411 protein-coding genes, 8 tRNA genes, 6 pseudogenes and 1 riboswitch (2 of these 426 only partly in view) are annotated in these 447,326 nt (G+C 71.1%); of the genes and pseudogenes, 252 read left to right on the top strand and 173 right to left on the bottom strand.

Features of this window, described 5'->3' with window-relative positions; genetic code table 11:
- The 3 genes from ACIGO6_RS15285 to ACIGO6_RS15275 all read left to right on the top strand — a co-directional run.
- Positions 1 to 101: the 3' end of a MarR family winged helix-turn-helix transcriptional regulator gene (locus tag ACIGO6_RS15285; protein WP_399875703.1), read on the top strand. The gene continues 409 nt to the left of window position 1, outside the view; the window shows 101 of its 510 coding nt (coding positions 410-510); its start codon lies off the left edge, out of view; the stop codon is at positions 99 to 101.
- Positions 102 to 125: 24 nt separating this feature from the next.
- Positions 126 to 2,669, top strand: a complete 2,544-nt coding sequence (locus ACIGO6_RS15280) for an MFS transporter (protein WP_399875702.1) — start codon at positions 126 to 128, stop codon at positions 2,667 to 2,669.
- Between the two features lie 108 nt (positions 2,670 to 2,777).
- On the top strand, positions 2,778 to 3,599 hold the full coding sequence (locus tag ACIGO6_RS15275) for a YceI family protein (protein WP_399875701.1): 822 nt from the start codon (positions 2,778 to 2,780) through the stop codon (positions 3,597 to 3,599).
- Here the strand turns inward: ACIGO6_RS15275 and ACIGO6_RS15270 are convergent.
- Both ACIGO6_RS15270 and ACIGO6_RS15265 read right to left on the bottom strand, forming a co-directional pair.
- Complete coding sequence (locus ACIGO6_RS15270; RefSeq protein WP_399875699.1) at positions 3,582 to 4,283, bottom strand: GAF and ANTAR domain-containing protein; 702 nt, start codon at positions 4,281 to 4,283, stop codon at positions 3,582 to 3,584. The two genes, ACIGO6_RS15275 and ACIGO6_RS15270, sit on opposite strands and share 18 nt — an antisense overlap.
- Positions 4,284 to 4,301: 18 nt before the next feature.
- Complete coding sequence (locus ACIGO6_RS15265) at positions 4,302 to 5,054, bottom strand: ANTAR domain-containing protein (protein WP_399875697.1); 753 nt, start codon at positions 5,052 to 5,054, stop codon at positions 4,302 to 4,304.
- A gap of 216 nt (positions 5,055 to 5,270) precedes the next feature.
- On the opposite strand from ACIGO6_RS15265, the gene ACIGO6_RS15260 reads away from it, so the two are divergent.
- Complete coding sequence (locus tag ACIGO6_RS15260; protein WP_399875696.1) at positions 5,271 to 5,633, top strand: STAS domain-containing protein; 363 nt, start codon at positions 5,271 to 5,273, stop codon at positions 5,631 to 5,633.
- 56 nt (positions 5,634 to 5,689) lie between these two features.
- Here the strand turns inward: ACIGO6_RS15260 and ACIGO6_RS15255 are convergent, their stop codons facing one another.
- The 8 genes from ACIGO6_RS15255 to ACIGO6_RS15220 all read right to left on the bottom strand — a co-directional run bounded on the left by ACIGO6_RS15255 (position 5,690) and on the right by ACIGO6_RS15220 (position 15,997).
- The gene (locus tag ACIGO6_RS15255; protein WP_399875695.1) at positions 5,690 to 6,451 is read right to left on the bottom strand and encodes a TetR/AcrR family transcriptional regulator; all 762 of its coding nucleotides are present in this window, start codon (positions 6,449 to 6,451) and stop codon (positions 5,690 to 5,692) included.
- 146 nt (positions 6,452 to 6,597) lie between these two features.
- Positions 6,598 to 8,088 (bottom strand): MFS transporter, encoded by a 1,491-nt coding sequence (locus tag ACIGO6_RS15250; RefSeq protein WP_399875693.1) that lies wholly within the window; start codon positions 8,086 to 8,088, stop codon positions 6,598 to 6,600.
- 64 nt (positions 8,089 to 8,152) lie between these two features.
- Complete coding sequence (locus ACIGO6_RS15245) at positions 8,153 to 10,390, bottom strand: ArnT family glycosyltransferase (RefSeq protein WP_399875691.1); 2,238 nt, start codon at positions 10,388 to 10,390, stop codon at positions 8,153 to 8,155.
- Entirely contained in the window at positions 10,387 to 11,781 is a 1,395-nt protein-coding gene (locus tag ACIGO6_RS15240) for a glycosyltransferase (protein ID WP_399875690.1), read from the bottom strand. Before ACIGO6_RS15240 ends, ACIGO6_RS15245 begins: the two co-directional genes overlap by 4 nt.
- Positions 11,782 to 11,795: 14 nt before the next feature.
- Complete coding sequence (locus ACIGO6_RS15235) at positions 11,796 to 13,343, bottom strand: ATP-binding protein (protein WP_399875688.1); 1,548 nt, start codon at positions 13,341 to 13,343, stop codon at positions 11,796 to 11,798.
- Positions 13,340 to 14,080 (bottom strand): response regulator transcription factor, encoded by a 741-nt coding sequence (locus tag ACIGO6_RS15230; protein ID WP_399875687.1) that lies wholly within the window; start codon positions 14,078 to 14,080, stop codon positions 13,340 to 13,342. The genes ACIGO6_RS15235 and ACIGO6_RS15230 overlap by 4 nt, the downstream gene beginning before the upstream one ends.
- A 92-nt stretch (positions 14,081 to 14,172) precedes the next feature.
- Positions 14,173 to 15,063 (bottom strand): amidohydrolase family protein, encoded by an 891-nt coding sequence (locus ACIGO6_RS15225; RefSeq protein WP_399875685.1) that lies wholly within the window; start codon positions 15,061 to 15,063, stop codon positions 14,173 to 14,175.
- A gap of 49 nt (positions 15,064 to 15,112) precedes the next feature.
- The gene (locus tag ACIGO6_RS15220; protein WP_399875683.1) at positions 15,113 to 15,997 is read right to left on the bottom strand and encodes a DUF2797 domain-containing protein; all 885 of its coding nucleotides are present in this window, start codon (positions 15,995 to 15,997) and stop codon (positions 15,113 to 15,115) included.
- Positions 15,998 to 16,127: 130 nt separating this feature from the next.
- Here ACIGO6_RS15220 and ACIGO6_RS15215 point away from each other — a divergent pair, with 130 nt between their 5' ends.
- Entirely contained in the window at positions 16,128 to 16,481 is a 354-nt protein-coding gene (locus ACIGO6_RS15215) for a winged helix-turn-helix transcriptional regulator (protein ID WP_399875681.1), read from the top strand.
- Between the two features lie 36 nt (positions 16,482 to 16,517).
- On the opposite strand, the gene ACIGO6_RS15210 is transcribed toward ACIGO6_RS15215, so the two are convergent.
- From ACIGO6_RS15210 to ACIGO6_RS15200, 3 genes are all read right to left on the bottom strand, one after another.
- Entirely contained in the window at positions 16,518 to 18,005 is a 1,488-nt protein-coding gene (locus ACIGO6_RS15210) for a peptidoglycan D,D-transpeptidase FtsI family protein (protein ID WP_399875679.1), read from the bottom strand.
- A 150-nt stretch (positions 18,006 to 18,155) separates the two neighbouring features.
- Positions 18,156 to 18,228, bottom strand: a tRNA-Arg gene (locus tag ACIGO6_RS15205).
- A 204-nt stretch (positions 18,229 to 18,432) separates the two neighbouring features.
- Positions 18,433 to 18,523, bottom strand: a tRNA-Ser gene (locus ACIGO6_RS15200).
- 196 nt (positions 18,524 to 18,719) lie between these two features.
- On the opposite strand from ACIGO6_RS15200, the gene ACIGO6_RS15195 reads away from it, so the two are divergent.
- Both ACIGO6_RS15195 and ACIGO6_RS15190 read left to right on the top strand, forming a co-directional pair.
- Positions 18,720 to 19,184: an SSI family serine proteinase inhibitor gene (locus ACIGO6_RS15195; protein WP_399875677.1), complete on the top strand. Its 465-nt coding sequence runs from the start codon at positions 18,720 to 18,722 to the stop codon at positions 19,182 to 19,184.
- Between the two features lie 238 nt (positions 19,185 to 19,422).
- Positions 19,423 to 24,174 carry a PAS domain-containing protein gene (locus ACIGO6_RS15190; protein ID WP_399875676.1) on the top strand — a complete coding sequence of 1,584 codons (4,752 nt, stop codon included), beginning with the start codon at positions 19,423 to 19,425 and terminating at the stop codon, positions 24,172 to 24,174.
- 16 nt (positions 24,175 to 24,190) lie between these two features.
- On the opposite strand, the gene ACIGO6_RS15185 is transcribed toward ACIGO6_RS15190, so the two are convergent.
- Positions 24,191 to 24,772 carry a TetR family transcriptional regulator gene (locus tag ACIGO6_RS15185; protein ID WP_399875675.1) on the bottom strand — a complete coding sequence of 194 codons (582 nt, stop codon included), beginning with the start codon at positions 24,770 to 24,772 and terminating at the stop codon, positions 24,191 to 24,193.
- A 135-nt stretch (positions 24,773 to 24,907) separates the two neighbouring features.
- On the opposite strand from ACIGO6_RS15185, the gene ACIGO6_RS15180 reads away from it, so the two are divergent.
- Positions 24,908 to 26,167, top strand: a complete 1,260-nt coding sequence (locus ACIGO6_RS15180; protein WP_399875674.1) for an MFS transporter — start codon at positions 24,908 to 24,910, stop codon at positions 26,165 to 26,167.
- 61 nt (positions 26,168 to 26,228) lie between these two features.
- On the opposite strand, the gene ACIGO6_RS15175 is transcribed toward ACIGO6_RS15180, so the two are convergent.
- From ACIGO6_RS15175 to ACIGO6_RS15165, 3 genes are all read right to left on the bottom strand, one after another.
- Positions 26,229 to 27,905, bottom strand: coding sequence for a long-chain fatty acid--CoA ligase (locus ACIGO6_RS15175; RefSeq protein WP_399875672.1), 1,677 nt, complete (start codon positions 27,903 to 27,905; stop codon positions 26,229 to 26,231).
- Positions 27,906 to 28,033: 128 nt separating this feature from the next.
- A complete protein-coding gene (locus tag ACIGO6_RS15170) occupies positions 28,034 to 28,639 on the bottom strand; it encodes a SigE family RNA polymerase sigma factor (protein WP_399875670.1) in 606 nt (201 codons plus the stop codon).
- A 349-nt stretch (positions 28,640 to 28,988) separates the two neighbouring features.
- Positions 28,989 to 29,315 carry a hypothetical protein gene (locus tag ACIGO6_RS15165; RefSeq protein WP_399875668.1) on the bottom strand — a complete coding sequence of 109 codons (327 nt, stop codon included), beginning with the start codon at positions 29,313 to 29,315 and terminating at the stop codon, positions 28,989 to 28,991.
- 355 nt (positions 29,316 to 29,670) lie between these two features.
- On the opposite strand from ACIGO6_RS15165, the gene ACIGO6_RS15160 reads away from it, so the two are divergent.
- The gene (locus ACIGO6_RS15160) at positions 29,671 to 30,534 is read left to right on the top strand and encodes a bifunctional DNA primase/polymerase (RefSeq protein WP_399875666.1); all 864 of its coding nucleotides are present in this window, start codon (positions 29,671 to 29,673) and stop codon (positions 30,532 to 30,534) included.
- A 52-nt stretch (positions 30,535 to 30,586) separates the two neighbouring features.
- Here ACIGO6_RS15160 and ACIGO6_RS15155 read toward each other — a convergent pair whose 3' ends face one another.
- From ACIGO6_RS15155 to ACIGO6_RS15145, 3 genes are all read right to left on the bottom strand, one after another.
- Entirely contained in the window at positions 30,587 to 30,994 is a 408-nt protein-coding gene (locus ACIGO6_RS15155) for a hypothetical protein (RefSeq protein WP_399875664.1), read from the bottom strand.
- Between the two features lie 142 nt (positions 30,995 to 31,136).
- Positions 31,137 to 31,221, bottom strand: a tRNA-Ser gene (locus tag ACIGO6_RS15150).
- A gap of 63 nt (positions 31,222 to 31,284) precedes the next feature.
- The gene (locus ACIGO6_RS15145; RefSeq protein WP_399875662.1) at positions 31,285 to 32,769 is read right to left on the bottom strand and encodes a S1C family serine protease; all 1,485 of its coding nucleotides are present in this window, start codon (positions 32,767 to 32,769) and stop codon (positions 31,285 to 31,287) included.
- Between the two features lie 318 nt (positions 32,770 to 33,087).
- Here ACIGO6_RS15145 and ACIGO6_RS15140 point away from each other — a divergent pair, with 318 nt between their 5' ends.
- The 3 genes from ACIGO6_RS15140 to ACIGO6_RS15130 all read left to right on the top strand — a co-directional run bounded on the left by ACIGO6_RS15140 (position 33,088) and on the right by ACIGO6_RS15130 (position 35,999).
- Complete coding sequence (locus ACIGO6_RS15140; RefSeq protein ID WP_399875660.1) at positions 33,088 to 33,915, top strand: glycerophosphodiester phosphodiesterase; 828 nt, start codon at positions 33,088 to 33,090, stop codon at positions 33,913 to 33,915.
- Positions 33,916 to 34,144: 229 nt separating this feature from the next.
- On the top strand, positions 34,145 to 34,696 hold the full coding sequence (locus ACIGO6_RS15135) for an ATP-binding protein (RefSeq protein WP_399875658.1): 552 nt from the start codon (positions 34,145 to 34,147) through the stop codon (positions 34,694 to 34,696).
- A 319-nt stretch (positions 34,697 to 35,015) separates the two neighbouring features.
- Positions 35,016 to 35,999, top strand: a complete 984-nt coding sequence (locus ACIGO6_RS15130) for a DUF5926 family protein (RefSeq protein WP_399875868.1) — start codon at positions 35,016 to 35,018, stop codon at positions 35,997 to 35,999.
- A 244-nt stretch (positions 36,000 to 36,243) separates the two neighbouring features.
- Here ACIGO6_RS15130 and ACIGO6_RS15125 read toward each other — a convergent pair whose 3' ends face one another.
- Both ACIGO6_RS15125 and ACIGO6_RS15120 read right to left on the bottom strand, forming a co-directional pair.
- Entirely contained in the window at positions 36,244 to 36,972 is a 729-nt protein-coding gene (locus ACIGO6_RS15125; RefSeq protein ID WP_399875657.1) for a hypothetical protein, read from the bottom strand.
- Between the two features lie 56 nt (positions 36,973 to 37,028).
- Positions 37,029 to 37,694 carry a bifunctional DNA primase/polymerase gene (locus ACIGO6_RS15120; RefSeq protein ID WP_399875655.1) on the bottom strand — a complete coding sequence of 222 codons (666 nt, stop codon included), beginning with the start codon at positions 37,692 to 37,694 and terminating at the stop codon, positions 37,029 to 37,031.
- A 665-nt stretch (positions 37,695 to 38,359) separates the two neighbouring features.
- Here ACIGO6_RS15120 and ACIGO6_RS15115 point away from each other — a divergent pair.
- The gene (locus tag ACIGO6_RS15115) at positions 38,360 to 39,775 is read left to right on the top strand and encodes a PP2C family protein-serine/threonine phosphatase (RefSeq protein WP_399875654.1); all 1,416 of its coding nucleotides are present in this window, start codon (positions 38,360 to 38,362) and stop codon (positions 39,773 to 39,775) included.
- A 133-nt stretch (positions 39,776 to 39,908) separates the two neighbouring features.
- The gene (locus tag ACIGO6_RS15110; protein WP_399875652.1) at positions 39,909 to 41,402 is read left to right on the top strand and encodes an aminopeptidase P family protein; all 1,494 of its coding nucleotides are present in this window, start codon (positions 39,909 to 39,911) and stop codon (positions 41,400 to 41,402) included.
- Between the two features lie 120 nt (positions 41,403 to 41,522).
- On the opposite strand, the gene ACIGO6_RS15105 is transcribed toward ACIGO6_RS15110, so the two are convergent.
- Positions 41,523 to 41,999: an ATP-binding protein gene (locus tag ACIGO6_RS15105; protein ID WP_399875650.1), complete on the bottom strand. Its 477-nt coding sequence runs from the start codon at positions 41,997 to 41,999 to the stop codon at positions 41,523 to 41,525.
- A 233-nt stretch (positions 42,000 to 42,232) separates the two neighbouring features.
- Between ACIGO6_RS15105 and ACIGO6_RS15100 the strand changes: the two genes are divergently transcribed.
- The 9 genes from ACIGO6_RS15100 (at position 42,233) to ACIGO6_RS15060 (ending at position 52,385) form a co-directional block, all read left to right on the top strand.
- Positions 42,233 to 43,084, top strand: coding sequence for a hypothetical protein (locus tag ACIGO6_RS15100; protein ID WP_399875649.1), 852 nt, complete (start codon positions 42,233 to 42,235; stop codon positions 43,082 to 43,084).
- A gap of 209 nt (positions 43,085 to 43,293) precedes the next feature.
- Positions 43,294 to 44,046, top strand: coding sequence for a YcnI family protein (locus ACIGO6_RS15095; protein ID WP_399875648.1), 753 nt, complete (start codon positions 43,294 to 43,296; stop codon positions 44,044 to 44,046).
- Between the two features lie 128 nt (positions 44,047 to 44,174).
- Positions 44,175 to 44,825 (top strand): SCO family protein, encoded by a 651-nt coding sequence (locus ACIGO6_RS15090; RefSeq protein WP_399875646.1) that lies wholly within the window; start codon positions 44,175 to 44,177, stop codon positions 44,823 to 44,825.
- Positions 44,822 to 45,289 carry a copper chaperone PCu(A)C gene (locus ACIGO6_RS15085; RefSeq protein WP_399875645.1) on the top strand — a complete coding sequence of 156 codons (468 nt, stop codon included), beginning with the start codon at positions 44,822 to 44,824 and terminating at the stop codon, positions 45,287 to 45,289. The genes ACIGO6_RS15090 and ACIGO6_RS15085 overlap by 4 nt, the downstream gene beginning before the upstream one ends.
- Positions 45,290 to 45,302: 13 nt before the next feature.
- Positions 45,303 to 47,354, top strand: coding sequence for a copper resistance CopC/CopD family protein (locus tag ACIGO6_RS15080; RefSeq protein WP_399875644.1), 2,052 nt, complete (start codon positions 45,303 to 45,305; stop codon positions 47,352 to 47,354).
- Between the two features lie 8 nt (positions 47,355 to 47,362).
- Positions 47,363 to 48,682 carry an iron uptake transporter deferrochelatase/peroxidase subunit gene (gene efeB, locus ACIGO6_RS15075; RefSeq protein WP_399875642.1) on the top strand — a complete coding sequence of 440 codons (1,320 nt, stop codon included), beginning with the start codon at positions 47,363 to 47,365 and terminating at the stop codon, positions 48,680 to 48,682.
- Between the two features lie 81 nt (positions 48,683 to 48,763).
- The gene (pheA, locus tag ACIGO6_RS15070) at positions 48,764 to 49,696 is read left to right on the top strand and encodes a prephenate dehydratase (RefSeq protein WP_399875641.1); all 933 of its coding nucleotides are present in this window, start codon (positions 48,764 to 48,766) and stop codon (positions 49,694 to 49,696) included.
- A 548-nt stretch (positions 49,697 to 50,244) separates the two neighbouring features.
- Positions 50,245 to 51,522 carry a serine--tRNA ligase gene (gene serS / locus ACIGO6_RS15065; RefSeq protein WP_399875640.1) on the top strand — a complete coding sequence of 426 codons (1,278 nt, stop codon included), beginning with the start codon at positions 50,245 to 50,247 and terminating at the stop codon, positions 51,520 to 51,522.
- An 83-nt stretch (positions 51,523 to 51,605) separates the two neighbouring features.
- A complete protein-coding gene (locus tag ACIGO6_RS15060; RefSeq protein WP_399875866.1) occupies positions 51,606 to 52,385 on the top strand; it encodes an HAD family hydrolase in 780 nt (259 codons plus the stop codon).
- A 168-nt stretch (positions 52,386 to 52,553) separates the two neighbouring features.
- Here ACIGO6_RS15060 and ACIGO6_RS15055 read toward each other — a convergent pair whose 3' ends face one another.
- From ACIGO6_RS15055 to ACIGO6_RS15035, 5 genes are all read right to left on the bottom strand, one after another.
- A complete protein-coding gene (locus tag ACIGO6_RS15055; protein ID WP_399875638.1) occupies positions 52,554 to 52,853 on the bottom strand; it encodes a hypothetical protein in 300 nt (99 codons plus the stop codon).
- 121 nt (positions 52,854 to 52,974) lie between these two features.
- Entirely contained in the window at positions 52,975 to 53,694 is a 720-nt protein-coding gene (locus ACIGO6_RS15050) for an ABC transporter permease subunit (protein WP_399875636.1), read from the bottom strand.
- 11 nt (positions 53,695 to 53,705) lie between these two features.
- Positions 53,706 to 54,617, bottom strand: coding sequence for an ABC transporter ATP-binding protein (locus tag ACIGO6_RS15045; protein ID WP_311571309.1), 912 nt, complete (start codon positions 54,615 to 54,617; stop codon positions 53,706 to 53,708).
- The gene (locus ACIGO6_RS15040) at positions 54,614 to 55,522 is read right to left on the bottom strand and encodes an ABC transporter permease (RefSeq protein ID WP_399875634.1); all 909 of its coding nucleotides are present in this window, start codon (positions 55,520 to 55,522) and stop codon (positions 54,614 to 54,616) included. The genes ACIGO6_RS15045 and ACIGO6_RS15040 overlap by 4 nt, the downstream gene beginning before the upstream one ends.
- Positions 55,512 to 56,474 (bottom strand): ABC transporter ATP-binding protein, encoded by a 963-nt coding sequence (locus ACIGO6_RS15035; protein WP_399875632.1) that lies wholly within the window; start codon positions 56,472 to 56,474, stop codon positions 55,512 to 55,514. Before ACIGO6_RS15035 ends, ACIGO6_RS15040 begins: the two co-directional genes overlap by 11 nt.
- A gap of 251 nt (positions 56,475 to 56,725) precedes the next feature.
- Between ACIGO6_RS15035 and ACIGO6_RS15030 the strand changes: the two genes are divergently transcribed.
- The 4 genes from ACIGO6_RS15030 to ACIGO6_RS15015 all read left to right on the top strand — a co-directional run bounded on the left by ACIGO6_RS15030 (position 56,726) and on the right by ACIGO6_RS15015 (position 61,216).
- A complete protein-coding gene (locus tag ACIGO6_RS15030; protein WP_399875630.1) occupies positions 56,726 to 58,483 on the top strand; it encodes an SDR family oxidoreductase in 1,758 nt (585 codons plus the stop codon).
- A gap of 155 nt (positions 58,484 to 58,638) precedes the next feature.
- The gene (locus tag ACIGO6_RS15025) at positions 58,639 to 59,187 is read left to right on the top strand and encodes an RNA 2'-phosphotransferase (RefSeq protein WP_399875628.1); all 549 of its coding nucleotides are present in this window, start codon (positions 58,639 to 58,641) and stop codon (positions 59,185 to 59,187) included.
- A gap of 77 nt (positions 59,188 to 59,264) precedes the next feature.
- Positions 59,265 to 60,167 carry an LLM class flavin-dependent oxidoreductase gene (locus ACIGO6_RS15020; protein WP_399875626.1) on the top strand — a complete coding sequence of 301 codons (903 nt, stop codon included), beginning with the start codon at positions 59,265 to 59,267 and terminating at the stop codon, positions 60,165 to 60,167.
- Between the two features lie 161 nt (positions 60,168 to 60,328).
- Positions 60,329 to 61,216 carry a Cof-type HAD-IIB family hydrolase gene (locus ACIGO6_RS15015; protein ID WP_399875624.1) on the top strand — a complete coding sequence of 296 codons (888 nt, stop codon included), beginning with the start codon at positions 60,329 to 60,331 and terminating at the stop codon, positions 61,214 to 61,216.
- 30 nt (positions 61,217 to 61,246) lie between these two features.
- On the opposite strand, the gene ACIGO6_RS15010 is transcribed toward ACIGO6_RS15015, so the two are convergent.
- From ACIGO6_RS15010 to hisC, 5 genes are all read right to left on the bottom strand, one after another.
- Positions 61,247 to 62,290: a M23 family metallopeptidase gene (locus tag ACIGO6_RS15010; RefSeq protein ID WP_399875622.1), complete on the bottom strand. Its 1,044-nt coding sequence runs from the start codon at positions 62,288 to 62,290 to the stop codon at positions 61,247 to 61,249.
- Positions 62,291 to 62,444: 154 nt separating this feature from the next.
- A complete protein-coding gene (cydD, locus tag ACIGO6_RS15005; RefSeq protein WP_399875620.1) occupies positions 62,445 to 65,945 on the bottom strand; it encodes a thiol reductant ABC exporter subunit CydD in 3,501 nt (1,166 codons plus the stop codon).
- A 22-nt stretch (positions 65,946 to 65,967) separates the two neighbouring features.
- Positions 65,968 to 66,972 carry a cytochrome d ubiquinol oxidase subunit II gene (cydB, locus tag ACIGO6_RS15000; RefSeq protein ID WP_399875618.1) on the bottom strand — a complete coding sequence of 335 codons (1,005 nt, stop codon included), beginning with the start codon at positions 66,970 to 66,972 and terminating at the stop codon, positions 65,968 to 65,970.
- Positions 66,973 to 66,992: 20 nt separating this feature from the next.
- A complete protein-coding gene (locus ACIGO6_RS14995; RefSeq protein ID WP_399875617.1) occupies positions 66,993 to 68,498 on the bottom strand; it encodes a cytochrome ubiquinol oxidase subunit I in 1,506 nt (501 codons plus the stop codon).
- Between the two features lie 288 nt (positions 68,499 to 68,786).
- On the bottom strand, positions 68,787 to 69,866 hold the full coding sequence (gene hisC, locus ACIGO6_RS14990; protein WP_399875616.1) for a histidinol-phosphate transaminase: 1,080 nt from the start codon (positions 69,864 to 69,866) through the stop codon (positions 68,787 to 68,789).
- 425 nt (positions 69,867 to 70,291) lie between these two features.
- Here hisC and ACIGO6_RS14985 point away from each other — a divergent pair, with 425 nt between their 5' ends.
- The 3 genes from ACIGO6_RS14985 (at position 70,292) to ACIGO6_RS14975 (ending at position 73,820) form a co-directional block, all read left to right on the top strand.
- Positions 70,292 to 71,404 carry a LacI family DNA-binding transcriptional regulator gene (locus ACIGO6_RS14985; RefSeq protein WP_399875614.1) on the top strand — a complete coding sequence of 371 codons (1,113 nt, stop codon included), beginning with the start codon at positions 70,292 to 70,294 and terminating at the stop codon, positions 71,402 to 71,404.
- Positions 71,405 to 71,670: 266 nt separating this feature from the next.
- Positions 71,671 to 72,765, top strand: coding sequence for a metallophosphoesterase (locus ACIGO6_RS14980; protein ID WP_399875612.1), 1,095 nt, complete (start codon positions 71,671 to 71,673; stop codon positions 72,763 to 72,765).
- 182 nt (positions 72,766 to 72,947) lie between these two features.
- Positions 72,948 to 73,820, top strand: coding sequence for a hypothetical protein (locus ACIGO6_RS14975; RefSeq protein ID WP_399875610.1), 873 nt, complete (start codon positions 72,948 to 72,950; stop codon positions 73,818 to 73,820).
- A 24-nt stretch (positions 73,821 to 73,844) separates the two neighbouring features.
- On the opposite strand, the gene ACIGO6_RS14970 is transcribed toward ACIGO6_RS14975, so the two are convergent.
- A complete protein-coding gene (locus ACIGO6_RS14970; protein ID WP_399875608.1) occupies positions 73,845 to 75,230 on the bottom strand; it encodes a VWA domain-containing protein in 1,386 nt (461 codons plus the stop codon).
- Positions 75,231 to 75,428: 198 nt separating this feature from the next.
- Positions 75,429 to 77,225: a phosphomethylpyrimidine synthase ThiC gene (thiC, locus tag ACIGO6_RS14965; RefSeq protein WP_399875606.1), complete on the bottom strand. Its 1,797-nt coding sequence runs from the start codon at positions 77,223 to 77,225 to the stop codon at positions 75,429 to 75,431.
- Positions 77,218 to 77,407: riboswitch (TPP riboswitch) on the bottom strand. It overlaps the preceding gene by 8 nt.
- Positions 77,408 to 77,478: 71 nt before the next feature.
- Here thiC and ACIGO6_RS14960 point away from each other — a divergent pair.
- Complete coding sequence (locus ACIGO6_RS14960; protein WP_399875604.1) at positions 77,479 to 79,050, top strand: YibE/F family protein; 1,572 nt, start codon at positions 77,479 to 77,481, stop codon at positions 79,048 to 79,050.
- A gap of 68 nt (positions 79,051 to 79,118) precedes the next feature.
- Here the strand turns inward: ACIGO6_RS14960 and ACIGO6_RS14955 are convergent, their stop codons facing one another.
- The 4 genes from ACIGO6_RS14955 to ACIGO6_RS14940 form a co-directional block, all read right to left on the bottom strand.
- The gene (locus tag ACIGO6_RS14955) at positions 79,119 to 79,556 is read right to left on the bottom strand and encodes an SsgA family sporulation/cell division regulator (protein ID WP_055422101.1); all 438 of its coding nucleotides are present in this window, start codon (positions 79,554 to 79,556) and stop codon (positions 79,119 to 79,121) included.
- A 99-nt stretch (positions 79,557 to 79,655) separates the two neighbouring features.
- On the bottom strand, positions 79,656 to 80,381 hold the full coding sequence (locus tag ACIGO6_RS14950; protein ID WP_399875602.1) for an IclR family transcriptional regulator: 726 nt from the start codon (positions 80,379 to 80,381) through the stop codon (positions 79,656 to 79,658).
- Positions 80,382 to 80,698: 317 nt separating this feature from the next.
- A complete protein-coding gene (locus ACIGO6_RS14945) occupies positions 80,699 to 80,911 on the bottom strand; it encodes a DUF5326 family protein (RefSeq protein ID WP_399875601.1) in 213 nt (70 codons plus the stop codon).
- A 174-nt stretch (positions 80,912 to 81,085) separates the two neighbouring features.
- Positions 81,086 to 81,403: a cupin domain-containing protein gene (locus ACIGO6_RS14940; RefSeq protein ID WP_399875599.1), complete on the bottom strand. Its 318-nt coding sequence runs from the start codon at positions 81,401 to 81,403 to the stop codon at positions 81,086 to 81,088.
- A gap of 59 nt (positions 81,404 to 81,462) precedes the next feature.
- On the opposite strand from ACIGO6_RS14940, the gene ACIGO6_RS14935 reads away from it, so the two are divergent.
- The 6 genes from ACIGO6_RS14935 (at position 81,463) to ACIGO6_RS14910 (ending at position 86,213) form a co-directional block, all read left to right on the top strand.
- Positions 81,463 to 81,840 carry a phage holin family protein gene (locus tag ACIGO6_RS14935; protein WP_399875597.1) on the top strand — a complete coding sequence of 126 codons (378 nt, stop codon included), beginning with the start codon at positions 81,463 to 81,465 and terminating at the stop codon, positions 81,838 to 81,840.
- A 5-nt stretch (positions 81,841 to 81,845) separates the two neighbouring features.
- Complete coding sequence (locus ACIGO6_RS14930; protein WP_399875595.1) at positions 81,846 to 82,340, top strand: low molecular weight protein-tyrosine-phosphatase; 495 nt, start codon at positions 81,846 to 81,848, stop codon at positions 82,338 to 82,340.
- Complete coding sequence (locus ACIGO6_RS14925) at positions 82,337 to 83,515, top strand: cystathionine gamma-lyase (protein ID WP_399875593.1); 1,179 nt, start codon at positions 82,337 to 82,339, stop codon at positions 83,513 to 83,515. Before ACIGO6_RS14930 ends, ACIGO6_RS14925 begins: the two co-directional genes overlap by 4 nt.
- A gap of 230 nt (positions 83,516 to 83,745) precedes the next feature.
- A complete protein-coding gene (locus ACIGO6_RS14920) occupies positions 83,746 to 84,651 on the top strand; it encodes a LysR family transcriptional regulator (protein WP_399875591.1) in 906 nt (301 codons plus the stop codon).
- A gap of 68 nt (positions 84,652 to 84,719) precedes the next feature.
- Positions 84,720 to 85,202 carry an NUDIX domain-containing protein gene (locus ACIGO6_RS14915; protein ID WP_399875589.1) on the top strand — a complete coding sequence of 161 codons (483 nt, stop codon included), beginning with the start codon at positions 84,720 to 84,722 and terminating at the stop codon, positions 85,200 to 85,202.
- Between the two features lie 144 nt (positions 85,203 to 85,346).
- Entirely contained in the window at positions 85,347 to 86,213 is an 867-nt protein-coding gene (locus ACIGO6_RS14910; RefSeq protein ID WP_399875587.1) for a GNAT family N-acetyltransferase, read from the top strand.
- A 15-nt stretch (positions 86,214 to 86,228) separates the two neighbouring features.
- On the opposite strand, the gene ACIGO6_RS14905 is transcribed toward ACIGO6_RS14910, so the two are convergent.
- Positions 86,229 to 86,657: a heme-binding protein gene (locus ACIGO6_RS14905; RefSeq protein ID WP_399875585.1), complete on the bottom strand. Its 429-nt coding sequence runs from the start codon at positions 86,655 to 86,657 to the stop codon at positions 86,229 to 86,231.
- 114 nt (positions 86,658 to 86,771) lie between these two features.
- On the bottom strand, positions 86,772 to 87,980 hold the full coding sequence (locus ACIGO6_RS14900; RefSeq protein WP_399875584.1) for an MFS transporter: 1,209 nt from the start codon (positions 87,978 to 87,980) through the stop codon (positions 86,772 to 86,774).
- 139 nt (positions 87,981 to 88,119) lie between these two features.
- On the opposite strand from ACIGO6_RS14900, the gene ACIGO6_RS14895 reads away from it, so the two are divergent.
- Together ACIGO6_RS14895 and ACIGO6_RS14890 are read left to right on the top strand one after the other, a co-directional pair.
- Positions 88,120 to 88,584: a MarR family winged helix-turn-helix transcriptional regulator gene (locus tag ACIGO6_RS14895; RefSeq protein WP_399875582.1), complete on the top strand. Its 465-nt coding sequence runs from the start codon at positions 88,120 to 88,122 to the stop codon at positions 88,582 to 88,584.
- Between the two features lie 23 nt (positions 88,585 to 88,607).
- On the top strand, positions 88,608 to 89,060 hold the full coding sequence (locus ACIGO6_RS14890) for a GNAT family N-acetyltransferase (RefSeq protein WP_399875579.1): 453 nt from the start codon (positions 88,608 to 88,610) through the stop codon (positions 89,058 to 89,060).
- Positions 89,061 to 89,168: 108 nt separating this feature from the next.
- Here the strand turns inward: ACIGO6_RS14890 and ACIGO6_RS14885 are convergent, their stop codons facing one another.
- The gene (locus tag ACIGO6_RS14885) at positions 89,169 to 90,554 is read right to left on the bottom strand and encodes a serine hydrolase domain-containing protein (RefSeq protein ID WP_399875577.1); all 1,386 of its coding nucleotides are present in this window, start codon (positions 90,552 to 90,554) and stop codon (positions 89,169 to 89,171) included.
- Positions 90,551 to 91,041: pseudogene (locus tag ACIGO6_RS14880) on the bottom strand (helix-turn-helix domain-containing protein). The gene ACIGO6_RS14885 and the pseudogene ACIGO6_RS14880 overlap by 4 nt, the downstream one beginning before the upstream one ends.
- A 168-nt stretch (positions 91,042 to 91,209) precedes the next feature.
- Between ACIGO6_RS14880 and ACIGO6_RS14875 the strand changes: the two are divergent.
- Positions 91,210 to 92,085, top strand: a complete 876-nt coding sequence (locus tag ACIGO6_RS14875) for an alpha/beta fold hydrolase (RefSeq protein ID WP_399875576.1) — start codon at positions 91,210 to 91,212, stop codon at positions 92,083 to 92,085.
- Here ACIGO6_RS14875 and dnaB read toward each other — a convergent pair.
- Positions 92,052 to 93,530 (bottom strand): replicative DNA helicase, encoded by a 1,479-nt coding sequence (gene dnaB / locus ACIGO6_RS14870; protein WP_399875575.1) that lies wholly within the window; start codon positions 93,528 to 93,530, stop codon positions 92,052 to 92,054. The genes ACIGO6_RS14875 and dnaB overlap by 34 nt on opposite strands.
- A 459-nt stretch (positions 93,531 to 93,989) precedes the next feature.
- Between dnaB and ACIGO6_RS14865 the strand changes: the two genes are divergently transcribed.
- Positions 93,990 to 95,327: an MATE family efflux transporter gene (locus ACIGO6_RS14865; RefSeq protein WP_399875574.1), complete on the top strand. Its 1,338-nt coding sequence runs from the start codon at positions 93,990 to 93,992 to the stop codon at positions 95,325 to 95,327.
- A 129-nt stretch (positions 95,328 to 95,456) separates the two neighbouring features.
- Here ACIGO6_RS14865 and rplI read toward each other — a convergent pair whose 3' ends face one another.
- The 4 genes from rplI to rpsF form a co-directional block, all read right to left on the bottom strand.
- A complete protein-coding gene (gene rplI / locus ACIGO6_RS14860) occupies positions 95,457 to 95,903 on the bottom strand; it encodes a 50S ribosomal protein L9 (RefSeq protein ID WP_003975023.1) in 447 nt (148 codons plus the stop codon).
- Between the two features lie 18 nt (positions 95,904 to 95,921).
- Positions 95,922 to 96,158 (bottom strand): 30S ribosomal protein S18, encoded by a 237-nt coding sequence (gene rpsR, locus ACIGO6_RS14855; RefSeq protein ID WP_003949403.1) that lies wholly within the window; start codon positions 96,156 to 96,158, stop codon positions 95,922 to 95,924.
- Between the two features lie 42 nt (positions 96,159 to 96,200).
- Positions 96,201 to 96,791 carry a single-stranded DNA-binding protein gene (locus ACIGO6_RS14850; RefSeq protein ID WP_399875572.1) on the bottom strand — a complete coding sequence of 197 codons (591 nt, stop codon included), beginning with the start codon at positions 96,789 to 96,791 and terminating at the stop codon, positions 96,201 to 96,203.
- A 76-nt stretch (positions 96,792 to 96,867) separates the two neighbouring features.
- Positions 96,868 to 97,158 (bottom strand): 30S ribosomal protein S6, encoded by a 291-nt coding sequence (gene rpsF, locus ACIGO6_RS14845; RefSeq protein WP_004985983.1) that lies wholly within the window; start codon positions 97,156 to 97,158, stop codon positions 96,868 to 96,870.
- 273 nt (positions 97,159 to 97,431) lie between these two features.
- Here rpsF and ACIGO6_RS14840 point away from each other — a divergent pair, with 273 nt between their 5' ends.
- From ACIGO6_RS14840 to ACIGO6_RS14830, 3 genes are all read left to right on the top strand, one after another.
- Positions 97,432 to 97,737, top strand: coding sequence for a hypothetical protein (locus ACIGO6_RS14840; RefSeq protein WP_399875570.1), 306 nt, complete (start codon positions 97,432 to 97,434; stop codon positions 97,735 to 97,737).
- 138 nt (positions 97,738 to 97,875) lie between these two features.
- Positions 97,876 to 98,997: a peptidoglycan bridge formation glycyltransferase FemX gene (gene femX, locus ACIGO6_RS14835; RefSeq protein WP_399875568.1), complete on the top strand. Its 1,122-nt coding sequence runs from the start codon at positions 97,876 to 97,878 to the stop codon at positions 98,995 to 98,997.
- A 59-nt stretch (positions 98,998 to 99,056) separates the two neighbouring features.
- Positions 99,057 to 100,088, top strand: coding sequence for an alanine racemase (locus ACIGO6_RS14830; protein WP_399875567.1), 1,032 nt, complete (start codon positions 99,057 to 99,059; stop codon positions 100,086 to 100,088).
- Positions 100,089 to 100,149: 61 nt separating this feature from the next.
- On the opposite strand, the gene ACIGO6_RS14825 is transcribed toward ACIGO6_RS14830, so the two are convergent.
- Both ACIGO6_RS14825 and ACIGO6_RS14820 read right to left on the bottom strand, forming a co-directional pair.
- A complete protein-coding gene (locus ACIGO6_RS14825; protein WP_399875565.1) occupies positions 100,150 to 101,655 on the bottom strand; it encodes a glycosyltransferase family 87 protein in 1,506 nt (501 codons plus the stop codon).
- 122 nt (positions 101,656 to 101,777) lie between these two features.
- Entirely contained in the window at positions 101,778 to 104,165 is a 2,388-nt protein-coding gene (locus tag ACIGO6_RS14820; RefSeq protein WP_399875564.1) for a transglycosylase domain-containing protein, read from the bottom strand.
- 664 nt (positions 104,166 to 104,829) lie between these two features.
- Between ACIGO6_RS14820 and ACIGO6_RS14815 the strand changes: the two genes are divergently transcribed.
- The 4 genes from ACIGO6_RS14815 to ACIGO6_RS14800 all read left to right on the top strand — a co-directional run bounded on the left by ACIGO6_RS14815 (position 104,830) and on the right by ACIGO6_RS14800 (position 108,591).
- Positions 104,830 to 105,507, top strand: a complete 678-nt coding sequence (locus ACIGO6_RS14815) for a PadR family transcriptional regulator (protein ID WP_399875562.1) — start codon at positions 104,830 to 104,832, stop codon at positions 105,505 to 105,507.
- A gap of 44 nt (positions 105,508 to 105,551) precedes the next feature.
- The gene (locus ACIGO6_RS14810; protein ID WP_399875561.1) at positions 105,552 to 106,634 is read left to right on the top strand and encodes an inositol-3-phosphate synthase; all 1,083 of its coding nucleotides are present in this window, start codon (positions 105,552 to 105,554) and stop codon (positions 106,632 to 106,634) included.
- 78 nt (positions 106,635 to 106,712) lie between these two features.
- Complete coding sequence (locus ACIGO6_RS14805; protein WP_399875559.1) at positions 106,713 to 107,975, top strand: MFS transporter; 1,263 nt, start codon at positions 106,713 to 106,715, stop codon at positions 107,973 to 107,975.
- Between the two features lie 46 nt (positions 107,976 to 108,021).
- Positions 108,022 to 108,591 (top strand): hypothetical protein, encoded by a 570-nt coding sequence (locus tag ACIGO6_RS14800; protein WP_399875557.1) that lies wholly within the window; start codon positions 108,022 to 108,024, stop codon positions 108,589 to 108,591.
- 112 nt (positions 108,592 to 108,703) lie between these two features.
- Here ACIGO6_RS14800 and ACIGO6_RS14795 read toward each other — a convergent pair whose 3' ends face one another.
- Positions 108,704 to 110,155 (bottom strand): CCA tRNA nucleotidyltransferase, encoded by a 1,452-nt coding sequence (locus ACIGO6_RS14795; protein ID WP_399875555.1) that lies wholly within the window; start codon positions 110,153 to 110,155, stop codon positions 108,704 to 108,706.
- 256 nt (positions 110,156 to 110,411) lie between these two features.
- Between ACIGO6_RS14795 and ACIGO6_RS14790 the strand changes: the two genes are divergently transcribed.
- The 7 genes from ACIGO6_RS14790 to trxA all read left to right on the top strand — a co-directional run bounded on the left by ACIGO6_RS14790 (position 110,412) and on the right by trxA (position 120,269).
- Complete coding sequence (locus tag ACIGO6_RS14790; RefSeq protein WP_399875554.1) at positions 110,412 to 112,817, top strand: DUF6049 family protein; 2,406 nt, start codon at positions 110,412 to 110,414, stop codon at positions 112,815 to 112,817.
- Positions 112,818 to 112,861: 44 nt separating this feature from the next.
- The gene (gene murJ / locus ACIGO6_RS14785) at positions 112,862 to 115,279 is read left to right on the top strand and encodes a murein biosynthesis integral membrane protein MurJ (RefSeq protein ID WP_399875553.1); all 2,418 of its coding nucleotides are present in this window, start codon (positions 112,862 to 112,864) and stop codon (positions 115,277 to 115,279) included.
- Positions 115,280 to 115,418: 139 nt separating this feature from the next.
- Positions 115,419 to 117,131 carry a protein kinase family protein gene (locus tag ACIGO6_RS14780; protein WP_399875551.1) on the top strand — a complete coding sequence of 571 codons (1,713 nt, stop codon included), beginning with the start codon at positions 115,419 to 115,421 and terminating at the stop codon, positions 117,129 to 117,131.
- 25 nt (positions 117,132 to 117,156) lie between these two features.
- The gene (gene sigM / locus ACIGO6_RS14775; RefSeq protein WP_399875550.1) at positions 117,157 to 117,870 is read left to right on the top strand and encodes an RNA polymerase sigma factor SigM; all 714 of its coding nucleotides are present in this window, start codon (positions 117,157 to 117,159) and stop codon (positions 117,868 to 117,870) included.
- 17 nt (positions 117,871 to 117,887) lie between these two features.
- Positions 117,888 to 118,766 (top strand): anti-sigma factor family protein, encoded by an 879-nt coding sequence (locus tag ACIGO6_RS14770; RefSeq protein WP_399875864.1) that lies wholly within the window; start codon positions 117,888 to 117,890, stop codon positions 118,764 to 118,766.
- A gap of 160 nt (positions 118,767 to 118,926) precedes the next feature.
- Complete coding sequence (gene trxB, locus ACIGO6_RS14765; protein WP_399875548.1) at positions 118,927 to 119,895, top strand: thioredoxin-disulfide reductase; 969 nt, start codon at positions 118,927 to 118,929, stop codon at positions 119,893 to 119,895.
- 41 nt (positions 119,896 to 119,936) lie between these two features.
- Positions 119,937 to 120,269 (top strand): thioredoxin, encoded by a 333-nt coding sequence (gene trxA, locus ACIGO6_RS14760; protein ID WP_399875546.1) that lies wholly within the window; start codon positions 119,937 to 119,939, stop codon positions 120,267 to 120,269.
- Between the two features lie 91 nt (positions 120,270 to 120,360).
- Here trxA and ACIGO6_RS14755 read toward each other — a convergent pair whose 3' ends face one another.
- From ACIGO6_RS14755 to rpmH, 9 genes are all read right to left on the bottom strand, one after another.
- Positions 120,361 to 120,978: a GNAT family N-acetyltransferase gene (locus ACIGO6_RS14755; RefSeq protein ID WP_399875545.1), complete on the bottom strand. Its 618-nt coding sequence runs from the start codon at positions 120,976 to 120,978 to the stop codon at positions 120,361 to 120,363.
- Between the two features lie 328 nt (positions 120,979 to 121,306).
- Positions 121,307 to 122,407 carry a ParB/RepB/Spo0J family partition protein gene (locus ACIGO6_RS14750; protein WP_399875543.1) on the bottom strand — a complete coding sequence of 367 codons (1,101 nt, stop codon included), beginning with the start codon at positions 122,405 to 122,407 and terminating at the stop codon, positions 121,307 to 121,309.
- Positions 122,404 to 123,477 (bottom strand): ParA family protein, encoded by a 1,074-nt coding sequence (locus ACIGO6_RS14745; RefSeq protein WP_399875862.1) that lies wholly within the window; start codon positions 123,475 to 123,477, stop codon positions 122,404 to 122,406. Before ACIGO6_RS14745 ends, ACIGO6_RS14750 begins: the two co-directional genes overlap by 4 nt.
- A 269-nt stretch (positions 123,478 to 123,746) precedes the next feature.
- Positions 123,747 to 124,466, bottom strand: a complete 720-nt coding sequence (gene rsmG, locus ACIGO6_RS14740; protein WP_399875542.1) for a 16S rRNA (guanine(527)-N(7))-methyltransferase RsmG — start codon at positions 124,464 to 124,466, stop codon at positions 123,747 to 123,749.
- Positions 124,467 to 124,590: 124 nt separating this feature from the next.
- A complete protein-coding gene (locus ACIGO6_RS14735; protein WP_399875540.1) occupies positions 124,591 to 125,103 on the bottom strand; it encodes a protein jag in 513 nt (170 codons plus the stop codon).
- A gap of 15 nt (positions 125,104 to 125,118) precedes the next feature.
- The gene (gene yidC, locus ACIGO6_RS14730; RefSeq protein ID WP_399875538.1) at positions 125,119 to 126,390 is read right to left on the bottom strand and encodes a membrane protein insertase YidC; all 1,272 of its coding nucleotides are present in this window, start codon (positions 126,388 to 126,390) and stop codon (positions 125,119 to 125,121) included.
- A gap of 3 nt (positions 126,391 to 126,393) precedes the next feature.
- Positions 126,394 to 126,768: a membrane protein insertion efficiency factor YidD gene (gene yidD, locus ACIGO6_RS14725; RefSeq protein WP_399875536.1), complete on the bottom strand. Its 375-nt coding sequence runs from the start codon at positions 126,766 to 126,768 to the stop codon at positions 126,394 to 126,396.
- Entirely contained in the window at positions 126,765 to 127,136 is a 372-nt protein-coding gene (gene rnpA / locus ACIGO6_RS14720) for a ribonuclease P protein component (RefSeq protein ID WP_399875534.1), read from the bottom strand. The genes yidD and rnpA overlap by 4 nt, the downstream gene beginning before the upstream one ends.
- A gap of 21 nt (positions 127,137 to 127,157) precedes the next feature.
- Entirely contained in the window at positions 127,158 to 127,295 is a 138-nt protein-coding gene (gene rpmH / locus ACIGO6_RS14715) for a 50S ribosomal protein L34 (RefSeq protein WP_003975051.1), read from the bottom strand.
- A 377-nt stretch (positions 127,296 to 127,672) separates the two neighbouring features.
- Here rpmH and dnaA point away from each other — a divergent pair, with 377 nt between their 5' ends.
- From dnaA to ACIGO6_RS14670, 9 genes are all read left to right on the top strand, one after another.
- Positions 127,673 to 129,577: a chromosomal replication initiator protein DnaA gene (dnaA, locus tag ACIGO6_RS14710; RefSeq protein ID WP_399875531.1), complete on the top strand. Its 1,905-nt coding sequence runs from the start codon at positions 127,673 to 127,675 to the stop codon at positions 129,575 to 129,577.
- 871 nt (positions 129,578 to 130,448) lie between these two features.
- A complete protein-coding gene (gene dnaN / locus ACIGO6_RS14705) occupies positions 130,449 to 131,579 on the top strand; it encodes a DNA polymerase III subunit beta (protein WP_399875529.1) in 1,131 nt (376 codons plus the stop codon).
- Positions 131,580 to 131,798: 219 nt separating this feature from the next.
- Positions 131,799 to 132,674 carry a phosphogluconate dehydrogenase (NAD(+)-dependent, decarboxylating) gene (gnd, locus tag ACIGO6_RS14700; protein ID WP_311571252.1) on the top strand — a complete coding sequence of 292 codons (876 nt, stop codon included), beginning with the start codon at positions 131,799 to 131,801 and terminating at the stop codon, positions 132,672 to 132,674.
- A 36-nt stretch (positions 132,675 to 132,710) separates the two neighbouring features.
- Positions 132,711 to 133,832 carry a DNA replication/repair protein RecF gene (recF, locus tag ACIGO6_RS14695; RefSeq protein ID WP_399875527.1) on the top strand — a complete coding sequence of 374 codons (1,122 nt, stop codon included), beginning with the start codon at positions 132,711 to 132,713 and terminating at the stop codon, positions 133,830 to 133,832.
- Positions 133,829 to 134,413, top strand: coding sequence for a DUF721 domain-containing protein (locus tag ACIGO6_RS14690; RefSeq protein WP_399875525.1), 585 nt, complete (start codon positions 133,829 to 133,831; stop codon positions 134,411 to 134,413). The genes recF and ACIGO6_RS14690 overlap by 4 nt, the downstream gene beginning before the upstream one ends.
- A 424-nt stretch (positions 134,414 to 134,837) precedes the next feature.
- Positions 134,838 to 136,898 carry a DNA topoisomerase (ATP-hydrolyzing) subunit B gene (gene gyrB / locus ACIGO6_RS14685; RefSeq protein WP_399875523.1) on the top strand — a complete coding sequence of 687 codons (2,061 nt, stop codon included), beginning with the start codon at positions 134,838 to 134,840 and terminating at the stop codon, positions 136,896 to 136,898.
- A 42-nt stretch (positions 136,899 to 136,940) separates the two neighbouring features.
- Positions 136,941 to 139,535, top strand: a complete 2,595-nt coding sequence (gyrA, locus tag ACIGO6_RS14680; RefSeq protein ID WP_399875522.1) for a DNA gyrase subunit A — start codon at positions 136,941 to 136,943, stop codon at positions 139,533 to 139,535.
- 18 nt (positions 139,536 to 139,553) lie between these two features.
- The gene (locus ACIGO6_RS14675; RefSeq protein ID WP_399875520.1) at positions 139,554 to 140,282 is read left to right on the top strand and encodes a DUF3566 domain-containing protein; all 729 of its coding nucleotides are present in this window, start codon (positions 139,554 to 139,556) and stop codon (positions 140,280 to 140,282) included.
- A gap of 83 nt (positions 140,283 to 140,365) precedes the next feature.
- Positions 140,366 to 140,442 (top strand) — tRNA-Ile (locus tag ACIGO6_RS14670).
- 282 nt (positions 140,443 to 140,724) lie between these two features.
- Here ACIGO6_RS14670 and ACIGO6_RS14665 read toward each other — a convergent pair.
- Positions 140,725 to 141,066, bottom strand: coding sequence for a tyrosine-type recombinase/integrase (locus ACIGO6_RS14665; protein WP_399875860.1), 342 nt, complete (start codon positions 141,064 to 141,066; stop codon positions 140,725 to 140,727).
- A 26-nt stretch (positions 141,067 to 141,092) separates the two neighbouring features.
- On the opposite strand from ACIGO6_RS14665, the pseudogene ACIGO6_RS14660 reads away from it, so the two are divergent.
- A pseudogene (locus ACIGO6_RS14660) lies at positions 141,093 to 141,422 on the top strand (UTRA domain-containing protein); the annotation flags it as partial.
- Positions 141,419 to 142,084, top strand: a complete 666-nt coding sequence (locus ACIGO6_RS14655; RefSeq protein ID WP_399875518.1) for a YdcF family protein — start codon at positions 141,419 to 141,421, stop codon at positions 142,082 to 142,084. The pseudogene ACIGO6_RS14660 and the gene ACIGO6_RS14655, both read left to right, overlap by 4 nt.
- Positions 142,085 to 142,559: 475 nt before the next feature.
- Here the strand turns inward: ACIGO6_RS14655 and ACIGO6_RS14650 are convergent, their stop codons facing one another.
- Positions 142,560 to 142,970 (bottom strand): VOC family protein, encoded by a 411-nt coding sequence (locus ACIGO6_RS14650; RefSeq protein WP_399875516.1) that lies wholly within the window; start codon positions 142,968 to 142,970, stop codon positions 142,560 to 142,562.
- Between the two features lie 495 nt (positions 142,971 to 143,465).
- Positions 143,466 to 147,482, bottom strand: coding sequence for an AAA family ATPase (locus tag ACIGO6_RS14645; RefSeq protein WP_399875515.1), 4,017 nt, complete (start codon positions 147,480 to 147,482; stop codon positions 143,466 to 143,468).
- A 522-nt stretch (positions 147,483 to 148,004) separates the two neighbouring features.
- Between ACIGO6_RS14645 and ACIGO6_RS14640 the strand changes: the two genes are divergently transcribed.
- Entirely contained in the window at positions 148,005 to 148,199 is a 195-nt protein-coding gene (locus ACIGO6_RS14640; protein ID WP_399875513.1) for a ferredoxin, read from the top strand.
- 9 nt (positions 148,200 to 148,208) lie between these two features.
- On the top strand, positions 148,209 to 149,132 hold the full coding sequence (locus ACIGO6_RS14635) for an FkbM family methyltransferase (protein ID WP_399875512.1): 924 nt from the start codon (positions 148,209 to 148,211) through the stop codon (positions 149,130 to 149,132).
- A 31-nt stretch (positions 149,133 to 149,163) separates the two neighbouring features.
- On the opposite strand, the gene ACIGO6_RS14630 is transcribed toward ACIGO6_RS14635, so the two are convergent.
- The 3 genes and pseudogenes from ACIGO6_RS14630 to ACIGO6_RS14620 all read right to left on the bottom strand — a co-directional run bounded on the left by ACIGO6_RS14630 (position 149,164) and on the right by ACIGO6_RS14620 (position 151,120).
- Positions 149,164 to 149,940: a glycosyltransferase family 2 protein gene (locus tag ACIGO6_RS14630; RefSeq protein WP_399875510.1), complete on the bottom strand. Its 777-nt coding sequence runs from the start codon at positions 149,938 to 149,940 to the stop codon at positions 149,164 to 149,166.
- Between the two features lie 9 nt (positions 149,941 to 149,949).
- A pseudogene (locus ACIGO6_RS14625) lies at positions 149,950 to 150,543 on the bottom strand (UTRA domain-containing protein); the annotation flags it as partial.
- 199 nt (positions 150,544 to 150,742) lie between these two features.
- Positions 150,743 to 151,120 carry a DUF6344 domain-containing protein gene (locus ACIGO6_RS14620; RefSeq protein WP_399875508.1) on the bottom strand — a complete coding sequence of 126 codons (378 nt, stop codon included), beginning with the start codon at positions 151,118 to 151,120 and terminating at the stop codon, positions 150,743 to 150,745.
- Positions 151,121 to 151,457: 337 nt separating this feature from the next.
- Here ACIGO6_RS14620 and ACIGO6_RS14615 point away from each other — a divergent pair, with 337 nt between their 5' ends.
- Both ACIGO6_RS14615 and ACIGO6_RS14610 read left to right on the top strand, forming a co-directional pair.
- Positions 151,458 to 151,586, top strand: coding sequence for a DLW-39 family protein (locus ACIGO6_RS14615; protein WP_003999697.1), 129 nt, complete (start codon positions 151,458 to 151,460; stop codon positions 151,584 to 151,586).
- A gap of 159 nt (positions 151,587 to 151,745) precedes the next feature.
- A complete protein-coding gene (locus ACIGO6_RS14610; protein WP_399875858.1) occupies positions 151,746 to 153,125 on the top strand; it encodes a hypothetical protein in 1,380 nt (459 codons plus the stop codon).
- Positions 153,126 to 153,142: 17 nt separating this feature from the next.
- Here the strand turns inward: ACIGO6_RS14610 and ACIGO6_RS14605 are convergent, their stop codons facing one another.
- Together ACIGO6_RS14605 and ACIGO6_RS14600 are read right to left on the bottom strand one after the other, a co-directional pair.
- Positions 153,143 to 154,678, bottom strand: coding sequence for a serine/threonine-protein kinase (locus ACIGO6_RS14605; RefSeq protein WP_399875506.1), 1,536 nt, complete (start codon positions 154,676 to 154,678; stop codon positions 153,143 to 153,145).
- 78 nt (positions 154,679 to 154,756) lie between these two features.
- On the bottom strand, positions 154,757 to 155,305 hold the full coding sequence (locus ACIGO6_RS14600) for a helix-turn-helix domain-containing protein (RefSeq protein ID WP_399875505.1): 549 nt from the start codon (positions 155,303 to 155,305) through the stop codon (positions 154,757 to 154,759).
- A 181-nt stretch (positions 155,306 to 155,486) separates the two neighbouring features.
- Between ACIGO6_RS14600 and ACIGO6_RS14595 the strand changes: the two genes are divergently transcribed.
- The 3 genes from ACIGO6_RS14595 (at position 155,487) to ACIGO6_RS14585 (ending at position 157,984) form a co-directional block, all read left to right on the top strand.
- Positions 155,487 to 155,559, top strand: a tRNA-Ala gene (locus ACIGO6_RS14595).
- 188 nt (positions 155,560 to 155,747) lie between these two features.
- Positions 155,748 to 156,701, top strand: coding sequence for an aldo/keto reductase (locus tag ACIGO6_RS14590; RefSeq protein WP_399875504.1), 954 nt, complete (start codon positions 155,748 to 155,750; stop codon positions 156,699 to 156,701).
- Positions 156,702 to 156,757: 56 nt separating this feature from the next.
- Entirely contained in the window at positions 156,758 to 157,984 is a 1,227-nt protein-coding gene (locus ACIGO6_RS14585; protein ID WP_399875502.1) for a serine hydrolase domain-containing protein, read from the top strand.
- A 39-nt stretch (positions 157,985 to 158,023) separates the two neighbouring features.
- Here the strand turns inward: ACIGO6_RS14585 and ACIGO6_RS14580 are convergent, their stop codons facing one another.
- Positions 158,024 to 158,674, bottom strand: coding sequence for a TetR family transcriptional regulator (locus ACIGO6_RS14580; protein ID WP_399875500.1), 651 nt, complete (start codon positions 158,672 to 158,674; stop codon positions 158,024 to 158,026).
- A 121-nt stretch (positions 158,675 to 158,795) separates the two neighbouring features.
- Between ACIGO6_RS14580 and ACIGO6_RS14575 the strand changes: the two genes are divergently transcribed.
- The 10 genes from ACIGO6_RS14575 to ACIGO6_RS14530 all read left to right on the top strand — a co-directional run bounded on the left by ACIGO6_RS14575 (position 158,796) and on the right by ACIGO6_RS14530 (position 166,806).
- Positions 158,796 to 159,905 (top strand): IS701 family transposase, encoded by a 1,110-nt coding sequence (locus tag ACIGO6_RS14575; protein ID WP_399875856.1) that lies wholly within the window; start codon positions 158,796 to 158,798, stop codon positions 159,903 to 159,905.
- 123 nt (positions 159,906 to 160,028) lie between these two features.
- Positions 160,029 to 160,469, top strand: a complete 441-nt coding sequence (locus tag ACIGO6_RS14570) for a MarR family winged helix-turn-helix transcriptional regulator (protein ID WP_399875498.1) — start codon at positions 160,029 to 160,031, stop codon at positions 160,467 to 160,469.
- A 198-nt stretch (positions 160,470 to 160,667) separates the two neighbouring features.
- On the top strand, positions 160,668 to 162,155 hold the full coding sequence (locus tag ACIGO6_RS14565; protein WP_399875496.1) for an AMP-binding protein: 1,488 nt from the start codon (positions 160,668 to 160,670) through the stop codon (positions 162,153 to 162,155).
- On the top strand, positions 162,152 to 162,412 hold the full coding sequence (locus tag ACIGO6_RS14560; protein ID WP_399875494.1) for an acyl carrier protein: 261 nt from the start codon (positions 162,152 to 162,154) through the stop codon (positions 162,410 to 162,412). The genes ACIGO6_RS14565 and ACIGO6_RS14560 overlap by 4 nt, the downstream gene beginning before the upstream one ends.
- A 67-nt stretch (positions 162,413 to 162,479) precedes the next feature.
- Complete coding sequence (locus ACIGO6_RS14555) at positions 162,480 to 162,854, top strand: ectoine synthase (RefSeq protein WP_399875492.1); 375 nt, start codon at positions 162,480 to 162,482, stop codon at positions 162,852 to 162,854.
- A 113-nt stretch (positions 162,855 to 162,967) separates the two neighbouring features.
- On the top strand, positions 162,968 to 164,098 hold the full coding sequence (locus ACIGO6_RS14550; RefSeq protein ID WP_399875491.1) for an acyl-CoA dehydrogenase family protein: 1,131 nt from the start codon (positions 162,968 to 162,970) through the stop codon (positions 164,096 to 164,098).
- 14 nt (positions 164,099 to 164,112) lie between these two features.
- A complete protein-coding gene (locus tag ACIGO6_RS14545; RefSeq protein WP_399875489.1) occupies positions 164,113 to 164,844 on the top strand; it encodes a transglutaminase family protein in 732 nt (243 codons plus the stop codon).
- 81 nt (positions 164,845 to 164,925) lie between these two features.
- The gene (locus ACIGO6_RS14540) at positions 164,926 to 165,765 is read left to right on the top strand and encodes a maleate cis-trans isomerase (RefSeq protein ID WP_399875487.1); all 840 of its coding nucleotides are present in this window, start codon (positions 164,926 to 164,928) and stop codon (positions 165,763 to 165,765) included.
- The gene (locus ACIGO6_RS14535) at positions 165,762 to 166,004 is read left to right on the top strand and encodes a DUF6253 family protein (protein WP_399875485.1); all 243 of its coding nucleotides are present in this window, start codon (positions 165,762 to 165,764) and stop codon (positions 166,002 to 166,004) included. The genes ACIGO6_RS14540 and ACIGO6_RS14535 overlap by 4 nt, the downstream gene beginning before the upstream one ends.
- A gap of 55 nt (positions 166,005 to 166,059) precedes the next feature.
- Positions 166,060 to 166,806: a 4'-phosphopantetheinyl transferase family protein gene (locus ACIGO6_RS14530; protein ID WP_399875484.1), complete on the top strand. Its 747-nt coding sequence runs from the start codon at positions 166,060 to 166,062 to the stop codon at positions 166,804 to 166,806.
- 81 nt (positions 166,807 to 166,887) lie between these two features.
- Here ACIGO6_RS14530 and ACIGO6_RS14525 read toward each other — a convergent pair whose 3' ends face one another.
- Positions 166,888 to 167,814, bottom strand: a complete 927-nt coding sequence (locus ACIGO6_RS14525) for a ScbA/BarX family gamma-butyrolactone biosynthesis protein (RefSeq protein WP_399875482.1) — start codon at positions 167,812 to 167,814, stop codon at positions 166,888 to 166,890.
- Positions 167,815 to 168,054: 240 nt separating this feature from the next.
- On the opposite strand from ACIGO6_RS14525, the gene ACIGO6_RS14520 reads away from it, so the two are divergent.
- The 3 genes from ACIGO6_RS14520 (at position 168,055) to ACIGO6_RS14510 (ending at position 170,239) form a co-directional block, all read left to right on the top strand.
- Complete coding sequence (locus tag ACIGO6_RS14520; RefSeq protein ID WP_399875480.1) at positions 168,055 to 168,687, top strand: ScbR family autoregulator-binding transcription factor; 633 nt, start codon at positions 168,055 to 168,057, stop codon at positions 168,685 to 168,687.
- Positions 168,688 to 168,752: 65 nt separating this feature from the next.
- Complete coding sequence (locus tag ACIGO6_RS14515; protein ID WP_399875478.1) at positions 168,753 to 169,472, top strand: HAD family phosphatase; 720 nt, start codon at positions 168,753 to 168,755, stop codon at positions 169,470 to 169,472.
- Positions 169,472 to 170,239, top strand: a complete 768-nt coding sequence (locus tag ACIGO6_RS14510) for an SDR family NAD(P)-dependent oxidoreductase (RefSeq protein WP_399875476.1) — start codon at positions 169,472 to 169,474, stop codon at positions 170,237 to 170,239. The genes ACIGO6_RS14515 and ACIGO6_RS14510 overlap by 1 nt, the downstream gene beginning before the upstream one ends.
- A 74-nt stretch (positions 170,240 to 170,313) precedes the next feature.
- On the opposite strand, the gene ACIGO6_RS14505 is transcribed toward ACIGO6_RS14510, so the two are convergent.
- The 5 genes from ACIGO6_RS14505 to ACIGO6_RS14485 all read right to left on the bottom strand — a co-directional run bounded on the left by ACIGO6_RS14505 (position 170,314) and on the right by ACIGO6_RS14485 (position 173,640).
- Complete coding sequence (locus ACIGO6_RS14505) at positions 170,314 to 170,736, bottom strand: DMT family transporter (protein ID WP_399875474.1); 423 nt, start codon at positions 170,734 to 170,736, stop codon at positions 170,314 to 170,316.
- 102 nt (positions 170,737 to 170,838) lie between these two features.
- Positions 170,839 to 171,159: a DMT family transporter gene (locus ACIGO6_RS14500; protein ID WP_399875473.1), complete on the bottom strand. Its 321-nt coding sequence runs from the start codon at positions 171,157 to 171,159 to the stop codon at positions 170,839 to 170,841.
- 117 nt (positions 171,160 to 171,276) lie between these two features.
- Complete coding sequence (locus ACIGO6_RS14495) at positions 171,277 to 171,759, bottom strand: nucleoside deaminase (protein ID WP_399875471.1); 483 nt, start codon at positions 171,757 to 171,759, stop codon at positions 171,277 to 171,279.
- 128 nt (positions 171,760 to 171,887) lie between these two features.
- On the bottom strand, positions 171,888 to 172,982 hold the full coding sequence (locus ACIGO6_RS14490) for a tRNA-dihydrouridine synthase (RefSeq protein ID WP_399875470.1): 1,095 nt from the start codon (positions 172,980 to 172,982) through the stop codon (positions 171,888 to 171,890).
- A 1-nt stretch (position 172,983) separates the two neighbouring features.
- Positions 172,984 to 173,640, bottom strand: coding sequence for a DsbA family protein (locus ACIGO6_RS14485; RefSeq protein ID WP_399875468.1), 657 nt, complete (start codon positions 173,638 to 173,640; stop codon positions 172,984 to 172,986).
- 787 nt (positions 173,641 to 174,427) lie between these two features.
- Between ACIGO6_RS14485 and ACIGO6_RS14480 the strand changes: the two genes are divergently transcribed.
- Together ACIGO6_RS14480 and ACIGO6_RS14475 are read left to right on the top strand one after the other, a co-directional pair.
- Entirely contained in the window at positions 174,428 to 174,865 is a 438-nt protein-coding gene (locus ACIGO6_RS14480; protein ID WP_399875466.1) for a hypothetical protein, read from the top strand.
- A gap of 2 nt (positions 174,866 to 174,867) precedes the next feature.
- Positions 174,868 to 175,644, top strand: a complete 777-nt coding sequence (locus ACIGO6_RS14475; protein WP_373904747.1) for an isoprenyl transferase — start codon at positions 174,868 to 174,870, stop codon at positions 175,642 to 175,644.
- 111 nt (positions 175,645 to 175,755) lie between these two features.
- On the opposite strand, the gene ACIGO6_RS14470 is transcribed toward ACIGO6_RS14475, so the two are convergent.
- Positions 175,756 to 176,454, bottom strand: coding sequence for a DUF5324 family protein (locus ACIGO6_RS14470; RefSeq protein WP_399875464.1), 699 nt, complete (start codon positions 176,452 to 176,454; stop codon positions 175,756 to 175,758).
- Between the two features lie 373 nt (positions 176,455 to 176,827).
- Between ACIGO6_RS14470 and ACIGO6_RS14465 the strand changes: the two genes are divergently transcribed.
- Together ACIGO6_RS14465 and ACIGO6_RS14460 are read left to right on the top strand one after the other, a co-directional pair.
- Positions 176,828 to 177,361 (top strand): peptidylprolyl isomerase, encoded by a 534-nt coding sequence (locus ACIGO6_RS14465; RefSeq protein WP_399875463.1) that lies wholly within the window; start codon positions 176,828 to 176,830, stop codon positions 177,359 to 177,361.
- 116 nt (positions 177,362 to 177,477) lie between these two features.
- Positions 177,478 to 178,365, top strand: a complete 888-nt coding sequence (locus tag ACIGO6_RS14460; protein ID WP_399875461.1) for a rhomboid family intramembrane serine protease — start codon at positions 177,478 to 177,480, stop codon at positions 178,363 to 178,365.
- 253 nt (positions 178,366 to 178,618) lie between these two features.
- Here ACIGO6_RS14460 and crgA read toward each other — a convergent pair whose 3' ends face one another.
- Positions 178,619 to 178,873 carry a cell division protein CrgA gene (gene crgA / locus ACIGO6_RS14455; RefSeq protein WP_399875459.1) on the bottom strand — a complete coding sequence of 85 codons (255 nt, stop codon included), beginning with the start codon at positions 178,871 to 178,873 and terminating at the stop codon, positions 178,619 to 178,621.
- A gap of 121 nt (positions 178,874 to 178,994) precedes the next feature.
- Between crgA and ACIGO6_RS14450 the strand changes: the two genes are divergently transcribed.
- From ACIGO6_RS14450 to ACIGO6_RS14430, 5 genes are all read left to right on the top strand, one after another.
- A complete protein-coding gene (locus ACIGO6_RS14450; protein ID WP_399875457.1) occupies positions 178,995 to 179,774 on the top strand; it encodes a DUF881 domain-containing protein in 780 nt (259 codons plus the stop codon).
- An 81-nt stretch (positions 179,775 to 179,855) separates the two neighbouring features.
- Positions 179,856 to 180,017 (top strand): hypothetical protein, encoded by a 162-nt coding sequence (locus ACIGO6_RS14445; RefSeq protein ID WP_043382636.1) that lies wholly within the window; start codon positions 179,856 to 179,858, stop codon positions 180,015 to 180,017.
- On the top strand, positions 180,014 to 180,652 hold the full coding sequence (locus tag ACIGO6_RS14440; RefSeq protein WP_399875455.1) for an aminodeoxychorismate/anthranilate synthase component II: 639 nt from the start codon (positions 180,014 to 180,016) through the stop codon (positions 180,650 to 180,652). Before ACIGO6_RS14445 ends, ACIGO6_RS14440 begins: the two co-directional genes overlap by 4 nt.
- Positions 180,649 to 181,692: a class E sortase gene (locus ACIGO6_RS14435; RefSeq protein ID WP_399875453.1), complete on the top strand. Its 1,044-nt coding sequence runs from the start codon at positions 180,649 to 180,651 to the stop codon at positions 181,690 to 181,692. Before ACIGO6_RS14440 ends, ACIGO6_RS14435 begins: the two co-directional genes overlap by 4 nt.
- Before the next feature lie 13 nt (positions 181,693 to 181,705).
- Complete coding sequence (locus ACIGO6_RS14430) at positions 181,706 to 182,479, top strand: class E sortase (protein WP_399875451.1); 774 nt, start codon at positions 181,706 to 181,708, stop codon at positions 182,477 to 182,479.
- Positions 182,480 to 182,500: 21 nt separating this feature from the next.
- Here ACIGO6_RS14430 and ACIGO6_RS14425 read toward each other — a convergent pair whose 3' ends face one another.
- Positions 182,501 to 183,547 carry a restriction endonuclease gene (locus ACIGO6_RS14425; RefSeq protein WP_399875449.1) on the bottom strand — a complete coding sequence of 349 codons (1,047 nt, stop codon included), beginning with the start codon at positions 183,545 to 183,547 and terminating at the stop codon, positions 182,501 to 182,503.
- A gap of 54 nt (positions 183,548 to 183,601) precedes the next feature.
- Here ACIGO6_RS14425 and ACIGO6_RS14420 point away from each other — a divergent pair, with 54 nt between their 5' ends.
- The gene (locus tag ACIGO6_RS14420; protein ID WP_399875447.1) at positions 183,602 to 184,141 is read left to right on the top strand and encodes a hypothetical protein; all 540 of its coding nucleotides are present in this window, start codon (positions 183,602 to 183,604) and stop codon (positions 184,139 to 184,141) included.
- 66 nt (positions 184,142 to 184,207) lie between these two features.
- Here ACIGO6_RS14420 and pknB read toward each other — a convergent pair whose 3' ends face one another.
- The 6 genes from pknB to fhaA form a co-directional block, all read right to left on the bottom strand.
- Positions 184,208 to 186,232, bottom strand: a complete 2,025-nt coding sequence (pknB, locus tag ACIGO6_RS14415; protein ID WP_399875445.1) for a Stk1 family PASTA domain-containing Ser/Thr kinase — start codon at positions 186,230 to 186,232, stop codon at positions 184,208 to 184,210.
- 190 nt (positions 186,233 to 186,422) lie between these two features.
- On the bottom strand, positions 186,423 to 187,895 hold the full coding sequence (locus ACIGO6_RS14410; protein ID WP_399875443.1) for a peptidoglycan D,D-transpeptidase FtsI family protein: 1,473 nt from the start codon (positions 187,893 to 187,895) through the stop codon (positions 186,423 to 186,425).
- Entirely contained in the window at positions 187,892 to 189,328 is a 1,437-nt protein-coding gene (locus ACIGO6_RS14405; protein WP_399875441.1) for an FtsW/RodA/SpoVE family cell cycle protein, read from the bottom strand. The genes ACIGO6_RS14410 and ACIGO6_RS14405 overlap by 4 nt, the downstream gene beginning before the upstream one ends.
- A gap of 27 nt (positions 189,329 to 189,355) precedes the next feature.
- Complete coding sequence (locus ACIGO6_RS14400) at positions 189,356 to 190,915, bottom strand: Stp1/IreP family PP2C-type Ser/Thr phosphatase (protein WP_399875854.1); 1,560 nt, start codon at positions 190,913 to 190,915, stop codon at positions 189,356 to 189,358.
- 144 nt (positions 190,916 to 191,059) lie between these two features.
- On the bottom strand, positions 191,060 to 191,575 hold the full coding sequence (gene fhaB / locus ACIGO6_RS14395) for an antibiotic biosynthesis regulator FhaB (protein WP_399875440.1): 516 nt from the start codon (positions 191,573 to 191,575) through the stop codon (positions 191,060 to 191,062).
- Between the two features lie 10 nt (positions 191,576 to 191,585).
- Complete coding sequence (fhaA, locus tag ACIGO6_RS14390; RefSeq protein ID WP_399875437.1) at positions 191,586 to 192,467, bottom strand: antibiotic biosynthesis regulator FhaA; 882 nt, start codon at positions 192,465 to 192,467, stop codon at positions 191,586 to 191,588.
- Between the two features lie 467 nt (positions 192,468 to 192,934).
- Here fhaA and ACIGO6_RS14385 point away from each other — a divergent pair.
- Positions 192,935 to 193,021, top strand: a tRNA-Leu gene (locus ACIGO6_RS14385).
- A gap of 108 nt (positions 193,022 to 193,129) precedes the next feature.
- On the opposite strand, the gene ACIGO6_RS14380 is transcribed toward ACIGO6_RS14385, so the two are convergent.
- Positions 193,130 to 194,002 carry a carbohydrate-binding protein gene (locus ACIGO6_RS14380; RefSeq protein WP_399875436.1) on the bottom strand — a complete coding sequence of 291 codons (873 nt, stop codon included), beginning with the start codon at positions 194,000 to 194,002 and terminating at the stop codon, positions 193,130 to 193,132.
- Between the two features lie 370 nt (positions 194,003 to 194,372).
- Here ACIGO6_RS14380 and ACIGO6_RS14375 point away from each other — a divergent pair, with 370 nt between their 5' ends.
- From ACIGO6_RS14375 to ACIGO6_RS14350, 6 genes are all read left to right on the top strand, one after another.
- Positions 194,373 to 195,839, top strand: a complete 1,467-nt coding sequence (locus tag ACIGO6_RS14375; protein ID WP_399875435.1) for a DUF2252 domain-containing protein — start codon at positions 194,373 to 194,375, stop codon at positions 195,837 to 195,839.
- 58 nt (positions 195,840 to 195,897) lie between these two features.
- Complete coding sequence (locus tag ACIGO6_RS14370) at positions 195,898 to 196,710, top strand: hypothetical protein (protein ID WP_399875433.1); 813 nt, start codon at positions 195,898 to 195,900, stop codon at positions 196,708 to 196,710.
- Positions 196,711 to 196,759: 49 nt separating this feature from the next.
- Positions 196,760 to 197,089: a rhodanese-like domain-containing protein gene (locus tag ACIGO6_RS14365; protein WP_399875852.1), complete on the top strand. Its 330-nt coding sequence runs from the start codon at positions 196,760 to 196,762 to the stop codon at positions 197,087 to 197,089.
- Between the two features lie 245 nt (positions 197,090 to 197,334).
- Entirely contained in the window at positions 197,335 to 198,117 is a 783-nt protein-coding gene (locus ACIGO6_RS14360) for a DUF5819 family protein (protein WP_399875431.1), read from the top strand.
- Positions 198,114 to 199,448: an HTTM domain-containing protein gene (locus ACIGO6_RS14355; protein ID WP_399875429.1), complete on the top strand. Its 1,335-nt coding sequence runs from the start codon at positions 198,114 to 198,116 to the stop codon at positions 199,446 to 199,448. Before ACIGO6_RS14360 ends, ACIGO6_RS14355 begins: the two co-directional genes overlap by 4 nt.
- A complete protein-coding gene (locus ACIGO6_RS14350; RefSeq protein WP_399875427.1) occupies positions 199,445 to 200,206 on the top strand; it encodes a TrmH family RNA methyltransferase in 762 nt (253 codons plus the stop codon). Before ACIGO6_RS14355 ends, ACIGO6_RS14350 begins: the two co-directional genes overlap by 4 nt.
- Here ACIGO6_RS14350 and paaN read toward each other — a convergent pair.
- Positions 200,203 to 201,894: a phenylacetic acid degradation protein PaaN gene (gene paaN, locus ACIGO6_RS14345; protein WP_399875425.1), complete on the bottom strand. Its 1,692-nt coding sequence runs from the start codon at positions 201,892 to 201,894 to the stop codon at positions 200,203 to 200,205. The genes ACIGO6_RS14350 and paaN overlap by 4 nt on opposite strands.
- 172 nt (positions 201,895 to 202,066) lie before the next feature.
- On the opposite strand from paaN, the gene ACIGO6_RS14340 reads away from it, so the two are divergent.
- On the top strand, positions 202,067 to 203,581 hold the full coding sequence (locus ACIGO6_RS14340; RefSeq protein WP_399875424.1) for a 3-hydroxyacyl-CoA dehydrogenase: 1,515 nt from the start codon (positions 202,067 to 202,069) through the stop codon (positions 203,579 to 203,581).
- Positions 203,578 to 204,189 carry a TetR/AcrR family transcriptional regulator gene (locus tag ACIGO6_RS14335; RefSeq protein ID WP_399875422.1) on the top strand — a complete coding sequence of 204 codons (612 nt, stop codon included), beginning with the start codon at positions 203,578 to 203,580 and terminating at the stop codon, positions 204,187 to 204,189. The genes ACIGO6_RS14340 and ACIGO6_RS14335 overlap by 4 nt, the downstream gene beginning before the upstream one ends.
- A gap of 32 nt (positions 204,190 to 204,221) precedes the next feature.
- Here the strand turns inward: ACIGO6_RS14335 and ACIGO6_RS14330 are convergent, their stop codons facing one another.
- The gene (locus ACIGO6_RS14330; protein ID WP_399875420.1) at positions 204,222 to 204,737 is read right to left on the bottom strand and encodes an Lrp/AsnC family transcriptional regulator; all 516 of its coding nucleotides are present in this window, start codon (positions 204,735 to 204,737) and stop codon (positions 204,222 to 204,224) included.
- A 174-nt stretch (positions 204,738 to 204,911) separates the two neighbouring features.
- Here ACIGO6_RS14330 and pdhA (ACIGO6_RS14325) point away from each other — a divergent pair, with 174 nt between their 5' ends.
- The 6 genes from pdhA (ACIGO6_RS14325) (at position 204,912) to ACIGO6_RS14300 (ending at position 212,093) form a co-directional block, all read left to right on the top strand.
- Complete coding sequence (gene pdhA / locus ACIGO6_RS14325; RefSeq protein ID WP_399875418.1) at positions 204,912 to 206,102, top strand: pyruvate dehydrogenase (acetyl-transferring) E1 component subunit alpha; 1,191 nt, start codon at positions 204,912 to 204,914, stop codon at positions 206,100 to 206,102.
- Positions 206,099 to 207,103: an alpha-ketoacid dehydrogenase subunit beta gene (locus tag ACIGO6_RS14320; RefSeq protein ID WP_399875416.1), complete on the top strand. Its 1,005-nt coding sequence runs from the start codon at positions 206,099 to 206,101 to the stop codon at positions 207,101 to 207,103. The genes pdhA (ACIGO6_RS14325) and ACIGO6_RS14320 overlap by 4 nt, the downstream gene beginning before the upstream one ends.
- On the top strand, positions 207,103 to 208,563 hold the full coding sequence (locus tag ACIGO6_RS14315; protein ID WP_399875414.1) for a dihydrolipoamide acetyltransferase family protein: 1,461 nt from the start codon (positions 207,103 to 207,105) through the stop codon (positions 208,561 to 208,563). The genes ACIGO6_RS14320 and ACIGO6_RS14315 overlap by 1 nt, the downstream gene beginning before the upstream one ends.
- Before the next feature lie 91 nt (positions 208,564 to 208,654).
- The gene (locus tag ACIGO6_RS14310; RefSeq protein ID WP_399875412.1) at positions 208,655 to 209,599 is read left to right on the top strand and encodes an NTP transferase domain-containing protein; all 945 of its coding nucleotides are present in this window, start codon (positions 208,655 to 208,657) and stop codon (positions 209,597 to 209,599) included.
- On the top strand, positions 209,599 to 210,999 hold the full coding sequence (locus ACIGO6_RS14305; protein ID WP_399875410.1) for a molybdopterin molybdotransferase MoeA: 1,401 nt from the start codon (positions 209,599 to 209,601) through the stop codon (positions 210,997 to 210,999). The genes ACIGO6_RS14310 and ACIGO6_RS14305 overlap by 1 nt, the downstream gene beginning before the upstream one ends.
- The gene (locus ACIGO6_RS14300) at positions 210,996 to 212,093 is read left to right on the top strand and encodes a potassium channel family protein (RefSeq protein ID WP_399875408.1); all 1,098 of its coding nucleotides are present in this window, start codon (positions 210,996 to 210,998) and stop codon (positions 212,091 to 212,093) included. The genes ACIGO6_RS14305 and ACIGO6_RS14300 overlap by 4 nt, the downstream gene beginning before the upstream one ends.
- Before the next feature lie 46 nt (positions 212,094 to 212,139).
- On the opposite strand, the gene ACIGO6_RS14295 is transcribed toward ACIGO6_RS14300, so the two are convergent.
- Both ACIGO6_RS14295 and ACIGO6_RS14290 read right to left on the bottom strand, forming a co-directional pair.
- The gene (locus tag ACIGO6_RS14295) at positions 212,140 to 212,988 is read right to left on the bottom strand and encodes an ABC transporter permease (protein ID WP_399875406.1); all 849 of its coding nucleotides are present in this window, start codon (positions 212,986 to 212,988) and stop codon (positions 212,140 to 212,142) included.
- On the bottom strand, positions 212,985 to 214,013 hold the full coding sequence (locus ACIGO6_RS14290; RefSeq protein ID WP_399875405.1) for an ATP-binding cassette domain-containing protein: 1,029 nt from the start codon (positions 214,011 to 214,013) through the stop codon (positions 212,985 to 212,987). The genes ACIGO6_RS14295 and ACIGO6_RS14290 overlap by 4 nt, the downstream gene beginning before the upstream one ends.
- 189 nt (positions 214,014 to 214,202) lie before the next feature.
- Between ACIGO6_RS14290 and ACIGO6_RS14285 the strand changes: the two genes are divergently transcribed.
- Entirely contained in the window at positions 214,203 to 215,186 is a 984-nt protein-coding gene (locus ACIGO6_RS14285) for an NAD(P)H-quinone oxidoreductase (RefSeq protein WP_399875403.1), read from the top strand.
- A gap of 25 nt (positions 215,187 to 215,211) precedes the next feature.
- Here the strand turns inward: ACIGO6_RS14285 and ACIGO6_RS14280 are convergent, their stop codons facing one another.
- On the bottom strand, positions 215,212 to 216,012 hold the full coding sequence (locus ACIGO6_RS14280) for a hypothetical protein (RefSeq protein WP_399875402.1): 801 nt from the start codon (positions 216,010 to 216,012) through the stop codon (positions 215,212 to 215,214).
- Between the two features lie 161 nt (positions 216,013 to 216,173).
- On the opposite strand from ACIGO6_RS14280, the gene ACIGO6_RS14275 reads away from it, so the two are divergent.
- Positions 216,174 to 216,713, top strand: coding sequence for a bacterial proteasome activator family protein (locus ACIGO6_RS14275; RefSeq protein ID WP_399875400.1), 540 nt, complete (start codon positions 216,174 to 216,176; stop codon positions 216,711 to 216,713).
- Between the two features lie 80 nt (positions 216,714 to 216,793).
- On the opposite strand, the gene ACIGO6_RS14270 is transcribed toward ACIGO6_RS14275, so the two are convergent.
- The gene (locus ACIGO6_RS14270; protein WP_399875398.1) at positions 216,794 to 218,434 is read right to left on the bottom strand and encodes a protein kinase; all 1,641 of its coding nucleotides are present in this window, start codon (positions 218,432 to 218,434) and stop codon (positions 216,794 to 216,796) included.
- Positions 218,435 to 218,792: 358 nt separating this feature from the next.
- Here ACIGO6_RS14270 and ACIGO6_RS14265 point away from each other — a divergent pair, with 358 nt between their 5' ends.
- The 4 genes from ACIGO6_RS14265 (at position 218,793) to ACIGO6_RS14250 (ending at position 224,507) form a co-directional block, all read left to right on the top strand.
- Complete coding sequence (locus ACIGO6_RS14265; protein ID WP_399875397.1) at positions 218,793 to 220,415, top strand: protein kinase; 1,623 nt, start codon at positions 218,793 to 218,795, stop codon at positions 220,413 to 220,415.
- A 478-nt stretch (positions 220,416 to 220,893) separates the two neighbouring features.
- Entirely contained in the window at positions 220,894 to 222,090 is a 1,197-nt protein-coding gene (gene pdhA, locus ACIGO6_RS14260) for a pyruvate dehydrogenase (acetyl-transferring) E1 component subunit alpha (RefSeq protein WP_399875395.1), read from the top strand.
- Between the two features lie 16 nt (positions 222,091 to 222,106).
- A complete protein-coding gene (locus ACIGO6_RS14255; protein WP_399875850.1) occupies positions 222,107 to 223,072 on the top strand; it encodes an alpha-ketoacid dehydrogenase subunit beta in 966 nt (321 codons plus the stop codon).
- 19 nt (positions 223,073 to 223,091) lie between these two features.
- Positions 223,092 to 224,507, top strand: a complete 1,416-nt coding sequence (locus tag ACIGO6_RS14250; RefSeq protein WP_399875848.1) for a dihydrolipoamide acetyltransferase family protein — start codon at positions 223,092 to 223,094, stop codon at positions 224,505 to 224,507.
- A gap of 83 nt (positions 224,508 to 224,590) precedes the next feature.
- On the opposite strand, the gene ACIGO6_RS14245 is transcribed toward ACIGO6_RS14250, so the two are convergent.
- Both ACIGO6_RS14245 and ACIGO6_RS14240 read right to left on the bottom strand, forming a co-directional pair.
- Positions 224,591 to 225,568 (bottom strand): Bro-N domain-containing protein, encoded by a 978-nt coding sequence (locus ACIGO6_RS14245; protein WP_399875393.1) that lies wholly within the window; start codon positions 225,566 to 225,568, stop codon positions 224,591 to 224,593.
- Positions 225,569 to 225,738: 170 nt separating this feature from the next.
- Positions 225,739 to 226,656 carry a D-alanyl-D-alanine carboxypeptidase family protein gene (locus tag ACIGO6_RS14240; RefSeq protein ID WP_399875391.1) on the bottom strand — a complete coding sequence of 306 codons (918 nt, stop codon included), beginning with the start codon at positions 226,654 to 226,656 and terminating at the stop codon, positions 225,739 to 225,741.
- Between the two features lie 206 nt (positions 226,657 to 226,862).
- Between ACIGO6_RS14240 and ACIGO6_RS14235 the strand changes: the two genes are divergently transcribed.
- On the top strand, positions 226,863 to 227,513 hold the full coding sequence (locus ACIGO6_RS14235) for a GntR family transcriptional regulator (RefSeq protein ID WP_399875389.1): 651 nt from the start codon (positions 226,863 to 226,865) through the stop codon (positions 227,511 to 227,513).
- Positions 227,510 to 228,820 carry a nitrate/nitrite transporter gene (locus ACIGO6_RS14230; protein ID WP_399875387.1) on the top strand — a complete coding sequence of 437 codons (1,311 nt, stop codon included), beginning with the start codon at positions 227,510 to 227,512 and terminating at the stop codon, positions 228,818 to 228,820. Before ACIGO6_RS14235 ends, ACIGO6_RS14230 begins: the two co-directional genes overlap by 4 nt.
- 111 nt (positions 228,821 to 228,931) lie before the next feature.
- Here ACIGO6_RS14230 and ACIGO6_RS14225 read toward each other — a convergent pair whose 3' ends face one another.
- Positions 228,932 to 229,756: a maleylpyruvate isomerase family mycothiol-dependent enzyme gene (locus tag ACIGO6_RS14225; protein WP_399875386.1), complete on the bottom strand. Its 825-nt coding sequence runs from the start codon at positions 229,754 to 229,756 to the stop codon at positions 228,932 to 228,934.
- 182 nt (positions 229,757 to 229,938) lie between these two features.
- Here ACIGO6_RS14225 and ACIGO6_RS14220 point away from each other — a divergent pair, with 182 nt between their 5' ends.
- On the top strand, positions 229,939 to 230,733 hold the full coding sequence (locus ACIGO6_RS14220) for a carbon-nitrogen family hydrolase (protein ID WP_399875384.1): 795 nt from the start codon (positions 229,939 to 229,941) through the stop codon (positions 230,731 to 230,733).
- 29 nt (positions 230,734 to 230,762) lie between these two features.
- Here the strand turns inward: ACIGO6_RS14220 and ACIGO6_RS14215 are convergent, their stop codons facing one another.
- Complete coding sequence (locus ACIGO6_RS14215) at positions 230,763 to 231,269, bottom strand: LURP-one-related/scramblase family protein (RefSeq protein WP_399875382.1); 507 nt, start codon at positions 231,267 to 231,269, stop codon at positions 230,763 to 230,765.
- Positions 231,266 to 232,270 (bottom strand): helix-turn-helix domain-containing protein, encoded by a 1,005-nt coding sequence (locus ACIGO6_RS14210; RefSeq protein WP_399875381.1) that lies wholly within the window; start codon positions 232,268 to 232,270, stop codon positions 231,266 to 231,268. Before ACIGO6_RS14210 ends, ACIGO6_RS14215 begins: the two co-directional genes overlap by 4 nt.
- 52 nt (positions 232,271 to 232,322) lie before the next feature.
- Between ACIGO6_RS14210 and ACIGO6_RS14205 the strand changes: the two genes are divergently transcribed.
- From ACIGO6_RS14205 to ACIGO6_RS14190, 4 genes are all read left to right on the top strand, one after another.
- Positions 232,323 to 232,727: a cupin domain-containing protein gene (locus ACIGO6_RS14205; RefSeq protein ID WP_399875379.1), complete on the top strand. Its 405-nt coding sequence runs from the start codon at positions 232,323 to 232,325 to the stop codon at positions 232,725 to 232,727.
- Positions 232,728 to 232,818: 91 nt separating this feature from the next.
- Positions 232,819 to 234,288, top strand: coding sequence for an aldehyde dehydrogenase family protein (locus ACIGO6_RS14200; protein WP_399875378.1), 1,470 nt, complete (start codon positions 232,819 to 232,821; stop codon positions 234,286 to 234,288).
- Positions 234,285 to 235,820: an APC family permease gene (locus ACIGO6_RS14195; protein ID WP_399875376.1), complete on the top strand. Its 1,536-nt coding sequence runs from the start codon at positions 234,285 to 234,287 to the stop codon at positions 235,818 to 235,820. The genes ACIGO6_RS14200 and ACIGO6_RS14195 overlap by 4 nt, the downstream gene beginning before the upstream one ends.
- Before the next feature lie 36 nt (positions 235,821 to 235,856).
- Entirely contained in the window at positions 235,857 to 237,428 is a 1,572-nt protein-coding gene (locus ACIGO6_RS14190) for a GMC family oxidoreductase (protein ID WP_399875375.1), read from the top strand.
- A 14-nt stretch (positions 237,429 to 237,442) separates the two neighbouring features.
- On the opposite strand, the gene ACIGO6_RS14185 is transcribed toward ACIGO6_RS14190, so the two are convergent.
- From ACIGO6_RS14185 to ACIGO6_RS14175, 3 genes are all read right to left on the bottom strand, one after another.
- Positions 237,443 to 237,694: a DUF6458 family protein gene (locus ACIGO6_RS14185; protein ID WP_399875374.1), complete on the bottom strand. Its 252-nt coding sequence runs from the start codon at positions 237,692 to 237,694 to the stop codon at positions 237,443 to 237,445.
- A 113-nt stretch (positions 237,695 to 237,807) separates the two neighbouring features.
- Positions 237,808 to 239,130 (bottom strand): M18 family aminopeptidase, encoded by a 1,323-nt coding sequence (locus ACIGO6_RS14180; protein WP_399875373.1) that lies wholly within the window; start codon positions 239,128 to 239,130, stop codon positions 237,808 to 237,810.
- A gap of 107 nt (positions 239,131 to 239,237) precedes the next feature.
- Complete coding sequence (locus ACIGO6_RS14175) at positions 239,238 to 241,064, bottom strand: acyl-CoA dehydrogenase (RefSeq protein WP_399875371.1); 1,827 nt, start codon at positions 241,062 to 241,064, stop codon at positions 239,238 to 239,240.
- A 161-nt stretch (positions 241,065 to 241,225) separates the two neighbouring features.
- On the opposite strand from ACIGO6_RS14175, the gene ACIGO6_RS14170 reads away from it, so the two are divergent.
- The 3 genes from ACIGO6_RS14170 (at position 241,226) to ACIGO6_RS14160 (ending at position 244,016) form a co-directional block, all read left to right on the top strand.
- Entirely contained in the window at positions 241,226 to 241,693 is a 468-nt protein-coding gene (locus tag ACIGO6_RS14170) for an SseB family protein (RefSeq protein ID WP_399875370.1), read from the top strand.
- Positions 241,694 to 241,838: 145 nt separating this feature from the next.
- Positions 241,839 to 242,816, top strand: coding sequence for a pirin family protein (locus ACIGO6_RS14165; protein WP_399875369.1), 978 nt, complete (start codon positions 241,839 to 241,841; stop codon positions 242,814 to 242,816).
- Positions 242,817 to 242,921: 105 nt separating this feature from the next.
- Positions 242,922 to 244,016: an AI-2E family transporter gene (locus ACIGO6_RS14160; protein ID WP_399875367.1), complete on the top strand. Its 1,095-nt coding sequence runs from the start codon at positions 242,922 to 242,924 to the stop codon at positions 244,014 to 244,016.
- Here the strand turns inward: ACIGO6_RS14160 and ACIGO6_RS14155 are convergent.
- On the bottom strand, positions 243,938 to 246,112 hold the full coding sequence (locus ACIGO6_RS14155; protein WP_399875365.1) for a SpoIIE family protein phosphatase: 2,175 nt from the start codon (positions 246,110 to 246,112) through the stop codon (positions 243,938 to 243,940). The genes ACIGO6_RS14160 and ACIGO6_RS14155 overlap by 79 nt on opposite strands.
- A 141-nt stretch (positions 246,113 to 246,253) precedes the next feature.
- Between ACIGO6_RS14155 and aspS the strand changes: the two genes are divergently transcribed.
- On the top strand, positions 246,254 to 248,017 hold the full coding sequence (gene aspS, locus ACIGO6_RS14150; protein ID WP_399875363.1) for an aspartate--tRNA ligase: 1,764 nt from the start codon (positions 246,254 to 246,256) through the stop codon (positions 248,015 to 248,017).
- 73 nt (positions 248,018 to 248,090) lie between these two features.
- Here aspS and ACIGO6_RS14145 read toward each other — a convergent pair whose 3' ends face one another.
- The 4 genes from ACIGO6_RS14145 to ACIGO6_RS14130 form a co-directional block, all read right to left on the bottom strand.
- Positions 248,091 to 248,987, bottom strand: a complete 897-nt coding sequence (locus tag ACIGO6_RS14145) for a hypothetical protein (RefSeq protein WP_399875361.1) — start codon at positions 248,985 to 248,987, stop codon at positions 248,091 to 248,093.
- Positions 248,988 to 249,094: 107 nt separating this feature from the next.
- Entirely contained in the window at positions 249,095 to 249,460 is a 366-nt protein-coding gene (locus tag ACIGO6_RS14140) for a PH domain-containing protein (protein ID WP_073726254.1), read from the bottom strand.
- A 102-nt stretch (positions 249,461 to 249,562) separates the two neighbouring features.
- Entirely contained in the window at positions 249,563 to 251,179 is a 1,617-nt protein-coding gene (metG, locus tag ACIGO6_RS14135; RefSeq protein WP_399875359.1) for a methionine--tRNA ligase, read from the bottom strand.
- Between the two features lie 120 nt (positions 251,180 to 251,299).
- Complete coding sequence (locus tag ACIGO6_RS14130) at positions 251,300 to 252,781, bottom strand: VWA domain-containing protein (RefSeq protein WP_399875357.1); 1,482 nt, start codon at positions 252,779 to 252,781, stop codon at positions 251,300 to 251,302.
- 275 nt (positions 252,782 to 253,056) lie between these two features.
- On the opposite strand from ACIGO6_RS14130, the gene ACIGO6_RS14125 reads away from it, so the two are divergent.
- Complete coding sequence (locus ACIGO6_RS14125; protein WP_399875355.1) at positions 253,057 to 255,141, top strand: PhoX family protein; 2,085 nt, start codon at positions 253,057 to 253,059, stop codon at positions 255,139 to 255,141.
- Positions 255,142 to 255,167: 26 nt separating this feature from the next.
- On the opposite strand, the gene ACIGO6_RS14120 is transcribed toward ACIGO6_RS14125, so the two are convergent.
- The 3 genes from ACIGO6_RS14120 to ACIGO6_RS14110 all read right to left on the bottom strand — a co-directional run bounded on the left by ACIGO6_RS14120 (position 255,168) and on the right by ACIGO6_RS14110 (position 257,792).
- On the bottom strand, positions 255,168 to 256,175 hold the full coding sequence (locus ACIGO6_RS14120) for an endonuclease/exonuclease/phosphatase family protein (RefSeq protein WP_399875353.1): 1,008 nt from the start codon (positions 256,173 to 256,175) through the stop codon (positions 255,168 to 255,170).
- Between the two features lie 107 nt (positions 256,176 to 256,282).
- The gene (locus ACIGO6_RS14115) at positions 256,283 to 257,182 is read right to left on the bottom strand and encodes a hypothetical protein (protein WP_399875352.1); all 900 of its coding nucleotides are present in this window, start codon (positions 257,180 to 257,182) and stop codon (positions 256,283 to 256,285) included.
- A gap of 130 nt (positions 257,183 to 257,312) precedes the next feature.
- On the bottom strand, positions 257,313 to 257,792 hold the full coding sequence (locus ACIGO6_RS14110) for a hypothetical protein (RefSeq protein WP_399875350.1): 480 nt from the start codon (positions 257,790 to 257,792) through the stop codon (positions 257,313 to 257,315).
- A gap of 127 nt (positions 257,793 to 257,919) precedes the next feature.
- Here ACIGO6_RS14110 and ACIGO6_RS14105 point away from each other — a divergent pair, with 127 nt between their 5' ends.
- On the top strand, positions 257,920 to 259,098 hold the full coding sequence (locus tag ACIGO6_RS14105; protein WP_399875846.1) for a PP2C family protein-serine/threonine phosphatase: 1,179 nt from the start codon (positions 257,920 to 257,922) through the stop codon (positions 259,096 to 259,098).
- Between the two features lie 70 nt (positions 259,099 to 259,168).
- Positions 259,169 to 260,248, top strand: a complete 1,080-nt coding sequence (locus ACIGO6_RS14100) for a hypothetical protein (RefSeq protein WP_399875348.1) — start codon at positions 259,169 to 259,171, stop codon at positions 260,246 to 260,248.
- Here the strand turns inward: ACIGO6_RS14100 and ACIGO6_RS14095 are convergent.
- Positions 260,245 to 260,535 carry a hypothetical protein gene (locus ACIGO6_RS14095; RefSeq protein ID WP_399875346.1) on the bottom strand — a complete coding sequence of 97 codons (291 nt, stop codon included), beginning with the start codon at positions 260,533 to 260,535 and terminating at the stop codon, positions 260,245 to 260,247. The genes ACIGO6_RS14100 and ACIGO6_RS14095 overlap by 4 nt on opposite strands.
- 93 nt (positions 260,536 to 260,628) lie before the next feature.
- On the opposite strand from ACIGO6_RS14095, the gene ACIGO6_RS14090 reads away from it, so the two are divergent.
- Positions 260,629 to 261,978, top strand: a complete 1,350-nt coding sequence (locus ACIGO6_RS14090; protein ID WP_399875344.1) for a helix-turn-helix domain-containing protein — start codon at positions 260,629 to 260,631, stop codon at positions 261,976 to 261,978.
- Between the two features lie 140 nt (positions 261,979 to 262,118).
- Entirely contained in the window at positions 262,119 to 262,838 is a 720-nt protein-coding gene (locus ACIGO6_RS14085) for a GAF and ANTAR domain-containing protein (RefSeq protein WP_399875343.1), read from the top strand.
- Between the two features lie 394 nt (positions 262,839 to 263,232).
- On the opposite strand, the gene ACIGO6_RS14080 is transcribed toward ACIGO6_RS14085, so the two are convergent.
- The gene (locus ACIGO6_RS14080; protein WP_399875341.1) at positions 263,233 to 264,033 is read right to left on the bottom strand and encodes a hypothetical protein; all 801 of its coding nucleotides are present in this window, start codon (positions 264,031 to 264,033) and stop codon (positions 263,233 to 263,235) included.
- Positions 264,034 to 264,264: 231 nt separating this feature from the next.
- Here ACIGO6_RS14080 and ACIGO6_RS14075 point away from each other — a divergent pair, with 231 nt between their 5' ends.
- Positions 264,265 to 265,245, top strand: coding sequence for a nucleoside hydrolase (locus ACIGO6_RS14075; RefSeq protein WP_399875339.1), 981 nt, complete (start codon positions 264,265 to 264,267; stop codon positions 265,243 to 265,245).
- A gap of 104 nt (positions 265,246 to 265,349) precedes the next feature.
- Positions 265,350 to 267,020 (top strand): alpha-amylase family glycosyl hydrolase, encoded by a 1,671-nt coding sequence (locus ACIGO6_RS14070; RefSeq protein ID WP_399875338.1) that lies wholly within the window; start codon positions 265,350 to 265,352, stop codon positions 267,018 to 267,020.
- A gap of 34 nt (positions 267,021 to 267,054) precedes the next feature.
- Here ACIGO6_RS14070 and ACIGO6_RS14065 read toward each other — a convergent pair whose 3' ends face one another.
- Positions 267,055 to 267,552: an FxLYD domain-containing protein gene (locus tag ACIGO6_RS14065; RefSeq protein ID WP_399875336.1), complete on the bottom strand. Its 498-nt coding sequence runs from the start codon at positions 267,550 to 267,552 to the stop codon at positions 267,055 to 267,057.
- Positions 267,553 to 267,699: 147 nt separating this feature from the next.
- The gene (locus ACIGO6_RS14060) at positions 267,700 to 269,328 is read right to left on the bottom strand and encodes a right-handed parallel beta-helix repeat-containing protein (RefSeq protein WP_399875335.1); all 1,629 of its coding nucleotides are present in this window, start codon (positions 269,326 to 269,328) and stop codon (positions 267,700 to 267,702) included.
- Positions 269,329 to 269,484: 156 nt separating this feature from the next.
- Between ACIGO6_RS14060 and ACIGO6_RS14055 the strand changes: the two genes are divergently transcribed.
- Positions 269,485 to 269,856: a DUF6479 family protein gene (locus tag ACIGO6_RS14055; RefSeq protein ID WP_399875333.1), complete on the top strand. Its 372-nt coding sequence runs from the start codon at positions 269,485 to 269,487 to the stop codon at positions 269,854 to 269,856.
- Between the two features lie 35 nt (positions 269,857 to 269,891).
- Here ACIGO6_RS14055 and ACIGO6_RS14050 read toward each other — a convergent pair whose 3' ends face one another.
- Positions 269,892 to 271,112 carry an RNA-guided endonuclease InsQ/TnpB family protein gene (locus ACIGO6_RS14050; RefSeq protein WP_399875331.1) on the bottom strand — a complete coding sequence of 407 codons (1,221 nt, stop codon included), beginning with the start codon at positions 271,110 to 271,112 and terminating at the stop codon, positions 269,892 to 269,894.
- A gap of 309 nt (positions 271,113 to 271,421) precedes the next feature.
- Here ACIGO6_RS14050 and ACIGO6_RS14045 point away from each other — a divergent pair, with 309 nt between their 5' ends.
- The gene (locus ACIGO6_RS14045) at positions 271,422 to 272,405 is read left to right on the top strand and encodes an alpha/beta hydrolase family esterase (protein ID WP_399875329.1); all 984 of its coding nucleotides are present in this window, start codon (positions 271,422 to 271,424) and stop codon (positions 272,403 to 272,405) included.
- A 28-nt stretch (positions 272,406 to 272,433) separates the two neighbouring features.
- Here ACIGO6_RS14045 and ACIGO6_RS14040 read toward each other — a convergent pair whose 3' ends face one another.
- Positions 272,434 to 273,573, bottom strand: a complete 1,140-nt coding sequence (locus tag ACIGO6_RS14040; protein ID WP_399875327.1) for a cytochrome P450 — start codon at positions 273,571 to 273,573, stop codon at positions 272,434 to 272,436.
- 119 nt (positions 273,574 to 273,692) lie between these two features.
- Here ACIGO6_RS14040 and ACIGO6_RS14035 point away from each other — a divergent pair, with 119 nt between their 5' ends.
- A complete protein-coding gene (locus ACIGO6_RS14035; RefSeq protein ID WP_399875325.1) occupies positions 273,693 to 274,397 on the top strand; it encodes a TetR/AcrR family transcriptional regulator in 705 nt (234 codons plus the stop codon).
- 12 nt (positions 274,398 to 274,409) lie between these two features.
- Here the strand turns inward: ACIGO6_RS14035 and ACIGO6_RS14030 are convergent, their stop codons facing one another.
- Positions 274,410 to 274,634: a twin-arginine translocase TatA/TatE family subunit gene (locus ACIGO6_RS14030; protein WP_399875323.1), complete on the bottom strand. Its 225-nt coding sequence runs from the start codon at positions 274,632 to 274,634 to the stop codon at positions 274,410 to 274,412.
- A 76-nt stretch (positions 274,635 to 274,710) separates the two neighbouring features.
- Positions 274,711 to 275,166: a tellurite resistance TerB family protein gene (locus ACIGO6_RS14025; protein WP_399875321.1), complete on the bottom strand. Its 456-nt coding sequence runs from the start codon at positions 275,164 to 275,166 to the stop codon at positions 274,711 to 274,713.
- 330 nt (positions 275,167 to 275,496) lie between these two features.
- Here ACIGO6_RS14025 and ACIGO6_RS14020 point away from each other — a divergent pair, with 330 nt between their 5' ends.
- The 9 genes from ACIGO6_RS14020 to ACIGO6_RS13980 all read left to right on the top strand — a co-directional run bounded on the left by ACIGO6_RS14020 (position 275,497) and on the right by ACIGO6_RS13980 (position 281,595).
- Complete coding sequence (locus ACIGO6_RS14020) at positions 275,497 to 276,843, top strand: hemolysin family protein (protein WP_399875319.1); 1,347 nt, start codon at positions 275,497 to 275,499, stop codon at positions 276,841 to 276,843.
- Positions 276,840 to 277,859 carry a hemolysin family protein gene (locus ACIGO6_RS14015; protein ID WP_399875317.1) on the top strand — a complete coding sequence of 340 codons (1,020 nt, stop codon included), beginning with the start codon at positions 276,840 to 276,842 and terminating at the stop codon, positions 277,857 to 277,859. The genes ACIGO6_RS14020 and ACIGO6_RS14015 overlap by 4 nt, the downstream gene beginning before the upstream one ends.
- A gap of 88 nt (positions 277,860 to 277,947) precedes the next feature.
- The gene (locus ACIGO6_RS14010) at positions 277,948 to 278,460 is read left to right on the top strand and encodes a hypothetical protein (RefSeq protein WP_399875316.1); all 513 of its coding nucleotides are present in this window, start codon (positions 277,948 to 277,950) and stop codon (positions 278,458 to 278,460) included.
- Between the two features lie 123 nt (positions 278,461 to 278,583).
- Positions 278,584 to 279,003, top strand: coding sequence for a MerR family transcriptional regulator (locus tag ACIGO6_RS14005; RefSeq protein ID WP_399875314.1), 420 nt, complete (start codon positions 278,584 to 278,586; stop codon positions 279,001 to 279,003).
- A 209-nt stretch (positions 279,004 to 279,212) separates the two neighbouring features.
- Entirely contained in the window at positions 279,213 to 279,416 is a 204-nt protein-coding gene (locus tag ACIGO6_RS14000; protein ID WP_311575348.1) for a cold-shock protein, read from the top strand.
- A gap of 170 nt (positions 279,417 to 279,586) precedes the next feature.
- Entirely contained in the window at positions 279,587 to 279,973 is a 387-nt protein-coding gene (locus tag ACIGO6_RS13995) for a sortase-dependent protein (protein WP_399875311.1), read from the top strand.
- Positions 279,970 to 280,617 carry a class F sortase gene (locus tag ACIGO6_RS13990; protein WP_399875310.1) on the top strand — a complete coding sequence of 216 codons (648 nt, stop codon included), beginning with the start codon at positions 279,970 to 279,972 and terminating at the stop codon, positions 280,615 to 280,617. Before ACIGO6_RS13995 ends, ACIGO6_RS13990 begins: the two co-directional genes overlap by 4 nt.
- Entirely contained in the window at positions 280,614 to 281,105 is a 492-nt protein-coding gene (locus ACIGO6_RS13985) for an RNA polymerase sigma factor (RefSeq protein WP_399875308.1), read from the top strand. The genes ACIGO6_RS13990 and ACIGO6_RS13985 overlap by 4 nt, the downstream gene beginning before the upstream one ends.
- Positions 281,089 to 281,595 carry a hypothetical protein gene (locus tag ACIGO6_RS13980; protein ID WP_399875306.1) on the top strand — a complete coding sequence of 169 codons (507 nt, stop codon included), beginning with the start codon at positions 281,089 to 281,091 and terminating at the stop codon, positions 281,593 to 281,595. Before ACIGO6_RS13985 ends, ACIGO6_RS13980 begins: the two co-directional genes overlap by 17 nt.
- A 51-nt stretch (positions 281,596 to 281,646) precedes the next feature.
- On the opposite strand, the gene ACIGO6_RS13975 is transcribed toward ACIGO6_RS13980, so the two are convergent.
- The 3 genes from ACIGO6_RS13975 to ACIGO6_RS13965 all read right to left on the bottom strand — a co-directional run bounded on the left by ACIGO6_RS13975 (position 281,647) and on the right by ACIGO6_RS13965 (position 284,291).
- On the bottom strand, positions 281,647 to 281,967 hold the full coding sequence (locus ACIGO6_RS13975) for an SCO5918 family protein (protein WP_399875304.1): 321 nt from the start codon (positions 281,965 to 281,967) through the stop codon (positions 281,647 to 281,649).
- A 307-nt stretch (positions 281,968 to 282,274) separates the two neighbouring features.
- The gene (locus tag ACIGO6_RS13970) at positions 282,275 to 283,867 is read right to left on the bottom strand and encodes a DEAD/DEAH box helicase (protein ID WP_399875302.1); all 1,593 of its coding nucleotides are present in this window, start codon (positions 283,865 to 283,867) and stop codon (positions 282,275 to 282,277) included.
- 220 nt (positions 283,868 to 284,087) lie between these two features.
- Entirely contained in the window at positions 284,088 to 284,291 is a 204-nt protein-coding gene (locus ACIGO6_RS13965) for a cold-shock protein (RefSeq protein ID WP_003975209.1), read from the bottom strand.
- A gap of 275 nt (positions 284,292 to 284,566) precedes the next feature.
- Here ACIGO6_RS13965 and ACIGO6_RS13960 point away from each other — a divergent pair, with 275 nt between their 5' ends.
- From ACIGO6_RS13960 to ACIGO6_RS13950, 3 genes are all read left to right on the top strand, one after another.
- The gene (locus ACIGO6_RS13960) at positions 284,567 to 285,511 is read left to right on the top strand and encodes an RNA polymerase sigma-70 factor (protein ID WP_399875300.1); all 945 of its coding nucleotides are present in this window, start codon (positions 284,567 to 284,569) and stop codon (positions 285,509 to 285,511) included.
- 99 nt (positions 285,512 to 285,610) lie between these two features.
- Entirely contained in the window at positions 285,611 to 286,786 is a 1,176-nt protein-coding gene (locus ACIGO6_RS13955; RefSeq protein ID WP_399875298.1) for an NAD(P)/FAD-dependent oxidoreductase, read from the top strand.
- 110 nt (positions 286,787 to 286,896) lie between these two features.
- The gene (locus tag ACIGO6_RS13950) at positions 286,897 to 287,529 is read left to right on the top strand and encodes a glyoxalase (RefSeq protein ID WP_399875296.1); all 633 of its coding nucleotides are present in this window, start codon (positions 286,897 to 286,899) and stop codon (positions 287,527 to 287,529) included.
- 14 nt (positions 287,530 to 287,543) lie between these two features.
- On the opposite strand, the gene ACIGO6_RS13945 is transcribed toward ACIGO6_RS13950, so the two are convergent.
- Positions 287,544 to 288,317: a polysaccharide deacetylase family protein gene (locus tag ACIGO6_RS13945; protein ID WP_399875294.1), complete on the bottom strand. Its 774-nt coding sequence runs from the start codon at positions 288,315 to 288,317 to the stop codon at positions 287,544 to 287,546.
- 330 nt (positions 288,318 to 288,647) lie between these two features.
- Here ACIGO6_RS13945 and ACIGO6_RS13940 point away from each other — a divergent pair, with 330 nt between their 5' ends.
- A complete protein-coding gene (locus tag ACIGO6_RS13940; protein WP_399875292.1) occupies positions 288,648 to 289,292 on the top strand; it encodes a DUF4232 domain-containing protein in 645 nt (214 codons plus the stop codon).
- A 155-nt stretch (positions 289,293 to 289,447) separates the two neighbouring features.
- On the top strand, positions 289,448 to 290,362 hold the full coding sequence (locus tag ACIGO6_RS13935; protein WP_399875290.1) for a LysR family transcriptional regulator: 915 nt from the start codon (positions 289,448 to 289,450) through the stop codon (positions 290,360 to 290,362).
- Here the strand turns inward: ACIGO6_RS13935 and ACIGO6_RS13930 are convergent.
- Positions 290,331 to 291,098 carry an oxidoreductase gene (locus ACIGO6_RS13930; RefSeq protein ID WP_399875288.1) on the bottom strand — a complete coding sequence of 256 codons (768 nt, stop codon included), beginning with the start codon at positions 291,096 to 291,098 and terminating at the stop codon, positions 290,331 to 290,333. The genes ACIGO6_RS13935 and ACIGO6_RS13930 overlap by 32 nt on opposite strands.
- 236 nt (positions 291,099 to 291,334) lie before the next feature.
- On the opposite strand from ACIGO6_RS13930, the gene ACIGO6_RS13925 reads away from it, so the two are divergent.
- The gene (locus ACIGO6_RS13925; protein ID WP_399875286.1) at positions 291,335 to 293,398 is read left to right on the top strand and encodes a flavin monoamine oxidase family protein; all 2,064 of its coding nucleotides are present in this window, start codon (positions 291,335 to 291,337) and stop codon (positions 293,396 to 293,398) included.
- A gap of 162 nt (positions 293,399 to 293,560) precedes the next feature.
- On the opposite strand, the gene ACIGO6_RS13920 is transcribed toward ACIGO6_RS13925, so the two are convergent.
- Complete coding sequence (locus ACIGO6_RS13920) at positions 293,561 to 294,448, bottom strand: septum formation family protein (protein WP_399875284.1); 888 nt, start codon at positions 294,446 to 294,448, stop codon at positions 293,561 to 293,563.
- 254 nt (positions 294,449 to 294,702) lie between these two features.
- On the opposite strand from ACIGO6_RS13920, the gene ACIGO6_RS13915 reads away from it, so the two are divergent.
- Positions 294,703 to 296,205, top strand: a complete 1,503-nt coding sequence (locus tag ACIGO6_RS13915; protein ID WP_399875282.1) for a multicopper oxidase family protein — start codon at positions 294,703 to 294,705, stop codon at positions 296,203 to 296,205.
- Between the two features lie 51 nt (positions 296,206 to 296,256).
- On the opposite strand, the pseudogene ACIGO6_RS13910 reads toward ACIGO6_RS13915, so the two are convergent.
- A pseudogene (locus ACIGO6_RS13910) lies at positions 296,257 to 296,456 on the bottom strand (VapC toxin family PIN domain ribonuclease); the annotation flags it as partial.
- A gap of 10 nt (positions 296,457 to 296,466) precedes the next feature.
- The gene (locus tag ACIGO6_RS13905; protein ID WP_399875280.1) at positions 296,467 to 297,480 is read right to left on the bottom strand and encodes a sporulation protein; all 1,014 of its coding nucleotides are present in this window, start codon (positions 297,478 to 297,480) and stop codon (positions 296,467 to 296,469) included.
- A 433-nt stretch (positions 297,481 to 297,913) separates the two neighbouring features.
- Here ACIGO6_RS13905 and ACIGO6_RS13900 point away from each other — a divergent pair, with 433 nt between their 5' ends.
- From ACIGO6_RS13900 to ACIGO6_RS13880, 5 genes are all read left to right on the top strand, one after another.
- On the top strand, positions 297,914 to 299,281 hold the full coding sequence (locus tag ACIGO6_RS13900) for a hemolysin family protein (RefSeq protein ID WP_399875279.1): 1,368 nt from the start codon (positions 297,914 to 297,916) through the stop codon (positions 299,279 to 299,281).
- Complete coding sequence (locus tag ACIGO6_RS13895) at positions 299,278 to 300,297, top strand: hemolysin family protein (protein WP_399875277.1); 1,020 nt, start codon at positions 299,278 to 299,280, stop codon at positions 300,295 to 300,297. The genes ACIGO6_RS13900 and ACIGO6_RS13895 overlap by 4 nt, the downstream gene beginning before the upstream one ends.
- Positions 300,298 to 300,458: 161 nt before the next feature.
- Positions 300,459 to 301,103: a hypothetical protein gene (locus ACIGO6_RS13890; protein ID WP_399875275.1), complete on the top strand. Its 645-nt coding sequence runs from the start codon at positions 300,459 to 300,461 to the stop codon at positions 301,101 to 301,103.
- Positions 301,100 to 301,381 carry a hypothetical protein gene (locus tag ACIGO6_RS13885; protein WP_318213685.1) on the top strand — a complete coding sequence of 94 codons (282 nt, stop codon included), beginning with the start codon at positions 301,100 to 301,102 and terminating at the stop codon, positions 301,379 to 301,381. Before ACIGO6_RS13890 ends, ACIGO6_RS13885 begins: the two co-directional genes overlap by 4 nt.
- Entirely contained in the window at positions 301,378 to 301,776 is a 399-nt protein-coding gene (locus tag ACIGO6_RS13880; protein ID WP_399875273.1) for a PIN domain-containing protein, read from the top strand. Before ACIGO6_RS13885 ends, ACIGO6_RS13880 begins: the two co-directional genes overlap by 4 nt.
- A 152-nt stretch (positions 301,777 to 301,928) precedes the next feature.
- Here the strand turns inward: ACIGO6_RS13880 and ACIGO6_RS13875 are convergent, their stop codons facing one another.
- The 3 genes from ACIGO6_RS13875 to ACIGO6_RS13865 all read right to left on the bottom strand — a co-directional run bounded on the left by ACIGO6_RS13875 (position 301,929) and on the right by ACIGO6_RS13865 (position 304,053).
- A complete protein-coding gene (locus tag ACIGO6_RS13875; protein ID WP_399875271.1) occupies positions 301,929 to 302,591 on the bottom strand; it encodes a hypothetical protein in 663 nt (220 codons plus the stop codon).
- Between the two features lie 33 nt (positions 302,592 to 302,624).
- Positions 302,625 to 303,509: a DUF4365 domain-containing protein gene (locus tag ACIGO6_RS13870; protein WP_399875270.1), complete on the bottom strand. Its 885-nt coding sequence runs from the start codon at positions 303,507 to 303,509 to the stop codon at positions 302,625 to 302,627.
- A gap of 79 nt (positions 303,510 to 303,588) precedes the next feature.
- Complete coding sequence (locus ACIGO6_RS13865) at positions 303,589 to 304,053, bottom strand: hypothetical protein (protein WP_225808527.1); 465 nt, start codon at positions 304,051 to 304,053, stop codon at positions 303,589 to 303,591.
- Between the two features lie 312 nt (positions 304,054 to 304,365).
- On the opposite strand from ACIGO6_RS13865, the gene ACIGO6_RS13860 reads away from it, so the two are divergent.
- From ACIGO6_RS13860 to ACIGO6_RS13850, 3 genes are read left to right on the top strand one after another with little or no spacing between them, the layout of a single operon-like run.
- The gene (locus tag ACIGO6_RS13860) at positions 304,366 to 305,280 is read left to right on the top strand and encodes an ABC-three component system protein (RefSeq protein WP_168101178.1); all 915 of its coding nucleotides are present in this window, start codon (positions 304,366 to 304,368) and stop codon (positions 305,278 to 305,280) included.
- The gene (locus ACIGO6_RS13855) at positions 305,277 to 305,522 is read left to right on the top strand and encodes an ABC-three component system middle component 6 (RefSeq protein ID WP_078915164.1); all 246 of its coding nucleotides are present in this window, start codon (positions 305,277 to 305,279) and stop codon (positions 305,520 to 305,522) included. The genes ACIGO6_RS13860 and ACIGO6_RS13855 overlap by 4 nt, the downstream gene beginning before the upstream one ends.
- Positions 305,519 to 307,267, top strand: coding sequence for an ABC-three component system protein (locus tag ACIGO6_RS13850; protein ID WP_399875267.1), 1,749 nt, complete (start codon positions 305,519 to 305,521; stop codon positions 307,265 to 307,267). The genes ACIGO6_RS13855 and ACIGO6_RS13850 overlap by 4 nt, the downstream gene beginning before the upstream one ends.
- A gap of 353 nt (positions 307,268 to 307,620) precedes the next feature.
- Here the strand turns inward: ACIGO6_RS13850 and ACIGO6_RS13845 are convergent, their stop codons facing one another.
- On the bottom strand, positions 307,621 to 308,715 hold the full coding sequence (locus ACIGO6_RS13845) for a DUF1152 domain-containing protein (RefSeq protein WP_399875265.1): 1,095 nt from the start codon (positions 308,713 to 308,715) through the stop codon (positions 307,621 to 307,623).
- Positions 308,716 to 308,795: 80 nt separating this feature from the next.
- Between ACIGO6_RS13845 and ACIGO6_RS13840 the strand changes: the two genes are divergently transcribed.
- The 14 genes from ACIGO6_RS13840 to ACIGO6_RS13775 all read left to right on the top strand — a co-directional run bounded on the left by ACIGO6_RS13840 (position 308,796) and on the right by ACIGO6_RS13775 (position 317,779).
- Positions 308,796 to 309,536, top strand: a complete 741-nt coding sequence (locus ACIGO6_RS13840; RefSeq protein WP_164274369.1) for a GntR family transcriptional regulator — start codon at positions 308,796 to 308,798, stop codon at positions 309,534 to 309,536.
- A 278-nt stretch (positions 309,537 to 309,814) separates the two neighbouring features.
- Complete coding sequence (locus tag ACIGO6_RS13835) at positions 309,815 to 310,252, top strand: ATP-binding protein (RefSeq protein ID WP_399875262.1); 438 nt, start codon at positions 309,815 to 309,817, stop codon at positions 310,250 to 310,252.
- Between the two features lie 89 nt (positions 310,253 to 310,341).
- On the top strand, positions 310,342 to 311,070 hold the full coding sequence (locus ACIGO6_RS13830; RefSeq protein WP_399875261.1) for a GntR family transcriptional regulator: 729 nt from the start codon (positions 310,342 to 310,344) through the stop codon (positions 311,068 to 311,070).
- Between the two features lie 87 nt (positions 311,071 to 311,157).
- Entirely contained in the window at positions 311,158 to 311,406 is a 249-nt protein-coding gene (locus tag ACIGO6_RS13825; RefSeq protein WP_399875259.1) for a hypothetical protein, read from the top strand.
- A 231-nt stretch (positions 311,407 to 311,637) separates the two neighbouring features.
- Positions 311,638 to 311,988, top strand: a complete 351-nt coding sequence (locus ACIGO6_RS13820; RefSeq protein WP_399875257.1) for a hypothetical protein — start codon at positions 311,638 to 311,640, stop codon at positions 311,986 to 311,988.
- Between the two features lie 5 nt (positions 311,989 to 311,993).
- Positions 311,994 to 313,376, top strand: coding sequence for an FtsK/SpoIIIE domain-containing protein (locus ACIGO6_RS13815; RefSeq protein WP_399875255.1), 1,383 nt, complete (start codon positions 311,994 to 311,996; stop codon positions 313,374 to 313,376).
- Positions 313,377 to 313,457: 81 nt separating this feature from the next.
- Positions 313,458 to 314,087, top strand: a complete 630-nt coding sequence (locus tag ACIGO6_RS13810) for a DUF2637 domain-containing protein (RefSeq protein WP_399875253.1) — start codon at positions 313,458 to 313,460, stop codon at positions 314,085 to 314,087.
- Between the two features lie 18 nt (positions 314,088 to 314,105).
- The gene (locus tag ACIGO6_RS13805; RefSeq protein ID WP_164383904.1) at positions 314,106 to 314,297 is read left to right on the top strand and encodes a hypothetical protein; all 192 of its coding nucleotides are present in this window, start codon (positions 314,106 to 314,108) and stop codon (positions 314,295 to 314,297) included.
- Positions 314,297 to 314,488: a mobile element transfer protein gene (locus ACIGO6_RS13800; RefSeq protein WP_399875252.1), complete on the top strand. Its 192-nt coding sequence runs from the start codon at positions 314,297 to 314,299 to the stop codon at positions 314,486 to 314,488. The genes ACIGO6_RS13805 and ACIGO6_RS13800 overlap by 1 nt, the downstream gene beginning before the upstream one ends.
- A 10-nt stretch (positions 314,489 to 314,498) precedes the next feature.
- A complete protein-coding gene (locus ACIGO6_RS13795) occupies positions 314,499 to 314,693 on the top strand; it encodes a hypothetical protein (protein WP_114528487.1) in 195 nt (64 codons plus the stop codon).
- 14 nt (positions 314,694 to 314,707) lie between these two features.
- Positions 314,708 to 314,971, top strand: coding sequence for a SpdD protein (locus ACIGO6_RS13790; RefSeq protein ID WP_399875251.1), 264 nt, complete (start codon positions 314,708 to 314,710; stop codon positions 314,969 to 314,971).
- Between the two features lie 131 nt (positions 314,972 to 315,102).
- On the top strand, positions 315,103 to 316,404 hold the full coding sequence (locus ACIGO6_RS13785) for a replication initiator (RefSeq protein WP_399875249.1): 1,302 nt from the start codon (positions 315,103 to 315,105) through the stop codon (positions 316,402 to 316,404).
- Positions 316,401 to 316,613 carry an excisionase family DNA-binding protein gene (locus ACIGO6_RS13780; RefSeq protein ID WP_114528489.1) on the top strand — a complete coding sequence of 71 codons (213 nt, stop codon included), beginning with the start codon at positions 316,401 to 316,403 and terminating at the stop codon, positions 316,611 to 316,613. The genes ACIGO6_RS13785 and ACIGO6_RS13780 overlap by 4 nt, the downstream gene beginning before the upstream one ends.
- Entirely contained in the window at positions 316,613 to 317,779 is a 1,167-nt protein-coding gene (locus ACIGO6_RS13775) for a site-specific integrase (RefSeq protein ID WP_164383900.1), read from the top strand. Before ACIGO6_RS13780 ends, ACIGO6_RS13775 begins: the two co-directional genes overlap by 1 nt.
- 79 nt (positions 317,780 to 317,858) lie before the next feature.
- Here ACIGO6_RS13775 and ACIGO6_RS13770 read toward each other — a convergent pair.
- Positions 317,859 to 317,932, bottom strand: a tRNA-Gly gene (locus ACIGO6_RS13770).
- A 553-nt stretch (positions 317,933 to 318,485) separates the two neighbouring features.
- Between ACIGO6_RS13770 and dcd the strand changes: the two genes are divergently transcribed.
- Together dcd and ACIGO6_RS13760 are read left to right on the top strand one after the other, a co-directional pair.
- Positions 318,486 to 319,061, top strand: coding sequence for a dCTP deaminase (gene dcd, locus ACIGO6_RS13765; protein WP_399875247.1), 576 nt, complete (start codon positions 318,486 to 318,488; stop codon positions 319,059 to 319,061).
- 13 nt (positions 319,062 to 319,074) lie between these two features.
- Positions 319,075 to 319,572: a phosphoribosyltransferase gene (locus tag ACIGO6_RS13760; protein WP_399875245.1), complete on the top strand. Its 498-nt coding sequence runs from the start codon at positions 319,075 to 319,077 to the stop codon at positions 319,570 to 319,572.
- A gap of 82 nt (positions 319,573 to 319,654) precedes the next feature.
- Here ACIGO6_RS13760 and ACIGO6_RS13755 read toward each other — a convergent pair whose 3' ends face one another.
- From ACIGO6_RS13755 to ACIGO6_RS13745, 3 genes are all read right to left on the bottom strand, one after another.
- The gene (locus ACIGO6_RS13755) at positions 319,655 to 320,683 is read right to left on the bottom strand and encodes a Yip1 family protein (RefSeq protein ID WP_399875243.1); all 1,029 of its coding nucleotides are present in this window, start codon (positions 320,681 to 320,683) and stop codon (positions 319,655 to 319,657) included.
- A gap of 73 nt (positions 320,684 to 320,756) precedes the next feature.
- Complete coding sequence (locus ACIGO6_RS13750; RefSeq protein WP_399875242.1) at positions 320,757 to 321,986, bottom strand: FG-GAP-like repeat-containing protein; 1,230 nt, start codon at positions 321,984 to 321,986, stop codon at positions 320,757 to 320,759.
- 145 nt (positions 321,987 to 322,131) lie between these two features.
- Positions 322,132 to 324,414, bottom strand: coding sequence for a heterodisulfide reductase-related iron-sulfur binding cluster (locus ACIGO6_RS13745; protein WP_399875240.1), 2,283 nt, complete (start codon positions 324,412 to 324,414; stop codon positions 322,132 to 322,134).
- A gap of 229 nt (positions 324,415 to 324,643) precedes the next feature.
- On the opposite strand from ACIGO6_RS13745, the gene ACIGO6_RS13740 reads away from it, so the two are divergent.
- From ACIGO6_RS13740 to ACIGO6_RS13710, 7 genes are all read left to right on the top strand, one after another.
- Positions 324,644 to 325,888, top strand: a complete 1,245-nt coding sequence (locus ACIGO6_RS13740) for an MraY family glycosyltransferase (protein WP_399875239.1) — start codon at positions 324,644 to 324,646, stop codon at positions 325,886 to 325,888.
- Between the two features lie 95 nt (positions 325,889 to 325,983).
- Positions 325,984 to 327,834: a molecular chaperone DnaK gene (dnaK, locus tag ACIGO6_RS13735; protein ID WP_399875237.1), complete on the top strand. Its 1,851-nt coding sequence runs from the start codon at positions 325,984 to 325,986 to the stop codon at positions 327,832 to 327,834.
- Positions 327,831 to 328,478, top strand: a complete 648-nt coding sequence (gene grpE, locus ACIGO6_RS13730; RefSeq protein ID WP_399875235.1) for a nucleotide exchange factor GrpE — start codon at positions 327,831 to 327,833, stop codon at positions 328,476 to 328,478. Before dnaK ends, grpE begins: the two co-directional genes overlap by 4 nt.
- 36 nt (positions 328,479 to 328,514) lie before the next feature.
- Complete coding sequence (gene dnaJ / locus ACIGO6_RS13725) at positions 328,515 to 329,705, top strand: molecular chaperone DnaJ (protein ID WP_399875234.1); 1,191 nt, start codon at positions 328,515 to 328,517, stop codon at positions 329,703 to 329,705.
- A gap of 4 nt (positions 329,706 to 329,709) precedes the next feature.
- On the top strand, positions 329,710 to 330,165 hold the full coding sequence (locus tag ACIGO6_RS13720; protein ID WP_399875232.1) for a heat shock protein transcriptional repressor HspR: 456 nt from the start codon (positions 329,710 to 329,712) through the stop codon (positions 330,163 to 330,165).
- 156 nt (positions 330,166 to 330,321) lie between these two features.
- Positions 330,322 to 331,440: a sugar ABC transporter substrate-binding protein gene (locus ACIGO6_RS13715; protein ID WP_399875230.1), complete on the top strand. Its 1,119-nt coding sequence runs from the start codon at positions 330,322 to 330,324 to the stop codon at positions 331,438 to 331,440.
- 148 nt (positions 331,441 to 331,588) lie between these two features.
- A complete protein-coding gene (locus ACIGO6_RS13710; RefSeq protein WP_399875228.1) occupies positions 331,589 to 332,632 on the top strand; it encodes a LuxR C-terminal-related transcriptional regulator in 1,044 nt (347 codons plus the stop codon).
- On the opposite strand, the gene ACIGO6_RS13705 is transcribed toward ACIGO6_RS13710, so the two are convergent.
- Positions 332,595 to 333,575, bottom strand: coding sequence for a LuxR C-terminal-related transcriptional regulator (locus ACIGO6_RS13705; RefSeq protein ID WP_399875226.1), 981 nt, complete (start codon positions 333,573 to 333,575; stop codon positions 332,595 to 332,597). The genes ACIGO6_RS13710 and ACIGO6_RS13705 overlap by 38 nt on opposite strands.
- Positions 333,572 to 334,543: a helix-turn-helix transcriptional regulator gene (locus ACIGO6_RS13700; RefSeq protein ID WP_399875225.1), complete on the bottom strand. Its 972-nt coding sequence runs from the start codon at positions 334,541 to 334,543 to the stop codon at positions 333,572 to 333,574. The genes ACIGO6_RS13705 and ACIGO6_RS13700 overlap by 4 nt, the downstream gene beginning before the upstream one ends.
- A 374-nt stretch (positions 334,544 to 334,917) precedes the next feature.
- Between ACIGO6_RS13700 and ACIGO6_RS13695 the strand changes: the two genes are divergently transcribed.
- The 3 genes from ACIGO6_RS13695 to ACIGO6_RS13685 all read left to right on the top strand — a co-directional run bounded on the left by ACIGO6_RS13695 (position 334,918) and on the right by ACIGO6_RS13685 (position 338,959).
- On the top strand, positions 334,918 to 335,253 hold the full coding sequence (locus ACIGO6_RS13695; RefSeq protein WP_399875223.1) for a hypothetical protein: 336 nt from the start codon (positions 334,918 to 334,920) through the stop codon (positions 335,251 to 335,253).
- 321 nt (positions 335,254 to 335,574) lie between these two features.
- Positions 335,575 to 338,172, top strand: a complete 2,598-nt coding sequence (clpB, locus tag ACIGO6_RS13690) for an ATP-dependent chaperone ClpB (RefSeq protein ID WP_399875221.1) — start codon at positions 335,575 to 335,577, stop codon at positions 338,170 to 338,172.
- A gap of 253 nt (positions 338,173 to 338,425) precedes the next feature.
- Positions 338,426 to 338,959, top strand: a complete 534-nt coding sequence (locus ACIGO6_RS13685) for a YbjN domain-containing protein (protein ID WP_399875220.1) — start codon at positions 338,426 to 338,428, stop codon at positions 338,957 to 338,959.
- A gap of 69 nt (positions 338,960 to 339,028) precedes the next feature.
- Here ACIGO6_RS13685 and ACIGO6_RS13680 read toward each other — a convergent pair whose 3' ends face one another.
- Complete coding sequence (locus ACIGO6_RS13680) at positions 339,029 to 340,219, bottom strand: pyridoxal phosphate-dependent aminotransferase (RefSeq protein WP_399875218.1); 1,191 nt, start codon at positions 340,217 to 340,219, stop codon at positions 339,029 to 339,031.
- A gap of 161 nt (positions 340,220 to 340,380) precedes the next feature.
- On the opposite strand from ACIGO6_RS13680, the gene ACIGO6_RS13675 reads away from it, so the two are divergent.
- The 3 genes from ACIGO6_RS13675 (at position 340,381) to ACIGO6_RS13665 (ending at position 343,411) form a co-directional block, all read left to right on the top strand.
- Positions 340,381 to 340,662, top strand: coding sequence for a hypothetical protein (locus ACIGO6_RS13675; protein ID WP_399875217.1), 282 nt, complete (start codon positions 340,381 to 340,383; stop codon positions 340,660 to 340,662).
- A 400-nt stretch (positions 340,663 to 341,062) separates the two neighbouring features.
- Positions 341,063 to 341,599: a DUF2617 family protein gene (locus ACIGO6_RS13670; protein ID WP_399875215.1), complete on the top strand. Its 537-nt coding sequence runs from the start codon at positions 341,063 to 341,065 to the stop codon at positions 341,597 to 341,599.
- A gap of 123 nt (positions 341,600 to 341,722) precedes the next feature.
- A complete protein-coding gene (locus tag ACIGO6_RS13665; RefSeq protein WP_399875213.1) occupies positions 341,723 to 343,411 on the top strand; it encodes a polyamine aminopropyltransferase in 1,689 nt (562 codons plus the stop codon).
- 6 nt (positions 343,412 to 343,417) lie between these two features.
- On the opposite strand, the gene ACIGO6_RS13660 is transcribed toward ACIGO6_RS13665, so the two are convergent.
- Together ACIGO6_RS13660 and ACIGO6_RS13655 are read right to left on the bottom strand one after the other, a co-directional pair.
- Positions 343,418 to 345,046, bottom strand: a complete 1,629-nt coding sequence (locus ACIGO6_RS13660; RefSeq protein ID WP_399875211.1) for an IS200/IS605 family accessory protein TnpB-related protein — start codon at positions 345,044 to 345,046, stop codon at positions 343,418 to 343,420.
- The gene (locus ACIGO6_RS13655; RefSeq protein WP_399875209.1) at positions 345,039 to 345,614 is read right to left on the bottom strand and encodes an IS607 family transposase; all 576 of its coding nucleotides are present in this window, start codon (positions 345,612 to 345,614) and stop codon (positions 345,039 to 345,041) included. Before ACIGO6_RS13655 ends, ACIGO6_RS13660 begins: the two co-directional genes overlap by 8 nt.
- A 330-nt stretch (positions 345,615 to 345,944) precedes the next feature.
- On the opposite strand from ACIGO6_RS13655, the gene ACIGO6_RS13650 reads away from it, so the two are divergent.
- The 6 genes from ACIGO6_RS13650 (at position 345,945) to fbaA (ending at position 351,318) form a co-directional block, all read left to right on the top strand.
- Positions 345,945 to 347,129 carry a sensor histidine kinase gene (locus ACIGO6_RS13650; RefSeq protein ID WP_399875207.1) on the top strand — a complete coding sequence of 395 codons (1,185 nt, stop codon included), beginning with the start codon at positions 345,945 to 345,947 and terminating at the stop codon, positions 347,127 to 347,129.
- Positions 347,126 to 347,863 (top strand): response regulator, encoded by a 738-nt coding sequence (locus ACIGO6_RS13645; RefSeq protein WP_399875205.1) that lies wholly within the window; start codon positions 347,126 to 347,128, stop codon positions 347,861 to 347,863. Before ACIGO6_RS13650 ends, ACIGO6_RS13645 begins: the two co-directional genes overlap by 4 nt.
- Before the next feature lie 52 nt (positions 347,864 to 347,915).
- On the top strand, positions 347,916 to 348,713 hold the full coding sequence (locus ACIGO6_RS13640; protein WP_399875203.1) for an SRPBCC domain-containing protein: 798 nt from the start codon (positions 347,916 to 347,918) through the stop codon (positions 348,711 to 348,713).
- A gap of 57 nt (positions 348,714 to 348,770) precedes the next feature.
- The gene (locus tag ACIGO6_RS13635) at positions 348,771 to 349,559 is read left to right on the top strand and encodes an aldose 1-epimerase (protein WP_399875201.1); all 789 of its coding nucleotides are present in this window, start codon (positions 348,771 to 348,773) and stop codon (positions 349,557 to 349,559) included.
- A 10-nt stretch (positions 349,560 to 349,569) separates the two neighbouring features.
- Entirely contained in the window at positions 349,570 to 350,118 is a 549-nt protein-coding gene (gene pyrE / locus ACIGO6_RS13630) for an orotate phosphoribosyltransferase (protein ID WP_399875199.1), read from the top strand.
- Positions 350,119 to 350,286: 168 nt separating this feature from the next.
- Entirely contained in the window at positions 350,287 to 351,318 is a 1,032-nt protein-coding gene (gene fbaA, locus ACIGO6_RS13625) for a class II fructose-bisphosphate aldolase (protein WP_399875197.1), read from the top strand.
- A gap of 70 nt (positions 351,319 to 351,388) precedes the next feature.
- Here fbaA and ACIGO6_RS13620 read toward each other — a convergent pair whose 3' ends face one another.
- The 3 genes from ACIGO6_RS13620 to ACIGO6_RS13610 form a co-directional block, all read right to left on the bottom strand.
- Entirely contained in the window at positions 351,389 to 351,802 is a 414-nt protein-coding gene (locus tag ACIGO6_RS13620; protein ID WP_399875195.1) for a DUF3151 domain-containing protein, read from the bottom strand.
- 84 nt (positions 351,803 to 351,886) lie between these two features.
- Positions 351,887 to 352,969, bottom strand: coding sequence for a hypothetical protein (locus ACIGO6_RS13615; protein ID WP_399875193.1), 1,083 nt, complete (start codon positions 352,967 to 352,969; stop codon positions 351,887 to 351,889).
- Positions 352,970 to 352,982: 13 nt separating this feature from the next.
- Entirely contained in the window at positions 352,983 to 354,002 is a 1,020-nt protein-coding gene (locus tag ACIGO6_RS13610) for a hypothetical protein (RefSeq protein ID WP_399875191.1), read from the bottom strand.
- A 241-nt stretch (positions 354,003 to 354,243) separates the two neighbouring features.
- Between ACIGO6_RS13610 and ACIGO6_RS13605 the strand changes: the two genes are divergently transcribed.
- From ACIGO6_RS13605 to ACIGO6_RS13555, 11 genes are all read left to right on the top strand, one after another.
- Positions 354,244 to 355,101 carry a tryptophan 2,3-dioxygenase gene (locus ACIGO6_RS13605; RefSeq protein WP_399875189.1) on the top strand — a complete coding sequence of 286 codons (858 nt, stop codon included), beginning with the start codon at positions 354,244 to 354,246 and terminating at the stop codon, positions 355,099 to 355,101.
- Positions 355,094 to 356,293 carry a kynureninase gene (kynU, locus tag ACIGO6_RS13600; protein WP_399875187.1) on the top strand — a complete coding sequence of 400 codons (1,200 nt, stop codon included), beginning with the start codon at positions 355,094 to 355,096 and terminating at the stop codon, positions 356,291 to 356,293. The genes ACIGO6_RS13605 and kynU overlap by 8 nt, the downstream gene beginning before the upstream one ends.
- 54 nt (positions 356,294 to 356,347) lie before the next feature.
- Positions 356,348 to 356,674 carry a hypothetical protein gene (locus ACIGO6_RS13595; RefSeq protein WP_399875185.1) on the top strand — a complete coding sequence of 109 codons (327 nt, stop codon included), beginning with the start codon at positions 356,348 to 356,350 and terminating at the stop codon, positions 356,672 to 356,674.
- A 161-nt stretch (positions 356,675 to 356,835) separates the two neighbouring features.
- A complete protein-coding gene (locus tag ACIGO6_RS13590; RefSeq protein ID WP_399875184.1) occupies positions 356,836 to 357,738 on the top strand; it encodes an alpha/beta hydrolase in 903 nt (300 codons plus the stop codon).
- Positions 357,739 to 357,916: 178 nt separating this feature from the next.
- A complete protein-coding gene (locus ACIGO6_RS13585) occupies positions 357,917 to 358,918 on the top strand; it encodes an alpha/beta hydrolase (RefSeq protein ID WP_399875182.1) in 1,002 nt (333 codons plus the stop codon).
- Positions 358,911 to 360,233 carry an acyltransferase gene (locus ACIGO6_RS13580; RefSeq protein ID WP_399875181.1) on the top strand — a complete coding sequence of 441 codons (1,323 nt, stop codon included), beginning with the start codon at positions 358,911 to 358,913 and terminating at the stop codon, positions 360,231 to 360,233. Before ACIGO6_RS13585 ends, ACIGO6_RS13580 begins: the two co-directional genes overlap by 8 nt.
- Positions 360,234 to 360,267: 34 nt before the next feature.
- The gene (locus ACIGO6_RS13575; RefSeq protein ID WP_399875179.1) at positions 360,268 to 361,677 is read left to right on the top strand and encodes a sensor histidine kinase; all 1,410 of its coding nucleotides are present in this window, start codon (positions 360,268 to 360,270) and stop codon (positions 361,675 to 361,677) included.
- Positions 361,674 to 362,360, top strand: a complete 687-nt coding sequence (locus ACIGO6_RS13570; protein WP_399875177.1) for a response regulator — start codon at positions 361,674 to 361,676, stop codon at positions 362,358 to 362,360. Before ACIGO6_RS13575 ends, ACIGO6_RS13570 begins: the two co-directional genes overlap by 4 nt.
- Positions 362,361 to 362,485: 125 nt before the next feature.
- Entirely contained in the window at positions 362,486 to 363,835 is a 1,350-nt protein-coding gene (locus ACIGO6_RS13565) for a sensor histidine kinase (RefSeq protein WP_399875175.1), read from the top strand.
- Entirely contained in the window at positions 363,832 to 364,506 is a 675-nt protein-coding gene (locus ACIGO6_RS13560) for a response regulator (protein WP_399875173.1), read from the top strand. The genes ACIGO6_RS13565 and ACIGO6_RS13560 overlap by 4 nt, the downstream gene beginning before the upstream one ends.
- Positions 364,507 to 364,562: 56 nt before the next feature.
- Positions 364,563 to 365,786, top strand: coding sequence for a cytochrome P450 (locus ACIGO6_RS13555; protein ID WP_399875171.1), 1,224 nt, complete (start codon positions 364,563 to 364,565; stop codon positions 365,784 to 365,786).
- A gap of 27 nt (positions 365,787 to 365,813) precedes the next feature.
- On the opposite strand, the gene ACIGO6_RS13550 is transcribed toward ACIGO6_RS13555, so the two are convergent.
- Together ACIGO6_RS13550 and ACIGO6_RS13545 are read right to left on the bottom strand one after the other, a co-directional pair.
- Positions 365,814 to 367,439 carry an ABC transporter permease gene (locus ACIGO6_RS13550; protein ID WP_399875170.1) on the bottom strand — a complete coding sequence of 542 codons (1,626 nt, stop codon included), beginning with the start codon at positions 367,437 to 367,439 and terminating at the stop codon, positions 365,814 to 365,816.
- The gene (locus ACIGO6_RS13545) at positions 367,436 to 368,347 is read right to left on the bottom strand and encodes an ATP-binding cassette domain-containing protein (RefSeq protein ID WP_399875169.1); all 912 of its coding nucleotides are present in this window, start codon (positions 368,345 to 368,347) and stop codon (positions 367,436 to 367,438) included. Before ACIGO6_RS13545 ends, ACIGO6_RS13550 begins: the two co-directional genes overlap by 4 nt.
- 74 nt (positions 368,348 to 368,421) lie before the next feature.
- Here ACIGO6_RS13545 and ACIGO6_RS13540 point away from each other — a divergent pair, with 74 nt between their 5' ends.
- Positions 368,422 to 368,931, top strand: a complete 510-nt coding sequence (locus ACIGO6_RS13540) for a GbsR/MarR family transcriptional regulator (RefSeq protein WP_399875167.1) — start codon at positions 368,422 to 368,424, stop codon at positions 368,929 to 368,931.
- A 24-nt stretch (positions 368,932 to 368,955) separates the two neighbouring features.
- Here ACIGO6_RS13540 and ACIGO6_RS13535 read toward each other — a convergent pair whose 3' ends face one another.
- Positions 368,956 to 369,852 carry a diacylglycerol kinase family protein gene (locus ACIGO6_RS13535; protein ID WP_399875165.1) on the bottom strand — a complete coding sequence of 299 codons (897 nt, stop codon included), beginning with the start codon at positions 369,850 to 369,852 and terminating at the stop codon, positions 368,956 to 368,958.
- Between the two features lie 185 nt (positions 369,853 to 370,037).
- Here ACIGO6_RS13535 and ACIGO6_RS13530 point away from each other — a divergent pair, with 185 nt between their 5' ends.
- From ACIGO6_RS13530 to ACIGO6_RS13515, 4 genes are all read left to right on the top strand, one after another.
- Complete coding sequence (locus ACIGO6_RS13530; RefSeq protein WP_399875164.1) at positions 370,038 to 371,321, top strand: adenylosuccinate synthase; 1,284 nt, start codon at positions 370,038 to 370,040, stop codon at positions 371,319 to 371,321.
- A 174-nt stretch (positions 371,322 to 371,495) separates the two neighbouring features.
- Entirely contained in the window at positions 371,496 to 371,981 is a 486-nt protein-coding gene (locus ACIGO6_RS13525; protein ID WP_399875162.1) for a DUF3515 family protein, read from the top strand.
- A gap of 67 nt (positions 371,982 to 372,048) precedes the next feature.
- Entirely contained in the window at positions 372,049 to 372,249 is a 201-nt protein-coding gene (locus ACIGO6_RS13520; RefSeq protein WP_399875161.1) for a hypothetical protein, read from the top strand.
- Positions 372,250 to 372,434: 185 nt separating this feature from the next.
- The gene (locus ACIGO6_RS13515) at positions 372,435 to 373,259 is read left to right on the top strand and encodes a sigma factor-like helix-turn-helix DNA-binding protein (RefSeq protein ID WP_399875844.1); all 825 of its coding nucleotides are present in this window, start codon (positions 372,435 to 372,437) and stop codon (positions 373,257 to 373,259) included.
- 116 nt (positions 373,260 to 373,375) lie between these two features.
- Here the strand turns inward: ACIGO6_RS13515 and ACIGO6_RS13510 are convergent, their stop codons facing one another.
- The 3 genes from ACIGO6_RS13510 to ACIGO6_RS13500 all read right to left on the bottom strand — a co-directional run bounded on the left by ACIGO6_RS13510 (position 373,376) and on the right by ACIGO6_RS13500 (position 376,375).
- Positions 373,376 to 374,026, bottom strand: a complete 651-nt coding sequence (locus ACIGO6_RS13510; RefSeq protein ID WP_399875160.1) for a hypothetical protein — start codon at positions 374,024 to 374,026, stop codon at positions 373,376 to 373,378.
- Positions 374,027 to 374,205: 179 nt separating this feature from the next.
- Positions 374,206 to 374,904, bottom strand: a complete 699-nt coding sequence (locus ACIGO6_RS13505) for a GntR family transcriptional regulator (protein ID WP_399875159.1) — start codon at positions 374,902 to 374,904, stop codon at positions 374,206 to 374,208.
- A gap of 115 nt (positions 374,905 to 375,019) precedes the next feature.
- Complete coding sequence (locus ACIGO6_RS13500) at positions 375,020 to 376,375, bottom strand: aspartate aminotransferase family protein (RefSeq protein ID WP_399875157.1); 1,356 nt, start codon at positions 376,373 to 376,375, stop codon at positions 375,020 to 375,022.
- A gap of 167 nt (positions 376,376 to 376,542) precedes the next feature.
- Between ACIGO6_RS13500 and ACIGO6_RS13495 the strand changes: the two genes are divergently transcribed.
- The 3 genes from ACIGO6_RS13495 (at position 376,543) to ACIGO6_RS13485 (ending at position 379,544) form a co-directional block, all read left to right on the top strand.
- On the top strand, positions 376,543 to 377,166 hold the full coding sequence (locus ACIGO6_RS13495) for a type 1 glutamine amidotransferase family protein (protein WP_399875155.1): 624 nt from the start codon (positions 376,543 to 376,545) through the stop codon (positions 377,164 to 377,166).
- Positions 377,163 to 377,630 (top strand): MarR family winged helix-turn-helix transcriptional regulator, encoded by a 468-nt coding sequence (locus ACIGO6_RS13490; RefSeq protein ID WP_399875154.1) that lies wholly within the window; start codon positions 377,163 to 377,165, stop codon positions 377,628 to 377,630. The genes ACIGO6_RS13495 and ACIGO6_RS13490 overlap by 4 nt, the downstream gene beginning before the upstream one ends.
- 87 nt (positions 377,631 to 377,717) lie before the next feature.
- On the top strand, positions 377,718 to 379,544 hold the full coding sequence (locus ACIGO6_RS13485) for a protein kinase (RefSeq protein ID WP_399875152.1): 1,827 nt from the start codon (positions 377,718 to 377,720) through the stop codon (positions 379,542 to 379,544).
- 254 nt (positions 379,545 to 379,798) lie between these two features.
- Here the strand turns inward: ACIGO6_RS13485 and ACIGO6_RS13480 are convergent, their stop codons facing one another.
- Entirely contained in the window at positions 379,799 to 380,551 is a 753-nt protein-coding gene (locus ACIGO6_RS13480) for an SLATT domain-containing protein (protein WP_399875150.1), read from the bottom strand.
- A 278-nt stretch (positions 380,552 to 380,829) separates the two neighbouring features.
- Between ACIGO6_RS13480 and ACIGO6_RS13475 the strand changes: the two genes are divergently transcribed.
- The 3 genes from ACIGO6_RS13475 (at position 380,830) to ACIGO6_RS13465 (ending at position 382,505) form a co-directional block, all read left to right on the top strand.
- Positions 380,830 to 381,180 (top strand): YbaB/EbfC family nucleoid-associated protein, encoded by a 351-nt coding sequence (locus ACIGO6_RS13475; RefSeq protein ID WP_399875149.1) that lies wholly within the window; start codon positions 380,830 to 380,832, stop codon positions 381,178 to 381,180.
- A gap of 73 nt (positions 381,181 to 381,253) precedes the next feature.
- Positions 381,254 to 381,853 carry a recombination mediator RecR gene (gene recR / locus ACIGO6_RS13470; RefSeq protein WP_087808111.1) on the top strand — a complete coding sequence of 200 codons (600 nt, stop codon included), beginning with the start codon at positions 381,254 to 381,256 and terminating at the stop codon, positions 381,851 to 381,853.
- Positions 381,846 to 382,505 (top strand): DUF5063 domain-containing protein, encoded by a 660-nt coding sequence (locus ACIGO6_RS13465; RefSeq protein ID WP_399875147.1) that lies wholly within the window; start codon positions 381,846 to 381,848, stop codon positions 382,503 to 382,505. The genes recR and ACIGO6_RS13465 overlap by 8 nt, the downstream gene beginning before the upstream one ends.
- A gap of 134 nt (positions 382,506 to 382,639) precedes the next feature.
- Here ACIGO6_RS13465 and ACIGO6_RS13460 read toward each other — a convergent pair whose 3' ends face one another.
- On the bottom strand, positions 382,640 to 384,835 hold the full coding sequence (locus tag ACIGO6_RS13460) for an FG-GAP repeat domain-containing protein (protein WP_399875145.1): 2,196 nt from the start codon (positions 384,833 to 384,835) through the stop codon (positions 382,640 to 382,642).
- A gap of 306 nt (positions 384,836 to 385,141) precedes the next feature.
- Between ACIGO6_RS13460 and ACIGO6_RS13455 the strand changes: the two genes are divergently transcribed.
- From ACIGO6_RS13455 to ACIGO6_RS13440, 4 genes are all read left to right on the top strand, one after another.
- On the top strand, positions 385,142 to 386,419 hold the full coding sequence (locus ACIGO6_RS13455; RefSeq protein WP_399875143.1) for an aspartate kinase: 1,278 nt from the start codon (positions 385,142 to 385,144) through the stop codon (positions 386,417 to 386,419).
- Entirely contained in the window at positions 386,419 to 387,495 is a 1,077-nt protein-coding gene (locus ACIGO6_RS13450; protein ID WP_399875142.1) for an aspartate-semialdehyde dehydrogenase, read from the top strand. The genes ACIGO6_RS13455 and ACIGO6_RS13450 overlap by 1 nt, the downstream gene beginning before the upstream one ends.
- Positions 387,496 to 387,984: 489 nt before the next feature.
- Positions 387,985 to 388,560, top strand: coding sequence for a SigE family RNA polymerase sigma factor (locus ACIGO6_RS13445; RefSeq protein WP_399875843.1), 576 nt, complete (start codon positions 387,985 to 387,987; stop codon positions 388,558 to 388,560).
- A gap of 350 nt (positions 388,561 to 388,910) precedes the next feature.
- A complete protein-coding gene (locus ACIGO6_RS13440; RefSeq protein WP_399875141.1) occupies positions 388,911 to 389,897 on the top strand; it encodes a hypothetical protein in 987 nt (328 codons plus the stop codon).
- Between the two features lie 73 nt (positions 389,898 to 389,970).
- Here ACIGO6_RS13440 and ACIGO6_RS13435 read toward each other — a convergent pair whose 3' ends face one another.
- A complete protein-coding gene (locus ACIGO6_RS13435) occupies positions 389,971 to 390,801 on the bottom strand; it encodes an SURF1 family protein (RefSeq protein WP_399875139.1) in 831 nt (276 codons plus the stop codon).
- A gap of 130 nt (positions 390,802 to 390,931) precedes the next feature.
- On the opposite strand from ACIGO6_RS13435, the gene ACIGO6_RS13430 reads away from it, so the two are divergent.
- Complete coding sequence (locus ACIGO6_RS13430) at positions 390,932 to 392,821, top strand: S9 family peptidase (protein WP_399875137.1); 1,890 nt, start codon at positions 390,932 to 390,934, stop codon at positions 392,819 to 392,821.
- 129 nt (positions 392,822 to 392,950) lie between these two features.
- On the opposite strand, the gene ACIGO6_RS13425 is transcribed toward ACIGO6_RS13430, so the two are convergent.
- The gene (locus ACIGO6_RS13425; protein WP_399875841.1) at positions 392,951 to 394,846 is read right to left on the bottom strand and encodes an NAD-binding protein; all 1,896 of its coding nucleotides are present in this window, start codon (positions 394,844 to 394,846) and stop codon (positions 392,951 to 392,953) included.
- 221 nt (positions 394,847 to 395,067) lie between these two features.
- Between ACIGO6_RS13425 and ACIGO6_RS13420 the strand changes: the two genes are divergently transcribed.
- Positions 395,068 to 395,577 carry an NfeD family protein gene (locus ACIGO6_RS13420; RefSeq protein ID WP_399875135.1) on the top strand — a complete coding sequence of 170 codons (510 nt, stop codon included), beginning with the start codon at positions 395,068 to 395,070 and terminating at the stop codon, positions 395,575 to 395,577.
- Positions 395,578 to 395,658: 81 nt separating this feature from the next.
- Positions 395,659 to 397,221 (top strand): flotillin family protein, encoded by a 1,563-nt coding sequence (locus tag ACIGO6_RS13415; protein ID WP_399875133.1) that lies wholly within the window; start codon positions 395,659 to 395,661, stop codon positions 397,219 to 397,221.
- A gap of 25 nt (positions 397,222 to 397,246) precedes the next feature.
- Here the strand turns inward: ACIGO6_RS13415 and ACIGO6_RS13410 are convergent, their stop codons facing one another.
- The 4 genes from ACIGO6_RS13410 to ACIGO6_RS13395 all read right to left on the bottom strand — a co-directional run bounded on the left by ACIGO6_RS13410 (position 397,247) and on the right by ACIGO6_RS13395 (position 399,505).
- Positions 397,247 to 398,344, bottom strand: a complete 1,098-nt coding sequence (locus ACIGO6_RS13410; RefSeq protein ID WP_399875131.1) for a PucR family transcriptional regulator — start codon at positions 398,342 to 398,344, stop codon at positions 397,247 to 397,249.
- A gap of 19 nt (positions 398,345 to 398,363) precedes the next feature.
- Entirely contained in the window at positions 398,364 to 398,657 is a 294-nt protein-coding gene (locus ACIGO6_RS13405) for a zinc-ribbon domain-containing protein (RefSeq protein ID WP_399875129.1), read from the bottom strand.
- A 126-nt stretch (positions 398,658 to 398,783) separates the two neighbouring features.
- On the bottom strand, positions 398,784 to 399,008 hold the full coding sequence (locus ACIGO6_RS13400; RefSeq protein ID WP_399875127.1) for a helix-turn-helix domain-containing protein: 225 nt from the start codon (positions 399,006 to 399,008) through the stop codon (positions 398,784 to 398,786).
- Entirely contained in the window at positions 399,008 to 399,505 is a 498-nt protein-coding gene (locus ACIGO6_RS13395; protein WP_399875125.1) for a DUF2975 domain-containing protein, read from the bottom strand. The genes ACIGO6_RS13400 and ACIGO6_RS13395 overlap by 1 nt, the downstream gene beginning before the upstream one ends.
- Positions 399,506 to 399,733: 228 nt before the next feature.
- Between ACIGO6_RS13395 and ACIGO6_RS13390 the strand changes: the two genes are divergently transcribed.
- From ACIGO6_RS13390 to ACIGO6_RS13380, 3 genes are all read left to right on the top strand, one after another.
- Positions 399,734 to 400,018, top strand: a complete 285-nt coding sequence (locus ACIGO6_RS13390) for a DUF3040 domain-containing protein (RefSeq protein WP_399875124.1) — start codon at positions 399,734 to 399,736, stop codon at positions 400,016 to 400,018.
- 157 nt (positions 400,019 to 400,175) lie between these two features.
- On the top strand, positions 400,176 to 400,307 hold the full coding sequence (locus ACIGO6_RS13385) for a hypothetical protein (RefSeq protein WP_399875122.1): 132 nt from the start codon (positions 400,176 to 400,178) through the stop codon (positions 400,305 to 400,307).
- Between the two features lie 284 nt (positions 400,308 to 400,591).
- Positions 400,592 to 401,827 (top strand): cation:proton antiporter, encoded by a 1,236-nt coding sequence (locus tag ACIGO6_RS13380; protein ID WP_399875121.1) that lies wholly within the window; start codon positions 400,592 to 400,594, stop codon positions 401,825 to 401,827.
- Between the two features lie 93 nt (positions 401,828 to 401,920).
- Here the strand turns inward: ACIGO6_RS13380 and ACIGO6_RS13375 are convergent, their stop codons facing one another.
- The 7 genes and pseudogenes from ACIGO6_RS13375 to ACIGO6_RS13345 all read right to left on the bottom strand — a co-directional run bounded on the left by ACIGO6_RS13375 (position 401,921) and on the right by ACIGO6_RS13345 (position 406,405).
- Entirely contained in the window at positions 401,921 to 402,406 is a 486-nt protein-coding gene (locus tag ACIGO6_RS13375; protein ID WP_399875119.1) for a cation:proton antiporter regulatory subunit, read from the bottom strand.
- A 96-nt stretch (positions 402,407 to 402,502) separates the two neighbouring features.
- A complete protein-coding gene (locus ACIGO6_RS13370) occupies positions 402,503 to 403,090 on the bottom strand; it encodes a hypothetical protein (RefSeq protein WP_399875118.1) in 588 nt (195 codons plus the stop codon).
- A 187-nt stretch (positions 403,091 to 403,277) separates the two neighbouring features.
- Positions 403,278 to 403,715 (bottom strand): annotated as a pseudogene (locus ACIGO6_RS13365) (RNHCP domain-containing protein); the annotation flags it as partial.
- Positions 403,716 to 403,717: 2 nt separating this feature from the next.
- Complete coding sequence (locus ACIGO6_RS13360) at positions 403,718 to 404,083, bottom strand: RNHCP domain-containing protein (protein ID WP_399875116.1); 366 nt, start codon at positions 404,081 to 404,083, stop codon at positions 403,718 to 403,720.
- A gap of 403 nt (positions 404,084 to 404,486) precedes the next feature.
- Positions 404,487 to 404,560: transfer RNA gene (locus ACIGO6_RS13355), tRNA-Pro, on the bottom strand.
- A gap of 67 nt (positions 404,561 to 404,627) precedes the next feature.
- Entirely contained in the window at positions 404,628 to 405,380 is a 753-nt protein-coding gene (locus ACIGO6_RS13350; RefSeq protein WP_399875114.1) for a Pr6Pr family membrane protein, read from the bottom strand.
- 95 nt (positions 405,381 to 405,475) lie between these two features.
- Complete coding sequence (locus ACIGO6_RS13345; protein WP_399875112.1) at positions 405,476 to 406,405, bottom strand: metallophosphoesterase; 930 nt, start codon at positions 406,403 to 406,405, stop codon at positions 405,476 to 405,478.
- Between the two features lie 160 nt (positions 406,406 to 406,565).
- On the opposite strand from ACIGO6_RS13345, the gene ACIGO6_RS13340 reads away from it, so the two are divergent.
- On the top strand, positions 406,566 to 407,030 hold the full coding sequence (locus ACIGO6_RS13340; protein WP_399875110.1) for a GatB/YqeY domain-containing protein: 465 nt from the start codon (positions 406,566 to 406,568) through the stop codon (positions 407,028 to 407,030).
- A gap of 137 nt (positions 407,031 to 407,167) precedes the next feature.
- On the opposite strand, the gene ACIGO6_RS13335 is transcribed toward ACIGO6_RS13340, so the two are convergent.
- The gene (locus ACIGO6_RS13335) at positions 407,168 to 409,450 is read right to left on the bottom strand and encodes a transglycosylase domain-containing protein (protein ID WP_399875109.1); all 2,283 of its coding nucleotides are present in this window, start codon (positions 409,448 to 409,450) and stop codon (positions 407,168 to 407,170) included.
- Positions 409,451 to 409,920: 470 nt separating this feature from the next.
- Here ACIGO6_RS13335 and wblA point away from each other — a divergent pair, with 470 nt between their 5' ends.
- Positions 409,921 to 410,259, top strand: coding sequence for a transcriptional regulator WblA (gene wblA / locus ACIGO6_RS13330; protein ID WP_189421905.1), 339 nt, complete (start codon positions 409,921 to 409,923; stop codon positions 410,257 to 410,259).
- Positions 410,260 to 410,311: 52 nt separating this feature from the next.
- On the opposite strand, the gene ACIGO6_RS13325 is transcribed toward wblA, so the two are convergent.
- Both ACIGO6_RS13325 and ACIGO6_RS13320 read right to left on the bottom strand, forming a co-directional pair.
- On the bottom strand, positions 410,312 to 411,661 hold the full coding sequence (locus ACIGO6_RS13325; protein ID WP_399875107.1) for an ArsA family ATPase: 1,350 nt from the start codon (positions 411,659 to 411,661) through the stop codon (positions 410,312 to 410,314).
- The gene (locus ACIGO6_RS13320) at positions 411,658 to 412,635 is read right to left on the bottom strand and encodes an ArsA-related P-loop ATPase (RefSeq protein WP_399875105.1); all 978 of its coding nucleotides are present in this window, start codon (positions 412,633 to 412,635) and stop codon (positions 411,658 to 411,660) included. Before ACIGO6_RS13320 ends, ACIGO6_RS13325 begins: the two co-directional genes overlap by 4 nt.
- 119 nt (positions 412,636 to 412,754) lie before the next feature.
- Between ACIGO6_RS13320 and ACIGO6_RS13315 the strand changes: the two genes are divergently transcribed.
- The 4 genes from ACIGO6_RS13315 (at position 412,755) to ACIGO6_RS13300 (ending at position 415,316) form a co-directional block, all read left to right on the top strand.
- Positions 412,755 to 412,916 (top strand): DUF4177 domain-containing protein, encoded by a 162-nt coding sequence (locus ACIGO6_RS13315; RefSeq protein WP_003975360.1) that lies wholly within the window; start codon positions 412,755 to 412,757, stop codon positions 412,914 to 412,916.
- Positions 412,913 to 413,380 (top strand): RidA family protein, encoded by a 468-nt coding sequence (locus tag ACIGO6_RS13310; protein ID WP_399875104.1) that lies wholly within the window; start codon positions 412,913 to 412,915, stop codon positions 413,378 to 413,380. The genes ACIGO6_RS13315 and ACIGO6_RS13310 overlap by 4 nt, the downstream gene beginning before the upstream one ends.
- A gap of 176 nt (positions 413,381 to 413,556) precedes the next feature.
- Entirely contained in the window at positions 413,557 to 414,477 is a 921-nt protein-coding gene (locus tag ACIGO6_RS13305) for an NUDIX hydrolase (RefSeq protein ID WP_399875103.1), read from the top strand.
- Complete coding sequence (locus ACIGO6_RS13300) at positions 414,474 to 415,316, top strand: MBL fold metallo-hydrolase (protein ID WP_399875102.1); 843 nt, start codon at positions 414,474 to 414,476, stop codon at positions 415,314 to 415,316. The genes ACIGO6_RS13305 and ACIGO6_RS13300 overlap by 4 nt, the downstream gene beginning before the upstream one ends.
- A 94-nt stretch (positions 415,317 to 415,410) precedes the next feature.
- On the opposite strand, the gene ACIGO6_RS13295 is transcribed toward ACIGO6_RS13300, so the two are convergent.
- Entirely contained in the window at positions 415,411 to 416,085 is a 675-nt protein-coding gene (locus tag ACIGO6_RS13295; RefSeq protein ID WP_019329813.1) for a Crp/Fnr family transcriptional regulator, read from the bottom strand.
- A gap of 381 nt (positions 416,086 to 416,466) precedes the next feature.
- Between ACIGO6_RS13295 and nth the strand changes: the two genes are divergently transcribed.
- From nth to ACIGO6_RS13280, 3 genes are read left to right on the top strand one after another with little or no spacing between them, the layout of a single operon-like run.
- On the top strand, positions 416,467 to 417,492 hold the full coding sequence (nth, locus tag ACIGO6_RS13290) for an endonuclease III (protein WP_399875100.1): 1,026 nt from the start codon (positions 416,467 to 416,469) through the stop codon (positions 417,490 to 417,492).
- A 52-nt stretch (positions 417,493 to 417,544) separates the two neighbouring features.
- Positions 417,545 to 418,288 carry an NUDIX hydrolase gene (locus ACIGO6_RS13285; RefSeq protein ID WP_399875098.1) on the top strand — a complete coding sequence of 248 codons (744 nt, stop codon included), beginning with the start codon at positions 417,545 to 417,547 and terminating at the stop codon, positions 418,286 to 418,288.
- Positions 418,289 to 418,336: 48 nt separating this feature from the next.
- The gene (locus tag ACIGO6_RS13280) at positions 418,337 to 419,536 is read left to right on the top strand and encodes a MarP family serine protease (RefSeq protein ID WP_399875097.1); all 1,200 of its coding nucleotides are present in this window, start codon (positions 418,337 to 418,339) and stop codon (positions 419,534 to 419,536) included.
- 32 nt (positions 419,537 to 419,568) lie between these two features.
- On the opposite strand, the gene ACIGO6_RS13275 is transcribed toward ACIGO6_RS13280, so the two are convergent.
- The 6 genes from ACIGO6_RS13275 to ACIGO6_RS13250 all read right to left on the bottom strand — a co-directional run bounded on the left by ACIGO6_RS13275 (position 419,569) and on the right by ACIGO6_RS13250 (position 427,726).
- Positions 419,569 to 419,751 (bottom strand): hypothetical protein, encoded by a 183-nt coding sequence (locus ACIGO6_RS13275; protein WP_399875095.1) that lies wholly within the window; start codon positions 419,749 to 419,751, stop codon positions 419,569 to 419,571.
- Positions 419,752 to 419,878: 127 nt separating this feature from the next.
- A complete protein-coding gene (locus ACIGO6_RS13270) occupies positions 419,879 to 420,829 on the bottom strand; it encodes an alpha/beta fold hydrolase (RefSeq protein ID WP_399875093.1) in 951 nt (316 codons plus the stop codon).
- The gene (locus tag ACIGO6_RS13265) at positions 420,826 to 421,314 is read right to left on the bottom strand and encodes a phage holin family protein (RefSeq protein ID WP_399875091.1); all 489 of its coding nucleotides are present in this window, start codon (positions 421,312 to 421,314) and stop codon (positions 420,826 to 420,828) included. Before ACIGO6_RS13265 ends, ACIGO6_RS13270 begins: the two co-directional genes overlap by 4 nt.
- Positions 421,315 to 421,415: 101 nt before the next feature.
- On the bottom strand, positions 421,416 to 422,840 hold the full coding sequence (nhaA, locus tag ACIGO6_RS13260) for a Na+/H+ antiporter NhaA (protein ID WP_399875089.1): 1,425 nt from the start codon (positions 422,838 to 422,840) through the stop codon (positions 421,416 to 421,418).
- 188 nt (positions 422,841 to 423,028) lie between these two features.
- Positions 423,029 to 424,984, bottom strand: a complete 1,956-nt coding sequence (gene acs / locus ACIGO6_RS13255) for an acetate--CoA ligase (RefSeq protein WP_399875088.1) — start codon at positions 424,982 to 424,984, stop codon at positions 423,029 to 423,031.
- Between the two features lie 228 nt (positions 424,985 to 425,212).
- Complete coding sequence (locus ACIGO6_RS13250; protein ID WP_399875087.1) at positions 425,213 to 427,726, bottom strand: SulP family inorganic anion transporter; 2,514 nt, start codon at positions 427,724 to 427,726, stop codon at positions 425,213 to 425,215.
- Between the two features lie 343 nt (positions 427,727 to 428,069).
- On the opposite strand from ACIGO6_RS13250, the gene ACIGO6_RS13245 reads away from it, so the two are divergent.
- Positions 428,070 to 429,350 (top strand): hypothetical protein, encoded by a 1,281-nt coding sequence (locus ACIGO6_RS13245; RefSeq protein ID WP_399875085.1) that lies wholly within the window; start codon positions 428,070 to 428,072, stop codon positions 429,348 to 429,350.
- A gap of 28 nt (positions 429,351 to 429,378) precedes the next feature.
- Here ACIGO6_RS13245 and ACIGO6_RS13240 read toward each other — a convergent pair whose 3' ends face one another.
- Positions 429,379 to 430,359 carry an ATP-binding protein gene (locus ACIGO6_RS13240; RefSeq protein WP_399875083.1) on the bottom strand — a complete coding sequence of 327 codons (981 nt, stop codon included), beginning with the start codon at positions 430,357 to 430,359 and terminating at the stop codon, positions 429,379 to 429,381.
- Between the two features lie 111 nt (positions 430,360 to 430,470).
- Between ACIGO6_RS13240 and ACIGO6_RS13235 the strand changes: the two genes are divergently transcribed.
- The gene (locus ACIGO6_RS13235; RefSeq protein ID WP_399875082.1) at positions 430,471 to 431,295 is read left to right on the top strand and encodes an oxidoreductase; all 825 of its coding nucleotides are present in this window, start codon (positions 430,471 to 430,473) and stop codon (positions 431,293 to 431,295) included.
- A gap of 345 nt (positions 431,296 to 431,640) precedes the next feature.
- Here ACIGO6_RS13235 and ACIGO6_RS13230 read toward each other — a convergent pair whose 3' ends face one another.
- The gene (locus ACIGO6_RS13230) at positions 431,641 to 432,486 is read right to left on the bottom strand and encodes an HAD family hydrolase (protein ID WP_399875080.1); all 846 of its coding nucleotides are present in this window, start codon (positions 432,484 to 432,486) and stop codon (positions 431,641 to 431,643) included.
- Between the two features lie 565 nt (positions 432,487 to 433,051).
- On the opposite strand from ACIGO6_RS13230, the gene ssd reads away from it, so the two are divergent.
- From ssd to ACIGO6_RS13195, 7 genes and pseudogenes are all read left to right on the top strand, one after another.
- Complete coding sequence (gene ssd / locus ACIGO6_RS13225) at positions 433,052 to 434,176, top strand: septum site-determining protein Ssd (protein ID WP_399875078.1); 1,125 nt, start codon at positions 433,052 to 433,054, stop codon at positions 434,174 to 434,176.
- Positions 434,177 to 434,895: 719 nt separating this feature from the next.
- Positions 434,896 to 436,068 (top strand): TadA family conjugal transfer-associated ATPase, encoded by a 1,173-nt coding sequence (locus ACIGO6_RS13220; RefSeq protein ID WP_399875839.1) that lies wholly within the window; start codon positions 434,896 to 434,898, stop codon positions 436,066 to 436,068.
- A complete protein-coding gene (locus ACIGO6_RS13215; RefSeq protein WP_399875076.1) occupies positions 436,065 to 436,940 on the top strand; it encodes a type II secretion system F family protein in 876 nt (291 codons plus the stop codon). The genes ACIGO6_RS13220 and ACIGO6_RS13215 overlap by 4 nt, the downstream gene beginning before the upstream one ends.
- A complete protein-coding gene (locus tag ACIGO6_RS13210) occupies positions 436,937 to 437,734 on the top strand; it encodes a type II secretion system F family protein (protein WP_399875074.1) in 798 nt (265 codons plus the stop codon). The genes ACIGO6_RS13215 and ACIGO6_RS13210 overlap by 4 nt, the downstream gene beginning before the upstream one ends.
- A gap of 116 nt (positions 437,735 to 437,850) precedes the next feature.
- Positions 437,851 to 438,078, top strand: a complete 228-nt coding sequence (locus tag ACIGO6_RS13205; RefSeq protein ID WP_399875073.1) for a DUF4244 domain-containing protein — start codon at positions 437,851 to 437,853, stop codon at positions 438,076 to 438,078.
- A 70-nt stretch (positions 438,079 to 438,148) separates the two neighbouring features.
- On the top strand, positions 438,149 to 438,484 hold the full coding sequence (locus ACIGO6_RS13200) for a TadE family type IV pilus minor pilin (protein WP_399875071.1): 336 nt from the start codon (positions 438,149 to 438,151) through the stop codon (positions 438,482 to 438,484).
- A 509-nt stretch (positions 438,485 to 438,993) separates the two neighbouring features.
- Positions 438,994 to 439,326 (top strand): annotated as a pseudogene (locus tag ACIGO6_RS13195) (Rv3654c family TadE-like protein); the annotation flags it as partial.
- A 25-nt stretch (positions 439,327 to 439,351) separates the two neighbouring features.
- Here the strand turns inward: ACIGO6_RS13195 and ACIGO6_RS13190 are convergent.
- The gene (locus ACIGO6_RS13190) at positions 439,352 to 441,970 is read right to left on the bottom strand and encodes a DEAD/DEAH box helicase (RefSeq protein ID WP_399875069.1); all 2,619 of its coding nucleotides are present in this window, start codon (positions 441,968 to 441,970) and stop codon (positions 439,352 to 439,354) included.
- A gap of 82 nt (positions 441,971 to 442,052) precedes the next feature.
- Between ACIGO6_RS13190 and bldG the strand changes: the two genes are divergently transcribed.
- The 5 genes from bldG to ACIGO6_RS13165 form a co-directional block, all read left to right on the top strand.
- On the top strand, positions 442,053 to 442,394 hold the full coding sequence (bldG, locus tag ACIGO6_RS13185; RefSeq protein ID WP_003975386.1) for an anti-sigma factor antagonist BldG: 342 nt from the start codon (positions 442,053 to 442,055) through the stop codon (positions 442,392 to 442,394).
- A gap of 115 nt (positions 442,395 to 442,509) precedes the next feature.
- Positions 442,510 to 442,941 carry an ATP-binding protein gene (locus ACIGO6_RS13180; RefSeq protein WP_399875067.1) on the top strand — a complete coding sequence of 144 codons (432 nt, stop codon included), beginning with the start codon at positions 442,510 to 442,512 and terminating at the stop codon, positions 442,939 to 442,941.
- A 293-nt stretch (positions 442,942 to 443,234) separates the two neighbouring features.
- On the top strand, positions 443,235 to 445,640 hold the full coding sequence (locus ACIGO6_RS13175) for a sodium-translocating pyrophosphatase (RefSeq protein WP_399875066.1): 2,406 nt from the start codon (positions 443,235 to 443,237) through the stop codon (positions 445,638 to 445,640).
- 207 nt (positions 445,641 to 445,847) lie between these two features.
- Complete coding sequence (locus tag ACIGO6_RS13170; protein WP_399875064.1) at positions 445,848 to 446,438, top strand: small secreted protein; 591 nt, start codon at positions 445,848 to 445,850, stop codon at positions 446,436 to 446,438.
- A 51-nt stretch (positions 446,439 to 446,489) separates the two neighbouring features.
- On the top strand, positions 446,490 to 447,326 hold the 5' portion of the coding sequence (locus tag ACIGO6_RS13165; RefSeq protein WP_399875062.1) for a methyltransferase. Its footprint extends 681 nt past the window's final position; only the first 837 of its 1,518 coding nucleotides appear in the window; the start codon lies at positions 446,490 to 446,492; the stop codon falls past the right edge of the window.

The following is a 447,326-nucleotide window of genomic DNA, read 5'->3' as shown; positions in this document are numbered from 1 at the left end:
CCAGCTTCGACGACTGCCGGAGCCCCGCGGCCCGGCCCCCCGCACCGACCGGGGACGAACAGTCCCCTCGTGAACCACTCGTACACCCCGTACACCCGTGATCACCACGTAAGCAAAGGAAGTCCATGGCAACGACCACACCAGCCGGTGTGCGGGCTCATGCCAAGCACGGGGGAGGCTCCTCGGGAGACGCTCCGATGACGCACCGGCAGATCATGGAGGCGCTGTCCGGGCTGCTGCTCGGCATGTTCGCCGCCATCCTGTCCTCGACCATCGTCACCAACGCCCTGCCCGAGATCATCGCCGACCTCGGCGGCGGCCAGAGCGCCTACACCTGGGTCGTCACCGCCTCGCTGCTGGCGATGACCGCCTCCACCCCCCTGTGGGGCAAGCTCGCCGACCTGGTCAGCAAGAAGGCCCTGGTCCAGATAGCCCTCTGCGTCTACGTCCTCGGCTCCGTCGTGGCCGGCCTGGCGCAGAACCCGGCGATGCTGATCAGCGCGCGTGTCATCCAGGGTCTGGGCGCCGGCGGTCTGTCCGCCCTGGCCCAGATCATCATGGCCGCGATGATCTCCCCGCGTGAGCGCGGGCGCTACTCCGGCTACCTCGGCGCGACCTTCGCGGTCGCCACCGTCGGCGGTCCGCTGCTCGGCGGCGTCATCACCGACACCAGCTGGCTCGGCTGGCGCTGGTGCCTCTACGTCGGTGTGCCCTTCGCGATCATCGCGCTGGTCGTGCTCCAGAAGACGCTGCACCTGCCGGTGGTCAAGCGCAAGGTCAAGGTCGACTGGGCCGGTGCCTTCTTCGTCACCGCGGCCGTCTGCCTGCTGCTGGTCTGGGTCACCTTCGCCGACGACAAGTACGCCTGGATGTCCTGGCAGACCGGTGTCATGGTCGGCGGCGCGATCCTCCTGACCCTGATCTTCTGCTTCGTCGAGACCAAGGCCAGCGAGCCGATCATCCCGCTGCGCCTGTTCCGGAACCGCACCATCACCCTGGCCTCGCTGGCCTCGCTGTTCGTCGGTATCGCGATGTTCGCGGGCACCGTCTACTTCAGCCAGTACTTCCAGCTGGCCCGGGACAAGTCCCCGACCATGTCGGGCGTCATGACCATCCCGATGATCGGCGGCCTGTTCGTCTCGTCCACGGTCTCCGGCATGATCATCACCAAGACCGGCAAGTGGAAGGGCTGGCTGCTGGCCGGCGGCGTGCTGCTGACGGCGGGCCTGGGCCTGCTCGGCACCATGCGCTACGACACCCCCTACTGGCACATCGCGATCTTCATGGCGCTGATGGGTCTCGGCGTCGGCATGATGATGCAGAACCTGGTGCTCTGCACGCAGAACCAGGTGGCCCCGAGCGACCTGGGTGCCGCGTCCTCCGTGGTCACCTTCTTCCGGTCCCTCGGCGGTGCGGTGGGCGTCTCGGTGCTCGGCTCCGTGATGTCCTCCCGGATCAGCCACTACGCCTCGGACACCATCGGCTCGCTCAGCCCGCAGGAGCAGGCCGCGGCCGCCAAGGCCTCCGGCAGCGGCTCGATCCCCGACATGGATCTGCTGCCCCCGGGCATCCGCGAGTGGCTGGAGAGCGCCTACGGGCACGGCATCGCCGACATCTTCCTGTACGTCGCGCCGATCGCCCTGATCGCCTTCCTGGTCACCCTGTTCATCAAGGAGGTCCCGCTGCGTACCACCGGCGCCCTCGCCCAGGCCGCGGAGGCCACCGCCGAGGCCGCCTCCCCGGTCGCCCCGGCCCCGGCCGAGGCCGTCCGGACCGCCCCCGAGCCGGTCCCGGCCGGTGCGCTCGCGGCCCCGTCCGTCGCCGACTCCGGCGCACGGACCGCCCCGCAGCCGCTCGCCGCGGTCGCGTCGGCGGCCGGCTCCGGTGAGCCGGTGGCACCGGTCTCCGGCGGCATCCCGGTCCGCGGCTTCGTCCGCGGCGCCGAGTCCGCGCCGGTCCCGCAGGCCGCGGTCACGCTGATCTCGCTGGCGGGCCGGCAGCTGGGCCGCTCGGTCGCCCAGGCCGACGGCTCCTACGCCCTCGACGCGCCGAGCGCGGGGTCGTACGTCCTGATCGCCTCCGCCGACGGCTTCCAGCCGCAGGCCTCGACGATCGTGGTGAACGACGAGCCGGTCGCCTACGACGTGCTGCTCAGCGGCACCAGCGGGCTGACCGGTCTGGTCCGGGCCGTGGAGAACGGGCTGCCGGTCAAGGACGCGATGGTGATCGTGACCGATGTGCGCGGGGACCTGCTGGCCACCGCAGCCACCGGTGACCAGGGCGAGTTCTCCTTCGCCGAACTGGTGCCGGGCACGGTGACCGTCGCCGTCAACGCCGTCGGGTACCGGCCGCGCGCCCTGCCCGTCGAGGTGGGCGGCACCGGCATCACCCGCGTCGAGGTCGACCTCCAGGCCGGCGCCGAGGTCCAGGGCGTCGTGCGGGCGCCGCACGGTCCGCTGGCCGACGCCCGCGTCACGCTGGTCGACGCGGCCGGCAACGTGATCGGCACCGCCACCACCGGTGCGGACGGCGCGTACGCCTTCACCGACCTGGACGCCGGTGAGTACACGGTCATCGCGACCGGTTACCCGCCGGTGGCGACCGCCCTGACGGTCACCGGCCAGGGTGCCGACGGCCACGACATCGAGCTCGCCCACCCCGGCGAGTAGCGAAACCCCGGCCCGTGGTGGCGTGCGCGCTCTGAGCGGAGGTGCGCCCGCCCCCACGGGCCGGCTGTTTTACGACCACTTTCTGAGCCTTTGCAGGGAGAAAACGGGATGGGACTGACCGCGAGGATTCGCACGCGGGACGGATGGGCCGTGTCGCACGCGGTCGTCACGGTGACCGACATGACCGGCACGCAGGTGCTGCGCGCCGAGGCGGACACCGAGGGCACCGTGCGGGACGCGACCCCGCTGGCGCCCGGGCCGTACACCGTCATCGTCACCGCCGTCGGCTACGCGCCCGCCGCCTCCAGCGCGATCGTCACCGCGAGCGGACGCGCCGAGGTCGGCACCGTGACGCTGGCCCGCCAGGGCGGCACCGAGCTGCCGCCGCCCGGGCCGTGGACCGTCGACCCGGCGCACTCCAGCGTCGCCGCGGTCGCCCAGCACCTGGGCATCTCCAGCGTGCACGGCCGGTTCACGGAGTTCGCCGGCACCGTGGAGATCGCGCCGGACGACGTCACCAAGTCCCGGGTGGAGGCGGTGATCAAGGCAGCCTCCATCGACACGGGCAACGGCATGCGCGACACCCACCTGCGCTCCGCGGACTTCCTGGACGTCGAGCGGTACCCGGAGATCACCTACCGGTCCACCGGAGTGAGCCAGGCCGGACCGGACCGCTGGACCGTCCACGGCGAGCTGGGCCTGCACGGCGTCGTCCGCCCGGTCGACCTGGACCTGTCCTACCTCGGCACCGGCGCCGACCCGTGGGGCGGCACCCGGGCCGCGTTCCGCGCGACCACCGAACTGCGGCGCGAGGACTTCGCGATGAACTACAACCAGGTCCTCCAGGCCGGCATCGCCGCCATCGGCACGACCCTCAGGGTCGAGCTGGACGTCCAGGCGGTCCAGGGGGAGTCACTGCCGGCCGCGTGAGGCGCCGCCGGACGCCCGGGCCACCAGCTCGTCGCACAGGTCCCGGAGCTTGACGTTCGTGTGCTGCGAGGCCCGCCGCAGCCGCTCCAGCGCGCGGTGGGCGTCGATCCGCTCCCGGGCCATGAGGATGCCGACCGCCTGGTCGATGACGCTCCGGGAGAGCAGGGCGGTGCGCACGTCGGCCGCCGAGGCCTGCTGCCGCTCCACCCGCAGGGCCTCGTTCACGGCGTCCGCGGCCCGCTCCGCGAAGGTGCGGGCCGCGTCGTGCGACGCGGCCAGGGAGCCGGGCTCGGGGCCGTAGAGATTGAGCGCGGCGCCCGTCTCGCCCTCGACGGACAGCGGCAGCGCCAGCACACAGCGCACGCCGGTGCCCAGCGCGTACCGCGTGTACGCGGCCCAGCGGGTCTCCGCGGCGAGGTCGGCGGCGTACTGCGTGCGCCCCGTCTCCGCGGCGTCCACGCAGGGACCCGAGCCGTTCTCGTACTGGCGCAGGTCCAGGCCGCTGGGCAGGCCCTCGCTGCCCGCCAGGGTCATCAGCCGGTCGGCACGACGCACCGTGACCGAGCAGGCGGCGGCCCCGGGCACCTGCACGACCGCGCGGTCGGTCAGGTCGCGCAGCAGGGTGTCGAGGCCCTGACTGCGCGCCATGGCTCCCTCGAGCGTGTCTTCGGTCTGCGAGGTCATGCCCCTACGGATGTCCCGTCAGCGCTCGCCCACGCCTCGCCCTCCGGCGCCGGTGTTGGCGTCGACGATGCGGCGGGCGAGGTCGCGCAGCTTCACGTTCTCCCGCTGCGAGGCCTTCACCAGGGATTCGAAGGCACCGGCCGCGTCGATGTCCAGGCGCTCCATGAGGATGCCGGTGGCCTGGCCGATCAGGTCCCGGGTGCGCATGGCCTCGGTGAGCTGCTCGCGCACGGTCGCCGAGTCCAGGGCCAGGCTGACGTGCGCGGTGAACAGGCGGCCGATGCGGGTGGCGTCCTCGTCGAAGACGCGGGGTCCCCGGGCGTACGCCGTCAGCACGGTCAGGCGGCGCCGGTCGGCGCGCAGCCGCAGCGACAGGGCCGAGCGGAGGCCGAGGCCGGCCAGGGCGTTGCCGCCGCCGTCGGCCTCGCTGTCGGCTATGCGCACCACGGGGGTGGTCCACAGGTTGTCCCAGTCCGGGTGCGGCGCGCGGGGGCCGCCGTGCCGGGGGTCGGCCGCGAACCGTACGACCTCGTCCGTCCAGGCGAGGGTGCGCAGCCGGCTGCCCCGCTCGAACTCCAGGATGCCCGCGTGCTCCGCACCGGGCAGCAGCCGCACCGCCAGCTCGACGGCCGTGCTCATGGTGCTGTCGGGGCTCTCCGTCCCGTGCAGGTGACGGGCCGCCGCCGTCAGAGCCTCGGCCAGCTCGAAACCCGCCGGAAAACGCGGCAAATCAGTAAATTCGGACGCAGCCACCACGAACCTCTTCGGCATGCGCGGCCACACGGCCGTGCGCAGGAGAGCTCCGCAGCACATTCCTGACTGCGAGCACAGGACGAACAGCACTTTAGCTGCTTGGTTGCCCGCCGGTGACGCCCGGCCGACGGAGCGGTGGGCACCTTCCGTCCCTGTCGGCCCCCGTGGTGGAATGGGGCCGGGTCAGGAAGTGGCCTTGCCGGAAGCCGGACGGACGACTGTCAGGTGAGTGCCGTGACCTTCCTCCCCCCACCCAGCGAGACGTGCGAGCCGTGTGATCCACCGGGCTGCGTCGTGCTCGCCCTGCCCCGCGAGATCGACTTCTGCAACGGAACGGGGCTGCTGCCCCTGATCATGACCGCGGTGGACCAGCGGTCCGACGGGCTGCGCCTGGTCGTCGTGGACCTGACCGCGACCCGCTTCATGGACTCCCAGGGCGTCCGCCTCCTCGACGAGGTCCGCCGCCGACTGCCCGGCGGCGCCCGGCTGCGGGTGGTGGCCGCGCCGGGCGGCGTGCCGAGCCGCGTCCTGGAACTGTCCGGCCTGCGCCGGGACGTGCCGGTGCACGACAGCGTCAAGGAGGCGCTGCGGTCGTAGAGCGGGACTTCGGACCAGTGGGGGCCTTGGTCCAGGGCCGGACAGGCCCTGGACCGTCATCCGCGTTCGACCATCGCCTCGATACCCGCCACCAGCAGGTCCAGCGCGAACTCGAAGTCCCGGTCCAGCATCTCGGCCACCGTGTCACCGCCACGCGCCGACATGATGGCCCGGGACTCCGCGATGACGTCGGGGGCGGTGTCCGGCGACTCGGCCACCGCGCTCATGGAGTCCTGGAAGTACTCGTCCGGGCTCAGGCCGGTGTCCGCCGCCCGCGCGAGGAAGTGGCCCTCGATGGTGCCGTAGCCGTAGACGAACTGGAAGACGGCGGCGATGGCACTGGCCAAGCGGTGCGCGGGCAGACCGCTGCGGCGCATGACGCCCTGCACCGCCCGGGAGAAGGCCAGCGAGTGGGGGCCGATGTTGAGGTAGGTGCCGACCAGCTGGGACAGCCAGGGGTGGCGCACCAGCAGCCTGCGGTTCTCCCGGGCCAGCGTGCGCAACTGCACGCGCCAGTCCTCGGCGGCCTCCGGGTCGGGGCGGCGCAGCTCGCCGAAGACGGCGTCCAGGGCGAGTTCGAGCAGCTCGTCCTTGGTGTCGACGTACCAGTAGACGGACATCGCGGTGACGTTCAGCTCGGCGGCCAGGCGGCGCATGGAGAACTTGGCCAGGCCCTCGGCGTCCAGCAGCCGGACGGTGACCTCGGTGATCCGCTCCCGGTCCAGCCCGGACGGCTGCCCCCCACGCCGCCCACCCGGCCGGCCTCCTCCCTCCAGCCACACACTGGCCCGCACCCCCTGCCGCCCCGCCTTCGCCATGCGCACCGTCCCTCGACTTCTCGAATGCCGGTCATGCTAAGCGCCCCGCCAGGGGCGCGGGACCGCATCGATGTGCGACTCCGCCGCGTGGGCGCGACCAGCCACAACGAGCCCGCAGCCGCACGACTACCCCACCACCCGAACTCTTAGGCGACCACCTTCTCCGCCCTCCGCAACAACACCGCCGCCACCACCCCACCCAGCAACACGGCCACCGCCCCCACCAACTGACTGCTCTCCACTCCGGAGGAGAACGCATCGATCACCCGCCCCCGCTCCTCCTCCCCCTCCGCCGCGGCCAACGCCGCCGGCAACGACGCCCCCGCGACCGGCACCAGCGCCGCGAACCGCGCGTTCAGCACCGCGCCCAGCACGGCCACCCCCAGCCCGTTGCCGAACTCCGCCAACGTGCCGTTGACGCCCGCACCGACCCCCGCCTTGGCCGGCGGTATCGAGCTCATGAGCGCGTGTGCCATGGCCGGGTTGCCGAGCGCACACCCCACGCCGATCAGCAGCAGGCCCAGCAGCGTGCCCGCGTATCCCTGGCCGGTCAGCGTGGCGATGGCCACCAGGCCCGCCGACATCAGCACCATGCTCAGCAGCACCGCCACCGGCGCGCCCAGCCTGGCCAGCCACTTCGCGGCCACCCCGGAGAAGTTCAGCAGCACCACCGTCAGGGCCAGCGGCGCGGTCCGCAGCCCGGCCTCCAGCGGGCCGTAGCCGAGGACGAACTGCAGGTGCTGGGTGAGCAGGAACAGCGCGCCGCCCATGCCGAAGGTGATCAGCACCAGGCCGGCCACCGCGCCGGTGAACCGCTGGTCGCGGAAGAACTGCAGGTCGAGCATGGGGTACGAAATACGGCTCTCCCAGTACGCGAAGAGCGCGAGCACCCCCACCGCGACGCCGGCCGTGGCCAGTACCCGGCCCGACGTCCAGCCGTGTTCGGGGCCGGAGATGATCGCGTAGACCAGCGCGGCCATGCCGAGCGTGGAGAGCACGGCGCCGAGCAGGTCCGGGCGGTCGCCCTGGCGGTTCCTCGACTCGGGGACCAGGGTCACGACGGCGACCAGGCCCAGCGCCACGACCGGCAGGTTGATCAGGAAGATCGCGCCCCACCAGAAGTGGTCCAGTACGAGCCCGCCGATCAGCGGCCCGCACGCGAAGCCGAGCGCGCTGACCGCGCTCCAGATGCCGATCGCCTTCGCGTGCTCCGCGGGCGCGAAGATCTGCATGACCACGGCGAGCGTGGTGGTCAGCAGCACGGCACCGCCGACACCCATGCCGGCCCGTGCCGCGATCAGCTGGCCGGTGGTGTCCGCGAGGCCGGCCGCCAGCGAGCCCAGGCCGAACAGGGCGAGGCCCGTGGCCAGCATCTTCTTGCGGCCGTAGCGGTCGGCGGCGCTGCCCGCGCTGAGCAGCAGGCCGGACTGGACCAACGAGTAGGCGTTGATCATCCACTGGATGTCCGAGGTGGTCGCGCCCAGTTCGCTGGTGAGCGAGGGGATGGCCACGTTCAGCACCGTGTTGTCCAGCACCACGGTCAGCTGGGCGAGGCTGATGACGCCGAGGATCAGCCAGCGCTGCGGGTGGCCCTGGACCGGGGGCGCGGTTTCCTGAGCTCGGGAGGACGTCGTCATGCTGTACAGCGTATGGGAGTTCTTATACGCTGTACAGCACACGATGTCCGGCCTGGCCGGCGCGTCAGCCCGTCGGCTGGGTGAGGTCGTAGAAGGTGGTCGAACCGGCCGTGACCTCCTTGAAGTTGGCCTCGACCCACGAGGTGATCTGCGACGAGGTGCCGGAGTCGCCGCCCATGCCACCCATGCCGCCGCCTCCGACGAAGTAGTGGATCCTTCCGTCCGCCACGTACTTCTTGAACTGGGCCAACGTCGGCGACGGGTCCGTGCCGTTGAAGCCGCCGATTGCCATCACCGGGTCGCCGGTGCTGAGCTGGTAGCTCGCGGCGTTCTGAGCGCCGACCGCCGCGGCGACCCAGGTGTAGTCGTCGGCGTCCGCCTCCAGCAGCTTCTTGGCCTCGGAGTCGACCTGGGCGCCGTTGAGCAGACCACCCATGCCGCCGCCTCCGCCACCGCCCATCGGGCCGCCCTCGCCGGTACGGCCGTTCGGAGCCGTCTGACCGTTCTGGCCGGTGCCAGGAGCGCCGTTGCCCTGCTGGTTCCCGCCGGGCACGCCTCCCGGGAAGCCTCCGCCCCCGGGACCACCCTGGCCCTGGCCTTGTCCCTGCTGCCCCTGGCCTTGTCCCTGCTGCCCCTGACCCTGCCCCTGCCCGGGTGCGGTGCCGCCGCCCGGGAAGCCGCCGCCCCCGAAGCCACCGCCCCGGCCACCGCCGCCCCCGCCCGGACCGCCGCCCCTCATGCTCGCGCCGGACGGACCGGCCGTCACGATGGAGCCGCTGTGCCCTTCCTGCACGGTGCTCAGCGTGTACGCGGTCGGCGCGGCCAGCGCCGCCACCAGGCCGAGGCCCGCCACCCCGAGCGCGATCCGCCGCCCCAGCCGCCCGACGAAGACGAGCCCGAGCGCGGCGACCAGGCCGCCGACGAGCACCAGCCACCTCAGCCAGGGCAGGTAGTCGGGCGTGCGGTTGAGGAGTACGTACCCCCAGGCCGCGGTCGCCGTGACGGCGGCGGCGAGGGCGAGCGACGCCCGGATCCGCTCGCGCCGCTCCCACAGCGCCGCCGCCCCCATGCCGGTCACGGCCGCGAGGTAGGGCGCGAGGGCCACCGTGTAGTACTGGTGGAAGATGCCCGCCATGTAGCTGAAGACCGCCGTGGTCATCAGCAGCGAGCCGCCCCAGACCAGGAGGGACGCGCGGGCGGCGTCGGTGCGGCCGGCCCGGCGCGTGGCGATCAGGCCCGCCACGAGCAGGATCAGCGCGGCCGGGAGCAGCCAGGAGATCTGGCCGCCGATCTCGGAGTTGAACATCCGGTCCCAGCCGGTCTCGCCCCACTGACCGCCGCCCCCGCCGCCCGTGCCGCCGCCACCGCCGCCGACGCTGCCGGTCTCCTCGCCGTTGAGCCGACCCAGGCCGTTGTAGCCGAAGGTCAGCTCCAGGAAGCTGTTGTTCTGCGATCCGCCGATGTACGGGCGGGACGACTCCGGCCACAGGTCCACGATCGCGACCCACCAGCCGCCGGAGACGACGAGCGCCACGGTCGCCAGCGCGAGCTGCCCCAGCCGCTTCTTCAGCCGCACCGGCGCGCAGACGCCGTAGACGAGGGCCAGGGTCGGCAGGATCAGGAAGGCCTGGAGGGTCTTGGCCAGGAAGGCGAAGCCGATCGCGACGCCGGCCCACACCAGCCACTTGGTCCGGCCGTCCTCCAGCGCCCGCACGACGAGGTAGCAGGCGACGGACATCAGCAGCGCCAGCATGGCGTCCGGGTTGTTGAACCGGAACATCAGCGCCGCGACGGGCGTGAGCGCCAGCACGACCCCGGCGATCAGTCCGGCCGCCGGGCTGAACCGGCGGCGCACGGCCGCGTACACGACGGCGACCGTCCCGACGCCCATCAGCACCTCGGGGACCAGGATCGACCACGAGTTCAGCCCGAAGATCCGGACCGCCAGCGCCATCGGCCACAGGGCGGCCGGGGGCTTGTCCACGGTGATGGCGTTGCCCGCGTCGAGCGAGCCGAAGAAGAACGCCTTCCAGGACTCGCTGCCCGCCTGCACGGCCGCCGAGTAGAAGGAGTTCGCGTAGCCGGAGGCGCTCAGGTTGTAGAGGTAGAGCAGGGCGGTGGCCAGCAGCAGGCCGAGGAAGGCCGGGCGCACCCAGCGGGGGTCCTCGGGGCGGCCCCGCCAGAGCCTGCCCAGCCGGGGCTGCCCGGACGCGGGCGGCGCCGCCGACGGCGGTCCCCACTCCTGGCCGTCCGGCGGGCGTGTGTCCCCCGCGTGCGCCGTCCGGTCGTAGTCCGTCGTCATCGTCCGTCCCTCGGGTCGGTGTCGGCGGGGGGCACCGGCTGCAGCCGCACGGTCTCGTCCCCCCAGGCGCGGTACGGGTCCGCAGGCCGGTGTCCCGGCATGCTCGCGCCCGACGAGGTGTCCGGGACGTGCGGCGCCGCCGTCACGGCGGGCGGCGTGTCCGGGAACACCCAGGCGCGGAAGAGCAGGAAGCGCAGCACGGTGGCCGCGAGGTTGGCGGCGATCAGCACCGCCAGCTCGGTGGAGTGGGCCGGGTCGGTCGTCGCCGCGTTCAGGGCGGCCAGCGAGCCGCTGGTCAGGACGAGACCGATGCCGAAGACGACCAGCCCCTGTGCCTGGTGTCGCACGGCGCCGCCCCGGCCCCGCACGCCGAAGGTCAGCCTCCGGTTGGCGGCCGTGTTGGCGACCGCCGAGACCAGCAGGGCCAGCGCGTTGGCGAGCTGGGAGCCGGCGAAGGGGCGGAAGCCGCTGTAGAGCAACAGGTAGAAGAGGGTGGACAGGACGCCCACGGCGCAGAACCCGACGAGCTGCCGGGCCAGCCCCTGCGGTACGTCCTTCAGGTCCCGGTCCCGCGGATCGTCACCGAAGGGCCGGGCCAGCCGGTCCAGCGGCAGCGAACCGGTGGCCAGCGCCTTGCCGACCCGCCACACGCCCTTGAGGTCGTCGGTCGCGGTCTTCACGATGTGCACGGTGGAGTCCGGGTCGTCGACCCAGTCGACCGGCACCTCGTGGATGCGCAGCCCCGCGCGCTCGGCGAGCACCAGCATCTCCGTGTCGAAGAACCAGCCGGTGTCCTCCACCAGCGGCAGCAGCACCTGCGCCACGTCCCGGCGGATCGCCTTGAAGCCGCACTGGGCGTCGGAGAAGCGGGCCTGGAGGGAGCCGCGCAGGATGAGGTTGTAGGAACGCGAGATGAACTCCCGCTTGGCGCCGCGCACCACCCGCGAGCTGCGGGCGAGCCGGGAGCCGATCGCCAGGTCCGAGTGACCGGATATCAGCGGGGCCACCAGCGGCAGCAGCGCGTTCAGGTCGGTGGACAGGTCTACGTCCATGTAGGCGAGGACCGGGGCGTCGGAGGCCGACCAGACGGTCCTCAGGGCCCGGCCCCGGCCCTTCTGCTCCAGCCGGGAGGACCTGACCTCCGGGAGTTCCGCCGCCAGCCGCGCCGCCACGTGCGGGGTGGCGTCCGTGGACGCGTTGTCGGCGACCGTGATGCGGAACCCGTACGGGAACGTCCGGGTGAGGTGCTCGTGCAGTCTCAGGACGCACGGCCTCAGGTCCTTCTCCTCGTTGTAGACGGGGATCACTACGTCCAGGACAGGCGTACCGGCTCCTGCGGCCGGGAGGTGCTCCCGCGCCGGCAGGGAGCCGGGAGAAGAGTCGGTTCGCATGGGACCGACTCTTCTCAAGTCCCCTGTCGCACCTGTGTGGTGACGCTGTGCTGTACCTGTGAGTGCGGGCGTGCGTACCCCTGGGCCGGCAGCGGGGGCAGGTACACGGTGAAGACCGTCCGCCCCGGCACGCTGTCGACCGTCACGCCGCCGCCGTGCGCGGTCGTCACGGCCTGCACGATGGCGAGCCCGAGGCCGGTCGAGCCGGTCGCCCGCGAGCGTGCGGAGTCGCCGCGCGCGAACCGCTCGAAGACGTGCGGCAGCAACTCGGCCGGAATGCCCGGCCCGTTGTCCTCGACGTCCACGCACAGCCAGGCACCGCTCGGCCGCACCCGCGCGGTGACGGTCGTCCCGGGCGGGGTGTGGTTGCGGGCGTTCCCCAGCAGGTTGACCAGCACCTGCTGGAGCCGGGCGGCGTCCGCGGACACCAGCGCCGGTTCGTCGGGCAGGTCGAGCCGCCAGGTGTGGTCGAGTCCGGCCGCGCGGGCGTCGCTGACGGTGTCCACGACGAGCGGTACGAGGTCGGTCTGCTCGAACTGCAACGGCCGCCCGGCGTCCAGGCGGGCGAGCAGCAGCAGGTCCTCGACCAGCAGGGTCATCCGCCCTGCCTCGGACTCGATGCGGCCCAGCGCGTGCCGGGTGTCGGGGCCGACCTGTTCCCTGCCCCTGCGGGTGAGTTCGGCGTACCCGCGGATGGAGGCGAGCGGCGTACGCAGCTCATGGCTGGCGTCCGCGACGAACTGCCGGACCCGCGTCTCGCTCTCCTGCCGTGCGTGCAGCGCCCCGTGCACGTGGTTCAGCATCCGGTTGAGCGCGGCACCGACCCGGCCGACCTCGGTGTGCGGGTCGCACTCGGACTCCGGGACGCGTTCGTTGAGGTTCACCTCGCCGGCGTGCAGGGGGAGTTCGGAGACGCGGGTGGCGGTGGCGGCGACCTTGCGCAGGGGGCGGGTGGCGACCCCGACGATGACGGTCCCGGCGAGGGAGGCGGCGATCAGACCGGCGGCGGTGACGCTGGCCTCGACGAGGATCAGGGTGTTGATGGTGCCGGTGACGTCGGAGGTCGGGAGGGCGGCGTAATAGCCCTTGTGGTACTTCACGCGGTAGTCGCCGAGGCCGGGGATCTCGACGGTGTGCGCCTTGTCGTCCTGGGGGACGGAGGCCAGCGCGGCGCGTCCCGCCTCGCTGAGAGAGACCGCGGTCGTCCTGCTGACGTCGGTGCTGTCGTCGTCCTTCTTGCCGTACTTGGCGTCGACGACCACGCCGTCCTGCACCTCGGCGACGATCGTGCCGCGCGGCTGGGGACCGTGGGTGACGAACTCGTCGAGGTCCACCCGCTGCGGGGCCCCGATGCCGACCTTGGGGTCGCCGGGCGGCCCGAAGCCGGACACCCGCGCCGCGACCTCGTGCACCTGCCCGTCCAGCTGCTCGTACAGATGCGACCGCAACGCCACCGTCGTCACCGTCCCGATCACCGCGCACACCACCGCGATCAGCGCGACCGACGCGACGACGAGCCGCGTCCGCAGCGTCCGTGGCCGCGGTCGTCGCCGCCCGCTCACGACGTCGCGGGCTTGATCAGGTAACCGGCGCCGCGCCGGGTGTGGATCATCGGCTCGCGCCCGGCATCGATCTTCCGGCGCAGGTAGGAGATGTACAGCTCGACGACGTTGGCCTGGCCGCCGAAGTCGTAGGACCACACGCGGTCCAGGATCTGCGCCTTGCTCAGGACGCGCCGCGGGTTGCGCATGAGGAAGCGCAGCAGCTCGAACTCGGTGGCGGTGAGGTGGATGCCGTCGCCGCCCCGGGTGACCTCGTGGCTGTCCTCGTCGAGGGTGAGGTCGCCGACGACCAGGAGGGAGTCGGAGCGCCGGTCGGCGGCGCCCGAGCGCCGGATCAGTCCGCGCAGCCGGGCGACGACCTCCTCCAGGCTGAAGGGCTTGGTGACGTAGTCGTCCCCGCCGGCGGTCAGCCCGGCGATCCGGTCCTCGACCGCGTCCTTGGCGGTCAGGAACAGCACCGGCACGTCGGGCAGGTCGCGGCGCAGCCGCCCGAGCACGCTCAGCCCGTCCATGTCGGGCAGCATCATGTCCAGCACGACGGCGTCGGGCCGGAACTCGCGCGCGGCCTGGACGGCGCCGTGTCCGTCGCCCGCGCTGCGGATCTGCCAGCCCTCGTAGCGCAGGGCCATGGACAGCAGTTCGGTGATGGACAGCTCGTCGTCCACTACAAGCACCCGGACGGGGCTCCCGTCCGGCCTCAGCAGTTCGGTGCGCCCCTGGGGCGAGGTCGTGGTCATACCGGACACGATGTCGGGGCGCTCTGAGAACACCCTTTCCCCAAGCTGTGATTTCTCTGAGAAACCCACAGGGGCTTCTCAGGGACAGCCGGTCAGCGCACCGACAGCCCGAACAGCCGGGCCGCGTTGTCGTGGCAGACGCCCCGCAGCCAGGCGTCGCCCAGCTCCAGGCGCTCCAGCGCGTGCAGCTGATGCAGGTAGGGGTACGGGATGTTGGGGAAGTCCGAGCCGAGCAGGACCCGGTCACCGAGGTCGGCCAACCGGGGCAGCGCCCGCCGCGGGAACGGGGCGAGCCGCTCGCTGAAGTCGGTGAACGCCATGGTCGTGTCCAGCCGCACCTCGCCGTACCGCTCGGCGAGGTCCAGGAAGTCCTCGTACTCCGGCATCCCGAGGTGCGCGACGACCAGCCGCAGCCGGGGGTGCCGCGCCAGGACCCGCGCGATCGGCTCGGGCCCGGTGTGCTTGCCGGGCGCCGGCCCGGAACCGCAGTGGACGACGACCGGGACCCCCGCCTCGGCGAGCACCCCCCAGGCCGCGTCGAGCAGCTCGTCGGCCGGGTCGTACGCCCCCACCTGCACATGCGCCTTGAAGACCCGCGCGCCCTCCTCGACGGCCCGGCGGACGTACGTCTCGACGCCCGGCTCCGGGAAGAGGGTGGAGGTGTGCAGGCAGTCGGGCGTGCGGCGGGCGAAGTCGACCGCCCAGTCGTTCAGCCACGGAGCCATGCCGGGCTTGTGCGGATACAGCATGGCCGTGAAGGCCCGCACCCCGAAGTCGCGCAGCAGTGCCGCGCGTTCGTCCTCCTCCTTCCGGTAGGTGATCGGCCACTCGACCCCGCCGGTCAGCGGACCGAGGGCGTCGAAGTAGCCCCAGACCTTGCGCAGCACGCGCTCGGGCATGAAGTGCGTGTGCACGTCGACCAGTCCGGGGAGCCCGAGCCCCTCCCAGAACCGGCGGACCTGCCCGGCCTCGTGATCACTCATGCGGCCACGATCGCGCCCGGCCCGCCGCCCCGGCAAGGGGGCGAGGCCGTCAGAACAGCCCGTCCTGGACCCCGGCCGCCGCCCCGGTGAACTCCCGCACGGGCACGGCACACGCCTCACCACTGACGGCCACCAGCTCCCACCCCGTCATCAGCCGCGTATCGAGCACGACGACCCCGCGCTCCGTCGCCAGATGCAGATCCGGCCCGGCGACGGCCACCAGCTCACCACCGATCGCGCCTCCCGCCACCAGCCGGACCACCTCGCCCACGGCGGCCGGCCCCCGCCCCGACGGCTCGATCCCGAAGAGGCCCACGTGATCCACGGCCCGGAACGCCTCCGGCGTCAACGACTCCGGCCAGCCGCCCAGCCCCACCGCCCGCGCATGCAGCTCCGCGATCTCGGCCGCCCGCTCCTCCTCGGACCCGGGCAACCCCGCCCGCACCGCGCGCTTGTGGGCGTACGGAATCCGGTCGGGCACCCGCAGCGCGGCCCGCAGCAGCTCCTCCGTGCGCCGCGCGGCCATCAGCGGCCCGTGGCCCAGCCAGCTGAAGCAGACGGCACCCTGCTCCAGCAGCCGGGCGGCCCCCCGTTCGTATGCGGTGATCCCCACCTTGACGAGCCCCGGCCCGAACCACGCCAGGTACACGCGGTACGGCCGCGGATCGTCCGCGATCGTGTCCGCGGCCACGGAGTGCGCCCGGTCCAGCCGCGCACACTCCTCGCACCGCGCCCCCGTACTCCGCCCCGACACGGCCACCCCGGCCGGACACGCGTGCCCCCGCGCTCCCACACACGTCCGCTCACCCCCCTCGGCGACCCCGAAGGCCACCCGCTTCCCCCGGACCAGCGCGCTGCGCCGCCCCCCGATCCACGCCAGCACGGGACCGTCCGCCGCCCACCGCAGCCCCGCGCACTTCCATGCCTGTGCCATCGCTGTCGAGAGTAGAAGCACCCACTGACAATGCCGACAACACCAGGGGCGGGCACTAACTCGCAGTTAGTACCCGCCCGGAAGTACGGCATGGAGCGGTAGGGGGAAGCGGAGAAGTACGGTGTTCGGCATGAAGGCAAGCGAGACGATGTGCCCCGAGCGCCTGGTCATGGAGCACGTCACCAGCCGCTGGGGCACCCTGGCCCTGATCTCCCTGCTGGACCGCTCGTACCGCTTCAGCGAACTGCGCCGGGAGATCGGCGGGGTCAGCGAGAAGATGCTGGCCCAGACCCTGCAGACCCTGGAGCGCGACGGCCTGGTCCACCGGGACGCCAAGCCCGTGATCCCGCCCCGCGTGGACTACTCCCTCACGGACCTCGGCCGCGAGGCCGCGGAACAGGTCCGCGGCCTCGCGCAGTGGACGGAGCGGCGGATGGCGGCGGTCGTCAGAGCACGCGAGGCGTACGACGCCGCGAAGGCGTGATCCACCGCCACCCGCCCGCCCGGCGGCATCACCGCCTCACTGCTTGAGGACCGCCTCCATGACCTTGCGGGCGATGGGCGCGCCGAGACGGCCACCGGAGATGTCCGCACGGGAGATGTCCATGTCGGTCGGGTCGATGAAGACCGCCACGGCGACGGAGGACCCGTCGTCCTTCTTGCCGTAGGAGACGAACCAGCCGTACGGCACCTCGTCGTTCACGTCGACACCGCGCTGCGCGGTACCGGTCTTGCCGCCGACCGTGATGCCCTCGATCTGGGCGCGCTGGGCGCTGCCCTCCTTGGCGGTGAACTCCATCATCTGCTGGACCTTCTGCGCGGTCTCGGCGGACACCGCCTCGCTCATCACCGCGGGCTCGGTCTTCTCCAGCGTGCTGAGGTCCGGGCCCTTGACCTCGTCGACGATGTAGGGCTGCATCAGCTTGCCGTCGTTGGCCAGCGCGGCGGTGACCATGGCCATCTGCATCGGCGTGCTGGTGAGGCTGCCCTGGCCCATGCCGGTGAGCGCGGTGCCCGGCTTGTCGAGGTCCTCGGGGTAGAGGCTCTTGGTGGCGAGCAGGTCGCCGAAGTCCTCGGAGTAGACGTCCTCGTTGAAGCCGAACTTCTCCGCCGTCTCCCGCATCTTGTCCTGCCCGACCTTGGATGCGGCGTCGAGGAAGACGTTGTTGCACGAGTACTGCATCGCGACCTTCATCGAGGCCTTGTTGCAGACCCCGTCGCCGGCCTCGCTGCCGATCTTGTTGCTGGACTGCGGCAGCTTGTACGGCGATTCCGCGTCCGTGCGCGCGTCGATGTCAGTGACGACCTCGTGCTCCAGCGCGGCGGCCGCGGTGAGGATCTTGAAGGTGGAGCCCGGCGGGTAGGTCTCGCGCAGCGCGCGGTTGGCCAGCGGCTTGTTCTTCTGCTTGTCGAGCGCGACGAAGCGGTCGGACTCCTTGAAGGTGCTGCCCGCGAACTGCGCCGGGTCGTAGGACGGCGCCGACACCAGGGCCAGCACCTTCCCCGTCGCCGGGTCCAGGGCGACCACGGCGCCCCGCGCGCCCTTCAGGTCGGTCAGCCCGTCCCAGGCGGCCTTCTGCGCCTTCGGGTCGATGGTGGTGACCACCGAGCCGGCGCGCCGGCCCTCACCGCTGACGACGTCGGCGAACCGCTGGAAGGCCAGCCGGTCGTCCTTCCCGGTCAGGATGCCGTCGTACGTCTTCTCCAGCAGCGTCATGCCCTGCGCCTGCGACGCGTACCCGGTCACCGGCGCGTACATCGGTCCGTTGACGTAGGTGCGCTTGTACTTGAGGTCGGTGCCGTCCACCTCGGTGGAGCCGGTGATGGCCCGGCCACCGACGACGATGTCTCCGCGCGGGGTGGCGAACTGCTCGATCTGCACGCGCCGGTTGTTCGTGTCGGAGGCCAGTTCCGGGGCCCGGACGTACTGGAGCCAGTTCGCGCGGATCAGCAGGCCGAGCACCAGCAGCCCGCAGAAGATCGCCACGGCCCTCAGAGGCTTGTTCACCGGATGCCTCCGTCGAGCCTCGGCCGGTCGGATATGAAGACGGGTCCTCGCAACATGCGCTCACCCTAGACACAGTTGCGAATCGCGATCACCCCGACGGGGAAAAGCCAGAGGCCCCGCCGATCTCTCGGCGGGGCCTCTGGTGCGATGTGCACTCGGCAGGATTCGAACCTGCAACCTTCTGATCCGTAGTCAGATGCTCTATCCGTTAAGCTACGAGTGCTTGTCTCTTCAGTTTTCCCGCCGCTCCCGGCCCTTCCGGCCCGCTCGCGGCGACAGGAAGAACATTACATGACTGCCGCCGCCATGTGAAATCCATTGGCCACACCCCTTGTGACCTGCGCAAATGCCGTCCAGGGTCACTCTGGGGTCTCCCCGGACAACACCGAAGCCCCGGCCGTGAGGGCCGGGGCTTCGGTGATCGGTGCGGAGGCGGAGGGATTTGAACCCTCGATGGGCTTTAAGACCCAAACCGCATTAGCAGTGCGGCGCCATAGACCGGACTAGGCGACGCCTCCAGACAACATCACCCCTCGCGTGCGAGCGCGAGTGGCGCGTGCCGATGATGACACAGTCGAGCGCGCTGTCACCAATCGACCCCTACGGTACTAGGCGGGCGGGCCACAGGGCAAAGACCTTCCGGCGCGGTCGGTCGCGCAACGTCCGGCGCGGCCGGTCGCGCAACGTCCGGCGGGCCGGCGCGTTAAGCAGGGCATGTCAAAAGTCATGTCCAAGGTCACCCGCTTCCCCGCCGCCCGCCTCCTGGGCGCCGCAGCCCTGTCCGTCGCCACCCTCGCCGCCCTCCCCGCCGCGCACCCCGCGGCGGCCGCCGCGGAGGGTGACCACCTGACGGTCACCGTCCGGGACGCCGGCCCGGAGGCGGACGGGACGTACGAGCTGTACTGCAACCCCGACAGCGGCAGCCACCCCGACCCGGCCGGTGCCTGCGCCGCAGTCGGACGCGGCACGCAAGGGGGGCAGGACCCCTTCGCACCGGCCCCGGCGAGCACCGTCTGCACCATGCAGTACGGCGGACCGGCCACCGCGCAGGTCACCGGCACCTGGGCCGGACGCCCCGTCGACATGACGTACGACCGCCGCGACGGCTGCGCGATCTCCCGCTGGGACGGCATGGTGCCGCTGCTGCCGAAGGCGGGGGCGGCGCCCGGGTGGTCCTGACCGCGGGGCCGCTGTGCCCACCCGTGTGCGTGCCCGACTGCCTGCCCCCGCGCCTTCCGGCGGCGGTGCGCGGGCACCCGGTCACACGTTCTACGTCACTTCACCGGACGACCTCCGTCCCATCCCCCACCGTCCGCCGGGCCCCAGCCCTTAGACTCCCTCGCGTGACACTGCTGCGGGCCGATTGGCAAGATGGCCCAGGCGGTCGGCAAGTGCGGTAACAGGAGGGAAGCGTCTCGTGAGCAGCAGGCCATCCCGAGGCGCTGCTCGCCTCGCAGCCATACTGGACGCGCTGCCCGACGCGTTGGTCCTGGTCAACGCGAACGGCACCGTGGTCAACGCGAACACCATCGCGCTGGAGGCCTTCGAGGCCCCGGGCACCGCGCTGGTCGGACGCGGGCTGCTGGATCTGCTGCCGCAGTTCGACTCGCGGCTCATCCCCGGGTCCATGCGGCGGCCGGACCACATCGACCCGCGGGCGCGCACCAAGCCGACCCGGATGGTCGCCCGGCGCACCGACGGGACCGAGTTCCCCGTCGAGGTCACCAGCGCCAACCTGGAGACCGGCCAGCAGGCCTACGACACCTACGGCTACACCGGCGACGAGCTGCTGATGCTCGTCGTCCGCGACCTCTCCGGCACCGTCGACACCGAGGCCGAACTGGCCCGTTCGCAGCGGCAGACCGAGATGATCCTGCGGGCCGCGTCCGAGGGCGTCGTCGGCACCGACACCGACGGGCGGATCGTCCTCGTCAACCCGGCCGCCGCCCAGATCCTCGGCTACCGCGCCAGTGATCTCGGCGGCCGTGAGCTGCACACCCTCGTCCTGCACTCGCGGGCCGACGGCTCGCCGTTCCCGTACGACGAGTCCCCGCTCGCCGACACCCTGCGCTCGGGCCGCAAGCACCGGGTGCGGGGGCAGGTGGTGTTCTCCAAGAACGGCGACCAGCTGCCGGTCGACCTGACGACCGCTCCCGTGCGCGACGGCGACCAGCTCGTCGGCGCGGTGATGACCTTCACCGACCGGCGTCCGCACGACGCGCTCGTCAAGGAGCGGGAGGACGCCGAACAGCGGCACGCCGAGGAGCTGGAGCGACTCGCCGAGGAGCACGCCTCCGAGCTCACCGCGCTGCGCCAGCAGCACGTGACCGAGCTGGAGGAGCTGCGGGAGAAGCACGCGGAGGAGGTCGCCGCGGACGCGGACCGCTACGCCGCGCTCGGCGAGCGGGAAAAGGACCGCTACGAGGCGCTCGCCGCCCGGCACGAGCAGTTGCTCACCCTCCTCGGCGACTCTCTGCGCGGCCCTCTGGAGGAGCTGCGCCACGAGCTGGCCGCGCTGGCCGCGGACGACGCCGGGCAGCTGTGGCCCGAGGCCAACCAGGTGCTGCACCACCTGTCGGCCGGTTACTCGCGCATCACCACGCTCATCGACAACGTGCTCGGCTACCAGCGCCTCGACACCGGCAGCGAGAACGTCGCCCGGACGAAGGTGATGCTCGACGCCGTCGTCACCGCGGGTGTCGACGGGGCCGTGGAACTGATCGGGCCGGGGCGGGTCCAGTTCGCCGTGCACGCGCCGCCCATCGAGGCCGAGGTCGACCCGCGGCTGCTGGCCACCGCGCTCGCGCATCTCGTCGCGGACGTGGCGGGCGTCGACGCCACCGGCAACTCGCCCGTGTCGGCGACGGGCGGCTACCTGGACAACACCGTCGTGGTGGCGGCGGCGCAGCGCGGCGAGGTCGTCCGCATCGAGGTGCGCGGGCCGTACGCCGGGGGAGACCCGGTGCACGAGCCGATCGTGCGCGGGATCGTGCGGGCGCACGGGGGCGTGCTGCAGACGCACGAGGTACCGGGCATGAGCGGCAGCGCGTACGTGCTGGAGGTGCCGATCGGTGGCGGGGCGGGGGCCGTCGCGACCCAGGCTCCGGTCCCGGACACGGCTGCCGGCGCCGAAGGTGACCCGGGTGCGGGCAGCGCGCTCGCCGTTCAGGAGGCGGCTCCCGGCGGCGGGCGGCGGCGCGCCCGGCGGTCGTCCGTCGACGCGTTCCTGGAGAGCGAGGTCGGCGGCGCGGCGGGTACGGGTGCCGACGGGGCGTCCGGCCCCGAGGCCGAGGGTGCCGCACCGACCGGGCGACGCCGGCGGCGTGCGGCCCAGGCTCAGGACGTCCCGGAAGCAACGCAGGGGGCGGCGGCCCCGCTGCCGGTGCCCGCACAGGCGGCGCCGGGCGAGGGGTCCGGCGGCACCGGACGCCGACGCGGGCGGCCCGCGGGGGACGCCGTCGAGGCGGTGCCGCAGGTGGCTGCCGGGGTTTCCGAGGGCGCCGTCGTCATGGCCGGCGAGAACGCCGGTGGGGCCGCGGCCTCCAACACCGGTCTGGGCGGGACCGTGCCGCCGCAGGGCGTACCCGCACCCACGGGGCGGCGCGGCCGGCGGGACGGTGGCGAGCAGCACGCGCTGCCTGCGGCGCTGCCCGCGCAGGCCGGCGAGGCGGACCCGGCCGACGCGTCCCGGCCCACCGGGCGCCGTCGGCGCGCCCTGGCCTCCGCGAACGAGCGTGCCGCCGCGCAGGAGGCGGCGCCGCGTCAGGTGTTCGCGCTGCCGCCCGCCGACGCTGACCGGCCCTCCGACGACGGGGCGGCCGTGGCCCCTGCGGAGCAGGCCCAGGTGCCCGGCCCCGCCGTCTCCGGTGACGCCCTGCTCGACGACGGCCGGCACGACGCCGTACCGCACGACCAGGCCGACGACCACACCCCGCCGCAGCCGCACCCGACGGAGGCCCCCACGGGACGCCGCCGCCGATCCGCCACGCCCCACCCCACCGAGCCGTCACCCACGCCGGTCACGGTCCCGGGTCGGGGAGTCCCGGCCCAGGGCGGGCCGGTGCCGGGTGCTGCGGCGCAGGGCGCTCCCACGCAGGACGGCACGATCCCGGGCGCCCCGACGCCCGGTGACCCGACGCCGGGGGCTCCCACGCCGGACGGCACGACCCCGAGCGCCCCGACGCAGGACGGCACGATGCCGGGGGCTCCGACGCAGGGCGCACCCACGCAGAGCGGCGCGATCCCGGGCGCCCCGGCACAGGGCGGGCCGACGCCGGGCGGCACGATGCCAGGGACCCCCATGCCGGGGGTTCCGATGCAGGGCGCACCCGCGCCGGACGCCGCAGTCCCGGGCGCCCCGACGCCGGGCGGCACGATGCCAGGGACCCCCATGCCAGGGGCCCCGGCGCACGGCGCACCCACGCCGGACGCCGCAGTCCCGGGCGCCCCGACGCCGGGCGGCGCCGTCCCGGGAACCTCGGCGCACGGTGGCCCGACGCCGGGTGGCGCGGTGCCAGGGGCTCCCGTGCCGGGCGCTCCCACGCAGGGTGCCGCGGCGCCGAGTACGCCGGCACAGAGCACCGTCGGCCAGGGCGTACCCGTGCCGCCGCAGGCCACCGGCGGTCAAGGCGCACCCGCTCCCGGGGCCGCGTCCGCGCAGCACGCCGCTCACCCCGAGGTGCCCCGGCCCGCCGACACCGACGCCGTTCAGCCCGCGACCGCGGGTCGGGCCGGCCCCGCTCCCGCCCCGCAGCCGTGGCCCGCCACCGCGGACACCCCGGCCGCCGGTACGTCCGTACCGCCCGACCCCGGCGCCCCCGTCCCGCCGGCCGGTGTCGCAGGCGACGGGCAGGCCGTGCCCCCCGCCTCGGCGCCCCCGCAGGGCGGGCCCGCGACCACGCCGAGCCGGGGCACCCCGTTGCCGCCGGAGAACGCTCCCGCCCCGCGCATGGCGCAGCCCCTGCCGGCGGAGGCCTCCGCACCGCTCGACCCGAACTCGACGCAGGGCAGGGCGTTCAGTGTGCGGACGCTGGGCCAGGGGGTGCCGTTCAACCGGCAGGCCCTCCAGGTGCAGCAACCGTCGGCCACCCCCGCCCCGCAGCAGCCGGGCGGTTCCGGCCGGCGCCGCAAGCTGGGTACGCCGCCCGACCCGGCCACGGCACGCCCGGAGCAGACGGCCCGTCCGCACCCTTCGACCGAGCAGCCGACCCCCGCCGCGCCCCCGAAGGCGCAGCCGCAACCGCAGGGCCAGGAACAGGAACAGCCGTCCCTGACCGGCGGTCAGGGACTGCGCGCGGCGACGACCGAGGGCACCGGACGGTCGTACGCGATAGGGGCACCGGACAAGAACGCCGCCGAGGGCCCCGAGCCGCTGGACGGACCCGGCGGGGCCGTGGAGGTGGCGGACCCGCCGCGTCCGCAGCCGATGGACGACGAGCTGCCGCCCGAGCCGCTGGACAACCCGCGCCGGCTGCTGGTGTGGCCCGCGCCGGACGTCTCCACCCAGCAGGCGCTCAGCGACCGCGGCTACCGGCCGGTGATCGTGAACTCGCGCGAGGAGGTCGACGCGCAGATCGCGGCGTTCCCCGCCGCGCTGTTCGTGGACCCGCTGACCGGGCCGATCACGCGCACGGCACTCCAGTCGCTGCGGCAGGCTGCGGTGGCGGCCGAGGTGCCGGTGCTGGTCACGGCCGGGCTCGGACAGGCCTCGCGCGACGCGGCCTACGGCGCCGATCCCGCCGTACTGCTGAAGGCGCTCGCGCCGCGCGACAGCGAGCAGCACCCGCCGCGCGTACTGCTGATCGAGGAGCACGCGGAGATCGCGCTGGCGCTGACCGCGACGCTGGAGCGGCGCGGCATGCAGGTGGCGCGGGCGGCCGGCGACGCCGACGCGGTGACACTGGCGGGGCAGTTCCGGCCGAACCTGGTCGTGATGGACCTGATGCAGGTCCACCGGCGCCAGGAGGGCTCCGCCGGGATCGTCGACTGGCTGCGCGCGAACGGCCGGCTCAACCGCACCCCGCTCGTCGTCTACACCGCCGCCGTCGACCAGGCCGACCTGCCGCGGCTGGCCTCGGGCGAGACCGTGCTGTTCCTGGCGGAGCGTTCCACCAGCGGCGAGGTGCAGTCCCGGATCGTGGAGTTGCTCTCACGGATCGGCACCAACTGACGCTGCCCGCTCCCCGCTAGGGCCTGTCGACGATCCTGCGCGCCGCCTTCTTGATCGAGGCGCGCAGGCGGTCCGCGTCCGTGTCCCCGGGGCCGACCAGGATGCGTTTCATCTGGGGCACGACGACCGCCCAGTTGGCCATGGCGACCAGCAGGAAGAGGAGGTCGGGCGCCGGGACGGCGTCGGTGATCACACCGCGCGCCTGGCCGTCCCGGACGGCGGCGACCTTGCGGGCGTAGTGCTCCTGCCGTTCGGCCTCGTGCGGCAGCTCGTCGGTGCCGTACTCCATGCCCTCCCAGAAGAGGAGGCGCAGCAGCTCGGGGTGGGCGGCGTGGTAGTCCAGCAGGCGGTCGATCCAGCCCTCGATGTCGTCCGGGTCGACGGGGACGGAGATCGCGAGGTCGAGCATCTTCTTCTCGAGGACGTTGGCGAAGAGCTCGCCCTTGTTGCCGTAGTAGGCGTAGATCAACTGCTTGTTGGCCTTGGCCTCGGCCGCGATGCGGTCGATGCGGGCACCGGCGATGCCGTACCGGGAGAACTCGGCGACCGCCGCCTCGAAGATGCGGGCCTTGGTGGCCTCGGGGTCCCTTGCTGCCATGCGGACAGGGTAGCGGGGCGGGCGAAGTAACCAACTATTTGGTTGACAGGACTCGGGAATGCGGACGACACTCCGGGAGTTGCTTCCAACCAACCAGTTAGTTGTTAGTGTGCGCTCGAAGGAGTCGCTCCCCTCATGTCGTCATCACCGTCCACAGCCGCTCAGGCCCGGACCGAGACCGACCCCGCTCGACCCGACCCCGCACGACCTGGCCACCCCGCACGGCCCTCCCACAAGCCGCCCGCGGCCTCGTCCCGGCTCTTCCTCCCCCTGATCGCCCTCTGCACCGCCGTGACGGCCGCCAACATCTACCTCGCGGCGCCCCTGCTCCCCCTCATCGCCCACGACATGGGCTCCACCCCCTCGGCGGTGGCCTGGCTCGCCTCGGTCGCGCAGTTCGGGTACGCGGCCGGCCTGCTCTTCTTCGCCCCGCTCGGGGACAGCGTGAACCGGCGCCGCCTGGTCGCCGTCCTGGCGCTGGTCGCCGCCGCGGCCCTGGTCGCCGGTGCCGCGTCGGCCGGGACCGGTGCGCTCGCCGGGGCCGTCCTGGTCGCCTCGGCCGCGACCGTCGTACCGCAGCTGCTCGTCCCGCTCGTCGCCGAGCGCGCCCCCGCCGAACGCCGGGCCCGGCACGTCGCGGCCGTCATCGCGGGTCTGTTCACCGGTGTCGTGGCGGCCCGGGTGCTCGGCGGGCTGGTCGGGCAGGCCTTCGGCTGGCGCGTGGTGTTCGTGGGCGCGGCCGTATTGACCGCCGCGCTCGGTCTGGCCACCGCGTACATCCTGCCCGTGGAACGGCGACAGCGGCAGGGACCGCTGTTCGCGGGGCTCGCCGCGCTGCCCGGTGTGGTGCGCCGCTCGCCGGACCTGTGGCGCGCGTGCGTGCGACAGGCGGGGATGTACGGCGCCTGGAGCGCCCTGTGGACCTCGCTGGCGCTGCTCCTGGCGGGGGACGACGGGTACGGCATGACCACCGCCGCGGCCGGGCTGTTCGGCCTGTTCGGGCTCGCGGCGAGTGTCGTCGCGCCGCTCGCGGGCGGCCTGGTCGACCGGTTCGGCGCCGCCAAGGTCGTACGGTCCGCGTATCTGCTCGCCGCGGTGTCCGTGCCGCTGTTCTGGCTGGGCGGGCAGGTGATGGCGGCCCTGTGCGCGGCGGCGGTCCTGGTGCACGCGGCCCTGGTCGCCTCCCACGTCGCCAACCAGACCCTCGCCCTGACCACCACCTCCGCCCCGGCCACCGCCAACACGGCGTACGTGGTGTCCGGCTTCGCGGGCGGCGCGCTCGCCTCGGCCGTCGCGGGGCCCGCGTACGGCCACTGGGGCTGGGGCGGGGTGTGCGCGGTGGCAGGGGCGTGGCTCGTACTGGGGTGGTCGGCGACGGCCGTTCGGAAGTGGTGAACGCACGGACGCCGGGCGGGAGGCCACGGGCACTCCCCGCCCGGCGTGAGCGCGTCGGCGGTCAGAGCCGGGTGACGTCCAGCCCGCCGTCGGCGTACTGCCTGCGCAGCACCTTCTTGTCGAACTTGCCGACGCTCGTCTTCGGCACGGCCTCGATGATCGTCCACCGCTCCGGGAGCTGCCACTTGGCGATCTTGCCGTCCTCGGCGAGGAAGGTGCGCAGCGCGGTGAAGTCGACGCTCGCGCCCTCCTTGAGCACGACCGTGGCCAGCGGACGCTCGCCCCACTTGTCGTCGGGGACGGCGACGACGGCGGCCTCGGCGACGTCCGGGTGGGACATGAGCGCGTTCTCCAGATCGACGGAGGAGATCCACTCGCCGCCGGACTTGATGACGTCCTTGGCCCGGTCGGTGAGCGTGAGGAAGCCGTCGGGGGAGATCGTGCCGACGTCGCCCGTCTTCAGCCAGCCGTCCTCGCTGAACTTGTCGTCGGGACGCAGCGGCTCGGTGCCGGGGCCGTTGTAGTAGGCGCCGGCGATCCAGTTGCCGCGGACCTCCAGCTCGCCGGCGGACTCACCGTCCCAGGGCAGGCGCTCGCCACCGGGACCGGTGAGGCGGGCCTCGACGCCGGCCGGGAAACGGCCCTGGGTGAGGCGGTACGCGAACTCCTCGTCGGTGCCGACCGCGTGGGCCGGCGGCCGGGCGACCGTGCCGAGCGGCGAGGTCTCCGTCATGCCCCAGGCGTGGCAGACCCGCATGCCGAGCTTGTCGAAGGCCTCCATCAGGGAGGGCGGACACGCGGAGCCGCCGATGGTGACCTGGGTGAGGGACGCGACGTTCCGGGGCCTGGCGGTCAGCTCCGCGAGCAGGCCCTGCCAGATGGTGGGGACGGCGGCGGCGTGCGTCGGCCGTTCGCCCTCGATCATCGCGGCGAGCGGGGCCGGCTGCAGGAAGCGGTCCGGCATCAGCATGTTGACGCCGGTCATGAAGGTGGCGTGCGGCAGCCCCCAGGCGTTGACGTGGAACTGCGGGACCACGACCAGCGAGGTGTCCTGGTCGGTCAGGCCCATCGACTGCGCCATGTTGACCTGCATGGAGTGCAGGTAGATGGAACGGTGGCTGTAGACCACGCCCTTGGGGTCGCCGGTGGTGCCGGACGTGTAGCACATGGCGGCGGCGGCACGCTCGTCCAGCTCGGGCCACTCGTACGTGGCCGGCTTCCCGGCGATCAGGTCCTCGTACTCGTGCACCTGGACGGCCGCCCCGTCCAGCAGCGAGCGGTCGCCCGGGCCGCTGACGACGACGTGCTCGACCGTCTTCAGGTGCGGCAGCAGCGGGGCCAGCAGCGGCAGCAGTGAACCGTTGGCGATCACGACCCGGTCGGCCGCGTGGTTCACGATCCAGGCCAGCTGCTCGGGCGGAAGGCGAAGATTGAGGGTGTGGAGGATCGCGCCCATGGAGGGAATCGCGAAGTAGGCCTCGACGTGCTCGGCGTTGTTCCACATGAGGGTCGCCACGCGTTCGTCGTCGGCGACGGCGAGGTCCTCGCGCAGGGCGTGCGCCAGCTGGGCGGCGCGGGCGCCGATCTCGGCGAAGGAGCGGCGGTGCGGCTCGTCCTCACCGGTCCAGGTGGTCACCTGCGAGCTGCCGTGGATCGTCGACCCGTGGGTGAGGATCCTCGATATCAGCAGCGGTACGTCCTGCATCGTGCTCAGCACGGTGTCCTCCCGGGGCGACATTGCCTACGCGGCGGTAAGGGTTGCGCTGATTCTGCGCACATACCACGCGGTATGTCACTACTCCCGGGTGATCGATCAGCGTGCGGCACCCTGTGGGTTCGCTCACCGATGGCACCCAAAGGGCACTATTACCGGACAATCCCCAGCTCAGGGTCTTCGCGCAGCTTGCCGAGCGCCCGGGACACCGCCGACTTCACCGTGCCCACGGAAACTCCGAGCACTTCCGCCGTCTGGGCCTCGCTGAGGTCCTCGTAGTACCTGAGGACGACCATCGCCCGCTGCCGGGCGGGCAGCTTCATGATCGCCCGCCACATCGCGTCGTGCAGGGCCTGCCGCTCCGCCGGGTCGTCCCCGCCGCCCACGGGCTCCGGCTCGGGCAGCTCGTCGCAGGCGAACTCGTCGACCTTGCGCTTGCGCCACTGCGAGGTCCGGGTGTTCAGCAGCGCCCGGCGCACATAGCCGTCCAGGGCACGGTGGTCCTCGATGCGCTCCCAGGCCACGTACGTCTTGGTGAGCGCGGTCTGCAGCAGGTCCTCCGCGTCGCTCGGGTTCGCGGTCAGCGACCGGGCGGCACGCAGCAGCACCGGCTGACGGGCCTTCACGTACGACGAGAACGACGGGTACGGGAAGGTCTGCGTCCTTGCTGTGGCCAGGGCGGTGACCATGGCCGGGGTCTTGCCCGGGGCGTTGGCCGTGGCGGCGTTCGACGCGCTGGTGCAGACGGGTGTGGTCATGGCTCAACGCTATGAGCGAGGGGGTGCCCGGCGGATCGGCCGCAGGTCCCGAAGCAGAGTCCGCCTCAGGTTGTAGGGAGGGTGCCTGCCCCACCTCCTGTGGGTGGACGAGGGGAGGAGAGGCACTGCGGGTCCCCTGCGGGTTCCCCCTGAGGACTCCCCCCGAGGGCTTCCCCTCGGGTACGGCCCTCTCGGGACGCGAGTACAGCCCTCTCGGGACGCGCGGGCACGAAAACGCCTGGGCGGCGGTACCGAAGCACCGCCGCCCAGACGCCTTGCGACCCCATGAAGCACACCCGCCGAAGAGTGAGGGACCGGTGCCGGAGCGCACCCGCACCGGCCCCTCAGCTCACCACCACAGCGGGGAGAAGCTGACGGCCACGTTGTCGTTGCCCTGGTTGACGGCCGTGAACGGGGAACCGTCGACCTGCGCGGTGTTGTTCTGGTTCGAGGCGCCGGCGCCGATCGCCTGCTGCTGCGTGGTGGACGAGTTGCCGTTGTTGTCGTCGCCGACGCCGCTGCCGAGGCTGCCCTGGGAGGCCTCGGCGGCCGTCGCGCTCGATCCGTCGTCCGCGAAGGCGCCGTTGTCCGCCGCCGCGACGCCGCCGAAGAGTGCGGCGGCGAGCGGAAGGGCGGCGACGGCGGCGATGACACGGGCGGTACGGATGCTTGCCATGTGTTCCTCCAGAACATGTGAAGCTGCGTGAGCTGCGTGAAGCTGTGTGAACCAGGGTGTGCGCCAAGGCAGTTGGCCCGCCGCCTCGACGCTGTGGACGACGTCGCGTGATCAGAGTTGCCCACCGAATCCCCGGCGAACCACCCCGGAAGCCCCGATTCGCCCTCAAGCGTGAGGACAAGTCGATAAACCCCTTTGCTTCACTTCCGACCCACCTCAGGGCAGTAGGGGCACTCACACCTCAAGCGCCACAAGAGGTGAAGCGTTCCGCCACTTTCCCGGCCCCACTCACCACCCCGGCGCGTCGCGCACCCCCACCCTTCCTTTTCTCGAACGTACGTACGAAAATAAAGTCATGGCCACCACCGACCGGCAGGCCACGACGCTGGCCCTCGCCCACGCCCTGTCCGCCGCCGAACGCGGACTGGCCGTCCTCCCTCTGACCCGGACGAAGCTCCCGGCCCTGCGCTCCCCCCACCGCGACGACCCGTCACCGGCCCCCTGCCACGGCGAGTGCGGCCGCTTCGGCCACGGGGTCCACGACGCCTCCACCGACCCGGCCCGCATCCGCGCCCTCTTCGCCGCCGCCCCCTGGGCCACGGGCTACGGCATCGCCTGCGGCCTGCCCCCGCACCACCTCATCGGCGTGGACCTGGACACCAAGTCGGCGACGGACTCCTCGGCCGCCCTGCGCGAACTGGCCCTGCGCCATCTGTTCACGATCCCGCCCACGGTCGTCGTCCTGACCCCCAGCGGAGGCCGCCACCTCTGGCTCAGCGGCCCACCCGACGCGGTCGTCCCCAACTCGGCCGGCCGCCTCGCCCCCGGCATCGACATCCGCGGCGCCGGCGGCTACCTGGTCGGCCCCGGCTCCCGCACCCGCCACGGCACCTACACCACCGCCCCCGGCACCTCCCACCTGGCACCCGCGCCCTGCCCTCCCGCACTCCTGCGCCTCCTGCTCCCACCGCCCCGCGCCCACCCGACCGCCACCACCGCCGACCCCCACGGCCGGGCCCTCGTCCAGTTCGTCCTCGCCGCCCACGAGGGCCAGCGCAACACCCGCCTCTTCTGGGCGGCCTGCCGCGCCTACGAGAACGGCATCGGCACGGCCCTCACGGACGCCCTGATGGACGCGGCCCGCCACACGGGCCTCACCGAACGCGAGGCCCGCGCAACGATCGCGTCCGCGGCTCGCATGACAGGCCACCGCCCGTGACCGGGCCGCCGGGCCCGCATGTCCCCGCCCGCTCACGCGAGCCACACCCCGGTCACCGCCCTGCCGCGGCCCCACCTCGGCGTCTCACGGACTCGATCACGGCGGCAAGCACGGCGGTCGCCACGAAGCTCCCGACCATCACCATCCCGACACCGATCACGAACAGACCGCTGGCGTCGTCCGACCAGTCGTAGAAGGCGGCGCCTGTCAGCCCGACCGTGACACCGAGCACAGGGCCCACGGCATGGCGCCGGACCACCGCCCAGCACACCGGCACCAGCAGAGTCAGCACGAGCCCCACCACCTGCCACGCCTCGTACGGCCCGGTCGTCGAGCCGTCCGGCCGCACGTCCCGCCGCTGGTCCCACCCCAGCCACGCGGCCCACAGCGCCGACGCCAGTCCGGCCGCCACGAGGGCCGACACCAACTGATGGGACACCTTCGCCTGTCGTTGTTCCATGCCCCAACCGTTCCGTCCCCCCGACCGGCCGACCAGAGCACCCGTACTCATCCCCACCCGAGTACCTTGTCCGCGCCCCTCCACCACGGCACAACGCAACGGCCCCCGACCGGATACTCCGGTCAGGGGCCGTCAATCTCTGCGGTGGGTGTGGGATTTGAACCCACGGTGACTTGCGCCACGACGGTTTTCAAGACCGTTCCCTTAGGCCGCTCGGGCAACCCACCCCGCGCCGCACGTGATCGGCGGCGCGATGACCAGGGTAGCGGGTCCCGGCGGGGGTGCGCCGGTCAGTCGTCGCCGGTCTTGGAGCCCAGGGTGAGCTCGGTCGTCCCGGTCTTGCCGCCGCGCTCGTAGGTGACCGTGACCTTGTCACCGGGCTTGTGGGTCCAGATCTCGCCGATCAGGGTGGGGCCGCTGTCGATCACGCGGTCGTCGAGCTTGGTGATGACATCGCCGGCCTTGAGCCCCGCATCGGCCGCGGGGCCGCCCGCCTCGACGGGCTCGGAGCCGCCGACGCCCTGCTCGGTGATCTTGGCGCCGTTCGTGGTCTCCTCCAGGGAGACGGAGGCGCCGATCTTCGCGTACACCGGCTTGCCGGTCCTGATCAGCTCCTGGGCGACGAACTTGGCCTGGTTGATCGGGATGGCGAAGCCCAGGCCGATCGAGCCCGCCTGGCCGGCGCCGCCGCCGAAGCCGCCGTTGCTCGTGGACTGGATCGCGGAGTTGATCCCGATGACGTTGCCCTGGGCGTCCAGCAGCGGGCCGCCGGAGTTGCCCGGGTTGATCGAGGCGTCGGTCTGCAGCGCGCTCATGTAGGACGCCTTGCTGCTCGCGCTGCCGTCGCTCGAGGCCACGGGGCGGTTCTTGGCGCTGATGATGCCCGTGGTGACCGTGTTGGACAGGCCGAAGGGGGCGCCGATGGCGATCGTGGAATCGCCGACCGCCACCTTGTCGGAGTCGCCGAGGGGCAGCGGGTTCAGGTCCGAGGGGGCGTTCTCGAGTTTGATGACCGCGACGTCGTAGCCCTGGGCGTGGCCCACCACCTCCGCGTCGTACTTCTTGCCGTCGGGGAAGGTCGCGCTGAGCTTGCCGCCGTCGACCGCCTCCGCCACCACGTGGTTGTTGGTGACGATGTGGCCTTCCTTGTCGAAGACGAAGCCGGTGCCGGTGCCGCCCTCGCCGTTGCTGCCCTCGGCCTGGATGGTGACCGTGCTGGGCAGCGCCTTGGCGGAGACGCCGGCGACCGTGCCCACGTCGCGCTTGACGGAGCCGCCGGTGTCCGAGGCGGAGACCGTCGTGGAGCCGGTCTCGTCGTTGTTCTTGGCCAAGGTGTAGCCGAGGCCGCCGCCCAGTCCGCCGGCGACCAGCGCGGCGATCAGCAGCGCGGCGACCAGGCCGCCGCGGCCGCGGCCCGCCTTCGGCGCGGGCGGCTGGTACGAGGAGCCCCAGCCGCCGCCGGAACCGTCCCCGCCTCCGCCGTACGCGCCGGTGGCCGGCGGCGGGGGCGGCGGCCAGGAGGCGTCGGGGGCGGACCCTCCGTACGGGGTGTGGGGGGTCGGCTGGGGCGTGTGGGCAGGTGGCCGGAAACCGTCGTGCGCCTCCGGACCCGTGGGCGCTGCGGACGGCGACGGGGCGGCGGGTGCGGGGGACGGCGGCTGGTCCGGGTGCGGGTGCGGAGTGGCCGATTCGGCGGAGGGTGCGGGAGATTCCACCGGCACGGGAGGTGCGGACGGGGCCGGGGGTACCGCGGTGCCCTCGTTCTCGGTGCTCACGTCTTCTCTCCTCGTTCCACGGCGGGGTCTCGTCGTTCCACGGCTGCTTCTCGTCGTTCCACGGCTGGTGCTCGGTCACTCTGGTCGCGCTCAGCCACGCTCACGCGCGCGCTGCTCCACGGTCCGGCGCGAGGCAGTTGTGCAGGGTTTTCGTATGCCATCAGCTTTTCCCACGGGCCGTCAGAGCACCATAAGCGGTTGCTGTGGGTCCACGACCAGCCTTTACATGGGTCATCCAAGACTAAACGGGCGTGCCTGCCGACGGCTTCCGCCGACTCCGGTGGCACGTCTACCCGCACGCGGTGGCACCATGACGCGGTGACCCACGCACGACAGCACCGGATCCAGGTCGTCGCCCACCGCGGAGCCTCCGAAGAGGCCCCCGAGCACACCCTGGCCGCATACCGGAAGGCGATCGAGGACGGGGCGGACGCCCTGGAGTGCGATGTGCGCCTGACCGCCGACGGCCACCTGGTCTGCGTGCACGACTGGCGCGTCAACCGTACGTCGAACGGTCGCGGCGCGGTCTCGGCGCTGGAGCTCGCCGATCTGGCCGCGCTGGACTTCGGCGCCCGCCGGACCCGGGAGTTCTGGCGGACACGCGACGAGCAGCCCGACTGGGAGCACCGGCCGGAGGACCGGGAGGAGACCTCCGTCCTGACCCTGGAGCGACTGCTCCAGCTGGTGTCCGACGCGGGGCGGCGGGTGGAGCTGGCCATCGAGACCAAGCACCCCACGCGCTGGGCGGGGCAGGTGGAGGAGCGGCTGCTGCTGCTCCTGAAGCGGTTCGGACTCGACGCCCCGGCCTCGGCCGCCGAGTCCCCGGTGCGGGTGATGAGTTTCTCGGCCCGCTCGCTGCACCGGGTGCGGGCCGCCTCGCCGACCCTTCCGACGGTCTATCTGATGCAGTTCGTCTCGCCCCGGCTGCGGGACGGGCGGCTGCCCGCGGGTGTCCGGATCGCGGGCCCCTCGATCCGGATCGTGCGCAACCACCCCGCCTACATCGAGCGCCTGAAGCGGGCCGGTCACCAGGTGCACGTGTGGACGGTGAACGAGATGAACGACGTGGATCTCTGTGTCGACCTCGGTGTCGACGCCGTCATCACCAACCGGCCGCGCGCGGTGCTGGCCCACCTCGGCCGCTGATTCGTCCGCACACCTTGACCCCACGCCCCCTCTGCCTCATATTCCGGTCCGGGCCACATCGGTATCGGCCACACCGGCGAAATCCAGCCACATGGTTACGGGGAGTGCTCCGGCGCGTTCGGTGCGTGTTCGACCGTGTCGAATGCGTCACTGGACGGGGACCGGCCGGTTTCCGGTTCAGGCCAGGAGGGCATCCACACCGTGGCGTGGGGCGAAGGAGGTCTCGGGGGTGGCGTTGGTGGTGGCACAGGAGGTGCCCACGTCGTCGAGCATGGCCGTTCCCCATGGCCCTGCGGGCGTGGGGAAAGCAAGGCACCGGATGCGGGAGCAGTTGCGCAGAGGCGGTGTGGCGGAATCGGTCATCGACGACGCCGTACTGGTCCTTTCCGAACTCCTGAGCAACGCGTGCAAGCACGGCCGTCCGCTGGGCGACGCCCTGGCCGGTGACGGCGATGTCCGCGCCGCGTGGGAGGTGGACGCGGGCGGCCGGCTGGTCGTGGAGGTCACGGACGGTGGCGGCCCGACCCGCCCGGCCCCGGCGACCCCCTCGGTCACCGCGCACGGCGGCCGCGGGCTGAACATCATCACCGCGCTCGCCGACGACTGGGGCGTACGGGACGACGCGTGCGGAGAGGTCACGGTCTGGGTCGTCGTCCACGACGACGTGCACGACCCGGACGCGGGGCACCGTCGCGACGACTTCGCCACCCGGATCGCCGCACCGGCGGTCTCGGAGATCCCGGGCCTGGACTTCGCGGACGCGCTCGACGACGTCGGCTGAGAGCGGCGCTCCTCGCACGGGGAAGCGGAGAGAGGAAGCCGGAAGAGTTGTCCGCGGACGGCCCGTACGGGCTGTCGGCCGACGGCCCGTACGAGCAAGCTGCGCGGGCAGCCCGCACGAGTCGCCGACTGACGGCCCGTACGAGGTGTCCGCGAACGGGCCCGTACAAGTTGTCCCCCGGCAGCCCGTACGAATTGTCCGCCGGCGGCCCGTACGAGTTGCCCACCGGCGGCCCGCCGTCCACAGAGTCCCGTCGGCAGACGTGTGAACGGCTAGGCTCGCGCCGTACGAAATGAGCCGCAACCGGGAGACACCCACGATGGCCAAGAAGCGACCTCAGACGAAGGCCAAGCGGCCGCAGCTCACCGACGGGGCCCGCGCCGCAGGCGCTGACGTTCCGGTCGTCGGCGCCCGCGAGCCCTGCCCCTGCGGCAGCGGTCGCCGGTACAAGGCCTGCCACGGCAGGGCCGCCGCGCAGGCCACCACCGCGCTGGTGCAGCGTCCGTTCGAGGGGCTGCCCGGCGAGTGCGACTGGGTGGCGCTGCGCGAGCTGGTTCCGGCGGCCACGGTGGAGCTGACGCTGAAGGACGGCCTGCCCGAGGGGGTCCCCTCGGTCACGCTGGCCACGGTGCTGCCGATGGCCTGGCCCGCCCTGCGCCGCGACGACGGCTCGGTCCTCCTCGGCCTGCAGAACGACACGGCGTCGGGCGACATCAGCCGCGACCTCGCCGACACGCTCCAGCGGGCCCTCACCGCCGATCCGGGCACCCCGGTGCAGGGGCGTCGCGCGCCGGCCGGCGGGCCGCGGCTGCAGGACCTGCTCGACCCCGAGGGGGCGTTCGAGCCGGAGGTCCACGCAGGCTTCGAGTTCTGGGTCCCGGACCCGGAGAACGCCACGCCGGAGGTGACCGCCTCCCTGGAACGGGCCAACGCCGCGGCCATCCCGACCGTCCGGCTCCAGGGCGTGGACTCCGCCTACTGGTGCGAGACGCCGGACAAGAACCACCTGCGCTGGGTCATGCCGCACGAGGAGGAGCGTCTTCTGGACGCTCTCGCCCGGCTGCACGCGGCCGGCCGGTCGAGCCTCGGCGAGGGAACCCGCCTCGTCGGCTCCTTCCGCGCCCACGGACTCACCGTCCCGGTGTGGGACCTGCCGAGCGAGGTCACCGCTCAGGACGTCGAGAAGCCGGCGGCCGAGTTCGCGGAGCGCCTCGCCGAGGCCCTGGCCTCGGACGCTCCGCTCACCCCGGACGAGCGCCGGGCGCGCGGCGGCCTGACCAACCGACAGGTCACGCTCAGCTGACGCACAGCTCCGGTGTCCGGCCCGGCTGACCGACCGGTCAGCCGGAGCTCCGGTCGAGAAGCGGGTGACTCCGATCACAACTCCCCTTGGGAACGGGTCAGTCGATGACCGGAAAACAGGAGATCGAATTTGCTAACCGCCGATCTCTTGTTACCGTTCGAGTAGCCCGGTTGCTGGTGCATCCCCCGTCGCCAGCAACCGGGTCTTTCCGTGCGCCCGGCCGCACACGTACCGCAGCCGCCCGTCAACTCCTTGTTTCCACAGTCGAGTTGCTCTCGGTGCCGCCACGGTTTCGGCCCCTGAGCCCGCCACTCCCGTCACCCTCGGCGCTCCCGTAGCCGCCGTCGCTCCGGCCGGCTCTCCCGCTCCCGGTTCGCAGCAGCAGCGGCCCGCTCCCGGCCTGTCCCGCGAACTCCGCGACCGCGGTGTACGCCAGCGGTTCGCCCCGGGTCCGCTCCCGGGGTGTCTCGCAGGTGTCCGGTGCGTCCTCGGCACTCACCGCGCAGCGCATCCGCACGCTGCGCCCGTCGGGCCCCGTAAGGCTCAGCACGGCTTCCAGGGGGTGGCCGGTCGCGTTGCGGTAGGAGGTCCGCGCCCAGCTCTCCGTGCCCTGGGTCAGGACGCAGGTCTGCGCCTCGATGCCCTGGGGCGAGCTGAGTTCGGGACCGCAGCGCACGGCGGTGGCCGGGCCGACGGGCAGCGGGGAACGGACGGGCGTGACTGCGGCCGGGGCGCGGCGGGCACCCTCGGGCACCTTGGCGTCACCGTCCCCGGGGAGGAGGTGCACCGCCTCGGGGCCCCGCCCCCCGGCTCCCGGGAGCCCGGCGGACGCCACGGCGAACGGCAGCGCGACCGCGCACACCACGATGCCGGCGAGCCCGTACGGACGGGCCCGTCGGCGAGCCGGCGTGCCGCGGCGCGGCTCCGCGCGGCGCGGCCTCGTGGCAGGGCGCTTTCCAGCGTGAAGCGGCATGGGGCGGACGATAACGATCCCGGGCGCCCTCGCCCTTTCGCGTGCGCCGGACACTCCTACAACTCGGGCGCGCTCACACCCGTACGAGTGAGGGCGTCGACCACCGCGTCCACCACGGCCTCCACGTCGGGCACCCAGGGCGCGGCCGAGCCGGGCAGTGGGGCCCGCTCCCAGCGGACGGCACCCCGGCCGGTCTCGGACGGGGGCAGCGCGAGGTAGCCGCCCTCGCCGTGGAAGCGCAGGGAGCCGGGGACGAAGTCCTTGGCGTAGAGCAGCTCCCCCAGCTGCTCCATGGAGTACGGCTTGACCAGCAGCGACCAGCGGGTGGGCGAGGCGACGACGGGGCCGAGCCGCAGACCGGCGCGGTCGAGCGCGGTCAGGGCGCGGGCGGCCGGCAGGGCGGGCAGGGAGACGGCGCACGGGGCGCCGCCCCCGGTGGCGAGGACGATCGGCGCGGTGGGCCGGTTGGTCCACCACCAGCGCACCATGCGCGCGTCGGTGGTGGCCGCGAGGAGGCCGGGGTCGAAGGGATGCGCGCCGGGCACCGTGCACTCCGGATCGGGGCAGCCGCAGCGCGACCGCGCCTGCGGATCCGCCGCCACGCCCGGGAGTACGGGCCACTGCCATCGCGTCGCGTAGGTCAGGGCCGCGCCGATCAGCTCAGGCCGCCCGTCGTCGTGCTGGGACAAGAGCCTGCGTCGCCTTCCGAGGATCTCGCGCATGAGCGCTCGTTCCTTTCCGTTGCACGCCTGGCAACACCGGGGTCACATCACACCATGTGTCGATCTCTTCGCTGCGCGTAGCTGGTGGCGCATCACATCCCTGCCGAGGGACGTCCCTGCCGTGGGACACCCTTCAAGGGCAAGGAAACCCCTGCGGGTCGAGCACTGACTGCGTCCGCGGCGGTTCCGTCCACACTGCGTCTGTCAAACACACTGCGTCTGTCACAGCATGGGCGTGGCGCGGGGGTGGCGAAGTCTGGCGTTTGCCGTCGCGCGTATTTCTCTCCGCCTCCGCCACGGGAGGATGGGGCACGGTCGTCGGTGGATAGGACGCCCGGGTCCGTCGCCAGGTTCCGAGCGGCCCCCAACCGCCCCTGGCCTTCACCGAGTACGTACCCATCACGACCGCTGTGACGCTCCGTAAAGCACCCCCAGTCGACCGCAACAAGGCGTCCTGTGGGGCAGTTTCAAGCCAACTTCGCTTTTTCGCAAGAGGTCGGGAAGGAGGGCACTCAGACCTCACGGACACCAGGAATCCCAGCAGGACAATGCTGGACATCCCCTTACGAGTGCGTGTACATGTGGAGACACTGCCGGCGGTGCAGAATGACATGGGGGTTTGCGATGCTTTTGAGCAGTAAGCACCGGTCGGAAAGCCGGACGCCATGAATGCCCCGCACCCTGCGAAAGTGGCCGGAATCGATTCAACGGTTCCGTCCCCCGCACACACTGTCGCGTCCGCGCCCCCGGGCGCCTCCCCGGCCACACCACCGAACGCCACGGACGCCCCTCCCGCACCCGACGCCCCCGGTGTCCTGCTCCAGGACCGGCTCGCCGGCTGGGTCTCGGACCTCACGACCCTGCACGAACTGACCGAGCGCCTGGTTCGTACGGACTCCCTGTCCGAAGGACTCCAGGAACTCCTGCGCGCCGGAGCCGCCCTGGTGGGCGCCCGGCGCGGTCTCGTCGTACTGGAACCGGCCGACGGACTCGGCCCGGAGTCCACCGTCGGCCTCGGGCTGGCCCGCGCCGACCTCGGCCACATGGAGACCGTCCCCCGCAGCTCCCTGTCGTACGGGCGCATTCTGGACGGGCTGCCGGTCGGCGACGGCGGGATCGCCGAACCCGACCTGCTCGCCGAGAAGGGTCTCGACCCCCGCCACCGCGAGGTCGCCGCCCGCCTCGGCTACGCCGCCAGTTACACGCTGCCACTGTCCGCCGAGGGCACCGACCGTCTGGGAGCCGCCGTATGGCTCTACGACGAGCCCGCCGAACCGGGTGAACGCCAGCGCCACCTCGCCGGTCTGTACCTGCGGTACGCCGCCGCGCACCTGGCCCGGCTCGTGGAATTCGAGCGCACGCGCGCGTGCATGGCGACGATGGTCGAGGAACTACTGCCCTCCCGCCTGCCGCGGGTGCCCGGCGTTCAGCTCGCGGCCCGGCACCGGACCGGTCCGCGCGGCGGCGGCGACTGGTACGACGCGCTGCCGCTGCCGGACGCCGCACTCGGTCTCGCCGTCGGCTCCGTCACCGGGTCCGGGCCCAGCGCGGTCGCCGCGATGGGACGACTGCGCGCGTCCCTGCGGGCGTACGCCGTGATGGAGGGCGAGGACCCGGTCGCCGTCCTGTCCGACCTGGAGCTGCTGCTGCGGCTCACCGAGCCCGCCCGCTCGGCCACCGCCCTGTTCGGCTACTGCGAGCCCGCGCTGCGCCGGATCACACTGGCCGGTGCCGGGCACAGCCCACCGCTGCTGATCGGGGAGCGCCGCACGGAGTTCGTCGAGACCTCCGTCTCCGCACCGCTCGGGATGCTCGCCTGCTGGGAGGCACCGAGCGTGGAACTCCAGGCCGAGCCCGGAGAGACGGTTCTGCTGTACACCGACGGGCTGCTGCAGCGCACCGGCGACCCGGCCGACCGTGCGTTCGCCCGCCTGCACGCGGCGGCAGCCGGAGTGCCCCGGGCGCTGCGCCACGACCCGGGGGCCGTCGCGGAGCACGTCCTGCGCACGGTGCTGCCGGACGGAAAGGCGGAGGAGGACTCCGAGGACGACGTGGTGCTGCTGGCCGTCCGGTTCGAATAACGGACAGTGACACGCAGGGATTTCCGCATAACGGACGGTAGCGCCTGCGTGTAAGAGGTCCTACGCCCCAGTGCCCCCTTCCGTACGCCCGTACGATGGGGGATGGTCCAGTGCCGTATCTAGGAGGATGACCGTGGCGGAGGAGCTCAACCCGGAGAACCCGGCCGTGTCCGACCCTGCTGTTGACGCAGCGGGCCCGGAGGAGACCGAAGAGCCGGTCGAGCAGCGCAAGAACGGCCTGTACCCGGGCGTGTCCGACGAGCTGGCCGCGAACATGAAGTCGGGCTGGGCCGACACGGAGCTGCGCGACCTGGAGCCGATCGCCCAGGCCGCCGAGACCGCCGCCCGCCGCGCCGCACTCTCCGCCCGCTTCCCCGGCGAGCGCCTGGTGGTCCCCGCGGGCAACCTGAAGACCCGCTCCAACGACACGGAGTACGCCTTCCGCGCGTCGGTCGAGTACGCGTACCTCACCGGCAACCAGACCGAGGACGGCGTCCTGGTCCTTGAGCCCAAGGGCGACGGTCACGAGGCCACCATCTACCTCCTGCCCCGTTCCGACCGCGAGAACGGCGAGTTCTGGCTCGACGGCCAGGGCGAGCTGTGGGTCGGCCGCCGCCACTCCCTCACCGAGGCCGAGAAGCGGTACGGCATCCCCGCCTCCGACGTGCGCAAGCTGCCCGACGCGCTGCGTGAGGCCACCGGCCCGGTGCGCGTCGTGCGCGGGCACGACGCCGGCATCGAGGCGGCCCTGACCGACAAGGTCACCGCCGAGCGCGACGAGGAGCTGCGCGTCTTCCTGTCCGAGGCCCGCCTGGTCAAGGACGACTTCGAGATCGGCGAGCTGCAGAAGGCCGTCGACTCCACCGTGCGCGGCTTCGAGGACGTCGTGAAGGTCCTGGACAAGGCCGAGGCGACCAGCGAGCGCTACATCGAGGGCACGTTCTTCCTCCGCGCCCGCGTGGAGGGCAACGACGTCGGCTACGGCTCCATCTGCGCCGCCGGCCCGCACGCCTGCACCCTGCACTGGGTGCGCAACGACGGCCCGGTCCGCTCCGGCGACCTGCTGCTGCTCGACGCGGGCGTGGAGACGCACACGTACTACACGGCGGACGTCACGCGCACGCTGCCGATCAACGGCACGTACACCGAGCTGCAGAAGAAGATCTACGACGCCGTGTACGACGCCCAGGAGGCCGGCATCGCGGCCGTGAAGCCGGGCGCCAAGTACCGCGGCTTCCACGACGCGGCGCAGCGCGTGCTGGCCGAGCGGCTCGTCGAGTGGGGTCTGGTCGAGGGCCCGGTCGAGCGCGTGCTGGAGCTGGGGCTGCAGCGCCGCTGGACGCTGCACGGCACCGGGCACATGCTCGGCATGGACGTCCACGACTGCGCCGCCGCGCGCGTGGAGACGTACGTGGACGGCACGCTGGAGCCCGGCATGGTGCTCACCGTCGAGCCGGGCCTGTACTTCCAGGCCGACGACCTGACCGTGCCCGAGGAGTACCGGGGCATCGGCGTCCGCATCGAGGACGACATCCTGGTCACCGAGGACGGGAACCGGAACCTGTCGGCCGGGCTGCCGCGCCGCTCGGACGAGGTCGAGGAGTGGATGGCCGCGCTGAGGGGCTGACCTCCCGGCGGAGGGACGACCTTCGCACGACGGCCGGGTACCCGAGCGGGTGCCCGGCCGTCGGCGTGTCCTGCCGTGGTGCGCCGAGTTCTGCGTGTCCTGGTTGCGCGTGTCCTGCCGTCAGACCGCCACCAGCGGTGCGTCCTCACGCCATTTGAGGATCTTGTCGAAGCTCACCACCGACCCGGCACGGCCCGGCGTACTGCCGATGTGGACGTGGTCGGCGAGCTCCCGGATGAGCCACAGACCGCGGCCGTGCTCGGCGTCCGCGGACACCGGCCCCGCCACTCCTCCCGGCCTGCCGGGAGCGGCCGCCGGGAAACCGGGCCCCATGTCGGCGACCTCGATACGGCAGCGCTCACCGTCGAGGTAGGCCGTGACGCGGTACGCCTCCGAAGGGCTGCCGGGCGGGCTGCCGGGGGCGACGTCCCCGCCGTGTTCGACGGCGTTGGCACACGCCTCGCTCAGCGCGACGGAGAGGTCGAAGGAGATCTCCGGGTCGACGCCCGCCGTCTCCATGGTGCCGATCAGCAGGCGTCGGGCCAGGGGCACGCTCGCAGCCTCGCGCCGCAAATGGAGTGACCACCAGATGCTCATGCTCCAGCCTCCCGGCCGCGGCTCGACATACCGTTACGTATTGCCCCCCGTGCCCGTCCGTAAGCACTCTGTTCGCGTGAGAACGCCCATATGGCGGATGCGCCCCTCCCGCCGAACGGTGTATGTGGGGCGCCTCGCACCAGAGGGTGACCTTCCGACCCTCTTCCGGTCGTACGGCATCTTGTGGACCTGCCGCACGGAGCGGGGGACGCCAGTGCGATGATGACCCCGCCATGACTGCCCCCCACCCGCCTACGGCGCGCTCCGGGAACGATCTCCGGATCCTGCGGGCCGCGGTGTTCGCCGCGGTCTGCGTCGTGCTGGCCGCGGCAGGGCACACGCTCGCCTCCTACGCCACCGTTCCGCTGTGGTCACTGGGCGCGGGATTCCTCGGGGCGGTCCTGGTCGCCATGCCGCTGGCCGGACGCCGGCGTTCGCTGCCGGGCATCGCGGTACTGCTCACCGTCGGCCAGACCGCGCTCCACACGCTCTTCGGGCTCGGGCAGCACGGTGCCGCGACGGTCACGGCGTCCGGTGCGTCCGCCGGCTCCGGCGGACCGGGGCCCCTCTCCGACGCCTCACTGATCCAGCAGGCCGCACGGCTGGTGTGCGGGACCACCGCGGCGGCGATCAGCCCGGCCCAGGCGCAGCGCATCCTCACCGACGCACGGATCGCCCCGGTCGGCGGCGCCCACACCGGTGCGACGCACCACCCCGCCGACGCCCTCTCCACCACCACCGGACCGGCCTCGCTGCTGCCGTCCCTGCCGATGCTGCTCTGCCACGTCCTCGCGGCCCTCGCCGCCGGCTGGCTGCTGCGGTGCGGGGACCTGGCCCTGGCCCGGCTCGTCGAACTGTCGGCGCACTCCGCCCAGTCGGTGGCCGAAGGAGCGTTCGTCCGCGCCCTGCGCGCCGCGCTCTCGCTGGTCCGCGCCCTGCACGCGGGCCTCGCCGGCGCGCCCGGAACGGGCCCGCGGCTGCCCAGCGCCGCTCTTCCGGTGCCCTCGCGGCCCCGCACCACCGCACTGCAGCACACGGTGATCCGGCGCGGCCCGCCGAGCGACGCGTTCGCCCTCGCCGCCTGACACGACGCGACCACCACCCCGCTTCCGCCCATCGGCCGGAGTCCGGAGTCCGAGGGGCCGCCGTCGTGCGGCACGCGTGCGTGCGCTTCCCCTCCGGATCAGCGATCACTGATCACCGGATCCCCCTGATCACCGGATCCCCCTGATCACCGACTCTCACTCGTCACCGGCTCGGGCCGGTGACCCACTCGAAGCGGAGTGCTCTGTCCATGAAGGCTTCTCGTATCGCCGCCGCCGGCGCCGTCTCCGGCATCGCCGTCCTCGCCCTGTCCGCCCCCGCCTTCGCGCACGTCAGCGTGCAGCCGGAGGGCACGGCCGCCAAGGGCGGCTACGCGACCGTCGGCTTCAAGGTCCCCAACGAACGCGACAACGCCTCCACCACCAAGCTGGAGGTCAACTTCCCCACCGACCACCCGCTGGCGTCCGTGATGCCGCAGCCGGTCCCCGGCTGGAAGGCCGAGGTCACCAAGGCCAAGCCGGCCAAGCCACTGGAGTCCCACGGCAAGCAGATCACCGAGGTCGTCACCAAGGTGACCTGGACCGCCGACGGCAAGGGCATCGAGCCCGGCTACTTCCAGAAGTTCCCGGTCTCCCTCGGCGCGCTGCCCGAGGACGCCGACGAGCTGGTGTTCAAGGCGATCCAGACGTACTCCAACAAGGAGGTCGTGCGCTGGATCGAGGTGCCGCAGGAGGGCCAGGAGGAGCCCGACAACCCGGCGCCCGTGCTGGAGCTGGCCGCCGCCGAGGGCGACGCCCACGGATCGTCGGGCGCGAAGGCCGAGGGCGACACCGCGACGGCCGCCCAGAACACCGCAGCCGACACCTCCTCCGACTCCGGCTCCGGTGACGGCAGCGACACCACCGCCCGCGTCCTCGGCATCATCGGCATCGTCGTCGGCGCCGCGGGCGTCGCGTACGGCGTACTGGCCGGCCGCCGCCGCGACTCCGGGGCGTCGGCGTAACCACACCCGCCCGGGTGCGTCGCCGGCAGCGACGGCGACGCACCCGCTCAGTCGGTGCGCACCGGGCGTCCCGTCGTCCGACGGACCCCGGCGCGCACCGCAGCACCTCACATCTGGGACATTTTTCTATGCGCAAGAAGACGTTCGCCGCGGCCGCACTGCTCGCCGCCGCCTCCCTGACCCTGTCCGCCTGCGGCAGCGGCGCCGACAGCGACAAGCCCGTCGCCGTGGTCTCCGAGGACACCAGCCAGCAGGCCGCCACGGTCCTCGACAAGCCCTTCGAGAAGCCGGACCTGGTCCTCACCGACACCCAGGGCAAGCAGTACGACTTCCGCAAGCAGACCGACGGCAAGCCCACCCTGATCTACTTCGGTTACACCCACTGCCCCGACGTCTGCCCGCTGACCATGAACAACATCGCCGTGGCCAAGAAGCAGCTGTCCCAGGCCGAACAGGACAAGCTGCGCGTCGTGTTCGTCACCACCGACCCGGAACGGGACACCCCCGCCGCGCTCGGCAAGTGGCTCCAGGGCATCGACCCGCAGATCGTCGGCCTGACCGGCGACTTCGCCACCGTCCAGGCCGGCGCCCGCACCCTCGGCATCTCCATCGACCCGCCGACCAAGGACAAGGACGGCAAGATCGTCTCCATGCACGGCACCCAGGTCGTCGCCTTCTCCCCGAAGTCCGACGCGGGCTACGTGCTCTACGGCGAGGACGCCACCGTCGAGGACTACACCAAGGACCTCCCCAAGCTCATCAAGGGAGAGAACCCGTGAGAGGCCGCCCCGCTCTCGCCGCCGCAACGGTGATCGGCGCCCTGGTCCTCACGGGCTGCGGGGACTCCGGCTCCGATTCCTCGGCCGCCGAACTCTCCGTCGGCGCCGCCTACATACCGCAGCCGGTCTCCGACTCGATGGCGGCCGGATTCCTCACCATCACCAACGAGGGCGACACCAAGGACGAACTGACCTCCGTCACGAGCGACGCCGGTGACGTCACCGTGCACGAGACCGCCGACGGGACGATGAAGGAGGTCGACCGCCTCCCCGTGCCCGCCCACGGCCAACTCGTCCTGAAGAGCGGGGGCAACCACCTGATGTTCGAGAAGCTGAAGCAGCGGCTCGAGCAGGGACAGACGGTCTCCGTCGAACTGCACTTCGCACACTCCGACCCCGTCACCGTCGACATGCCGGTGAAGGCGGCCACCTACCGGCCCACCACCGAACACTCCGGACACTGAGGGAGGGACCACCTTGACGCAGACCATCGCCCCACGCGTCCGGACCCTGGTGCTGCTGCTCCTGGCCGCGGCCTGCGCGCTGCTCGCCGGCGCCGGGCCGGCCTCCGCGCACGCCGCGCTGACCGGCAGCGACCCCCAGCAGGGGGCGGTGGTCGACAAGGCCCCGGCCCAGGTGGCGCTCACCTTCTCCGAGTCGGTCTCCCTGGACGACGACTCCCTGCGCGTCCTCGACCCCAAGGGCAAGCGCGTCGACGACGGCAAGCCGTCCGGCACCGGTGGCACCACGTACGCCGTGAAACTGCACGCGGGGCTGCCCGACGGCACGTACACGGTGGCCTACCAGGTCGTGTCCGCCGACAGCCACCCCGTCGCCGGTGCCTACACCTTCTCCATCGGCGCCCCGTCCGACACCTCCGTCGCCCTCTCCGGCCAGGAGGCGGGCGGCGGGGTCGTCGGCTGGCTGTACGGCGCCGGCCGGTACGTCTCGTACGCCGGGTTCATCGTGCTGGTGGGCGGCGCCGCCTTCGTCCTCGCCTGCTGGCCGCGCGGCTCCGGGATTCGGCCGCTGCAACGGCTCGTCGTCTCCGGATGGCTCGCGCTGACCGCCTCCACCCTCCTGCTGCTCCTGCTGCGCGGCTCCTACACCGGCTCCGGGAAGGTCGGCGACGTATTCGACCTGAGTCTGCTCGGTGACGTACTGCAGACCAAGCCCGGCGCCTCGCTGGTCTCCCGGCTGCTGCTGCTCGCCGCGGCCGCGCTGTTCATCGCCGTGCTCTTCGGCGCCTACGACAAACGGGAGGACGAGGAGAAGCGGGACCTCACCTTCGGCCTCGCGGTCGGCGGGACCGTCGTGGCGGCGGGCCTCGCCGCGACCTGGGCGATGTCCGAGCACGCCTCCGTCGGCCTCCAGGCCGGCCTCGCCATGCCGGTCGACGTCGTCCACATGCTCGCCGTCGCGTCCTGGCTCGGCGGACTCGGCGCCCTGCTCGTCGCCCTGTACCGGGCGCCCGCGGACACACCGGTCCCCGCCACCGCCGTACGCCGGTTCTCCCGCGTCGCCTTCGGCAGCGTGGTCGCGCTCGTCGTGACCGGCGTCTACCAGTCCTGGCGCCAGCTCGGCTCCTGGACGGCGTTCACCGACACCCGGTACGGGCAACTGCTGCTCGCCAAGATCGGGCTCGTGGCGGTCCTGGTCGGCATCGCCTACCTCTCGCGACGCTGGACGGCACAGCTGGCGGACGCGGTGCCCGCCTTGACACGTCAGCGCGAGAAGGAGCGGGGCGCCACCAACACGGCAGCGACCGCGGGGGCGGCGAAGGCGGCAGGAGCGAAGAAGACCTCGGGTACGGCGGAGGCAGCGGGTACGGCGACGGCTTCCGGGTCGGCGAGGGCTTCCGGATCGGCGACGGCTTCCGGATCGGCGACGGCGGCGTCCGCCGGGACGTCCGGGACCTCCGCAGCGGCGAAGGGCGGCTCCGGGGACTCCCGGCGTGCCGCCCAGCTCGCCCGGCAGCGCGCGGCCGTGGACGCCGCCCGGCAAAAGCGGCAGCGGGACGCCGACCCCCACCGCTCCGGCCTGCGCCGCTCCGTGCTCACGGAGGCCGGCGTCGCCGTCGTCCTCCTCGCCGTCACCACCGTCCTCACCCAGACCGAGCCGGGCCGGACCGAGGAGGAGGCCAAGGCCACCACCCCGTCCTCCGCCGCCTCGGCCGCCCCCTCCTCCGGCACGGTGACCCTGGACATCCCGTTCGACACCGGCAGCCAGAACGGCAAGGGCCTCGTACGGGTCGAGCTCGACCCCGCGCGGGTCGGCGCCAACGACATGCACCTCTACGTCGAGCGCCCCGACGGGACCGCCGTCGACATTCCCGAAGTGAAGGTCGCCTTCACCCTCGAGGCCAAGGACATCGGGCCGCTGCCCGTCGTCCCCGACCACATCACCACCGGACACTGGTCCGCGAGCGGAGTGCAGATCCCGATGGCCGGCGACTGGGAGGTCGCCGTCACGGTACGGACCTCCGACATCGACCAGGTGACCGTCTCCAAGAACGCGCAGATCGGCTGAACCGCACCATGCCTGAACAGTCCACCCCGGAGGCCGGCACCTCCGAGGCACCCCACGGGACGTACGACGGGCCCGGACCGCTCGACGCGGAGAGCACCACCGCGCGCGACGGCATCTCGCGGCGGCGGCTGCTCGGCACCGCCGGTGCCACGGGGCTCGTACTCGGTGCGACCGGCGCCGCCGCGGGCTACGCCGCAGCCCCCTCCGCCACGGTCACGCCCCTCACCTCGCTGGGCAGCGGGCAGGCGATGTTTCACGGGAAACATCAGCCCGGCATCACCACACCCATGCAGGCCCGCGGCCACCTCGTCGCCTTCGACCTCACGGCGGGCGCCGGCCGCAAGGAGGCCGCCGCACTGCTGCGCCGCTGGTCCGACACCGCCCGGCGGCTGATGGCGGGCGAGCCGGCCGGGTCCCGTGACACGGACGTGGCCCGGGACGCCGGACCGTCGTCCCTGACCATCACCTTCGGCTTCGGTCACAGCTTCTTCGGCCGGACCGGCCTGGACAAGCAGCGCCCGGAGGCACTGGACCCGCTGCCCGACTTCTCGTCCGACCACCTCGACAAGAACCGCAGCAACGGCGACCTGTGGGTGCAGATCGGCGCCGACGACGCCCTGGTGGCCTTCCACGCCCTGCGCGCCATCCAGCAGGACGCCGGGTCCGCCGCCCGCATCCGCTGGCAGATGAACGGCTTCAACCGCTCACCGGGCGCCACCGCCCACCCCATGACGGCCCGCAACCTCATGGGCCAGGTCGACGGCACCCGCAACCCCAAGCCCGCCGACGCCGACTTCGACCAGCGGATCTTCGTACCCGCGTCGGTGACGAAGGACCCGGCATGGATGGCGAACGGCTCCTACGTCGTCGTACGCCGCATCCGCATGCTCCTCGACGACTGGGAGCAGCTCTCGGTCAAGGCCCAGGAGGACGTCATCGGGCGCCGCAAGTCCGACGGGGCCCCGCTGTCCGGCGGCACCGAGACGACCGAGATGGACCTCGAGAAGACGGACGCGGCCGGGAACCTCGTCGTCCCGATCAATGCCCACGCCCGCATCACCCGACCCGACCAGAACGGCGGCGCGGCCATGGTCCGCCGGCCCTTCTCGTACCACGACGGCTTCGACGCGAACGGCGTCCCGGACGCCGGCCTGCTCTTCATCTGCTGGCAGGCCGACCCGCTGCGCGGCTTCGTGCCGGTACAGCGCAAGCTGGACCGCGGCGACGCGCTGTCACAGTTCATCCGGCACGAGGCGAGCGGACTGTTCGCGGTACCGGGCGGGGCGGCGGAAGGGGAGTACGTGGGGCAGCGGCTGCTGGAGGCGTGAATCCGGCGGGACGTCACCCCGGCGAGGGGCCAGGCGCGAGAGGCACGAGCCGGGTCGCGCCGTGCCCATTAGGGTGAGCTCATGCCAGCCAGTTACGCGTATCTCGGCCCTGAAGGCACCTTCACCGAAGTCGCCCTGCGCACACTTCCGGAGACGGCGACCCGGGAACTCGTCCCCTACGTCTCTGTCCAGTCCGCGCTCGACGCCGTGCGCACCGGCGAGGCCGAGGCCGCGTTCGTGCCGATCGAGAACTCGGTCGAGGGCGGCATCACCACCACCCTCGACGAGCTGGTCGCCGGCCAGCCGCTGATGATCTACCGCGAGGTGCTGCTCTCCATCACCTTCGCGCTGCTGGTCCGCCCCGGCACCAAGCTGTCGGACATCAAGACGGTCACCGCCCACCCGGCAGCCCAGCCCCAGGTGCGCAACTGGCTCAAGGCCCACCTGCCGGACGTCGCCTGGGAGTCGGCCGCCTCCAACGCCGACGGCGCCCGCCTGGTGCAGGAGGGCCGGTACGACGCGGCCTTCGCCGGCGAGTTCGCGGCGGCGAAGTACGGACTGGAGGTCCTGGAGGCCGACATCCACGACGCGGAGAACGCCCAGACGCGCTTCGTGCTGGTGGGCCGTCCCGCCCGGCCCGCGGCACCGACCGGCGCCGACAAGACGTCCGTCGTGCTCTGGCAGCGCGACGACCATCCCGGCGCCCTGCGCGACCTGCTGGGCGAGTTCGCCACCCGGGGCGTCAACCTGATGCTGCTGCAGTCCCGGCCCACCGGTGCCGGCATCGGCAACTACTGCTTCTGCATCGACGCCGAGGGGCACATCTCCGACCGCAGGGTGGCCGATGCCCTGATGGGTCTGAAGCGGTCGTGCCTCCAGGTGCGGTACCTCGGTTCGTACCCGCGCGCGGAGGTCGAGGTCGCGGACGTGGACGCGCTGCGGCCTGGCACCTCGGACGCGGATTTCGTGGCGGCGGCGGACTGGGTGGCGCGCTGCCAGGACGGCCGGTTCTGAGGGACGGTTCTGAGGGACGGTTCTGAGGGACGGTTCTGCCGTGAAGCTACTGGTCGGTCATATTTACGGATCTTCGTTGTCCACAGAAGTTATCCACAGGTCCGCTTCTCGACCTGGGGACAAGTCGACAACGAAGCACCATTCAGTCGACAAATCCGCCTACAGCACCCTTCTTCGTCCACAGGCCCACAGGTCACCCTTCGTCCACCCGTCTCTCGTCCGCCATTCCCCAGAGTGACCCGAGTGGCACGTTTCCACTCGAAAGTGCGGTCCTGAAGGGTTTGGGCCCCGAATTCGCAAGAACCACCCCTGGGGCCCAGCCGGATTCCACAGATCTTTCGCACAGCCTGTGGATAACTTTTCCGGGCTGTGGATCGCGGTGGTCGGCAACACCCCAAGTCCCGTTCTCCACAAGGGAATCCGGTCAACCCGCCACACGGCCACTGCCCTGTTCCAGGGACCGCAGCGGACCTGGTTGACGAATACGCGGCCCGCGACGGGCAATAGCGGGTCGAGACCCGAGACCGCGCACCGGTAGCCTTGACCGCGTGATTGACCTTCGCCTGCTCCGTGAGGACCCCGACCGTGTGCGCGCGTCGCAGCGCGCCCGTGGAGAGGACGTCGCCCTCGTCGACTCCCTCCTGTCTGCCGACGAGCGGCGCAGGTCGTCCGGCGTCCGCTTCGACGAGTTGCGCGCCGAGCAGAAGGGCCTCGGCAAGCTCATCGGCAAGGCCTCCGGAGACGAGAAGGCCGAGCTGCTCAAGCGCGCCGAGCAGCTGAAGACCGACGTCAAGGCGGCCGACGCCGAACGCGACGCGGCCGACACCGAGACCCAGGAGCTGCTCCAGCGGCTCGGCAACCTCGTCCACCCCGACGTGCCCGTCGGCGGCGAGGAGGACTTCGTCACGCTGGAGACGCACGGCACGCACCGCGACTTCGCGGCCGAGGGCTTCGAGCCCCGGGACCACCTGGAGCTGGGCCAGCTGCTCGGCGCCATCGACGTCGAGCGCGGTGCCAAGGTCTCCGGTTCGCGCTTCTACTTCCTGACCGGTGTCGGCGCGCTCCTGGAGCTGGCCCTGGTCAACGCGGCGATCGCCCAGGCCACGGCGGCCGGCTTCACCCCGATGCTGACTCCGGCGCTGGTCCGTCCGCAGTCGATGGCCGGCACCGGCTTCCTCGGTCAGGCGGCCCAGGACGTCTACCACCTCGACAAGGACGACCTGTACCTGGTCGGCACGTCCGAGGTGCCGCTGGCGGCGTACCACATGGACGAGATCATCGACGCCGACCGCCTGCCGCTGCGCTACGCCGGCTTCTCGCCCTGCTTCCGCCGCGAGGCGGGCTCGCACGGCAAGGACACCCGCGGCATCTTCCGCGTACACCAGTTCGACAAGGTCGAGATGTTCTCCTACGTCCTCCCCGAGGACTCGCAGGCCGAGCACCAGCGCCTGCTGGAGTGGGAGAAGCAGTGGCTGACGTCGCTGGAGCTGCCGTTCCGGGTCATCGACGTCGCCTCGGCCGACCTGGGCTCCTCGGCCTCGCGCAAGTACGACTGCGAGGCGTGGATCCCGACCCAGGGCAAGTACCGCGAGCTGACCTCGACCTCGGACTGCACCGAGTTCCAGTCGCGTCGGCTGTCCATCCGCGTCCGCGAGGACAAGAAGGTGCGCCCGCTGGCCACGCTCAACGGCACACTGTGCGCGGTGCCGCGCACCATCGTGGCGATCCTGGAGAACCACCAGCAGGCCGACGGCTCGGTGCGCGTCCCCGAGGTGCTGCGCCCGTACCTGGGCGGCCGGGAGGTCCTGGAGCCGGTGGCCAAGTGAGCGACACCAGTTCCGCCACGGGGGCCGACACCGGTTCCGCCGCGGGGTCCGAGCCCGGCCGGTCGGGGAGCTTCCCGTACCGCCTGGTCGCGACCGATCTCGACGGCACGCTGCTGCGCGGCGACGACACGATCTCGCCGCGCACCCGTGAGGCGCTCGCCGCGGCCACCGCGGCGGGCGCGGCCCACATCGTGGTCACCGGCCGCGCGGTCCCGTGGACCCGGCACATCCTCGACGACCTGGGCTACGAAGGGCTGGCGGTCTGCGGTCAGGGCGCGCAGGTCTACCACGCCGGGGAGCACCGGCTGCTGACCTCGGTCACGCTCGACCGTCAGCTGGCCGGGGTGGCGCTGGCCAAGATCGAGGCGGAGACCGGTCCGCTGTACCTGGCGGCGAGCCGCGACGGTCTCGACGGCGACGTGCTGGTCGGCCCGGGCTACGAGGTCGGGGGCCACCTTCCGGCGGTGCCCTTCACCGACGCGTCGGACCTGTGGTCGGCGCCGCTGAACAAGATCTACATCCAGCATCCGACCCTGTCGGACGACGAGCTGGCCGAGGCCGCCCGGCGCACCGCCGGCGGCTTCGTCACGGTCACCATGGCCGGTGCCGGCATAGTCGAGCTGCTTCCCCTCGGCCTGTCCAAGGCCACCGGCCTGTCGCTGGCGGCGCGCCGGCTCGGTCTGAAGGCCTCCGACACGATCGCCTTCGGCGACATGCCCAACGACATCCCGATGTTCGGCTGGGCCGCCCGGGGCGTGGCGATGGCCAATGCCCACCAGGCGCTGAAGGCGGTGGCCGACGAGGTGACGTCCTCGAACGACGAGGACGGCATCGCGGTGGTGCTGGAGCGTTTGTCGGCCTGACCGCACGGTCCGGACGGCGCCGGCGTCCCCGTCGGTCGGCCCACGCGAGGCGTCTCGCGTGCTCGAAGCGGCCGACCGATCTCGCCGGCGCCGTCCGGCCTCGTGCAGGCACCACAGTGCCGGTACGGAAAGCCGGGCGCCACCGATTAAAAGCGGACGTACGCCGCCTTACCGTCGGCGCCATCTCCGGCGTCGGCCCTTGCTGAAGAACCATCCGGCGGGCGGCTCGTCGGAGCGCCAGGGCTGCGGCTCGGGTTTCTCGCGGCGCCAGCGGGCGGTCAGCATCCGAGCGCGTGCCGACGGCTCGGAAGTATCGGCGGCGCGCACGAAATCCTCGTCGAGGACGAGGCGGTCCCAGGTGTCGTCACCGGCCGCGTCCTCGGGGCCACCACCCCTGCCGTTCCCGCCGTTTCCGCCGTCGTCCTCCGGCTGCTCGTGGGCGTTCTGCTGAGGTGTCTGGCCCGCCATCCGGTTCCTCCCGGTTCTGTGCGCCTTGAGTCCGTCGTGTCCCCTCGTACGTCCGTCCCCCGTGGGTTCCGGCCCAGTGTGCCCGGGCCGGGGTGAAGGCCCCGTCAGGGCCGGGGGCCGGTCACTCCTCTCCGGCGAGCGTCAGCGACCGCAGCTTCTGGCCGGCGTACCAGGTCGCGAGCACGGTGACCGCGACCAGCAGTACCGTCGCGGTCGGCAGGCCGACGTCGGAGGTCACCAGGTTCCCGTCGGCGACCTTCTGGGCCACCGCCAGGGACCACTGCTGGACGCTCAGCGTGCGGGCGCCGGGCACCAGGGAGCCGAACAGGGCCTCCCAGACCAGGGCGTAGACGAGTCCGAAGACCACTGCGTGCCTGGACACGGTGCCCAGCAGAAGGAACAGTGCGGCGTAGGCGATGGAGGCGACCAGCGCGGCGATCGTGTAGGCGACGGCGACCTGCTGGCCGTTGCCGTTGAGGATCAGGCCGGCGAGCAGGGTGGGCACGGCGGAGAAGACCATCGTGACGGCTATGGCGACGATCAGCTTGGTGAAGATGATCGTGGGTCGCTTGATCGGCTTGGACAGCAGGTACACCACCGAGCCGTCGTCGATCTCGGGGCCGATGGCGCCGGTGCCGGCGATGACACCGATGATCGGGACCATGGTGGCCAGCGCGAACCCGCCCAGCACGTCCGCCGCCGTCTGGTCGTCGGCTCCGGAGAGCGCGCGCACCGCCACGGCGATCACGAGCAGCAGCAGCGGCAGCGCGCCCAGGATGAGGGCCCGGCGGCGGCCGAGCAGGGCTCGGTAGGTGAGCCTGGCGACTGTGGGGTCGTACATTCTTCGGCCTCCTACGCCGCGACGAGATACGAGAAGACGGACTCGAGGGACTCGTCGGACGGCGAGACCGTGAGCAGCCGGATGCCGTGGTCGCGGGCGACCTTCGGCAGCAGGGCCGTGAACCGGCCGAAGTCGACGGCCTGGATACGCAGGGCGCCTTCGGCGAGGTCGACCTCGATGCCGGACGTCGACGGGTCGGCGATCAGCGCCGCCGCGAGAGCCCGGTCGTCGCTGGAGCGCACCAGGTAGCGGTGCGGTCGGTCGGTCATCAGGCGGCGGATCTTGCGGAAGTCGCCACTGGCGGCGTGCCGTCCGGCGACGATGACCTCGATGTGCCAGGCGAGCTGTTCGACCTCTTCGAGGATGTGCGAGGAGAACAGCACCGTGCGGCCCTCGTCGCCCATGCGGCGCAGCAGGTCCATCAGCTGCATGCGCTGGCGCGGGTCCATCCCGTTGAACGGCTCGTCGAGCAGGAGCAGCGAGGGCTGGTGGACGAGGGCGCTCGCCATCTTCACGCGCTGCCGCATGCCCTTGGAGTAGGTGGCGATCTTCCGGTCCTGGGCGTATTCCATCTCCACGGTGGCGAGGGCCTCGTGGGCCGCCTTGGCGCCGAGGCCGTGCAGTTCGGCGTTGGCGAGGACGAATTCGCGGCCGGTGAGGAAGTCGTACATCGCCTCGCGTTCGGGGACGATGCCGATGTGCTTGTAGATGGCTTCGTTGCGCCAGACCGGCTGGCCGTCGAGGGTGACCGATCCGGTCGAGGGGGCGAGGAAGCCGCCCATCATGTTGATGAGGGTGGACTTGCCGGCGCCGTTGGGTCCGAGGAGGCCGGTGACGCCGGGGCCGATCGTCATGGTGATGTCGTTGACGGCGACCACGTTGCCGAACCAGCGGGAGACGTGGTCGATGTTCAGCGTGGTCACAGTCCCACCTTCGTGTAGCGGCGCACCAGCAGGCCGTAGGCGCCGGCGATCAGGCCCAGGGTGACGAGGACGTAGACCGCGCCCTCCGCGTTGCTCGGGCCGATTCCGCCGGGGAAGGCCGAGGTGGCGCCCAGGAAGGCGGCCTGCACACCGTCGATGAGGGTGATCGGCGAGAACAGGCCGATCCAGGCGACGGCTCCGGAGCTGCCCTGGACGTCCGCGATGGCCTGGAGGGTGGAGACCGCGCCGTAGGTGATGGTCAGTACGGCGATGACGGCCGCGATGCCGAAGCCGCGGCGCGGGGTGACCGAGGCGACGACGAGGCCGAGGCCGGCGAAGAGCAGCGAGAGCAGTGCCACGGAGACGAGTCCCTGTGCGAACCCCTTGGTCTGGTCCGCGAAGTCGAGTTTGGCGAGCAGCGCGCCCACGTACAGCACCAGCAGGGGAGCCGCGGTGAGGATGAACAGGGCCGAGGCCAGCGCCGCGTACTTGGCGCGGACGTAGTCGGAGGTCTCGATCGGCCGGGAGAAGTAGAGCGGCACGGTCTTGAAGCGCAGGTCGCGCGAGACGGACTGGGGGGCCTGTGAGGCGACGTAGAGGCTGATGACGGCCTGCATGACGATGGCGTAGCGCGTGTAGTCCAGGGGCAGGTCGTTGGCCTTGGTGGCGACGGCGACGGCGACCATGATGGCCGCGGGCAGGCACATCACCACGAAGAGCAGCATCGGCAGGACCTTGGACTTGACCGAGCGGCCGAGGCCGTAGGCGCCGCGCAGGGACTGCGAGTACAGCGAGCGGCGGGCGTAGGCGCGGCCGAGGCGGGGGCCGTCATAGCTGCGGTAGCCGATGTTGTGGATGCGGGTCTGGTCACCCGACGCGCCGATGACGGGCTGTTCAGTTGCCATGGCCGACCGCCTCCTTCCGTTCTGCGTCGCTGTCCTTGAAGACCTCCGAGATGTGGTGCCGACGCTGTTCCATGCGCACCAGGCCGAGGCCGAGGCCGGCGATGACGTCCCTGATCAGGTCGTAGGTCTCCTCGCCCGCCGCGGTGAGCAGCAGGACGTGGCCTGCGCCGGGCAGGCCGCTGCCGTCCTGGACGGTCACTCCGCGCGCGTGGAGCGCGTCGCGCACCGCGCGGGTGCCATCGGGGTGCTCGTCGGTGTCGGTGACCTCGATCGCGAGGGTCGTGGTGGTCTGGGTGAAGTCGGTGGTGGAGCTGGCACGCAGCAGTTTGCCGCCGTCGACGACGACGACGTGGTCGCAGGTGCGTTCCAGTTCGCCCAGCAGGTGCGAGGTGACCAGGACGGAGATCCCGAAGTCGGTGTGGATGCGGCGGATGAGGCCGAGCATCTCGTCGCGACCGACCGGGTCGAGGCCGTTGGTCGGCTCGTCGAGGAAGACCAGCTGGGGGTCGTGGACGAGGGCCTGCGCGAGCTTGACGCGTTGCTTCATGCCCGTCGAGTAGCCGCCTATGGGCCGGTAGCGCTCCTCGTACAGGCCGACGTGGCGCAGGGTGTCGGCCGTGCGTTCGCGGGCGGCGGTGGGCGGCAGGCCGGACATGCGTGCCATGTGGACGACGAACTCGGTGGCCGAGACGTCGGGCGGCAGGCAGTCGTGTTCCGGCATGTAGCCGACCCGCTCGCGGATGTCGGCGCCCTTGGTGGCGACATCCAGTCCGAGCACTTCGGCCCGGCCCTCGGTGGCGGGGGACAGACCCAGCAGGATCTTGATCAGGGTGGACTTGCCGGCGCCGTTGGCACCGACGAGTCCGGTCACACCGGGTCCGATGTCCACGGAGAGCCGGTCGAGCGCGGTCACCCGGGGGAACCGCTTGCTCAGGCTTTCGGTCGCGATCACAGTCACATCCACGACAGTAGTGACCGGCGCCACTGCGGTCGTCAGACCGGAGAGCCGTCTTCGCGTCAGACTCGAGTAGTACGGGCCCGTAAGGGATGCAGTGCCTGAGAGCTACGGAGCGGAGTTCCGGCCTCGCGACCGCCCTATTGACGTCGGGTCTAACAACTGGGAGATTCGGCGGCACGATCCTCGTCGTCACCGATCACGGGGCCCGGGGAGAGCGTGGGGACTGCGGCGCGGGCGGAGGACGGATGACGGTGCTGGACGGTGCGCGGGAGCGCTGGGTGCGCACGGGCGGGGTCGAACTGTGCGTGGCCGAACTGGGCGACCCGGGGCGTCCCACGGTCGTCCTGGTGCACGGCTACCCGGACAGCAAGGAGGTCTGGTCCGAGGTCGCCGTCCGCCTCGCCGACCGCTTCCACGTGGTCCTCTACGACGTCCGGGGCCACGGCCGTTCCACGGCGCCGAGCCCGCTGCGCGGCGGGTTCACGCTGGAGAAACTGACGGACGACTTCCTGGCCGTGGTGGACGCGGTCAGCCCCGGCCGGCCCGTGCACCTGGTGGGCCACGACTGGGGCTCGGTGCAGTCCTGGGAGTTCGTCACGGTCAAGCGCACCGAGGGCCGCATCGCCTCCTTCACCTCGATGTCCGGGCCGTCCCTCGACCACTTCGGACACTGGATCAACAGGCGCCTCAAGCGCCCCACCCCGCGCCGGGTCGGCCAGCTCCTCGGCCAGGGCGCCAAGTCCTGGTACGTGTACCTGCTGCACACGCCCGTCCTGCCCGAGCTGGCCTGGCGCGGCCCCCTCGGCAAGCGCTGGCCGGGCATCCTCCGGCGCGTGGAGAAGGTGCCCGGCGGCGACTACCCGACCCCGTCCCTGCCGTCGGACGCGGCACACGGGGCGTGGCTGTACCGGGACAACGTCCGGCCCCGGCTGCGCAGCCCGCGCGACGACGCCTACGCACACGCGCCCGTGCAGCTCATCACGCCTCTCGGCGACGCGTTCCTGTCGGAGCGGCTCTACGACGAACTGGAGCTGTGGGCACCGCGGCTGATCCGTCGCACGCTGCCCGCCAAGCACTGGGTGCCGCGCACCCGGCCGGACCGGCTGGCGGACTGGATCACCGAGTTCGTCACCGCCGTCGACGGCGGGCGGTCCGCGGAGACGGCGAGCGGCAGGCACGCCGACCGTTTCAGCGGGCAGTTGGTGCTGGTCACCGGGGCGGGCAGTGGCATCGGGCGGGCGACGGCGCTCGCGTTCGCCGAGGCCGGCGCCCGCGTGGTGGCCGTCGACCGCGACGCCGAGTCCGCCGCGCGCACCGCGGAGCTGTCCCGGTCGACCGGTGCGACGCAGGCATGGGCGGAGACCGTCGACGTCTCCGCCGAGCAGGCCATGGAGAATCTGGCGGCCAGGGTCGCCGCCGAGTACGGCGTGGTGGACGTTCTCGTGAACAACGCCGGGATCGGCCTGTCGGGCTCCTTCTTCGACACCACGCCGGAGGACTGGAAGAAGGTCCTCGACGTCAATCTGTGGGGCGTGATCCACGGATGCCGCCTGTTCGGCCGGCAGATGACCGATCGCGGACAGGGCGGCCACATCGTCAACATCGCGTCGGCGGCGGCCTTCCAGCCCTCTCGGGCGCTGCCCGCCTACAGCACCTCCAAGGCGGCCGTGCTGATGCTGAGCGAGTGCCTGCGCGCCGAGTTGGCCGGGCAGGGGATCGGGGTCACGGCGATCTGCCCCGGCCTCGTCAACACCAACATCACCTCGACGGCGCACTTCGCCGGGGTCGACGCCGCGGAGGAGAAGCGGCGGCAGCAGCGTTCCGCCCGACTGTACGGGTGGCGCAACTATCCACCGGAGAAGGTCGCCGACGCGGTCCTGGAGGCGGTCGTGCACGACCGGGCCGTGGTGCCGGTGACCCCGGAGGCACGCGGTGCGCATCTCCTGTCGCGCTTCATGCCCCGGGCGTGGAGGCGGCTGGCCCGGGTGACCCCACCGCTGTAGTTTCCACAGGATCGGCCAATCTGCCTGTGGATAACCAGGCTTGACTGTGGATCAAACATCGTCGGCAAAATCGATCGCGTGATGCAGGTCTCTCTCGGCACGCTGGTGTCATGCATCAGGAACACCGGCGAGAACACGCGCAAGCGCGAGGAGACATGGACGACAGACGCACTGTGAAGATCTCCAAGTACCTGTCGAAGCACCTGCGCCACCAGCCGGAGCGCATCGGACTCACGCTCGACGAGGCCGGCTGGGTCGAGATCGACGCCCTGATCGCCGCGGCGGCCGCGCACGGCTTCCGTTTCACCCGGGAAGAGCTCGACCATGTGGTCGCCACCAACGACAAGCGGCGCTTCGCGATCGAGGGCACCCGTATCCGTGCCAGCCAGGGCCACAGCATCGACGTGGACCTGGGGCTGCCCGCGGCGACCCCGCCACCGCACCTCTACCACGGCACCGTGGCCCGGAACCTGGACGCGATCCGCGCGGAAGGGCTGAGGCCGATGAGCCGGCACGACGTGCACCTCTCACCGGACCGCGAGACGGCGACCCGGGTCGGTGCCCGCCGCGGCCGTCCGGTCGTGCTGTCGGTGGACGCCGCCGCGATGCACCGAGACGGTCATGTCTTCCGCGTCAGCGCGAACGGGGTCTGGCTGACGGAGACCGTCCCTGCGCAGTACCTGCGTTTTCCCACTCAACACTGACCCCCCGAGCAGCGACGTACGGTTCCAGTCGGCAGACGTTTCACGTGAAACAGGAACGACCGCATAGGCTCGGCGGCATGAGTCTGCGCCTGAGCACCGTGATCCTCCCGTACCGCCGCTGGCACGAAGGTGGGCGCTCGACCTGGACGCGCGCCGAGCAACTGGGACTCCACACCGCGTACACCTACGACCACCTGTCCTGGCGGAGCTTCCGGGACGGACCGTGGTTCGGTGCCGTGCCGACACTGACCGCTGCCGCGGCCGTCACGGAGCGGCTGCGCCTCGGCACGCTGGTGACGTCGCCCAACTTCCGGCACCCGGTGACGCTCGCCAAGGAGCTGATCTCCCTCGACGACATCTCCGGCGGCCGGTTCACGCTCGGCATAGGAGCAGGCGGTACCGGATTCGACGCCACAGCGCTCGGACAGGAGCCGTGGACGCCGCGTGAGCGGGCCGACCGTTTCGCCGAGTTCCTCCCGCTGCTCGACCGGCTGCTCACCGAGGATGCCGTGTCCTACGAGGGCGACTTCTACTCGGCGCACGAGGCGCGCAACATTCCGGGCTGTGCGCAGCGGCCGCGACTGCCGTTCGCGGTGGCCGCCACCGGCCCCCGCGGTCTGCGGCTCGCCGCGCAGTACGGGCAGGCATGGGTGACCACCGGCGACCCGAAGCTGTACGAGAGCGGCACCCCCGAGCAGTCGGACCGGGCACTGCGGGGGCAGGCCGACAAGCTGGCCGACGCCTGCGCCGCCCTCGGCCGCGACGTGAGCGAGCTCGACAAGGTTCTGCTCACCGGCTTCACACCCGACCGCAGTCGGCCCCTGGAGTCCGTGGACGCGTTCGTGGACTTCGCGGGCCGGCACCGCGACCTGGGCTTCACCGAGCTCGTCGTCCACTGGCCGATCCCCGACTCGGACTTCACGGCGGACGAGAAGATCTTCGAGCGGATCGCCACGGAGGCGTTGTCGCAGCTGAAGTAAAGCGCGGGCTGACGTGAAATGCGACTGATGTGCACCATGGGCTGAAGTGAACGACGGCTGAGGTGGCCGCAGGTCCGCTGACGCCCACGACAGGAACGGGACGGCGCCGATGAGAGCCGTAGCTCACAGATGTGCGGAGTCTCGCACGGGCGTGCGGGCATATGCGTGACAATGACCGGGTGACCTCAGCGACCCGACAGCCCGAGACCCCGGCCGCCGCCACTCGCCCGCGGCTCATTGCCACCGACCTCGACGGCACACTGCTGCGCGACGACAAATCGGTCTCCCCGCGCACGGTCGCCGCCCTGGCCGCCGCCGAGAAGGAAGGCATCGAGGTCTTCTTCGTCACCGGCCGTCCCGCCCGCTGGATGGACGTCGTCAGTGCCCACGTCCACGGTCACGGCCTCGCCATCTGCGGCAACGGTGCAGCGGTGGTCGACCTGCACGGCGGCCCCGGCGCCCACCGGTTCGTGAAGGTCCGCGAACTTCCCCGGGACAACGCGCTGGACGCCGTACGACTGCTGCGCGAGGCCGCGCCCGGCACGGTGTACGCGGTCGAGCAGACGTACGGCTTCCACCAGGAGCCGGCGTACCCGAAGCTGCACATGGAGGTCCCCGACGACCTCGCGCCCGCGGAGGAGATCCTCGCGCCCGACGGTCGCACTGCCGCCGAGCCGGTCCTCAAGATCCTTGCCTTCCATCCCGAGATGGACCCCGACGGGTTCCTCGCGCTGGCCCGTCTCGCCATCGGGGACCGCGCCAACGTCACCCGGTCCAGTCCCAGCGCCCTGCTGGAGATCAGCGGGCCGGAGGTCTCCAAGGCCAGCACGCTCGCCCTGTGCTGCGCCGAGCGCGGCATCTCGCACGAGGAGGTCGTCGCCTTCGGTGACATGCCGAACGACGTCGAGATGCTCACCTGGGCGGGGCAGTCGTACGCGATGGGCAACGCGCATCCGGACGTGGTCGCCGCGGCATCGGGGCGGACGGTCGCCAACAACGACGACGGGGTGGCGGTCGTGATCGAGCGGATGCTGGCGGACCTGCCGTAGCGGGCGGCCTCGCGGCACCAGCCCGCCCGGTCACAGCGGCACCCCGCGCTGCGACAGCCACGGCGCCGGGTCCAGCGCCGAGCCCGTCTCCGGTGTGACCCGTACCTCGAAGTGCAGGTGCGGGCCGCTGGAGTTGCCGGTGCTGCCCGACTGTCCGATCCACTGCCCAGGGCCGACCCGGTCCCCCTGGTCGACGGAGACGGCGGCGAGATGGGCGTACTGCGTGTAGTAGCCGCCCGCGTGCCGCACCACGACCTGGATGCCGAAGGCGCCGCCGCACGACACCTTCACCACCCGGCCTTCGCCGACCGAGCGCACGGGTGTCCCGACCGGCACCGCGAAGTCCTGCCCGGTGTGCCGGCTCGACCAGCGCGCCCCGGCACTGCCGAAGGACGCCGACAGCTCGTACGACTTCACCGGTGCTACCCAGGACTGGTCGAAGCGCACGTCCGGCTGGTCGAGGCGGACCGCGCCCGGACACGAACCGGCTGCCACCGACGCGTCCGCCTGTCCTTCCAGCCGCAACCGCGCGGCGCGCAGCCGGCCCTCGATCCGCTCCTTCAGCTCCGCCAGACCGGCGTTGCGTTCTTCCAGCGCGTGCCAGGCCGCTTGCGCCTTGGCCTCGTCGGCGGCGAGCCGTGCCTCGGCCCGCCGGCTCTTGGCGATGGCCTTGTTGACGGCCAGTTCCGCGCGTTCCACGGCGCGCTGACCGCGCAGCATCTCGTCGGGGTCGTCCGCGAGGTACATCCGCACCGTGAACGGGAGCGCGCCGCCACTGCGGTACTGAGCACGGGCGATGCGCCCCAGGTCCTCGTGCATGGCGTCGATCTTCTGCCGCTGCCGGTCGAGCAGTTTCTCGTACTCCAGGGCCTTCGACCGTTGCGCCGCGGCCTCGCGCCGCCCGTCCTCGTACCGCTGGGTGGCCCTGGCCGCATCCTCGTACAGCCGGGCCACCTCCGCGCCGAGACCCGAGCCTCCCTCGTCCGGGTCGGCGTCGGTGGGGCGGGCCGCGAGCACGGCCAGTGCGCACAGCAGCACCGGAACGAGCAGCGGGTGTCGGCGATGTGAGCGCATGTCAGGGATCGTGGCGCGAACACGGGCGCACGGTCTTGTCCGGGTCGTACGAGTGGGGGACCCGTTGATGCGCACGGCCCAGTACGGCTACTGCACATGGGCCAACGTCCGGCGCACCGCCCACAGCACCGTCGTGCCGCCGTCGGCCCCCCGGTCATCGCGCCCCCACCAGCAGCTCCGATGCCGCCTCCCGCTCGGCCATCGCCCGCAGTGGCCCCGGCACGCCGGCCAGTTCCGCATACGTTCCTCGCTGCACGACGCGGCCCTCGTCCAGCACGATCACCTCGTCCACGGCGTCCAGGCCCGCCAGACGGTGCGTGATCAGCAGGGTCGTACGGCCCTCGGTGGCAGCGAGCAGGTCGGCGGTGAGCGCGTCGGCGGTCGGCAGGTCGAGGTGCTCGGCGGGCTCGTCGAGCACGAGGACCGGAAATTCGGCCAGCAGCGCCCGGGCGAGGGCCAGCCGCTGCCGCTGGCCACCGGACAGCCGGGCTCCGTGCTCCCCGACCAAGGTGTCCAGGCCGTCCGGCAGACCATCGGCCCACTCCAGCAGCCGGGCCCGCGCCAGCGCGTCGCGCAGCTCGGCCTCGGTGGCGTCCTTCCTGGCCAGGAGCAGGTTCTCGCGCACCGAGCTGTCGAAGAGGTGCGCGTCCTGGGCGCACAGCCCGACGAGCCGTCGGACGTCGTCGCCGGCCAGGGCGTAGGCGTCCACGCTGGCCAGGGTGTAGGAGCCCGCGTCCGCGTCGAGGAACCGCAGCAGGACCTGGGCCAGCGTCGACTTGCCCGCCCCGGACGGTCCGACCACGGCGATGCGGCGCCCCTCCGCCAGCGTCAGGTCCAGCCCCGCCAGGGCATTCCTGCCCTGACCGGGGTGGTGCGCGGCCAGTCCCGTGAGGACGACCGGGAACGGCGACGCGGGCGCCTTCCGGTGCGTCTCCGGCTCCCGTACGGCCTCGGGAGCGTCGAGCACCTCGTACACGCGCTCGGCGCTCCTGCGCACGCGTTGCCGGTACTGCACGGCAAGGGGCAGCCCGAGTACGGCCTCGAAAGCGGCCAGCGGGGTGAGTACGACGACGGCCATGGCCACGCCGGCGAGCCGGCCGTCGGCGACCGCCTGGATTCCGGCGAGGGCGGCGCCCGCGACGGTCAGCCCCGAGATCAGGGCGGTGAGCCCGTCGCCCAGCGCGGTGGCGGTTGCGGCACGCGAGGCGATCCGGGTGAGTGTGCCGTCGGCCCGGCGTGCCTCGGCGGCGCGCGCGGGCAGGGCACCGGCGACGGTCAGCTCGGCGGTGCCGGTGAGCAGGTCGGTCACCCGGGTGGCGAGCACACCGCGGGCGGGGGCCAGCCTGCGCTCCGCCCGTCGTGCCACGGCACCGGTGACCAGCGGGACCCCGGCTCCGGCCGCGAGCAGACCGACCGCGAGCACGGCACCGGCCTCGGGCAGCAGCCAGGCCGTGAAGCCGACCGACGCGGCCGAGACGACGACCGCCGACGCGGCGGGCAGCAGCCAGCGGAGCCAGTAGTCCTGCAGGGCGTCGACATCGGCGACGAGCCGGGAGAGCAGGTCGCCCCGGCGGCTGCGGCGCAGGCCGGCGGGGGCCAGCCGCTCCAGTCGCCGGTACACGGCGACCCGGGTGTCGGCGAGCATCCGCAGCACGGCGTCGTGCGACACCAGCCGCTCGGCGTAGCGGAACACGGCCCGCCCGATACCGAAGGCGCGCGTCGCCGTCACGGCCACCATCAGGTACAGCACCGGCGGCTGCTCGGAGGCCCGCGAGATCAGGTACCCGGAGGTGGCCATCAGGCCGACGGCACTGCCGAGCGCCAGGCTGCTGAGCACCAGGGCGAGTCCGAGTCGCCCGCGCCGGGTGGCGGCCATCGCGCGCACCCTGGAGAGGACGCCGCCCCGGGGCTCCGCCGAGGTGTCCAGGTGGTCGGGGGAGACCGGAGCGTGCGTTCCAGGTGCCTCCTCGATGGCGCGATCAGTCGGCGCCCTGTGACTGCCGTCCGTTGCGGCGGCGACCACCGGCTCATCGAGCCGCACCACCCGGTCGGCCACCTCCAGCAGTGCCGGCCGGTGCACCACCAGCAGCACCGTCCGTCCCTCCGCCAGCCTGCGCACCGCGGCCACGACCTCACCTTCGGTGGCACCGTCGAGTGCCGCCGTCGGCTCGTCCAGCAACAGCACCGGCCGGTCGGCGAGGAACGCCCGGGCCAGTGCGAGCCGCTGCCGCTGCCCGGCGGACAGCCCGGCCCCGTACTCCCCCAGCACGGTCCCCGCGCCCTCCGGCAGGGCATCGACGAAGGCCAGCGCACCCGCGTCCCGCAGCGCCCTCCGTACGGCGGCGTCGTCGGCGTCGGGCCGGGCCAGCCGTACGTTCTCGGCGATGGTGCCGGCGTACAGATGCGGGTGCTGCGGAACCCAGGCGACGTGGGCGTACCACTGCGCCGGGTCGAGGGTCGTGAGGTCGGCTCCCCCGATGCGGACGCGTCCTCCGGCCGGGCGTACGAAGCCGAGGAGGGCGTGGAGGAGCGTCGACTTGCCCGCCCCGCTCGGGCCGACCAGCGCGACCGTCTCCCCGGGCTCGACGGTGAAACTCACGTCCGTCACGGCGTCCGCGGCGCGTCCGGGATAGCGGACCGTCACGTCCTCGAAGGACAGGGCACCATGTGCCGGTACGGGGCCGGTTCCCGCCGCCGGGGTGGGCCGCTCCAGCACCGAGAAGATCTCCTCGGCGGCGGCCAGCCCCTCGGCCGCCGCGTGGTACTGGGCGCCGACCTGTCGCAGCGGCAGATAGGCCTCGGGTGCGAGTACGAGTACGACCAGGCCGTCGTACAGGGCCATGTCACCGTGGACGAGCCGCATACCGATGGTGACGGCGACGAGCGCCACCGACAGGGTGGCGAGCAGTTCCAGCGCGAAGGACGACAGGAAGGCGATCCGCAGCGTCCGCAGGGTGGCCTGCCGGTACTCGCCGGTGATGCGCCTGATCGACTCGGCCTGTGCCTTCGCCCGCCCGAAGACCTTCAGCGTCGGCAGGCCCGCGACCACGTCCAGGAAGTGACCGGACAGCCGGGACAGCAGCCGCCACTGTCGGTCCATCCGGGACTGCGTGGCCCAGCCGATCAGCATCATGAAGATCGGGATGAGCGGCAGGGTGCCGACGATGATGGCCGCCGAGACCCAGTCCTCGGTGACGATGCGCGCCAGCACCGCCACGGGCACGACCACCGCGAGCCCCAGCTGGGGCAGGTAGCGCGAGAAGTAGTCGTCGAGGGCGTCGACTCCGCGGGTGGCCAGGGCGACCAGCGACCCGGTCCGCTGTCCGCTCAGCCAGCCAGGACCGAGCGCGGTGGCCCGCTCCAGCAGCCGGCCTCGCAGCTCCGACTTCACCGCCGCGCTCGCACGGTGGGCGGCCAGCTCGGTGAGCCAGCCGACCAGCGCGCGACCGCAGGCAACGGCCACCAACAGCAGCAGCGCGGTGCTGAGTTCGCTGACCGGCCGGCCCCGCTGGAAGGCTCCGACGACCACCTCGGCGATGAGCATCGCCTGCGCGACGAGCAGCCCCGCCCCGACGGCGCCGAGGACGACGACCGCTGCCAGGAAGAACCGGGTGGCGCGGGCGTACTGCAGAAGACGTGGATCGATGGGTTTCACGTGAAACACACCCCGGTCGGAGTCAGTGCGCGGCTTCGGCGATGTGCTGGGTGCCGATCCGCTTGCGGAACACCCAGTAGGTCCACCCCTGGTAGAGCAGGACGACCGGTGTGGCGACCACCGCCAGCCAGGTCATGATCTTCAGGGTGTAGGGGCTGGACGAGGCGTTGGTGACGGTGAGGCTCCAGTCCGCGTCGAGCGTGGACGGCATGACGTTCGGGAACAGCGTCAGGAAGAGCATCGCCACGGCGGCCACGATGGTGACACCCGACAAGGCGAACGACCAGCCCTCACGCCCGGCCTGGTTGGCCATCAGGGCGACGACCAGTGCTGCGACGGCCACCACGAGCGCGACCAGGCTCTTGCCGTCGCCCCGGTCCAGCTGCGTCCAGAGCAGGAAGGCCAGGGACAGCACGGCGGTGACAAGACCGACGCGCAGGGCGAGGGTCCGGGCCCGCTCGCGGATCTCACCGACGGTCTTGAGTGCCGTGAACACCGTCCCGTGGAAGGTGAACAGCGTCAGCGTGACCAGGCCGCCGAGCAGGGCGTACGGGTTGAGCAGGTCCCAGACGGAGCCGACGTACTCCATGTCCCGGTCGATCTTCACGCCGTGGACGATGTTGCCGAACGCCACACCCCACAGGAAGGCCGGGATCAGCGAGGTCCAGAAGATCGCGGTCTCCCAGTTGCGCTGCCAGCGTTCCTCGGGCCGCTTCACCCGGTACTCGAAGGCGACGCCCCGGACGATCAGGCAGACCAGGATGACGAGCAGGGGCAGATAGAAGCCGGAGAAGAGCGTGGCGTACCACTCGGGGAAGGCGGCGAAGGTCGCACCACCGGCCGTGAGCAACCACACCTCGTTGCCGTCCCACACGGGGCCGATGGTGTTGATCAGCACCCGCTTCTCGGCCCGGTTGCGGGCGAGCAGCTTGGTGAGCACGCCGACCCCGAAGTCGAAGCCCTCCAGGAAGAAGTAGCCGGTCCACAGGACGGCGATCAGAACGAACCAGACGTCGTGCAGTTCCATGACTGTGCAGCTCCCTCGGCCTAGTACGAGAAGGCCATCGGCTTGTCGGCGTCACGGAGGTCGCCGCCGATCTTCGTGGGCGGGTTGAGGTCGGCCTCGGTGAGCTCGGGCGGGCCCGCCTTGACGTACTTGGCGAGCAGCTTGACCTCGATGACGGCCAGGACGGCGTAGAGCAGGGTGAAGACGGACATCGAGGTGATGACCTCGGCCGTGGACACGCCGGGGGAGACGGCGTCCCGGGTCTGCATCACGCCGTAGACGACCCAGGGCTGCCGGCCCATCTCGGTGAAGATCCAGCCCCAGGAGTTGGCGATCAGCGGGAAGGCCATCGTCCACAGCGCCAGGAGCCAGTACAGCCGGGAGAGCCGTGTCCCCAACGGCTTGCGCAGCAGCACCAGGTGCGGCACCTCGTCCTCGCCGGTGCGCAGGGCGGGCGGCAGCAGGAACTTCTTCCTGGTCAGCCAGAGGCCCAGCAGCCCGAGGGAGAAGGACGCCATGCCGAAGCCGATCATCCAGCGGAATCCCCAGTAGGCGACGGGGACGATGGGCTTGTAGTCGCCGGGGCCGAACTCCTCCTGCAGGGCCTTGTTGGTGTCGTTGATGCCGGGCACGTACGAGTCGAAGTCGCTGTGGGCGAGGAAGGACAGGAGCCCGGGTATCTCCAGGGCGACCTTGTTGTGTCCCTTGTCGACGTCTCCGTAGGCGAACACGGAGAAGGGTGCCGGTTCCTCGCCGTCCCAGAGTGCCTCGGCGGCGGCCATCTTCATCGGCTGCTGCTCGTACATGACCTTGCCGAGGGTGTCGCCGCTGACCGCGGTGAGCACGCCGCCGACGGCCAGGGTGACCAGGCCGAGCCGGAGCGACGTCCGCATCACCGGGATGTGCTTCTTGCGCATCAGGTGGAAGGCGGCGATGCCGACCATGAAGGCGCCGCCCGTCAGGAAGGCCGCCGAGAAGCTGTGGAAGACCTGGTTGAGCGTGGTGTTCTGGGTCAGTACCTGCCAGAAGTCGGTGAGTTCGGCGCGGCCCTTCTCCTCGTTGATCCGGTAGCCGACGGGGTGCTGCATCCAGGAGTTGGCCGCGAGGATGAAGTACGCCGACAGCAGGGTGCCGATCGAGACCATCCATATGCAGGCCAGGTGGATCTTCTTGGGCAGCTTGTCCCAGCCGAAGATCCACAGGCCGATGAAGGTCGACTCGAAGAAGAAGGCGATCAGCGCCTCGAAGGCGAGCGGCGCACCGAAGACGTCACCGACGAAGCGGGAGTAGTCGGACCAGTTCATGCCGAACTGGAACTCCTGCACGATGCCGGTGACGACACCCATGGCGATGTTGATCAGGAAGAGCTTGCCCCAGAACTTGGTCGCTCTGAGGTACTTCTCCTTCTCGGTGCGGACCCACGCGGTCTGCAGCCCCGCCGTGAGGGCGGCCAGCGAAATCGTCAGGGGGACGAACAGGAAGTGGTAGACGGTCGTGATGCCGAACTGCCATCGCGCCAGCGTCTCCGGCGCCAGAGCCATGTCCACGTCGTCAGTCTCCTTACATCGCCACATCGCCGCCGTCAGCGGCAGTTTGTGCGTGTATGTCACACCCAACGCGGGCGCAACCGGGACACGCTTGTGAACGCGTTCACATTCACAAGCAATTATGACGTACAGCTTTTCGACGCCGGAAGGGGGGTCCCCTGTGACGTCAACCCCTGGGCAAGAAATCCAACAAACTGTTGAACGACAGCGGAAAAGAAGGGCCCGCCCGACCGACCGGACAGCGCCGCACTGGCGCTGCCGGCCGGCCCTCGGCGAGCCCTTCGGTTCCTACAGCTCCTCGCGGAACTCTCCCGACACCTTCAGGAAGATGTCGTTCGCCTCGCTCTCCCCGATCGTCACCCGCACCCCCTCACCGGGGAACGGCCGAATGACCACCCCGGCCCGCTCGCACCGCTCCGCGAAGGCGACCGTACGCTCCCCCAGCCGCAGCCACACGAAGTTGGCCTGGGTCTCCGGCACCGTCCAGCCCTGCGCGCGCAGCGCGTCGACCACGCGCGTGCGCTCGCACACCAGCGACCCGACCCGACCGATCAGCTCGTCCTCGGCCCGCAGTGAGGCGATCGCCGCCTCCTGCGCGATCTGGCTCACGCCGAAGGGCACCGCCGTCTTGCGCAGCGCCGCCGCCACGGGGTCGTGGGCGATCGCGAAGCCGACCCGCAGGCCGGCGAGGCCGTACGCCTTGGAGAAGGTCCGCAGGACGCAGACGTTGGGCCGCTTCCGGTAGAGCTCCACGCCGTCCGGGACCTCGGGGTCGCGGATGAACTCGCGGTAGGCCTCGTCGAGGACCACGAGGACGTCGCTCGGCACCCGGTCGAGGAACCGTTCCAGCTCGGCCCGCCGCACGACCGTGCCCGTCGGGTTGTTGGGGTTGCAGACGAAGATGAGCCGCGTCCGGTCGGTGATCGCGGCCGCCATCGCGTCCAGGTCGTGCACATCGCCCGGCGTCAGTGGCACCTTCACGGACGTCGCACCGCTGATCTGCGTGATGATCGGGTACGCCTCGAAGGAGCGCCAGGCGTAGATCACCTCGTCGCCCGGGCCCGAGGTCGCCTGGATCAGCTGCTGGGCCACTCCGACCGATCCGGTACCCGTGGCCAGGTGGGAGAGGGGCACCCCGAACCGGTCCGACAGCTCGCCCATCAGGGACGTACAGGCCATGTCCGGGTACCGGTTGAACGACGAGGCAGCGGCCGTCACCGTCTCCATCACGCCCGGCAGGGGCGGATAGGGGTTCTCGTTGGAGGACAGCTTGTAGGCCACCGGACCGTCGGCCGCCGCGGGCTTGCCCGGCTTGTAGGTGGGAATCCCCTCCAGCTCGGCGCGCAGCTTGGGGCTCGTCTCGCTCACCGCAGTCCTCCTCGTGACCACCACCGGCATCGAATACTTCTCACCTTATGAGGATTCGGCGCCGCTGCGTATAGGCGAGAGCGGACCGAGAGCGGACCTCGTCCGTCAGCCTCATCCGTCACCTTCGCATCAGGTGCATCAGTGCACGAAGGCGCACGATTCGGGGGGCGCGCCGCACATATATCTATGCGCCGGTGGCTTGCGCCGTGGCGCGCATCCCTCGTGCAGGTGAGTTGAGACCTCTTCGCAACATCGACCACTTGGCAGGCCCTCACTGGTCGACACGCCAGGTACTGGGATGCCTGCGGCCAACTTCCTCACTTTCCAAGGGCCTTACCGGTTAATGACCATGCAGAAACGTGACTGTCAACGCGTGCATATGCGTCCGCACTACCCCACCTCATGAGCCCTACTATCGGCTCGCCATGACAGCAGCAGGGAAGCACCAGGTGAGCCGCGCGGAAACCTCACGTCGAGGCAGCCGGCCGGGCCGGGCGGGTATCAGGGACGTGGCCGCCGCCGCCGGAGTATCCATCACGACCGTCTCCGATGCCCTCAACGGCAAAGGCCGACTCCCGGATGCCACCCGGCGCCATGTGCGCGAGGTCGCCGACCGACTGGGCTACCGGCCCTCGGCCGCCGCCCGCACGCTTCGCACGGGCAAGTCGGGACTCATCGGCCTGACCGTGACGACGTACGGGGATGAACCTTTCACCTTCACCGAGTTCGCGTACTTCGCCGAGATGGCGCGCGCCGCCACCTCCGCCGCGCTCGCCCGCGGCTACGCCCTCGTCATCCTCCCGGCGACCTCCCGGCACGACGTGTGGTCCAACGTCGCGCTCGACGGCACGGTCGTCATCGACCCCTCCGACCAGGACCCTGTCGTCAGCGAGCTGGTCCGCCAGGGATTACCGGTCGTCTCGGACGGCCGCCCGGCCGGCTCGCTGCCCGTCACCGCCTGGGTCGACAACGACCACGAGGCGGCCGTACTCGGCATCCTCGACCACCTGGCCGCCGCCGGTGCCCGCCGGATCGGCCTGCTCACCGGCACCACGACCGACACGTACACCCACCTGTCGACCACCGCGTACCTGCGCTGGTGCGAGCGCGTCGGCCAGGACCCGGTCTACGAGGCCTACCCGGCGCACGATCCCTGCGCCGGCGCGGTCGCCGCCGACCGGCTGCTCGCCCGCCCCGACCGGCCCGACGCCGTCTACGGGCTGTTCGATCCGAACGGCACCGACCTGCTCGCCGCCGCCCGCCGCTACGGGCTGCGCGTCCCGGAGGACCTGCTGCTGGTCTGCTGCAGCGAATCCACCGTGTACGCCAGTACCGAGCCGCCCATCACAACGTTGTCGCTGAAGCCCCGCCGCATCGGCACGGCGGTGATCCAGGTCCTCATCGACGCCATCGAAGGGCTCGATGGCGACCGGCCGGTCGAACAGGTGATACCGACAGAACTGATCGTGCGCACCTCGTCCCAGCGCCGCCCGCCCCGCACGACGGTCAGCCCGCCGCGGTCACCCGAGGGCGCGTAGGGCGCCCCGGACGCGCGCGGGGCGAGACCCGGCAGGCAGGCGGCAGGGGCGGTGGAGGCGGTACCGACGCGCCCGGAGCGTGCTCGCGTCACCGCATCGGACGGACGAAGACCGGCCCAATCGGGGCGAAAGCCGCGGTGAACCGGAGCCATGTTCTGATTCACCACCCCTGGGTCATCACACAGCGCGATCCGCATTCCTATGATGGGCCCACACACCGCGGGCCGCTGCGACCAGGCAGTCCGAAGCGGTGCAGATGCGGCGCGATGGTGGAGGGGTCAATGACTCAGGGGGCCGGTCAGGGACCCGAGGTGGAGCGGACGGCGACGGTGCGCGACTTCCGGGTGCCCGCGTATGTCCACGAGACCGCTCCGTACGCCGCCGCCGGCACGCACCCGGGCGACGCCGTGCCCCCCTCCGAGGAGGCCTTTCCGGAGGGGTACACACCCACGCAGCGCGACCTTCCGGTCATCCGTCGGGGTGACACCGTCCAGGTGACCGTCGACCCCGATCCGGTTCCGGTGCCGCAGACCGCCACCGGGCAGGGCCCCCTGTTCGTCGTCGGCGACGTGCACGGCTACCTCGACCAGCTGGTGGCCGCCCTGCAGGAGAAGGGCCTCGTCGACGAAGCGGGCCGGTGGTGCGCGGGCACCTCCCGCCTGTGGTTCCTCGGCGACTTCACGGACCGCGGCCCGGACGGCATCGGCGTCATCGACCTGGTGATGCGGCTGTCCGCCGAGGCCGCCGCGGCAGGCGGCTACTGCAAGGCGCTGATGGGCAACCACGAGCTGCTGCTGCTCGGCGCCAAGCGGTTCGGCGACACGCCGATCAACTCCGGCGCGGGCACCGCCACCTTCCAGGCGGCCTGGCTGCTGAACGGCGGCCAGAAGACCGACATGGACCGCCTCCAGGACCACCACCTGCAGTGGATGGCCCGCCTCGACGCCATGGAAGAGGTCGACGACCACCTCCTGGTCCACTCGGACGCCACCACCTACCTCGACTACGGCCGCTCCATCGAGGAGGTCAACGACACCGTCCGCGAGACGCTCACGCGCAACGACGCGGAAGAGGTGTGGGACCTGTTCCGCAAGCTCACCAAGCGCTTCTCCTTCCGCGACGAGGGCGGCGCCGACGCCGTGCGCTCGCTGCTGGACACGTACGGCGGCACCCGGATCGTCCACGGCCACAGCCCCATCCCGTATCTGCTGGGCGAGGTCGGCTCCGAGGACGGCGAGGACGACACCCGTACCGCGGTCGAGGGACCCCACGTGTATGCGGACGGACTGGCCATCGCGATGGACGGCGGCGTGACCATGGCCGGAAAACTGCTGGTCCAGCAACTTCCGCTCGACGCCTGACCGTTCACCGAACGGTCTGTTCCCGGGCGCCGTCCGTACAGGTCGGCACCCAATTTCTGGAAACCCCCTGTCACCGCGCACCGTCACCGCTCTACCATCGGCTTATCCGTAGCAGGCTCCCCTCCGTTTCTGCCCGACGGCTCGTTGGCATGCGAGCCCCAAGCCCTACGGAGCATCGGGGGATGCACATGAACAGCGTTCCGCAGTACCTGTCGAACGAGGACCGCCAAGAGTACGAGCGGCTCCTCGACGAGGCGCTGCGCTCCGCACCACACCGCCCGGAACTGGCCGCTGTCGGACAGCGGCTGAACGCCGAACAACTGCGCACCATGGCACTCAACGCCACCGCACTCATCTCGGCGGCGGCCACGACCGAGTACCAGCACTACGTGAAGGTCCGCGAGGAACTGCGCCACCCGGCGTCGTCCACCCCGTCGTCGTCCGCGCACGAGACCGACTCCGAGCAGCCGGGCACGGGCGCGGTGCGGCTCGCCGCCACGATGGGCGAGGTCGCCGAGACGACCGGCGCGGGTGCCGTCGCCGTCGTCGCCGTCCTGGCACCCGTCCTGGCCGGCACCGCGGCGGCGATCTTCCTGCTCGTCGGCTACATCCTGAAAATGCTCGACCCGGGACAGACGTTCGCCCAGACCATGCTCACCACCGGCTGGGTGTTCGGCGCCGTGACCGCGGTGGCGATCCTCGTCGCCGGCGTGGGACTGCTGCTCACCGCACTGCGCAACCACCCCTCCGCCGAGTCCGGCCACTACGGCGCACTCGACGAGGAGGTGACCCGGGCCCGGGACGCCTGGCACGAGGCCCTGCTGGAACGCGGCATCCTGCCCTTCCTGCGGGAGGCCCTCGCGGACCCCGGCGCGGCGGCCGCCCTGCATCCGTCGGGACCGGCGACGCCGACCAGCCGGATGCCCCACCTCGGCTACGCCCGCCCCGGATTCACCAGCCCGGGCGAGGGCCCGAACGCGGGGTCACGCCCGAGCTACTCGAGCCCGGACTACAGCAGCCCGGACTTCGGCGGTCCGGAACACCGTCCGGAGTAGTCACCGGCCGGGGCGGGCAGCGGATCACAGGATGCCCGCCCGGCCGGCGGCAGTGATCCAGGACGGGAACTCCGACAGCAGACGGTCGTACAACTCGGCGTCCGGGACGGTGCTGATGTCGTCCACGGCGAAGAAGCCGACGTTGTCGACGCGGCGGCCCGGAAGGGTGTCGAAACGCTCCAGCACCCCGTAGTCGGACCGTCCGAGCCCCACGAACTGCCAGAAGACCGGTTCCTCCACCGCCTCCCGCAGTTCCCGCTCGATCTCGGCGTTGCGGTAGACACCGCCGTCGGAGAAGAACAGCACCAGGGTCGGAGCCGACGCCGGGTTGTCCCGGACGAAGGCGCGGACTTCGGCGATCACCTTCTGTTCCTCGTTCTGGATTCCGACCGCACGCATGTCGACCTGGTCGGGGTGCAGTCCCTTCTTCCTGCCACGGCGGAAGAGGCTGATCTCCCCCACACGTACGTGCAGCCGCAGCCATTCGGGAAGGTCGCCCAGGCGGAGGTCGGGCAGCCGCGCGGGGTTCGACGCGAAGGTCCATGCCTGCATCTCACCGTCGTCGTCCAGCTGCGCGGCCACGGCGGCCATCCGCTCCACGACGTCGGTCACCACGCCTTTGGAGTAGAGGAAGGACATGGACCCGGACGCGTCGAGGACCAGGACGACGCGCGCGGTGACATCGGCAGCACCGTGCTTGCGCAGACTGACCGCGACCTGCTCCTTGCGCAGGGACAGGCGCTTGCGCATGTCCACGGGGAGGCGTTCCTCACCCTTGGTGAGGCGCGGGCCGGCAGGCCCCGGCGGCGCGGACGAGGGAGGTGGGGCTGTCGGCGCCGTGGGCGACAGGGGTGCCGGCGACGCCGGAGGAGCGTCGTCCACCGTGATGCCGAAGTCGGTGGCCAGCCCAGCGAGCCCGGAGGCGTAGCCCTGCCCGACCGCGCGGAACTTCCACTGTCCCTGACGCCGGTACAGCTCGCCGCCGACCAGTGCGGTCTCCGTCCCGGCCGCCATGTCGAACCGGGCCAGCTCGGTCCGGGATCCGGCGTCCAGCAGGCGCAGGGACAGCCCCGACACCTGGCCGAACGTCCCGCCGTCCGCCGAGGCGCACAGGACGATGCGGTCGACGGCTGGTTCCACCGAGCGGAGGTCCACCTCGACGGCGTCGGTCGTGACGCCCGCGCCCGAGCCGCCCTGCTTGCCGGTGTGCCTCACCGCGCCGGACGCGTGGCGGGGCTGGTTGTAGAAGACGAAGTCGGCGTCGTCCCGTACCCGTCCGGCCGGGGTGAGCAGCAGCGCGGAGGCGTCGACCTCGGGCACACCCGGACCGGTGGACCAGACGAGTTCGACGCGCACCGTGGGGGAGTCGACGGCGAGATTGGCACCCTTGGTCAGGGAGGTGGCTGTCATGCGCCCAGTGTGCCGAGACGGGCCCCTCAGTGGGAGGGGGCGGACCCGGGCGGGCTGTCCCCTCCGTGCCACCGTCCCGACCGTCGGCTCAGTCTGGTGACGGCCGCCGAGCAGGAATGCGTCAGCCTCGGCCAACTCATAGAGATGCGGGGGCTGGGTAGCGCCGTTCAGGACGGGAGCCACCCAGCCCACCATCACTCAGTCCGCGATCGGCAGATACACCCGGTTGCCCGCGGCGGCGAACTCCTTCGACTTCTGGGCCATGCCCTCCTCGATCTCCGCCCTGCTGCCGCCGTGCTCACGACGGATGTCCTGCGAGATCTTCATCGAGCAGAACTTCGGCCCGCACATCGAGCAGAAGTGCGCCGTCTTGGCGGGCTCGGCCGGCAGCGTCTCGTCGTGGAACTCCCGTGCGGTGTCCGGATCGAGAGCCAGGTTGAACTGGTCCTCCCACCGGAACTCGAAGCGGGCGTCCGACAGCGCGTCGTCCCACTCCTGGGCGCCTGGATGCCCCTTGGCAAGGTCGGCGGCATGGGCGGCGATCTTGTAGGTGATGACGCCGGTCTTGACGTCGTCGCGGTTGGGCAGACCCAGATGCTCCTTGGGCGTGACGTAGCACAGCATGGCCGTGCCCCACCAGGCGATCATCGCGGCACCGATGCCGGAGGTGATGTGGTCGTACGCGGGCGCGACGTCCGTCGTCAGCGGTCCGAGCGTGTAGAACGGAGCTTCATCGCAGATCTCCTGCTGAAGGTCGATGTTCTCCTTGATCTTGTGCATCGGAACGTGTCCCGGGCCCTCGATCATGGTCTGTACGTGGTGACGCTTGGCGATCGTGTTGAGTTCCCCGAGCGTGCGCAACTCCGCGAACTGGGCCTCGTCGTTGGCGTCCGCGATCGATCCCGGCCGCAGACCGTCGCCGAGCGAGTAGGTGACGTCATAGGCGGCGAGGATCTCGCAGAGCTCCTCGAAGTTCTCGTACAGGAACGACTCCCTGTGGTGCGCCAGGCACCACGCCGCCATGATCGAGCCGCCGCGCGAGACGATGCCGGTCTTGCGGTTCGCGGTAAGAGGCACGTACGCCAGGCGCACACCGGCGTGGACCGTCATGTAGTCCACGCCCTGCTCGGCCTGTTCGATGACCGTGTCCTTGTAGATCTCCCAGGTCAGCTCCTCGGCCCGGCCGTCGACCTTTTCCAGGGCCTGGTAGAGCGGCACCGTCCCGATGGGGACGGGGGAGTTGCGCAGCACCCATTCGCGGGTGGTGTGGATGTTGCGGCCGGTGGACAGGTCCATGACCGTGTCGGCGCCCCAGCGGGTCGCCCAGGTCATCTTCTCGACCTCCTCCTCGATGGAGGACGTCACCGCCGAGTTGCCGATGTTGGCGTTGACCTTCACCAGGAAGCGCTTGCCGATGATCATCGGCTCGATCTCCGGGTGGTTGACGTTGGCGGGCAGTACGGCACGGCCCGCCGCGATCTCCTCGCGGACCACTTCCGGCGAGACGTTCTCCCGGACGGCCACGTACTCCATCTCCGGAGTGATCTCACCTCGTCGCGCATACGCGAGCTGAGTCACCGCCGAGCCGTCCCGGCCCCGGCGCGGCTGGCGCGGTCGCCCGGGGAAGACCGCGTCGAGATTGCGCAGGCCACCGCGGGGGGAGGTGTGCTTGATCCCGTCGTCCTCCGGGCGAACGGGACGGCCCGCGTACTCCTCGGTGTCGCCGCGAGCGATGATCCAGTTCTCCCGCAGCGGCGGCAGCCCCCGGCGGACGTCGGTGTCGACGAGTGAATCGGTGTACGGGCCCGAGGTGTCGTAAAGCGTGACCGACTGCCCGTTGGTGAGGTGCACCTGACGGACCGGCACCCGCAGATCGGGGCGCGAGCCCTCGATGTACGCCTTGTGCCAGCCGATGGACTTCCCGGCCGCCACGGAGGTCTCCTCGTCGGCGGAGTTCTGCGTGACGGCAGGCGTGCGTGCGTCCTTGATGGTCATGAGACCTACTCCCTACGCCGGCATTACCCGGTAACAGGTTCGGCGGTCGACGCAGCGGTTTCCGTCTGCCGACGCTTCGTGGGCAACATCACTCGGCTTCGGTGACGTTTCCCGTGAAACATCGCTGGGACGGAGGTCAGCGCCCTCTCAGCCCGGTGCTCCGAGCTCCCGCGTGTACAAAGGTGCCCCCACGCTAGCGTCAATTCGGGCGCGGTGAACAGAGGGCCCCCCTTGTTCTTGCGATGATCGGTCGGTGACCACACCGCAGCATCCCCCCTTCCCGCCGCACAACTCCCGCCCCGGACCGGGCGCCGAAGACGGCAACGGCCACGGAGACGGGCAACACGGCACCGGCGGTCCTGGGAGCTCCGCCGGCTCGGGCGGCCACGGCGGTGGCCACGGCGGCCCGGGCGGACACGGAGGCGGTCTCGGTGGCCCGGGCGGACACGGAGGCGGTCTCGGTGGCCCGGGCGGACACGGAGGCGGTCTCGGTGGCCCGGGCGGACACGACGGCGGCCACGGGCACTCGCACGCCCATGCTCACGGGCCGGCTGCGCCCGTCTCCCGGCATCTGCGGAAGGTCATCGCCGCGGTCCTCATCCCCTTCGCCGCGGCGGTACTGGTCGGACTCGCGGTGCTGTGGCCGGGCGGAGCCCCGCCGCACGAACGCACCGGAGTCGGTTTCGACCGGCAGACGCAGCAGGCCACCGTCACCAAGGTGGTCGGGCTGAGCTGCCAGTCCGTCAACGCCTCGGGGGGCACCCCGACCGGCGACACCTCCACTGCCCAGGGTTCCTCCGCGGTGCAGCAGGCGGAGGGCGACTGCAAGCGGGCGACGATCCGCGTCGACACCGGACAGGACAAGGGCCGTACGTTCTCCGAGATCGTGCAGCCGGATCAGTCACGGCAGTTGCACGAGGGCCAGAAGGTCGTGGTCGCCTACGAGCCCTCCGCTCCCGAGGACCTGCAGTACTCGGTGACCGACATCAACCGCCGGCTGCCCTTGGCGCTGCTCGCCGGCATCTTCGCGCTCGCCGTGGTGGTGGTCGGCCGGCTGCGTGGCCTCATGGCACTGGTCTCGCTGGCCATCAGCTTCCTGGTGCTGAACTTCTTCATCCTGCCCGCGATCCTGCAGGGCTCGAACCCCCTGGTCGTCGCGGTGATCGGGTCCAGCGCAATCATGCTGATCGCGCTGTATCTGTGCCACGGTCTGTCGGCCCGTACCTCCGTGGCGGTGCTCGGCACCCTGATCTCTTTGGTACTGATCGGTGTGCTCGGTTCGCTGTTCATCGGCTGGGCCGCGCTCACCGGCAACACGGACGACAACACCGGCCTGATCCACGGCCTGTATCCGACGATCGACATGAGCGGTCTGCTGCTCGCCGGCGTCATCATCGGTTCGCTCGGTGTCCTCGACGACGTGACGGTCACCCAGACGTCCGCGGTCTGGGAACTGCACGAGGCCAATCCCTCGATGGGCTGGCGCGGGCTGTACCGCGCGGGCATCCGTATCGGCCGCGATCACATCGCCTCGGTCGTCAACACGCTCGTCCTCGCCTACGCGGGCGCCGCGCTGCCGCTGCTGCTGCTGTTCTCGATCGCTCAGAGCGGTGTGGGGACGGTCGCCAACAGCGAGCTGGTCGCTCAGGAGATCGTGCGCACGCTGGTCGGCTCGATCGGCCTGGTGGCGTCGGTGCCGGTCACCACGGCCCTCGCAGCCCTCGTCGTGTCGGCCGACCGACCGGCGACACAGGCCGCCGGAACGACGCCGGGCGCCGGTGCGGCCCCGGTCCGCAGCGGGCGGGGCCGCCGACGCAAGCGCTGACGGAGCGTTTCGCCCGGCTCGGCAGCCACGGCGAAGCGTTACACCACCGCCGTGGCTGCCGTAACGGTTCAGCCCGCGCTCTGTTCCTCTGCCAGGATGCGGTCCAGGGCCTCGTCGAGGTGGGCGTCGAAGTCGGCGAGCGCACCTTCCTGTCCCAGCGGCACCAGCTTGTCGGTCCGGTCGAGAAAGGCCACGAGGGGCGCTGCGGACGAACGGAACAGCGCCTGGTCACTGCCGACCTGAAGGCGGATCAGCACCTCGGCCAGCGGCTCCGGGTCGACGGGTGCGATGCGCACGTCACCGTCACCGCACGGCCGGCCCACTCCGTCGACCAGCAACTCCCGGCCGAACGCCCAGGTCACCGGGGCGTCTCCGGGCAGATGAAACGTCAGTCGCACGGCATAGGGATCACAGGTTTCGTACCGCAGCTCCACCGGGATACGGAAAGAGAGCTCCTCGGACACGAGAAAGCTCATCATGACCTCTGCCTGCACGGACTCGCCCATCGCCTACCCCGTCATTCGCCGTCGACTGGCCGGGAATCAAACCTCTAACACTGGTGGCATCTTGCTCAACGTACACACCAGATCACAAGGAGTGAGTTTTCAGATACTGATAGAGATCGCGAGGGACCCCAGGAGCCGTCCCACCTCGTCCTGCAGCCGCTGGGCCGCGGGCACCAACCGGTCGGCCTGGTGGGAGGGCAGGGAGATGGCCATCGTCACGGCCGTGGTGCCGACCGTGATCGGGATCGCCGCGCAGACCGTTCCCAGGGCGTACTCCTGGCGCTCGGTCACCGGCGTCATCCGACGCATGCGCTCCAATCGTTTCAGCAGACTGCTGTCGTCACGCACCGTGTACGGGGTGACGGGCTGCACCGGGTAGCGGTCCAGGTGGTCGCGGCGGGCCTCCTCGTCCAGCTGCGACAACAGGCACTGCCCAATGGCGTGCGCATGCCCGGTCTCACGGAAGTCCGCCCACTCCTCGACCGCCGGAGTGCCCGGAGTGTCGGAAACGCACATGATCTCGATCTCGCCGTCGCGATACCTGGCGTAGTACACGGGTACGCCGATCGCGTCGCGACAGCTTGCGAGCGCGTCGACCACCGTGCTGCGACGTTTCTGCTCGGCCCCGCTGCTGCTCAGCCGCTCGGCGGCCTCGCCGAGGAAGAACAGACCCTTCTCGCGGCGCAGATAGCCCTCGTGCACGAGGGTGCGCAGCAGGTGGTAGGCCGTGGGCAGCGCCAGCCGCGTCTCACGAGCCAGTTGCTTGGCGGGGGCGCCGTACTCGTGCTCGGCGACGCACTCCAGGAGGCGCATCGCCCGCTGCACGGAGCCGATGAGTGTCGCGCCGGACGGCTCCGGGGAGGGAGCCGTGGGGGATGTCCGAGGCGTCGAGTGGGGCTGCACGGGCAGTGCGTGCAAGGCTGCGAATGCGGTGTCAGCCGTGGCCAAGGGTCACTTCCGTAACGCGAGGAGGCAGTCCGTGCGGGGAGCACGGGTGGGGGTACGCCGCTCGCGGGGTCGCCCCCGCGTGGAGTTTCCGGACTCTAACCGTCGGTCACCGCTCGCCGACGGTCTGTCCGGGAAACTTCCCCCGCGCGAGGGAACCGGTGATTCCTGTTACCGTCACCGGTTTCCCACGCACCTCACCAGTCGCTGCGCGACGACGAACTCGACATGAACTTGCGTACGACGTAGATCAGTCCACCGACGAGCGCGACGAAGACCAGCAGCTTGAACAGCAGTCCGATCACGAATCCGACCACGCTGGCGATCATCCCGCCGAACACGACGAGGGCGATGACCGGCACCGCGACCCACTTCACCCACCACGGCAGTCCCGTGAAGATCTCTCGCATCGCCCTCGTCCTTACCTTCCGCCCGTCGGATGCCAGGTCCTGCGGGGGCCCGGCATCCCGCTGGGCATCTCGTGATGTCCTGCACTCGATGCTAGGGCCGTCAGGCCCCCGGCAGAGCCCTGAGCATCCCTTGTCTGCCCCTGACCGGTCCCCTAGGGAACCCGCACGCCCCGGTCAGCTCTCGGGCGGAGAGAACACCACGAGGACCCGGAGATCCTCGCTGATGTGATGGAACTTGTGGGCGACCCCGGCCGGCACGTAGACCACGCTGCCGCGGGCGACCTGGGTGGTCTCCATGCCCACGGTGATCGCGGCCCGCCCGCTCACCACGAAGTACACCTCGTCCTGCTCGTGCGGCTTCTGCGGGTCGGCCGTGCCCGCGTCGAGGGCGTACAGACCGACCGACATGTTCCGCTCACGCAGGAACTGCAGGTAGGCACCGTCGTTGGCGGCGCGCTCCGCCTCCAGTTCGTCCAGCCGGAATGCCTTCATCGCCTTGTCCGCCCCTGCCTCACCGTTCGATTCCGGTCGTGTCTGTCACGATCAGACACATGAAGAATTTCCTAGTCAAGACGATCGCCAACGCGGGTGCCCTGGCGGTCGCCGTGTGGCTGCTCGACAAGATCACTCTGACCGGGGGCAGCACCGGCGAGAAGGCCGGCACGCTGATCGTCGTCGCCCTGGTGTTCGGCCTGGTGAATCTGCTGGTGAAGCCGATCGTGCAGGTGCTGACGTTTCCGTTGTTCATTCTGACCCTCGGCCTGTTCACGCTGGTGGTCAACGCGCTCATGCTGTTGCTCACGTCGTGGCTGGCCGACAAGCTCGACCTGAGCTTCCACGTCGACGGGTTCTGGACCGCCGTCCTGGGCGGCCTGATCATCTCGATCGTTTCCTGGGCCCTCAACGCGTTTCTGCCCGACAAGGACTGAACTCGATGACCTACCGCGTCTGCTTCGTGTGCACGGGCAACATCTGCCGCTCCCCCATGGCCGAGGCCGTCTTCCACGCGCGCGTGGCCGACGCCGGACTGGACGGCCTGGTCGAGACCGACAGCGCCGGCACGGGCGGCTGGCACGAGGGCGAGGGCGCCGACCCGCGCACCCTGGCCGTGCTGGAGGAGAACGGCTACGGCCTCGATCACACGGCCCGCCGGTTCCAGCCGTCCTGGTTCTCCCAGCTCGACCTCGTCATCGCCCTCGACGTCGGCCACCTCCGTGCGCTGCGGCGTCTCGCTCCGACCGAGCAGGACGCGGCCAAGGTGCGGCTGCTGCGCTCGTACGATCCCGCCGCCGACGGCGGCGACCTCGACGTGCCGGACCCCTACTACGGGGGAGTGGACGGCTTCGAGGAATGCCTTGAGATGGTGGAGGCGGCGAGCGACGGACTGCTCGCCGCGGTACGCGAGCAAGTGGAAGGACGGGCGGCATGAACGATTCCGCTACGAACAACGGGGACGGTACGGGCACGGAGGGGCCGCCCGCCGGCCCCGGTGACGGCACGCGCGCGGTGCGGGCCGGGCTGCCCGAGCCCGTCAAGCACGAGCCGACCCTGCCCGGCCCCGTGTTCGCCGCCCACTTCCATCTGCCGGGCGAGCCCACCGGGCCGTACACCTACGGACGCGACGAGAACCCGACCTGGACCCATCTCGAGCGCGCCATCGGCGAGCTGGAGGCCCCCGGGCAGGACGACGTCGAGACGCTCGTGTTCGCGTCGGGCATGGCCGCGATCTCCTCGGTGCTCTTCTCGCAGCTGCGCGCCGGTGACGTGGCCGTCCTGCCCGACGACGGCTATCAGGCACTGCCTCTGGTCCGCGCCCAGCTGGAGGCGTACGGCATCGAGGTGCGCACCGCCCCGACCGGCGGGGACGCCCAACTCGACGCCCTGGACGGGGCGAAGCTGCTGTGGATCGAGACGCCGTCCAACCCCGGGCTGGACGTGTGCGACGTACGGCGGCTCGTCGAGGCGGCACACGCGCGTGGCGCCCTGGTCGCCGTCGACAACACGCTCGCCACGCCGCTCGGGCAGCGCCCGCTGGAGCTCGGCGCCGACTTCTCGGTGGCCAGCGGCACCAAGCAGCTCACCGGTCACGGTGACGTCCTCCTGGGGTACGTGGCCGGCCGCGATGCCGGTGCGATGACCGCCGTACGACGCTGGCGCAAGATCGTCGGCGCGATCCCCGGCCCCATGGAGGCCTGGCTCGCGCACCGCTCGATCGCCACCCTCCAGCTCCGCGTGGACCGGCAGGACACCACCGCGCTCAAGGTGGCGGAAGCGCTCCGGACGCGGCCCGAGGTCACCGGGCTGCGATACCCGGGGCTGCCCGACGACCCGTCGCACAAGATCGCCTCGCAGCAGATGCGGCGCTACGGGTGCGTCGTCTCCTTCACGCTGCCCACGCGCGCGCGTGCCGATCGTTTTCTCGAGACGCTTCGGCTCGTGGAGGGAGCCACGAGCTTCGGTGGGGTGCGGTCCACGGCGGAGCGGCGCGGACGCTGGGGCGGCGACGCGGTGCCGGAGGGCTTCATCCGGCTCTCGGTGGGCGCGGAGGACCCGGACGACCTGGTGGCGGATCTGCTGCGCGCGCTGGACGAATCGGCGGGCTGATCACTGCCTCAATGATCCGGCCCGCATCCGGCCGGGTACGACGGACGGTCCGAGCCTCCCCCCTCGTGGCTCGGACCGTCCTTCGGTTCTGCGCGCGAAGAACCGCGCGATTAAGGCTAGTTGACTCTGCGTCAGTGTCCAATCACAGTAGCGACAGCGACCTATCGACATATTTATAGTTGGGCGCGGCCGGAGGGCTGGAGAAGAACAGAAGAGGGGGAGGGGTTCCCGTGGATCTGGCCTTGCTGCGCACCTTCGTGACCGTGCACCGGGCCGGTTCCTTCACGCGCGCGGCAGCCCTGCTCGGCCTCTCCCAGCCCGCGGTCACCTCCCAGATCCGCACCCTGGAGCGACAGCTGGGCCGACCCCTGTTCCTGCGGCAGGCTCGCGGCGTGACCCCTACGACCATCGGTGACGAACTCGCCCACAAGGCCGCACCGCACCTCGACGCTTTGGTGGAGATCACCGAGGCCGGGCTGGACGACGGCTCCTCCCTGCGGACGCTCCATCTCGCCGGACCGCCGGAGTTCACCGCCCAGCGGGCGCTGCCCGCGCTCACGGAGCTCACCGGCGAGGACGGACAGGGCTTCGCACTGCGCGCCTCGTTCGGGAACGCCGAGGAAACCCTGGAGGGACTGGCCGCCGGACATCACGATCTGGCCATCGGCACGGCCCGCCCGCGCGGCGCGCTGCTCACGGCGACTGCGCTCTGCGACGAGGAGCACGTCCTGGTCGCCGCGCCTCGCTGGGCGGCGAGTACGAGCACCGGCACGCGCCGCCGTACTGCGAAACCCGCCCTGGAGCACGTCCCCGTGGTCGAGGTGCACGAGTCGCTGCCCTTCGTCGCCCGCTACTGGGCATCCGTATTCGACACCCGCCCGGCGGCTCCGGCCACGCTCGTCGCTCCCGACCTGCGTGCGGTGCTCGCCTGCACGATCTCGGGCGCCGGGCTCGCCGTGCTGCCCCGCTATCTGTGCGTGGAGGCACTGGAACGCGGTGACGTCGTCGCCCTGCATGATCCGGCGGTGCCGCCGCTGCGGACGTACTTCCTGGTGGTGCGTACCGGCACGTTGGCGATGCCGCACATCGCCCGGGCCCATGATTGGCTGCTGCGGGCGGCAGCCGACTGGAACTGAACCGGCGGACTCGTGCGCGGGGCGCGCCGCGATGTTTCACGTGGAACCAGCCGGGCCACATTTCTCCCATGACCGTCCGACCCGTGGTCAAGCGCACCGCCCGCGCCGTCCTCCTGGACGGCGACCACCTGATCCTGATCAAGCGCACCAAGCCCGGTGTCGATCCCTACTGGGTCACTCCCGGTGGCGGGGTCGAGCCGAGCGACGCCACCGTCGTGGACGCCCTGCACCGCGAGGTGCACGAGGAACTCGGCGCCAAGATCACCGACGTGGTCCCGTGCTTCGTGGACACCGTCGAGCACATCGGCGACGACGGGGGCGCCACCGGCGTGAAGGTGCAGCACTTCTTCGTCTGCCGCCTGGAATCCATGGACCCGGCCCAGCGCCACGGCCCGGAGGTCGAGGAGCCCGCCGGCGAGTACGAGATCGTCCGGGTGCCGTTCACCCGTGTCGGGATCGCCTCCGTCCACCTCGTACCGCTGTCGCTGCGGCACTATCTGGACGGCAACATCGAGGGTGTGCGGGCCATGCACGCCCCCGACCTCGGCTGACACCGGCGGCACGCCCCGGCCGGTGGGCGTGGCGGCCGGCAGATGTCCGCCCGCTGTGCACTCGGACACGACATGGCCAAAAGCTCGCGTGTTCCACCGGAAAGAGGTGGACGCGGACGGCTGCTGTCGGACAGCCTGACCTGCGTGCCGACACCTTCCCTCGCCTCCCTGCCGATCCGCCGTCTGACGCTCCGCGATCTCAACGCCTGCGCCGACCTGTCCGAGGACCGGGGGTGGCCGCGCGAGGAGCACAAGTGGGGGTTCCTCCTCACCGCCGGGAAGGGCTATGGCATCGACGACCCCGGCGGGGGCCTCGTCAGTGCCTGCACCGTCACCGAGTACGGGCCGCACGATCGTCCCTCTCTCGCTGCCATCGGCATGGTGCTGGTCGCCGAGCGGTATGCGCGCCAGGGCGTCGGGCGCCGTCTGATGCGGCACATCGTCTCCGCGCTGGGACCCACCCCCCTGACGCTGCACGCCACCCCGTACGGCCGGCCGCTCTACGAGGAGCTGGGGTTCAAGGCAACCGGCCGGGCGGAGATGGTGCGCGGGCGCTTCACCCCAGGCGGGCCCGAGTCCCGGATCGCCACTCGCGCGGCCACGGCCGAGGACCTCGCCGCGATCCTCCGGCTCGACGAGGAGGTGTTCGGCGCCGACCGCACCCACGTCATCACGCGGCTGCCCGCCTTCACCGACCAGTTGCGCGTCGCCGAGGAGGGCGGCCGGCTCATCGGGTACACGGCGGCCTGGCCCAACATGGACACCCATGTCGTGGGTCCGGTGATCGCCCGCGACACCGAGACGGCCAAGGCGCTGATCGCCTCCCTGGCCGCCCGCACCGACCGTCCGCTGCGCACCGATATCGACGTCCGGCACGAAGAGCTGCTGACCTGGGTGAAGGAGCACGGTCTCGCGTCCATCGCCCACAACACGGTCATGACGTGCGGGATCACGGAGCTGCCCGGGGACTGGAACCGGCGTTTCGCCCCGCTGACGGTGGCGGCGGGCTGACCCTCGCGTTCACGGCTACTGCCGTCGGGCGAGGTTCTCCACCGCGGCCGTGGCGAAGGCGTGGTCCTGCTCCGGAGCTCCGCCGCCGACCCCGACCGCACCGATCAGCCGGCCGTCACGGTGCACGGGCACTCCGCCGGCGATGAACAGCAGCGGCCGGTCGAGCGCGGTGGGCAGGGTGTGAAAGAGGCCTCCGGGCTGCACGGCGTCGACGAGGTCTGCGGTGGGGGCGTCCAGCTGGAGTGCCGTGTAGGCCTTGCGCGTACTGGTCTCTCCGGAGATCAGCACGGCCCGGTCGTCGCGCCGAAAGGCCAGCAGGTGGCCACCCGCGTCGAGAACCGTGACGCTGACGGTGATGTCGGCCGCCTCGGCGGCCCGGCGGGCCGCGGTGACGAGGGTTTCGGCGTCCTGGATGGTCAGCGGGGCGACAGCGGTGGTGCTCATGGGGAGTTCTCCTTGGGTTGGTGCCGAGTGGCACGGTGCCTCGATGGTCACGAGGCGGGATGTGCCGCGGGGCGCGGGGACGGCCCTGGCCCCGCACCCCCGCGGCCGGGTCGTTCAGTGGTGGACGGCGGCACGCTGCGCGGCAGGCGCGGCGCCCGCCACGACCGCGCTGGGAACCGAGTCGCGCCGCTCGAGGACGGCCGAGAGGAACGCGAGAACCAGAGCGGCGGCGGCCAGCACGGCACCGACCCAGTTCGGTGCGGTGTAGCCGAAGCCGGCCGCGATGACGACGCCGCCGAGCCAGGCGGAGAGCGCGTTGCCGAGGTTGAAGGCGCCGATGTTCACGGCCGAGGCCAGCGTCGGGGCGCCGTGCGCGTGGTCCAGGACGCGCTTCTGCAGCGGTGGGACGGTGGCGAAGCCAAGAGCGCCGATCAGGACGACGGTCACGGCCGACGCGATCTTGTTGTGTGCGGTGAGTGTGAAGAGGGCGAGCACGACGGCCAGGGCGCCCAGGGAGACGTACAGCATGGGCATCAGGGCACGGTCGGCGAACCTGCCGCCGACAAGGTTGCCGCCGACCATGCCGAGGCCGAACAGAACCAGCAGCCAGGTGACCGAGCCGTCGGCGAAGCCCGCGACATGGGTCATCATCGGCGCGATGTAGGTGATGGCCGCGAAAACGCCGCCGAAGCCCAGGACGGTCATGGCCATCGCGAGCAGGACCTGGACGTTCTTGAACGCGGCCAGTTCGTGGCGCAGTCGCACGCCCTCGGCCTGGGGCACGTCGGGGACCAGCCTGGCGACACCGGCCAGGCCGAGGACACCAAGTACGGCGACGGCGGCGAAGGTCACGCGCCAGCCCGCGGACTGCCCGATGAGCGTTCCGAGCGGGACACCGACGACGTTGGCGACGGTCAGCCCGGTGAACATCATCGCGATGGCGCCGGCCTTCTTGTCCGGTGCCACCAGATCGGCGGCGACGACCGATCCGATGCCGAAGAACGCGCCGTGGGCGAGGGAGGCGACCACACGGCCGACCAGCATGACGGAGAAGCTGGGAGCGAGAGCGGAGATCAGGTTGCCCGCGATGAACAGGCCCATCAGCAGCATCAGCATCCGCTTGCGTGGGATCTTGGTGCCGAGCACGGTCATCAGCGGAGCGCCGAACATCACGCCGAGCGCGTATCCGGTCACCAGCAGGCCGGCGGTGGGAATGGAGACTCCGTAGTCGCTCGCGACCTCGGGCAGCAGGCCCATGATCACGAACTCGGTCGTCCCGATTCCGAAGGCCCCGATCGCGAGGGCCAAAAGCGCGAGAGGCATGGGGGGTACACCTTCCCAAACGATTGCAGGAGCGCTTTGCGTGCGTTCACAATAGTTGCATACGCGGGCTAAAAGCAACCGCTGGCAATCGCGGTAGTGGTCTACTCTGGTCTCAGCCGCTCCGGGACGGAGGAAAGACATGACAGCGACGGACCCCGCGCTCACCGCCCTCTCCCAGGGCTGGTGCGCCCTCTCCCTGCTCCACGGGAGGATCGAGGCCCACATCGAGCGCGCCCTTCAGGCCGGGCACGACCTCAGCGTGCGCGAGTACTCGCTGCTGGACGTGCTCAGCCGGCAGCACGACGGCGACGGGGGGCATCTGCAGATGAAGCAGGTCGCCGACGCTGTCGTCCTCAGCCAGAGCGCCACCACGCGCCTGGTCACCCGGCTCGAGGACCGAGGACTACTCGAGCGCTATCTGTGCCCCACGGACCGTCGCGGCATCTACACCAACGTCACCGCGGCCGGCCTGAAGCTGCTGGACGAGGCGAGGCCCACCAACGACGCCGCACTGCGGGAAGCCCTCGACGCGGCGGCCAGGAACCCCGACCTGGCACCGCTGGTCCGAGTCGTCGAGACGCTCAAAACACCCGTGCCCGCGTGATCCGCCCTGCGTAGGGTGCGGCCATGACAGATCTCGAGATACGGCCCCTCACCGAGGACGACCTCCCAGCAGTCGTCACGATGCTCGCCGACGATCCCCTGGGCGCCCCACGCGAGTCGCCCGGCGACCTTCGTCCTTACCTGACCGCGTTCGAGCGGCTCAGCGCCGATCCGAACCAGCACCTGGTCGTCGCTGCCCGTGACGGCCGTGTGGTCGGCACGCTCCAGCTGACAATCGTGCCCGGCCTGTCCCGGCGCGGCGCCACCCGGTCGATCATCGAAGGCGTACGCATCCACGCCGAGGAACGCGGCAGCGGCCTGGGCACCCAGCTGATCGAGTGGGCCGTTGACGAGTCCCGCCGACAGGGGTGCCGGCTGGTGCAGCTCACATCCGACAAGACCCGTACCGATGCACACCGCTTCTACGAGCGACTTGGCTTCTCGGCCTCGCACACGGGCTTCAAGCTCCAGCTCTGAAAGGCCCCTTCGGGCCCGCTGGCCGTGCACACACCCTTCGGCTGACACCCGGTCACGCCTGTGGCCCTGTTTCACGTGAAACAGGGCCACACGGTCTGCGTAAGGCGTCTAGCCGATCCCGCGCCACCCCTGCGGGTCCACCCCTCCCGGCACAGGCGCACCCTCGTCGTACGGCTGTCGCGTGAACACGAACGACCCGAGATCCAGGTGACTCACGGTCCCGTCCGGGCGTCGCTCGGCTCGCAGCAGCTCCCCTGCGTAGTAGCCCTCCAGCCCGGTCCACGTGCCGTCGCCGTTCGCCCGGAAGCGCGAGCGGCGGCCGGTGCCCGACAACGGCTCCAGCGAGACCCCCTCGTCGGACGTCAACCGCAGGGCGAAGGCGTGCGTGCCCCAGTACCACTGACCGGACAACTCCAGGACGGACGCGTCCACGTCGGGCAGTGGGCGCCACGGTTCGGGGATCCTGGGCTCCGCCTCGGCGACGATGCGAACAAGATCGGCGCCGACTCCGGCCAGCAACGGGCCGGACGTGCAGTTGGCCAGCACCACCGCCGCCACGTCGTCCTCCACGCTGATCGTGAGATTGGCCAGGAAGCCGGGCAGCGACCCGGAGTGCCCCACGAGCAGCCGCCCGTCCCGGTGCTGGATCTGCAGCCCCAGCCCGTACGCAGAACCGTCCGCGACGTCCACCGCCTCCATCGACGCCGCCGGTACCCGCATCTCCTGCACGGACTCGGCGCACAGCACCCTGTCGTCCCCCTTCTCCAGGAAGACGGCGAACCGAGCCAAGTCCCCCGTGGTGGACCAGAGCTGACCGGCCGGGGCCATCCGCCCCAGATCCTCGGCGGGCTCGGCCAGCATCACATCGGCCCAGGGATGCACCGCCCAGCCACCGGCGTGCGGCGCCCGCGGCTGCCCGGACGTGCGGTCCAGGCCCAGCGGCTCCAGCACCTCCTGCCGCAGCACCTCCTCCCACGACGCACCACGCACCTTCTCGACCAGTGCGCCGAGCAGGGTGTAGCCGGGGTTCGAGTAGTGGTGGCGGCGACCCACCGGATGGAGGAGCGGCTGCTTGCCCAGTACATCGGCGAGCTCGGGCCGCAGCGAACCCGGCGTCCGCTCCCACCACGGCGCGGGCGACTCGGCGGCCAGGCCGCCGGAGTGCGCCAACAGCTCGGCGATCGTGGCCTCACCCACCCCCGTACCCGGCAGATGCTTCTCCAGCGGGTCACTGAGGTCGAGCGCGCCCTCGTCGCGCAGTCGGAGAACAAGCACGGCAGTGAACGTCTTGGTGATCGAGCCGATCCGGTACTGCACGTTCTCGTCCGGTCCGTGCCCGTCCACCGAAGTCCGCGCGCCGTGCCAGAGAACGCGACCGTCCCGGACGACCGCCGCGACGAGCGACGGTGCACGCCCCTCCGACTGGGCCACGGCGATCCGGTGCAGCAGCGCCCGGCGGGTGGCGGGGAGCAACTCTTCCTGGGGTGTCGTCATGCCCCCAGTCCACCGGCCCGGGCCCTGCACGTCGAGCCGATTTCCCCGCTGTACGGCTCAGCGCGTCTGCCGGATGCCGCCCCGGTGACCTGGTCGGCATGGATCTGCGGCGGCTGCCCCCGGGGGCATGCCCGGTCGTCCACGGTCAGAAACGGCTACCCCGACACAGCCGCCGGTGTCGTACCGGTGAACGCCAAGACGTCCCGATGCAGAGGGGACTGGTCGCAGTAGCCGCCGTCCGCCGCGACCCGTGCGGCGTTCTCACCCGTCACCAGGCGGTGCACGGCGTGGTCGAAGCGGACCAGCTTCGCGGCGCTCTTCGGTGGATTGCCGATGTCCGAGTGGAACTGTTCCACAGGGCGTCGAGCGACACCAGGGACCCGGCCAGATCGGCCGGACCGGTGCCCAGAACCATTCCGGCGAGCACCTGGGACAGGCACACCTGCACGCACTCGACAGACAGACCAGGGACCCGGAACCCGGTCATGTCGACACCCGCCGCCCCGCTGGGACGCTGCGGACGTGTGACGTCCCAAGCAGCGGGATCAGGATCCTCACGTGCACTCGTGGTGGACACCATCGCCCCGTGCCAGGCGGGCCAAGAGCGGAACATTTGTCCAAGCCGTCCGTGCGCAACCGCGGCGACAGTGGGCTCATGACTCCTGCACACAGGCACCCCGATGAGAACGGGGACGTCAGCACCACCGGCGACTGCGTCCTCTCCCTGGACCACGGCAACCTCTACGTGCGCCAGGACGGCCCTCCCGACGCCCCCGTGCTTCTGCTCATCCATGGCTCCGCCACATCGAGCCGCTCGTGGGACGCACTGGTTCCCCTGCTGACCCCGCGTCATCGCGTCATCCGGATCGACCTGCCGGGGCACGGCCGCTCAGCCGAACCGGTCGACGGTGATTACGCGATCCCCGAGCAGGGACGCCGGATCGGCACGGCGCTGGGCCGACTCGGCATCGAGCGCGCCGTGGCCGTCGGCCACTCCAGCGGTGGCTATGCCGCCACCGCCCTCGCAGAGCAACGCCCCGACCTGGTGACCGCGCTCGCACTCATCAACACCGGCCCCGGCATGGACGCCTTCATCGCACCGGGGCCCACCGCGATCAACCCCGCGCAGTGGCCACCGACCGACGAGCAGATCCGCCAGTTCGCGAGCACCGGCTTCCGCGCGGGCTACCAGGTTCCGCAGGAACTCGTCGACGAACTGCGGGGCATGACCTTCCGCGCGCTCACCGCAGCAATGCAGGCGTCCACCGCCTACCTGACCCAGCAGACGCTCCCGGATCGCCTGACAACCCTCGGCAAGCCACTACAGGTGATCTTCGGTGACCAGGACCGCAGATGGCGCCCCTCGTCTGCGGCCGACTACCGCGTCGTTCGAGGCGCACAGGTCGAGTGGCTCACCGGTGCCGGACACACACCCATCCTGGAAGAGCCTTCGCGGACGGCTGCGCTTCTCCTGCCCTTCCTTCAGCGCCGTGCGGATCAGGTCTGCGCCATGTCCACGAATCGTGAGTAGTGCCCCTGGAAGGCGACAGTGATCGTGGCCGTCGGACCGTTACGGTGCTTGGCCACGATCAGGTCGGCCTCGCCCGCACGCGGCGACTCCTTCTCGTAGGCGTCCTCACGGTGCAGCAGGATGACCATGTCGGCGTCCTGCTCGATGGATCCGGACTCACGCAGGTCGGACACCATCGGCTTCTTATCGGTGCGCTGCTCGGGACCGCGGTTCAGCTGGGAGAGTGCGATGACCGGGATCTCCAGCTCCTTCGCCAGGAGCTTGAGGTTACGGGACATGTCCGACACCTCCTGCTGACGGCTCTCGGCCCGCTTGGAGCCGCCGGACTGCATCAGCTGGAGGTAGTCGATGACGACCAGCTTGAGATCATTGCGCTGCTTGAGCCGACGGCACTTGGCGCGGATCTCCATCATGGACAGGTTCGGGGAGTCGTCGATGTAGAGGGGGGCGGCCGAGACGTCCGGCATCCGGCGGGCCAGACGGGTCCAGTCGTCGTCCGTCATCGTGCCCGACCGCATGTGGTGCAGCGCGACGCGGGCCTCGGCGGACAGCAGACGCATCGCGATTTCGTTGCGCCCCATTTCGAGCGAGAAGATGACGCTCGGCAGGTTGTTCTTGATCGAGGCGGCCCGCGCGAAGTCCAGCGCGAGCGTCGACTTACCCATGGCGGGACGCGCGGCGATGACGATCATCTGACCGGGGTGCAGACCATTGGTCAGCGAGTCGAAGTCCGTGAAGCCGGTGGGAACACCGGTCATCTCGCCGCTGCGCGACCCGATCGCCTCGATCTCGTCGAGCGCGCCCTCCATGATGTCGCCGAGCGGCAGGTAGTCCTCACTGGTGCGCTGCTCGGTGACGGCATAGATCTCCGCCTGGGCACGGTTGACGATCTCGTCGACGTCGTCGTCGGCCGCGTATCCCATCTGCGTGATCCGCGTGCCGGCCTCCACCAGGCGGCGCAGGACGGCACGCTCGTGCACGATCTCCGCGTAGTAGGCCGCGTTCGCGGCCGTCGGCACGGTCTGGACGAGGGTGTGCAGATACGAGGCCCCGCCGACCTTGTTGATCTCGCCGCGCTTGGTGAGCTCGGCGGCGATCGTGATCGGGTCGGCCGGCTCGCCCTTTGCGTAGACGTCGAGGATCGCCTGGTAGACCGTCTCGTGGGCGGGCTTGTAGAAGTCGTGGCCCTTGAGGATCTCGACGACGTCGGCGATGGCGTCCTTGGACAGCAGCATGCCGCCGAGCACGGACTGCTCGGCATCCAGGTCCTGCGGCGGTACCCGTTCGAACGACGGCCCGCCGCCGTCCCACCCACTGTTGTCCGGGCCACGCTCGTGCTGTTCGTCCCGGCCACGACCCACGTCGCCGCGGCGGCGGGAAGCGGGCAGACGATCACTGGGACCGCTGTCGGCCCACGGGTCGTCCAAGGGCTCGGAAATGCTCACCGAGCCACCTCCTCCCGTCCGCCGAGCGGACCTCGCCATGCTGCTCATTTCTACGGCACGGCACTGACAAATAGGACGCCCAACTCCGGTTCTGACGCGTCGTTTTTGTGAGGGTTCACAAGGCGACGGGCGGAGCAGGCGCCGGACTACCGTAGGCCTGCGGGCACCGTCAGCCAATCTGGTTATCCACAGGCCATGTGGACGACGGGCCAGATGCTGTGGAGAACTCCGCAAAACCTGTGCACGACCCGGTGGACAGCCCTGTGAACAAGGCCTCGCCATCCCCAGAGCGACCGCCCTGAGCTGCACCTTTACCATCCACCGGCTGTGCAGAAGAAAAACTTGGCCCGACGGATCAAGATCCGGTCGAGCCAGGCCCGGGCGGGCACACACCGAGATGGTTCGTAAGGGGCACCAAGGCTTTGCATCTCTTACCTGTGGACGATTAGATTGGTGCTCATGACACAGGCCCCCGCGCGCTCCCGGACCGTCCGGCGCCAGCACGACCGAGAGATCATCGCGCTGGCCGTCCCGGCCTTCGGCGCGCTCGTCGCCGAGCCCCTCTTCGTCATGGCCGACAGTGCGATCGTCGGCCATCTCGGCACCGCCCAACTCGCCGGGCTCGGCATCGCCTCGGCCCTGCTCACCACGGCCGTCAGCATCTTCGTCTTCCTCGCCTACGCCACCACTGCAGCCGTGTCGCGGCGCGTCGGCGCGGGCGACCTGCAATCCGCGATTCGTCAGGGCATGGACGGCATATGGCTGGCCCTGCTGCTCGGCGCCGCCGTCATAGCCGTCGTCCTCCCCACCGCACCGTCCCTCGTGGAGCTCTTCGGCGCCTCCGACACCGCGGCCCCGTACGCCATCACGTATCTGCGGATATCCGCGCTCGGCATCCCGGCCATGCTCGTCGTGCTGGCCTCGACCGGTGTCCTGCGGGGACTGCAGAACACCCGGACCCCGCTCTACGTGGCCATCGCCGGCTTCGTCGCCAACGCTCTCCTCAATCTCGGACTCGTCTACGGCGCCGATCTCGGCATCGCCGGCTCGGCCTGGGGCACCGTCATCGCCCAGTGCGGCATGGCCGCGGTGTACCTCTGGGTGGTCGTCCGCGGAGCGCGACGACACGGCGCATCCCTGCGCCCCGACGTCGCCGGGATCAGGGCTTCCGCTCAGGCCGGCGTACCGCTGCTCGTGCGCACCCTGTCACTCAGGGCGATTCTCATGATCGCCACAGCCGTGGCTGCCCGCCTCGGCGATGCAGACATCGCGGCCCACCAGATCATTCTGTCGCTGTGGAGTCTGCTTGCCTTCGCCCTAGACGCCATCGCCATCGCCGGGCAAGCCATCATCGGGCGCTACCTGGGAGCCGGTGACGCCCAGGGTGCCCGCGCCGCATGCCGCAGGATGGTGGAGTGGGGCATCGCGGTCGGGGTCGTACTCGGTGTGCTGGTGGTGCTGTCCCGCCCGGCGTTTCTGCCCCTGTTCACCAGCGACTCCACGGTCAAGGACGCCGCTCTGCCCGCCTTGGTGATCGTGGCTGTGTCGCAGCCGATCTGCGGCGTGGTCTTCGTCCTGGACGGCGTTCTCATGGGCGCGGGCGACGGCCCCTACCTCGCCTGGGCCATGCTGCTCACCCTGGCGGTCTTCACTCCTGCGGCCCTCCTCGTCCCCACACTCGGTGGTGGGCTGACCGCCCTGTGGGCAGCCATGACGCTGATGATGGCGATGCGCATGGTGACGCTGTGGGTGCGTACGCGATCGGGCCGCTGGGTCGTCACGGGCGCGACGCGCTGACCGTTTCACGTGAAACAGACGGTTCCACGTGAAACACGTTGAAACACGTCGGGCCAGGCCATGGGAAAGGGGCCGCATCTCCGGGCGGGAGGTGCGGCCCCTTTCTCAGCGCTTCAGCGAGAGCAGAGCTCAGGCCGCAACGACCTCGATGCTGACCTTGGCGTCAACCTCGGGGTGCAGACGCACGGACGTCTCGTGGGCGCCCAGGGTCTTGATCGGCGAGCCCAGCTCGATACGGCGCTTGTCGACCTCGGGGCCACCGGCAGCCTTGATCGCCGAAGCGACGTCGGCCGGGGTGACGGAGCCGAAGAGACGACCGGCGTCGCCGGAGCGAACGGCCAGGCGGACCTTCACACCCTCGAGCTGGGCCTTCACCTGGTTGGCCTGCTCGATGGTCTGGATCTCGTGGATCTTGCGAGCACGACGGATCTGCTCGACGTCCTTCTCGCCGCCCTTGGTCCAGCGGATAGCGAACTTCCGCGGGATCAGGTAGTTGCGAGCGTAGCCGTCCTTGACGTCCACGACGTCGCCCGCGGCACCGAGGCCGGAGACCTCGTGGGTGAGGATGATCTTCATGAGTCGGTCACCCTTCCCTTATCGCGCGGTGGAGGTGTAGGGCAGCAGCGCCATCTCACGGCTGTTCTTCACGGCCGTGGCGACGTCACGCTGGTGCTGCGTGCAGTTGCCGGTCACGCGGCGGGCACGGATCTTGCCACGGTCGGAAATGAACTTCCGCAGCATGTTCGTGTCCTTGTAGTCCACGTACGTGACCTTGTCCTTGCAGAATGCGCAGACCTTCTTCTTCGGCTTGCGCACAGGCGGCTTCGCCATGATGTTTCTCCTGTGTGATCAAGAAGTGTGGGTACGGCCCGCCTAGAAGGGGGGCTCGTCCGAGTAGCCGCCACCGCCGCCGGAGCCACCGCCCCAGCCGCCGCCCTGGCCGCCACCGCCCTGCTGGCCACCGGCAGGAGCGCCGGTCGCCCAGGGGTCGTCGGCCGGAGCGCCGCCGCCCTGCTGGCCACCGCCGGGGCCGCCGCCCCAGCCGCCGCCACCCTGGCCGCCACCGCCGCCGTAACCGCCCTGGCCGCCGCGGCCCTGGCCCGAGGTCTTGGTGACCTTGGCCGTGGCGCTGCGCAGGCTGGCGCCGACCTCGTCGACGTCCAGCTCGTAGACCGTGCGCTTGACGCCCTCACGGTCCTCGTAGGACCGCTGCTTCAGCCGGCCCTGCACGATGACGCGCATGCCTCGCTGGAGCGACTCGGCGACGTTCTCCGCCGCCTGACGCCAGACCGAGCAGGTCAGGAAGAGGCTTTCGCCGTCCTTCCACTCGTTCGTCTGGCGGTCGAAGGTGCGGGGGGTGGACGCGACACGGAACTTCGCGACGGCCGCACCGGACGGGGTGAAGCGCAGCTCGGGGTCGTCGACAAGATTGCCGATGACCGTGATGACGGTCTCGCCTGCCATGGGGGAACCTCTCGGCGGGTTTGCTGCTGGCTGCTTGTGCTGCTACTCGAATCCCGGGATCAGCTGAGCGGAGGGCTCAGTGGGTCTCGGGACGGAGGACCTTGGTCCGGAGGACCGACTCGTTCAGGTTCATCTGGCGGTCGAGCTCCTTGACGACCGCAGGCTCGGCCTGCAGGTCGATGACCGAGTAGATGCCCTCGGGCTTCTTCTTGATCTCGTACGAGAGACGACGACGGCCCCAGGTGTCGACCTTCTCGACCTTTCCGCCGCCGTCACGGACGACAGAGAGGAAGTTCTCGATCAGCGGGGAGACAGCGCGCTCCTCGAGATCGGGGTCGAGGATGACCATCACCTCGTAGTGACGCATGTGGAACCCACCTCCTTTGGACTCAGCGGCCACGGTCGTTCCGTGGCAGGAGGGTTGCGATGCGTTGGCACCGACATCTGCGAGTAAAACAGGCCCCACTGACAATCGGGCCTCCGAGGAGGTGGCCCGGCCGTGGAGGCAGCAGACACCAGTGCAGAAGGTACAGAGTACCCGGCCGTCCCCTTGCGGTTGAAATCCGCCGGTGAGGGGACACAATTTGTACTCAGCGGATGTGAAGGGCCACTACGCACTGCCTTCGGCAGGAGGTTCCCCATGGCACAGATCATGCGACCCGCCAAGCCCAGGACCGGCTTGCTGGCCACCGACGGCAAACCGCATCCCCTCCAGGACACGCTGCTCGCGGCGTCCCTGGCGCTCGGGGTGCTCGCCCTCGCCACCGCGAGCTTCGGAGGGCTCCACATCCTGACCTCGTGGGCCGGGCTGCTGGGAGTCCTGACCGGCGGATACGGCCAGCTCATCTCCGAGACGACGCGTCAGCGCTTCGGCCTGGTGCTGGGTCTCGGGGCCTCCGCACTCGGTCTGTTCTTCGGCATCTACCACGGCGGGCTGTTCGGCTGAGTCCCGGCCGCCGTCCTCCCCCGGACACGACCCTTCCACCCGTACGCCGAACGGGGCGCTCACAGGGCGCAGTAGGCTTCGCGCGAGAGCCGGAGCCCCTGTACCCATGGGGACACACCAGCCCGAGGAGCGCCCCGAATGAGCCTGACCCTGAGGACCATCAGTCGCGAGCAGCATCTGGCCTACATCCAGAGCCTGCCGGCGGCGAGTCACATGCAGGTCCCGGCCTGGGCGGACGTAAAGGCGGAATGGCGCTCGGAGAACCTCGGCTGGTTCGACGACCGGACCGGTGAGCTGGTCGGCGTGGGTCTCGTGCTCTACCGGCAGCTGCCCAAGATCAAGCGTTACCTCGCCTACCTCCCCGAGGGCCCGGTCATCAACTGGTTCGCGCCGAATCTCCAGGACTGGATGGAGCCGATGCTGGCGCACCTCAAGCAGCAGGGCGCCTTCTCGGTGAAGATGGGCCCGCCGGTGATCATCCGGCGCTGGGACGCCGCGTCCATCAAGAAGGGCATCCAGGACCCCGACGTCAAGCGCCTGCGGGACATAGAGGCCGACCACATCGAGCCGCGTGCCTTCGAGGTGGCCGACAAGCTGCGTCGCATGGGCTGGCAGCAGGGCGAGGACGGCGGCGCCGGCTTCGGTGACGTACAGCCCCGCTACGTCTTCCAGGTGCCGCTGGCCAACCGCTCCCTGGAAGAGGTGCACAAGAACTTCAACCAGCTGTGGCGGCGCAATATCAAGAAGGCAGAGAAGGCCGGCGTCGAGGTCGTCCAGGGTGGCTACCACGATCTCGAGGAGTGGCAGCGCCTGTACGAGATCACGGCGGTGCGCGATCACTTCCGGCCGCGTCCGCTGTCCTACTTCCAGCGCATGTGGGCCGCTCTCAACAATGAGGACCCCAACCGCATGCGGCTGTACTTCGCCCGGCACAACGGGGTGAACCTTTCGGCGGCGACCATGCTGGTCGTCGGCGGTCACGTCTGGTACTCCTACGGCGCCTCCGACAACATCGGCCGCGAGGTCCGGCCCTCGAACGCCATGCAGTGGGCCATGCTGCGCGACGCCTACGCCCTGGGCGCCACCGTCTACGACCTGCGCGGCATCTCCGACTCCCTGGACGAGAGCGACCACCTCTTCGGCCTGATCCAGTTCAAGGTCGGCACCGGCGGCCAGGCGGCCGAGTACCTCGGCGAGTGGGACTTCCCACTGAACAAGCTGCTCCACAAGGCGCTCGACATCTACATGTCGCGCCGCTGATCCACCGCACATCCCCACCCGCACCTCTGACAGCCACGAGAAAGGTTCCAGGTCCGGCCATGGCGCTCACCCTCTACGTCGACACCGCGCGCTGGCGGGCGCACCACAAGCACGTGCAGGAGCAGTTCCCCGGGCTGGTTCCGGTCTGCAAGGGCAACGGTTACGGCTTCGGGCACGAGCGGCTGGCGGACGAGGCCACGCGGTTGGGCTCGGACGTGCTGGCCGTCGGCACGACGTACGAGGCCGCCCGGATCAAGGACTTCTTCGGCGGCGATCTGCTGGTGCTGACGCCGTACCGGCGCGGTGAGGAGCCCGTGCCGCTGCCCGACCGGGTCGTGCGCTCGGTGTCGTCGGTCGACGGCGTGTACGGCCTGGTGGGCGCGCGGGTGGTCATCGAGGTGATGTCCTCGATGAAGCGGCACGGCATCAGCGAGCAGGACCTGCCGCAGTTGCACGCCGCCATAGAGAACATCCGGCTGGAGGGCTTCGCGATCCACCTGCCGCTGGACCGTACCGACGGCTCGGACGCCGTCGAGGAGGTCATCGGCTGGATGGACCGTCTGCGCGCGGCCCGGCTGCCGCTGCACACGATGTTCGTCAGTCACCTCAAGTCCGATGAACTGGCCCGGCTCCAGCAGCAGTTCCCGCAGACCCGGTTCCGCGCCCGGATCGGCACCCGCCTGTGGCTGGGAGACCACGACGCGACGGAGTACCGCGGCGCGGTTCTGGACGTCACGCGCGTGACCAAGGGCGAGCGCTTCGGTTACCGGCAGCAGAAGGCGGCCTCCGACGGCTTCCTGGTGGTCGTGGCGGGCGGCACGTCGCACGGCGTGGGCCTGGAGGCGCCGAAGGCGCTGCACGGCGTCATGCCCCGCGCCAAGGGCGTCGCCCGGGCCGGTCTTGCCACGGTCAACCGCAACCTCTCCCCGTTCGTCTGGGGTGGCAAGCAGCGCTGGTTCGCGGAGCCGCCGCACATGCAGGTGTCCATTCTGTTCGTGCCCTCGGACGCGCCGGAGCCCAAGGTGGGTGACGAGCTGGTGGCCCATCTGCGGCACACCACCACGCAGTTCGACCGCATCCTCGACCGCTAGCGAAAAGGCCGTACACGATGTCTCCGTGTACGGCCTTCCCCGCGTTCTTCCACGTGTTCGCTCAGAGCGAACCGCTTGTCTGCTGTCTGCCCCACTTGACCTGTGGCCCTTCGAAGTGGGCCGCGGGCTGCTCGGTATGGGCGGCGGGCCCGAGGACGAAGACGTCCGCCGCGCCGTCGAGCACGCCACCGGACGGATCGTCGTCACCCGTCCGCCGGACCGGATCCCGGTCCGGCATCAGGATGTCGCGCACGACCATGACGCACAGGAACAGCGTTCCCAGCAGATGCACGCCGATGGCCCAGTGGTAGCCGTCCGTCGGCAGACCCTTGTGGGCGTCGCCGCTGGTCGTGTACGCGAGATACATCCAGATGCCCAGGAAGTAGACCACCTCGCACGCCTGCCAGATCAAAAAGTCCCGCCACTTCGGCCGGGCCAGTGCGGCCAGCGGGACCAGCCACAGCACGTACTGCGGTGAGTAGACCTTGTTGGTGAGGATGAACGCCGCGACGATCAGGAAGGCGAGCTGGGCGAACCGCGGACGCCGGGGGGCGGTCAGCGTGAGCGCCGCGATGGCGCCGCAGCACAGCAGCATCAGGAGCGTGGCGAGGGTGTTGACGGTCTCGGTGGTGGGCGGGTTGTCGGAGTTGTGGACCAGGATCAGCCAGAAGGATCCGAAGTCGACGCCCCGTTCCTGGCTGAACGTGTAGAACTTCGACCAGCCGTCGAAGGCGAAGAGCATGACCGGCAGGTTCACCACGAGCCAGGCGCCCGCCGCGCCCCCCAGAGCCTTCCCGAACTCCCGCCATGTGCCCGCACGCCAGCACAGCACGAGCAGTGGGCCGAGGATGAGGAAGGGGTAGAGCTTGGCGGCCGTGGCCAGGCCCAGCAGAACCCCGAACGCCAGCGCACGCCCCCTCGACCACATCAGGATCGCGGCGGACGTCAGGGCTACCGCCAGCAGGTCCCAGTTGACGGTCGCGGTCAGTGCGAACGCGGGCGCGAGTGCCACCAGCAGGCCGTCCCAGGGACGCCGGGTGTGCGTCCGGGTCACACAGACGGCGATGACGGCCGCGCACACCATGAGCATCCCGGCGTTGACCATCCAGTACCACTGCTCCTGGTACTGAATGCTGCCGCTGCCCGGGGTGAGCCAGGACGCGACCTCCATGAACACGCCGGTCAGCACCGGGTACTCGAGGTACTCCATGTCACCGGGAAGCTTGTCGAAGTACGGCACGAGCCCGTCGACGAATCCGCGCCCCTGGTAGAGGTGCGGGATGTCCGAGTAGCAGGCATGCGTGTACTGGGAGCTGGCACCGAAGAACCAGGCACCGTTGTAGCAGGGCGCCTTCTGGACCAGCCCGAGGGCGAACATACCGATCGCCACAAGCGCGATCACCCGCACGGGGGTCCACCAGGATGTTCCGAACAGGGCACGCCGGCCGACAGGGCCACCGATCAGCTCGCTGCCGGCCGCAGCGACCGGGTCCTCCCTGGTCGGCTGCACCGGGTCCGGCTCGTGCACGCTCGCTGGCGTCGATTCTGCACTGGGCATGGGGCACATCCTGCCGTACAAGCCTGGGGATACGCCGGGGCCGCCGCACCCTCGCGGGATGCGGCGGCCCCTGTTTCACGTGAAACTTGCGGGCGTTTCACGTGAAACACCCATGCCGGATATTCCGGCGGCTAGCCGTTCTGGCCGGCGATGAAGCCACCGCCTCCGTTCTGGTTGCCTCTGCTGTCGTCCTCTTCCCCTGTCCCACTGGGCGACGTCGAAGGTGACGGACTGGTCTCCGAGCCACCGGAGTCGTTGCCGGAGGTGTCGTTGCCGCCGTTGTCCCCGTTGTCGCAGTTCAAGTCCCAGACGCCGCAGGTGTCGCTCGGCGACGGCGGGGGGGCGGTGGTCTCACTCTGACTGGGCGACGGCGAGGGCGACGGGGAAGTGGTCTCTTTCTCCGTCTCGGACGGAGAGGGAGAAGGACTCGGCGGCGGGGTGTCGTTGATGACCTCGCCGATGGGCTCGGGCTTCGGGAACTTCTCCGGCTTCGTGTCCTTCAGCGCGTCCTCCATGTAGTCCTTCCAGATGTGGGACGGGAAGGACGCACCATGGATCTCCTCCTCGCCGCCCGTTCCGTACATCTCCAGGAACGTGCGGTTTTTGATGGTTTCGTCGTCCGGGTAGCGGAACATGCTGATCGCGGTCGACAGCTGCGGGGTGTAGCCGACGAACCAGGCGGACTTGTTGCCGTCCGTGGTACCGGTCTTACCCGCCACCTCGCGACCGGGCAGCCGGGCGTTCTTACCCGTTCCCTCCTCCACGACGGTCTTCAGTACGTCTGTGACGTTGTCCGCGACCTTGGCGGTGAACGCCTGCTTGGTCTTCACCGTGTGCGTGTAGACCGTGCCGTCCTTGTTCGTCACCTTGGTGACGGAGTACGGCTCACGCTGCTTGCCGCTCTCCGCGAAGGTGGCGTACGTGCCCGCCATGCGGATGGCACTCGGGTCCGAGACACCGATGGAGAACGACGGGTAGCCGGATCCCGCCAGACTGCCCTCCAGGAGCCCCGCGTCGACGGCGGCCTCCTTCACCTTGTCCAGGCCGACGTCCATGCCTAGCTGCACGAAGGCAGAGTTCACCGACTTCTGCATGGCCATACGAAGGTCGATCTTGTAGTCCGGCGGGGTACCGACCGACTCCTTGCCGTCATTCTCCTGACGCCACTGCTCGCCCTTCTCGTTCTCCCAGACCGTGCCGTCGTAATTATTGATCTTGAGGTTGTTCTGGCCGCTGTAGAGGCTCTTCGGGGAGACGAGGGTGCGCTCGTCCTGGGCCTGGACCTCGTCGCCCTCGGGATCGCGCACACCCCATTTCATCGCCGCCGCGAGCACGAACGGCTTGAACGTCGAACCGACCTGGGCACCAGTGACGTCGGCGTTGTTGGTGAAGTGCTTGGTCGCGTCCTGTCCGCCGTAGATGGCCTTGATGGCACCCGTCTCGGGGTCCACTGACGCCCCGCCGAACTGCACGTGGGTGTCCTTGTCGGGACGCTTCTCGGGGTCGATCTTCTCCTTGTAGACCTTGTTGACCGCGGCTTCGAGCTCATCGACCTTCTTCTTCTCGAAGGTCGTGTGGATCGAGTAACCGCCCTGCTCCAGCTGCTTCTGCGTGACCTTGCCGGTCTTGATCACGGAAGCCTTGGCAAGGTCGACGAGGTAGCCGATCTGTCCGCCCAGCTGGGAGTTCGACCGCGGATTCTCCACCTTGGGAAGGTCCGTGTACTTGGCCCGCTCCTGCTGGCTCAGGTGCCCGTACTCCACCATCTTGTTGAGCGTGTCCTGCATCTGCCTCTGGGCACGCTCGGCATTGGCCTTCGGAGTCGCGGCCGTGTCGATCGAGGTCGCGCCCGCCGGGTCGTAGTACGTGGCGCCCTTGAGTACCGCCGACAGGAAGGCGCACTGGCCGGCGTTGAGGTCGACGGCGTCCACGTTGAAGTACGCCCGCGCGGCGGCCTGGATCCCGTAGGCACCTCGCCCGTAGTACGCGGAGTTCAGGTACCCCTCGAGGATGTCGTCCTTCTTCACTTCGGCACCGACCTTGATCGAGACGAAGATCTCCTGGACCTTGCGGGAGATCGTCTGCGACTGGTCGTTCAGCATCGCGTTCTTCACGTACTGCTGGGTGATGGTGGAGCCACCCTGCGTCTCGCCGCCCTTGGCCATGTTGAACACGGCGCGTGCGATGCCCTTGGGGTCGATGCCGCTGTCGGAGTAGAACGTCTTGTTCTCCTGGGAGATGACGGCATAGCGCATCTCCTTGGGGATCTGCGCGAGATCGACGTTCTGCCGGTTGCGCTCACCGCCCGTGGCGACCATCTGGCTGCCGTCGGCCCAGTAGTAGACGTTGTTCTGCGCCGTGGCGGTCTTGTCGAGGACGGGCACGTCCACCATGGAGTAGGCGAGGCCCGCGGCGGCCACCATGGTGCCGAAGAACGCGATGCACAGCCCCGAGACGAGCTTCCACGAGGGCACCCAGCGCTGCCACCCGTCCTTGTCGCGGCGCGGGTAGTCGATCATCCGCTTCTTACCGGGCGGTGCCGCACGGCCCCGCCCGGCTCCCGGCGCACCGCCGGGAGCGGCCCGGCGGCCTCCGCGGCCCGGCTCGGCAGCTCTGCGGCGACCGCCTCCGCTCCGCTGTCCCGCGCGCCGCGCTTCGGCACGGCTCCCGTACGAACGCTCCTCGTTCTCCGGACCGTAAGAGCCGGACGGAGACCCTGTGGCGCCTCGCGGTGCCGCACGGCGGCCGGAGGACGAGCCGGACTGGCCGCGTCGGGCCGCGGCACGTCCGCCTCCCTGCGGCGGCGGCGGTTTGCGACGGTGCTCGCTCATCGAACGACTACTCCTCGGGCAGGCGCACCTTTGCGCGCCTGGTAAAGGCGGCTGGTTTCCGGTCCCCCCGAAGTACGGATGCGGTCCCTTCCGCATTCACCCGTACTGCACCAGGGACAGGGACGCCCCCAGGCGTCACTCGGTTCCCGGTGGTCTGCATGGCGCACAGACTACGCACCGTCAAAACCCCCGAGCTCCGAAGTTCACCTCAAATCAGGCAACTTGCTCTCAATGAATCCCTGATGTGATCCCGTTCACTCACACCCCCCTTGTCGCACGCGGAAGGTCGTTCTATCGTCGTGATGTATCGAGTCGATACATCAGCGCGGCATAAGGACGAGAGGAGGCGACGATGAGCCGGCGATCCGGCATCCTCGAGTTCGCCGTACTCGGCCTGCTCCGCGAATCCCCGATGCACGGCTATGAGCTGCGCAAACGACTCAACACGTCACTGGGTGTGTTCCGGGCGTTCAGCTACGGGACGCTCTACCCCTGCCTCAAGACGCTGGTCGCCAACGGCTGGTTGATCGAGGAACCGGGGAACGTCGGCGAGGCCGCCGCATCCCTCACGGGACGCCGCGCCAAGATCGTCTACCGGTTGACGGCCGACGGTAAGGAACACTTCGAGCAGCTCCTCTCCCAGACGGGCCCGGACGCGTACGAGGACGAGACCTTCGCCGCTCGCTTCGCGTTCTTCGGGCAGACGTCCCGTGACGTACGCATGCGCGTACTCGAGGGCCGGCGCAGCCGGCTGGAGGAGCGCCTGGAGAAGATGAGCGCCTCCCTGGCCCGCACCCGGGAGCGGCTCGACGACTACACGCTTGAGCTCCAGCGCCACGGAATGGAGTCCGTGGAGCGCGAAGTGCGCTGGCTGAACGAGCTCATCGAGAGCGAGCGGGCGGGGCGGGACCTTCGGGGTTCCGCTTCGGAGGGGTCCGCTCAACAGGACACGACATCTGGAGCGACGGGCGGCCTGCCCCGGACCGGGGACGACCCCCGGCCGGATACGCCCGGCGACACCGCCACGTGAGCGCCCAGTCAGGGCCTCACTCGTACACACAGGGAGCAACCGGAATGGGTTCGGTTCGCGTAGCCATCGTCGGCGTGGGCAACTGCGCCGCATCGCTGGTGCAGGGCGTCGAGTACTACAAGGACGCCGACCCGGCGTCCAAGGTCCCGGGCCTGATGCACGTCCAGTTCGGCGACTACCACGTCCGTGACATCGAGTTCGTCGCCGCCTTCGACGTGGACGCCAAGAAGGTCGGTCTGGACCTCGCGGACGCCATCGGCGCATCCGAGAACAACACCATCAAGATCTGCGACGTGCCGAACAGCGGCGTCCAGGTCCAGCGCGGCCACACCCTCGACGGTCTCGGCAAGTACTACCGCGAGACCATCGAGGAGTCCGCCGAGGCGCCGGTCGACGTCGTCCAGGTCCTCAAGGACAAGCAGGTCGACGTCCTCGTCTGCTACCTGCCCGTCGGCTCCGAGGACGCGGCGAAGTACTACGCCCAGTGCGCCATCGACGCCAAGGTCGCCTTCGTCAACGCCCTCCCGGTCTTCATCGCCGGCACCAAGGAGTGGGCGGACAAGTTCACCGAGGCGGGCGTCCCGATCGTCGGCGACGACATCAAGTCGCAGGTCGGCGCCACCATCACGCACCGTGTCATGGCGAAGCTGTTCGAGGACCGGGGCGTCGTCCTGGACCGCACGATGCAGCTGAACGTCGGCGGCAACATGGACTTCAAGAACATGCTCGAGCGCGACCGCCTCGAGTCGAAGAAGATCTCCAAGACGCAGGCCGTCACCTCGCAGATCCCCGACCGTGATCTCGGCGAGAAGAACGTTCACATCGGCCCGTCCGACTACGTAGCCTGGCTGGACGACCGCAAGTGGGCCTACGTCCGCCTCGAGGGCCGCGCGTTCGGTGACGTCCCGCTGAACCTGGAGTACAAGCTCGAGGTCTGGGACTCCCCGAACTCCGCGGGTGTCATCATCGACGCCCTGCGCGCCGCGAAGATCGCCAAGGACCGCGGCATCGGCGGCCCGATCCTGTCGGCGTCGAGCTACTTCATGAAGTCCCCGCCGGTCCAGTACTTCGACGACGAGGCCCGCGCCAACGTCGAGAAGTTCATCGCCGGCGAGGTCGAGCGCTGACAAGCGCCGGCTCCGGCACGTCGGAGGTCCCCGGGTCGCATGCCCCGGGGACCTTTCCCGTATGTGAGGCTGTGCCCCATGGCCGTCGTCCGTGACCTGCGCGTCCTGCTGCGCCTGAAGGGATTTCGGCGCCTGCTCGCCGTGCGTCTGCTTTCCCAGGGCGCCGACGGCGTCTACCAGGTCGCGCTCGCCACCTACGTCGTCTTCTCCCCGGAGAAGCAGACCTCGCCCGCCGCGATCGCCTCCGCGATGGCGGTCCTGCTGCTTCCCTACTCGCTGGTGGGCCCCTTCGCCGGCGTCCTGCTCGACCGCTGGCGCCGCCGCCAGGTCTTTCTCTACGGCAACCTGCTCCGCGCCGTGCTGGCCTCGGTGACGGCCGTGCTGATGATCGCTTCCGTCCCGGACTGGCTGTTCTACGTCTCCGCTCTCTGCGTCACCGCCGTCAACCGCTTCGTGCTCGCGGGGCTCTCCGCCGCCCTGCCGCGTGTCGTCGACGCCGAGCGTCTGGTGATCGCCAACTCACTCTCCCCGACCGCGGGCACCCTGGCCGCGACGGCGGGCGGCGGCCTCGCCTTCGTCGTACGCCTCGTGATCGCGGACTCCGACGCCGCCGTGGTGCTGCTCGGGGCCGCCCTGTACCTGTGCGGCGCGCTGGCGTCGCTGCGTATCGCCGTGGAACTGCTGGGACCCGACCGCTCGCTCGTGCCGCCGCGGCTGGCCTCGGCACTCGTGGGTACCGCCCGCGACCTGATGGCGGGCGTACGTCATCTGGCCGCACCGGCTCGCCGGGAAGCGGCGTGGGCGCTCGCCGGTATGACGCTGATGCGGTTCTGCTACGGCGCTCTGCTGGTCATGCTGCTGATGCTGTGCCGGTACGCCCTGACCTCGGACACGGAGGAGGGGCTCGCCCTGCTGGGGCTGGCGCTGGGTGTCTCCGGGGCCGGTTTCTTCGCGGCGGCGGTGATCACTCCCTGGGCGGCGGGACTGCTCGGTCCCGGCCGGTGGATGGCCGTGTGTGCGGGGGCCGCCGCGGTGCTGGTGCCGGCGCTCGGTCTGTCGTTCGCCACCGGGCCGCTGCTCGTCGCGGCGTTCGTCCTGGGTCTGACGACGCAGGGCGCGAAGATCGCGACCGACACGGTCGTGCAGTCCTCGGTCGACGACGTCTTCCGTGGCCGGATCTTTTCCGTCTACGACGTGCTGTTCAACGTCGCCTTCGTCGGCGCCGCCGGGGTGGCCGCGCTGATGCTGCCGCCGGACGGCCGGTCGGTGCCGCTGGTGGTGACACTGGCCGTGATCTACGGAGCGGTTGGGGTGGCTCTGACCCGGTTTGAGCGGCAGTAAGTGTCACATCAGTGCCACAGAGCCCCACTGGACTACAGAGTTGTCAGTGGAACCCGATAGCTTACGTGCGTCTTATCGCGCCATGTACGCGACACGCACCTATGTTTCAGGGGGACCCCCAGTGACCACTCCGCCGCCCCAGGGCAACCCGTTCGCGCAGGGCCAGCCGCAGCCGCAGGGGCAGAACCCCTTCGCGCAGGGCCAGCCGGGCATCCCGCAGCAGCCCGGCCAGCCCGGTTTTCCCCAGCAGGGTGCGCCGTACGCGCCGGTGCCGCCGCAGCCGGCCCGCCGCAAGCCGAGCTTCAAGACGATCAAGAACATCGTCATCGCCGTGGTCGTCGTCGGTGTGGCCGTCGGCGGATACGTCGCCAGCCGGGACGACGCGGACCAGGCCGGCGTGGGCGACTGCCTGAAGGCTGCGTCCTCGTCTTCGGACCGCATGGAGGTCGTCGACTGCTCGTCCTCGGAGGCCGAGGGCAAGGTCCTCAAGAAGGTGAAGGGCCACTTCACGTCCCTCACCGCGGAGACCGAGTGCCGCAAGGTCGAAGGAGCCACTGGGTTCTACGCCGAAACCGGTGACGGCGAAGAGTTCCTGCTCTGCTTCGGCGACGTCTGAGCCGATCGGGCCCTCCCGGCCCACAACGCCACAGAGGGGCGTCATGTTTCACGTGAAACATGACGCCCCTCTGTGGGAACGCCCTACCGCGGAAGCACGTACCGCACGTCACTCACACGGTTTCCGTGCGCTGCCCCCACCATTCCTTGAGGGCCGCCACTGCCGCCTCGTGCTCCATCGGCCCGTCTTCGAGGCGGAGTTCCAGCATGTGCTTGTAGGCCTGGCCGACGGCCGGCCCGGGGCCGATCCCGAGGATCTCCATGATCTGGTTACCGTCCAGGTCCGGGCGGATCGCATCCAGCTCCTCCTGCTGCTGAAGCTGCGCGATCCGCTCCTCCAAACCGTCGTAGGCCCGCGAGAGCGCCGAGGCCTTGCGCTTGTTGCGGGTCGTGCAGTCCGAGCGGGTCAGCTTGTGAAGCCGGTCGAGCTGAGGACCGGCATCCCGGACGTAGCGGCGGACCGCGGAGTCCGTCCACTCGCCCGTCCCGTAACCGTGGAAGCGCAGGTGCAGTTCGACCAGGCGTGAGACGTCCTTCACCAGGTCGTTGGAGTACTTCAGCGCGGTCATGCGCTTCTTCGTCATCTTCGCGCCGACCACTTCGTGGTGGTGGAACGAGACGCGTCCGTCACTCTCGAAGCGGCGGGTGCGCGGCTTGCCGATGTCGTGCAGCAGCGCGGCCAGGCGGAGAGTCAGGTCGGGACCCTCGCTCTCCAGGGCCATCGCCTGCTCCAGGACGATGAGCGTGTGGTCGTAGACGTCCTTGTGCCGGTGGTGCTCGTCCCGCTCCAGCCGCAGGGCCGGCAGCTCGGGCAGGACCCGCTCGGCGAGACCGGTGTCCACCAGGAGGGTCAGCCCCTTGCGCGGGTGTGCGGAGAGGATGAGCTTGTTCAGCTCGTCCCGGACCCGCTCGGCCGAGACGATGTCGATGCGCGCGGCCATGTCCTTCATCGCGGCGACGACCTCGGGAGCCACCTCGAAGTCGAGCTGCGCGGCGAACCGTGCGGCCCGCATCATCCGCAGCGGATCGTCCGAGAAGGACTCCTCAGGAGTCCCCGGAGTACGCAGCAACCGGGCCGCGAGGTCGTCGAGGCCTCCGTGCGGATCGATGAACTCCTTCTCCGGCAGCGCGACGGCCATGGCGTTCACGGTGAAGTCCCGCCGGACGAGGTCCTCCTCGATGGAGTCGCCGTAGGACACCTCCGGCTTGCGCGAGGTGCGGTCGTAGGCCTCCGACCGGTAGGTGGTCACCTCGATCTGGTAACCGTCCTTCTGGGCCCCGACCGTGCCGAAGGCGATCCCGACCTCCCAGACGGCGTCCGCCCACGGTCGCACGATCTTCAGGACGTCCTGCGGGCGGGCGTCGGTCGTGAAATCCAGGTCGTTGCCGAGCCGGCCGAGCAACGCGTCCCGGACCGAACCGCCGACCAGGGCGAGAGAGAAACCGGCCTCCTGGAAGCGGCGGGCGAGGTCGTCGGCGACAGGGGCCACCCGCAGCGGTTCGCTCACCGCGCGGCGCTGCGCCTGACTCAGGGCACTGGGGTTGACTTCGTTGGCGTTCGGCACAACAGAAAAGGGTACGTGCCCCGCGCGGACACCGGCGCCTCCATTGATCGCACAGCGGATCTCCCCCTTCTCTCCCCCTTCTCTCACCTTCTCTCACCCCTTGCCGACGCCCGGTTATAGGGGCACATACGGGACAGCCGCCTTCACCGCCGGATCTTGTGGTGTACGTCGCGGCACTTCCCCTCGACGCGCATCGTTACCATGCGTGGACGCACATTCCGACGACCACTGACGACGACGAGGGACGGGCGAGCGCGTGGCCGAGGCGGCAGACTTCCAGGGGACCAGTCCCTCACCTGCCCGCCGGTGGCTACGGCGCACCACGGCACTGATCGCCGGGGCGCCCCTGCTGGCCGGCCTGGTCCAGCTGCCGACCGCGGGCACGGCACAAGCCGACGGGCAGTCCTCCGCCAAGGCCGACTCGGACTCGGGCTCGGTGGCCGTCGCCGTCGACTCGCTCACTCCGTCCGCCCCCACGGAGGGGGACACGGTGACCGTGTCCGGCACCGTGACCAACAACGGCAAGCGCACGGTCACCGACGCCCACGTGGGCCTGCGTCTGGGCGCCGAGGTCAACACCCGCTCGGCCGTCGACAGGATCGCCAAGAACAGCGACGATCTCAACGACGCCATCGCTCCGGAGATCGACGACAAGTACACCGAGAAGTTCTCGAAGCTCACCCCCGGCGTCGCCGAGCACTTCAACATCTCCGTCCCCGTCGACGACCTGGACCTCGGTGACGACGGCGTCTATGAATTCGCCGTCTCGCTCTCCGGGGAGACCTCCGCTCAGCCGTGGGAGCGGATCCTCGGCATCCAGCGGACCTTCCTGCCCTGGCAGCCCGAGGCGGCCGCCCCCAGAACGAAGACGACGGCTCTGTGGCCCCTCGTATCGACCACGCACATGGCCGCCGAGACGGGACCGAACGAGGAGCAGACCCCGGTCTTCCTCAACGAGGACCTGGCCAAGGAGATCTCTCCCGGTGGCCGGCTGGACCAGATGGTGACGCTGGGCAAGGACCTGGACGTCACCTGGGTGGTCGACCCGGACCTGCTGGCCTCCGTCGACGCCATGACGGGCAGCTACCGCGTGCGGGACGGGGACACGACCACCGCAGGCACCCACCAGGCGGTCGCCAAGCAGTGGCTCGCCGAGCTGCAGGACGCGGTGGCCGACAAGGAGGTCGTCGCCCTTCCCTTCGCCGACCCGGACCTCGCGTCCCTCGCCCACAACGGCACCGACGTCACCGGCTCGCTGAGCCAGCTCAAGGACGCCACGGACGTCATCACCAACACCGTCGAGCCGATCCTCCACGTGAAACCGAGCACCGACTTCGCGTGGCCCGTGAACGGCGCCGTCGACCGGTCGATCGTCAAGGTCGCCACCTCCGCGGGCGCGGACAAGGTGATCGCCCGCAGCGACAGCCTCCAGGAGACCGACGACCTGCAGTACACGCCCTCCGCGGCCCGTCCCATCGGAGGCGGTACGACGGCCGTGGTCGCCGACGCCCGGCTGTCCACGGCATTCGAGGGCGACCTGACCAGGGCCTCCGCCTCCACGCTCGCGGTGCAGCGGTTCCTCGCCCAGAGCCTGGCCCTCGGCCAGCAGACCGGCACGCAGCGCAGCATCGTCATCGCCCCGCAGCGCACGCCCTCCGGCAGTCAGGCGCGGGCCATGGCCGAGGCGCTGAGGGCGCTCCAGGGCGGCACGTGGTCCGAGTCCCAGAAGCTGGCGGCCGCCGCCGCGGCCAAGCCGGACCCCGACGCCACCACCAAGGTGCCGAGCACCTCCTCCTACCCCGCGTCACTGCGCAAGAAGGAGCTGCCCCGGTCGGCGTTCGTACAGATCGCACAGACACAGGACAAGCTCGCCAAGTTCCAGGTCGTCCTGTCGAACCCGTCCCGGGTGGTGACCCCGTTCGGTCGCGCCCTGAACCGGGAGATGTCCGTGTCGTGGCGGGGCCGGACCGCCGAGGCGGAGTCGTTCCGCGCCGGCGTGCAGTCCTACCTCGACGGGCTGACCGGCCGGGTCGGACTGATCGACAAGTCGGAGACGAAGCTCTCCGGCCGCAGCGCCACGATCCCCGTGACGGTGCAGAACAACCTGGTGCAGGACGTCGGCCCCCTGGTCCTGCGGCTCACCTCGACCAATCCGACACGTCTCGAGATCGACGGCGCCGCCTACCAGGAACAGCCGGTCTCCGTCTCCGGTGGCCACAGCCAGTCGGTGAAGTTCACCACGTCGGCCAACGCCAACGGCCGGGCGACGGTGATCGCCCAGCTGTACACGATGGACGGGCGGAAGTACGGCGACGCGGTCACCTTCGACGTGAAGGTCACCGAGATCACGGCCACCGTGATGCTCGTCATCGGCGGCGGCGTCCTCCTGCTCGTCCTCGCCGGCTTCCGGATGTACACCCAGCGCAAGCGGGCCGCCGCCCGCGAGGCCGACGGGGCATCCGGCGAGGCGCAGGAGGACGAGAACTCCGACGCAATCTCCGGCGACGGACCGGAGAACCCGAAGGACCCCGAGGGACGTCTCAAGAAGGAGTCCGAGGCACCGCATCGGGCAGGCGGCCCGGAGCAGCCGAGTGACCCGGCAGCGGACACCGCAGCGGAAAACGGCGACCCGTCCGGCACGGGTGAGAGAGTGGACCGTTGAAGATGTCGTGGCCGGTGGGCCGGGGACGATGAGGTGGGGTAACCATGAACGCGCCGTACGACGGTGACCGCGGTCAGGCCGTGGACGGCTCGGGCCACCCCGAGGGTCCACCGCCCGGCACCGACCGGACGCCGCCGGAGCCGCCCGCGGACATGTACCTCCAGGACGCCTACGACCAGGATCCCTACCGGGCACAGGATCTCTCCGCCCAGGACCCGGTCTCCGAGGCGCTCTACGACCGCGCCGCGCACCCCCCGCCACCGCCGGGCACGTACCCGCAGCAGCCCCTGTACTCCCAGCCGTCCCAGTCGCCCTACGCCCCCGACCCGCGCGTCTGGGCGCAGCCCCCGGCGCCCGAACCGGAGGGGCCGACCCAGTACCTGCCGTACGGCGACGACCCGCGGACGACCCAGTTCGTCGGCGTGGACGACCTGGTCACCCAGGCCGGCGAGCAGCGCCATGAGCCCGATGCCTTCGCCCACCTGTTCCGGGACCAGCAGCAGGGCGGCGGCCATCCGTCGTACAACGACCCCGCTTCCGTACCCGGCCCCGCCCCCGCCCCCGGGCCGTACGGCGGGACACCGGGGCCGGGGCAGTACGGCGAGGCGCCGGGGCCCGGCCAGTACGGCGGCGCGCAGGGACCCGCCGCTCCGTACGGAAACGCTCCGGCACCCGGGCAGTACAGCGGCGGCCCCGCTCCGGCACCGGGGCAGTACGCAGCGCCCGCACCCGGGCAGTACGCGGTGGCCCCCACCCCGGAAGCGGCCGAGGCCCCTCTCCAGGAGCCCGAGCCCACCCCCGCAGCCGCACCGGCCGCCGCGCCCAAGAAGGGCGGGCGGGCGGGAGGCCTGCTGAAGTCGAGCGCCGTGATGGCGGCGGGCACGATGGTGTCCCGGCTGACCGGGTTCATCCGGTCGGCGCTGATCGTCTCGGCGCTGGGTGTCGGACTGCTCGGTGACACCTTCCAGGTCGCCTACCAGCTGCCGACGATGATCTACATCCTGACCGTCGGTGGCGGCCTCAACTCGGTCTTCGTACCGCAGCTCGTGCGGGCCATGAAAGAGGACGACGACGGCGGCGAGGCCTACGCCAACCGCCTGCTGACCCTTGTCATGGTGGCGCTCGGCGTGCTCACCGTGATCACGGTCTTCGCCGCCCCCCTGCTGATCCGACTCCTGTCCAACCCCGTCGCCAGTGACCCTGCCGCGAACGAGGTCGGCATCACCTTCGTCCGCTACTTCCTGCCCTCGATCTTCTTCATGGGCCTCCATGTGGTGATGGGGCAGATCCTCAATGCCCGCGGCAGGTTCGGGGCGATGATGTGGACCCCGGTCCTGAACAACATCGTCATCATCGTCACCCTGGGAATGTTCATCTGGGTGTACGGCACCGCGGAGAGCTCGGGGATGAAGGTCACCAGCATCCCTCCGGAGGGCGAGCGCCTGCTCGGTATCGGGGTGCTGTTGGGCCTCATCGTGCAGGCCCTGGCCATGATCCCGTATCTGCGTGAGACCGGCTTCCGGCTGCGACTGCGTTTCGACTGGAAGGGCCACGGTCTCGGCAAGGCCATCACCCTCGCCAAGTGGACGGTCCTGTTCGTCCTCGCCAACCAGGCGGGCGCCATGATCGTCATCCAGCTGTCCACCGCCGCGGGCAAGACGTCGCCCGTCGACGGCACCGGCTTCGCCGCCTACGCCAACGCGCAACTCATCTGGGGCCTGCCACAGGCCATCATCACCGTCTCGCTGATGGCCGCCCTGCTGCCCCGCATCTCCCGCTCGGCATCCGAGGACGACGGCGGCGCCGTCCGGGACGACATCTCCCAGGGCCTGCGCACGACGGCCGTCGCGATCGTGCCGGTCTCCTTCGGCTTCGTCTCCCTCGGCATTCCGATGTGCACGCTCATGTTCGGCTCCTCGGGCACCAGCGAAGCAACCAACATGGGCTACATGCTGATGGCCTTCGGCCTCGGCCTCATCCCCTACTCCGTGCAGTACGTCGTCCTGCGCGCCTTCTACGCCTACGAGGACACCCGGACGCCCTTCTACAACACCGTCATCGTGGCCGTGGTCAACGCCGCTGCCTCGGGACTCTGTTACTTCCTGCTTCCGGCACGCTGGGCCGTCGTCGGCATGGCCGCCTCCTACGGTCTGGCCTACGTGATCGGCGTGGGTGTCGCCTGGCGCAGGCTGCGCAAACGGCTCGGCGGTGACCTGGACGGTGCCCGGGTGCTGCGGACGTACGCCCGCCTGTGCATCGCGTCCGTCCCTGCCGCTCTGCTCAGCGGCGCGGCCTGCTACGCGGTCAGCCGCGCGCTCGGCCAGGGCGTCGTGGGGTCGTTGGCCGCGCTGCTGGCCGGCGGGGCACTGCTGCTCGGTGTCTTCTTCGTCGCCGCCCGGCGGATGCGCATCGAGGAAGTCAACTCACTGGTCGGCATGGTGCGCGGACGCCTGGGACGCTGAGACCCGGGGTAGGCGCACAACCATCGTCCGCCGCTGTGTGTCGTGCATAGCGCCGGACTGTGGGCACAATTGGGTTCGGCGTCGGACTGCGCGCATCGGAAGTCGGTCGGCGTGCATCGAAGGGGAGGCAGGAACGACGGTGGCGGAACGGAGCACAGCTGCCGTCGACGTGGCAGACAACAGCGGCGACGAGCCGCTGACCGCACAGGCGGACCAGTCCACGGCCGACGGGGTGGCCAACAACCGGGAGCGGGACACGGACAGCGACGAGGCACAGGGGAGCCCCACGAGCGAGGAGTCCGGCAAGGCCTCGCCTCCCGAACTGCACAGCGGGCACAAGCTCGCCAGACGCTACCGCCTCGAGGAGTGCGTCACCCGTCTGGACGGTTTCAGCAGTTGGCGGGCCGTCGACGAGAAGCTGCGCCGCGCCGTCGGGGTCCACATCCTTCCGGCGGACCACGCGCGGGCCCGTTCCGTACTGGCCGCGGCTCGTTCCTCCGCCCTTCTCGGCGACCCCCGCTTCGTCCAGGTCCTGGACGCCGTCGAGGACAACGACCTCGTCTACGTCGTGCACGAGTGGCTTCCCGACGCCACCGAACTGACCGCGCTCCTCGCCTCGGGCCCGCTGGAGGCGTACGACGCCTACCAGATGGTCAGTCAGGTCGCCTCCGCGATGGCCGCCGCCCACCGCGAGGGGCTCTCGCACCTGCGTTTGAATCCCAACGCGGTGCTGCGGACGTCGACAGGCCAGTGGCGGATCCGCGGGCTCGCCGTCAACGCCGCGCTGCGCGGCATCAGTTCCGACACCCCGCAGCGCACCGACACCGAGGCCATCGGCGCCCTGCTGTACGCCACGCTCACCCAGCGCTGGCCGTACGAGAGCGACGCCCATGGTCTGGCCGGTCTGCCGAAGGACCTCGGCCTGATCCCGCCGGACCAGGTGCGCGCGGGCGTCCACCGCGGACTGTCCGAGCTCGCCATGCGGGCTCTCGCCAACGACGGCGCCACCGCCTCCCGCCACGAGTCCCCGTGCACCACGCCGGAGGAACTGGTGAAGGCGATCGGCGAAATGCCCCGTATCCGCCCACCGGAGCCCGCGTACACCGCACCGCCGTATCAGCGCACGACCTACCAGCAGGGTGCCTACGGCCGCCCGACACCGCACCCCGGTGCCACCCAGCCGGTGCCGACGCCGCCGCCTCCGCTGCAGAGCCGTACCGGCAAGGCGCTGAAGTGGGGCGTCTCCGCCCTGCTGATCGCCGCGCTCGGCCTGGGCAGCTGGCAGCTGGCCGATGCGATCATGGAGCGGGGCGGCAAGGCCGACGACCAGAACCAGACGCAGACGACGGACGGCGACGACAAGAACGGCGTCGCGCCGAAGCCCGCCAAGCCGATAGCAGTGCAGGACGCCAAGGAGTTCGTCACCAAGGGCTCCGCACAGCACCCCGCAGACGTCGGAAAGACGTACGACGGTGATGGGAGCACGCTCTGGCGGACGTCCAGCTTCTACGACGGCCCGGTCATCGGGCCGTACAAGCCGGGTGTCGGCATCGTCTACGACCTCGGTTCCGCCCAGGAGGTCTCGACCGCGGACGTGGGCCTGCTCTACGGCGGCGACCACACGACGGCAGAGCTGTACGCCGCAGACTCCCTGCAGCCGTCGTCACTCGACGCGATGCAGAAGATCGGCACGGTCACCACGACCGGAACCACCGCGACGATCAAGGCCACCAAGCCGGTCAAGACGCGGTACGTACTCGTGTGGCTCACCGCGCTGCCCTACGCCTCCGGTGACGAGTACAGCGATGCCGGTTACAAGCAGGCCATCACCGACGTGACGTTCAAGGGCTGAGCCCACCGACCGGGGAAGGGGTCCGATGGCAGATGGCACCGCCTACGGCGGCATCGGTGATCAGGACCTCCTCGCCCGCCACGTCGAAGGTGATCCCGACGCCTTCGGTGAGCTCGTGCGGCGTCATCGTGACCGCCTCTGGGCCGTTGCCCTGCGGACGCTGGGGGACCGGGAGGAGGCCGCTGACGCCGTCCAGGACGCCCTCGTCTCCGCCTACCGGGCCGCCCACACCTTCCGCGGTCAGGCAGCCGTCACGACGTGGCTGCACCGGATCACGGTGAACGCCTGCCTGGACCGCGCCCGCAAGGCCGCCTCCCGCAAGACCGCGCCCGTCGACGACACCGAGCGTCTGGAGCAACTGCTGGAGCCGCACGAGTCGGCTTCCGCCCCCGCCGAGCGCAACGATCTCCACCGCCAGCTGCTGGAAGCCCTGGGCACCCTGCCTGCCGACCAGCGGGCAGCCCTCGTCCTGGTGGACATGCAGGGTTACCCCGTCGCGGAGGCTGCCCGGATCCTCGAGGTACCGACCGGCACGATCAAGAGCCGCTGTGCCCGTGGCAGAGCCAGACTCCTGCCGCTGCTCACCCACCTGCGTCCGGACGGCGGCAGTGAGGACGAAAAGCGGAACCGGACGCAGGGGACGTCCGTCCCACCCGCAGCGGGCCCGCACCGGGCGGGTCCGGCAGAGGCAGGCCAGAGCGATTCAGCCGCAGTGAAGGGCGGAGGTGGACGAGCGTGACGTCGTCGACGACAGACATGACCGGGCACCCGGACGTCGTGGAGATCTCCGACCTCGCCGAAGGCCTGCTCCCGCCCGCACGGACCACGGATGTACAGCGACACCTGGAGACCTGCGAGCTCTGCGCGGGCGTCTACGCGTCTCTGGAGGAGATCCAGGGACTGCTCGGCACGGTGCCGGCACCGGCGCGGATGCCGGATGACGTGGCCGACCGTATCGACGCCGCCCTGGCGGCCGAGGCGCGGCCGGGCGCGGCGGTCCCGGACACGCGGGACAGCAACGACAGCCCGCGCGTTTCACGTGAAACATCGGTGTCGGCCGACCGGCCTTCCGGGCGCGCCCGCACCTCCTCCACCGGCCCGGGCCGCAAGGATCGCCGGCGAAGCGGGCGTCGCAGGATCGCCGTTCTCGGCGCGGTGGCCGCCGCTGCCGCTCTGGGTCTCGGTTCCGTGCTGGTCTCCTCTCTCACCGGCGGCAGCTCGTCCGAGGACACGGCCCAGGGGCAACAGACCGCGCTCGCAGACACCTTCTCCGAGGCAGAGCTGAAGGAGCAGGTCGCCGAACTCGTCTCCGACGAACAGGCCGCCGGGAACGGTCCGCGTACGCCCCGCAGCTTCGGCACGCAATCCGAGAACAGCGCCGATACCGGTGCCGAGAACCATGTCTTCAAGCAGCCGACGGTCCCCCAGTGCATCCAGAAGGGCATCGGCCGCGACGACGCAGCGCTCGCCACGGAGGAAGGCGTCTACAAGGGCAGGGAAGCACTGCTCGTGGTGCTGCCCGACGCCTCCAACAACAGTCGGGTCACCGCCTACATCGTCGCGTCGGCCTGTGTGGACCAGCCTGCCGTCAGCAAGGCTGAGATCCTCCTGAAGCGCTCCTATGCGCGTTCGTAGCGAACAGGTCTGATCCTCGCGTCCTGCGTCCCGTGCATGTCTCCGTGTGCCCGGACACAGCGGGAATGCGCGCACCGTAGGATCCGTTGGGTGGGGTGAGAGCTCCGTGAAAAGCTCCGCCCGGCCCTGAAGACGCAGTCCAGAGACGAGGAATGAAGCCGTGAGCGACGTCCGAAACGTGATCATCATCGGCTCCGGGCCCGCCGGCTACACGGCGGCGCTCTACACCGCGCGCGCGTCGCTGAAGCCGCTGGTGTTCGAGGGCGCCGTCACCGCCGGCGGTGCTCTGATGAACACCACCGAGGTGGAGAACTTCCCTGGCTTCCAGGACGGCATCATGGGCCCCGAGCTCATGGACAACATGCGCGCCCAGGCCGAGCGGTTCGGCGCCGAGCTGATCCCGGACGATGTCGTCGCCGTCGACCTGACCGGTGAGATCAAGACCGTCACCGACACCGCGGGCACCGTCCACCGGGCCAAGGCCGTCATCGTCACCACCGGCTCGCAGCACCGCAAGCTCGGCCTGCCGAACGAGGACGCTCTCTCCGGCCGCGGCGTCTCCTGGTGCGCGACCTGTGACGGCTTCTTCTTCAAGGACCAGGACATCGCTGTGATCGGCGGCGGTGACACGGCGATGGAGGAGGCTACGTTCCTCTCCCGCTTCGCCAAGTCCGTGACGATCGTCCACCGCCGTGACACGCTGCGCGCCTCCAAGGCGATGCAGGAGCGCGCCTTCGCCGACCCCAAGATCTCGTTCGTCTGGGACAGCGAGGTCGCCGAGGTCCAGGGCGACCAGAAGCTGTCGGGCCTGAAGCTGCGCAACGTCAAGACCGGCGAGCTCTCGGATCTGGCGGTGACCGGCCTGTTCATCGCCATCGGCCACGACCCGCGCACCGAGCTCTTCAAGGGCCAGCTCGACCTGGACGCCGACGGCTACCTGAAGGTGGACGCTCCGTCGACCCGTACCAACCTCACCGGTGTCTTCGGCGCCGGTGACGTGGTCGACCACACCTACCGCCAGGCGATCACCGCCGCCGGCACGGGTTGCTCCGCCGCCCTCGACGCCGAGCGCTTCCTCGCCGCGCTCACGGACGAGGACAAGGCCGAGCCCGAGAAGACCACTGTCTGACCTCCACCCACCCCACGCACCAACCAGTTAAGGAGCCCGCCGTGGCCGGCACCCTGAAGCACGTGACCGACGACTCGTTCGAGCAGGACGTCCTCAAGAGCGACAAGCCCGTCCTGGTGGACTTCTGGGCCGCCTGGTGCGGTCCGTGCCGCCAGATCGCTCCGTCCCTCGAGGCGATTGCCGCCGAGTACGGCGACAAGATCGAGATCGTCAAGCTGAACATCGACGAGAACCCGAGCACGGCCGCCAAGTACGGCGTCATGTCCATCCCGACCCTGAACGTCTACCAGGGTGGCGAGGTCGCCAAGACCATCGTCGGCGCCAAGCCCAAGGCCGCGATCGTCCGCGACCTCGAGGACTTCATCGCCGACTGACGCCGGCTGACGTTTCACGTGAAACACGAATGGGCCGACCCGAACGGGTCGGCCCATTCGCATGACAGCGGTCTTCGCCACGACACCTCCGCTACAGCGGCCGCAGCGCAGGCTCCTTCTGGACCGCCCCCAACAGGCGGTCCAGCGCCATCTCCACGTCTTCCTTCCAGGACAGCGTGGATCGCAGATCCAGCCTCAGCCTCGGATGACTGGGGTGAGGCCTGACCGTCTTGAAGCCCACAGCGAGCAGATGGTCCGCCGGCAGAACGCAGGCGGGCTCCTTCCAGCGGGCATCCCCGAACGCCTCGATGGCCTTGAAGCCCCGGCGCAAAAGATCCTTGGCGACCGTCTGGACCATCACCCGGCCCAGCCCCTGCCCCTGATAGCCCGGGACCACGAACGCGGTCATCAACTGCACCGCATCGGGCGAGACGGGACTGGTGGGAAAGGCCGACGAACGCGGGACATAAGCGGGAGGGGCGTACAGCACGAAGCCCACCGGCACGTCGTCGACGTAGACCACGCGGCCGCATGACCCCCAGTCCAGCAGGACGGCGGAAATCCAGGACTCCTTCTCCAGGGCCGACGTGCCCGCCTTTACCGCGGCTTCGCCGCTGACGGGGTCCAGTTCCCAGAAGACACACGAGCGACAGCGCTGGGGAAGGTCCTGAAGGTTGTCCAGCGTGAGCGGTACGAGCCGGCGCCCCATGAAGGCTGTTCCTCGCTTCCTTCGCCCGCCGCGTCGCGGGCGGCTGTCAGAGCGCTCCGTTCCCTGAGCAGGCTGCCCATGAACCCACCGACCGCGCCCAGCCCCAAGCCCGCGCTCACCAGTCCGGTACGGCTCATCATTCGCATGGCCCCTGCCTTCCTCTCAGAGGTGCTGCCAGGTGACTGCGCCATCCCGATCGCATCGTATCCACGAAGCGGTGGCCCCGACACCGACGGAAAGCAAAGGGCGGGCCGTGTTCCGGTACGCACCGGACACGACCCGCCCCGTCGGCCGGTGGAGCACTGAGCAGTGCCCACCGGCCCGAGTTTCAGGAGTCGAGCTCTTCTGCTTCGCCGTCCAGCAGGCCCTTCTGCAGCACGGGCCCCTCACCGGGAGCGAGGCTCCCGAGGATGCGCTCCAGGTCCTCCATGGAGGCGAACTCGACGGTGATCTTGCCCTTCTTCTGTCCCAGGTCGACCTTCACCCGCGTCTCGAAGCGGTCCGAGAGGCGCGTCGCCAGGTCCGAAAGCGCCGGTGAGACCAGCGACCCGGCCCGCGGTCCCTTGGCCCGCTGCGGCTTCTGGGGCCGGGAACCCATCAGGGTCACGATCTCCTCCACCGCCCGCACCGAGAGCCCCTCGGCGACGATCCGGTGAGCCAGCCGCTCCTGCTCCTCCGAGTCCTCGACGGAGAGCAGCGCCCGCGCATGCCCGGCGGAGAGCACGCCGGCGGCCACGCGGTTCTGCACCTTCGGGGAAAGCTTCAGCAGACGCAGCGTGTTGGAGACCTGAGGGCGAGAGCGACCGATGCGGTCGGCCAGCTGGTCATGGGTGCAGTTGAAGTCCTTGAGCAGCTGGTCGTAGGCGGCGGCCTCTTCCAGTGGGTTCAGCTGGGCCCGGTGCAGGTTCTCCAGCAGCGCGTCCAGAAGGAGCTTCTCGTCATCCGTGGCGCGCACGATCGCCGGGATGGCCTCCAGCCCGGCCTCGCGACAGGCCCGCCAGCGGCGCTCACCCATGATGAGCTCATAGCGCGCCGGCCCCACCTGTCGCACGACGACCGGCTGAAGGAGACCGACCTCCTTGATGGAGGTGACCAGCTCGGCCAGAGCATCGCTGTCGAAGACCACACGCGGCTGTTGCGGGTTCGGCGTGATGGCATCGAGCGGGATCTCAGCGAAGTGGGCTCCCGCAGGAGTCGCAGGGGTGTCCGCACCACCCCACACCGAAGACTCATCCGTTTCACGTGAAACCTGCGGCAGGGTGGCCACCTTCGCCGCAGCCACCCCGCGGTCGTTCGGCAGCAGCGGCATCGCCGCAGGGGACGCGGGAGCCGCATTCCCCAGAGCTGCCGAGGCCACCGACTTCTCCGTCGGGGCATTGGGGATCAGCGCGCCCAGACCACGGCCCAGCCCCCTCCGTCGCTCACTCACTGGATCCCCTCCACCATGTTTGGGTCATTCTGTGCGCCGATGTGGGCGTGGGTCGCGTCATAACTGACCCCCACACCCTTCAGCGCGATTTCGCGTGCCGCCTCCAGGTAGGAGAGGGCTCCACTCGATCCTGGATCGTAGGTCAGTACCGTCTGCCCATAGCTCGGGGCCTCGGAGATCCGGACCGAGCGGGGAATGCTCGTCCGCAGCACCTCGTCACCGAAGTGGCTGCGCACCTCGTCCGCGACCTGGGACGCGAGCCGCGTCCGGCCGTCGTACATGGTGAGCAGGATCGTCGACACGTGCAGGGTGGGGTTGAGATGTCCCCGGACCAGGTCGACATTGCGCAGCAGCTGCCCCAGCCCCTCCAGCGCGTAGTACTCGCACTGGATCGGGATCAGCACCTCCTGGCCCGCGACGAGCGCGTTGACCGTCAGCAGACCGAGGGAGGGCGGGCAGTCGATGAGGATGTAGTCCAGCGGCTGCTCGTACGCCTGGATCGCCCGCTGGAGCCGACTCTCCCGTGCCACCAGAGAGACCAGTTCGATCTCCGCACCGGCGAGATCGATGGTGGCCGGCGCACAGAAGAGGCCCTCGACATCGGGGACCGGCTGCACGACCTCCGAGAGCGGCCTGCTCTCGACCAGAACGTCATAGATGGAGGGGACCTCGGCGTGATGGTCGATACCCAGTGCAGTGGACGCATTGCCCTGCGGGTCGAGGTCGATGACCAGGACACGAGCACCGTGCAGGGCAAGCGACGCGGCGAGGTTGACGGTCGTCGTCGTCTTGCCCACACCGCCCTTCTGGTTGGCGACCACCATGAGCCGGGTCTGCTCGGGCCGCGGCAGGCCCTCGCCGGCACGGCCCAGAGCCTCCACCGCCAGTTGGGCCGCACGACCGATCGGAGTGTCGTCCATCGGAGGCGGTGTTTCACGTGAAACATCCGCCCCCATCGACTCGGTTCGGGGACCGGGGACCGGATCGGTCATCGGCCCCGCGATGTTGGCGTCGGACCGCAAGGATTCACTCTCCTCGACTTCAGGCTCGCAATGAACAGAGCCTCCCATGCCTTCGGGGTCATGAACCAGTGAGGCCTGGTCTTCTGTGGAGAAATCCACCTCTGTGGACAACTCCGCGCCCTCTCCGAGCGACCCGAGAGGCTTCCGGTCGCGGGGTTCGGCCGCGGCGCGGCCCCGACTGATGATGCCCTGCAGCAGTGAGCGACGTTTCACGTGAAACACGATGCACAGCAGCCGATGCCGAAATGCCGCGACACTCCGGCATGCGCAAGTTGGGCACCTTGTGTGGAGTACGCCCCACCATCAGCATCCAGCCGCTATCCGCGACGTCGACGCGCCCGCCCCGTCCGGGCGGCCTTGGCCCGCTTGGCAGCGAAACGCACGCCGCCCGGGCTCTCCCCGACCTCGACCCGCACCACGGTGGACATGGGATCCACGACCCCCTCACCGACATGCAGGATGGACGTCTCCACCGCACCCAGCTTGCTCAGCGCCGTGGCCGCGGCCTTCAGCTCCTCCTCGGCGGTGTCGCCCTTGAGAGCAAGCATCTCGCCATAAGGGCGCAGCAGCGGGATCCCCCACGTGGCCAACCGGTCGAGCGGGGCAACGGCACGGGCCGTCACCACATGCACCGGCGGCACCTTGCCCATGACCTCCTCGGCCCGGCCACGCACCACGGTCACATGGTCCAGCCCCAGCAGCTCCACGACCTCGGTGAGGAAGTTGGTGCGCCGCAACAGCGGCTCAAGGAGCGTGATCTTCAGGTCGTCCCGGACCAGGGCCAACGGGATCCCGGGCAGGCCGGCGCCCGAACCGACATCGCACACCGTCACGCCCTCGGGGACGACCTCCGAGAGCACCGCGCAATTCAGCAGATGCCGCTCCCACAGGCGGGGAACTTCACGCGGACCGATCAGACCGCGCTTCACCCCCGCCTCGGCGAGCAGCTCCGCGTAGCGGACCGCGTCCGCGTACCGATCGCCGAACACCTCGCGTGCCTGCTCGGGCACAGGGGGAAGCTCCGCTGCCTCCGTCACGGGGACCGTCCTTCCGTACCGCACCGACGCACCAGTCGCCGACGCCAGAACCACCAGAACTATCAGGCTGACAAAATTCGGCCCCGTCTGCGCAACAGACGGGGCCGGAAAACGTAAGGGCCGATCAGGCGGGCAGGACGACGACGAAGCGCTCCGGCTCCTCGCCCTCGGACTCGCTGCGCAGCCCCGCGGCCTTGACCGCGTCGTGCACGACCTTGCGCTCGAACGGTGTCATCGGCTTCAGCCGCACGGACTCGCCGCTGCTCCTGACCTCGGCCGCGGCCTTGGCACCCAGCTCGGAGAGCTCGGCACGCTTCTTGGCCCGGTACCCCGCGATGTCGAGCATCAGCCGACTGCGATCGCCGGTCTCCCGGTGCACGGCCAGGCGCGTGAGCTCCTGCAGGGCCTCGAGCACCTCGCCGTCCCGGCCGACCAGCTTCTGCAGATCACGGCTGTTCGTGTCGCTGATGATCGAGACAGAGGCACGGTCGGCCTCGACATCCATGTCGATGTCGCCGTCGAGGTCGGCGATGTCGAGCAGACCCTCCAGGTAGTCCGCGGCGATCTCGCCCTCCTGCTCGAGGCGAGTCAGGGTGTCTGCGCCCTCGGCAGCGGCGGAGGTGGTGCCTTCCGTCACGGGATGGACTCCTTCTTACTTCTTCGACGGGGACTTGGGCCGCTGCGGGCCCTTGCGCTGTCCGGACTGCGCCTTGCTACGGCCGCCGGACTTCTGAGCGGGCTTCTTGGCGGCAGCAGGCTTCGCGTCCTGCCTGCTGTCCTGCGGCTCGTCCGACTTGGACAGCGAAGTCTTCGGCTCGGACTCACCGGCCACCTTGGTGGCCTGGCGCTGAGACTTGCTCTGCCGCTTGGGCTGCTGGCGCTTGGGCGTGGTGGTCACGACCGCGCCGTCCTCGGCCTGGGCGGCGACCTCGGCGTCGCTCTTCGTCACATTGCCGTCGGCCTGAGCCGCCAGGCCGGCCTTGTTCAGACCGTTGATGAACTTCCGCTCGAACTCGTTGCGGTCCCGGCCCTTGGCGACGATGGCCTTGACGATGGCCCGCTCACCACGACCACGGGTCTTGCCGTGCTGGGTGACGCTCTTGTGCAGCCGCTCCAGGTAGGCGGCCTGCGCCTTGGAACCCGGCGTCGGATTGTTGCGGATGACGTACATCTGCTGGCCCATGGTCCACACGTTGGTGGTCAGCCAGTAGACGAGGACACCGACGGGGAAGTTGATACCGAAGACGGCGAACATGACCGGGAAGACGTACATCAGCATCTTCTGCTGCTGCATGAACGGCGTCTTCACCGTGGTGTCGACGTTCTTGGTCATCAGCTGGCGCTGCGTGAAGAACTGCGACGCCGACATCAGCACGATCATGATCGCGGTGACGACGCGGACGTCCGTCAGCGAGGAGCCGAGCGCCTCCACCTCGGCCGCGCCGTCGGTGAACTTCGAAGCCAGCGGGGCACCGAAGATGTGGGCCTTCTGCGCGCTCGCCAGCAGTCGGTCGTTGATCACCCCGATGGTGTCGTTCGACGCGATGGAGTTGAGCACGTGGTACAGGGCGAAGAAGAACGGGGACTGCGCCAGGATGGGAAGGCACGAGGAGAGTGGGTTGGTACCCGTCTCCTTGTACAGCTTCATCATCTCTTCGGACTGACGCTGCTTGTCGTTCTTGTAGCGCTCCTGGATCTTCTTCATCTCCGGCTGGAGCGTCTGCATCCCACGCGTCGCCTTGATCTGCTTCACGAAGAGCGGGATCAGGCAGATACGGATCAGAATCACCAGGGACACGATGGACAGGCCCCAGGCCCATCCGGTGTCCGGCCCGAAGATCGCCCCGTACACCGTGTGGAACTGGACGATGACCCAGGAGACGGGCCAGGTGATGAAGCTGAAGAGGCTGGCAATCGTGTCCACTAATCATGCTCCTTGGGCATGGGGCGGGGTCTCTGCGGCCGGGCTCGAAGGACCGGACGGACTCGTGGGAGCAGTCTGTCCTTCGGTGGCCGGTTCGGCGGCGGAGGGCCCGCCCTTGCGTGCACGCCAGGCGTCACGCAGCATTTCGTGCCACCGCGGACGCTTGCGCGGCGGAACATGGTCCACACCGCCCAGCGACCACGGATTGCACCGCAGGATGCGCCAGGCGGTGAGCGCCGTGCCCTTGAGGGCACCGTGCCGGTCGATGGCCGTGTACCCGTAGTGGGAACACGATGGGTAGTACTTGCACACCGGCCCCAGCAGCGGACTGATCGTCCACTGGTACAGCTTGATCAGAGCCAGCAGCGGGTACTTCATCGCGCGCCCCCTCCCAGCAGCCGCTCCAGAGCGGCGTCCAGGTCTCGGGCCAGCTGTGCATGGTCGGCGTCACCCGCACCGGGCAGCGCTCGTACGACTACCAGGCTACCGGGGGGCAACAGTTCGATCCGGTCGCGCATCAGATGGCGAAGCCTGCGCTTCACCTGGGTGCGCACCACCGCACCACCCACAGCTTTGCTCACGACGAAACCCGCACGTGTCGGGGGAGCGCTCTCCCCAGGCGCGTGCGGGTCCGTGGCACCGCTTCGAAGGTGAACGACGAGGGCCGGGCGGCCGGCCCGGCGGCCCCGTCGTACCGCGGTCGCGAAGTCCTCGCGCCGCCTCAGCCGGTTCTCGGTGGGCAGCACGACGTCATGACCTGATCGGAATCAGGCGGACAGACGGGCGCGACCCTTGCTGCGGCGGGTCGCGAGAATCGCGCGGCCGGCACGGGTGCGCATACGCAGCCGGAAGCCGTGGGTCTTGGCGCGACGACGGTTGTTCGGCTGGAAGGTGCGCTTGCTCACTCGGGGGCTCCAGAAAGAATCGGGGTTGGCGGGGTGCCGTCTTGGCTGTCACCGTGCGCCCACGAGTAGCTCGCGTTACGCCCGAGTGCACCGCTTTTCGATCACCTTGGACGTGACCTGTGCCCATCGGAGGCAGGCGGCAGCAGCCATCGACAACTCGACCTGGTTACGGTACGTGGGACTGCGCCATTCGGTCAAACCAGCGGCGCCCGGAAGTCGCTTGTCCACAGGCTGGGGACAACAACTTGAACCCTACCGGTCGCGCTGACTACCGTGGATGGACTCCGATTCGTTCCCTTATCCCCTGCCCCACCCGAGTTTCATCCCGACCCGTCCCCGAATCACACCTTCGAGGGACTCGTGAGAGAGCGTGCCCTGTGGCTGACGTACCTGCCGATCTTGCCGCAGTGTGGCCACGCGTACTGGAGAAACTCCTCGGCGACAGCCGCGGCCAGGGCGTCGAGTCGAAGGACGAGCACTGGATCCGGCGCTGCCAGCCCCTTGCTCTGGTCGCCGACACCGCCCTGCTCGCCGTACCGAACGAATTTGCGAAGGGCGTACTGGAGGGCCGTCTCGCCCCGGTCGTCAGCGAGACGCTGAGCCGCGAGTGCGGCCGCCCGATCCGCATCGCGATCACCGTCGACGACACCGCCGGCGAGCCCCCCGCCCCCACACCGCAGGCCGCCCCCACCCGCCCCCAGCCCCGCTACGAGGAGCCCGAGCTCCCCGCCCCGGGCCCCGGCCAGGGAAACCGCGACGACTACGAGGGATACGGCCGCCACCGCGCCGACCAGCTCCCCACCGCCCGCCCCGCCTACCCCCAGGAGTACCAGCGCCCCGAGCCCGGCTCCTGGCCCCGCCCGGCACAGCAGGACGACTACGGCTGGCAGCAGCAGCGCCTCGGCTTCCCGGAACGTGACCCCTACGCGTCCCCCACGCAGGACTCGTACGGCCCGCCCTCCCAGGACAGCTACCCGCAGGACTACCGCCCCCAGTCACCGGAACGCCCGCCGTACGACGCCCAGCGCGCGGACTACGACCCACCGCGCGGCGACTACGACCAGCCCCGCAACGACTACGACCAGCAACGCGGCGACTACGACCAGCGCGCCCCCCGCCGCGACCTGCCCGAGCCGCCCTCCGGCTCCGGACACGTCCACCGCGGCGGCCCCGTCGGCCCCGGCCCCGCCACCGGCGCACCCGGCCCCCTGGCCGCACAGCCCGCGCCGGCCCCCGGACCGGGCGAGCCGACCGCACGCCTGAACCCGAAGTACCTCTTCGACACCTTCGTCATCGGCGCCTCCAACCGCTTCGCCCACGCAGCCGCCGTCGCCGTCGCCGAAGCGCCCGCCAAGGCCTACAACCCCCTTTTCATCTACGGGGAGTCGGGGCTCGGAAAGACCCACCTCCTGCACGCCATCGGGCACTACGCCCGCAGCCTCTACCCCGGCACGCGCGTGCGGTACGTGAGCTCCGAGGAGTTCACCAACGAGTTCATCAACTCCATCCGCGACGGCAAGGGCGACAGCTTCCGCAAGCGCTACCGCGAGATGGACATCCTGCTCGTCGACGACATCCAGTTCCTGGCGGACAAGGAGTCGACGCAGGAGGAGTTCTTCCACACCTTCAACACGCTCCACAACGCCAACAAGCAGATCGTCCTCTCCTCCGACCGGCCGCCCAAGCAGCTGGTCACGCTGGAGGACCGGCTGCGGAACCGTTTCGAGTGGGGCCTGATCACCGACGTCCAGCCGCCCGAGCTGGAGACCCGGATCGCCATCCTGCGCAAGAAGGCGGTACAGGAGCAGCTCAACGCCCCGCCGGAGGTACTGGAGTTCATCGCCTCCCGCATCTCGCGCAACATCCGCGAGCTGGAGGGCGCCCTGATCCGCGTGACGGCGTTCGCGTCGCTCAACCGGCAGCCGGTCGACCTGGGCCTCACCGAGATCGTCCTGAAGGACCTGATCCCCGGCGGGGAGGACTCGACGCCGGAGATCACCTCGACGGCCATCATGGGAGCGACAGCCGACTACTTCGGCCTCACGGTCGAGGACCTGTGCGGCAGCTCCCGCGGCCGACAGCTCGTGACGGCCCGCCAGATCGCCATGTACCTGTGCCGCGAGCTGACGGACCTCTCCCTGCCGAAGATCGGTGCGCTGTTCGGCGGCCGGGACCACACCACGGTGATGCACGCCGACCGCAAGATCCGCAATCTGATGGCCGAGCGACGCTCCATCTACAACCAGGTGACCGAGCTGACCAACCGCATCAAGAACGGCTGACGGCGGCCGGCGAGGGCCGGCTGCCACCGCACGAGGCGCCCCCGGAGAGACCTGGGGCGCCTTTTCCGTGCCACGGCCCGGCCACCGGCTGTTCGAATACCTGCCGGGTTACGGCCACTCTCCACAGATTCGGTGACTTTTTTCCTTCCACACCTTGGGGACTGGGAAGTTGTCCCGATCCTGTCCACAGGCCAGGGTGTTGAGGCACCATCAGGGCAGGTCAGGCCCTTGTGGATTCGTGGACGAACGATCTCCACAGCCTGTGGACAACGAAGCGGTCCACAGGCTGTGCATCGGGTTGTCCACGGGCTGCCCACAGGCTGGGCCCGGTTGTCCCCAGCGATCCCCAGCTTCTCCACAAGGCTGTCCACTGTTCGGCAACGCGATGCGACCTCTCACCGCGTCGAGTGAAAGGCGTCACATCGAGGTGCATGGTTGGGCTGTGGGAAACGTGGGTAAACCTGGGGACGGCTCTGGGGAGAAGTCGCCTCTCCCTGTGCACGGAGTGTGCAGAACTTTCTGTTCTCCACAGACGGGCAGAGTTGTCCACGGGCTCCGCCCACAGGCCCCGTGGACAAAATTCCTGCGCTGACCTGCGCAAACGAGGTTATCCACGGTATCCACAGGCCCTACTACTACTCCCGGCTAGAGAGAGTGCGGAATTCGTTTCGAAGCGGGACCTGTGCACAACTCGTCCCATCGAGCCCGACCGCCCCTCGTCGCGACTTGACCCCGAACGGCACCTACTGTCAGTGGGGTGCGTCAGACTGGTCCCCGGTGTCCTGGCCCTCACAGCGGCCGACGACACCGGGTCAGACGACGAAGGCGAAGCAGGGCGAGAAGCGCCGGCAACAGCAGGAGGCGGCTTACGGTGAAGATCCGGGTGGAACGCGACGTACTCGCGGAGGCAGTGGCCTGGGCGGCGCGCAGCCTCCCGGCCCGTCCGCCGGCGCCGGTCCTCGCGGGCCTGCTGCTGAAGGCCGAGGAGGGGCAGCTGAGCCTGTCCAGCTTCGACTACGAGGTCTCCGCGCGGGTGTCGGTGGAGGCGGAGGTCGAGGAGGAGGGCACGGTCCTCGTCTCCGGCCGTCTGCTCGCCGACATCTCCCGGGCCCTCCCCAACCGGCCGGTGGAGATTTCCACAGACGGTGTACGGGCGACGGTGGTCTGCGGCTCCTCGCGGTTCACCCTCCACACCCTTCCGGTGGAGGAGTACCCGGCGCTGCCGCAGATGCCGGAGGCGACGGGCACGGTCCCCGGCGAGGTCTTCGCCGCGGCCGTGCAGCAGGTCGCGATCGCCGCCGGCCGTGACGACACGCTGCCCGTCCTCACCGGCGTGCGCATCGAGATCGAGGGCGACTCGGTGACGCTGGCCTCCACCGACCGCTACCGCTTCGCGGTCCGCGAGTTCCTGTGGAAGCCGGAGAACCCTGAGGTCTCCGCGGTCGCCCTGGTGCCCGCCAAGACGCTCCAGGACACCGCCAAGGCGCTGACCAGCGGTGATCAGGTGATTCTGGCGCTGTCCGGCTCCGGTGCGGGAGAGGGCCTGATCGGTTTCGAGGGGGCGGGCCGCCGGACGACGACGCGTCTGCTGGAGGGCGACCTCCCGAAGTACAAGACGCTCTTCCCGACGGAGTTCAACAGCGTCGCCGTGATCGAGACCGCCCCGTTCGTGGAGGCCGTCAAGCGCGTGGCGCTGGTCGCCGAGCGCAACACTCCGGTGCGGCTCAGCTTCGAGCAGGGCGTGCTGATCCTGGAGGCGGGTTCCAGCGACGACGCACAGGCTGTGGAGAGGGTCGACGCGCAGCTGGAGGGCGACGACATCTCGATCGCCTTCAACCCGACGTTCCTGCTGGACGGGCTGAGCGCGATCGACTCGCCGGTGGCCCAGCTGTCCTTCACGACGTCCACGAAGCCGGCGCTGCTCAGCGGCAAGCCGGCGCTGGACGCGGAGGCCGACGATGCCTACAAGTACCTGATCATGCCGGTGCGGCTGAGCGGCTGAGCGGCTGAGTCGGCCGGGCGCAGCCTCGGTGGCCGTCCAGGTTGTCCACAGGGTGAGGGCAAAGCCGCAGGTGGGGGCGTACGTCTGAGCGCGTATGCCCACAGCTGTGCACGGGCGTCCGGGTTTAGGCTCGGACGTGGGTACGAAAGTGCCGCGGCACGCATCCGGTGGGTTCGGAGGTGCCGTCCCGCCCCCTCGCACACCTAAGGAACGCAACTGATGGAGCTCGGTCTCGTCGGCCTCGGCAAGATGGGCGGCAACATGCGCGAGCGGATCCGCCGCGCGGGCCACACCGTCGTCGGATACGACCGCAATCCGGACCTCGCCGATGTCCACAGCCTGGAAGAGCTTGTGGGCAAGCTCAGTGCCCCGCGCGTGGTCTGGGTCATGGTCCCGGCCGGTGAGGCCACGCAGGCCACCGTCGACCGGCTCGGCGAGCTGCTGGAGCCCGGTGACGTCGTCGTGGACGGCGGGAACTCCCGCTGGACGGACGACGAGAAGCACGCGGAGGAGCTGGCGGCCAAGGGCATCGGCTTCGTCGACTGCGGCGTCTCGGGCGGCGTGTGGGGCCTGGAGAACGGCTATGCGCTGATGTACGGCGGGGACGCCGAGAACGTCGCCAAGGTGCAGCCGGTCTTCGACGCCCTGAAGCCGGAGGGCGACTTCGGTGCCGTGCACGCCGGCAAGGTGGGTGCGGGCCACTTCGCGAAGATGGTCCACAACGGCATCGAGTACGCGATGATGCAGGCCTACGCCGAGGGCTGGGAGCTGCTGGAGAAGGTCGACTCGGTGGAGAACGTCCGCGAGGTCTTCCGCTCCTGGCAGGAGGGCACGGTGATCCGTTCCTGGCTGCTGGACCTGGCGGTCAACGCGCTCGACGAGGACGAGCACCTGGACGAGCTGCGGGGTTATGCACAGGACTCCGGTGAGGGACGCTGGACGGTGGAGGCCGCGATCGACAACGCGGTGCCGCTGCCGGCGATCACGGCGTCGCTGTTCGCGCGGTTCGCGTCCCGGCAGGACGACTCGCCGCAGATGAAGATGATCGCCGCGCTGCGCAATCAGTTCGGCGGCCACGCGGTCGAGAAGAAGTAAGCAACACCCGAAGGTTGGGGAGGTCGGCGAACGACCATGCACGTCACGCATCTGTCGCTGGCCGACTTCCGCTCGTACGCCCGGGTCGAGGTTCCGCTGGACCCGGGCGTCACCGCGTTCGTGGGTCCGAACGGGCAGGGGAAGACGAATCTCGTCGAGGCGGTCGGTTACCTCGCGTCCCTCGGCAGTCACCGGGTCTCCTCCGATGCGCCCCTGGTCCGCATGGGTGCCGAGCGTGCGGTGATTCGCGCGCAGGTCCGGCAGGGCGAGCGGCAGCAGCTGATCGAGCTGGAGCTGAACCCGGGGAAGGCCAACCGTGCCCGGGTCAACAGGTCCTCGCAGGTCAGGCCGCGTGATGTGCTCGGTATCGTGCGTACCGTCCTGTTCGCGCCCGAGGATCTCGCGCTGGTGAAGGGTGATCCCGGTGAGCGGCGTCGTTTCCTGGACGAGTTGATCACCGCGCGTTCGCCGCGCATGGCCGGGGTGCGGTCCGACTACGACCGGGTGCTGCGGCAGCGGAACACGTTGCTGAAGTCGGCGGCGCTCGCCCGTCGGCACGGTGGTCGCACGATGGACCTGTCGACGCTGGACGTCTGGGATCAGCATCTGGCGCGTGCGGGTGCAGAGCTGCTTGCGCAGCGGTTGGATCTGATCGCGGCGGTTCAGCCGCTGGCGGACAAGGCGTACGAGCAGCTGGCGCCGGGTGGTGGTCCGGTCGCGCTGGAGTACAAGCCGTCGGCGCCGGGTGAGGCGCACACGCGTGAGGATCTCTACGAGCAGCTGATGGGCGCGCTCACCGGGGCGCGCAAGCAGGAGATCGAGCGGGGCGTCACTCTGGTGGGGCCGCATCGGGACGATCTGCTGCTCAAACTCGGTCAGCTGCCGGCGAAGGGGTACGCCTCGCACGGTGAGTCGTGGTCCTACGCGCTGGCGTTGCGGCTGGCGTCGTTCGATCTTCTCCGGGCGGAGGGGAACGAGCCCGTGCTCGTTCTCGACGACGTCTTCGCGGAGCTGGACGCGCGGCGGCGGGAGCGGCTGGCCGAGCTGGTGGCTCCCGGTGAGCAGGTGCTGGTGACGGCCGCGGTCGACGACGACGTGCCGCACGTGCTGGCGGGGGCGCGGTTCGCGGTGGCCGAGGGGTCGGTGGAGCGGGTATGAGCGCGGACGGGCCCGTTCCCGGGAGGTCTTCGGGAGAGCAGGGGCAGAAGGGTCGAGAGGGCGGGGCCGCCGCGGAGCCGTCCGGTGTGGATCTCGCGCGGGTGGCGCTGAGGGCGGCGCGGGAGGCGGCACGCGCGCGTGGGGACGCGGTGCAGCAGAAGAAGCAGGCGCGTCGTGGTGGTCTGCGTTCGGGTGCGCGTGCCGACGGGCGTGATCCGATGGCGCTCGGTTCGGCGATCAACCGGTTGATCACGGAGCGGGGCTGGGAGACGCCGGCGGCGGTGGGCGGTGTGATGGGCCGTTGGCCGCAGATCGTCGGTGAGGACGTGGCCAAGCACTGTGTGCCGGAGCGCTATGACGAGGACGAGCGGGTGCTGGTGGTGCGCTGCGACTCGACGGCCTGGGCGACGAATCTGCGGTTGCTGGCGCCGACGCTGGTGGCGCGGCTCAATGAGGATCTCGGGCATGGTTCCGTGCGGATGATCAAGGTGCAGGGGCCGGGTGGTCCGGGTGGTCCCGGTCGTCGGTACGGGCCGTTGCGGGCTCCTGGGAGCCGGGGGCCGGGGGACACGTACGGGTGATCTGCCGCCCCGTCAGGGGTGGGTGATGTACCTCACATGTAGAGGCGTCAACGGCCGGTGTGAGTCGTTGGCGCCTGGTTTGTCGTATCACCGCACACGGTTGCGAATCGCGATCTGACTCCCAAGTAGCCAAGGGTTGACGCCCCGAAGCGCTGAGTGCCGTCGTGAGCCTCTTGAGGCCCCCTTCCGCATATCGGGAGTCGGACGAGCCTCGTTCAGGGCGGCACATGCGGACTCAGGTACCGGCAAACCCCCATCAGTGTCAGTGGTACCGGTAGAATGGAAGACAATCCCGCCCCAGAATGTGGGGACCGTCCGGGACTAGCTGAGCAACGCTGATCAAGGCTTACCAACGCAACATGCCGCAGCCGCTCCGGCAACCCGCCGACGAGCCCGGCTCGTGCTGTGCCAGAAAGGGCGCTTCGTGGCCGATTCCGGCAACCCCAACGAGAACAACCCGTCCACCGACACCGGCGTGAACGACGCGGTGAGCACCTCGCACGGCGAGGCTTCCGCCTCGTACGACGCCAGTGCCATCACCGTCCTCGAGGGTCTGGACGCGGTCCGCAAGCGACCCGGTATGTACATCGGCTCGACCGGTGAGCGCGGCCTGCACCACCTGGTGCAGGAGGTCGTGGACAACTCCGTCGACGAGGCGCTGGCCGGCCACGCGGACACCATCGACGTCACGATCCTCGCCGACGGCGGTGTCCGGGTCGTGGACAACGGCCGTGGCATCCCGGTGGGCATCGTCCCCTCCGAGGGCAAGCCCGCCGTCGAGGTCGTGCTGACCGTGCTGCACGCGGGCGGCAAGTTCGGCGGCGGCGGTTACGCGGTCTCCGGCGGTCTGCACGGCGTGGGTGTCTCCGTCGTCAACGCCCTCTCCTCGAAGGTCGCCGTGGAGGTCCGGACCGACGGCTACCGCTGGACGCAGGACTACAAGGTGGGTGTCCCCACGGCACCGCTGGCTCGGCACGAGGCCACCGAGGAGACCGGCACGTCGGTCACCTTCTGGGCCGACGGCGACATCTTCGAGACCACCGACTACTCCTTCGAGACGCTCTCCCGGCGCTTTCAGGAGATGGCCTTCCTCAACAAGGGCCTGAGGATCAACCTCACCGACGAGCGCGAGTCGGCGAAGGCCACCGCGGGCGCGGACGAGGCGGGCGAGGACGAGAAGCACGAGGTCAAGAGCGTCTCGTACCACTACGAGGGCGGCATCGTCGACTTCGTGAAGTACCTCAACTCCCGCAAGGGAGAGCTGGTGCACCCCACCGTGATCGACCTCGAGGCGGAGGACAAGGACAAGAACCTGTCCCTCGAGGTCGCGATGCAGTGGAACGGCGGCTACACCGAGGGTGTGTACTCCTTCGCCAACATCATCCACACGCACGAGGGCGGTACGCACGAGGAGGGCTTCCGGGCGGCGCTCACCTCGCTGATCAACAAGTACGCGCGGGACAAGAAGCTGCTGCGCGAGAAGGACGACAACCTCACGGGTGACGACATCCGCGAGGGTCTGACCGCGATCATCTCGGTGAAGCTGAGCGAGCCGCAGTTCGAGGGGCAGACCAAGACGAAGCTGGGCAACACCGAGGTGAAGACCTTCGTCCAGAAGGTCGTCTACGAGCACCTGACCGACTGGCTCGACCGCAATCCGAACGAGGCGGCGGACATCATCCGCAAGGGCATCCAGGCGGCCACCGCGCGCGTGGCGGCCCGCAAGGCCCGTGACCTGACCCGTCGTAAGGGTCTGCTGGAGTCGGCGTCGCTGCCGGGCAAGCTGTCCGACTGCCAGTCGAACGACCCGACCAAGTGCGAGATCTTCATCGTCGAGGGCGACTCCGCCGGCGGTTCGGCCAAGTCCGGCCGGAACCCCCAGTACCAGGCGATCCTCCCGATCCGCGGCAAGATCCTCAACGTCGAGAAGGCGCGCATCGACCGGATCCTGCAGAACCAGGAGATCCAGGCGATGATCTCCGCGTTCGGCACGGGTGTGCACGAGGACTTCGACATCGAGAAGCTTCGCTATCACAAGATCATCCTGATGGCGGACGCCGACGTCGACGGCCAGCACATCAACACCCTGCTGCTGACCTTCCTGTTCCGCTTCATGCGGCCGCTGGTCGAGGCCGGGCACGTGTACCTGTCCCGTCCGCCGCTGTACAAGATCAAGTGGGGTCGGGACGACTTCGAGTACGCGTACTCGGACCGTGAGCGCGACGCGCTGATCGAGATGGGCCGCAACGCCGGCAAGCGCATCCGCGAGGACTCCGTGCAGCGCTTCAAGGGTCTCGGCGAGATGAACGCCGAGGAGCTGCGCATCACGACCATGGACCAGGAGCACCGCGTGCTCGGCCAGGTCACGCTCGACGACGCCGCGCAGGCCGACGACCTGTTCTCGGTGCTGATGGGCGAGGACGTCGAGGCCCGCCGCGCGTTCATCCAGCGCAACGCCAAGGACGTCCGCTTCCTCGACATCTGAGTCGGTCTCAGCTGACCGCACCAGGAAGGATCTTCACCAGCAATGACCGACGAGAACACTCCTGTGACGACGCCCGAGGGCGACGCCCTGGCGATGCGTGTCGAGCCCGTCGGGCTCGAGACGGAGATGCAGCGCTCGTACCTCGACTACGCGATGTCCGTCATCGTCTCGCGTGCGCTGCCCGACGTCCGTGACGGCCTCAAGCCCGTCCACCGCCGGGTGCTGTACGCGATGTACGACGGCGGCTACCGGCCCGAGCGCGGCTTCTACAAGTGCGCCCGCGTCGTCGGCGACGTCATGGGCAACTACCACCCGCACGGCGACAGCTCCATCTACGACGCCCTGGTCCGCCTCGCCCAGCCGTGGTCGATGCGCATGCCGCTCGTCGACTCCAACGGCAACTTCGGCTCGCCGGGCAACGACCCGGCGGCGGCCATGCGGTACACCGAGTGCAAGATGGCGCCGCTGTCGATGGAGATGGTCCGCGACATCGACGAGGAGACCGTCGACTTCACGGACAACTACGACGGCCGCTCCCAGGAGCCGACCGTCCTGCCCGCCCGCTTCCCGAACCTGCTGATCAACGGCTCGGCCGGTATCGCGGTCGGCATGGCGACCAACATCCCGCCGCACAACCTGCGCGAGGTCGCGGCCGGCGCCCAGTGGTACCTGGAGAACCCGGAGGCGTCCCACGAGGACCTCCTGGACGCGCTGATCGAGCGCATCAAGGGCCCCGACTTCCCGACCGGCGCCCTGGTGGTGGGCCGCAAGGGCATCGAGGAGGCCTACCGCACCGGGCGCGGCTCGATCACCATGCGCGCGGTCGTCGAGGTCGAGGAGATCCAGAACCGCCAGTGCCTGGTGGTCACGGAGCTCCCGTACCAGACCAACCCGGACAACCTGGCGCAGAAGATCGCCGACCTGGTGAAGGACGGCAAGATCGGCGGCATCGCGGACGTCCGTGACGAGACGTCGTCGCGCACCGGCCAGCGCCTGGTCATCGTCCTCAAGCGGGACGCGGTCGCCAAGGTCGTGCTGAACAACCTCTACAAGCACACCGACCTGCAGACCAACTTCGGCGCCAACATGCTGGCCCTGGTCGACGGCGTGCCGCGCACCCTCTCCCTGGACGCGTTCATCCGCCACTGGGTGAACCACCAGATCGAGGTCATCGTCCGCCGTACGCGCTTCAGGCTGCGCAAGGCCGAGGAGCGGGCGCACATCCTGCGCGGCCTGCTCAAGGCCCTGGACGCCATCGACGACGTCATCGCGCTGATCCGGCGCAGCGACACCGTCGAGATCGCGCGCGGGGGCCTGATGGACCTCCTGGAGATCGACGAGATCCAGGCCAACGCGATCCTGGAGATGCAGCTGCGGCGCCTGGCGGCACTGGAGCGGCAGAAGATCGTCCAGGAGCACGACGAACTCCAGGCGAAGATCAACGAGTACAACGAGATCCTCGCCTCGCCGGTCCGCCAGCGCGGGATCGTCAGCGCGGAACTGACGGCGCTCGTCGAGAAGTTCGGCGACGACCGCAAGACCAAGCTGATCCCGTACGAGGGCGACATGTCCATCGAGGACCTGATCGCCGAGGAGGACATCGTCGTCACGGTCACCCGGGGCGGCTACATCAAGCGCACCAAGACCGACGACTACCGCGCCCAGAAGCGCGGCGGCAAGGGCGTGCGCGGCACGAAGCTCAAGGAAGACGACATCGTCAACCACTTCTTCGTGTCCACCACGCACCACTGGCTGCTGTTCTTCACCAACAAGGGCCGGGTCTACCGGGTGAAGGCGTACGAGCTGCCCGACGCCGGCCGGGACGCGCGCGGTCAGCACGTGGCGAACCTGCTGGCCTTCCAGCCGGACGAGACGATCGCCCAGATCCGCGCGATCCGCGACTACGAGGCGGTGCCCTACCTGGTCCTGGCCACCAAGGCCGGTCTGGTGAAGAAGACGTCACTGAAGGACTACGACTCGCCGCGATCCGGTGGCGTGATCGCCATCAACCTGCGGGAGCAGGAGGACGGCAGCGACGACGAGCTGATCGGAGCCGAACTCGTCTCGGCCGAGGACGATCTGCTGCTGATCAGCAAGAAGGCGCAGTCGATCAGGTTCACCGCCTCGGACGACACGCTGCGTCCGATGGGCCGTGCCACCTCGGGCGTCAAGGGCATGAGTTTCCGCGAAGGGGACGAGCTGCTCTCGATGAATGTTGTTCGAGCCGGTACGTTCGTGTTCACTGCCACTGACGGCGGTTACGCGAAGCGGACCTCTGTCGACGAGTACCGCGTCCAGGGCCGCGGCGGCCTCGGCATCAAGGCTGCCAAGATTGTCGAGGACCGCGGATCGCTCGTGGGCGCGCTGGTGGTCGAGGAGCACGACGAGATCCTCGCCATCACACTCTCGGGCGGTGTGATTCGCACGCGAGTCAGCGGGGTCAGGGAGACGGGCCGTGACACCATGGGCGTCCAACTGATCAATCTGGGCAAGCGCGATGCCGTGGTCGGCATCGCACGCAACGCCGAGGCGGGACGCGAGGCGGAGGAGGTCGACGGCGATGTGGTCGTCGACGAGACCGCCGAGGATGCCGCGACCACCGGCACGGACGAGGGCGAGGCGCCCTCGGCCGAGTAGCACGAGGAGAGAGTCATCGTGAGCGGAGCCACGGGCGCCGGATCGGCCGGTACCTCCACGGGTACGGAAACGGGCGGCGGCGGCCGTGGCTCCGCCGCGCGTGCCAAGGACCCGCACACGACTCGGCTCCGCAAGATCGACGACGGCGCGGCCGATTCGCACTCGGCGAGCTCCAAGACGCATGGATCCCAGGGGGGAACTGTGACGGACACCCGAGGCCAGCAGACTCAGCAGTCGGCCTCGCCGCTGCCGGGCGAACGGCAGCCCCAGCAACCTGGCGGGCCGTACCACCCGCCGCAGGCGTACCAGACGCAGGGCGGCGACCCGTCCTCCGGCGCGGTACGCCGCCCGCGCACCGGCGCGCGCACCACGCCCCGCGTCCGCAAGGCACGCCTGCGCGTGGCGAAGGCCGACCCGTGGTCGGTGATGAAGGTCAGCTTCCTGCTCTCCATCGCGCTCGGCATCTGCACGATCGTCGCGTCCGCGGTGCTGTGGATGGTCATGGACGCCATGGGCGTCTTCTCGACGGTCGGCGGCACCATCTCCGAGGCGACCGGCTCGAACGAGTCCAACGGCTTCGACCTGCAGTCGTTCCTGTCGCTGCCCAACGTGCTGCTGTTCACGACGGTCATCGCGGTCATCGACGTCGTCCTCGCGACGGCGCTGGCCACGCTCGGTGCGTTCATCTACAACCTCTCCGCCGGCTTCGTCGGCGGTGTCGAGCTGACGCTCGCCGAGGACGAGTGAGCGCACCGGATTTTGGGACTGCCCCTGTCGTGCGCTAATCTTCAGGAGTCAGCGCGCGGGACACACACCCCGCAAAGCGCGGCGGGGCTATAGCTCAGTTGGTTAGAGCGCATCCCTGATAAGGATGAGGCCACAGGTTCAAATCCTGTTAGCCCCACCAGCGAAAAGACCCCCAGTCGGTATCGGCTGGGGGTCTTTGACATCCACGGCTGACATCAGCGGCGGTCACGGAACCGGCCTCAGCTTCCCAGCGTCGTGCTCGGTACGGATGCTGCGCTGAGGAGGACTGTGGAAGGCGATCCGCCATGGTGGGGGATCTTCGTGATCTCGGCCGGAGTGACAGTGGTCCTTGGGGCAGTCTTCCTGTCCGTGATCGGGGTAGTGGCGCTCAGTGTGACGTGGGTACGCAGCAGGTTCCGCCGCGGGCCATCCAGTGGACGCGTCAGCCGATGAGCGGATCTTCCAGAAGCTCGGCGAGCATGCCCACCGCTTCGCGCTCACTGTCGCCGACGACGTGCGTGTAGACGTCCATGGTCATGCTGATCTGGCTGTGACGGAGGATCGCCTGAGCGACCTTGGGATGCAGCTTCAGGAAGGCCAGCAGGGTCCCGCAGGTGTGTCGAGCAAGGCGGACCGTGATCCGGCGGACGCCGGCGCGCTTGACGAGCCGATCGAAGGTGCGGGAGAAGCCCACCGGATCGATCATGCCGCCGTGCTCCGAGGAGAAGATCAGGTCATGGTCTGGCTCCTGAGACCAGTGCTCACCGGCGATCTTCCGCTCCAGCTCTTGCAGCTCCCGGCGCTCATGACTACCGGCCTGAGCATGTTGAAGGCACTCGGCTGGTCGACCCTACGCCGGGGCCCGCCGGCCGAGGCGGTGGATTTCGCGTGCTGTACGACGCGGGTTACGAGATCGATCACATGAAGGAGCGACTGTTCGCCCGTGCCGCTACACCGGAAGAGGCGAAGCAGCTCCAGCTACCGCCGGGCGAACCGGTCGTCGAGCTGCATCGGACGACCTATACGGCCGCGGGCACCGTCGTGGAGTACGCCATCGGGGTACACGCGGCATCGCGCTTTGCTTGGGAGTACGACTTCAAGGTGCCCGACTCGGCGAAGGACAGGGAAGGCCAGCAGTGATCTCAGCACAGGACTGGGCGGACGCCCGGCGCGTATGGGACTACCACCAGATGGGCCAGACGCCCCGGCCGTGCTCGGTTGCCATCGGGCTCGGTAGCCACGACCTGGGCGTGGCCGACACGGCGGTGAACCTGTACAAGCGCGGCATGGCCCCCCTGCTCCTGTTCACCGGTGCCACCAGCCCCACGACGCGGGAGCGTATGCCCCGCGGCGAAGCAGTCCACTACCAGGAACGGGCAGTGGAACTCGGTGTCCCCAGCACGGCCATCCTCGTAGAGCTGCGCGCCCGCAACACGGGGGAGAACATCCGCTTCTCGCGAGAGCTGTTGGAGCAGGAGGGGATCGAGGTTTCTTCGGTGCTCCTCATCAGCAAGCCCTACGAGGAGCGACGAGCGTACGCCACCGCACGCAAGCTTTGGCCCGCAGTCGAGATCGTCAGTGCTTCCGCTCCCATGACGCTCGACGAGTACGTCGACTCCATCGGTGACGCCCGGTTGGTGATCGACATGCTGGTTGGTGCGCTGCAGCGACTGATGATCTATCCGGAGCAGGGATTCATGATCAGCCAATCAGTGCCCGCCGACGTGCTGGAGGCGTACGAGCGCCTGTGCGAAGCCGGCTTCACGAGCCGACTCCTGGCCACTGACGTGCCTTCGTCTTGACCCGAACCAAGCGAGAGCTGTTACAGGTTTCTCTACCTCATCAGGCCCCGGCTGCGCTCCGCTCCGCCGGGCGCGCTTCCCGGCTCCGCCGCCCTCCGCGCTCATGCCTCCGGCCCGCGCTGCGGGCGCTGCGCCGACGCGCGCCCACGTGTGGGTAGGGCCAAGGGCCATGAGTCGAGCACCGCATAGCGAGGCCGCGGTCAAAGCATGCCTCCGGCGGGGGCGCTCAGGCTCCAGGATGGCGGGGGCGCCGTTCGCGAGTGCCGGCGGAGTAGTGGCGTGCACGGGGAGCTCACATCCCGTCTGCCATCGACCCAGGCAGAGCCGAGCAGACGCGGCCCCTGGCGTCCAGGTCGTTCGTACAGTGGCGCGCTCCACCTGGACGCCAGGGACCACGCCCGCTCCACGGTGTGTGGGTCGACGGCAGACGGGATGGGAGCTGGGGTGAGTGGTGGGTGAGGAAGTGGGCGGCTAATTAGTCGCGCTTGGGCCAGATCGGGCCCTGGTCGGTCCAGATGACGCCCTTGTTGCGGCACAGGCAGAAGGGGTGGCCGATCGGGTCGGTATAGACCTGCCAGCCGTAGCCGTTGGGGCCGATGAAGTCCTGTTTCAGCGTCGCGCCGAGGTCGAGGACGCGGCGCTGCTCGGACTCGATCTCGTCCACTTCGAAGTCGAGGTGGAACTGCTTGGGGTGCTCGGTGTCGGGCCACTGCGGAGCTCGGTAGTCGTCCACCCGGATGAATGCCAGCTCGATCTCGCCGAACTGGATGCCAGCCCAGTCCTCGGAGCTGCCTTCTTTGATCGGACGGCCCGTCACCTCGGAGTAGAAAGCCGCCAGCTTCATCGTGTCCGGGCAGTCGATAATGAAATCGGTGAGTCGCAGCATCCCGCGATCTTGTCACAAGCTCACCCGCAGGCCCCGTTCACCAGGGGCGGCCAGGTTTGTACCGCAGGTGCGGATCAGCAGCGGACTTCGGCGGAGCCGCTTAGTAGGCTGTGTGAGGTTTGTCAAGAGCGCCCCTCATCGCTGACACCAGTACCTGACACCGACAAGGCCGGACAGCGGCGTACACCGCCGTACCTCGACGGACAGCCAGTCGAGGCGGGAGACGAGTTGGCCGATGTTCCAAGGGTCCCATGATCGACCTGATAAGGATGAGGCCACAGGTTCAAATCCTGTTAGCCCCACCAGCGAAGAGAACCCCCAGTCGGTAGCGGCTGGGGGTCTTTTGCATCTAGGGCATCTACAGCATCTGCTGCATTCAAGGCACCATCCACCCGCTCGTGGCGTGCGAAAAGACCCGACCGCTGGCGACGGGGGATGCGCCAGCGGTCGGGCTGTGGCCAAGGCTAACAAGGACGGATGCCTTGCGGGAGGCATTCACTGGTCGCAGGGCGGCTCGTAGGAGAGGCGGGGCAGGTACTCGTGCCACTTGTCCTTGGTCAGCACGCCGCGGGTGGTCGAGCAGATGCGGTCGATGGCGTCGTCCACGTCCAGGTTCCACAGCCGGACGGTGTCCGTGCCGCTCGAGACTCCGAGCATGTGGCTCATGGGGCTGAAGGACAGGAAGTTGCCGGTTTTGGCGTTGGGGCTCATGGCCTGGCCGATGGGGGAGGCTTCCGCGGGTGTGGTGACGTCCCAGAGCCGGACCGCGTTGTCGTTGCCGCCGCTCGCCAGGGTGGCGCCGTCGTGGCTGAAGGTCAGGGACACCACCGAGTCGGTGTGTCCGGTGAGCGTGGCGTCCGGCCGGGTCGGTCCGGCCGGGTCGGTGAGGTTCCACAGCCGTACCGTGCCGTCGTCGCTGCCGCTGGCCAGCGTGCGGCCGTCCGGGCTGTAGGCCAGCGCGTTGACGGGCCCCAGGTGACCCTCGAGGGGCCCGCCGAGGCGGGTGGCGTGCCGGGGGTCGGTGACGTCCCAGAGCCGTACGGTGTCGTCCGCGCTGCCGCTGGCGAGCGTGCGGCCGTCCGGGCTGAAGGCGAGGGTGTTGACGTAGCCCTTGTGGCCGGTGAGCGGCGTGCCGAGCGGGCGGAGGTCGGACGGGTCGTCGGTGTTCCACAGCTGGACGGTGCGGTCGTCGAGGGCCGTGGCGAGGGTGTGTCCGTCCGGGCTGTAGGCCAGCGCGTCGGGGCCCGCGTAGCGCGTCCGCAGGGCCACGGGCGGGCCGTGGGCGGTGGCCCGGGCCGGGTCGGTGACGTCCCACAGCTGTACCGCGCGGCTTCCCGTCAGCACCGCGAGCGTGGCGCCGTCCGGGGAGAACACCAGCGACCGCACGTCGCCCTCCCCCGGCCGGAACGGCGGGCCCAGGGACACGGGCCGGGCGGGGTTCGTCACGTTCCACAGCCGGACCCTGCCGTCGCGGGCCGCCGTGGCCAGCACGCGCCCGTCCGGGCCGAGCACCCCGATGCGGCCGATCATGTCCGAGGTGGGGATCGACCACAGGCGGACCTTGCTGTCGCCGCTGCCGGTGGCGAGGGTGCGGCCGTCCGGACTGAAGCCGAGGGCGTACATCTCCCCGCTGCTCCCGGCGAGGGGCATGCCGACCTGGGAGGGGTAGGCCGGGTCGCTGACGTTCCACAGGCTCGCGGTGCTGTCCGCGCTGCTCGCGGCGAGCATGTCGCCGTCGGGGCTGAAGGCCACGGACCAGACGGGGCCGGTGTGACCGGTGAGCGGTGAGCCGATCCGGGTGGCGTGGCGCGGGTCGCTCACGTCCCAGAGCCGTACGGTGTCGTCCGCGCCGCCGCTGGCGAGGGTGCGGCCGTCGGGGCTGAAGGCCACGGAGTGCACCAGGTCGGAGTGGCCGGTCAGCGGCGTGCCGAGGGGCTCGGGACGGCGCGGGTCGGTCACGTTCCACAGGTGGATCGTGTCGTCGTCGCCGCCGGCCGCTAGGGTCCGCCCGTCGGGGGCGAACGCCACCGAGCGCATCGCGGCGGTGGAGCCCGTCAGCGTGCCGAGCGCCTTCGGACGGCGCCGGTCGGCCACGTTCCACAGGCGCACGGCGTGGTCGTCGTGGGCGGAGGCCAGGGTGCGGCCGTCCGGGGCGAAGGCGAGCAGGTAGACGGTGCCGCCGTGGCCGGCCAGGGGAGCGCCGAGCGGGCGCGGGCGGCCGGGATCGCTCACGTCCCACAGCCGGATCGTGCCGTCGTCCGAGGCACTGGCCAGGGTGCGGCCGTCCGGGCTGAACACCGCGGCGCTCACCCAGCTCGTGTGGCCGGTGAGGGGCTTGCCGAGCGGTTCGGGGCGGGCCGGGTCCGTCATGTCCCACAGCCGGACGGTGCGGTCGTAGCTGGCCGTCGCCAGGGTCTGTCCGTCCGGGCTGAAGGAGGTGAGGTAGACGGCGCCCGTGTGTCCGAGGAGCGGGGTGGCCAGCGGTGCGTTCACGATCGAGATCAGCCGGTTCCGTACGTCCTCGTCGTCCGGCCGCAGGCGGTGGGCCACCAGGTCCAGCTGGGCCGACAGCGACGGGTCCGTGTCCTGGACGCGGTCCGCCTCGGCGACCACCTGCTCGAACACCGCGTCGTTGCGTTCCTGCCACGCGAGCACCGCCGAACCGACGGCCACGAGCGCCAGGACGAGCAGCGCCGACACCGCGCCGCGACGGAGCAGGACGGTGCGCCTGCGCAGCCTGACCGCGGCGGCCAGGAAGTCCACCGCGCTCCGCGTCAGATACGTGCCGTCGGCCGACTTCGCCCAGTTGTGGGCCTGTTCCAGCCGGGAGCCCCGGTAGAGCAGCGAGGTGTCGCGGTCCGACTCCTCCCAGGCGCTGCCGTCCTCCTCCAGCCGCTGGCGCAGCAGGTTGCCGCCCCGGTCCTCGTCGATCCAGTCGCGCAGGCGCGGCCAGGCGTGCAGCAGCGCTTCGTGGGTGATCTCCACGGTGTCCGCGTCGAGGGTCACCAGCCGGGCGCGGACCAGCGCCTCGAGCGACTCCTCCGTCTTGCCGGGGTCCCTGGACTCCTCGGCCAGCCGGCGCCGCGTGCCCCGCCTGCGGGTGGCCCGGGTGTCCTCGCTCAGCCGGACCAGTCGGAGCAGGAGCACCCGCGCGGCCGTGCGGGCCGCCGGGTCGAGGTCGGACCAGGCGCGTTCGGCGGTCGCCGCGACCGCTCCCTGGATGCCGCCGGCCGCGCGGTAGCCGGCCAGCGTCAGCCGGCCGGCCTTGCGGCGCTGCCAGGTGGCGAGCAGGGCGTGGGAGAGGAGCGGCAGCACACCCGCGTCGTGGGCGCCGCGCGGTCCGTCGGAGCTCACCTCGCGGACGATCAGCTCCGCCAGGCCCGGTTCGAGTTCCATGCCCACGGCCTTGGCCGGGCCGGTCACCGCCTCGCGCAGCTCCGCGGTGGTCAGCGGCCCGAGCACCATGTGCCGGTGCTGCAACGCGTCGGCCAGTTCGGGGTGGCGCAGGCACTGCTCGTAGAAGTCGGCGCGTACCCCGAGGGCCACCAGTACGGGGGCGGGCTCCCCCGGGCCGCCGGGCGTGCAGGCCGCCTGGAGGAGCCGGACGAACGCGTGCCGGTCCGCCTCGTCGGCGCAGAGGGTGAAGATCTCCTCGAACTGGTCCACGATGACGACCGGGCGGGCGGGCGACGACGTGGCGCGGGCCCACTGCGCGACGGCCTCCCTGGCCGCGCGGGTGACGTCCGGGGCGCCGGCCGCCTCCTGCCCCGCCGGATCCCGCGCGGCGGAGACGACGGGGGCGAGCCCCGGTATCCGGCGGGTCAGCTCCGCGAGCGGATCGTTTCCGGGGACGAGCTGGAGCACTTCCCTCGCCGGGCCGGCTCCGCCGGCGGGCGCGCCGTCGCGCAGGGCGGGCACCAGACCCGCGTTCAGCAGGGACGACTTCCCCGCCCCCGAGGCGCCCACGAGCATGACCAGGCCGCCGGTGTCCTCCGCCGCGCGGAGCTGGGCGACGAGGGCGTCGGTGCTGCGTTCCCGTCCGAAGAACCAGTCGGTGTCCTCGGGGCGGTAGGCGGCCAGCCCGCGGTAGGGGCAGACGCCGCCGGTGGCGGCCGGGGCCTCGGCCGGGGGGGCATGGTCGTCCGCGGCGGGTGGCGCGGGGCGTTCGCCGGTCGGGTCGGCGACCGCCCGCTCCCACAGGCGCTGCCACTGCGCGATGTCGTACAGGCCCGGGGAGACGGGGACCGGTCGTGTGCGCCGGGCCGGGGGGATCAGGACGTGCAGCACCGCCGCGAGGGCGGGGAACTGGGCGGGTACGTTCCTGGCCCGCCGCCAGTCGCTGATCCGCTGGGCGGAAACCCGTACGGGCCGGCCCCGTTCGTCGACCCGCTGCAGCCGGACGACCGCCTCGGACACCCGTTTCAGGGGAGGGTTGCCTGCCTCTTTGTACAGCAGTGCGAGACGTTCGGCGAAGGCCGTGCGTGCCCCTGAGTCGGAACTCAAGGCCTCCACTCCTTTGCTCCCCCGCACCTGGACGTCCGGACCGGAAAACTCACTCTATACGCCTGACCTGCGGTTACATCGTTGTTCTGAGTCCGGAACCTCCTCGGTGGGGGCCTGGGCTGGCAGGATCACGTCACAGGCGCGGGTCGGCCGTCCGGTGGCCGGACAGGTCAGCGGCTCGGCGCTCGGCCGGTCGTCCGATGCGGCCGAACGTTCTCGGTCGGCTTTCGACGGCGGCGCCGTGCGCGGTGGCAGCGGTTGCGTCATGCCCGCCACCTACCCCGTATCCCGTCTCCCGTCCCCTGTCCTCCGTCCCTCCTCGACCCGGCCCGGCACCGCGGACCAACGCCGCCGGAATGGTGTGGTACCGGTCCCCACGAGGGGAGGGACCGGTGCCAGACCATGCCGGCGGGCGCGCGGGGCGGTGATGGCCGGGAGCAACGGGCGAGCGGGCAGGGCGGATTCACCGTGCCGGTCCGTGGGCAGGCACGTCGTGATGGTTCCCGCTTCGCCCGCCGCAGGAGTGCGCACATGAGGATCTCCGTCGACCCCGAGCAGTGTTACGGCTCCGGCGACTGCGTCCACCGGGCCCCGTCCGTCTTCACCGTGGTGAACGGGTTCGGTGCCGTGATCCCCGGACGGGAGAACGACGTCGACGCCCCCCGGGTGCGCGAGGCGGCCGAGGGGTGCCCGTCCGCCGCGATCACCCTCCGGGACGAGGAGTGAGGCGACCGGATGGGCGTCGAGGTACGGGAAACGCTGGTCACGCTCGGCAGCCGTTACGTGCGCAGGGGCCCCGGCACCTTCGGGAAGGCGGCGCTCGCCGCACGCTGGCTCGATCCCCATCTGCGTGAGCATCCGCGCCGCAGGGTCGTCCGGGCCCGTTTCGGCGGCCTGGTCGCCGTGGACACGCAGGACCTCATCCAGCGGTACCTGTACCTGTTCGGGGTGTGGGAACCGCACCTGACCGGCTGGCTGCGGCGCAGGCTGCGTCCGGGGGACGGCTTCGTCGACGTCGGGGCCAACATCGGCGTCTTCAGCGTCCTCGCGGCGCAGCTCGTCGGTGACGCGGGCCGGGTCGTGGCGATCGAGGCCTCCCCCGACGTCCATCGCCGCCTGGTCGGGCACGGGCGGCTCAACGCCCACGGCAACATCCGCGCGCTCAACGCCGCCGTCTCCGACGGCCACAGGACCCTGACCTTCGTGCTCGCCAGCTCACGCAACCTGGGCGCGAACAGCATCGTCCCGTACGAGGGTCCGGCGGAGTCCACCTTCGAGATCGAGGCACGGCCGCTGCCGGAGCTGCTCGAACCGGCGGAGATCGCGACCGCCCGGGTCATCAAGATCGACGTCGAGGGCGCGGAGGGGAGCGTCGTCCGGGGGATGGCGCCGATGCTGGCCGGTCTGCGGCCGGACGCGGAGATCAGCGTCGAGGTGGCCCCCGAGCGCATGGCGCGGCTCGGGGACCGCGTCGACGACCTGCTGTCGGTGATGCGCGAGGCCGGGTTCCACGTCTACCGGCTCGCCAACGACTACGCGCCCGGGAGCTACCCGCGGGCGCTGCGCGGTGAGCCCGGCGTGCCGGTCCGGTGGCGGGGGCCCGTGGTCGAGGAGTGCGACCTGATCTTCTCCCGGGTGGATGCGGAGACGCTGCCCTGACGGGGGCGGGCGTTCCGTGGCTGCTTCCGGCTCACGGACGCCGTCGCGAGCTCGGCCACTGCCACCCGGAGGAGGCCAGCGCCCGTGCCCTGGCCTCCACCACCGCCATGCGGGCATGGCGCTCTTCGGGGTCCACATGCGCCGCCTGGCCGGTCACCTGGCCCTCCCACTTGCGGTAGAGGAGGCCCACCTCCGCGGAGAACCACCCGCGGCTCACGGCGTTGAGGGCCAGCAGCAGGCCGGTGTCCTCGGAGGCCGGAAGGGCCATCCAGCCGCCCAGGGCGAGCAGCAGCTCGCGTCGCACCAGGAGCGTCGCCGGGTGGACCTGGGCACGGAAGTCGTTCGCCTTCCAGAAGGCGAGCACCTCCCCGCGCTCGATCGGTCCGTGGTCCGGGTCGCCCGGGAAGCCCGCCGTCGAGCCGTCGGGCAGGAGGTCCAGGACCCGTGACGTCGCCCAGCCGATCGCCGGGTCGGCCTCGAGGGCGGCCAGGTCGCGGGCCAGGGTGCCCGGCGGGAGCTGGTCGTCGGCGTCCAGGACCTTCACGTACGGTCCGTCCGCGGCGGCCAGCGCCAGGGTGCGGGCCACGCCGGGGCCGCCCTGGCGTCCGTGCCGTCCCTGCCGGAAGACGATGCGCGGGTCGTCGGGCACGTGCGGCCGGACGTCGTCGGTCCGCCCGTCCTCCTGGACCACCCAGCGCCAATCCCAGCCGTCGGGCAGCTTCTGCTCGCACAAGGACGCGTGTGCCTCCGGCAACAGAGGGGCCGAGGGGCCGTGGACGGCCGTGACGATGACGATGTGCCGGCTCACGGCGGGCACTCACCACCTTTCCAGTCGCGTCGTGAAGCGCAGCTCCGTGCGGTCACCGGGAAGCGTGACGTCGGAGACGTCCACCACGCGGTCGTCGATGTCGTACGAGATCTTGCGCAGCATGATCACAGACGTACCCGGCGGCAGGTCCAGCGCCGCGGCCTCCTGAGGGGTCGGCGGGCGGGCGGTGAACCGCTCCTCCACGCGGTCCAGCTCGATGCCCACGGTGTACAGCTGGTTCTGCGTGCCGCCCGGCCAGGGTTCCCTGGTCTCGTCGAGGAGATCGGGGTTCCCCGCGATCCTGTCGCGGACGAGGTGGGAGATCACGAGGCTGAAGGGGGCGGTTTCGGCCGAGCACCGCGTCCGGTACTCGCGTCGCAGCAGCACGGTCCCCTCGGGGACGCCGAGGAGCTGCGCCAGCTCGCGGTCGGCCCCGACCTCGCGGTACGTGGCGTGGAAGACGAGGTCCTCGGTGTGAAGGCCGGTTTCGTGCTCCGTGGCGCCGGTCTCGGCCCGGGTGCCGTGGGGGCGGCGGGCCCGGTCCTTCTCCCACTGGTGCCGGCGGTTGTCCCGGACCGCCGTGGTGCGGGGCCGCCGTTCGTATGCCTGTGGCACGGGTGTTCACCGGTTTCCGGTCCGTCGTGGGGTGGTGGGGGTCCTGTGCTCGCGCACGGCGGCGGCCCGGCTGCTCGGTGGAGCGGCCGGGCCGTTTCTCGCGTGCGGTGCGTACGCAGATCGCCGTGACGTCGGTGTCGGGTCGGGCGGCGGGCGCGGCGCGGCGGGTGCCGGGGCGCCGGTCCGCTCAGCGCTGGAGAGGGGCGCTGTGCTGGGTCGAGGGCTGGGCGGTGCCGTCGGACGCGGGGTCGGCTGCGGCGGTCTCGGCCGTGGCGGCGGTGGTGGTCGGGCGGTGACGGCAACTGGGGGCGGCGTTGTGGGCCTCGGCGTGGATGCGCTGTTTCATCGTGGGGGGCAGTGCGCCGGAACGTGCCGAGGACCACCCGAGGATCGGCAGGGGAGCCGTCTCGTCGGGGGTGGTGCACTCGGCGTCGGTGTTGCTGTGCGTCCGCGTCTGCGGTACGGCCGCGGCGGCGGTCGTCGAGACGAGTCCGAGCGCCGTGAACAGCGCCAGGAAGGCGGTGACGATGGTGGTCCACAGGCTGAGGACCTTGTTCCGGGCCATGGCCCCTCACTTTCGGGTTGGGCGATTTGCGTACTTTCCTCATGATGTGTATGAGGGCCGCGAAGTGGTGGACCGACGCCCGTGGCGCGGCGTTGTTCAGATGAACACCACCCGGATGGCCGCAAGGGGGAGGAAAAGGTGCGCAGACGGGAGGGACACGGGCAAAGTCACCGTCCGTGGAGAGGTGATCACCCTCTGATCGGAACGGGCCGATCCGCTGCTAATGGGCTCCGGCGGCCGGTAGTTGGCCCCCGGCGCAGGTCACCGATCGGTATCGGCCGGTGTGTATAGTCGGGCGCCAGAGGTCCCCTACGTCAAGGAAAGACGAGGTCGCGCGGTGAAGAAGCTTCTCCTGGTCGCACTGGCCGCCATCGGCGGGCTCCTCGTGTACCGCCAGATCCAGGCGGATCGCGCCGAGCAGGATCTGTGGACGGAGGCGACTGACTCCGTGCCCACGGGTTCGTGAGTACGACCGACAACCGGTCCTGAGCAGACCCCGGCCGTCCTACGGTCGGGGTTTTGTGTTGCCCGGATCCGCCCGCGGGGGCGCGGGAGCGCTCGGGCGCGCGGCAGGATGGGCCGGCACGGGCAGGAGTACGAGCGCGAGCGCGAGGGGTGGCGGGTGATGGGGCGGTGGTGTACGGCTCGGGGGCGTGCCGGACGGCGTGCCGGATCGGGGCGTGAGCGTCGTCCGCCCGCACCGTTGCCGGCGCTCGTGCGGCCGGCCGTGGTGACCGTCGTACTGGCCACGGCCGCTGCTCTGCCGGGCGGCGCTGCTGTGGCGGCCGGTACGGCCGGTACCGCTGGTACGCCCCGTGGATACGCGTTCGCGGAGGACGCCCGGCGGATCGAGGGGGCGAGCGGCACCGCGGGCGCCGTGTCGCTGGATCCCGGCACCACCTACCGCAGCTCCCTGCCGCGCAGCGGCACCGTCCACTACCGCCTGGAACTCGACGGCGCCTCCCACACCTACGTCTCGGTCACCGCCGTACCCGGCACCGACGCCGAGGTCACCGCCGCCGACGGCATACGGGTGGCCGTCGAGGACGCCGACGGCGGCTCCTGTTCCCTGGACGGCGCGACCTTCGGCGCCGCCCACAGCCCCCGCCCGGTCACCGCCCTGGTGGCCCGCGAGATCGTCCCCGGCAGGACACGCTGCCAGGACCCCGGCACCTACTACGTCACGGTCGAGCGGTCCCGCCCGCAGGACTCCCCGCCACAGCCCTGGGACCTGGAACTCACCGCCGTCACCGAGCCGCACACGCGGGGCGACGGCGTCACCACCGCCCCCGAGTCGTGGGACTCCGCCTCGCCCGCGCCTCTCACCGGCGAGCCGGAACGCCGCGCCGGTGGCAGCGGCTTCGCCGACGCCGCCCCCGTCGGACAGGGCGCCTGGCGCGACGACATCCGGCCCGGACAGTCCCTCTTCTACAAGGTCCCCGTCGACTGGGGCCGCCGCCTGCACGCGAGCGCCGAACTCGGTGGCTCCGGCAGCGGCTCCGGCTACGCCACCAGCGCGCTGCGCCTGGCGCTCCACAACCCCGTGCGCGGCGAGGTCGACGACGCGGCCAAGGGCTACACCGGCCGCCCGGCCACGGTCGCCCTCGCTGCCCTGCCTCCGGTGGACCACGCCAACCGGAACTCGCCCGACGGGCAGGTCAGTGCGGTGCGGTTCGCCGGCGCGTACTACCTCGTCGTGCATCTGGCTGCCCAGGTGGCCGACGACTTCGGCGAGGGTCCCTTCGGAATGACGCTGCGCGTGCGGCTCACCGGCGCGGCGGAGGCGGGGCCGGAGTACGCGGGGGAGCCGGTGCCGAAGGGCGCCTTCGAGGTCTCGGCACAGGAGCGGGCGACTGCGCCGGGGGTCGGGGGCCAGGACGAGGGCGAGGGCGACGACCTCGCCATGAAGGCGGTCGCCGCGGGCGGGATCGGCACCGGCAGCCTGCTGCTCGTGGGCCTGGGCGTGTGGACGGCCACGGCCCGGCGCCGGGCCGGCGGGACGTAGCCGGCGGGCAGCCGGCCTCAGATCCGGGTCAGGGCCCAGAAGCCCACGGCGTAGCAGGCCAGCGCGAGGAGCAGGACCGGTACCGCCACCCGCGCCGGAGGACCCGGGCGACGCCGCCGCCGTGCCCTGCGGCGCTGCGGACGCGGCTGGGCCGACGGCGGGCCCTGCGGGGTCCGTGCGGTGTACGACGCGGTGGGGACGTCGTCGCGCTGCCGATCCGCCAACGGCGGTGCGTACGGGGGCTGGTACGGCGTACTGCTGCCCGGATCGGCCAGGTGCCGGGCGCGCGGCTGCGGAACGGGCACGGCGGCCGGAGGCGTGCCGGTCACCGGCGGGGGCGGCAGACGGAAACTGCCGGTCTCCGACATGACAGACGCATGCCCCACCTCGGACGACGCCGTGGCCGACGCCCCCGGCGCGGTGGGGAACGGGTCCGTGGGCGGAGGGGGTGGTGTGCCGTCGGGGGCGGGTGGCGCCGGGGCAGGAAGGGGCGGTGTGCCGTCTGCGGTGGGCGGGGGCTGCGGCGGGGTGCCGGTCGCAGTGGACGGGGACGACGGGGATGGGGACGGAGTGGGGCTGTCGGTCGGGGGAGGTGGTGGCGGGGCGGGCGGTGCTTCCCCGTTGGCCGGGTGGCGGGGGTCCGGTGGTGGGGCGTCCAGTCCGGCTGCCCGCTTGTGGGGTCCGTCGGGGCCGAAGCCCGGGGGCAGTGGGCCGACTTGGTCGAAGATCTCGATCAGCTCGTCGTCGGGTCCCGGCTCCGGCAGGAGCTCCGCGGCCGCGGCCAGCGCCTTGCGCGCCCCCGTGGCGGTACGGAACCGCGCCGAAGGGTCCGGCTGCACCAGCGTGGCGACGATCTGCCACAACGGCTCGGGAATCCCCTGCGGGGCGGGCGGCGTCCCGTGGTCGGCGAAGTACTGCACCAGCGCCTTGGCGTCCGGCTTGGCGCCCTCCAGCAGGTACAGGGCGACCAGGCCCACGGCGAACAGGTCCGCCGGGAAGTCCGGGTCCGAGCCCATCATCTGCTCCGGCGCGAGGTAACCCGGCGTCCCGACCACGAGGTTGGTCTCGGTCAGCCGGGGCTCGCCCAGCCGCATCGCGATGCCGAAGTCGGACAGCCGCAGCCGGGGCCGGCCCGTCCCGGTCGCCTCGAGCAGCAGGTTGGCGGGCTTGATGTCGCGGTGGACCACGTCCTCCCCGTGCACGGCGGCCAGCCCGGCCAGCAGCTGGTCGAGGAGCGTGCACACGAACGCGGGCGGCAGGGGACCGTAGTCCCCCACCAGGTGGACGAGCGAGCCGCCCGTGACCAGGTCCATGGTGAACAGGACCTGGTCGTCGTCGGCGGCCCAGCTGGCGGGCGCGAGGACGTGCGGATGGTCGATCCGCAGCGCCTGCTCACGGACGAAGCGCAGCAGCGCGTGCGCGTCCCTCTGCTGCAGCACCTTGGCGGCCACGTACCGTCGCCGGCGGTGGTCCCAGGCCCGCCACACGGCACCGGCCCCTCCGCGGCCGATCGGATCGACCAGCTCGTACCGGCCGGCGAAGACCTCACCCATGGCTGTGTGCCGCTCCTCCCCCTCGCGCCACTGCCCGGGGTCCGGCCGCCGAGCCGTTCGGCGGCCGGACCCCGGGGATCAGTTCTGGTGGGACTGGTAGTGCGCGACCGCGTCCGACGTACGGCCCGCGCCGTACACCCGGAGGAACTCGGACAGCTCCGGGTGGGTCGAGGAGAGGGCGTCCGCCGCGTCGATGATGTCCCCGGCCGCCGCCACCGAACGCAGCAGTGACTGGATCTCACGGACCACCCGCTTGACCGTGGGCGCTCCCGAACTGTTCGTCGTGTGCGTGGTGTTGCTGAGCACCGAGCCCCCCTGCGACTTCTTGATCTCGTCCATGCGCTCGGTCGCCTCGGCCGCGCTCACGCTGCCGTCCGCGACCTGCCCCGCCAGGTCCTGCAGCAGCTGCACCCGCTGGACCACCGCGGGATTGCCGATCTTCGCCCGCTGGCCGCTCATCAGCTGCGACAGCATCGGCGCGGACAGCCCCAGGACCCCCGCGAGACGAGCCTGGTTGAGACCGAGATCGTCGATAAGCCTACGGAAGAGCGCCCCCAACGGCTCCCCGTACCAGTTCCGCTGCAGTTCCCGCGCTCTTGCGGTGGCTTCCTGCTGTGCGGCGTCCATTGCGTCTCCCCATCGCTTCCCCAAAAACCGCAGTTCGCTCCAGCGAACCACGCCGAGCATCTTACGGAGCGTGGTTGTTCCCGGGGAGCCCCAATCATTTGTGAGATACCGGGGGCGACCCGGTACTCTTGTCTGCGGCGCCCGTCGGCACGCGGTATCCCGGCCGGACGTCTTCTTCTTCGGGGCCTTAGCTCAGTTGGTAGAGCGCTGTCTTTGCATGGCAGATGTCAGGGGTTCGACTCCCCTAGGCTCCACTCTGCTCCACACCTTGCACCCCCTGATCTGCGGAAACGCAGTCAGGGGGTTCTTTTGTGCCGCGGGCGTGGTGAACATGCCGAAGTCGCCCGAGATCGGCAAGTAGGAGCGGGAAGCTGTGCGTCGGCGTCCTGGGCTGTTGCCATGAGGTGGTCGCTTTCCTCCGTGGAGAAGGGGGTCTCACAGGATGCGGACCACAACACTGGGCAGGGACGGGCCGGTCGTCGGCCGGCTCGGGCTGGGCGGGATGGGCCTTTCGTACCGGTACGCCCCGGCCCTGCGGGACAAGGGCAAGGCCGTGTCGCTGGTCCAGCAGGCGGTGGACCTCGGGGTCAACCTCGTCGAGACGGCCGGCGCCTACGCGGCCGGGGACAACGAGCGGCTGATCGGCGAGGCGATCCGCGGGCGCCGGGACGAGGTGGTGCTGTGCACCGGCGGCGGTCTGCTCGGTGACCCGGACGGCGTGCTGCGGCCCGCGGGAGGTCCGCGGGCGCTGAGGGCCGCGGTCGACGAGAGCCTGCGCCGGCTGCACGTGGACCACATCGACCTCTACCTGCTGCGCCGCGTCGATCCCGGCGTACCGCTGGAGGAGAGCTGGGGTGCGCTGGCCGAGCAGGTCTGGGCGGGAAAGATCCGCATGCTGGGGCTGCCCGTCGTCACCGTGCAGGAGGCCCGCGCCGCCGAAGCCGTGCACGAGGCGGCGGCGATGGCCGCCGAGGTGTCGCTGTTCACGCGCTGCGGTCTCGACGACGTCGTGCCGTACGCGGTGGAGCGCCGGATCGCGCTGCTGGCCGGTGCCCCGCTCGGCCGCGGCCTGCTGGCCGGTGCGCTGTCCCGGTCCGACGATCTGCCGGTGGACGACTGGCGGCGCACCCAGCCCCGCTTCGCGCCGCGCGCCATCCGCCACAACTTCGCGCTCACGCAGGCCGTCGCCCACGTGGCCGCCCGCCACGGGGTCACCCCCGCGCAGGTCGCCCTGGCGTGGCTGCTCCGGCTCGGCGAGCACGTGGTGCCGCTGCCCGGCACGAGGGCGCCGGACCACCTCGCGGAGAACCTCGGCGGCGACCGGGTTCGCCTGACCGAGCAGGACCTGACCGACCTGGAGTTCCTCCCCTACCCGGCGGGGGCTCCCGAGGTATGAGCGGAACCGATCTCACGCCACTGCCCCTGACGGCCCCCTCTTCTGGAGCTCTTCACATGACGGCCTCTCTGGTACGGCAGGTCGTCCCGCGGCCGCGGGCGACGACGACCCGCGTTCACGGGACCACAGCACCCGGCTTCGCCTCCGTGCGCCATGTCTTCGAACGGGCCTGCCGGGCCGCGGGTCCGCCCGGTGCCCAGGGAGCCGCGCTGGCGGTCGTACGGGACGGTGAACCCGTCGTCGACCTGTGGCACGGCACCGCCGACCCGGCCGCCCGGACGCCGTGGACCGGCGACACCCTCCAGCCGGTGTTGACGGGATCCCACCAGATCCTGGCCACGGCGGTCCTGCTGCTCGCCGACATGGGCGCGCTCGAGCTGGACCGGCCCGTCGCCGAGTACTGGCCGGAGTTCGCGGCGCGCGGCAAGGGCGCGGTGACGCTGCGGGACGTGCTGACGTTCACCGCCCGCCTGCCGGGCATGGCGGCGGACCTCGACCAGCGGGACATCGAGGACCCGCGCATGATGGCCGCGCTGCTCGAACTGCACAGTCCGGAGGACGATCCCCGGGCCGGCGGCGTGCTGCACGGGCCGTGGACCGCCGGGTGGATCGTCGCCGAGGTGGTGCGCCGGGTCGACGGCCGCGATCTCGACCTGTTCTTCCTGGAGGAGATCGCGGGCCCGCTGGGCCTCGACATCCACTTCGGCCTCGTCCCCGACCAACTGCCGCAGGCCGCGCGGATCTCGTACGACGAGGGCTTCCGCGCCCGTTTCCCGGCGCCGGGCAGTGGGGTGGGCGTCGACGAGGCGGAGCTCGTCGGGCGGGTGTGGAACAACCCGTCGCCGTTCCCCGCGGACGCCGGGGTGTGGAGCGAGAGCCGACGGCGCCACGCGGTCGTCCCCTCGCTGGGGGCGTACGCGTCGGCCCGTGGTCTCGCCGGGCTCCAGGGTGTGCTGGCCGCGGACGCCGTGCGGGCGCCGGGCGAGGAGCCGCTGCTGTTGTCGCGCCGCACGCTCGACCAGGCGCGGAGCTTCTGGGTCGAGGGCCTGGACCCGCTGCTCGGCGGGATCAGCGCGTACGGCGAGGGCGGCCTCCAGCTCCTCGACGAGGGCCTCCACCCCGCCGTCTGCTCCGGTGCCTTCGGTCACCAGGGTCCGGGCTCGGTCGCCTACCAGGCCTGGCCCGCGGCCGGGGCCGGGGTCGCCTGGGTCTGCAGCCGGCTGACGGCGGGCCCCGGGGCGGGGGTCCTGGACGAGGTGGCGAGGGCGCTGCGGGCCGCCTGAGTCACGGCCTGTACGCACGGCGCGGGTCGGAATCCGCCCTCAGGTGGGTTCCGACCCGCACCACATCGAGACCGTCCTGCCCGTCCTGCCCGCCCCGCCCGTCCTGCCCGCCCCGCCCGTCCTGCCCGCACGGCCCGTCCGGCCCGGCCGCTCGGCGGCGAGGCCGTGGAGGACGATCTCCCAGACCGCGTCCGGGGTCGCGTCGTGGGAGGCCATGGCGCCCTCCGCGAGATGCGCCAGCAGGGCCACGGCGTCCTCGGTGGACACCCCGGGACGGAGCCGGTGCGCGCCATCGGCCCGGTCGAGCAGGCCCCGGAGCACGGGAAGCCAGGCCTCGGCCAATGGCGGCGCGCCCTCGGGACGGTCGGCCTCCAGGCGGCGCGCGGCGCGTACGAAGGGGTCCTCGTGGACCAGCCGGGCCAGCGAGCCGATCAGGGTGCGCAGTCCCCGCAACGGGTCGGTGGCGGCCGCGAGGCCTTCCAGGCGGCGCACGAAGCGGGCGCGCCCGGCCAGGCGCACCTCCTCGGCCAGGGCGGTCTTGCTCCCGAAGTGGAAGGTCAGCGAGCCCATCGAGGTCGTGGCCCGCCAGACCACCCTCTGGAGGGAGGCGCCGTCGTAGCCGCGCTCGGCGAACTCGTCGGCGGCCGCCTCCAACAGGGCCTGACGCGTTCTGGCGGCCCGTTCCTGCATGCGCCTTCTCCTTAGACCTCGGCAAGTAGTCGTACTCTCGAAGAAAAATATAACGAACGTTCTCTATGTTTGTTAGTCTGAACGGAGACGGCTCACCTGGGAGGGACCTGCAGTGACGACGATGCATGAGACGCCCGGCATGGCGGCGAGCCGACCGCCGGCCGACCTGTCCCGGCGTTTGTTCGGCCATCTGCACCGCTCTGACCAGCAGCGTTGGGGGCATGTGTATCTGCAGGGGCTGATGCGGACGCAGGGGAAGAAGACCGTGCGCCGCATGGCGGCCGTCGTGACCGGCTCGGAGGCGGCGTCGGCGTCGCTCCATCAGTTCGTCAACGCCAGCCCGTGGGAGTGGGCCCCGGCGCGCGGCGAGCTGGCCCGCTGGGCCGTTCAGTCACTGCCGGTACGGGCCTGGACGCTGGCGCCGGCGGTGCTGCCCAAGCGCGGCAGCCACTCGGTCGGGGTGCACCAGCGCTTCCTGCCGGAGTCCGGGCGCACCGTCAACTGCCAGCTGGGGCTCGGCCTGTTCCTGGACGCCGGGCGGGCACACGTACCGGTCGACTGGCGGCTCTTCCTGCCTCCCCGGTTCACCCGCGACGAGGCGGTGCGCGACCGGGTGAAGGTGCCCGCGACGGCGGAGGCCGAGCCGCTGTGGGCCCACGCCCTGCGCCTGGTCGAGGAGATGACGTCCTGGTCGAACGGGGGGACGGCGCCGGTGGTGGCCGACCTGACGGCCCTGTGCGACGTCGTGCCGCTGGCGCAGCGGCTGCACGGCAGCGGGCACTCCTTCGTCCTCGCCCTTCCGGGCCAGACCACCCTCGCCGATCCGGAACTGCCGCCCGGTGAACGGGAGTCGGTGCGCGGGCTGCTGCTGCGCCGGGGAGTACGGCACCCGGTGGGGGCGGGCCGGCAGGTCGTCTCCTACGACACGCCGGTGCGCGGGCTGCGCCCGGACGGTGAGCCCGGTCGCGGGGCGGGCAGGCTGCTGGCCGAGTGGGACGCGAGCGGCGGGCGCCCGGACCGGATCTGGCTGACGAACATCACCGACCGCCACCCGGCCGAACTGCTGGAGCTGGCCCGTTCGCCCCACCGGGCGCAGGGCGCGATCCGCCGCATGGGCGAGGACTTCGGCCTCCTCGACTTCGAGGGCCGGTCCTTCCCCGGCTGGCACCGGCACATGACCCTCGTCTCGGCCGCCTACGCGTGCAGCACCCTGGAGGGCGTTGGCCGCTGAATCATGCTTGCATCTACAAGTGCATAGCGACCGGAGCCCATCTTTGTGGGTCCCGATACTCCCCAGATGGTTGCATGGGCATGTATCTTGTTGTCAAGTGCAGTCCAGAAGGGGAGTCGTTCCATGACGAGCCACCAGCAGCCACGCGCCGCTTCCGATCAGGCCATGTGGGAGGCCGTCCTAGGCCTGCACGCCTTCGTGGAGCGTCAGCTCGCGCACACCCTGCAGCGCCGCCACGGCGTCGGTCTGTCCGAGTACCGGGCCCTGGAGGTCCTCACCGGGGCCGAGGCGGGCGAGTGCCGCATGCAGGAGCTCGCGGACCAGATCGGTCTGGGGCAGAGCTCGGTGACCCGCCTGGTGGGGCGGCTGGACAGCGCCGGCTACGCCTACAAGGACAACTGCGCCGACGACAAGCGCGGTGTCTTCGCCGTCATCACGGACGAAGGGCGCAAGCGCTACCAGGAGGCCCGTGCCACGTACGCCGACGTGCTCAGTTCGGCCCTCAACACCGCGAGCGGCGACGACCGGTTCGCCCGCGCGGTGCAGGCGCTGCGCAGCGCCTGACGCGAACGCGGCAGACGGCGGGAGGTGTCCGGGGTGACCCGGCCTCCCGCCGTCTTTTGCATGTGCGGGCTTCTTTTCCGGGAGGCCGGTCAGTGACCCGGATCACGTCTTCCCGCTATCTATATGCTTGACCATGCAAATACAAACCCGTAGGTTCTCTCTCGAAGCCAAGAACGCCAATCCACTGAGGGGGGACCGTTGCCTTCGCCTCGCCTGTTGCACGCGATCGGCCGGCACGTGCAGGAACAGCCCGACAGCGCCGCGCTCGTCAGCGCCGGCCAACCGGTCACCTACGCAGACCTGGAGCGGCTGACCCGCCGCGCCGCCGCGGACCTCGCCGGCGCCGACTTCGGCCCCGTACGCGCCCTGTGCGTCCCGGCCCACAAGTCGCCGGAGACCATCGCGCTGCTGCTGGCGGCCTGGCGGCAGGGGATCAACACCCTGGTCCCGTCGCCCGGTCTGGGCACCGCCGCCCTGTCCACGCTCGTCGCCCAGGCCCACGGCCCGCTCTCGGCGGCCGCGGTTCCCGGTGGCGGCGCGACCCTGTCACGGGAGGAGACCGACCCCACGCTGTCGGACGGCTTCAGCGCCCCCGACCCCGAGGAGTCGCTGCTGACCCTCACCACCTCCGGGTCCACCGGCGTGCCCAAGCTCGTCCCGGTCCGCATCGAGGCCTTCGACCGCTTCGGCGCCTGGGCCACGGCGAAGTTCGGGCTCGACGGCGGCACGAGGTCGCTGAGCTTCTCGCCGCTCAACTTCGACCTGGCGCTCCTCGACGTCTGGACGGTGCTGCAGGCCGGCGGCACCGTCGTCCTGGCCGACGCCGGAGCCAGCGGGAACGCCGGCTATCTGCGTGAGCTCGCGCAGAGCAACGAGGTGACGCTGGTCCAGGGAGTGCCGCTGCTGCACCGGCTCCTGGCGGCGGACGGCGCCCGCTACCCGTCGGTCCGTACGGCGGTGTTCACCGGGGAGGCCGTCTCCGAGCAGGGGCTGCAGGACGCCTTCGCCGCCTGTCCGGCCGCCCGCTTCCACAACGTCTTCGGCTGTACGGAGACCAACGACAGCTTCGTCCACGACATCGACCCGGGCGCGTACGTGCACCCGCTGCCCATCGGCACCCCGATCGACGGCACCGACGCCGTGCTGCTGATCGAGGGGGCCGACGGCACCGAGGTCCTCCAGGGGCCCGGCACCGGGGAACTGCTGGTGCACACCCCGTTCCAGACCTGCGGCTATCTGGAGCAGGCCCGCAACGCGCACGCCTTCATGCCGGACCCGCGGGGCGGCGGCGCCATGTTCTACCGCACCGGCGACCTCGTCCACCGCGACGCCGACGGCCGCTACTTCCTCCAGGGGCGCACCGACTTCCAGGTCAAGGTGCGCGGCGTGCGCACCAACACCCTGGAGGTCGAGACCGTCATCGAGGCCCACCCGGACGTCGTCGAGGCCGCCGTCGTCGCACTGCCCTGCCCCGAGGCCGGCACCCGGCTGCACGCCGAAGTGGTGCGCCGGGACGGCACCTCCCTGAGCTCGCTGGGCCTGCGGGCGTACGCGGCGAAGCACCTGCCGCGGCACGCCGTGCCCAGCTCGGTGGGGCTGGGCGGCACTCCGCTGCCGAAGACCCCGACCGGCAAACCGGACCGCAATTCGATCAAGAACACCCAACTGAACGGAGCCTCTTCATGAGCACCGGCACCCACGACCCGATCCGCGACTACATCGTCCAGGACTTCCTGGCCGGTGAGGACACCGAGGACCTGACCGACGACTTCGACCTCATCGAGAGCACCGTGGTGAACAGCCTCGGCCTGGTCCGCCTCATCTCCTGGATATCCGAGACGTACCGCATCCCCGTCGACGACATCCCGCTGGAGCCGGCCGCCTACCGCACCCTCGCGGACATCCGGAACTTCGTCGGCCAGGCCGCTCCGGCCGCGGTCTGACGCGCCGCTTCCTCCCTGCGCACCACCCGCATCCGCCCAGAGCACAGTGATGACAGGAGTACACGCCATGATCGTCCGTTCTCTTTCCGACGTCCCCGCGGTCGAGTGGGGCAACGGCACCAGCCACCGCCTGCTCACCGAGGCCGACGGCATGGGCTTCACCGTCTGCGAGACGCTGGTCCGCCAGGGCACCTCCAGCTCGCTGCAGTACCTCGGCCACCTGGAGGCCTGCTACTGCATCGGCGGCTCGGGCGAGGTCGTCACCAAGGACGGCGTCCGTCACAAGATCATGACCGGGACCATCTACGCCCTGGACAAGAACGACGCCCACCACCTGATCGCCTCCGACGACGAGGACCTCCTCCTCGTCTCCGTCTTCAGCCCGGCGCTGCGTGGCGACGAGAAGCACTCGCTCTCCGAGGACGGGTTCTCCCGCTACTGATCCGCGATGCCGGGTGCGGGGCCGCGCCACCGCCCCACCGCGGCCCCGCACCCGGTGCCCACTCCCCCCCGCCCGATCGCCCGGCGCTCAGCGAAAGGCAAGGCAGAACACGCATGGCAGCAGACAAGGCCGCAGACACCTACGGCGTCACAGCCCCGTACGGCGACGAGCTGAACGACGACGTCGCCCGCTGGGACCGCGCCGCCGAGTTCCCGCACGAGAAGTGGAAGCCGCTGCAGCGGTCCGGGCTCTTCACCCTCCCCTTCGCGCCGGAGTACGGCGGCGCCGGCCGGACGCTCACCGAGACCATGGCGGCGCTGGAGGGTCTCGGCCACACCAGCCGGGACGCCGGCCTGAACTTCTCGGCGTCCACGCAGATCGTCAGCGTCGGCATCCCGCTGCAGGCGTTCGGCTCCGACGACCTGCGCGAACGCTACCTGCCGCAGGTCACCTCCGGGCAGGCCATCACCGCGCACGCGATCACCGAGCCGGACCACGGCTCGGACGTGATGAACATCCGGACCACAGCCGTCCGCGAGGGCGACGAGTACGTGCTCAACGGCGGCAAGCTGTTCATCACCAACGCCCCGGTCGCCGACCTCTTCCTGCTCTACGTCCGCACCGGCAAACCGGGCGCCTTCGGGCTGAGCACCTTCCTCGCCGAGCGCGGCACGCCGGGCCTGACGGTCGGCGAGCCCCTGGAGACGATGGGGCTGCGCACCTCCCCGATCAGCGAGGTCACGCTGAAGGACGTCCGGCTGCCCGTCGGCAACCGGCTGGGCAGCGAGGGCGCCGGCTTCCTGATCATGGATTACGTGATGAAGCGGGAGGTCCTCTTCTCCTTCGCCGTCAACCTCGGGGAGATGACCCACCGACTGAAGCGGGTGGTCGAGCACGCCACCACCCGGCAGCAGTTCGGCAGCGCCATCGGCAAGAACCAGGCGGTCGCCCACAAGATCGCGGACATGAGGATCGCCGTCGAGACGGCCCGGAAATGGCTGTACGACACCGGCCGCAAGGTCGAGCAGGGCACGGACGCCTCGCTGGACGTGGCCGCCACCAAGATCGTGGTCAGCGAGGCCAACCAGCGCACCGCCCAGGACGCGATCCAGATCTTCGGCGCCCGCGGCTACCTGACCGGCACCGGCATCGAGCGCGAGCTGCGCAACGCCGCCGCCGGCTCCATCTACTCCGGCACCAACGAGATCCAGCGCAACTGCATCGCCGCCCTGATGGGCCTGTGACGAGAGGCACCCGCATGACCGACACCCTGGCCACCCACCCGGCCGACGCCACGTCCGAGCAGCTGACCGCCGACGACCGCGCCCGGCTCACGGCGGCCACCGACTTCCTCGATCACGAGCACGAGACCGTCAGGGCCTTCGTCGACAAGGCCCTGGGCGACATCGACCGCGATGCCGCCGACCCGGTCGACCTCGCCGTCGCCCTCTACTACGCGGTGCGCGACGGCATCCACTACGAGGTCTACGGCGCCGACCTGTCGCCGCAGGGCCTCAAGGCGTCCAGCGTCATCGCCGGCGGCAAGGGCTTCTGCCTGCACAAGTCCGTGCTCTACGCCGCCTGCTGCCGCGCCGTCGGCATCCCCGCCCGGCTGCACTACAGCGACGTCCGCAACCACCTGGCCTCCGACCGGCTGCGCTCGTACATCGGCGGCGACGTCTTCTTCCACGGCCTGGCCACCGTGTACCTCGACGGCCGCTGGCTGAAGGTGACCCCGGTCTTCAACAAGCTCCTGTGCCGGCTGTACGGCATGACCCCGCTGGAGTTCGACGGCCGCTCCGACAGCCTCTACCACCCCTTCGACGCGCAGGGGCGGCAGAGCATGGAGTTCCTCACCGACCACGGCGACTTCGACGACGTCCCGTACGCGTTCGTGATGGCCACCATGCGCCGCAAGCACCCGAAGTTCCTGGACGACGACGGCACCGGCACCGTCAGCGGCGGCTCACTCGCCGACGAGGCGGCCTGAGGCCGCGGCGCCGTACGCCGCATCCGTGCACGAGGACAGCAGAAGACCGGCAGAAAAGCAGCAGACGAGGAGAGGCACCCCATGACGCAGTTCCAGGCCCGCGAGGACGGCTGGGCCGCGGTCGCCCGCGTCGGCGTCGTCGTTCCGCACGCGGACGTCGGGCCCGAGTCCGAGCTCCAGGCGATGGCGCCGCGCGACGTCTACGTCCACGGCTCACGCGTCCACTTCGGGGCGATGCGCCCCGGCGGGGAGATGGACCCCAAGATCCCGCACGACCCGGTGCGCGCCTTCATCGACCCGCCCTTCATCGACGACGCCGTCGAGCTGCTCGCCGCCTCCCCGCTGGACTCCATCGCCCTGGGGTTCACCAGCTCCGCGTACGTCCTGGGCGCGGACGGCGAGCAGAAGCTGTTCGAGCGGCTCGCCGAGCGGACCCGCGGCATCCCGCTCACCGGCACGACCCACGCGGCCGCGGCCGGTTTCACCGCCCTGGGCGCCGAGCGGATCGCGCTCGTCAACCCGCCGTGGTTCGACGACGAGCTGTCCGCCCTGGGCGCCTCGTACTTCGGCGAGCGGGGCTTCGACGTCGTCCACCACGGGCCCTGTGGCCTGCCCAGCAACCAGAAGCTGATCACGCCGGAGGCGCTGGTGCAGTGGATCGAGTCCGCCGTCGCCCCGCAGCGGCCGCAGGCGGTGCTGGTCGCCGGCAACGGCATTCGCGCCGTGGGCACCATCGCGGGCCTGGAGGAGCGGCTCGGGTTCCCCGTGCTCACCGCGAACCAGGTGCTCTTCTGGCACGCGCTGCACCTCGCCGGCGGGGTGGAGGCCGCCGCGCGGATCACCGACTACGGCGCCCTGTTCGGCGTCCGCCCCGAGGCGCGGGGAGCGGCCACGGGCGCGCTCGCGGGGGCGGCCCGATGAGCCTGCTGCCCGCGTACGGCTACGAAGCCGCCGTGCAGGAGACCTGGGACACGCCGGAGTACCGGATCCCGCTCGTGTGCTGGCACGACGACGGGACGGGCGTGCGCGGCCTGGTGCTGTACCGCGGAGCGCTGCGCCCGGCGGAGCAGGTGCCGGGATTCAGGCGCTATCTCGCTCCCGAGGACCTCGAGCAGCAGGCCCCGACCGGCCCGTGGCCGCTGCTCGCAGCCACCGCCTGATCCGACCCGTGGCGGGGACCGGCCGGGTCCTCGCCACATCAGGAGCCGTATCGACATGACACACGACCTCACGTGGTCCGACGCACCCCCGGGGGAGGTCCTCGATCCGGTCGGCATCTGGATCGTCCGAGCCCCGGCCGGGCCGCGCCCCGCCGCCGACGAGGCCCCGCCCGACTGGCTCGACGAGGCGGAACGGCGTCGGCTGGCCGGGATACCGCAGGTGGCCGGCCGGGAGTCCTACGTGTTCGCCCACTGGGCGCTGCGGAGCGTTCTCGGTTCCGCGCTCGACTGCCCGCCCCGGAGCGTCGGCTTCCTGCGGCAGCCGTGTCCCGGTTGCGGCGGGGCGCACGGAAGGCCGGCCGTCCGCGATCCGGAGCCGGGCCGGGAAGCGGTGGAGTTCTCGATGTCGCACAGCGGCGATCACGTGGCCATCGCGGTCGCCGAGGCCACCATCGGCATCGACATCGAGTCCTGGCCGACGCCGGAATCCGTCGCCGACTACCTGCCGTTCCTCCACCCCAGGGAGCAGCAGTGGCTGGGCGGCCGCGCGGACGACGAACTCGTCCGGGACTTCGCCCGCCTGTGGACCCGCAAGGAGGCCATGGCGAAGGCGACGGGGCAGGGCATGGCCGCCGTCATGAACCGGCTGGACCTCACCGGCCAGCCGCTCGGCTGGCGGGTGCGGCAGCTGCTCGCACCACCCGGGTACGAGGCCAGCTTCGCGGTCCCGGCCTCGGTGCACGTCGCGGTCACCGTGCACGAGGAGCTTCCGGAGCCGATGCCGGAGCCGGTGCGGGCCTGAAACCGCCGACGGGCGGCCCGTGTCTCCCTCGGAGGGGATACGGGCCGCCCGCCGCGCTGTGTGTGGCGGCCGCGCGTCGGCCTACAGGCCGATCGCCGGCTCGACCGTCACCTCGCAGGTGAAGACCCGGACGCCGTGCTGCTCGATCGACACGTCCACGCGGCGCCGGCCCGTGCCGTCGCCGACCGGCTCGCCGGCCAGGACGACGGCGGGGGCGTCGAGCTCGACGTACCGGGCGAAGTTCGTCCGCATCCCGGTGACGACCGTGGCGCCGTCGCCGACGGCGTGCGCGGCCTGCCGGGCGGCCTCGAGCAGGAGCATCCCGGGTACGTGGTCGACGGCGTGGTCGAACAGCACCGGGTGCGCGGGGTCCACCCGGAGCATCCACTGCCCGGGTCCGCCGGCCCGAGTCGGTGACAGCACCACGTCGTCGGGGGAGCACCGGTCCACCCGGTGCGGCTCCACGGGCGGGCCCGCCGGAAGGCAGCGCGCGAGCGCGGCGCCGGTGTCCGCGTAACTCCCGCGCAGCCGCCGGTATATGGCCGCGGGCTGGTTGTTGAAGCGGGTGAGCGCGGTGCCCATCAGCCGGTCCCCCAGGTGGACTTCTATGTCCATCGTCAGGCCGGCGAACCTGGCGCCGCGGCGGACCACGTCCGAGCAGGACACCACGAGGCGCACCTCCTCCTCGGCGGTGGTCACCAGCGACGCCAGCGGCTCGACCGTGAAACGGAAGTCCTCCCAGGCCTGCTTGTACTCCCGCGGGACGCCGTACACGGCATGGGAGAGCAGCGGCACCGTCTGGCGCACACTCTCGGCGAGCAGCATCGGGTCGTACGCGCCGTGCGAGGGCCGGTAGAAGTCGTGGCCCTGCGGCCAGCGTGCCGTGAGGACATAGCGCCCCGGCGACGGCTCGGCCCACTCCTTGAGCAGGACTTCCTCACCCCGAAGCTTGTGCACCTGCCACTGGTGGACCGGCTGCGCATCGAGGCCCAGTACCGAAACAGACAACTCCGCCCCCAAGATCGATAGTTGTTGCGTACGACTACACAGAGGCAGCTGAGGCCACTCCGTGTGTCCGGCTCAAACATAGTGATCTTTTTGTTTTGGTAAGTCAAGGGTCGACAATCTCTTGATTTTCGGTGGAGTAATTCGGTGGTGTATGCACCTGAAATCACGCAAAACGGACTTGCTGAAGCGGGGGTCGGCTCGGATAACATAAGGAGCGTTCTTTTTTGGAAGGTGAGAGACATGGCGCAACTGAAACAGGAGCGGGCCGAACAGACCCGCCGCGCGCTGCTGCTCGCAGCCGCAGAGGTCTTCGACGAGTTCGGCTATGCGGGGGCCGGCATCACCCGCATCCTCAAGCGCGCCGGCGTGACGGCAGGGGCGCTCTACTTCCACTTCGGTTCGAAGGAGGGCCTGGCCAAGGCGGTGATGAACAGCCAGCCGGAGACGATCGTCCCGCTGCTGGCCGCCGGCGGGCTGCAGCGGCTCATCGACCTCACCCTCGTGTGGTCGTGGCAGCTGCAGCGCGACCCGCTGCTCCGGGCCGGCGTACGGCTGACGAACGAACAGGCCGCCGTGAACAGTTCGTTGGACGCCGACCCGTACGAGAACTTCCGTGGGATCATGACGAAGTGTCTGCGGGAGGCGCGGGACGAGGGGGAGTTGCAGCCGGGCATCGAGCCGGTCGTGGTCGCGGAGTTCGTGATCGCCGCCTGCACCGGGATGCAGATGTACTCCAACGTCGTCAGCGGCCGCAAGGACCTTCCCGAGCGCACCCAGCAGATGTGGAACCTGCTCCTCCCGGGCATCGCGGTGCCGTCCGTGATCGCCCGCGCCGAGACGACCCCCGCCCGCGGCGCCTCGATGATGCCCTGAGCGCGCTGCCCGCCCCGGTCGCCCCGCCCCCTTCGTCCGTTCCGACCGATCCCTTAGGGAGCCGCATGCTCACCCTGCGCCTGGCCGCCCTGAACATCGACGGTGTCCTGCTCAACGACACCTTCAGCCCGGTGATCCACCACTTCGTCGTCAGCAGAGGCGGTACGTACACCGCCGAGCTGGAACGGTCCATCTTCTCCCAGCCGCAGCACATCGCCGGCCGGCTGCTCGCGGCCGCCGTGGGCGGCGGCATGACCGGCGAGGAGGCGCTCGCCGCCTACTTCGAGGAGCGCGCCGCTCACGTCGACCGCCACCCGGTCACGATCACGCCGGGCACGCCCGAGCTGCTCCACCGGCTGCGGGACGCGGGCCTGCGCACGGTCTGCTACGGCGGCCTGGGCAAGGACCACTTCGACCGTCATCTGGGCCGCTGTGCCGACCTGTTCGATGGGCCCGGCTACGTCTGCACCAACGACATCCGCCCCGGCTTCAAGGAGATCACCGAGGACGTCTTCGGGCTCCGCCCCGACCAGGTCCTCTTCGTCGACGACGTCGCCCGGACCGCCGACGCGGCCCGGGCGCTCGGCACCGGCTTCGTCGGCCACCCCTCCGACTTCGTCCACAGCCACCAGCGAACGCTCATGCGAGAGGCGGGCGTGCGCCACGTGATCAGCAGCCTCGACGCGCTCGACGACGACCTGCTGCACCGCGTGGACGGGGAGTTGAGCGCCGGTACGTTCTGGAGCCCCTCCCTGTCCGCGGCCGGCCAGGGGAGCCACGCGTGATGCCGGCCGGATCGACGCTGTCGGGCAAGGTCGCGCTGATAACCGGCGCTTCCAGCGGCATCGGCGCCGCGGCGGCCCAGCACTTCGCCGCCGAGGGAGCCGCCGTCGTCCTCGTGGCCCGCAGGGCCGACCGGGTCGAGCAGGGCGCCGCGCGCATCAGGAAGGACGGCGGCCGGGCGGTTGCCGTACCGGGCGACGTCACCCGCCCCGAGGACATGGAACGCGCCGTCGCCACGGCGGTCGACGAGTTCGGCCGGCTCGACTGCGCGTTCAACAACGCCGGTTACGCCAGCGCCGGGACCTTGCTGCACGAGCTCCCCGACGACGTCTTCGAGCACACCATGGACGTCAATCTGCGCGGCGTGTGGAACTGTCTGCGCGCTCAGATCCCCGCCATGCTGCCGGCCGGCGCCGGATCGATCGTCAACACCTCGAGCGTCGCGGGCGTACGCGCCACCGCCGCCTCGGCACCCTACGTGGCCGCCAAGCACGCGGTCCTCGGCCTGACCAGGGCGGCGGCCGCCGAGTACGGCGAGCACGGCATCCGCGTCAACGCCCTCGTGGTGGGCAGCACCGACACGGAGATGATGGACGGCGCCCTCACGGCCGGCCCCGCCGTGCGCTCCCGCTTCGGCGGCAAGGCGATCCAGCAGCGCCTCGCCGATCCGACCGAGATCGCCCGCGCCGCCGCCTGGCTCTGCTCGGACGCCTCGTCGTTCACCACCGGCGCCGCCCTCGCGGTGGACGGCGGCCGGACCGCGAAGTGACGGGGTACGCCACAGGCGCCTGCCGCCCTTGTCGGGAAGGGCGGCAGGCGCCTGTGGCGTACGGGCGACCGGCATCAGACCTGCAGTGCTTCGGGCCGGTCCGTGCGGCGCTCGGACTCCACGGTCCCGGCGGTCGCCTCGGGGGACTTCGTGCGGTCGGCGAGCTTGAGCCAGACGACGCCGGCGATGATGACCGCCAGCCAGACGCCCTTGGCCACGGTGAGGGTCTCGTCGAAGAAGAGCGGGCCGAAGACCGCGGCGCCGACCGCGCCGATACCCGCCCAGACGGCGTAGCCGATGCCCACGTCGATCGAGCGCAGGGCGAGGCTCAGGGCGTAGAGCGTCAGCAGGAAGAACACCACGGCGACCAGGGACCAGGTCAGGCGGGTGAAGCCCTCGCTGCCGCCGACGGCGAGCGCGTACCCGATCTCGAATACTCCGGCCAGGAGAAGCATGAGCCAGGCGTTGGCGGAGCTCCGGGCGGCTGCGTTGGACATGGGAGTGAGTCCTCTCGTGGGGGTGTCGTCAGGGGGTTGCGGGGTGCACGGATGCGGGGCGGAGGGCCGGGAGGGGCGGGAGGGCCGGGGACTGCGCCGGGCTCAGGCGGAACCGCTCAGCTGCAGGCCGACGACGCCGCCGATGACGAGGATGATGCCGATCGCCTTGTTCCAGTTCAGCCGCTGGCCGAAGAACAGTGCGCCGAGGACGGTGATGCCGACGCCGGCGACGGACGTCCACAGGGCGTAGCCCACGCCGACGTCGAACTTCAGCAGCGCCCGGCTGAGGAAGAAGGTCGCGGCGGCCCCGCTGAGCAGGGTGATGGCGGTCCACTTGCGGTTCTTGAAGCCCTCGGCCTTGCCGGCGGCGATGGCGACCGTGGTCTCGAAGGCGACGGCGATCGCGAGGTAGAGCCAGTGCATGGGTGGTCCTTCCGTGCGGTGAGTGGTGGTGGGTGGGAGTGGAGGGGGTGGAGCGGGTGGAGGGGGTGGAGCGGGTGGAGGGGGGCGTACGTCGGTGCCGCGGGGCGGGAGCCCGGGTCAGCGACGAGCCCGGCTCAGGGTGAGGAAGTCCTGGAAGGGCTGCTCCGCTTCGGGGAGTTGGAGCGCCGTGACCTCGAGGGGCCAGTTCGCCGGGTCCTCGGCGAAGAGGGCGTACGAGCTCGTGTAGTCGAAGCCGTAGCGGGCCGCGGTCCGGCGGTCGGCGGCGTGCACGACCCGGCCGATGCCGGCGTACAGCGCCGCCATGTAGCACAGCGCGCAGGGTTCACCGGAGGCGATCAGGGTTGCCCCCGCCACGGCGCGGACCCCGTGCTTGGTGGTGGCCTCCCGGAGGGCGACCACCTCGGCGTGGGCGGTCGGGTCGTTGTCCTCGCGGACCCGGTTGAAGCCGGTTCCCAGGATCCGGCCGCTGCCGCCCACGATCACGCCGGAGAAGGGGATGCCACCCTGCGCGACGTGCTCGCGGCTGAGCCGGATGGCTTCGTGGACGTGGTCCAGCAGTCCGCTTTCCTGTGTACGCATCAGCAGTCCGTCTCCCGGGTCAACCCTGAGCCTGTCGATTGTCTGCACATGCAAGCATCTGCTCGCAGGGAGCCGCCTTCGAACACCTCGGCTCTGGTGACTAATCTTGTATGTGCAAGTAAAGACTGTCAAGCGTTCGCGTGGGAACGGGCGTTGTCCAGGGTCGCCAGCGGCTCGAGCAGCCGGGGATCGAAGGACGCCCGGACCGCACCCGTGACCACTCTGCGGGGCAGGTCGGGATTGGCCAGCGCGCCCGTCCCGATCGCCAGCACGTCGGCGTGACGCTCGTCCAGGACGCGCCGTGCCACCGCGTCCTCGTGCAGCCCGCCATTGGCGATCACGGGGAGGCCGGTGACCGCCCGGGCGAGCCCGGGAAGCGTCGGTCCGTGCGGGCTCCAGTCCCGCCCGCTTCCCGCGATATGCAGATAGTCGGCGCCGGCCGCCGCGGCCGCCGTGAAGACGGCACGCGCCTCGTCGTCGCCTCCCGGCCATCGCCACGAGGGGTCGTTGATCTTCCCCTGGGAGAGGCGGACACCGACCGGGAATCCGGGCCCGGTCGCGCCTTTGACCTCGGCCGTCACTTCCCGTACGAGCCGGGTGCGCTCCTCGACGCCCCCTCCGTACGCGTCGGTGCGCAGATTCGTGTAGGGGGTGAGGAACTGGTCGAGCAGATAGCCGTTGGCCGCGTGGATCTCCACGCCGTCGAAGCCGGCGTCGCGGGCGCGGGCCGCGGCGGCGGCGAAGCCGTGGACGGCCTCGGCGATCTGGCGGCGGGTCATCTCCAGCGGTACGGGCCAGCGGCCGCCGCCGCGGTACTTGGTCAGCTGCTCGCCCAGCGGCCGTACCGCCGAGGGGCCCACGGCCCGGTCGCGGAACCGGTTGCCCTGCGCGACGGCCCCGGCGTGCATCAGCTGCAGGACGACGCGGGCCCCGGCGGCATGGGCCCGGTCGACGACGGGCCGCCAGGCGGCGGCCTGCGCCTCGTCGGTGATGCCGGGCTGGTGCAGGTATCCCTGGCTGAAGGCGGTGTCGGTGTAGGTCCCCTCGGTGATGAGGAGTCCGAAACCGCCCTCGGCGAAGGTCTCGTAGTACGCGGCCATCTCCCGAGTGGCCCTGCCGTCCTCGGTCGCGGAGACCCGGGTCATGGGAGCGAGGGCGAATCTGTTGCGCAGCTCGATCCCGGCGAACCGGCAGGCGCTGAGGGCGGGATGGGAGCCGTGCACCTCAGCAGCTCCCGTCGATGCCGCAGGCGGCACCGTAGGCGGCGTCCTCGGCCTGTTGCGCCTGGGCGTCGAGGATCGCCTTGCGCAACTGGGCGGCACGCGGGACGCCTTCGATCCGGGTGTCACCGATGAGGATGGTGGGGACCACTTGCACCTGGTGGGCCGCCGCCTCGCGCAGGGCGTCCTGGTGCTTGGCGCGGTGGCTTCCCTGCGCGAGCGCCGTCCGGAATCCGGCTTCGTCCAGGCCGATCTCGCCGGCCAGGGTGGTGAGGACGTCGAGCTGTCCCAGGTCCTGGTTCTCCTGGAAGAAGGCGCGGAACATCCGCCGGGTGTAGGCGGTCCCCAGGCCGTGCTCGGCCGCGTACTGGTAGCCCTCGAAGGCGAGGGCGGTGTGGGGCTGGGGGGACACGTCGGGGAGCCTGATCTCGACGCCCAGGCGGCGGGCCATGGGGTAGACGGCGGTCTTCCAGATGTGGGGGAGGTAGTCGTCCTCCGGCCGCAGGGTGGGCTGAGGGTGGGGCCGCAGCTCGAACGGCATCCACTCGACCTCGACGTCGGCGCCGACGTCGTCGATCGCCTCTTCGAGGGGGCCTTCGGCCAGCATGCAGAAGGGGCAGACGTAGTCGGACCAGATCTTGATCTTCACGGGCTCGGCCATGCACGGACCTCCAGTTGATTGATCGCGCAACCATCCACCTCACCTGACGGGATGACAGGAGTGGCGCGGGCGATCAGAAGGTTGCACGCTCATGCACTTTAGTGTCAAGTGACAGCCGCCCGACAGCCCCCGATGATCGGCCGATGGCCGACCGGGCCGAGCCCGATAGCCGGCTGGTTGCAGCGGACCGTCGACAGACAGCCGCACGGCGCTCCCCTCACGGTCGCGATCGACGGCATGGGCGGCATCGGCAGGACGGCCCTCGCCATCCACTTCGCCCACCCCCGCACCGCCGACCACCCGGACGGCCAGTACTACATCGACCTGCACGGCTTCAGCCCGGACCACGCACCGCTCACCCCCGAAGAGGCACGGGGCGCCCTGCTGGGCGCCGACGGCACCGCACCCGACGCCCTCCCCACCGGCCCGGCCGCACGCAGCACCCACTGGCGCTCCCGCCTCGCAGGCCGCCGCGCCCTGCTGCTACCTCGACAACGCGGCCGACGCCGCCCAGGTCGCCCAGGTCGCCCCCCTCCTGCCCGGCACGGGCGACACCCTCACCCTGAACACCACCCGCCGCAAACCGACCGCACCGGACGGCGCCCGCTCACTGCCCCTGGGCGCGCTGACACCCGCAGACGCGGAGACCCTGTTCCACCGCGTCGCGGGCGACGCCTCCACCGGCGCGTCCCTGACCCGGACGATCGCCCTGTGCGACCACCACCCGCTCGCCGTACGCATCGACGCGACCCGCCTGCGCGACCGCCCCTCATGGGCCGTGCCGGACGTGACAGCGCGCCTGCGCACGACCGTGGACCGCACCGCGTTCCTGCGCACGGCCGACCGCGACCCGACCTCCGTCCTGGCCCTCTCCTGCACCCGCCTGCCCGCCGGCACCCGGGAAGCCACCCGCGCCCTCGCCCTCCACCCGGCGGCCACCACGACATCCCCCAGGGCCTGCGCCACCACCGGCCTGACCCCCGCGGCCGTGGAACACCTCTTCGACACCCTCCCACCCTCCCCCCACCGGCCCACGACACCACCCGCCGACTCACCGTGGTGGCCTGAGCCGTCGCACAGGCCCCCGCCGAGCACCCCGGCGGCGCTGTCTGCTCTTGATATCGTCACCCCACAGGGCACCAGCGCCACACCCCTGCGGGGCGGTGCCACGTGGCTCATCGCCGTCGGAGCCCTCCGGACGCTGCCGACGAGGTGGAAGGGGTAACCATGCGGGCGAAGGTACGGGCCGCTCTCGACGCGCTCTATATGAAGCGCCTGGTCAGGGAGTTGGAGGGACGCCCACGCCCCCAGCACATCGGCATCATGCTGGACGGCAACCGCCGCTGGGCCAAGATGTCCGGCATCGACGACCCCCGAGAGGGCTACCGAGCCGGCGGCGCCAAGGTCCTGGACTTCCTGCGCTGGTGCGACTCCGCGCAGATCGAGCACGTCACCCTGTTCATGCTCTCCGACGACAACCTCCACCGCCCCGAAGAGCAGTTGAACCCCCTCATCGACATCATCGCCGAGGTCGTGGAACAGCTCGCCGCCCCGGGCAACCCCTGGCCCGTCGAAGCCGTCGGCGCCCTGGACCTGCTGCCCGCCGAATCCGCGAGCCGCCTCAAGACCGCCACCGCCGCCACCCAGGACCGCAAGGGCGGAACCAAGGTCGACGTCGCCGTCGGCTACGGCGGCCGAAGGGAAATCGTCGACGCCGTACGGTCGGCCCTGACCGAGCACAGCTCCCAGGGCGGAGACATCGACGAGTTCATCGAAACCTTCACCATGGAGCACATCTCCAAGCACCTCTACTCCAAGACGCGCTCCGAGTCCGACCTCATCATCCGCACCTCCGGCGAACAGCGACTCTCCGGATTCCTCCTCTGGCAGTCCGCCTACGCCGAGGTCCACTTCTGCGAGACCTACTGGCCGGACTTCCGCGAGATCGACTTCCTGCGCGCCCTGCGCTCCTACTCCCTGCGCGAACGCCGCTACGGACGCTGAACAACAACCACCGTTTCACGTGAAACATCACCTTCACGGGAAACACCGCCGCGGGACGGGAGACCCTGAAGCCTCCCGCCCCGCGACGACACGAAGCCCACCCGGCGAAGATCAGCGGGGCTCGTCGCCCTCCGCCTCGTCCCGCGCCTGCTTCGCCTGCACCTCCGGATCCAGCAACGCCTCACCGGTGCCGTCCACCGACGTCAGCCGCCCCGACTCGGAAACCTCCGTCGCCTCGGGCGGCTCCACCAGCCAGTCCGGGTTGGCCTGCTTGTCCCACCACTTCCAAGCGGCGAAAGCCCCACCGGCCACCACACCCGCCACCGCCAGAGCCTTGGCGATACGCCCGGCCCTGGCCCGGCGCCGATGCCGACGCGTCAGCTTCTGAATCTCCTTGGCCGTGACCTGACCCCGCAACGCGGCCAACGCGGCGGCACCCCGCGCGGCAGCCTCGTCCCTGACGGGTCCAGCCGCAGCCACCGCCTGCTCGATCCTCGGCCGGGAGTACTCCGCCGCCTGCCGGGCGGCCAGACGCGTACGAACGGCAGCCTCGTGAGCGGCCGCGTCCATCCTCGGCGGCACATGCGTCCGGGCCTGCTCCAGCCGCGGCGCGACATGCGCGCCGTACTGGTGACGAGCCTGGCACGCGGCCTGCGACACCCTCGGCGCCAGCCGCACGCGCGCCTCCTGTGCGTAGTGAGCGGCCCTGTCCTTGGCCGAGTCGGCGTAGGGCGCCACCACTTCCGCGGCGTGCAGCACGCTGTCCTTCGCCGAACCGGTCGCGGCGCGCACGCTGTCGATGCGGGTCACGGGTTCCTCCTCCTCGGTGGCGTACGGTAATTCGACTTTCCACCCTTTTACGGATCATGCCTGCGGACGCCCCGCCGGGCATGTGAGGGCGGGCATCCGGGTCACAGACGATGCCGCCGGGCCCTCTGGGACAAGTGGTGACGAAGTTGCGAACAACAGTCGATCAACCTCAATAACGGATGAATACCGGGCAACGGGAGCCTGTCGACGACAATGCCACGGATCGGCGCGCCGCGCGCGCGACCCGGGAGTACTCGGCCGGAAATCCGCAAGCGACTCAACCGCATCGGAGCACGAACGAGCCGGTGAACAACGCCCCCAACCCCGCCCGTGCGAGGATCGAAACGCACCACAGGACGACGGAAGGCGCACCGTGGCCGAGCAGCTCTACGCCACCCTGAAGACCAGCCAAGGCGACATCGAGATCCGACTCCTGCCGAACCACGCCCCCAAGACGGTCAAGAACTTCGTCGAGCTCGCCCAGGGCCGACGCGAGTGGACCGACCCCGCCACCGGCGAGAAGTCCACGAGCAGGCTCTACGACGGCACGGTCTTCCACCGGGTGATCAGCGGCTTCATGATCCAGGGCGGCGACCCCCTGGGCAACGGCACCGGCGGCCCCGGCTACCAGTTCGAGGACGAGTTCCACCCCGACCTCGCCTTCGACAAGCCCTACCTGCTGGCCATGGCCAACGCCGGCCCCGACACCAACGGCTCCCAGTTCTTCATCACCGTCTCCCCGACGACCTGGCTGAACAACAAACGCACCATCTTCGGCGAGATCACCGACCCGGCCGCCCAGAAGGTCGTCGACACCATCGCCGCCACACAGACCAACCCCCGCACCGACCGCCCGGTCAACGACGTCGTCATCGAGTCCGTCGTCGTCGAAACCCGCCAGGGCTGAACCCCCCGCGCCCCGGGCAGGAACCAAACGCCCCGCTCATCCGTAAAGATGGGCGGGGCGGCGCATGGGCCCACACCGCCCACCCGCACCGCCCACAGGACGACCGAGGGGAAGCCATGGACCATGCGGCAGGCAGCTCGCAGGACGCCCAGAGCCTGCCCGGCTGCTATCGGCACCCGGACCGCGAGACCGGCATCCGCTGCACCCGCTGCGAACGCCCCATCTGCACCGACTGCATGGTCAACGCATCCGTCGGCTTCCACTGCCCCGACTGCGCCGGCGGCCGCACCGGCGGCGGACCGGCGCCGGCCGCCTCCCGCCCCCGCACCCTCGCCGGCGGCACCATCGCCGCCGACCCCCACCTCCTCACCAAGATCCTCATCGGAATCAACGCGGCGGTGTTCATCGCCGTCCACACCCTGTCGGCATCCTTCCTCGGCGACATGGTGCTGATCGGGCGCTGGCCCCCCGCCCCCTTCGTCCCGACCGAAGGCGTCGCGGAGGGCGAGTGGTACCGCCTGGTCACCACGATGTTCACCCACGAGGAAATCTGGCACATCGGCTTCAACATGCTCAGCCTCTGGTTCCTCGGCGGCCCCCTGGAAGCAGCCCTCGGCCGAGCCCGCTACCTCACGCTCTACCTCGTCTCCGGCCTGGCCGGCAGCGCCCTCACCTACCTGCTCGCCTCACCCACCACGGCCACCCTCGGCGCCTCCGGCGCCGTCTTCGGCCTCTTCGGCGCGACCGCAGCCCTCGTCCGCCGCCTCAACGCCGACATGCGACCGGTCATCGTCCTGCTGGCGATCAACCTGGTCTTCACCTTCACCTGGGCCAACATCGCCTGGCAGGCCCACATCGGCGGCCTCGTCGCCGGCGCCGCGATCGGCTACGCCATGCTCCACGCCCCGCGCGAGCGGCGGGCGCTCGTGCAGTACGGCACCTGTGCGCTGGTCCTCGTGGCCGTCGTCGGACTGACCCTGCTGAGGACCGCACAGCTCACCTGAGCGCGCGTTGTCCACAGCCAGTGGTGGATCTTGTGCACAGTGTGCGGGAACAGGTGTGCCCCCTGTCACTGACCTGTGTTTCCGCAGGTCAGGCAGAGGGCGAACCTGTTTTCGGTTGCCGGTACTTCCGTCGCACCGGCGTCAATGCCCAGCGGGTTATCCACAGATCGTCTTTCTTTTCCCCATGTGGACAACGCCTGTGGATAACTCCGTGGATACCCCTGGGCAGAGGTACTGAAGAGCTACTGCCGGGCTACTTCCACTGCGTGGAGACACCGAATCCGGCGGCGATGAAACCGAAGCCCACCACGATGTTCCAGTTGCCCAGCGAGTCGACGGGAAGTGAACCGTCGGTGACGTAGAAGACGACGATCCAGGCGAGGCCGATGACGAACATGGCCAGCATCACCGGCGCCACCCAGCTGCGGCTGGTCAGCTTGATGCTGGTCGCCTGCTTCGAGGGCGGCGGCGTGTAATCGGCCTTCTTGCGGATACGTGACTTCGGCACGAGGGTCTCTCCTGTCGATGCGCTGCGTGGCCGCGCAGGGAACGGGGTCGGGGACTCTGAGCGCTCCCCCGGGCGTCCGTTAGCGTAGTGCTTCCGTGGCGCCGAAGGAGATAAGGGTACGTTGAGCAATTCTGCCGACTCCCCCGGGACGGGATCCAGCCCTGTCCGCAGGAGCCGTTTCCGGCCCGTGCGGGTGCTCACGGCGGCCGTCTTCGCTCTCGCGGGGCTCATTTTCTTCACGAGCTTCAATACCGCCAAGGGCACCAATATCCGCACGGACACCTCTTTGCTCAAGTTGTCCGATCTCATCCATGAGCGCAGCCGGGAAAACGGTGCGCTCGAGGAGTCCAACGCGGCGCTGCGGGAGGACGTCGAATCGTTCGCCGAGGGGGACGGCGGGAGTACGAAGGCGGAGGAGGAGAAGCTCGCCGCCCTGGAGGAGAAGGCGGGCACGCAGGAGCTGAAGGGCGAGGCGATATCGGTCACGCTCGACGACGCCCCGCCGGACGCCACCGCCAAGCTTCCCGGATATCCGGAGCCGCAGCCCGACTACCTGGTGATCCACCAGCAGGATCTGCAGGCGGTGGTGAACGCGCTGTGGCAGGGCGGTGCCGAGGGCATCAAGGTCATGGACCAGCGGTTGATCTCGACGAGTGCGGTGCGCTGTGTGGGCAACACGCTGATCCTTCAGGGCCGCGTCTACTCACCGCCGTACAAGATCCAGGCGGTCGGTGATCCGGAGCGGCTGAAGAAGGCGCTGGCCGAGGCGCCGGCGATCCAGAACTACATGGTGTACGTCAACGTGTACGGGCTGGGCTGGAAGGTCGAGGACGAGGGGACCGTGACGCTGCCGGGCTACGCGGGCACCGCGGACCTGCACTATGCCCGGCCTGTGGAGTGAGGCCGTTCCGGAGTGCAGTGCGCCGCTAGTCTGGTGCGGTACGGCGTGTGTCTGGTGCCGTGGTGCGACGGAAGGGACGGCATGTACGGCTGGATCTGGCGGCATCTGCCGGGGAACGCGTGGGTGAAGGCACTGCTCTCGCTCGTGCTGGCGGTGGCCGTGGTCTACGTCCTCTTCCAGTACGTCTTCCCGTGGGCCGAACCGCTGCTTCCCTTCAACGATGTGACGGTGGACAACCAGTGAGTGCGCGCATCCTCGTCGTCGACAACTACGACAGCTTCGTCTTCAACCTGGTCCAGTACCTGTACCAGCTGGGTGCCGAGTGCGAGGTGCTGCGCAACGACGAGGTGTCGACGGCGCACGCCCAGGACGGTTTCGACGGCGTGCTGCTCTCGCCGGGTCCGGGTACGCCGGAGCAGGCCGGGGTCTGCGTCGACATGGTCCGGCACTGCGCGGCGACCGGGGTGCCGGTCTTCGGTGTCTGTCTCGGCATGCAGTCGATGCAGGTGGCGTACGGCGGTGTGGTGGACCGGGCGCCGGAGTTGCTGCACGGCAAGACCTCGCCGGTCGAGCACGGGGGCAAGGGTGTTTTCGCGGGCCTGCCGTCCCCGTTCACGGCGACGCGGTACCACTCGCTGGCGGCGGAGCCGGCGACGGTTCCGGCGGAGCTGGAGGTGACGGCGCGTACGCAGGACGGGATCGTGATGGGCCTGCGCCACCGTGAGCTTCCCGTCGAGGGCGTGCAGTTCCATCCGGAGTCGGTGCTGACCGAGCACGGGCACCGGATGCTGGCCAACTGGCTGGTGGAGTGCGGCGACCAGGGCGCGGTGGCGAGGTCGGCGGGGCTCGCCCCGGTGGTGGGCAGGGCCACGGCGTGACCGCGCTGCGCCCCGAGCGCGAATCCGGCGCGGCCGGTGACCAGGGGGCCTCGTACGGGGATCCCGGTGCGTTCGGGGACGGCTGGTACGAAGGCTACGCGGCCGAGGGCTATGCGGCCGAGGACTACTCCGTCGTGCCCGTGGTGGACGACGAGACGGTGGCGCTGCGGGTCCCGGAGCCGTCGCCGGAGCGAACGGCGGCTGCTCCTCCCGTGGGTGGCGGCCGCGCGGCACGCAGGAAGGCCGCGAAACGGCGTCACGGGCGCCGTGGGGCCTCGCGGGGGCCGTCGGCGGTGTCCGAGTCGGCGGACGCGCCGCAAGCGCCTCTGTCGCGCGTGGAGGCGCGTCGGCAGGCCCGTGCGCGCAAGCCGGGTGCGGCCGTGATCGCGAGCCGGGTGATCGGTGAGCTCTTCATCACGACCGGTGTGCTGATGCTGCTGTTCGTCACGTACCAGTTGTGGTGGACGAACGTGCGGGCGCAGGCGCAGGCGGACAAGGCGGCGAGCAGTCTCCAGGACGACTGGGCGAGCGGCAAGCGCAATCCGGGGAGCTTCGAGCCGGGGCAGGGCTTCGCGCTGCTGCACATTCCCAAGCTGGACGTCGTGGTGCCGATCGCCGAGGGCATCGACAGCAAGAGGGTGCTGGACCGGGGCATGGTCGGGCACTATGCGGAGGGCGCGCTGAAGACGGCGATGCCGGACGCGAAGACGGGCAACTTCGGGCTGGCGGGGCACCGCAACACGCACGGCGAGCCGTTCCGGTACATCAACAAGCTGTCGCCGGGCGATCCGATCGTCGTGGAGACGCAGGACAAGTACTTCGTGTACAAGATGGCTTCGATTCTGCCGGTGACGTCGCCGAGCAACGTCAGTGTCCTGGACCCGGTGCCGAAGCAGTCCGGTTTCAAGGAACCCGGCCGTTACATCACCCTCACCACGTGCACGCCGGAGTTCACGAGCAAGTACCGGATGATCGTCTGGGGCAAGATGGTCGAGGAACGGCCGCGCAGCAAGGGCAAGCCGGATGCGCTCGTCAGTTAAGGGCGGAAGACCAGTGGCAGCGACCACCGACACGGAGTACGAGGAGCATGCCGGCGAGGACGGCCCATCGGGGCCCGCGCCACGCCGGCGTGGGCGGGGCGCCGGGCGCATCGTCGCGCTGACCGTCAGCGTCTTCGGTGAGCTCCTCATCACCGCGGGCCTGGTGCTGGGCCTTTTCGTCGTCTACTCCCTGTGGTGGACGAACGTGATCGCCGACCGGGCGGCGGACAAGCAGGCCGACAAGGTCCGTGACAACTGGGCCCAGGACCGGGTCGGTCCGGAGGGGCCGGGGGCGCTGGACACCAAGGCGGGCATCGGGTTCCTGCACGTACCGGCGATGGGCGACGGCGACATCCTGGTGGAGAAGGGCACGTCGATGAAGGTCCTCAACGACGGCGTGGCCGGCTACTACACGGACCCGGTCGAGTCGGCGCTGCCGACCTCCGGCAAGGAGGGCAACTTCTCCCTGGCGGCGCACCGGGACGGCCACGGCGCCAAGTTCCACAACATTCACAAGATCGAGAAGGGTGACTCGATCGTCTTCGAGACGAAGGACACCTGGTACGTCTACAAGACCTACGCCGTCCTCCCCGAGACCTCGAAGTACAACGTCAAGGTCCTCGACCCGGTCCCCAAGGAGTCCGGCAAGAAGAAGCCCGGCCACTACATCACCCTGACCACGTGCACGCCGGTGTACACGAGCCGGTACCGGTACGTGGTGTGGGGCGAGCTGGTCCGCACGGAGAAGGTGAACGGCGACCGGACACCACCGGCGGAGTTGCGCTGAGAAGCCTGTTCGTTCAGGTCGCTACAAGACGTTCAGTGGTGCACCGGCGCTCCATTCCTCCAGAAGCCCACGGTGTACGGCGGTGATGCCACTCTCCGCGGCGATGTTCTGGGCGTCGCGTGTGAAGGGGCAGGTCGCCACGAACAGGGCGACCTCGGAGCTGTGCAGGACTCTGGCCGCCCCGATGAACTTCTGGACGTCGGGGCTGGTGATGTGGAGGTGAGGCGCGAACCTCTTGCACTGGACGACGAGCGTTCGCCCGTCGGGGGTGAGCGCGGTGATGTCGATGCCTCGGTCCCTGCTGCCACCGCGCACGAGGACGTTGGTGCAACCGTCGCGACGGAGCAGGGCGGCCACGTGCTCCTCGAACTCGCGGCCGTTCATGGCGTCCATGGAGGCCATGACGCCGGCGAGAGGACGGTCCTCTCGCGGGCTTTCCAGCCGTTGCAGCCGGGCGTGATGCTGCCGGAGCCGCTTTTCGATGCGCTGGACGCCTGTGCGGAGGGCGATGAGCTCTCGTTGATGGTCGCTCGACGTTTCGATCAGGGCGTTGAACATCGGTACGACGGTCCTGCCGAGGATGTGGGTGATCCGCTGGTCGATGCGGGCGTCGAGGGCGGAGGTGGCTGTCGGCACCGGGTTTTCCACAGGCTGTGTGCGTGCCAGGTACTCCATGTCCAGGAGGTAGACACGCACCTGGCGTGCGACTTCGCTGTCACGGAGCAGCATGGCGACGTTGAGGACGGAGCGACGCGAATAGAGAGTGAGGCTTGACCGGGGCTGTGGATAACCTCCCGGATAGCGTGACAAGATGTCACGCTTGAATTGTGCCAGCTCAGGGCCTTGGAGTGTCAGCATTCCATTGCTCGACAGCTCCTCACGGTGCCTTGCCTTGAGCTGACGGATGGCTTCAGTGGTGACGCCGAAGTACGTCGCCACCATCGCGGTCGTCACGTGCATGCCGTCCGGCAGCAGGGACAGGGCCTTCACGCGGTCGAGTACGTCGGTGCGTTCGAGAACGCTGCTGCGTAGGGTCGGTGATTCCAGCAGTGCCGTCTCGTTGATCATTGTCATTCCTCCCCTGGGGTGTTGTGGTCAACCAGAGTTAACGAGTCATGACATATGAAGACACGTTCGACGGGGCGGCTCTTCCGGCCCGAGCGGCTCGCCCACCTGGGCGGACTGGCCGTGATGGGCCTCGCCCTGACGCTCCTTCTCGGCCCCGTCGGCGTCATCGTGGCCGCCGTGGTCGGGGCCCTGTGCCTCGGCATGGTCGTCGGAGGCCTGAGCGGCTTCCGGGCCGTCCGTGAGCGCAGGTGGGCAAAGGCCCGTACCTGGCTGTCGCTGGGCGTGGCCTGCGTGTCGACCGGTGTCGGCGGATTCGCGTTCGCCTACCTGACCGGGATCTTCTCCGGTGGCCTGGACGTCGAGGAGGCCTGTGTCCACGGCCACGGGGTCCGTTACGACGACGTCTATCGGGCAGCGCACTGGGAAGAGTTCAGCCGTTGGTTCCCGCTGCACAGCAAGTGCAACGAGGACTTCGACCTTGTTCCCGCCTGGGTCAACCCGGCCATTGTGTTCTTCGCCCTGCTGGCGGCGGTCGGCGTGCTGTGCCTCGCTGCCGCGGTGGTGACTGCTGTGAGAACGAGGCGAGACAGATGAAAAGGGGAGAGCCCCGGTCCCTCCGTTGAGGGGCCGGGGCTCTCGTCCTGCTGGGGTGCGGCGGGGTCAGTCGTTGTCGCGGCCGTTCAGGCCGCCGATGATGCCGCCGCCGTTACCGCCGTTGCCGCCGTTGCCGCCGCCGCCACCCACGACGGTGAGGGTGATTTCCGTGGCGGCCGGGTCGTCGACCTCGGTGCCGGCCGGCGGGTTCTGCGACACCACCACGGCGTTGCCGCTCCCGTCACCGGAGACCTTGATGTTGGTGAATCCGGCCTGCTGCAGGGTCTGCTGGGCCTGCGCCAGCGGGGTGCCGATCGCAATCCCCGGCACCGCGGTCTTCTGGACGGCCTTGCCGATGACGATCGTCACCTTCGAGCCCTTGTCGACCTGCTGGCCCGACTGCGGTGTGGTGGAGATGACCTTGTCGACCTGGTTCGGGTCGTTCGTGGGCTGCTCCGTGCAGACGGCCACGAGGTCGCCGCCGCTCTCCACCTGGGCCTTGGCCTCGTCGCAGGTGCGGCCGACGACATCGGGCACCGTGGCCTTCTCCTCGGCCTTGGCGACCTCCAGGGTCACCGTCGAGCCCTTCTCCAGCTCCTTGCCCGGGTCGGGGTTCTGGCTGAGGACCGTCCCCTCGTCCTGGGACGACTCGGTCTGCTTGGTCTCTACGTCGAAGCCCTTGTCCTCGAGCTGCTTGGTGGCCTCGTCGATGTTCTTGTCGATGACGTTCGGCACGGCGACCTTGGGCGCGCCGGTGGAGACGACGAGGTTGACGGTGGAGTTCTTGTCGACCTCGGTGCCCTGCTTGGGGTCCTGGTCGCAGATGGTGCCCTTCTTCTGGTCCTCGCAGGGCTTTTGCTGGACCGTTCCCAGTTCCAGGTCGGAATTGGTGAGCAGTTTCTCGGCGTCGTCCTGCGTCTGGCCGACCAGGTTGGGTACCGCGACCGTGTCGTTGCCCGGTCCCCCGTCGCCGCTGAACGCGTACTTGCCGATGAGGATCGCGCCGACGAGGACGAGGATGCCCGCGAGGACCAGGAAGATCGTGGAGGTGTTCGACTTGCGGGGCTGCTGGCGGCGGCGGTCGGCGCGGTTGTCGTAGCCGTAGCCGCCGTCGTCCGGGTTCATGGGCGGCAGCATGGTCGTGGCGCCCGCGCCCGCGTCGGAGCGCAGGGCGGTGGTCGGCTGGTCGTCGGGGTAGGCGCCGTAGCCGCCGGCGGCCATGGCGCCCATCGCGGCGGTGGCGGCGACGGGCTGGCCGTCGAGGCAGGCCTCGATGTCGGCCCGCATCTCGTCGGCCGACTGGTAGCGGTAGTCGGGGTCCTTGACCAGCGCCTTCAGCACGATCGCGTCCATCTCGGGCGTGATCTCGGGGTCGAAGACGCTCGGCGCCTGCGGTTCCTCGCGTACGTGCTGGTAGGCGACCGCGACCGGGGAGTCGCCGACGAAGGGCGGGCGCACGGTCAGGAGCTCGTAGAGCAGGCAGCCGGTGGAGTACAGGTCGGAGCGGGCGTCGACCTGCTCGCCCTTGGCCTGCTCCGGGGAGAGGTACTGGGCAGTGCCGATGACGGCGGCGGTCTGCGTCATCGTCATGCCGGAGTCGCCCATGGCGCGGGCGATGCCGAAGTCCATGACCTTGACCTGGCCGTTGCGCGTGAGCATCACGTTGGCCGGCTTGATGTCGCGGTGGACGATGCCGGCCCGGTGGGAGTACTCCAGCGCCTGGAGGATGCCGATGGTCATCTCCAGCGTCCGCTCCGGCAGCAGCTTGCGGCCGGAGTGGAGCAGCTCACGGAGTGTGGAGCCGTCGACGTACTCCATGACGATGTACGGGATCGACACGTTGTCGATGTAGTCCTCGCCCGTGTCGTAGACCGCCACGATCGCGGGATGGTTGAGCGAGGCGGCCGACTGGGCCTCCCGGCGGAACCGGGCCTGGAAGGAAGGGTCGCGCGCGAGGTCTGCGCGCAGTGTCTTCACTGCCACGGTGCGGCCGAGCCGGGTGTCGTGCGCGAGGTAGACCTCCGCCATGCCACCACGGCCGAGCACCTGGCCCAGCTCGTACCGGCCGCCGAGGCGACGCGGCTCTTCCATGGTTACCTACCAGCCCTCTCCGTCGGTCCCGACCGGCATGCTTGTACGGTCGGAGGCTGCCGTCCGGCCTACCGTACCCGGCTCACTCCGGGTGACCTGGCCAAGCCCGATACCCGATACAGGACCGGTATCGCAACGTGCGCCTATGTGAAGGGGACGTGACCGGAGTCACGTCCTGTTCAAGCCTTGGTCACTTCTTGCTCTCCAGAACGGCCTCCATCACGTTCTTCGCGATCGGCGCCGCGAGGCCGCCGCCGGAGATGTCGTCACGGACGGCGTTCTCGTCCTCGATCACCACGGCCACGGCGACGGGCGAGCTGCCGTCCTCGCCCTTGGCGTAGGAGATGAACCAGGCGTAGGGGTTCTCCTTGTTGTCCACGCCGTGCTGTGCGGTGCCGGTCTTGCCGCCTACGGTGACGCCGTCGATCTGTGCGTTGGTTCCGGTGCCGTCCTCGACGACGGTCTCCATCATGTCCTGGAGGATCTGGGCGTTGTCCGCGGAGAGCGGCTTGCTCATCTCCTCGGGGTCTGTCTTCTCGATGGTGTCGAGGTTGGGGGCCTGGAGTTCGTCGACCATGTACGGCTTCATCAGGGTGCCGTTGTTGGCGATGGCCGAGGTGACCATGGCCATCTGGAGCGGGGTCGCGGCGGTGTTGAACTGGCCGATGGAGGAGAGTGCGACCTCGGAGGGCGCCATGTCGTCGGAGAAGACGGAGGCGCTGGAGCGGACGGGGACGAACTGCTCCTCGGTGAAGCCGAACTTCTTGGCCTGCTCCAGCATCTTCTCGTTGCCGAGGTCGGAGCCGATCTTGCCGAAGACGGTGTTGCAGGAGACGCGCAGTGCCTCGCGGAGGGTGGCGTTCTCGCAGGGGAGGTCGCCCTCGTTGTTCAGCGGGGTCGTGGTGCCCGGCATGGTCCAGGGCAGCGGGGAGTCGGTCTCCTCGTCGGCCGAGGTGTACTTGCCGTTCTCCAGGGCCGCCGCCGCGGTGAGCACCTTGAAGGTGGAGCCGGGCGGGTAGACCTCGCGCAGGGCGCGGTTGAGCATCGGATCGTCGGGGTTGTTCTTCTTCTGGAGCTTGTTCCAGGCCTCGCCGGCCGCGTCGTTGCTCCCGGCGATCGTCGTGGGGTCGTACGAGGGGTACGAGGCCATCGAGAGGATCTTGCCGGTGGAGGGTTCGAGCGCGACGACGGCGCCCTTGGCGCCCTGCTTCTTCAGGCCGTCGTAGGCGGCCTTCTGGGCGGCGCTGTTGAGGGTGGTGACGACGTTGCCGCCCTCGCGCTTCCTGCCGGTGATCATGTCGAGGGTGTTGCGGAAGAAGAGCCGGTCGTCGTTGCCGGTGAGGATGCCGTCGTCGATGGCCTCGAGCTGGGTGGCGCCGTAGGCCTGGGAGACGTAGCCGGTGACGGGCGCCCACATGGCGCCGTCCCTGTAGGTGCGCTTGTACTTGAAGTCGCCCTCGGTGGTGGCGTGGCCGGTGATGGCCTTGCCGTCGACGATGATGTCGCCGCGGGGGCTGGCGTACCGCTCGATGGCGACGCGGCGGTTGTGCTCGTCCTCCTTGAGCTCGTCGGCCTGGACGTACTGGAGCCAGTTGTCGCGGATGAGCAGGGTGAGGACGAGGAGGCCGCAGAAGATCGCGATGCGGCGCAGCGGCTTGTTCACGTGCGGACCACCTGGGTCATCTCGGCGTCGGGGTTGGCGGGCGCCGCGGGTGCGGGCCTGCGTGCCGTGTCGCTGATGCGCAGCAGGATGCCGATCAGTGCCCAGTTGGCGATGACGGAGGAGCCTCCGTAGGCCAGGAAGGGCATCGTCATGCCGGTGAGCGGGATGAGGCCCATGACACCGCCGGCGACGACGAAGACCTGGAGGGCGAAGGCGCCGGAGAGGCCGATGGCGAGGAGCTTGCCGAAGGGGTCGCGGGCGGCGAGGGCGGTGCGCACGCCGCGCTCGACGATCAGGGCGTAGAGCAGGAGCAGTGCCATGAGGCCGGCGAGGCCGAGTTCCTCGCCGAAGGTGGCGAGGATGAAGTCGGAGTTGGCGGCGAAGCGGATCAGTTCGGAGTGGCCCTGGCCCCAGCCGGTGCCGAGGGTGCCGCCGGAGCCGAAGGCCCACAGGGCCTGCATGGCCTGCTCGGAGTGGCCGACCTGGTTGGCCCGGGAGAGCGTGAACTCCTTCATCGGGTCGAGCCAGGCGTCGACGCGCTGCTGGATGTGGGGTTCGAAGCTGGCCACGCCGACGGCGCCGACGGCGGACATCAGCAGACCGAAGACGATCCAGCTGGTCCGCTCGGTGGCGACGTACAGCATGATCACGAACATGCCGAAGAAGAGCAGTGAGGTGCCGAGGTCGGTCTCGAAGACGAGGATGAGGATCGAGACCATCCAGACGACCAGGATGGGGCCGAGGTCGCGGCCGCGGGGCAGGTAGAGGCCCATGAAGCGGCGGCTGGCGAGGGCGAGCGCGTCGCGTTTCACCATGAGGTAGCCGGCGAAGAAGATCGCCAGGACGATCTTGGCGAATTCACCGGGCTGGATGGAGAAGGAGCCGACCTGGATCCAGATCTTGGCGCCGTAGATGTTCTTGCCGAGGCCCGGCACCAGGGGGAGCAGCAGCAGGAACAGCGCGCCGACCATGGAGATGTAGGTGTAGCGCTGCAGGACGCGGTGGTCCTTGAGGAAGATCATCACGGCGACGAACAGCGCGATGCCCATCGCGGTGTACATCAGCTGGCGGGGTGCGGCGGTGCCGGCCTGCTTGATGCTCTGGAGGAGTTCGGACTGGTCGAGGCGCCAGATGGCGACGAGTCCGAGTCCGTTGAGCAGGGTGGCCAGGGGCAGCAGCAGCGGGTCGGCGTACGGGGCGAACTTGCGCACGACGAGGTGGCCGACGCCGGCCAGGAGGCCGAGGCCGAGGCCGTAGCTCAGCAGGCCGGCGGGCACCTCGTCGTTGATGGCCAGGCCCACGTTGGCGTAGGCGAAGACCGGGATGAGGACGGCGAACACGAGCAGAGCCAGCTCGGTGTTGCGCCGGCTCGGGGCGCCGATGGCGCCGATCGTGGACGTGTGGTGCGTCGGCGAGTTGGTAGAACTGCTCATCGTGTGACAGGGCCTCTCACGGCTTGCCTACTGCTTACCGCACAGCGAGACGACCTTCTGCTCTTCCTCCGAGAGGGTCGGGCCGGAGCCGGGGGCGGGTGCGGTCGTGGACGGGGACTCGGACGATTCGGATGCCTGCGGCGGTCCCGACTCGCTCGGTGACGCGTTCGGTGTCGGTGAGGCCTTGGACGTGAAGGAGGCGGGAGTGGTTCCGGTGGTGCCTCCGGCCTCGCCCTCGCCCGTCTTCGCGTTCTTCTCGCTCTCGGCGGTGCGTCGTTCGGCCTGCTTCTGGCAGGCGGAGGCCTGGATCGCGAGTTCCTCGATCTTCGCGCGGGCGTCGTTGAGGTCGCTCTCGGGGATGGTGGCCTCGACCAGTTTCTGCTGGTAGGGCGGCAGGTACTTGAGTTCGATCTCGGGGTGGTCCTTCTGGACCTTCGAGAGGGAGACCCAGGCGAGGTCCTGGCTGATGCCCCGGTAGAGCGCGAGGTGGTCGTCCTTGGTGCCGACGTAGTACTGGGTCTGGGTCCAGCGCCAGCCGCCGTACATGCCGCCGCCGACGACGGCGAGGGCGAGCACGGTGTAGAAGGATCTCTTCAGCCACTTGCGGTTCTTGCGGGGTTTGACGAAGTCGTCGTCGCCGTAGGCGTCGAAGCCGTCGGCCGGGATGTAGCCGGTGGTGTCGCCGCTGCCGGGAGGGCCGAACTCGCCGCCTCCGCCACGCTGACCGCCCTGGCGGCCGAGGCCGGCGGCGCGGCCGGCCGGGGTCTGCATGATGCCGTTGTCGCCGAACTGGGCCTGGTTCTCGGCGACGGCGCCGACCACGACCGGGGTGTCGGACAGCTGGGCGGCGAGGGTGTCGCCGGTGTCGAGGTCGAGGACGTCGGCGACGATGACGGTGATGTTGTCGGGGCCGCCGCCGCGCAGGGCGAGCTGGATCAGCTCCTGCACGGTCTCCTGGGGGCCCTGGTAGCTGGCGAGGGTGTCCTCCATCGTCTGGTGGGAGACGACGCCGGACAGTCCGTCGGAGCAGATCAGGTAGCGGTCGCCGGCCCGGACCTCGCGGATGGACAGGTCGGGTTCGACGTGGTCGCCGCTGCCGAGGGCGCGCATCAGCAGGGAGCGCTGCGGGTGGGTGCCCGCCTCCTCCTCGGTGATGCGTCCCTCGTCGACGAGGCGCTGCACCCAGGTGTGGTCCTGCGTGATCTGGGTCAGCACGCCGTCGCGCAGGAGGTAGGCGCGGGAGTCGCCGACGTGGACCAGGCCGAGGCGCTGGCCGGTCCAGAGCAGGGCGGTGAGGGTGGTGCCCATGCCTTCGAGGGCGGGGTCCTCCTCGACCATCTGCCGCAGCTGGTCGTTGGCGCGCTGCACGGCGGTGCCGAGGGAGGTGAGGATGTCGGAGCCGGGCACGTCGTCGTCGAGGGCGACGATGGTGGAGATCACCTCGGAGGAGGCGACCTCACCGGCGGCCTGGCCGCCCATGCCGTCGGCGATGGCGAGCAGCCGGGGGCCGGCGTAACCGGAGTCCTCGTTGCCCTCCCGGATCATGCCCTTGTGGGATCCGGCGGCGAAGCGCAGTGACAGACTCATGCCCACCTCGCCCGTCGGCTGCTCCGGGTACAGCCGGTCGTGTCGAGCCACACTGCCCACCCTCCGGTCGGGAGCGCGCCGGGGCCCGGGGTGCCGGCTGCCGCTGCGTGCTCGCTCCGCTCGCGCTCATTCATTGGTGTAGCACTACTTCCGCAGCTCGATGACGGTCTTGCCGATGCGGATCGGCGCACCCGGGCCAATCGGTGTGGGGGTCGTCAGCCGGGACCGGTCCAGGTAGGTGCCGTTGGTGGAGCCCAGGTCCTCGACGATCCACTGGCCGTTCTGGTCCGGGTAGATCCTGGCATGGCGGCTGGAGGCGTAGTCGTCGTCCAGCACGATGGTGCTGTCGTGTGCCCGGCCGAGCGTGATGGTCTGGCCCTGGAGGGCAACGGTGGTGCCGGCGAGGGTGCCCTCCGTGACGACCAGTTTGGTGGGGGCGCCGCGACGGCCCCGGCCGCCGCTCGCCTGCTGGCGCTGCGGTGGCGGCGCCTGGCCCTGGCGGGCGGCCTGCTGCGGTCGGGCGGCGTCGCGCCGCGCGCCGCGCTGGGTGACCCGTGTGCCGAACAGGTCACTGCGGATGACCTGCACGGCCACGATCACGAACAGCCACAGAACGGCTAGGAAACCCAGCCGCATGACCGTGAGGGTCAGCTCTGACATTGCCCCCGGATCACCCTTCGGCTTGCCTGTAGATAACGGTGGTGCTGCCCACGACGATCCGCGAGCCGTCGCGGAGCGTAGCGCGGGTGGTGTGCTGCCCGTCCACCACGATGCCGTTGGTGGAGCCGAGATCCTGGATCGTCGAGGGCGTTCCGGTCCGGATCTCGCAGTGCCGGCGGGAGACGCCGGGGTCGTCGATCCGCACGTCGGCCTCGGTGCTGCGTCCGAGGACGAGGGTCGCGCGGGAGATCTGGTGGCGGGTGCCGTTGATCTCGATCCAGTGGCGGGTGCGTCCGCCGGCCGCCGGTGCGGCGGGGGGCTGCTGGCCGCCCGCGGGCTGCGGGTAGCCGTAACCGCCGGGGCGGCCGCCTGGCGGCGGCGCGGCCGGCATGGGCGGGGCGCCCGCAGGGCCGCCGGCCGGCGGATAGCCGTAGCCGCCGCCCGGGCCGCCGGGTCCGCCCGGCCGCCCGGTGGGGGCGGGGGGTGCGGCGGGGCCCGCTCCGGCCTGGTGGCTGCTGGAGGAGGCGAGCGTACGGCTGCGCACGCGGTACAGGCCGGTGTCGAGGTCGTCCGCCTTCTCCAGGTGGACCTTGATCGGTCCCATGAAGGTGTAGCGCTGCTGCTTGGCGTAGTCGCGGACCATGCCGGCGAGCTCGTCGCCGAGCTGGCCGGAGTAGGGGCTGAGACGCTCGAAGTCGGGCGTGCTCAGCTCCACGATGAAGTCATTGGGTACGACGGTGCGGTCGCGGTTCCAGATGGTCGCGTTGTTGTCGCATTCGCGCTGGAGCGCTCCCGCGATCTCCACGGGCTGCACCTCGGACTTGAACACCTTCGCGAAGGTGCCGTTGACCAGACCTTCGAGACGCTGCTCGAACTTCTTCAGGACTCCCATGGGGCACCTCCTCCGTCGCTGCCGTCCTGTCCACTGCCTTGCGTACTGATCACCCGCGCACTGCCTACTTGGTACTGCTTACTGATCGTATCCACGCGCCGGTCGATCGGCTGGTTCCCCCTGTCGGCCCGGTCGACAGGTGTCGACGCCTCTCGGAGTTCCCGCTGGAGCTCCGCTTCGAACTCTTCGGGCTCTTCTTGCCCAGGATCGTAGAGCCGGCCGCAGACCAGTGTCCCGCACCGGGCTGTGGACCCGTACCGGCTCCTGGGCGGACGGGCGGGACCGGTACGAGGTTGATACGTGAACGGGTGGGTGCCGGCAGGAGTGCCCGTGGGCGGGCGGGGCGGCCCGTTCCCCCGCCCTGCCCCGCCTGGAAAGGGATGTGAACCCACCGGTTCCACCGTGCTAATGTTCTCGTGTCGGAAGGCGCCGGGCCGCAAGGAACGGGGCCGGAGGACACACCCAATGCGCGGGTGGCGGAATAGGCAGACGCGCTGGATTCAGGTTCCAGTGCCCGCAAGGGCGTGGGGGTTCAACTCCCCCCTCGCGCACCAGCCGAAAGCCCCCCAGGTCTCCGGACCTGGGGGGCTTTCGCATGCTCGGGTACGGGGGGATGGGGGACGGGGCGCTGTGAGGAAGATCTCAGGGCGCGGCGCGGGATGTCACTCCCGGTGCCACAGGGCGGGGACGTGGGGCGGCTCCCAGCCCGTCATCGAGGTGTGCGCCTGGAGGCAGCGGTAGGTGCCGCCGCCGTACGTCACCCGGTCGCCGGCGGTGTAGGCGCGGCCGGTCGCCCAGGTGCCGCCCGGCGGGTCGGTGGGCGGGTCGGTCGGGTCCGGGCCCGGGCCGCCGTCCACGTCCAGGACGAAGTCGAAGGTGGCCTCCTTGCGGCCGCCGGCGTCGCGGACGTTCATCAGCAGCGCCGGGTCGAAGAGCGCGTCCGTGCTGTTGCGGGGCTCGCCGGGGAAGTACAGCTGGGTGGTCAGCACGGGTTCGCCGGGCGCCTGCGCCTTGACGTGGATGTGCCGGGTACGGCCCGGGTAGAGGCCGGGCACGATCGTCTGCAGGGTGAACGCGCCGGTGGCGTCGGTGAACTGGTGGCCGCGGAAGGTGTAGCCGGCCATGTCGTAGGCGCCGGCGTTGTCGGCCTGCCAGAAGTCGAGGAGCACGCCGGACAGCGGGACGCAGTCGCGGCCGAAGACGTAGCCGCCGACGGTCAGCCGGGTACCGGCGGTGCCGGGTGTCACCAGGTTGGTGCGCAGTGGGGAGTTCGGCTTGAAGTAGGGGCCCTCCATCTGGTCCGGCGTCGGGTCGTCGCCGTCGTCGCAGAAGGGGGTCGGCGTCAGGGCCTGGCCGGAGGAGGAGCGGGCGGCGTCCCGGGCGAGCGCGATGGAGCCGGTGGCGAGCAGCGGGACGGCGGCGCCGGCGGCGACGGCGGCCCTGAGCAGCGTCTTGCGGCTGATGCCGCGGTCGCCGGCGGCGCCGGGGCCGGGTTCGTCGGGGGTGGCGGGGGTGGTGGGGGCGTCGGAGGTCATGGCGGTTCCTCGGTCTCCTCGGTGGGGGTGGTCCCTGGGGAAGAAGGACGGGACGTACGGCATCCGGGACGTCGGGGACAAGGGGCGCGCCCGCCGGCGCGGGGCAGGCTGTTGTCTTTGCTCCGGCGGGCGCGCTCCGTGGTGATCGCTGGAAACCGTAGGTGCGGCGGTGGGGGCGCGGGCACCTCCTGTTTCGCCCTCTGCCCGGTGTTATGCGCGTCGCAGGGCGGGGTCGTGCAGGGGCGTTCGTGTACGGGCGCATCCCCGGGGGTACGGTCGTGGCGCGCCGGCACCGGTGCCGGTGCCGACGGACGGGTGCGCTGCGGCTACGGGGCACGGTTCCGGGACGAGTACGGGGAGGGCGGTCGGTATGGCCGAGGCGACGACGGGGACGGATGCGGGCACGGACGTGAGGACGCGTACGGCGGCCGACGCGGCGGGTACGGCGGGGGGTGCGCGGGTGCCGGTCGTGCCGGGGTTCGCGCGGTGGCCCGTGGGTGGCTCGCCCAAGGCGGACGGCAAGGCGCTGCGCACGCGGGTTCCGCGCTCCGCGCACGCCGCCCTCGACCTGGACGCGGCCCGGCCGGACGCGGTGAGCGCGGTCGAGGAGTCCAACCGGGGCCGGATACCCGGGCTCGCCCCGATCCGGGCCGGCCGGATGGCGGCCACGCCGTTCGCGTTCCTGCGCGGGTCGGCGGGCCTGATGGCGTACGACCTGGCGCGCACACCGATGACGGGGATCACCGCCCAGATCTGCGGCGACGCGCACGCCGCCAACTTCGGGCTCTACGGGGACGCCCGCGGCGGTCTGGTCATCGACCTCAACGACTTCGACGAGACCGTCCACGGCCCCTGGGAGTGGGACCTCAAGCGGCTCGCCGCCTCGATCGTCCTCGCGGGCCGGGAGGCCGGCGCCGACGAGGACACCTGCCGCGAGGCCGCCCACGACGCGGCGGGCGCCTACCGGCGCACCATGCGGCTGCTGTCCCGGCTCCCCGCGCTGGACGCCTGGAACGCCATCGCGGACGAGGAGCTCGTCTCCCACACCGACGCCCACGACCTGCTCGGCACGCTGGAGCGGGTGGGGGAGAAGGCACGGGCCAACACCAGTGGGCGCTTCGCGGCCAAGTCGACCGAGGTCACCGGGGACGGCGGGCGGCGCTTCGTCGACGCCCCGCCGGTGCTGCGGCGCGTCCCGGCCGAGGAGGCGGCGGCGGTCGCGGCCTCCCTCGAGCAGTATCTGGCCACGCTCTCCGAGGACCGGCTGCCGCTGCTGGCCCGGTACGCGGTGCACGACGTCGCCTTCCGGGTCGTCGGCACCGGCAGCGTGGGCACGCGGTCGTACGTCGTGCTGCTCCTGGACCACCGCGGTGAACCGCTCGTGCTCCAGGTGAAGGAGGCCCGGCCCTCCGCGCTGGTGCCGCATCTGACGACCGCCGGCTTCGACGTCCCCGAGGCCGGGCACGAGGGGCACCGGGTGGTCATGGGGCAGAAGCGGATGCAGGTGGTCAGCGACATCCTGCTGGGCTGGACCTCGGTCGACGGGCGGCCGTTCCAGGTGCGGCAGTTCCGCAACCGCAAGGGCAGCGTCGATCCCGCCGCCCTGGCCGCCGACCAGATGGACGACTACGGCCGGATGACCGGTGCCCTGCTGGCCCGCGCCCACGCGCACAGCGCCGACCCGAGGCTGATCGCCGGTTACTGCGGCAAGAACGACGAGCTGGACGAGGCGGTGGCCGCCTTCGCCGTCGCCTACGCCGACCGCACGGAGGCCGACCACGCCGAGCTGGTCGCCGCGGTGCGGGCGGGGCGGGTCGCGGCGGAGCTGGGGGTGTGAGGACGGGCCGGAAACGGAGGGGGCGGTCCCGCCCGCCCGCAGGGCCTAGGCTGGTCGGGTGACGACGCCGGAAGCTGAGCCCGAGCAGGGGGGTGCGCCGCGTCCCGAGGAACGGCTGGAACAGGCCGTACGGGCCGCCGAGCAGGCACTCATCGAGTACGAGATCGCGCTGGAGACCTTCCGTGTGGAGGTCGAGAACTTCTCCCGGCTGCACGAACAGCGGCTCGGCCCGGTGTACGCGCGGCTCGAGGAGCTGGAGGCGCAGATCCTGGAGGCCAGGGCGGCCCGCACCGGTGACGCCGAGGACCGGCGCCGGGCCGACGAGGCGCGGGCCCGGCTGATGCCGATCCCCGGCGTCGAGGAGCTGCTGAACGGCTGGATGGACGGCGACGGGCTGTTCCCCGAGGCCACGGCGATGCTCACGGACCAGGCGGTGCGGCCCCCGCAGCGGGTGCGGCCCGGCGAGGAGGCCCGGCGGCTCTACCGCGAGCTGGCCCGCAAGGCCCACCCCGACCTGGCGCAGGAGGAGGCCGAGCGGGTCCGGCGCGAGGAGTTCATCACCCGCGTCAACGCCGCCTACGCCCGTGGTGACGAGGCCCAGCTGCGGGAGCTGGCCGAGGAGTGGGCCGCGGGTCCGGTGCCCGAGCGGCGCCCGAGCCGCGGTGAGGAGCTGTACGCCCGACTCGAATGGCTCGACCGGCGCAAGGAGATGCTCACGCTGCTCGCCAAGGAGCTGGAGGACAGCGCGATCGGTGCCATGCTGCGGCTGGCCCCGGACGATCCCGACCGTCTCCTGGAGGAGATCGCCGAGCAGCTGGCGACCCAGGTGCGGGAGCGGGAGGCGGAGCTGGCCGCGCTCGGGGAGAGCTGAGCGGGCCGGTGGCTCGGGTAGCGTCTGGGGCATGAGTTTTGGAGCTGGTGTGCCCACGGTCGGGATCACGGATCTCAAGGACGGCGACTTCCTGCTGGACGTCCGTGAGGACGACGAGTGGCAGGCGGGCCATGCCGCCGGGGCGCTGCACATTCCCATCAGCGAGTTCGTGGCCCGGTACGGTGAGCTGACCGAGGCCGCGCCGCAGGACGGCCGGGTCCACGTGATCTGCCGCTCCGGCGGGCGCTCGGCCCAGGTCACCATGTACCTGGTCCAGCAGGGCGTGGACGCCGTGAACGTCGACGGCGGCATGCAGGTGTGGGCCGCGGCCGGCCGTCCCGTGGTGGACGCCAAGGGTGAGCCGGGACACGTTCTGTAGGCCGTTGCCGGGGCGTCGCCGGGTCGTCGCCGGGCCGTCGCCGGGCCGGTCACCGCGGGTACCTGGCGGCGCGGGGCGGCGGATGTGGTGACGGCCACGTTGCGGTCGGTCCGTCGGGGCTGTGCGGGCGGGCGGTCCTGAGTACCGTTCGCGTTCGAGCGCTGCCGAGCAGCCGCACGGGGCCGCGCAGGCGTCCCGGGGGGCGGGGCGGACGGAACGACGGATCGGGACCGGAACGGGGCGGGATGGACGCGTACGACACAGGCTCGGACGCCCGGCAGGGGCGGGACGAGCGGGAGGGCCCGGCCGGGGCGGCGGGGCCAAGGAGCCCGGAGAGCCCGGAGAAGGCTGCCGAAGAGGCGGGGGCGGCCCCCGAGCCCCGTACCGGCGTCGCCGCGCTCTCGACGCGTTACCAGGTCGGCGCCGTGGCCGCGCTCGCGGCCGTCGCGGTCGCCGTCTGCGCCCACATAGGCCTGGTGTTCCTGCACGTGGCCCCGTCGAACACCCTCACCAAGCAGCACGGTGACGCGGTGGGCGAGTGGGTCTACCCCGAGTTCGAACAGAACTGGAAGCTCTTCGCGCCCAACCCGCTCCAGCAGAACATCTCCGTACAGGTCCGCGCCGAGGTGAGCACGGCGGACGGGGCGATACGGACGACCGGCTGGTACGACCTGTCCGCCGAGGACGGCCGGGCCATCGACGGCAACCCGCTGCCGAGCCACACCCAGCAGAACGAACTCCGCCGGGCCTGGGACTTCTTCCTCGCCACCCACGACTCCGAAGACCGCCCGGTGGGCCTGCGGGGCACGCTCTCCGAGACCTATCTGCGGCGCATAGCCGTCCTGCGCCTGGACCGCAACGATGCCGCCGGACCGGACGGCGTCGTCGAGCGCGTCCAGTACCGGTCCCGTACCACCAACGTGAAGCCACCCTCCTGGAGCGGCGAGAAGGTCTCCGACCGGGCGACCTACCGCGAGCTGCCCTGGTGGTCGGTGTCCGCCCGCCCGTCGGAAGGGGACGCCGCGTGAACGGCATCGCCCGCTCGGTCTCCCGCGGCCTCGCCCGCGTCACCGGCGCCGCGCTCGGCCCGTACCAGACCGCCGTGATCCGCATCGGGTTCAGCGCCACCTGGCTGCTCTTCCTGCTGCGCGAGCTGCCCCACCGCCACGAGCTGTACGGCCCGGACAGCCCCTGGAGCCACGACCTCGCCGAGCAGCTGATCGCCGACAACGGCGCCTTCACGGCGCTGATGTGGTCGGACGGGCGGGCCTGGTTCGAGATCGTCTACGCGCTGGCCGTCCTGAGCAGCGTGCTGCTCCTGCTCGGCTGGCGCACCCGCACCATGTCCGTGCTCTTCATGGTCGGCGTGCTCTCGCTGCAGAACCGCAGCATCTTCATGGGGGACGGCGGCGACAACGTCCTGCACATCATGAGCATCTACCTGGTCCTCACCCGCTGCGGCCAGGTCTGGTCCCTGGACGCGCGCCGGGCGCGGCGTACGGGGGAGGCACGCGCGCGCGGGGAGCGTGTCGTGGACCGGGCCGGGCCGGTGCTGTGGTGCGTGCTCGGCTTCGGGCTGCTCACGGTGACACTGGCGGGCGGGATGGACGGCGCCTGGTTCATTCCGGCGCTGCTGTGGGCCGTGTGGGTCGCGCAGGGTCTGTGGTGGGCCGTGGGGCGCAGCACGAAGAGTGCCGAGCCGCGGATCCTGCTCGACGTGGTCACCAACATCGTGCACAACGGCGCCCTGGTCGTGATCATGGCCGAGGCATGCCTGATCTACGCGACCGCCGGCTGGTACAAGATCCAGGGCTCGCGCTGGCAGGACGGCACCGCGGTCTACTACCCGCTGCACCTGGACTACTTCTCGCCCTGGCCCGCCCTCTCCGACGCGCTGGCCGCCAACGGCACGATGGTCATGCTCATCACGTACGGCACGGTCGCCGTGCAGGTCGCGTTCCCGTTCACGCTGTTCAACCGGCGGGTGAAGAACGTGCTGCTGGCCGCCATGATCACCGAGCACGCGGTGATCGCCCTGGTGCTCGGGCTGCCGTTCTTCTCCCTGGCGATGATCGCCGCCGACGCGGTCTTCCTGCCGACCTCGTTCCTGCGTCGCCTGGGGAACGGGGCGGCACGCGCGCGGGGGCGCCTGCTGAGCCGACTGCCGGGCCGGCTGTCGGGCCGACTGTCGGCCGGGCGCGGAGACGGTCGTGCGGCGTCGCTGCCCGGGCCCCGTGCTCCGGAGGACACAGCAGAGGACACAGAGGACACAGAGGGCACAGAAGCCTCGTCAGGGGACACAAGGGTCACAGGGGACACAGGGGCCATCAAGGGTACGCACGTAGGCTTCCGGGCATGACCGACCCCGACCCGTTGGCCGCCTGGCGCCGGCACGCCGGACCGTGCGTGCTCCTCGACGGCTTCCACGCCCTGAAGCACGCGCTGCGTTTCGGCGCCGAGGTCCCGGTGGCCGTCACCGCCGACCGCGCGGGCGCCCTGGCCCTCGCCGACGATTTGGCGCCGGACGTACGGGACGCCCTGGACGGTCTGCTGGCCGAGGTGCCGCACGAGGCGTACGCGTCCCTCGTCGCCCGGCCGCATCCCACCGCGGTGGCCGCCCTGGCCGTACGGCCCTCACGCGCCGCCAACCTGCGGGCGCTGGCGCGCACACCCCGGCGTACGCCCGTCGTGGTCCTCGACCAGCCGCGCAACCTCGGCAACGCGGGGGCGGTGATCCGGCTGGCCGCCGGCTTCGGGGCGACCGGCGTGGTCACCACGGGCACGCTCGACCCGTGGCACCCCACGGTGGTGCGCGGCGGGGCGGGGCTGCACTTCGCGACCGCCGTGGAGCGGCTGGAGGTGGCGGAGCTGCCGCCGGGGCCGGTGTTCGCGCTGGACCCGGAGGGCGAGGACATCCGCGGGCTGAAGCTGCCGGACGACGCGCTGCTCGCGTTCGGTTCCGAGCGCAGCGGGCTGTCGCCGGAGCTGCGCGCGCGTGCCGACCATCTGGTGGCGCTGCCGATGCGCCCCCAGGTCTCCAGCTACAACCTCGCGACCAGTGTGGCCATGACGCTGTACCACTGGAGCGCCGGCGGGGGCGCACCACACGCCTCCTAGGCCTGCCGGCGGACCTCCACCACCCGGAAGCGGTTGGCGACGAACGCGCCGTCGCACAGGGCCGCGTTGGCCGCCGGGTTGCCGCCGGAGCCGTGGAAGTCGGAGAAGGCGGCCGTCTGGTTGACGTACACCCCGCCGGTGAGGTTGAGGGAGAGCTGGGCCGCCTCGTCCAGGCAGACCTCCTGCACGGCCTGCTCGACCTCCGGGTCGGTCGTGTACGCGCCGACGGTCATCGCGCCCTTCTCCCGGATGCTGCGGCGCAGCAGCTCCGCGGCGTGGGTGGCGGAGTCGACGGCGACGGCGAAGGAGACGGGGCCGAAGCACTCGCTGGTGTAGGCGGCCTCGTCGTCCGGCTTGGCGCCGTCCAGCTTGACGATCACCGGGGTGCGCACCACCGCGTCCGGGAAGTCCGGGTTGGTCACCTCGCGGGAGGCCAGGGCGACCTCGCCGAGGCCCGCGGCGGCCTCCAGGCGGGCCTTGACGTCGGGGTTGACGATGGCGCCGAGCAGGGCGTTCGCGCGCGCGTCGTCTCCGAGGAGGCCGTCGACCGCCCGCGCCAGGTCGGCCGTCACCTCGTCGTAGGACTTGGCGCCCTGGTCGGTGCGGATGCCGTCGCGGGAGATCAGCAGGTTCTGCGGGGTGGTGCACATCTGGCCGCTGTAGAGGGAGAGGGAGAAGGCCAGGTTGGCGAGCATGCCCCGGTAGTCGTCGGTGGAGTCGATGATCACCGTGTTGACGCCGGCCTTCTCGGTGAAGACCTGTGCCTGGCGGGCGTTGGCCTCCAGCCAGTCGCCGAAGGAGGTCGAGCCGGTGTAGTCGATGATCCGGATCTCGGGGCGGGTCGCCAGGGTCTTGGCGATGCCCTCGCCGGGGCGCTCGGCGGCCAGCGCGACCAGGTTCGGGTCGAAGCCCGCCTCCGTGAGGACGTCGCGGGCGACCTGCACGGTGAGGGCGAGCGGCAGCACCGCACGCGGGTGGGGCTTGACCAGGACCGCGTTGCCGGTGGCGAGGGAGGCGAACAGGCCCGGGTAGCCGTTCCACGTCGGGAAGGTGTTGCAGCCGATGACGAGGCCGATGCCGCGCGGGACCGGCGTGAACTGCTTGGTCAGGGCGAGCGGATCGCGCTTGCCCTGCGGCTTGGTCCACTCCGCCGTGTCGGGGGTGCGGGACTGTTCCACGTACGCGTAGGCCACCGCCTCCAGGCCGCGGTCCTGCGCGTGCGGGCCACCCGCCTGGAAGGCCATCATGAAGGCCTGTCCGGAGGTGTGCATGACCGCCTGGGCGAACTCCATCGTGCGGTCGGCGATCCGCCGGAGGATCTCCAGGCAGACCATCGCGCGCAGCTCCGCGCCCGCGTCCCGCCACGCCTTCTGGCCGGCCTTCATGGCGGGCAGCAGCACGTCGAGGTCCGCGTGCGGGTACTCCACGCCCAGCTCGACGCCGTACGGGGAGATCTCGCCGCCGACCCAGTCGTCGGTGCCGGGCTGGCCGAGGTCGAGGCGGGTGCCGAGCAGGGCGTCGAAGGCGGCCTTGCCCGACGCCGTGTCCAGACTGCCGTTCTCGCCGTAGGCCTTGGGGTGCTCGGGGTGGGGGGACCAGTACGCGCGCGTACGGATCGTTTCCAGCGCCAGGTCCAGGGTCGGCCGGTGCTGGGCGATCAGCTGGTGTGCGGTGAGTTCGGCGGCCATGCGGACCAACTCCTCGTCTCTCCCGAACTCGCCGTCGACTCTCCGTCGAGTTCGTGGACCTGGGGGAAGCCTGGGCAGGAACAGGCGGACACGGCTAGAGTAACCGAACGATCGGTCGGGACAAGGGGGACCGCCGCATCTGTGGAAAACCCCGTGCGGGAGGATCGCGCACATGACAGCACTCGACCTCAGCAGCCCCGTGGCCGTCGTCGGCACCGGCACCATGGGCCAGGGCATCGCCCAGGTGGCGCTGGTCGCGGGCCATCCCGTACGGCTGTACGACGCCGTCCCCGGGCGGGCCCGGGACGCGGCCGACGCGATCGGCGAACGCCTCGACCGGCTCGTGGAGAAGGAACGGCTCACCGGCGCCGAGCGGGACGCGGCCCGTGCCCGGCTGAAGCCCGCCGAGGCCCTCACCGGGCTCGCCGACTGCGCGCTGGTCGTCGAGGCCGTCCTGGAGCGGCTGGACGTCAAGCAGGAGCTGTTCCGCGCGCTGGAGGACGTCGTCGGCGACGACTGCCTGCTCGCCACCAACACCTCCTCCCTGTCCGTCACGGCCATCGGCGGCGCGCTCCGCGTCCCCGGCCGCTTCGTCGGCCTGCACTTCTTCAACCCGGCGCCGCTGCTGCCGCTGGTGGAGGTGGTCTCCGGGTTCGCCACCGACGCCGCGTCTGCCACGCGCGCGTACGAGACGGCCCGCGCCTGGGGCAAGACCCCGGTCGCCTGCGCCGACACCCCCGGCTTCGTCGTCAACCGCGTCGCCCGGCCCTTCTACGCCGAGGCGTTCGCGGTGTACGAGGCGCAGGCCGCCGACCCCGCGACCGTCGACGCCGTGCTGCGCGAGTCGGGCGGCTTCCGGATGGGCGCCTTCGAGCTGACCGACCTCATCGGGCAGGACGTCAACGAGTCCGTCACGCACTCCGTGTGGCAGTCCTTCTTCCAGGACGTGCGCTTCACGCCGTCGCTCGCCCAGCGCCGCCTGGTCGAGTCCGGCCGGCTCGGGCGCAAGAACGGGCAGGGCTGGTACGACCACCGGGAGGGCGCCGAACGCCCCGCGCCGCACACCGCCGAACCGGCCGACCGGCCCCCGTACGTGGTCGTCGAGGGCGACCTGGGACCGGCCGAGGAGCTGGTCGCGCTGATCCGCGAGGCGGGCATCGAGGTCCGCGAGGAGGACGGCGGCAACGGGTCGCTCGTCCTGCCCGGCGGCGGCCGGCTCCTGCTCACCGAGGGGCAGACCTCGACCGAGCTCGGCGACGTTGTCCAGTTCGACCTCGCCCTCGACTACCGGCGGGCCACCCGCATCGCCCTCGCCCCCTCCGGGACCGCCGCGCCCCGCACCCTCGCCGAGGCCACCGGCCTCTTCCAGGCGCTCGGCAAGAAGGTCAGCGTCGTCGGCGACGTGCCCGGCATGATCGTGGCGCGGACGGTCGCGCGGATCGTCGACCTGGCGTACGACGCGGCGGCCAGGGGCGTGGCCTCCGAGGCCGACATCGACACCGCGATGCGCCTCGGCGTGAACTACCCGCTCGGCCCCTTCGAGTGGGGCCGCGCCCTGGGGCTCGACCGGGTGTACGACCTGCTGGGCGAGCTGCATCTGCGCGAACCCACGGGCCGTTACGCCCCGTCCCTCGCGCTCCACCACCACGTGCACACCGCCGACGCAGGGGAGGGCACCCCCTCATGACCACCGCCAAGCGGGACACGTACACCCCGGAGACCCTGCTCTCCGTCGCCGTGCAGGTCTTCATCGAGCGCGGCTACGACGGCACCTCCATGGAGCACCTCTCCAAGGCGGCCGGGATCTCCAAGTCGTCCATATACCACCACGTCACGGGCAAGGAGGAGCTGCTGCGCCGGGCCGTGAGCCGGGCCCTGGACGAGCTCTTCGGGATCCTCGACGAGGAGCACGCGCGCGTGGGGACCGCCGCCGAGCGGCTGGAGTACGTCGTGCGGCGGATGGTCGAGGTGCTCATGGCCGAGCTGCCCTACGTGACGCTGCTGCTGCGGGTGCGCGGCAACACCGACACCGAGCGGTGGGCGCTGGAACGGCGGCGCGAGTTCGACCACCGGGTCGCCGACCTGCTGAGGGCCGCGGCGGCCGAGGGTGACGTGCGCGCGGACGTGGAGGTGCGGCTCGCGACCCGGCTGGTCTTCGGCATGATCAACTCGATCGTCGAGTGGTACCGGCCGGAGGGGCCCGACGGCGCCGCCGGCCGGGGCGGTGCGGGTGAGCGCGAGGTGGTCGACGCGGTGGCGCGGCTGGTGTTCGGAGGGCTGCGCAAGGCCTCCTGAGCGCTTGGTGAGCCGCGGGGCGGCCGAGCCGGTCAGCTCTGCGGTTCGAGGTCCTCGGTCTCGAACACCAGCAGGGTGCGTGTGCTGAGCACCTCCGGGATGGCCTGGAGGCGGGTGAGCACCAGCTCGCGCAGGGCCCGGTTGTCGGGGGTGTGCACCAGGAGCAGAACGTCGAAGTCGCCGCCCACCAGGGCGATGTGCGAGGCGCCGGGCAGCTGCCTGAGCTGGGCGCGGACGGTGCGCCAGGAGTTCTGGACGATCTTCAGGGTGATGTACGCCGAGGTGCCGTGCCCGGCGCGTTCGTGGTCGACGCGGGCGCCGAAGCCCCGGATGACGCCGTCCTCGACGAGCCGGTTGATGCGGGCGTAGGCGTTCGCGCGCGAGACGTGCACCCGTTCGGCGACCGAGCGTATGGAGGCGCGGCCGTCGGCCTGGAGCATGCGCAGGATGTCCTGGTCTATGGCATCCAGCGGGCGCGGCGGCGGGGTGCCGGTGTCCTCGGGACCGTCGGCGTCGTCCGGGCGCTCGGCCATTTGTTCAGATGCCATGTCCCCCCGCCTCCCTGCCATGGACGTACTGCGTCCATCTCAGGCTGTGGAGAACCGTTTGTCCACAGCCCGGGGCCGCCTGTAGCCAAAATGTGCCGACGACCGAACAATCGGTAGGTGAGGCCCGTCACACCCGTGGCGAGCCCGAAGCCGCTCCCACGAGGAGGTGCCGTCATGACGGTCATGGAGCAGCGGGGCGCGTACCGGCCCACACCGCCGCCCGCCTGGCAGCCCCGTACCGACCCCGCGCCGCTGCTGCCCGACGCGGAGCCGTACCGCGTCCTCGGCACGAAGGCGGCCGATCAGGCCGACCCCGCGTTGCTGCGCACGCTGTACACCCGCCTGGTGCACGGCCGGCGCTACAACGCGCAGGCCACGGCGTTGACCAAGCAGGGCCGGCTGGCCGTCTACCCCTCCAGCACCGGGCAGGAGGCCTGCGAGGTCGCCGCGGCCCTGGCGCTCCAGGGGCGGGACTGGCTCTTCCCCAGCTACCGCGACACGCTCGCCGTCGTCACCCGCGGCGTCGACCCGGTCCAGGCCCTCACCCTGCTGCGCGGCGACTGGCACACCGGGTACGACCCCTACGAGCACCGGGTCGCGCCCCTGTCCACGCCGCTGGCCACCCAGTTGCCGCACGCCGTTGGTCTCGCGCACGCCGCCCGTCTCAAGGGCGACGACGTGGTCGCGCTGGCCATGGTCGGCGACGGCGGCACCAGCGAGGGCGACTTCCACGAGGCGCTGAACTTCGCCGCCGTCTGGCAGGCCCCGGTCGTCTTCCTGGTGCAGAACAACGGCTTCGCGATCTCCGTCCCGCTCGCCAAGCAGACCGCCGCCCCGTCGCTGGCCCACAAGGCCGTCGGCTACGGGATGCCGGGCCGCCTGGTCGACGGCAACGACGCCGCCGCGGTGCACGAGGTCCTGTCCGACGCCGTACGGCACGCGCGCGCGGGCGGCGGTCCCACGCTGGTGGAGGCGGTGACGTACCGCGTCGAGGCGCACACCAACGCCGACGACGCGACCCGCTACCGGGGCGACGCCGAGGTCGAGGCCTGGCGCCGGCACGACCCGATCGAGCTGCTGGAACGGGAACTGACCGAGCGCGGCCTGCTCGACGAGGACGGCGTACGGGCCGCCCGCGAGGGCGCCGAGACCATGGCCGCCGACCTGCGCGCCCGCATGAACCAGGACCCGCAGCTCGACCCGATGGACCTGTTCGACCACGTCTACGCGGAGCCCACGCCGCAGCTCCGCGAGCAGCGGGACCGGCTGCGCGCGGAGCTGGCGGCCGAGGCCGAGGCAGAGCCGGCGGCAGAGTCAGAGGCGGGCGCCGGGGTCGGGGCCGCGCCGGAAGGGACGCACCGATGACCACCGTCGCCGCCAAGCCGGCCACCATGGCGCAGGCCCTCACGCGCGCGCTGCGCGACGCCATGGCCGACGACCCGAGCGTGCACGTCCTGGGCGAGGACGTGGGCACCCTCGGCGGCGTCTTCCGGGTCACCGACGGGCTCGCCGCGGAGTTCGGCGACCACCGCTGCACGGACACCCCGCTCGCCGAGGCCGGCATCCTCGGCACGGCCGTCGGCATGGCGATGTACGGGCTGCGCCCGGTCGTGGAGATGCAGTTCGACGCCTTCGCCTACCCGGCGTTCGAGCAGGTCGTCAGCCATGTCGCCAGGATGCGCAACCGCACGCGCGGGAAGATGCCCCTGCCGCTGACGATCCGCGTTCCCTACGGCGGCGGCATCGGCGGCGTCGAGCACCACAGCGACTCGTCCGAGGCGTACTACATGGCGACTCCGGGGCTCCATGTCGTCACGCCCGCGACCGTCGCCGACGCCTACGGGCTGCTGCGCGAGGCCATCGCCTCCGACGACCCGGTGGTCTTCCTCGAACCCAAGCGGCTGTACTGGTCGAAGGACGCCTGGAACCCCGAGGAGCCGGCGCCCGTTGAACCGACAGGCCGCGCGGTGGTGCGGCGCTCGGGCCGGAGCGCCACGCTCATCACGTACGGGCCGTCGCTGGTCGCCTGCATGGAGGCGGCGGAGGCGGCCCGGGCCGAGGGCTGGGACCTCGAAGTCGTCGATCTGCGCTCCCTGGTGCCGTTCGACGACGAGACGGTGTGCGCCTCGGTGCGGCGGACGGGACGCGCGGTCGTCGTCCACGAGTCGGGTTCCTTCGGGGGCCCGGGCGGGGAGATCGCGGCCCGGGTCACGGAGCGCTGCTTCCACCACCTGGAGGCGCCGGTGCTCAGGGTGGCCGGATTCGACGTCCCGTATCCTCCGCCCATGCTGGAGCGTCACCACCTGCCTGGTGTGGACCGGATCCTGGACGCCGTGGGGCGCCTGCAGTGGGAGGCCGAAAGCTGATGGCACACGCTTCTGATGGGCGCAGCCTGGAGTTCAAGCTCCCCGACCTCGGTGAGGGGCTCACCGAGGCGGAGATCGTGCGCTGGATGGTCGAGGTCGGTGACGTCGTCGCCGTCGACCAGCCGGTCGTCGAGGTCGAGACGGCCAAGGCGATGGTCGAGGTGCCCTGCCCCTACGGCGGTGTGGTCACCGCCCGCTTCGGCGAGGAGGGCACGGAGCTGCCCGTCGGGGCGCCGCTGCTGAGGGTGGCGGTCGACGAGAGCGTCGCCGGCGGGCGCCCGGCGCGGGATGCGGACACCGACGGCGAGGCGGCCGGGACGACGGCGGCCGGGGCGGCACAGGCCGGGACGAGCCGGGCCGCGGGGGCGAAGGCGATGGCCGCGGAGACCAGGGCCGGGGGTTCGGGCAACGTCCTGGTCGGTTACGGCACCTCCGAGGCGCCCGCGCGACGGCGCAGGGTGCGGCCGGCACCGTCGGCGTCTGCCGCCACGCCGCCCGCCACCGCCACGCCGCCCGTCGGCACCGCGGCGTCCGGGCGGACGAACGGCCGGGTGCGCACCGCCGATCCGGTGGACGGGCCCGTCCCCGTCATCTCCCCGCTGGTGCGCAGGCTGGCCCGGCAGCACGACCTGGATCTGCGCGAGCTGACCGGCTCTGGCCCGGACGGGCTGATCCTGCGGGCGGACGTGGAGTACGCGCTGCGCGCCACGGCCGCGCAGGGCGGCCGCACGGCGGCCCAGGAGACCCCCGCGCCCTCCGCGGCACGGTCCGGCGGCATCCGCACCCCCCTCAAGGGCGTCCGCGGAGCCGTCGCCGACAAGCTCTCCCGCAGTCGGCGCGAGATCCCGGACGCCACCTGCTGGGTGGACGCCGACGCGACCGAGCTGATGCGGGCGCGCACCGCGATGAACGCGGCCGGAGAACCGAAGATTTCGCTGGTCGCCCTGCTGGCCCGGATCTGCACCGCCGCACTGGCCCGTTTCCCCGACCTGAACTCCACGGTCGACACGCAGGCCCGGGAGGTCGTCCAACTCGACCAGGTCCACCTCGGTTTCGCCGCCCAGACCGACCGGGGACTGGTCGTGCCGGTCGTCCGCGACGCGCACGCACGGGACGCCGAGGGGCTCACCGCGGAGTTCGCCCGGCTGACCGAGGCGGCCCGTGCGGGGAGGCTCACCCCCGGCGAACTGACGGGTGGCACCTTCACGTTGAACAACTACGGCGTGTTCGGCGTCGACGGCTCCACGCCGATCATCAACCACCCCGAGGCGGCCATGCTCGGCGTCGGCCGTATCGTCCCCAAGCCCTGGGTGCACGAGGGCGAGTTGGCGGTGCGGCAGGTCGTCCAGCTGTCGCTCACCTTCGACCACCGGGTGTGCGACGGAGGCACCGCGGGCGGTTTCCTGCGGTACGTGGCGGACTGTGTGGAACAGCCGGCGGTGCTGCTGCGCACCCTGTGACGGCGCGGTGACGAGAGTGCCTTCGCGCACACTCTGATTGCGAGGGCTCCCCCGCGTTCCCTGTGATCGCGAGGGGACGCATACTCAGGGGGTGACCGCGTACGAGCCCCTCGGTGGCCCCGGCGCCGGCACCGGCCCCGCGCCGGGCCCGGGCCCCGCCCGGTACGACGCCGTCGTGCTCGCCGGCGGGGCAGCCCGGCGGCTCGGCGGCGCGGACAAGCCCGGTGTGCGCGTGGGCGGGCGCGCGCTGCTGGACCGGGTGCTCGCCGCCTGCGCCGGAGCGCGGACCACCGTCGTCGTCGCCGATCACCGGCCCACCGCGCGCCCGGTGACCTGGGCGCGGGAGGACCCGCCCGGCGGCGGGCCGCTCGCCGCCCTCGCCGCCGGACTGCGGCACACCACGGCCGAGTACGTGGTCGTGCTCTCGGCCGATCTGCCGTTCCTCGCCGGGCGGACCGTCGGTGCCCTGCTGTCGGCCCTCGCCGCGAGCGACGCCGAGGGCGTGCTGCTCACCGATGCCGACGGCCGCGACCAGCCCCTCGTCGCCGCCTACCGCGCCTCTGCGGTCCGCCGCGAACTGGCCGCACTCACCCGGGACCGGGCCGACCTCACCGGGTTGCCCCTGCGCCGCCTGACCGGCGCGCTCCGCCTCGCTCGGGTCCCCGACGCCGTCGCGTCCTTCGACTGCGACACCTGGGACGACATCGCCACCGCAAGGGCACGCATCAGGGAGCATGGTCACGTGTTGGATGAATGGATTTCCGCAGCCAAGGACGAGCTGGGCATCGACCTGGACGTCGACAGGGTTCTCCTGCTCGACCTCGCGCGTGACGCCGCCCACGGAGTGGCGCGGCCCGCGGCCCCGCTGACCACCTTCCTCGTCGGCTACGCCGCCGGGCGGGCCGGGGGAGGCCCCGAGGCGGTCGCCGAGGCCGCCCGCAAGGCCGCGGCCCTCGCCCGGCGCTGGGCGGAGGAGGCCGCCCAGGCAGCGGACGGCAAGCCCGACGCCGCCCCCGACACCCACCCGGGCGCCTGATGGCCTCCCCCGGCACCCGGGCCGACGAGGAAGCGGAAGACCTCGACGTCGAGGAGGCGCTCGCCCTCGTGAAGGAGCACCCCGGACTTCCCCACGATCACGGCGGCCACGTCGGCCACGCGACGACACCGGCGCACGGAACGCACTCCGGCCACCACGGCGCCTCCCGCGGCCAGGCCGACTCCCACCACCGCGCGACGCCCTGGCCCGAGGCACGGTCGACCGCCGAGCGCGCTGCCCGGGCCGCCGCCCGTGGCGCCCGCCGCGCCCCGCTCTCCGTGCCCCTCGAAGCGTCCCTGGGCCTCACCCTGGCCGCGCCCCTGCCCGCCCTCACCGATCTCCCCTCCTTCGACTCCTCCGCGATGGACGGCTGGGCCGTCGCCGGACCGGGCCCCTGGACCGTGCGCGACGAGGGTGTCCTGGCCGGCCACGCGGAGCCCGCGCCCCTCACCGACGGCGAGGCCGCCCGTATCGCCACCGGCGCCCGCGTCCCCCTGGACACCACTGCCGTCCTGCGCACCGAGCACGGCCGCACCGACGCCAAGGGCCGCCTGCACCCCACCCGCGAGGTGGTCCACGGCCAGGACATCCGCCCGCGCGGCCAGGAATGCCGCAGCGGCGACCAGCTGCTGCCCGTCGGCACCCTCGTCACCCCGGCCGTTCTGGGCCTCGCGGCAGCCGCCGGGTACGACACGCTCACCGCGATCCCCCGCCCCCGCGTCGACGTCCTCGTCCTCGGTGACGAGCTGCTGACCGAGGGCCTCCCGCACGACGGCCTCATCCGGGACGCACTGGGCCCGATGCTGCCGCCCTGGCTGCGAGCCATGGGCGCCGAGGTCCGCACGGTCCGCCGGATCGGTGACGACGCAGACGCCCTGCACCGGGCCGTCACCACCTCCGACGCCGACCTGATCGTGACGACCGGCGGCACCGCCGCGGGCCCCGTCGACCACGTTCACCCGACCCTGCGCCGCATCGGCGCCGACCTCCTCGTGGACGGCGTCAAGGTGCGCCCCGGCCACCCCATGCTGCTGGCCCGCCTCAGGGACGGCCAGCACCTCGTGGGCCTGCCCGGCAACCCCCTCGCCGCCGTCTCCGGCCTGCTCACGCTCGCCGAGCCGCTGCTGCGCACCCTCGCCGCCCGCCCGGCGCCGGAGCCGTACACGCTGCCCCTGCGGGACGCGGTGCACGGGCACCCGTACGACACCCGGCTCGTCCCCGTGGTCCTGCGCGGCGACAGTGCCGTACCTCTGCACTACAACGGTCCGGCCATGCTGCGCGGCGTCGCGGCGGCCGATGCCCTGGCCGTCGTCCCACCGGGCGGCGCGCGACCGGGGCAGGAGACCGAGCTGCTCGACCTGCCCTGGGCCACCGGCGGAATCGGAGTGTGTTTCACGTGAAACTTCCGGGCCAGGACGCGATCGCCCGCCAGGCGGACGAACACCTCGTGACCCACCGGGTGAAACTCCCGAGGAAGCTGGTGGAGCACCCGATCCGCCAGGTCGGCAAACGGCTGTCCCTCGCCCTGGTGGTCCTCGTGGCGACCGCTTTCATCGTCTATGCCGATCACGATGGCTACAACGACAACTCCGACGGCTCCCTCGACCTCCTCGACGCCTTCTACTACGCCACCGTCACCCTCTCCACCACCGGGTACGGCGACATCACACCCGTCAGCGACGCCGCCAGGCTGACCAACATCTTCGTCATCACGCCGCTGCGCGTGATGTTCCTGATCATCCTGGTCGGCACCACGCTGGAAGCCCTCACCGAGCGCACTCGGGAGGAGTGGCGCCTGAACCGCTGGAGGTCCACCTTGCGCGATCACACCGTCGTCGTCGGCTTCGGTACGAAGGGGCGCTCGGCGATCCAGACCGTCTGCGCGACCGGGCTGCGGAAGGAACAGGTCGTCGTGGTCGATCCCAGTGGGAAGGCCATCGAGGCCGCGACAGCCCACGGTTACGCGGGCGTGGTGGGTGACGCGACGCGCAGTGACGTGCTGAACCGGGCCGAGGTGTTCCGGGCGAAGCAGATCATCATCGCCACCCAGCGCGACGACACGGCCGTACTGGTCACCCTGACGGCCCGGCAGCTCAACCGCGGCGCGAAGATCGTGGTCGCGGTCCGCGAGGAGGAGAACGCGCCGCTGCTGAAGCAGTCCGGCGCCGACGCCGTGATCACCAGCGCCAGCGCCGCCGGCCGACTGCTCGGCCTCTCCGTGCTCAGCCCGGCGGCCGGCATGGTCATGGAGGACCTCATCAGCCAGGGCAGCGGCCTCGACCTCGTCGAACGACCGGTCATAAAGGCCGAGGTGGGCAGGAGCCCGCGCGAGGTGGACGACCTGGTGGTGAGCGTGCTGCGCGGACACCGGGTGCTCGGCTACGACGATCCGGTCGTCGGAGGGCTGGAGCTGACGGACCGCCTGATCACGATCGTGCGGGCGACGACGGTCACCCACGTGACCCCCGACGCCCGCCAGCTGCCCCGCGACTGACGGCGCCGCACGGTCCGCGGCGCCGCCGGTCGCGTGTCGCGAAGGGCTACTTGCGGTTGTAGAGCCGCATCGTGACCGGGCCGAAGACCAGCAGGAGCAGGCCCGCCCAGCCCAGCGTCCAGCCGATCTCGGCGCCGGGCCAGTCGCCCGCCATCAGACCCCGCACCGCGGACGCCAGGTGTGTGATCGGGCTGTTGTTGACGAAGGCCTGCAGCCAGCCGGGCATGGTCTTCGGGTCGACGAAGACGTTGGACAGGAAGGTGAGCGGGAAGATCACCATCATGCTGACGCTCATCACCGACTTCTCGGTGCGCAGCATCAGCCCGAACATCGTCCAGATCCACGAGAAGGCGAACGAGAACACCAGCAGCAGCGCGATGCCGGCGACCACGCCGACGAACCCGCCGTCGGGCCGGTAGCCCAGCAGCAGACCCACGGCGAGCATCACGACGGACGCGATCGTGTAGCGCAGCGCGTCGCCGAGCAGATAGCCGACCATCGCCGACGGCCGCCAGATCGGCAGCGAGCGGAACCGGTCGAAGACGCCCTTCTCGATGTCGATGTTCACCGACACCCCGGTGTACATCGTGATCATCACGACCGACATCACGAGGATGCCCGGCAGTACGAACTGGATGTAGTCACTGGGCGAACCCGCCAGCGCACCGCCGAAGAGGTACGTGAACATCAACAGGTTCATGATCGGGAAGGCGGTGACGTCGAAGAGCTGCTCCGGCACGTGCTTGATCTTGAGGATCGCGCGCCATCCGAACGTCACCGACGTGGACAGGGAGCTGGGCCTCGGCGGGCGCTCCTTGGTGACCAGCAGGGCCGCCAGCGACTCGGTGCTGACTGCGGAGAGTTCCGTGTTCTCGGTGTTCGTGGCCGTGCTCATGCCGCCACCTCGCCCTTCGCGTCCGTGCCGTCGCCGTTGCCGTTGCCGGCGCTCTGGCCGGTGTCGTGGCCGGTCAGCGCCAGGAAGACCTCGTCGAGGCTGGGCTGTCCGAGGGAGAAGTTGTCGACCGTGATGCCGGCCCGGGCCAGCTCGCCGAGCGCCTTGGCGGCCTGGTCGGCCGCGGTGTCGCTCGCCGCCACGCCCAGGCGGGCGGTCAGCGCCACCGGGTCGGGCTCCCGCTGCACCTCGGCGACCAGCAGGTCTCGCAGCAGCCGCTCGGCCTCGGGCCGCTGGTCGGCGTCCCGCAGCCGCAGATGGACGGAACCGGCGCCGACGGACGCCTTGAGCTCGCCCTTGGTGCCCTCGGCGATCACCCGGCCCTTGTCGATGACGGCGATCCGGGAGGCCAGCTGGTCGGCCTCGTCCAGGTACTGCGTGGTCAGCAGCACGGTCGTGCCCTGGGCGACGACCGCGCGCACGATGTCCCACACCTGGTTGCGGCTGCGCGGGTCGAGGCCGGTGGTCGGCTCGTCGAGGAAGAGCAGGTCGGGGGTGTTGAGGATGGACGCGGCGATGTCGATGCGCCGCCGCATGCCGCCGGAGTAGTGCTTGACCTGCTTCGCCGCCGCGTCCGTCAGCCCGAAGGCCTCCAGCAGCTGGGCGCCCCGCTCCCGCGCGGTCTTCTTGCCGTGCCCGAGGAGACGGCCCAGCAGGACCAGGTTCTCCGTGCCGGTGAGGTCCTCGTCCACGGAGGCGTACTGCCCGGTGAGGCTCACCCGGCCGCGCACCTCGTCCGCCTCGCGCACGACGTCGTGGCCGAAGACGTGTGCCTGCCCGCCGTCCGGCCGCAGCAGGGTGGCGAGCATCTTCACCGTGGTGGTCTTGCCGGCGCCGTTCGGGCCGAGGACGCCGTAGACCGTGCCGGCGGGCACCGCGAGGTCCACGCCGTCCACGGCGCGAGTCTCGCCGAACGTCTTCACCAGGCCCGCGGTCTCGATCGCGAGCCCGGACGTGTGCGTGCTCATGCTTGGTGGTCCTTCCGCGTTCTGCGACTGCGCGTTCTTGGGCTACACATGGGAAGACCTTTACCGTCGCGCAAACTCATCGGTCGCGCACAGGGATTTCCCGGCAGACGGTCCCAAAGTCGTACTCCCCTCCGACCGGGGACCCAGGTGGACGGGCCCGCCCAGGGGGCGAGGAGTAGCGTCGGCCCCATGCATGCGATCACGATTCCCGAACCCGGAGGCCCCGAGGCGCTGGTGCGGGCCGAGGTCCCCGACCCGGTGCCCGGCGAGGGCGAGGTCCTGGTCGAGGTGGCGGCCAGCGCCGTCAACCGCGCCGACATCATGCAGCGCCAGGGCTTCTACGACCCCCCGCCCGGCGCCTCGCCCTACCCCGGCCTGGAGTGCTCCGGGCGCATCACCGCGCTCGGCGCGGGCGTGTCCGGATGGTCCGTCGGCGACGAGGTGTGCGCGCTGCTCGCGGGCGGCGGTTACGCCGACCAGGTCGCGGTGCCGGCCGGTCAGCTGCTGCCGGTGCCCGAGGGCATCGGCCTGCGGCAGGCGGCGGCGCTGCCCGAGGTGGTCTGCACCGTCTGGTCGAACGTCTTCATGGTCGCCCACCTGCGCCCCGGCGAGACCCTGCTCGTCCACGGCGGTTCCAGCGGCATCGGCACCATGGCGATCCAGCTCGCCAAGGCCGTCGGCGCCAAGGTCGCCGTGACGGCGGGCAGCAAGGAGAAGCTGGAGCGCTGCGCCGAGCTGGGCGCCGACATCCTGATCAACTACCGGGAGCAGGACTTCGTCGCCGAGGTGAAGGAGGCGACGGACGGCGCGGGCGCCGACGTCATCCTCGACAACATGGGCGCCAAGTACCTGGACCGCAACGTCCAGGCCCTCGCCGTCAACGGCCGGCTCGCGATCATCGGTATGCAGGGCGGCCGCAAGGGCGAGCTGAACATCGGCATGCTCCTGGCCAAGCGCGCCGCGGTCAGCGCGACCTCGCTGCGCGCCCGCCCGCCGGCGGAGAAGGCGGCGATCGTGGCGGCCGTACGCGAACACGTCTGGCCGCTGCTCGCCGGAGGGCACGTCCGTCCGATCGTCGACCGCGAACTGCCGATGAGCGAGGCGTCCGCCGCGCACCGGATCGTGGAGGAGAGCGGCCACATCGGGAAGGTGCTGCTGATCGCCTCGTCGTAGCCGGTCGCCCCCGCCCCGGGAGGTGTCAGCCCCGCCGCAGCCGGAGGCCGACGAAGGCCAGGGCCAGGCCGAGACCGATGAGGACGAGTCCGCTGCCGAGCGGCAGGACGCGCAGGACGGGCCCGGCGGAGCCCTCGGCCCGGGTGCCGGCCTGCGCCGGTGCCCGGGACGCGGACGGGGACGGGGTCGCCGAGGGCACCGGGGCGGCCTTCCCGGGCGGTACGACGACCTCCGTACCGTCCCAGAGGCGCGCGGCGCCGTCCCCGCCGGGCGCCTCACCGGCCTTCTCCGCCGGGCCGTGCTGGTCCCGGCCCTGCTTGTCCCGTTCTTCCTTGCCCCGTTCCCGCGTGTCCGGTTCCTGCGCCGGGGGCCGTCCGGGCCGCTGTCGTCCCTCGCTCGGCCTGCTCCCCGCCTGGGAGGGCTCCGGCTCCGCCGTGGCGGCGCCGGGCGCTGAGGGGGCGGGCCGGGCGGGCTTCGCGGAGCCGTGTGCCGTGCTGCCCGCCGGTCCCGACGTCGGCCGCCCGGCCGGGCGGGTCCTGGTCGCGGACGGGGCGGCGGGGCCGGCACCGGGGCCGTCCTGAGCCGGGTGCCCGCCGTGGCCGTGCGGGCGCTCGCGACCGCTGTGCCCGGTGTGGCCGTCCGGGCCGGCGCCCCTTCCCGTACCTGAGGAGCCGGCCGATCCCGCGGGAGAAGGGGCGAGCCTGGCCTCGGCCGTCGCGAACCCGGCGCCGTGCGCCGCCCCCGCCGCGTACGGCGTCGCCAGCGCGCCCAACCCCAGGGCCCCCACCAGTCCCGTCGCTCGCAGTGTGCGCAGCCATGGAGACACGCCCGCGGCCTCCTCCCGGTATCGTCCCGCCGCCGAAATCGACGGATCAAGCCTCACACCTACCCGTGATCCCGGCATTTCGGACTCCGCCGTACGCGGGAGCCCGGCCTTTCTCGGGGGCGCCACCCCGACGGGGCATACGGGTGCGCGAGAATGGCGGCATGGAGATGCCGAGGAACGACAGGTCGCCGGAGAACCCCCAGATCCTGGTCGTCGGCCAGGACGGAATGGCGCTCAGCGGCGGCGGAGGAGACGACGACTCCCGCGAAACCCCGGTGACCGAGCAGGTGGAGCAGCCTGCCAAGGTCATGCGGATCGGCAGCATGATCAAGCAGCTGCTGGAGGAGGTGCGCGTCGCACCCCTGGACGAGGCGAGCCGCGCCCGGCTCAAGGAGATCCACGCCAGCTCGGTGAAGGAGCTGGAGGACGGGCTGGCCCCGGAGCTGGTCGAGGAGCTGGAGCGGCTCTCCCTGCCCTTCACCGACGACGTGACGCCGACGGACGCCGAACTGCGGATCGCCCAGGCCCAGCTGGTCGGCTGGCTGGAGGGCCTGTTCCACGGCATCCAGACCACGCTGTTCGCCCAGCAGATGGCCGCGCGGGCCCAGCTGGAGCAGATGCGCCGCGCCCTGCCGCCGGGCGTCGGCCAGGACGGCGAGGAGCCGCACCCGGGCCCCCGCACGGGCGGCCCCTACCTGTAGATGCCGTAGGAGCGGTCACGACGACGCGCAGGGCCCGGCAGCCGGTGCTGCCGGGCCCTGCGCGTGGTGCCGTGCGCGGATCAGGACGAGGGGGGATTGCCCGTCGAGACCTTGAGCTGGATCTGCGGCATGTTCTTCGGGTCGACGTCCGTGCCGGGCGCGGGGAACTGGTCCCGGACCGAGCCCTCGCCGTACGTGTTCTCGTCGACCGGGACGACCTTCATGGTCCAGCCGGCGGCCTGGAAGCACTCCTTGACCGAGCCGATGTACTTGAACGTGAAGTCCGGGACCTTGATCTTGTCAGGGTCGTTGTAGGACTCGTCCGGCTCGGTGCACTCGTCCTTCTCGATCGTCTTCGTCGTGTCCGGCCCGCGGTAGCCCGCCGCCTTCGTCGCCGACGGGGACGAGGAGCCGTCCCCGCCCTTGGCCTCGTCGTCGCCGCCGTTGTTCATCAGCAGCGCGCCGATCAGACCGCCGACCACCAGGACGGCGACCACGATCGATCCGATGACCACCGTCTTGTTGGACTTGCCGCCGCCCGAGGACCCGGACGCCGGGGGCGTCGGCGTGATGTTGTACGGCGGCGGGGTCGACGCGTTCTGCGGGGCGTAGGCGGCCGGCGTCTGGTAGCCGCCCTGCTGCGGATAGCCGTACGCGGGGGAGGGCGCGGCCGGCGCCGGGGTGCCGTACGGGTTCGGGGCCGGCGTCGGCTGGTACGGCGTCTGGACCGGACCCGTGGGCGCCGGGGTGGCCTGGTCGACCGGCGGGAACACCGCGGAGCCGACGCCCGCGCCGCTCGGCGTGTTCGCGCCGGGCACGATGCTCGGCGGGGCGGCGTGGAAGGACGACGCCACGCGCAGGCACTCGTCCCGCATCGCCTCGGCGCTCGGGAAGCGTTCGTTCGGGTTCTTCTTCAGCGCGCGGGCCACCAGGGCGTCCACGGCCGGCGGCAGGGAGCGGTTGACGGACGACGGGGCGACCGGCTCCTCCTGCACGTGCGCGTACGCGATGGCCAGCGGCGAGTCCGCGTCGAACGGCAGGCGCCCGGTGACCAGCTGGAAGAGCATGATGCCGACCGAGTACAGGTCGGAGCGGGCGTCCACGCCGCGCCCCAGGGCCTGTTCCGGCGAGAGGTACTGGGGGGTGCCGACGACCATGCCGGTCTGCGTCATCGACGTCACGCCGGACTGCATGGCGCGGGCGATGCCGAAGTCCATCACCTTGACCACGCCGCGCTTGGTCATCATCACGTTGCCCGGCTTGATGTCGCGGTGGACCAGGCCCATCTCGTGGCTGATCTCCAGCGCCGCCAGCACATCGGCGGTGATCTTCAGCGCCTTGTCGGCGGGCATCGCGCCCTGCTGCCGGACGTCCTCGTCGAGCACCGAGCCGAGCGGCCGGCCCTCGACGTACTCCATGACGATGTAGGGGGTCGGCATGCCGTCCCCGAGCGTGTCCTCGCCGGTGTCGAAGACCGAGACGATGTTGGTGTGCGTGAGCTTGGCCACCGCCTGGGCCTCGCGGCGGAAGCGCTCGCGGAAGGCCTGCTCCCGGCCCAGCTCGGTGTGGAGTGTCTTGATCGCGACCTGTCGGTCCAGCACCGAGTCGTACGCCAGGTGCACGGAGGCCATGCCGCCCTCGCCGAGCAAGTCGCGCAGCTGGTAGCGGCCGCCGGCGAGCGCCCGCCCCGCGTACCGGCCCTGTCCGGCGTCCTGGCTCATGTCTCTGCGTCCCCCATAGGCGCCGCGGCGCCGGTGGCAGCGGCACGCGCGCTCGCGTTTGTGATCGTGATCGAAAGTGCTATTCCCGGCCAAGTCTGCCCCAGGCCACTGACACGTCAAGCGCGGTGCCCGTTCCGTGACCGTACGCGAAGGAAGCGTCGCGGAAGCGTTACAGGGGTCGTACGGCCGGCACACAGAATTTGCACGACAGTACGGAACCAGGGTTTCATGACCGGTCCGTCTGTTGCCGGTCCCCGCGCCCATCTCGGACCGGAGGCGCCCGCGAAGGCTGTAGCGTGGCCGACGGAGACCGTAACAACACCGCGCGCACCGCGGGCAGAAACGACGGCGAGGACTGATGGCACAGCAGCAGCGCGCCCAGGGCCCGTCCGAACCCGAGGCGACTGGCGGCGGTATGTCTGACGCGCCGGAGATCTGGGGCAACGGCGGCCTGGTCGGCGACGGCCGGTACCGGCTGACCCGCAGGCTCGGGCGGGGCGGCATGGCCGAGGTGTTCGCCGCCGAGGACGTCCGTCTCGGGCGCACCGTGGCGGTCAAGCTGCTGCGCGCCGACCTCGCGGAGGACCCGGTCTCCAAGGCCCGCTTCACGCGCGAGGCGCAGTCGGTGGCCGGCCTCAACCACCACGCCATCGTGGCCGTGTACGACTCCGGCGAGGACGTCGTCGGCGGCCAGTCCGTGCCGTACATCGTGATGGAGATCGTCGAGGGCCGCACCATTCGCGACCTCCTCCTCAACGCCGAGGCGCCCGGCCCCGAGCAGGCCCTGATCATCGTCTCCGGGGTCCTGGAGGCGCTCGCCTACTCGCACCAGCACGGCATCGTGCACCGCGACATCAAGCCGGCGAACGTCATCATCACGCACAACGGCGCGGTGAAGGTGATGGACTTCGGCATCGCCCGCGCCCTGCACGGCGCCCAGTCGACGATGACGCAGACCGGCATGGTGATGGGCACCCCGCAGTACCTCTCCCCGGAGCAGGCCCTCGGCAAGGCCGTCGACCACCGCTCCGACCTGTACGCGACGGGCTGCCTGCTCTACGAACTGCTCGCGCTGCGCCCGCCCTTCACCGGGGAGACCCCGCTGTCGGTGGTCTACCAGCACGTCCAGGACATCCCGACGCCGCCCTCCGAGGCCTCCGACGCCGCGCCGCCGGAGCTCGACGGCCTGGTGATGCGCTCGCTGGCCAAGGAGCCCGACGACCGCTTCCAGACCGCGGAGGAGATGCGCGGCCTGGTCCAGTACGCGCTGCAGATGCTCTACGAGCAGGGCGGCCACACCGGCACCTGGAACACCGGCCCGGTCGCCATGCACGACGGCCGGCACACCCCGGCGGCCGGGATGGCGGGCACCACGGTGCTGCCGCACCCCGACCACGGCGTCTCGGGCACCCAGCAGATCCCCCAGCCGATCCTGCCGAACGGCTACGGCGGGGGCGACGACGGCGGCTTCGAGGGCAACGGCAACAAGGGCAGCGGCCGGGGCAAGCTGTGGGTCCTGGCCGTCCTCGCGGTCATCGCCATCGCCGCGGGCGTCGCGCTGGCCCTGAACAACGGCGGGGGCGGCGAGGGCGGAGGCGGCAAGGGCACCACCCAGTCGCCCACCACCACGCCGAGCACCGACGACGCGTCGCCCAGCGAGTCGCCCAGCGACGAGGCGACCCAGGAGACCACCGACCCGGGCACGGACGAGGACAACGGCGGCTCGGGCTCGGGCGGCGACGACTACACGCCGTCGTACACGCCCTCCTACACGCCGTCGCAGACCGCGACGGAGGAGCCGACCGGTGAGCCGACCGACGGCCAGACGGATCCGTCCACGCCGACGGACGGTGGTGAGCCGACGGACGGTGGTGAGCCGACCGACGGTGGTGAGCCGACGGACGGTGGTGAGCCGACCGGCGGTGGTGAGCCGACCGGCGGCGTGACCGGCGTCCCCGGTGGCTCCGAGGGCGACGGCTGACCCGAAGCACCCCACCACGCGCGCGTGCGCCCCGGAAACGGGCCACGCGCGCGTCGTGTTTTCCGGACCTCGCAGCGACCTCGCAGCGACCTCGCAGCGGAATACCCGGTTTTCTCCGTCCTCTTCTCCGTGTCCTCTTTCTCCGTCTTCGGGCACCCGCTCGGAGTCACACACCGACTCTTCCCGTGCCCGGGGTGGCCGGGATAACGTGCCGTTGTTCCGGCCCCCTGCGAGGCTGTGACCAGTAGAAGTTCCCGACTTTGCCGATTTACTTGGAAATCCGAGTAAACACGCAGGTCAGGAGGGGTTTCACAGAAATGTGGAGCACTGGGTAACGTGCTGTTCGCAGGGCGCTCGCCGGGGCACCTGTCACGCCTGTTCCCGATCGCGGCGCACCCACCCTGTGCGTCCTTCGGGCCGCAGGTGAGCCGCACTGGCTTCCGGCGAACCCGGGGGCCGGACCGACGGAGGAGCACACGTGACCGAGAGCACTGCCGCGCGCAAGCCGCGACGCAGCGCCGGAAGCAAGGCGGCCGGCACCACCGGCGCCAAGCGCACCACCCGTACCGCTGCCAAGAAGGGCTCCGAGACGGAGCTCGTGCAGCTGCTGACGCCAGAGGGCGAGCGCGTCGACAACGCCGCGTACGCCGAGTACGCGGAGTTCGTCGCCGGCATCACCCCGGACGAGCTGCGCGGCCTGTACCGAGACATGGTGCTCACGCGGCGCTTCGACGCCGAGGCCACGGCCCTGCAGCGCCAGGGCGAGCTGGGCCTGTGGGCCTCCCTGCTGGGCCAGGAGGCCGCCCAGATCGGCTCCGGCCGGGCCACCCGCGAGGACGACTACGTCTTCCCGACCTACCGCGAGCACGGCGTCGCCTGGTGCCGCGGGGTCGACCCGACCAACCTGCTCGGCATGTTCCGCGGCGTGAACAACGGCGGCTGGGACCCCAACAGCAACAACTTCCACCTGTACACCATCGTCATCGGCTCCCAGGCGCTGCACGCCACGGGCTACGCGATGGGCGTCGCCAAGGACGGCGCGGACTCCGCCGTGATCGCCTACTTCGGCGACGGCGCCTCCAGCCAGGGCGACGTCAGCGAGGCGTTCAACTTCGCCGCCGTCTACAACGCCCCGGTGGTGTTCTTCTGCCAGAACAACCAGTGGGCGATCTCCGAGTCCAACGAGAAGCAGACCCGCGTTCCCCTCTACCAGCGCGCCCAGGGCTTCGGCTTCCCCGGCGTCCGAGTCGACGGCAACGACGCGCTGGCCTGCCTCGCGGTCACCCGGTGGGCCCTGGAGCGGGCGCGCCGTGGAGAGGGCCCGGCGCTGATCGAGGCGTACACGTACCGCATGGGCGCCCACACCACCTCCGACGACCCCTCCCGCTACCGGCACGACGACGAGCGCGCCGCCTGGGAGGCGAAGGACCCGATCCTGCGCCTTCGCCGCTACCTGGAGTCCGCAAACCACGCGGACGAGGGATTCTTCGAGGAACTGGAGACGGAGAGCGAGGCGTTGGGCAAACGAGTGCGCGAGGTGGTCCGTGCCATGCCGGACCCGGACCGGTTCGCCATCTTCGAGAACGCGTACGCGGACGGGCACGCGCTCGTCGACGAGGAGCGAGCCCAGTTCGCCGCCTACCAGGCGTCGTTCGCAGAGGCTGAGGGGGTCTGACATGGCTACGGAAAAGATGGCGCTGGCCAAGGCGATCAACGAGTCGCTGCGCCGCGCGCTGGACTCGGACCCCAAGGTCCTGATCATGGGCGAGGACGTCGGCAAGCTCGGCGGCGTCTTCCGGGTCACCGACGGACTGCAGAAGGACTTCGGCGAGGACCGGGTCATCGACACCCCGCTGGCCGAGTCCGGCATCGTCGGCACCGCCATCGGCCTGGCCCTGCGCGGCTACCGCCCGGTGGTGGAGATCCAGTTCGACGGCTTCGTCTTCCCGGCCTACGACCAGATCGTCACCCAGCTGGCGAAGATGCACGCCCGTTCGCTGGGCAAGGTCAAGCTGCCGGTCGTCGTCCGCATCCCCTACGGCGGCGGCATCGGCGCGGTCGAGCACCACTCCGAGTCCCCCGAGGCGTTGTTCGCCCACGTGGCGGGCCTGAAGGTGGTCTCGCCGTCGAATTCGGCGGACGCGTACTGGATGATGCAGCAGGCCATCCAGAGCGACGACCCGGTGATCTACTTCGAGCCCAAGCGGCGGTACTGGGACAAGGCCGAGGTCAACACGGAGGCCATCCCCGGCCCGCTGCACACCGCGCGCGTGGTGCGCGAGGGCACCGACCTCACGCTGGCCGCGTACGGCCCGATGGTGAAGCTCTGCCAGGAGGTCGCCGACGCGGCGGCCGAGGAGGGCCGCTCCCTGGAGGTCGTCGACCTGCGGTCCCTCTCCCCGATCGACTTCGACACGATCCAGGCCTCGGTGGAGAAGACCCGCCGCCTGGTCGTGGTCCACGAGGCGCCGGTGTTCCTGGGCTCGGGCGCGGAGATCGCCGCCCGGATCACGGAGCGCTGCTTCTACCACCTGGAGGCCCCGGTCCTGAGGGTCGGCGGCTACCACGCGCCGTACCCGCCGGCGCGGCTGGAGGAGGAGTACCTGCCCGACCTGGACCGGGTGCTGGATGCCGTCGACCGCTCGCTGGCGTACTGAGGAGGGGAGCGTGACGACGATGACGGACAGCTCCGTGCGTGAGTTCAAGATGCCCGACGTGGGCGAGGGACTCACCGAGGCCGAGATCCTCAAGTGGTACGTCCAGCCCGGTGACACGGTCACCGACGGCCAGGTGGTGTGCGAGGTCGAGACGGCGAAGGCCGCCGTCGAACTGCCCATCCCCTACGACGGCGTGGTCCGCGCGCTGCACTTCCCCGAGGGCACCACGGTCGACGTGGGCACGTCGATCATCGCGGTGACCGTGGGCGGCGCGGCGGCCGGCGAGCCGGAGCCGGAGCCGGTCGAGGAAGCGCCCGCCGCGGCGGAGGAGCCGAAGCCGGAGGGCCGCCAGCCGGTCCTGGTCGGCTATGGCGTCGCCACCTCCTCGACCCGCCGCCGCCCCCGCAAGAGCGCCCAGGGACCGGCCCAGGAGGCCCCGCCGGCCGCCGCCGCGATCCAGGCCGAGATGAACGGCCACGGACCGGCCGCACCGGTCACCCGCGAGCGTCCGCTCGCCAAGCCCCCGGTGCGCAAGCTGGCCAAGGACCTCGGCGTCGACCTCGCCGTGATCACCCCGACCGGCCCGGACGGCATCATCACGCGCGAGGACGTGCACGCGGCGGCGGCGCCCGCGCAGGCCCCGGAGCCGCAGGCGACACCGGCCGCCCCCGTCGCCCCGGCCGCCCCCGCGGTGCCGACGGCTTCGGTACCGGCTTCGGCGTCGTACGACACGGCACGCGAGACCCGCATCCCCGTCAAGGGCGTCCGCAAGGCGACCGCGGCGGCGATGGTCGGCTCGGCGTTCACGGCGCCTCACGTCACCGAGTTCGTGACGGTCGACGTGACGCGCACCATGAAGCTGGTCGAGGAGCTCAAGCAGGACAAGGAGTTCACGGGCCTGCGCGTGAACCCGCTCCTGCTGATCGCCAAGGCCCTCCTGGTTGCGATCAGGCGCAACCCGGACATCAACGCGTCCTGGGACGAGGCGGCACAGGAGATCGTGGTCAAGCACTACGTCAACCTGGGCATCGCCGCCGCGACCCCGCGCGGCCTGATCGTGCCGAACATCAAGGACGCCCACGCCAAGACGCTGCCGCAGCTGGCGGAATCACTCGGCGAGCTGGTGTCCACGGCCCGGGAGGGCAAGACGTCCCCCGGCGCCATGCAAGGCGGCACGGTGACCATCACCAACGTCGGCGTCTTCGGTGTCGACACCGGCACGCCGATCCTCAACCCGGGCGAGTCCGCGATCCTCGCGGTCGGTGCGATCAAGCTCCAGCCGTGGGTGCACAAGGGCAAGGTGAAGCCGCGTCAGGTGACCACCCTGGCCCTGAGCTTCGACCACCGCCTGGTCGACGGCGAGCTGGGCTCCAAGGTCCTCGCCGACGTGGCGGCGATCCTGGAACAGCCGAAGCGGCTGATCAGCTGGGCGTGAGGCCCGCGAACCGACTAGGTTCATGAGACGGGAGGGGCGCCGCAAGTACCGATTGCGACGCCCCTCCTGCTGTGCCGGTCGGCTCAGACCTGGTGCAGCACGTACACCGGCGCCCCGTCCTCGGCCCCGCCCCGCGAGTGAATGCAGGCGTGCTTGCGCAGCAGCCGGAGGCAGTCGTTGACCCGGCGCACGGAGAGCCCCGTACGGGCGGCGATCGACTCCAGCGGCTCGCGCAGCTCACCCTGTTCGACGAGCACCGGGGCGATGACCACGGCCACCGCCCACACGTCCTCGGTCACGGACAGCCGTTGCCGCCAGTCGGCCAGTACCGACTCGGTGGTGGGCCGCGCGGCGAGGGGGGCCCTGGGCGTCCGACGTTCGAGGACGAGGGTGTCGAACCGGTCCGCGATGCGTTCCATCGCCCGGACCATGGCCTGTTGCACGGCGAGGGTGGCCTGCTGGGTGACCAGCAGTTCCCTCTGCAGGGCCACCATCTCCTTCTGCAAAGAAATCGATTCGCGCTGCCCGTCGGCCAGCTTCTCGTCCAGGTGAAGGTTGTGCGCCTCCAGCCGCACGATGGCCTCGGCAACCTGCTCCGGCATGGCGTAGGCGATGGGCGCACCCGGTCCGGCGGGCTGTACCTCGGCCTCGTCCAGAGAGTACGAACCTTCGCGCTGCACGGTCTCGATGACTTCGGCGACCCACTGCTTGAAGGGGGCACAGGCCGGTTTGGTGCAGGCGTTGACGAGGAGGATGAGACCTTGGAGAGAGATGACATTCAAGTCTCGACGCCACTCTCTACCTGCGGGAATGCTGAGACCGTAAGCTCCACTTACGGTCTCGAGAGACTCTCGGTGCTCGGCGGGAAGATGATCTGAGAGAGCCTGCCGGGAGTTGCTGTGTCCGAGTTCCTTGCAGACGTCCACCGCCGGAAACCAGTGGCTTCCGTCCGGCATCGTCAGCCTCCGTACCCGGGCGCCGGTCGCCGCGTAGACGAAGTCACTGACGTCGATCGCGTCGTTCTGCTCGGCAGAGTTCTGCCGTTTGTTGGGTTCGTTCATGTGAACCACCTCCGCCGCGGAACGTAGGACGGAGCCGAGGGCATATGCCAGCCAGGCCAGGGAAGTTCACGACTGCGAGCGAAGATGATCGAAAAACCGCTGCACCGGCCGATGGTGTGTGCAAGGGGCCCACCGGCACCGGTGAGCCCCTTCGCACGTGGCGGTGAGGTTCAGGTTCTGTCGAAGCCGAAGTTCATGAGCTTCGTCGCGTCCTTGGCGCGCTGGGTGGACGACGAGGAGGCCAGGACCGTGCCGATGACGGTCCTGCCCTCGCGGGTCGCGGCGAAGACCAGGCAGTACTTGGCCTCCGGGCCCGATCCGGTCTTCACGCCGATCGCGCCGCGGTAACTGCCCAGCAGGGTGTTGGTGTTGGTCCAGGGCGCCATCGTGCGGGTGCCGCCCTTCTTGGTCGTCGTTCTCGCCGTGTACTTCTTGGTCTTGACGATCGTGCGGAAGGTGGAGCTCTTCATCGCACTGCTCGCGAGTTTCGTCAGGTCGCGCGGCGTCGAGTAGTTCTTGCCGTTGCCGATGCCGTCGAACGAGTCGAAGTGGGTGTTCTTCAGGCCGAGGCTCCTGGCGGTGGCGTTCATCTTGCCGATGAACGACTTCACCCGGGCCGCCCGTGTGGTGCCCGAACCGAACTTGTCGGCCAGCGCGTACGCGGCGTCGCAGCCGGAGGGCAGCATCAGCCCGTACAGCAGCTGGCGGACCGTCACCTTGTCGCCGACGATCAGGCGTGCGGAGGAGGCGTTCTTCGACACGATGTAGTCGCTGTAGGCCATCTGGATCGTGACCTTGGCGTCCAGGTTCAGCTTCGGCTGGGAGAGGACGACCTTGGCGGTCATGATTTTGGTTGTGGAGCCGGTGGAGCGTTTGGTGTCCGCGGCCTTGGTGTAGAGCGATCTGCCGTTCGCGTCGTTCATCACGAAGCCGCCCTTGGCGACGATCGAGGGCGCGGCGGCGGCCCGCGCGGGCGCGGCGGCCTGTGCGGGCGCGGTGGAGAGGGATCCGGTCGTGAGGACGGCGCCGCCGGCCAGGGCGACGGCGACGGCTCGGCGGAGGCGGATGCCCGGAATGCTGTTTATCACGTCAGATACCCCGATGATGGTGAATTCCCCTGAGATGCGGCCGCCTTGTGGTCCGTGCAGCTCTGGCCGCATTCGTGCGAGATGTGCATAGCACGGTCCGCCGCGCGGCGTTCGCGGCAGGCCGCCGGGTCCCCCTGACGAGTGGCCGCGTGTCCGCATGATGGACCGGGCCCTTCTTGCGTACCTGTTGTATCTATCCTGTCGGCATGACCACGGCAGTGAAGCAACCCCCCGCGGCGGACCGCGTCTACACCCACGTCAAACAGGGCGTCCTGGAGCGCCGTTACGAGGGCGGGACCCTGCTCACCGAGGGCGAGCTCGCCGAGGCCGTGGGCGTGTCGCGCACGCCGGTGCGCGAGGCGCTGCTCCGGCTGGAGGTCGAGGGCCTGATCCGGCTCTACCCGAAGAAGGGCGCCCTGGTCCTGCCCGTCTCCGCGCAGGAGATCGCGGACGTGGTGGAGACCCGGCTGCTGGTCGAGGAGCACGCGGCCAGGAAGGCCGTACCCGCACCGCACGGCCTCGTCGAGCGCCTGGAGGAACTGCTCGCCCGGCAGAAGGAGCAGGCCGCCGCGGGCGACCTCGCCGCCGCCTCCGTCACCGACCGCTGCTTCCACGCCGAGATCGTCCGCAGCGGCGGCAACGAGATCCTCTCCCGCCTCTACGACCAGCTCCGCGACCGCCAGCTGCGCATGGGCGTCGCCATCATGCACTCCCACCCCGACCGGATCGCCAAGACCCTCGCCGAGCACGAGGAGATCCTCGAGGCGCTGCGCTCCGGGGACGCCGAGGCCGCCGTCGGCGTGGTCCACCGGCACGTGGGCTGGTTCTCGCACCTGGCCCGGGGGGAGGTCCGATGAGCTCGGTCACGTCGGCCGGGAGGACCCTGCCCGGTGATCCGCCGGGCGGCCGGCGCGCGATCGCGGTCTGGAGCGTCGGCGTCGCCGTCTACTTCGTCGCCGTCATCTTCCGTACGTCCCTGGGGGTGGCCGGCCTCGACGCCGCCGACCGCTTCCACGTCAACGCCTCCGCGCTGTCCACCTTCTCCATCCTCCAGCTGCTGGTGTACGCCGGCATGCAGATACCCGTCGGGCTGCTGGTCGACCGGCTCGGCACGAAGAAGGTGCTGGGCATCGGCGTCGTCCTGTTCACGGTGGGGCAACTGGGCTTCGCCTTCTCCCCGTCGTACGGCATGGCGCTCGCCTCGCGGGCGCTGCTCGGCTGCGGTGACGCGATGACGTTCATCAGCGTGCTGCGGCTGGGCACCCGTTGGTTCCCGGCCCGGCGCGGGCCGATGGTCGCCCAGCTCGCCGGACTGGCCGGCATGGCGGGCAACCTGGTCTCCACGCTGGTCCTGGCCCGGCTGCTGCACGGCATCGGGTGGACGGCGGCGTTCGCGGGGAGCGCGCTGGCGGGGGTGGTCGTCTTCGTCCTGCTGGTGCTCTTCCTCAAGGACCACCCCGAGGGGCACGAGCCGGAGCCGCTGCCACACCAGGGGGCCGCGTACGTACGGCGGCAGATCGCGATGTCCTGGCGGGAGCCGGGGACGCGGCTCGGGCTGTGGGTGCACTTCACCACCCAGTTCCCGGCGATGGTCTTCCTGCTGCTGTGGGGGATGCCGTTCCTGGTCGAGGCGCAGGGGCTGTCCCGGGCCACGGCCGGCACGCTGCTCACTCTTGTCGTGCTGTCCAACATGACGGTCGGCCTCGTCTACGGCCAGGTCATTGCCCGGCACCACGGGGCGCGGCTGCCGCTGGCGCTCGGCACGGTGGGGGCGACGGCGCTGCTCTGGGCGGCGACGCTCGCCTATCCGGCCGACCATGCGCCGATGTGGCTGCTGGTCGTGCTGTGCGCGGTGCTGGGTGCGTGCGGGCCGGCGTCGATGATCGGCTTCGACTTCGCGCGGCCGGCGAATCCGCCGGAGCGGCAGGGGACGGCGTCCGGGATCACGAACATGGGTGGGTTCGTGGCGTCGATGACGACGTTGTTCGCGGTGGGCGTGCTGTTGGACGCGACGGGGGACGACTACGGGATCGCGTTCTCGTCCGTGTTTGTGCTGCAGGCGCTTGGGGTCACGCAGATCCTGCGGTTGCGGAAGCGGGCGGCTCGGCGGGAGCGGGAGCGGTTGGTCGCGAGTCGGGTGGAGACGGTGCACGTTCCTGTGTAGGTACCCGGCGTAGGTGCGGGACTGGCTGGGGGCTGCCGCCCCCAGACCCCCGCTTTCGGCCTGAACGGCCTCGTCCTCAATCGCCGGACGGGCTGATTTCGCTCCCCTGCGTCACTGGGTGACCACGAAGTTCCGCAGGATCGCCGCCGACAGGTCCGGGTCGCCCTCTGTTTTGATGCGGTCCGCTGCCGCGTCCGGGGTCACGCGGCCGCAGGCCAGGCGGACGTACGTCTCCCAGTCGAGGGTGAGGGTGGCGGCGGGGCCGAGGGCCGGGGACGATTCGAGGGTGCCGCGGCCCTGGATGTCGACGCGGATGGTGCGCAGGAACTCGACCGGGCCGTGGACGTCGAAGACGACGGCCGAGCTGCGCGGTGCGTCCGCGCGTTCGGCGACGACGGCGGGCAGCTCGCCGAGCAGCACGTCACGGGCGATGTGGGCGCCGGGGGAGTCGAGGTTGCCGGGGTGGCCGAGGGCCGTGCGCAGGTCCTGCTCGTGTGCCCACACGTCGAAGGCGTGCCGGCGCATCGCCTCCTCGAGGGTCAGCTCGGTGCCCAGCGGGCCGCGCACCTTCGTGCCGGGGTCCCGGGACTCGTTCCGCAGCTGGCGGTTGCGCCGGATGATCATGTACTCCAGCTCGGAGGTCATCTCCGGCGCCGTGTGGTGACGGCGGACGTCGACCTGCATCTCCATGTAGCGCTGGTGGTCGGTGGTGACGTGGAAGAGGTCGCGCGGGAGGGTGTGGATGGGGCGCGGGTCGCCCAGCATCTCGGAGTCCAGGCCCATCACATGGGAGACGACATCGCGCACCGACCAGGCCGGGCAGGGGGTGCGGCGGTTCCACTCTGCCTCCACAAGCGGCTGGACCAGCTCGGATATCGCCTCGATGGAGTGAGTCCAGGCGTCGGCGTAGGGCTGGAGGGTGGGATGCAGACTCACGGAACGGGACCCCTCGGCGGTCGGTACTCGGGCGGGTTGTGGCGGCGGGTGCCAGTGGGAGGTGGCGGCGGTCGGTGGGCGTCTTGAGACGCTAAGTTACGCTGCTGTGCGGCACCCCGGCAGTGCTTTCGTGTGACGATCGTAGGCCGTGCGGACGGCTTGAACGCCAGGACGGTGGTAGTGTGCGCGCCTCTTTGATCCAAATCGCCGTGAATGAGGGTGAAACGCCTGAAGCGCGTCGCCTGCGTGCCGCGGCGCTGGTACGGGACCGGGCGGGCGCCGATCTCGTCGTGCTGCCGGAGCTGTGGACCACGGGCGCGTTCGCCTTCGACGAGTTCGACGGGGCGGCCGAGCCGCTGGAAGGCCCGACGTACGAGGCGATGGCGAAGGCGGCGAGCGACGCGGGCGTGTGGCTGCACGCGGGGTCCGTCCCCGAGCGCGCCCCCGACGGAACGCTCTACAACACCTCCCTCGTCTTCTCCCCCGCCGGTGACCTGGCCGCCGCCTACCGCAAGATCCACCGCTTCGGCTTCGACAAGGGCGAGGCCGTGCTGATGGGCGCGGGGCGCGAGCCGGTGACGGTGCGTCTGCCCGGGACGACCCTGGGTGTGGCGACCTGTTACGACCTCCGCTTCCCCGAACTCTTCCGCTCGCTCGTCGACGCCGGTGCCGAGACCCTCGTCGTCCCGGCTGGCTGGCCGGAGCGCCGCCGGTCCCACTGGACGCTCCTGGCCCAGGCACGGGCGGTGGAGAACCAGGCGTTCGTCCTCGCGTGTGGAACGGCCGGGACGCACGCCGGAGTTCCGCAGGCCGGTCACTCGATCGTGGTCGATCCCTGGGGCGAGGTCCTGGCGGAGGCCGGCCCGGACGAGGAGGTCCTCACGGTGGAGTTCGACCCGGCGAAGGTGACGCAGACCCGCGAGCAGTTCCCGGCGCTGAAGGACCGGGTGCTGGGACTGGAGCCGCCGCGGCGGTAGGCCGACCGGACCCGGGGAACAGCGGGCGGTCAGTCGTCGCTCCCGCCCTTCTCCCGCTCCTTCTCGGAGAGGTGGATCACGCACACCGTCAGGGCGATCAGCAGCGCCGGGTCCGCGTCGTCGCGGACGACGTCCACGCCGTAGGTGTCCCGGAGGGTCAGCCACCGCCGTGACACGACGGCCAGCAGCTCACCGTCGTACTCGATGGCGAACTCCCGGTCGAGGATCCTGCCGCTGACGTCCAGTTCGTTCCCGTCGGCCAGGGACACCCGGTAGTGGTTGCGCAGCAGGGAGAGCCGCTTGCGGCGGATCGTGGCCAGCGGTTCGTCGCCCCGCTCGATCACCATGGTGTCCCGCAGGGTGAGCATCTTCTGGTGGATGTCGATGAGCACCCGCCCCTGGGCGTCCTTCAGCTCCCAGGTGTCCCGCAGCCGCATCGCCTTGCCGTCGACGAGGAAGACCTTGTTGCCGGTGTCGTCCTCGATCCAGTAGTCGTCGCCGAAGCCGAGGAGCCGGTCGTGCACGAGGAATCTCATGACGTGATCGCTTCCCGCGCGCCCGTCCCGAAACGCCGCCGGTAGGCCGACGGGCTGAGGCCCGTCTCGCGCCGCAGCCGCGCCCGCAGGTTGGCGGCGGTGCCCAGCCCGCTGCGGGCCGCCACCACGTCCAGCCGTTCCTCGCCGCGCTCGATCAGCCGACGCGCGAGGGTCACGCGCTCGGCGGTCAGCCAGGCGAGGGGCGTCGTCCCCAGCTGGGCCCGGAAGCGCCGGTGCAGCGTGGCCGGGGACACCGCCGCGCGCGCCGCAAGGTCCGCCACCGTCAGCGGTTCGCCCAGCCGCTCCTGCGCCCACGCCAGCAGGGGCGCGAGCGACTCGTCCGGCACGTGCGGCACCGGCCGCTCCACGAACTGGCGTTGGCCGCCGTCCCGGTGCGCGGCGAACACCAGCCGCCGGGAGACGGCGTTCGCGATCTCGGCGCCGTGGTCCCGGCGCCAGATGTGCAGCCCGAGGTCCAGGGCCGCCGCGCTGCCCGCGGCGGTGAGGACGTCGCCCTCGTCCACGAACAGCACGTCCGGTTCGAGCAGCACGCGCGGGTGCAGCCGGCGGAAGGAGTCCGCCCACAGCCAGTGCGTCGCGGCCCGCCGCCCGTTCAGGAGCCCGGCCTCGGCGAGCGCGAAGCTGCCGGTGCACAGGCTCATCACGCGGGCGCCCCGCGCGTGCGCGCGCCGGATGGCGTCCAGTACGGCGGGCCCGCGCGGCACCACGTTGTCCGGCCGGCCGGGCACGACGAGCGTGTCCGCGTCGTCCGCGGCGTCCAGTCCCGGCACGTCGGCGAGCGTGAAGAACCCGTGGTTCATGCGGATCCCGGGCGTCGGACCGCACAGCGTCACCTCGTACAACGGGCCCGGCAGCCCCAGCTCGGGGCGCGGCAGCCCGAACAGCTCGGTGGCGCAGCCGACCTCGAACGGGTTGGTGCCCTCGTCGACGAGCACGGCGACGCGGTGGGGGCGCGGCGGGTGAGAGGATCCTTGCGGCATGTGCGATTCCTAGCACTTATGCGGCGGCCCGGTCACCCCCGACGATGACGCCATGACCCAGGAACCGATCTCCCTCTCCACCGCCCTCGCCTCCTTCGCCGAGCAGTGGAGCCCCCGTATCGTCACCGCCGTCAACGACTACGACGTCCGCGTCGCCAAGATCGAGGGCGACCACGTCTGGCACGTGCACGACCACACCGACGAGTTCTTCCTCGTCCTCGACGGCGAGCTCCACATCGCCCTGCGCGAGGCGGCCGGGGAGCGCACGGTCGTCCTGCCGAAGGGCTCCGTCTTCACGGTCCCGCGCGGCACGGAACACAAGCCGTACGCGCCCGTCCCCACGGCCATCCTGCTCTTCGAACCGACCGGCACCCTCACCGTCGGCGACCGGCACGACGAGGTGCCGGACCACGTGGACGCGACCACCGGGCACGCGCTGACCCCGGGCGTCTCCTGAGGCGACCGCTCTCCGCGCTGCGGCATCGTGCCGCTCCCGCTACCGTCGGTGAGGGGCATGTCGGACGCGCGTCCGGCCCTTGGAGGTCGTCATGCCGGAGCTCTTCATCGGTGGTGTCTGGTGCTCGGCGGCCGACGGCGGCACGCGGGAGATCCGCTGCCCGGCCGACGGTTCGCTCGTCGCGACGGTCGACGAGGCCGGGCCGAAGGACGCCGCCGCGGCGGTCGCCGCGGCGCGCGAGGCCTTCGACCACGGCCCCTGGCCCCGCACCCCGGCCGCCGAGCGCGGCGCCCTGCTGCTGCGCACGGCCGCACTGCTGGAGCGCGACAAGGACGCCTTCGCCCGGGCCGAGTCCCTCGACACGGGCAAGCGGCTCGTCGAGAGCGCCTACGACATGGACGACATCGCGGGCTGCTTCCGCTACTTCGGCAACCTGGTCGCGGCCGGCGGCGGCGACCGGGTCGTCGACACGGGTGACCCGGGCGTCGACAGCAGGGTCGTCCACGAGCCGGTGGGCGTGTGCGCGCTGATCACGCCGTGGAACTACCCGTTGTTGCAGACCGCCTGGAAGGTGGCGCCCGCGCTGGGCGCCGGGAACACCTTCGTGCTCAAGCCCAGCGAACTGACCCCGCACACCGCCGTCCTGCTGATGCGGCTGCTCACCGAGGCCGGACTGCCCGGGGGGACGGCCAACCTGGTGCTCGGCGCGGGCCCGGCCGCGGGGGCTCCGCTGACCGAGGACCCGCGGGTCGACCTCGTCTCGTTCACGGGTGGCCTGGTCACCGGCCGGGCGATCATGGCGGCCGCCGCCCCGACCGTGAAGAAGGTGGCGCTGGAGCTCGGCGGCAAGAACCCCAACATCGTCTTCGCCGACGCGGACTTCGAGACCGCCGTCGACCACGCCCTGATGGCCGTCTTCCTGCACTCCGGGCAGGTCTGCTCGGCCGGCGCCCGGCTGCTGGTCCAGGACGAGCTGCACGACGCGTTCGTCGACGCGGTCGTCGAACAGGCGCAGCGCATCCCGCTCGGCGGCCCCTTCGACGAGGACGCCCGGACCGGACCGCTGATCTCCGCCGCCCACCGCGCCAAGGTCGAGGCGTACGTGGCCGCGGGGCTGGCCGAGGGAGCCGTGCTGCGCTGCGGCGGCCGGCGTCCGGACCAGGCCGGGTTGCAGGACGGCTTCTACTACCTGCCGACCGTCCTGGACGAGTGCGACGCCGGGATGTCCGTGATCCGCGACGAGTCCTTCGGCCCGGTACTGACCGTGGAGCGGTTCCGCGACGAGGACGAGGCCGTGGCGCTGGCCAACAGCACCGTCTACGGGCTGGCCGGCGCGGTGTGGACCGAGGACACCGACCGCGGCCACCGGGTCGCCTCGCGCGTCCGGGCCGGCACCCTGTGGATCAACGACTTCCACCCCTACGTCCCGCAGGCCGAGTGGGGCGGCATGAAGCAGTCCGGCTTCGGCCGCGAACTGGGGCCCGCCGGGCTCGCGGAGTACCAGGAGGCCAAACACGTCTGGCGCAGGCTCGCGCCCGCCCCGCAGCGATGGTTCTCATGACCGCCGCCCCTCAGGGCGCCGGCCCACCCGAGAAGGTGCACGGGGACGACTCGCTCGCCGAACTGGGCTACAAGCCCGAACTGAAACGCACGCTCGGCAACTTCCACACCTTCGCCGCCGGCATCAGCTACATCTCCATCCTCACCGGCACCTTCCAGCTGTTCTACTTCGGCGTCACCTTCGGCGGACCGGCCTACTGGTGGTCCTGGCCCATGGTGTTCGCCGGCCAGCTCATGGTGGCGCTCTGCTTCTGCGAGCTGGCGGCCCGCTACCCGGTCGCCGGCTCGGTCTACAACTGGGCCAAGAAGATGGGCGGCCCCCACGTGGGCTGGCTCGGCGGCTGGATGATGACGACGGCCACCATGGTCACCCTGTCGGCCGTCGCGCTCGCCTACCAGATCACGCTGCCGCAGATCGACGACTGGTTCCAGTTCGTCGGCGACGGCAGCGAGCCGGGCGACGCCGCCGCCAACGCCGTCCTGCTGGGCACCGTGCTGATCCTGTTCTCCACGCTGGTCAACGCCTTCGGCGTACAGCTGATGGCCCGGATCAACTCGGCCGGTGTGTTCATCGAGCTCATCGCGGCGCTCGCCCTGATCGTCTTCCTCGCCGCCCACATCACCCGCGGACCGGGCAGCGTCCTCACCGAGACGTACGGGCTGGGCACCGGTCAGAACCTCGGCTACCTCGGCGCGTTCCTCACCGCGTCCCTCGCCTCCGCCTACGTCATGTACGGCTTCGACACCGCCTCCTCGCTCGGCGAGGAGTCCCACGACCCCGGGCGCAACGCCCCCCGGGCCATCCTGCGGGCCCTGATCGCCTCCTTCCTGATCGGCGGCTTCATCCTGCTGTTCGCCCTGATGGCCGTGCCCGACCTGCACGCCGAGAAGCTGTCCACGGGCGGACTGCAGTACGTGGTCCTGGAGACGCTCGGTCCGGTGATCGGCGAGATCTTCCTGTGGTGCGTCGTCGTCGCCATCACGGTGTGCGTGCTGGCGGTGCACGCCGCCGGCATCCGTCTGATGTTCGCGATGGCCCGGGACAACAACCTCCCGGCCGGCTCGGTGCTGGCGAAGGTGAGTCCCCGGTTCCGGACGCCGGTGATCCCCGCGGTGCTCATCGGCACCGTCGGCGTGATCATCCTGGTCATCAACGTCAACCAGCCGCAGATCTTCTCGGTGATCACCAGCATCGCGATCATCATGATCTACGTGGCGTACCTGATGGTGACGGTGCCGATGCTCGTGCAGCGGCTGCGCGGCACGTGGCGGCCGCGGGAGGGCGCTTTCTCGCTCGGCCGCCTCGGCCTGCCCGTCAACATCCTGGCCGTGCTGTGGGGGACGGCGATGTCGCTGAACCTGGCCTGGCCGCGGCCCGAGGTCTACAACGCGACGGGACCGCAGCACTGGTACCTGCGCTGGGGGGCGTTCCTGTTCATCGGCATCGTGGCCGTCGGCGGCTTCGCCTACTACTGGTTCGTCCAGCGGCATCGCACGGGCGTACTGGCGGAGCACCGCGCCGAGGCCCCCTGACCCGGCCCCCGGCGGCCCCGCACCCACGGAGAGACCATGCCCGCACAGACCTCCCCGCCCGAGTTCGACTACGTCGTCGTCGGCGGCGGGACCGCCGGGGCCGTCGTCGCGGCGCGGCTGTCCGAGGACCCCGGCGTCACCGTCTGCGTCGTCGAGGCGGGGCCCTCGGACGTCGGCGACGACAGCATCCTCCGGCTCGAGGGCTGGATGGCGCTGCTGGAGTCCGGCTACGACTGGGACTACCTGGTCGAGCCCCAGGAGAACGGCAACAGCTTCCTGCGCCACGCCCGCGCGAAAGTGCTGGGCGGCTGCTCGTCCCACAACTCCTGCATCGCCTTCTGGGCACCGGCGGAGGACCTCGACGAGTGGGCCGCGCAGGGCTGCACCGGGTGGAGTGCGGCCGACTGCTTCCCCCTCTACAAGCGGCTGGAGACCAACGACGAACCGGGCGACCACCACGGCCGCTCCGGGCCGGTCCGGCTGCGTACCGTGCCCGCCGACGACCCCTGCGGCAGGGCCCTGCTCCAGGCGTGCGCGAAGGTCGGCATCCCGACCAGACCGTTCAACACGGGCACCACCGTCGTGCGGGGCGCGCATTGGTTCCAGATCAACGCCCATGAGGACGGCACCCGCGCCTCGGCCTCCGTGTCGTACCTCCACCCGGTCATGGGCAGGCGGCCGAACCTGGAGGTGAGGACCGGGCTGCAGGCCAGGCGCCTGCTGTTCGCCGAGGACGGGCGCTGCTCCGGCGTGGAGTTCCTGCTGCCCGACACGGTGCACACCGGCGCGGTCGCCGCCCGGCGCGAGGTGATCGTCTGCTGCGGGGCCGTCGACTCGCCCAAGCTGCTGATGCTGTCGGGGATCGGTCCCGCCGCGCACCTGCGCGAGGTGGGCGTCGACGTACGGGTCGACGCGCCCGGGGTCGGGTCCCGGCTGCAGGACCACCCGGAGGGCGTGATCATGTGGGAGGCCCGGCAGCCCATGGTCACCACCTCCACCCAGTGGTGGGAGATCGGCATCTTCACCGACACCGAACCCGGCCTGGACCGGCCCGACCTGATGTTCCACTACGGCTCGGTGCCCTTCGACCTGAACACCTACCGGCGCGGCTACCCCACGTCCGACAACGCGTTCTGCCTCACCCCGAACGTCACCCGGGCCCGCTCCCTGGGCACGGTGCGGCTGCGCACCCGCGACTTCCGGGACAAGCCGAAGGTCGACCCGCGCTACTTCACGCACGAGCACGACATCCGGGTGATGATCCACGGGCTGCGGCTGGCCCGCGAGATCGTCGCACAGGACCCCATGGCCGCATGGGCCGGAACGGAACTCGCCCCCGGCCCCGGCACCGTCAGCGACGAGGAACTCTTCGCCTACATCCGCGAGACGCACAACACCGTCTACCACCCGGCGGGAACGGTGCGGATGGGCGCCGACGACGACCCGGACTCCCCGCTCGACGCCCGGCTACGGGTCAAGGGCGTCCGCGGCCTACGCGTGGCCGACGCGTCGGTGATGCCCTTCCTGCCGGCCGTCAATCCCTGCATCACCACGATGATGATCGGCGAGAAGTGCGCCGACATGATCAAGGATGGCCAGGGGGCCTGACACCCGCGGTGGGGTCAGGCACCGTAGCCGTTGTGGTAGCCGTCCCGGGTGTGGTGGTGGGGCTGTTCCTCGACGACCGGGGTCGTCGGCGGCATCACGACGCGGCGGCGCCGGGCGATGCTGCTGAACGTCGCGACACCGATCAGGCCGACGATCATGAAGATGACACCGACCAGGTCGAGATTGACGCCCTGCATGTCCCAGTCGGTCGCGAACGTGAGGATGGCTCCCACGGCGATGAGGATGATGCACCCGCCGAGGCCCATGAGTGTCGCCTCCCTGTCAGATCCGGTCGGCTCCGGGTTTCCGGTCGATCCGGTTCCGTTCGGGTACCCCGGGTGTCAACCCCCATGCCGTGGTGGCCCGTTCCGCGGTGGAACTACGGCTGGAGGAACGCCACCAGGGAGTTGGCCAGCAGGTACGGGTCGTCGGCGCCGCACAACTCCCGCGCGCTGTGCATCGAGAGGATGGCCGCGCCGATGTCGACGGTGCTGATGCCGTGCCGCGCCGCGGTGATGGGGCCGATCGTCGTGCCGCAGGGCATGGCGTTGTTGGAGACGAAGGTCTGGAAGGGGACGTTCGCCTTCTCGCAGGCGGCGGCGAAGACCGCGCGGCCCGAACCGTCCGTGGCATAGCGGTTGTTGACGTTGACCTTGAGGATGGGGCCGCCGTTGACGCGCGGGTGGTGCGTCGGGTCGTGCCGCTCCACGTAGTTGGGGTGGACGGCGTGGCCGGTGTCGGAGGACAGACAGACCGTGCCGGCGAAGGCGCGCGCCCGGTCCTCGTACGAGCCCCCGCGCGCGAACACCGAGCGCTCCAGCACGCTGCCGAGGAGCGGGCCGTCCGCGCCGGTGTCCGACTGGGAACCGGTCTCCTCGTGGTCGAAGGCGGCGAGGACGGGGATGTACGACAGGCCCGCGTCGGACGTCGCGACCGCGGCCAGCGCGGCCACCCCGGCGTGCACGGACAGGAGGTTGTCCATGCGCGGACCGGCCACGAGCTCCTTGTCGCGGCCCAGGTACGCCGGGGGCTCCACGGAGTGGGTCATCAGGTCCCAGCCGGTGACCTCGCCGCGGGCCAGCCCCGCCTCCTCCTCCAGGAAGGCGATCAGGTCGCCGTCGCGCACGGTGTCGCCCACACCCCAGACGGGCTGGAGGTGGCGCTGCTTGTCGAGCTTGAGGCCCTCCGCGGACACGTTGCGGTCCATGTGGATGGCGAGCTGCGGGACGCGGAGCAGCGGGCGGTCGACGTTCACCAGGCGGGTCGAGCCGTCGCGCAGGGTGAGGCGGCCCGCCAGGCCCAGGTCGCGGTCGAGCCAGGAGTTCATCAGCGGGCCGCCGTAGATCTCCACGGCGACCTGGCGCCAGCCGTGCGTCCCGGTGTCGGGGCGCGGCTTCACGCGCAGGTTGGGGGAGTCGGTGTGGGCGCCGACGATACGGAACGGGGTGTGCGGCTCGGCGCCCTCGGGGACGTACCAGGCCACGATCGCGCCGCCGCGCAGCACGTACTTGCCGCCCGTGCCCGCGGCGGGAGCCGCTGATGTCACCGTCTCCCAGGCGTCCGTCTCCGTGACCTGCCGGAAGCCGGCCTTCTCCAGCCGCTCGGCGGCGTTCGCCACGGCGTGGTACGGCGTGGGGCTCGCCGCCAGGAAGGACATCAGGTCGTCGGTGTGGCCGCGGTCGAAGCGGGCTGGTGCGCTCATGGGTTCACCTTAACGACGTGCGAGGGCCCGCTTCCCGTGGAGCGGGAGCGGGCCCTCGTCAGGGTGTGTGGAATTGATGGAGGAGCCCGGACGGGACCGGACCGGTCCTAGAAGGCCGCCTCGTCCAGCTCCATCAGGTCCAGCTCGACGCCCTGGGCGACCTTGCGGGCCAGGGTGAGGCCGGGCAGGACGTTGGCCGCGAAGAACTTCGCCGCGGCGATCTTGCCGGTGTAGAACGCCTTGTCCTTCGCGGACGCGGTCGGCAGCTTCTCGGCGGCGATGGCGGCGCCCTTGAGGAGCAGGTAGCCGACGATCACGTCACCGGAGGCCAGCAGCAGGCGGGTGGTGTTGAGCCCCACCTTGTAGATGTTCTTGACGTCCTGCTCGGTGGCCGCGAGGTCGGTGAGCATCAGGCCGACGATGGCCTCCAGCTCGACGGCGGCCTTGGCCAGGTGCTCACGGGCGCCGGACAGCTCCTCGCCGCCGGTGCCGAGGGCGAGGAACTTCTTGATGTCCTCGGCGAGCGAGTTCAGCGCGGCGCCCTGGTTGCGGACGATCTTCCGGAAGAAGTAGTCCTGGCCCTGGATCGCCGTGGTGCCCTCGTACAGGGTGTCGATCTTGGCGTCGCGGATGTACTGCTCGATCGGGTACTCCTGGAGGAACCCGGAGCCACCGAAGGTCTGCAGGGACTGGGCGAGCTGCTCGTACGCCTTCTCCGAGCCGTAGCCCTTGACGATCGGCAGGAGCAGGTCGTTGAGGGCGTGCTCGGCGGCGGCGTCCTCGCCGTTCGCCTCCTTGACCTGGATCTCGTCCTGGACGGAGGCGGTGTACATGACGAGGGCGCGCATGCCCTCGGCGTACGCCTTCTGCGTCATCAGCGAGCGGCGCACGTCCGGGTGGTGCGTGATGGTGACCTTGGGGGCCGACTTGTCCATGAAGTTGGCCAGGTCGGGGCCCTGCACGCGCTCCTTGGCGTACTCCAGGGCGTTGAGGTAGCCCGTGGAGAGGGTGGAGATCGCCTTCGTGCCGACCATCATGCGGGCGAACTCGATGATGCGGAACATCTGGCGGATGCCGTCGTGCTTGTCGCCGATCAGCCAGCCCTTGGCGGGGTGGCGGTCGCCGAAGGTCATCTCGCAGGTGTTGGAGGCCTTCAGGCCCATCTTGTGCTCGACGTTGGTGGCGTAGACGCCGTTGCGCTCGCCCAGCTCGCCGGTCTCGAAGTCGAACTCGTACTTCGGGACCAGGAAGAGGGACAGGCCCTTGGTGCCGGGTCCGGCGCCCTCGGGGCGGGCGAGGACGTAGTGGAGGATGTTCTCCGACATGTCGTGCTCGCCGGACGTGATGAAGCGCTTCACGCCCTCGATGTGCCAGGAGCCGTCCTCCTGCTCGACGGCCTTGGTGCGGCCGGCGCCCACGTCCGAACCGGCGTCCGGCTCGGTGAGCACCATGGTGGAGCCCCACTGCTTCTCGACGGCGATCGAGGCGATGTGCTTCTGGACCTCGTTGCCCTCCTCGAAGAGGATGCCGGCGAACGCCGGGCCGGAGGAGTACATCCACACGGCCGGGTTGGCGCCGAGGATCAGCTCCGCGTACGCCCAGATGAGCGAGCGGGGCGAGGTGGTGCCGCCGATCTCCTCGGGCAGCCCGAGCCGCCAGTACTCGGAGTCCATGAAGGCCTGGTAGCTCTTCTTGAAGGACGCCGGGACCGGCGCGGTGTTGGTCTCCGGGTCGAAGACCGGCGGGTTGCGGTCGGCGTCGGCGAAGGACTCGGCCAGCTCGTTCTCCGAGAGGCGGCACAGCTCCTCGAGGACGCTCTTGGCGGTGTCGGTGTCCATCTCCGCGAACGGGCCGCTGCCGTAGACCTTGTCGCGGCCGAGCACCTCGAAGAGGTTGAACTCGATGTCCCGGAGATTCGGCTTGTAGTGCCCCATGGCGACGGCTCCGTAGAGAGAGATCGGCGAGGCACTGACTCCTCGCGCTAGTTCACGTACCAACAAGTAGCTACGATGATGCTACCCGTCGGTAATAAGAAGCAACCCCGATCGGGACATCTGTGACTCACCCCTCGTGGGGGATCAGTAGTCTGTGCGGCATGTACGGCTACGACCAGAACGTAGGGGCACAGCAGGGCTACGTCCCGCCGCAGCAGCAGATGCCGGGCGGCTACGGGCAGCAGCAGCCGCCGCTGTACCCCGAGCCGTCCCCGCCGTCGCTCGCGGACGCGGTGCGCGCCTTCACCTCCGGGCAGATGTCCGCCGAGGACTTCCAGCAGGTCTTCGCGACCTCGAAGGTCTACTGCCCCCGCGGTGACAACCCCGGCTTCCTCGCCCTGCACAACACCCAGCAGCCGGTGATCCCGATGTTCACCTCCCTCAAGGAGCTGCGCCGGTACGCGGGCAAGGAGTCCAAGTACTTCGTGATCACCGGCGCGGAGGTGATCGACCTCCTGCCGACCGGCTACGGCTTCGTGCTGGACATGGAGGGCGAGCACCGAATGGTGTTCGACGCCAAGGCGGTCGAACAGATGGTCGATTTTGCGATGCGCCGGATGTATGGCTAGACGCCATTGCTGCGCAGACGGCTGACCGTTGGCCGCCGTTGATGCGTGAGCCCGGAGGGAATGTCCTCCGGGCTTTCTTCGTTCCAGGTGGCAAGAAGTTCAACGCTCAACTAAAGTGGGGCGCACGCCGCCCGAGGAGGTCGACATGCCTGCCGTGACCGTCGAGAACCCGTTGACGCTGCCCCGCGTTTCCGCACCCGCCGACGCCGTCGCGCGTCCCGTGCTCACCGTCACGACCGCGCCCAGCGGTTTCGAGGGGGAGGGCTTCCCGGTGCGCCGCGCGTTCGCGGGGATCAACTACCGGCACCTGGACCCGTTCATCATGATGGACCAGATGGGTGAGGTGGAGTACGCGCCCGGAGAGCCCAAGGGCACGCCCTGGCACCCCCACCGCGGCTTCGAGACCGTCACCTACATCATCGACGGGATCTTCGACCACCAGGACTCCAACGGCGGTGGCGGCACCATCACCAACGGCGACACCCAGTGGATGACGGCGGGCTCCGGCCTGCTGCACATCGAGGCGCCGCCGGAGCAGCTGGTCATGTCGGGCGGTCTCTTCCACGGCCTCCAGCTGTGGGTGAACCTGCCGGCCAAGGACAAGATGATGGCCCCCCGGTACCAGGACATCCGCAGCGGCTCCGTCCAGCTGCTCACCTCCCCCGACGGCGGTGCGCTGCTGCGGGTCATCGCCGGTGAGCTGGACGGTCACGAGGGCCCCGGAATCACGCACACGCCGATCACGATGGTCCACGCGACCCTCGCGCCGGGCGCGGAGGTCACCCTGCCCTGGCGGGAGGACTTCAACGGCCTGGCGTACGTGCTGGCCGGGCGCGGTTCCGTGGGCGCCGAGCGGCGGCCGATTCACCTGGGGCAGACGGCGGTCTTCGGGGCCGGGGGCTCGCTGACCGTCCGCGCGGACGAGAAGCAGGACTCGAACACCCCCGACCTGGAGGTCGTGCTGCTCGGTGGCCGGCCGATCCGCGAGCCGATGGCGCACTACGGGCCGTTCGTGATGAACACCCGCGACGAGCTCCAGCAGGCCTTCGAGGACTTCCAGAAGGGGCGGCTCGGCACCGTTCCGGCGGTCCACGGCATGTCGGCGGCGGGGCCGGACGCCTGACGCGGGCCGGGGCTGCCCGGGTGACGCGGCATCAGCCTGACGTCGCGTCACCCGGGTGGGCCGTCCGCGCAGGACAGCCCGCCCGGTGCGTGATCGGCTGGGTCCGTGCAGCTGCTTCCCGGACCGGTCCGCCGTTTCGCCGCCTGGTGTGCCGTCATCCTGCTCGCCAGCGGTGTCGTCTACGTCGCGATCCGGCTCTGCGTCGAGTTCCGGACCGCGGTGACGCCGGCGCTGCTCGCGCTGCTGGGCACCGCCCTGCTCAGGCCGCTGTACCGGCGGATGGTGAAGGCCCACGTGCAGCGGTCGCTGGCCGCCGGGCTCACCTGTGTCGCGGTCGTCGCCGTGGTGGGCGGGGCCGTGTACATCGTGGTCGCCGCGCTCATCGACTCCGGTGACCAGATCGTTTCCTCGCTCCGGCGGGCGGCGCGGGATCTCGCCGACCACTTCGGGGCGGCCGGCACCTCGCTGGACGACGTCGCGTCCAACGCGCGCGAGCTGCTGGGCAGGTTCGGCGGTACGGCCGCCTCCGGGGTGATCACGGGGGTGAGTGTGGTCGGGGAGATGCTGGCCATGGCCGTGCTCGCCCTGCTCCTCGTCTTCTTCTTCCTGCGCGACTCCGACCGAGCCGTCGGCACGGTGCGCGCGATCGTCCCGCCCGGCGCCGCCGACACGGTCGAGGCGATGGCCCGGCGGGCCTTCGGGGCCGTCGAGGGGTTCATGCGGGGCACCACCCTCATCGCGCTCATCGACGCCACCTGCATCACCGTCGGGCTGCTCGTCCTGCGCGTCCCCGGCGCGGTCGGGCTCGGCGCGCTGGTCTTCGTCGGCGCGTACATCCCCTACCTCGGCGCCTTCCTCTCCGGGGCCGTCGCCGTGCTGGTCGCGCTCGCCGACCGCGGGTTCGTCATCGCGCTGTGGGCCCTCGGAGTGGTCCTGGCCGTGCAGGTGCTGGAGGGGCACGTGCTCCAGCCGATGATCCAGAGCCGGACCGTACAGATGCATCCGGCGATCGTGCTGCTGGCGCTCACCGCGGGGGCGTCGGTCGCGGGCATCCTGGGGATGCTGCTCGCCGTCCCGCTCACCGCTGCCGCGTTCGGGATCGTGCACGAGCTCCAGGGGCGCTACACGACCGCGGAGGCGTCCACCGGCCCGCCACGGCCGCCGTCCTCGGGGCCGTCCTCCGGAGCCGAGGCCTCGTAGACCTCGTACCAGATGCTCTTGCCCTCGCCGCGCGGGGCGACGCCCCACGCGTCCGCCAGCAGCTCGATCAGCATCAGGCCCCGCCCCGAGGACGCCATCTCCCCCGGCCGGCGCCGGTGCGGCAGGTCGTCGCCGTTGTCGGTGACCTCCACCCGGATCCGCCGTTCGCCCGGTTCCCCGGCGACCTCGGCGACCAGCAGGGCGTCGGTGTCGGTGTGGACCAGGACGTTCGTCAGCATCTCGGAGAGCAGGAGCACCGCCGCGTCCTGCTGCTCCTCGCTGGGCCAGTCGTGGAGCAGGCCGCGCAGGTGCTGCCGGGCGGTGGCGATCCGGGCGGGCTCGGCCTGGGCGATCGTCAGCATCGTGCGGCGCACCGGGGCGGGGGGCGCGGTGCTCTCGCCGCAGCCGCAGCCCTCGCCCTGCCGGCACAGCAGCAACAGGGCGATGTCGTCCTCCCGCCGGTCGGCCAGCGGGCCGGTGGTGTGGTGCGAGGAGGGCCCGTGCACGGCCTGGACCAGTGCGTCGGCGAGCTCTTCCAGGCCGCCGGTGTGCTCCTCGAGGATCACGCGAAGGCGGTGCCAGCCGGTCTGCAGGTCGTGCCCGCCGGTCTCGACGAGGCCGTCCGTGCACATCATCAGGGTGTCCCCGGGCTCCAGGGCGAGCCGGGTGGTCGGGTAGTCGGAGTCCGGGTCGATGCCGAGGGGCAGCCCGCCCGCGGTGGCGAGGATCAGCGCCGTCCCGTCCGCCATGCGTACGACCGGGTCCAGATGCCCGGCGCGGGCGCTCTCCACGGTGCCGGTCGCGGGATCGACCTCGGCGTAGTAGCAGGTGGCGAAGCGCATGTCCCCGGGGTCCTCCTCGGACTGGCTGAGGCCGTGGAAGAAGTGGGAGGCGCGGGCGAGCACCGCGTCGGGGCGGTGGCCCTCCGAGGCGTACGCGCGCAGGGCGATGCGCAGCTGGCCCATCAGCCCGGCGGCCCGTACGTCGTGTCCCTGGACGTCGCCGATGACCAGGGCGAAGCGGCCCCCGGGCAGCGGGATCATGTCGTACCAGTCGCCGCCCACCTGGAGGCCGCCGCCGGTGGGCACGTAGCGGGCGGCGATGCCCATGCCCGGGATCTCCGGGCCGAGGACGGGCATCATGGAGCGCTGGAGCCCGTCGGTCAGCTCCCGCTGGGTCTCGGCGGCGCCCGCCCGGGACAGGGCCTGGGCCAGCATCCGCGCCACGGTGGTCAGCACGGACCGCTCGTCCGGTGTGAACGCGACCGGGTAGGCGAAGGCCGCCATCCAGGCGCCCATGGGGCGGCCCGCCACGGTCAGCGGAAGAAAGGCCCAGGAACGGCGGCCGAAGCGCTCGGCGAGCGGCCAGGTCATGGGATAGCGGGCCCGGTACTGCTCGGGGGAGGAGAGATAGACGGCCTGGCCGGTGCGGACCACCTCGGCGGCCGGGTAGTCGGTGTCCAGCGACATGTCCACGAACGGGTTCTCCTCGCCCTGCGGCTGCCCGTGGTGGCCGATGACCGTCAGGCGGTCGCCCGAGACCCCGAACACGCCGAGCCCGTCCGGGGAGAATCCCGGCATCGACAGGCCCGCCGCGACCCGCAGCACCTCCGCGGTGGACCGCGCCTCGGCCAGGGCCCGGCCCGCGTCCAGCAGGAACGCCTCGCGCGAGCGGCGCCAGTCACCGGTGACCGCGCTGCGCCCGGCCGGGGTGCCCGGCGCCGGGTCGGTGACCTCCTGGAGGGTGCCGGTCACCTCGTACGCCTTGCGCACGGTGTCGAAGGCCGGCCGGGAGCGGCTGCGCACGATCCGGACGATGTGGCCCCGTTCGTCCATGACCCGGACCCGCACCTCGGCGAGCGTGCCCTCGGCGGCGGCGAGCCGGACCACCCCGGTGATCTCGTTCCAGTCCACCGGATGGAGCCGCGCGCGTACCTGCGCCTCGGTGAGAAGCGCCCGTTCCGCGGGCAGCCCGAGCAGGCGGGCGGTCTCCGCGTCGACCGTGACCTCTCCCGCGGCGGTGTCCCAGTGCCACAGGCCCGTCGCCAGAGTGGCAAGGACGTCCCCGACCTCCGGCAGGGGCTCATCAGTGCGCATTTCCCCACTGTAAGAAGAGGCGATCGAACGCTGCCACCGGTCAATGCAGAGGAGCACGGGGGTGGGCGCCCGGTACGCTGGGGTTGTTTCACGTGAAACGCGAAACGCCATCCCCGATCCGCGAAGGCTGGATGAACGACGATGCATCGGTACAGGTCCCACACCTGCGGCGAGCTCCGCTCCTCTGACGTCGGCACCGACGTCCGACTGAGTGGCTGGCTGCACAATCGGCGCGACCTGGGCGGCATCCTCTTCATCGATCTGCGTGATCACTACGGCATCACGCAGCTCGTCGCCCGCCCCGGCACCGAGGCGTACGAGGCGCTGGACAAGCTCACCAAGGAATCGACCGTCCGTGTCGACGGCAAGGTCGTCTCCCGGGGCGCCGACAACATCAACCCCGACCTGCCCACTGGTGAGGTCGAGGTCGAGGTGGGCGAGGTCGAGCTGCTCGGCGCCGCCCAGCCGCTGCCCTTCACCATCAACACCGAGGACGGGGTCAACGAGGAGCGGCGTCTGGAGTACCGCTTCCTGGACCTGCGCCGCGAGCGCATGCACCGCAACATCATGCTGCGCACGGCGGTGATCTCCGCCATCCGGCACAAGATGACCGCGCTCGGCTTCAACGAGATGGCGACGCCGATCCTGTCCGCCACCTCGCCCGAGGGCGCCCGCGACTTCGTGGTCCCCTCCCGGCTGCACGCGGGCCGGTTCTACGCGCTCCCGCAGGCCCCGCAGCAGTTCAAGCAGCTGCTGATGATCTCCGGCTTCGACCGCTACTTCCAGATCGCGCCCTGCTTCCGTGACGAGGACGCGCGCGCGGACCGCTCGCCGGGCGAGTTCTACCAGCTCGACGTCGAGATGAGCTTCGTCGAGCAGGAGGACGTCTTCCAGCCGATCGAGCAGCTGATGACCGAGCTGTTCGAGGAGTTCGGCAACGGCCGCCACGTGACCTCTCCGTTCCCGCGGATCCCGTTCCGCGAGGCGATGCTGAAGTACGGCTCCGACAAGCCGGACCTGCGCGCCCAGCTGGAGCTCGTCGACATCACCGACGTCTTCGAGGGCTCGGAGTTCAAGGCCTTCGCCGGCAAGCACGTGCGCGCGCTGCCGGTCCCGGCGGTCCAGGACCAGCCCCGCAAGTTCTTCGACCAGCTCGGTGACTTCGCGGTCTCGCTCGGTGCGAAGGGCCTGGCGTGGGTCCGGGTGGCCGAGGACGGCTCGCTGACCGGCCCGATCGCGAAGTTCCTCACCGAGGGGAACGTCGCGGAGCTGACCAAGCGGCTCTCGCTGGCCCCCGGGCACGCGGTGTTCTTCGGCGCGGGCGAGTTCGACGAGGTCTCGAAGATCATGGGCGCCGTGCGCGTCGAGGCCGCCCGCCGCGCCGGCCACTTCGAGGAGAACGTCTTCCGCTTCTGCTGGATCGTCGACTTCCCGATGTACGAGAAGGACGAGGAGACCGGCGCGATCGACTTCTCGCACAACCCCTTCTCGATGCCGCAGGGCGGTCTGGAGGCCCTGCAGACCCAGGACCCGCTGGACATCCTGGGCTGGCAGTACGACATCGTCTGCAACGGCGTCGAGCTGTCCTCCGGCGCGATCCGGAACCACGAGCCGGAGATCATGCTCAAGGCCTTCGAGATCGCGGGCTACGACCGCGAGACCGTCGAGGACAAGTTCGCCGGCATGCTGCGCGCCTTCCGCTTCGGCGCCCCGCCGCACGGTGGCATCGCCCCCGGCGTCGACCGCATCGTCATGCTGCTGGCCGACGAGCCCAACATCCGCGAGACGATCGCCTTCCCGCTCAACGGCAACGCCCAGGACCTGATGATGGGCGCGCCGACCGAGCTGGACGAGGCCCGGCTGCGGGAACTCCACCTGACGGTGCGCAAGCCGCAGCCGAAGTAGTCCAAGCAGGTCACGAGGGGCCCGGAACCGACACCATCGGTTCCGGGCCCCTCGTTAGGTGTGGCGGTCCGGTTCAGGCGAACAGGTCTTCCGCGCGCTCCACTGTGCCGGCGCGGTCGAGCCAGTCGTTGAGGAGGGTGAGGTCGGAGCACGTGGCGATGCGCTCGCGGACGGCGTCGGTGATCGCGAGACCGCGAACCTCAAGCACGCGCAGAACGCCCTTCGCCTCACCGCGGGCCTCGCCTTCGGCCTCGCCTTCGGCCTTGCCTTCCAGGTACTTCTCCTCGAAGAGCGTCCCGTGCCCCGGGAAGTGGGTGATGACGTCCTGCATCAGCTTCCTCCAATTGTCCCTGGTCGGAGTAGATTCCAGACCGACTTCCACCACCTCGAACCAGTACTTCGTGATGTCCGGCTCGAATGACAGCAGCCCACGGGCCACGGTTTCCAGTATGGCGGGCGCCCGTCGGCTCTCGCTGTGAACGATGGCCGAGAGCGCTGCCAGGGCGGGTCGCCGGACCACCGTCGCCTCGTCGGTGACCTCGGGAACGGTCTGCGGTCCCAGGACGAACGGGCAGGTGGTCTGGGTGGTCCAGGGACCCACGGCACAGTCGAACGGCCCCATGGCCCAGGCCGCCGTGGCACGGTCGCGGCAAACCGCCACCAGCAGGACCGGCATGTCGTACTTCGCGGACAAGTACGCGACGTAGTACGACCAGCTCCTCGCCTTGTCGGGGTCCTTCTTGGTCTGGGACTCCACGGCAATCAGGAAGCTCTCCCCCATGTCGGGTTCGAACTTGAGCACCGTGTCCGCGCGGCGTTCCATCGGTCGGATCTCGGTGACGTCGGGGGAGAGCTCGTGGAAGTCCGCCGGCGAGGGTGGCGGCAGCCCCAGTGCCTCGAAGACGGGGGCGAGGGCTTCCGGGTGCTCCTGGAAGAGCCGATGGGAGGCCTCGTGTGTCGATGTGACCATGTGCGCAAGCTAGCTACGCGCAAGGTCCGGGCACTTGGCATATGCGGGAGCGTTCACCCGTTCGGGGAGGGAAGGAACGTTCAGTCACCCGCCCCGGGGTGTTCGGGTCAGCGGGCCACGAATTGCGTCAGGATCGCCTGGACCTCGTAGATGTCGACGCCCTTGGTGAAGGTCTTCTCGATCGGGGCCGGGGTGCCGGAGAGCCAGATCTTCAGCTCGGCGTCGAGGTCGAAGTGGCCGGCCGTCTCGACCGAGAAGTGCGTGATGCTGCGGTACGGGATCGAGTGGTACTCGGTCTTCTTGCCGGTGATGCCCTGCTTGTCGACCAGGATCAGGCGCCGGTCGGTGAACAGGATGGTGTCGCGGATCAGCAGGTAGGCGGCGTGGATCTGCTCGCCGTGGCCCAGGAGCCGGGCGTAGTCCTGCTGGGCCTTTGCCGGGTTGACGGTGTGCGCGTTGCCGAAGAGTGCCATGGATGTCCCCCCACGTGAGCTGGTTCTTCGTTCGAGCTTCGCAAACGTGGAGGGCCCGGGAGAAGCTTCCGCCTCTCCCGGGCCCCTGCTGTAGCGAGCGTGTTACGCGGTCGGCTTCTCCTCGAGACGCGGGAACAGCACCGCGCCCTTGGTGACCGTCGCACCGGCCGGCAGCCGGCCCCAGTCCGCCGCGTCCTGGACCTTCTGGTCCGCGAGGGCACCCAGGGGGGCCTCCGCACCGAGGGAGTCCCAGAGCTTCTGGGAGGTGTCCGGCATGATCGGGTTGAGCAGGACGGCCACGGCGCGGAGGGCTTCCGCGGCCGTGTAGAGGATCGTCGCCAGGCGGGCCTTGCCCTCCGGGGAGTCGTCCTTCGCGACCTTCCAGGGCTCCTGCTCTGTGATGTAGCCGTTGACCTGCTTGACGAAGTCGAAGACCGCCAGGATGCCGCCCTGGAAGTCGAGCTCCTCGCCGATCTTCCGGTCGGCCTCCGTGACGGCCCTGGTCAGGCCGTCGTGGATCGCCTTCTCCGCGTCCCCGTCAGCCGTCGCGGCCGGCAGCTCGCCGCCGAAGTACTTGTTGACCATGGCCGCCACGCGGGAGGCGAGGTTGCCGTAGTCGTTGGCCAGCTCGCTGGTGTAGCGGGCGGAGAAGTCCTCCCAGGAGAAGCTGCCGTCCTGGCCGAAGGCGATCGCGCGCAGGAAGTACCAGCGGTACGCGTCCACGCCGAAGTGCGAGGTCAGGTCCTGCGGCTTGATGCCGGTCAGGTTGGACTTCGACATCTTCTCGCCGCCCACCATCAGCCAGCCGTTGGCGGCGATCCTGCCGGGCAGGGGCAGGCCCTGCGCCATCAGCATCGCCGGCCAGATGATCGCGTGGAAGCGGAGGATGTCCTTGCCGACCAGGTGCACGTCGGCCGGGAAGGTGTCCTCGAACTTCTCCGGGTTCTCGTTGTAGCCGACCGCCGTGGCGTAGTTCAGCAGGGCGTCGACCCACACGTAGATCACGTGCTTGTCGTCCCAGGGGACCGGCACGCCCCAGTCGAACGTCGAGCGGGAGATGGAGAGGTCCTGGAGGCCCTGGCGGACGAAATTCACGACCTCGTTGCGCGCGGACTCGGGCTGGATGAAGCCCGGGTTGGCCTCGTAGTGGGCGAGCAGCTTCTCGCTGTACTCGCTCAGCTTGAAGAAGTAGTTCTCCTCGCTGAGGACCTCCACCGGCTTCTTGTGGATCGGGCACAGCTTCTGGCCCGCGTACTCGCCTTCGCCGTCGAGCAGCTCGCCGGGGAGTTTGTACTCCTCACAGCCCACGCAGTACGGGCCCTCGTAGCCGCCCTTGTAGATCTCGCCCTTGTCGTACAGGTCCTGCACGAACTCCTGGACGCGGTCGGTGTGCCGCTTCTGCGTGGTGCGGATGAAATCGTCGTTCGCGATGTCGAGGTGCTCCCACAGGGGCTTCCACGACTCCGTGACGAGCTTGTCGGCCCAGGCCTGCGGGGTGACCCCGTTCGCCTCGGCCGTGCGCATGATCTTCTGACCGTGCTCGTCCGTGCCGGTGAGGTACCACACCTTCTCGCCGCGCTGGCGGTGCCAGCGGGTGAGCACGTCGCCTGCGACGGTCGTATAGGCGTGGCCCAGGTGAGGAGCGTCGTTGACGTAGTAGATGGGGGTGCTGACGTAGAACGCCTTGCCACCCTGCTTCTCGGTTCCAGTGGCCGCCATGGGCGAAATCCTACTGGCCCGACGGAGATCGGCTCACACGCGTTTCGGGGGGCGGACAGGGGTGCGCTTCCCTGTCCGCCCCCCCCGGCGGGTGCGTCCGGTGTGCCCCGTGCCTTCGCGCTACGGGCGCCAGGTGGCCAGGACGCCCTCGTAGAGCTCCTTGTCGGTGAGCTCCTTCGGGGTCTCGCCGGCCAGGAAGTGGGAGGCGTTGCCCGTCTTGAGCTTGCGGAGGTAGTCGAAGGCCTTGTTCTCCGGGTCGCCGAACGCGACGAAGGAGAAGTGGACGTTCGGGTGGTCCGCCGCCGCGGTGGTGAGGGCCTGGGTGGCGGGGGTCTTGGCGTCGGGGGCGCCGTCGGTCTGGAAGACCACCAGGGCGGGGGTGTCGGGGCCCGCTTCCTTGGCGTGGTGGGCGAGGACGGCTTCGACGGCGGCGTGGTAGCTGGTGCGGCCCATGCGGCCGAGCGCTGCGTGCAGCTCGTCGATCTTGTTCTCGTGGTCGGTGAGGGTGATCTCTCCGGTGCCGTCCACTTCCGTGGAGAAGAACGTGACGTGGACCGTGGCCTCGGGGTCCAGGTGCGCGGCGAGGGCGAGGGTCTGCTCGGCGAGGGCCTGGGCGGAGCCGTCCTTGTAGTACGGGCGCATGGAGGCGGAGCGGTCGAGGACGAGGTGGACCTTGGCGCGGGTGCCGGTGAGGTGGTGCTTCTTGAGGGTGGCGGCGGCGGCCTTGTAGGCGGTGGTGAGGGTGGGGGCGTGGGTTCGGATGCGGGTGGGCGGGGTTGCGGGTTTGGGGGTGGGGGCGGTGGCCTCCGGCTGGGGGGTGGGGGGCGCCTCGGCTTCGCCTTCGGCGTCCCGGTTCCCACCCGCACCACCCGTGCTGCTTTCGTCGTCGAGTGCGGGTGGTCCCTGTGGGGCTTGGGCGCCGTCGGCGGCTGCGGGTTCGGTCTGCGGGGTGGGGGCCGGCTCCGGGGCGGCATCCGGCTGGGGGGTCGGCTGCTCGTCGGGGGCGGGCTCGGCCTGTGCGGCCGGCTTCGTCTCCACCTCCGACTCCGTCTTCGCCTCGGGCTCCGTCTTTGCCTCGGGCTTGGGCTCCAGCTCGGGCTCGGACTTGGGCTCCGCCTTTGTCTCGGGCTCCGGCTCGGGCTTGGGCTCCGCCTTTGCCTTGGGCTCCGGCTCGGGCTCCGTCTTCGCCTCGGGCTCCGGCTCGGGCTTGGTCTCTGCCTCTGCCTCTGCCTCCGGCTCCGTCTCCGGCTCGGGCTCTGCCTTTGCTTCGGGCTTTGCCTCTGCCTTCGGTTCCGTTGCCGTGGGGCGGTCCGGGGACTCCGTGGGCTTGGGGACCGTGATGTTGGCGAACGCGGCCTTGACGAGTTCGTGTTCGTCGGGGGTGGGCTCCGTGCGGGGCTCGGGGAGCTGGGCCGTCTTGGGAGCCTCCGGCTGGTCCGGGGCCTCGGTGGGCTCCGGGGACGCGGTGGGCTGGGACGGGAGCTGCGGCTCCGGCGCGGCGGCGGCCGGCGGTGCCGTCTCCTGCGTCGCACCCTCCGCCTGGGCGGTCCGTTCTTTGCGTGACCGGCCGAACACGTTCCGCAGAGAGGTGAGAATGCCCATGTGCGCAACCCTTCGCGTGAGTTGATGCCCGTCAATCCCTGGCCAGGACGGACACGTAAGGTTAGCGGCCCCGGCATGTGATCTTGTGCAGGGTCTGGCATGAAAGTCCGGACGCGTCAAGGCCGGATCGAGCCGCCGCAGTTCCTCCGCCGCTCTCCCTTTTCGGCTGCCGCGGGTTCACCCGCAGTTCATCGCCCCGCCCGGCTCCCGCACGTATGTGCGCCTACGGTCGCGCTGACACCAAGGGCACCCAAGGGCATTTCAGGGAGAACAGAGTGCGCAAGCTGCTGCCGTTGATCGGAACGCCGTCCGGTTCGCACCCCGGCGGCCGGTCCGCCATGACCTGCCGTTTCCGGTGTGGTGACGCCTGCTTCCACGAGGTGCCCAACACCAGCTCCAACGAGTACGTCGGCGACGTCATCGCCGGTGCGCTCAGCCGCCGTTCGATGATGCGTGCCGCGGCCGTCGTCACCGTGGCCGCGGCGGGCGCCGGGGCCGTGGGCGTGGCCGGGGCGCCCTCCGCGCAGGCCGCGCCGATGGCCGGGAAGGGGCACGGGCACGGGAAACCGTCCACACCGCAGGGTGCGCGGGGCCTGCGGTTCACGCCCGTCGCGCCCAACACCGACGACGCCGTCACCGTCCCGGAGGGGTACCGGCAGGACGTCGTGATCCGCTGGGGCGAGCCCATTCTGCGCGGGGCGCCCGCCTTCGACCCGGAGAAGCAGACCGCCGAGGCCCAGGCCGGTCAGTTCGGGTACAACAACGACTTCCTCGCGCTGCTGCCGCTGCGGGGCGAGCGCGACCGCCAGGTCCTCGTCGCCAACCACGAGTACACCGACGAGGTGCTCATGTTCCGCGGCTACGACCCCGAGAACCCGACGCGCGAGCAGGTCGAGATCGCCTGGGCCGCGCACGGGCTGTCCGTCGTCACCGTGGAGGAGGAGCGGAGGAGCGGGAGGCTGACGCCCGTCTCCCGGCACCGCCTCAACCGGCGCGTCACCGCGACCACCGAGTTCCGGCTGACCGGCCCGGCCGCCGGATCCGCCCTGGTGAAGACCTCCGCCGACCGGAGCGGCCGCAAGGTCCTCGGCACCCTCAACAACTGCTCCGGCGGCACCACCCCCTGGGGCACGACGCTGCACGGCGAGGAGAACTTCAACCAGTACTTCGCCAACAGCAGCCGGGACACCGACAAGCGCTACGGCATCGGCACCGGCGCCACCGAGCGCAAGTGGGAGCGGTTCGACAAGCGGTTCGACGTCGCCCAGGAGCCCAACGAGGTGCACCGCTTCGGGTACGTCGTCGAACTGGACCCGTACGACCCGGACTCCACGCCCCGCAAGCACACCCTGCTCGGCCGCTTCAAGCACGAGGCCGCGACCGTGCGGCTGACCGGCGACGGGCGTCCGGTCGTCTACACCGGCGACGACGAGCGGTTCGACTACTTCTACAAGTTCGTCGGCAGCAAGCGGATGCGGCCCGGGAACTCCCGCTGGGCGCGCGAGCACAATCTGTCGCTGCTCGACGAGGGCACGCTGTACGTCGCCAGGCTCTCCGGCGACTCCCCCAAGACGGAGATCGACGGCACGGGCACGCTGCCGAGCGACGGCGAGTTCGACGGCAGCGGCTCCTGGATCCCGCTGGTCACCGCCACCGAGGACGGCGCCGTCTCGCACGTCGAGGGGATGACCGCCGAGGAGGTCTGCGTCTTCACGCGGCTCGCCGGTGACAAGGTCGGGGCCACGAAGATGGACCGGCCCGAGGACATCGAGCCGTCGCCGACGACCGGCAAGGTGTACGTCGCCCTCACCAACAACTCCAACCGCGGCAAGGCCGGTTACGCCGGTCCCGACGAGGCCAACCCGCGAGGCGGCAACAAGCACGGTCACGTGCTGGAGCTGACCGAGCGCTGGAACCGGGCCGACGCCACCTCCTTCGCCTGGTCGCTGTTCCTCGTCGCCGGCGATCCGGAGGACCCGGCGACCTACTTCGCGGGCTTCCCCAAGGACCGGGTCAGCCCGATCTCCTGCCCCGACAACGTCGCCTTCGACGACCACGGCAACCTGTGGCTGTCCACCGACGGCAACGCGCTGGGCACCCACGACGGCCTCTTCGGCGTCGCGACCAAGGGTGACCGGCGCGGTGAGCTGAAGCAGTTCCTGACCGTGCCGACCGGCGCGGAGACCTGCGGTCCGCTCATCCAGGACCGGCGGGTGCTGGTCGCCGTGCAGCACCCGGGCGAGGTCGACGGTGCCTCCGTGGAGCAGCCGGCCAGCACCTGGCCCGACGGGCCCGGCACGTACGTGCGCCCGGCGGTCGTGGCGGTGTGGCGCGAGGACGGCCGAGACATCGGCGTCTGAGCCCGACGGAACGTACGGGGCCGGTGTCAGCCGGCCCCGTGCAGCGTGAGGTCGACGACCAGCGCCCGGTGATCGGTGTCGGCCAGGTCCAGGAACCGGGCGTCGTGCGCGGCGAACTCCTCCGACACCAGGACGTGGTCGATCTGCACGCCGAACGCCGGGGCGGTCCGGGCCGGCCAGGTGGCCGTCCGGTCGTCCCCGGCCAGCCGGGCCGCGTCGCGCAGCCCCGTGTCGAGGATGCGGCGGAAGGCGGCGTGGTCCTGGGAGGCGTTGAAGTCGCCGGCGAGGACGACCGGGGTGCCGTCGGCCCCGGCGGCGGCGTCGCGCAGCACGCCCAGCTCCTCGCGCCACAGGCCGACCTGGTCCGGCAGCGGCGGCATCGGGTGGGCGAGCTGGAGCCGTACGGCGTGGCCGCGCACGTCGGCGACGGCGCCGGGCATGCCCATGGTGCCGGGGACGCCGGGGGCGGGCTCCAGCGGGAAGGCGCTGAGGATGACGGACCCCTCGGACCCGCCGCCCTCGACGGCCTCCCGGTGGGGGTAGTGGGCGGCGAGGGCGCGACGCAGCGCGGCGTCGCAGCTGTACTCGCACTCCTGGACGAAGACGAGGTCCGGCTTCTCGCGGCGTACGGCCGCGATCAGCGCGTCGGTGCCCCGTCCGAACTCGACGTTCGAGGTCAGCACGCGCACCTCGGCGACGGGCGGCCCGGTGGGCTCGCCGGTCGTGCCGTACGGCTCGATGAACCACGCCAGCAGTCCGAGCAGCGCGACGCCCCAGACCGCCCCGGTCCACCACCGGGCGAGCAGCGTCAGCAGCAGCCCGGCGCCGGTCGGCACGAGCAGCCACGGCAGGAAGGCGAGCAGCTGCGGCACCGGCGTGATGCCGTCGCTGTCGGCGACCCGGCAGCCGACGACCACGCTCACCCCGGCGAAGAGCAGCCCCGCGCACCAGGCCCCGAACCGTCGCCCGGCGCCGCGGGCACCCGGCCGGCCGCGGGTGTCCGTCCACTCGACGGTCGCCGTGTCGGTGTCCACGTCCCGGCCCTCCGCTCACGGGTGCGCGCTGCGCGCTGCCTGCCTCTGCGATGCCCGAATCCTCCCTCAAGGACGGGATCCACGGGCGGAAAGTTGCGAGGGCCCCCTCAGAACCGGGTGCGTGTCCGCCGGGGCGGTCCCGGGTCGGCGGCGGGCCGCGCGGGTGTGCGGCGGTGGCGCGGCGGGCCGTACCGGCCGGTGAGCCAGGAGGCCAGGGCGACCGTGAGGCCGAGGCCGACCAGCAGCCAGGAGGCCGTGCGCAGGGTGCCGGTCAGGGCGTCGTAGACGGCGCCCGCGGCCGGGCCGTCCACCGCGCCGGGCAGTTCGGCGAGGGTGAGCCGGCGGCCGGCCACGACGGCGAGGGCGAGCAGCGCACCGCCGAGCGCCGTGCCGATCCCGGTGGCCGTGACCGCGCGCCGGCGGCACGCGGCGACGGCGATGCCGGTGACCGCGAAGACGACGGCCGCCAGCGGCAGCCAGACGGCGGCCACGTCGAGCACGTGGTAGCCCTTCCTGAGCCGGTCCACCTCGCGGGCCGGGAGCACGGTGACCGCGGTGTGCGGGACCGGGATGCTCCGTGCGAAGGGCACGTTGTCGTCGGCGAGCTGCTCCTTGACCCGGTCGGTGACGGGGGCCAGGTCGACGGTGACCGCGCGGCTGCCGGAACGGTCGTCGCGCAGGGCGCGCAGTACGGCGTCGTGCACGGTCCGGTTGGCCGCGTCCCAGCCCTCGCGGAAGGCCTCGGTCCGGGTGAACGAGCGGGCCGCGTCCTGCACGAACTGCCGCACGGTGCCGCTCGCGGGGGCGGAGACCTCGGCCATGACCCCGTCGCCCACCGAGGCGGCGACCGCGTTCCGTACGTCCGGATCGTCCGCGAGCGGCGCCATGGCGGCGGCGTACCGTCCGGTGTCGGCCAGCCCGTACGCCGCCCAGGCCGCCAGCGTGCCGCACGGGGCGAGCAGCAGGCAGGCGAGGGCGATCAGGAGGGTCGACAGGGCGCTGCGCACACGTGGGGACACCCTCCCAGCCAAGGCCCCGGCCCCCGCCGGGGCGACCGGCGTGACTGCATATGGCCCCCCACGCCGAGCCGAACGGGTGCCCGACCGCGCGCGTCGGGGTGGGGGATGCGGGGGGTGGTCAGGTGGCGCGGTCGCCCGTCGCGTCGTCCTCGTGCGTGTAGTAGCGGTAGAACAACGTCGCGAAGACCGCCGCCGCGAGCAGCAGGGACACGACGACGCAGGTGAACACGGCCACGCCGCTCTGCGCGTACAGGAACCCCAGGGCGCTGCCCGCGAACGCGCCCCACAGCACCGCGTGTCCTTCGCGCGGCAGCCGCTGGGCCACCGCCCGGACCACGGCGTACAGGACGAAGAACGCGAGCACGGTCAGGAAGCCGAACAGCAGGTTCCAGCCGGTGACGGGGCCGCCGTGGCGGCGGATGGACGCGGCCCAGTAGCCGTAGACCAGCCCGATCGCGAGGGGCCCCGCCCACCTCGCCACCAGGTGGGTCCGCTCGCCGAAGACGTCGGGGAGTTCCGGCGTCGTACGGCGGCCGGGTGTGCGCGTCCCGGTGGGCGTGCCGCCCGTCGGTGTCGGTGTAGGTACCGCGTGAGCCATGAGCGCACTCCTCTCGCCTCGCCCCCGACTACCAGGGCACACCTCGGCGGGCCGCCCGGCAAGTCAGGATGCGGGCCGCGAGGGCGCGTGCTTCGCTGGGGCCGTGAGGGGTCGTGTCCGCAGGCCGGTGCGTGGCCGGTGGCGGCTGCTCGGCCGGCTCGTCCACGCCGCCGGCCACGGCGATGCCGTGGCCCGGCACCAGTTGCTCAGCGTCCGCGGCCACAGCGTCGCGTGGGTGTTCCCCCTGACGCTGCTCGTCTGCATCACCGCGGCCGACATCACCACCGGAGCCTTCCAGATCATCTCCTGGACCGTGCTCGTGCCCGGCGTCGCGGCCGCCATCTGCGGGGTGTGGAGCACGGCCGTGCTCGCCGGGCTCGCGCTCGTCGTCTACGTCCTCGCCGACACCGTCTGGCAGCACCGTGAGGAGACCGGTCTGCCCGGCCTGTTCCTCGTCCTCCTCGGCGGATTCATCGCCGTGGTCGCCGCCGCGGTCCGGGTCGGCGGCGAGCAGCGCATGCTGCACATGCGGGACATCGCCGACACCACCCGCCGCACGGTGCTGCGTCCGCTCCCGCCCGGCTTCGGCGGTCTCGAGCACGCCGCCGTCTACCTCTCCTCGGACAGCGAGGCCCGGGTCGGCGGCGACTTCTACGACATCCAGCCCGGCCCGCACGGCACCCGCGTCCTCGTCGGCGACGTGCAGGGCAAGGGGCTGGGCGCGGTGGAGACGGCCGCCGCGCTGCTGAGCACCTTCCGGGAGGCCGGCTACCACGAGCCGGACCTCGCGACGGTCGCCGAGCGCCTGGAGACCCGCATGCTGCGCCACCGCGGGCACACCGCGGCGCTCGGCCGGTCCGACGGCGACCGCTTCGCCACCGCCGTGCTCGTCGGCTTCCACCCGGACCTGCCCGACGCCGTGCACGCCGTCGTCTTCGGTCACGAACCCCCGCTGGCGGTCGGCCCGGGCGGCGTACGGTCCCTGCCGGCCATCGGCGGGCTGCCGCTGGGCATGGGCGACCTCGTCCCCGGCCCGTCCGTGTCGGTGCACCGGCTGGATCTCGCCGAGGACGAGACGCTGCTGGTGGTCACCGACGGGGTGACCGAGGCCCGCGACCCCGACGGATGCTTCTACCGGCACGCCGAGGAGGTCGCCCGGGCCGTCGCCGCCGACCCCGCCGGTGCCGCGCCTGCGCGGCTGGCGGCGCTCGTCCGGGACGGCACGCTGCGGCACTGCCGGGGGCGGCTGGAGGACGACACCACGGTGTTCGCGGTACGGCGACGGGGCCGGTCCTCGGGCGACTGAGTGCCCCGCTTTGCAGCCGCAGCGGTTACCGTGCTGCCGTACGTGATCGACAGGGGGAGGGACAGGGGCCATGCCCGGAACCGTGCTGCTGCTCGCGGCGTCGCCCGTGGGCAGGGGGCGTCTGGTGGACGCCGCCTCCGTGCTCCCCGTGCTCGCGGCCGTGCCGCCCGCCGTGCTGTCCGGCACCGACACGGCGAACGTCGTCGAGCTGGCCGACCCGCTGGAGCCGCAGGCCGTCCTCACCCGGCTGCGCGCCGCCGCGGCGGCCCCCGGGCCGCTGACCGTCTACGTCGCCGGTCAGCTCCAGCTGGACCGGCGCCAGCGCCTGCCGCATCTGGCGCTGGCCCGCACGACACCGGCCACCGTCCGGTACACCGCCCTGCCCTGGCACTGGATCCGCGAGGAACTGCGGCTGCGGCCGAGCGGCGCGACGACGCTGCTGCTCGACCTGCACGCCGACCGGGAGACCTGGGAGTGGCTGCGGACGCACCCGCTGGACTGCGGGCGCAACAACGCCGTTCACGGTCGCATCGCCCCGCCGCCCGCGCGGCGGACGGTGGCGGCCCCGGCCTACCTGCGCGGCATCGCGACGGTCCTGCGCAGCGGGCACCGGCCGCCGCCGGACCAACTGCACCAGCAGGCGCTGGCCCGCGCCGCGGCCGACGCCGCGGCGAGCGGGGCGTCGACCGCCGCGGACCTGGTGCTGACGGTGCCGGGCCCGGCGGCGGGCGACCCGCACGCCGTCATCGCCGACGCCGTGCGGTCCGGTCGGCACGCGGACGCCGACGCCCTCGCCGCCCGGCACGAGCTGGCCGCCGTCCACGCGCACGGGGCCGCCTCCGAGGACGCGCTGCACTGGACGGAGGTCCGGGCCGACCTGGCGATGTTCGCGGGCGATCCGGCGCGCAGCTGCCGCGCCTGGCTGACGGTGGCCGAGGTCCGGCTGGGCGCCGGCCAGCCACCGCAGGCCCCCGCCGTGGAGGCGGCCGTCGACCGGGCCCACCACCAGTGGGGCCGCGTGCGCGACGCCGGGCAGGCCCGGGAACTGGGCGCGGCCCTCGCCGCGCTGCGCGGCCGGGTACCCGGCTCGCGCGAGGGCGCCCTGGACCACGTCCGGCGCGAGCTGAGCCGCTTGCAGACCCAGGGCTAGCCCGGCACCTCGAAGCCCGACGGAGGCTCCGGCACATGGCCGCTCACGCCCCTCACGCCCCCCAAGTCCCCCACGCCCCTGGTGTCGCCCACGTTCTCCGCCACCCGTTCGTCCCCGCCCGTCCGCTGCTCGTCCGTCGCCCGCGCCGGGCCGGTGTTGGCGGCCAGGACCAGGGCTGCCACGGCCGCGAGGGCGGCGGCGAGGGCCCTGGCGTAGCGTTCGGCGGTGCGGGTGCGGTCGGGCACGGCGTCCTCTGGGGGATCGGGGGCGTCAAGCGCTGTCGTCAAGCGCTGTTCTCTCGCGTCGTTAAGTGCGCTTAATCCGCGGTTTAACCTAGAGCCGTGGGAGTCGAACGGCAAGAGCCACAGGGGGAGTTGGCAGTGGGGGACCGTGACGACCGGGAGGCCATCGGGCGCCGGGTGCAGCGACTGCGGGCCGAGCGCGGGATGACCCAACGCCAGCTCGCGGAACCGGCGTACACACCCGCCTACATCTCCACCCTCGAGGCCGGCCGTGTGCGCCCCTCCGACGAGGCGCTGCGGCATCTCGCCACCCGGCTCGGCGTCGGGTACGAGGAGCTGGTGACCGGGCGTCCGGCGCGGCTCGCCACCGACCTGCGGCTCCGGCTCACCGAGGCGCGGCGCACGCTCGCCACCGACGGCGCCGAACAGGCGGCCGGGCAGTACGCCGGGCTGCTCGCCGAGGCGGAGGCGTACGAGCTGGCCGAGGAGCGGGCCGCCGCGCTGCTGGGGCTCGGGGAGTGCGCGGTGGAGACCGGCGAACTGGTCACCGGCCGCCGCTACTTCGAACAGGCCGAGGAGTGCCTCACCGACGCCGGGGCCCCGTTGCCGGCCCGCGTCCCGGCCCTGCGCGGACGCGCCCTCGCCCACTACCTCGCCGGTGAACTCCGGTACGCGGTCTACCTCCTGGAGACCACCCTCGACGAGCTCAACCGCGGCGGCCTGCACGACCCCGACGCGCTGCTGCTGCTCTACGCCAGCGCCATCGGCCCGTACATGGACATGGGGGCGCATGCGCGCGCCGCCCAGGCCGCCGAGCTCGCCCTCTCCCTCGCCCCCAGCGCCGGCGACCCCGCGCTGGTGGCCCGCATGCACCGCTCCGTCGCCCGCACCCTGCTCGCCGAGGGCCGCCTCGCCGAGGCCGACGCCTCGCTGGCCAAGGCGGCCGAGCTGTACCGCACGCTGCAACTCCGTACCGAGCTGGCCAACTGCCACTGGATGCGCGGCTACGTCTGCGCCCAGAACGGCGAACTGTCCCGCGCCGAGGAGGAGATGCGGGAGGCCCTCGGCATGCTCTCCGCCACCCGCGCCGCCCTCTACAGCAGCCAGGTCGCCGTCGAGCTGGCCGACGTATTGCACCGGCGCGGCAAGTCCGACGAGGCCGCCGAGCTGCTCCACGGGGTGCTGGACGACCTCTCCTCGGAACGCGGCGCCGTGCACGCCGCGGGCGCGCACCGACTGCTCGGCATCATCGCCGAGGACGCCCGCGACACCGAGGCCGCCGAGGAGCACTACGTCCGCGCGCTGAGCCTGCTGGAGCGGGCGGGCGCGGCCGGCGACCTGGCCGACCTGTGCCGCCTGCTGGGCGACCTGCTGCGCCGCACCGGGCGGGTGGAGGCGGCCCTGGACGCGTACCGCACCGGCCTCGGGCACCGCACGGCCCCCGGCACCACCACTCTCGGCCCGGCGCCCGCACAGCCGCCGCTGTAGAAGACCGGCACCCGGCCCGGTACTCGGAGGGAGCAGCGCCGGAGCCCCGGTGGTGGCCGTCCGCCGTCCGCCCGGGTTTCCCCGGTTCGGGCACGGGTAGTCGAGCCCCTCCCCGCCGCGTGAGGAAGGAGGCGGTGCGCGTGCGGCCCAGCGACGAACCCCGGTGGCCCACGGACGGGACCCGCGCCGCCGAGGTGATCGCCGAGGAGGTGCGGGGCGTCCCGCCCGGCGAGGTGCCGGGGCGGCTGTGCGAGACGGTGGTACGGCTGCTGCCGGTGACCGGCGCGAGCGCGTCGCTGCGCGGCGAGGGCGTCCCGGTCCGGCTGTGCGCCAGCGGTGCGCGGGCGACGTACCTGGCGGAGATCCAGGCCACCCTCGGCGCCGGTCCCTGTTTGAGCGCCGCCGAGTCGGGCGCCCCGGTGCTCGCCTGCGATCTGGCGGGCGGTGCCGACGCCGGCCGCTGGCCCGTCTTCGCGCAGCAGGCGACGGCCGTCGGCGTCCGGGCGGTCTACGCGCTGCCGCTGGGCAGCGACACGGCGTGTCTGGGCACCCTCGACCTCTACCGCGACGCCCCCGGCGGACTGACCGGCCCGCAGTTGCGCACGGCACGGCTGGTGGCCGGCGTGATGACGGTGGCGGTGGTGGCGCTGCCGCGCGGGGAGGAGTCCTGGCTGAACGACCTCGCCGGCGCCCACGACGAGGTCCACCAGGCCGTGGGCATGATCATGGCCCAGCTGGGTGTCGGCGCCGACGAGGCCCTGGCCCGCCTGCGCGCCGACGCGTTCGCCCACGGCCGCACCGCCTACGCCGTGGCCCGCGACGTGCTCGCCCACCGCCGCCGCTTCACCCGCGACGACTAGGACGCAGCCCCGGCGCGTCTCACCTGCGCGTCGATCAGGCCTGCGATGTCGGACCTGCGCGCCGGTCGGACCTGTGCGCCGACCGGACCTGCGTGCCGGTCGGACCCGCGCTGTCGAACGTGCGCCGATCAACCCTGCGATGTCGGACCTGTGCGCCGACCGGACCTGAGCGCCGGTCGGACCCGCGCCGTCGAACGTGCGCCGATCAGGCCTGCGCTGTCGGACCTGTGCGCCGACCGGACCTGCGCCGTCGAACCCGCGCCGACCGAACCTCCGCGCCGACCGGACCTGCGCGCCGGTCGGACCCGCGCCGTCGAACCCGCGCCGACCGAACCTCCGCGCCGACCGAACCCCCGCGCCGACCAGACCTGCGCCGACCAGACCTCCCCGCCGATCAGACCTGCGCCCGTCCCTGTCGCCGTACCTCGGTGAGCCGATGGGTGCCGGTCTCGGTGGCTGCCCGGGTGGTGTCGGCGGCCGGGGCGCCGAGGCCGCCGTGGGTGAGGGTGACCGCGTCGTCGCCGACCCGCACCGCGACGAGGTCCACGGTGAGGACGGCGTCCTCGGCACGCACCGTCACCCGCAGGCCCTCCCGGGCGTCCCCCGCGTCCCCCGCGTCCGGCAGCGTCAGCTCGGCGACCCGGACGTCCCGCTCCGCACCGCCGGCCGCCCGTGCCGTGAACCGGCCGCACCGGTCGGGCAGCGCCGCGAGCCAGGTCAGCGCCCGGTCGATGTCGGCCGCGCGGTGCGAGGTGATCCGGTAGTGCAGCTGGGCCCCGCCGGCCGTGTCGTCCAGGGCGGCCGTGGCGCGGGGGGCGGTGGCGGCACCGAAGAGCTCCTCGGTGTAGAGGACGTCCAGCAGCCGCCGGCAGTCGGGCTCCTCGGCGGTGGCCTTGAGTACCTCGTCCCGCCAGGTCCCCGCGCCCCGCGTCGGCCCCCACCCCTCCCCCAGGTCGGCCTCCGTGATCAGGGCTGCCCGCGCCTGCGCCTGCGTGAGCACCGGCGGCAGGGTCGGTGACGGCAGCGCGGCCGGGGACTGCGCCTCGGTCACCGGCGCGGTGCCGGCCGGCCCGTCCGCCTCCCGCCCGCCGGCGGAACAGGCGGCCACCGTCAGCGCCAGCGCCGCCGAGACGACGGACGCGAGGAGGGCACGGGCGGCGAGGAGGGGACGCGCGGCGGCGGGGGCGTGCTGCATCGGGCTGCCTCCTGGGGAACCGGTGCGGCCGGCGCCGTTCGGACCGCTCATGACCTCCACGGCACCACCCCACCCGCCCCGCCACCAGCGCGCGGAGCCGTCCGGGTGAGCCGCCGGGCACGGCCGCCCACCCGATGGGTGGAGCACGGGCGCGCGGCTGCGAGCTGTGGGGATCCGGCCGAGCCCGCGTAGGGTCACCGGCGCACCCCCGAAGCCCGAGGAGCCCCCGCCGTGACGACCGCCTCCGACCAGCCGCAGCCCATCCCGGTGATCATCGACTGCGACACCGGCATCGACGACGCCCTGGCCCTGCTCCTGGCGGTCCGCCACCCGGCGCTCGACCTGCGCGCGGTCACCTGCGTGGCCGGGAACACCGACGTGGAGGGGGTCGTACGGAACACGCTCACCGTGCTGGAGCAGGCCGGCGCCCCCGACGTCCCCGTCGCCCGCGGTGCCGAACGCCCGCTGATCGAGGCCGTGCGCACCGCCCGGCACGTGCACGGCCACGACGGCATGGGCGACCTCGGCCTGCCCGCCCCCACCCGCGCCCCCGTCGACGTGGACGCGGTGACGCTGCTGCGCCGGGAGATCCTGGCCTCCCCGCGTCCGGTCACCCTGATCCCCACCGCCCCGGCGACCAACATCGCCCTGCTGCTGCGCACCCACCCCGAGGTCACCGGCAACATCGAGCGGATCGTCTTCATGGGCGGCGCGGTGGCCACCGGCAACGCGACGCCGGTCGCCGAGTTCAACGTCTGGCACGACCCGGAGGCAGCGGCGATCCTGCTCACCGCCGGAGTGCCGATCACGATGTACGGGCTGGACGTCTTCCAGCGGGTGATCGTGCCGGGGCCGGACGTGCGGCGGCTGCGGGCGAGCACCGAGCCCGGCACGCGGCTCGCCGGTGAGCTGCTCGCCCACCGCGGCCCCGCCACCGAGGAGTCGGACCCCGGCGGCGGCCTCGGCGACGCGGGCGCGGTCTGCGCGGTGATCGACCCGGCGGGCCTGACCACGCACCGGCTGCCCGTCGAGGTCTGCCTGGCCCCCGGGCCGGCCCGCGGCCAGACCCTCGTCGACCGCCGCGCCCGCGTCGGCGAGGCCGAACTCCACGGCGGCATGCGCGAGCAGCCGCTGGTGGACGTGGGACTGGACGTGGACGTGGCGCGGTACGTGGAGCTGTACCTGAGCGCGGTCGAACACAAGGGCGCATAGAAGGAGGCATAGGAGACGGCGCGTCGCTCGCCCCGCGTGTTCACTTTTCGGGTGATGTGGACAGATCTATTCGTGTCGCCCGCACGCATCGCGAAGGAGACCGCGTGACCGTACGCAGCACCACCAGCGCGCCCGACCTGTCGTCCAGGGACCCCAACTGGTGGCGGCAGGCCGTCATCTACCAGGTCTATCCCCGCAGCTTCGCCGACGCCGACGGCGACGGGCTCGGTGACCTGCGGGGCATCACCCAGCGCCTGACCCACCTGGCCGCCCTGGGCGTCGACGCCCTGTGGCTCAGCCCGTTCTACCCCTCCGAGCTCGCCGACGGCGGCTACGACGTCGACGACCACCGCGACGTCGACCCCCGCCTGGGCACCCTGGACGACTTCGACGCCATGGTCGGCGAGGCCCACCGCCTCGGCCTGAAGGTGATCGTCGACGTGGTCCCCAACCACACCTCGCACCGCCACCCGTGGTTCCGCGAGGCCCTGGAGGCGGGCCCCGGATCGGCCGCCCGCGACCGCTACGTCTTCCGCGACGGCCGCGGCGAGCAGGGCGAACTGCCGCCCACCGACTGGCAGTCCGTCTTCGGCGGCAGCGCCTGGCAGCGGGTGCCGGACGGACAGTGGTACCTGCACCTGTTCGCACCCCAGCAGCCCGACCTGAACTGGGAGAACGAGCAGATCCGCGCCGACTTCCGCACCACGCTGAAGTTCTGGTGCGACCGGGGCGTCGACGGCTTCCGCGTCGACGTGGCGCACGCCCTCGTCAAGGACCTGACCGAGCCACTGCGCGACCTCGGCGCCCCCGAGCTGAGCAGCGAGGCCGCGCTCGCGGACCTCGCCCCCGGCACCCACCCCTTCTACGACCGGGACGACGTCCACGAGGTCTACCGCGACTGGCGCAAGATCCTCGACGCCTACAGCCCACCCAGGACGGCGGTCGCCGAGGCCTGGGTCCCGGGCGCCCGGCGCGCGCTGTACGCCCGCCCGGACGAACTGGGCCAGGCCTTCAACTTCGAGTACCTCCAGGGCGGCTGGGACGCGGCCGCCCTGCGCGAGATCATCACCGGCTCCCTCGCCGACGCCCACGCCGTCGGCGCCTCGGCGACCTGGGTGCTGTCCAACCACGACGTGATCCGCCACGCCTCCCGCCTGGTCCTGCCACCGGGCACCGACACCGACGCCTGGCTGCTGTCCGGCGGCCACGCACCGGCCGCCGACGAGGCGGCCGGCCTGCGCCGGGCCCGCGCGGCGACGCTGCTGATGCTGGCGCTGCCCGGCTCGGCGTACGTCTACCAGGGCGAGGAGCTCGGCCTGCCCGAGGTGGCCGACCTGCCCACCGAGGTCCTCCAGGACCCGATCTGGGAGCAGACCGGGCACGTCCGCAAGGGCCGCGACGGGTGCCGGGTGCCGCTGCCGTGGACGACGACCGGGCCCTCGTACGGCTTCGGGGCGGGCGGTGCCTGGCTGCCGCAGCCGCCGGGGTTCGCCGCGTACTCCGTGCAGGCCCAGGACGGGGTCGCGGGCTCGACCCTGGAGCTGTACCGCACCGCCCTGCGGCTGCGCCGCAAGCTCCTGGACGGCGAGTCGCTGACCTGGGCGGACGACGTGCCGCCGGGGGTCCTCCAGTTCGACCGTTCGGACGGCTGGCGCTGCGTCACCAATCTGTCCGGCACGACGGTCGGTCTGCCGGCGGGGGAGGTGCTGCTGAGCAGCGCGCCCCTGGAGGACGGCCGGCTGGGGCCGGACACCACGGCGTGGCTGGGGCGCTAGGCGACGACTCTCCGGTTGTCCGGGCCGTCCGGCGTCAGTACCGCACGGCCCGGGCCACCACCGCGCGTACGTCCCCGGACAGGTCGTGGGTGCTGCGGGCGGTGGCCCGGCCGGACTCGCCGGCGGGGACGTCGGCGACGGTGACGACGACCGTGTCGAACGTGGAGCCGTCGGCGTCCGTGTAGTTCACCTGCACCGCGAAGGACTTCGTCGAGTCGGCCGTGTTGCGGACGGTGATCTCGGTCGTGGTCCGTCCGTCTGCGTCGGTCTCCGGACGGCCCGCCGTCACGTCGTCCTTGACGTCGGTGCCCTCCTGGATCTCCGCCAGCCACCGTCCGGCCTCCGCCGTCGCCGACGCCAGGGCGTCGGTGCCCTCGGACGCCAGTGAGGAGGCGGCGGACGCGGCCCGGCTGGCCGCCGAGTCGGCGGCGTCCGGCGGCGTGTCCCCCTCGTCGCCGTTCGAGCACCCGGCCAGCACGGCGCCCGCCAGCACCACCCCACCGATCGCCCCCCGCACCCGGTGACCGGCCATGTCGCCTCCAGAGACCTGGTGAGTACGCGTCTGTCCGGGCCCGCCCCGGGAGCGAATCCCGGGGCGGGGGGCCTCAACCGACCCGGATCATATGGATGAATTTACCTCGATGTCGGTTCCCCTGCTCTGCCGATCTCGGCTGGCCCGTCAGCCGTCGTTGTCGCGCCAGCGGCCGCCGCTCGGGACCGAGTCGAAGCGGGTGGCCGCCGAGGCGTTGCCGCTGAAGTCGTTGCCGGAGACCCGGCCGCCGGTCCAGGTGGCCTCGGGCGCGATCCACAGGGCGTGGGTCTGGGTGCGGGGGTGGCCGTCGTCCCGGACGCGGTTGCCGTGGACGTACGGATGGGTCACCGCCGCGGCCGCGGTGAGGCCGGTGCGCGGGGCGGGGGCGTCCGGGAGGCGGTAGGCGGTGCCCGGCGCGGGGGTGCCGTCGGGCCAGGCCGTCCGGGCGCCGGGTCGTTCGGGGGCGAGGGTGAGTTCGGTGGCAGTGTTGCCGGTGACCACGGCGGTGACCTCGGCGTTCGCGTCGCCGACGACCGTCAGCCGCTTGCCGCGGTGGCCGCCCGGGGGCCAGTCGGCCTGCTCGTCGGTCAGGGAGAGCGGCCCGCAGTGGACGCCCGCACCGGACCCTTCCGTCCCCGGTGCGGCACGTCGGCCGTTGCCGCGGACGCGGTTGCCGAAGATCGCCGGCTCGTGCAGCGGGGCGTCGACGCGGATGCCGTCCAGGGCGTTGCCGCTGATGTCGTTGGACTCCAGGACGATGTCCGTGGCGGGCTCCTGGTCGCCGCCGGCCAGGTTGTGCTGCCAGTAGCCGTACCGGCCGTTGCCGCTGACGCGGTTGCCGCGGAAGGCGTACGGCCCCGGGGTGTTGCCGAGCGCGATCCCGTCCCCCACGTTGCCGTCGATCACGCACCCGGTGACGATGCCGCCGCGCCCTCCGACGCTCGTCGTGCCCTGCGCCGACACGTCGAACCCGGCGACGTGGTTGCCGACCATCGTGCAGGCGGTGACCAGGAGGCCGTCGGCGCCCCAGTCGGAGATACCGTAGCGGTTGTCCTCGGTGTGGCAGGCGGTGAGGCGGATGCCGCGGGGCGGGGCCCAGTGGTCCTGCTGGAGTTCGAGGAAGATGCCGTTGGTGCCGTTGCCGATCGCGGTGCAGTCGGTCACCGCCAGCCGTTCCACCGGCCCCCAGCCGCCGACCCCGATGCCGATGCCCGCGCCACCCATGTCCTCGCCGGGGTCCTGCCGTCCGCACCGCTCGGCCAGCACGCCCTCGACGACGGTGTCCTGGAGGAAGTCGCACCCGAAACCGGTGGCGGCGGTGTCGTGGATGTACAGGTCGGTGAAGCGCCCGCGCAGCACGTACTGCAGGCCGAGCCCCTTGGCCAGCACCTCGTACTCCTCGGTCTCCACCTGCGAGCCGTCGATCTCGAAGTGGGCGAAGGTGACGTCGGCGATGTGGTTGTCCCGACCGGCGCCGTGCTGGGCGGTGGTGAACCAGGCCAGCGGCACCGGCTGCGTGGGGGCGCCCGGATTGGCGAGGGCGAAGCAGGTGACGCCGCGTCCGGCGCCGATCAGCGAGACGCCGCTGCGCCAGAGCACCGGGCGGTCCCGGACCACGTACCGCCCGGCGGGTACGCGCACCGTGCGCGGGCGCCCGTCCTGCGCGGTGGCGTCGCCCAGCGCGTCCACCAGCTTCTGCAGCGCCGGCCCGTCGTCGGTGACACCGTCCCCGACCAGGCCGTACGCACGGGCGTCGACCGTCAATGGCGCGGTCATACGGGCGCTCCTTCCGTCGGCGACACACGGGCGGCCGGGCGCCGGTACCGCCCCTGTGCCGTCCGGGTACCAGTCGGCGACTCCTCTCAATCACCGCCGCGAGGCCACTCGGACATTTCGTGCGCTTTATCTCATTTGGGGGTACATAATCAGAACATGAGTACGGCAACGTTGGAACTGCTGGCCGCGTCCTCACACGCGCTCAACATGACGGTCGCCTTCATCGGCGGGCTGGTGATCGCCGGCGCGCTGATCTGGGCCGTGCGGATGGGCATGAGCGTCATGGACCGCGAGCCCGACCGCCCCCATGCCGAAGATCAGCCCCATCTCCCCGCCACCGGCGCCGTCCATGAGGAACGGGAGATGCGGGAGCCCGACGAGATTCCGCTGAACGAGGACGGCAGCCCACGGCTCATGCCGTACCAGCTGCACCACTCGGGCAGCCGCCGGTGCGACGACCAGAAGCGGCGCCGCTGGCTGCCGGGTTCGAGCGGCGCCTTCGGCAGCGGCGGGCCGGGACACGTTTGAATCCTCCCCTCCCTGAAGGGGAGGGGATTCCTGGCTCAGGCCGCCTCCTGGAGCAGCGCTCCAGGAGGTCTTGTGCCATCGGCACCAGCCGGGTTGAGACCAGCCCGGACGAGCATGACGCGTGCGGAGTTCTTGTCCCTGGGGGAGACGGTTCCGCAGGCGGTGCAGGTGTAGGTACGTTGCGAGAGGGGGAGTGCGTGCTTGGTTCTCGCTCCGCACTGTGCGCAGTCCATGGTGGTGTGCGCGGGGTGGACGAGACGGATGTCCCGGCCGTGTTTGCGGCCCATCTCGATCAGGGCGGCCTTGGTGGCGCCGATGGCGGCGTCGGCGGCCTTGCGTGCCATGCTGGTCTTGGCCAGGCATTTCGGACGGAAGTCCTCGACGGCGATGGCGTCGTGGTCGCGGACGACCTTCTTGGCCCACTTGCGGCCACTGTCCGCGCGTTGCCTGGCGACCTTCTTGTACGCCTTCGCCCGCAGTCTCCGCGCCTCCCGGTACCCCTTCGATCCGGGCTTGCCCTTCTTCGGTCTGCGGCGGGCCATCATCCGATCGTACCGGGTCAGCTTCGCCCGGGCCTGCCCACCGTGCCCGGGGTGCGGCAGGTCGTGCGCGTCGGACGTGGTGGTCGCGATCTCCCGCACTCCCCAGTCGACACCGAGGACGCGGCCGGTTGGAGGCAACGGCTGGACCTGAGCGGGGACGACGAACGAGCCGTACCAGTGCCCGAGGCTGTCCTGGTACACGCGTACCGAGGACGGCTCGCCGGGCAGGTCCCGCGACCACACCACCGTCAGGACGATGCCGCCCGCCAGGTGCAGCCGGCCGTCCTTCAGCCGGAACCCGCGCCGGGTGTAGTTGAGGGACGGCAGCGCCTCACGCCTGGTCTTCCACTTCGGCATCCCGGCCCGACGCACCAGGGGCAGACCGCCTGTGATGTCCTGGTGCGCCTTGGCACGGGAGCGGCCGAAGTCACGGACGACCTGCTGCTGGGGAACCGACGAACCCTCCCGCAGCCACGGCGTACAAGCGCGGGCCTCGGTCAGCATCCGGTCCAGCTGAGCCGGACCGCACGTGACCTTCTCCCCGGTCGCCTTGTTGTGCAGGTGCACGGCCCGGGACTTGGCAACGCACTCGTTCCACACCCAGCGACACCGGCCCCACTCCGCCACCAGAGCAGTGCGGGCAGCAGACGACACCCGCAACCGGTACGTGTACCGGGCATGCCCGACCCCCGCATCCACCCCCACTCGCGCCACCCCGCTCCCCTTTCACGGCCCCGGCCAGAACCCTGCGCCGTCCCGAACCCTGCGAAGGACCGTACGTACGACAGCCGCACACACACCCGCCGTTCCCCCAGCCACCACCCCGACGAGCGGCCACGGGCACACACGTTCGGATCACCCGGCGGCACCGACACGGCGGTACCGGCACCTCCACGAACCGGACACGGTGACGCTCCGAGTCGCGATACCCGGATGTGACTGCTCCCCGGCGTGAACACCGGGGCCTCTTCGCAAGACACATGAATCTTGGACAGCGGCCCGCGGGACTGGTCTTCTCGGGGCATGTGCTCCTTGCGTGATCCCTCGCTCCGCCGCCCCCGCCGTTGGCCCGCCGCGCTCGCCCTCGCGCTCCCCCTGGCCGGCTGCGCCGCCGAGTCCGAGCGCCCGGACGCCGCGCCACCGGCGAGCAGTTCGTCCCCGGCCGGCGGCACGGCCACCGCGGCGTCGGAGATCCGCGCACACCTACGGGTCGACGGCCACTCCCGCTCCTACCTCCTGCACCGGCCCGCCACCGACGGCCCCCGGCCGTTCGTCATCGCCTTCCACGGCCGCGGCTCCGACGCCGCCGAACTGCGCGAGCAGAGCCGGCTGGAGCGGGCGGCCGGGGCACGCGGCATGCTCGTCGCCTACCCCGAGGGCCTCCACAACGGCTGGGGCGCGGGCACACAGGCGACCGAGCAGCGCCCCGACCCCGACCTCGACGTCCGTTTCACCGAGGCGCTGATCAAGCACCTGGTGCGCACCGAGCAGGCCGACCCCGAGCAGGTCTACGTCGCCGGGTTCTCCAACGGCGGCTCGATGGCGCTGCGCGTCGCGGCCCAGCGCCCCGGCCTGCTGGCGGGAGCGGCCTCGGTCTCCGGTCAGCTGCCCACGGGCGCCGCCGCGGTGCGGCCCACCGGTGCCGTCCCCGTCATGGTCGTCTACGGCGCCGACGACCCCGTACGGCCCCTCGACGGCTGGCCCTCCCCGCCGCCGGACCCGAAGGAGCCGATCATCCCGACCCTGTCGGCCAGGGACAGTGCGGCGGCCTTCGCCGCGGCGGGTGGCGCGGGCGAGCCGGTCACGGAGAAGAAGAAGGGCTACGACCGTACGGTCTGGCCCCTGAAGGAGGACGCCCCGGCCACCGTGCAGCTCCTCGTCGTCGACGACGCCGGCCACACCTGGCCGGGCTCGTCGATCACCCCGCCCAAGGGATTCGGCCCCACCAGCAGGGCCCTGGACGCCACCGACGCGATCCTCGCCTTCTTCACCGGCACCGGTCGCTGACGGGACGTCGCCCTCGGGGCAGGCTCCTTCAGCCGAGGCGCACCGGCAGCTCCGCCAACCCCCGCAGCAGGGTGCTGGTCCGCCAGGTGAGCGTCGCCGGGTCGGCGGCGAGGGCGAGCGCGGGGTGCCGCCGAAGGAGCAGCCGTACGGCGACGACGGCCTCGACGCGGGCGAGCGGGGCGCCGAGACAGTGGTGGAGGCCGTGGCCGAAGCCGAGGTGGCCCCGGGGCCCGCGGCCGATGTCGAAGCGGTCGGGGTCGGGGAAGTACGCCGGGTCGCGGGAGGCGGCGGCGAGGGAGACGAGCACGGACTCGCCCGCCGCGATCGCGGTGCCCGCCAGCTCCAGCGGCTCGGCCGCGAAACGGAACGCGGAGGCGTGGACGGGGGAGTGGTACCGCAGCGACTCCTCGACGGCACGCTCGGTCAGGTCCGGGTCGGCCCGCAGGCGGTCGAGCTGGTCGGGGTGGGTGAGGAGTCCGTGGACCGTGGCGGAGATCAGGTTGACGGTCGTCTCGTGGCCGGCGACGAGGATCAGGAAGGCCATGCCGAGGAGTTCGCCGTCCGTGAGGTCCCCGCGGTCCGCGGCGGCGACCAGGTCGCCGAGCAGCGTGTCGTCCGGGGTGCGGCGCTTGGCGTCGGTCAGCTCGGTGAGGTAGGCGGTCAGCGCGGTCGCCGCTGCCCCGGCCGCTTCGGGCGAGGTGGGCATGACCAGCTCGTTCGACCAGGTGTGGAAGCCCGCGCGGTCGCTCTCCGGGACGCCCAGCAGCTCGCAGATCACCGTGACCGGCAGCGGCAGCGCGTACCGGGCGACCAGGTCGGCCGTGCCCGCTCGCGGCAGCGCGTCCAGCAGGTCGTGCGCGAGGCGCTCGACGCGCGGGCGCAGCGCGGCGATCCGGCCCGGCGTGAAGTGGCCGGCCACGAGGTGCCGCAGCCGGGTGTGCTGCGGCGGGTCGCTCTGGAGCATGTTGCGGCCGATGGCATGCCCGCCGTCGGTGCGCCAGGACGCGGAGTGCCGGATGTCGTTGCGCAGCCGCGGGTCGGTGAGCGCGGCCCGTGCCGCGTCGCGCGTCACGACCAGCCGGCATTCCCCGCTCCCCGGCACCACCACCCGGTGCACGGCGCCCTCGGCCCGCAGGGCGGCCAGTTCCTCGGGGGTGGGCGCGGTCATGGGGCCTCCTGGGGGAAGACATCTAAACGGGGAGTGCTCCCCACTTCCTTGGCCGACGATAGCATCGGCGTTCGGAGCACGGGGAGCACTCCCCGGTTCGTACGGCCCGGAGGACGAGGATGAGCGTCGGCGCAGGCGACGGAGCGCCCCGGCGGCGACGCGACGCGCGGCGCAACCGGGAGCTTCTGATGGAGGCGGCCCACGAGGTGTTCACCGAACAGGGGCTGGACGCGCCGCTGGACGTGATCGCGCGCCGGGCGGGCGTGGGCAACGCGACGCTCTACCGCCACTTCCCCACCCGCGCCGCGCTCGTCGACGCCGTGTTCCGCGACTCGCTGACGCACACGATGGACGCCGGCGAGCAGGCCCGGAACGCGCCGGACGCGTGGGCGGGCCTCACCGCCTATCTGGAGGTCGTCTTCAGCACCCTGGCCGCCGACCGCGGCTCCAACGACCTCATGACCACCCACTTGCGGGGTGTCGACAGCCTGGAGTCCGTGCACGAGCACAACCGCCGGACGGTGGAGTCACTGCTGTGCCGGTGCCGCGACGAGGGCACCGTCCGCGCCGACGTCACCACCGAGGACGTCCTGTTCGCGCTGGCGGCGCTCGGCCGCGCCGTCCCCGCCCTGACCGCCGCGACGGCGCCGGACGCCTGGCGCCGCCCCCTCGCCCTGCTCCTCGGCGGCCTGCGCGCCGGTACGCCCGCCCCGACCCCGCCGCCCCTGCCCGGCCCCGCGCTCACCGCCGCCGAACTCGGCGACGTACTGCGCGAGCTGGGCCCGCACCGCACCCGCGCCGCCGTGCGCGAGTCCGGCGCGTGAGGGAGGAACCGCTCAGCTCCGAGTCGTCTCCTGGGTGCCGGGTTCCTCGCGCTCGACCGTCTCCCCCTGGATGACGCGCGGCGTCCCCGGCGCGTCCGCGTCCTTGGCCGCGCGGGCCTCGGCCTTGAGGATCCGGGCCGACTTGCCCGCCGAGCGGGTCAGCTCGGGGAGCTTCTTGGCGGCGATGACGACTGCGACGACGATGAGAATGATCGCGAGTTCGCTGAGTCCGAACATGGCGCTCCCCTGGTGAACGTACGGTCCGGGCCCGCGGCACGGGCCCGGACGGAATCTACGGCAATGACGGCGGGCGTCAGAGGTCGAACTCGTGCGGCGGCAGGTCCAGGGCGTAGCACGCCTCGCGGACCACGGCCCGCTCGTCCTGGTCGAAGTCCCCGTCGGCGCCGCCGATGACGATGCCGATCTGCACGACGGCCCGTGCCTCGGCGGGCTTCTTCTTCGCCTTGGCGATCTCCTGGAGGATGCCGACCTTGCCGAAGGCGAAGTCGGCGGTCAGCTTGTCCAGGTTGGCCTCGAAGCGGCGGCGCAGGTCGTCGGCGGGGAAGTTCTGCAGCACCTCGTTGGTCGCGATCAGCTGGGCCACCCGCTGCCGCTCGGACGGGTCGACGGTGCCGTCGGCGGCGGCGACCAGGGCGCACATCGCCATGCTCGCGTCGCGGAAGGCGCCGCTCTTGAGGTCGTTCTTCTTCGCCACGAGCTGCGTCTGCATCTGCGACGCGGACTCCTTGAAGCGGTCCCACAGGGCCATGAGAACTCCGTACGGATCGGGGGAGGTCTTTCTCTACAGTCCTGTAGAAGTTATCAGGCCGCCGTCGCCTCCTCCCCGGGAACAACCGGGGGCCGTCCGGCCGTTCTCTACAGGTGAGTAGAAGCACAGGGGCCGGACCGCGAGCGAGGTCTCCCCATGTCTTTGCTCGTCCTTTACCATGAGAGGGAAACTCTCGGGCGGCCGGCTGGTACCGGCGCCCACCGACCCCGTTAAGGAGTCCCGTTCCGTAATGGAGCCTCCCAGTACCGGCCGTGCCATGGCCGGCCCGCAGTTCCCCCCGTATGCGCGTGAGGGAAGCGGGGTGGCACGGTGACCGAGGTCCTGCTGCTCCTGCTGGCCCTCCTCCTCACCCTGGCCTGCGCGCTCTTCGTCGCGGCCGAGTTCTCCCTCACCACCGTCGAGCGCGGTGACCTCGAGCGTGCCGCCGAGTCGGGCGACCGCCGTGCCGAGGGTGCCCTGAAGGCCGTACGCTCCCTGACCCTCCAGCTCTCCGGTGCCCAGCTCGGCATCACCGTGACCTCGCTGGTCATCGGCATGCTGGCCGAACCGTCGCTCGCCGTGCTGCTGCGCGGCCCGCTGACGGCGATCGGCCTGGGCGGCGCCGTCTCGACGGTGGCGACCCTGCTCGGCGTGGCCGTCTCCACCGTCGTCCTGATGGTCGTCGGCGAGCTGGTCCCCAAGAACTGGGCCATCTCCCGTCCGCTGGCGGTCGCGAAGGTCGTCGCGGGCCCGCAGCGCGGCTTCACCACCGCGTTCGGCCCCTTCATCCGCCACCTGAACAACACGGCGAACCGCACCGTGCGCCGCTTCGGCCTGGAACCGGCCGAGGAGCTGGCGTCCGCCCGCAGCCCCGAGGAACTGGTCGCCCTCGCCCAGCACTCGGCCGCCGAGGGCGCCCTGGAGGCGGACTCCGCCGAGCTGTTCGTGCGCACCCTGCACCTGAGCGAGCTGACCGCGGAGAACGTCATGACCCCCCGCGTGGACGTCAAGGCGCTGGAGGCCCACGCCACCGCCGCCGACGCCGCGAACCTCACCCACGCCACCGGCCTGTCCCGCTTCCCGGTCTACCGGGACAGCCTGGACGAGGTCATCGGCACCGTGCACATCCGCGACGTGCTGGCCCTGGAGCCGGACCGGCGCGCGGTCACCCCGGTCACCGAGCTGGCCACCGCGCCGCTCCTGGTGCCGGACAGCCTGCCCGCCGACCGGCTCCTGGAGCGCATGCGCTCCACCCGCACCATGGCCGTCGTCATCGACGAGTACGGCGGCACGGCGGGCGTGGCCACCGTCGAGGACATCGTGGAAGAGGTCGTCGGCGAGGTGCGCGACGAGCACGACCCCGTCGAGGTGCCCGACCTGCTGCCCGCCCCCGCCGACGCGGACGGCCGTCCGGCCTGGGAGGCCGACGGCTCGCTCCGTCTGGACCGGCTCGCACGCATCGGCCTGACCGCGCCGGACGGGCCGTACGAGACCCTGGCCGGTCTGATCGCCACCCACCTGGCGCGCATCCCCGCCGAGGGCGACGTGATCGACCTGGACGGCTGGCGCCTGGACGTCCTCGACGTGGACCACCACCGCGCCGACCGCCTCCGCGTCACCGCGCCCGTGCCGGTCCCGTCGGCCGACGCCGACCGGGAGCCGGAGGTCGCCCGATGACCGTCGTACAGCTGTTCATCGGCGCGCTGACGCTGCTGACCAACGCGTTCTTCGTGGGCGGCGAGTTCGCCCTGATCTCCGTGCGCCGCAGCCAGATCGAGCCGCGCGCGAAGGCGGGCGACAAGCGCGCCCGGATGACCCTGTGGGGCCTGGAGCACCTGTCGGCCATGATGGCGACGGCCCAGCTGGGCATCACGGTCTCCTCGCTGGTGCTCGGCGCGGTCGCCGAGCCGGCCATCGCGCACCTGATGGAGCCGGCCTTCGAGGCGGTCCACATGCCGCACGCGCTGGTGCACCCGATCGCCTTCGCGATCGCCCTGTCCCTCGCCACCTATCTGCACATGCTGATCGGCGAGATGATCCCGAAGAACATCGCGCTGGCCGCCCCGGCGACCACCGCGCTGATCCTCGGCCCGCCGCTGGTCGCCCTCACCCGGGCCCTGAAGCCGGTCGTCTTCGGCATCAACGCCTTCGCCAACACCCTGCTCAAACTGCTCAGGGTGGAGCCGAAGGACGAGGTCGAGGCCGTCTTCACCGACGACCAGCTGGCCCGCATGGTGGTCGACGCCAGCGAGGCCGGACTGCTCACCCCGGCCGACGGCGAGCGCCTGCGCGACGCGCTGGAGCTGGGCACCCGCCCGGTCGGCGAGATCCTGGTCCCGGTCCAGAAGATGCGGACGGTCACCCACACGGTCACCCCGGCGGAGCTGGAACGCCTGGCCGCGGACGCGGGCTACTCCCGCTTCCCGGTCACCGGCCCCGGCGGCACGGTCCTCGGCTACCTGCACATCAAGGACACGCTGGGCCTCACCGACCGCGACCGCCCCTTCCCGCGCTCGGCCCTGCACCGCGTCACCCGGGTCCGCATCGACACCCCGATGGACGACACCCTCACCGCCCTGCGCACCGAGGACAGCCACCTGGCCGCCGTCACCGGCGAGACGGGCGCGGTCCTGGGCTTCGTGACGATGGAGGACGTCCTGACCGAGCTGGTCGGGCCGGCCGCGGTGGCGTGATCCCGGGAACTCGGGGGTGACCGCGGGCGTCTCCCCCAGCGGTGCACGCAGGTGCACAGCGACACCGACACCGCTGCGGGAGGCGTTCATGGCCATGGTCGGCCTGTTCTGGATCACCGAGGACGCCGTGTACGTGGGCGCGGAGCCCACCGGCACGGCGTCCGGGGTGCGGTTGACCAAGGACGGGGTCGAGACCCTCGGCCTGGACCAGGGCCGCTTCTGGGCCTGGGACGAGGTCCGCGGCATCGACGTGCGGGACGTGGCCGTCCGGTCCGCCGCGCGGCGGCTGGCCTCGATGGCGTTCGACTCGGTCTACGCGATGATCACCGGTGACGGCGAGCACCCGCCGGCCTTCACCGTACGGGTCGAGACCGAGAGCGACGGCACGGTCGAGGCGAGCGCCATGGTGGCCGTCCCCGGCGGCATCCACACCCCCGACGAGTACGACCTCTCCCGCACCCTCCTCACCCGGCTCGCCGACGGCACCACGCCCGTCGAGGACCTGCTCGCCTGGCGTCGCGACCAACCCGCCGACGGCAGCCTCACCAAGGACGACCGGATGACACTGCTCCGCCGGTGGTCGGCTCCCGCCGACCACTGACACTCTCAGCGGACCTGCGCTCGCCGCGGCAGGTATCCGACCGGCGCGACTAGAGTTCGTGGTGCGGGGGAACCGGATTCCCTGCGGCGGGCCGTGTCCCCAGCGGTCCGCGGGAAGGTATGCATGACCCCGGAGAGCAGGCTGAACGCCGAAGGTCGGCCGCAGGCCGCCGACCGGCTCGACGACGATCACTACCCGGCGTACACCATGGGCAGGGCGGCCGAGCTCATCGGTGCCACGCCCGGTTTCCTCCGCGCCCTGGGCGAGGCGGGGCTGATCAGCCCCACGCGGTCGGGTGGCGGGCACCGCCGCTACTCGCGCCAGCAACTGCGCCGCGCCGCCCGCGCCCGCGAGCTGGTCGACCAGGGCACGCCCATCGAGGCCGCCTGCCGCATCGTCCGTCTCGAGGACGACCTGGAGGCGGCGCTGAGCATGAACGAGGAACTCCGCCGCGGGGCCGATCGCCCCGGCGACAGCGGAGGCGCTCGGAATGGGGAGCGAAAATCTGACGCGGGCGAAACAGATATTCGCCGGAGGCCGTAAAAGGAAACGTGATTCTTTTCCGTCCGCATTCTGCTTCCGGCCTGCATTCTGCGTCACATTCCGTGCGGCGGACGTATTCCGTGCTAGCGTGGACGGCAGTTGCAGTTGTGGTTGCCGTATGCGTTACCGGGTTTCCGGGCAGGTGATCATCGCAGCGAGATGAGAAGGCCCGCACCGTGCGGGCCTCGAACACTGCTCAGGAGAAAAACATGGCTTCCGGTACCGTCAAGTGGTTCAACTCGGAAAAGGGCTTCGGCTTCATCGCGCAGGACGGCGGCGGCGCCGACGTCTTCGCCCACTACTCGAACATCGCCACCCAGGGCTTCCGTGAGCTCCAGGAGGGCCAGCGGGTGAACTTCGACGTCACGCAGGGCCAGAAGGGCCCGCAGGCGGAGAACATCGTTCCCGCGTAACGCGCACACACGCAGCGAGAGGGCCCGCACCGTACGGTGCGGGCCCTCTTTGCCATCTCTTTACAACCCGTCCGGCCGCCGCCTCGTCTCTCCGCTCGATCCACCACCGCACGCGCCCCGCGCCCCGCGACCCGTGCGACACGTGACACGACGAAAGAGAGAGCGACCCGATGCGCCGTACGATCCTCAGCGCCGTGACCCTGGCCTGCACCGCCGTACTGATGGGCACCGCGCCCGCGTTCGCCGACGACCCGGCGCCCGCCCCCTCCGTCGCCGCCCCGGCCGAGAGCGCCCCGAGCCCTGGCACCGAACCGAGCGAGGTGCCGTCGCCGGTGCCGTCCGTCAGCTCCCCGGCCCCGGCGGCCGAGCCGACCCGGGCGCCGAGCGACGCCCAGGTCTCCGCCGTGCCCGAGGGCGCGCCCGACACCGGAGTGGCGACGTCGGAGTCCTCCGGCGGCAACGGAGGGCTGATCGGCGCGGGCGCCGGTGCCGCGCTCGTCGCGGGCGGCGCGGTCCTCTTCGTCGTACGGCGTCGGCGGGCGGCGACCGGGGCATGAGCCCGCTCTCCAGGCGCGCCCTCGCCACCGTCGCGCTGGCCGCGCTCCTCGTGGGCTGCGGCGGCGGCCCCGGGAGCGACACGACCGCACCCGCCCGCCCCGCGGCCACGGCACCGCCGCCTTCGCACGCCTCCGCGAAGTCGGTCACGCCGCTGGGGCGTTCGGTCCCCGTCGGCCTCGCCGTCCCGGCCATCGGCGTCGACACCCCGGTGATGCGGCTGGGACTGGCGGCGGACGGCACGGTGGAGGTACCGCCCGTCACGGACGACGACCGCGCGGGCTGGTACCGGCACTCGCCGACACCGGGCCAGCTCGGCCCGTCGGTGATCCTCGGTCATGTCACCGTCGGCACCCACGGTGACGGGGTCTTCCGTCACCTCGGGCGGCTGCACCGGGGCGACCGCATCGAGGCGCGCCTGGAGAACGGCACGGTGGCGGAGTTCTCCGTCACCTCCGTACGGACCGTCCCGAAGGCGCAGTTCCCGACCGACGACGTCTACGGGAACGTGGACCGCCCGGAGTTGCGGCTCATCACCTGCGGCGGCCCGCGGGTCGGCGAGGAGTACCGGGACAATGTGATCGTCTTCGCCGAGCTGAGCGCGACCACGAGCGCGACGAGCCCTCACGACCATGGAGAGCGTTGAAACGGTCCCGTGACAGGGCGGCGTCCGAGCTGTTCGCCGCCCTGTATCCGCGCCTCGCCGGCTGGTGCCGCCGGCTCGTCGACGACGACGAGACGGCCCACGAGATCGCCTCGGAGGCGTTCACCCGGCTCTGGGCCCGCTGGACGAAGGTGGAGGAGCCGCGCGGCTTCCTCTACGTCACGGCCGCCAACCTGGTCCGCGACCACTGGCGCAAACTGGAGCGCGAGCGCCGGGCGGTGCGCCGGGTCACCGCGGAGGTGGCCGTGCGCCCGCACCCGGAGCAGGCCGACCCCTCGGTCCGCCTGCTCGTGCAGTCCCTGCCGGAGCGACTGCGCGTGCCGATCCTGCTGCACTACTACGCCGACATGCCGATCCGGGAGGTGTCCGTGCTGACCGGGCGCAAGGAAGGAACCGTCAAGGCCGATCTCCACGCGGCCCGCGAACTGCTCCGCGTCCACCTGAGGAGAAGCCTTGACCACACGCCTTGACGACGACCCGGGCGACCCGGGCGATCCGGGGTTCGGGTGGGACGACGACGATCCGCTGCTGGTCGTGCTGCGTCCGGGCGCCGACTACCTGGGCCCGCCGCCGGGCCGCTACGAGGCGATCCGCCGGACGGCGTCCCGTCGGCGCCTGGTCCGCGCCGCGGCCGGTGCCGCCGCGACCGCTGCCGCCGTCGCCCTGATCGCGCTGCCGTTCCAGTGGGCGTCGGCCCCCGCGTCGCCCCCGCGTCCGACGGTTCCGCTGGCCCCGGCCCCCGCGGATTCCCCGCCGACGGCCTCACCGAGCCCCGCCCCGCCTCGCGACTCCTCGCCGGAGCCCACCCCCGAGGCGTCCGTGTCCACCGTGCCGGACGGGACACCGTCGGTCGCGCCGAGCACGCCGGGAGGCGGGCCGTCGACCGCGCCGAGCACGTCGGCCGCGCCCTCGGAGGACGTCGGCGCGGCTGCCGCGAGGCAAGGGAGAACGGCAGGCTGAACGCGGCGGAGGGCGGGGACGGAGGCTTCCGCGTCCGTCCCCGCCCTCCGCTCACACGTCCTGCGTCGGCGTCCCGCCGAGCAGCGCCGACGCGGTCTGCACCGGAGTGGCGTCGGGCGCCGGCGCGGGCTCGGCATCGGGGTGCGGGTGGCAGGTGAAGCCGAGGCGGGTCATGGCCCGGGTGACCTCGGCGCCGGAGAAGTCGCGGCGGTCCTGCCGGGTGACGACCTCGCCCACCTGCTTGACGGGGTAGCGGCGGCGGCCGATGGTCACGGACTCACCCGTGACGGGTTCGGGCGTGACCCCCTTCATCGATTGCAGCACCCCGTCCTTGGTGAGGTCGAACGGGTAGCGGGCGATGACACAGCGCATGATGCCTCCACAAGGGGGAGAGGGTGCGGGTGGACGAGCCGTTCGCCAGGGCCGGTAAGAGCCCTGGCGTTGTCTGACAGGCCTCTAGGCCTGTCCGGCGGATCATGCCGCAGACGCGGGGTCTGGCACGCCCATCTGCGGGCGTTGTCGTCGGTTGCCGACTCCCCCACGCTCGGCTTCGCTCGCGCGGGGGGACCCCCATCGCGTCGACGCCCTCCTCCGCCTTGCAGCTGGACGCACCAGACCCCGCTCACCGGCGACGATGAGATACCGCCGCTTTCCTGCGACCTGAACCGCCGGACAGGCCCTAGGCCGCCGAGCCGCCGGCGGACTGGCGGCGCGGTCGGCGGCGCGGGGTCTCGCCGGCGGGGCGGCCCTGGGTGCCGCGGCCCTGGCCGGTGCGGCCCTGCGGGGTCGCGCCCTGAGCGGTGCGGCCCTGCGAGGTGGCGCCCTGGCCGGCGCGGCCCTGCCCGCCGGTCCGCCCGCGGCGGGCGCGGGACGACGAGCCGCCGCCGGACGCGGCGCGACGGGGCCGCTCCACGACCGGCGCGGTGATGACGACCGGGACGCCGGACGGGGCCTGCGCGCCGGTGATGCGGGTCAGCTCCGCCTCGCCCGAACGGACCGGGGTGACCTGCGGAGTGATGCCGGCCGTGGCCATCAGCCGGGTGATGTCGCGTCGCTGGCCCGGGGTGACCAGGGTGACGACGCTGCCGGACTCGCCGGCCCGGGCCGTACGGCCGCCGCGGTGCAGGTAGTCCTTGTGGTCGGTCGGCGGGTCCACGTTGACGACCAGGTCGAGGTTGTCGACGTGGATGCCGCGGGCGGCGACGTTGGTCGCCACCAGCGCCGTGACGTGCCCGTCCTTGAACTGGGCGAGGGTGCGGGTGCGCTGCGGCTGGGACTTGCCACCGTGCAGGCCCGCGGCGCGCACGCCGCTCTTCAGCAGGTGCTTCACCAGCCGGTCCACGGCGTGCTTGGTGTCCAGGAACATGATGACCCGGCCGTCCCGCGCCGCGATCTCGGTCGTCGCCTGGTGCTTGTCGGTCTCGTGCACGTGCAGCACGTGGTGCTCCATCGTGGTGACGGCACCGGCCGACGGGTCGACGGAGTGCACCACCGGGTCCGACAGATAGCGCCGGACCAGCCGGTCGACGTTGCGGTCGAGGGTGGCCGAGAACAGCATCCGCTGCCCGTCCGGGCGCACCTGGTCGAGCAGGGCGGTGACCTGGGGCATGAAGCCCATGTCGGTCATCTGGTCGGCCTCGTCCAGGACGGTGATCGCGACGTCGTCCAGTCGGCAGTCGCCGCGGTCGATGAGGTCCTTGAGCCGCCCGGGCGTCGCGACGACGACCTCCGCGCCGGCCCGCAGCGCACCGGCCTGCCGGCCGATCGACATGCCGCCGACCACGGTGGCCGAGCGCAGGCCCAGGGCACGGGCGTACGGGGTGAGCGCGTCGGTGACCTGCTGGGCGAGTTCCCGGGTGGGGACGAGGACGAGGGCGAGCGGCTGCCTCGGCTCGGCGCGCCGGCCGGCGGTGCGGGCCAGCAGGGCGAGGCCGAAGGCGAGGGTCTTGCCCGAACCCGTGCGGCCGCGGCCGAGCACGTCACGGCCGGCCAGGGAGTTCGGCAGGGTCGCCGCCTGGATCGGGAACGGCGAGGTCACGCCCTCGTTGCCGAGCGCGGTCAGCAGCCGCGCCGGCATGTCGAGCTCGGCGAACGACTCGACGGCGGGCAGGGCCGGGGTGATGGTCTTCGGCAGCGCGAACTCGCCCTGAGGGGCGGCCGGCCGGCGTCCGGAGCCCTGAGAACGTCCGGAGCCCTGGGGACGTCCGGAGCCCTGGGAGCGGCGAGGGCCGCCGCCGGAGCGTCGGCGGTCGTTGGTGCGTACGCGGTTCATGGCGAACCTTCCTTGATAGGGCACGTATCAAGGGAGACCCGCAGCAGAAGAGCGGCGCAGGGAATCGCAAGAACGAGCCGGCCCCGGTCGATTTCGGCGTGTGGTGCCGAGTGGACCGGGAGAATTGAGGGAACTGCGGAAACTGAATGCGCCCGGAAACGCGGCGAGCTGGGGCCCGCACCCCAAGGTGCGGGCCCCAGCTGCGAAGTACGCGTGAGCGTCAGGCGGGAGTGATGTTCTCGGCCGTCGGGCCCTTCTGGCCCTGCGCGATGTCGAACGTCACCTTCTGGCCCTCGAGCAGCTCACGGAAGCCCTGGGCGTTGATGTTCGAGTAGTGGGCGAAGACGTCGGGGCCGCCGCCGTCCTGCTCGATGAAGCCGAAGCCCTTTTCCGCGTTGAACCACTTCACGGTGCCGGAAGCCATAGTTTTCTCCTTCGGTACGGTGCTCGGAGTACACCCTGTGTGAACTCCGGTCGCCGTGATGATCACCCCGTCGGAAAAACCTTCAGGCAACCACAACTGCAACTTCCTACGACAGTAGCACGCCGTGATCGGGCGGGCGCGCGGAATAATCTTGGTCCAACTGGCCGACCGGGAATATTCCCGGGGAGCCCGGTCGATTTCTCCCACCACGACGGCGGACGGGCTGCCGCCGAGCACCCTGCGCACCAGGCCCCCAGGGCCTAGGATCCGGAGCCATGGCCCTGACCATGAGCGACGTGGACCGGTTCGAGACCTCCAGGCCCCGTCTGGAGGCCATCGCCTACCGCCTCCTCGGCTCCGCGAGCGAGGCCGAGGACGCCGTGCAGGAGACGTTCCTGCGCTGGCAGGCCACCGACGTCGACCGCGTCGAGGTCCCCGAGGCGTGGCTGACCAAGGTCCTCACCAACCTCTGTCTCAACCAGCTCACCTCGGCCCGCGCACGTCGCGAGACCTACGTGGGCCAGTGGCTGCCCGAGCCGCTGCTCGCCGGGGACCCGATGCTCGGCCCCGCCGACACCGCCGAGCAGCGCGAGTCGGTCTCGTACGCGGTCCTCGTCCTGCTGGAGCGCCTGTCCCCGGCCGAGCGGGCGGTGTACGTGCTGCGGGAGGCCTTCGACTACCCGCACCGGGAGATCGCCCGGATCCTCGACATCAGCGAGGCCGCCAGCCAGCAGATCCTCCACCGCGCCAAGAAGCACGTGGCGGAGGGCAGGGCCCGCACCGAGGTCGACGAGGCCGCGGCCCGGCGGGTCGTCGAGGAGTTCCTCACGGCCGCCACCAGCGGCCGGACCGAGCCGCTCGTGCGGTTGCTCACCGCGGACGCCATCTCCATCGGCGACGGCGGCGGGAAGGTGCCCGCCCGCGCCAAGGCGTTCGAGGGCGCCGTCGCGGTCGCGAAGTTCATGCGGGGCCTGTTCACCCCGGGCAAGGCCAAGCGGGACCTGGTCGGCGGCTCGCCCGAGGTCCACGCCACCACCGCCAACGGCGGCCCGGCCGTCGTGGCGGTCGTCGACGGCCGGGTCGTGGGCATCCTGTGCGTCGAGGTCACGGCCGAGGGCATCGCCGCGTTCCGCAACCAGGTCAACCCCGACAAGCTCGAACGCGCCACGCGGCGGTGGGCGGCGGCCGACCACGGCGCACCCTTGTTCCGCGCCTTCTGACCCGGTGTGACGCGGCTCACAGCGCACTCCTGTCAGGAATCGCCGGGCTGCCCGGTTCAGGTGGCGAACCCGCCCAGGAGCCGAGACAGGGAGCCAGGAATGCTGCACCGCATCATCGTCCTCGGAGCCGGATACTCCGGAGCCATCGCCGCCGGGCGCCTCGCCAAGCGGCTGCGCCGCGAGGACGTCGCCATCACTCTCGTCAACGCCGAGCCCGACTTCGTCGAGCGGGTCCGGATGCACCAGCTCGCCGTCGGCCAGGACCTCGCGCCCCGGCCCTTCAGCGAGATGTTCGCGGACACCGGCGTGGAGCTGAAGCTCGCGAAGGTCACCGGCGTGGACGCCGACCGCAGGACCGTCGCCGTCGCCGGCCCGGACGGCGCCGAGGAGCTGACCTACGACACCCTCGTGTACGCCCTCGGCAGCGGCTGGAACGACCAGGGCGTCCCCGGCACCGACGCGCACGCCCACGAGATCGCCTCCCGCCCCGGAGCGCTCCGGCTGCGCGAGCGCCTGGCCCGCCTGGACGCCGGACAGCCCGTGGTCGTGGTCGGCGGCGGCCTCACCGGCCTGGAGGCGGCGACCGAGATTGCCGAGGCCCGGCCGGACCTCGACGTCGCCCTCGCCGCCCGCGGCGGACTCGGCGACTGGCTCTCGCCCAAGGGCCGCGGGCACCTGCTGAAGGTCTTCGGCAGGCTCGGCATCACCGTGCACGAGCACGCCGACGTCACCGCCGTCGAGGCCGACCGGGCCGTCATCGCCGACGGCAGGTCCCTCCCGGCCGCGGTGACCGTGTGGACCACGGGTTTCGCCGTCCACCCGATCGCGAAGGCCACCACCCTGGAGACCGACGCCACGGGCCGGATCGTGGTCGACGGGACCATGCGCTCGGTCTCGCACCCGGACGTCTACGCCATCGGCGACGCCGCCCTGGCGATGGGTCCGGGCGACAAGCCGCTGCGGATGTCGTGCGCCTCCGGGACCCCCACCGCGTGGCAGGCCGCGGACGCCATCGCGGCCCGCCTGACCGGCGGAAAGCTCCCGAAGACCACGCCGCGCTACTTCAACCAGTGCATCTCGCTGGGCCGCAGGGAAGGCCTGATCCAGTACGTCACCGCCGACGACCGCGCCGTCCGGGCGGCCCTGACAGGACGGCTCGCCGCCGTCTACAAGGAACTGGTCTGCAAGGGCGCGGCCTGGGGCGTCGCCAACCCGACCCTCGGGATCCCGACCCGGCGCCGCCGCGTCGTCCACGAGCCGGCGGCCGCCGGCTGAGGGCCGGCCCGCCGGTCCGGCCGGGCGCGTGACCGGTGGGCCGCGCCGCCCGGCAGGACGGTCAGTTTTCGAGAAGCGCCGCCGACCCGGCCGCCCCTACCGTCGACGACATGAACTCCATCGACTCCGTCACCCTGGAGGTGGCCGACGCCGCGGCCGCCGCTCGCTTCTACTCCGACGCCTTCGCGCTGGACCCGTCGCGGGTGCGCGTGCGCGCCTGTGAGGACCCGACGTCCGGATTCCGCGGCTTCACCCTGTCGCTCGTGGTGTCTCAGCCGGGCAACGTCGACGCGCTCTTCGCCGCCGCCCGCGACGCCGGTGCCACCGTCCTCCAGCCGGCCGCGAAGTCGCTGTGGGGCTACGGCGGCGTCGTCCAGGCCCCCGACGGCACGATCTGGCAGATCGCGACGTCCACGAAGAAGGACACCGGCCCGGTCACCCGCGACGTCGACGAGATCGTCCTCCTCCTCGGCGTCGAGGACGTCAAGGCCAGCAAGCAGTTCTACGTCGAACAGGGCCTCACCGTCGGCAAGAGCTTCGGCGGCAAGTACGTCGAGTTCGCCACCGGCTCGGGCACCGTCAAGCTCTCCCTCTACAAGCGCCGCGCCCTCGCCAAGGTCGCGGGCGTCCCCGCCGACGGCACCGGCTCCCACCGCGTCGTGCTCTCCGGCGCAACCCGGCCGTTCGACGACCCGGACGGCTTCGTCTGGGAACCCACCGCCCCGCTGACGATCACCCACTGAAGCGGGCCGCAGGTTCAGCGCACCGGGAAGCCGAAGGCGTAGCCCTGCTCCTTGAGCCAGGGCAGGACGCGGCGCAGGGCCTCGACGGTCTGGGAGCGGTCGCCTCCCGCATCGTGGAAGAGGAGCGTCGGCCCGTTGGGGAGCTCCCGCTCGACGGTGGCGACGATCGCGTCCGTGCCCGGCCGCTCGAAGTCCTTGGTGTCCACGTTCCAGCCCAGCGGGCGCATCCCGTGGGAGGCGGCCAGCTTGCGGCTGTAGGGCGTGAAGGCCCCGCCGGGTGCCCGGTAGTACATCGACCGTACGCCCCCGGACGCCTCGACGATCATGCGCTCGGCGTCGAGGATCTCCTTCGACTGGTACGCCTCGGGCTTCCGGTCCATGGCGGTGTCGTGCGACACCGAGTGGTTGCACAGGCGGTGGCCGGCCGCGACGACCTCCTTCACGAGGTCCGGGTGGGCCTGCGCCTGCGTCCCCGTCACGCAGAAGGTGGCCTTCACCCCGTACTCGCGCAGCAGGTCGAGCACTTGAGGGGTCCACGTGGGGTCGGGGCCGTCGTCGATGGTGATGTTGACGCCGCGCGCCCCCGCGTCCGAGGCGTGCACGATGGTCACGTCGACCGGCGTCACGGCACCGCCCGGCGTGGCGGACACGGCCGGCTTCGGCGACGACTCGCTCACGGAGCCGGCCTGCGCGGTCCACACCGACGCTCCCACGGCGAGCATCGTCACCCCGAGCGCCGCCCCGACCGTCTTGCCGTACCAGCTCCGCCCGCCGCCGTGCCGTGCCATGTCCGCCCCGCCTTCGCGTAGTTGCCCGCCCGATCCCCGACCACCGTCGGAGCCACCTGGCAGGACGAGGAAAGGTGCCCGCGGGATGCGTCCGTTACCGATCACGGACAATTCCGGGGACGTGCGCGGACAACTCGACGGACAACGGCCGGAACGGGCCGGGAGGCCGCGACGGGTGTGGCTGTGTAACCGGCCGGTGACAGCGTTGTCCTGCGACGGCGACGACGGGATCCCCGGGGTGCGCGGCCGCCTCATAGTGAGCGAGCGAGCACGGAGCAGCCGAGGGCGCTTCGGCCTCACCGTCACTGGACCGACCAGCAAGGGGATCTCATGTTCCGCAACCGTCGCAAGGCCGTCCTCGCCTCCGTGGCCCTGGTGGGCACCGCCCTGCTGATGACGGCATGTCAGGACGCGGACCAGAGCCAGGAGAGCACGGACACCGGCGCGTCCTCGTCCTCCTCCCCGGTCGCGAACGAGGCCGCCGCCCCTGCCGAGGAAACGGGCGTGAGCGACAACGGGGTTGACGAGGGAACCGGCTCCGGCGCCGACACCGGGGACGGCGAGCGGGTGCCGGTCGAGCAGAGCTGCGGCGCGGGCGACATCGCCTGGAGCACCAGGTCCGAGACCCAGGCCGGCGGCTACATTCTGATCACCGCGAAGGCCAAGCCGGGCATCACCTGCTACCTGCCCGCCGCCCTGCCGACCGTGGCCTTCGGCTCCGACGGCACCGAGGCGGGTCCCGCGGAGCAGTCCGTCGGCGAGCAGGTCAAGCTGAGCGGCGACACGGCCGCCTACGCCGGAGTGAACCCGAAGACCACGGAGGGCGACGGCGGCAAGGAACTGGACAGCATCATCGTCGCCGTCGGCGACAACGACCCCGACCCCGTCTCCCTGCCGGTCGGCACCATCGTCGTCGACGACCCGATCGTCACCAACTGGCACACGTCTCCCGCGGACGCGGTCCCCTTCAACTGAACGGCCGCCACCCGTGGTGGCCACGTCGCTCGGCTCGGCGCGCGGGTGCGGGAATACGGCGACGTCGCGACCGTGTTGCCGCCTGCGTCGGCGTCGCCGCGTGCGGTCGGCGTCATGACCGGGGGCTGATCTTTCCAGGGAGAGGACGAGGGACGGTGAGTCTTCGTCAGTTCGAGTACGCCCTGGCCGTGGCCGAGGAGGGCTCGGTGACGGCGGCGGCGGAGTCGTTGCACGTCGCCCAGCCGTCGATGTCCCAGCAGATCCGCGGCCTGGAGCGGGAGCTCGGCGTGACGTTGTTCGCCCGCACCTCGACCGGGCTGGTGCCCACCGCCGTCGGTCGCGCGTTCCTGCGGGACGCGGAGGTCGCCGTGCGGGCGGCGCGGCGGGCGAGGGCGACGGCGCGGGCCGGTGCCGAGGAGCTGGAGGGCGAGCTGGTGGTCGCCGCGCAGATGGGCCTGGGCACGCGACAACTGCCGGGCGCCCTGAGCGCGCTGCGCCGCCGTTTCCCGCGACTGGAGATCACCGTCTTCGAGGAGGCGAACCCCGCCGAGCTGGAGCGGCTGGCGCGCCGGGGCGTGGTGGACCTGGGGCTGATGGCCGGGCCGTGCAAGGAGGGGGACCTGTACGAGGGCCACCACCTCGGGGACGAGGAGTTCGTCATGGTGACGAGCCCCGAGCACGCACAGCTCGCCGCGGACCGGGTCGAGCTGCGCGCGTTGGAGCGGGAACCGTGGATCAGGTTCGATCACGACAGCGCGCTCGACGGTGTGCTCCGGGACGTACTGCGGGACAATGGGCTGGCTCCGGCCACGGTCGCCCGCGTGTCACAGACGGCGACGGCGGTGCGCTGGGCGGCCCACGGGCTGGGGGTGACGCTCGTGCCGACCTCCGCGGTGCCTCCCGGTTTCGAGCACCTCACGCGTCCCGTTTCCCCCGCCGTTTCCCTGCCCACCGTCGCCGCCGTCCGACCCGGCGCGGGGCCGGCGGAAAAGGCCCTGCTGGAATTCCTGCGTCAGGAGACGTGGCACACCGCTGTGCTCACACCGGGAACTCGCCGCCGTCCACGGTGAGGTTCCGTCCGGTGAGCCAGCTCGACCGGTCCGAGACGAGGAACAGCACCGCGTCGGCGATGTCGTCGGGCCGGCCGTCGCGCCCCAGCGGAGGGGCGGTGACGTCCTGACCCGGCCCCTCGGCCAGCTTCGCCCACTCCTCCCGCGTCGCCTCGCCGCCCGGGGTGGCGGTCCTGCCGGGGGACACGGTGTTGACCCGGACTCCGTACGGGGCCAGTTCCAGGGCCAGCCCCCGGCTGTAGTTCTCCAACGCCGCCTTCGCCGCCGTGTAGTGCAGGAACGGCGGTGCCGACGTGGGGACGGCGGCCGAGGAGACGTGCACGACCGCGCCTGAACGCCGTTCCCGCATACCGGGGGTGAGCAGTGAGTCCAGCCGTACCGATGCCAGGTAGTTCAGGTTCAGCTGGTCCTGCCACGCCTCGTCGGGGATGGCCGAGGCGTTCGGGAACGGGCGCGCTCCACCGGCGTTGTCGACCAGGATGTCCACCGCGCCGAGCATGTCCCGTGCGGCCTCGGCCACTGCCTCCGCCCCGGCCCGGGTCCGCAGGTCGGCCTCCACGAAGGCGGCCCCTTCCGGCACCGTGCTCGTCTTCGACCTGGCGGTCGTGAGCACCTCGGCGCCGGCGTCCAGGAACTGGCGCACGATGGCCGCACCGATTCCGCGCGAACCGCCCGTGACGAGGGCCTTCTTTCCCGCGAGTTCGCGTATTTCCGCATTGTTGCTGGTTGTGTTCATGGCGCCGGCCTCTCCAATTCGTATGCGTTTCCCGTCGAGCTGTTTCACCGTAGAACCGGGAAATGCGGAGAGGCAAAGACCAAAAGTGAGCAGGCGCTATAGGGGATTCCTATGGCGTGGGAGACCTGCCGTCGGGTGGCCCCGACGGCAGGTCTCCCCGGTACGAGTGGTTTAGGTCGCTCGTCCGTGTGAGGGCGCTGCCCTGCGGGTCGTTCGTGCACCAAGAGTGGGACGCGATGAACACTCAGAACGCGAACACCACAGGCACGAGCACGTCGTTCGGGAAGAATTCCCCCGTAGTCGGGGAGGAGCAGCAGCCCGCTCCCGGCGCGCACGACACGCCGCTGCGACCACCGGCACCGCGTGGCAGCACGCCCTCGCGGCGTTATGTGGTCACGGCGACCGGTGCCTCGGCACTCGCCGTCGGGATCACCGCCGCCTCCGCCGCCTCCGCGACCGCGCTCAGTCCCGCCGTCGCGCCCTCGATCACGCCGGCCGCGGCGCCGCCCGGCACCGACCCGGAGGCGTACAGGACGGTCGCCCGCGCGGTCGTCGTCCACGACGAGCACGACAAGTCCCTGGTCCCGTCCTATGTGAAGGCCGTCAACGACGGGCTGCCGGCCAGCCGGGGGAAGGCCACGAAGCGGGTCCTGATCGTCGGGGCCGGCCCGGCCGGGCTGCTCGCCGCCGACCTGCTCAACCGGGCGGGCCACGACGTCGTCGTGATCGAGGCCAACGGCAACCGGGTCGGCGGCCGTATCAAGACCTTCCGCAAGGGCGGTCACGAGAACGGCAGGCAGCCCTTCGCCGACCCCCGGCAGTACGCCGAGGGCGGGGCCATGCGGCTGCCGGAGAGCCACCCGCTCCTCATGGCCCTGCTCAAGAAGTTCGACCTCCCCCGCCAGGAGTTCTACCTGGTGGACGTCGACCCCGACGACCCGGCGAAGAAGACCAACCGCACCTGGATCCACGTCAACGGCATCCATGAACGCCGGGCCGACTACGAGAAGAACCCGGAAAGGGTCAACGACACCTTCAAGGTCACCGGTGCCAACCGGAAGAAGACCGCCGCCGCCATCCTCGCGGACGCCCTCGAGCCCGTACACCGGCTGATCCGGGGCAAAGAGGGAACCGCGCTCGTCGACGGGTGGGCCGAGGTCCTCAAGAAGTACGGACACTGGTCCATGTACCGCTACCTCACCGAAGTCGCCGGGCTCGACACCAGGACCATCGACCTGGTCGGAACCATCCAGAACCTGACCTCGCGGCTGCACCTCTCCTTCCTGCACAGCTTCCTGTCCAGTGCGCTGATCGCCCCCAGCACCAGGTTCTGGGAGATCAAGGGCGGCACCGCGCTGCTCGCCGACGCGCTGTACGCCCCGGTGAAGGGGAAGGTACGGCTCGACCGGCGCGCCGTGCGCATCGAACGCACCGACGGCAAGGTGCGGGTGCACACCGTCTCCGAGGACTGCCAGACCGGCAAGGGGGGCACCACACAGGTCTTCGAGGGCGACGAGGCGATCATCACCGTGCCCTTCTCCGGGCTGCGTCACGTCGCCTTCGACCCCCCGCTGTCGTACGGCAAGCGCCGGGCCGTCACGGAGCTGCACTACGACGCCGCGACCAAGGTGCTGCTCGAATTCTCCCGGCGCTGGTGGGAGGACACCGAGGCCCAGTGGAAGCAGGCCCTCGACAGCATCGAGGACGGCCTCTACGACAAGTACCGGTCGGGCAAGGTCAGGGACGCCGGGTATCTCGGCGCCCACAAGTCCGTGAAGGCGCTGGGGGTGACGATCCCCGACGCGTACAAGCACTGCTTCGCCGCCTTCCGGCCCGCCGCGGAGGGTGAGGTCGAGGCAGCTCATGTCCGCGGGGGCGGCTCCGTCAGCGACAACGCCAACCGCTTCATGTACTTCGAGCACGCCCACCCCATGGAAGGCAGCGACGGCGGCATCGTGCTCGCCTCCTACAGCTGGTCCGACGACGCCCTCAAGTGGGACGCCTACGCCGACGAGGAGCGCTGCCTGCGCGCCCTCGCCGGAGTGCAGGCCGTCTTCGGCCGCCGGTGCGAGGTCTTCTTCACCGGCAAGAGCCAGACCCAGTCGTGGATGCGGGACCACTACGCCTACGGCGAGGCGTCCGTGCTCTTCCCCGGCCAGCACACGGAGCTGTTCCCCGACATCCCCACCTCGGAAGGCCCCCTGCACTTCGCGGGAGACCACACCTCCATCAAACCGGCCTGGATCGAGGGTGCCCTCGAATCGGCCGTCCGAACGGCCCTGAAGGTCCACACGGCCTGACAGCGGCTGCCGCACCACCACCAGGCCCAGGTCACCGACCTGGGCCTTTCGTACGGTCAGGCGAAGTCCCGGAGACGAAGCGGACGGTGGCCATGACACGGGAGAGGAGCTGCGGCGCGGGGCCCGGACCTCACACCGTCCGGGCCCCGCGCACGCGGAAGGTCAGCCCGCCCAGACCTCGGCCTCGTCGGCCGGAACGGTGGTGGCCAGGCCCAGTTCCTTGCGGGCGGCGACCGACTTGTTCGGGTCGATACCGGTGAACGCCGGCTCGTAGGCGACGTAGAACGCGTCGGCGTCGGCGGCGTTCGCGGCCTTCTCCCAGTGGCCGGCCGTCTTCGTCAGCGTCGAACGGAGCTTGCCGACCTCGGCACCCTCGATGCCGTTCAGGCCCTCGACGTGTGCCTCGAGAGCGGCCTCGACGGCCTTGGCCTGCGCCTTGTAACCGGCCAGGTCGTCCTCGACGTTGTCCTTCTCGGGCTGGTGCGCCCACAGGGCCTCGTAGACACCGTTCGAACCCTTGAGGTACGTGAGCTGCTCGGGCTTGAGGGACTTCGCGGTGTCCAGCGTGCCGCTGAGCGTGCCCTTCTCCGCGGTGTAGGTGCAGCTCACCGCGCGGTCCCCCGTCGCCCAGCTCTCCTTGGTGGGGGTGTAGTAGAAGAGGGCGGCGCCCGCGGGGAGCGCCCAGGTGTCCGGTGCGTACTTCTGCGCCTCGACCGGGCAGCGGGTGTCCGCGATCGCCGAGACCCCCTCGTCGCCGGGGTACTCCTTGCCCTCGTCGATCGAGAACTCGCCGACGACCTGGCCTTGGTGCGCCTCGTCGCAGGGCACGATCTCGACGGTGTACGCCGTCCCCTCGGACTTGCCGGACGGGTTGTAGCAGTCACCGGTGTCCAGCGAGAACACCGAGCGCTGGCGAGCCACCTTCTTCGCGCCGTCCTTGGCACTGTCGACGGCGTCGGTGACGTCCGAACACCCCACCGCGCCGATCGCGAGCAGGGCGGCGACGGCGGACATGCCGCGAAGGGAACGATACGGGGTACGGGCGGGCATGACGTGTACATCCTCTTACGTGGTCTTTAAGCAGGTCAGGCGGATCGTATGTCATTTCCGCGGCCGGGTGGCCCGCGGGCAGGCCCTCAGATCGTCGCGGTGTCCTACTGACGCGCGGCGGACCACGAGGGTTGTATCGCGGACCCCGAGGGGGACGGTCGACGGCTCCCTGACAGGCGAGTCAGGGGGTGGTGGGGGATGGTCCGGGGCCGTCCCCGATGCCCGGGCCCCTGGCCGGCGAGGAGCCTGGGAGCATGTCCCGGACAAAGCGCGTACTCGTCATCGCCGGCTCGGTCCTGACCGTGCTGTCCCTCCTCGTGGGCGGGGCGTTCCTCTGGCTGTGGACGGGCGCCGACGTCAACACCGTCGGCAAGGAGTCCTTCGACAACGAACTCGCGATACCGCCGCTCGCCGAATCCCGCCTCGGCAAGGACGGCACCCGCGTCTTCGACCTGCGCATGCAGCAGGGGCAGAAGGAGTTCAGGGACGGACGGAAGACCAGCACCTGGGGCTTCAACGGCGACTACCTGGGCCCCACCCTGCGCGCCGAGCGCGGCGAGAAGGTGCGCGTACGGATCCGCAACGGCCTGGACGAACCGTCCACCGTGCACTGGCACGGCATGCACCTGCCCGCGGAGATGGACGGCGGCCCGCACCAGATGGTGGCCCCGGGCGCCACCTGGTCCCCGCACTGGACGGTCGACCAGCCGGCGGCCACTCTCTGGTACCACCCGCACCCCCACGGGGCGACGGAGAAGCACGTCCAGCGTGGTCTGGCCGGCATGTTCCTCCTCGACGACCCCGCCTCCGACCGGCCGGCGCTGCCGGGGCGCTACGGGATCGACGACCTGCCCGTGATCGTGCAGGACGTCACCTTCGAGGGCGCCGACTTCGACCACGGTCACGGCATGATGCAGAACGCCGGTTTCCTCGGCGAGCGGACCATGGTCAACGGCACGCTCAGCCCGTACCGGGAGGTCGCCGACGAGCGGGTGCGTCTGCGCCTGCTGAACGCCTCGACGGCCCGCACCTACACCTTCGGCTTCTCCGACGACCGCGCCTTCGACCTCGTCGGTACGGACGGCGGCCTCATGGAGCGGCCTGCCGCACTGGAGCGCGTCCAGCTGTCCCCCGGGGAGCGGGCCGAGATCGTCGTGACCATGCGCCCCGGCGAACGGACCGTCCTGCGCAGCTTCCCCCAGGACAATTACGGGGGCGCCTGGCAGCAGCGGTTCAACGGCGGCGACGACTCCTTCGACGTACTGCAACTGCGCGCCGCCGACCGCCTGCGTCCCTCACCGAGGACGCCCGCCGAGCTGGGCACGCTGGAGGTGCCGGACGGCACCAAGGCGGTGAAGGCCCGCCACTTCGACCTCAAGCGCTCCGGGATCAACGGCCGCGCCATGGCCATGGACCGGGTCGACGAGATCGTCACCCGCGGGACGGCCGAGACCTGGACCGTGCGCAACACCAATGGCATGCCGCACAACTTCCACGTCCACGACGTGCAGTTCCGTGTGCTGGAAGTGAACGGCGAGCCACCCTCGGCCGCGCTGCGCGGCCCCAAGGACACGGTCTTCCTGCCGCACGGCACGACGATGAAACTGGCGATGCGCTTCGACGGCCCGGCCGACCCGGACACGCCGTACATGTACCACTGCCATCTGCTCTCCCACGAGGACCAGGGAATGATGGGCCAGTTCGTGGTCGTCGAGAAGGGCCAGAAGGCAGGCCGCCCCGGTGAGCACCGGCACTGACCGAAGCGGCCGTCCCGGCGTTCGGCACCGGCTCACTTACCGAGATCAACAGGCCCGGTCGTCGACCGGGACCCAGCCGAAGAGCAGTCTCATGTTCTCGATGCCGTGGGCACGATCGGCGGCGGAGCGTGCGCTGTAGAAGAACTCCAGCTCGGTGATGCTGCTGCCCGGTCCCCTCCGTACTGCTCGGTGCCGTCCCGCGACAAGCGGGCGAGCGCGCTGGTGTCGATGAGGAATCGCGCGGCGTTCACCGCCGGTGGTTCAGCCCTCGTCGTCCTCGTCGCCCTCGAACAGGTCCCCCACTTCGTCGACGACCTCTGCGGCGACCATGCCTCCGACGACGCCGACCGCGAGCCCGGCCGCGCCCGCCGCGACGGCCGTGCCCATGCCGGGTCCGGAACGCCGATGGCCCTCATGGTGATGGTCGCCGTGCGCTCGGTGTCCGCCGTGTCCGTGGTCGGAGTACGGGGCGCCGTGCCCGTGCGTCGCGGCCTGGTGGCCGTACGTCGTCCGGTGCTCGATCATCTGGCGGATCCAGCCGTCCACGGAGGCATTCCAGTCGCGTTCCTCGTGGTGACCGACGGTGAAACGCATGAGCGCATCGTGGCCGGCGGAGAGGACGCCGCCGCGCTTGTCGGCCTCCAGGACCACGTCCAGCCCGCCCGGGCCCGCCAGGAAGGTCAGCTCGATCTCGTTGACCTGGTGGGCGTACTGCGGGGCCGGGATGAGTTCGATCTCCTGGTAGAAGGGCAGCTGCTGTCCGGTGCCGCCGATGTGCCCGTATTCGAGGTCGGCGGAGCGGAAGCCGAAGCCGAGCTGTCCGAGGGCCTCCAGGATGGCCTCCTGGGCGGGCAGGGGCGCGACGGTGATCTGGTCGAGGTCGCCCTTGTCCTTGGCGCCGGCGACCGCCAGCTCGGTGCGCACGCCGAGCACGATGCCCAAGGGCTGCCCGTACAGCTCGGTGACGGGTGTCTCCCACGGCAGCGTGACGCGGAAGGGCACGCTGTGCGCTTCCGCGGCGGCGAGCCGGAAGCCGCCGCCGACGGTGAATCGGTCGAAGGCGACGACTCCCTCGCTCTCCCCGCCTTCGTGCTCCGCTTCGACCCGGGCCACGAGCTCAAGTGTGATGAGCTCGATGTCGAAGTCGGCCTGGCCGCCCGTGAGATGTACTTGTCCGGTGAGCGTGCCGCCGGGCTGGGCGGGAGCCGGGTCGAGCACCGTGTCGACCGTGGGGGCACCCACGCCGAGCGAGCCGAGAAGTCGCTTGAACACCATCGTGGCGTCCACTCCTTATGCGTCCAGATCGATCGAAGCCGTGTGTGTTGCGTCCAGGACCACGGCGCAGACCTCGTCCGGGCCCTTTTTCTACAAACGTGTAGAAGCTTAGAGTGGTCTCGGAGAGCCTGAAGTGCGCTCCGGGCCGCCTCGCCGGAAATGGCTGAAATACGCTCACGAGCCGGCCAGAGGCTCCGTGTGACATCGGCTCGCTGTCGGTGGCTCGCCGATGCGGGCCGGGCAGTACGCCTACGCGCGCCCGGCGTGGGCAGTGGCCAGGAACCTGTTTTCGGTCAGAATCGTTTTTGTGTCCGCACGCCCAGATGAGGAGTCATCGCTTGTCCGCCAGATCCTCGACGGACCCTTCGGGGCACAGTCCCCGACCATCCCGCCCGGTACTTCCTGAGCACGGCACGCGGCGGGGTGGTGTTCGATGAGTGCCGTGGAAGCCTGGCTGGGCGTGCTGGCGGTGTTCGTGCTGACCGCGGGCACCGGCTACTTCGTCGCCCAGGAGTTCGCGTACGTCTCCGCCGACCGGCTCGCCCTCGCACGCGAGGCCGACGCCGGGGACCGGAAGGCCGCCCGCGCCCTGAAGGTGCTGGAGCGGTTGTCGTTCATGCTCTCGGGGGCGCAGCTCGGTATCACCGTGACGGGTCTGGTCGTCGGTTTCATCGCCGAGCCGTCCGTCTCCGCGCTGCTGCGGCCGGTGCTGTCCGGCCTCGGCATCCCCGACGGCGCGGTCACCGGCATCTCCGTGGTGCTCGCGTTCGTCCTGGCCACGGTCGTGCAGATGGTGCTGGGCGAGCTGGCGCCGAAGAACCTCGCCATCGCCGTCCCGGAACGGCTGGCGAAGTCGCTCGCGGGCTCCACGCTCGCCTACCTGAAGGTGGTCGGCCCGGTGGTCCGGATCTTCGACGGCGCCGCGAACAAGCTGCTGCGCAAGGTCGGTATCGAGCCGGTCGAGGAACTGCACCACGGCGCCACCCTGGAGGAGCTGGGCCACCTGATCGGCGAGTCCCACGAGCAGGGACAGCTGCCGCGCGGCACCGCCGAGCTGATCGACCACGCCCTGGAGTTCTCCGAGCGGACGCTGCACGAGGTGATGGTGCCGCGCGTCGACGCCGTCTTCGTCCACAGGAACGCCACCGCGGCCGAGGCCATCGACCTCATCGGCAGGCACGGTCACTCCAACTACCCGGTGCTCGGCGACCACCCGGACGACGTCGCGGGGGTGCTGGGCGTACGCGAGCTGATGGGGCTGCCCGCCGACCGGCTCACCTCCACCACGGCCGGTGCGGCGGCCCGGGGCCCGCTGCTGCTGCCGGCGACCCTGCCGCTGCCGGCCGCCGTGGAGCGGATGAGGGAACGGAACGACGAGTTCGGCGTCGTTCTCGACGAGCACGGTGGTGTGGCGGGCGTCGTCACCTACGAGGACGTCGCCGAGGAACTCGTGGGTGACATCGCCGACGAGTCGGACACGGTCACCGAGGTCGCGGTCGCGGACGGCGAAGGCTGGCTGGTGGACGCCGGGCGCCGCCTGGACGAGGTGGCCGAGGTCACCGGCATCGAGCTGCCCGAGGAAGAGGACTACGACACCGTGGCCGGCCTGATCGTCGACCGGCTCGGCCGCTTCCCGGCCATCGGCGACCGCCTCACCGTGACGCTGCCCGACGGCGGCGACGCGGCGATCGACGTACGCACCCTCGACCGGCACGTACCGGAGCGGGTCCGCATCGAGCGGACGGACGAGAAGCGGACGGCCGAGAAGGCGACGCCCGACGAGGAGGAGGGGCAGGCATGAGCTTCCCGACGGCGATCTTCGTCACCGTCCTGCTGCTCATCGGCAGCGGATTCTTCGTCGCGGCCGAGTTCGCGCTGGTCGCCGCCAAACGGCACCGGATGGAGAAGGCCGTGGCCGACGGGCAGCGCGGTGCCAAGGCGGCCCTGGCCGGTATGCGCGAGCTCTCGTTGATGCTGGCCGGCGCCCAGCTCGGCATCACCGTGTGCACGCTGGGCCTGGGTTCGGTGTCCAAGCCGGCGATCTCCCACGAACTGGACCCCCTGCTGCACAGTCTCGGCCTGCCCACCGCGCTCAGCTACGGCGTGTCCTTCGCCGTGGCGATGATCGTGGTCGTCTTCCTGCACATGGTCCTCGGTGAGATGGCACCCAAGTCGTGGGCCATCGCTCACCCCGAGCGCTCCGCGATGCTCCTCTCCCCGCCCTTCCGCGGGATCGTGAAGGCAGTACGCCCGCTCATCTGGGTGCTCAACCGGATCAGCAACGCCCTGGTCCGGCTGTGCCGCGTCACCCCGCGCGACGAACTGGCCTCCGTCCACAACCGGGAGCAGCTCACCCACCTGGTGGAGGAGTCCGAACGGCTCGGCCTGATCAGCGAGACCGACTCCGACCTGCTGACCCGCTCACTGACCGAACCGGAGACCCCGGTGCGCGACCTGCGGATCCCGGCCGACGACATCACCGCCGTCGACGCCGACGCCGACGCGGAACAGATCCTCGCCGTGGCCGCAGCCGGCGACCGCACCCGGCTGCTGGTCAGGGACGGCGGGGACGTACTCGGTTCGCTGCACGCCCGCGACGTGCTGGTGGCCCGGGCCCAGGGCAGGACCACCAGCGCCCGCGCCCTGGCCCGCCCCGTGCCCGAACTGGCCGAGGACGCCACGGTGGCCGACGCGATCGAGCTGCTGCGCCGACGCCGGGCCACCCTCGCGGTGGTCCGCGACGACACCGGCCGCCTCACTGGCATGGTGAGCCTGGACGATCTGCTGGCCCGCTACCTCCAACCCCGGACGGCATAGCCCCGGGTGGTGGTCGGAAGAGCTCGGCGTGACAGGAGGGGCATGCGACCACCAGATGAACCAGGCGGCGGCCGGGGCGCGGACGAGCACGAGTTCGACGCCTTCTACTCCGCGAGCGTCGGCCGGCTCATCGGCCAGCGCCGTCCGCGGCACCTTCGGCGATGGCCGACGGGACGGCCCCGACCACCACGCCGAGCGGAACCGCGGCCCCGCCGACGTCGTCGTCGGCCGGTGCGACGGCCCTCTGGGCCGGCACCAAGCAGTTCGTGCAGATCGAGGACGCCCGGACCAGTGACGGGAAGACGTACCTGTCGGTGCGGCCCGCCCAGAAGAAGGCCCACGCCCAGTTCGAGGCATGGGTGATCGTCCCGGGCGAGGGGCCCTGCACCGAGGTGCCCATGGCCGAGGACGCCAAGGTGCTGCTCTCCGTCCCGCTCGGCGACGAGAAGCACCCCGCGTCGTACTCCCCGTCCGACTTCGTCACCCGACTGACGGCCCAGCCGTCCTCGGCCCGCCCCCTCCTCGGATACGACCTCAGCTTCCACGGAGAGGGCCGGGTCACTGACCTGGGCCTCAATCTTGGAGCGGGTGACGAGAATCGAACTCGCGCTCTCAGCTTGGGAAGCGACAGCGCTCGCGCAGGCTCCATGGCTCGACCAGCATGGATACCTGGCCCCGAGGTGATCGTGCGTACCGGATCGCACCGTCGTCGAGCGCCTGGCGCCGAGTCCTCTGTCATTCGATCAGAGCCGCGCGGTGCACTCGCCGCCCGTTGTGCCATTTCGAATGGCATACTCGGAGTGTGACTGACGACGACGTTGACTTCCCGCCCGGCGACGGCCCCACCAGCGGTATTTCCGTCACCTTGACCGCCGGGACTCTGCAGGCCATCCGTGAGCGGGTCGGCAAGCGAGGTGTCTCGGCCTACCTGGAGAAGGCGGCCCAGCGGCAGATCGAGCGCGACAACCTGGACGAGCTGATCGCGGACTTCGACAAGGTGCACGGTCCGGCCGATCCCGAGGCCGTGGCAGCCAAGCGCGCCCGGCTGACCGGAGGCGCCACGAACGCCGGGGCGGCCGCGTGAGCGGTGTTCTGGTTCTGGACAGCGAGGGCCTGGCAAAGGCCGTACAGCGTGATCGGGAACTCCATGAGTGGCTGACGGCGGCTCGCGACGCGGACCTACCCGTGATCACCTCGGCGGCCGTGTTGGTCGAGGTGATCCATCCGAAGATCAACGACGCCGCACTGAAGTGGACGCTGTCCCGCCTGAGCGTCGAGCCCGTGACCCAAGCCGTCGCGCAATCCGCTGCCGCCTTGCTGCGGGCAGCGGGGCTGCACGGCCACAAGTACGCCATCGACGCCATGCTGTGCGCGACCGCCTTGCAGCATCCCGGCCGGGTGACGATTCTGACTTCGGACGTGGAAGACATCGGGCTGCTCACTGCCGAGCATCCGCGCCTGAGCGCCGAGAAGGTCTGAACCGCGACGCCTTGTAGAAGCGGTGCGCGCCGTGCGGACTCGGCTCTGGCTTGGCGGTCTCCTGCCCAGCCGGCAGGCCGACTGGGGGACATCTTCTCGACCTGCTCGGATCGGGCTGAACGAGAGCGTGGTCGGCATCGGGCAGGGGCGTGTCACGCCCGAGTAGCGGCGCCCCCACTGTTCCGAACCCTCTGGAAGGGCATGGACTCGGGCTCCGGCACGCGCCAGACGATGCGGACTTGCTCGTCGAGAGGAAGCGAGGGGCCACCGATGTAGATGCAGTGGATGAAGTAGAGAACGGCCAGTCGAAATGCCTCCGGTTCGATGTCGGTCGACTTCGTCACCGTGGCCCGGCTCAGCTTGTTCACTTGGCGCACGACGCTGGAATCGGCTTCGAGAGGACCGAGCTCGCTGAGGATCTCCGGATCGAGTTCGGCTTCCTCGCGCATGGCCTGGATCGACCGTCTCAGCAGGTCGGGCTCCGATTCGACCCGGTCGACGATTCGGGCGATGACGTAGTCATGGAGCACATCCGCCTCGATGCTGCCGTGCTCCACCGGCTCTTCGCCCGTGCAACTCGCGCACCCCTCGCACTCAGTGGGTTCGTCAGCCTCCTGACTGGAGACGAAGCACGAGACCACCCACATGATCTCGGCACGGTTCAGCTCCAGTTCCTCGGCGGTCGACAAGTCGGGGTCGCCCCATTGACCACCGGGATCACTGCCATCTCCGTCTCCACCTCCCGGCGGCGTCATCTCGGAGCGCAGCAGGGACTCCAGGCTGACGAGGTACGGTTCCCAGCCGTGCGCGCTCATCAGTAGTGTCGCCAGCGCGTCCCCCGGGCGCTTTCAGAAGATGAGGTCTTCGTCGAAGCCGTTGACGAAGTGCAGGACGTGGTCCGTCGAATCGAACTCCACTCCGGACATCTCGCTCAGGTGGGTCAGGACCGCCTGACGACCCCGGTAGCGTCCGACGTAACGGCGGGCCTGGGCGACGAAGAACGGCACAGTGCTGTCGTTCAGCACAGCGTTGGGGCTGACGCCGATGAAACGCGGGGGGTTCAGCGGACCGGACCGGCGGAGCTGTTGGGTGGCGTTCGCCCAGTGCAGTCGTCTGGTGTCCGGGTCGTACACCACGCAGTAGACAGGAATGTTCCCGTCCGCCCAGGTGTCACCGTGCTGATCGACAGGCACCGCGTAGCCGTTGCCTCGGCGCCAGCTACTCCCACCCTTGACCTGGACCTTGATCGTGTCACTCGTGAGATGTCCGTCGTCGGTGAAGGTGACGTAGAAGTCCTCCCCGAAGTCGTTCTGCCCGGATATCTCTTGAACGATGTGGTCGTGGTCTTCAAGCAGGGTGCGCAACGCGTTCACGGCAGCCTGCCCCACACGCCTCCCCTTCGAGACCTTCGGCATGCCGCGCCCCCTCCGGAAGGTTCCTCGCGGGCCCCTGCGGATGAGGGGCCGGTGTCTGTTTGGATCAGCCTGCCCCATACCTATGACACCGGGGTCGGGACGAGGGAGGTCGTAGGGCGCCTGCTGAGCGGCCTGGCATGGCGCGGTCCGGAAACGACTGAGGCCCAGGTCATTGACCTGGGCCTTCTGTATGGAGCGGGTGACGAGAATCGAACTCGCGCTCTCAGCTTGGGAAGCAGCGAGCATCGCGGGCCTGTCGTCGGTGCTGACCTGCTTGAACCGCAGGTTCGTAACGTCTGCGGGCTCGACTGCTTTCACCGTGATTCCCCGCTGCTCCCCGCTCGATCTGGTGCGCTTGTGGTGCGGTTACCTACGAACCGGCGCGTCTGCACGTGCCTTAAAGGTGTTGCTTGGCTGCCCTGACCAGTCGGCTGATGTCGTCACGGGTCCGCACCCTGGCAACGTCTAGTTCTGTTCTGCTGTCCGTCTTGGACAGCGTCGTAACGTCTGCGAGCAAGTCCTCCGCGGCCTGGCTCAGAGTCACGTCATCGGTGAGCATCTGTGCCCGGAACAGTGCTTCTTGGGCGTTGGAGCGCAGGTCGTAGGCACGGATCCGTACCGTGTCGGGGTCCTCCGGTGGTGGCTGTTCGTGCTCGCAGAACCATAGGTGAACGAGGCAGCGGCGGTAGTTGACCAATGCGCCGGCGTAAGCGGAGTAGGCATCGAGTCGTTCCTGCCGGAGCTTCTCTTGGCGGGTGAACTGGTGGCTCCTGTCGGCGGTGCGCTGCTGGAACGCCAGGGTGATCCCCGAACCAAGCAGCGTCCCTAGGACGGCTATGCCGCTGGCGATGATGGTCTCCACCACCCAAGCTGATCACGCATCGAGGGTCCTCCGTGGGGCGTTGCCCAACCCCGATGCCAACACGCTTTCCAACTGTCTGAGGAGTTGGGTCTCCTACCTGCGACTATCGGCGTCTGGCGCGTGCAGTGCGCCTGACTTGTGGTCCGATCTGGCGCTGACTCCCTCGCTCCCCGGCTGTCTGGTTCGGCCCCCCTCAGCTGTGGGCATCCAGCCGGTCAGCTTAGGCTGACATCACTTTGACACCATCGGGGTATTGAGGTACACGGGAAGCTATGCGACTCTAAAGTCTTTGAGCACCTGCAGGGGGGGCATATGAATGAGCGCATTCTGGCGTTATACGAAATGGCGTTCCGGGACCGTTACCAGGAATCTTTCGAAGATGAGTTCCAGGAGTTCTTCTCGGAGATAATGGAGCGAGCCTATCCCGATGGCGACTTTGTTCGTGTCAGGCCCTGGGGAAACTCCGGAGACGAGAAAAATGACGGATACCTGATATCTCAGCGTACGGTTTTCGCCGTGTACGCCCCACGGAAGCCCACGGCTTCAGGCATTCGAGCGAAGATTGAGAGCGACTTCAATGGGTGCCTCCCTTTTTGGGACGAGTATCTTGACCAATGGGTATTCGTCCACAATGACCGTGAAGGACTCGGGCCGGATGCGCTGAAGACAATCCTTGAGCTCAATAGAGCGCATGGGGACAAGGTGGCCGCCCCCTGGGGGCGGGAAGCCCTATGCAAGCGCGTGATGGACCTCGGAATCAGCAATCTGCGGGCGCTCTTCCCTAGTGTTCCCTCGATGGCAGACTTCGTAGAGACGGGAATGGAGCAAATCCAGCCAGTCCTCGATCATCTGGAGCGCGCTCGCGTACCTGGTCGTCCTGATAGGCGTCCGGTGCCTGAGGATAAGATCGAGTACAACCTTCTGTCAGAAGCGACACGCTTCCTCATCACTATGGGCATGCAGCCAGCGCATTTGGTAAGAAATTACTACAGGCGCGTGAGTGATGAGCTTCTTAGGGACCAAACGGCTCAAGCCTTCTCCGAGAAGTATCAGGAACTGCGCGGTACTGGTCAGAGCCCGGATGAGATCTACTGGGAGCTCCGCAAGTGGGTTGGTGGCATCGGCCCATCGAGTCCTGCTCGCGAAGTGGCCGTATACGGCGTGCTCACGTACTTTTTTGAAGAGTGCGATATATTCTTGCGGCCAGAGGAAGGCCAGGAAGAATGATCTTGCCAACTAAGGGAGTGTCTGCCGATAGGGCCCTGCTGACCGTGGGCGCTCAAATCATACGCGAATTGGACGAGCCGAGCACTGTGAGCGGACTGTGGCACTTGGTGCGAGTCAAGCGGGCCCAAGATGAAAATTCTACTCCCCTTACATTTGACTGGTTTGTATTGGCGCTCGATCTCCTGTTCGCGGTCGGGGCAATTCGAACGGGGCCAGCAAACACACTTAGGCGGGCAACGTGATTAAGCGAATTTTCAGCACAATGCCCTCCTTTAAGGAGATCCACCTTCACGCCGGGTTGAATATTCTTCTCGCGGATGTCAGGCCGGAATCGAAGGAGGTTGACACTCGGAACGGCGTTGGCAAGAGCAGTTTGATTGAGTTGCTTCACTTCCTCATGGGTGGCAATGCAGATCCGAGTAGCCTGTTCCGCAATGAAGCCCTTGTGAATTTCGAGTTCGGCCTAGAAATTCTCGCTCCACAGCGTGACCCCTCAGCAGAGCCCTCTTATATCACCGTACGCCGTTCTGGAGTTCAGCCGTCGAAGATTCATATCGATGGTTGGGAGAGCGTGCTGGGTAGCCCCAGCGTGACCGTCTCCAATGCCGTTTGGAAGTCTCTTATTGCGAAACACTTCTTCGGCATCTCCGATCTAGAGAACGCTGGAAACTCTGGCCCATCTGCACGTTCTCTGCTGTCATACCTGATTAGGCGTCAGGCAAGTGGCGGGTTTCAGGAGACGGTAAAGCACACGAGTCAACAGTCAACTGTTGATCAGCAAGTGAATATTTCCTACCTGCTAGGGCTAGACTGGTCAATTCCCCGAGACTGGGAAAAAGTTCGCCAGCGCGAGAAATCTCTGCGAGAGCTAAAAAAGGCGGCGAAAGATGGAGCTCTAGGTGACCCTGTGGGTAAAACAGCCGAGCTTCGAGCCTCTCTTGCAATTGCTCAAGCAGGTGTTACGCGGCTGAGTGAGCAGCTGAAGAGCTTTCGTGTGGTCGAAGAGTACTCGGAGTTGCAAAGTGAAGCCACTCAACTCAGTAGAAAAATCGCCGAGTTCAACGACGAGAACACTCTGGATCGCCGGTACCTAGATCGGCTGAGCAATGATTCGAAAACAGAACCAGTTCCCGATCCAGAGAACCTAAGGCTTCTGTATGATCTTGCTGGAGTTGAGCTTCCCGGCGTCGCTCTTGCTGCCTACGAAGATGTTCAGCGCTTTCATGAATCTGTCGTTGCGAATCGGCGCACGTACCTGCGTGAAGAGATCGTAGCTACTGAGGCCCGGATCGCGGCACGTGAGAAGGAGATTGGAACACTCGATCGTCGGCGTGCCGAAATTATGGCCTTGCTGAGTGCGGGCGGCGCTCTGGAAACGTTCCTGGAAATGCAAAAGGAGCTTGGCCGGCGGGAAAACGAAGTTGAGCGCTTGACCAAGCAGTATCAAGCTGCTGAAGCGCTCGAGTCGCAGCAGGTCACATTGGGGCTAGAGCGGCAGCAACTTCAAGAGCGTTTGCAGCGCGATTTTCGCGAGCGTTCAGATAGCGTAGACCGGGCTGCCGTAGTGTTCCAAGATTTGTCACACTCCATCTATGGCGATAGGGGAGGACTGCTGGCAATTTCTAACACGGATAATGGGCCAAAGTTCAATGTTAGTATCGATGGTGAGCGAAGCAAGGGTATTACAAACATGCTCACCTACTGCTTTGACCTCACTTTGATTCGTATCGCATTGTCTCAGGGTAGGGCTCCTTCATTTGTGGCTCACGATAGCCACATCTTTGATGGAGTTGACAGTAGGCAAATTGCAGCTGCCATTAGGACCGGCAAGGAAGAATGCGATGAGCACGGCTATCAACATCTAATTACTCTGAACAGTGACAACTTGCCGAATGTCGAGGGCGTGGATCTTGACGCCGTTATATTGCCAGTCCGCCTTACAGACAAGTATGACGATGGAGGCCTGTTCGGCCTGCGATTCCGCTAGTAGCAGTGTGAGGTCGGTGGAGCGGCTTTGGGGTGGCGCTGCTTTGGCGCGAGTGATCATGGCCCCGTAAGCTTCCGGCGCGTCGGGCAGTCTGTGGACCTGCCCGGTAAAGCACGACGTTGGGGCCATGATCTTCGAGGCTCGCGCCAAAGTGGCTCCGTAAAGCCGTGGAGCCGACCGCCCCAGCCACGATGGACCCCTCCTCTGGCATCAGGCGGCCGATTGCTGTGAGCGCGGCACGGGCGCCGGCCGGGCTGGAGCGGGGCGGAGACAGGAGCGCAGGCCCGGCCGGGGGCCGGGCCGCGCGCGGTGAGCGGAGCGAGCCGCCTTGAACCCGTGAAGAAGGTTGTAACTCAGGCTTCGTCCGTGATGCGCCACAGAGGCGCCTCGTACTGCTTCGGGCGACTGGCAATGAGGAGCTGCCGCAAGTCGTCGCGCTGTGCGCCACTGAGACCCAGGGCCTCAGTGATGCGGCGGAACGTTGTGTGGGTGGCTCCACGGGTGCGGGCCTCGGCCTCGAACTGGTGTAGTTGCCTACCGATTGAGGAAGGGTCCAGATTCGTTGGCTGCTGATTGTTGAGCCAGAGAGCCTTATTGCGCTCGTAGTCGATCTCGGAGTACCCGCACACTTCGCGGCTGTATGCCTCGGCCTCGTCCAGGTCTGTAGTGGACATGATCGCTCGGGCCAACCGGTTGCGGCTCAGAGCGTCGTCCAAGTCGACCTCGTACACGGCGGGGCTCTCGTCCGTGAGTAGGACAGGGAGCCCCGCGTCTCGAATTTCGCATGTGCCCCGTACGCCTCGGGCCGTCGCCGCGAGCAGGCCCGTTGCTTCGGACGGGTGCCACTCGAGGGCAGTGCTAACGGCGGTCGTGTCTTCCGGGGTGAGGGTGTGGACAACGGGGCCCAGCACGCTAGTCATAGCCTCCGGCGGGAGTTCGCCGTCCAGGCCCGGTCCTGCTACGAGGAGCCGTACAGGTTCGTTCAACTGGCAGCATGCCGCCAGTGTCAGAGCGTCGGCCAGCGGGCTCTTCAGGGTCGGCTCGTCGCCCTGCGCGAGGATGTCTCCGCCCACGTCCAAGAGATCGATTGATGCGGGCTGTATGTGGTCAACGAGTGATTTGAGTTGCCGGGTAAGGCCGACGGCCCCCTGGTGGGGGTCGAGCAGTGCGAACGCGGCTGGGAGCTCCGCTGCCAGTCTGGGGAGGGTGGAGCCTGCGGGTGCGATCGGGCGGGCCTGCGCCGACACTGACCAGACGTCTGGCGTGAGGCGTTCCAGGCCGGTGAAGTCGGCGGGGCGCCGCGGGCCCGGTAGAGGGTCGATCAGGAGGCGGTCCCAGGCGTAGGTCAGGATCACCGCCTGGTCCTCGTCGCCGTAGAGGGCGGCGTGAAGCATGGCGGCGGCGACTGCGTCGCCCCCTCCTCCTGCTGCGACGATCAACCGCGTCATGCGATCAGCCTACGGGTTCCCAGATTGGCCACTCAGCCTATAGTGGCCAAAGGCTATAGCCACTTGGACAAGGAGGGGACATGCCTCAGATCGAGGAGGCTCAACCCAAGTACCTTCAGATCGCTCACTTCATCCGCGACCAGATCCTTCGGGGTGACCTGCGGCCTGGGGACGAGGTGCCCTCTGAGCGGCAGCTCGCTGCGGACTGGAAGGTGTCCCGGCCTACGGCTGCGCGGTCGCTTGAGGCGCTGAGCCATCAGGGCCTGGTCGAGAAGCGGCAGGGGTCCGGCACGTACGTGCGCAGTCTCGAAGTGAACCGTCGTGCGAGGGAGTTGTACGGGCGGGCTCGGCAGACCGGGAAGATCTATACACCCGGGGAGTATGCCGTGATCACGTCGGCCGGCTGGCTGGATGCCCCGGACCACGTTGCTGAGGCCCTGGGCTTGGTGAGGGATCGGCGGGCCGTTCACCGTCGGCGCGTCACGAACAACCAGGACGGCCCGATCACCCTGTCCACCTCCTGGTTCGCCCCGGACGTCGGCCAGCGTGCGCCCAAGCTCACCGACCCTGGACGCATCCAGGAAGGGACGCTCATGTACGTCGAGCGCATGACGGGGCGTCAAGGCAGTTACGCCGAGGACCGCATGTGCGCTCGTTCGGCCACGGAGGAGGAGGCTGCCGACCTGGGATTGGAGCCCGAGTCCGCCGTCCTCATCGTGCACCACGTCGTCTTCGACCTTCAGGACCGGCCGCTGGAGTTCGCCGAAGCCACGTACCCGCCGCACCGCTGGGCGTTCGAGCAGGGCTACCCGCTCACCTGACGGCGCGCCAGTTCCGCCGTATCGCTTGCGCTCTGCAAGTGGCCAATGCCACTATCCACAAAGTGGCTAAGGCCACTTGGAGATGAAGGGGGCACGACGTGACGAGTCGGCGGCCGAAGCAGGACGCGCGATTAGCTTGCCGGGGGTGTCGGGGGCGTGGATGGAAGCGCGTCGGTTCCCGAGCGGCGCTGACGCTCTCCACGGCCGACGACCGCAACCGTGCCACGTCGAAGCGGCGCTGCCTCGACTGCGACGGCAGCGGCAAGGAGTGAGCACGCATGGCTTACACGATCGACCGACACCCCTGTGAGGACTCGCCGCGGCTTGGAGCGATGACCTTGCACCCGGAGCCGGAGTCCGTCTCCCGTGCGCGGCGCTGGTTCCGTAAGTTCATCGCTCCGTACAACCCGGCCTGCTCGATCGACGACTGCGCACTGATGATCTCTGAGCTGGTCACGAACGCCATCCGCTACGGCGCGTCGGAGGATCCGTGGGTGGTGCGGGTCGAGTGGTTCCGCCAGGGGACCTCGCTCCGCGTCGAGGTTCACAACCCCGGCTTTCCGGCGAGCGTACGGCTGAGGCACCCGGACGCGAACGATGCCCACGGCCGAGGACTGCTCCTCGTCGATTCGATCGCGGATTCCTGGCACTCCGGCCCCAGCTACCTCGGCGGCACGGTCGTCTCGTTCGTGGTCGCTGATGCCTGGCCGGCGTGATGGGATAGCTCACCTCTTCTTCTGCCGGTGTGAAAGTGTCGCTAGGCTGGTTGACCAGTTGACTTGGCCAATCTCGACAGGCGGCGTTCATGGCGTATGAAGTGGAGCCACCGAAGTACCTGCGCCTTGCGCAGACGCTCCAGCGCCGCATCGAGGACGGCACCTATGCGCCAGGGGTTCGGGTGCCGAGCGAGAACCAGCTCGTGCAGACATTCGGTATGTCCCGTCCAACCGTCGTGCGCGCCTTGGAGCTGCTGAAGCGGGATGGCTGGCTGGAGTCTCGCCAGGGGTACGGCACGATCGTGCGGGGACGGCCGACCGCTGCAGAGGACCAGGACCGCCGGGGACAGCAGGCACTCAGCCGTGATGAGTCGCGGGCCCCCGGGCGACTGGTCGAGGTGGGGTACGTGCCCGTCCCGAAGCGTGTCGCCTCAGTGCTGGGGTTGCCCAAGCGAGCCAAGGTCCTCATGCGCCGCTTCTTGGTGGAGGACGAGGGTGCACCATTCGAGCTGGTCTCGTCCTACTTCCCTGTCGGCATGGTCGAGGGCACCGATCTGGAGAGCGCCGAACCGCTGAGTGGCAGTACTCGGGAGCACCTAGAGGCTCGGAAGAAGGTTCGCTTCGACCACGTTCAGGAACGAATCTCGGCGCGGCTGCCTGGGCCGGCCGAGGGTGAGCTTCTCGACGTCCCAGACGGTGTTCCGGTTCTCAGCGTCCTAGTCGTCGCATGTGATGCGTCCGGGCAGGCGTTGCAGGTCTCCGACGTGTTGCTTCCCGCTGACCGGCAGGAGCTCGAAGACAGCTACCGGCTGAGCTGAGCAGGCAGAGGACGGTGCCGACGCGGTCGGCGGAACCTCATAATCTGCTCTGGCGCAGAACTGAGTGATCTCAGGTTGGAGGGGCTCATGGCAGAAGGGCGCGGGTCCTACCCGGATGTGGGCGGCGGTCACATCGGGCTGGCGGTGACCATCATTGCTCTGATCGTCATCGCCAGTTTCTCGGGCACCCGCTGGACTTTGATCACCGTGGGGTGCTTCGCCGCCTGGTTCATCGTCGCGCTGACCGTCATCCTCATCAGGGGCGGAAGCGGCAGGGTTGCGGTTCGGCGGGCCTATGTCGCGACCTTCGGATGGGGCGACTACATCACTCCCTGACGCGTGACCTTGCGGAGCACAAGCCTGCGCATGGCTGTTTGAGCGCGGTTCGTCTGCGTGCGTCGCGCCCTCTCGTGCTCGCTGTCTTCATGGGGGCGGGGCCTTGCCTCGTCGGAAGGCCGACCGTCACCTAAGCCACTTGACAAGTCAACCTGGCATCTCTAGCTTCGGACTTGCTAAGTCAACCTGTCAGGTTGACAGGTTGGTCGATTCCCAGAAGGAGCAACCCCTGTGCGTGTGATCCGCGTTGATGCCTCGACCGCCACGATCCTGCTCACCGAAGCTCCCGCACCCAAGGTGCGCGACCGGCAGACCGGTGAGATCGCGAAGGATGTGCTGACCGGTGAGGCACTGATGACCGTCGGTGTCGTCTACATCGACGAGGGCGAGTCGTCGCTCTTCCAGGTCACCGTCCCGGAGACGGGAGTGTCCGAGGGCCTGACGGTCGGTGCCCCGGTGACACTTCCGGGCCTGGTGGCACGGCCGTGGGAGAGCGTCTTCAACGGCAAGGAGCGCCACGGCATCGCCTACCGTGCGACGGCCATCGCGCCGGGCGCCTTCCCGATGACGCAGGCGGGCTGATCGCCGTGACGGACCTGGTCACGGTGGCCGAACTGGGCGGTTCGCTCGCTGCGATAGGCGGCGCGGCGTACGCCCGGCACTCCCACCCGGCGGCGTACTGGTCCACGGTCGGGCTTCCGCTCTCGGTGGCCCGGCTGCTGGCCTCGTACTCCTCGACCATGGACGCCTGCGGCCTGACCGTCGAACCGCCCAGGTGGAGGGCGCTGGCCGTTCGGGCTGCCACTCGCCGTGAGGTGCGGCCCGTTCCCCCTCGGCGAGGCGTCATCCGGCCCACGACGACCGGGCTGCGTATGCGGTTGCGGTTGGCCCCGGGACAGGAGCCGGCGGACGTGGCCGCCTCTGCCGAACGACTTCGGCATGCCTGGGGTGTGCACGCCGTCTACGTACGTGACATCAGGCCCGGGGTCGTGGAGTTGCGGCTCGTCGGCTTCGATGTGCTGAAGAAGGTGCGCATGCCTCGTCGGCTCGACGGCGGTCCGCTTCGAGTGCCGGTGGCGCTACGGGAGGACGCGACCGCGTTCCTGCGGGACTACCGGGCCGTGCCGCATGAGCTGGTGCTCGGTGCCACGCTCTCGGGCAAGTCCATGTACCTGCGGAACCTGCTGGCCGGGCTCGCCGCTCAACCGGTGGTCCTGGCCGGCATCGACTGCAAGCGCGGAGTCGAGCTGGCGCCCTTCGCGCCTCGGCTCTCCGCCCTGGCAACGGACCCCGACGAGGCGGCCGAACTGCTTCCCGCACTCGTGAAGGAGATGGAGGACCGCTACGAACTGATCAAGGCCCGGCAGGGCATCGCTCCCAACACCCCGCAGGAGCTGATCACCTCGGACGTCTGGGGGCTGCCGGACAACGAACGCCCAGCTCCGATCGTGCTCTTCATCGACGAAGTGGCGGAACTCTTCCTCGTCGCCACAAGGAAGGAGGAGGAACGCCGCGACGAAATGGTGACCCACTTCATCCGTCTCGCCCAGCTCGGACGGGCTGCGGGGATCTACCTCGAAGTCTGCGGACAGCGCTTCGGTGCCGAGCTGGGCAAGGGCGCGACCATGCTCCGCGCTCAGCTGACCGGTCGCGTCTGCCACCGCGTCAACGACGAGGCATCCGCGAAGATGGCGCTCGGAGACATCGCCCCTGAAGCCGTGTCGGCTGCCTGCGCCGTCCCTGCCGAACTGCCCGGCTTGGCCGTCGTCGGCGACACCTCCGGCGGCTGGTCCCGGATCCGTACCCCCTATCTCTCCCTCGCCGACGCTGCGGCCACCTGCCGTGCCACGGCGGGGCTCGCCCCCGACGTAACGACGCTCGCCCCCTTCAGGCCCTGCCTCTCACAGATGCCGGCGGCGGCACCTGGCCCCGTGGCCCCGGTAGCTCCGGCTCACCCCGCCACCGAGTAGGCCCACCACCTGACGACCGGCACGGCCGTTCCGTGCCAAGTCCCTACCCCCTCCATGTCTGGCACCGGAAGGAGTTACGCCATGGGCGCCTTGCCCGTCCGTATCGACGCGGTACTCGTCCAAGCCTTGATCGCCGCAGCGCTGTCTTTCGCCCACCTCCACGACCTGGCGCTTGCCGCCGGGCAGGACGGCTGGAAGGCGTGGGCCTACCCGGTCTCGGTCGATCTCCTGCTGGTCGCGGCCTGGCGGCGACTGCGCACCGGCCAAGCCAAAGCGGCCGGTTGGTGCTGGTTCGTCATCGCCCTGACCGCGTCTCTCGGCGCCAACGTCGCTACGGCCGGCCTGCTCGACCTCAAAGCCGTACCTGACTGGCTGCGCATCCTCGTCGCCGGGTGGCCTGCGGTCGCCTTCCTCGGCGGGACTCTGCTCGCTCACGGAGAAGCCACGGACGCTCACACGACCAACGACGGGTCGGCTCCCCGCTCCTCAACATCCGAAGCCCCCACCTCCGCCCCCGAGCTGTCCGCGGCCGAGACCGAAACGGCTGCCCCCAGCTCCACCCCGGTTCCGCCGGCACTTGTCGCGCTCGCGCGCAAAGTCGCCGACGAGCACCACGCCCGAACCGGAACGCCCATCGACACCTCGACCCTTCGCGCCCGGCTCGGCGTCCCGCTGCCGCTGGCCGAAGCCATCTCCGCCCACCTGACCTGACCCGGAGGACCTGCCCCCGTGCGCCCGTCCACGCTCCGCGCGCTGAAGCGCGCCGCCGAGCTGACCCGACAGAACCGCCTCACCGAAGCCGTACTCATCGCCGAGCCCGTCATCCTCGCCGCCGACAGCTACGAGGGCGACGAGATCTTGCGATGGCTGGCCGAGCACGTCACCGACTTCACCGGCGAAGAACCCAAGGAGAGCTGTTGATGACCGCCAACCGCCGCTTCCGCCGCGTAATCCGCATCGGCCCCGTACAGGTCGCCACCTACTACGACGGCCGGGGCCGCCAGAAGCACACCGCCGCCTGCACCGCTCCGCGCTGCGGCTTCGCCACGGACTACGACAGCCGCGCCGCCGCCGAGCTGGCCGCCCGTACCCACCGCTGCGCCGTCCGCTGAGGGAGCTCCCGTGACCGTCTCGCTGCCTCTCGTCTTCGTCCTGGGCGTCATCGCCTGGGCCGCGATCAAGTTCCTCGGCGTCCGGCTCTGGGTCGCCGTCGTGATCGCCCTGTTCGGCTTCTGGCTCTCGCACACCATCCTTGCTCCCGCCATCGAGTCCGGCACCCGCTCCGGGGTCGACGTCGTCAACGGCACCGACGAATGACAAGGAGATCCGCCATGTTCCGCCCCAAGCTGCCCGCCGTCCCGACTGTGCCGACGACGACCGTCGCATCCCCACACCAGCACTCGCAGGCTCCGCTTCCCTCGACCGGTCGCCCCGTAGTCCCGTACGTGGGCATCGGCGCCGGAGCGGTGGCCGCCGTGGTCGTTGTCGGGATCGTCCTTACCGCGCTCCTGGCGGCGGTCGCCGTCTCGGCCGTGTCCGTGGCCATCGCCGCGGTGGTCCTGCGCTCCCTCGTCAGCAGCGCGAACAAGCGCTGACCGGCCGCCGGGGCGGCAACAAGCCGCCAAGCATCCCGCCGCCCCGGGGCCGTCTCTCCCGACCGTCGTCGCAACAGCCGAAAGGAACTCCCATCATCACCCGGCAGACTCCGCCGCTGGCGGAACTCTCCATGCTGGCCTCCCTCGGAACCATGCCCGAGCTGGCCCGTCAGCTGTCCGGCCTGGGCGGCTGCACGCACCCCGTGCGCCTCGACGGCCACCGCACCGAACACGCGGTGGACCGGACAACCGGTGAGATCGGCCGCGTCCTGCACCATCTGGACTCCTCGGCCCTGCCCGCCGGCCAACTCCTCGTCCGCTGCAACAACCGTCGTGCGACCCGGTGCCCGGCCTGCGCCGAGACGTACCGTCGCGACACCTACCACCTGATCACCGCCGGACTCCGCGGCGGCAAAGGCACACCTCAACAGGTCGCAACGCATCCGCGCGTCTTCGCCACCTTCACCGCACCCAGCTTCGGCCCGGTCCACAACCGCCCGTCGGGCGGTCGGCGCTGCCGCTGCGGTGTCCGGCATGACGAAGGCGCCCCGGTCCTGGGCACGCCGCTCGACGCCGACACCTACGACTACGAAGCGGCCGTGCTGTGGAACGCGCACGCTGGTGCCCTCTGGCGACGCTTCTCGATCTACCTCCGCCGAGAGGTCGCCAAGCGCGCCGGCCTCACCCAACGGGCCTTTCGGGACCACGCCCGGGTCTCCTTCGCGAAAGTGGTTGAGTACCAGAAGCGCGGTGCGGTCCACTTCCATGCCGTCATCCGCATCGACGGCCCCGAGGGCGGCGAATCGCCGCCTCCGACCTGGGCCACGGCCGAGCTGCTGACCGACGCCATCCAGGTCGCCGCCGGCACTGCTCGCGCTGAGGGTCCAGAAGTTGACGGGCGGCCCCACACCTTCACCTTCGGACGGCAGCTGGACGTCCGCACGATCCGGTCTGCCGACTTCGACGGCGGCCAGGCGCTGACCGACCGGGCCGTCGCCGCGTACATCGCCAAGTACGCCACCAAGGGGGCTGAGACGGCGACGGGCACCCTGGACCGGCCCATTCGCTTCCTGGCCGAGCTGGCACAGGCCCGGATCACCGAGCACGCCCGCCGGATGATCCGCACCGCATGGAGCCTGGGCGCTCGTCCCGAGCTGGCAGAACTGCGCTTACGGGCCTGGGCTCACATGCTCGGCTTCCGCGGCCACTTCTCCACCAAGTCCCGCCGCTACTCGACCACCCTCGGCGCCCTCCGCGATGCTCGCGCCGACTGGCGGCGTGCCCAAGCGGCTCCGCCCGTCCCGCAGGACGCAGAAACCACTCTCGTGCTCGCCCACTGGGTGTTCGCCGGGACCGGCCTATCGCACGCCGAAGCCTGGCTTGCCGCGTCACTCGAACCTGCCCCCGGCACGGAAGGAGAGCCGACCACATGAACGACCGCTATCTCTCGGTGGACCAGGTCGCCGAGCTGCTCGGTACGACGGCGCGTTTCCCCCGTCGCCTGATCGAGGAGCGGCGCATTCGGTACGTGAAGGTCGGCCGGCACGTACGCATCCCTGCGAGCGCGGTGGCTGAGTTCGTCGAGTCACACACCGTTGAGCCCGTCCGCTTCCGTCGCGCCGGGCTGCGGAGGGCCGCCTGATGGCCAACAAGAAGGGCAGGCGACGCCGGTTCGGCGCGGTGCGGCAGTACCGGTCCGGGCGTTGGGCGGCCTCATACCTCGGGCCCGACGGGGAGCGCATCCGCGCAGACACGACCTTCGCCACCAAGAAGGAGGCCGAGATCTGGCTGTCTCAGGTCGAGGCAGACCTCAGCCGCGGTGACTGGCGCGCTCCTGATGCGGGAGCGGTCGGCTTCGACGTCTACGCGAACAAGTGGGTCGAAGAGCGGGAGCTGTCGGTCCGCACGGAGGACCTTTACCGCCATCTCCTCCGACTGCACATCCTGCCGACATTCGGCGGACTCGACCTGGACGAGATCACGGCGCCTCGTGTACGCGAGTGGCGTGCCGAACGCCTCCGGACCACCGGAGCCAAGACCACGATCGCCAAGGCGTACCGCCTTCTCAAAGGCATCCTTGAGACGGCTGTCGACGATGACCTGATCACTCGCAACCCTTGCCGGATCAAGGGTGCGGGCAAGGAGTCGGCCGCAGAGCGGCGGATCGCTACCGTCGGCCAGGTCGACGCCCTTGCCGACGCGATCGGCATCCGGTGGAAGCTCATGGTGTACCTCGGTGCCTATGGCCCGATGCGACCCGAGGAGCTGGCCGGCCTCCGCCGTCGTGACGTCGACCTCGACAACCTCACGGTCCGTGTGCGCGTCGCCGAGCCCGAGCGTACGAACGGCAAGCGGGCTCCCGGCCCCACCAAATCCGACGCAGGCGCACGTGTGGTCGTCCTTCCGGCCTTCCTCCGCGTGGACTTGGAGCGGCATCTCTCCTGGTTCGCCGAGAAGGGGCCCGATGGGTTGCTCTTCGTGGGGGAGAAGGGAGCGGCCTTCCGGCGCACCTCGTTCGGGCGGAAGTGGCGACGGGCTCGCGAGGCTGTCGGCCTCCCGGACGGATTCCGCTTCTACGACCTCCGCCACACCGGACACACCCTGTCGACCCGCTCGGGCGCCACCCTCCGGGACACGATGGTGCGCGCCGGCCAGTCCTCCGAGAAGGCGGCGCTGATCTACCAGCACTCCGACGAGGACCGGCAACGGGAGGTCGCTGCCGGACTCGACGACCTCGTGCGCGCCGAACGTGCGAAGCCCCACACCGACGACCGTGCGCACCACAAGGAAGAGCCGTCGGCGGGCTAATGGTGCGGTTGTGGTGCGGCAGTCGCCCACCGGTCTGGACGACAAGAAACCCCCGGGTCGATGACCTGGGGGTTTCGCATGGAGCGGGTGACGAGAATCGAACTCGCGCTCTCAGCTTGGGAAGCTGATGTTCTACCATTAAACTACACCCGCGTAAGACGCCGACCGAGGTCGGTGTCCGGACGCTCGCTCACTCTACCCCATCGCAGGCCCCCGGTGTTCGCGCCGTGGGGCCTGCGACGGTTTCGCGAGGGTGGGATGCGGCTGCGTCGGGGCCGAGTTGGGGCGTACGGTGGGGGCTTCGGGGAGGGTGCGTGGGAGGGCGGAGTGCCGCCTGGAGGGTCGTCTCTTTTATCCCGTAGTGTGGCTTTTGTCGTCAGGGTAGTCAGCCAGACGAGGCTCTTGGGGAAGGGACTTGAAGGACTTGATGGAGCGCACTGTCGTCCGCTGTGCCGATGGGCACGTGTTCACCGCCGGCTCGTTCCCGATGCAGCAGGCCGAGCGACTCGGCCCCGGCCGGCTCGTCCGATGTCCGCGGTGTGCGCGGCTGCGGAGTGCCGTGCCGGTGGGTGCGGAGAAGCGGTAGCGGAGAAGCGGTAGCGGGGTAGCGGCGGCGGAGACGCTGTAGCACACACCCCGAGCGGGTCCGGGCGCGCGGCGCGGCGGCGGTTGTCGCTGCTCCGCGCGCCTTGCGTATCCTCGGTGCGTGCTTCTCTCAGACAAGGACATCCGGGCCGAGATCGAATCCGGACGGGTCCGCATCGATCCCTTCGACGACTCCATGGTGCAGCCGTCGAGCATCGACGTGCGCCTCGACCGCTACTTCCGGGTGTTCGAGAATCACCGGTACCCGCACATCGACCCCTCCGTCGAGCAGGCCGACCTGACCCGGCTCGTGGAGCCGGAGGGCGACGAGCCGTTCATCCTGCATCCCGGCGAGTTCGCGCTGGCCAGTACGTACGAGGTCGTCTCGCTGCCCGACGACCTCGCCTCGCGGCTTGAGGGGAAGAGCTCGCTGGGGCGCCTCGGGCTCGTCACGCACTCCACCGCCGGGTTCATCGACCCCGGGTTCTCCGGGCACGTGACGCTCGAGCTCAGCAATCTCGCCACCCTGCCGATCAAGCTGTGGCCGGGAATGAAGATCGGGCAGCTGTGCATGTTCCGGCTCACGTCGCCGGCCGAGCACCCGTACGGGAGCGAGCGGTACGGGTCCCGTTACCAGGGACAGCGGGGGCCGACCGCCTCCCGGTCCTTCCTCAACTTCCATCGGACCCAGGTATGAGCAGGACGCGCGCATGAGTGATGTTCGGGAGAATCTGACCTACGAGCAGTTCGGTGTCGCCGTGCGCGAGCTCGCGCAGGCCGTCGCCGACGACGGGTACGAGCCGGACATAGTGCTCTCCATCGCCCGCGGCGGGGTCTTCGTCGCCGGCGGGCTGGCGTACGCGCTGGACTGCAAGAACATCCACCTCGTGAACGTGGAGTTCTACACCGGCGTCGGGACCACGCTCGAGATGCCGGTCATGCTCGCGCCCGTGCCCAACGTCATCGACTTCTCCGAGAAGAAGGTCCTCATCACCGACGACGTCGCCGACACCGGCAAGACGCTCAAGCTGGTGCGGGACTTCTGCCTCGACACGGTCGCCGAGGTCCGCAGCGCCGTGATCTATGAGAAGTCCCACTCGCTCGTCCAGTGCGAGTACGTGTGGAAGCGGACCGATGACTGGATCAACTTCCCGTGGTCCGTCCAGCCGCCGGTCGTGCGGCGGGACGGGCAGGTGCTCGACGCCTGAGCGGCGAGGACACGCCATGTGAAGGGCCCCCGGCGCGACGCCGGGGGCCCTTCACATGACGGTCACGGGGGACCGGAGGGCACTAGAACGTGCCCAGCTTCACGATCGACAGCAGTGCGATCAGCTGGATCGCGGACGCGCCGAGCGCCTTCGGCCAGGGCAGGTCGTGGGAGCGGTTGACCATCAGGGTCAGCAGGGCGCCGCCCGCGACCCAGGTGGCCCAGCCCAGGATCTGGACGAAGGGTGCGTCGCCGCCGGCGAACATCGCGACGACCAGGCGGGGCGCGTCCGTGATGGACATGATCAGCATGGAGAGGCCGACGGTGGGCTGCCACGCGCCGTCGCCGCCGAGCTGGCGGGCCAGGGTGTGGGTGACCACGCCCAGGACGAAGGCGCTCAGCACCATGGCGACGGCCGTCGTCAGGACGATCGGGATCGCGTTCGAGAGGGTGGCGTTGATCGCCTCCTCGCGGGCGCCGTCGAAACCGAAGACCGCCAGCAGGCCGTAGAGGAACGTCACGATGAGCGCCGGGGCCCACATCGCGTAGTCCCGCATCTGGAGGAAGGTCTGGTTGGGGGCGAGGACGACGCCCTTCAGCAGGTCCTTCCAGTGCAGGCGGGGGCCGACCGGACCGGGCGGCGGAGTGGCGCCGGCGCGGTAGGTACCGCCCTGGTTGTAGGGGTCGTCGCCGACGGTGAACGCCTGGGTGTGGCCCGGGTTGTTGGCCGCGTACGGGTCGTACGGGGCCTGCGGGGCGGGTCCGCCGTGCGGTGGGTGCGGGCCGCCCTGGGGGTAGCCGCCCCCGTCGCCGAAGTACTCCGGCTCCCCGTGCCCGCCGCCGTGCGCCTGCGGCCACGGGGACCCGCCGGGGCCGCCACCGCCGTACGGCTGCTGCGGGTACGGCTGCCGAGGCGCGGCGGGGCCGCCGTACGACGGTCCCTGGGGCGCCTGCTGTCCGTACGGTGGGTGTTGCGGTCGCGCGTGAGGAGCGCCGTTGTCCCGGCCGCGTCCGATCCTGAATCCAGCCACGCCTTCGAACGTACCTGGTCCCGAAGAGTGACGTGCGGGGCCCGGCCATTCGGGGCTTCCTTTGCGGCCGAGCTGTGACATCCCTTACGGGAGTTGACCGGGACGTCCCCTAGGGGCCGGGCCGTCCGCGGTCGGCCCGGCGGCACGGGCGCCGTCAGCAGAAGTCGGTGAACCCCCACCAACCGTCGGTGACACGCCGGGCGGCGTCGATGCGGCCGTCCCCCCGGCCCAGGTAGGCGAGCTGCCATCCGGGATTGCCCGACCAGCCGTCGATCACGTAGCTCTTGTTGGTGACGGCGACGAGGTCGGGGGCGTCGGAGCCGTTGAAGTCGCCGACGGCGAACAGGTGTCCCAGGGCGTTCCAGCCGCCGGTGCCGATGAGCGTGCGGGAGCCGAGGGCGCCGCCGGCGGTGCCGGGGTAGAGCCAGAGCTTGCCCGTGGAGGCTTCGCGGGCGTAGAGGTCGGGGTGGCCGTCGCCGTTCGTGTCGCCCATGCCGACGAGTGCGTTGATGGTGTTCCAGCCGCCGGTGCCGATCAGCTTGCGGCTGCCGAGGGCGCCACCGGCGGTGCCGGGATACAGGTAGAGCTTGCCGGTGGACTTCTCGGTGGCGATCAGGTCGGAGCGGCCGTCGCCGGTGAGGTCGCCGAAGGCGGTGATGTCCCGCATGCCGTTCCAGCCGCCGGTGCCGATCAGCTTGCGGCTGCCCACCGCGCCGGTGCCGGTGCCGGGGTAGAGCCAGAGCTTGCCGGTGGACGCCTCCCGGGCGATGACGTCCTCGTGGCCGTCGCGGCTGAAGTCGCCGTGCCGGGTCAGGGCGTTGATGCCGTTCCAGCCGCCGGTGCCGATGATCCGGCCCGTGCCGTCGCCGGAGGTGAACCACAGGCGTCCCGCACGGTCGCGGCTGATGATGTCGGCCCTGCCGTCGCCGTCCATGTCGCCGAAGCCCAGGGATGCGGACTGGGGCGAGGCCGCCCAGGCCGGGTGGTCGGGCACGTTGCACTCGTGCGCGTCCTGGACGAACTTGATCGAGCGGATGACGGTGGACATGTCCCCGTAGTACGGGTACCCGTCGGCGTCGGCGGGTTCCACGGACCAGAGGTGGCTCGTCCTGTCGTAGTCCCTCTCGCCGTAGAAGCAGGCGACCGCGTTCGTGCGGTTGACGTAGGAGTGGATGTCGCCGGCCCAGCCCCCCAGGTCCGCGACGTTCTTGTTCGTCTTCCACATCGTGCCGTTGACGTCCTTGCCCGACCAGCCGCAGAAGTAGCCCCTCGGGCAGTCCTCCACGCTTGCCGCGGCCGGAGCGGCGTTGACGACGGCCAGGCCCGAGCCGGCGAGTACGAGGCCGGCGAGTACCGAGACGGCCCGAGTGAATCGGTTCTGCATGGTGTTGGTGTCCCCTCCCCTTGATGCTGCGCAGGCACCCTAACTTGGCCGCGCGACCCGCAGTTCCCCTGTCGGGGAACGGCGGCGGCCCCCGACCCGTGGGGGTCGGGGGCCGCCGTGGACCGGGCTGCCGGGGTGGGGCCGGTTACTTCACCGGCTCCGGGGTCGGCTCGCTCTCCGGCTCCGGGTCGCCGGCCGGGTCGGCCGGGGTCTTGACGGAGTCCAGCAGGAGCTGGGCGACGTCGACGACCTGGATGGATTCCTTGGCCTTGCCGTCGTTCTTCTTGCCGTTGACGGAGTCGGTGAGCATCACGAGGCAGAAGGGGCAGGCGGTGGAGACGATGTCGGGGTTGACCGACAGGGCCTCGTCGACGCGCTCGTTGTTGATGCGCTTGCCGATCCGCTCCTCCATCCACATCCGCGCACCACCGGCGCCGCAGCAGAAGCCGCGCTCCTTGTGGCGGTGCATCTCCTCGTTGCGGACGCCGGGGACGGCGGCGATGATCTCGCGCGGGGGCGTGTAGATCTTGTTGTGGCGGCCCAGGTAGCAGGGGTCGTGGTACGTGATGATGCCCTCGACCGGGGTGACCGGGACCAGCTTGCCCTCGTCCACCAGGTGCTGGAGCAGCTGGGTGTGGTGGATGACCTCGTAGTCGCCGCCGAGCTGCGGGTACTCGTTGCCGAGGGTGTTGAGGCAGTGCGGGCAGGTGGCGACGATCTTCTTCGCCGACCTGGGCTTGCGCGACTCGTCGGTGACCTTGCCGTCGTCGTCCATCTCCTCGCCGAAGGCGGCGTTGAGGGACATGACGTTCTCCATGCCGAGCTCCTGGAACAGGGGCTCGTTGCCGAGGCGGCGGGCGGAGTCACCGGTGCACTTCTCGTCGCCGCCCATGATGGCGAACTTGACGCCCGCCATGTGCAGCAGCTCGGCGAAGGCCTTCGTCGTCTTCTTGGCGCGGTCCTCCAGGGCGCCGGCGCAGCCGACCCAGTACAGGTACTCGACCTCGGTGAGGTCCTCGATGTCCTTGCCGACGACCGGGACCTCGAAGTCGACCTCCTTGAGCCACTCCAGGCGCTGCTTCTTCGCCAGGCCCCAGGGGTTGCCCTTCTTCTCCAGGTTCTTGAGCATGGTGCCCGCCTCGGACGGGAACGCCGACTCGATCATGACCTGGTAGCGGCGCATGTCGACGATGTGGTCGACGTGCTCGATGTCGACGGGGCACTGCTCGACGCAGGCGCCGCAGGTGGTGCAGGACCACAGGACGTCGGGGTCGATGACGCCGTTCTCCTCGGCGGTGCCGATCAGCGGGCGCTCGGCCTCCGCGAGAGCGGCGGCGGGCACGCCGGCCAGCTGCTCCTCGGACGCCTTCTCCTCGCCCTCCATCGTCTTGCCGCCGCCGGCCAGCAGGTAGGGGGCCTTGGCGTGCGCGTGGTCGCGCAGGGACATGATCAGGAGCTTGGGGGAGAGCGGCTTGCCGGTGTTCCAGGCGGGGCACTGCGACTGGCAGCGGCCGCACTCGGTGCAGGTGGAGAAGTCCAGCAGGCCCTTCCACGAGAACTGCTCGACCTGGGAGACACCGAAGACGTCGTCGTCACCGGGGTCGGTGAAGTCGATCGGCTTGCCGCCCGAGGTCATCGGGAGCAGCGCGCCGAGCGCGGTGCCGCCCTTCGCGTCGCGCTTGAACCAGATGTTCGGGAAGGCCAGGAAGCGGTGCCAGGCCACGCCCATGTCGGTCTTCAGGGCGACCGTGATCATCCAGATGAAGGAGGTCGCGATCTTCAGGCCGGCGAAGAAGTAGACCAGGTTCTGGAGGGTGCTCAGGTCCAGGTCCTGGAGCGCGGAGACGACCGGGTACGAGATGAAGAACGACGCCTCGTAGCCGTCCACGTGGTGGAGGGCGCCCTCCAGCGCGTGCAGCATGAAGATGCAGACGCCGACGATGAGGATGACGGCCTCGACGAAGTACGCCTGGCCGAAGTTGGAGCCGGCGAAGCGGGACTTGCGGCCCGGCTTGTTCGGCTTGCTCAGCTGGCGGATCGCGATCAGGACGAGGATGCCGAGCACCGTCATCGTGCCGATGAACTCGACGAAGACGTTGTACGGCGCCCAGTCGCCGATGACCGGCAGGATCCAGTCGGCCTGGAACAGCTGGCCGATCGCGTTGACGATCGTCAGCAGCAGGGAGAAGAAGCCCACCGCCACGAACCAGTGCGCCACCCCGACGATGCCCCAGCGGTTCATCCGGGTGTGGCCGAGGAACTCCCGGACCACGGTGAGAGTGCGCTGCGCGGGTTCGTCGGTCCGCGTGCCGGCCGGCACCGACTGGCCCAGCCGCATGTAGTTGACGATCTGCAGGACGGCGCGGCCGAACAGTGCCACGCCGACCACGATCAGGACCAGCGACACGATGATCGCGGCGAGTTGCATTGGGGGCTCCTCGGGCCTGCGAGGTTGCGAGAGGGCGGTTATTACTAAGCGGTAACTTAATCAGTCCGTTCGAGACTACCCCCATCCTCCGCCGCACTGTAGTCGGACGTGCGGTGATCTGCGTCGCTGAGGCAACCCTGACCGCCGGGCTCCCCCGTCCGGCTCGACGCCACGCCGGGCCCGACGGGCCGTTCATCGCAAATCATGATATTCGGCATATCTTGAGCCCGTGCTCTACGGGATCGCCGCCGTCACCGCCTCCTTCGCCGCCGCCGCCTCCTCCTTTCTCCTCGCCGCCCTGCTCGCCGCGCTGCTGAGGGCGCCCGCCCTGCGCCTCGCCCTCGTCGACCGGCGACGTCAGCGGCCCGTGCCGCTGCTCGGCGGCGTGGCCGTGGTCCTCGTCACCGGGCTGGTCGTGTGGGCCGGGGAGTGGACCGGCGTCGTGCCGCTCGGCTCGGGCGTCGGCCGACTGCTCGTCGCCGGGACCGCCGTCGGCGCGCTCGGCCTGGCCGCCGACGTCTGGCGGCTGCGGCGACGGTGGCTGGTCGCCGGTACGGCCGTGGCGGCGGCGTGCGTGGTGCCGTACGGCGAGACCGGGCCGGTGGCCGGGACGCTCGCCGTGGTCTGGATCGCGCTGGTCGCCGCCGCCTTCCGGGGGCTGGACCACGCCGACGGGGTGGCCGGCACGGTGGGGATCGTGACCGCCTTCGGTGTCGGCGCCTGTGCCACGGCGGAGCTGAGGGGCGGGCTGGCGGTGCTGCTGAGCGCGCTGGCCGCGGCGCTGGCCGGGTTCCTGCTGCACAACCGGTATCCGGCGCGGATCGCCCTCGGGGCGTGCGGGTCGCTCTTCGCGGGCTTCCTGCTCGCCGGGGCGGCGGTGTTCACCCGGGTGGGGCACGATCCCCGGGCCGGCGCGGGGGTGCTCTTCGCGCTGACCGCGCCGGTCGTCGCCGACGCCGTCCTGGTGCTCCTCTCGCGCCGGCTGGCCGGGCGGCCCCTGCGGCGGGGCGGACCCGATCATCTCGCCCACCGGCTGCGGCGGCTCGGGCTCGCCCCGCAGGGTGCGGTGGTGGTCATCGGCGTGGTCTCGTTCTGCGGGGTACTCGCGGGCGTGCTCGTGCACGTCGGCTGGGCGGGGCGGGCGACGCTGCTGTGGGTGGCGGGCGTGGTGGCCGTCGGGATGGTGGCGCTGTTGCGGGTGCGGGTGTACGAGCCGCGGCGGGCGGGGTCGGAGACCCGTGGGGTCCATGGGACTCGTGGGGCGGCGGGGACGGACACCCGGGCCCGCGGGCCCCGGACGGTGTCCCGGGTGGGACAGCCTCGGGAGTCCCGTGACGCGTCCGGCGCCCCCGTCCGTGGCCCGTCCCTCCCACCCGTTCGTGTGGCGGCGCGGGCGTCGATTTTCCCGGTTCGTCAGGCCCAGAGCGGTGAGAACGAGCAGGTCAGCGCGCCATTGCGTGTAAGGAACGGATAAGAGTTGAGTCTGCTCGACTCACCTCTGTTGACCCATCGCCGGGCGTCGTGCACACTTGAGCCTGTTCCACTCAAGTCAGCTGGAGGTTATTCACCATGGCACGTGCGGTCGGCATCGACCTGGGCACGACTAACTCCGTCGTCAGCGTTCTGGAGGGCGGCGAGCCCACCGTCATCACCAACGCCGAGGGCGCCAGGACCACGCCGTCCGTCGTCGCCTTCGCCAAGAACGGTGAGGTGCTGGTCGGCGAGGTGGCCAAGCGCCAGGCGGTCACGAACGTCGACAGGACCATCCGGTCGGTCAAGCGCCACATGGGCACCGACTGGAAGATCAACCTGGACGGCAAGGACTTCAACCCGCAGCAGATCAGCGCCTTCGTGCTGCAGAAGCTGAAGCGGGACGCCGAGGCCTACCTGGGCGAGAAGGTGACCGACGCGGTCATCACCGTACCGGCGTACTTCAACGACGCCGAGCGCCAGGCCACCAAGGAGGCCGGCGAGATCGCGGGCCTCAACGTCCTGCGCATCGTCAACGAGCCGACGGCCGCCGCTCTCGCGTACGGCCTCGACAAGGACGAGCAGATCATCCTCGTCTTCGACCTCGGTGGCGGCACCTTCGACGTCTCGCTGCTGGAGATCGGCGACGGCGTCGTCGAGGTGAAGGCCACCAACGGTGACAACCACCTCGGTGGTGACGACTGGGACCAGCGCGTCGTCGACTACCTGGTCAAGCAGTTCCAGTCCGGTCACGGCGTGGACCTCTCCAAGGACAAGATGGCGCTCCAGCGCCTGCGCGAGGCCGCCGAGAAGGCGAAGATCGAGCTGTCCTCGTCCACCGAGACCTCGATCAACCTGCCCTACATCACGGCCTCCGCCGAGGGCCCGCTGCACCTGGACGAGAAGCTCACCCGCGCCCAGTTCCAGCAGCTGACGGCCGACCTGCTGGAGCGCTGCAAGACGCCGTTCCACAACGTCATCAAGGACGCCGGCATCCAGCTGTCCGAGATCGACCACGTCGTTCTCGTCGGTGGCTCCACCCGTATGCCCGCCGTCGCCGAGCTCGTCAAGGAGCTGACCGGCGGCAAGGACGCCAACAAGGGCGTCAACCCGGACGAGGTCGTCGCCATCGGCGCCGCCCTGCAGGCCGGTGTCCTCAAGGGCGAGGTCAAGGACGTCCTGCTCCTCGACGTCACCCCGCTGTCCCTCGGCATCGAGACCAAGGGCGGCATCATGACCAAGCTGATCGAGCGGAACACGACGATCCCGACCAAGCGCTCGGAGATCTTCACCACCGCCGAGGACAACCAGCCCTCCGTGCAGATCCAGGTCTACCAGGGCGAGCGCGAGATCGCGGCGTACAACAAGAAGCTCGGGATGTTCGAGCTGACCGGTCTGCCCCCGGCGCCCCGCGGCGTCCCGCAGATCGAGGTCGCCTTCGACATCGACGCCAACGGCATCATGCACGTGACCGCGAAGGACCTCGGCACCGGCAAGGAGCAGAAGATGACCGTCACCGGCGGCTCCTCGCTGCCGAAGGACGAGGTCGACCGCATGCGCCAGGAGGCCGAGAAGTACGCGGAGGAGGACCACGCCCGCCGCGAGGCCGCCGAGTCCCGCAACCAGGGCGAGCAGCTCGTCTACCAGACGGAGAAGTTCCTCAAGGACAACGAGGACAAGGTCCCGGGCGAGGTGAAGACCGAGGTCGAGTCCGCCGTCGCCGAGCTGAAGGAGAAGCTCAAGGGCGAGGACACCGCCGAGATCCGCACCGCCACGGAGAAGGTCGCCGCCGTCTCGCAGAAGCTGGGCCAGGCGATGTACGCCGACGCCCAGGCCGCGCAGGCCGCCGGTGGCGAGGCTCCCGGCGCCGGTGCCGGTGACAAGGGTGCCGACGACGACGTCGTCGACGCCGAGATCGTGGACGACGAGCGCAAGGACGGTGCCGCGTGACGGAGGAGACCCCGGGTTTCGACGAGAAGCCCGACGTCCCCTCCGGCGCCACCCCTGACGACGCCGAGCCGCAGGCCGCCTCCGAAGAGGGGGCGGCCCCGGCCGGGGACGCGAGTGAGAACGCGGGCCTGGTGGCCCAGCTGGACCAGGTGCGCACGGCGCTGAACGAGCGCACGGCGGACCTCCAGCGCCTCCAGGCCGAGTACCAGAACTACCGCCGCCGGGTGGAGCGGGACCGCGTCGCGGTCAAGGAGATCGCCGTCGCGAACCTCCTGTCCGAGCTGCTTCCCGTACTCGACGACGTCGGCCGCGCCCGCGAACACGGCGAGCTGGTCGGCGGCTTCAAGTCCGTCGCGGAGTCGCTGGAGACCACGGTGGCCAAGCTGGGCCTCCAGCAGTTCGGCAAGGAGGGCGAGCCCTTCGACCCGACGATCCACGAGGCCCTGATGCACTCCTACGCACCGGACGTCACCGAGACGACGTGCGTGGCGATCCTGCAGCCCGGGTACCGGATCGGCGAGCGCACCATCCGCCCCGCGCGGGTGGCCGTCGCCGAGCCGCAGCCCGGGGCGCAGACGGTCAAGGCCGAGGAGCCGTCCGAGGCGGCCGACGACAAGGAGAGCGGTGGCCCGGAGGAGGGCTGACGTCAGTACAGGAGCCGGAGAGGAGGGACGTCGGGGATGAGCACCAAGGACTTCATCGAGAAGGACTACTACAAGGTCCTCGGCGTCCCCAAGGACGCCACCGAGGCCGAGATCAAGAAGGCGTACCGGAAGCTCGCCCGCGAGTACCACCCGGACGCCAACAAGGGAAACGTCACGGCAGAGGAGCGCTTCAAGGAGATCTCCGAGGCCAACGACATCCTCGGTGACCCCAAGAAGCGCAAGGAGTACGACGAGGCCCGCGCGCTCTTCGGCAACGGCGGCTTCCGCCCGGGGCCGGGCGCGGGCGGCGGCAGCTTCAACTTCGACCTGGGCGACCTCTTCGGAGGCGGCGCCCAGGGCGGGGGCCAGGGCGCCGGCGGCTTCGGCGGCGGGCTCGGCGACGTCTTCGGGGGCCTGTTCAACCGCACCGGCGGCGGTCCCGGCACCGGTACGCGGACCCAGCCGCGGCGCGGCCAGGACATCGAGTCCGAGGTCACCCTGAGCTTCACGGAGGCCATCGAGGGCGCGACGGTCCCGCTGCGGATGTCCTCGCAGGCACCCTGCAAGGCCTGTTCGGGCACCGGCGACAAGAACGGCACGCCGCGCGTGTGCCCGACCTGCGTCGGTACCGGTCAGGTCGCCCGGGGTTCGGGCGGTGGCTTCTCGCTCACCGACCCGTGCCCGGACTGCAAGGGCCGCGGCCTGATCGCGGAGGACCCCTGCGAGGTCTGCAAGGGCTCCGGACGCGCCAAGTCCTCCAGGACCATGCAGGTCCGCATCCCGGCCGGGGTGTCGGACGGGCAGCGCATCCGGCTGCGCGGCAAGGGCACGCCGGGCGAGCGGGGCGGACCGGCGGGTGACCTGTACGTGGTCGTGCACGTCAAGGACCACCCCGTCTTCGGCCGCCGGGGCGACAACCTCACCGTCACCGTCCCGGTCACCTACGCCGAGGCAGCCCTCGGCGGAGAGGTCCGGGTCCCGACCCTGGGCGGCCCTCCCGTCACGCTCAAGCTGCCGGCGGGCACGCCCAACGGGCGCACCATGCGGGCCCGGGGCAAGGGCGCGGTCCGCAAGGACGGCAGCCGCGGCGACCTTCTGGTCACCGTGGAGGTGAGTGTTCCGACGGACCTGACGGGGAAGGCTCGTGACGCGCTGGAGGCGTATCGCGAGGCGACCGCGGACGAGGATCCGCGGGCGGAGCTGTTCCAGGCCGCGAAGGGAGCATGAGGAGATGGACGGTCGTCGACGCAATCCGTATGAACTGACCGAGGACACCCCGGTCTACGTCATCTCGGTGGCGGCCCAGCTCTCCGGCCTGCACCCGCAGACGCTGCGGCAGTACGACCGTCTCGGCCTGGTCTCCCCGGACCGCACGGCCGGCCGCGGCCGGCGCTACTCGGCCCGCGACATCGAACTGCTCCGTCAGGTGCAGCAGTTGTCGCAGGACGAGGGCATCAACCTGGCCGGCATCAAGCGCATCATCGAACTGGAGAACCAGGTCGCCGCCCTCCAGGCCCGGGTGGCGGAGCTGGCCGACGCCCTCGACGGCGCGGCGACGGCGATGCGCCAGCGCGAGGCGGCGGTGCACGCCTCGTACCGGCGCGATCTGGTGCCGTACCAGGAAGTGCAGCAGACCAGCGCCCTGGTGGTCTGGCGTCCCAAGCGGCACGGCCAGTCCACGGACTGAAAGCGGCGACGACGGCCCGGAGGTCCACCAGCCTCCGGGCCCGTTCGCAACGGTGCTGTCTCATTGGTCTAGTACTTCTTGACGATTTCGTGAAGACAGCGTTGGCTTCCTTCACCTGGGTCTCAAGCACCACCCGTGTGTCGGAAGGTAAGCGCAGTGAGCAGCCGTGCCCGTCGTATCGCCATATCCGTGGCCGCGTCCATGATGACTCTTTCGCTGGCCGCCTGCGGGGCGCTCGGCGCGTCGGAGAGCAGCGACGCCGCGAGCCCGGCCAAGGGCAACGACATCACGGTGGGCCTGCTGCTGCCGGAGAAGGCGAACACGCGGTACGAGCAGTTCGACTACCCGTTCTTCAAGGCGAAGGTCGCCGACCTCACCCGTGACCAGGGCGAGGTCAAGTACGCCAACGCCGAGGCGAGCGCGTCCAAGCAGGCGCAGCAGCTGCAGCAGATGATCGACGACAAGGTCGACGTGATCGTCCTGGACGCGGTCGACGCGAAGGCCATCGGGGACGGCGTGCAGAAGGCCAAGGACGCCGGCATCCCGGTCATCGCCTACGACCGGCTGGCCGAGGGCCCGATCGACGCCTACATCTCCTTCGACAACGAGCTGGTCGGCGAGGTCCAGGGCCGCTCCCTCCTCGAGGCGCTCGGCGACGACGCCGACAGCTCCGCCAAGATCGTCATGATGAACGGCTCGCCCACCGACCCGAACGCCAAGCAGTTCAAGGCGGGGGCGCTGTCCGAGCTGAACGGCAAGGTGACGATCGCGCAGTCCTTCGACACCAAGGACTGGAAGGCGGAGAACGCCGAGGCCAACATGGCCGAGGCGATCGGGGAGATCGGCAAGGACAACATCGCGGGCGTCTACTCCGCCAACGACACCATGGCGGGCGGCATCATCGAGGCCCTGGAGGACGCGGGCGTCACCGACCTGCCGCCGATCACCGGCCAGGACGCGGAACTCGCGGCGGTGCAGCGGCTCGTCTCCGGCGAGCAGTACATGAGCGTGTACAAGTCCTACCCGCAGGAGGCCGAGAGCGCCGCGGAGATGGCCGTGGCGCGGGTCCAGGGCCGGGACATCCAGTTCGACGCGCTCGCCCGCGACAAGGTCGACAGCCCCACCCACAAGGGCATCCCGGCCCAGCTCGTCCCCGTCGTCGCCCTGACGCAGGACAACATCAAGGAGACCGTCGTCGCCGACGGCATCTACAAGGTCGGCGACATCTGCACCGCCAAGTACGCGGCGGACTGCGCGGAGATCAAGCTGAAGTAGTCCCGGACCGGTCCCGTGCACTGCCCGGGCACACCGCCCGCAAGGGTGTATTCCGGTCTCCTTCCCGCCCGGAGCCGTGTTGCGGAGCCGGTCCCGGCCGCGCATAGTTGCGCTGCGGAAAGAGCCGGAACCGGGGGTGGGATGGGCGATGGCCGGGCACGGGGCTGAGGAGCATCCACACGGCGCCGACCGGCTGTGCGCGGCCGGGGACCGCGTGTACTCCCGCGCCGTACGCCGCGGCCGGGTGCCGCGCCTGGACGCCGAACCGGTGCCCTGCCTCCTGGAACTGGCCCTGCTGCACCCCGACCCTGACGACATGGACTGGCTGGTGCCGACCTCCCCGCAGGAGGTCATGACGCGGCTGCTGCGGGGGGTCTACGACGAGGTCAGCGCGAGCCAGCGGCGGGTGGGTTCGGCGGTGGAGGCCTTCGAGTGGTACGCGGTCCTGGGCCGCCAGATCCAGACGCCGGCCGGGGCGGAGGGCACGGCGCTGCGGGTGCTGGACGGGCTCTCGCGGATCCAGGCCGCGATGGACGAGGCGACGCAGGCGTGCACGACGGAGGTGCTCACCGTCCAGCCCGGCGGCATCCGGCGTGAGCACGAGCTGTCGGAGGGGCTGCACCGGGCGCTGGCGCTGCGCGGGCGCGGGGTGCGGATGCGGGACCTGTACACGCACGTGGCCCGGCACGGCCAGGGCCTGCTCACCTACCTGGAGCTGATGGGTGACGCGGTGGAGGCCCGCACCCTCGACGAGGTCATCGACCGCCTCATCCTCTTCGACCGCACGGTCGCCTTCATCCCCGCCAACACCGACCGCACGATGGCCCTGGAGCTGCGCCACCCCGCCCTGATCGCCTACCTGGTCACGGTCTTCGAACGCCTCTGGCGCCTCGCGATCCCCTTGACCGCCCCCCTCCCCGACACGGGCATCGAGGGCATCTCCCACCGCGAGCAGTCCATCGCGGCGCTGCTGGCGGAGGGCCACCAGGACGCGGTGATCGCGGAACGCCTGGGCATCAGCGTCCGCACGGCCCGCGCCCACATCGCCCGCCTCTCGGAAACCCTGGGCGCCACCAGCCGCACCCAGTTGGGCGTCCGCATCGCCCAGGCGGGCCTGGACGGCGCGCCCCGGACCGCGTCGGCACCCTCCGCCGTCAGTGTTCCTGGTCGAGAATCCCCGACTGCCCGATGAGGTACCCGAGCTGAGCCCGGCTTTCGCTGCCGAGGGTGGCGGCGAGTTTGGCGATGTGGACGCGTGCGGTGCGGACGTTCATGCCGAGGCGGTCGGCGATGTCGGTGTCGGTGTGTCCTTCGATGAGGAGCGCGGCTATGGCGCGTTGGCGGTGGGTGACACCTCCCGGCGACGGTCGTCGGACCGAGTCGGGGTGCATGGGGGTCGCCAGGCGCCACAGGCGGTCGAAAGTGGTGAGGAAGTACGAGATCAGCGCGGGATGGCGAACCTCGAGGGCCATGGTTCGGTCGGTGTTGGCGGGGATGTAGGCGACCGTGTGGTCCACGATGATGAGGCGCTCGGTGATCTCGTCGAGGGTGCGGGCCTCCACGTCACCGGACAGACGCTCGTACCGGGCGACCACCGTGGGGGCGTGGCGCAGCGTGTGCTGGTAGAGGGTGCGAATGCGGCCACCCCGGTCGAGCAGGGCCTGATCCCGTGCCAGGGCGACCTCGTGTACACGGGGATGCGGACCGATGTGCGTGCTGTGGGGTTGGATGGTCAGGACCTGATCCGTGGCCACCGCCATGACCTCCCCGATCGTCCGGTCGATGCGCTCCTTGCCGCTGAGCAGTCTCAACGTGGAGGTATCCCCGGTCACGATGTGCGACGAGCTGCGTATGAGCGCCGCGAAGGACTCGGTGAGCTGTTCTTCCCTGCGACGCTCGTCGGCGATGCGCTCCTGTGAGGCACGCAGCAACCGATGCAGTGCGACGGTCGGAGGTACGGGCCCGAGCAGGTCCGCGTCGTCGAAGGTTGGCTGCAGGAGCCCGAAGTCGATGAGGCAGGGCGTCGCATCGGCCTCCGACACGGTCGCGTGTCCTTTGCGCAGTGCCTGGGTGTACAGCTCGAGCCCTGCCTCGCACAGCTCTTCCGGTCCGTGGTGGTGCGCCCGATCGGTCACGCGTGGCTGCCTCCTCCCAGGTCCCGGTGGTCCTCCTCCAGAATTCCCGACTGGGCTATGAGGTAGCCGAGCTGGGCACGGCTGCCGCTGCCGAGGGCTTGGGCCAGTTTCGCTATGTGGGCCCGGCAGGTGCGTACGTTCATGCCCAGGCGGCGGGCGATGGCCTCGTCCACGTGGCCCTCGACCAGCAGCTTGGCGATGGAATGCTGAATCTCTGTGATGCCGTCGGGCGCGGTCTCGTAGGGAGCGCCCGTACTCAACGGAACCGCGCGGGACCACATGAACTCGAACACTTTGATCAGGTACCGGACGAGCCCCGGGTGACGGAGTTCCAGGGCCACCTGGCGATCGTCACGCGTGGGAATGAAGGCCACGGACTCGTCGCAGATGATGAGTCGCTCCACCAACTCGTCGATGGTCCGGTACTCGACCTTGCCGTCCGAGAACTGGGAGACGTAGCCCAGCGTTTCCGGGCTGTACCGCGCCGTGTGCTGGTAGAGAGTCCTGATGCGCACTCCGCGTTCGAGCAGGGGTCTGTCGCGCTCCAGGCCTTGCAGGAGGGTGTGCTCCAGGCGGCGGCTGCTCGGCTGCACCGTGAGCATTTCCGACCGGCACTCGGCCGTGGCCAGGTCGAGTGCCGCGTTGATGCGGTCGAGACCTTCGAGGACCGTGATCGAGTGAGTGCTGGTAGTGGCGTGCGCACCGAGCGCCAGGAACGGTTCGAAGGCGTCTGCCAGGTCGATGGACAGCCGCCGGCGTTCGGCGATCTCCCGCTCGATCATGTTGAGTCGTTGCGCGAGCGCGACCGACGGGGGTACGGGGCGCAGCCAGTTCGCGTCGTCCGGATCCGGATGGAGAAGCGCGAATTCCATCAGGCAGGGGATGGCATCCGCATCTCCGCGGGCGACGCGCCCCGTGCGCAGGGCGGTCGCGTAGAGAAGGCCCCCCTCCTCGCACAGTTCGGACATCGCATGGGGATGTGGTGTTTTAGTCCGATTCGTTGTCAAATCTCCACCCCCCAGGGTCCTGAACATGCAGGAACATGATGCACTGATTGTGTGGCCATGACGTGCCCGAATGAGCCATCGTCTTGTTCGACGGGGGAAGAGGGGACCATCAAGTGAGGACGAAGCCGATTATGCGCAACAAATTGCTTCGCTCGGTGCTTGCCGTCGCCTTCTCCGCCGTCGTGGCCGTCGGTGCGCTGACCGGTCTCTCTGGCGTGAAGGTTGACACTCGGGCGGACAGTACCTGGGGAATGACTGCTTCCACGGTTGCTCCGGCGGTAACCGAGGCGGCGCCCACCCCCCTCGGTGAAGACGACAGCACTTGGGGCTGACTGATGACCACTCCACCCGACGACCGCTCCTTCCGTCGTGAAATGGCCACCGCCTACCGTTCCGGCTGGCACTTCATCGATCTGGTCACCGCGATCCCCCACTCCGGTGACTCCCTGATGGTGACCGTCTTCGGAGAGCCGGTCGTCGTCACGCTGGACGAGGACGGCGACGTACGGGCGTACCGGTGTCTGCGGCGGCCTCGGGGGGCGCCGCAGCCCGTGCGGTGTGCCATCCGTTACGGAATGATCTTTGTGAACCTGGACCAGAGGGACCACCGGCTCGCCGGGCCGGAGCCCTCCGAAGTGAGGACCATCTCGGCCACCCCCCGCAGTGCCTGACGCGATTCCCCCGTCGTAACAAATCGCTCAGGTGCTTCCCCCCGGCAGCGGCGTCACCGTGACCTGAACACGGTGACGCCGCTGTCGTTTGCGGTGACATTTCGGGTATCGGGCCTGCTTCGCGCTGGCTGAAAAGGCACTCGCGCGACCCTGCCCTGCCGCGAGGTGGGGTTCGGTGTCGTCGGGGGCCGGGTATCCGGCCCGCGTCGCTTCCTTGAGTGGAATAGACTCAACTTTGTGTACGTTGTCTGAGTCAGCACTGGGAGACATGGAAGACGCGGCCGGACCGCCGACGGCCGATGCGAGGAGGGAAGCCAGAACGTGGACGCCGAGCTGACCAACCGGAGCCGGGACGCGATCAACGCGGCCAGCAACCGGGCCGTGACCGAGGGGCACGCCGACCTCACCCCCGCCCACCTGCTCCTGGCTCTGCTCCAGGGGCAGGACAACGAGAACATCACCGACCTGCTCGCCGCCGTCGAGGCCGACCTCGCGGCCGTGCGCTCCGGCGCCGAGCGCATCCTCGCGGGGCTGCCCAGCGTGACCGGGTCCACGGTCGCACCGCCGCAACCCGGCCGTGAGATGCTCGCCGTGGTCGCCGACGCCCAGGCCCGCGCCAAGGAGCTCGGGGACGAGTACCTCTCCACCGAGCACCTGCTCCTCGGCATCGCCGCGAAGGGCGGCGCGGCCGGTGAGGTACTGGAGGGGCAGGGAGCCAGTGCGAAGAAGCTGCAGGAGGCCTTCCGCAAGGCGAGGGGAGGACGCCGCGTGACCACCGCGGACCCCGAGGGCCAGTACAAGGCGCTGGAGAAGTTCGGCACCGACCTCACCGCGTCCGCCCGCGAGGGCAGGCTCGACCCCGTCATCGGGCGGGACCAGGAGATCCGGCGCGTGGTGCAGGTGCTCAGCCGGCGCACCAAGAACAACCCCGTCCTCATCGGTGAGCCCGGTGTCGGCAAGACCGCCGTCGTCGAAGGGCTCGCCCAGCGGATCGTCAAGGGGGACGTGCCCGAGTCGCTGAAGAACAAGCGGCTGGTCGCGCTCGACCTGGGCGCGATGGTCGCCGGCGCCAAGTACCGGGGCGAGTTCGAGGAGCGGCTGAAGACCGTCCTCGCGGAGATCAAGGACTCCGAGGGGCAGATCATCACCTTCATCGACGAGCTGCACACCGTCGTGGGGGCCGGGGCCGGCGGGGACTCCGCCATGGACGCCGGGAACATGCTCAAGCCCATGCTCGCGCGCGGTGAGCTGCGCATGGTCGGCGCGACGACCCTCGACGAGTACCGCGAGCGGATCGAGAAGGACCCCGCCCTGGAGCGGCGCTTCCAGCAGGTGCTCGTCGCCGAGCCGACCGTCGAGGACTCCATCGCCATCCTGCGCGGACTCAAGGGGCGGTACGAGGCGCACCACAAGGTGCAGATCGCGGACAGCGCCCTGGTGGCCGCCGCCAGTCTGTCCGACCGGTACATCACCTCCCGCTTCCTGCCCGACAAGGCCATCGACCTCGTCGACGAGGCCGCCTCCCGGCTGCGCATGGAGATCGACTCGTCGCCCGTCGAGATCGACGAACTGCAGCGTGCCGTCGACCGGCTGAAGATGGAGGAGCTGGCGATCGGCAAGGAGACCGACGCCGCCTCGCTCGAACGCCTGGAGCGGCTGCGGCGCGACCTCGCCGACAAGGAGGAGGAGCTGCGCGGCCTCACCGCCCGCTGGGAGAAGGAGAAGCAGTCCCTCAACCGGGTCGGCGAGCTGAAGGAGAGGCTCGACGAACTGCGCGGGCAGGCCGAGCGCGCCCAGCGCGACGGCGACTTCGACACCGCCAGCAAGCTGCTGTACGGCGAGATCCCGACCCTGGAGCGGGACCTGGAGGCCGCCTCCGAGGCCGAGGAAGAGGTCGCCAAGGACACCATGGTCAAGGAGGAGGTCGGCGCCGACGACATCGCCGACGTCGTCGCCTCCTGGACCGGCATCCCCGCCGGGCGGCTGATGGAGGGCGAGACGCAGAAGCTGCTGCGGATGGAGGACGAGCTCGGCAAGCGGCTGATCGGCCAGACCGAGGCCGTACGGGCCGTGTCCGACGCCGTACGGCGCAGCCGGGCCGGGATCTCCGACCCGGACCGGCCGACCGGGTCGTTCCTCTTCCTCGGCCCCACCGGTGTCGGCAAGACCGAGCTGGCCAAGGCGCTCGCCGACTTCCTCTTCGACGACGAGCGGGCCATGGTCCGCATCGACATGAGCGAGTACAGCGAGAAGCACAGCGTTGCCAGGCTCGTGGGCGCCCCGCCCGGATACGTGGGATACGAGGAGGGCGGCCAGCTCACCGAGGCCGTGCGGCGTCGGCCGTACACCGTCGTGCTGCTCGACGAGGTGGAGAAGGCGCACCCCGAGGTCTTCGACATCCTGCTCCAGGTGCTGGACGACGGGCGCCTCACCGACGGGCAGGGCCGCACCGTCGACTTCCGCAACACGATCCTGGTCCTCACCTCCAACCTGGGCAGCCAGTACCTGGTCGACCCGATGACCGGCGAGGCGGAGAAGAAGCAGCAGGTCCTGGAGGTGGTCCGGGCCTCCTTCAAGCCGGAGTTCCTCAACCGGCTCGACGACCTCGTGGTCTTCTCGGCGCTGAGCAAGGGCGAGCTGAGCCGGATCGCGCGGCTCCAGATCGACTCGCTCGCCCGGCGGCTCGCCGAACGCCGCCTGAGCCTGGAGGTCACGGACGACGCCCTGGCCTGGCTGGCCGACGAGGGCATGGATCCGGCCTACGGGGCGCGCCCGCTGCGCCGCCTCGTCCAGACCTCGATCGGCGACCGGCTCGCCCGGGAGATCCTCGCCGGTGAGATCAAGGACGGCGACACGGTCCGTGTGGACCGCTTCGGCGACGAGCTGATCGTGGGTCCGGCGAGCGGCAAGACGCTCTAGGGACGGCGAGGTGCTGCGGCCCGTCACCCCGGGTGGGTGGCGGGCCGCAGCGCGTTGCACCGCCGGGGCAGGTGTGCGCTGGCCCGCCCTGGACACCCGGACGGTGCGTGCGGAAGGCGGCGCCGCGGTGGACCCGGCGTCCACCCGACCGGCCGGATCCTGTCAGCCCAGGGCTGACATGATCCCGGCGGGCTTGCCACGCCCCTCCCCGCATGGGGGAGGATGGCCAGATCCGTACGAAGGGAAATTCACGGTGAGCATCGACCCGTCCTCGATTCCGAACTTCGGGGGCCAGCCCGAGCCGCAGCCCCAAGGACCGGCGGGCCCCGTCGTCCCGGATCAGGATCTTGTGAAGCAGCTCCTCGAACAGATGGAGCTGAAGTACGTCGTCGACGACGAGGGCGACCTCGCGGCGCCGTGGGAGCAGTTCCGTACGTACTTCATGTTCCGCGGCGAGGGGGACCAGCAGATCTTCTCGGTGCGGACGTTCTACGACCGGCCCCACCAGATCGACGAGAAGCCGCAGCTGCTGGAGTCGGTCGACGACTGGAACCGGCGCACCCTGTGGCCCAAGGTGTACTCCCACACCCATGACGACGGCACGGTCCGCCTGATCGGCGAGGCGCAGATGCTGATCGGCATGGGCGTCAGCCTGGAGCACTTCGTCTCCTCGACGGTCAGCTGGGTGCGGGCCGCCATCGAGTTCGACCGGTGGCTCGTGGAGCAGCTCGGCCTGGAGCAGGAGGTCAACGAGGCGGACAAGCCCGACGACGAGGACGGCGAGTAGTCCACCTCGTCCGACAGCCCGTCCGACGAGCCCGGCCCCGGTGCGACACCGGGGCCGGGCTCTCGCCTTTCACCCCGCGAGCGCCTTGAGGCGCCGCACCGCTTCCTCCAGCACCGTCGTCCGCTTGCAGAACGCGAAGCGGACGAACGGGGCCCCCGCCTCCCGGTGGTCGTAGAAGACGGCGTTGGGGACGGCGACGACCCCGGCGCGTTCCGGCAGGCCGCGGCAGAAGGCGAAGCCGTCGCTCTCGCCGAGGGGGCGGATGTCGGTCGTGACGAAGTAGGTCCCGGCAGGGCGGTAGACGCCGAAGCCGGCCTCCTCCAGGCCCGTCGCCAGCAGGTCCCGCTTGGCCCGCATGTCGTCCCGGAAGGCGGCGAAGTAGGAGTCGGGCAGCGCGAGGGCCTCGGCGACGGCGTACTGGAAGGGGCCCGAGGCCACGTACGTCAGGTACTGCTTGGCCGAGCGGACCGCCGTGACCAGCGCGGGGTCGGCGGTGATCCAGCCGACCTTCCAGCCGGTGAACGAGAACGTCTTGCCGGCCGAGCCGATGGTCACCGTGCGCCCGCGCATCCCCGGGAAGGTCGCCAGCGGGATGTGCCCGGCCTCGTCGAAGACCAGGTGCTCGTAGACCTCGTCCGTCACCACCAGCAGGTCCCGCTCCACGGCCAGCTCGGCGACCGCCGCCAGTTCCTCGCGGGTCAGGACCGTGCCCGTCGGGTTGTGCGGGGTGTTCAGCAGCAGCAGGCGGGTGCGGTCGGTGACCGCGTCGCGCAGCTCGTCGAGGTCCAGGCGGAACGTGCCCTCGTGCGGGCGCAGCGTCACCGGCACGCGCGTGCCGCCCGCCATCGCGATGCAGGCCGCGTACGAGTCGTAGTACGGCTCCAGGGCGACGACCTCGTCGCCGGGCTCCAGCAGGGCCAGCAGCGCGGCGGCGATGGCCTCCGTGGCGCCGGCGGTGACCAGGACCTCGGTGTCCGGGTCGTAGGACAGCCCGTAGCGGCGGCGCTGGTGGTCGGCGACGGCGGCGCGCAGCTCGGGGACGCCGGGGCCCGGCGGGTACTGGTTGCCGCGTCCGTCGCGCAGCGCCCGTACGGCGGCCTCCCGGATCTCCTCGGGGCCGTCGGTGTCCGGGAAGCCCTGGCCCAGGTTGATCGCCCCGGTCCGCACGGCCAGGGCGGACATCTCGGCGAAGATCGTCGTCCCGAACTCGGCGAGCCGGCGGTTCAGGAGGGGGCGGGCACTGGAGCTCATGGGGGTCATGGCGGTCATCCTGCGCCGAAGCTCTGGAGTTCCTCAACTCTGCTTTGGGGCGTGGCGGCGAGGGGCATCTCCCGTTCACGCAACGAGCGAGGCACCCAACGGGGGGCGCTTCGGGGGACCTTCCGGGCGCGTGCGCCCGGGGACGGAAGGAGGGTGACGCCATGGTGATCGGCATCATCCTGATCGTGGTCGCGGCCCTGGTGATCAGGGCGGTCGTGGTGAGCCGGCGTGCCTCGCCCGCCGTCCGCAGGAGGGGCGGCCGGCGGTCGGCGAGCGGGGGCGGCGGCAGCAGCAGCGCCAGCGGCAGCTGGTGGGCCGGGGACAGCGGGTCGTCCTCGGGCGGACACCACTCGAGCCACTCCTGCGGTGGCGGCTCGTCCTGCGGAGGCGGGTCGTCCTGCGGGGGAGGGGGCGGTGGCGGCGGATGCGGTGGAGGCGGCTGACACGGGGCAGCCGAGCTCCATCCAGGGGGAACCGCATCCCCGCCACGGGGGCCCGCGCCTGGGAGCGGGCCCCGCGTCCCACCACGAGCGCCCGCCGGGAATCACACCCGGCGGGCGCTCTCGCGCTCCGGCGCGCGCATTGCGGTCGGGATGTGCGCCCTGGTTGAACAGTTGAGCTGAGGAGCCCTCTGAGGGATGGAAACCGCACGAAGTTGGGTAAAAAAGCTGTGGCGGCGCCACCGTTCGTGATTCCCTCTCCATCACCAACGCAGCCCCTCGGACGACCTGTTGACCCCCCTCCAGACCGGCCGACTGGGCTGACCGGGCCGCACCCCCGGCCGTGACCGGGGCGCGCAGGTCCCACACCCTCCTTCTTCTTGTGTGCTTGCGGAGCCGATCCATGCTCACGACCCTGAAAACCGCCTACACCGACACGCGCGCCGACGACCTCGCCTGGGCCCTGGGGCGCGAGCCGCTGCCCGCGCTCGCCAGTCTGGACCTCGAACTGACGAGCGCGAAGCTGCAGCTGAGACTCCTCGGCGCCTCCCACCAAGTCCTGCTCGAGGAGGAACGGGGCAGCTGTTCGGAGACGGTGGCGTGCATCGCCGGCAGCAGCACCCCGCTCCCGCTGGGCGTCGCCAAGCGGGTGGGCGACTGGGAGTACGAGTTCGCCGCCCGGGTGGAGGTGCTGACGCCCGGCTCCTTCGCCGGCCGCGCCCAGGAACTGCTCGCCCTGGTCGCCGACCATCCGCACGGCCTGGCCGGCGTCTTCCCGGGCAGCCCGCACGCCTTCACGGCGCTGCTGGCCCACCGGCACGAGGGGCAGGTGCACTGGCGCACCTGGCACGCCTATCCGCAGGACGGCCAGCTGGTGTCGACCCGCACCCGGGTGGGCGTCCGGGTGCCGACGGCGCAGCTCAGCCCCTCCGGGGTGTGAGCGGGGCGCACCCCGGGCGGGCCGTGGGGCGAACCGCCGGGTAAACCTGCGCCGCCCAACGGATCGTCAGTTTCACACGTGTGGGTGACGAAGCGCAGTGCGGGAGTGACGTAACGTCACTGCGTGATCGAACAGCACGCTCCCGCCCCGTCCGGCACTCCGCCGTCCTGGGGCGGTTCCGGCGGCCCGGCCGGCCCCGCCCGTCCCGGAGGTCCCGCCCGTCCCGGAGGTCCGGCGCGGCTGCCCGTACGGCCGGGCGTCGGGCGGTTCCTGGTCCTGGCGGGCGTGTTCGTCTGCGCGGCGTGCGGGCTCGTGTACGAACTCGAACTCGTCGCCCTCGCCTCGTACCTGATCGGCGACTCGGTCACCCAGGCGTCCGTCGTCCTGTCCGTCATGGTCTTCGCGATGGGCCTCGGCTCGCTCGCCGCCAAACGGCTGCGCCGCCTGGCCGCGGCCGGCTTCGGCGCGGTCGAGGCGGTCCTCGCCCTCGTCGGCGGCTCCAGCGCCATGGTGCTGTACGCCTGCTTCGCCTGGACCGGCGGCTGGGGCGGCCTGTGGGCCGACGGCCCGCGCATCCTGCTGGTCGCCTTCTCGCTCACCATCGGCGTGCTGATCGGCGCCGAGGTGCCGCTGCTGATGGAGCTGATCCAGCGCGTCCGCCGCCAGGACCCGGGCGGCGCCGTCGCCGACCTGTTCGCCGCGGACTACGTCGGCGCGCTCGTCGGCGGCCTCGCCTTCCCCTTCGTCCTGCTGCCCTTCCTCGGCCAGCTCACCGGCGCGCTGCTCACCGGCACCGTCAACGCGGTCGTCGGCGCCGCCCTGGTCCTGGGGCTGTTCCGGCGGGACCTGACCCGCCGGGCCCGCTGGCTGCTGCTGACCGCCAACGCCGTCGTGCTGGCACTCCTGGGTACGGCGACCGTCCTCGCCGACGACTTCGAACGCGCCGCCCGGCACGCCGTGTACGGCCAGGAGGTCCGCGTGGCCGTCCGGACCGACGTGCAGGAGGTCGTCCTCACCGGTGACACCGACGGGCGGTCCCTCGACCTGTTCCTGGACGGCCGGCTCCGGGTCTCCGGCAGCGACGAGCGGCGCTACCACGAGGCGCTGGTGCACCCCGCCATGAGCGGCCCCCACGCGCGCGTGCTGATCCTCGGCGGCGGTGACGGCCTCGCCGCCCGGGAGGTGCTGCGCCACCCGGACGTGCGGCGGGTCGACGTCGTCGAGGTCGACCCCGGGCTGGCCCGGCTGGCCCGGCACGACCCCGGCCTGTCCACGCTGAACGAGCACGCCTACGGCGACGCCCGGCTCCACGTCACCACGGCGGACGCCTTCCGCCGCATGCGCGCGACGTCCACCGCGACGTACGACGTGGTGATCTCCGACCTGCCCGACCCGGGCATCACGGCCAGCACCAAGCTGTACTCGCAGGAGTTCTACGGCCTGCTGCGGCGGGTGCTCGCCCCCGACGGGCGGCTGGTGGTCCACGCGGGCCCGGTCTCCGCCCGCCCCCGCGCCTTCTGGACGGTGGACGCCACGCTCCGCGCGGCCGGCCTGCCCACCGCCGCCTACCGCGTCGGCGCCCGCGACGCCGGCTTCGCGCCGGGCCCCGACCGCACGGCCGCCACCCCCCACGCCCCCCGTGACTGGGGCTTCCTCCTGGCCGCGCGTAAGCGCCCCACCCTGCGCCTCGACCCGACGGCCCCCCGTCCGCACACCCTCACGCCCGGCTCCCTGGCCCGGGACGCCCGCGCCGCGTCCCGCACCCGGATCCCCGGCCTGCCGCCCTCGACGCTGGTGCACCCGCGCTACTGACCGTTCCTAATCAGTGGGCAGGAGTGAGTCTTGGACCCATTCCTGCACGCTGCGGACATCCCGAACGGTTTTGGATGTCCTGGTCGCCCGCGTACTCGCCGCGTCCGGCGGCACGGATCGTGTCCGTGGTCCGGGGATGCGGGGGCGGGGTCCCTCGCGCCCAGGGGCACGCCGGTCGGCCTGGACGGTCCGATGCCCGTGCACATCGCTCTGGTGTGCACGGGGCGGTGTCGTCCGTCGCCGGATCGGGTGTCCCTGGGCGCGTCGTCCGATCGCGATGCTCGCGGCATCGTGCCGGGTGGTCTTACGGGTGGGGCCGGCCGTGGGCTTTTGCCAGTGCTGGGCGCCCCACTTGCTGGTGTAGGCGGGGTCCACGGCGATGATTGCGATACCTGTGGCGTCGGCCATGGACGTCAGCCGGGCGCGGAGCCTGCCGGTCGGCATGCCGGAGATCAGCTGCCGGAATCGGCGCTTGTTCCCGTACTTCTCTCTGGTTTTCTCGGCCTGGAAGTCGAGGTCTTCGACCGCGATGGCCTTGACGCCGCAGGTCTTGGCCCAGTGCAGCAACTGCGTGAGGGCGTGCCGGATCTGGGCGTCGCGGTGCTGGGTGTTGCCGGACAGGTCGTAGAGGAACCGGCGTGGCCGGCCGGTCGGGTTGCCGTGCGTGTCCAGGCACCATGCGGCGAGGTGGTCGGCATTGGTGTCCACGCCGATCACGCCATCGGTGAGGGCAGCTTCCAGGGGGATGGTCCGGGTGGGTGGGATCTGCCAGGAGGCGTCCACATACCAGCGCCCGCGCCTCGTGTCGTAGTGGATGCGGTAGGCCACCGCACGGTTGGCCTCCACACGGTCGGCCCACTCCTGCCCCCGGTGAGGGAACCGCACCTGCGCGGCGAGTACGTACCGGCCGTGCCTGGCGTTCGCCAGGCCGGCGAGCGGGGCCGGGAGCTTGATCGACACTTCGCCCTCGGGCGTGATGCGGATCGTCTCGTTGCCGAACCTCTTCCCCGACTCGCCGTCTGCCTTCAGGAACCAGCGCTCGGCTTCCCACCGCTCACGCCACTCGGCCTCGGCCGGTTCCGCCTTGTCGAGGTGGTGGCGGGCGCCCAGCAGACGTTTGCCGCCCCGCACGACATGCACCCGGCCCGCTTCCCGGTCGGCCCGGACCTGCTCGAGGCGGCCCTCCAGCACCTGCAGCCGTCGCGTCTTGTGGAACCACTCGTGCGCACAGCGGTAGCCGCCCGGTGCCCGCTTCGTGCCCTTCTGGCCGACCGGCAGCGACAGCCGGCGCCGGATCGTCGTGATACCGGCTTCGAGGGACTGTACGTGTGCGGCCTGGCCGCGCCGGGCGAGTGCCCACTGGTCATGCGTGGCCTTCGTGATCGACCCGGCCCACCGGGACGACGACTCGACCGTCAGATCCCGCTTACGGACCGCCCATGACTCGGTGGAGTGCTCCAGGCCGTCCATGCAACGCGCTTTGAGGTCCTTCGAGGCGAGCGAGCCCAGGTGCGCGCCCACCAAGCGCAGAACCTTGTCATCCTCGGCCGTGAGGTCCTTGAGCCTGGTACGTACTGCCAAACCGGACGGTCCGGGAGCGACGAACGGTGCGGCGATCGGGCGGGGGTCAGCCATGTTCGGCGGCTTCCAGTGCCTTGCGGGCGCGGTTCTTCGCTGACCTGCGCCCGTACAGGCGGGCACAGAACGAGGTCAGCACCTCCACGGTGTCCCGCACCAGGTCGTCTTCGACCTCACCCTCGTCCAGCACCAGCAGGCGACGGCCCGTCGCGGATAAAGCGGCCTCGACAAGCTCGACGTTCATCCGGCCGAGCCGGTCCTTGTGCTCGACCACCACACAGGTCACGTGTGGGTCGGCCAGCAGACGGCGGGCCTTGGAACGGCAGCCGTTCACACCGGAAGCGATCTCCGCCTCGACACGAACGACTCGGTGACCGGCCTTGACCGCCCACGCCGACAGCCGAGCCACCTGGCGTTCCAGATCACTCTGCTGCCCGTGCGAGGACACACGGGCATACAGGCCCAGACCGCCGACGGCCCCGGGCGTGGTGTTCGCGTCGATGTTCACCAGGATTGTGCGCGGCCCGACCCGCTGAGCCGGTACCGGCAAGATCCCCTCCCGGAACCAGCGATACGCGGTCTGCGGATGCACGCCCTGCGTCTTCGCCCATTCCGTCAGATTCACGCACTGACAACGACACTCACTCATACATGGTTACGCTCACTCACCCGACGTCGAGGACCAGCAGGTAGAGCCCCCGCCGTGCCCGTCTCTCCCCTCGTCACGTCGTACGACCCCGTGCGGCGGCCCGCCCCTCCCCCGGGTACGGACGGGCCGCCCCACCCCCTGTGGATCGTTCGCACCGAGAACCTATGACCGCTCCGCCCGCCCCGAATCCCGCGGTGGGTGGATACGGAAGCCAACCCTGCGCGGTAGGCCGACCGGTTCCTGCAACTTCCGCGGTACGGCGGAAGGATGACGCCGCCGCCCGGCGACCGGACCTACGCTGCGGTGATGCGCCTGCACCCGCTGGCCGCCGACGGCCTGATCGCCGCGGCGCTGACGACCGTGGCCGTCCTGCTCGGCACCGAGGCCGTCGCCCAGGGGTGGCCCGCGCTCGACCCGCTCGCCTGGACGCTCGTCGCCCTGCTGAGCCTCCCGCTCGCCCTGCGCACCCGCGCCCCGGTCGCCGTCTGCCTCGCCGTCCACGCCTGCTGGGCGGTCTACGTCACCCTCGGCTACTGGCCGGTCGTCGGCTCCTTCGGCCCCATGCTCGCCGTCTACACCGTGGCCTCCCTGCGCCCCACCCGCACCGCCGCCGCCTGCGCGGCCCTGCTCGCCGGCGTCTGGATCTACGCCGGAGTGGTCAGCGACGCCGAGGCGATGGCGTCGGTCGTCGGACAGGCCCTGGGCTTCCCCCTGGTGCTGTGGCGGTTCGGCTACGTCGCCCGCCGGACCGCCGAACTCACCTTGCAGGTCCGTGCCGAACAGGCCGAACGCGCCCGGCGCGAGGTGGCCGGGGAGCGCGTGCGGATCGCCCGTGAGCTGCACGACGTGGTCGCCCACCACATCGCCGTCATCAACGTGCAGGCCGGACTGGCCCGATTCGTCTTCCACTCCGACGCCCGCACCGCGCGCGACGCCCTGGACGCCATCGAGGGGGCCAGCGGCGAGGCCCTCGCCGAACTGCGCCGGATGCTCGGCCTGTTGCGCGCCGACGGCGTCCAGGGCGCGGACGGCGCCCCCGCGCCCGGCCTCGACCAGCTCGACGAGATGGTCACCCGGGTGCGTGCCGGTGGCGTGGGCGTGGAACTGCGCGTCACGGGCACTCCGCGCGCCCTGCCGCCCGGCGTGCAACTGTGCGTGTACCGGGTGGTGCAGGAGGCCCTGACCAACGTGCTCAAGCACGCGCCCGGCGCGCAGGCGTCCGTCGAACTCGCCTACCGCGCGGGTGAGATGACGGTGTCGGTGACCGACGACGGGCACGGGGGCGGCCCGGGGGCCGGGCAGCGGGAGGGGGTGGATTCGGCCACAATCCCCGAGCGCGGCGGCCACGGCTTGATCGGGATGCGGGAGCGGGCCAAGCTCTACGGCGGGACGATCGTCGTCGGCCCGCGCAGCGAGGGGGGATTCGGCGTGCGCCTGACCCTGCCGACGCCGGTACAGACCGCACGCCGGGGAGACGCCGGCAGGGAATGACCGACGCAGACCGCCCGACAGACCGCCCGACAGACGGCACGATCAGACTGCTGGTCGTCGACGACCAGTTCCTCGTCCGCAGCGGACTGGCCGCGCTGCTGCGCGCCGCCCCCGGGATGCAGGTCGTCGGCGAGGCGGCCGACGGCGCCGAGGCGGTGGCCCTGGCCGCGCGGACCCGGCCGGACGTCGTCCTGATGGACATCCGCATGCCCGGCATGACCGGCATCCAGGCCACCGAGCGGATCCTCGCCGAGGCGGTGGACCCCGCGCCCCGCGTCCTGGTCCTGACCACCTTCGACCTCGACGAGTACGTGTACGGGGCCCTGCGCGCCGGCGCCTCCGGCTTCCTGCTCAAGGACGCCGGCCCCGAGCGGCTGCTGGCCGCGGTCACCGCGGTGCACGGCGGCGACGCGCTGTTCGCCCCCGCGGTCACCCGGCGCCTGGTGGAGGCGTTCACACACCTGTCGGACGTGAGCCGGCCCGACCCGTCGGACGCCGGACCGCCGCCCGGCCTGACGACGCTGACCACCCGCGAGGCCGAGGTCCTGAAACTCGTCGCCCGCGGTCTGAGCAACGCCGAGGCCGCCGACCGCCTGTTCATCAGCGAGGCCACGGTGAAGACCCACCTCAACCGCACGATGACCAAGCTGGGCCTGACCAGCAGGGCGCAGGCGGTGGTGATGGCGTACGAGACGGGACTGGTGACGCCGCGGGGCGCGGGAGGCGGCGGGTGACTTTGTGCCGACGGGGGGTGCGGCGGGCGCCCGCTGGGTAGGGTGGCGTGACATGGAGCATGAGGTGTTCGTTCCGGTACCGGCCGAGCGGCTCAGGGACGTGCTGGCCGACCCCGTCCGGGTCGCCCGGGCGGTTCCGGGGCTCCAGCAGGACGCCGGCGCCGAGCCCGTCGCGGGACGGCTGAAGGTGCGTGTCGGCAGCCACTCCATCACCTACCGGGGCTCCCTGCGCGTGTCCGCGCGCGACGACGGGGCGTACGCCGTCGAGGGCGCCGCCACCGAGTCGCGCGGCAGCGGCAAGGTGACGCTCGCGCTCACCTTCCGCGTGGCGGACGCCGACGGCGGCTGCACGCTGGTGGTCGCCGGGACGGCCACGGCGGAGGGACGGGTCACGGAGCTGTCGGCGGACGCGGTGACGTCGTCGGCGACCCGGCTGCTGACCCGCTTCGCGCAGAACCTGGGCACGGCGGCGGAGCAGCGGCAGGAGCAACAGCGGCAGGAGCAACAGGAGCAGAAGCAGGAGCAGCCCGAGGCGGATGCGGAGGCGGAGCCGCGGCACACGTCCGTCTTCGACACCGAGGTCCCGCCGTCCTCCCTCGCGGACACGGACGCGGACATGGCGGCGGACGCGGACACCGAACCCCCCGCCGAGGCCGCGCACGCGCGCCGCACGATGATCGGCCGCAGCGCCGAGGAGGTGGACCACGCCCCGCCGCGCGGCCGGTACGCCCCCGTCCCCGCGCCCCAGACGACCGGGCCCGCCACCCCCCTGCGCTGGGCGGCCCCGGCGGCCGCGCTGGCCGTGGCGTCGGCGATCGTGGTGGGCCGCGCGCTGCGCAGGCGCCACTGAACCGCCCCCCCGGCCCATCGGGTGGGGCACCGTTGATCGCCCCAGTAGGGTCATGGCGTGAGTAACGAACCCATCACGCTGACCGCGGGTGACGCGGAGGCGACCGTGCTGCCGGGCAACGGCGGCCGGATCGGCGGGCTCCGCGTCGGCGGCACGGAACTGCTCCGCCAGGGCGAGCGCTACGGCTGCTTCCCGATGGTCCCCTGGTGCGGACGCATCCGCGAGGGCCGCTTCAGCGACGGCGCCGTGGTCCACCGGATGCCCCTCAACTCCCCGCCGCACGCCATCCACGGCACCGCCCGCGACGGCGCCTGGCGCACCGCCCGCGTCGCCGCGGACGAGGCCGTCATCACGTACGACCTCGTCGACCCGTGGCCCTACTCCGGCCGGGTCACCCAGGTGATCGCGCTCGCCGGGGACGCGCTGACGCTGACGATGTCCGTGGAGACGTACGAGTCGTCCTTCCCGGCGCAGATCGGGTGGCACCCCTGGTTCAACCGCACCCTCGACGGCGCGGACGTGACGATCGCCTTCGACCCCGCCTGGCAGGAGGAGCGCGGCGACGACCACCTGCCCACCGGCAACCGGGTCGCCCCGAAGCCGGGCCCCTGGGACGACTGCTTCGGCATGCCGGACGGCGTCGACGTCACCCTCACCTGGCCGGAGCGGCTGGAGCTGAAGGTGACCAGCCCCGAGCAGTGGGCCGTGGTCTACGACGAGCAGGAGGCTGCCGTCTGCGTGGAGCCGCAGACCGGGCCGCCCAACGGCCTGAACACCCTCCCGCGCCTGGTCACGCCCCTGGAGCCGCTGGAGGCCACCACCACCTGGCGCTGGACCCGGCTCTAAGCTGGTGGGCATGACGGACGTACGTGCGGCGCTGCTGCAGCAGATCAAGGACAAGGCCGTGGTGCACGGCAAGGTGACCCTCTCCTCGGGTCTCGAGGCCGACTACTACGTCGACCTGCGCCGCATCACCCTGGACGGCGAGGCCGCGCCGCTGGTCGGGCAGGTGCTGCTCGACCTGACCGCCGACCTCGACTTCGACGCGGTGGGCGGGCTGACCATGGGCGCCGACCCGGTGGCCGCGAGCATGCTGCACGCCGCCGCCGCGCGGGGCCGCAAGCTGGACGCCTTCGTCGTCCGCAAGGCCGCCAAGGCGCACGGCCTGCAGCGCCGCGTCGAGGGCCCGGACATCAAGGGCCGCCGCGTCCTGGTCGTCGAGGACACCTCCACCACCGGCGGCTCCCCGCTCACCGCCGTCGAGGCCGTGCGTGAGGCCGGTGCCGAGGTCGTGGCCGTCGCGACGATCGTCGACCGGGCGACGGGCGCCGCCGAGAAGATCCAGGACGGCGCCGGGGTGCCGTACCTGTACGCGTACGACAAGGACGAGCTGGGCCTCGACTGAGGCCCCCTCCCGGACCGGGGACGGTCCGGGCGGTCCGGGGGACGGACGTCCACTCGGAGTATCCCGTTTCGTCTGGAAGGATGGGGCCGACGATGACGTCGCCCCCCATGGTCTAGGTCAGGGCCGAAGCACGTATCACGCCCACCCGCACATACAAGGAGCGGACAGATGCCCATCGCAACTCCCGAGGTCTACAACGAGATGCTGGACCGGGCGAAGGCAGGAAAGTTCGCCTACCCGGCCATCAACGTGACCTCCTCCCAGACGCTGCACGCGGCCCTGCGCGGTTTCGCGGAGGCGGAGAGCGACGGCATCGTCCAGATCTCCACCGGCGGCGCCGAGTTCCTGGGCGGCCAGCACAACAAGGACATGGTGACCGGCGCCGTCGCCCTCGCCGAGTTCGCGCACATCGTCGCCGAGAAGTACGACGTCACCGTCGCCCTGCACACGGACCACTGCCCGAAGGACAAGCTCGACGGGTACGTCCGTCCGCTGCTGGCGGTCTCCGAGGAGCGCGTCAAGGCCGGCCGCAACCCGCTCTTCCAGTCGCACATGTGGGACGGCTCCGCCGAGACCCTGTCCGACAACCTGTCCATCGCCGAGGAGCTCCTGGAGCGCGCCCGCGCCGCCAAGATCATCCTCGAGGTCGAGATCACCCCGACCGGCGGCGAGGAGGACGGCGTCTCCCACGAGATCAACGACTCCCTCTACACGACGGTCGACGACGCGATCCGCACCGTCGAGGCCCTCGGCCTGGGCGAGAAGGGCCGCTACCTGCTCGCCGCGTCCTTCGGCAACGTGCACGGTGTGTACAAGCCGGGCAACGTCGTGCTCCGCCCCGAGCTGCTCAAGGAGCTGAACGAGGGCATCGCCGCCAAGTACGGCCAGCCGGCCGGCAGCAAGCCGTTCAACTTCGTCTTCCACGGCGGCTCCGGCTCCACCGAGCAGGAGATCGCGACCGCGCTGGAGAACGGCGTGGTCAAGATGAACATCGACACGGACACCCAGTACGCCTTCACGCGTCCGGTCGTGGACCACATGTTCCGCAACTACGACGGTGTCCTGAAGGTCGACGGCGAGGTCGGCAACAAGAAGACCTACGACCCGCGCACCTGGGGCAAGCTGGCCGAGGCCGGCATGGCCGCGCGCGTCGTCGAGGCCTGCGGTCACCTGCGGTCCGCCGGCCAGAAGATCAAGTAGTCCCGCTCCGTGCGAAGGGCCCGGCACCTCGCGAGGTGCCGGGCCCTTCGTCGTACGCTCGGGGAAGGCGTCAGGACAGAGTCTGCGCCGCCGTCGGCGAGCTGTCCTTCAGGAACTGCGAGCAGCGTTCGTACTCCTCGGTCTCCCCGATCGCCTGCGCCGCGCGGGCGAGGGCGTGCAGGGAGCGCAGGAAGCCGCGGTTCGGCTCGTGCTCCCACGGCACCGGGCCGTGGCCGCGCCAGCCGCTGCGGCGCAGGGAGTCCAGGCCGCGGTGGTAGCCGGTGCGCGCGTACGCGTACGACTCGACCGTCCGGCCGGCCTCGAAGGCCCCGTCCGCGAGCTGCGCCCAGGCCAGGGACGACGCGGGGAACCGGGCGGCGACCTCCGACGGGTCGGCGCCGCCCGCGAGGAGGTCACGCGGTCCGGGGTCGTCGGGGAGGTGGGTCGGCTCCGGTCCGCCGAGCAGGTTCTCGTGAGTTGCCATGGGTTCCAGTCTGCCATCCGGCGCGGAGTACGGGACGGGCCCGGGACGCGTCGCGCGCCCGGGCCCGTCCCGTATCGGCGCAGGTCAGCGGACCTGGACGGATGCGACCAGAGTGTTGAGGTCCGGCCAGAGCTTCTTGTTCGTCTCCGGCAGTACGACCCACAGCACCGAGGGACGGACCCGCCCGGTGTCGACCACTAGGACCGCGTTCAGGTCCATCGTGGACGGCACCCCGCGCTTGTGGAAGTGGATTTCGCTGACCAGCAGCCAGGCGTCGTGCCCGTCGACCTTCAGCGGCTGCGAGGCGACGTCGACCAGGATCGCCTGGTCCCGGGGGTACTCGTAGCGCCGCCGCTCGTCCATCACCGCGCCCGCCACGCCCCGCAGCTCCCCGGTGCCGCCGGCCGCGGCCATGATGTCCTCGTCGACCTGCGTGGACTTCACGAGTGCGCGCTGGCGCCCCTCCTGCTTGCGGGTGAAGCCGTCGAAGACCGGATCCAGCGTCTTGCTCCGGTCCCACGTGCCGCCCAGCTCCGCGTATTCCAGGGAGGAGTCCGTGACGGTGCCGATGACCGGCGAGCCCTCGCCCGGGTAGTCCGGCACCTCGACGGTCCCGGTGAGCCGCCGCTCCTCGGGCAGCGGGGAGGCGCCGGGGGTGAGAGTGGGCACGGGGATGCCCCGCTGCGGGGCGTCCGCGGTGCTGCCCGCGCAGGTGGCGGACGAGGAGTCCGGTGTGCTGTGCGCCTGCTGGACCACCTTGCCGTCGACCAGCACGGTGCACGTGAGGGTGCCCCCTTCCTGGTCCTCGCGGCTTCTGACGTCCAGATAGAAGTCGGCGCCCGCTGCCAGCGTGACGGTCTTGCGGTACGGCAGGATGACGACCCCGTAGGGCACGTGGCTGTCCGCCTCCCCGACGGTGAGGTCCACCGAGGGGTGGTCGCCCGTGGCGATGTAGGTGACCTCGACCCGCTGGGACTCCTTGTCCGGGGATGCCCCGTCGTCGCTCGGGTCGCCGACGGCCAGGGCCAGGCCCACCGCGCCGAGCGTGACCACCTCGAAGAGGATCACCAGGGCGCCGACCAGGTAGAACCCGCCCGGGATCCGGTCGAAGATCTTCCTGCCGCGGCCGGAGTGGAACTCGCGTCTCGGCTGGGATGTCTGCGTCATGTCGTCCTCCCCCTCACGCCCGGCCGCTGTCGCCGGACCGGCGGTCGGCCGGCTCGTCGGCGAACCGCGTGGCCAGCAGCCCCGCCTCCCGCGCCTCGTCCAGCACCCGGTGCAGGTCCTGGAGCCGGGACCGGTCGGCGAGCCCCTCGATCTCGGCGACGGCCAGCTCGTCCCGCACCGTGTTCACCACCAGCTCGTGCATGTCCTCGCCGAGTTGCTCCAGCTCCCGTACGGCCTCCCACTCGCGGTACGCCGCGTCCGCCGCGCGGGTGTTCTCGGCGTACCGCTCCAGCGCCTCCACCCGCTCCTCCAGCGCGCTCGACGACAGCCGCAGCGCCTGCCGCTGCCTCCGCAGCACCTCCTCCACCCGCGAGCCGGAGGCGTCCCCGGCAGCGGTGCGCACCTTCCGCGCCAACCGGGTCAGCTCGGCCAGGCGCTGGGCGATCTCGTACTGCTGGGCCGGCAGCGTCACGTCGTTGGCGATGTCGTCCAGCAGCCCGACCCGGTCGACCTGCGACTGGAGCACCGCCGTCACGGCGGCCTGGGCGCGCTCCATCCGGCGCAGCGGCGAGTGGCCCAGCAGCTCGCGCAGGGAGTCGTCGCCGAAGTCCTCGGCCAGGTAGTAGCGGCCGTGGCGCAGCCGGGCCACCCGCTGCCGCTCGTCGGTCCCGCAGCCGAGGACGACGATCAGCAGCCAGGCCAGCAGGTGCACGCCCACGACGGTCAGGACGAACGCCTCGAACCCGAACTGGACCCCGACCCAGATCAGCCCCGCCTGCGCCGCGAGCCCGACGGCCAGGCCGGGCCACACGCCGATCAGCGCCCACAGGATCGTCACCGGCAGTAGCGCGCACACCGCGGAGGCCCCCAGGGCCGTCCAGATGTCCGCCTTGGTACGGCCGCCCAGCCCCGGCTCCTCGGGCAGCGGCAGCGTGGCCGGGAAGAGTCCGTCGGCGGACCCCTCCAGCAGCGCGCGCTCCGCGTCCTCGAGGGCCGGATCCACCACCGGCCGCAGCGCAACCTCCTGCGCCATACAGCAACACCCCCCACAGGTCGGGGGAGATCGTGACACACGCCGCAGGGACCGCCCCACGCCGCCCCTGGTCCGCCGCCACCCGGCCTCGGGGCCCTTCCACCGACCTTGCCCTCTTCCGATTCACCACGCATCATTCGAGGTGGGTCCGGTCGGTGCCGGGCCTGAGGGGACCGGGGCCCTGTTGCCGGAGAGGAAGGGGCGGACCGCTACCCGGCAGCACGTAGACACGGAGACAGCGATGTCCTCTGATCCCACGCCCGCGCACGCGCCCTCGCAGGACAGCGAGCCGGACACGCCGAGCCTCGACTTCGCGGGCACGACCCCCTACGAGGACTACGTCAAAGCGGACGTTCTCACCCATCTGCAGCACACCCTCTCCGACGATCCCGGAGAGATGGTCTTCCTGGTCACCACCCAGGTGATGGAGCTGTGGTTCACCGTCATCGTCCACGAGTGGGAGACGGCGGCCGGCGCCCTGCGCGAGGACCGCATCCAGGTGGCGACCGACGCGCTCAAGCGTTCGGTGCGGGAGCTGGAGGCGCTGAACGCCTCCTGGACGCCGCTCGCGGGCCTCACGCCGGCCCAGTTCAACTCGTACCGCGGCGCTCTCGGCGAGGGTTCCGGCTTCCAGTCGGCGATGTACCGCCGTATGGAGTTCCTGCTCGGCGACAAGTCCGCGTCGATGCTCGTCCCGCACCGCGGCGCCCCGCGCGTCCACGCCGAGCTGGAGAAGGCGCTGCACGAGCCGAGCCTGTACGACGAGGTGGTCCGGCTGCTCGCCCGGCGCGGGTACGACATCCCGGACGCCGTGCTCCGGCGTGACGTCACCCAGAAGTACGAGGCGGCGCCCGAGGTGGAGGCCGCCTGGACGGCCGTGTACTCCGGCGACCAGAACGGCGAGCTGGCCCGCCTCGGCGAGGCGCTCACCGACGTCGCGGAACTGGTCTGGCGCTGGCGCAACGACCACCTGGTGGCCACCCGCCGCGCGATGGGCTCCAAGACGGGTACGGGCGGCTCGGCCGGGGTGGCCTGGCTGGAGAAGCGGGCCCGGAACAACGTGTTCCCCGAGCTGTGGACGGCGCGGTCCTATGTCTGAGCTCATCGACACGGCCGAGGCACTGGACGCCGCCGACGAGCTGGCGGCGCTGCGTGAGCGGTTCGTCCTGGACGACGTCGTCTATCTGGACGGCAATTCGCTCGGCGCCCTCCCGGCCGGCGTCCCCGCGCGCGTGGAGGACGTCGTACGCCGGCAGTGGGGCGAGCTGCGCATCCGGTCCTGGGAGGAGAGCGGCTGGTGGACCGCGCCCGAGCGGATCGGCGACCGGATCGCCCCGCTGGTGGGGGCGGCCGCCGGGCAGGTCGTCGTGGGCGACTCGACCAGCGTGAACGTCTTCAAGGCACTCGTCGCGGCGGTCCGGATGGCGGGTGAGGGGCGGGACGAGATCCTCGTCGATGTCACCACCTTCCCCACGGACGGGTACATCGCCGAGTCGGCCGCCCGGATGACGGGGTGCACCCTGCGCCCGGTGGCCCCGGCCGAGGTGCCGTCGGCGCTGGGGGAGCGTACGGCGGCCGTGCTCCTCAACCACGTCGACTACCGCACGGGCCGGCTGCACGACCTGCCCGCGCTCACGGCCGCGGTGCACGCGGCGGGGGCGTACGCCGTCTGGGACCTGTGCCACAGCGCGGGCGCCCTGCCGGTCGGGCTGGACGAACACGGCGTCGACCTGGCGGTCGGCTGCACCTACAAGTACCTCAACGGCGGCCCCGGTTCGCCCGCGTACCTGTACGTGCGCCGTGACCTCCAGGACCGCTTCGACTCCCCGCTGCCGGGCTGGAACTCGCACGCCGAGCCCTTCGGCATGCGGCCCGCGTACGCCCCGGCCTCCGGTGCGCTGCGGGGCCGGGTCGGCACGCCGGACATCCTCTCCATGCTCGCCCTGGAGGCGGCGCTGGACGTGTGGGACGAGGAGGCGGTCTCGGTGGCGGCGGTGCGGGCCAAGTCCCTGGCGCTGACGGACTTCTTCCTGCGCTGCGTCGGGGAGTACGTCCCGGACGGCCGGGTGGAGTCCCTGACTCCGGCCGCGCACGCCGAGCGGGGCAGTCAGGTCGCGCTGCGCTGTGACGACGCCGGTGACGTCATGAAGCGGTTGATCGAGCGCGGGGTGGTCGGGGACTTCCGTGCCCCGGACGTGCTGCGCTTCGGCTTCACCCCGCTGTACGTCGGTTTCGCGGACGTGGAGCGGGCGGCGCGGGTGCTGGCGCGGACACTGGACGAAACCGGCTGAGGAACCGGTGGCGGGCTCCGGCGCGTGAACGCGGGTGTGGATGATGTGGATCATGTGGATCACCGGACCCGTGGCTGCGCCGGATGCCTCGCCGGTGTGATCGGCGCCTCGACCGCGCTGCTCACCTGGGCGCCGCTCGCTCGCGTCAGCGTCACCGGCGGCTTCGAGCAGGAGCATCGCGACCTCAGTGTGCTGTACGTCGACCTGCCGCTCGTGGCGCTTGGCGGCGCGCTCGTGCCGGTGGTCGCGTGGACGCTGGGCCTGCGTCTGCTGGGCCGGCCGTGGGCGGCGGCACTGGTCGCCGTGGCCGCGCTCGGGTTGGGGGTGTGGGGTCTGACCGCCTGGTGGACACCGTACGAGCGGCCCGAGTTCATGGGGTAGGCCGGGCGTGCGCCTCACGGGGCGGTCCGGGCGTCCGTCCTGTCCCTCACCCTGCGTGACATCCCCATGTCCGTGCACGTCATCGGCCTGATACGGTCCCGCCAACGGCCGATTCCTTTCCTCCGGTCCGCCAACACCGTTTCGTCGCTGAGAGGTTGAGCATGCCGGACGCCGCCGCAGAACCGGGCACCGCTGCCGCGCGGAACGCCGCGGAGGAGAAGTCGGCCTTTTCGCACCCGGCGGTCGAACCCGACGGCACGGCGGTGTACGGCGATCACCCCGACCAGGTGATCGACTTCTACGTCCCGCGGGGGGCGGAAGCCGCGGGAGATGCCCCTGTTGTGGTGGTCCTGCACGGAGGCTCGTGGCGGGCGCCGTACGACCGGCGCCACGTCAGCCCGTTCGCCGGTTTCCTGGCCCGTCGGGGCTTCGCCGTGGCGAGCGTGGAGTACCGGCGCGGTGCGGAGGACACCGGTGAGGGCGGCGACGGGGGCGGCCCCGTCGCGGGGCGCTGGCCCGACACCTTCGACGACGTGGCCGCCGCGCTCGACGCGCTGCCCGCGCTGGTCCGGCAGCACCTCCCGGGGGCCGACCTGCGCCGTCTGGTGCTCACCGGCCACTCCGCGGGCGGCCATCTCGCCCTGTGGGCCGCCGCCCGGCACGTGCTGCCCGCCGACGCCCCCTGGCGCCTGGACCGTCCGGCGCCCCTGCGCGGTGTGGTCGCCCTCGCGCCGATCGCCGACTTCGAGGTCGCCGGGAAGCTGGACGTGTGCGGCGGTGCGGCCCGTCAACTCCTCGGTGGAGGTCGGTTCTTCGCCGAGCGCCGCCCGTATGCCGACCCGGCGCTGCTGCTGCCCACCGGCATCGCCACCACTCTCGTCCAGGGCCGGGCCGACGTCGATGTTCCGCAGGCGGTCGCCGAGGCGTACGCGGACGCGGCGGCGAAGGCCGGGGAGATGGTGGGCGTGACGCTGCTGGAGGACGTCGGCCACTTCCCGCTCATCGACCCGGCGGCGGACGCGTGCGCGGTGGTGGCGGAGGAGATCGCGCAGCTGGCCTACTGATCGTGCAGTCGCCCTGCTGATCGTGCAGTCGCCCTGCTGACTGCGTCCCGGTCGTACCCGTAGTACCTGAGAGCTACTTCGCAGGTGAGTTCCCTGGCGGGACGCGGGTTACTTCGCGCGATCCATAACTTTCCTTCCAGACAAGCCCGATGGGCGGCGTGCTGGAGGGGGAGAGGCCATGGGGCCGGGGACGAGGCCGGGGACGACGGTACGTTGGCGGCGGGGCGTGAGCAGATTGCGCCGCACCGCCCTCGCCGCGCTCATCTGTGGTGCGGTGGTCCTTCCTCTCTCCGGTGCCGCGCGGCCCGAGACCCCCGCCCCGGCCCCCGCAGCGCTCGCCGCCCCGACGGCCGGCACGCTGGCGCAGGCGTACGCCGCCAACCGGGCCAACGCGGCGGAGGCGTCCCGGATGGCCGCCGCCCACGGAGACCGGCGCCGCGCGGCGGCGGACCGCGCGCTGGCCGACCCCTCGCGGCATCTCCTGGCCTTCGACGGCCGGGGCGCCGGACTGGCCACGGAGGTCTTCGGCGATCTGGCCCCCGCCGACCGCGTCGCCGTCCTGGTCCCGGGCTCCGACACGAGTCTCGACACGTACGGCCGGTTCCGCGCCGCGGCTCTCGCCCTGCACCGGCAGCTCCTCGCCGACGCGCCCGAGGGCACCTCGGTCGCCGTCGTGGCCTGGCTGGGCTACGAGACGCCGGGCACCGTCAGCACGACGGTCGCCACCACCGACCGCGCCGACCGGGCCGCCCCGAAACTGCGCGCGCTGGTCGACGCCCTGCGCGGAACCACGGGCCCCGGCACCCGCCTCTCCCTTCTCTGCCACTCCTACGGCTCGGTCGTCTGCGCCCGCGCCGCCGACGGCCTGGACGTCGCCGACATCGCCCTGGTCGGCAGCCCGGGCACCGGCGCCGACTCCGCCGCGGGCCTGCACACCGACGCCCGGATCTGGGCGGCGCGGGGCGGCGACGACTGGGTGGAGCACGTGCCGCACCTCAGTGCCGACCTCTTCGGCACCACCGTCGGCTTCGGCACCGACCCGGTCTCCCCGGACTTCGGCGCCCGCACCTTCGCGGCCGGCGACGGCGGCCACAGCGACTACTTCGACGCCGGCTCCGTCTCCCTGACGAACCTGGCCCGCATCGCCCTGGGCGAGACCACGGAGGTGACCCATGACTGACGCGACACGAGTGTCGGGGGCGACACGAGCGCCGACGGAGACCCGGGCGGCGGAGACCGGGGCGGCGCGGCCGAACCCGGCGACGCGGGAGGCGCCGGAGACACAGTCGGAGAGACGGCCGGTACCGCCGCACGGCCCCCTGCACGGCCTGCGCCGCGCTGCCGTCCGGATCGACGCCGCCACCCCGGCGGAGCGGGACCGGGCCGTCGACGCCCTGCGCGCCTTCGCCATCCTCGGCGTGGTCCTCGGCCACTGGCTGGTGACGGCCCTGGTCGCCGACGGCAACAGCCTGCACGCGGCCAGCCCCCTGCGGGACATGCCCTGGCTGGCCCCGATCTCCTGGGTCTTCCAGACCCTCGCCGTGTTCTTCCTGGTCGGTGGCCATGTCGCCACCCGGGGCCATGCGTCGGCCCGCGCCCGCGGCACGTCCTACGGCCGCTGGCTGTCCGCCCGGCTGTCCCGGCTGTTCCGCCCGGTCGCGGCCGTCCTCACCCTGTGGACGGTGACGGCGGCGCTGCTGTTGCTGACGGGCGCGGAGTTCGTGACGGTCCACACGCTGGTGAAGCTGGCCCTGTCCCCGCTGTGGTTCCTGTTGGTCTTCGCCGTACTGACCGCGGCGACGCCGCTGCTGTCCCGGCTGCACCCGCTGTGGCCGCTGGTCGTCGTCCTCCACGTCGACCTGCTGCGCTTCGGCTTCGGCGCCCCGTCCTGGCTCGGCTGGATCAATCTTGCCGCCGGCTGGCTGGTCCCCTACACCCTCGGCGCCGCCTGGACCCGCGGCGAACTGGACCGCCGCCGCGCCGGCTGGATCCTGCTCGCCGGAGGCACGGCGGCGACGGCGGCACTCGTCGCCTGGGCCGGCTACCCGGCGTCCATGGTCGGCGTCCCGGGCGCCGCGGTCTCCAACCTCAACCCGCCGACGCTGGCCGCCGTCACCTTCGGCCTGGCCCAGTGCGGCCTCGCCCTGCTGCTGCGCGAGCGGTTGCGCCGCGTGATGCGGCGGCCCGTCCCGTGGGCGGCGGTCGCGCTGGTCAATCTCTCCGCGATGACGATCTTCCTGTGGCACCAGACGGCCCTGATGGCGACCACGGCCACCGGCCTCCTCGTCGGCCGGCTGCCCGGCCTGCACACGATCCCCGACGGCCTGGGCTGGGTCGCGGCCCGGCTCGTCTGGCTCCCGGTGTTCGCTCTGGTCCTGACCGGCTGCTGGGCCGCGTTCCGCTCCTGGGAGCGCGGTGGCGGGCGCCGGTCCCGGGTCGTCCGGGCCCATCACCCGCGGGGCCGGACGAGGGCGGCGGGTGCAGGTCATGTCTAGGGTGGGCCGGGTGATGCGAGGGGGGAGCCGCGTGATGCCGAAGGGAAGCCGGCGGGTGCTCACGGGCGGTCGGGTGGAGCGCGTGCTGCGGGTGCTGCACGACGACCTGTGGACCTGGCGGGCGGACCCGCTGCCACCGTCGGTGTGGCTGCGCTGGTTCCCGCACGGGGTCGTCTGTCTGGCCGCCCTGGGCGTGCTGCTCGGTGACGCGGCTCAGCTCAATGACAACGGCGGGGTCGACCCCGGGTTCGCCTTCCTGATCGCCCTCGCCCAGGCCGGCGCGATGGTGTTCGCGCTGTGGCGGCCGGTCGCGGCCTGGTGGCTGTCGACGGCGGCCATGCTGGTGGGGGCCTTGGCCGTGCGGGCCGAGATGGTCGTGGGGGGCGACAGGTTCACCTGGCCCTGGACGGCCGCCGGGCTGATCGCGCACCTGTTCGTCCTGTTGCTGCTCGCCCTGCGGGTCCGTACCCGGGTCTCCGCGGAGGCGCTGGCGCTGACCGCGCTCACCACCTACCTCGTCCAGGGCGTCGTGGGCGGGCTGGACTACCAGCCGACCGGCCAGCTCGCCGTCATCCTGTTCGCGGTCGTCGTGCTCCTGGGCACCGCCCTGCGCGGACGCCGCGAGGCGCGCACGGAACTCGCCCAGCAGACCTCGCTCACCGCCGAGGAGAGAGCCCGGCGCACCCTGCTGGAGGAGCGCAGCCGCATCGCCCGCGAGCTGCACGACGTGGTCGCCCACCACATGTCCGTGATCTCCATCCAGGCCCAGGTCGCCCCCCACCTCGTCGAGAACCCGCCGGACGAGCTGAAGGAGAACCTCGCGGGCATCCGGCAGAACGCGCTGGAGGCCCTCACCGAGCTGCGCCGGGTGCTCGGCGTGCTCCGCTCCGAACACCCCGAGGCACCGGACGCGTCCGGCACCGCCGGCGCCGCGGGCATCGCCGGCACCTCCGACACGTCGGGCACCGCCCCGCACGCCCCGCAGCCCACGCTGGACCGGCTGGACGCGTTGGTGGAGAACACCCGGGCCGCCGGACTGACCGTCACGACCGGGACGAGCGGGGCGCGCAGACCCCTGCCGCCCGGCGTGGAGCTGTCGGCGTACAGGATCGTGCAGGAGGCGCTGAGCAACGTCCTGCGGCACGCCCCCGGCGCGACCGCCCGCGTCCACCTCACGCATCTTCCGATCGGGCTGCGCGTGGAGGTCTCCAACACCCGACCGTCGCGGACCCCGCCGCCGTCGCAGGGGGCGGGGCACGGGCTGCTCGGTATGCGAGAACGGGTCGCGATGCTCGACGGCAGCCTCACGGCGCAGCCCCTGCCGGACGGCGGCTATCAGGTGGCCGCGTTCCTGCCGGCCGATGCCACCGATGCCACCGATGCCACCGATGCCACCGACGGCGATCGGTCCACCCACCCCATCACCGAGGACGACACTCCATGACGACCAGCGGCAACGGCCGTGTGATCCGCGTACTGATCGCCGACGACCAGCAGATGGTCCGGCAGGGTTTCACCGTGCTGCTCAACACCCAGCCCGACATCGAGGTGATCGGGCAGGCGGTGGACGGTCTGGACGCCGTGGCCAAGGTCGCCGAGCTGGCCCCGGACGTCGTCCTGATGGACATCCGCATGCCCGAGCTCGGCGGCATCGAGGCCACCCGCCGCATCACCGGGGCGACCCCGGAGATCAGAGTGCTGGTGCTGACCACCTTCGACCTCGACGAGTACGTGTACGAGGCGTTGCGGGCCGGCGCGTCCGGGTTCCTGCTGAAGGACGCGTCCGCCGACCAGCTCGCCGAGGCGGTCCGGGTGGTGGCGGCGGGGGACGCGCTGCTCGCGCCGGGTGTCACCCGGCGGCTGATCGCCGAGTTCTCCCGGCTGGACGACCGGCCCCGCGCTCCGCTGAAGGCCCGCGTCGGCGACCTGACCGAGCGGGAGACCGAGGTGCTCGCCCTGATCGCCCAGGGCCTGTCGAACGCGGAGATCGCCCGGCGCCTGGTGGTCGCGGAGCAGACGGTGAAGACCCATGTGGGCCGGATCCTGGTGAAGCTGGGCCTCCGGGACCGCACACAGGCGGCGGTGTTCGCCTACGAGTCGGGTCTGGTGAGACCGTCCGGGTACTGACGGACGGGTACCGGACCGGTCAGCACCCGGGCCGGTGCCGGGACCCGTAGTACCTGAGACGGATACCGAAGGACCCCTCTCACTGGTGACGACGGTGTACCCCGGCTCCGCCTACCGTTGCCGACGTGACCGAGACGACCCAGACGAGGACCGTGCCCCCCGGAGACGGAAGCGGGCCCCGCAGCCCCGAGTACCGGCTGGCCGTGGGCGCGCTGAGCGGACTGCGCGAGGACCTGTTCCACGAGGCCTTCGCCTACCGTCCGATGCCCCGCATGGCCACGGACGGCCCGCTGGCCCGCCGCCTTCCCGGCCGGCTGCGGGCGCACGCGGCCCGCCTTCCCTACGCGGCGGTGGCCGCCGTCGCGCTGCTGTGCTTCTACGGCGGCCTGGTCGACAGCGGGAGCGACGGCGCGCTGACCCTGCTGACCGGGCTGGTGTGCGCGGTCCCGGTGCTGGCCACACTGGTCCGGCCGGTCGGTGCCTTCTGGATGTCCATGGCAGCGACCCCCTTGGTCGCGCTGCTCGGCAGCGACTGGGGGGACTGGCCGTGGCGGCCCGGCGCGTTCCTGTGCCACACGGCGGTGCTGGTGATCGTGGCGATACGCACCCGGCCCCGGACGGCCGCGTGGATGTGGGCCCTGACCGCGGCGTACGGCTTCATCAACGAGTCCTTCTGGGGCGGGGGTCACTACGGCAGCAATGCCACTCCGCTGCTGGTGCTCACCGCCTTCGCCCTGCTCGTGGTCGCGGTCTGGCAGATCCGGCGCGACGCCCGTCAGCAGGTGACCGCCCAGGAAACGGTCACGGCGCACGAGCGGTCCCGGCGCACCCTCCTGGAGGAGCGCACCACCATCGCCCGCGAGCTGCACGACGTGGTGGCCCATCACATGTCCGTGGTCGCGATCCAGGCGGAGGCCGCGCCCTACCGGGTGGAGAACCCGCCGGAGGAGCTGGAGCGCGCCTTCGTCACCATCCGGGAGAACGCGGTCGCGGCCCTCACCGAACTGCGCCGTGTCCTCGGCGTCGTCCGCGCCGAGGACTACGAGGCTCCGGACGCCCCGCAGCCCACCCTCGCCGACCTGGACGCACTGCTGGCCAACGTGCGGGACGCGGGCCTGACGGTCGACAAGGCGGTGACGGGCGCGGTGCGTGAGCTGCCGCCCGGAGTGGAGCTGTCGGCGTACCGGATCGTGCAGGAGGCGCTGAGCAACTCGCTGCGGCACGCGCCCGGCGCCCCCGCCCGCGTCGAGGTCTCCTACGTCCTGGGTGGTTTGGGCCTCAGAATCGTCAACGGCCCGATGCCCGAGCCCTCCTTGGTCAAGCCCTCGCCCGGCGCCGGGCACGGCATCACCGGCATGCGCGAGCGCGTCTCGATGCTGAGCGGCGAGATGACGGCCGGCCCCACCGACGAGGGTGGCTACGAGGTGGCGGTGTTCCTGCCGGTCACGGCGGTTGCGAACGAAGGTGAAGCATGACCGACAGCACGATCCGGGTCTTGATCGCCGATGACCAGATGATGGTCCGTGAGGGCTTCTCGGTGCTGCTCAACGCGATGCCGGGCATCGAGGTCGTCGGCGAGGCGGTCAACGGCCGGGAGGCCGTGGCGAAGGTCCGTGAACTCGCTCCGGACGTCGTCCTGATGGACATCCGCATGCCCGAGCTGAACGGCATCGAGGCGACCAGGGAGATCGTCGCCGCCGACGGCGCGGCGAAGGTCCTCGTCCTCACCACCTTCGACCTCGACGAGTACGTGTACCAGGCGCTGCGCGCGGGTGCCTCCGGCTTCCTGCTCAAGGACGCCTCGGCCCGCCGGCTGGCCGACGGGGTCCGCGTGGTGGCGGCCGGAGAGGCCCTCCTGGCCCCCTCGGTCACCAAGCGTCTGATCACCGAGTTCTCGAAGCTGTCCGACGGCCCGCGCCTGATGTCCTCGGCGCAGGGGGCGTACGGCGACCTGACCGAGCGGGAGACGGAGGTGCTGGTGCTGATCGCGCAGGGCCTGTCCAACTCGGAGATCGCCGAGCGCCTGGTGGTCGCCGAGTCGACGATCAAGACGCACGTCAGCCGGATCCTGGTGAAGCTGGGCCTGCGGGACCGCACACAGGCCGCGGTCTTCGCCTACGAGGCCCGGCTGGTGACCCCGGGCTGACCGCCACCGGGCCAGGACTATGGGCAGCCGCCCCGCCGACGTCTTATCGTCCGTCCATGACGGCTGCATCCGACCTCGCGTTCGACCCGTGGGACCCGGCGTTCGTCGCCGACCCGTACCCCGTCTACGCCGAGCTGCGCGCCCGGGGCCGCGTGCACTACTACGAGCCGACGAACCAGTGGCTGGTCCCGCACCACGCGGACGTCTCGGCGCTGCTGCGGGACCGCCGCCTGGGCCGTACCTATCTGCACCGCTTCTCGCACGAGGAGTTCGGCCGCACCCCGCCCCCGCCGGAGCACGAGCCGTTCCACACCCTCAACGACCACGGGATGCTCGATCTGGAGCCGCCGGACCACACCCGCATCCGGCGCCTGGTGTCGAAGGCGTTCACCCCGCGGACGGTGGCGCGGCTGAAGCCGTACGTGGAGCAGTTGGCCGGTGAGCTGGTCGACGGCCTGGTGGAAGCGGGCGGCGGTGATCTGCTGCGGGACGTCGCCGAGCCGCTGCCGGTCGCGGTGATCGCCGAGATGCTGGGCATCCCGGAGGCGGACCGGGGGCCGCTCAGGCCGTGGTCGGCGGACATCTGCGGGATGTACGAGCTGAACCCGTCGCAGGAGGCGGCCAAGAAGGCGGTCCGCGCGTCGGTCGAGTTCTCGGACTACCTGCGCGGACTGATCGCGGCCCGCCGCAAGGACCCCGGCGACGACCTGATCTCGGGCCTGACCGCCGCCCACGACGAGGACGACGACCGCCTCACCGAGCAGGAGATGATCTCCACCTGCGTCCTGCTCCTGAACGCCGGCCACGAGGCGACGGTGAACTCCACGGCCAACGGCTGGTGGGCACTGTTCCGCAACCCCCAGCAGTTGGCGGCCCTGCGCGCGGACCACTCCCTCGTCCCCTCGGCGGTGGAGGAGCTGATGCGCTACGACACCCCGCTGCAGCTCTTCGAACGCTGGGTGCTGGACGAGATCGAGATCGACGGCACGGTGATCCCGCGCGGCGCGGAACTGGCCCTGCTCTTCGGCTCCGCCAACCACGACACCGCGGTCTTCACCGACCCCGCCCGCCTGGACCTCGCCCGCCGGGACAACCCCCACATCTCCTTCAGCGCCGGCATCCACTACTGCATCGGCGCCCCCCTGGCCCGCATCGAACTGGCGGCGTCGATGAGGGCGTTGCTCGACAAGGCCCCGAACCTCCGGCCGGCTCAGCAGCCGAAGCGCAAGCCGAACTTCGTGATCCGGGGCCTTGAAGGGCTGGCCGTGGAGGTGAGGTGAGAGGAGGTGAGGTGAGCGGCCGGGCACTCACGTCGTCATGTCGCGGCGTCGCAGACCCGCCAGCCCCGCGGCCACCAGCACCGCCGCGATCGCGCACAGCACCAGCACCGGCTCCCAGCTCATCTCCGCCCCCGGCACCTTCGGCAGGTGCCCGAAGGGGGAGAGGTCGAGGATCGCGGCGGGGACGTCCAGGGCCGGTCCCACCCACCCCAGCAGCAGGACCGCACCGGCCACACCCCAGGCCGCGCCCACCGCGGCCCGCGGCAGTACCCCGTGCAGCAGGACCGCCGCGCCGCCGATCACCCACACCGCCGGGACCTGCACCAGACACGCGCCCAGGATGCCGCCCACGTCCTTGCCGTAGCCGAGGGCGTATCCGGTACCGGCGAGCAGCATGATCCAGACCGCGCCGCCGAAGGCGATCGCGAGGTGGCCCCCGGCCCAGCGGAGCCGGCCGACCGCGCCCGCCAGCACGGGTTCGGCCCGGCCGGAGGTCTCCTCGCCGGTCAGGCGCAGCACCGACCCCACCACATACAGCGCGGCGATCAGCCCCAGCATCCCGACCATCGACGCCACGAACGCGTCCGTCAGGCCGGCCTGCCCGCCCATCCGCTCGATGATCTGCCGGGCCTGCTCGTTGTCACCGACGAGATCCGCCGCGCCCTCGGTCATCCCGCCGTAGACCACCCCGGCGAGGAAGAAGCCGATGCTCCACCCGAGGACGCTGCCCCGCTGCAGCCGCCAGGCCAGCGCGCCCGCCGTGTCCAGGCGTCCGGCGGCCGGTCCGGGCCGGGTCGGCAGGAAGCTCATGCCGAGATCGCGGCGCCCGGTCAGCTCGTAGGCCACCGCGCCCTGCACCAGCACCGCCCCGGCGATCAGCAGCAGCACCCACCACCGTTCGTCGGCGAACGCCCGCAGGTTCTCCAGCCAGCCCAGGGGCGACAGCCAGGTCAGGGGCGAGGAACCGTCGGCCGTCGCCGAGTCACCGGCCGCGCGCAGCACGAACGCCGCGCCCAGCACGCCCGCCGTCAGCCCCCGGGCCAGCCGTGCGCTCTCCGTCAGCTGGGCGACGATCGCCGCCATCGTCGCGAAGACCATCCCGACGCCCGCGACGCCGAGGGCGAGGGCGAGTGCTCCGGCCGCCCCCTGGCCGTAGAGACCCGCGGTCAGCAGCAGTGCCAGCAGCCCGTTGGCGACCGCCGCCGTCAGCAGGGCCGCCGTGAGCGAGGCCCGGCGTCCGACCATCCCGGACGCCACCAGCTCCTGGCGGCCGCTCTCCTCCTCGTCCCGGGTGTGGCGTACGACGATCAGGAGGCTCATCACGGCGGCGAGGGCGGCCGCGTACACCCCGGCCCGCCAGGCGGTGAGCGCGCCGAGGGAGTCGTCGAAGGCGGGGCCGACCATGGCGCGCAGCGAGGAGTTGGTCCCCATCTGCCGCATCAGGTCGGCCCGTTCGGCCGCCGTGCCGTACAGGCCCTCGAGGGTGCCCGGCATGGACAGCACCATCAGCGCGTTCACCGCGATCCACAGGGGGATCAGCACGCGGTCCCGGCGCAGGGCGAAGCGCAGCAGCGTGCCGGTGCCCGCGAGTTGGCGCGAGCCGACGGGGCGTGCGGCGAAGGCGGAGGCGGACGCAGAGGTCGTCGCGGTCATCGGGACACCGCCCCGGCCCCGGTCACGTCCTCCTGGTAGTGCCGCAGGAACAGCTCCTCCAGCGTCGGCGGCGTCGAGGTCAGCGACCGTACGCCCGACTCGCCGAGCGCCCGCAGTACGGCGTCCAGCTTGTCGGTGTCGACCTGGAGCCGGACCCGGTGTCCCTGTACGTCGAGGTCGTGGACGCCGGGCAGTGCGGCCAGCCCGTTCGGCGGGCCGGCGAGTTCGGCGCTCACGCTGGTGCGGGTCAGGTGGCGCAGCTCGGCGAGCGAACCGCTCTCCACGGTGCGCCCCTTGCGGATGATGCTGACCCGGTCGCACAGCTCCTCCACCTCGCTGAGGATGTGCGAGGACAGCAGCACCGTCCGCCCGCGCTCCCGTTCCTCGGCGACACAGCGCTGGAAGACCTCCTCCATCAGCGGGTCGAGCCCCGAGGTCGGCTCGTCGAGGATCAGCAGGTCGACGTCGGAGGCGAACGCGGCGACGAGGGCGACCTTCTGCCGGTTGCCCTTGGAGTAGGTGCGGCCCTTCTTGGTCGGGTCGAGCTCGAACCGCTCGATCAGTTCCGCCCGCCGCTCCCGGTCCAGTCCGCCGCGCAGCCGCCCGTAGAGGTCGATGACCTCGCCGCCGGAGAGGTTGCGCCACAGCGTCACGTCGCCGGGGACGTACGCGATCCGGCGGTGCACCTCCACGGCGTCCGACCACGGGTCACGGCCGAGGACCTGGGCGGCGCCCGAGTCGGCGCGCAGCAGGCCGAGCAGGACGCGGATGGTGGTGGACTTGCCGGCGCCGTTGGGGCCGAGGAAGCCGTGGACCTCACCGGTCTCGACCGCCAGGTCGAGCCCGTCCAGCGCGTGTGTCCGGCCGAACGACTTGTGGAGTCCGGAGACGCTGATTGCCTTCGTCATGGTTTGGAACGTACGCTTCTTTCAGAAATTTGTGAAGTTAAGAAAGCGTCAGGGTTGTGAGAGATGATCGGACGATGACGGAACCAGCCGAAGCGACCGGACCGGGACGCGACCCCGAGGCGGTGTCGAAGTTCGTCGAGGGCTTCGCCGCACAACTCGTCGAGGCCGGCATGCAGCGGATGCCGGCCCGGGTCTTCGCCGCGCTGCTGGCCTCCGACTCGGGCTCGCTCACCTCCGCCGAACTGGGCGAACAGCTCCAGGTCAGCCCCGCCGCCGTCTCCGGGGCGGTGCGCTACCTGTCCCAGCAGCACATGGTGTCGCGCGAGCGCGAACCCGGCTCACGCCGGGAGCGCTACCGGGTGCACAGCAACCAGTGGTACGAGGCGCTCACCAACCGCGAGGCCATCCTCAAGCGCTGGGAGTCGGCCCTGCGCGAGGGCGTCACCAGCCTCGGCGCGGACACCCCGGCGGGCCGCCGCATGGCGGAGACGCTCGCCTTCTTCGAGTTCGTCGACGAGGAGGTCGCCGCGATGATGGAGCGCTGGCGGGTGCATCGGGAGGAACGGTTCGGAAAGGCGCCCTGACCGGGCCCCGCCTCCACCGGCGCCCTACCCCACCGGCACCGTCAGCCCCCACGCCCCCTCCCGCACCACCCATGTCCGGGTCCCCACCGGACCCGACACCACCGCGTCCGCGCGATAGCGGAAGTGTGCGCCCGACACCGTCACCGAGCGCCCCTCCGCCAGCAGCGGCGACGCCTGCGCACCCATCCCCGCCGCCACCGGCCGCACCTCCACCCGGGCCGTCCCGCAGGCACCGGGGACGACCGACACCGCCTCCACCGGCTCATGCAGATCGACCAGCGTCTCCCCGTCGACCTCCACCCGCAGCCGCGCGGGCCCCGCCTCCGGAGCGGAGGCCGTCCGCCCCGACCGTGCCGGCGCCAGCGTCCGGACCAGGGACTGGTACGTCCGCAGCCACGGCCGCCCCCGCACCATCCCCAACCCCATCCCCGGCCCCGCTCCCGCTTCCGCCCCGGCCCCCGCCCGCTCCGCCCCGACCGGCGGGATCCGCAGCGCGCCGAGCACCACCCCGTCGCTGTCGTCCACCAGCAGATCCAGCCGCCGCTCGGCCCCCTCCAGCACCGCCCGCGCCGCCGCCACCGCCCCCGTGGGCACCCCCAGCGACCGGGCCAGCGACAGCGCACCCCCCACCGGCACCAGTGACAGCGCGCACCCCGTCAGCTCCCGCTGCCGGTGCAGCAGCGCCACCGCGCGGACCAGGGCCCGGTCGTCACCGACCACCACCGGCCGCCGCGAGCCCCGCCGCCGCAGCGCCCGCGCGAACTCCTCCGGACCGTCCGGCAGACACACCTTGGTGCTGGCCGCACCCGCGCTGAGCACGTCTTTCGCGATGCGCACGGACTCGCCGTCCCTGCGCCGGGCGACCGGATCGATGACCACCAGGAGCTGATCGGACGTCGCGGAAGTCGCCACCTCGGCCATGCCTCGCTTCCTCGGGTAGCATCTTTGTGCAAGAGCCCCTTGCGCTATTGCGCCAGGGGCTTCGTCTATTCCGGGGCACCCGGTCCGACGGTTGGCGGCCAACGACGGTCGCGGTGTACGTGGCGGAAATCCACCGCATACGCCCTCGACCATGGACATGCCCCGCCCGGAAGGGGTGTACGCGCGTGCCCGCACTTGTGCTGCTCGGTGCTCAGTGGGGTGACGAAGGCAAGGGAAAGGCGACGGACCTGCTCGGTGGTTCCGTCGACTATGTGGTGCGCTACCAGGGCGGCAACAACGCCGGCCACACGGTAGTCGTGGGCGACCAGAAGTACGCCCTCCACCTGCTCCCTTCCGGAATCCTGTCTCCCGGCTGTACGCCGGTCATCGGTAACGGCGTCGTCGTCGACCCGTCGGTCCTGTTCTCCGAGCTGAGCGGGCTGAACGAGCGAGGCGTCGACACGTCCAAGCTCCTGATCAGCGGAAACGCGCACATCATCACGCCGTACAACGTGACCGTCGACAAGGTGACGGAACGCTTCCTCGGCAAGCGCAAGATCGGCACCACCGGTCGCGGCATCGGCCCGACCTACGCCGACAAGATCAACCGCGTCGGCATCCGCGTCCAGGACCTCTACGACGAGTCGATCCTCACCCAGAAGGTCGAAGCGGCGCTGGACGTCAAGAACCAGATGCTCACCAAGCTCTACAACCGCCGCGCGATCGCCACCGGCCAGGTCGTCGAGGAGCTGCTGGGCTACGCGGACAAGCTCGCGCCGTACGTCGCCGACACCGTCCTGGTCCTCAACCAGGCCCTCGACGACGACAAGGTGGTCCTCTTCGAGGGCGGCCAGGGCACGCTCCTGGACATCGACCACGGCACGTACCCCTTCGTCACCTCGTCGAACCCGACCGCGGGCGGCGCCTGCACCGGCGCCGGCGTGGGCCCGACGAAGATCAGCCGGGTCATCGGCATCCTCAAGGCGTACACGACCCGCGTCGGCGCCGGCCCGTTCCCGACCGAGCTCTTCGACGAGGACGGCGAGGCCCTGCGCCGCATCGGCGGCGAGCGCGGCGTCACCACCGGCCGCGACCGGCGCTGCGGCTGGTTCGACGCGGTGATCGCCCGCTACGCCACCCGCGTCAACGGCCTCACCGACTTCTTCCTCACCAAGCTCGACGTCCTCACCGGCTGGGAGCAGATCCCGGTCTGCGTGGCGTACGAGATCGACGGCAAGCGCGTCGAGGAGCTGCCCTACTCGCAGTCCGACTTCCACCACGCGAAGCCGGTCTACGAGATGCTGCCCGGCTGGAGCGAGGACATCACCAAGGCGAAGTCCTTCTCCGACCTGCCGAAGAACGCCCAGGCGTACGTCAAGGCGCTGGAGGAGATGTCCGGCGCCCCGATCTCCGCGATCGGCGTGGGCCCGGGCCGGACCGAGACGATCGAGATCAACTCGTTCCTCTAGGCACCGCGGAAGCACGGACGGACGCAGCCGGACACACCCGGACGGCCGGGGCCCCGAGCGGGGTCCCGGCCGTCCGCGTACGCCGGGCGGATACGCTGGCCGATGCCGGCAGAACCAGCAGAACCGGCACAACCGGCACTCATCGGCAAACGGACAGCGCGGAGCGAGCGGAACATGCGGATCGGTATCCGGACGTGGATCTGGCTGACCGTGGCGGTGGTCGCCGTGGCCGGCGCGCTGTTCTACGTCGACAGCCACCGTGTCTCCGCCGCCCCGCACGCGGACGACGCCAAGTGCGACAAGGTCGTCGACCGCCTGCCGGACGACATACCCGGCGCCTCGCGCGACTGGGCCCTCGGCGACGGTGTCGCCTCCTGGGGCGGTCAGGCCGCGGTGTTCCGCTGCGGCGCCGAGGAACTGATGCCGAACATCAACCTGTGCGTCACGGCCGACGGCGTCGACTGGGTCCTGGACGAGGAACGGCTGAAGCGCGACGGCGTGAGCGTCCTGCGGACGTACGGCCGCTCACCGGCCGTGGAGTTCACGTACACCGGCCCGCGCGCGGACGTGGGCGGAATCCTCACCGAGCTGAACCCTGCCGTGCAGTGGATCCCCCAGAAGCGCAAGTGCGTCGGCCTGGACGACGCAGACATCGTCTGACGGCCCGCGCTGCCGTTCGGCCGCCCTCGCCGGGCGCCGGTGCGAGGCCTGGTGTCGGATCGAGGACATGACCGACCGTGACCGCGCCGCTTCCTGCCAGGGCCCGTACGGTGTCGAGACCGGCCCCGGGGCTTGCGGCGACCCGGCCCGCTTCGAGGTCGCCCGGTACCGGCGGACACCGCTGCGGGTGTGCCCCGTCCATCTGGGGCCGTCCCTGCTGCTGGCCGACGGGGTGCTGTGGCCGCCGGAGATCTCGCTGATCCGGTGAGGGACCGCCCGTGAGCGTGCGTCCGCCGGGGTGGTTCACTTGGGGGACGTGGCCCGGGGGGTGGCCCAGGGGCCGAGGACGCGGAGGGAAGCCGTACGGTGCCCGGACGATCCGATGGCCGTGACGACGTGGTGGCACTGCGGTTCGAGCAGGACCGGCCCCGGCTGCGGGCGGTCGCGTACCGGATGCTCGGCTCGCTCGGCGAGGCCGACGACGCCCTCCAGGACGCCTGGCTGCGCGCCGACCGCGCGGACACCGCCGAGGTGGAGAACCCCTCCGGCTGGCTCACCACGGTCGTGGCCCGGGTCTGCCTCAACATGCTCCGCGCCCGCGACACGCGCCGCGAGGAGCCGCTGGACGACTCGACCGGCACGGGGCCGGTCGCCGTCGCCCCCCTGTCCGGCAGCCGCGGCGCCGATCCCGCGGAGGAGGCACAGCTCGCCGACGCCGTCGGCATCGCGCTGCTGATCGTCCTGGACACCCTGGGTCCCGCGGAGCGGCTCGCGTTCGTCCTGCACGACATGTTCGACGTGCCCTTCGACGACATCGCCGCGATGCTCGACAAGACCCCCGCGGCCACCCGCCAGCTGGCCAGCCGTGCCCGCCGCCGTGTGCGGGGCGTCCCCGCGCCCCACGCCGACCTGCCGCGCCGACGCCGCGCGGTCGACGCGTATCTGGCGGCCACGCGCGGCGGTGACTTCGACGCGCTGGTCTCGCTGCTCCACCCGGACGTCGTCCTGCACGCGGACGCGGCGGTCGTCCCGACGCCCGAGCCCTTCTCCGTCACCGGTGTGGAGCGGGTGGCCGGGGGAGCGATGGCCTCGGCGGGCCGTGCCCTGTCCACCGCCGCCGTCCTGGTCGACGGCGGGGTGGGCCTGGCGATGGCCGAGCACGGCCGACTGCGTGTGGTGCTCCGCTTCACCTTCGCGGACGACGGTCTCATCACCGCCATCGACGTGATCGCGGAGCCGGAACGCCTGAACGACCTGGACATCACCGGCATAGGCTGAGGCCGTACGCGCCGCGTCGGCAGAAGAAGGTGAGTGCGATGCGCGTGCTGCCCGGCCCCCGGCCCTCAGCCGAAGCCGCCCCTCAGCCGAAGCCGCCCCTCAGCCGGAGCCGCCCCTCAGCTGAAGACGATCATCGACCCCTGCGCCAGACTCCGTGTGGCCGCCGCGTGCAGGCCGAGCCAGACGTGCCGCTCGCGGGCGAAGGGGCTGGGATCGTACGGCGCGGGTACGGCCGGTTCCTCCAGCTCCGTGGGGGAGAGCGGCGGTTGCGGCGGGGCCGGGGGGTTGGCCGGATCGATGCCGAGGGCGGGGGCGACGGCCTCCAGCTCGCGCAGCAGGGTGTGCGAGGAGCCCAAGGGGCCGCCTCCCGCGAGGAGTTCGTCGTCGGAGAGCGGGTGCGGGAAGTCGACCGGGACGTACGCCCCGGCGTGGTCGTAGTGCCAGACCAGGTGCGACTGCTGGGCCGTCGACTCGAACATCTCCAGCAACTGCTCGTAGTCACCGCCGAGTTCGTCCACCGGCGTCACCGGCAGCCCGCACACCTGGAGCAGGTACGCCCGGCGCAGGAAGTGCAGCGCGTCGTAGTCGAAACCGGCCACCGGGGCGACCTCACCCGTCAGTCCCGGCATGTACTGGTACACCGGTACCGGCGGCAGCCCGGCCTCGGCGAGCACCTTGTCGTATTGCGCGAGTTCCTCGGCGAACGGGTTGTCCGGCGTGTGGCACAAGACGTCGACGAGCGGTACCAGCCACAGGTCACAGGCCAAAAGAGGGCTCCTCACACAACACGGTGGTCAGGACACGGTGGTCAGGGCAGCGTAGTCGCTGCGTACTCGGTGCGCGGTTCGTGCAGGTCCCATACCCATCTGGGGCCGGGCCACGACACATCAGGCGTTGGTCATCCGCCGTCGCGATCCGGTCGCTGGTCCGGTCGCTGGTCCGGTCGTCACTCGGTGATCCGCTCGATCAGGGCGAGGGAGTGGGCGTTGTACGCGTCGACGAGCGAGCGCGCGGCCGCGACGTCGCGGCGGGCGAGGGCGTCGACCAGTTCGGTGTGCCCGCACCACAGCTCGCCGCGCAGGTCGCTGAGCCGGCGCAGGTGCTGCACCGTGCACACCCAGCTCTGTACGCGCAGCCGGTGCAGGAAGTCGGAGAGGTAGGGGTTGCCGAACAGGGCGGCCAACTCACGCCAGTACCGCAGGTCGTAGCCGATCAGGACGGTCAGGTCCCCGGCCGACGCGGCGCGCTGTGCCTCCTCGCCGCGCCGCCGGACCCCGGCGAGGGCGGCGGCGATCCGGGGGTCGTCGGGGTCCGGCCCGCCCCGGCGGTCGTCGGCGAGGACGAGGAACATCCCGTCGGTGACGAGGCCCCGGGCCTCGATCATGCCGCGGAAGTCGTCGACCGAGTACTCGTGCACGCGGAAGCCGCGGTGGTGGTCGGCGTCGAGGAGCCCCTGCGCGGACAGGTCGACCAGCGCCTCGCGCACGGGCGTCGCGGACACCCCGTACTGCTCGGCGATCTCCTTGACGGTGAACTCCTGCCCGGGCTGGAGCCGCCCGGCCAGCACCTCGTCGCGGAGCGCGTCGGCGATCTGCCGCCGCAGGGTGCTGCGCGTCACGGCACCGGTGCCGCTGGGGCCGGGCATGGTCGGGCGGTCTCCTTGTCGCGTCAAGGTGCGTGCTGTCCACGTGCACGGACGTGTGTACGAGCACGCACCTTACGCGGTGCGGCCGCGGGACCGGCTCCCGTCGGCCGCGGCCTTACTCGGTGTACTCGTCCGCCACGGACAGTGCCGTGTCCAGTGCCGCCAGGCCCTCCTTCAGCTCCGTCTCGGAGATGTTGCACGGCGGCACCACATGGGTCCGGTTCATGTTCACGAACGGCCACACGCCGTGCGCCTTCGCGGAGGCGGCGAACGCGGCCATCGGCGTGTTGTCCTGCCCGGTCGCGTTGTACGGCACCAGCGGCTCCCGGGTCTCCCGGTTCTTCACCAGCTCCAGCGCCCAGAACATGCCGACCCCGCGCACGTCGCCCACGCTCGGGTGCCGTTCGGCCAGCTCCCGCAGCGCGGGCGCGACGACCTCGGCCCCGAGCCGCGCCGCGTGCTCGACGACGCCCTCCTCCTCCATCACGTTGATGGTGGCGACGGCGGCGGCGCAGGCCAGCGGGTGCCCGGAGTAGGTCAGCCCGCCCGGGTAGGGCCGCTCGGCGAACGTGGCGGCGATCCTCTCGGAGATGGCGACACCGCCCAGCGGCACGTACCCCGAGTTCACGCCCTTGGCGAAGGTCATCAGGTCGGGCACGACGTCGTACAGACCCGCCGCGAACCACGAGCCGGTCCGCCCGAACCCGGCCATCACCTCGTCCAGGACGAAGACGATCCCGTACTTGTCGCAGATCTCGCGGACCCCGGCCAGGTAGCCGGCCGGCGGCAGCATGATCCCGGCCGTGCCCGGAACGGTCTCCAGGATGATCGCGGCGACGGTCCCGGGACCCTCGAAGGCGATCGTCGTCTCCAGGTGCTCCAGCGCCCGCGCGCACTCCTGCTCCTCCGTCTCGGCGTAGAAGCGCGAGCGGTACAGGAAGGGCGCCCAGAAGTGCACGACCCCGGCCTGGCCGCTGTCCGAGGCCCAGCGGCGCGGGTCACCGGTGAGGTTGACCGCCTGCTGGGTGCCGCCGTGGTACGAGCGGTACGCCGACAGCACCTTCGGCCGCCCGGTGTGCAGCCGCGCCATGCGCACGGCGTGCTCCACGGCGTCCGCGCCGCCGTTGGTGAAGAAGATCTTGTCCAGGTCGCCGGGCGTCCGCTCGGCGATCAGCCGTGCCGCCTCCGAGCGCGCCTCGACGGCGAACGCGGGCGCGAAGGTCGTCATCCTCGCGGCCTGCTCCTGGATCGCGGCGACGACCTTGGGGTGCTGGTAGCCGATGTTGGTGTAGACGAGGCCGCTGGCGAGGTCGAGGTAGCGCTTCCCTTCGTAGTCCCAGAAGTACGACCCCTCGGCGCCGGCGACGGCGAGCGGGTCGATGAGCTCCTGCGCGGACCAGGAGTGGAAGACGTGCGCACGGTCCGCGGCCTTCACGGCGGCGCCGGCCTGGGGGTTGGGCTGAGGGGTCATGCGGCCGAGGGTAGATGTCCGCGATGCGGAAGCGGAATCGGCGTCCTGTCTGTGGACGGGGACTTTCCACGACAGATTGTCGACGGGGCGAGAGCGGTCGAGCATATTGACAGCATGCAGTCTAACTGTCAGCATGCTGTCATACGCTTTCGGGTTCAGGAGGAGCCATGACCGGCAGTACCAGCAGCACCCGCAAGCCCGTCCACCTCGCCGTGTACGACACCCTGGCGGACTGGGAGACCGGCCACGCCACCGCCCACCTGGCCCGCGCCGGGTACGAGATCCGCACCGTCGGCCCGGCCACCGCTCCGGTCCGGAGCATCGGCGGCCTGCGCATCCAGCCCGACCTGGCGCTCGCCGACCTGCGCCCCGAGGACAGCGCGCTCCTGATCCTCCCGGGCGCCGACCTGTGGGACGCATCGGACGACCTCGCCCCCTTCGCCCGCACCGCCCGCGCCTTCCTGGACGCCGACGTGCCCGTCGCCGCCATCTGCGGCGCCACCGCCGGACTGGCCCGGGAGGGCCTGCTCGACGACCGCGCCCACACCAGCGCCGTCTCCTTCTACCTGGCGGCCACCGGTTACGCGGGCGGCGCGCGGTACGTCGAGGCCGACGCGGTCACCGACCGCGGCCTGATCACCGCCGGTCCCACCGAGCCGGTCGCCTTCGCCCGCGAGATCCTCGGCCTGCTCGGGGCGTACGAGGGCGAGGTGCTGGACGCCTGGTACCGGCTGTTCCACGACTCCGACCCGGAGGCCTACGCCGTGCTGGAGAAGGCGGGCGTCGCGTGAGCGACCGGGAGCGGCAGGACCTGCTCAGCCGCGGCGCGCTCGGGGTCTTCCGGCTCAACGGCCAGTTCCTCGCGGTCGCCGAGGAGCTGGCCCGCCCCGCCGGGCTGACGGCCGCCTGGTGGCAGGTGCTCGGCGCGGTCCTGCGCGACCCGCTGCCCGTCTCCGGCGTCGCCCGCGCCATGGGCATCACCCGGCAGAGCGTGCAGCGCATCGCCGACCTGCTGGTGGAGCGCGGCCTCGCCGAGTACCGGCCCAACCCGGCCCACCGCCGCGCCAAGCTCCTCGCGCCGACCGAGGCGGGCCGCGCGGCCGTCTCCCGCATCGACCCCGGGCACGCCGCCTTCGCCGACCGGCTGGCCGAGGCGTACGGCTCGGAGGCGGAGCTGGCCGACGCGGTCCGGGCGCTCGAACGGTTGTCGCAGGTGCTGGGCGAGCTCGGCGGCCCGCCTGTTACGGAACCGTAGACAACTCCGGGTAACCGGACGGCCACCCCGCATCTATCCTCGGTCTGTTGCCCACGTGGGTTCACGTGCGGGGGAAGGCGGCGCGACATGGAGAAGCTCGGGGGCGGGGACCCGCAGCGCATCGGTGCCTACCGGCTGCTGGGGCGGCTCGGGGCGGGCGGTATGGGCCACGTCTATCTGGCCAGGTCGGACCGCGGACGCACGGTCGCCGTCAAGCTGGTGCGCGAGGAGCTGGCGGCGCTGGAGGAGTTCCGGGAGCGGTTCCGGCAGGAGGTCGCGTCCGCGCGGCGGGTCGGCGGGTACTGGACCGCACCCGTGCTGGACGCCGACACCGAGGCCGCCGTCCCATGGGTCGCCACCGGGTACGTCGCCGGCCCCAGCCTCCAGCAGGTCGTGGGGCACGACCACGGCGCCCTTCCGGAGCGCTCCGTCCGCACCCTGGCGGCCGGGCTCGCCCACGCGCTCCAGGACATCCACGCCGCCGGGATCATCCACCGCGACCTCAAGCCGTCCAACGTCCTCGTCACCATCGACGGCCCCCGGGTCATCGACTTCGGCATCGCGCGGGCCCTGCAGACGGTCACCGACGGCGGACTCACCCGCACCGGCGCGCTCGTCGGCTCGCCCGGCTTCATGGCGCCCGAGCAGGTGCGCGGCGACCGGATCACGCCGGCCTGCGACGTCTTCTGCCTCGGTTCGGTCCTCGCCTACGCCGCCACCGGCGCACTGCCCTTCGGCACCGCCAACAGCGGCGTGCACGCCCTGATGTTCCGCATCGCGCAGGAGGAACCCGACCTGTCCGGCGTCCCCGAGGGCATCGCCGACCTGGTCCGCGACTGCCTGAAGAAGGACCCGGCGGCCCGCCCCACCCTCGACGCCGTCCTGGAGCGCACGGGCGCCCAGGACACGGTCGCCGAGGGCCGCTCCCGGGACCCGTGGCTGCCCAGCGCGCTGGTGGCCCAGCTCGGCCGGCACGCGGTACGGCTGCTCGACACGGAGAACCCGGAGACGCCGGGCGCAACGGCAGCACCGGGAGTCGTGGCACCGGGGACCGCAGCGCCGGCCGAGGGGCCAGCACCTACCCCGCCCCCGAGCGGGGAACCGGACGGCCCACCGCCCCCGCGCGATCCGGGCAGCGGCGGCCCGCTGAACCACCTCCCCACCCTGGTCGCCGGCCAGACCCCTCCGACGCCCCCACCCGCCTACGGCCACCCGCCCCCGCACCAGCCCCCCGCCCACGGGTACGCCCCGCCCGGACATCACCCGTACGGCCTCGGTTCGACCCCGCCCTACGGCCCCCCGCCGTACGGCCCGCCGCAGGACCCGTCACGAAGAGGCCGCTCCACCGCGCTGCTGATCGCGGTCGCCCTGGTCGTCGCGCTGGGCGCCGGAGGCTCGGTCTACGCCCTGATGAGCGGGGACGACGACGGCAACCGGGCCGACGGCGACCCCACGCACACCACGACGGCCGCCGCGTCCCACAGCCCGGGCCCCTCGACGGACGGCACGGCCCCGACCACCGACGCCGGCCTGCCGACCACCGACACGCCCACCACCCAGGACGGCACGATCCCGACGGCGTACGTGGGCACATGGGCCACGACCATCGACAACGCCTCCGGAGTCCACACCCGGCAGCTGACCATCCAGCAGGGCGAGGTGGGCGACACGGTCCTGACCCTCGTGGCCGACGGCCCGGCGGGCAACGGCACCTACCACTGCGTCTTCCAGGCCGGCCTGACCAGCGCACCGGGACCCGACGGCCCCCTCCACCTGGGCCCGTCCACAGTGACGACCGGTCCGTCCACCTCCTGCACCCCGGGCGACCCGACGGTGGTCACCCTCCTGCCGAACGGCACCCTGGACCGCACCAACACCAGCAACGGCGAGAGGCTGACCTACCGACGTCAGTAGCCGCCCGGCGGCACGCACCGCCGCCCGGTCGCACCGGTCCGGCGGGAGAGGAACAGCGGAAGGCCGCTGCCACGGGCAACCGCGTCCCGTCCGCCGTCACCGCCGGCACGCACACCCGCGAGGCGCTGCGGATACTGCGGCGCAGCGCCGGCAACGCGGCGGCCTCCCGTGTGATCGGGCAGCAGCGGCGTGCCCACGGTGCCGGCTGCGGAACCCTTGAGGGCGGATCGCACCCGTTCTCGCCGCGACGTCCGTCACCGAGGCTCCGGCGGCCGCTGCCGGGGCATGTTCGGCCGGGGCCCGTTCGACGACACCGAGAACCGTCCCGGCCCTCCTGCCCCGGCCTCCGGGCGTCCCCCCGCGGAGGCTCCCGCCTGCGGTCCCAGCGGCATGGCTCCGGTCCGGAAGTCCACCATCCAGTCCGTCGTCTCCGCCCGTACCAGCTCCGTCACGTCCTCCGAGAACCGCCGCAGCACCGTCAGACACCGCTCGGCCGCCTCACTCGCCGTCCCGTCCGCCGGCCCCAGCACCTCCCGGACGCTCTCCGACGCCCAGTCGAACTGGAGCGCCTGGAGCCGCCGCTGCACCGCCTGCGCCGTCGCCACGTCCCTCATCCACCCAGACGTGACGCCGAAGTACCGGTCCCCGGCCACGCACGCCACCCCGAGCAGCAGCGCCAGATACCCCCAGGGGGCGATCCCGCCCGCCACCCCGGCCATGTCCAGCAGTGGCAGCGCGGCCCCGGCGACCGCCCCCGCCGCTGCTCCGCCGCGCAGCAGTCGCGCACCCCGCCGCTTCCACACCCGGTCCGCCAGATACCAGGCGGCCGTTTCCAGCGCGCCCCGCTCCACCCACCGGTACAGCTCGTCCAGCCGCTCGGCGGGCAGGGCCCAGTCGCCGAGCGGGAACGCCCGCCCGGTCAGGTCGCCCGGCCTCAGCCCGGCCGCCCCCTCAACGCTGCGCCCGTCGTACGGCGGCCCCTCGGGCTGCATCTCCGGCTGACCCACCCGGCACTCCCTACTGATCACCGTCCGTGAAGACCCCAGCGCGATCACGAGAGCGATGACGAGAGCGATCACGTGACGCCTGAGGTTGACGTGCCGAACCCTTCCTACCGCCCAATGGGTGGCGAAGACCCGGGTTTGAACTCTTTTCCGCCCGGAAGGGTGTGTTGATCAGGTATAGGGCTCGCCGCAACATCACTCGAAAGAGTGCTGGGGCGAGGGCCGCCCGGACCACGTAGGCTCGTGCCGAACGGGAAAACCCGTAGCGATAGGAGCTGAACGTGATCCCCGGTGGTGGCCAGCCCAACATGCAGCAGCTGCTTCAGCAGGCCCAGAAGATGCAGCAGGATCTCGCCCGGGCCCAGGAGGAGCTGGCGAGGACCGAGGTCGACGGCCAGGCGGGCGGCGGCCTGGTGAAGGCCACGGTCACCGGCTCCGGCGAGCTCCGCGCCCTGCGGATCGACCCCAAGGCGGTGGACCCGGAGGACACCGAGACCCTCGCCGACCTGATCGTGGCCGCGGTCCAGGCGGCCAACGAGAACGCGCAGAACCTCCAGCAGCAGAAGCTCGGCCCCCTCGCCCAGGGCCTGGGCGGCGGCGGTGGCATGAACATCCCCGGCCTGCCTTTCTGAGTCCGCCTTTCTCAGACCGGCAGAAGCCCTCTACCGTACGTAGTGCACGAACCTCAGGAAGGACGGCAGTCCGTTGTACGAAGGCGTGGTCCAGGACCTCATCGACGAACTCGGGCGGCTGCCCGGCGTCGGTCCCAAGAGCGCGCAGCGGATCGCCTTCCACATCCTCCAGGCGGAACCGACCGACGTACGGCGCCTCGCCCAGGCCCTCATGGAAGTGAAGGCCAAGGTCCGCTTCTGCGCGACCTGTGGGAACGTCGCGCAGGAGGAGCAGTGCAACATCTGCCGCGACCCGCGCCGCGATCCTTCCGTCATCTGCGTGGTGGAGGAACCGAAGGACGTCGTCGCCATCGAGCGCACCCGTGAGTTCCGCGGCCGGTACCACGTGCTCGGCGGCGCGATCAGCCCGATCGACGGAGTCGGACCCGACGACCTCCGTATCCGTGAACTGCTCGCCCGCCTCGCGGACGGCACCGTCACGGAACTGATCCTGGCCACGGACCCGAATCTGGAGGGCGAGGCCACGGCCACGTACCTCGCCCGCATGATCAAGCCCATGGGCCTCAAGGTCACCCGCCTGGCCAGCGGCCTCCCGGTGGGCGGCGACCTGGAATACGCGGACGAGGTGACCCTCGGCCGCGCCTTCGAGGGGAGACGACTCCTAGATGTCTGACGCCACGCTGCACGCGACCAACCAGAACCCCGACGACTTCGCGGTCCAGATCGCGGACCAGATCGAGAGCTTCCTGGTGGCCGTCACGGAGGTCGCCAAGGGCGACGAACCGGACTCGGCGGTCCCCTTCCTCCTCCTGGAGGTCTCCCAGCTCATGCTGGCCGGCGGCCGCCTCGGCGCCCACGAGGACATCGTCCCCGACGACCGTTACGAGCCCGACCCGGGCCCGGAGCTGGACGTGGACGACCTCCGCGAGAACCTGGCCCGCCTCCTCGAGCCGATCGACGTCTACTCCGAGGTCTTCGACCCGTACGAGCCCCGCAAGGCCCCCGTACCGGCCCGCATCTCCGACGACCTCACCGACGTCATCACCGACCTCCGCCACGGCATGGCCCACTACAAGGCGGGCCGCACCACGGAGGCCCTGTGGTGGTGGCAGTTCTCCTACTTCTCCAACTGGGGCTCCACGGCCTCCGCGACCCTGCGCGCCCTCCAGTCGGTCGTCGCCCACGTCCGCCTGAACCAGCCCCTGGAGGAGCTCGACGGCCTCGACACCGACCAGGACCTCGGCGACGACACCCTGGAAACGGAGGCCGGCAAGGTCATGGTGGAGGAGATCGCGGGCCCGCTGGGGCTGCGCCCGGTCACGTGACACGGTCCGTTCCAGCGAGCTGGGGGCGGGGGGTGTTGCGAAAAGACGTGAACAGATGGCGAGGGATTGTCATTCTGGCGCTCGGATGAGCGCCGTGAGGCCCGGGATCGATCCCCGGGCCGGACCGTGACGGGTCAGGAAATCGACGTGAGGTCTCCCTGCGCCGGAAACAGCGTGGAGACCTCGCGGGCGGCGAAGGGCGTGCGCCAGTTGCCGGTGCCCGCGTAGAAGTACCTCACGCCGTCGCCGTAGGCGAACAGGTCGGGGCGCCCGTCGTGGTTGGCGTCGCCGATGCCGACGGTCTCCAGGTACGCGTTCCAGCCGCCGCCGATGCGTGCGCGGGTGGCGAAGGTGCCGTCGCCCTTGCCGAGGTGGAGCCAGAGGACGCCGGCCTTGTCGCGGGCGATCAGGTCACCGCCCGCGGCCCCGCCGATGTCACCGGTCGCGGTGAGCTGGTTGTAGATGTCCCAGCCTCCACCGACCTGGGTGCGCTGGTCGAAGGGGGCCCGCCAGTTGCCGGTGCCCTTGTAGAGCCACAGGACGCCACTCTTGTCGGTGGCCAGGAGGTCGGCCTTGCCGTCGTTCGTGACGTCGCTGCCGGCGGCGATCTTGTTGTAGACGTCCCAGCCGCCGCCGATGCGTGCGCGGGTGGCGAAGGTGCCGTCGCCCTTGCCGAGGTAGAGCCAGAGGACGCCGTTCTTGTCGCGGGCGACCAGGTCGCCGGTCGGGGCGCCGCCGAGGTCGGCGGCCGCTTCGATCCGGTCGTAGACGTTCCAGCCACCACCCACGAGGGCGGTGCCGGTGCTCGTATGGTCGAGTACGCCTTCGGGGGAGAAGTGTGAGTCCTCGCGCCACAGGTAGCCCGAGGAGTCGCGCGCCAGAAGATCCGGGCTGCCGTTGTCGTTGAAGTCGTGCGGGGCGGCTCCACGGACCACCTGGAAGGTGCCGGTCCGGGTCAGCGTCGGACCGAGGCCGTTGAGCGGCCGGGCCTGGATCTCCCACGTGTAGTCGCCGTTGTAGGCGCTCAGGGTCCCTCGGTCGAGGTCGCCCGCCCAGTAGATGGAGAACCGCCGTGACTCCGGGTGCACCACGGTGTACTCGGCGGTCTTACCGGTGCGTACGTGCCGCAGAGTCACCTTGAGTTCGGCGTTGCCCCGCGTAAGGTTCCACCTCATGGGCGCCGGAGTGTCGTAGCTGGGCTCGGAAACCGGGTAGACCTGGTGCCAGGTGAGGGCGAGCGCGGTCGGCTCGCCGGTGCTCGCAACGGGCATAGCGGTCGGGGCGGTGCCGCCGGGGCCGGGGGCGAAGCGGTAGATCCCTTCGCCCTGTGCGACCGTACCGCCGCGGACGTAGAGAGCGCCGGAAGGAGACACGTAGGCCGAGACGACGTGGTCCAGGAGCTTGGCGGTCGCTCCGTCCTTGAGGTTGTAGGCGGTGAGGGCGTGCAGCGGATCCACCGTGTCGGCGGTGAGGCCGCCCTTCTTGCCGTAGGTCAGGTAGTCGTCCTGGAGGCCGATCTCGTAGTCCGAGGGTGAGGCGTCACCCACCGGGACTCGTCGGGTCTCGCCGGTACCGCGGGCTCGGACCACCACACTGGTCCGTCCACCGTCGCGCTCGACCCAGGCGACATGGGTCGGGGAGAGAGCGACGTCGCCGTTCTCGGCGGTCGCGTCCCAGAGGTCGGGCTCCGTCACGGTTCCGGTGGTGACGTCCATCAGGCCCAGATGCCGGTCCGAGGCGCCGGTCGTATACCTGACCAGAGCGTCCGTTGACGAGCTGTTCGTGACGCTGTAGTTGCGCGCGCCGTCCGGGAGACCGGCCACCGCTACCGTCGCGCCGTCCGCGGTGTGCATCCACAGTTCGGAACCGGCCGGCACGTCCCTGTTCGTGGTGAAGACGGCCTCGCCCACGGCGCCCGCGTAGTCGACACCGTCGGCCGGTCGGGGGACGGTGAACACGGACCGGTCGGTGGCGAGGTCCCGCACTTCGATCTCGTCGGCGCCGAGCAGCGCGACCAGGTCTCCCCGCCCGGTGGACAGTACGGGGTCGTGACCCAGCTTGATCAGAGCCCCGTCCGAGGCCCGCACCCAGGATTTGTTGCTCAGAGACCCGTCCCTGACCAGGTAGCCGGACGCGGTGACGCCGACGAGCTCCTGATCGGCCGGAAACGGAGCAACGGGCTCGGACGCCACCTGGAGCGTCGTCGTGGAGTCCGGCGCCGGAGACGCGGCCCTCGCGGGACCGGTCGCGCAGATCAGACCGGCGGTGACGGCGAGAGCAGCGGATACGGCAGTCGCGAGCCGTCGTCCGGACGGACGTACGTGAGACAAGGCGGCGGTCCTCCCCAAGGCGTGGCGCACCGCGCGCCACGGCTGTCAGACTCACCACCGGCCCCAAGGGTTGTACGTTCAACCACCCGTCTTCCCACGTGGCGGGAGGCCACTTGTGAACGTGTGACACACCGCACTTTCCCGAGTGACCCGCGCCCTCCTGGGCATGAGCCACCCCGAGCGACGGGCGCCCGGAAGTCTCACCATGCGATACCGCAGGGGGGAAATCCGGACGCTCGGTAAAATGAGCCGACCGCAGTACATATACGTACGTGCGGAAAGAGACGGATTGAGCGAGGAGCGCACGTGGGCCTTGTCGTGCAGAAGTACGGAGGCTCCTCCGTAGCCGATGCCGAGGGCATCAAGCGCGTCGCCAAGCGGATCGTGGAAGCGAAGAAGAACGGCAACCAGGTGGTCGCCGTAGTTTCCGCGATGGGCGACACGACGGACGAGCTGATCGATCTCGCCGAGCAGGTTTCCCCGATCCCTGCCGGGCGCGAGCTCGACATGCTGCTGACCGCCGGAGAGCGTATCTCCATGGCCCTGCTGGCCATGGCGATCAAGAACCTGGGCCACGAGGCCCAGTCGTTCACCGGTAGCCAGGCAGGTGTCATCACCGACTCGGTCCACAACAAAGCCCGGATCATCGACGTGACGCCGGGCCGCATCCGCACCTCGGTGGACGAGGGCAACATCGCCATCGTGGCCGGCTTCCAGGGCGTCAGCCAGGACAGCAAGGACATCACCACCCTGGGGCGTGGCGGTTCCGACACCACGGCCGTCGCCCTCGCCGCCGCGCTCGACGCGGACGTCTGTGAGATCTACACGGACGTCGACGGCGTGTTCACCGCCGACCCGCGCGTGGTGAGCAAGGCGAAGAAGATCGACTGGATCTCCTTCGAGGACATGCTGGAGCTCGCGGCCTCCGGTTCCAAGGTGCTCCTCCACCGCTGTGTGGAGTACGCCCGCCGGTACAACATCCCGATCCACGTCCGGTCCAGCTTCAGCGGACTGCAGGGTACGTGGGTCAGCAGCGAGCCGATCAAGCAAGGGGAAAAGCACGTGGAGCAGGCCATGATCTCCGGTGTCGCGCACGACACCTCCGAGGCCAAGGTCACCGTCGTCGGTGTGCCGGACAAGCCGGGCGAGGCGGCCGCGATCTTCCGGGCGATCGCCGACGCCCAGGTCAACATCGACATGGTCGTGCAGAACGTGTCCGCCGCCTCCACCGGGCTGACGGACATCTCCTTCACCCTCCCCAAGAGCGAGGGCCGCAAGGCCATCGACGCGCTGGAGAAGAACCGCTCCGGCATCGGCTTCGACTCGCTGCGCTACGACGACCAGATCGGCAAGATCTCGCTGGTCGGTGCCGGGATGAAGACCAACCCGGGTGTCACCGCCGACTTCTTCACCGCGCTCTCCGACGCCGGGGTGAACATCGAGCTCATCTCGACCTCCGAGATCCGCATCTCGGTCGTCACCCGCAAGGACGACGTGAACGAGGCCGTGCGCGCCGTGCACACCGCCTTCGGGCTCGACTCCGACAGCGACGAGGCCGTCGTCTACGGAGGCACCGGGCGCTGATGTCCGGCACCCAGGGCGTCGGGCGCACCGGGCGGCCGACGCTGGCCGTCGTGGGAGCGACCGGCGCCGTCGGCTCGGTCATGCTCCAGATCCTGTCCCAGCACGCGGACGTCTGGGGCGACATCCGCCTGATCGCCTCGCCGCGCTCGGCCGGCCGCAAGCTGGCCGTCCGCGGCGAGGAGGTCGAGGTCGTCGAGCTCACCGAGGAGGCCTTCGACGGGGTCGACGTCGCCATGTTCGACGTACCCGACGAGGTCTCCGCGCAGTGGGCGCCCGTCGCCGCCGCCAAGGGCGTGGTGGTGGTCGACAACTCCGGCGCGTTCCGGATGGACCCGGACGTACCGCTCGTCGTGCCCGAGGTCAATCCGCACGCCGTGCGGATGCGGCCGCGCGGGATCGTCGCCAACCCCAACTGCACGACGCTGTCCATGATCGTGGCGCTGGGCGCGCTGCACGCCGAGTTCGGGCTGCGTGAGCTGGTCGTCTCCTCGTACCAGGCGGTGAGCGGGGCCGGGCGGGACGGCGTGGAGACGCTGCGCCGGCAGCTGTCCCTGGTCGCCGGGACCGAGCTGGGGACGCACCCCGGTGACGTACGGCGGGCCGTCGGCGACGACACCGGGCCGTTCCCGGAGCCGGTCGCGCTGAACGTCGTACCGTGGGCCGGTTCGCTGCGCGAGGACGGCTGGTCGTCGGAGGAGATGAAGGTGCGGGACGAGTCCCGCAAGATCCTCGGGCTGCCACAGCTGCCGGTGGCGGTGACGTGTGTGCGGGTGCCCGTGGTCACCACGCACTCGCTGACCGTGCACGCCCGTTTCGAGGGCGAGGTGACGGTCGACCGGGCGCGGGAGATCCTGGCCACCGCGCCCGGCGTCGTCCTCTTCGACAACCCGGCCGCGGGGGAGTTCCCGACCCCTGCCGACGTGGTCGGCACCGACCCGACCTGGGTGGGCCGGGTGCGGCGGGCGCTGGACGACCCCACGGCGCTCGAACTCTTCGTCTGCGGGGACAACCTGCGCAAGGGCGCCGCACTGAACACCGCGCAGATCGCGGAGCTGGTGGCGGCCGAGTTCGGATGACCCCGGGCCACCCCTTCGGGCCGGTGGAACGGAAACACCCTGGCCGCTGTGGGGTTCCTTTGTAAGATCCGTGCACGACATGTGATCCGGATGTTGATCCGGGCCACTTGTACCGGGCGCCTGTGGCATCAGAGGATTTCCTCCCCGCCCTCCGCAACCGTGCGGAGAGCGGGGAGCGTCTTTGCGGTCACCCATTCAGGGCGCAGGGCGCGGGTCGGCGTGGGGGACGCCGATGAACGGGCGTGGTGACGCCTGTTCATATGGGACATAGGGGAAGAGCGGGACGATGAGGGCCTATGACGCACCGTCGGTCGGGTGCCCACCCGGCGGACGCGGGAACGTGACGCCCGGCACGTACAACCCTCACGGGGGTCGACGTGTCCAACTGGCGTGGCAGAGGTACTCGAATTCACCGCAGCGACGCGCGGCACCGTTCTGCGGCCGCCTGTCCGGCCCGTCCGTCCCCGTGTGGCCGGCCCGGCCGGTGGCATGCCGGTGATCGCGCCCATGCCCGCAGCGCGGCCGGCCCGCATATCGAACCAGCGCGACGGAGCGGACGACGTCGTGGCGGCGGGCACCACCGTCGACCACCTCACCGAGACCTACCGGGCCCACTACCGGTCGCTGCTCGGACTCGCCGCCCTGCTCCTCGACGACACGGCCTCCTGCGAGGACGTCGTCCAGGAGGCGTTCATCCGCGTCCACTCGGCGCGCAAACGGGTCCGTGACCCGGAGAAGACCCTGGCGTACCTGCGCCAGACCGTCGTCAATCTCTCGCGCTCGGCACTGCGCCGCCGCATCCTCGGCCTCAAGCTGCTCTCCAAGCCCATGCCGGACATGGCGAGCGCGGAGGAGGGTGCCTACGATCAGTTGGAGCGCGACTCCCTGATCAAGGCCATGAAGGGGCTGCAGCGCCGTCAGCGCGAGGTCCTGGTCCTGCGGTACTTCGCCGACATGACCGAGGCCCAGGTCGCCGAGACGCTCGGCATATCCCTGGGTTCGGTCAAGGCGTACGGGTCGCGCGGTATCGCGGCGCTCAGGGTGGCCATGGAGGAGCCGGCATGAGCGACGACGCCGACGACGCGCGGCGCGAGGCCGCGACAGGGCCGGACGGGCAAAGGCAGCCGAAGCACACGCACGCTGGGAACGGATCTGTGAACCACGGCCCCGCCGACCAGGGCCCCGACACTCAGGGCCCCGATAACGAAGGGTCCCACCCTCACGGCCCCGACGGGCTCGGCTCCGAGGGGCTCGGTCCCGACGAGCCCGGCCCTGGAGCTCGGGGCTCCGACGGGCCCGGTCCCGGTACGGAGGGATCCGTCGATCAAGGGCTCCGCGCTGGGGGGCCCGAGGGACTCGGTCCCGGTGCTCACGCTCCCGGTGGGCTCGGGGTCGACGAGTTGGCGTTGCGGAGGATGTTGCAGCAGGCCGTTCAGGACGTGGAGCCGAGGGACGGCACCCTGGACCACCTGCGCCGCGCGGTGCCCGCCCGGCGGGCCCGTAAGCGCCAGGCCGTCGTCGGCATGGCGGCCGCAGCCCTCTTCTTCGGCACCGCGATCCCGGCCCTCGTGCATGTCTCCAACTCCACCGGCCCGGGTGCCGACCCGTCCGTCGCCGGACACGCCTCGCAGGCCCAGGGCGGCGCTTCCCAGGGCAAGGACCCGGCCGGCGGCCAGAGCGGCATCGCCGGCTCCGCGGGCGAGACCGAGGGCAAGGACAAGACGGACCCCTCGGAGAAGCCCAAGGACGAGGAGAGCGGCGCCGTGACCGGCTCGGACCCCGGCGCCGACCCCTCCACCAGCGCCGCCGCCGACATCCCCGTCTGCACGGCGGAGCAGCTCGGCCCGGCCGTCGCCAGCAGCGCCGCGCCCGACTCCACGGGCGTGGTCTACGGCGCCTTCAGCGTCACCAACGTCTCCTCGGACAGCTGCACCGTCGTCGGCCCCGGCAGTGTGGTCGCCGGCCCGCAGGGAGCGGCGGACGCCACCAAGATCGGCACGGCTCGGCACGCGGCCGGGGACGCCGCGGCCGGACTGCCCGACCCGTCCCTGGAGGCCACCTCACTGACCGTGGCGCCGGGCTCCGGGTACGCGGTGCAGTTCGCCTGGGTGCCCTCGGAGACCTGTCCCACCACCGGCGACACCACGGGAGGCAGTACCGGCGGGCCCTCGCCCGACCCCTCGCCCACCGAGGAGACCACCGCCGCCGCGGGCGGCACCACCACGGGCGGCGGCGACGCCGGCCCCACGACCCAGCTGGTCACCGAGGACGCTCCTGCCGACGGCAGCGTGTCGGTGACGTACACCCCGGAGGGCGGCTCGGGCTCGGCGACGGTCACGGTGTCCAACGCGTGTGCGGGGACCGTGTACTGGACGGGCGTGCTGGCGGGGTCGGGTACGTAGCACCCGCCCGCCCGCCGGCTCGGCGCGGCGCCGAGCGGCGCGTCCGGCGTCCGCCCGCCCGTCCGCCCGTGCGTCAGACGCCGGACGGGCTGGTGCTGCGGTCGGACTTCCGCTCGGCGGCCCCGTCCTCGGCGTCCTGCGCGTCCTCCTGGACCAGCCCCAGCTCCGCGTCCCGGGCGAGTTCGACCTCGCGGCGCAGCAGCCGGAACCACATGAAGATCACGAAGCCCACGAAGGCGAACCACTCGGCGGTGTAGCCGAGGTTCTGGAACGCCTTCAGGTCCAGCCCCGTGTTCTGCGGGGCGCTCACGGGCACGGCCCGCATCCCGGAGTCGCCCTCGTTGAGCGTGACCCACGCGTCGTAGACGTCGTACGGCACCAGGTTCAGCAGCGTGGCCGCGCTGATCGCGCCGGTCTGCCCGTCCGGCCAGCCGGTGCGGCCGCTGACGCCGTTGCTGCCGACCGACTCGGCGGCCTGGAGCGCTCCGGAGACGGTGACCTCGCCGGTGGGCGGGGCCGGGGCCTTCGCCGGGTCGGGTTCGCCGGGCAGCCAGCCCCGTACGACGGGCAGCGCCTTGCCGGCGTCGGTGCGCAGCAGGGTGAGGACGTAGTAGCCGGACCGGCCGTCCAGCTTCCGTTCCGGAACGAGCAGCTGGTCGTCGTACCGGCCGCTCACGGTGGTCTGCTTGCCGACGGTCGCCTTGTCGACGGGCAGTAGGTCGGCCAGCGGGCGGGCCGCCTCCTGGCGGTCGGACGCGTTCTGCGTCGTCGCGGTCTCGTGGTCCTGGATCCGGTCCTCGAACCGGCCCAGCTGCCACGAACCCATGAAGATGCAGAAGGGGATGGCCAGGACGACGAAGACGTTGATCCCCCACCATCGGGGCGTCAGCAGAAACCGGTACACGCCCCCACGGTACGGGGCGCGCCCCCGCGGCCCGGCCGCGGGGCTGTGGAAAAGCGTGGACGAGGGAAGTTTTCCACAGGCTGGGGATCTGATCTGCGCGTTGTCGCCGGGGCGGTGCAGTATGGGGGCCATGACTGAGAGCAACGGGTCCACGTCGTCGGACCAGCGGCGGGCACAGGACGCCCCGTACGACACCCCACAGGACGTCCGACACGAGCGCGACGGCCGACAGGGCGAGGGGATGCCGGACTGGGAGAAGCGGTTCCGCGCGCCGCGGGTCTCGCTGCCGGACTGGGCCGAGGACGCGCCGGACCGTTCCCTGTTCGTGTCGAACGCGACGGGGACGTACGAGCTGTATGCCTGGGACCGTACGACCGGCGAGCAGCGCCAGGCCACGGACCGGCCCAACGGCACGACGGACGGCGTGCTCTCGCCGGACGGCGACTGGATCTGGTGGTTCGACGACAAGGACGGCGACGAGTTCGGCGTCTGGCGCCGCCAGCCCTTCGCGGGCGGTGAGGACGAGCTCGCCGTCCCGGGCCTCGACCCCTCCTACCCGGCGGGCCTCGCCCTCGGCCGGGACGGGCGCACGGCGGTGATCGGCCGCTCGACCGACGAGGACGGTACGACGATCCACCTGGCACTCGCGGGCGAGGCGCCTGCGGAGATCTACCGGCACCGCGAGTCGGCGGGCGTCGGCGACCTCTCCCACGACGGCACGCTGATCGCGATCGAGCACACCGAGCACGGGGACGCGATGCACTCGGCGCTGCGCGTCCTGCGCCCCGACGGCACGGTGGTCGCGGAGCTGGACGACACCAACGGCGGCGAGGAGGAGCTGGGCCTGGAGGTGCTGGGCTTCGCGCCGGTCGCCGGTGACACCCGCCTGCTCATCGGCCATCAGCGCCGGGGCCGCTGGGAGCCCCTGGTGTGGGACGTGGCGACGGGGGAGCAGACCGACCTCGCCCTGGAGCTGCCCGGTGACGTGAGCGCCGAGTGGTACCCGGACGGCAGCGGCCTGCTGATCGTGCACGGCTTCGAGGCCCGCAGCGAGCTGTTCCGCTACGACTTCGCCGAGCGCGAGCTGGTGGAGATCGCGACCCCGGCAGGCACCGTCTCCGGGGCGACGGCCCGTCCGGACGGCAGCGTGGAGTACCTGTGGTCCTCGGCCGCCGAGCCGTCGGCGGTCCGCTCGACGAGCGGGCGCACCGTGCTGGACCCGCCCGGCATGAAGTCACCGGGTTCGGTTCCGGTGGAGGACGTGTGGGTGGAGGGGCCGGGCGGCCGCATCCACGCCCTGGTCCAGAAGCCGGCCGGCACGACCGGCCCGCTGCCGACGGTCTTCGACATCCACGGCGGCCCGACCTGGCACGACAGCGACGCCTTCGCCGCGGGCCCGGCCGCCTGGGTCGACCACGGGTACGCGGTGGTCCGCGTCAACTACCGGGGCTCCACGGGATACGGCCGCGCCTGGACCGACGCCCTCAAGCACCGCGTCGGACTCATCGAGCTGGAGGACATCGCGGCGGTGCGCGAGTGGGCGGTCACCTCCGGCCTCGCCGACCCCGAGCGGCTGATCCTCACCGGCGGCTCCTGGGGCGGCTACCTCACCCTCCTCGGCCTCGGCACCCAGCCCGAGGCCTGGACGCTGGGCATCGCCGCCGTCCCGGTCGCCGACTACGTCACCGCGTACCACGACGAGATGGAGGGCCTGAAGGCCCTCGACCGCACCCTGCTCGGCGGCACCCCCGAGGAGGTCCCCGAACGCTTCGCGGCGTCCTCCCCGCTGACCTACGTCGACCAGGTCAAGGCCCCGGTCCACATCTCGGCCGGTGTCAACGACCCGCGTTGCCCGATCCGCCAGGTCGAGAACTACGTCAAGCGCCTGGAGGCGAGGAACGCGGTCCACGAGGTCTACCGCTACGACGCGGGACACGGGTCACTGGTCGTGGACGAGCGCATCAAGCAGGTGAAACTGGAACTCGACTTCGCGGCACGACACTTGCCGCCCACCGCGTAGCCGGCTGCTTGGCCGACCGAGTCGGTCTCGAGGGTGGCTGCTTGGCCGACCGAGACGGGTGGTGGGTGGGCATGGGCCGGGGGTCCAGGGGGCGGAGCCCCCTGGCGGGGGTGTAGGGGGCGGCGCCCCCTACACATCCGTCCGCTGTTGCGCACGCCGCCCCAGCAACTCCGCCAACCCCCGCCGCGTGGCCGCCAGCACCACCCGATCCTCACCCCGCAGGACATACGTGTCGGGCAGCTCCCACACCCACCCCGACTCCCGCACCCCCTCCGCACCGACACCCTCGGCGTCCCCCGCCCGCCCCCGCGTCTCGCCGGAGACCTCCAGTGCCAGCACCCGCCACGCCCCCGCCCGGAACGCCTCCCCGACCGTCTTCCCCTCCAGCTGCGGATGCCCGGCCACGTCCACGGCCGCGAACAGCAGCACCCGCCGCTCGACGGGGATCGCGCCCAGGATCTGGCGGCCCATCATCGCCCCGGCGAACGCGGGCGCGGCCAGGTGGGTCACGCTGCGGCTCCGGGTGAGCGCGCCGGGGTGCGCGGCGCGCAGGGTGCGGTACACGGCGGTCGCGAAGGCGTCGTCGTACAGGCGCAGCACCACCCGCAGGTCGGACCGTACGGAGCGGGCGTACAGCACGGCCTCCAGGTTGGTGGTGTCCACACTGGTCAGGGCGAGCAGGGAGTGCGCCCGGTGCACCTTGGCCGACTCCAGGACGCCCTCCTGGGTGACGTCCCCGAGGACCACCGGCACCCGCAGCCGCCGCGCGGTCGCCATGCCCCGCGCCTCGGGATCCGCCTCGACGCACACGACGGGGATGTCCATCTCCCGCAGCCGGGTCAGCACCCGCGTGCCGATCTTGCCGAGACCGAGCAGGACGACATGCCCGCCGAGCCCGCGCGGCGGCTTGCGCAGCGTCGAGGCGCTGCGGAAGGTCCCGAGGGCCTCGAGCACGGCCGCGAGCAGCACGGGCAGCAGCAGGAGTCCGACGAAACCGGAGAGCAGCTGGAGGATCTGGCGGCCGGTGTCCTTGTTGTGCGCGGGCTCGTTGATGGAGAACAGGTCGAGCAGTGTCACGTACGTCGCGTGCAGGGGATGGTCGCCGGTGACCACCATGAGGGCCACGGCGAGCGCGACCACGCAGCCCGCCAGACCGGCCAGCGACCACCGCAGCCGCCGCGAGAACAGCTCCCCGAACGGCGGCACACCGGCCCGCCCGGCGGGCAGCGGCGGACCGGAGTACGACACCTGCTCCAGGACCACGGTGCCGCGCCCGGTCGCCGCCTCCACCGCCGCCGCGTCGGGCAGCAGCTGCGGCCCCTGGTCGCCGCTGTCCTCCGAACCGTCCGCCCCGGCGGGGTCGTTGCTCGTCGTGGACAGTAGCGCGAGGGTGCACAGACCCGGGTCGGCCACCTCGCCGGGGCGTGGCGGCCGGCGTTCCACCGCGCGCAGCAGCAGCCCGTCCGTCTCGACGACCTTGCTGGTGCCGACGAGGGCGGTCGCCGCCAGTGCGGGCGCGGCGGTGTCGGCGTCGGACAGCACGGTCGTCGAGGCCTCGACACCGTCGAGCCCGGCGACCTGTCCGCCGCCGGTGGCCAACGCGGCGCTCTGGTCGAGGAGTTCCTCGATGTGCTGGCCGAGGCGCCGGTTGTAGAGGCGCAGGACCAGACGCAGCCGGGGGTTGAGCCGGCGGGCGGTCAGGGCCGCGCGAATGTTGGTCTCGTCGTCGTCGTACACGAGGGCGAGTGCGGCGGCGCGATCCACCCCGGCCTCCGCGAGGACGTCCTCGGTCGGCTCGGCGGCCTCCAACTCCTGGGTGCCGTCGCCCTGGTCACCGTTGCCCGCACGGTTGACGGCCGCGTTGACCATGCGGTCCAGCAGCGCCGCCGCGCGGGCCCGCCCGACCACGGGTTGAGGCACCCGGCGACCGGAGGGCGGGACGACGAGAGTGACCTGTTCGCGGTAGACACCGCGCAGTTCGGCGGCCAGTCGGTGTGCGAGCCCGTCGTCGCCGCACACCACCATGTGCGCGTACGCGTCGCCCGGCCGGCCCTGATTCGGAACGCTCCCCATTTAGGAGGAGACAGTACCCGCGGGGCGTGCGGTTCCGGGAGTGTCCGAGGCGGTCGAGGGCGGCATTAAAGACGCGTAAAGATTGCCGGTTTCCGGCAATGACGTGGCTCGCGGTCGCGTGTGACGATTCGTTTCACCGAAGCTCAGCGACGGGCGAGAGGGGGACGGCACGCATGGCCTGGTTTCTCGGGCTGGGTATCACGGGGATCGTGCTGCTCGCCCTGTCGCTGGTCTTCGACGGACTGCTGGAAGGCGCCTTCGACGGAGTGCTGGACGGCGTCCTCGAGGGGTGGCTGTCGTTGCCGGTCGTCGCCGGGTTCGTGGCGATGACCGGCTTCGGTGGAGCCATCGCCCTCGGCACCGGCTGGACCGGTCCCGCGGGCGCCACCGGAGTCGGCGCGGTCGCCGGGGTGGGGGCCGGCTGGTTGACGTACCGCCTCAGCCGCGCGCTGATGCGCGACCAGACCGCCGTCACCCCCAGCACGAACGACCTCATCGGCACGTCCGGCAAGGTCGTGACCGCCATCCCCGCGGACGGCTACGGCGAAGTACTGCTCCGGCTCGCCGGGCAGCCGCTGAAGTGCGCGGCGCGCAGCGCGGAGCCGGTGGCGCGGGGGGCCGAGGTCTGGGTCGAGGCGGTGCCGACGGGAACGTCGGTCGTGGTGCGCCCGGTGGACCGCTGAGCTTTCCCAAGGGCAGTCGGCCGTGCAGTGGTCGTTGGTTCGTTGTTTCGTTGTCTCTCTGTGTGATTCGGGGGCGTTGCCATGAGTCCTGTCGTCATCGCGGTGGTGGGAGTCGTCGTACTCCTGGTGCTGCTCGCGCTGGTGGTGGTCAGCCGCTACAAGGTGGCCGGCCCGAGCGAGGCGTTCATCGTCACCGGGCGCCGCGGCAAGAAGTCCACCGACCCGGAGACGGGCCGGGTGTTCACCGACAACAGCGGCCAGAAGGTCGTGGTCGGGGGCGGCGTGTTCGTCGTGCCGTTCGTGCAGCAGCGCTTCACCCTCGACCTCTCCTCCCGGCACATCCCGGTCGCCGTGCGCGGCGCGGTCACGCTGCGCGGTGTGAAGGCCAACCTCGAAGGCGTCGCGATCGTCAAGGTCGGGGGCACGGAGGACGCCATCCGCGCCGCCGCGCAGCGGTTCCTGATGCAGCAGGACGGCATCGTCGGCTTCACCCAGGAGGTGCTGTCCGGCGCACTGCGCGCGATCGTCGGGCGAATGTCCGTGGAGGACGTCATCCGGGACCGGGCCGCCTTCGCCGGGCAGGTCGCCGAGGAGGCGGAGGCGAGCCTGTCCGGGCAGGGCCTGGTGCTGGACGCCTTCCAGATCCAGGACATCACCACGGAGGGCTCCTACCTGGAGGACCTCGGCCGTCCCGAGGCGGCGCGGGCCAAGCAGGAGGCCGACATCGCCGAGGCCGTGGCCCGGCGGGCCGCCGAGCAGGCCCGGCTGAAGGCCGAGGAGGAGATCGCGGTCGCGCAGCGGACCCTCTACCTGAAGCAGGCCGAGATCAAGGCCGAGACCGACCAGGCGTCGGCCCGCGCCAACGCCGCCGGACCCCTCGCGGAGGCGGCCCGGCAGCAGGACATCCTCGCCGAGCAGGAGAAGGTCGCCGAGCGGCAGGCCGCGCTGAAGGACCGCCAGCTCGACACCGAGGTCCGCAAGCCCGCCGACGCCCAGCGGTACGCGGCCGAGCAGGAGGCGGAGGCCCGCCGGGTGGCGCGGGTGAAGCAGGCGGAGGCCGAGCGGTCGGCCGAGATCGCCGCGGCCCAGGCGGAGGCCGAGCGGGCTCGGCTCACCGGTGAGGGCGAGAAGCAGCGCCGTGGCGCGCTGGCCGAGGCGGAGGCCATCGAGGGTCTCAAGCAGGGTGAGGCCGAGCGTTCCCGGCGTGCGGCGATCGCCGAGGCCGTACGGCTCGAGGGTGAGGCGGAGGCCGCCGCGATCGGCGCGAAGGGCACGGCCGAGGCCGAGGCGATGGAGAAGAAGGCCGACGCCTTCGGCCGCTACGGCGACGCGGCCGTGCTGCAGATGCTGGTCGAGGTGCTGCCGCAGGTGGTGGCCAAGGCGTCCGAGCCGCTCGCGGCCGTGGACAAGATGACGGTCATCTCCACGGACGGCGCGAGCCGGCTGTCGCGCACGGTCGCCGACAACGTGGCGCAGGGTGTGGAACTGCTCAGCTCCACCACGGGAGTCGACCTGGCGTCCCTGCTGAAGGGGCTCACGGCGACGGGCGCGGCGGGGCAGGTCTCTCCGGAGGCGGACGGCGCGGGCCCCGGCCGTCCGCAGGGCGCGGACCCGCGCAACGGCAAGGTGGAGATCACGGGCTGACCACCCCACCCAGGAGCCGGCCCGCTCAGATCTCCTGGGCGGGCCAGCCCAGCAGCCGGGCCCCGATGACCGCGGTCTGCAGGGTGTAACGGTGCACCGGGTCGGCGGCGTTGGCGCCGGTCAGCTGGTGGATGCGGTCCAGCCGGTAGGTGAGGGCCCGCACGCTGAGCGTCAGCCGCCGGGCCGCCTCCGCCGCGGTGCAGCCGGCCTCGAAGTACACCTCCAGGGTCCGCAGCAGCGGCTCGGCACCGCCGCGGGCGCCGCGCAGCGGGCCCAGCACGCTCAGCACCAGGTCGGCCATGGCCTGCCGGTCGCGGGTGAGGACCGGGTAGACCAGCAGGTCGGCGGCGCGCACCACGGGCTCGTCCAGCTCCAGCCGCTCGGCGAGTTCGAGGGTGCTCAGCGCCTCCTCGTAGCTGTGCACCACGCCACCCGCGCCGCTGCGGGGGCGCCCGACGGCCACCCGGCTGCCCTCCGTGGCGGCGTACGCCTGCTTGGCGAAGAAGGCGAGGACGTCGTCCTGGTCACCGGGCGCGATGCAGATCAGCTGGCCGTTCTTGGTGGCGATCAGGATGCGCCGGTCGCCGAAGCGGGAGATGAGCGCGCTCTCCACGAGCCGGGTGACCTGGGCGGTGTCGTCGTACGCCTCGGGCGCCTGGGCCACCGCGACGGCGTGGGCGCGGGAGAGGACGAGGCCGAAGCGCTCGGCCCGTTCGGCGAGCCGGCCCAGGTCGCTGCGCCCGTAGAGCAGGTCGTCGATGAACTCCCGCCGGGCGGCCTCCTCCTGGCGTACGGCGAGGCGCTGGGCGCGTTCGTATCCCTCGGCGAAGGCGTCGACGGCCTGGGTGACGGCGGCCAGCACGCTCTGTGCCGCGTCCGGCCGCTCCGCCCCGCCCGGCCAGTCGGCGCGCGTGGCGTCCAGGTGGAGCCGTACGAGGCTGCGCAGGCTGTGACCCGCCTCCGCGGCCCGTTCGCCGAAGAACCGGCGGTCCTCCAGCTCGTCGCGGGTCAGCCGGCGCCCCGTGCCGGCGACCTCCGCCAGGAGCCCGGCGTACCCGGTCAGATACGTAGTCGGCGTCTCCTCCGTCTCCTGCGTCGCCTGCGTCTCCTGCTGTTCCGTCACCCCGCTCCTCCCCGGCCGGTCACGGCCGCTGGTACGGCTGCTGCTGCGGCCGGCCGGAGGCCTGACCGCCCTGGCCGCTGCCGGCCTGCGCCTGGAGCTGCTCCGCCTGCTCCCTGGTCAGCTGCTGCTCGGCGCCGCAGAAGGTGCACTGCGTGGCGTACTTCGTGGAGAACGGGAACAGCGGCACGAAGAACAGCGTGAACTTCGTGACCCGCTTCCTGAGGGTGTGGGCGGAGGGGTTGCCGCACTGGGTGCACACCAGCGTCAGTATCGCGAGCTGGTAGAGGTAGCCCTTGGTGCCGAAGATGATCATGAGGTGGTCCTTCCCGGTCTGAACCGAACCTGCCGGCATGCAGATCCTCTCCCGGATCGCGCCCGAACGGGAGCCGGGAGCGGGGAGCCGGGAGTCGGGGGCCCTGGAGTCACCCGGTGCCATCGATCACGCGTCTGTGTCCGCGTCCCCGGCTTCCCAGCGCAGCAGGTCTCCCGGCTGGCACTCGAGCACCTCGCACAGCGCGGCGAGCGTCGTGAAGCGCACCGCCTTGGCGCGGCCGTTCTTGAGCACGGCCAGGTTGGCGGGGGTGATCCCGACGCGCTCCGCGAGCTCGCCCACGGACATCTTGCGCTTGGCCAGCATCACGTCGATGTCGACGGCGATCGGCATCAGATCACCTCGGCGAGCTCGGCCCGCATCCGCGCCGCCTCGAGGTCGCGGGCGACGGCCTGGGCGAGCAGCATCCGCAGCACGAGCACCACCAGCGCGACCCCCAGCACCGCGATCGCGACCCCGCCAAGCAGGAGGACGATGCCCGGCGCGACGGCCTCGCCCGGGGCCAGGACGACCCCGAGCGCGAAGACCAGAAGCGCGGCGGCGACGAAGGCGCCGATCACGGCATGCACATACCGGAAGGCACCGAGGGAGAACACGGTCCCTCGCCGCACCATCGTCACCAGCCGCCACACGCAGACCAGCACGACCTGGGCCGTCACGACGCCCAGCACGACGATCACGAGCACCGGTGTGCGGACGGACGCGAGGGCCGCGTCGGCTCCCTCGAAGTCCATGGCCAGCAGCGGCACCATCACCGCCTGCACGAACACCGATCCGGCGAGCAGCGCCACGAGCACCGCACGCAGGGCAGATACGGTCAGCTTTCCCATCGCCCCTCCCCTCCGTTCCCTTCCATCTGTCCCTTGTGTTCCTTTCCGCTGGCGTCGGTCAATCGACCCACGATGGAAATCTATCGAAAAACGATAGGAGCGGCAAGGGGTGAGGGTACGGCTACAGGTCAGGTCCGGCCATATGTGGGTACCGGCCCGGATGGTGGTCGCACCCGGGCTCGGGGAAGGCTGTAACCGACTCCAGGTCCCGCTTCGGAGGAGGACGCCATGCCCCCGTCCGACGACCAGCGACTCAGCGAGATCGAGTCCCGTCTCCACCGCGACGATCCCCGCTTCGCCCGAGCCCTCGGTGCCGGTCGCCCTCGCCGGCCGCGCGAGTACCGGCCCTTACGGGCCTGGCTGTTGCTCGCCACCGCCCTGTCCGCGCTGGGCGTCGGCGTCGCCCTGCCCCACGGTCTTCTCATCGCCACCGGCCTGGTCCTCGCCGGCATGGCGGGGGAGCTCTTCGACCCGCATCGCAGGCGATCCCCCTCCCGATCCCCGACCCTTTGATCCCTGTACGGGATGAAAGAAAGCGCAATGCGAAATAAGTCGTACGGTAAACTTCTTTACCGAGCCGTGACGCTCCGTTGAGCGATGAAGCGCTCACCTTGCGGAGGTCTTGCGGAGGGCGGGGAGCCCCGGACGGGAGGGACACGACATGGATCGCATGGATCGAGTTGTCCCCACCGCACTGACCGTACCGACCGTCGCGACCGCCATGACGGTCATGACCGTACGGATCGACAACACCGCTCGTGACAGCGTGCCCGAATCGACCGGCGCCGCTCTCGGCCTCTGACCCTCCGGCCGGTCCTCCGGCCGTTCTCACGACCGACTGAGCCCCACCGCCGCGATCGCCACCGCCGCGATCCCCACCCCGCGACCCCACCGCCACGCCCGCCGTTCCGCCGCGTCGATGCGACCGGCCCTGCGCCGGGACTCGCGCACCACGCCCACCCTCGGCAGCGCCGTCACGCTCCACCCTGCCCCCGCACCGCACCGCACCGCCGCGCCCTTGCCCGGCACACGCCCGGGGGCCCCGCACCGACGCCGTCACCGAACCGAACCGGAGGACAGACGCCCGTGCACGACACGACCGCCATGCTCATCGAGCTGGGAGCGATCATCCTTGGCCTGGGACTGCTGGGCCGCCTCGCGGGCCGGGTGGGCTTCTCGCCCATCCCCCTCTACCTGCTGGCCGGACTCGCCTTCGGCCACGGCGGCATCCTGCCCCTGCAGGCCAGCGAGGAGTTCGTGGCCACGGGCGCCGAGATCGGCGTCATCCTGCTGCTGCTCCTGCTCGGCCTGGAGTACAGCGCCTCCGAACTGGTCACCAACCTCAAGACCCAATACCCGTCCGGCGCGGTCGACTTCGTACTGAACGCCGTACCCGGCGCCGTCGCCGCACTGATCCTCGGCTGGGGCCCGGTGGCCGCCGTGGCACTCGCCGGCGTCACCTGGATCTCCTCCTCCGGGGTGATCGCCAAGGTCCTCGGCGACCTGGGCCGGCTCGGCAACCGCGAGACCCCCGTCGTCCTCGGCGTCCTCGTCATCGAGGACCTCGCCATGGCCGTCTACCTGCCGATCCTCACCGCCCTGCTCGCCGGCGTCAGCCTGGCCGGAGGCGCCGTCACCCTGCTGATCTCCCTGGGCACCGTCGGAGCCGTCCTCTACGTCGCGCTCCGCCACGGGCGGCTGATCAGCCGCGCGGTCTCCTCGGACAACGCGGAGATGCTCCTGCTGGTCGTACTCGGCCTCACCCTCCTCGTGGCAGGCCTCGCCCAGGAACTCCAGGTCTCCGCCGCGGTCGGCGCCTTCCTCGTCGGCATCGCCCTGTCCGGGGAGGTCGCCGAGGGCGCCAGCAGCCTTCTCACGCCGCTGCGCGACCTGTTCGCCGCCGTCTTCTTCGTCTTCTTCGGCCTGTCCACCGACCCCGCGGACATCCCGCCCGTCCTCGTCCCGGCGCTCCTCCTCGCCGCCGCCACCACCCTCACGAAGGTCGCCACCGGCTGGTACGCCGCGCGCCGCGCCGGAATCCGCGGCGCCGGACGCTGGCGGGCCGGCGGCACCCTCGTCGCGCGCGGCGAGTTCTCCATCGTCATCGCCGGACTCGCCGTCGGCGTCGAGCCCCGCATCGGCCCGCTGGCCACCGCCTACGTGCTGATCCTCGTCGTCCTGGGCCCGCTCACCACCCGCTACACCGAGCCCCTGGCGCGCCGCCTCACCCGCCGTAGGCCCACCGAGGCGGCCCTGGCCCCCACCGCCACCGACACCGAACTGGCCGAACCGGCCGCGGATTCCGCGCACGCCAACGCCTGACGGCGTCGGGGAACGGAAACGCCGGTCACGGCGCGAGCCGGGCGCGAAGCCCGCGGCGCCGGGCCGGCCGAGGCCGCGTGGGTGCCGTACCGCTCACTGCCCGCCGAGAATCCCCGCGGCGGCGTCGACGCCCTCACGCGTACCGATCACGATCAGTGTGTCACCGCCGGCCAGCCGGAAGTCCGGCCCCGGGGACGGGATCGCCTCGGCCCGCCGCAGCACCGCCACGATCGACACACCCGTGTCCGTACGCATCCGGGTCTCTCCGAGCACACGCCCGTTCCACCGCGACGTCGCCGACACCTCGACCCGTTCGGCGACCAGCCCCAGCTCGGTCGTCGACAGCAGGCTCGGACTGTGGTGGGCCGGCATGAGCGCGTCGATCACGCCCGCCGCCTCGTCCGCGGTCAGCCGCACGGACAGCGCGCAGTCGTCCGGATCGTCCTTGCGGTAGGCGCTCAACGTCCGCGACCCGTCCCGCTCCGCCACCACCGACAGCCGACGCCGCTCGCGGGTGGTCAGGTCGTAGCGCACCCCGATCCCCGGCAGCGGCGTCCTGCTCGTACGCGCAGCACCCACGACTGACCTCCTGTCCGGCCCGGGCGACAGCGCGGGCAGCCACAACGAAGTCAGCCACCCTAGGCCCTGCCGCGCACCCGCCCACTCCGGGGGGTGTCAGCCCCGCAGGGCCAGGTGGTACGCGGAGGCCCACAGCACCACGGCGCACGCCAGACCCGTCACGACGCGCACGTTCTCGTCCGTCAGCCCCGCCGCGTAGAGCACGAGGCCGACGACCGCGACCAGGGTCAGGAGCGTCGCCGTCCACCGGTACTGCCACTGGTCGTAGAGACGGGCCAGCGGGAAGAAGTGCACGCCCACGACGAGCGCGATGCCCACGGGCACGAGCCCGGCCCGGCCGGAGGCGTTGACCGCCGCGATCACCGCGAAGATCGCCACCAGTTCGACACCGTTGACGATGCCCACGTCACGCGCCCACTTCTGCGGCAGGTCGACGTTCCGGGGCGAGGGTGCGGCCCCCTTGCGGTAGCCGAGGTAGAGCGCTCCCGCCGTGATCAGCAGGGCCGCGATCTCCGTCCCCACGGGCACGACATCCGTCGCCGCTCCGGTACCGGACGCCCCGGCGAGGGCCCACAGCAGCCCGAACACGGAGAGCACGAGGGTGCCCCGGCGACGCAGACTCCGCGTGAGCGCGAGGCACTCGGCGCCCGCGGCGGACGAAGAGGATGGCGTCGTAGGCGTCATTGGCGGAGGCTACAACGGTCTCCGCAGCTCAACAGGGCATTTTTCCAACTTGGTTCGACACCCGCGGCTCAGGGGGCTTGTCGCGTTGTGGTGCCGTGGACGTGCGGATGTGTGGCGGCTGCCCGGTGGAGGCGGGCCACGGGACGAGGCGCGGTGCCGGTATGTCCCGTGGCCCGGGGTGCGGTTGCAGGGTGAGCAGTGCGCGGCGGGCCATGCCGGTGCCCGCGCCCGGGCCGTGAAGCGGTCTGAGGGCCAGGCGGACCAGGGCGAGGGGGTTGTCGTCACCGGCGATGCGGTTGGCGCTGAGTTCGCCGCAGGTCAGGCACTGATGGATGAGCATCCACTCGCCGTCGGGGCGCGTGGACATGGACACGGGCTCCATGCGTCCCCGGCAGGTGGCGGCCCGGTCGCCCGGGACGCGGGCGTCGACGTGCAGGCTGGCCAGGCAGTTGGGGCAGTGGTTGCGATGCCCGGTGCCCGGCGCGACCAGGGACACGTCGAGACGGCACCCGGCGCACTTGAAGTCGTTCGCGCGGTGCCCGCCGTGCTCGTGGAGCACGTCCTTGTGCCGCTGTGGACGGCTGCGCACGGAAGTCTGCCGCCGGGTGGTGTTGCGTCGCGGCATGCTCACAGCCCTCCGAACGCTTCGAGCGGGAAGGGCGGTTGGGCGAGCGGCCGGACGGCCATCCGCATCAGGACGAGCTGGTTGTCGTCCGCGCAGATGGGGTTGGAGGTGAGTTCGTCGCAGCGTACGCAGCGGTGGATGACCATCCAGTCGCCGGTGCGCAGCACGGCGATGGCGATCGGCGACATCCGGCCGTGGCAGTCGCTCGGGCCGCCCTCGACATGGTCGGTGACGTGCCGCGAGTGCAGACAGGACGGGCAGTGGTTGCGACGCGTGCCGTCGGCGGCGGTCGCGGACACGGTCAGACCGCACCACGCGCAGGCGAAGGTGTCGATGGTGAGTGTGTTGAAGGTGTTACGGGTGGACACCCGGGTGCTCCTTGCTGAGAGGTCAGACATGACAGCAAGAGCAGGCCGAGCGGCCTCGACGAGCAGGACACCGGAGACTTACGTCCGGTAGCCGCGCCAGGACAGCGCGACGGACAAGGACGGACGCTTACGCGGTGAAGCGAGGCGCGCTCGGCGCGGGCCGGGTCATCAAGACACCCCTTCGAGGCACGAAGCCCAGTGGCCGGGTGGTACGCACGTACGTCCCGGTATGTGATCAGAAGTACGAAATCCAGCCTAACGACGCGCTCGTCTCAGGGCCAATGATTTATTGCGAGGTCTGTCGGAAACCGGCCTGCGGCTGGCGGAGGTGATCGCGACGGCACCACAAACCACCAGGGGCCCGACCCGCTTAGCGGATCAGGCCCCTGGTGGTACTTCCCTGTCGGGGTGGCGGGATTTGAACCCACGACCTCTTCGTCCCGAACGAAGCGCGCTACCAAGCTGCGCCACACCCCGATTGTCGCTGCTCGTCGCGGCGACGTCGTTTACTTTAGCCCACCGGTGGCCGGAGACGAAATCCGGTTTACCAGCGACGGCGCAGCGGGTTCGGGCGGATGTGGTCCACGGCCACGAGAAGGACGGCCAGGGCGTAGACGGCGAGGCCGAGGAGGAGGGCGTTGCCGAGGACGCCCTTGTAGCCGTGGTCGTCGACGTCGAGGAAGGGGTAGAGGTAGCGGTCCTGGGTACCGGGCAGGAGGAGCTCTCCGCGGCCCAGGGAGAAGGCCAGGTAGGCCAGGGGGTACAGGAGCCATGCCGCGGCCTGGCGCAGGTGCAGGTGGCCGGGGGCGGTGAGGAGGAGCCAGTCCAGCGTCGCGGCGATGGGGACGGCCGTGTGCAGGATGTGGGTCGCGGCCGTCTGCCAGGCCGTGCCGGTGCCGGCCGGTGTGGCGAACGGGCTCGCCGCGCCTGCCAGGAGCAGGTGGTGGACGAGGCCGGCGACGGCGACGTAGAGGAGTGCCGCGCCGGTCAGGGTGCCCGGCAGGGGGCGGCGGGCGGTCCAGGCGCGCCGGGCCGAGGCGAGCAGGACCAGCGCCAGCAGGATGCCGCTCTGGATCGTGAAGTGGCTCAGGGTCCTCAGGGGCGGACCGGACAGGAGCAGCTCGATCGTCACGCCCGTCAGTGCCAGCAGCGCCGTGAGGAGGCGGAAGGCGGCGGTCAGGGGGCGGCGTACGGGGGGTACGACGGCCCCCGCCGGGACGGGGGTGGGCAGCAGGGTGGACGGGCGGCCCGGGATCGCGGGGAGGTCCGGGATGTCCCTGGGTATCGGGGCTGTCATGGCCCCACGCTAGACAGATGGGGCATATCGGGCTATGCGGGTGGGCCGTGTGGGTGACGCGGCCCACCGCGCGGCAGGCCGGCAGGTCGGCGACGCTACTGCTCGCGGCCCACCAGCGTCAGCAGCGTCGCCTCCGGCGGACAGGCGAACCGGACCGGGGTGTAGCGGTTGGTGCCGCAGCCCGCCGAGACGTGGAGGTAGGCCGTACGGCCCTCGGCCGTGTGGGTGGACAGGCCCTTCACGCGGTCCGTGTCCAGGTCGCAGTTGGTGACCAGGGCGCCGTAGAAGGGGATGCAGAGCTGGCCGCCGTGGGTGTGGCCGGCGAGGATCAGGGGGTAGCCGTCGGCCGTGTAGGAGTCGAGGACGCGCAGGTACGGCGCGTGCACCACGCCCATCGAGAAGTCCGCCGTGCCCGACGGGCCGCCCGCCACCTCCGCGTACCGGTCCCGCTTGATGTGCGGGTCGTCCAGTCCCGTGAGCTCGACGGACACGCCCTCGACCTTGAGCGTGCCGCGCGTGTTGGTGAGGTTCTGCCAGCCGGCGGCGTCGAAGCCGTCGCGCAGGTCCTCCCAGGGGTTGTGGACGACGCCGACGGCGGGCGCGTTGCCGTTGAGGCCGTGGCGGCCCTGGGCCTTCTCGATCAGGTACCGGGCGGGGTTGCGGAGCTTGGGGCCGTAGTAGTCGTTGGAGCCGAAGACGTAGGCACCCGGGAACTCCAGCAGGGGGCCCAGCGCGTCCAGGACCTCCGGGACGCCGTCCGGGTCGGACAGGTTGTCGCCGGTGTTGATCACGAAGTCGGGGCGCAGGCCGGCCAGCGAGCGCAGCCAGCGCTGCTTCTTGCGCTGGCCGCCGACCATGTGGATGTCGGAGACCTGGAGGACACGCAGGGGACGCATGCCGGCGGGCAGGACGGGGATCGTCACCCGTCGGAGGCGGAACGAGCGGGCTTCGAACCCCGCCGCGTAGACCAGACCGGCGGCGCCAACCGCCGTGATTCCCAGGGGCACTCCGTATCGCGCGCGCATACCTCCATCGTGTCAGAAGCGGTGGCGGGAGCCGACCGCGCGTGGGCCGGCCGAGAGGTCACGCGAACCGGGAGGTCACGTGCACCAGTAGGTCACGCGAACCGGAAGGTCGCGTAAATGTGCAGGCGTTCGTCCTCCCGCACCTGCGACAATCAATGCCATGACCACGCTCAAGTCGAAGCTGCACGACGACCTCAACGCCGCGATCAAGGAGCGCGACGAGCTCCGCTCCTCGACGCTCCGGCTGACGCTCGCCGCGATCACCAAGGAAGAGGTCGCGGGGAAGGAGAAGCGGGAGCTCTCCGACGACGAGGTGCAGAAGGTGATCACCCGCGAGGCGAAGAAGCGTCGCGAGGCCGCCGAGGCCTTCGCCCAGGGCGGTCGCGCCGAGAGCGCCGAGCGGGAGAAGGCGGAGGGCGAGGTGCTCGCCGCGTACCTGCCCAAGCAGCTGTCCGACGACGAGCTGAACGCGATCGTCGCCCAGGCCGTCGAGGAGGCGCGGGCGGCCGGTGCCGAGGGGCCGCGGGCCATGGGCGCCGTCATGAAGATCGTGAACCCGAAGGTGGCCGGGCAGGCCGAGGGCGGCCGGGTCGCCGCCGCGGTCAAGAAGCTGCTGGCGGGCTGACACGACGCCCGCAGAAGCGGAGGCGACGCCCACAAGAGCAGAGACAGAAACAGAGAACGCAAGCGGCCGACGGCCCCTTCCGACACGAAGTGGAAGGGGCCGTCGGCCGTCGTCACCGCCCGGTGGCGGACCGGAGGTCAGTCGCGGCGTCCGCCGATGCCGTTACCGCCGTTGCCCTGCCCCTGGATGATGTTGCCCGGGAAGCCGCCGTCGGTGCCGCCGTTGTCCGTGCCGCCGTCGATCAGGCCACCGATGAGGCCGCCGTCGCCGCCGTCGTCCTGGTTGCCGTCGTCACCGTCGTCGCCGCGGCCTTCGTCGTCGCCGCGGCCTTCGTCCTTGTCCTTTTCCTTGCTGTCCGGGATGTGGACGAGGTTGAAGTCGGAGGCCGGTGTGCCCTCCAGCGCGCCCGCCATCATGTCGCCCCAGATCGGACCGGGGACCGCACCACCGAAGACCTTGTCGTGCGGGACGCCGCCGATGGTGATGTTGACCATCTGCCGCTCGTGCTTGGGGTCGCCGACCCACACGGCGCCGGCGAGGTCCGGGGTGTAGCCCACGAACCAGGCCGCGTACCGCTCGTCCGTCGTACCGGTCTTGCCGGCGCTCGGGCGGCTGTCGAGGCCGGCCTGCTGACCCGTACCGTCCTCGACGACGCCCTTGAGGAGCGTGTTGACGGTGTCGGCGGTCTTCTCGGACATGGCCCGCGCGCAGGTGGACTTCGGGACCTCGAGCGACTTGCTCTTGTTGCCGATCCGCTGGCTGATCGACTCGATGGCGACCGGCGTGCAGTACGTGCCGCGCGAGGCGAAGGTCGCGTACGCGCTCGCCATGGTCAGCGGGGAGACCTCGGTGACACCGAGGGCGATGGACGGGGTCTGCTCCAGCTTGTTGCCGTTGGCGCGCTCGACGCCCATCTTCTCGGCCATCTGCGTCACCGGGCAGATGCCGATGTCACCGATCATCTGTACGTAGTAGGTGTTGACCGACTTCGCGGTCGCTTCCTTCATGTCGTACGGGCCGACCTCGGTCTCGTTCTCGTTGGCGAGCTTGACGCCCTTCTCGTTCCACGTCTTGCCGTCGCAGGCCGCGACCGGGGTCGGGTAGTCCATCTCGTACGGCGAGGAGTACGACTGCGTCACCGGCATGCCGCCCTCGAGGGCCGCCGCGGCCACGATCGGCTTGAACGTCGAACCGGGCTGGTAGCCCGCGCCGCCGCCCATGGCGCTGTTGACGGACAGGTTGATCGTCGTCTCGCCCTGCTTGGTGTCGATGCCGTACGGACGGGACTGGCCCATGGCGACGATCTTTCCGGTGCCGGGCTCGACGATGGTGGCCGCGGTCGCCACCTCGTCGCTCGTGTGGACGTGGTCCTTGATGGACTTCTGTACCGACTTCTGGGCCTGCGGGTCGAGCGTCGTGCGGATCGTCAGACCGCCCTGGTTCCAGATCTTGGCGCGGTCCTCCTTGGTCTTGCCGAAGACCGGGTCGTTCAGGAACACCGCGCGCACGTAGTCACAGAAGAAGCCCGCACCCTTCACGGCCGTGATGCAGCCGTTCTTGGGGCGGCTGACCTTCAGGCCGAGCGGCGTCTTCTTCGCCTTGTCGGCCTCCGCCTGGGAGATGTCGCCGACCTGCGCCATGCGTGTCAGGACCACATTGCGCCGCTTGGTGGCCTCCGCCTCGTCGTTGACCGGGTCGTACCGGCTGGGCGACTGGACGATGCCGGCCAGGAGGGCGGACTCCTGGAGGTTGAGGTCCTTGGCGGACTTGGAGAAGTAGCGCTGGGCGGCCGCCTCGACACCGTAGGCCTGCTGGCCGAAGAAGGTGATGTTCAGGTAGTTCTCGAGGATCTTCTTCTTGCCCAGCTCCTCCTCGACCTGGATCGCGAGCTTGAGCTCGCGGATCTTGCGGCCGATGGTCTGCTGGGTGGCCTGGGCGACCTTCGTCGGGTCGTCGCCCGCCTCCTCCACGAAGACGTTCTTGACGTACTGCTGCGTGAGCGTGGACGCGCCCTCGGAGACCTCGCCGCTGCGCGCGTTCTTGTTGAGGGCGCGCAGCACGCCCTTGAGGTCCACCGCGCCGTGCTCGTAGAAGCGCGAGTCCTCGATGGCGACGATCGCCTTCTGCATGTACGGCGACATGTCCTTCAGCGCGACCACCGTGCGGTCGCGTGAGTAGACCGTGGCGATGGTGCCGCCCTCGGAGTCGAGGATGGCGGTGCGCTGGCTCAGCGGAGGAGTCTTCAGGCTGGCCGGGAGTGCGTCGAAACTCTCCACCGAACCCTTGGCCGCCAGCCCCAGCGCGCCCACGGCGGGCAACGCGATGCCGGCCAGGACTGCTCCCGCGAGCACACTGACACCGAGGAACTTGGCGGCCTGCTGCGTTGGCGACAGACCACCGCCCGAGCGCTTCTTTGGCATGAAGGCAGCCTACGTTCTCATTCGCCGGACACGCGTACAGGCATTGGCCTAAGCTGCTCTCAACTGTCACAGCAGTGCGGCCACGTATCAATACGTCCGGCGACCCCGAATCGTTCCGGATCTGCTCGATTTTTTTCCGCGAGGCCTCAGACACATTCCGATGGGGGCGCGTTGGCGCGCGCGAGCGCGTCCCAAGGCGTGTGGAATGCGTGCCCGAATCCGCCTTGTGTGTCAGTCGGTGTCCGTTGTGGCGCACCAGAGATGACCCGTATGCCGGGATCGTCGCGCATGTCGCCAGCTCACTCCCCCGGGTGATCTGCCGCTTACCCATAGTCCGTTCGGGCCATTCAAGATTGGGCCCGAAGGGGGTGTTGCGCTGTGCCCACCTTCCGTAACGTCCTCAACTGGCGGCGGTGAATATGCCGCTGCCGCCGTGGGGGAGCCTCGATTCGGGAGAGGACGGCGCCGGTATGGGCTGGGTAACCGACTGGAGTGCGCAGGCCGCCTGCCGCACTACCGATCCGGACGAACTGTTCGTTCAGGGAGCAGCGCAGAACAGGGCCAAGGCGGTGTGCACCGGATGTCCGGTGCGGACCGAGTGCCTGGCCGACGCGCTGGACAACCGCGTCGAGTTCGGCGTGTGGGGAGGCATGACGGAGCGGGAGCGCCGCGCACTGCTGCGCCGGCGGCCCACCGTGACCTCCTGGCGCCGACTGCTGGAGACGGCGCGGACGGAGTACGAGCGAGGGACCGGCATCGTGCCCCTCGACGACGACGAGGTGTACGAGAACTACGCGGCCGTGGGCTGAGCCTTCCGGGCCTCTCAGGCCTGCCGGGGGTCCTGCGGACGCCCCGGCCGGATCAGGCGCCCGTCTCGGGCAGCTCGGGCCGGCCCGTCGCGAGACGGACGCCGATGTCCCGCAGTCCCGCTAGGTCGTGCACGTCGCCGGGCAGTGCGGCCACTTCGGTGACCGCCACCTCGGGGTGACGCGCGGTGAAGCGGTCACGCGTGCGCTGCTCGCGGGCGAGCAGGTGCATCCGGTCCGCGTGCAGCCTCAGCAGGCCCGCGGCGAGCTGGTCGACGGAGCGCTCCGCCGTTTCCTCGGGTCCCTCGGATTCCTCGGGAGAGGTGCCGGGAGCGACATCGGGAGAGGCGTCGGACGAGTCTGAACTGCCGTACGTGTCGGGAGAGTTACGAACTCCAGCTTTCCCGCCGTCCTGATCCACAATGCGGGGATCCTCAAGATTTTCCGCGGCGGCGAGCGCCCGCTCGGCCGACAGCCGGTCGGCGCCGCTGCCGTGGACCCGGTTGAGTACCAGCCCGGCGAGAGGCATGTCCTCTGCCGCCAGCCGTTCCACGAAGTACGCGGCCTCGCGCAGCGCGTCCCGCTCCGGGGCCGCGACCACCAGGAACGCCGTCCCGGGCGCCTGGAGCAGCTTGTACGTCGCGTCCGCACGGGTACGGAATCCGCCGAACATGGAGTCCATCGCGGCCACGAACGTCTGCACGTCCTTCAGGAACTGCCCGCCCAGCACCTTCCCCAGGACGCCGGTCATCATCGACATGCCGACGTTCAGGAACTTCATGCCGGCCCGGCCGCCGACCTTCGCCGGGGCCAGCAGGACGCGGATCAGCTTTCCGTCCAGGAAGGAACCGAGCCGCTTGGGCGCGTCCAGGAAGTCCAGGGCGGAGCGGGACGGAGGCGTGTCGACGACGATGAGGTCCCACTCGTCCCTGGCCCGCAACTGCCCCAGCTTCTCCATCGCCATGTACTCCTGCGTGCCCGCGAAGCCCGCCGAGAGCGACTGGTAGAAGGGATTGCCCAGGATCGCCGCCGCCCGCTCGGGATCCGCGTGCGCCTCGACGATCTCGTCGAAGGTGCGCTTCATGTCGAGCATCATGGCGTGCAGCTCGCCACCCGCCGAGTCGTCGACGCCCTTCACCCGGCGCGGGGTGTTGTCGAGCGAGTCGATGCCCATGGACTGGGCGAGCCGCCGGGCCGGGTCGATGGTGAGGACGACCACCTTGCGGCCCCGCTCGGCCGCGCGCAGGCCCAGGGCCGCCGCGGTGGTCGTCTTGCCGACCCCGCCGGAGCCGCAGCACACCACGATGCGCGTCGTCGGGTCCTCCAGGAGCGGGTCGACGTCCAGCACGCGCGCGGGGGTGAGGTGCCGCGCGCCCTCCTGCGGCCGGGCCGGGTCCGGACTCATGCGATCCCCTGCTTCCGCAGCTCGGTGGCCAGTTCGTACAGGCCCGCCAGGTCCATGCCCTCGGCGAGCAGCGGCAGTTCGTGCAGCGGCAGGTCCAGCTCGGTCAGGACGCCCCGTTGCTCCTGCTCCAGCGCGTACCGCTCGGCGTACTCCCCGGCCTGCGCCAGCAGCGGGTCCACCAGCCGCTCGGCGTGCCCGCCCCGCCGCGCCCCGCCGAGCCCGGCCCCGGACAGGGACCGTGCGAGCGCCGTACGCGGGGTGCTCCGTACGAGTTCCAGGTCGGCCGCGTCCAACACCTCGGGGCGGACCATGTTGACGAAGACCCGCCCCACCGGCAGCCGCGCCGACCGCAGCTCGGCGATGCCGTCCGCGGTCTCCTGGACCGGCATCTCCTCCAGCAGCGTCACCATGTGCACGGCGGTCTCCCGCGACTTCAGCACCCGCATCACCGCCTGCGCCTGATTGTGTATCGGGCCGACCTTCGCGAGCCCGGCCACCTCGTCGTTGACGTTGAGGAAGCGCGTGATGCGCCCGGTCGGCGGGGCGTCCATGACGACGTAGTCGTACGCGAACCGCCCGCTCCTGTCCTTGCGCCGCACCGCCTCGCACGCCTTGCCGGTCAGCAGGACGTCTCTGACACCCGGCGCGATGGTGGTCGCGAAGTCGATCGCGCCGAGCTTCTTCAGGGCCCGTCCGGCGCTGCCCAGCTTGTAGAACATCTGGAGGTAGTCCAGAAGAGCCAGTTCGGCGTCGATGGCGAGGGCGTACACCTCCCCGCCCCCGGGAGCGACGGCGATCTTCCGCTCCTCATAAGGCAGCGCCTCCGTCTCGAAGAGCTGCGCGATGCCCTGGCGACCCTCGACCTCGACGAGAAGCGCGCGCTTCCCCTCGGTGGCCAGGGCCAGCGCGAGGGCCGCGGCCACCGTGGTCTTGCCGGTTCCGCCCTTGCCGCTGACGACCTGGAGCCTGCTCACGTATTCGAGCGTAACCAGTCCGCGCGCCGAGTACGCCGGAGGCTGTGGACAACGTGGTGGAGAACGCGTCCGCGGTCGCCCGTCCGAGGGGGCCCCGGGCAGCGGCTAGAGTCGGCCGCATGACCAAGTGGGAATACGCAACCGTGCCGCTGCTCGTCCACGCCACGAAGCAGATCCTGGACACCTGGGGCGAGGACGGCTGGGAGCTCGTCCAGGTAGTGCCCGGGCCGAACAACCCCGAGCAGCTGGTGGCCTACCTGAAGCGGGAGAAGCAGGCATGAGCGCCGTCGAGGCGAAGCTGGCCGAGCTCGGACTGACACTGCCCGAGGTCGTCCCGCCGCTGGCCGCGTACCAGCCGGCCGTGCAGTCCGGACCGTACGTCTACACCTCCGGTCAGCTGCCCATGGTGGAGGGCAAGCTTCCGGTCACCGGCAAGGTGGGCGGCGAGGTCACGCCGGAGGAGGCCAAGGAGCTGGCCCGCACCTGCGCGCTGAACGCCCTGGCCGCCGTGAAGTCGATCGCCGGTGACCTCGACCGCATCGCGCGCGTGGTGAAGGTCGTCGGCTTCGTCGCGTCCGCGGCCGACTTCACCGGTCAGCCGGCCGTGGTCAACGGCGCCAGCGAACTCCTCGGCGAGGTCCTCGGCGACAAGGGCGTCCACGCCCGCAGCGCGGTCGGCGTGGCGGTACTGCCGCTGGACGCGCCGGTGGAGGTCGAGGTCCAGGTGGAGCTCGTCCAGGCGTAGGACGGCCCGCGCGGGGTGGGGCCGGCCGGTCCCACCGGTGGCCACTCGAACATCCGCCCGTCACCGGATAGCCTCCGGCCATGGCGAATGGTCGGGCGAGTCGGGCGAATGACCACGCGCGTGATCGGGTGAATGAGCACGCGCCGGCACAGGCGAATGAGCACGCGCGTGATCGGGTGAACGGTCGGGCGGATGGTCGGGCGGACGGGCAGTGGTACCCCCCGGAGTGGCCGGACCGCATCCGCGCGCTGGCGGCCGGCACCCTCACCCCGGTCACCCCGAAGCGCGCGGCCACCGTCATGCTCCTGAAGGACACCGGCACCGGAACGGCCGTCCACATGCTGCGCCGCCGTACCTCCATGGCGTTCGCCGGGGGCGCGTACGCCTATCCGGGCGGCGGGGTCGACCCGCGCGACGACGACCGTGACATCGGCTGGGCGGGCCCCACGCGCGCGTGGTGGGCGGATCGGCTCGGCGTCGACGAGGCGGGAGCCCAGGCGATCGTCTGCGCGGCCGTACGGGAGACGTACGAGGAGGCGGGCGTCCTGCTCGCGGGTCCGACCGGCGACTCGGTGGTCGGCGACACGACGGGCGCGGACTGGGAGGCGGACCGGGCCGCCCTGGTCGCCCGTGAGCTCTCCTTCGCGGAGTTCCTGGACCGCCGGGGCCTTGTCCTGCGCTCCGACCTCCTGGGCGCCTGGGCCCGCTGGATCACCCCCGAGTTCGAGTCCCGGCGCTACGACACGTGGTTCTTCGTCGCGGCCCTCCCCGAGGGGCAGCGCACGCGCAACGCCTCCACGGAGGCCGACCGAACGGTGTGGATCACCCCGGCCGAGGCTGCGGCCGGGTACGACAAGGGCGAGCTGCTGATGATGCCGCCGACGATCGCGACCCTGCGCGCGCTGGCGGAGTGCGGTACGGCGGCCCGAGCGCTCGCGGCCGCGCCGGACCGCGACATGACGCCCGTACTGGCCGAGGCGCGGCTGGTGGGCGGCGAGATCGTGCTCTCCTGGCCGGGGCACGACGAGTTCACCAAGCACGTCCCGAGCGCGACGCCGCAGACACCTTCCGACCCGACCGGGGGAGCCCCCGCATGACGGACGCAGCAGCACTGCCCGGACAGCCGCGGGGCGGCGCCCTCTCCGGCCCCGCCACCGCGCGCGCGGTGAACGTTCTCGCGCCCAACGCCTCCGCGATGACCCTGGACGGGACGAACACCTGGATCCTCGCCGAGCCCGACTCCGACCTGGCCGTCGTGGTCGACCCGGGCCCGCTGGACGAGGCCCACCTGCGACACGTCGTCGAGACGGCCGAACGGGCGGGCAAGCGGGTCGCGCTGACCCTCCTGACGCACGGTCACCCGGACCACGCGGAAGGCGCCGCGCGCTTCGCCGAGCTGACGCGCACCCACGTGCGGGCACTGGACCCGGCGCTGCGGCTGGGGGACGAAGGGCTGGCCGCCGGAGACGTGATCCGGGTCGGCGGCCTGGAGCTGAGGGTCGTACCGACACCCGGGCACACGGCCGACTCCCTGTGCTTCCATCTGCCCGCCGACCGGGCGGTTCTGACGGGCGACACGATCCTGGGCCGCGGTACGACGGTCGTGGCCCACCCCGACGGGCGCCTCGGCGACTACCTGGACTCCCTGCGCCGGCTCAGGTCGCTCACGACGGACGACGGGGTGCACACGGTGCTCCCGGGCCACGGCCCCGTCCTGGAGGACGCCCAGGGCGCCGTGGAGTACTACCTGGCCCATCGCGCCCATCGCCTCGCGCAGGTCGAGACGGCCGTGGAGGACGGCTACCGGACGCCCGGCGAGGTCGTCGCCCACGTGTACGCGGACGTCGACCGCTCCCTGTGGCCGGCGGCGGAACTGTCGGTGCGGGCGCAGTTGGAGTACCTGGACGAACACGGGCTCATCGAGCTGCCCGAGTAGGGCCTGCCGGACAGGCCCTGAGGGCAGCCGGGCAGACCTGGGGGCTGCCGGACAGGCCCTTGGGAGGCTGCCCGGCCTCCCGGCCGAGGTCCCGTCAGCGGGAGCGCTTGGCCAGCCGCTCCACGTCCAGCAGGATCACCGCGCGGGCCTCCAGGCGGAGCCAGCCGCGCTGGGCGAAGTCGGCGAGCGCCTTGTTGACCGTCTCGCGGGAGGCGCCGACCAGCTGGGCCAGCTCCTCCTGCGTCAGGTCGTGCACGACGTGGATGCCCTCCTCGGACTGCACGCCGAAGCGGCGGGAGAGGTCGAGCAGGGCGCGGGCGACACGGCCGGGGACGTCCGAGAAGACCAGGTCGGACATGGCGTCGTTGGTCTTGCGCAGACGGCGCGCGACGGCGCGCAGCAGCGCGGTGGCCACCTCGGGCCGGACGTTCAGCCAGGGCTGGAGGTCGCCGTGGCCGAGGGCGAGCAGCTTGACCTCGGTCAGCGCGGTGGCGGTCGCCGTGCGCGGGCCCGGGTCGAAGAGCGAGAGTTCGCCGATCAGCTCGCTGGGGCCGACGACGGCCAGCATGTTCTCGCGGCCGTCGGGGGACGTGCGGTGGAGCTTGACCTTGCCCTCCGTGACCACGTAGAGGCGGTCTCCGGGGTCGCCCTCGTGGAACAGCGAGTCGCCGCGGGCGAGGGTCACCTCACTCATGGAGGCGCGGAGCTCCGCGGATTGCTCGTCGTCGAGCGCCGCGAAGAGCGGGTTGCGCCGCAGAACGTCGTCCACGAGTTCTCTCCTTGTCGACCGGCTCAGAGGATCTTGTTCCCCCGGTGTACCAGGGGTCCGTGGTGCCCATTTTGCCGGACAGTCCAAACAGTGTGATCTGTCACAAGGATGCCGCACTGGTGTCCTGGGGTACGCGGCAGGGGTCCAATTGGACGCCGATCTTCGAGGTCCGGGGCGGATGTCGGTGCCGGGCCGTAGGCTGGCCGAGTGTCCAAATCGCCGGTGAGAGCACAGGCCGAGGGGGCTGCGCGGGTGGGTGAACGTCGCGATTCCGCTGTGGGCGAACAGAGCCCCGATGGCGGTAGGAAAACGGCGAAAGCGACAAAGCGTGCGGCGCCTGCCAAGAGGGTGACTGCGAGGGCGACTGCGGAGAAGGGTGCCGTGAAGGAGAACGACGAGAACACCCCGACCTCCGCGAGGAAGAAGTCGGCGCCCGCCGGGAAGCGGGCTTCGGCGAAGAAGGCAGCGCTCGCGGAGAAGTCGGCGCCCGCCGGGAAGTCGGCTTCGGCGAAGAAGGCCCCGCCCGTCAAGAAGCAGGCGCCCGCCAGGAAGCCCGCCGTCGTCCCCGGAAAGGCCACCGTCGCCGTCAAGGGCGTCGCCCCGGCGAAGACCGTCGCCCCGAGGACGCCGCGCGAGGAGTCCCGCACCGCGCTGGTCCGCCGCGCCCGCCGCATCAACCGCGAGCTCGCCGAGGTCTACCCGTACGCCCACCCGGAGCTGGACTTCGAGAACCCGTTCCAGCTGGTGGTGGCCACCGTGCTGTCCGCCCAGACCACCGACCTGCGCGTCAACCAGACGACGCCCGCCCTCTTCGCCAAGTACCCCACCCCCGAGGACCTGGCCGCCGCCAACCCCGAGGAGGTCGAGGAGATCCTCCGCCCGACCGGATTCTTCCGGGCCAAGACCAAGTCGGTCATAGGGCTGTCCAAGGCCCTGGCGGAGGACTTCGGCGGCGAGGTCCCCGGGCGCCTCGAAGACCTCGTCAAGCTGCCCGGCGTCGGCCGCAAGACCGCCTTCGTCGTGCTCGGCAACGCGTTCGGCCGCCCCGGCATCACCGTGGACACCCACTTCCAGCGCCTGGTGCGCCGCTGGCAGTGGACCGACGAGACCGACCCGGACAAGATCGAGGCGGCCGTCGGCGCGCTCTTCCCGAAGAGCGACTGGACGGACCTCTCCCACCACGTGATCTGGCACGGCCGCCGGATCTGCCACGCCCGCAAGCCCGCCTGCGGCGCCTGCCCCATCGCGCCGCTCTGCCCGGCGTACGGCGAGGGCGAGACGGACCCGGAGAAGGCGAAGAAGCTGCTGAAGTACGAGAAGGGCGGCTTCCCCGGCCAGCGGCTGAACCCGCCCCGGGCGTACCTGGACGCGGGCGGGATCCCGGCGCCCCCGCTGGGGGCCGGGTGACGGAACGATCTCGGGGGCGTCGGGCGTTGGAAATGGCAGAGCGGGGGTGGAGATGACACGGGCGAGCGACACGCAGGGCCACACGCGGGGCGGGATCCTCAGCAAGGAGGGCCTGCCCGGCTGGCTGGATCCGGTGGTGCGGGCCGCCGAGACGGTGCAGCCCCGTCAGCTGAGCCGCTTCCTCCCGCCGGAGAACGGCGCGGGGCGCCAGTCCGCCGTGCTGATCCTCTTCGGCGGGGGCGAGGACGTCCGGGGCGAGGGCGGCCAGGGGTCGATCGAGGGTGCCCGCGGGCCCGAGCTGCTGCTCATGGAGCGGGCGGGTTCCCTGCGCTCGCACGCCGGACAGCCGTCCTTCCCCGGCGGTGCCCTGGACCCCGAGGACGGTGATCCGCAGGGTGACGGTCCGCTGCGGGCCGCCCTGCGCGAGGCCGAGGAGGAGACCGGACTCGACCCGGCCGGTGTGCAGCTCTTCGGCGTCCTGCCCAAGCTCTACATCCCGGTCAGCGGCTTCGTGGTCACGCCGGTGCTGGGCTGGTGGCGCGAGCCCTCCCCGGTCGGCGTCGTCGATCCCAACGAGACCGCGCGGGTCTTCACGGTCCCCGTGGCGGATCTCACGGACCCCGCCAACAGGGTCACCGCCGTCCACCCCAGAGGCCACCGAGGCCCGGCATTCCTGGTCGAATCGGCGCTGGTGTGGGGCTTCACCGCCGGCGTCATCGACCGGTTGCTGCACTTCGCGGGCTGGGAGCGGCCCTGGGACAGGGAGAAGCAGGTCCCGCTGGACTGGCGCGCATGACAGGGTGTGGCCTGCGTACCGAAAACGACGAGGCGAGGGCCTGAATCAGTGAACGTGCTGGACATCCTGCTGCTGCTCGCCGCCGTCTGGTTCGCGATCGTCGGCTACCGCCAGGGCTTCGTCGTCGGCATCCTGTCGGTGATCGGCTTCCTCGGCGGCGGCCTCGTCGCCGTCAATCTGCTGCCCCTCGTCTGGGACGCCCTGACGGACAACGCGGAGGTGAGCACGACCGCCGCCGTCGTCGCGGTCGTCGTCGTCATCGTCTGCGCCTCCGTCGGCCAGGCTCTGACCACACACCTCGGCAGCAAGCTGCGCAGATACATCACCTGGTCCCCGGCCCGCGCCCTGGACGCCACCGGTGGCGCCCTGGTCAACGTCGTGGCGATGCTCCTGGTCGCCTGGCTGATCGGCACCGCGCTCGCCCAGACGACGATACCGACGATCGGCAAGGAGGTGCGGCAGTCCCAGGTGCTGCTGGGCGTGAAGGAGGCGCTGCCCGAGCAGGCCGACACCTGGTTCGACGACTTCACCTCCGTCCTCGCGCGCAACGGCTTCCCGCAGGTCTTCAGCCCGTTCTCCAACGAGCCGATCACCAAGGTCCAGCCGCCCGACCCGGCGCTGGCGAACAGTCCCGTCGCGGCCCGCGCCAAGCGGTCCATCGTCAAGGTCATGGGCACCGCGACCGGCTGCGGCAAGGTCCTCGAGGGCACCGGCTTCGTCTTCGCCGAACGCCGCGTCATGACCAACGCCCATGTCGTCGGCGGCGTCGACGAGCCCACGGTGCAGATAGGCGGCGAGGGCAGGAAGTACGACGCGACGGTCGTCCTCTACGACTGGCGGCGCGACATCGCCGTACTGGACGTGCCGGAGCTGAACGCGCCCGCGCTGCGGTTCGCCGACGAGGACGCGGCCCGGGACGACGGCGCGATCGTCGCGGGCTTCCCGGAGAACGGGGCGTACGACGTCCGTGCCGCGCGGGTGCGCGGGCGCATCACGGCCAGCGGACCGGACATCTACCACCGCGACACCGTCAGCCGCGACGTCTACTCGCTCTTCGCCAACGTCCGGCAGGGCAACTCCGGCGGCCCGCTGCTGACGCCCCAGGGCGAGGTCTACGGTGTGGTCTTCGCCAAGTCCCTGGACGATGCCGAGACCGGGTACGCGCTCACCGCGGACGAGATCCGCGAGGACATCGCCGAGGGACGCAGCGCGAACCAGGAGGTGGACAGCGACAGCTGCGCACTCTAGATCCCCGGGGTCCTGCGGACGACGCCCCGGTCTCAGCCGCGTGGATGGCGCAGGCGCACGGAGACCCAGCGGGCCCGGCGGCGCAGGATGCGCGGAATGCCCACCCGCGGGTCCGCACCCGCCATGGGCGGGGTGCCTCCTCGTCGGTGGGTGCTTACGCCGCTCGTGGAGCGGCCGTCGCGTGCTACGTCACTGTAGTCGTGCGTCCAGCCCATACCCCGACGTGTGCCCCCGCCCCAAGGTCGATAACCGTTCTCAGGGCCCCCAATTGGCCTATGCGCCAGGCAAATGGCCGTTCATAGGACAAGCGTTCCGCACCGGATACCGGGTGCGATCGTTCGGTCACCGATCGGGTTCGGGGTCCTTCAGCCAGTTGATCAGTTCGGTGGAGAAAGCGACCGGATCCTCTTCGTGCGGGAAGTGTCCGAGGCCGTCGAACAGCCGCCAGCGGTACGGCGCTTCGACGTACTGCCCGGATCCCGCCGCGCTCCGGGTCCGCATCACGGGGTCCAGCGAGCCGTGCAGATGCAGGGTCGGTACACGCACCGGCCGCTTCATGCGCCGGTAGAACTGGATGCCGTCGGGCCGGGCCAGGGAGCGCACCATCCAGCGGTACGGCTCGATGGAGCAGTGTGCCGTGGAGGGGATGCACATGGCACGGCGGTAGACCTCCACCGCCTCGTCGTCCAACGGCCGCGGCCCCGACCAGTCCTGGATCAGCCGGCCGACCAGTGCGCCGTCGTCCGCGGTCAGTTGACGCTCCGGGATCCAGGGGCGCTGGAAGCCCCAGATGTAGGAACCCGCCCGCGTCTGACGGACGTCGCCGAGCATGGCCGAGCGCCAGCGCCGGGGGTGCGGCATCGAGGAGACCGCGAGCCGGCGTACGAGCTTGGGTCGCATCGCCGCGGCCGTCCAGGCCAGGTAACCGCCCAGGTCGTGGCCGACCAGCGCGGCGTCCGGCTCGCCGAGCGAGCGGACCACGCCGGTGATGTCGAGGGCGAGGCCGGCCGGATCGTAGCCGCGCGGGGTGCGGTCGCTGCCGCCGACGCCGCGCAGGTCCATGGCGACCGCGCGGAACCCGGCGTCGGCGAGCGCCGTCAGCTGGTGCCGCCAGGTCCACCAGAACTGCGGGAAGCCGTGCAACAGCAGGACCAGCGGTCCGTCGCCCACTTCGGCGATGTGGAAGCGGGCGCCGTTGGCGGCGACGTCCCGGTGGGTCACCTCGCGGCCGCCGGGGACGTCGAGTCGTACGACCGAGGCGGGCTGCGCCGATGGGGTGGCGGGATCCGTCATGAGGTCGAGCGTGCCACAGCCTCGATGGCTTCGGGGGACCGGTCCGCCGGCAGCTCCGGCCGCGGGTGCGGCTTGGCGTTCTGCAGCACGCCCGCCGACTGCTTCATCGAGGCGGCGACCTTCTGCGGGCCCTTGCCCTTCTTGGCCTTCTTCGCGAAGACGACGCCGATCAGTGCGAGGAGGCCCGCGACGAGGACGTTCGCGGCGAAGGACAGGAGGAAGCAGACCGCGAGGTTCCAGTCGCTCCAGGTGTGGATCCCGTAGGCCAGGGCGAAGCTCAGCATCGGCAGCGAGAACACCAGCAGCAGGCCCGCCAGCGAGAACGCGCCGCCGCTGGTCGCCCCGCGCTTGACGTCCTGCCTCAGCTGCGCCTTGGCCAGCGCGATCTCGTCGTGCACCAGCGCCGACAATTCGGTGGTCGCCGAGGCGAACAGCTGGCCGATGCTGCGTTCGGTGCCGACCGGGCTGCCGTCGGGTGCGCTCATCGCGGTCTCCCTCTTCTGCTGGCTTCTGCGTACGGTGCCGTGGCTGTCGTCGTCTTCCGTCCGACTGCGTACGGTCCCGTCTTTTGTACCGTCTCGTCAGATCATGCCGGACCGCCGCCCTCATCGCCTGCCCCGCCCGGCACTTCGGCACGCCGCGCCGACACCATCTCCTCGGCGATCCGGCGGTGCTCGGCGGCCTTCCTCTCGTGGATGGCGGCCATGCGCAAGTGGTACGCGGGGTCGTCCTCCTCGTAGATGTCCGGGATGCCGCTGAGGTCGTCGTCGCGCTCCTCCGCCTCGGTCATGCGGCGGTACTTGGCGTTGCGCACCTTCAGCAGCACCGTCGCCAGGGCGGCCGCGACGACCGAGCCGGTCAGTACGGCGGCCTTGACCTGGGCCGTCATCGCCGTGTCGCCCTCGAAGGCCAGCTCGCCGATGAGCAGCGAGACGGTGAACCCGATGCCGGCCAGCGTCGCCACCGCGAAGACGTCGGCCCACTCCAGGTCGTCGCTGAGCGAGGCCCTGGTGAAGCGGGAGGTCAGCCAGGTGCCGCCGAAGATGCCGAGCGTCTTGCCGACGACGAGCCCGAGCACGACACCCAGGGTCTCCGGCTTGGTGAACACGTCGGCCAGCGCTCCGCCCGAGAGGGACACACCCGCGCTGAACAGCGCGAACAGCGGCACGGCCAGGCCTGCCGACAGCGGGCGCACCAGGTGCTCGATGTGCTCGCCGGGGGACTGCTCCTCGCCCTCGCGGCGGTGACAGCGCAGCATCAGGCCCATCGCTACGCCGGCGATGGTGGCGTGGACGCCGCTGTTGTACATCAGCCCCCAGATGACCAGGCCGAGCGGCACGTACACGTACCAACCGCGCACGCCCTTGCGCAGCAGCAGCCAGAAGACGGCGAGTCCCACGAACGCGCCGCCCAGCGCGGCGAAGTTCAGGTTCTCGGTGAAGAAGACAGCGATGATCAGGATCGCGAACAGGTCGTCGACGACGGCGAGCGTCAGCAGGAAGGCGCGCAGGGCGCTCGGCAGGGAGGTGCCGATGACGGCGAGCACGGCGAGCGCGAACGCGATGTCGGTGGCGGTGGGCACGGCCCAGCCGGCCAGGGAGCCGCCGCCCGCGGTGCTGGTGACGGTGTAGACGACCGCCGGTACGGCCATGCCGCACAGCGCCGCCACCACCGGGAGGGCGGCGGCCTTCGGGTCCTTCAGGTCGCCGGCGACCAGCTCACGCTTGAGTTCGATCCCGGCGACGAAGAAGAAGATCGCGAGCAGCCCGTCGGCGGCCCAGTGCGCGACCGACAGGTTCAGGCCGAGGGCCTCGGGGCCGAAGTGGAAGTGGCTGACGCTCTCGTAGCTGTGCTGCAGCGTCGGTATGTTCGCCCAGATCAGTGCGGCCACCGCGGCGACCAGCAGCAGGACACCGCCGACGGTCTCGGTGCGCAGGGCGTCGGCGACGTAGGTCCGCTCCGGGAGGGAGAGCCGGCCGAAGGCCTTGCGGGGGGTGCGGGGGGCGGTCACGGGGAGAACCTCCGGTGGGTGGGCAGCACGGAACACATGCCGACCAGACTTCCCGGCGCACCATGAGGATCTTGACGAGTTTCTTATGTGCTCCTCAGCTTATCCGGACCGCGGCGCGACGGCGAAAGGGCACCCGGCGCAGCTCTCGCCGGGTGCCCTTGCCGTGTGCCTTTTCTTCGGCGGGTGGCTCAGTCCTCGCTGGGCGCTGCGGGGAGCTTCGACTGGATGAGGTTCATGACGGTGGAGTCCGCCAGCGTCGTGACGTCACCGACCTGCCGGTTCTCCGCCACGTCGCGCAGCAGGCGGCGCATGATCTTGCCGGAGCGGGTCTTGGGCAGCTCGCCCACCGGCAGGATGCGCTTGGGCTTGGCGATGGGGCCGAGCGTCGCCCCGACGTGGTTGCGCAGGTCGGCGACCAGGTCGTCGCTCTCCGCCGCCGTGCCGCGCAGGATCACGAAGGCGACGATGGCCTGCCCGGTCGTCTCGTCCGCCGCGCCGACCACGGCCGCCTCGGCCACCGAGGGGTGGGAGACGAGGGCCGACTCGACCTCGGTGGTCGAGATGTTGTGCCCGGAGACGAGCATCACGTCGTCCACGCGGCCCAGCAGCCAGATGTCGCCGTCGTCGTCCTTCTTGGCGCCGTCACCGGCGAAGTACTTGCCCTCGAAACGCGACCAGTACGTGTCGATGAACCGCTGGTCGTCGCCCCAGATGGTGCGGAGCATGGACGGCCACGGCTCGGTGAGGACCAGATAGCCGCCTCCGCCGTTCGGCACCTCGTTCGCCTCGTCGTCGACGACGGTCGCCGAGATGCCGGGCAGCGGGCGCTGGGCGGAGCCAGGCTTGGCGTCCGTGACGCCCGGCAGGGGAGTGATCATCATCGCGCCGGTCTCGGTCTGCCACCAGGTGTCGACGACCGGGGTGCTGTCGGCGCCGATCGTCTTCCGGTACCAGACCCAGGCCTCCGGGTTGATCGGCTCGCCGACCGAGCCGAGCACGCGCAAGGAGGACAGGTCGAACTTGGCGGGGATGTCGTCGCCCCACTTCATGAACGTCCGGATCGCGGTGGGCGCGGTGTAGAGGATCGTGACGCCGTACTTCTGCACGATCTCCCAGAAACGGCCCTGGTGCGGCGTGTCCGGGGTGCCCTCGTACATCACCTGCGTCGCGCCGTTGGCGAGCGGGCCGTAGACGATGTACGAGTGGCCGGTGACCCAGCCGACGTCGGCGGTGCACCAGTAGACGTCGGTCTCCGGCTTGAGGTCGAAGACGGCCCAGTGCGTGTACGCCGTCTGGGTGAGGTAGCCGCCGGAGGTGTGCAGGATGCCCTTGGGCTTACCCGTCGTACCGGACGTGTACAGGATGAACAGCGGGTTCTCGGCGTCGAACGCCTCCGGGGTGTGCTCCGCGGACTGCCGGTCGACGGTCTCGTGCCACCACTTGTCGCGGGAGTCGTCCCAGGCGACGTCCTGGCCGGTGCGGCGGACGACGAGGACGTGCTCGACGGTGCCGGCGCGCTCGACGGCCTCGTCGACGGCGGGCTTGAGCGCGGAGGGCTTGCCACGCCGGTAGCCGCCGTCGGAGGTGATGACGACCTTGGCGTCGGCGTCCTGGATGCGGGTCGCGAGGGCGTCGGAGGAGAAGCCGCCGAAGACGACCGAGTGGGCGGCGCCGATCCGGGCGCAGGCCAGCATCGCGATCGCCGTCTCCGGGATCATCGGCATGTAGACGGCGACCCGGTCGCCCTTCTGCACACCCAGCTCCAGCAGGGCGTTGGCGGCCCTGGAGACCTCGTCCTTGAGCTCGGCGTAGGTGAGGGCGCGGCTGTCGCCGGGCTCGCCCTCGAAGTGGATGGCGACGCGGTCGCCGTGTCCGGCCTCCACGTGCCGGTCCACGCAGTTGTACGCGACGTTCAGCGTGCCGTCCTTGAACCACTTGGCGAACGGCGGGTTCGACCAGTCGAGAGTCTCGGTCGGCTCCTGTGCCCAGGTCAGTCGGCGGGCCTGCTCGGCCCAGAAGCCGAGCCTGTCAGCCTTGGCCCGTTCGTACGCCTCCGCCGTGACGTTGGCGTTCGCCGCCAGGTCGGCGGGGGGTGCGAACCTGCGTTCTTCCTTGAGCAGGTTGGCCAAGGATTCGTTGCTCACGACATCTCCCGTTCTCAGGGTTGTCCGTTGTGTCCCAGGCCACAGCTCATCAGACCCGGGGGGCCGATGACAAGGGTCGACGGGCAACTGGTGTAGACCTTTTCGAGGGTCGCCTGTCTTTCGTGGTCCGTGGTCATCCGTACCCACGGACGCCGGTGGCGCGGGGTTCAGTGTCTGTAATGCCCCTCACACTGCCCGCGCCCCGGCTCTACGGCTTCCCCGGACCGCTCAGGCGGTCAGGTCTGTCTCCATCACCAGCTCGAACACGCCGTCCCCGGCGTCCTCCGCGAGCAGGTACGCCTGTGCCTCGCCCACGTGGAAGTACATGCCGTGCAGCTCCAGGTCCCCCGCGGCCAGGGCCCGGGACACCGAGTCGTGGGCGCGCAGGTGCTCCAACTGCTGGACCACGTTGGCCAGGCAGAGCTGCTCGGCCGCGTCGGCGGGCCGGCGCCCGGCCAGCCGGGCCCGGGTGCCCTTGTCGTCGGAGTCCTTGGGGCCCCCGGGGTCCTCGAGGTTCTCGCGGTTCTCGGGGCTCGCGTGGTTCTCATGGTCTTGGTTCCCGGGCATGCGCTCCAGGCTAGGCAGACCGTGTCGCAACCACCGTTTGAGCGGAGTCTGGGCACCGCCGGGCTCGGAGCCGAGCAGCGCCTGCATGGCCCCGCATCCGGAGTGGCCGCACACCGTGATGGACCGCACCTTCAGCACGTCCACCGCGTACTCGATCGCGGCCGCCACCGAGTCGTCGCCGCTCTCCTCGCCGGGCAGCGGCACGAAGTTGCCCACGTTGCGCACGACGAAGAGGTCACCGGGACCACTGGAGGTGATCATCGAGGTGACCACCCGTGAGTCGGCGCAGGTCAGGAACAGCTGGGAGGGCTGCTGACCCTCGCGCGCCAGCCGGGCCAGCTCACGCCGCACCAGCGGGGCGGTGTTGCGCTGGAACGCGCTGATGCCACGGGCCAGTTCCTGTCCGCTGAGGCCGCCGGGCCTCTTGGAGGTGCCGGGCCGGTCGGGCCCGCCGGCTCTGCCGGCTCCAGTGGGCTCGGTCGCCGCGTCGTCGGTGTCCTCGACGCTCTCGCCGATGGCGTCCCGCCGGTCGCTGCCGTGCGGGTGCGCCGGCTGCGGGCGCTCGCACTGGTGGTTGCGCCAGGGGGTCCAGGGGCGGCAGCGGCAGCCGTCCATGTCGGCCGGCTCGGAGATGCGGGTGCCCGGCCGTCGGCCGGTGATGTCGACGGAACCACCCTGCGCGGTGTGCGTCTTCTGCCAGTCCTGCAGCGTCTCGTAGGCCGCGTGGTCCATGAACGACCCGTCCAACTCCACTACGGCGTGCGCCCCGTGAGGTACGTGGTGCAGGACTCGGCTGAGCCGAGGCACCGCGAGGAACGTCAACTGCCCTCTCACATGGACGTGATGGACTCCTTCCGTCTCGTCGTGCGTGATCCGGGTGCGGGTCAGACGGTGCAGGGCGACACCGACGGCCACGGCGATGCCCAGTGCGACGCCCTCCAGGACGCCCAGGAACACGACGCCGCAGGTGGTAACCGCGTAGACCAGCACCTCACGGTGGCGGGTCACCGTGCGAATGTGGTTCAGCGAGACCATCTTGAGGCCGACGGCCATGACCAGGGCGGCGAGCGAGGCGAGCGGGATGAGCTCCAGGGCCGGGACCAGCAGCAGGGTGGCGATCACTACGAGAACGCCGTGCACCATCGTGGAGTTCCGGCTGACGGCGCCCGCCGCCACATTCGCGGAACTGCGTACGGCCACACCGGCGATGGGCAGGCCGCCGAGCGAACCGGAGACGATGTTGGCGGCGCCCTGTCCGAGCAGCTCGCGGTCGAGGTCGGAGCGTTTCACGCGGCCGGTCAGGCCCGGCCGGGCGGCGACCAGCTTGTCCACGGCGACCGCACCGAGCAGCGACTGCACACTGCACACCAGCGTGGTGGTGAGAACGGCGGCGACGAGGCCGAGCACCGGGCCGTCGGGCAGCGTGGCCAGGGCGTGGCTGCTCCAGGACGGCAGGTCGACCTTGGGCAGGCGCAGCCCGGCGAGGGCCGCCACCGCGGTGGCGCCGGCGACGGCGATCAGGGCGGCGGGCACCTTGCCCAGCAGCTGACCGGCCCGGCCGGGGAAGCGCGGCCAGAGCAGGAGCAGGGTCAGGGTCAGCACGCTCACCGCCAGGTCGGCCGGTCTCGGACTCGCCAACTGGGCGGGCAGCGCGCGCAGGTTGTCGGGGACGGAGCTCTGCGGGGTGCCGCCGAGGACGATGTGCAGCTGGGCGACGGCGATGGTGACGCCGATGCCGGCGAGCATGCCGTGCACGATGGCGGGGCTGACGGCGAGCGCGGAGCGTGCCACCCGCAGACAGCCGAGGCCCAGTTGTGCGAGCCCGGCGAGCACGGTGATGGCGCAGGTCGTACGCCATCCGTAGCGCTGGATGAGGTCGGCGGTGACCACTGTGAGCCCGGCTGCGGGGCCGCTGACCTGGAGCGGGCAGCCGCCGAGCCATCCTGCGACGATTCCGCCCACCGCGGCGGCGACGAGGCCGGCCTGGAGCGGGGCGCCGGTGGCGAGGGCGATGCCCAGGGAGAGGGGCAGGGCGATCAGGAAGACCGCGATCGAGGCCGACAGATCGGCACCCGCGACGCGGAAGCGCCGGGGGCCGCCGGGCGGCGGGCTGTGGGGTGGATGGACGTGCTTGGTCCGGGCCGAATCGGCACGGGCGGGGACGCAGGCTGACATTTTCCCGTCTCCTCCAAGGCTGCGCGGTGGTGGTCAGGGGTGGCCCCCGCCGGGCGGGGAGTCCGCGGCCGTGGGGCACGGCGCACAGCGGCGGGATGCCGAGCGCTTGAGCGATTGCGCTCAGTAAACAGATCGTAATTCAGAGTAAAGAGGAGGCATAGACTTTTCGAGCATATGGAGCAATAGACCGCTCACGTGGGTGAATCAGGTATTTCATCGGCTTGTCGTACTAATTCCTTCTCGCATGCGTGCCACCTTGACGGCGCTGACGGCACATCCCGGCTCAGCACCCGACATCGCCTAGTCGGCGTTGGCCCGAGAGAAGGAAGAAGGTGGGCGGAACATGGCCGCCACCCACAGGATCGCCGCGCGCACCGTGGTCGCAGCCGCGGTCTGCGCCGCGTCGCTCGCCGGTTGCGCGTTCGACGGCGGGAACGGTCCCGACGCAGGGACGCACGGACCGCAGAAGGGGAAGGGGAACGCGGCACCCGCGCCCAACGCGGTACGGCTGATCGGTGACGGTTCCACCGCCTACACCGGGACCCAGCCGCACCTGCCCCGGCCGGAACGCCTCAAGCCCGGCCAGAAGCCCCCGCAGTTCGTGGTGTTCTCCTGGGACGGCGCGGGCGAGGACAGTCAGAAACTGTTCTCCCACTTCCGTGAGGTGGCCAAGGAGAACAACGCGGCGATGACCTATTTCCTGAGCGGCGTGTACCTGCTGCCGAAGGAGAAGCGGGACCTTTATCTGCCGCCGCAGCATTCGCCGGGCCGCTCCGACATCGGCTTCAACGACAAGCAGGGCATCGCCGACACCGTCGAACAACTGCGCCTGGCCTGGCTGGAGGGCAACGAGATCGGCACCCACTTCAACGGCCACTTCTGCGGCCCGGAAGGCGGGGTCGGCGAGTGGTCGGTCGAGGAGTGGAAGGACGAGATCAGGCAGGCCAAGCAGTTCGTGCAGACCTGGAAGACCAACAGCGGAAAGAAGAACGCGGCCCCCCTGCCCTTCGACTACGACAAGGAGCTGATCGGCGCCCGCACCCCCTGCCTGGAGGGTCAGGAGAACTTCATGCGGGCGGCCAGGGAGATGGGTTTCCGCTACGACTCCAGCGGTGTGAACAACCAGGTCTGGCCCAAGAAGAAGGAGGGCCTGTGGGACCTGTCGATGCAGCTCGTGCCGTTCCCCGGCCACACCTTCGAGCAGCTCACCATGGACTACAACTTCATGGTCAACCAGTCGGGCACCGACACCCAGGGTGACCCGGCCAAGCACGAGCTCTGGGGCGACCAGATGCGCGACGGCCTGCTCCAGGGCTTCCAGCGGGCCTACGACGGCAACCGCGCACCCCTGATCATCGGCAACCACTTCGAGTCCTGGAACGGCGGCACCTACATGCGCGCCGTCGAGGAGGTCGTCGAGGAGGTGTGCACCAAGAAGGAGGTGCGCTGTGTCACCTTCCGGCAGCTCGCGGACTGGCTGGACGCCCAGGACCCGAAGGTCCTGAAGAAGCTGCGCACCCTGGGCGTCGGGGAGGCCCCCAAGAAGGGCTGGGCGTCCTTCCTGTCGGCCGACCCCGCGCCGGCGCCGAAGGGCGTGCCCGGGGCGCCGGCCGCCAAGCAGTAACCGCCCTGGCAGGGACGGAGCGGACGCGTCACACCGCTGCGACGACTCCCTCGCCGAGGACGAAACCGGGGTCGACCTGCGCCGCCAGGTCGGCCCCGGTGCGCTCGTTGCCCCAGCTGCGGGCGTTCTTCACATGGAAGTGGACCATCTGCTCCGTGTAGCGCTCCCAGTCCCGCAGCTCGTAGGCGGCGTCGACGGCCGTGTGCAGGGCGCGCAGGGCGCGGCGGTTGCCGTCCTCCAGGAGTTCGAACCGGGGCGGCCGTCCCTTCTCCATGGCGCGCACCCAGTCCGAGTGCCCGACGGTCGTCAGCAGGTCCTCCCCGACCTGTTCGCGCAGGAAGTCGAGGTCGTCGGGGCCCTGCACCTTGTTGCCGACGACCTTCAGGGCGACGCCGAAGTCGCGGGCGTACTCCTTGTACTGGCGGTAGACGGAGACTCCCTTCCGGGTCGGCTCGGCGACGAGGAACGTGAGGTCGAAGCGGGTGAACATGCCGGAGGCGAACGAGTCCGAGCCGGCCGTCATGTCGACCACGACGTACTCGTCACGGCCGTCGACCAGGTGGTTCAGGCACAGCTCCACCGCGCCCGTCTTGGAGTGGTAGCAGGCGACTCCCAGGTCGGCGTCCGTGAAGGGCCCGGTGACCATCAGACGGACGGCCCCGCCGTCGAGTTCCACCGGCCGGGCGCAGGCGTCGTAGACCGGGTTGTCCTCGCGCACCCGCAGCAGGCGCGAGCCCTCGCCGGGTGGAGTGGTTTTGATCATCTGCTCGGTGGAGGCGATGCGTGGGTTGGTGCCGCGCAGGTGCTTCTTGATCAGCGGGAGGTGCTCGCCCATCGCGGGCAGCCCGGCGGCCTCCGACTCGTCGAGGCCGAGCGCGGCCCCCAGGTGCTGGTTGATGTCGGCGTCGATCGCGACGACCGGCGCGCCGGTGGTGGCGAGATGGCGGATGAACAGGGAGGAGAGGGTGGTCTTGCCGCTCCCGCCCTTCCCCACGAAAGCAATTTTCATGTTCACCAAGCGTAGTGGTTCGGTAGCTGTAGGTGTCACGGGAGTCCGGAAGTACGTGAAGAAGACCACTCATTCGTGGGGCGTGGCGCCGGGGTGCGTAGTGTCGTACTCATGAGTACGACAGGCGCGACCGCCGATCCGCTCGCGGCCCTGGGTGCACTGCCCGGCGTGTCCGAGTCCGTGGAGTCCGTACGCAAGGCCGTGGACCGGGTCTACGGCCACCGGATCATGCGGCGCCGCAGCAACGAGATCACCTCCGAGGCGGCACTGCGCGGCGCCCGGGGCTCGGCGGCGTTGTCCGGGGCGGACTGGGTGCTGGAAGAGGTGCGCAGGCGGACCGATTTCAGCGGTGACGAAGAGGCGCGTGTGGTGGGCGCGGCCCTGCGGCTGACCGCCGAAGCGGGGCAGCTGCTGTCCATCTGGCGGCAGTCGCCCCTGCGGGTGCTGGCCCGGCTGCACCTGGTGGCGGCCGCGGACAAGGCCGACCAGGTGGGGAGGCCCCGCCAGGAAGGTGAGCCGGTGGACGAGCCGCTCGTCGAGCTGCCCCTGCCGGACGCCGCGGAGGCGCACGGCCGTCTGGAGGGCCTGGCCGAGCTGGTGATGGCAGGGGGCTCCGCACCGGCGCTGGTGACGGCCGCCGTCGTGCACGGCGAGCTCCTGGCCCTGCGGCCCTTCACCTCGCACAACGGCCTGGTCGCGCGGGCGGCCGAGCGCATCGTCCTGATCAACAGCGGCCTGGACCCCAAATCGGTCTGCCCGGCCGAGGTCGGTCATGCCGAGCTGGGGCGCGCGGCCTACCTGGCGGCGCTCGACGGCTACGTCTCCGGAACCCCGGAGGGCATGGCCGCCTGGATCGCCCACTGCGGCAAGGCGGTGGGGCTGGGCGCGCGCGAGTCGACCGCGGTGTGCGAGGCGCTCCAGCGCGGGGCGGCGTGAGGACGGGCGGCACAGAGATGCGGCGGTACGAGAATTCGTACCGCCGCTGGCATGAGCACCGGGTTACCAAGCGTCCTCGATGTGTTGCCCATCAGGTCGGGAACTTTGCCCGTCACCTGGTGCGGCTGGCCCGTAATCGACGGGTCGACGTCGCGTGGGTGCCCAGTGATCATGCTCGGTCCGTGGGGCCAATTGCGTTTCTAAGGTGATCCTTTCGGATGTCCTTGGTCTCGCGGGCCGTTGAGTCCTTTGTACTCCAGGCCCGGAGCAAGCGGAAGTGATGGCCGCACTTCTTTACTTTTGTGCTCATACGCGGGTGAAACGTGAGCCGGGGTCGTGGTGCGGTCAGGCGGCTGCGGTGCGTCGTCGGCTCGCGTACCAGACGAGGCCCGCGGTGGCCGCCGCGGCACCTATCGCGGCGGCGGCGACGAGCGCCGGGCGCGGCGGTACGGAGAAACCGGGAATCCGCTGCTTGAGCCGCACAGGGCGATGGAAATCAAGAATCGGCCACTCGCGCGCGAGTGCCTCGCGGCGCAGCGTCCGGTCGGGATTGACCGCGTGGGGGTGCCCGACGGACTCCAGCATCGGCAGGTCGGTCGCCGAGTCGCTGTAGGCGTAGCAGCGGGCCAGGTCGTACCCCTCGGACTCGGCCAGCTCCCGGATCGCCTCCGCCTTGGTCGGGCCGTACGCGTAGTACTCCACCTCTCCGGTGAAGCAGCCGTCGTCGCCCACGATCATGCGGGTGGCCACCACCCGGTCCGCGCCGAGCAGCTCGCCGATCGGCTCGACGACCTCGGCGCCCGACGTGGAGACGATCACGACGTCGCGGCCGGCGGTGTGGTGCTCCTCGATGAGGGAGGCGGCCTCGTCGTAGATGATCGGGTCGATCAGGTCGTGCAGCGTCTCGGCGACGAGTTCCTTGACCAGCTGGACGTTCCAGCCGCGGCACAGCGCGGACAGGTACTCGCGCATCCGCTCCATCTGGTCATGGTCGGCGCCGCCCGCGAGGAAGACGAACTGGGCATATGCGGTACGCAAGACAGCCCTGCGATTGATCAGCCCGCCCTGGTAGAACGACTTGCTGAACGTGAGCGTGCTCGACTTCGCAATGACCGTCTTGTCCAGGTCGAAGAAGGCTGCTGTGCGGGGCATGGAACGAGGCAAGGAGTGGTTTTCCACGACCCTGAGCATAGGGGGCGCCCATTCGGCGTATCGTGGGGCGCGTGGGTTTGCCTGAGAGGGCTCTCGGGTACACCATGGAAGTCACGGATCGTTCGCGACCGTGCTAACCCGGTCCGACTCCTCCCCCCCCGAGTCGGCCGTGGAGACGACCCCCGCTCTCCCCCCCGGCGGGGGTCGTCGCATGTCCGGGTGGGTTTTCCCCTTCTTCTCGCGGTTCAGTCCTCGATCCGGGGCGGCACGGATTGGTCGATTGGCATGCCCATGATTTGCCACGCTGTGTAGTCGTTGGACTGCTCTGCGGAAGTCGTACGCGGGGTGGAGCGGGACGGGGCGGCGCTCACCTGTTTGGGTGACGACGATATTCACAACCATCGAGTTGTCCACAGTTTTGGACCAAGATCCACACGATTTCCCGCATCGCTGCACCGTGATTCCCATGCGCCATGCGGCCGGGCCGCGCCGAGTTACGGCCGGCCCGTTTGCGCGACGTGCAGGGCTGGTTTCGACCGACGTTCAGTCGTCACGAGAAGCCCGAGAAGCCACGAGAGGTAAGAGAGCGAGAGGGGACGCGGTCATGACCGGAACCATCACCCACGATCCGCCGCCCGCCGCCGGAGGGCGGCAGGGCGGACCGTTGATCGTCACTGAGGACACCGAGCTGCTCGACGATCTGTTGCGCCTGTGCGCGGCGGCCGGAGCCACGCCTGAGGTGCACCACTCGGTGCCGGCGGTGCCGTCGGCGGCCGGGCATCGGGGCGGATGGGAGGCGGCGCCCCTCGTCCTGGTCGGCGACGACGCCGCGCGACGCGTGCGCGGAGCCGCGCGGAGGCGAGGCGTGGTGCTCGTGAGCCGCGACCAGGACGACTCGGAGATCTGGCAGCGGGCTGTCGAGATCGGTGCCGATCACGTCCTGATGCTGCCCGACGGCGAGCAATGGCTTGTCGACCGCATCGCCGACGTCGCCGAGGGCGTCGGCCGTCCCGCACTCACCGTCGGTGTCATCGGCGGCCGGGGCGGCGCCGGAGCATCCACCCTGGCCTGCGCCCTCGCCGTCACCTCGGCGCGGGAGGGAGTGCGCAGCCTGCTGGTGGACGCCGATGCGCTGGGCGGCGGCCTCGACGTCCTCCTCGGCGGCGAGACGGCCGAGGGACTGAGGTGGCCCGCGTTCGCGGCCTCGCGTGGGCGGGTGGGCGGTGGCGCTCTGGAGGAGTCGTTGCCCGAGCTGCATTCGCTGCGAGTGCTCAGCTGGGACCGGGGGGACTGCGTCGCGGTGCCGCCCCAGGCCGTACGGGCCGTGCTGGCCGCCGCCCGGCGCAGGGGCGGCACGGTCGTCGTCGACCTTCCGCGCCGCGTCGACGACGGTGTCGCCGAGATCCTCGCCCAGCTCGACGTCGGACTCCTCGTGGTCCCGGCCGAACTGCGGGCCGTCGCGGCGGCGGGCCGGGTGGCCGCCGCGGTCGGCATGGTCCTGCGCGACCTCCGGGTCGCGGTGCGGGGGCCGTACGTCTCCGGGCTCGACGGCCCGGAGGTGGCCCGGCTCCTCGGACTGCCCTTGGCGGGTGAAGTGCCCGTCGAGTCCGGGTTGTTGCGTGCCACCGAGAGCCGGCGCCCCCCGGGCGCGACCGCGCGCGGACCGTTGGCGCGCTTCTGCCGGGAGTTCTGGGAGCGGGCGCTGGTGGAGACGGGCGCGGGCGCGTGAGGGCGGCAATGAGCCACGAAAGGGCGGGTGAGGGCGTGCGGGCTTGTGCGATGCCTGATGCCGGTGGTGGTGCGGTGGTTGACGCGGTGTGTGGTGCGACGGGTGATGGCAGGCGGTTGGCGGTGTCCGGGGTGTCGGCGGCTCCGAAAATGTCTGCGGAGGTAGCGGGTGAAAGGGCCTCCGGGGTGGTCTCAGGGCAGTCGTCTGCAGGGGTGCCGGCGAGGACGGGGATCGGGCGGCCGGGGCAGATTCCTGGCGGGGCGCGGGTGCCGGGCACGGTGCCTACGGGGACGGCCTCCGGGTGGCCTGGAGGGGTCCCTGGCGTGGTCCCCGCAGTGGCCCCTGAAGCGGCGCTTGGAAGAGCAGCAGTCGGGACGGGCGCCGGGGTGGCCGGCGGCGTGGCTCCCGCCCGGCGTGCCGGGGAGCCTGCGGCGGGGACGGCCTCTCGGGTGACCGGGGGCTTGCGCCCCGAGAGGGTGACGGGGCCGGCCGCCGAACGGTCACCCGAACGGGCTTGCGGGATGTCCGCGGGATTGGCTCCCGGGGTGGTTTCGGGCCGGGACACCGACGAGCGACTGGCGTCGGCTTCGGCGGCCCGGGTGGTGCCCGGGTGGGCTTCCCGGACGTCGCGCGGGTCGGCCTCCCGGACGTCTTCGCGTCGGGTTTCCGGGCCGCCCCCGGGAGCGGACACCGGGAGGGGCCCGGGCCCGGTGTCCGGGATGCTCGACGGTGTGCGGCGGTGGCTCGCCGAGAGCGGCGCGGATCCGACGCCCGCGCGCGTGGCACAGGCCCTGCGGGAGCAGGGGCGGGTCCTCGGGGACGCCGAGATCCTCGGCGCCGCGGAGCAGCTGAGGTCGGAACTCGTCGGCAGCGGGCCGCTCGAGCCGCTGCTGGCCGACCCGTCGGTGACCGACGTACTGGTGTCCGCCCCGGACCGGGTCTGGGTGGACCGCGGCGGCGGCCTGGAGTTGACGTCCGTCTCCTTCCCGGACGCCGGGGCGGTACGGCGGCTCGCGCAGCGCCTCGCCACGGTCGCCGGACGCCGGCTCGACGACGCCCGGCCGTGGGTGGACGCCCGGCTGCCCGACGGCACCCGGCTGCACGCGGTGCTGCCTCCGGTCGCCGTCGGCTGCACGTGCCTGTCACTGCGCGTGGTACGGCCGCGTGCGTTCACACTCGACGAACTGGCGGCGGCGGGCACGGTGCCGCCCGGCGGTGACCGCGTGCTGCGCGCTCTGCTGCGGGCGCGGCTGTCCTTCCTCGTCAGCGGAGGCACCGGCAGCGGCAAGACGACGTTGCTGAGCGCGCTGCTCGGGCTCGTCGGAGCGGGGGAGCGGATCGTGCTCGCCGAGGACTCGGCGGAGCTGCGGCCGGATCATCCGCACGTCGTCCGTCTGGAGACCAGACCCGCCAACCAGGAGGCCGCGGGCCTGGTCACCCTGGAGGACCTGGTGCGGCAGGCGCTGCGCATGCGGCCGGACCGGCTGGTCGTCGGCGAAGTGCGCGGCCCCGAAGTGGTCCATCTGCTCGCGGCATTGAACACCGGTCACGAAGGCGGGTGCGGAACGGTGCACGCCAATGCCGCCGCCGATGTACCGGCCCGGCTGGAGGCGCTCGGCACGGCCGCCGGGCTGGACCGGGCGGCCCTGCACAGCCAGCTTGCCGCAGCCCTTTCGGTCGTCCTGCACCTGGTCCGCGACCGGTCCGGGCGGCGTCGGATCGCCGAGGTGCACGTACTGGAGCGGGACCCGTCGGGGCTGGTGCGGACGGTGCCGGCGCTGCGGTGGGGCGCGGAGGCCTTCGTGGCCGAACGTGGCTGGGAGCGACTGCGGGAGCTGCTGCGCGGAGACGGGCTCGAAGCGCGAGCCACAGGACGGGAGGCGTACAGGTGACCGGGACGGCTGGGCCCGCGACGGGCGTGGCCCTCGCGTGTCTGGGGGCGGCGGCGTGGCTGGCCGGGAGTGGATGGCACTCCGGAGTACGACGGGCGCGGCTGGTGCTCACCGGCTGCGGGGCGCCCGGGGCCGGGCCGCCCACGGCGCACCGGGTGACGGACGAACTGCGGCGAGTCCGGGGACGACTGAGGGCAGAGTGGTGGTCGCTGGCAGCCGGGCTGGCCTTGGCGGCACTGGCCGCCTCGGTGCTGCCGGTCGTCGCGGGGGCGGCCGGGGTGCCACTGCTGCGGCGGGCACGGCTGGCAGGCCGGGCGAGACGGGCCCGAGAGCGTCGCCAGGACGCGGTGATCGACCTGTGCGGGGCCCTCGCCGGGGAGGTGCGGGCGGGGCGGCAGCCGGGCGAGGCGCTGCTGTGCGCCGCGCACGACTCCGGAGGGCTCGGTGACGCGCGGGCGGCGGTGCTGGCGGCGGCCCGGTTCGGCGGGGACGTGCCGGGGGCGCTTGCGGCAGCGGCACGGCGACCGGGGGCCGAGGGGTTGCGGGGCCTCGCGGCCTGCTGGCGGGTCGCCGTAGACCAGGGTGCCGGGCTCGCGGCCGGGCTCGACCGGCTGGAGGGCGCGCTGCGCGCCGAACGGGATCAGCGCTCCGACCTGCGTGCGCAGTTGGCCGGCGCTCGCGCCACGGCGGTGATGCTCGCCGGCCTGCCGGTTCTGGGGCTCCTGCTCGGCGTCGCCCTCGGTTCCGACCCGTTGCACGTGCTGCTGCACACCGGGGCGGGGGTCGGCTGTCTGCTGGCCGGCGGAGTCCTGGAGGCCCTGGGGATGTGGTGGGTGACACGGATCGTGCGGGGTGCGGAGGCGGCGTCGTGACCGGGGAGGTTGTCCACAGGCTGGGGACAGTGCTGTCGGCGGTGCTGGTGGCCGGACGGCTGGCGCACGGCATCGGATCCATTCGGCGGGAGCGGACCGTACGCAGGCGGCTCGCCGCACTGCTGGCCCCGGAGCCGGAGCGCGTCGCACGGCGACGGGTCCAGGCGCTGGGCGCCGTCCGCGAATGGCTGCCCTTGGTGGGCACGGTGGGCGCCGGGTGGGCCCTGGTCGGGGGCGTGGCCGGTGCCGTGGTGGGGCTGGTGCTCGCGGCCGGGTTGTGGCGTTGGCGCGCAAGGCGGACTGCCGCCGGGACGGCTGCGACACAGGCCCTTGCCGCGGAAGCCACTCACCAACTGCCGCTCGCCGCCGACCTGCTGGCGGCCTGCATCGCGGCCGGCGCCGGCCCGGTGGCCGCTGCCCAGGCGGTGGGCGATGCCCTCGGCGGGCCCGTCGGGGACGCGCTGCGGCGTGGCGCCGCGGAAGTGAGGCTGGGTGGTGAACCGAGTGGCGCCTGGCGAGGGTTGGCCGCGATCCCGGGCGCTGGCTCCCTGGCGCGGTTGCTGGAACGGGCCGAGGTGACGGGTCTGCCCGCGGCCGGCCCGGTTGCCCGACTCGCCACGCAGGCCCGTGCCGACTGGGCGCGCGCCACGACGGCGAGGGCCCGCCGCGCGGCCGTCATGGTCACCGCACCGGTGGGGCTGTGCTTCCTGCCCGCGTTCATCGCGGTGGGCGTACTGCCGGTGGTGATCGGGCTCGCCGGCGGGGTGCTGGGAGCCGGGGGAGGTGGTGGCTGACGGAACGGGTCGGTGCGGCATCGGAGCCGGAACGTGAGTGACCCACGGAGCGCGACGGAAGCGCACGTGAGCAGACGAGCAAGTGAGCAACGGAAACGGACCTTACGGGGGTTGTGATGTATCAGGCGGTACGGGCGCGGCTGCGTGCTCTGGTGTGCGGGGCACGTGCGGCACGGCGGAGGCTGTCCGCGCGGAGGGACGCGGGAATGGTCACCTCCGAGTACGCGATGGGGATCGTCGCGGCGGTGGCGTTCGCCGTGGTCCTGTACAAGGTGGTGACGAGCGGGGCGGTCAGCGCGGAGCTGCAGGGCATCGTGAAGCGGGCACTCGATGCACGGATGTGAGCGGGCGGCGGGGACGGGGACCCTCGGGGAGCCCGGCAGCCGCTCCGGCGGTGGGTCCGACAGAGGGTTCGTGACGGCGGAGACGGCCGTGGTGCTGCCGGTGCTGGTGCTGTTCGCGACGGCGCTGGTGTGCGGGCTGCTGGCGATCGCCGCTCAGATCCAGTGCGTGGACGCGGCACGGACCGGCGCCCGTGCGGCCGCCCGCCAGGATCCGGACGACGCGGTCGTCGAGGTCACCCAGGAGGCGGCACCGCGCGGAGCGCGGGTCACGGTCAGCCGGGAGGAGGGCCAGGTCCGCGTGGTGGTGGTGGCCAGGCCACTGGGGTTGCACGGGCTGCCGTTCGAGGTACGGGAGGAAGCCGTGGCATCGGCGGAGCAGGCGGTGGCGGTGGGGGAGGAGCCATGAGACGCGGTCTCACGTTCCGCGCGGTGACTGACCGGGACTGCCGCCCCGAACGGGCGGCACTCCCCCTCCGGGTGGGACGCCTCGTCCGTGCGGGACACCCTGGGCAGGCTTCGGAGCCCGACCGGGGGTGGGGTGTCGACCGGACGGGGAGCGCCGCCCGGGCCTCCTGCGGCGTCCCGGACTCCGGCCCCGGACGTGGTCCGGGCTCCCACCGGGGTTTGGGCTCAGGACGGGCTCCGGGTCACCGCCGGGGTCCAGCCTTCGGCCGGGGAGCAGGCCCCGGCTGGGGTCCAGCCTTCGGCCGGGGTCCAGGTCCCGGCTGGGGTGCAGGCGTCGGCTGGGGTGCAGGCGTCGGCCGGGGACCGGGCTTCGGCCAGGGTTCGGGCTTCGGCCAGGGTTCGGGTCTCAGCCGGGGCGCCGGCTCCGGTCGTGGGCCAAGTCCCAGCCGGGGTCCGCGTTCGGATCGGAGCCCGGGTCCCTGCCCGGGGCCAGGCTTCGGCAGGGTCCCCGACTCCGACCGAGGGTCCGCCACGGTCTGGAGCGTCGGCGCCATCGCCGTGTTGTGCCTGGTGTTCGGCATCGTGCTGGCCCTGGGCCAGGCCGTCGTGGCCCGGCATCGCGCGGCCGGCGGCGCCGATCTGGCGGCGCTTGCGGCGGCGGACCACTGGGCACAGGGCGGCACGGTTGCCTGCGCTCGGGCGGATCGGATCGCCCGGGCGCAGGGGACGCGGTTGGTGCGGTGCGTACTCATCGGCCAGGTCTCGGACGTGACCGCGGCGTCGGGCCGGGGGCCGTTCGCGGCGGAGGTCCGGGCGCGGGCGGGCCCGGCGACGGGCGTACCGGTGGTCGTTGTCCCGCCGGCAGGGCTCACGGCCGGGGACCCGCGGACGGGCCTCGCGGCCGGGTTCCCGCGCGCCGCTCGGCCTCTGCAGCGAGACCTCGCTCCGCAGCTGTCTGCGCAGCGGCATCTGGCTCCGCCTCAGCCCCTGCCTCCGTACCGGGACCCGCCTCCGCCCCTGCCCCCGTACCCCGTCCTGCCTCCGCCGCGCCCCGTAGCAGCACCGTGAGCAGGCGTACGGCCCCTCGTTTGTGCAGTGGGTCGTTGCCGTTGCCGCACTTGGGGGACTGGATGCAGGACGGGCAGCCGGCGTCGCACTCGCAGGAGGCGATGGCCTCCCGGGTGGCCGTGAGCCAGTCACGGGCGGTGTGGAAGGCGCGCTCGGCGAAGCCCGCGCCGCCGGGGTGCCCGTCGTACACGAAGACCGTCGGCAGCAGCGTGTCCGGGTGCAGGGGGACGGACACGCCGCCGATGTCCCAGCGGTCGCAGGTCGCGAACAGGGGCAGCATGCCGATCGAGGCGTGCTCGGCGGCGTGCAGGGCGCCGCCGAGGATCTCCGGGTTGATCCGGGCCGCGTCCAGCTGGTCCTCGGTGACCGTCCACCACACCGCGCGCGTGCGCAGTGTCCGAGGAGGGAGGTCGAGCTTCGTCTCGCCCAGGACCTCGCCGGTGATCAGGCGCCGGCGCAGGAAGGAGACCACTTGGTTGGTGACCTCGACGGAGCCGTAGCACAGGCGTCCGTCACCCCACGGGACCTCGGTGTCGGTCTCCAGGACCGAGATGGCCGTCGTGTCGCGGGCGACCGTCGAGTAGGACGGCGTGGCCTGCTCGACCAGGGCGACGGAGTCCTCCAGGTCCAGGGAGCGGACGAGATAGGTGCGCCCCTGGTGGAGGTGGACGGCGCCCTCGTGGACCGTCGTGTGGGCGGCACCGGCGTCCACCGTGCCCAGCAGTCGGCCCGTACCGGCCTCGACGACCTGGACCGGGCGTCCGCCCTCCCCGCGGATGTCGGTCAGGTCGGCGGCCCGCTCACGGCGTGTCCAGTGCCACGCCCGGGTCCGGCGGCGCAGCAGCTTCGCCGCCTCCAGCTGGGGCAGCAGCTCCTCGCAGGCGGGGCCGAAGAGCTTCAGGTCCTCCTCCGTCAGGGGCAGCTCGGCCGCCGCCGCGCACAGGTGGGGAGCGAGGACGTACGGGTTGTCGGGGTCGAGGACCGTGGATTCCACGGGCTGGTCGAAGAGAGCCTGGGGGTGGTGGACGAGGAAGGTGTCCAGGGGGTCGTCCCGGGCCACCAGCACCGCCAGGGCTCCCTGCCCTGCCCGTCCCGCCCGGCCCGCCTGCTGCCACAGCGAAGCCCGGGTGCCCGGGTACCCGGCGATCACCACGGCGTCCAGGCCGGAGACGTCCAGGCCGAGCTCGAGGGCGTTCGTCGCCGCCAGGCCGAGGAGCTCACCGGAGTGCAGGGAGCGTTCCAGGGCGCGGCGTTCCTCGGGGAGGTAGCCGCCGCGGTACGCCGCCACGCGTCGGACCAGCGAGCGGTCGACCTCGGCCAGTCGCTCCTGGGCGATGACCGAGATCAGCTCGGCGCCGCGCCGGGACCGGACGAAGGTGATCGAACGCAGGCCCTGCACCGTGAGGTCGGTGAGCAGGTCGGCGGCCTCGGCGGTGGCGGTCCGGCGGACGGGCGCGCCCTTCTCGCCCTCCATCTCGGTCAGCGGGGGCTCCCAGAGGGCGAAAACGAGTTCACCGCGTGGGGAGGCGTCGTCGGCGACCTCCACCACCGGCAGCCCGGTGAGCCGGCGGGCCGCGACCGACGGCTCGGCGGCGGTCGCGGAGGCGAGCAGGAACACCGGCGACGCGCCGTAGCGAGCGCACAGTCGGCGCAGTCTGCGCAGCACCTGGGCGACATGGGAGCCGAAGACGCCGCGGTAGGTGTGGCACTCGTCGATGACGACGTACTTCAGCGACTTCAGGAAGGAGGACCAACGGGGGTGGGACGGCAGAATTCCGCGGTGCAGCATGTCCGGGTTGGTCAGCACGTAGGTGCCGTACTGGCGGATCCACTCGCGTTCCTCGAACGGCGTGTCGCCGTCGTACACGGCGGCTCGAACTGACGTGCCGAGAGGTTGTGAAAGTTCCTTCACGGACCGGCACTGGTCGGCGGCCAGCGCCTTGGTCGGAGCGAGGTAGAGGGCGGTGGCGCCACGCCCGTTCGGGGCCTCGGAACCGTCCAGAAGCGTGGACAGCACCGGCACCAGGTAGGCGAGGGACTTGCCGGACGCGGTGCCGGTGGCGACGACGACCGAGTCGCCGTCCAGGGCGTGCTCGGCCGCGCGTGCCTGGTGGGCCCAGGGGTGTTCGATGCCGGCGGCCTGCACCGCTGCGACGACCTCCGGCCGAATCCGGTCCGGCCAGACGGCATGACGGCCCGCGCGCGGGGGCAAGTGCTCCGTATGAGTGATGCGCGCAGCCCGGCTCGGTCCCGAGGCGAGCCGGCCCAGGATCGTGCCTGGTTCCGGCCGGGAGCCGGGCTCCGCCGGGGGTCGATCGGATCGGTGATTCTTGGCCATCGGCACCGAGTCTGTCACTGGCGTGACGGACAATGGGACCAAGGCGTCGTGCACGCCTGCCGGTAAGTGATTGAATGCCATCGCGGCTGGCGAACCGTCCTGGGGGCTTCAAGCCGAGGTGTCCCGAGGGACGACCGCTCGATAGCAAGGTGCTGGAGGATCCGTGGACCTGTCCCTGTCGACCCGTACCGTCGGCGATCGTACGGTCGTCGAGGTCGGTGGCGAAATTGACGTATACACCGCGCCCAAGCTGCGTGAGCAGCTGGTCGAGCTCGTGAACGACGGGAGTTTCCACCTCGTCGTCGACATGGAGGGCGTGGACTTCCTCGACTCCACCGGGCTCGGCGTGCTGGTCGGCGGACTGAAGCGGGTGCGTGCCCATGAGGGCTCGCTGCGCCTGGTCTGCAACCAGGAGCGCATTCTCAAGATCTTCCGTATCACCGGCCTCACCAAGGTGTTCCCCATTCACACCTCGGTCGAGGAAGCGGTGGCGGCCACCGACTGACGACCGGTCCCGGGCCCCGGGCCCGGGACGGCAGTAGAACGCAGGAGAACAAGGGGGTCCGGGCCGCGATTGCCCGGGCCCTCGACAAGCACGCCCGTAGTCCCGAGGGGGATGCATGGCCACCGTTGAACTCCGCTTCAGCGCGCTGCCCGAGCATGTCCGCACCGCCCGTCTCGTGGCGGCCGCGGTGGCACGCAGGGCCGGGGTGGACGAGGCCGTCCTCGACGAGGTCAGGCTCGCCGTCGGCGAGGCCTGCTCCCGGGCCGTGGGCCTGCATCAGCACGTCGGCATCACGGCGCCGGTCAAGGTGTCGCTGATCGAGGAGGAGAAGCAGTTCTCCATCGAGGTCGGGGACGAGGCGCCGCATGCGGTATCCGGGGCGGGAGCTTCGGGCGCCGCCGTCGACGACCAGGAGGCCGAGGAGGACGAGATGGGCCTGGCGGTCATCAGCGGGCTCGTCGACGACGTGGAGGTCTCGGCCGACGAGGACGGCGGACTGATCCGCATGACCTGGCCGACCGCGTCGACGGTGCTGCCGCCGGTCTGACCCATCCGCCTCTCCCTCAGTCACCCGAAGGGCCCTACCTCGTAGGGCCCTTCGTCATGTGCGGAAGACGAGGTCCACGCATACAGTGGTGCCGTGCGGGCGCCAAGTGAATTCATTCACGACCGCATTTGCGATCACGGAGATCACGGAATTAATGCCGGAAGGGCATTACTACTTCTGGGTCCCTTGTGGTTGACAGGGTAATTCCTTTTGTCGTGCACTGTTTTGATCAGGTTCCGGTACCTACAATCCCGTCCACATCTTGAGCTCAGCCCAAGCGTCAAGGAGGACGAATGGCGGAGCTTTCCACCCCTCATCAGTTGGGCGATCCCTCGACTCTCGCAGCCGCTGCGCTGACCGACGGCAACCGCGTCCTCGTCGCGGTCATCGCGGTCGTCGCACTGGCCGCGCTGGTCCTCGCGGGTGTCCTGGTGCGCCAGGTGCTCGCGGCGGGCGAGGGAACCGACAGCATGAAGAAGATCGCGGCGGCCGTCCAGGAAGGCGCGAACGCCTATCTGGCCCGGCAGCTTCGCACGCTCGGCGTATTCGCCGTCGTCGTGTTCTTTCTGCTCATGCTGCTGCCCGCGGACGACTGGAATCAACGGGCCGGACGATCGGTGTTCTTCCTGATCGGCGCGGCGTTCTCGGCGGCCACCGGCTACATCGGCATGTGGCTCGCCGTGCGCAGCAATGTGCGCGTCGCCGCGGCGGCGCGGGAAGCGACACCGGCCCCGGGCGAACCGGAAAAGGACCTCACTCTCGTCTCGCACAAAGCGACGAAGATCGCTTTTCGTACGGGCGGCGTGGTCGGCATGTTCACGGTGGGGCTCGGCCTGCTGGGCGCCTGCTGCGTGGTGCTGGTGTACGCGGCCGACGCGCCGAAGGTCCTGGAGGGATTCGGCCTCGGTGCCGCGCTGATCGCGATGTTCATGCGGGTCGGCGGCGGCATCTTCACCAAGGCCGCCGACGTCGGCGCCGACCTGGTCGGCAAGGTCGAGCAGGGCATCCCGGAGGACGATCCGCGCAATGCCGCGACCATCGCCGACAACGTGGGCGACAACGTCGGAGACTGCGCGGGCATGGCGGCCGACCTCTTCGAGTCGTACGCCGTGACCCTGGTGGCGGCGCTGATCCTCGGCAAGGTGGCCTTCGGCGACTCCGGACTGGCGTTCCCGCTGCTGGTGCCGGCGATCGGCGTGGTCACCGCCATGATCGGCATCTTCGCGGTGGCGCCCCGGCGGTCCGACCGCAGCGGCATGAGCGCGATCAACCGGGGATTCTTCGTCTCCGCGGTGATCTCGCTGGTGCTGGTGGCGGTGGCCGTCTTCGTCTATCTGCCCGGGAAGTACTCCGACCTCGACGGCGTCACCGACGCGGCGATCGCGGGCAAGGACGGCGACCCGCGGATCCTCGCGCTCGTCGCGGTGGCGATCGGCATCGTGCTCGCCGCCCTGATCCAGCAACTCACCGGATACTTCACCGAGACCACCCGTCGCCCCGTCAGGGACATCGGCAAGACCTCGCTCACCGGCCCCGCCACCGTCGTCCTCGCCGGTATCTCCATCGGCCTCGAATCCGCCGTCTACACCGCCCTGTTGATCGGCCTCGGCGTCTACGGGGCCTTCCTGCTCGGCGGTACGTCGATCATGCTGGCGCTGTTCGCGGTGGCGCTGGCCGGCACCGGCCTGCTCACCACCGTCGGTGTGATCGTCGCCATGGACACCTTCGGGCCGGTCTCCGACAACGCGCAGGGCATCGCCGAGATGTCCGGCGACGTCGAGGGCGCCGGTGCCCAGGTGCTCACCAACCTGGACGCGGTCGGCAACACCACCAAGGCCATCACCAAGGGCATCGCGATCGCCACCGCCGTCCTCGCGGCGTCGGCCCTGTTCGGTTCGTACCGCGACGCCATCACCACCGGCGCGGCGGACGTGGGCGAGAAACTCAGCGGTGAGGGTGCGCCGATGAGCCTGATGATGGACATCTCGCAGCCCAACAACCTCGTCGGGCTGATCGCGGGCGCGGCAGTCGTCTTCCTCTTCTCGGGGCTGGCGATCAACGCGGTGTCGCGGTCCGCGGGTTCGGTGGTCTTCGAGGTGCGGCGGCAGTTCCGGGAGAAGCCCGGGATCATGGACTACAGCGAGAAACCGGAGTACGGCAAGGTCGTCGACATCTGCACCAGGGACGCCCTGCGGGAACTCGCCACGCCCGGACTGCTCGCCGTGATGGCGCCCATCTTCATCGGCTTCACGCTCGGTGTCGGTGCGCTCGGCGCCTTCCTGGCCGGCGCGATCGGCGCGGGCACGCTCATGGCGGTGTTCCTCGCCAACTCCGGTGGTGCCTGGGACAACGCCAAGAAGCTCGTCGAGGACGGCAACCACGGCGGCAAGGGCAGCGAAGCGCACGAGGCCACCATCATCGGCGACACCGTCGGCGACCCCTTCAAGGACACCGCCGGACCGGCGATCAACCCGCTGCTGAAGGTCATGAACCTGGTGGCGCTGCTCATCGCGCCGGCGGTCATCAAGTTCTCCTACGGCGCGGACAAGAGCGTCGGCGTCCGGATCCTGATCGCCGTCGTCGCGTTCCTCGTCATCGCCGCGGCCGTCTACGTCTCCAAACGGCGCGGGATCGCGGTGGGTGACGAAGACAACGCCGACCGGGAACCCAAGTCGGCCGATCCGGCGGTGGTTTCATAGACCGCATCACGGGACCCCGTACAAGACGCAGCTCAACGAGTGGGCGGACGGCGCGTGTTGACGTGTCGTCCGCCCGTCGCGTGCGCGCACGCGCGCCCTCACCGTGAGCCTTCTCTCTCTTGGTGCAAATGGCTTCAATACGGTCATAATGGATGTTCGTCCTGCGGATGTCCCCCATCCGGCGTGTATGTTCCGGGGCCGAGAGCCATGGAAGGGACCAATCCGGTGAACAAGAAGCTCGCGGCCGCACTGTCCGGCGGTGCGGTACTGGCACTGGCGCTGACGGGATGCGGTGGCAGCGACGACAACGACAAGCTGGACGCCTGGGCGAAGGAGGTCTGCGACGCGGTACAGCCGCAGGCCAAGAAGATCGAGGCGGCCAACGCCGCGATCCAGAAGGAGACCTCGGACAACAGCACGCCGGCCGAGGTCCAGGAGACCGACGCGAAGGCGTTCCAGGACATGTCCGACGCCTACAAGGCGATGGGCAGCGCCGTCCAGAAGGCCGGGGCCCCGGACGTCGAGGACGGCGAGAAGAAGCAGAAGGACGCGGTCACCGAGCTCAACGGCCTCTCCTCCTCGTACGCCTCCCTGAGGAAGCAGGTGGAGGAGCTCGACACCAAGGACCAGGCGAAGTTCGCCGACGGCCTCAAGGACATCGCCACCGAGCTGAACCAGCTCAGCAAGAGCGGCAGCGACGCGCTGAAGACCCTGGAGGAGGGCGAGGTCGGCCAGGCGATGGCCAAGCAGGAGAGCTGCAAGTCGGCCTCGACGTCGCCGTCGGCCGCGGCAGGCTGACCTCCCGACGCGACGCGGGCGGGGGGCGGATCACCGGGCCACAATGGGGGTGTGAGTAACGCCAGCCTGTCCCCCCTGCCCTCCGCCGACCGCCCCGACGTCACCGCCCGGCTGCGGGACGCCCTGCTCGGGGCCTCCTTCACCGCCGACGGACTGCTGGAGCTGCTCGGCGCCCCCGCCTACGCGGCGCTGTCGCGCAGCGAGACCGTGCCCGCGCTCCGGGCCACCCGCGGCGACACGCCGCTGGAGCTTCTGGTCCGGCTGTTCCTGCTCCAGCAACCCGTCCTCCACGCGCGCGTGGAGGACGTCCTGCCCGTCGACGCCTGCCTGGACGGCGGGTGGCTCGTCCGCGTGGGCGACGACGAGGTGGCGGCCACCGTGGACGTACGGCCCTACGGCGGGCCCGACGGCGAGGACTGGTTCATCGTCTCCGACCTGGGCTGCGCGGTCGGTGGCGCCGGAGGGATCGGCAACCGCGCCGAGGGCGTCGTCCTCGGCGTCGGCGGCGCCTCCATGACGCTGGCCGGGCTCACCGTCCGTACGCCCGTCTCCGCCGCCCTCGACCTCGGTACCGGCTCCGGCATCCAGGCGCTGCACGCCGCCGTGCACGCCACGCGCGTGACGGCGACCGACGTCAACCCGCGCGCGCTGCACACCGCCGCGCTCACCCTCGCCCTGTCCGGGGCCCGGCCGGCCGATCTGCGCGAGGGCTCGCTCTACGCGCCGATCGACGACGACGAGACGTACGACCTGATCGTGTCCAACCCGCCGTTCGTCATCTCTCCGGGGGCCCGCCTCACCTACCGCGACGGCGGGATGGGCGGGGACGATCTGTGCCGCTCGCTCGTTCAGCAGACGGGGGAGCGCCTGAACGAGGGCGGGTTCGCG

This window comes from Streptomyces sp. NPDC053750 (assembly GCF_044544295.1).
Lineage (GTDB): Bacteria > Actinomycetota > Actinomycetes > Streptomycetales > Streptomycetaceae > Streptomyces.
This window is presented reverse-complemented; position numbering and strand designations above follow the sequence as displayed.

What these genes read in the sequence shown, in the direction of transcription:
- ACIGO6_RS13710 (WP_399875228.1), top strand. Translation starts at nt 331,589, where the DNA reads ATGGCCGGGCACGGGGCTGAGGAGCATCCACACGGCGCCGACCGGCTG.
- ACIGO6_RS13905 (WP_399875280.1), bottom strand. Translation starts at nt 297,480, where the DNA reads ATGGTGTTCAAGCGACTTCTCGGCTCGCTCGGCGTGGGTGCCCCCACG.
- ACIGO6_RS14550 (WP_399875491.1), top strand. Translation starts at nt 162,968, where the DNA reads ATGGCAGCAGACAAGGCCGCAGACACCTACGGCGTCACAGCCCCGTAC.
- ACIGO6_RS14065 (WP_399875336.1), bottom strand. Translation starts at nt 267,552, where the DNA reads ATGGCCGGTCACCGGGTGCGGGGGGCGATCGGTGGGGTGGTGCTGGCG.
- rpsR (WP_003949403.1), bottom strand. Translation starts at nt 96,158, where the DNA reads ATGGCGAAGCCGCCTGTGCGCAAGCCGAAGAAGAAGGTCTGCGCATTC.
- ACIGO6_RS14035 (WP_399875325.1), top strand. Translation starts at nt 273,693, where the DNA reads ATGAGCGTCGGCGCAGGCGACGGAGCGCCCCGGCGGCGACGCGACGCG.
- ACIGO6_RS14485 (WP_399875468.1), bottom strand. Translation starts at nt 173,640, where the DNA reads ATGGCCGAGCCCGTGAAGATCAAGATCTGGTCCGACTACGTCTGCCCC.
- ACIGO6_RS13940 (WP_399875292.1), top strand. Translation starts at nt 288,648, where the DNA reads ATGTTCCGCAACCGTCGCAAGGCCGTCCTCGCCTCCGTGGCCCTGGTG.
- ACIGO6_RS14755 (WP_399875545.1), bottom strand. Translation starts at nt 120,978, where the DNA reads ATGGGGCGCCGGCTCGTACCGCTCACGCTGGACAACCTTCAGGACCTT.
- ACIGO6_RS13840 (WP_164274369.1), top strand. Translation starts at nt 308,796, where the DNA reads ATGCCTCAGATCGAGGAGGCTCAACCCAAGTACCTTCAGATCGCTCAC.
- ACIGO6_RS13660 (WP_399875211.1), bottom strand. Translation starts at nt 345,046, where the DNA reads ATGGCTGACCCCCGCCCGATCGCCGCACCGTTCGTCGCTCCCGGACCG.
- ACIGO6_RS13755 (WP_399875243.1), bottom strand. Translation starts at nt 320,683, where the DNA reads ATGTCACAGCTCGGCCGCAAAGGAAGCCCCGAATGGCCGGGCCCCGCA.
- ACIGO6_RS14315 (WP_399875414.1), top strand. Translation starts at nt 207,103, where the DNA reads ATGGCACACGCTTCTGATGGGCGCAGCCTGGAGTTCAAGCTCCCCGAC.
- ACIGO6_RS15230 (WP_399875687.1), bottom strand. Translation starts at nt 14,080, where the DNA reads ATGACCACGACCTCGCCCCAGGGGCGCACCGAACTGCTGAGGCCGGAC.
- ACIGO6_RS14865 (WP_399875574.1), top strand. Translation starts at nt 93,990, where the DNA reads ATGACACAGGCCCCCGCGCGCTCCCGGACCGTCCGGCGCCAGCACGAC.
- ACIGO6_RS15265 (WP_399875697.1), bottom strand. Translation starts at nt 5,054, where the DNA reads ATGCCGAAGAGGTTCGTGGTGGCTGCGTCCGAATTTACTGATTTGCCG.
- ACIGO6_RS15010 (WP_399875622.1), bottom strand. Translation starts at nt 62,290, where the DNA reads ATGCGCTCACATCGCCGACACCCGCTGCTCGTTCCGGTGCTGCTGTGC.
- ACIGO6_RS14155 (WP_399875365.1), bottom strand. Translation starts at nt 246,112, where the DNA reads ATGCGCACTGATGAGCCCCTGCCGGAGGTCGGGGACGTCCTTGCCACT.
- pheA (WP_399875641.1), top strand. Translation starts at nt 48,764, where the DNA reads ATGCCAGCCAGTTACGCGTATCTCGGCCCTGAAGGCACCTTCACCGAA.
- ACIGO6_RS14180 (WP_399875373.1), bottom strand. Translation starts at nt 239,130, where the DNA reads ATGAGCGCACCAGCCCGCTTCGACCGCGGCCACACCGACGACCTGATG.
- ACIGO6_RS14520 (WP_399875480.1), top strand. Translation starts at nt 168,055, where the DNA reads ATGGCGCAACTGAAACAGGAGCGGGCCGAACAGACCCGCCGCGCGCTG.
- ACIGO6_RS13325 (WP_399875107.1), bottom strand. Translation starts at nt 411,661, where the DNA reads ATGAGTCCGGACCCGGCCCGGCCGCAGGAGGGCGCGCGGCACCTCACC.
- ACIGO6_RS13760 (WP_399875245.1), top strand. Translation starts at nt 319,075, where the DNA reads ATGAGTGATGTTCGGGAGAATCTGACCTACGAGCAGTTCGGTGTCGCC.
- ACIGO6_RS13890 (WP_399875275.1), top strand. Translation starts at nt 300,459, where the DNA reads ATGGCCGACGGGACGGCCCCGACCACCACGCCGAGCGGAACCGCGGCC.
- ACIGO6_RS13780 (WP_114528489.1), top strand. Translation starts at nt 316,401, where the DNA reads ATGAACGACCGCTATCTCTCGGTGGACCAGGTCGCCGAGCTGCTCGGT.
- ACIGO6_RS13775 (WP_164383900.1), top strand. Translation starts at nt 316,613, where the DNA reads ATGGCCAACAAGAAGGGCAGGCGACGCCGGTTCGGCGCGGTGCGGCAG.
- ACIGO6_RS13230 (WP_399875080.1), bottom strand. Translation starts at nt 432,486, where the DNA reads ATGCTCAGGGTCGTGGAAAACCACTCCTTGCCTCGTTCCATGCCCCGC.
- ACIGO6_RS14810 (WP_399875561.1), top strand. Translation starts at nt 105,552, where the DNA reads ATGGGTTCGGTTCGCGTAGCCATCGTCGGCGTGGGCAACTGCGCCGCA.
- ACIGO6_RS14895 (WP_399875582.1), top strand. Translation starts at nt 88,120, where the DNA reads ATGACAGCGACGGACCCCGCGCTCACCGCCCTCTCCCAGGGCTGGTGC.
- ACIGO6_RS14165 (WP_399875369.1), top strand. Translation starts at nt 241,839, where the DNA reads ATGCCTGCCGTGACCGTCGAGAACCCGTTGACGCTGCCCCGCGTTTCC.
- ACIGO6_RS13975 (WP_399875304.1), bottom strand. Translation starts at nt 281,967, where the DNA reads ATGCGCTGTGTCATCGCCCGCTACCCGTTCGACCTCACCAAGGACGGG.
- ACIGO6_RS14445 (WP_043382636.1), top strand. Translation starts at nt 179,856, where the DNA reads ATGTACGGCTGGATCTGGCGGCATCTGCCGGGGAACGCGTGGGTGAAG.
- ACIGO6_RS14255 (WP_399875850.1), top strand. Translation starts at nt 222,107, where the DNA reads ATGGCGCTGGCCAAGGCGATCAACGAGTCGCTGCGCCGCGCGCTGGAC.
- ACIGO6_RS14195 (WP_399875376.1), top strand. Translation starts at nt 234,285, where the DNA reads ATGACCGCCGCCCCTCAGGGCGCCGGCCCACCCGAGAAGGTGCACGGG.
- ACIGO6_RS13750 (WP_399875242.1), bottom strand. Translation starts at nt 321,986, where the DNA reads ATGCAGAACCGATTCACTCGGGCCGTCTCGGTACTCGCCGGCCTCGTA.
- ACIGO6_RS13960 (WP_399875300.1), top strand. Translation starts at nt 284,567, where the DNA reads ATGGCCCTGACCATGAGCGACGTGGACCGGTTCGAGACCTCCAGGCCC.
- ACIGO6_RS13895 (WP_399875277.1), top strand. Translation starts at nt 299,278, where the DNA reads ATGAGCTTCCCGACGGCGATCTTCGTCACCGTCCTGCTGCTCATCGGC.
- rpsF (WP_004985983.1), bottom strand. Translation starts at nt 97,158, where the DNA reads ATGCGTCACTACGAGGTGATGGTCATCCTCGACCCCGATCTCGAGGAG.
- ACIGO6_RS15095 (WP_399875648.1), top strand. Translation starts at nt 43,294, where the DNA reads ATGAAGGCTTCTCGTATCGCCGCCGCCGGCGCCGTCTCCGGCATCGCC.
- ACIGO6_RS13180 (WP_399875067.1), top strand. Translation starts at nt 442,510, where the DNA reads ATGGCCACCGTTGAACTCCGCTTCAGCGCGCTGCCCGAGCATGTCCGC.
- ACIGO6_RS13445 (WP_399875843.1), top strand. Translation starts at nt 387,985, where the DNA reads ATGCCGGTGATCGCGCCCATGCCCGCAGCGCGGCCGGCCCGCATATCG.
- ACIGO6_RS13310 (WP_399875104.1), top strand. Translation starts at nt 412,913, where the DNA reads ATGAGCGCCGTCGAGGCGAAGCTGGCCGAGCTCGGACTGACACTGCCC.
- ACIGO6_RS13990 (WP_399875310.1), top strand. Translation starts at nt 279,970, where the DNA reads ATGAGCCCGCTCTCCAGGCGCGCCCTCGCCACCGTCGCGCTGGCCGCG.
- ACIGO6_RS13495 (WP_399875155.1), top strand. Translation starts at nt 376,543, where the DNA reads ATGACCGGCAGTACCAGCAGCACCCGCAAGCCCGTCCACCTCGCCGTG.
- ACIGO6_RS15250 (WP_399875693.1), bottom strand. Translation starts at nt 8,088, where the DNA reads ATGACGACGTCCTCCCGAGCTCAGGAAACCGCGCCCCCGGTCCAGGGC.
- ACIGO6_RS15090 (WP_399875646.1), top strand. Translation starts at nt 44,175, where the DNA reads ATGCGCAAGAAGACGTTCGCCGCGGCCGCACTGCTCGCCGCCGCCTCC.
- ACIGO6_RS13785 (WP_399875249.1), top strand. Translation starts at nt 315,103, where the DNA reads ATGCTGGCCTCCCTCGGAACCATGCCCGAGCTGGCCCGTCAGCTGTCC.
- ACIGO6_RS14200 (WP_399875378.1), top strand. Translation starts at nt 232,819, where the DNA reads ATGCCGGAGCTCTTCATCGGTGGTGTCTGGTGCTCGGCGGCCGACGGC.
- ACIGO6_RS15040 (WP_399875634.1), bottom strand. Translation starts at nt 55,522, where the DNA reads ATGGCAACTGAACAGCCCGTCATCGGCGCGTCGGGTGACCAGACCCGC.
- ACIGO6_RS14650 (WP_399875516.1), bottom strand. Translation starts at nt 142,970, where the DNA reads ATGCTGCGACTCACCGATTTCATTATCGACTGCCCGGACACGATGAAG.
- ACIGO6_RS14025 (WP_399875321.1), bottom strand. Translation starts at nt 275,166, where the DNA reads ATGGCCCTGTGGGACCGCTTCAAGGAGTCCGCGTCGCAGATGCAGACG.
- ACIGO6_RS14935 (WP_399875597.1), top strand. Translation starts at nt 81,463, where the DNA reads ATGAAGAATTTCCTAGTCAAGACGATCGCCAACGCGGGTGCCCTGGCG.
- ACIGO6_RS14000 (WP_311575348.1), top strand. Translation starts at nt 279,213, where the DNA reads ATGGCTTCCGGTACCGTCAAGTGGTTCAACTCGGAAAAGGGCTTCGGC.
- ACIGO6_RS14060 (WP_399875335.1), bottom strand. Translation starts at nt 269,328, where the DNA reads ATGACCGCGCCATTGACGGTCGACGCCCGTGCGTACGGCCTGGTCGGG.
- ACIGO6_RS13875 (WP_399875271.1), bottom strand. Translation starts at nt 302,591, where the DNA reads ATGAGCGCGCACGGCTGGGAACCGTACCTCGTCAGCCTGGAGTCCCTG.
- ACIGO6_RS14215 (WP_399875382.1), bottom strand. Translation starts at nt 231,269, where the DNA reads ATGAGATTCCTCGTGCACGACCGGCTCCTCGGCTTCGGCGACGACTAC.
- ACIGO6_RS14400 (WP_399875854.1), bottom strand. Translation starts at nt 190,915, where the DNA reads ATGAGTCTGTCACTGCGCTTCGCCGCCGGATCCCACAAGGGCATGATC.
- ACIGO6_RS14295 (WP_399875406.1), bottom strand. Translation starts at nt 212,988, where the DNA reads ATGAGCACGGCCACGAACACCGAGAACACGGAACTCTCCGCAGTCAGC.
- dnaJ (WP_399875234.1), top strand. Translation starts at nt 328,515, where the DNA reads ATGAGCACCAAGGACTTCATCGAGAAGGACTACTACAAGGTCCTCGGC.
- ACIGO6_RS13535 (WP_399875165.1), bottom strand. Translation starts at nt 369,852, where the DNA reads ATGGCCGAGGTGGCGACTTCCGCGACGTCCGATCAGCTCCTGGTGGTC.
- ACIGO6_RS13190 (WP_399875069.1), bottom strand. Translation starts at nt 441,970, where the DNA reads ATGGCATTCAATCACTTACCGGCAGGCGTGCACGACGCCTTGGTCCCA.
- ACIGO6_RS15180 (WP_399875674.1), top strand. Translation starts at nt 24,908, where the DNA reads ATGTCGTCATCACCGTCCACAGCCGCTCAGGCCCGGACCGAGACCGAC.
- ACIGO6_RS13170 (WP_399875064.1), top strand. Translation starts at nt 445,848, where the DNA reads ATGGAAGGGACCAATCCGGTGAACAAGAAGCTCGCGGCCGCACTGTCC.
- ACIGO6_RS14145 (WP_399875361.1), bottom strand. Translation starts at nt 248,987, where the DNA reads ATGGTCACATCGACACACGAGGCCTCCCATCGGCTCTTCCAGGAGCAC.
- ACIGO6_RS15030 (WP_399875630.1), top strand. Translation starts at nt 56,726, where the DNA reads ATGACGGTGCTGGACGGTGCGCGGGAGCGCTGGGTGCGCACGGGCGGG.
- ACIGO6_RS13205 (WP_399875073.1), top strand. Translation starts at nt 437,851, where the DNA reads ATGTATCAGGCGGTACGGGCGCGGCTGCGTGCTCTGGTGTGCGGGGCA.
- ACIGO6_RS13450 (WP_399875142.1), top strand. Translation starts at nt 386,419, where the DNA reads ATGTCCGGCACCCAGGGCGTCGGGCGCACCGGGCGGCCGACGCTGGCC.
- ACIGO6_RS13900 (WP_399875279.1), top strand. Translation starts at nt 297,914, where the DNA reads ATGAGTGCCGTGGAAGCCTGGCTGGGCGTGCTGGCGGTGTTCGTGCTG.
- ACIGO6_RS13335 (WP_399875109.1), bottom strand. Translation starts at nt 409,450, where the DNA reads ATGCCAAAGAAGCGCTCGGGCGGTGGTCTGTCGCCAACGCAGCAGGCC.
- ACIGO6_RS14540 (WP_399875487.1), top strand. Translation starts at nt 164,926, where the DNA reads ATGACGCAGTTCCAGGCCCGCGAGGACGGCTGGGCCGCGGTCGCCCGC.
- efeB (WP_399875642.1), top strand. Translation starts at nt 47,363, where the DNA reads ATGCCTGAACAGTCCACCCCGGAGGCCGGCACCTCCGAGGCACCCCAC.
- ACIGO6_RS13345 (WP_399875112.1), bottom strand. Translation starts at nt 406,405, where the DNA reads ATGCGCGCGCGATACGGAGTGCCCCTGGGAATCACGGCGGTTGGCGCC.
- ACIGO6_RS14985 (WP_399875614.1), top strand. Translation starts at nt 70,292, where the DNA reads ATGACAGCAGCAGGGAAGCACCAGGTGAGCCGCGCGGAAACCTCACGT.
- ACIGO6_RS14140 (WP_073726254.1), bottom strand. Translation starts at nt 249,460, where the DNA reads ATGGCACTCTTCGGCAACGCGCACACCGTCAACCCGGCAAAGGCCCAG.
- ACIGO6_RS14885 (WP_399875577.1), bottom strand. Translation starts at nt 90,554, where the DNA reads ATGACGACACCCCAGGAAGAGTTGCTCCCCGCCACCCGCCGGGCGCTG.
- ACIGO6_RS13855 (WP_078915164.1), top strand. Translation starts at nt 305,277, where the DNA reads ATGATCTTGCCAACTAAGGGAGTGTCTGCCGATAGGGCCCTGCTGACC.
- ACIGO6_RS15125 (WP_399875657.1), bottom strand. Translation starts at nt 36,972, where the DNA reads ATGCCGCTTCACGCTGGAAAGCGCCCTGCCACGAGGCCGCGCCGCGCG.
- ACIGO6_RS14405 (WP_399875441.1), bottom strand. Translation starts at nt 189,328, where the DNA reads ATGAGCAGTTCTACCAACTCGCCGACGCACCACACGTCCACGATCGGC.
- ACIGO6_RS13845 (WP_399875265.1), bottom strand. Translation starts at nt 308,715, where the DNA reads ATGACGCGGTTGATCGTCGCAGCAGGAGGAGGGGGCGACGCAGTCGCC.
- ACIGO6_RS15165 (WP_399875668.1), bottom strand. Translation starts at nt 29,315, where the DNA reads ATGGCAAGCATCCGTACCGCCCGTGTCATCGCCGCCGTCGCCGCCCTT.
- ACIGO6_RS13745 (WP_399875240.1), bottom strand. Translation starts at nt 324,414, where the DNA reads ATGCAACTCGCCGCGATCATCGTGTCGCTGGTCCTGATCGTGGTCGGC.
- sigM (WP_399875550.1), top strand. Translation starts at nt 117,157, where the DNA reads ATGGCAGATGGCACCGCCTACGGCGGCATCGGTGATCAGGACCTCCTC.
- ACIGO6_RS13485 (WP_399875152.1), top strand. Translation starts at nt 377,718, where the DNA reads ATGGAGAAGCTCGGGGGCGGGGACCCGCAGCGCATCGGTGCCTACCGG.
- ACIGO6_RS14840 (WP_399875570.1), top strand. Translation starts at nt 97,432, where the DNA reads ATGGCACAGATCATGCGACCCGCCAAGCCCAGGACCGGCTTGCTGGCC.
- ACIGO6_RS14940 (WP_399875599.1), bottom strand. Translation starts at nt 81,403, where the DNA reads ATGAAGGCATTCCGGCTGGACGAACTGGAGGCGGAGCGCGCCGCCAAC.
- ACIGO6_RS13220 (WP_399875839.1), top strand. Translation starts at nt 434,896, where the DNA reads ATGCTCGACGGTGTGCGGCGGTGGCTCGCCGAGAGCGGCGCGGATCCG.
- metG (WP_399875359.1), bottom strand. Translation starts at nt 251,179, where the DNA reads ATGGCGGCCACTGGAACCGAGAAGCAGGGTGGCAAGGCGTTCTACGTC.
- ACIGO6_RS14130 (WP_399875357.1), bottom strand. Translation starts at nt 252,781, where the DNA reads ATGGGCATTCTCACCTCTCTGCGGAACGTGTTCGGCCGGTCACGCAAA.
- ACIGO6_RS13605 (WP_399875189.1), top strand. Translation starts at nt 354,244, where the DNA reads ATGTCCTCTGATCCCACGCCCGCGCACGCGCCCTCGCAGGACAGCGAG.
- ACIGO6_RS14890 (WP_399875579.1), top strand. Translation starts at nt 88,608, where the DNA reads ATGACAGATCTCGAGATACGGCCCCTCACCGAGGACGACCTCCCAGCA.
- ACIGO6_RS13525 (WP_399875162.1), top strand. Translation starts at nt 371,496, where the DNA reads ATGCGGATCGGTATCCGGACGTGGATCTGGCTGACCGTGGCGGTGGTC.
- ACIGO6_RS14245 (WP_399875393.1), bottom strand. Translation starts at nt 225,568, where the DNA reads ATGAACGAACCCAACAAACGGCAGAACTCTGCCGAGCAGAACGACGCG.
- recF (WP_399875527.1), top strand. Translation starts at nt 132,711, where the DNA reads ATGCACGTCACGCATCTGTCGCTGGCCGACTTCCGCTCGTACGCCCGG.
- ACIGO6_RS13695 (WP_399875223.1), top strand. Translation starts at nt 334,918, where the DNA reads ATGACCACTCCACCCGACGACCGCTCCTTCCGTCGTGAAATGGCCACC.
- ACIGO6_RS13915 (WP_399875282.1), top strand. Translation starts at nt 294,703, where the DNA reads ATGTCCCGGACAAAGCGCGTACTCGTCATCGCCGGCTCGGTCCTGACC.
- ACIGO6_RS14335 (WP_399875422.1), top strand. Translation starts at nt 203,578, where the DNA reads ATGACCACCGCCAAGCGGGACACGTACACCCCGGAGACCCTGCTCTCC.
- pdhA (WP_399875418.1), top strand. Translation starts at nt 204,912, where the DNA reads ATGACGGTCATGGAGCAGCGGGGCGCGTACCGGCCCACACCGCCGCCC.
- ACIGO6_RS13590 (WP_399875184.1), top strand. Translation starts at nt 356,836, where the DNA reads ATGCCGGACGCCGCCGCAGAACCGGGCACCGCTGCCGCGCGGAACGCC.
- ACIGO6_RS14230 (WP_399875387.1), top strand. Translation starts at nt 227,510, where the DNA reads ATGAGCTCGGTCACGTCGGCCGGGAGGACCCTGCCCGGTGATCCGCCG.
- ACIGO6_RS13830 (WP_399875261.1), top strand. Translation starts at nt 310,342, where the DNA reads ATGGCGTATGAAGTGGAGCCACCGAAGTACCTGCGCCTTGCGCAGACG.
- ACIGO6_RS14510 (WP_399875476.1), top strand. Translation starts at nt 169,472, where the DNA reads ATGCCGGCCGGATCGACGCTGTCGGGCAAGGTCGCGCTGATAACCGGC.
- thiC (WP_399875606.1), bottom strand. Translation starts at nt 77,225, where the DNA reads ATGACCATCAAGGACGCACGCACGCCTGCCGTCACGCAGAACTCCGCC.
- ACIGO6_RS13540 (WP_399875167.1), top strand. Translation starts at nt 368,422, where the DNA reads ATGACGGAACCAGCCGAAGCGACCGGACCGGGACGCGACCCCGAGGCG.
- ACIGO6_RS13700 (WP_399875225.1), bottom strand. Translation starts at nt 334,543, where the DNA reads ATGTCCGAACTGTGCGAGGAGGGGGGCCTTCTCTACGCGACCGCCCTG.
- ACIGO6_RS15025 (WP_399875628.1), top strand. Translation starts at nt 58,639, where the DNA reads ATGGACGACAGACGCACTGTGAAGATCTCCAAGTACCTGTCGAAGCAC.
- ACIGO6_RS14945 (WP_399875601.1), bottom strand. Translation starts at nt 80,911, where the DNA reads ATGCGAGAGATCTTCACGGGACTGCCGTGGTGGGTGAAGTGGGTCGCG.
- fhaA (WP_399875437.1), bottom strand. Translation starts at nt 192,467, where the DNA reads ATGGGAGTCCTGAAGAAGTTCGAGCAGCGTCTCGAAGGTCTGGTCAAC.
- kynU (WP_399875187.1), top strand. Translation starts at nt 355,094, where the DNA reads ATGTCTGAGCTCATCGACACGGCCGAGGCACTGGACGCCGCCGACGAG.
- ACIGO6_RS14805 (WP_399875559.1), top strand. Translation starts at nt 106,713, where the DNA reads ATGGCCGTCGTCCGTGACCTGCGCGTCCTGCTGCGCCTGAAGGGATTT.
- ACIGO6_RS15280 (WP_399875702.1), top strand. Translation starts at nt 126, where the DNA reads ATGGCAACGACCACACCAGCCGGTGTGCGGGCTCATGCCAAGCACGGG.
- ACIGO6_RS13955 (WP_399875298.1), top strand. Translation starts at nt 285,611, where the DNA reads ATGCTGCACCGCATCATCGTCCTCGGAGCCGGATACTCCGGAGCCATC.
- ACIGO6_RS13620 (WP_399875195.1), bottom strand. Translation starts at nt 351,802, where the DNA reads ATGGCAACTCACGAGAACCTGCTCGGCGGACCGGAGCCGACCCACCTC.
- ACIGO6_RS14535 (WP_399875485.1), top strand. Translation starts at nt 165,762, where the DNA reads ATGAGCCTGCTGCCCGCGTACGGCTACGAAGCCGCCGTGCAGGAGACC.
- ACIGO6_RS14545 (WP_399875489.1), top strand. Translation starts at nt 164,113, where the DNA reads ATGACCGACACCCTGGCCACCCACCCGGCCGACGCCACGTCCGAGCAG.
- ACIGO6_RS14330 (WP_399875420.1), bottom strand. Translation starts at nt 204,737, where the DNA reads ATGGCATCTGAACAAATGGCCGAGCGCCCGGACGACGCCGACGGTCCC.
- ACIGO6_RS13670 (WP_399875215.1), top strand. Translation starts at nt 341,063, where the DNA reads ATGCTCACGACCCTGAAAACCGCCTACACCGACACGCGCGCCGACGAC.
- ACIGO6_RS14045 (WP_399875329.1), top strand. Translation starts at nt 271,422, where the DNA reads ATGTGCTCCTTGCGTGATCCCTCGCTCCGCCGCCCCCGCCGTTGGCCC.
- ACIGO6_RS13385 (WP_399875122.1), top strand. Translation starts at nt 400,176, where the DNA reads ATGGATCGAGTTGTCCCCACCGCACTGACCGTACCGACCGTCGCGACC.
- ACIGO6_RS14915 (WP_399875589.1), top strand. Translation starts at nt 84,720, where the DNA reads ATGACCGTCCGACCCGTGGTCAAGCGCACCGCCCGCGCCGTCCTCCTG.
- ACIGO6_RS13585 (WP_399875182.1), top strand. Translation starts at nt 357,917, where the DNA reads ATGGGGCCGGGGACGAGGCCGGGGACGACGGTACGTTGGCGGCGGGGC.
- ACIGO6_RS13405 (WP_399875129.1), bottom strand. Translation starts at nt 398,657, where the DNA reads ATGATCATCTTCGGCACCAAGGGCTACCTCTACCAGCTCGCGATACTG.
- ACIGO6_RS13790 (WP_399875251.1), top strand. Translation starts at nt 314,708, where the DNA reads ATGTTCCGCCCCAAGCTGCCCGCCGTCCCGACTGTGCCGACGACGACC.
- ACIGO6_RS14590 (WP_399875504.1), top strand. Translation starts at nt 155,748, where the DNA reads ATGCGGACCACAACACTGGGCAGGGACGGGCCGGTCGTCGGCCGGCTC.
- ACIGO6_RS14275 (WP_399875400.1), top strand. Translation starts at nt 216,174, where the DNA reads ATGGAGATGCCGAGGAACGACAGGTCGCCGGAGAACCCCCAGATCCTG.
- ACIGO6_RS14005 (WP_399875314.1), top strand. Translation starts at nt 278,584, where the DNA reads ATGACCCCGGAGAGCAGGCTGAACGCCGAAGGTCGGCCGCAGGCCGCC.
- ACIGO6_RS14175 (WP_399875371.1), bottom strand. Translation starts at nt 241,064, where the DNA reads ATGGGGCACTACAAGCCGAATCTCCGGGACATCGAGTTCAACCTCTTC.
- cydB (WP_399875618.1), bottom strand. Translation starts at nt 66,972, where the DNA reads ATGGAACTGCACGACGTCTGGTTCGTTCTGATCGCCGTCCTGTGGACC.
- ACIGO6_RS14970 (WP_399875608.1), bottom strand. Translation starts at nt 75,230, where the DNA reads ATGACAGCCACCTCCCTGACCAAGGGTGCCAATCTCGCCGTCGACTCC.
- ACIGO6_RS14815 (WP_399875562.1), top strand. Translation starts at nt 104,830, where the DNA reads ATGAGCCGGCGATCCGGCATCCTCGAGTTCGCCGTACTCGGCCTGCTC.
- ACIGO6_RS14930 (WP_399875595.1), top strand. Translation starts at nt 81,846, where the DNA reads ATGACCTACCGCGTCTGCTTCGTGTGCACGGGCAACATCTGCCGCTCC.
- ACIGO6_RS14925 (WP_399875593.1), top strand. Translation starts at nt 82,337, where the DNA reads ATGAACGATTCCGCTACGAACAACGGGGACGGTACGGGCACGGAGGGG.
- wblA (WP_189421905.1), top strand. Translation starts at nt 409,921, where the DNA reads ATGGGCTGGGTAACCGACTGGAGTGCGCAGGCCGCCTGCCGCACTACC.
- ACIGO6_RS13560 (WP_399875173.1), top strand. Translation starts at nt 363,832, where the DNA reads ATGACCGACAGCACGATCCGGGTCTTGATCGCCGATGACCAGATGATG.
- gyrA (WP_399875522.1), top strand. Translation starts at nt 136,941, where the DNA reads ATGACCGACGAGAACACTCCTGTGACGACGCCCGAGGGCGACGCCCTG.
- ACIGO6_RS13500 (WP_399875157.1), bottom strand. Translation starts at nt 376,375, where the DNA reads ATGACCCCTCAGCCCAACCCCCAGGCCGGCGCCGCCGTGAAGGCCGCG.
- ACIGO6_RS13465 (WP_399875147.1), top strand. Translation starts at nt 381,846, where the DNA reads ATGTCTGACGCCACGCTGCACGCGACCAACCAGAACCCCGACGACTTC.
- pknB (WP_399875445.1), bottom strand. Translation starts at nt 186,232, where the DNA reads ATGGAAGAGCCGCGTCGCCTCGGCGGCCGGTACGAGCTGGGCCAGGTG.
- ACIGO6_RS14600 (WP_399875505.1), bottom strand. Translation starts at nt 155,305, where the DNA reads ATGGACGCCGCACAGCAGGAAGCCACCGCAAGAGCGCGGGAACTGCAG.
- ACIGO6_RS14380 (WP_399875436.1), bottom strand. Translation starts at nt 194,002, where the DNA reads ATGACCTCCGACGCCCCCACCACCCCCGCCACCCCCGACGAACCCGGC.
- ACIGO6_RS13545 (WP_399875169.1), bottom strand. Translation starts at nt 368,347, where the DNA reads ATGACGAAGGCAATCAGCGTCTCCGGACTCCACAAGTCGTTCGGCCGG.
- ACIGO6_RS13425 (WP_399875841.1), bottom strand. Translation starts at nt 394,846, where the DNA reads ATGGTGGTGTGCGGCGACGACGGGCTCGCACACCGACTGGCCGCCGAA.
- ACIGO6_RS13610 (WP_399875191.1), bottom strand. Translation starts at nt 354,002, where the DNA reads ATGGCGCAGGAGGTTGCGCTGCGGCCGGTGGTGGATCCGGCCCTCGAG.
- ACIGO6_RS14305 (WP_399875410.1), top strand. Translation starts at nt 209,599, where the DNA reads ATGGCCTCCCCCGGCACCCGGGCCGACGAGGAAGCGGAAGACCTCGAC.
- ACIGO6_RS15195 (WP_399875677.1), top strand. Translation starts at nt 18,720, where the DNA reads ATGTCAAAAGTCATGTCCAAGGTCACCCGCTTCCCCGCCGCCCGCCTC.
- ACIGO6_RS13860 (WP_168101178.1), top strand. Translation starts at nt 304,366, where the DNA reads ATGAATGAGCGCATTCTGGCGTTATACGAAATGGCGTTCCGGGACCGT.
- ACIGO6_RS13925 (WP_399875286.1), top strand. Translation starts at nt 291,335, where the DNA reads ATGAACACTCAGAACGCGAACACCACAGGCACGAGCACGTCGTTCGGG.
- ACIGO6_RS15115 (WP_399875654.1), top strand. Translation starts at nt 38,360, where the DNA reads ATGAATGCCCCGCACCCTGCGAAAGTGGCCGGAATCGATTCAACGGTT.
- ACIGO6_RS14425 (WP_399875449.1), bottom strand. Translation starts at nt 183,547, where the DNA reads ATGATCAACGAGACGGCACTGCTGGAATCACCGACCCTACGCAGCAGC.
- ACIGO6_RS15105 (WP_399875650.1), bottom strand. Translation starts at nt 41,999, where the DNA reads ATGAGCATCTGGTGGTCACTCCATTTGCGGCGCGAGGCTGCGAGCGTG.
- ACIGO6_RS13340 (WP_399875110.1), top strand. Translation starts at nt 406,566, where the DNA reads ATGACCACGCTCAAGTCGAAGCTGCACGACGACCTCAACGCCGCGATC.
- ACIGO6_RS13835 (WP_399875262.1), top strand. Translation starts at nt 309,815, where the DNA reads ATGGCTTACACGATCGACCGACACCCCTGTGAGGACTCGCCGCGGCTT.
- ACIGO6_RS13265 (WP_399875091.1), bottom strand. Translation starts at nt 421,314, where the DNA reads ATGAGCGCACCCGACGGCAGCCCGGTCGGCACCGAACGCAGCATCGGC.
- ACIGO6_RS13430 (WP_399875137.1), top strand. Translation starts at nt 390,932, where the DNA reads ATGACTGAGAGCAACGGGTCCACGTCGTCGGACCAGCGGCGGGCACAG.
- ACIGO6_RS14340 (WP_399875424.1), top strand. Translation starts at nt 202,067, where the DNA reads ATGACAGCACTCGACCTCAGCAGCCCCGTGGCCGTCGTCGGCACCGGC.
- ACIGO6_RS15245 (WP_399875691.1), bottom strand. Translation starts at nt 10,390, where the DNA reads ATGACGACGGACTACGACCGGACGGCGCACGCGGGGGACACACGCCCG.
- ACIGO6_RS14640 (WP_399875513.1), top strand. Translation starts at nt 148,005, where the DNA reads ATGAGGATCTCCGTCGACCCCGAGCAGTGTTACGGCTCCGGCGACTGC.
- ACIGO6_RS13675 (WP_399875217.1), top strand. Translation starts at nt 340,381, where the DNA reads ATGGTGATCGGCATCATCCTGATCGTGGTCGCGGCCCTGGTGATCAGG.
- paaN (WP_399875425.1), bottom strand. Translation starts at nt 201,894, where the DNA reads ATGGCCGCCGAACTCACCGCACACCAGCTGATCGCCCAGCACCGGCCG.
- ACIGO6_RS13240 (WP_399875083.1), bottom strand. Translation starts at nt 430,359, where the DNA reads ATGAAAATTGCTTTCGTGGGGAAGGGCGGGAGCGGCAAGACCACCCTC.
- ACIGO6_RS14825 (WP_399875565.1), bottom strand. Translation starts at nt 101,655, where the DNA reads ATGTGCCCCATGCCCAGTGCAGAATCGACGCCAGCGAGCGTGCACGAG.
- ACIGO6_RS14460 (WP_399875461.1), top strand. Translation starts at nt 177,478, where the DNA reads ATGGACCATGCGGCAGGCAGCTCGCAGGACGCCCAGAGCCTGCCCGGC.
- ACIGO6_RS14770 (WP_399875864.1), top strand. Translation starts at nt 117,888, where the DNA reads ATGACCGGGCACCCGGACGTCGTGGAGATCTCCGACCTCGCCGAAGGC.
- ACIGO6_RS13315 (WP_003975360.1), top strand. Translation starts at nt 412,755, where the DNA reads ATGACCAAGTGGGAATACGCAACCGTGCCGCTGCTCGTCCACGCCACG.
- ACIGO6_RS13970 (WP_399875302.1), bottom strand. Translation starts at nt 283,867, where the DNA reads ATGAACCGCGTACGCACCAACGACCGCCGACGCTCCGGCGGCGGCCCT.
- ACIGO6_RS14560 (WP_399875494.1), top strand. Translation starts at nt 162,152, where the DNA reads ATGAGCACCGGCACCCACGACCCGATCCGCGACTACATCGTCCAGGAC.
- ACIGO6_RS14555 (WP_399875492.1), top strand. Translation starts at nt 162,480, where the DNA reads ATGATCGTCCGTTCTCTTTCCGACGTCCCCGCGGTCGAGTGGGGCAAC.
- ACIGO6_RS13350 (WP_399875114.1), bottom strand. Translation starts at nt 405,380, where the DNA reads ATGACAGCCCCGATACCCAGGGACATCCCGGACCTCCCCGCGATCCCG.
- ACIGO6_RS14235 (WP_399875389.1), top strand. Translation starts at nt 226,863, where the DNA reads ATGACCACGGCAGTGAAGCAACCCCCCGCGGCGGACCGCGTCTACACC.
- ACIGO6_RS15020 (WP_399875626.1), top strand. Translation starts at nt 59,265, where the DNA reads ATGAGTCTGCGCCTGAGCACCGTGATCCTCCCGTACCGCCGCTGGCAC.
- aspS (WP_399875363.1), top strand. Translation starts at nt 246,254, where the DNA reads ATGCATCGGTACAGGTCCCACACCTGCGGCGAGCTCCGCTCCTCTGAC.
- ACIGO6_RS15130 (WP_399875868.1), top strand. Translation starts at nt 35,016, where the DNA reads ATGGCCAAGAAGCGACCTCAGACGAAGGCCAAGCGGCCGCAGCTCACC.
- ACIGO6_RS13400 (WP_399875127.1), bottom strand. Translation starts at nt 399,008, where the DNA reads ATGCCGATCGCCGTCGACATCGACGTGATGCTGGCCAAGCGCAAGATG.
- ACIGO6_RS14830 (WP_399875567.1), top strand. Translation starts at nt 99,057, where the DNA reads ATGGCGCTCACCCTCTACGTCGACACCGCGCGCTGGCGGGCGCACCAC.
- ACIGO6_RS13930 (WP_399875288.1), bottom strand. Translation starts at nt 291,098, where the DNA reads ATGAACACAACCAGCAACAATGCGGAAATACGCGAACTCGCGGGAAAG.
- ACIGO6_RS14875 (WP_399875576.1), top strand. Translation starts at nt 91,210, where the DNA reads ATGACTCCTGCACACAGGCACCCCGATGAGAACGGGGACGTCAGCACC.
- ACIGO6_RS13505 (WP_399875159.1), bottom strand. Translation starts at nt 374,904, where the DNA reads ATGCCCGGCCCCAGCGGCACCGGTGCCGTGACGCGCAGCACCCTGCGG.
- ACIGO6_RS15215 (WP_399875681.1), top strand. Translation starts at nt 16,128, where the DNA reads ATGAAGGCAAGCGAGACGATGTGCCCCGAGCGCCTGGTCATGGAGCAC.
- ACIGO6_RS13825 (WP_399875259.1), top strand. Translation starts at nt 311,158, where the DNA reads ATGGCAGAAGGGCGCGGGTCCTACCCGGATGTGGGCGGCGGTCACATC.
- ACIGO6_RS13810 (WP_399875253.1), top strand. Translation starts at nt 313,458, where the DNA reads ATGGGCGCCTTGCCCGTCCGTATCGACGCGGTACTCGTCCAAGCCTTG.
- ACIGO6_RS15015 (WP_399875624.1), top strand. Translation starts at nt 60,329, where the DNA reads ATGCGTGACAATGACCGGGTGACCTCAGCGACCCGACAGCCCGAGACC.
- ACIGO6_RS14100 (WP_399875348.1), top strand. Translation starts at nt 259,169, where the DNA reads ATGCCCGGAACCGTGCTGCTGCTCGCGGCGTCGCCCGTGGGCAGGGGG.
- ACIGO6_RS13920 (WP_399875284.1), bottom strand. Translation starts at nt 294,448, where the DNA reads ATGCCCGCCCGTACCCCGTATCGTTCCCTTCGCGGCATGTCCGCCGTC.
- ACIGO6_RS14040 (WP_399875327.1), bottom strand. Translation starts at nt 273,573, where the DNA reads ATGACCGCGCCCACCCCCGAGGAACTGGCCGCCCTGCGGGCCGAGGGC.
- ACIGO6_RS15270 (WP_399875699.1), bottom strand. Translation starts at nt 4,283, where the DNA reads ATGACCTCGCAGACCGAAGACACGCTCGAGGGAGCCATGGCGCGCAGT.
- femX (WP_399875568.1), top strand. Translation starts at nt 97,876, where the DNA reads ATGAGCCTGACCCTGAGGACCATCAGTCGCGAGCAGCATCTGGCCTAC.
- rplI (WP_003975023.1), bottom strand. Translation starts at nt 95,903, where the DNA reads ATGAAGATCATCCTCACCCACGAGGTCTCCGGCCTCGGTGCCGCGGGC.
- ACIGO6_RS15240 (WP_399875690.1), bottom strand. Translation starts at nt 11,781, where the DNA reads ATGCGAACCGACTCTTCTCCCGGCTCCCTGCCGGCGCGGGAGCACCTC.
- ACIGO6_RS14580 (WP_399875500.1), bottom strand. Translation starts at nt 158,674, where the DNA reads ATGCAGGAACGGGCCGCCAGAACGCGTCAGGCCCTGTTGGAGGCGGCC.
- ACIGO6_RS14320 (WP_399875416.1), top strand. Translation starts at nt 206,099, where the DNA reads ATGACCACCGTCGCCGCCAAGCCGGCCACCATGGCGCAGGCCCTCACG.
- ACIGO6_RS13575 (WP_399875179.1), top strand. Translation starts at nt 360,268, where the DNA reads ATGCCGAAGGGAAGCCGGCGGGTGCTCACGGGCGGTCGGGTGGAGCGC.
- ACIGO6_RS13645 (WP_399875205.1), top strand. Translation starts at nt 347,126, where the DNA reads ATGACCGACGCAGACCGCCCGACAGACCGCCCGACAGACGGCACGATC.
- ACIGO6_RS14010 (WP_399875316.1), top strand. Translation starts at nt 277,948, where the DNA reads ATGGCCATGGTCGGCCTGTTCTGGATCACCGAGGACGCCGTGTACGTG.
- ACIGO6_RS14905 (WP_399875585.1), bottom strand. Translation starts at nt 86,657, where the DNA reads ATGAGCACCACCGCTGTCGCCCCGCTGACCATCCAGGACGCCGAAACC.
- ACIGO6_RS14980 (WP_399875612.1), top strand. Translation starts at nt 71,671, where the DNA reads ATGGTGGAGGGGTCAATGACTCAGGGGGCCGGTCAGGGACCCGAGGTG.
- ACIGO6_RS13945 (WP_399875294.1), bottom strand. Translation starts at nt 288,317, where the DNA reads ATGGCACGGCACGGCGGCGGGCGGAGCTGGTACGGCAAGACGGTCGGG.
- ACIGO6_RS13570 (WP_399875177.1), top strand. Translation starts at nt 361,674, where the DNA reads ATGACGACCAGCGGCAACGGCCGTGTGATCCGCGTACTGATCGCCGAC.
- ACIGO6_RS15100 (WP_399875649.1), top strand. Translation starts at nt 42,233, where the DNA reads ATGACTGCCCCCCACCCGCCTACGGCGCGCTCCGGGAACGATCTCCGG.
- ACIGO6_RS13520 (WP_399875161.1), top strand. Translation starts at nt 372,049, where the DNA reads ATGACCGACCGTGACCGCGCCGCTTCCTGCCAGGGCCCGTACGGTGTC.
- ACIGO6_RS13245 (WP_399875085.1), top strand. Translation starts at nt 428,070, where the DNA reads ATGGCCGCCACCCACAGGATCGCCGCGCGCACCGTGGTCGCAGCCGCG.
- fhaB (WP_399875440.1), bottom strand. Translation starts at nt 191,575, where the DNA reads ATGTCAGAGCTGACCCTCACGGTCATGCGGCTGGGTTTCCTAGCCGTT.
- ACIGO6_RS14515 (WP_399875478.1), top strand. Translation starts at nt 168,753, where the DNA reads ATGCTCACCCTGCGCCTGGCCGCCCTGAACATCGACGGTGTCCTGCTC.
- ACIGO6_RS14290 (WP_399875405.1), bottom strand. Translation starts at nt 214,013, where the DNA reads ATGAGCACGCACACGTCCGGGCTCGCGATCGAGACCGCGGGCCTGGTG.
- fbaA (WP_399875197.1), top strand. Translation starts at nt 350,287, where the DNA reads ATGCCCATCGCAACTCCCGAGGTCTACAACGAGATGCTGGACCGGGCG.
- ACIGO6_RS13415 (WP_399875133.1), top strand. Translation starts at nt 395,659, where the DNA reads ATGAGTCCTGTCGTCATCGCGGTGGTGGGAGTCGTCGTACTCCTGGTG.
- ACIGO6_RS14375 (WP_399875435.1), top strand. Translation starts at nt 194,373, where the DNA reads ATGGCCGAGGCGACGACGGGGACGGATGCGGGCACGGACGTGAGGACG.
- ACIGO6_RS14575 (WP_399875856.1), top strand. Translation starts at nt 158,796, where the DNA reads ATGCATGAGACGCCCGGCATGGCGGCGAGCCGACCGCCGGCCGACCTG.
- ACIGO6_RS15170 (WP_399875670.1), bottom strand. Translation starts at nt 28,639, where the DNA reads ATGACCACACCCGTCTGCACCAGCGCGTCGAACGCCGCCACGGCCAAC.
- ACIGO6_RS15275 (WP_399875701.1), top strand. Translation starts at nt 2,778, where the DNA reads ATGGGACTGACCGCGAGGATTCGCACGCGGGACGGATGGGCCGTGTCG.
- ACIGO6_RS14585 (WP_399875502.1), top strand. Translation starts at nt 156,758, where the DNA reads ATGACGGCCTCTCTGGTACGGCAGGTCGTCCCGCGGCCGCGGGCGACG.
- ACIGO6_RS15225 (WP_399875685.1), bottom strand. Translation starts at nt 15,063, where the DNA reads ATGAGTGATCACGAGGCCGGGCAGGTCCGCCGGTTCTGGGAGGGGCTC.
- ACIGO6_RS14080 (WP_399875341.1), bottom strand. Translation starts at nt 264,033, where the DNA reads ATGCAGCACGCCCCCGCCGCCGCGCGTCCCCTCCTCGCCGCCCGTGCC.
- ACIGO6_RS14820 (WP_399875564.1), bottom strand. Translation starts at nt 104,165, where the DNA reads ATGATCGACTACCCGCGCCGCGACAAGGACGGGTGGCAGCGCTGGGTG.
- ACIGO6_RS14055 (WP_399875333.1), top strand. Translation starts at nt 269,485, where the DNA reads ATGAGTACGGCAACGTTGGAACTGCTGGCCGCGTCCTCACACGCGCTC.
- ACIGO6_RS13420 (WP_399875135.1), top strand. Translation starts at nt 395,068, where the DNA reads ATGGCCTGGTTTCTCGGGCTGGGTATCACGGGGATCGTGCTGCTCGCC.
- ACIGO6_RS13270 (WP_399875093.1), bottom strand. Translation starts at nt 420,829, where the DNA reads ATGACGGATCCCGCCACCCCATCGGCGCAGCCCGCCTCGGTCGTACGA.
- ACIGO6_RS14570 (WP_399875498.1), top strand. Translation starts at nt 160,029, where the DNA reads ATGACGAGCCACCAGCAGCCACGCGCCGCTTCCGATCAGGCCATGTGG.
- ssd (WP_399875078.1), top strand. Translation starts at nt 433,052, where the DNA reads ATGACCGGAACCATCACCCACGATCCGCCGCCCGCCGCCGGAGGGCGG.
- yidD (WP_399875536.1), bottom strand. Translation starts at nt 126,768, where the DNA reads ATGAAGTACCCGCTGCTGGCTCTGATCAAGCTGTACCAGTGGACGATC.
- ACIGO6_RS15175 (WP_399875672.1), bottom strand. Translation starts at nt 27,905, where the DNA reads ATGTCGCCCCGGGAGGACACCGTGCTGAGCACGATGCAGGACGTACCG.
- ACIGO6_RS13555 (WP_399875171.1), top strand. Translation starts at nt 364,563, where the DNA reads ATGACGGCTGCATCCGACCTCGCGTTCGACCCGTGGGACCCGGCGTTC.
- ACIGO6_RS13175 (WP_399875066.1), top strand. Translation starts at nt 443,235, where the DNA reads ATGGCGGAGCTTTCCACCCCTCATCAGTTGGGCGATCCCTCGACTCTC.
- ACIGO6_RS13285 (WP_399875098.1), top strand. Translation starts at nt 417,545, where the DNA reads ATGACACGGGCGAGCGACACGCAGGGCCACACGCGGGGCGGGATCCTC.
- ACIGO6_RS13965 (WP_003975209.1), bottom strand. Translation starts at nt 284,291, where the DNA reads ATGGCTTCCGGCACCGTGAAGTGGTTCAACGCGGAAAAGGGCTTCGGC.
- ACIGO6_RS15055 (WP_399875638.1), bottom strand. Translation starts at nt 52,853, where the DNA reads ATGGCGGGCCAGACACCTCAGCAGAACGCCCACGAGCAGCCGGAGGAC.
- ACIGO6_RS14205 (WP_399875379.1), top strand. Translation starts at nt 232,323, where the DNA reads ATGACCCAGGAACCGATCTCCCTCTCCACCGCCCTCGCCTCCTTCGCC.
- ACIGO6_RS15160 (WP_399875666.1), top strand. Translation starts at nt 29,671, where the DNA reads ATGGCCACCACCGACCGGCAGGCCACGACGCTGGCCCTCGCCCACGCC.
- ACIGO6_RS15155 (WP_399875664.1), bottom strand. Translation starts at nt 30,994, where the DNA reads ATGGAACAACGACAGGCGAAGGTGTCCCATCAGTTGGTGTCGGCCCTC.
- ACIGO6_RS13395 (WP_399875125.1), bottom strand. Translation starts at nt 399,505, where the DNA reads ATGGGAAAGCTGACCGTATCTGCCCTGCGTGCGGTGCTCGTGGCGCTG.
- ACIGO6_RS13995 (WP_399875311.1), top strand. Translation starts at nt 279,587, where the DNA reads ATGCGCCGTACGATCCTCAGCGCCGTGACCCTGGCCTGCACCGCCGTA.
- ACIGO6_RS14420 (WP_399875447.1), top strand. Translation starts at nt 183,602, where the DNA reads ATGAAGACACGTTCGACGGGGCGGCTCTTCCGGCCCGAGCGGCTCGCC.
- ACIGO6_RS14900 (WP_399875584.1), bottom strand. Translation starts at nt 87,980, where the DNA reads ATGCCTCTCGCGCTTTTGGCCCTCGCGATCGGGGCCTTCGGAATCGGG.
- ACIGO6_RS13250 (WP_399875087.1), bottom strand. Translation starts at nt 427,726, where the DNA reads ATGTCAGCCTGCGTCCCCGCCCGTGCCGATTCGGCCCGGACCAAGCAC.
- ACIGO6_RS14605 (WP_399875506.1), bottom strand. Translation starts at nt 154,678, where the DNA reads ATGGGTGAGGTCTTCGCCGGCCGGTACGAGCTGGTCGATCCGATCGGC.
- pyrE (WP_399875199.1), top strand. Translation starts at nt 349,570, where the DNA reads ATGACGGACGTACGTGCGGCGCTGCTGCAGCAGATCAAGGACAAGGCC.
- ACIGO6_RS14635 (WP_399875512.1), top strand. Translation starts at nt 148,209, where the DNA reads ATGGGCGTCGAGGTACGGGAAACGCTGGTCACGCTCGGCAGCCGTTAC.
- murJ (WP_399875553.1), top strand. Translation starts at nt 112,862, where the DNA reads ATGAACGCGCCGTACGACGGTGACCGCGGTCAGGCCGTGGACGGCTCG.
- ACIGO6_RS15120 (WP_399875655.1), bottom strand. Translation starts at nt 37,694, where the DNA reads ATGCGCGAGATCCTCGGAAGGCGACGCAGGCTCTTGTCCCAGCACGAC.
- ACIGO6_RS13680 (WP_399875218.1), bottom strand. Translation starts at nt 340,219, where the DNA reads ATGACCCCCATGAGCTCCAGTGCCCGCCCCCTCCTGAACCGCCGGCTC.
- ACIGO6_RS13550 (WP_399875170.1), bottom strand. Translation starts at nt 367,439, where the DNA reads ATGACCGCGACGACCTCTGCGTCCGCCTCCGCCTTCGCCGCACGCCCC.
- ACIGO6_RS13650 (WP_399875207.1), top strand. Translation starts at nt 345,945, where the DNA reads ATGCGCCTGCACCCGCTGGCCGCCGACGGCCTGATCGCCGCGGCGCTG.
- ACIGO6_RS14475 (WP_373904747.1), top strand. Translation starts at nt 174,868, where the DNA reads ATGCGGGCGAAGGTACGGGCCGCTCTCGACGCGCTCTATATGAAGCGC.
- ACIGO6_RS13615 (WP_399875193.1), bottom strand. Translation starts at nt 352,969, where the DNA reads ATGACGCAGACATCCCAGCCGAGACGCGAGTTCCACTCCGGCCGCGGC.
- ACIGO6_RS13515 (WP_399875844.1), top strand. Translation starts at nt 372,435, where the DNA reads ATGCTCGGCTCGCTCGGCGAGGCCGACGACGCCCTCCAGGACGCCTGG.
- ACIGO6_RS14360 (WP_399875431.1), top strand. Translation starts at nt 197,335, where the DNA reads ATGGACGCGTACGACACAGGCTCGGACGCCCGGCAGGGGCGGGACGAG.
- ACIGO6_RS14270 (WP_399875398.1), bottom strand. Translation starts at nt 218,434, where the DNA reads ATGAGCCAGGACGCCGGACAGGGCCGGTACGCGGGGCGGGCGCTCGCC.
- ACIGO6_RS14030 (WP_399875323.1), bottom strand. Translation starts at nt 274,634, where the DNA reads ATGTTCGGACTCAGCGAACTCGCGATCATTCTCATCGTCGTCGCAGTC.
- ACIGO6_RS15050 (WP_399875636.1), bottom strand. Translation starts at nt 53,694, where the DNA reads ATGTACGACCCCACAGTCGCCAGGCTCACCTACCGAGCCCTGCTCGGC.
- ACIGO6_RS14285 (WP_399875403.1), top strand. Translation starts at nt 214,203, where the DNA reads ATGCATGCGATCACGATTCCCGAACCCGGAGGCCCCGAGGCGCTGGTG.
- ACIGO6_RS13235 (WP_399875082.1), top strand. Translation starts at nt 430,471, where the DNA reads ATGAGTACGACAGGCGCGACCGCCGATCCGCTCGCGGCCCTGGGTGCA.
- dnaK (WP_399875237.1), top strand. Translation starts at nt 325,984, where the DNA reads ATGGCACGTGCGGTCGGCATCGACCTGGGCACGACTAACTCCGTCGTC.
- ACIGO6_RS14265 (WP_399875397.1), top strand. Translation starts at nt 218,793, where the DNA reads ATGGCACAGCAGCAGCGCGCCCAGGGCCCGTCCGAACCCGAGGCGACT.
- ACIGO6_RS14015 (WP_399875317.1), top strand. Translation starts at nt 276,840, where the DNA reads ATGACCGTCGTACAGCTGTTCATCGGCGCGCTGACGCTGCTGACCAAC.
- ACIGO6_RS14500 (WP_399875473.1), bottom strand. Translation starts at nt 171,159, where the DNA reads ATGCACTGGCTCTACCTCGCGATCGCCGTCGCCTTCGAGACCACGGTC.
- ACIGO6_RS14495 (WP_399875471.1), bottom strand. Translation starts at nt 171,759, where the DNA reads ATGCGTACACAGGAAAGCGGACTGCTGGACCACGTCCACGAAGCCATC.
- ACIGO6_RS15220 (WP_399875683.1), bottom strand. Translation starts at nt 15,997, where the DNA reads ATGGCACAGGCATGGAAGTGCGCGGGGCTGCGGTGGGCGGCGGACGGT.
- ACIGO6_RS13950 (WP_399875296.1), top strand. Translation starts at nt 286,897, where the DNA reads ATGAACTCCATCGACTCCGTCACCCTGGAGGTGGCCGACGCCGCGGCC.
- ACIGO6_RS14350 (WP_399875427.1), top strand. Translation starts at nt 199,445, where the DNA reads ATGACCGACCCCGACCCGTTGGCCGCCTGGCGCCGGCACGCCGGACCG.
- ACIGO6_RS15255 (WP_399875695.1), bottom strand. Translation starts at nt 6,451, where the DNA reads ATGGCGAAGGCGGGGCGGCAGGGGGTGCGGGCCAGTGTGTGGCTGGAG.
- ACIGO6_RS14110 (WP_399875350.1), bottom strand. Translation starts at nt 257,792, where the DNA reads ATGGCTCACGCGGTACCTACACCGACACCGACGGGCGGCACGCCCACC.
- ACIGO6_RS14170 (WP_399875370.1), top strand. Translation starts at nt 241,226, where the DNA reads ATGTACGGCTACGACCAGAACGTAGGGGCACAGCAGGGCTACGTCCCG.
- ACIGO6_RS14190 (WP_399875375.1), top strand. Translation starts at nt 235,857, where the DNA reads ATGCCCGCACAGACCTCCCCGCCCGAGTTCGACTACGTCGTCGTCGGC.
- ACIGO6_RS14530 (WP_399875484.1), top strand. Translation starts at nt 166,060, where the DNA reads ATGACACACGACCTCACGTGGTCCGACGCACCCCCGGGGGAGGTCCTC.
- ACIGO6_RS13300 (WP_399875102.1), top strand. Translation starts at nt 414,474, where the DNA reads ATGACGGACGCAGCAGCACTGCCCGGACAGCCGCGGGGCGGCGCCCTC.
- ACIGO6_RS14610 (WP_399875858.1), top strand. Translation starts at nt 151,746, where the DNA reads ATGGGGCGGTGGTGTACGGCTCGGGGGCGTGCCGGACGGCGTGCCGGA.
- ACIGO6_RS13720 (WP_399875232.1), top strand. Translation starts at nt 329,710, where the DNA reads ATGGACGGTCGTCGACGCAATCCGTATGAACTGACCGAGGACACCCCG.
- ACIGO6_RS13275 (WP_399875095.1), bottom strand. Translation starts at nt 419,751, where the DNA reads ATGGGCTGGACGCACGACTACAGTGACGTAGCACGCGACGGCCGCTCC.
- ACIGO6_RS14250 (WP_399875848.1), top strand. Translation starts at nt 223,092, where the DNA reads ATGACGGACAGCTCCGTGCGTGAGTTCAAGATGCCCGACGTGGGCGAG.
- ACIGO6_RS14505 (WP_399875474.1), bottom strand. Translation starts at nt 170,736, where the DNA reads ATGTCCAACGCAGCCGCCCGGAGCTCCGCCAACGCCTGGCTCATGCTT.
- ACIGO6_RS14975 (WP_399875610.1), top strand. Translation starts at nt 72,948, where the DNA reads ATGCACATGAACAGCGTTCCGCAGTACCTGTCGAACGAGGACCGCCAA.
- ACIGO6_RS14620 (WP_399875508.1), bottom strand. Translation starts at nt 151,120, where the DNA reads ATGGCCCGGAACAAGGTCCTCAGCCTGTGGACCACCATCGTCACCGCC.
- ACIGO6_RS14850 (WP_399875572.1), bottom strand. Translation starts at nt 96,791, where the DNA reads ATGGCAGGCGAGACCGTCATCACGGTCATCGGCAATCTTGTCGACGAC.
- ACIGO6_RS13370 (WP_399875118.1), bottom strand. Translation starts at nt 403,090, where the DNA reads ATGACGCCTACGACGCCATCCTCTTCGTCCGCCGCGGGCGCCGAGTGC.
- gnd (WP_311571252.1), top strand. Translation starts at nt 131,799, where the DNA reads ATGGAGCTCGGTCTCGTCGGCCTCGGCAAGATGGGCGGCAACATGCGC.
- ACIGO6_RS14210 (WP_399875381.1), bottom strand. Translation starts at nt 232,270, where the DNA reads ATGCCGCAAGGATCCTCTCACCCGCCGCGCCCCCACCGCGTCGCCGTG.
- ACIGO6_RS15185 (WP_399875675.1), bottom strand. Translation starts at nt 24,772, where the DNA reads ATGGCAGCAAGGGACCCCGAGGCCACCAAGGCCCGCATCTTCGAGGCG.
- ACIGO6_RS13640 (WP_399875203.1), top strand. Translation starts at nt 347,916, where the DNA reads ATGGAGCATGAGGTGTTCGTTCCGGTACCGGCCGAGCGGCTCAGGGAC.
- ACIGO6_RS13390 (WP_399875124.1), top strand. Translation starts at nt 399,734, where the DNA reads ATGCCCCCGTCCGACGACCAGCGACTCAGCGAGATCGAGTCCCGTCTC.
- ACIGO6_RS14955 (WP_055422101.1), bottom strand. Translation starts at nt 79,556, where the DNA reads ATGGGCGAGTCCGTGCAGGCAGAGGTCATGATGAGCTTTCTCGTGTCC.
- ACIGO6_RS13440 (WP_399875141.1), top strand. Translation starts at nt 388,911, where the DNA reads ATGTTGCAGCAGGCCGTTCAGGACGTGGAGCCGAGGGACGGCACCCTG.
- ACIGO6_RS13800 (WP_399875252.1), top strand. Translation starts at nt 314,297, where the DNA reads ATGACCGCCAACCGCCGCTTCCGCCGCGTAATCCGCATCGGCCCCGTA.
- ACIGO6_RS14690 (WP_399875525.1), top strand. Translation starts at nt 133,829, where the DNA reads ATGAGCGCGGACGGGCCCGTTCCCGGGAGGTCTTCGGGAGAGCAGGGG.
- ACIGO6_RS14185 (WP_399875374.1), bottom strand. Translation starts at nt 237,694, where the DNA reads ATGGGCCTCGGCGGGTGCATCATCCTCATCGCCGTGGGAGCCATCCTC.
- ACIGO6_RS13580 (WP_399875181.1), top strand. Translation starts at nt 358,911, where the DNA reads ATGACTGACGCGACACGAGTGTCGGGGGCGACACGAGCGCCGACGGAG.
- ACIGO6_RS14745 (WP_399875862.1), bottom strand. Translation starts at nt 123,477, where the DNA reads ATGGGAGGCTCTGTTCATTGCGAGCCTGAAGTCGAGGAGAGTGAATCC.